A 461,373-nucleotide genomic window follows, 5' to 3' on the forward strand; every position below is an offset into this window, starting at 1 on the left:
CTCGATCAACCCCGCCTCCTCCAACTCCCGGTAGGCCCGGCCGACCGTGTTGACGGCCAAGCCAAGGTCTGCGGCCAGACGACGGATGGTCGGCAGCCGGGTACCCACGGCCAGCGTGTGGTCCTGGATCTGCCGGGCGAGCTGGGCACGGAGCTGCTCGAACGGCGGGACGGGCGAGGCCGAGTCGATGACGATCATTCGGTTCACCGGGCGCTCATGGCGTGCCGCCCCACCATGCCGCTCCGCGCGGTCCACGCATTGATCAGGGCAAGCGTGATGACGCCCAGGACGATGAAGACAGGCCAGGCAGCGTTCCACCAGCCGAGCGCGGTATCGAACACTCCCGACACGACCGGCAGGCACCACACCACAGTTGGCGCGGCGACGTTGCGGGCGTCCTCGACCCGCATGATGACGTCGGCGGTCAGCGAGACCTCGTCGTCTGCCACGACCGGGTGCGTCAGAATATGGCGCAGCTGTACAAACATGCCGACCGCGACCCCGCACAGCCCGATGAGCAGGACGACCGCCGCGTACCTCGCGGCGGAGACCGGCACGGTCAGGGCACTGATCGCCAGCGCCATCGCGCCCGCGAATGTGGTAACCGCGAACGCGGCACGCGGCCAGCCGAGCACGGTACGCCAGCCGAGCCGGACCGGGTGGGCCGCCCGTCGCGGCAACGTCGCGCCGGCCCGCCGGTCGACCCGCCGCACCCACCAGTCCAGCAGCGACTGGGCCAGCACCAACCCGACCACCATCGCCGTCAACACCAGCAGCGACCCGCGCCGATACGACCCCAACCCGTCAACCGTGTCGCCGGTGTAGGTAAGAGCGACCGCGATGATGAACGCGGCCAGCAGGACGGAAGCGGCCAGCCGGGTACGTCGCCGGGCCGCCAGACGCGTCGCCAGCAACGGTGTCGGCCCGACGTCGGCCAGGCCGTGCCCGGCCAACCACACGCCGGCCCGCTTTAGGTCCGCCGGACGCACCGGCGGGTCAACATCCGGCAACGTTTCATTCGGCATGACGCCCCCGATGTCTCAAAGCTTGTCTCAACATAGTGCGTCAAGCTTTGCGACAAGTCAATCCGGACACGAAGCGGCGACACCGATCCTCGTGATTGCACCGGGCAGCCGGTCGTCACGATGGTCCGATGGCGGGGTTTCCGGCGTACGCCACTCAGCCCCGCTTCTGGCGAGTTCGCCGGCAGCCGGCACGATCGCGGCCCGCTGGTCCGGCGACAGCACTCCGCCGTACCAAAAAGGATGTAGCCGGCTCCCACGGGGGAAGGAGTCGGCTACATCGAATAGGAACCATAGGTCATTACAGCCCGGAGAGCAAAGGCGGCGCGGGCGGGACACCGGGTGGTTCGGCCCGGGGCGTCGGCAAGATCCTCCTCCCCCGGCATCGTCAGAAAGGCCGCGAATTAGGCTGTCCGCCGGCAGGTCCATCCACAGAGGAGTGTGTCGGAGTGTACAAAGCCCGGCCCGCCGCCAGAGCGCGCCTGGCGGCCCGGTGTGACCGGGTGGTCGATGCCGACTGGTTCAACACCGGGTCCTTCGCCCTGATCATCGTCAACGCGATCGTACTCGGCGTCGAGACCTACGACCGCGCGCTCGACCGGGCCGGCGCTGCCCTGCTGGCCGTCGAGTACGTCTGCCTCGCCCTCTTCGTCGTCGAACTGCTCCTGCGGTTCGGTGCGCACCTCACTGCCCCGCACCGGTTCTTCCGCGACGGCTGGAACCTGTTCGACCTACTGATCGTCTGCGCACCGCTGCTGCCCGGCGTACGGGAGAACGTGACCCTGCTGCGCCTGGTCCGGCTCGCCCGGGTGGTGCGGGCGGTACGGCTCTTTCCCGGGCTGCGGGTGGTGATCGGCGGCGTGCTGCGCAGCCTCCCCGGACTGGTCAGCTTCCTGCTGATCGCGACCCTGACCATCTACCTGTACGCCATGGTGGGCTGGATGGCGTTCGGCGACGCCTACCCCGACCGGTACGGCACGGTCGGGCGCGCCATGTTCACGCTCTTCCTCCTGCTCTCCCTGGACGGCATCACCGACGCCTTCGAGGCCGGTCGGGCCGTCTCGGAGTGGAGCGTCCTCTACTACGCCTCGTACATCATCATGGCCTCGTACCTGCTCACCAACCTGCTGGTCGGCATCGTGCTGAAGGCGTTGGAGGACGCCCACCAGGCGGAGCGGCCGGGTGGCCCCGGCACGGCGCCCGAGCCGGCGCGGCCGGCGGTCGTGGCGGTGCCGACCGGGCATCGGGCGCCGCCGCCCGGGGCGCCGCCGGACATCGGTGCCCGGCTGCGGGAGTTGCGGACCGCGCTGGACGCCCTGGAAGCCGAGCTGGCCGGCCAGGCGCCGGCCGGCGGGGCGGACCGCCGCCCGGCCGGCCGGCGACCGAAGTCCGGGCGCAGGGCGGCCGGGGCGGGAAAGTGACACCCACGGCGCATGCCGGCGCCGGGCGGCCGCCGGCCCCGGAGCCGGTCGACCGCTCAGGCCCGGTAGGAGCCGTCGAGGAGCCCGTTGACGTACTTCTCGATGTTGGTGTAGCCGGTCCGGTCGAAGTCACCGGAGGCGTCGGCGCCGGAGTTCGGGTCCAGGCCGTACCTGGCCTCCCAGGCGTTCGGCATGCCGTCGCGGTCGGTGTCGGCCGGGGCGGTACCGCCGGGAATCGTGCCGTAGCCGCTGTTGTCCAGGCCGGTCGCGGTCTGCGAGGCCCAGAGGTTACCGGCCGTGCCGAGCGAGGCGACGTCGGCGAGCACCAGGTTGTCGACCTGGTCGCGAGGCTGGGCACCGGCCCGGGCCAGCACCTCGGCGTACGCGTCCCCGGCGGGCAACGTCGGGATGCCGGCGGTGGTGCCGGACCACGGCTGGGACATCTCGGTACCCCCGGCGCCGACGTTGAGGGTCGCACCGTTGAGCTGGCCGTCCCGGTTGCTGTCGATGACGTTGCCGCTGTTGTAGACCTCCTGGTTGCGCATCTGGTAGTACGCGTTTGACGAGTTCGTGGTGCGCGGCCCGGTGATGAAGTAGTTGCCGACCACGTCGTGCCGGAAGTGCCCGCTGGAGTTCCCGGCGGTGTACGCCGCCTGGTAGTTGTAGACGACGTTGTTGATGTACTGCGTGTTCCCCTTGGCCAGCGGGCAGCGGTTGTGCGCGTTCGCGAACAGGTTGCGATACCAGGTGAACGGCCCGGTCTCGGTGTGCGCCGCGAACTGCTGCCCGATCGGGTTCGCGTTGATCGAGTACTGCATGGTGACGTTCCTGGCCCGGACGGCGCCGATGTTGTTCCACTGGGCGAACTCCACCGACACGTGGTCGAAGATCATGTTGCTCGCGTCGAGCCAGTTCAGGCCGTTGTTCTCGTCGTTCGGGTCGAGGTCGCCCTGCCGGAACCGGAAGTCCCGGACGATCACGTTCGTCGCGCTGTTGAACGAGACCTCGCCGCCCATCACCCCGATGCCGCCACCGGGCGCGGTCTGGCCGGCGATGGTGATGTTGCTCTTGACCAGCACGGTGGAGCTGAGCCGGATGTAGCCGCCGACGTCGAAGACGACGATCCGGTTGCCGGTGCCGACGGCGTCCCGGAACGAGCCGGGGCCGGAGTCGTTGAGGTTTGTCACGTGGTGGACCGAGCCGCCCCGGCCACCGCTGGCCACCGCGCCGACCCCGACCGCGCCGGGGAAGGCGACGACCGGCCCGACGGCCGGCGGCCCGGTGGGATTGGCAGCCGGCGGGTCCGGCGTCGCCGGCGCGCCGAAGGCCGGGTTCCAGACCGTGCCCAGCGAGGTGGCCGCGAGCAGCCCGGTCGTGAGCAGTACGGTACGACGTTTCATCGCAACTCCAGATGTGGCGGAATGGCGGATGCGCCGTCCCCACCCCGCGCTCCGGGTCGCGCAGGGCGGGGACGGTGCGCGGGGTGGATCAGGTGCCGATGTTCGCCTGCGGCCCGGCGTAGCTGCGCAGCAGCCCGGGCACGTCGCCGGCCGGGTCGAGGGTGTACGAGTAGAAGCTGCTCGGGTTGAACGCCGAGCCCTTGGCGGTGACCTTGCCGGAGTCCCACGGGCTGTTCACCAGGATGTTGCCCCGGTTGACCAGCTCACCGGCCTCGACGTAGTACGGGTTGCGGCTGTTCTCGAAGTAGCTGTTCTCGATTACCCCCTTGGTCAGGCCCCGGATGTAGTTGCCGTACGACGAGGTGTTCTGGACGTAGTTGTTGTAGAGGTGGCAGTACGCGATGTTGTCCGCGCTCGGGTTGCGGGTCCGGGTGTTCTGGAACCAGTTGTGGTGGATGGTGATCCGGGCGGTGACGTTGTCGGTCCAGCCGATGCCGAAGGTCTTGTTGTTGTCGACCAGGTGGTTCCAGGAGACCGTCAGGTTGGTGGTGTCCTTGCGGCTGTCGATCAGGCCGTCGTTCATCCGGGACAGCCGGTTGTGGTCGATCCAGATCCGGTTCGCGGTGTCCATCTGGATGGCGTCGTAGTCGTACGCGTCGTCGCCCGGGTCGTCGTCCGGCATCAGGGTGTCGCGGATGGTCAGGTTCCGGATGATCACGTTGCTGACCCCGGCGCCGAGGAAGAAGCCTCCGCCGACGATGTGTCCGCTGGTGCCCACCCCGATGATGGTCTTGTTCGAGGCGACCCGCAGCTCGGTGCCCTTCGGGCTGATGTTGATGGTGCCGGCCACCCGGATCACGTACGGGGCGCTCGCCGTGACGTACTGGTTGAGCTGCGCCTGCGTGGTGACGGTGACGGTCTGCCCGCCGGCCCCGCCCGTGGTGCCCTGCGCGAAGCCGTCGGCCGTGCTCGGCCAGTTCCGCCCGCCGCCGGTCGGCGTCGGGTTGGGGTTGCCGCCGATCTGCTCAAAGGCCCACTGCATCCGGGCCACGTCCGCGCACGTCTCCTGGACGATCGGATTACCACCCGCCGTCGAACCGTCCCGGTCACTGACGCACAACCCACTCGCCGCACTCGTGACCCGGTACTTCCCCGACGCCGCCGACGACGCCGCGAACGACCACAACTGGTTCACCTTCGTACCGTCGCCACAACCCCACTGCTGCAACTGCACACCCGACGCCGCGGAACCCGACGGCACATCCGCACACCGGGTACTGCCGACATTCACCAGGTTGAACCGGCCCGCCGACGACACCACCCGCCACTGCTGACGCGCCGACCCCGAACACGACGCCTGCTGCAACAGCGCACCGTTGTCGGCCGAACCGTTCGCGACCTCCAGACACTTGCCCGACGCCCCCACTGCCAACGTGTAAACACCGCCGTCGGCGGGCGCCACCGCCGCCTCGGCCGGCAGCACCGACACCGCCACGGCGGCGGCGGGCGCGGCGAGCGCGGCCGCGGCGAGCGCGATCAGTTTCCGTTTCATCGGAGTCCCTTCTCCAGGTGGTGGTGTCTCGTCACATCGGGTTCCAGCCGTCCGAGCCGGCGAGGTAGCGCTGCGGCGTGTAGTCGGCGGCCTGCGAGTCGGAGAGCTGGGGCCGGTTGCTGTGCTGGCCCGCCCCGGGACCGGTGTTGCGGTACTCCAGGAACCGCGCGTTCCGCCAGGCATTCCCGGACATGTCCGTCCACGGCAGAGCGGTCCGGATGGTGGCGCCGAGCGTGCACTCGCGGTACAGCACCTGGGCGTCCGGGCGCCACGGCCGGCCGAGCTGGGTGACGTTGTCGGCCGTTCCGGTGATGGTGGAGCGGTAGAACATGATCCCGTACGTCTTGCCGGCGGCGGTGCTGGCCGCGGTGATCGGCCCGCCGGTGGCGCGCTTCTCGTGGATCGTGCAGTTGTCGAAGACGGCGGTTCCGCCACCGAAGACGAAGTCGACCGTGCCCTCCACATAGCAGCGCTCCAGGTACGCGCGAGCGGAGTCGTTGACCAGGAAGGTGTCCTGGTCACCGAGCAGGCGTACGTCGGTGAGCACCGCCCGGTCGGCGTCGAGGTTCAGCGCCACCGCCTGGTGACCGCTGGCCGCGGAGTTCTCGTCGAAGTCGTTGGCGATGGTCAGGTTGGTCGCGACGAAGTCGTGGCCGTACACGAACGCGGTGGCACTGCCAGAGGTGCCGTGCGTACCGGCCGAGTGGTTGTTGACGATGACGACGCTCGACGGCCCGGACCCGATGCCCTGGAGGGTGAGGTACGGCTTGTTCGCCGGTACCGTGACGACCTCCCGGTAGTGGCCGGCCTTGATGGTGATGACCTGGCGGGTCGGGTTGCCGGCCGGGACGGCGTCGATGGCCGCCTGCACCGTCCGGTAGATACCGGTGCCGTCGGCCGCCACCGTGGGCCGGGTTCCGCTTGGCGTCGGGTCGGCCGCCCGGGACGGCGGCACCCGCACCGTCACGGCGGCGGACACCGCCAGAGCCGCCGCGACCGCCGCCACCACCACATGCCGGAGCACCGCCGAAGATGGTCGGGACATGGACTGTCCTTTCTGTACGCGGGTTGGGGGCCGGGTGGGGTGCGACGGCTCACCCGGTCGGGAGCGTCGCCGACAGTGCCGTGTTTGATCTGGTCCGAGGCGGCCCCGGTCGACGGCGGGACGGTCGATGCCGAGGGCCGTACGACGCTTCGGCGGCGCCCTGCCTGGTGCCGGGGCTCGACGACGGTCGCCGGGCACGTGGGGTCGCGATCGTGGGGAATCCGACCTGTGGTGATCTTGTCGGCCGTCGTCGTGGGGCTGGGTAGCCGCCGCCGGCCCGGACGAGCGACGAGCTGGTAGAGGGTGGTTGCCCTGCCACCGATCTACCTCGATGCACCTGCGAGGTTATGACACCGCAACAGATTAAGTCAATCGACGAAACTAACCCGCCGACCCATCCCCGAGGCGCCGCCGGCCTGGGAGCCGACGGCCTGACGCCGGCCGCTCGCGCCGGCCCCGGAGGCCGGCGGGTTGCCGCCGTCTGCCATCCTCGGGGCGGTGACGACCGGCCAGCCGACCAGACGCCGCCCGCACCGCCGCCCCCGCAGCCGCACCACCCGGATCCTGCTGACGCTCGCCGCCGTCGCATCGGCCGTGGCCGTGCTCGCGGTAGCCGTGGTCGCCGTGTTGCTGCTGCGGCCGCCGGGTCCGCGTCCGCTCTTCCAGATGCCGGTCGCCTGTGGCGAGACCTGGCAACTCGGCACCTATCCCGGGCACGACGACTACGACGTCGACCTCTTCCCGACCGAGGGCGAGGCGTGGGGGCGGCCGGTGCTGGCGTCGTACGCCGGGCGGGTCACGGTGGCCGGGATCAACGGTTCGCTCGGCGGCCGTACCCCGGAGAACCCGGACGGTCCGCGCGGGCGGGGCGGCGGTTACTGGGTGAAGATCGACCACGGCGGCAAGTGGGAGACGCAGTACCTGCACCTGCTCGAACCGCCGCTGGTCCGGGTCGGTCAGCGGGTGGAACAGGGCGAGCAGATCGGGCGGGTCGGCAGCACCGGCAACTCCGGCGCCCCGCACCTGCACTACGAGCAGCGCCAGGGCTGGCAGAAGGTCGAGACGTACTTCGACGGCGAACCCTCCGGGATCACCCACGACGACACCGAATACACGGTCACCCGGACCAGCAACAACTGCGCCGCCGGGCAGCCGTAGCCCGTCCGCCGGGCGCCGCCGGCCCGGAGAGTCATGATAGACGACTTTCTATATTGATGCTCCGGGCATATGCTCGCGGTGCCCTGCCGGCAGCAGCGCGACGCCGGGCCGGCGGACGACCGTCGGATGCTGGCCACGGAGGAACGCGATGCCACGGCGATCCGGAACCCCGCGCTGGGCACTCTGCGCCGTCGTACTGGCGCTGGTGCTGCCGGTGCGGCCCGCCACCGCCGCCCCGGCCGCGCCCGGACTCCCGGGCGGTCGCGACGCCCGACCGCCGACCGCGCCGGCCGGGCTCACCGCGTCCGGGGTGACCGGCACCGGGGTCACCCTGAGCTGGCGCCCGTCCACCGACAACGTGGCGGTGGTGGCCTACGACCTCTACGCCGGGCGGACCCTGGTCCGGTCGGTCCCCGGCACGACCGCGACCGTCGCCGACCTGGTGCCGGGGACAACCTACGCGTTCGTGGTGACCGCCCGGGACGCGGCCGGCAACGTCTCGCCGGCCAGCAACCGGGCGACGGCGACCATCGGCCGGCCCCGGGCGGCCGACTTCGCGGTCTTCGGCTTCAGCCAGTCCGACGTGCACGAGGAGGATCCGCAGGTCTACGAACTGGTCCCCGACGTCACCATCCGGGCCATCGGGAAGTGGTCCACCAGCGGCGACGAGGCGGCCGACTACAACTTCGACCAGATCCGGCGCTACCACGCCAAGGGCATCACCTTCATGGGCAGCGGGACGGCCAGCGTCATCTTCCCGCACGACTTCGCCAGCACCGAGATCTTCGACGACATGTCGACCCGGGACGCCGACAACAATCCGGTGCCGCACGACGAGTTCGGTTTCCCCGATCCGGCCCGCCGGGGCAACATGTTCAACCCGAGGTACCGGAAGTACCTGCTCGACTGGGCCAAGATCCAGATCGACGGCGGGGTGGACGGGATCAACCTCGACGAGGTGAACGCCGGGTTCAGCGGTGGACAGAAGTACGGCTTCAACGGCAACGAGGGCTTCGACGACCACGCCATCGCCGACTTCAACCGGTACCTGCTGGCGAAGTACCCGGCCTTCACCCCCGCCGACTGGAAGTCCCGGTTCGGCATGACCGACGACAACCTCGTCCGCGCCGACGTACCCGCCGACGACCTGACCGGCAACTTCAACTACCGCGACTACCTGCGGGCCAACGGCTGGAACCTCGACCCGCTCACCGCCGCCAACCCGATGGCCGCCGAGTGGGGGCGGGTGACCGCCAACCGGATGTACGCCGACGACCTGTCGTTCACCGTCAGCTACCTGCGGCGGTACTGGAAGGAGATGGTGGACGAGCTGCGGGCGTACGCCCGGGACACCGCGCACCGCCAACTCCTGGTCAGCTCGAACGGGCTGCTGCCGTACGTCGACTTCAACAGTGTCGGGATGTACCCGTGGAACCCCGACGAGCAGACCCCCGACTTCCGGGGCGCCGACTACGTGCCGGTGGTCGACGGGCACCTCGACGGCGCCACGTCGTTGCAGGCCAACTACCGCTATCTCAAGGAGCGCAACCGCGAGATCGCCGGTGACGTGCCGGTGGCGGTCTTCATCGACTGGCCCAACGACATGATGACCGACTACCAGAACCTGCCGCTTTCGGAGAAGCGGGACTACTGGCAGATCTTCGGCGCCGAGGCGTACGCCAACGGGCTCTTTCCGGCCTTCCACCTCAAGGACACGGTCGGTGGCCCAACGGCCGAGCAGTCCGGGATGCTGGGCTTCTTCCAGACGTACACCAGGTTCTACCACCAGCACCGGGCGCTCTACCGCGACAACGAGCACGGTCCGCAGGGCGTACGGGTCGGGGTGGGTAACGTCGCGGCGAGCCTGCTGGTGCAGCGGGGCAGCGGGACGCGGACACTGCACCTGGTCAACCACAACTACGACCGAGGGATCATCCCGCAGACCAGCGTCGACGTGCGGGTGGAGCTGCCGTCCTGCCCCCGGCGGATCGAGCTGGTCTCGCCCGACTTCGCGGGGTCGCGGGTGCCGGCCTGGTCCTGCCGGCAGGGCCGCCTGTCGGTCACGGTCGACCGGCTCGACTACTACGACGTGCTGGTACTACGCTGACGCCGCCCGACGGCGGTGCGGACCGGACCCGGCTGCCGGCCGGTCAGCTACGGTGCGCCTCGCCGAGGGTACGGGCGATGTGCGCGTGCCGGTCGTGCTGCAGGGTGGTGGCGATCCGCACGTGCGCCCTGCCGTCGCCGCACGCGACGAACGGGGCACCGGAGGCGACGCCGATGCCGTCGGCGGCCAGCGACCGGATCGCGGTGGCGGCGTTGCGGACCTGCACCCAGACGGAGAGCCCGGCCACGCCGGTGGGTGCCAGCCCGTGCTCGTGCAGGGCCCGGACCATCCGCTGCCGGCGCTGCCGGTAGCAGCCCCCGGCCAGCCGGATCGCCGCCTGGGTCTGCGGGTCGGCGAGCATCTGCGCCAGGGCGCGCTGGGTCAGCACCGACGGCCAACTGCCGGTCGCCTTCTGCCGGGCACGTACCCGGGACACGACCCGCCGGATCCCGGCCAGCGCGCCGACCCGCAGGTGCGGCCCGTGCGACTTGTTCCAGCTCCGCACCAGGAGGGTCTGCTCCGGCAGGTACTCGCCGAGCGAGACGTCCGGGGTCGGGGCGAGTTCGTGCGCGGTGTCCTGCTCGACGATCACGATGTCCCGGCCGGCGAGCATCGGCGCCAGCGCCTGGGCGCGGCGCCGGGACAGTGCGTGGCCGTGCGGGCTGGCCATCCGGGACTGGAACAGCAGCATCCTGGGCTGGGCGGTCAGGGCCAGTTCGATCGCCTCCGGCAGCGGTCCCTCCTCGTCGCAGACCACCGGGGTCGCCTGGGCCCGGTGGTCCTCGACGATGTCCAGCAGCGACGCGGCGGCGACCTCCTCGACGACCACCCGGTCGTGCGGACGCAGCAGCACGTCGGCGACCCGGTGCACGGCGTCGTGCGCACCGCTGGTGACGGTGAAGTCCTCGGCCTCGAACGGCCAGCTCGGGTGCAGGACGGCGGCCAGGTGCGGGTCCACGGTGTCGTCCGGATAGCTGCGCCAGCGGGTGCCGAGCACCGCCTCCGCCATCGGACCGGCCAGGTCCGGCAGCAGCGCCGGGTCGGGAAAGGCGGTGGAGAGGTCCAGCCCGACCCGGGCCGGGGCCGGGAGGCTGGCGTAGCGGCGACCGGCCAGCCGGCCCGGGCCGCCCACGAAGCTGCCGTGCCGCCGGTCGGAGTGGATCAGCCCGCGTTGCCGCAGTTGGGCCCAGGCCGAGGCGATCGTCGTCGGACCGACGTGCAGTGCGGCGGCCAGGGCACGCACGGTGGGCAGGTGCAGCCCCTGGCCGAGTGCGCCGGAATAGATCAGGTGGCCGAGCCGGTCGGCGATCCCCCGGGCCGACCGGTCGGTGAGCAGCAATGCGAGGGCGCTGGCGTGCAGCCGGTCCGACTGGCGCCCGGGCACCGCGTCGGCGTCCCTGAGCTGGTCGGTGATCCGTGGCTGCGGCACCCCAGCGATCATGGCTCTTGATACATCGCCGTCCATGCCAGGGGCAACCGGGTTGAGGCATTCTTGAGCTTTCGCCGAGCGGCCCGAAGACCGAACAAACGCGAACAGCGACCCCACTGTGGATCTTCACGCCCGCCGCTAGCGTTCAGGCACGGTCGATCTACGACGACTGATGTCGAGTCGAAAGGCCCCCGCGATGCTCAAGACCCGCCCCCCGTTGTTATACGCCGCCTGTGTCGGCCTGGTGGCCCTGGTCGGATCCACCGCCGTCGCACCCACCGCCACCGCCGGCCCCGGCCTCGCCGAAACCGCCGTCACCGCCCGGGCCGCAGCCATCCCCACCCCGGAACAGCACTTCGGCTTCACAATGGGCGCCGAAGGAAAACTGGCCGGCTATCCCGACGTACTCCGCTACCTGAAGCTGGTCGCGGAACGCTCCGACCGGGTCGACTACGAGACCATCGGCCGCACCACGATGGGCAACGAATACGCGACCGTGCTGATCAGCGCGCCGAAGAACCTGCGCCGGCTGGACCGCCTGGTCGAAATCAACCAGAAGCTCTCGGACCCGCGCAGCACCAGCCCGGAGCAGGCCCGCCGGCTCGCCGAGGAGGGAGTGCCGTTCTACCACCTGGAGGCGACGATCCACTCCAGCGAGGTGGGCAACGGACAGGCGATCAACGACATCGTGCACCGGCTCGCCACCGAGGACTCGGACTTCACCAGGAACGTCCTGAACAACTCGGTCATCGTGCTGGTGCCGTCGCAGAACCCGGACGGCCAGCACCTGATCATCGACCACTTCGACAAGACCGCCGGCACGAACTACCGGCGGACCTACCCGGACCTTTACCACAAGTACACCGGGCACGACGACAACCGCGACTGGACGATGTTCACCCAGATCGAGGCGCAGTACCGGCTGGCGCTGGAGAAGAAGTACCGGCCGGCGATCGTGCACATCATGCACCAGAAGGGCAACACCGGCAGCCGGATCTTCGTACCGCCGTACGGCGGGATCACCAGCGAGAACGTGCCGGCGAACATGAGCTCCTCGGTCTCGGCGATCGGCCAGCACGCCGCCCGGGCGCTCGCCGCCGCCGGCAAGACCGGGGTCGGCAGCCTCGACTACCACATCTTCTGGACCCTGGAGCAGCCGGTCGGGTTCTTCCCGTTCACCGGCTCCGGCGTCTACCTGACCGAGATCGCCTCGGTGACCGACTACGCGTACCCGCAGGTGTCGCCGGACGGTCGCCCGCTCGGCCCGCAGCAGGCCCGGATGAGCCTGATCGAGCCGTACCGCTCCGACACCTGGACGCTGGCGGACATCGTCGACTACGCGAAGATCGCCACCTACGCCGGGATGGAGTACACCGCGGACAACGGCCGGGACCTGCTCTACGACAACCTGTACGCGGTGCCGCACGAGTACATGACCAAGGGCGTACCCGCCGGCAGCTACGCGTTCGTGGTGAACGCCGACCAGCGTGACCCGTACGCCACCTTCGAGATGCTCCAGCGGCTGGAGTGGACGCAGGTGGAGATCGACCGGGCCAGCTCGGAGTTCGTCGCCGACGGGAAGCGCTACGGCGCCGGCTCCTACGTGATCAAGATGCGGCAGCCGCGCGGCAACTGGGCGCACCAGGTGCTCGGCACCGACAGGTACCCCGAGGTGCGCGACTGCGCCGAGTGCCCGGTGCTGCTGCCGTACGCGGAGGCGACCACCAGCCTGCCGCTGCAACTCGGGGTCGACGTCGCGGAGATCCGCGCGCCGTTCCAGGCCAGCCTGGAGCGGGTCACCTCGGTCACGCTGCCCCAGGTGACGATGCCGCCCGCTCCGGGTGACAAGGGCGCCTACCTGGTCCGCCCCGAGTCGTACGGGACGATCCAGATCGTCTCGGCGTTGCAGGACGCCAACATCCCGACGTTCCGCGCGGCGAAGGGCTTCAGCGCGCAGGGCGGCAGCTATCCGGCCGGTACCTACGTCGTGCCGGCCACCCCGCAGGCCCGCAACGTGCTGGCGACCGCGTCGGCCAGGGTCGGCCTCCAGGTCACCGCGGTCGCCCGGGCGCCGCGCGTCGCCGGGGTGCAGCTCAAGCCGCAGACCCGGGTCGGCCTGTTCCGGGGCATCGGCAACATGCCGGGCGGCTGGGACATGTGGCAGTTCGACCAGTACGGCATCAACTACGACGTGGTCGCCGCGCAGGACTTCCAACGGAAGTCGCTGAACGAGCTGTACGACACGATCGTCCTGTCGCACGGCATCTCCAAGGACGACATCGTCGAGGGCCTGGACCCGAAGGAGTACGCCGAGGAGTACTCCTGGGCCTACGGGGTCGGCGACCAGGGGTGGCGAAAGCTGGCGCAGTTCGTCCGCAACGGCGGCACGCTGCTGGCGATCGGCAGCTCGGTGGCGACGGTGCAGGAGTTGCTGAACCTGCCGATCAAGCCGGCCCTGCCCGACGACGAGGACCAGTTCGTCACCGGCGGCAGCCTGCTGCACCAGGAGTTCGACCCGGCCAACCCGGTGGCCTGGGGCATGCCGGACTCCTGGCCGGTCTGGCTCTACGACACCCAGGCGTGGGAGCTGACCGGCGCGGGCGGGACGGTGGTGTCGCACTACCCGGCCGAGGGTGAGGTGCTGGCCAGCGGATACCTGCGCGGCGCCGAACACATCCGGGGTGCGGTCAACACCGCGTCCTTCACCGTCGGCAAGGGGCAGGCGGTGACGTACGGCAGCGAGATCACCTTCCGTACCCTGCCCCGGGCGCAGTTCAACCTGCTGTACAACGCGATCTACCACGGCCCGGCGGCCGAGGTGGACGCGACCGGGCTCCAGCAGCTCCGCACCCGGTTCGGGCCGGACGGCGCGCTCGCCGCACGGTAACGCGGCCGGTACGACACCGGGTCCGGGTGGTTCCCGTCGAGGTGGCCGCCCGGACCCGCGCCGGTTCCCCCGGTGCCGCGCGCCTGCGCCCGCCCCCGATCCGCCGGGTCAGGCCACCGGGTCAGGCGGCTCTGGTCAGGCCGCCGCGGTCAGGCCGCCGCGTCGAGCCGGGCCCGCTGCTCGGCGGTGAGCACCAGCGCCACCCCGGCCAGCGCCTCCCGCAACTGCGCGACCGTACTCACCCCGACGACCGGGGTGGCGGCGGGACTGCCACCGGCCAGCCAGGCGAGCACCACGTGGTTGCGGGTGGTACCGGTCTCCGCGGCGATCTCGTCCAGTACCGCGAGCCGCCGCTCGGTGCCCGGGTGCGCGTACTCCTCCGGCAGCGGCTTGTCCGTTCGGGTGTACTGGCCGCTGAGCAGCGGCGTGTACGCCCACAGCGACATCTCGGGGTGGCACTCCAGATAGTCGACCACCTCGTCGCTGACCGCACCGAACCGGTGCACCACAGTGGGCCGGGTCCCGGGGCGGGGCCGAAGGTAGCTGAGCTGCTGCTGCACCGCCGTGAAGCCGGTCATCCCGTGCGTCCGGGCGAACTGCCGGGCCCGCTCCACCTGCCAGATCGCGTAGTTCGAGCAGCCGAGCGCGCCGACCGTACCGGCGGAGACCAGTTCGTCGAAGGCGGCGACCGTCTCCGCCAGCGGTGTGCGGCGGTCCTCCATGTGTGCCCAGTACAGGTCGACGTGGTCCACGCCGAGCCGGCGGAGGCTGCCCTCGATCCCGTTCTTGATCGCCGATGCGGACAGGCCCTCGGCGGTCTCCGGAAACCGGCCGGCCACGGTCGGTTCGCAGCCCACCTTGGTGCTGATCCTGATCCGGTCACGGACACCGGGACGTCGCGCCAGCCAGCGCCCGAGCAGTTCCTCGCTCTGCCCGCCGAACCCGCTGGGATCGGCCCAGAAGGCGTAGCAGTTCGCCGTGTCGATCCAGGTGCCGCCGGCCTCGACGAAGTGGTCCAGCAGTTCGAAGGAGCGTCGCTCGTCCTGGACGGTGCCGAAGAGCATGGCACCGAGCGCGATGGGGTAGGTCATGGCTGGAACGGTAGGCGCGATCGGACGGGCGGTACGCTCCAATCTCGTGGCGGATTCCCAGACCAATTCGGCGTGGGCGACGCTGCTGGACATCGAGCCCCGGGACCGTGCCCGGCGTCCACTGCACGACCGGCTGACCCGCGCGCTGCGGGCCGCGATCCGGGACGGTCGGCTCGGGACCGGCGCCGCCGTGCCGCCCAGCCGGGCACTCGCCGAGGAACTCGACTGCTCGCGGTGGGTGGTGACCGAGGCCTACGCGCAACTGGTCGCCGAGGGATACCTCGCGGCCCGGGTCGGCTCCGCCACCCGGGTCTCGTGGTCGCCGGAGACCTCGCCGGCACGCCGCAGCGCGCTGCCCCGGCCGGCGCCGCCACCGGTCCGCTACGACCTGGCGCCCGGGCTTCCCGACCTGCGGGCCTTCCCCCGCCGACGCTGGACCGAGGCGGTACACGCGGTCACCGGCTCGGCCGCGCGGTACGACCTCGGCCCACCCGACCCGGCCGGCCACCCGGCGTTGCGCCGCACGCTCGCGGAGTACCTCCGGCGGTCCCGCGGGGCCGACGCGCACCCCGGGTCGGTACTGGTCTGCGCCGGGATCACCGACGGGCTGTTCCGGATCTGCCGGGCGCTGCGGGCGGAGGGGATCGCCGAGGTGGCGGTGGAGGAGCCCGGGTGGGGCCGGCTCCGGGACGCGGTGGCAAGCGCCGGCCTGCGGATCCGCCCGGTCCCGGTGGACCGGGACGGGTTACGCGTGGCCGAGCTGGCCCGGGCGGTCGGGGTCCGGGCCGTGGTGGTCGGCGCGGCACACCAGTTCCCGACCGGGGCGATGCTCAGCCCCGACCGCAGGGCCGAGCTGGTGCGCTGGGCGCGGGCGGTCGACGGGTACGTCGTCGAGGACGACTACGACGCCGAGTTCCGGTACGACCGCCGGCCGATCGCGGTGATGCAGGGTCTGGATCCGCGCCGGGTCTTCCTGGTCGGCTCGGTCAGCAAGACCTTGTCGCCCGCCCTGGGCCTGGGCTGGACGGCCGCGCCGCCGGCCCTGCTGCCGGCGCTGCGGGCGGCGAACGCCGTCGCGGCACCCCCGCCGGTACTGGACCAGCTCGCCCTGGCCACCTTCATCGACCGGGGCTGGTACGACACGCACCTGCGCGCCGCCCGGCGCCGGTTCCGGACTCGGCGCGACGTGCTCGTGCGCGAACTCGCCGCCCGGGTGCCGGACGGCCGGGTGGCCGGCACCGCCGCCGGCCTGCACATCCTGTTGCACCTGCCGGCCGGCACCGACACCGGGGCGGTGCTCGCCGGCGCGGCGGCGGCCGGGCTGCGGCTGGCGGACCTCGACGCCTACCGGGCGCAGCGGTCCGGTCCGCCGGCACTGGTCCTCGGATACGGCAACATCACCGACGTCGAGATCCCGCCGGCGGTCGCGCTGCTCCGGGCGGCGCTGGACGCGCCGCAGCCGGCCCGCCGACCCTCTCCGCCGCCGGCTTGAGCCGCCGGCACAGCGGTCGGGTCGCCGAGCGCGGGTCCGGTAAGGCCACCTGAAGCGAATGGTAAGGGCGCCCCGGCAGGGTTCTGGTCGACAGCGACGACACCACAGGAGGCACCCCGATGCGCAAGATCATCAGTTCGACCTACATCACCCTCGACGGCGTCATCGACAACCCGGTATGGACGGCGCCGTACTTCGACGAGGAGGCCGGTGCGGTCGCGGCCAGCCAGACCGCGGCCGCCGACGCGCTGCTGATGGGGCGGCACACCTACGACGGATTCGCCGCCACCTGGCCGAAGATGGACGAGAGCGACCCGAGGACCGGTGCGGCGTACTTCAACAGCGTCAAGAAGTACGTCGCCTCGACCACCCTGACCGACCCGGAGTGGAACAACACCGAGGTGCTCCAGGGCGACCTGGTCGAGGCCGTCACCCGGCTCAAGGCCCAGGACGGCGGGGACATCCTGATGTACGGCTACGGCACCGTCACGCACACCCTGCTCAAGGCCGGCCTGCTCGACGAGGTCCGGTTCTGGATCCACCCGGTCTTCCAGGGCGGCCCGACGTTCAGCTCGGCGCTGTCCGACGTGACGACGACGCTGGAACTGGCCGACACCCGGGTCATGAAGAGCGGTGTGGTCATCGCCACCTACCGGCCGGCGACCGCCTGAGCCACGGTGGGCCCGGTCCCCGCCCGGGTCCACCTCCGCCCGGCCACAGCCGCGCCGCACCCGGGTGGCTGACGAACCGGTCACCGCCCGGGTCAGGCCACCAGCCGCAGATGGCCCCGCCGGCGGTTCACCTCGATCTCCCAACACTGGCCGAAGCCCTGCACCCGGCTGAGCTGGATCCGTCCGAACCGCTCGGGGACGTCCGGGTCCAGGACGAACCGCCCGTCCCGAGCCTCCAGGCCGAACATGGTCCGCAGGAACAGCAGCGGTGCGGCGCTGGCCCAGGCCTGCGGGTTGCAGGCGGTCGGGTACGGCACCGGAACCCGGCCGAACGAGCGGTCGTAGCCGGAGAACGCCTCCGGCAGCCGGTTGTCGGAGTACCGGGCCGCCTCCATCATCGCCTCGATGATCCGGTTCGCCTCCGCCCGGAAGCCGTACCGGGCCAGCCCGTGGGCGATCAGCGAGTTGTCGTGCGGCCAGACGGTGCCGAGGTGGTAGCCGATCGGGTTGTAGCCGCGGTCGCCGGTCGAGAGCGTACGCACGCCCCAGCCGGAGAAGAGTTGGTCGGACATGAGCTGCTGGGCCAGGATCGCGGCCCGCTCCGCCGGCACGATGCCGCTCCACAGCAGGTGACCCAGGTTGGAGGTCATCGCGTCGATGGGCTGTTTGTCCCCGTCCAGGCCGAGGGCGTAGTAGCCGCCCCGGTCGTCGAGCCAGAAGTCCCGGTTGAACCGGTCGGCCAGCTCGGCGGCCTCGGCACGCAGCCGCCGGGCCAGCTCCGGGTCCGCGTACGGGCCGTCGGCGAGTTCGGCCATCCGCAGCTTCGCGTCGTAGGTGTAGCCCTGGATCTCGCAGGTCGCGATCGGCAGCACCGGAATCGTCCCGTCGGCGGACTGCACCCCGTTCCAGGAGTCCCGCCAGCACTGGTTGCCCAGCCCCTGGCTGGACCGGGTGGCGTACTCGACGTAGCCGTCGCCGTCGGAGTCGCCGTACTCGTCGATCCAGCGCAGCGCCGCGTACGCGTTGTCCCGTACGTCGTGCAGGAGCTGGTCGTCCCCGGTCCAGCGCCAGTACTCGGAGAGCAGCACCAGCCAGAGCTGGGTGGTGTCGGAGGCACCGAAGTACGGGTTGTGCGGCTTGACGCCGAGCCGGGTCAGCTCACCGCTGCGGTACTCGTGCAACATCTTGCCCGGCTCCCGGTCGGTGAAGTCGTCGAGGTCCGTGGCCTGGTGCGCGGCGAGGGTCAGCAGGGTGCCCCGGGCGAGTTCCGGCCCGCCGATCATCGCCTGGTACGCCGTGATCAGCGAGTCCCGCCCGAACACGGTGAGGAACCAGGGCAGCCCGGCGGCGGTGATGACCACCCGCTGCCCGGAGACCTCCTTCTCGACCCGCATCGACACCAGGTCGGCCACGGACTGGTGGTAGACGTCGCAGACCAGGTCGGAGTCGGCGTGCACGTCGGGTCGGCTGGCCCGCCACCGGTTGGTCGAGTCGCTGGCGTCGCCGACCTCGAACACCTCGCCGAACTCGCGGCGGGTCGGCACCACGTCGATGTTGACGTACCGCAGCGGCACGTGCAGCTCGACCTGCCAGCTCTCCCCCGGGTGCAGGTCCAGGTCCCAGACCAGGTCGTCGCCCTCGACCCGGCTCGCGGGCGGGATCGCCAGGACCTGGGTGCGGGTCGTGAACCCCTCGTTGTCGTACTCGAAGCAGAGCTGGGAGCCGTCGGCCTCGTGCTCCCGGACGATCTGTCCGGACCGGTCCCGGAGCTGCTCCTTGATCTCGAACAGGTCGGCGAAGTCGACGTCGACCGCGAGCCGCAGCTCGATCGGCACCCGCTCGTCGGCGAAGCACTGCACCGCGATCCGCTCGAACATGCCCTCACCGACGAACCGCTGCCGGCGGATCCCGATCCGGTTGGCGGGCAACTCGGGCAGCTCCGCGTTGGCCAGGAAGAAGGCCGCCGAGAACGGGTCGACCGAGCTGGACCCGAGCAGCAGCGGTCGGACGCCGCCCAGTAGGAGCTGCCAGCGGCTCAGGAAGCGGGTGTCCTCGTGGACCAGCCCGCCGATCGAGCCGGCCGGCACGTCTCCGAGCGCGTCGGAGAGCATGAACGACAACCCGTCGAGTACGCCGACCGCGTCCGGGCCCAGCTCGGGCGGCAGGTCACGATCCGTCCCGCTCGGAGACGTGCCGCCAGGCACCGGCTCGGGGCTCGGGTCGGCGGGAGTCGGCCGCCGTCGACCGGTCGTCGTCACGCGCACCTCCGAGAGGGGAGCGGATTGCGTGCATATAGCCCGTAATGCTACCTGGTGGCAGCCCGGTGGCCTGGCTAAACGCCAGGATGCGGCCGGCGCAGCCCCGCTCCCGACCGGGCGGCCACCGCACCGGTCCGGTCGCCGACGGCCTCCAGTTCGCCTCCAGTCTCCGTTCAATCGATCTTGTGAAGCTGGCGGCGCCGGAGCAGCGTTCCGGAACGGATGGTGCGCACAGATGCCTGACCCGCGAGAGCCTGAGACCGGCCAGCCGCACGACCTGCACCGCGACTGGCCCACGGACGACCCGGACGCCCGCTACGACTGGGCCGCCGTCGAGCCGGGCGGCGAGTACCTGGTCTCCGGCCACCGGGGCAGCGCACGTTACCTGGGCTTCTCGCTCACCGCCGGGCGGGCCGGCGCGCACCCGCCGATCCGGGTGGTCGCCAACCTGACCCACCGCGACCTGCCGATCGGGCCGGACGGCACGTTCCGGCTCCACCTCGGCGGCAGACCGCGTACCGAGGACGCCTGGTTGCCGCTGGAGCCTGGCACCTCGGCGTTGCGCATCCGCCAGTTCTTCTCCGACTGGGAGACCGAGCAGCCGGCCCGGTTCCGGGTGGAGCGGCTGGACCTGCCCGGCCCGCCGGAGCCGGTCGGGATCGAGCCGGTACGGCCCGACCTCGGCGTGACCGGATCCTTCGACCGCTCCGCCGCCCTCCTGCCGGGGTACGTGGCGAACCGCAGCGCACCAAACATGTTCGCCGAGCCGGCCAGGACGGTGCCCAGGGCGGACGGTCTGCTGGACGACGTCGCCGCCCCCGGCCGGCTGGTTCTGGACGCCGACCAGGCCGCCGTGATCGAGCTGCCCGGGGCGGAGTGCGAGTACTGGGGGATCCGGTTGGACGGCCACTGGTACGGGTCCCTCGACCACGCCCACCGGCAGACCAGCCTCAACGGCCACCAGGCGATCGCCGACCCCGACGGCGTCGTCCGGGTCGTCGTCTCGGCCACCGATCCCGGCGTGCTCAACTGGCTGGACTCGGCGGGGCATCGGGAACTGGCGATCGCGGCGCGCTGGCAGCTCGTCCGCCCACCGGCGCCGGCCCCGACCGTGCGGATCGTCCCGGCCGCCCGGATCGGCCGGTACCTGCCGCCGGACACCCCGCGGATCACCCCCGCCGAGCGGCGGACCCGGCTGCACCACCGGGCGGTCGCGGTACGCCGGCGGTTCGGCAGGTAGCGGCGGCAGACTGGCCGGAACCGGACGGGGCCGCCGCCAGCGGGGTGCTGGCGACGGCCCCGGAAACGCTGTCGAACCTCTCCGGTACCGGGCTACGGCGCCGCCGTGGGCGGCACCACCTGCACGACCGCCCACTGGTTGCGGTGGCCGGGCTGGAGCAGGTCGAACCGGACACCGAAGTTCAACCCGACCTCGCCCGGGTTACCGGTGCCGGTCAGGACTCCGCCCCCCAGGTCGATGCCGTACTGGCTGCGCGCCGGCTTGCCGTTCTTGTCCACGGTCCGCACCGAGTACGGCGCGTTGCCCTTCGAGGGCAGCACGACCGACGCGTCGGCGTCGCGGAAGAACAGCGGGCTTTCGGCGTCGAGGTCCGGCCGGTACTCGATGCCCGGGTACCAGCCCTTGCTGTCGGTGAACGACCTGACCCCGGGCTGCGCCTTGAACTTGGTGCAGTACGCGCTGAACGGCTCGCTCGGCGCCTCGTAACACTCGGTGAACGGGTACGTCTTGCCGAACCCGAACGCCGCATTCGACGACTGCGGCCGCGAGGGCAGGTTGTCCAGCCCCGACGGGTCCTTCGCCGCCGCCGTGCCCTGCCGGCGGTACGGGTCGAAGTGCGAGTCCACGATCAGCAGACCGCCCTTGGAACCGACGCTCGGCGGGTCGTAGAGGTTGTTCAGGACCAGGTTGAGGTCGCCGTAGCTGGTGTCCCGGTACCAGACGAGCATGCCCGGGGCGTTGTACGGCACCCGGTCCACCTTCCAGGCACCGTCCCGGCTGTAGTTCGTCTGGTACGCGTACTTCAGGCCCTCGTCGAAGCCGTCGTGGTTACGCCACTCGGCGAGGTAGTAGTGCGCGAAGGAGAACTCGCCGGGCGAGATGGCCCAGCCGGCCCCGGTGGTGGTGGTGAAGCTGCCGACGGTCGCGGTCCAGCCGTTGGCACCGCTCTCCACGTCGTCCGACCAGACGGCGGCGCCGTCCGCGGTGACCGAGAAGTCGTCGGTGAACCAGCCGGTGTCCTCGAACCCGGCGTCGGTGGCGTACCGCAGCCGCAGTTGCACGGTCTGGCCCGCGAAGCCGGTCAGGCTGACGTAGTCGTGCCGCCACTGCCCGCCGGTGCTGCCGGTCAGCCCGTATTTCTTGTCGCCGTAGTCGTGCATCCGGCCGTTCGGATCGGCGTAGCCGTCGTCGGTGGAGACGAGGTTGCCGGCGGAGTCGAAGACCTTCTGCTCGGCCCAGGTGCTGCCACCGTCGGTGGAGACCTCGACGAAACCGTAGTCCCAGTCCGCCTCGATGGAGTAGTTGTTCCAGAGCCAGAACCGCACGTCGCCACCGGCCGGCACCTGGAGGGTGCGGGTCAGCCGTACGTCGGCCCAGGACTGGTCGTTGCTGGTCCACCACTGGCCCGCCCCGCTGTGCGGGGTGGAGAGGGTGATCTGCTTGGCCGGCAGGTTCACCCGGACCCCGTCCTCGGTGCCGACCGGGGTACGCGAGGTCTGCCCGAGCTTGACCCGGGCCGGGTCGTCGCCGGGGTTCAGGATCACCGGGTCGGCCCAGCCGAGCACGAACTTGTCCCAGAGCCCCATGTGGGTGGGGATGCCCTGGAAGATCGGGCCGGTGTGCGAGCCGGACGACATCAGATCCCAGAAGTCGACGTCCGAGTCGCCGCCGGAGCCGATGTCGTACAGGTCCGGCAGGCCGAGGTCGTGGCCGTACTCGTGGGCGAAGACGCCGACGCCGGAGTCCTCGGGCTGGACGATGTAGTTGCTGATCATCTTGTCGGTACCCGGGATGGTGTGCCCGGGCACGATGGCGGACGAGTGCGCCCAGATCGCGTACGGGCCCTCGGCGCCACCGCCGCCGGACTTGTCCTCACCCGCGTGCACCAGCACCAGGTGGTCGACGACCCCGTCCGGCTCGTTGAAGTTGCCGTCGCCGTCGGCGTCCGCGGTGTCCTCGATGTCGTAGTCGGCCCACGGGAAGTCCGGGTTCTGCGCGGCCAGCACGTTGACCGCGTCGACGCCGAGCGCGCCGGGCCCGGCCGGGTTGTCCGGGTGCCCGTTCATGTCCTGGCTGGCCCCGGCCACCCATTCGCCGTCGACCTGCGTGCAGGTGTCGGCGCCGTACCACGCCTCGGAGTGCGGCACGGTCACCCAGGGGGTCGCCTGGCCGTCCACCGTGTACGCGCCCTTGGACATCTCCAGGTACATGTTGCGCATCGTGTAGCCGCGCAGGTCGATGCCGCGCCGGCCGTCCGGGCCGCGCAGGTCGGTGCGGACCCGCTCGGTGATGCCCTCGCGGCTGTAGAGCATCTTGTTGTAGAACTCGGTGGAGAAGTCCGGCACCCACATCGAGTTGTTGTCCGGGTGCGACGCCTTCGCCGGGTTCGGGATGTTGTTGTGCAGCGGCCCGTTCTGGACGTTGCCGGGCACGCACTCCCGCTCGTTCTCCGGCGTGGTCGCGTCGTCGAACGTCGCGCGTGGCACCATCACGCCGGTGAAGTCGTCGTCGGCGTCGGGGTTGAACTCGACCAGGATGGTCAGCAGCTTCGCGACCTGCGTCTCGTCGGCCTGCTTGTAGCGGATGTGCCGGGGGTTCTTGCCGGTCCGGATCGCCTCCGCCTCGGTCTTGGCCAGGCCCCGGGCCGCCACCGGGTTGCCCTCGACGAACTTGCGGCCGAACGCGGTGACCGGATCGGGCCGCTCCTGCTTGACCTTGCGCTTGCCGCCCTGGACCGCCACCTCGGGGCCGTCGCTGGGCCGCTCGACCTTCGGGTCGACGTAGTTGATGTAGTAGTCCCGCTCGGTCGGCGTGAACCGGGCCGCCCGGTCAGCGGTCGCCGGCCCGGCACCGCTGATCGCCACCCCGGCCGCCGCGACCAGCAGCACGGGTACCGATGCCGCGAGCAGGCGCCGTCGCCCGGCTGCCCATCTCATCCCCCCGCTGACTGTCAGTCGTTGCACGTCCCTCCCCTTCCGCGCTTCCCTGAGCGAAGCAATCACCCCGCGCATCCGCTCGGACACGCGAGCAACGACAGGGACGCTATGCGACAGCACGGCCACGGACAACCACCGTTGTCTTTTCGGCATCACACAACCGTCCAACCGGGCAGTCCGCGCTTGTCCGTCCATCACGTACGTTCCCGGCGAGCAGCCGTGACGCCCCGCACCGGCACCGAGCGGGGTGCCCGACACCTCCGCCCCGGCGCGCAGCGGCCCGGACCGCGCCGAGTCCGGCCGCTACCCGGACCGCTTCGCCGGCTGCCTCGACCGGGCCGGCCCGGACCGTCCTGATCGGCGCAGCAGCCAACCGGCCGGCTGCTGGCGGACCTGGTCGATGGAGGTCAGCGCGGCACCGATCACGGCCGCGTCCGGGCCGAGCAGGGCGGGTCGGACGGTCACCGGTGCCCAGTCCGTGGTCAGCACCCGCTGGTCGATCTCGGCCCGGGCGTTGGCGGTGAGCCAGGACGCCAGCAGCGAGAAGCTGCCGCCGACTGGTGCGGGCGTACCCGGGCGGGCCGCGCCGCACCGGCTACGGCGACGGGCCGGCCGCGACGGCCCAGAGGCGGTTCGGTGGCGTCGGGGTGCCGGATCTACAGTGGCGCCCTCCCGGCCAGGCCCGCAAAGACCGGGGCGTCACTGAACCTTTTTCAACCTGGACCGCGCGGCGCTCACGCACCGCGTCCGACCTTGCGGTCGGCCGGACCGCAAGGGGAGGTTGAAAAAGGTTCACTGTGCCGGTGGCCGCATCGTGGCGCCGAGGTCGGTGGCGCCGACGAGGAACTCCGTCGGCGGAAGTCGGCCGTCGGGCCGGCGCTGTCCCTGGGCGCTGGCCGGATCGGTGGACCGGAACCCCAGCCCCGCCGGGCCGCCACGGTCCCAACTGTTGCCGCTGGACCGGCCGTCGTCGCCGAGCGAGGCGGGCGAGGCGTTGCCGGCGGCCGCGTTGCGCTCCAGCACGGCCGCCGCCGCGGGAACCTCGAAGCCGGTACCGCCGTTGCGGAAGGACGTGTTCCGCTCCAGCCGTACCGCTCCGGGGTTGCCTCCGTCGGCGAAGCCGTGCCCGGCGTTGTCCCAGGCCGCGTTCTGCCGCAGCACGTGCGGGGCGGCCGGTGCCGGGTTGCCGCCGCCGAGCCGGAAGCCGTCGGCGTTGCTCTGCCACTCGGCCGCACCCCACCGGTTGACGCCGTTGCCGTACGACCAGTTGTGTTCGAGCCGCACCGAGCCGGCGAAGTGGCCGACGTCGAAGCCGGTGGCGGCGTTGTCGAACGCCCGGCAGCCGCGGACCAGGTTGCCCTCCCCCGACCCGAACTTCACGGCCAGCCCGACACCCGAGCGGCCCCGGTCGGCCGGGTCGTAGTTGCCGAAGAAGTCGCTGTCGAGCACCTGGTTGCCGACCGTGCCCGGCTCGCGCAGGGTCAGCCCGGAGCGCACGTTGTCGTGCATGGAGAGCCGCCGGAACACGTTGTGCCGGCAGGCCACACAGACGTACGCGTGGCTGCGGGAGTTCATCACCTCCAGGCCGAGGACGGTCCAGTAGCTGCCCCGGTGCGTGACCATCCACTTGTCCGCCGGTACTGCGCTGGCGTCGATGACCGGGCGCTCGTCGCGGTAGTTGCCGAGGGTGATCCGGCGGTCCGGGGTACCGCTGGCGTCGATCACCACGGGCTCGGTCGGCCGGTACGTCCCGCCGCGCAGTGCGATCGTCTGGCCGGGCCGGACCACCGCGACCGCCTTGTTCAGGGTGGCGTACGGCCGCTCCAGGCTGCCGTCGGCGCCGTCCGAGCCGTCCGGCGCGACGTACAGGTCGGCCCGGGTCAGGCCGGTGACCACGCCCGGACCGGCCGGTCGCGAGGGCTGCCGTACCGCCGGGTTCCCGGTCGGGGTGGCGACAGCAGTGGTTTCCCCGCTGGTCACCACGCTCGGATACGCCGCCGCACCACCGGCCCCGACCTCCGGCAGCCGCGTCTCGTAGACCGCGTACGAGAACCCGCCGCCGGCCAGCACGGCCGCGGCGGTCGCCGCCGCCGCGGTCTTGACCTGGAGGAACCGGTGCACGGTGCCGACGACCGACTGCCACGCCGACTGCACGGCCGTGCCGACGGCCGGGGCGAGCATCGCGGGCGCGATGGCGTCGAGTGCGATCCGGACCCCTTCGGCGACGGCGACCGGCAGCGGCAGGGCGGAGACGCCGAGGAGCAACCGCTCCGGCGGCACCAGTCCGTGCCGGTGCGGTGTGCAGCGCGGACACTCCCGGACGTGCCGGGTGAGCCGCTTGCGGCTGCGGGAGTCGGACGGGCCGGTTCCGGCACTGCCCAGGCCCGGCAGGTCGGGGCAGCGCGGCTCGGCCCACAGTGCCCGGACGAGACTCCGCGCCGAGTCCAGCCGCGCCCGCATCCGTTGCAGGCGTACGGCGGCGTGCTGCGGGGTGATGGCCAGCGCCTCCGCCAGCTCACTCCGGGTCAGCTCGCCGGCCGCCTCCTGCCACCAGAGGGCGAGCAGGTGCCGGTCGTCGTCGGCCAGCCAGCGGGTGGCCTCGACCAGTTCCCGGCGCTGGCCGGTGAGCACCAGCTCCGTGACGGTACGTTCGGCGAAGTCACCGCTCGGGTCGGCGAGTTCCGGCGGCGCCTCCTGGAGGCGGAGCCGGCTCGACCGGTGCTCCCGCAGATAGCGCTGGATCTGCCGGTGGGCGATCGTCACCGCCCAGGAGCGGAACCGGTCCGGCTCGCGCAGCCCCGGCAGGCCGCGCATCACCCGCACCATGCTCTCCTGCACCAGGTCGTCCACGTCGGCGTGCCCGTTCAGCGCGCGGCCGATGACGTTGTAGACCAGCGGGAGGTGGGTGGCGACGAGTTCGCCGAGCGCCTGCTTGTCGCCGGCCTGCGCGGCGCGGACCAGCGTGCCGGTGTCGCGGGGTGACTCGACCTTGCTCCGGGCCATCCGCACATCGCTCACTGTCGATCGACGCCATGCTGCGCCAGAGCGTGACACAGCGGCCGGCGGACGTCAACGAGACGGCGTTCGCCCAGTTCTTCCACTGGACGCAAATTCTCGGCAGGTTTCTGTTATCTGGACGGCCGTCGATGGCTCTACTACAGTGCCGCTGCAACAGCGGCGACCGGGCAGCCGTCCCGACCGGGCAGCCGTCCCGACCGGGCAGCCGTCCCGACCGGTCGGTCCCAGCACCGGCGACGGAGGGCGCGACCACCCGAGGCTCAGGTCCGGCGCCCCGGCTCCCGGCCGCACTACCAGCACTGGAGGTTGATCGATCGACAGGATTCCGGCCTCGGCAGGAAAGCGCGTTCCTCGTACCCCCAACCACCACCCACGCTCCCGGAGGTCCTCCGATATGACACAGTCCATGGCGGCGGCCGGCGTCACCCGCCCCGCCAGACGCTGGCGGGCGGCAGTCCTGGCCGGCGCGACCACGCTCGCCGCGGTGGCGACGATCGGCGTCGTCGACGTCGGCACCGCCTCGGCCGCGACCGTCGACACCAACGCCACCTACGTGATCATCTCCCGGCACAGCGGCAAGGCCCTGGACGTCTACAACTGGGCCACCAACGACGGTGCGCCGATCGTCCAGTTCGCCCGCAACGACCTGGCCGTCCAGCAGTGGCGGTTCGTCGACGCCGGCAGCGGCTACTACCGGATCCGCTCGGTGCACAGCGGCAAGGTGCTGGAACTGCCCAACGCCGACGACGGCACCGGCCTGGTCCAGATGACCGACAACAACAACACCCGGCAGCACTTCCGGCTGGCCGACTCCGACGGCGGGCACGTCCGGTTCATCAACCGGCACAGCGGCAAGGCCCTGGACGTCTGGGAGTGGTCGACCGCCGACGGCGCCCCGATCGCCCAGTTCGCCGACCTGAACGGGGCGAACCAGCAGTGGCGGCTGGCCACCGTCGGCGGCGGTACGCCACCGACGAACCCGCCGCCGACCGGCGCCTGGCCCACCCCGACCGGGCAGGTCGGCGTCAACGGCACCATCTCGGTCTCCGGCACCCTCGACGGCGGGATGCGCCGGTACTGCTGCATCGGCGACGGCGGCCAGGAAGAGGACCAGGACCCGATGTTCAGCCTGGCCTCCGGCGCCACCCTGCAGAACGTCATCATCGGCGCCCCCGCCGGGGACGGCGTGCACTGCTCCGGGCCGTGCACCCTGCGCAACGTCTGGTGGGAGGACGTCGGCGAGGACGCCGCCACCTTCCGGGGCAGCGGATCGCCGAGCTTCCTGGTCGACGGCGGCGGTGCGCGCAGCGCCAGCGACAAGGTCTTCCAGCACAACGGGCCGGGCACGCTGACCATCCAGAACTTCCAGGCCAGCAACTTCGGCACCTTCTACCGCTCCTGCGGCAACTGCTCGACCCAGCACCAGCGCAACGTCGTGATCCGCAACGTCACGCTGACGCGGCCCGGCAACACCGTCGCCGGGATCAACGTGAACTACGGCGACACCGCCCGGTTCACCGGGATCACCATCGTCAACGACTCCGGCCGGTCCATGGTGATCTGCCGCAAGTACAACGGCAACGACGACGGTGACGAGCCCACCCAGGTCGGCACCGGCGCCGACGGTACCAACTGCATCTACTCCTCGTCCGACCTCACCTACCGGTAACACCCGGGCCGCACCAGGCGGGCCCGCGCGGCACGGCGGGCCCGCCACCCGGTCAACCACAGGGAGTTTCTCGATGTCTCGACGACTGCACCGAACGGCACTGACAGCGGCGCTGGCTGCCACCGTCGCCGCTGCCGCGGGCACCAGTCTCGGCCCCACCGTCCCCGCGCAGGCCGCGACGTCGACGCTGATCGTGGCGACGAACGGCAACGACGCCAACCCGGGCACCTTGAGCGCGCCACTGGCGACGCTGGGCCGGGCGGTCGACCTGGCCACCCCGGGCACCACGATCGCGCTGCGGGGCGGCACCTACCAGTTCAGCACCAACGTACGGATCATGAAGGACGGCACCTCGGCCAGCCCGTACACGATCAGCAACTACCACGGCGAACGGGTGGTGCTGGACGGGGAGAACCTGCCGCACACCCCGGCACCGGTCGGCGGCAGCATCCCCAACCTGGAGCGCGGGGTGCTGCACATGGAGGCCGACTACTGGCGGATCCGCGGGCTGGAGATCACGCACGGGCCGTACGCGATCTTCTGCCGGGACTGCAACAACAACGTCTTCGACCGGCTCGTCACCCGGGACAACTACGAGTCCGGACTCCAGATCCAGGGCGCGGCCAGCAACAACCAGGTGCTCAACCTCGACGCGTACGGCAACCGCGATCCGCGCAAGAACGGCGAGAGCGCCGACGGGCTCGCCATCAAGGAGGGCTCGGGCAGCGGCAACGTCGTACGCGGCGCCCGGCTGTGGAACAACTCCGACGACGGCTTCGACGCCTGGCTGTTCACCTCGCCGATCCTGGTGGAGAACTCGGCCGCCTGGGGCAACGGCGTCAACCGGTGGAACCTGCCCGACTACGTCGGCGACGGCAACGGCTTCAAGATGGGCGGCGGTGACCCCGATCCGCCGGCCAACCACACCATCCGGAACAGCATCGCCTTCGACAACGCCGTCGGCGGCTTCATCGACAACGGCAACCCCGGCACCATCACCGTCGACCGGAACAGCGCCTGGCGCAACGGCGACGGCGGTTTCAAGTTCGCCAACTCCACCTCCCGGCTGACCGGGAACCTCGCCGTCGCCAACGGCGCCGGAGTCTCGCTCGGCTCCTCCACCGCCACCGGCAACTCCTGGAACATCAAGAGTTCGTGGAGCGCGGCCGACCTGGTCAGCACCAACCCGGCCACGCTGACCGGACCGCGCGACGCCAACGGCAACATCCGCGGCTCGGACTTCCTGCGCCCGCGCGCCTATCCCCAGCTCGGCGCCCGGCTGTAGGCACCCGGCTGCCAGCCCGGGCACCCGGCTCCAGGCAGCCCGGACAGGGCCACCGGCCCGGCGAAGTCCCTCGCCGGGCCGGTGGGGTCGCCGGCACCGCTGCGGCGACGTGATCGAGTACGCCGCACCGGCCCGGGTCGGGAACGAGACGATGTCGCCGCGCGGCAGCGATGATGTGACGATGGCGTTGACGACGGAGTTCACGCGGTTGTTCGGGGTACGGCATCCGATCGCGCTGGCGCCGATGGGCGGGTCGGCCGGCGGCGCACTGGCGGCGGCCGTCTCTCGCGGCGGCGGCCTCGGGATGCTCGGCGCGGCTCACGGCGATCGGGAGTGGCTCGACCGCGAGGCGCCGATCGTCGCCGCAGGCACGGATCAGCCGTGGGGGGTCGGCTTCCTGACCTGGGCGATCGACGTCGGTGCGGTGGAACGCGCCCTGGAATACCAGCCCAGGGCGGTCATGCTCTCCTTCGGCGATCCAAGCCCCTTCGTGGAACCCGTCCGGCGGGCCGGAGCTGTCCTGATCATCCAGGTCACCGATCTGGAGGAGGCCCGGCAGGCCGTGGACCTGGGCGCCGACGTCATCGTGGCGCAGGGCACCGAGGCCGGCGGCCATGGAGCCCGGCGGGGACGCTCCACACTGCCGTTCGTACCCGTCGTGGTGGATCTCGCGGCGCCGGTGCCGGTGCTGGCGGCCGGCGGGATCGCCGACGGCCGCGGCCTCGCCGCGGCCCTGGCCCTGGGCGCCGCCGGAGCCCTGATCGGTACCCGTTTCCAGGCCAGTGCCGAGGCGCTGGTCCCACCCGAGATCACCAAGGCGATCATCGAAGGACGGGGCGAGGAGACCGAGCGCAGCAGCGTACTGGACATCCTCCGCGGCTCCCGATGGCCGTCGAAGTACCCGGCCCGCACCCTCGGCCACCCCCACCTGGACCGGTGGCGCGGCCGTGAGGCCGAACTCGCCGGCGACTCCCAGGCCGGGCAGGACTACCGGAACGACGTCGCCCTCGGCGCCATACCGCCGCTACCGGTCTGGGCCGGCGAGGCCGTCGACCTCATCACCGACCTGCCGTCCGCAGCCGACCTGGTCAGCACCCTGGCCACCCAGGCCGAGGAGGCCCTGGCCAGCGCCGGACGGCGCTGACAGACGGCCCGGCCCGGTTCGTCAGTGCGACTCCCGGGCCACCCGGTCGCCGCTGCCGCCGACCAGGAACGCCAGGTCGGCGCCGGTGTCCGCCCCGAGCACCGTGTCGACGTAGAGCCGCTCCCAGCCCCGGGCCGGCTGGGCGAACGAGGTCGCCATCGCCTCGGCGAGCGGCCGGGCCGCCAGTTCGGCGGCCGGGATGTCCACGTCGAGCCGGCGCGTCTCGACATCGAGCACGATCGGGTCACCGGTGCGTACCCGACCCAGCGGCCCACCGGCGGCGGCCTCCGGCGCGACGTGCAGCACCACCGTCCCGTACGCGGTGCCGCTCATCCGGCCGTCGCAGATCCGCACCATGTCCCGTACCCCCTGGCGCAGCAGCTTCTCCGGCAGCGGCAGGTTGGCCACCTCCGGCATCCCCGGATAGCCCTTCGGCCCGCAGCCGCGCAGCACCAGCACCGAGTCGGCGTCGACGTCGAGATCCGGGTCGTCGAGCCGGGCGTGCAGGTCCTCGACCGAGTCGAAGACCACCGCCCGGCCCCGGTGCCGCAGCAGGTGCGCAGAGGCGGCGGCGGGCTTGATGATGGCGCCGGCCGGGGCGAGGCTGCCGCGCAGCACCGCGATCCCCGCCTCCGGCATCAGCGGTGCGCTCCGGGTCCGGATCACCTCCGGATCACTGATCTCGTGCCCGGCGAGGTAGTCGCCGATCGGCCGGCCGGTCACCGTCGGCGCCGCCGGGTCGAGCAGGTCGGCGACCTGGTTCAGCACCGCCGGCAGGCCACCGGCCCGGTGGAAGTCCTCCATCAGGAAGCGTCCCGCCGGTTGCAGGTCGACCAGCAGCGGCACCCCGCTGCCGAGCCGGTCGACGTCGTCCAGGGTGATCGGCACCCCGACCCGGCCGGCGATGGCCAGCAGGTGCACGACCGCGTTCGTCGAGCCGCCCAGCGCGGCCAGTGCGACGATCGCGTTCCGGAAGGACGCCTCGGTCAACACCTGACTCGGCCGGCGCTGCCGCGCGACCATCTCCACGATCAGCTTGCCGGTGCCGTGCGACCGGGCCAGCAGCCGGCTGTCCGGGGCCGGCAGCCCGGCCGTACCGGGCAGGGTCATCCCGAGTACTTCGGCGAGCAGGCCCATCGTGGAGGCCGTACCCATCGTGTTGCAGTGCCCACGGCTGCGGATCATCGACGACTCGGAATCGAGGAAGCCCTCCGGGGAGAGCGTGCCGGCCCGCACCTCCTCCGACAGCCGCCACACGTCGGTGCCGCAGCCGAGCGGCACGCCCCGGAACGTACCGGTCAGCATCGGGCCGCCGGGCACCACCACCGCCGGCAGGTCCACCGAGGCGGCACCCATCAGCAGCGCCGGGATGGTCTTGTCGCAGCCGCCGAGCAGCACCACCCCGTCGACCGGGTTGGCCCGGATCATCTCCTCGATCGCCATCGCGGCCATGTTGCGCCACAGCATCGCGGTGGGCCTGACCTGTGTCTCCCCTAGCGAGACCACCGGCAGGTTCAGCGGCACCCCGCCGGCCTCCCAGATCCCGTTCGCGACGCTCGCCGCGACCTCGTCCAGGTGCCGGTTGCAGGGGGTGAGGTCCGAGGCGGTGTTGGCGATCGCGATCTGCGGGCGTCCCTCGAACGCCGAGTCCGGCAGGCCGCGCCGCATCCACGCCCGGTGCAGGTAGGCGTTGCGGTCCGAGCCGGCGTACCACTGGTCGCTCCGAAGTGCAGGCATACTCTCCATTATCAAGAACAACTTCGGGTACCGGCTACGCCGGCTTTCTCGAATCGCGCCGCCACCGCGCCGTCGCGCCCCGTCCGGTGCGGTGATCTGACCGTGCGTGCCTTCGTGGTGACCGGCCCGGGTGTGGCCGAGGTACGCGAGGTCGCGCCGCCGGTCGCCGGGCCGGGCGAGGTGGTGGTCGACGTCCGGCGGGCCGGCGTCGGCGGCACCGACGCCGAGTTCTTCTCCGGGCGGCCGAGCCTGCTCGACACCCGCGACCTGGTGCTCAAGGACGTCACCGCGGTCGGCGTGCCCAGCGCCTCCGGAGGGCTCGCCGGCACCATCGCGCGGTACGCCTCCGGAGCGGTCGACCCGCGCCCGCTGGTGGCGGCGACGGTCGGGTTGGACGAGGTGGCGGGGGTGCAGCCGGACTCGAAACGGCGTGGCACCGTGGCGCGGACGCTGCCTCGAAGCGGCGTCGAGCAAGATGGGTCCCATGACTGCTGACACACCCGTCGTCCCCAACCCGCTCCAGCCCGTCGACGAGAGCTGGCAGCGCGCGCTCGCCATCGTCGCCCACCCCGACGACCTGGAGTTCGGCGCCGCCGCGGCCGTCGCACGCTGGACGCGGCAGGGCAAGGAGGTCAGCTACGCGCTGCTCACCAGCGGCGAGGCCGGCATCGACGGGATGGACCCGGCCGAGGCCGGGCCGATCCGTGAGGAGGAGCAGCGCGCCTCCGCGGCGATCGTCGGGGTGTCCCAGGTCGACTTCCTCGGGCTGCCCGACGGCGTACTGGAGTACGGCGTCGCGCTGCGTCGTGACCTGAGCCGGGTGATCCGGAGGTACCGGCCGGAGGTCGTGATCACCAACAACTTCCGGGACAGTTGGGACGAGGCCGGCAACGCGCTGAACATGTCCGACCACATCGTCACCGGCCGGGCCGTACTCGACGCCGTGCGCGACGCGGCCAACCGCTGGGTGTTCCGCGAGCAACTCGACGAGGGGCTGGAGAAGTGGGGCGGGGTCCGGGAGGTATGGGCGGCCGGCTCACCGCTGTCGAAGCACGCGGCCGACATCACCGACACCTTCGACCTGGGCGTCCGGTCACTTGAGGCGCATGCCGCCTATCTGCGCGGTCTCGGCGCCGGAGACTTCGACCCCGAAGAGTTCCTGGAGGGCATCTCCCGGCAGACCGGCAATCGCCTGGGCGTCAGGTACGCGGCCGGCTTCGAGGTCTTCCGCCTCGGCCTCCACTAGACTCGGCTGCTGCTGGCGCAGCGGGCTCTTCGGGACGGCGACGTCCGAATCGGATCGCTGGCGTCGGAACTGGGCTACGGGTCGGAGAGTGCGTTCCGCACCGCGTTCAAGCGGGAGGTGGGCGAGTCTCCGCTGCGCTACCGACACCGGGTGCGCGGGGAATTGTCGGCGCGGACGATGTCGGTACAGGTATGACCTTCACCGCAGGCGGCAGCAGCGACGCCACTGATATCCGGGCCACGGAGTCCGGCGATTCGCCCGTTCTCGCCATCGGTGACCGACCGCACTAGGCTTGCCCGCATGTCACGCCCGACGTCCGATCCGCGCTCGGCAGGGAAGCTGGTGTGGGCCTCCGACGAGGTGATCGCTCGCATCGGACAACAGGTTCAGCCGCAGGTCAGTCTGCCGAGAACGATCAGGCTGGCAGCGACAACCGCCGTTGTCTTCAGCTGGTTTCCAGCCTTCGTCGTGTTCGCGGTCACGACCGCCACCGCATCATCGGTGACCAACGGCGCCAGCGTCGGCAGGACCGCCTTCTGGTCGCTACAGTTCGCCATCCTGATGGCGATCGCGGCGATAGTCGCGACCCTGCGGCGGCGCGCCGCCAAGCCCGAGGCGACCGGCACCGGCAGTTCGGCTCACGGGACTGCGCTGCGGGTGGCGATCCACGCACTGCTCACCGTCGCATGCGCGTGGTTGGTGCTGGCGTTGCAGGGGCTTTCAATCAGCCAGATCGCCACGCTGGCAGCCATGCTCGTTGTCGTGCTGCACCTGTTGCCCATGATCGTTGCCAGGCTACTGCAACGACTTCGCCGACGCCGTCAGGCCAGCTCGTCCACCCCGGTGCCGTGACCGCATCATCGGCGCCGGTTGCGGCACCCGGCTCCACGCGATCGAGTACGCCTGGCTCGACGCGATCCGCCGAACCCGGCTGTACGCGTACCGGCTGCCGGCGGAGTCGTTCCGGCCGTTCGGGGAGCCGGAACCGCACGCCTGCGTCGCGGTCGACCCCGTCGCGCCGCTCGGTCCCGCCGAACCCGTCGGTGACCTGCTCGCCTGCCACGCCGAGGAAGGGCGTCAGAGCACCCGGCGCAGCCACTCCTCCACCCCGGCGATGTGCACCGTCGCCCACGCCCGGGCCAGCTCCGGCTGCCCCGACGCGACCGCGTCCAGGATCGCCGCATGCTGCTCCCGGGTCTTGCTGACCGCACCCTCCTGGGTGAGCCCGCGCCACACCCGGGCCCGGGTCGTCGGCCCGGAGAGGCTGTCCAGCAACGACGTCAACACGTTGTTGCCGGCACACGCCGCGATCTGCCGGTGAAACTCCAGGTCGTTCGCGACCAGTTCGTCGATGCTCGGATCCTCCCCGAGCCCGTCCAGCACACCTCGCAGCTTGCCCAACTGCTCCTCGGTCATCCGCTGCGCGGCCAGCGCCGTCGCGGCCGGCTCCAGGATCCGGCGTACCTCCAGGAATTCGAGCACGGTGTCGTCGCGGTGGAAGTCGACGACGAAGCTCAACGCGTCCAGCAGCAGCGCCGGGTCGAGACTGGTGACGTAGGTGCCGTCGCCCTGGCGTACGTCGAGGACCCGGATCAGCGAGAGCGCCTTGACCGCCTCCCGCAGCGAATTGCGGGACAGGCCGAGCCGCTCGGCCAGGTCGGGTTCCCGGGGCAGCCGGTCACCGGGGCGCAGTTCGCCGGCGACGATCATCTGTTTGATTTTGTCGATCGCCTCGTCTGTGACCGCCACGCGTTCCTCCAACTCCTACCCGTACCGCGAAGACTAGGCGCCGGCTAGGTGCCGAGCCGGTAGGTCCGCACCGCCGTTTCGCCGAAGACCGCCGACCGCTCGGCCGTCGACAGCGGCGGGAGTACCTCGGTCAGCGCCGCCAGCACCGCGCCGTAACCGGCGGCGAGTCGGCAGACCGGCCAGTCCGAGCCGAACATCAGCCGTTCCGGTCCGAACAGCCGGACCGCCTCGGCCACGAACGGCCGCAGATCCGCCGGGAGCCACCGCCCCCAGTCCGCCTCGGTCACCAGCCCCGAGAGCTTCGCCGTCGCGTTCGGCACGGTCGCCAGTTCGGCGACCGGACCGGACCAGGCGGCCAACCCAGCCGCGCCGTCCCGGATCGCCGGCTTGCCCAGGTGGTCCAGCACGAACCGCAGCTCCGGCACCTCCCGGGCGGCCCGGGCCACCGCCGGCAACTGGTCCGCCCGGCACACCACGTCGAAGGCCAGTCCGGCTTCCGCGATGGTACGCAGCCCGCGCCGCACCTCCGGCCGGTCCAGGTAGCCCGGATCGGTCTCGGCCTGCACCTGTGGCCGGATCCCGACCAGCAGCTCGCCCCCGGGCAGCCGGCGGTAGCCGGTGATGGTCTCGGCCAGCTCCGGATCGGCCGGGTCGGCCCAGGCGACCACTCCGGCGATCGCCGGAGAGTCGGCGGCGTAGCCGAGCAGGATCTCCGCCTCGCCGGTGTCGCACCGGCCGCCCTCGACCAGTACCGTCCGGTCGATCCCGGCCGCCGCCAGCTCGGCGTCCAGGTCACCGGGGAGGAAGGAGCGGCGGATCGGGGCCAGCTCCGGCGCGTCCAGCCAGCGGTAGCCGTCCTCGATCCGCCACAGGTGGTGGTGCGCGTCGACGATCACGGCGTACCGACCCGTTGGGTGGGGACGGGCGCGTCCGGGCGGAGCAGTCCCACGGCGACCAGCTCCGCCCAGAACTCGCCGGACGGCGGCTCGGCCGCGTAGAGCGCGGCGTTCCGGCGTACCTGCTCGGGGTTGTGCGCGCCGAACACCACGGAGGCGACCGCCGGATGGGCGGCGGCGAAGGCGAGCGCCGCCGCAGGCAGCGTCGTGCGGTGCTCGGCGCAGAGCGCGGCAATCGCCCGGGCCCGCTCCAGGATCTCGGTCGGGGCGTCGGCGTAGTCGTACGGCAGCCCGGCGTGCGGCCGTTCGACCGCGAGCAGCCCGCTGTTGAAGACGCCGGCGGCCAGCACCGAGACGCCGCGCCGCTCGCACTCCGGCAGCAGGCTGTCCAGCGCCGGCTGTTCCAGCAGGGTGTACCGGCCGGCCACCATCACCGCGTCGACCTCGGTCTCGGCGACGAACCGGTGCAGCACCTGCCACTGCATCGAGCCGACCCCGATGGCGCCGACGACGCCCTGGGCCCGCAGTTCGTGCAGGGCCGGGTAGCCCTGCTCCAGCGCCTGTGTCTGGTGGTCCTCCGGGTCGTGGATCAGCACCAGGTCGATCCGGTCCAGGCCGAGCCGGACCAGGCTCGCCTCCAGCGACCGCCGCACCCCGTCGGCGCTGAAGTCCCAGAGCCGCCGGTGGTCGGCCGGTACGTCGAAACCCTCGTCGTCCCGCCGCCCCGCCCCGGACCGGTCCGGTACGAGCAGCCGCCCCACCTTGCTGCTCACGGTGTATTCCTCGCGCGGCAGCGTACGCAGCGCGTCGCCGAGCCGCCGCTCGGAGAGCCCGAGGCCGTAGTGCGGGGCGGTGTCGAAGTAGCGGATCCCGGAGTCCCAGGCCGCCGCCACCGTCGCCAGCGCCTCGGCCTCGCCGACCGCCGTGTAGAGGTTGCCGATCGGGGCGCAGCCGAGGCCCAGCGAGCTCACCACCACCTCGGAACGCCCCACCCTGATCCCCGTCATGCCGTCTCCTCGTCGCGTACGGGCAACTCGTCGCGTAGCGGCAACTCCCAGACCAGCGCCAGGCCCGAGTCGGTGCCGGAGTAGTCGTCCTGCACCTCCAGCAGCTCCGCCATCCGGGCCTGCCACGGCACGTTCGCCGGATGGTCGCGCAGTTCGTGCCGCATCCGCTGGTAGTCGGAGACCTCCACCAGGTGGAACAGGTCGCGTCCGTCCCGCCAGATCCGCCAGCTCCGCACCCCGGCGGCGCGCAGCGCGCCGTCCAGCTCGGCGGGGATGACCTGGTGGACCCGGTCGTACTCAGCCTCCCGCCCCGGCTTGAGCCGGGTGTGCAGGGCGATCCGCTGCATGGCTGCGAAGCTCCTTCCGATGCCTGTCCGGTCGGGACCGGTCCGGTGTGCCGTCGGCGGGCGCGCCGGACCGGTCGGCCCGTTAGTCCTGCGCCTTGCCGGAGGTGAGCCGGGCCAGGATCAGCGCAATCAGGATGATGGCACCGTAGATGGCCTGAATCCACTGGGCGGATACCCCGGCGAGGGTCAGGATGTTGTTGATCAGTCCGAGGACGATGACGCCACAGAGCGCGCCGAAGAGCGTCCCCTTGCCGCCGTCGAGGCTGATTCCACCGATCACCGCGGCGGCGAAGACGGTGAAGATCATGCCGTCGCCCTGTGCCGCCGCGACCGAGCCGAGCCGGCCGGTCATCAGCAGCCCGGCCAGCGCCGCCAGCAGCCCGCCGATCATCAGGATGATCCAGACCACCCGGTCGGTACGGATCCCGGCGGCCCGGGCCGCGTCGGTGTTGCCGCCGATCGCGTAGACGGCCCGGCCGTGCCGGAAGAACCCGAGCGCGGCGATCCCGACGACGAAGAGCGTCCCGCTGATCCAGATCGACGCCGGCACGCCCAACCAGACCGCGTTGCCCAGATAGAGCACCGACGGCGGGATATCGAAGAGGTTCTGCCCGCCGGTGATCCCGATCTGGAGACCGCGCAGCACGATCAGCATGCCCAGGGTCACGATGAAGGCGGAGAGTTTGAAGCGCAGGATCAGCAGCCCGTTGAACGCCCCGATCGCCATGCCGGCGAGCAGGCAGATCGGGATGGCCAGGCTGGCCGGCAGTTCGGTGCCGAGCCCGTTGCTGGCGGCCGGGATGACCAGCGCCAGGGCCAGCGCCGGGGCGAGCCCGATCGTCGACTCCAGCGACAGGTCGAACTTGCCGGCGATCAGGATGATCGCCTCGGCGAGTACCAGCAGGGCCAGCTCGGTCTGCTGTTGCAGCACGTTGGTGATGTTGGCGGCGGAGAGGAACACCGGGTCGATGACCGCGCCCACCACCACGAGCAGCAGGATCGCGGGGACCAGCGCGAGGTCCCGCAGCCGGGCCAACGGCATCCGGCCGCCCAGCCCGGGCCGGCCTCCCCCAACCGGGGCCGGCGGCTTGGCGATTGTCTGGGTGCCGGTCACGGCTCCTCCACTCCCTCTACTGCGGTCACCAATTCGGCATCCGCCCAGCCCCGGGAGACCTCCCGGACCACCCGCCCGTGGAACATCACCAGCACCCGGTCGCAGGAGCGCAGGTCGTCCAGCTCGTCGGAGACGATCAGGACTCCGGTCCCCCGGGCCGCCGCCTCGGCGACCGCTCGCAGCAGGGAATCCTTGGAGCGGACGTCCACCCCGGCGGTCGGGCTCACCATCACCAGCGCCTTCGGGTCGTTCGCCAGCGCGCGGGCGAGTACCACCTTCTGGGCGTTGCCGCCGGAGAGGCCGTTCACCGGCTGGTGCGGACCGTCGGTCTTGATGTCGTACGTTTCGATCATGCGCTGCGCGACGGCACGTTGCCGGGCCGGCGCGATGATCCCGGCCGGCCCGAGCCGGCCGGTGATCGGCAGGGTGGCGTTCTCCGCCACCGACAGCAGCGGCACCAGCCCCTCCCGGTGCCGGTCCTGCGGCAGGTAGCCGAGGCCGGCGGCGAGCGCGGCGGGCACGCTGCCCGGCTTCGGGGTGTTGCCGGCCAGGCTGACCGTGCCGGTGTCGGCCCGGCGCAGCCCGGCGATCGTCTCGGCCAGCGCCACCTTGCCGCTGCTGCCCGAACCGATCAGCCCGACCAGCTCACCGGCCCGCACCGTCAGGTCGACGTTCTGGTAGAAGCCGGCCAGGCCGAGCCCGGCGACGTCGAGCACGACCGGCGCGCTCTCCGGCACGGCCGGCCGGTCGATCCCGGCCAGGGTCTCCCCCGCGTCGCCGGTCATCGCGGCGACCAGCGCCTCCCGGGAGAGCGTGTCGACCGGCTGGGTCAGGATGTGCCGGGCGTCGCGCAGCACCGTGACGGTCTGGCAGACCTCGTACACCTCCTGGAGGTGGTGCGAGATGAACAGGAAGGTCACCCCGGCGGCCTGCAACTCGCGCATCCGGTCGAAGAGCCGTTCGATCGCGGCGGCGTCGAGCTGCGCGGTCGGCTCGTCCAGGATGATGAACCTGGCACCGAACGACAGCGCGCGGGCGATCTCGACGAGCTGGCGCTGCTCGACGCCGAGACTGCCGGCCGGCGCGGCCGGATCGACCGCGACGCCGTACCCTTCGAGCAGGTCGGCGGCGCGGCGCCGCAATCCGCGCCAGTCGATCGGCCCACGCCCGGCCTGGCGGTTCAGGAAGAGGTTCTCCGCGACCGTCAGGGTGGGGATGATGGTCGACTTCTGGTAGACGCAGGCGACCCGGTGCCGCCAGGCGTCGCGGTCGGCCAGTGCCGGCGCGGGCACCCCGTCGAAGTGCACCAGGCCGCTGTCCGGCCGCTGCAACCCGGTCAGGATCGAGACCAGGGTGGACTTGCCTGCGCCGTTGCGCCCGACCAGGGCGTGTGTCTCGCCCGGCGCGATGCTGATGCCGGCGGAGTGCAGGGCGATCGTCGCGCCGTACCGTTTCGAGATGTCGCGGGCCTCCGCGGCCGGGGCGACGGCCCCGGCCACGGTGCCTGCGGTCTGCGTCTGACCGGTCATCACTTGCCGATCTGGTTTCCCCAGAGCGCCGGATCGTCGACGTTCTCCTTGGTGACCAGCGGTGCGGCGATCTGGTCCTCAAGGCCGTTGCCGACGTCGATGATGGTGCTGTTGTGGTCGGTCGGGCCGGGCTGGAAGGTCTTGCCCTCGGCCGCCGCCTTGGCGTAATAGAGCGCCCACTTGGCGTAGAGGTCGGCCGGCTGCGAGACGGTGGCGTCGATCTCGCCCTTGCGAATCGCCTCGAACTCCTGCGGGATGCCGTCGTTGGAGACGACGAAGATGTGCTTGGGGTCGGTCGGTGGCACCAGCAGGTTCTTGGCCTTCAGCACCTGCAGGGTCGGCGCCAGGAAGACGCCGCCGGCCTGCATGTAGATGCCCTTGATGTCAGGGTGCTGGGCGAGCCGGGTCTGGAGTGCGGCGGCGGCCTTCGGCCCCTCCCACTCGGTCGGCTCCTCGAAGATGGTGATCCCGGGGAACTTGGTCTTCATGCACTCGGCGAACGCCTCGGAGCGGTCCCGGCCGTTGATCGAGGAGAGCGAACCCTGGAACTCGATCACCTTGCCCTGGCCGCCGAGCTTCTCGCCGAGGAACTCGCACGCCTTCTGGCCGTACGCCCGGTTGTCGGCCCGGACCACCATGAAGACCTTGCCCTTGTCCGGGCGGGTGTCGACGGAGACCACCGGGATCTTCTTCGACTCCAGAGTGGTCAGGGTGGAGGCGATCGCGCCGGTGTCCTGCGGCGCCATCACGATCGCCTTGGCGCCCTGGCTCACCATCGCCTGCACGTTCGCCACCAGCTTGGCGACGTCGTTCTGCGAGTTGGTCGGCGCCATCAGGTTGATGTCGTACTCGTCGGCGAACTGCGGGACGTACTTGGCGTACGAGTTCCAGAAGTCGGAGTCGGCGCGGGGCAGGTCGATGCCGATCTGCGGGCTGCTGCCGGTCTGGCCACCCGTCCCGCTCGACGACGACTCGCCGCAGGCGACGGTGCCGACGGCGAGAGTCGCGGCCATCGCGATCCCCGCCAGGGACTTGGCGGTATGTCTCACTGTGGTCCTCCATCCGGTGCGGATACGGTGGGCAATTCTTGGAGGCAATCCGGAAACACGCGGGTAATACATCGGATGTCTATCAGCCCACCCTTGCCCCCGCAAGACCCAGAACCGGCAATCTCCCGGCCTGTTACCGGGCAGGCGGAATCGTTACATCGGATGACCGTGCGACGGGCAGCCTGGAACGCGGGACCGGCGACCTGCCGGAGTCGACGGTCCGGATCGGAGGGCGTGGGGTGCGGGCCGGTCAGCTCGGCGGGGCGGGGCGCAGTCGCAGCCCGTGCATGCCGCCGTCCACCCCGAGCACCGTGCCGGTGGTCGCCCCGGACAGTGGACTGGCCAGGTAGGCGATCGCCGCCGCCACCTCGTCCGCGCCGACCAGCCGGCCGGTGGGCTGGCGGGCCTGGAGCGCGGCGCGTTCCGCCGCCGGGTCGTCGGCGGATTCCAGCAGCCGGCGTACCCAGGGGGTGTCCACGGTGCCGGGGTTGACGCAGTTGACCCGGATCCCCTCCCGGACGTGGTCGGCCGCCATCGCCAGGGTCAACGACTGCACCGCGCCCTTGCTGGCGCTGTAGAGCGCCCGGTTCGGCAGCCCGGCCCAGGCCGCGATCGAGCAGGTGTTGACGATCGCGGCGTGCGCCGACCGGCGCAGGTACGGCAGCGCGGCCCGGGTCACCCGGACCATGCCGACCACGTTCACGTCGAGTACCCGGTGCCACTCGTCGTCCGGGTTGGACTCCACGGTGCCCTGCGCGCCGATCCCGGCGTTGTTGACGAGTACGTCGATGCCGCCGAGCGCGCCGGCCGCGGCGGCCACCCCGACCCGCACCGAGGCGTCGTCGGAGACGTCGGCGGCGATCCCGAGCAGCGGCTCGGGGACGCCGCCCGGATTCAGGTCCAGGCAGCCGACCCGGGCGCCCCGGGCGGCCAGCAGGGTGGCGGTGGCCAGGCCGATCCCCGAGGCGCCGCCGGTCACCACCGCCGCCAGGCCGGCGAACTCGCCCCGGCCGGCGCCTCCCCCGACGCCGGGCAGGTTCTCGGCGGTCACGGCACCGCCACCTCGGCCGGCGGGGCGGCCCAGACCGGGCCATCCGGATAGGCGTACTCGGTCAGTGTCTCCGGGCGCATGGTGGCGCTGAAGCCGGGTGCGGTCGGTGCCAGGTACCGGCCCTTGCGGATCACCACCGGGTCGACGAAGTGCTCGTGCAGGTGGTCGACGTACTCGATGACCCGGTCCTGCATCGAGCCGGAAACGGCGACGTAGTCGAACATCGACAGGTGCTGCACCAGCTCGCAGAGCCCCACCCCGCCCGCGTGCGGGCAGACCGGCACCCCGAACTTCGCCGCCAGCAGCAGGATCGCGATGTTCTCGTTGACCCCGGCCACCCGGCTCGCGTCGATCTGCAGGTAGGAAATCGCGCCGAGCTGGAGCAGTTGCTTGAAGACCACCCGGTTGGCGACGTGCTCTCCGGTGGCGATCCGGACCGGCGCCAGCTCCCGGGCGATGGTGGCGTGCCCGACGACGTCGTCCGGGCTGGTCGGTTCCTCGATCCAGTACGGGTCGAAGGGCGCCAGCTCGCGTACCCAGGAAATCGCCTGCGGCACGTCCCAGCGCTGGTTGGCGTCGACCGCGATCCGGATGTCCGGCCCGCAGGTCTGCCGGGCGATACCCATCCGCCGGATGTCGTCGTGAAGGTCGGCACCGACCTTCAGCTTGATCTGGGTGAAGCCGTCCGCCAGCGCCTCCTTGCAGAGCCGGCGCAGCTTGTCGTCGTCGTAGCCGAGCCAGCCGGGCGAGGTGGTGTAGGCGGGGAAGCCGTCGCGGAGCAGGTGTTCCTCCCGCTCGGCCCGGCCGGGGCGGGCGTCCCGGAGGATCCGCAACGCCTCGTCCCGGGTCAGCGCGTCGCTGAGGTAGCGGAAGTCGACCAGGTCGACCAGTTCCTCGGGGCTCATCCTGGCCAGCAGCCGCCACAGCGGTAGCCCGGCCCGCTTGGCCCGCAGGTCCCAGAGCGCGTTGACCACGGCGGCGATCGCCATGTGCATGACGCCCTTTTCCGGGCCGAGCCAGCGAAGTTGCGAGTCGTGCACCAGCTCCCGCCAGAAGCCGCCGAGGTCGGCCAGGACCGCTTCGACCGAGCGTCCGATCAGGTACGGCCGCAGCGAGGCGATCGCCGCCGCCTGTACGTCGTTGCCCCGCCCGATGGTGAAGGCGAAGCCGTGCCCCTCGTGCCCGTCCCCGGCGTCGGTACGCAGCACCACGTACGCGGCCGAGTAGTCGGGGTCCGGGTTCATCGCGTCCGAGCCGTCGAGTTCGCGGGAGGTCGGGAAGCGGATGTCGGCGATTTCCAGTCCGGTGAAGATCATGCCTGCCCCACCGTCTGGCGCTGCCGCCCCAGCCCGTCGATCTCCAGTTCGACGACGTCACCGGCGACCAGGTACGGCTTCGGCTCGGGCTGGCCGAGCGCCACCCCGGCCGGGGTGCCGGTGTTGATGACGTCGCCCGGATAGAGCACCAGGAACTGGCTCAGGTAGCGCACGATCTCGGCCACCGGGAAGACCATGTTCCTGGTGTTGCCGTCCTGCTTGAGCGCGCCGTTGACCCAGAGCCGCAGCCCGAGATCCTGTGGGTCCGGCACCTCGTCGGCGGTGACCAGCCAGGGGCCGAGCGGGTTGAAGGTCTCGCAGTTCTTGCCCTTGTCCCACTGGCCGCCGCGTTCGAGCTGGAACTCCCGCTCCGAGACGTCGTGCGAGACGGCGTAGCCGGCGACGCAGCCGAGCGCCTCCTCCGGGCTGGACAGGTAGCGGGCGGTACGCCCGATCACCACCGCCAGCTCGACCTCCCAGTCGGTCTTGGTGCTGCCGCGTGGCACCAGCACCTCGTCGTCCGGGCCGACCACGGTGTCCGGGGCCTTCATGAAGACCACCGGCTCGGTCGGCAGCGGGGCACCGGTCTCGGCAGCGTGGTCCCGATAGTTCAGGCCGATGCAGATGATCTTTCCCGGCCGCAGCGGTGGCCCGACCCGCAGTCCCTCGGGAAGGGCCGGCAGCCGCTCGACGTCGAGCCCGGCCAGCCGCTCGATGCCGCCGCTGGCCAGGAACGATCCGTCCAGATCGTCGACCACTCCACGGAGGTCGCGCAACCGCCCGGCCTCGTCCAGCAGCGCCGGGGACTCCTGCCCCGATGCGCCCACCCGCAACAGCCTCACCCGTCGCCCCCAGACTTCCTCGTAACCGGTCAGCAATACATCCGATGTCTATCAGGTGGGCTCGGCAGGACACAAGACCGAGAGGGTGATCGCGGCAGACCACCGACCTCGTCAGGGTGCCGGAAGTGCTGATGAACCCCGGAGCCAACCAGACTGTGCGCGGGTGACCAGGGAAGGCTACCCAGGATCCTCTCTTGTTTCTCCGAGGTGTCCTTTGTAGCCTCATCGCCAAACATCGGATGCGTGCCGGACGCGTGGTCGTGGCCGCGACGTCCGCCCCGCCAGAGTCCTCCCCCGGCCCATCTGGACGATCCGGAGACAGGAATGGATGACCCTAACTGGCAGCCCCTGCCGCGCCGATGGACGGCCGCCGCGCTGGTGGCCGCACTGACCGCGTTCGGGCCCGCATTCTCCACCACCACCCCCGCCTCCGCCGCCGCCCCCGACAGCAGGTCGGGCAGCGGGGCCTCCGCCGACGACGCGCTCACCCTCTGGTACGACGAACCGGCCGCCGACTGGGAGACCCAGGCGCTGCCGATCGGCAACGGCGCGCTCGGCGGCATGATCTTCGGCCGGGTCGCCGCCGAGACCGTGCAGTTCAACGAGAAGACGCTCTGGACCGGTGGCCCCGGCTCGGCCGGCGGCTACAACTTCGGCAACTGGACCTCGCCCCGCCCCGGGGCGATCGAGGAGGTGCAGCGCCTGATCAACGAGCGGGGCCGGCTCAGCCCGCAGGAGGTGGCGAACCGGCTCGGCCAGCCGAAGAGCGGCTTCGGGTCGTACAACACCTTCGGGGACCTGTCGCTGCGGCTCACCGAGGACCCGGGCACGGTCAGCGACTACCGCCGCGAGCTGAACATCGGCCGGGCGGTCGCCACGGTCTCCTACACCGACGACGGGGTGCGCTACACCCGGGAGTACTTCGCCAGCCAGCCGGACGGCGTACTGGTGGTGCGGCTCAGCGCCGACCAGCCCGGAAAGATCGGCTTCACCACCGGGGTGACCGCGCCGAACAACCGGTCGAAGAACGTCACCGCCAGCGGTGGCCGGATCACCTTCGCCGGCACCCTCGACGACAACAAGCTGAAGTACGAGTCGCAGATCCAGGTCAGCGCCGACGGCGGCACGGTCACCGACGGCACCGACGGCACGGTCACGGTGGCCGGGGCCGACTCCGCCACGCTGGTGCTGGGCGCCGGCACCGACTACGCCGGCACGTACCCGACGTACCGGGGAGCCGACCCGCACGCCCGGGTCACCGCGACCGTCGACGCGGCGGCCGGGAAGTCCTACGCCGCGCTGCTCGCCGCGCACACCGCCGATTACCGCTCGCTCTTCGACCGGGTACGCCTGGACATCGGCCAGGAGATGCCGGCCATCCCCACCGACGAGCTGCTGCGGCAGTACCGGGGCGGGGCGTCGGCGGCGGACCGCGCGCTGGAGGCGCTCTTCTTCAGCTACGGCCGCTACCTGCTGATCGCCTCGTCCCGGCCCGGCTCGCTGCCGGCGAACCTCCAGGGCGTCTGGAACAACGTCACCAACCCGCCCTGGGACGCCGACTACCACGTCAACATCAACCTCCAGATGAACTACTGGCCGGCCGAGACCACCAACCTGTCGGAGACCACCGCACCGCTCTTCGACTACGTCGACGCGATGGTGCCGCCGGGCAAGGTGACCGCGCAGCAGGTCTACGGCAACCGGGGCTGGGTGGTGAACAACGAGACCAACACCTACGGCTTCACCGGCCTGCACAGCTACCCGCAGTCGTTCTGGTTCCCGGAGGCCGGTGCCTGGCTGGCCCAGCACTACTACGAGCACTACCGGTTCACCGGGGACACCCAGTTCCTGCGGCAGCGGGCGTACCCGCTGCTGAAGGAGCTGGCGCTCTTCTGGCTGGACGAGCTGGTCGTCGACCCGCGTGACGGCAAGCTGGTGGTCTCGCCGAGCTACTCGCCGGAGAACGGCGACTTCACCGCCGGTGCCTCGATGTCCCAGCAGATCGTCTGGGAACTCTTCACCAACACCATCGAGGCGGCCGGGATCGTCGGCGGTGACAACGCGTTCCGCCGCGAGCTGCGCGACGCGCTGGCCTTGCTCGACCCGGGCCTGCGGGTCGGCTCCTGGGGGCAGCTCCAGGAGTGGAAGGAAGACCTGGACAACCCGAACGACCAGCACCGGCACGTCTCGCACCTGTTCGCCCTGCATCCGGGCGCCCAGATCACCGCGCTGGACGACCCGGAGCTGGCCGCCGCCGCCAAGGTCTCGCTCACCGCACGCGGCGACGGCGGTACGGGCTGGAGCAAGGCGTGGAAAATCAACTTCTGGTCCCGGCTGCTGGACGGGGACCACGCGCACAAGATGCTGACCGAGCAGTTGCGGCAGAGCACTCTGGAGAACCTCTGGGACACCCACCCGCCGTTCCAGATCGACGGCAACTTCGGCGCGACGGCGGGGATCGCCGAGATGCTGTTGCAGAGCCAGACCGGTGACGTACACGTGTTGCCGGCACTGCCCAGCGCGTGGCAGAACGGATCGGTCAGCGGACTGCGGGCCCGGGGCGGGCTGACCGTCGACACGACGTGGTCGGCCGGAGCCGCCACCGAGATCGCGGTGACCGCCGACAAGGCCGGCGAGGTGACCCTGCGCAGCCCGCTCTTCGCCGGGCCGCACAAGCTGGTCGACGCCGGCACCGGCCAGAAGGTCGACGCGACGGCGAAGGGTGACAAGCTGACCTTCACCGCCCGCGCCGGCCACCGCTACGTCGCCACCGCCCAGGTCGGCTTCACGATCGAGGCTCCGGCAACGCTGGAGACCGACCAGGCGGGGACGGTTTCGGTGACCGTCTCGGCGATCGGTGCCGAGAAGGTGCCGCCGTCGGCGTTGAAGCTGGTGCTGCCGGCGGGCTGGCAGGTCCGGCCCGGTCAGGTCCAGGTGCCCCGGCTCTGGCCCGGCGACGCGCAGACCTACCGGTTCACCGTCACGCCGAGCCGGGAAGCGGCACCGGGACCGAACCGGATCGAGGCGCGGCTGACCCACGACACGTGGCGGGCGACGGCGAGCACGTCGATCGCGCTGCCGGTGCCGCCGCCGTGCGCCCGGCCGGCCCCGGGCGTCCCGCTGGTGGCCTGGGACCCGGTCTCCGGCGACACGGTGCCCGACCACTCGCCGAACGGGCGGACCGCGACGGTGCAGACCGGCGGGGTGTACGTCGCGGCCGGGCCGACCGGCAGCGCACTGGTGCTGGACGGCAACCGGTTCCTGCGTACCGCGCCGACCACGCTCGGATATCTGGAGAAGGCGACATTCGCGGCCGAGGTCAAGGTGACCACCAGCGGCAGCTACCGGCGGCTCTTCGACTTCCAGCCCGGCGGCGACCCCGGCACCGACGGGATCCTGATCGACCTGACCCCGAGCAACCAGCTCCGGTTCATCGGCTCCGGCACCGGAGTCACCAGCAACGCCACCGTGCCCACCGGCCGGTACGTCGACCTGGTGGTCACGATGGACGACGACGGCACCATCGTCGTCTACCTCGACGGCCAGCAGGCCGGTACCGCCAAGGTGCCCGACGGCGGCATCGTCGGCTGTGCCACCCGGGAACTGCGGTTCGGTGCCGACCAGGACGGCGGCCAGCGGCTGACCGGCGAGGTCGACCGGATGGCGATCCTGCCCGAGGCACTACCGGCCGACCAGGTACGCACCTGGCAGGCCCGCGCCTTCGGCTGACCCGCACGACGTTCCACCCACCCCCTCCGCCGCCCGGCGGGCCGACCGCCCCGGTCGCCCGCCGGGCGGCGCCACGTTTCCGATCGATCGGGCGGCGGTGATTGGTGATAGCGGTCAGAATCTGGCCGCTATGGGCCGTAGCGTCAAGGTAGCCAACGCGGCGAGGCGACTTCCGATCGAAGGGTGATGACCATGGCGACGACGACCTCCGAGAAGACCGTGACCGGCGAGCGGGCCGATCTGCTGGAGTCGCTGGGCAACGCGCGGTTCTTCCTGCGCCTGACCGCGCGCGGGCTCAGCGACGAGCAGGCGGCCACCCGCAGCACGGCCAGTGAGCTCTGCGTGGGCGGGCTGATCAAGCACGTCACGGCGATGGAGCGCCAGTGGGCCCGGTTCATCGTCGAGGGGACCTCGGCGATGCCGGCCGGCGACGATCCCGCCGCGTACGAGGCGCACGCGGCCGGGTTCCGCATGGAACCCGGGGAGACCCTGGCCGGGTTGTTGGAGGAGTACGAGGACGTCGCACGGCGCACGGACGAGCTGGTGCGTACGCTGCCCGACCTCGACGCCGGTCACGAACTGCCGCCCGCGCCGTGGTTCCAGCCGGGTACACGGTGGAGCGCACGGCGGGTACTCCAGCACATCGTCGCCGAGACGGCGCAGCACGCCGGGCACGCCGACATCATCCGGGAGACCATCGACGGGTCCAAGTCGATGGGCTAAGCGCAGCGAGGTGGCCGGGGGCGGATACCGATCGTGCTGGACAACGCCGCCAACGTCGCGCAGGTGCGTCCGTTGCTGCCCGGCACCGGTTCCTGCCTGGTGGTGGTGACCAGCCGGGACAGCCTGGCGGGGCTGGTCGCCGTGGACGGCGCGCACCGCCTCGATCTGGACCTGCTCGCGCCTGCCGAGGCGGTCAGTCTGCTGTGCCGGTTGATCGGCGCCCGGGTCGAGGCCGAGCCGGAGGCCGCCGCGACGTTGTTGTGTTATCTGCACCATTTATCCCTCGTTGGACACAGTGTTCCTGCCTGTGATCAAGGAGTTTGGTGTGGACCTACGCAGTCTGCTCGTAGAGGGCCGGTGCAGCCTTCCCAACGTCGGCTCGCTCGCGCTGAGCGACCGAGTGCACCCGCCGGTTGTTGTCGTTGACGCTGCTGGCGTCGAGATTGAGCCGATGTCCCACCAAGCCGCCTCCACCGGGCTAAGCCGTCGCACAGACTCATAGCCAGCGCGGAACTGCGCGCGCACCGCGACCGACACCGGGCCCCAGTCGTGGTAGCGGGTGCCGAGCAGGACCGCCGACGGCCCGCCCTTGACGGAGGGACGGGTGGGCCGCCGGCCCTGTCTATGCTCAGGCCCATGGCACTGGAATGGGAACAGATCATCGTCGACTCCGCCAACCCCGTCGCTCTCGGGCGCTGGTGGGCCGAGGCTCTCGGCTGGGTAGTGGTCGACGAATCCGAGGAGATCATCGAGATCCGGCCTGAGCCGGACCAGATGCCGGGGCTGCTCTTCGTGCCTGTCCCCGAGGGCAAGGCGTCGAAAAACCGGCTCCACCCCGACTTCCGCCCCGACGACCAGGAGGCCGAGGTCGCCCGGCTACTCTCCCTCGGTGCCCGGCGCGCCGACACCGTGCAGGACGAGCAGCACTGGGTGACCCTCCTCGACCCGGAGGGCAACGAGTTCTGCGTCCTGAGTGAGCGAAAGGGCTGAGCGGAAGCACTGGCGGAAGCGCTGAGCGTAGGCCGGGCAGGTGTCCGGGGCCCCGACGCCCGCAGCAACACGGACAGAATTGACACGGAAGCCGGATGGCGGTGGCGCTGCGAGCGCTGGCGAGCCTGCTGGACGCCCCCGACCGCGGGACTGGGCGATGAGCAGAACCGGAAGCCCTGGGTGACCGGACCGCCGCATCCCCGGCCGCGCCGACTAGGCGACGCCGCTGAGTAGCTGCCTCGCCATAACGATGCGCTGGACCTGGTCGGTGCCCTCCTAGATCTGACACCTGTTTCGCCGCTCGTTAACGGCACCCCCACACCGTGCCTACGGTGTCACCGAGCCGACGGCTCATCGCTTATCACCGCCTGGCACCCGCGCTCCACTCCTGGGCAAGAATCCACTCGATCGAGTGCGGTGCAGATAAGGCCGAGCAGTGCGCCCGGCTGCCGCTGGCGTTATGGGTGGCGGCCGAGCTGGTGGTGGCCCGGCCGGACAGTACGCTCGCCGAGTTGGTGACGGAGCTGGCCGACCGCCAGGCCCGGCTGGAGCTGCTCGATGCCGGCAGCGACCCGTACGGGCCGTACGGGAGGTCTTCTCCTGGTCGATCCAGCAGGTACCCCTGGATGCCGCGCGTACGTTCCGGCTGCTGGGCCTGCATCCCGGCCCCGACCTGGACCCGTACGCGGTCGCGGCGCTGACCGGCGCCGGCCTCGACCAGGCGCGCCGGACCCTGACGTTGCTCGCCCGCGCCCACCTGGTGCACCGGGGCGGTCGTGGCCGGTACGGCATGCACGACCTACTGCGCGCGTACGCCGCCCATCTGGCGGCCGGCGAGGAAGCCGCCCAGCAGCGCCAGGCCGCCCCGCAACGGCTCCTCGGCTACTACCAGGCGGCCACGGTGTCCGCGACGAACACCCTCTACCCGGCTAACGCGAGCCACATGCCCGAGGTCGTCGCATCGATCACTCCCATTCCGGGGTTCGCAGATCCAGACAGCGCCTACGCCTGGTTGGAGGACGAACGGTTCTGCCTGGTCGCGGCGGCGGCGCACACCGCGTCGCAGGGCAGCTCCAGCTACCCGGTCCGGCTGGCCCGGATCCTGGAGCGCTACCTGGATGCCGGCTACCCCACCGACGCGCTGGTCATCAACGGCCACGCCCACCGCGCCGCCGAGCAGGCGGGCGACCTCGTCGGGCAAGCCCACACGCTGCGTCTGCTCGGCAACGCCTACAACCGGATGTGCCGGCACGACGAAGCCGTCGATCATCTGCAACGGGCGCTGACCCGTTTCAGGCAGGCAGGCGACCGCGTTGGTGAGGCCCTCGCGCTGTCCGGCCTCGGCGTCGTCGTCCACCGCCTCGGCCACCACGAGCAGGCAATCGACACCTTTACCCGCAGTATCGACCTGTTCCGGCAGGTCGGCGACCGACTCGGTGAGGCCAAGGCGCTGACCAACCTCGGCAATGTCGAGAACCGGCTGGGCCGGGGCGAGAGCGCCGCGCACCACCACCGACAGGCCCTGGTCATCTTCCGCGAGGTCGGGGCCAGCTTCTACGAGGCGACCACGCTGAACAACCTCGCCAACGCCGAGCTACGACTGGGCCGGCCGCCGACCACCTGCGGCAGTCCCTGACGCTTCTTGAACAGCTCGGCAGCCCGAGGGCCAAGGCCCACATCCGGAACACGCTCGGCAACGTCCACCTCCGTCAGGGAGAGTGGGAACAGGCCGTCGCATGCTTCCGGCAAGCACTCACCATCTGCCGCCGGATCGGCGCTGGTACGGCAAAGTATGGGCGTTCAACGGCCTCGGCGATGCCGCCTAGCTCGCCGGACGCCCGGCGGAGGCCCTGGGCCACTACACCGAGGCGCTCGCCATCGCCGCCGACACCGGCAACCGGTACCAGCAGGCCCGCGTCCACACCGGTCTCGGCGACGCCCACCGGGTGCTGGACAACCCCGATCTGGCCCGGATCCACTACGAACAGGCCCACGCCACCTACACCGAGCTCGGCGTGCCCGAGGCCGAGGTCGTCCGCGCCCGTCTCGCCGCACTCACCAGCGATTGCGAGCGATCTGTCATCGGCGCATCCGACCCCGACGCACCTCCGAGTCGATTCTCAGCCACGCGTCGCCGTGGAGCCTGAGCGCGCCCTACTCGTCACGTCTTCGTAGCGGTCGACACGGCGGGCTGACCGGGCATCCACCGATCGGCTGATCGGCGTACCCATCGCGTCCCGCGCCGGCGGTGGCTGCGTGGTCGATTCGGCGCCGGACCACGGACGGCACGCTTTTCGGTATGGCAATCATCGAGGTAGACGGCCTCGTCAAGCGCTACGGCGAGCACACCGCGGTGGACGGGGTCAGCTTCGCCGTCCAGCCGGGCGAGATCTTCGGCATCCTGGGCCCCAACGGGGCGGGCAAGACCACCACCGTCGAGTGCGTCGAGGGGTTACGGACCCCGGACGGTGGCGCCATCCGGGTCTGCGGCATCGACCCGCGACGCGACACCGGTGAGCTGCGGCAGTTGCTCGGTGCGCAGCTCCAGCAGAGCGAGCTGCCCGACAAGCTCAAGGTCGGCGAGGCGATGGAGTTGTTCAGCTCCTTCTATCGCGCCCCGGCCGACTGGCGGGATCTGGTCGACACCCTGCGGCTCAGCGACAAACTCGGCACGCAGTTCCGGCGGTTGTCCGGCGGGCAGAAGCAGCGGCTGTCGATCGCGCTCGCGCTGATCGGCAACCCGAGGGTGGCGGTACTCGACGAGCTCACCACCGGCCTGGACCCGCAGGCGCGACGCGACACCTGGGACCTGATCGAGGACATCCGCGACCGGGGCGTGACGATCCTGCTGGTCACGCACTTCATGGAGGAGGCGGAACGGCTCTGCGACCGGCTCGCCGTGATCGACTCGGGTCGGCTCGTCGCGCTCGATTCCCCGGCCGGGCTCGTTTCGAGGGTCGACGATCGGCAGCGCATCCGGTTCCGCCCGTCGGCGCCGCTGGACCACGCCGTGCTGACCGCCTTGCCCGAGGTCACGTCGGTGGAGCGGGCCGGCAGCCAGCTCGTGGTCACCGGTACCGGAAACCTGCTGCTCGCGGTGACCAGCGTGCTCGCCCGCAACCAGGTCGTCGCCGCCGACCTGCGGGTCGAGCAGACCTCGCTGGAAGACGCCTTCGTCGCGCTCACCGGCCGACCCTTCGAAGCCTGAGGAGACCGCCTTGTCCGCCCTGTCCCGGCTTACCGCCACCGAAACCAAACTGTTCCTCCGCGAGCCCATGATCGTGTTCTTCGCGCTCGCGTTCCCTCCGATCCTGCTCGGCATCTTCGGGGCGGTACCGCCGTTCCGGGAACCCGACCAGTCCCTCGGCGGCCTGCGGGTGATCGACCTGTACGTGCCGATCATCGTCGCGATGAGCCTCGCCATGTTCGCGCTCAACGGCCTGTCCCAGCTCTTCGCCACCTACCGGGAAAAGGGTGTGCTGCGGCGCATGCGGACCACCCCGGTCAAGCCCGCGATGATGCTCGGCGCGCAGCTACTGATGTCCACCATCATGTCCGTGGGCACCATGGCGGTCGTGCTGGCCGTCGGCCGGCTGGCGTTCGACGTACGCCTGCCCCGGCAGATTCCGGCCTACCTGCTCGGCTACGTGCTGGCGGCGCTGGCGATGTTCGCGATCGGTCTGCTCGTCGCCTCGCTCGCGCCGAGCGGCAGGAGTGCCGGCGCGATCGGGACCGTACTCTTCTTTCCGATCGTGTTCTTCGCCGGCCTCTGGATACCACGCGACAGCATGAACGACGTGCTGCGGACGATCAGCGACTTCAGCCCGCTCGGCTCCGCCGTGCAATCGTTGCAGGACGCGACGGCCGGGCACTGGCCGCAGCCGCTGCACCTGGCTGTCATGCTGGGCTGGACGATCGTGGCCGGTGGGCTGGCCGCGCGGTACTTCCGCTGGGAGTAGGTCGCTGAGCGTCGAGGAGTAGGTCGTGAGCATCGAGGCCGAGCTGCGTGCGGAGTTCGACCGCTGGGAGCGCAGGGAGATCGCGCTCTTCAATGTCCTCCCATACCTCCTCCTGGCGGGCAGCATCCTCCTCACGCTGCTGCGGCCGGCCTGGGACGGACCGATGCACGTCTCGGCGGTGCTCGGGCTCGCGCTCGCGACCGTGCTCTGGATGCTCTGTTTCCACACCCTCCACCCGGAGTGGCACCAGAACGCCCCGCTGATGGGCCTCTACTACACGGGCCTGATGGTGCTGGCCGCCGGCCTGGTGGCGATCGCGCCCTTCTTCACCCTCTTCGCCTTCGTCGGCTACCCGCAGGCGTTCCTGTACCTCAAAGGCCGCTGGCGCTATGCCGGCGTCGCGGCCACGGCACTGATCTCGGCGGTGGGGTACCTGGGTGGAGCGGCCGACCTCACCGCCGGGGCGTGGCCGGAATGGATCGCCGTCAGCCTGGTCAGCATCGTGCTGGCCGGCGCCTTCTTCTACTTCGCCGAGCTGGCCGACCAGCGCAACCACAAGCAGAAGCGGGCGCTCGTCGAGCTGCACGAGGCCAATGTCAAGCTGGAGGCGGCGCTGGAGGAGAACGCCGGCCTGCACGCCCAGTTGCTGGTCCAGGCCCGCGAGGCCGGGGTGCTCGACGAGCGGCAGCGGATGGCCCGGGAGATCCACGACACCCTCGCCCAGGGGCTCGCCGGCATCCTCACCCAGCTCCAGGCCGCCGAGCAGACCCTGGACGATCCGTCGGCGGCACGCCGGTACGTGACGAACGCGATGAACCTGGCCCGGGAAAGCCTCACCGAGGCACGCCGTACGGTGCACGCGGTGGAGCCGGCGATGCTCGCCGAGGCCCGGCTGCCGGACGCGATCAACGACGTGGCCAGGCGCTGGGCGGAGGTGCACCACATCGACACGGTGCTGACCACCACCGGCGACGCCCGGCCGATGCACGCAGACGTCGAGGTGACACTGTTACGGACCGCGCAGGAGGCACTCGCCAACGTGGCGAAACACGCCCGGGCCAGCCGGGTCGGCCTGACTTTGTCGTACATGGAGGACCTGGTGACCCTTGACGTACGGGACGACGGAATCGGCTTCGAGCCCGGCGCCAACCGGGCCAGCGCCGCCCCGAACGGAGGGTTCGGGCTCGCCGGCATGCGGCAGCGGGCGCAGCGTCTCGCCGGCCGGTTGGACATCGAGTCCGAGCCGGGTGGCGGCACGGCGGTCTCGGTGGTCGTCCCGGCCATCCCCGCCGGAGGTGCGGATTGATATCGCTGCTGATCGTCGACGACCACCCGGTGGTGCGGGACGGGTTGCGGGGCATGTTCAGCGCCGACCCGCGCTTCGAGGTGCTCGGCGAGGCCGGTGACGGTGCCGAGGCCATCGCCGCCGGGGAGAAGCTCCGACCCGACGTGATCCTGATGGATCTGCGGATGCCGGGGACCGACGGGGTCACCGCGATCAGGGAACTGGCCAGCCGCGGTGTGACGGCCCGGGTCCTGGTGCTCACCACGTACGACACCGACAGCGACGTGCTGCCCGCGATCGAGGCCGGCGCCACCGGGTACCTGTTGAAAGACGCGCCGCGGGAGGAGCTGTTCCGCGCGGTCGAGGCGGCCGCGCGCGGACAGGCGGTCCTCTCCCCCGCCGTCGCGACCCGGCTGATGGGCCAGATCCGCCAGCCGGCCACGGAGCCGCTGTCGCAGCGTGAACTGGAGGTCCTGGAGCTGATCGCCCAGGGTTCGACCAATCGCGAGGCCGCCCGACAACTCTTCATCAGCGAGGCGACGGTCAAAACCCACCTGCTGCACGTGTACGCGAAACTCGGCGTCAACGATCGGGCGGCGGCCGTGGCCACCGCCTTCTCCCGTGGCTACCTCACACCACGCGGCTGACGGCGATCATGATCGGAAATTGCATCGCCGCGCGTCGATGCTGCAAGTACGCTGCCACCACCGTCCGGCCACCGCCGGGCGGAAGGCACAGGCAACCGGTGAGGGAGAACTATGCGCTGGCGTAGCGGGGCATCGGGTCTACTCGTACTGTCAATGATGGTGAGTGTGGCGGTAGCCGTCGGGATGAGCCCGGGTGCGGCCTCGGCCGACAGGGCGAAGGCGTCCGCCGTCTCATACTGGCTCCTCAACGGCCACAGCCAAAAGTGCGCGACGGTGCAGGGAGCATCCACTACGGCCGGGGCTCCGGTCATCCAGTACGAGTGCGAGTTCACCGGTCCCGCCCCCTACAACGGGGAGTGGTTCATCGAAGCCGTAGGCACCGGCAACACCGTCCATATCCGCAACCGCCACAGCAACCAGTGCCTCGTCGTCGAGGGAGCGAGCCGGGCAAGCGGGGCGGCAATCGTCCAGTGGCCGTGTGCGCTCGTCCGGGAGCCAGCCCCGTACAACGAGGAGTGGACGATCGAACATCTGGCCACGGGCTGGGCCCACGTCCGCAACTACCACAGCGACATGTGCCTCGTAGTCAAGGGGGCGGGTACGGCCAACAACGTCCCGCTCATCCAGTACCCGTGCGGGACCTTCCAAGAACCCGCGCCGTACAACGAGGAATGGCTGATCTGACCCGGGCGCGACCACGATAGCCCGGACCCGGTGCGGGGAGGGTCCTGCCTCCCGCACCGGGTTGCCGTCATCCTTATCCGGATGCGTGCCGACTCGCGCCGAGCACCCACCGAATGCGATCATCGTCTTCATGGTGATGATCAAAGAGATCGATGGCGCGTAGGTCGCCGGCGGCGGTGCGGGCAGGGCTTTCCCGCCGGGGTGAAAGCCGCACGACCACGGCGATCGATGGGCTGAGCGCCGGAACCGTCAGGCAGATCGCGACCGTCGAGCGTGCCCGTCTGTGGCCCGGTGCAGTCGCTGCTGCTCTGGCGGCGTGGAGAAGCACCGTTCATGGGTCGTCCGCACGACTGCTCCAGGACGCCGCTAACGCGGGCTGTCCCTGTTGTGACCCACTCGAGCACCGCGACGTGCTGGAGCAAGCCTTGACGGCGCTCGGCCCGCGGGCGCGTCGAGAGGTGCAGCGCATACTCGGTCCGTTGGACGAGGTGTTTCAACGTCGCACACATCATGACCCGATGGCAGCGGCCGGGATGCCGTGGTGGCGTAGGCGTACATGATGTAGCCACCGCCCATCCCTTCCGACGGACATGACCTGCATCAGACGGGATGGTTACGGCAAAGCGCCTTGTCAGCCATTCGGTCTCGCGACTTTGAAAAGCCGAACCAACTCATCATCCAGTTGTTCCACGATGGCATATCCTTCCTGGCTCGGCAGTGGGAGCTGGAACAAGAACGACGTCCCGATTACGGTTCTCACGGCCTCGTCGCCGGACCGTAGGCACTCATTGAGAAAATTGAGCACTCCCCGCCAGTCGAGTTGGTCACCCCCCGCGCCATCGCCGGGGTTGGCGACGTACGCAGCAACCACCTTGCGCGTCACCTCCACCCCGAAAAAGACGTGCGCAAGGAACTCTTCCGGATCATGATAGTAGAAGTCGAGGTTCTCCCCGAGGCTAGGGAAGTTCTCGACGAGATCGAGGGCGAAGCGTTCCTCAGCCCTTGTCATTTGCCACCACCACCTCCGTCACCTGCCGTTCCCAGGTCCGCCGTCGCAATTGGATCCGACGCGCCCACCAGCCTGGCGGGGGTTCACGTCCACTTCTCGGCCGTCGTCATGATCAGTTCCAAGCTCTGGACACTGGGCGGAGCGTAGTCCGGGACCGGCAGCAGCCGTACGAGGGATGCGCCTATTTCTCGTCGACGGTGCGGAAGCGTGCGGTGCACGGCGAGCCTGGTCGCAGACTCGCCGTGCACCGGGCCGGTATCGCTGACGGAGGTTACGGGCGCCGCCGGGTCCGCCGGGGCGGTGACCGATCTGGTACGCCTGCCGCCACTTCCCGGCCACTGGCAGCCGAGTTCCGTGCGGAGTGGCAGCCGGCTGGTGCCCGCGCAGGCCGGTGCTCAGCCGGTCTTGGCCAGCGGGGCCTTGCCGGTCGTACCCTCCGGCATCAGCTCCTCGGCGGCCTTGAGCTGCTCGGCGGTGACGTTCGGGCGGCCGAAGATCCGGACCGCCTCGTAGTAGATCGTCGCCAGGCCGTAGCAGGGCGGCCGCAGCGCGTCGGAGTAGACTGAAGGGAGATTGGACGCCGACTGGAGGCGGTTCCGGCGGGCGGCGCTCTGGTCGCTCGGTCGCGGCGTGTTCACTGTGCGGCCGGCGGCCGTGCCAGGTCAACCCTTCACGGCTCCGGTCAGCCCTCCGACGATCCGGCGCTGGAACAGGCTGAAGAACAGCAACGCCGGGAGCATCGACAGGGAAGTGAACGCCAGGACCTTGGCCGTGTCGACCGAGTACTGCGACGCGAAGGCCTGCACACCGAGGGGCAGCGTAAAGGTTTCCTCCCGGTTGAGGATGAAGAGCGGCAGCAGGTAGCTGTTCCAGCTCGCGATGAAGGTCAGGATGGCCACGGTGATGACGCCGGGCCTGGAGAGCGGAAGCACCATGCGCCAGAAGAAGCCCAGTCGGCTACAGCCGTCGATCGACGCCGCCTCCTGGATCTCGTCCGGGATGGCCCGCACGAACGGGACCAGGATGATGATCGTCATCGGGATGGCGAACCCGATCTGCGGCAGGATCACCCCGGGCAGCGTGTTCATCAGCCCGAGGGTCCTGACCAGGATGTAGAGCGGGGTGATCGCCACGGTGAGCGGGAACATCAGGCCGGCGGCGAAGAGCGAGTACATCGCCCCTCGGCCGCGGAACCGATAACGGGCCAGGATGAAGCTCGTCATGAGGCCGAGGGTGACCACGCCTGCGGTGGTACATCCGGCGACGATGGTGGAGTTGAGCACCTGTTGCCAGAACACCCCGCCGGTCAGCACGTCGAGGTAGTTGCCGGCCTGCCAGGGGCTCGGCCACCCCGCCGGGTCGGTGGTGATCTGCGCGTTCGTGCGGAAGCCGCCGAGGACGATGTAGACGACCGGGGCCAGCATCGCTCCGATGAGCAGCAACGCGACGAAATACACGGCCGGGCTTCCCCAGGCCGTCCTCCGGCTGGCCCGGGTCGGCCTGCGCGCGGCTACGGCGGTCGCGGCCATCAGTTCCTCCCTCCGGTGATCGCGCCCTCGGTGTCGCGGCGCAGGACGAACCGTTGGTAGACCAGCGCGGCGACGAGCGAGACGAAGAACAGGACCACGGCCACGGCGTTGCCGTACCCGTACTCCCCCGCGTTGCGACCGTTGGCCACCATGTACGTGGCCATCGTCGACGTCCCGGCCGTAGAGGCGACGTACTGGCCCCAGATGATGTAGACGAGGTCGAACAGTTGCAGGGCACCGATCATCGACAGGAAGGCCCAGATCCGGATCGTCGGCCCGAGCAGCGGCAGCGTGATGCGGCGCTGGATCTGCCAGTAGGACGCACCGTCGATCGCCGCGGCCTCGATCAGCTCGTCCGGGATGCCCTGCAACCCGGCGAGGAAGAGGATCACGGCGAAGCCGATGTACTTCCAGGTGAGGATGCCCATGAGCGTCCAGATCGCCTTCTCCGGGTCGGAGAGCCAGTCGCTCTGTAGCCAGCCCAGTCCGAGATCCTGGAGGAGGGCGTTGACCGCGCCGCTGCCCTGGAGCATCAGGCTCCAGCCGGTGCCGACGACCACCTCGGAGATCACGTAGGGGACGAAGACGAGTACCCGGATGAGGGTCTGCCCGCGCATCTTCCGGTTCAGCAGCAGGGCGAGCAGGACGGCGGCCGGCCCCTGGAGCACCAGCGACAGCACGACGATCGCGGCATTGTGCTGTAGCGCGTCGATGAACGTACCGTCCTGGAAGACGAGCACGTAGTTGCGAAGGCCGACGAACTCCGTCGGCGGGCCGTACCCCTGCCAGCTGAAGAAACCGTAGTAGGCGGCCATGGCGACGGGGAAGATGACGAAGGAGAGGAAGACGAGCAGTGTCGGCCCTGTCATCAGCGCGATTTCCAGCCGGGCGGGCCACCCGATGCCCTTCCGGGCACGGCGCCCGGCCGGGGGCGGCACGACAGGCGCGCCACCCCCGACCGCCGCCCGACCCGCCGACCGGTCCTGCGCGAGCGGTACGCTCTCGCGCTCTGTATCGAACATCATGTACGGATCTCTACGCCCTCTTGGCGGCGGTCTTGACCGCCTTGACGATGTCCTCGGGGCTGCCCTTACCGGCCAGCAGGTTCACCACGGCGGTGTTGAGGGCGTTGCCGACGTTCTGCCCGTAGACCGTGTCCAGCCACTGCGAGACGAACGGGGCCTTGCTGTATGCCGCGATCACGGACTTCAGATGCGGCTCGGTCACCTTGCCCTGGGCCTCGCTGTTCACCGGCGGCGCCTGGAATGCCTTGTAGTAGGCCTCCTGCACGGGTGTCTGCAACAGGAAGTTGAGGAAGGCGGTGCACTCCGCCTTGGGGGCCTTCGCGGAGCAGGAGTAGCCGTCAACGCCGCCGAGGATGGCGCCGGGCTCACCCGCGCCGCCCTCGATGCTGGGGAAGGGGAACCAGTCCAGGTCAGGCAGTGGCTTCTGGTCCGGCGTCAACGAACCGATGACACCCGGGTTCCAGGCACCCATGAGTTCCATCGCCGCCTTGTGGTTCGCGATCAGACCGGCCGAGCTTCCCGCGCCCTGCTGGGCCGAGGTCGTCAGGAACCCGTTGTTGAACGGCTGGGTCGCGGCGAAGTTCTGGACGTCCTGACCGGCCTTCAGCCAGCAGGGGTCGTCGAAGGTCATGCTCTTGGCGGTCTCGGTGACCGTGCTGGTGCTGCACTCGCGCAACGCGAAGAAGTAGTAGTAGAAGGCGGCCGGCCAGGCGTCCTTGGCCCCGAGGGCGATCGGCTGGGTGCCCGCGGCCTTCAGCTTGTCGATGGCGGTCTGCAACTCGGCGAGCGTGGTCGGCGTCTGGGTGATGCCGGCCTGGGCGAACAGGTCCTTGCTGTAGAAGAAGCCGCCGGGCAGCACCGCCACCGGCATCGCGTAGACCTTGTTGTCGATCGTCTGCGCCTTGAACGAGCCTTCCGAGACCACCTTCTTGGTCGCGTCGGTGATCCCGTCAGTGATGTCCAGCAACTGGCCGGCCTTGACCATCGCGGCCATCTTGCCGCCGCCGCGCTGCATGAACACGTCAGGGGCGTCGCCGGAGTTCAGCGCGGTCTGGAGCTTGCCGTCCAGGTCCTCGTTCTGGATCGACTGGATCTCGATCGTCACGTTCGGATTGGCGGCCTCGAAGTCGGCGACGGTCTTCTCCCAGAAAGCCTTGCCCGGACCCGTCGTGGCGTTGTGCCAGAAGCTCATCGTGACCTTGCCGCCGCTGCGACCGTCGCCCTCCGAGTCCCCCGCACCACAGGCGGCTGTTCCCAGGACGCCCGTCGCCAGGACTACCGACATAGTCAGTAGCTTTCCTGCCCTCATCAACCTGTCCTCTCTGCCGAGTGCGCCCAGATGAGGCTCCCCCTGGACGAACGGGATCGCAGGCCCCGGGTTTGTCCGCCGTGGACGCGCGCCTTCCCTTCTGTCGACAGGCGCCGGTCCGGCGGCCGGGATCGCAGCCACTAACGGCCATCACCACATCCGTCGGACGTCACATCAAGTGTCTATCGACGGGCAAAGACTCGCAGACGGGACCGAGAAAGACAAGACACGTTTCTGAAACTTCCAAGGCCCGGGAGCGAGCCGCGCGTAGCGGCACCGCAGGGTGCGGGATGCCGGCGCAGACACCCTCCATTGAGGTGCGGACGAGTCCCCGGCAGCAATCCGTCACCCGCCCACGCCAGCGAGCGTCTCGTCTGCCAGTCCCCGAGAAGCCGCGCGAGTGACCGGTTTGTCGAGATGTCGCGGCGAGCCTACGACATCTTGTATCGGAGAAGTTCCGGAAATGGCGGCGCCCCCGCTGGACCTGCGCGCCCCGGTGGATCCAGGGTGGTTCAGGTGTCGATCTCACCCATCCAGGCGTACTCCAGAAGCGCCTTGGGCAGGTACTCGGACTCGACCTCGACAGAGATGCCCTGGTCGCGGGCGAGGCAGGCCATGGCCAGCGGCCCCAGAGCGACCAGGCCGTCGCTGTTGACGGCCCTGCCCTCGTTCGCGGTCCAGTATTCCCTGTGCCTGCGCAGCGCATCGCGCAACGCGGTGTTGAACTGCTCGCGGTCCTGGCGCAGGTAGCGGTAGAAGACGACGAGCGATGGACGGAGGATCTTCGATACCCGTTCCGCATCCGCGTACCGGGACAACGCCTCGGGAGCGGTGCCGTCGACCGCGGCGACGAGCTTGCCGCCCACGTCCTGGCGGCCGAGCCAGAAGCTCTGCAGGGTGTCGACCCAGGAGTACATATAGTCGCCGAAGGGCGCCCCGGAGTCACGCAAGACCGAGACCGGCACCTGGGCCAACTGCTTCAGACGCTCGTTCTCGCGGCAGACCATCGCCAGATAGAAGGCGGTGACCCAGGTGCCCGCGTTCAGATGGGACTCGGGTCCGATCGCGGGCAGGATGCGCTCCTGCTCCCTGATCCTGACGGCCACGCTCGTACCCTTCGGCGCGGTGGCCGCCGCGAAGAGCGCGGACCCGATCTGCATGGCCGTGACCCACGCCTCCCAGGTCTCGAACTTCGCCGCCTCCGGATCCATCGCGCAGTGTTGCTGCGCCAGGCTGAGCCAACTGTTCAGCGCCTGGTTACGCACGACGAGCGAGTCCGGGAACTCCGCAAGGATCCAGGTCGCGGTGCTGTTCAGGGCGTGGAGGGTGTCCGCCACGCCCTCCGTGGAGTAGTCGTGGCGGGGAACGGTCACGGGCATTGACAGTCTTCCCTACTCAACATGTCAGACCCGCGTGGACGATCGGGCTAGTGACGCTTGGCCAGGTCTACGAAGCCACGCCACTGTTGAGGGCTGAAGGTCAGGACCGGCCCGCGCCGGTCCTTGCTGTCCCGTACGAGGACCCGGTCGGGGAGGTTGTCGGCCACCTCGATACACTGTCCACTCTCGCTGCGCGACGACTTGTGCCAGTTTGGGGCGGTGTTCACGTCCATTTTTCAGTCGTCCTCATGATCAACTCCAGGCTTTGGTTACCGGGTAGAGCGTAGTCCCGGATCGCCTCCCAGGCTCCTTCAAGGTCCGTCGTGGCATCCGGGCTCTCGATGACGCGACCCTCCAGGTGCCCTTCCAGGAAGCCGACCGATCGGCCATCCACGGTCGCGACCACCAGCGGGCCGTTCAGCCCGACGTAGGCGCCAGCGTCGAATGGAACGACCTGCACCCGCACGTTGGGCAGCTCGCATGCGGTCACCAAGGCTTTCAACTGATCGCGCATGACCTCCGCGTCTCCGACTCTCCGGTGCAGCACCCCCTCGTCGACCACGGCGATCAACTGACAGGGGTCGGGCCGGCGGTACAGGATCTCTTGGCGGCCGAGCCGCGCCGCAACTATTGCGTCGATGGCCTCCGGCTGGGTACGGAAGCCTGCCAGGATGGCCCGAGCGTATGCCTCGGTTTGCAGGAGGCCGGGAACCAGCAGCGGTTGGTAGACCCTGAGCAGGCTCGCCCGACTCTCGTGCTCGTTGAACGGGCGATACCAGACTGGGAAGAGTTCATCCTGCACGAACATCCGGTAGAACTGCATGAACGTGGTCCCGAACGCGCGGTCGACCGCTGTCAGATAGTCCGGGAGGGCTGGCCGCTCGCCCCGCTCCACCGCCCCGACGTGCTTTGCGGAGAAGTGGATCCGCTCGCCCCATGCGTCTTGGGTCAGGCCGAGAAGTTCCCGGGTCCGGCGAAGGTCCTTTACCAGATATTCGCTCGCAGACATAGGCTTTCACGTCCCCCAAATCACTCCGGCGCTCATGGTCATTTTCGGTGGCTTACCTGCGGGTTTCCCGTGCCCGACCAGCATCTTCCGCCGTAATGGGGCCACGGTCCAGGGTGGAATTCAGGCACTCGCCCGCCCCCGTGACCTTCCAATCCGGGTGGGTGCCCACGGGGGCGGTGCCAATGTTCGGAGCCTGGCGCCGCCCCGTCCAATTCCCCGGACGGAAGGCATCGATCATGAAATTCTGGCGCAGATTCAAGCCCTATCACCGCCGGGACTGGCGCCGACTCTGGCGGTACTGCCGGTGTGGCTTTCGCTGGCGCTGCCCGGACTCGGTCGAGCTGGTGCCGATGCCCTACCAGCCACCGCCACCACCGCCGCCGACCCGCGCGGAATACCGAGCGACGGTCCGCGCGCCGGCCCGGACGAACACACCCCGCACCAGGACGACCAACCGTCGCCACGGCTGGGACGGACCCGCCCACGCCAGCGGCCGCGCAGGCAGTTTGGCCCCGGCACAGCAGCACTCCCGGCACAGCACCGCTCGGGCGTGACCCGTGATCGGTCCGCAGGAGCGCTGGTACCGGGCCGTACGAAGGAATGCGCGGCGCTATCCGGCCGGCCGGCACAGCCCGGCGCAGTCGTACCAGTGTCAGACCTGCCAGGACCCCTGGCCGTGCGCGGCGGCCCGGCTGGCCCTGCTGGTCGGTTTCCGGGGTGACCGGGTGGGGCTGATGATGTACCTCGCCTCCCACCTCGCCCGCGCGCTGCAAGCCCTTCCCGACACGCACCCCGCGCTGATCGCCGGTCAACTGCTCTACTGGGTGCCCCGGCGCCGCTGACCCGCCTCATCACCCCTGGCCCGCCCCGGACCACTCTCCCCTGGTCCGGGGCGGGCCACTTGCGACACCAGACGGCACGGCCGGGCAATACAAGGACGTACCCGCGGGCCCGTCGTACGTCGATCGGCGCGAGCCTGGCGGTGGGCCTGACCGCCCTGCTCGCTCTCCTCACCCCGAGTCCCGCCAACGCCGCCGTCGTCTTCGCCGACGGCTTCGAGGAGCCGGTCATCTTCGCCGACTTCGTGACCTACTCCGCCGGGCAGCAGCTCGGCCCGTGGACCGTCACCACCGGCACCGTCGACCTGACCCAGGACTGGCAGGACGCGGAGGGCGACCAGTCACTCGACCTCAACGGCAGCAGCCCGGGCGCGGTCGCCCGAAGCGTGCCGACCACCCTGCTCACCACCTACCGGATCCGGTACGCCCTGGCCGGTAACCCCGACGGCGGACCCCTGCTCACCACCGGCACGGTCACCGCCAACGGCCAGACCGTCGACAGCTTCACCTTCGACACCACCGGCCGGACGCCGTCCGAGATGGGATTCGTGTACCGGACGGCGTACTTCACCAACCTGCTCTCCGGCTCGACCACCATCCGGTTCGCCAGCAGTACGCCGAGCGTCTACGGCCCGGTCATCGACGCCGTACGCGTCGAGAGCTGCCTCCTCGTCATCTGCCCCGCGAGCGCGACCAGGACGGCCACCCGGCTCTCCTGACGGCGGGCGGGTGGAGATCGGCGGACAGTCGGTGTAGCCGGCGGCACGCCGGTGCAGACGGTCCGGGGATCCGGTTCGTTCTCGGCCGGGTCCGCGCGCCGCCGGTTCACCAGGTCGGGGTTGGCGATCGCCAGGTACTTGCCTGACAGGAAAGAACCGAGTACTTTCCTTGGAGGAAAGTACAACTGTTGGGGAGAGGTGGAAGGTTGATGACTCCGGACGACGCGCAGGCGGCGCTCGACGACATCCGGAAGCGGCATGAGCAGTCCCGCGCCGCAGAGGCGCGGCACAGCTCGTCCCCCTTCTACCTGGGTGTCCTGGCGTTGGTCGTGCTCCTCTCCTACGCCTCGTACGACCTGCCCAATCCGTGGGGCGGCGCGATGCTGTTCCCGGTGGTCATGCTGCTGGCGTTGCTGGCGTTCGTCTATGTGCGCCGGGCGCCGGTCCTCCGCAAGCCCAGTTCCGGCGAGCTGCTCGGAGGGGTCGCTTCCGGGATCCTCCTCGTAGCGGTACTCCAGGGCTTGGCGGCGGCCGCTCGGGCGGGCGGATTGCCGGCCCCGCACCTGGTCGCGGCCGCTATCGGATCAGTGGTCTGCCTGCCGGTGGCCATTCGTGCCTGCCGGGGCGCCGGGGCGCTGATACGGCAGCAGGCGGGCCGGTAGAACTGATGGACCCCGACTTCGACGAGTTCCTGCACGTCCCCGCGCGGTTGACGATCGTCGCGCTGCTGGCACCCGCGAGCTGGACGGAGTTCGGCTTCATCCGGGACTCGGTCGGCACGAGCGACTCGGCCCTGTCCAAGCAGCTCTCCGCACTCGCCGCCGCAGGCTACCTGGAGGTACGCAAACAGCCAGGGGCGGGCGCGCGACGCACCTTGGCGCGGCTCACCCCGCACGGCCGGAAGGCGTTTCTGGCCCACGCGGCAGCGCTGGAGCGGATCGCCATGGCCGCGCGGGCACCGCAGCCGGCCGACTCGGAGATCGCCTAGCTAGTCCGGTACGCGCATCGACAGCCGACCCGGCCGGTAGCGCCGAGGTGCGGGTCGGCTGGCGGATTAGCTGGGCTGGTTGGCGAGAGCGAGGAAGCGGTCGACCGCCACGCGGGCATCGGCGCGGATGCGACGGATGGATGGGGGCGGCTCACCCAGCAGTGTCCGGATCTGCACGTCGCGGACCACCAGGCCGTAGAGGAGTTGAAAGGCGTCCGCGGGGTCTTCGACGCGCACGAGGCCCGCGTCGGCCAGCCGGGCGAGGAAGGCTTCGACCAGCGGACCGGTGGTGTGTCGGCCGTGTCGCAGCAGCAGCGCGGCGAGTTCGGCGGACGACATGGCGGCCCGGTTCAACGCCACCGAAGCGTCGCTGGTGAGCAGTCGCAGCAGGTTCTCGGCGATGGCGATCAGCGTCGCGCGGGGCTCGGCCGGACGGTCCAGCGCGGCCGACACGGCCGTGTTGACCTGCTCAGCTTGCCGCTCGATCAATGCCGAGAGCAGCCCGTCGCGGTTGTTGAACCAGGCGTACAGGCTCTCTTTCGAGCAGCCGGCGCGCGCGGCGACGGCCTGCATCGTGGTGCCTTCGATGCCATGGGTGACGAGTTCGGCCAGGGCCGCGTCGAGTGCGCCCTGGCGACGCACCGCCTGCTCCCCCGAGCGGGGCCGGCCGCGACGTGTCTGCCCGGTCAAGATGCCTCCTGAGGTCGACCTGGCGCTAAACCGAACTTGCCGGTACGGTTTAATCCGTACTCGCTGGTTCGATTCTAGCTCGGAGGTCTGGCGTGTCGCTGTCCGTGTCCGCACCCGTCATGGCGCCTGCGCCCCGCCGTACCACTCAGCTCGCCCGCGCCTGGTCGCTGGGCGGCGCTGTGGTCGCGATGGGGCTCATCGCCGGGTTCTTCTACGCCTACGCCTGCTCGGTCATGATCGGCCTGGCCCGGGTCGATGACCACACCTTCATCAGTACGATGCAGTGGATCAACGCGACGGTGCGCAACGGCTGGTTCGCGGCCAGCTTCTTCGGGGCGCTGCCACTGACCGCCATCGCCGCGATCCTGCACCTGCGCCGGGACGGCAGGCCCGTACTGCCCTGGATCGTCGCCGCCTTTCTGCTCTACGTGGTCGCCTTCGCCATCACGATGGGCATCAGCGTGCCGCTCAACGAGGAACTCGCGGCGGCCGGCGACCCGAGCGCCATCGGCGATCCGGCCGCCGTGCGCGCCGCGTACGAAGGGAGCTGGGTCAACTGGAACATCGCCCGCGCCGTCGCCGCGACTGCGGCACTCGGCTGCCTCGTCCGAGCGCTCATCGTGCACGCCCGACTGTTCCCGGCCCGTCCCACCCAGCGGTAGCCGCCGAACGGCGACGTACTCGCGCTTCTGACCACCTGTCCCGCACGCGCTCGCACCGACGGCGGTCGGGCGCTCAGAACTCCATTCCGTGCCGCCGGTCGCCGAGAATACGTTCGCAGTTCTCCTGCTCGGCGCGGGCCGAGAACGGCTCGTCGTCAGGGAACGGTGACGCCGTCCGCTCCTCGTCGCGCTGCCCCGCCCGCACGGCGTCGTTCTCGTCGATCATCGGTCGCCCTCCCGCCGTTTCGGCCCGGACTTCGGTTACCGGCACCGACGATCCGCCCGGTAGCGGCGCAGCGGCAAGTGAACTTGCCGACTCGGCAAACCGGGTCGGCGGGCCGCCCGACACCACCCGGGTCGGCGCGCCGGTCTACCTCGCGGAGTACCCGGTGGCACCGTAGCCGGGCACCGGCGGCCGGCCGGGGTGTCCGGCCGGCCGCCGATCACGGGCGAGGAACAGCTCGACCGGCGTCAGGAGCAGGTCAACCGGGCGGCGGCCCAGTCGCCGTGGTCTTCACCGTTGCCGTTGCCGCCGTCGGTGATCCGCAACTCCAGCCGCTGGCCGCCGGTGACGTCGGCGGAGATCCGTTCGGGCCCGGCCGCACCGGTCAGCACCCCGGTCGCGGCCCGCCGCTCGCCGTCGACCCAGACCTCGAAGCCGACCGAGCCCCCGTCCACCTCGTCGTCGACCCCGACATCGGCCCGGAACGCGCTGCATCCGCCGGCCAGGTCGACCACGATCCGCGACGCTGCGTGCGCCCCGATCCCCTTGTCGTACGTCGTCGCGCCGATGCGCAGCGGCCCCCCGTCACCGGCCGGCTGCTCGCCGTTGCTCATGTCCCGCTCCACCGGCCCCCACCCGTTCTCGGCCACCAGGAACGGCAGGTCGCTCACCCAGCGGTCGCCCGGCGGCAGCGGGGCGCGTACCGTCGTGCGGGCCTCGACGGTGCTCGGGAAGCCGTTGCCGACCGCGTCCACCGTGGCGGTCAGCTGGTAGCTGCCGTAGTCGGTCCCCGGCGGCGCGGTGACCGTGAAGACCGCCTCCTCGGGTGTCCCGAACGCCACCTCGGCCAGCGGGACGGTCGCCGGGCTGACCGTCCAGCCGGCCGGCGCGGCCAGCCTCACCACCGCATCCCGCAGGCCGTCGGCGCACCGGGCGGTGACCGTGACCGCCACCCGCTGCGGTTCGCCTGGGCGGATCTCCGCGCCGGCCGCCAGCGCGACCTCCGGCGGGCAGGGCGCGGCCGCCCGGGAGTCGGGTACCCCGCCGGCCCGGATCTCCCGCTCATTCAGCGGGCGCAGCGTCAGGGTGTACTCGTGTGACCGGTTCGCCGGCACCCGGTACTCGTCCAGCACCGAGTTCGGCGTCTCGCCCATCCCGGTCTCACCGGCGGCGGCGTGCAGCGTCACCCATCCCCGGTTGCGGACCAGCGGAAGTTGGAAGTCGTACTCGGCGCGGGCCAGCTCGTCGTAAGGGGTGACGCTGACGTCGAGGTCGGCGCCGCTGGAGCTGCCGACCAGCAGTCCCCGCCGGCCGTCGGTCAGCGACGCCCACCGAGCCCCGGTGTGGTTCCCGTACGCCTGCGGCCGGGAGTAGCGCACGTACTCCTCGTCGACCGTGCTGCGCCAGACGCCGGTGAAGGCACCCCGCTGCCGGTCGTTGTAGGTCTCCTGCGGCCCCCGGCCGTACCAGGCGAACCGCTGCATCGAGTCCGGTACCCGGACCTGCACGCCGACCCGGGGCAGGTAGGGCAGTTGCCCGACCCCCGCCCCGCGCGGCGTGACCCGGTGTCGCAGCGTGATGGTGCCGCGCCCGTCGATCCGGTAGCGCATGGTCTGGTCGATCTCGAAGGCCGCCGAGCCCCGGGCGACGCTGCGCACCTCGACCACCGCCGCACCGCCCTCCAGCGCGGACGACACGCCGGTCACCTCGGTCCGCAGCCGGTCGAGGCCGAGCGCGTGCCAGACCTCCCGGTCGGCGGTGCCCCAGCCGTACGTCTCGTTGCTGGTCGGCGGCCGGTAGACGTCGAGTTCCGGACCGGTGCGCAGCAGTTCCCGGCCGCCGGAGGTCATCGAGCGCAGGATGCCGGTGCCGGTGTCGAAGCGGTACCGCCAGCCGGGACCGGAGACCAGCACGGTCTCGCCGTCCCGAGTCAACCGGGGGGCGGCGCCGGCCGGTGCCGGCGGGAGTACGCCGGGCACCACCCGGCCGCCGGCGGCGAACTCGTCCCAGCCGTACCGGACACCGTCGGCGCCGATCGCCTCCAGCCGCAGCCGGCGCTGCCGGTCCTGCGGGTTCGGCGGCGCGGCACCGAGGGCGAGGTCGACGGTCTGGCCCGGGCCGAGCCGCAGCGAGCGGGTGCCGGAGCGGAGCGTCCGGTCCACCTCGACGAGCGACCAGCGCAGCCGCAGGTCGAGCGCGGCCGCCGGCTGCTCGTTCTGCACCCGGACCCGGCCCGTCGCCGCGTCGTCGGTACCGAACCGGACCGGCGCGTGTGCCCAGGCCACCTCCACGGTCTCCGGCTGGAGGTAGCGGTCGGTGCCGACCATCCCGTCCGTGCCGGAGAGGCTGAGGCCGAGGCTGTCGAACTCGCCGCGCGGCTGCGCCCGGTCGAAGTCCAGGGCCAGTGCGGCCCGGTGCACCGGATCGGCGGCCAGCTCGTCGGCGGTCAGCGCCGCGCCGTAGACCCGGACGTCGTCGACCAGCCCCCGGGCCAACCGGGTACCCAGGTCGTCCTGCTGGGTGGCGGCGTTGCGGCCGACGTTCACCTCGGACAGACCGGGATCCAGAGGGCCGGAGCGGGCGAGGCTGCCGACCTCGGTGCCGTCGACGTAGAGCCGCAACGCCGCCCCGTCGTAGCCGCCGCTGACCCGGTGCCAGTCGCCGTACCAGTCTGCCGGCACCGGCGCGGCCACCGAAGCCCAGCCGGCATCGGTGGTGACCCCGAACTCCAGGGTCGTGCGGTCCCGCATCTGCAGGGCGTACGCCCGGCCCTTGGTGACCACCGGGAAGCTGCCGGCCCACTCGCCGGGCCGTACCCAGGCGTCCAGGGTCACCGCACCGGTGAGGTCGAGCCGGGGATCGCGGAACACGTTGACGAAATCGTCCAGGCTGGACAGTGCGACGGCCTTGCCGCGCCGGCCGTCGGCCAGGGACGGCTTACCGACGAAGAACGCCTGGATCCGGTTGGCCGACGAGTCCGGGGTGAGGACCAGCGGTTGCCGCAGGTTGGCCTCGGCCCAGTCCCAGACGAAGCCGCCCTGTAGCAACGGGTAGCGCCGGACGAGCGCCCAGAACCGGTCGAAGTTGCCGACGCTGTTGCCCATCGCGTGGGCGTACTCGCCGAAGACCACCGGCCGGGTGGTGGTGCGGGCGATCGATTCGACGTACCCGGGAGTCGGATAGCGCGGCCCCCACACGTCGGCGTACGGCGCGTCGCCGTTCGGGTTGTTGGACTGGTGGTAGAGCAGCCGGGTGGGCTCGTTGGCGTCCGCCCACTCGGCCATCGCGAAGTGCGCGGTGCCCAGGCCCGCCTCGTTGCCGGTGTCCCAGATGATCACACTCGGGTGGTTCTTGTCGCGGTGCACCATCGCCTGGAACCGGTCCGCGAACGCCGCCTGCCACTCCGGCCGGGAGGCGAGGCAGTTGTTCGGGCAGTTCTCGTGGGAGTGGGTCTCGATGTCCACCTCGTCGGCGATCCACAGCCCGTGCCGGTTGGCCAGGTCGTAGAGGTAGGGGTCCGAGGGGTAGTGCGAGGTGCGCACGGCGTTGATGTGCAGGCTCTTCATCAGCGCGACGTCACGGCGCTGCGCCGCCCGGCTGACGTGCCGGCCGGTCTCCGGGTCGGTCTCCGCCCGGTTGGTGCCCTTGATCAGGATGCGTTCGCCGTTGACCATCAGTTGCGCGTCGCGCACCTCGACCTCGCGGAAGCCGACCGCCTGCGCGGTGGTGTGCACCACCCGGCCGTCCGGGTCGAGCAACTCCAGCACCAGCGCGTACAGGTGTGGCGCGTCCGCGCTCCACTTGGCCGGGTCCCGCACCGTGGTGCTGAGCGTGCCCTGCCCGGTCATCGTGCTGACCGTCCGGCCGGTGGCGTCGCGCAGGGTGCCCCGCACGGTGTACCCGTCGACGGGTCCGGCCAGCTCGACCCGGGCGGTGAGGGTGGCGTCCCGGTACCGGTCGTCCAGGTCAGTGGTGACGTACGCGTCGCGCAGGTGGGTCCGCGGGGTGGCGTACAGCCAGACGTCGCGGAAGATGCCGCTGTAGCGCCACTGGTCGACGTCCTCCAGGTATGCCCCCGAACCCCACCGGTGCACCTGCACCGCGACCCGGTTGGCACCCGGGCGCAGCGCGTCGGTCACGTCGAACTCGGCCGGGGTGTAGCCGCCCTGGTCGTATCCGACGTAGCGGCCGTTGACCCAGACGAAGTAGCCGCTGGTGACGCCCTCGAAGCGCAGGAACGTCCGCCGGTCGGACCAGGACGGGGAGACCTCGAACGCGCGCACGTAGGCGCCGGTGGGGTTGACGTCCCGGGGCACCCGGGGCGGGTCGTCGGGCCAGATCTCCTCCGGGATGTTGCGGAACATCGGGTGGTCGACGAAGTCGGACTGCCAGGTGTGCGGCACCGTGGCGATCGGCCAGCCGGAGACGTCGTAGCCCTCGGCGTGGAAGCCGGCCGGCACCTCGTCGGGGCGGTCGGCGATCGCCAGTCGCCAGTCGCCGTTCAGCGGCAGTATCCAGGGCGACCGGGCACTGTGCTCGGTGACGTCGGCGGCGGCGGTCCGGGCGTCCGGGTACGGGTGCAGCATCGCGTGCGGCGCCTGCTGCCCCTCACCGGTCATTCCGGGATCCTCCAGGTAGCGGTAGACGTCCTCGACGGTGACCGGACCGCCGGCAGCGGTGGCGCTGCCCCGGCGCTCGGCGGCGTGCGCGGCGGCCGGCGGCAGCACACCGGGCACCAACAGGGCGAAGAGGGTGAACCCGGCGAGGATCCCTCGTGCTGGCATCAACACCCTCCCACCCGGATCTCCACAGATCCGCACAGAGATCGAAAATTATCAACTCTTCCTAACATCAAGAAGCGACGATATTCAAGAGAATCGGGGTCCCGACCGGACCGGACCGCAGGGCCGGAACGCGGCCGGGGCCGGGAACGGTACCGGCGGACGGCACCAGCACGCCCCGGCTGCTGGTGCCGGAGGCGGAGTCCCCGGCCACTCTCGGCTGAGCGCGATCGGCGCCCCACCGGCCCGGCCGGGTCCGTCGGCCAGCGCCTCGGCTACGGGCCTCCCCGCGCTTCGAGGTGGAGAGGCCCGTAGCCAGCCGAGGTTGTCCAGTCAGGATCGGAGTTCCGTCAGGGCCGCCGCGAGGATCCCGGACAGCGATCTCCGCGCGATATCGTCGCGAAGCGTTTGATAGTGCGGGTAGTAGTCCAGCATCCGACCGGGGTTGGCCGGATCGGGGTACCCGGCGAACGCCCCCCAGCGCCACAGCGCGTACTCATGCCGGGCCGCCATGGGTCCACCAGCGTGTTCCACACATTCGAAGTAACCGGGGATGAACAGCTCGGGGTAGATCTGCCACACCTCCTCCTCGTTCGGAATCGGAAGGTAGAACCGGTCGAAGTATGCGTTGCAGAACACCTGGAACGTGGTCTGGATCTTGGTGAAGGCGGCGATCAGGTACTGCTCCAGCTGTGCGGTCTGAAGGTTGGCCTGCGCCCGCGCCGCCAACGCGACCGGCCCCAGCGAGGTGAGCAGGACGCCGAGGTCGCGCATCGCCCCGAAGTTGAAGTTCTGCCCGACGACGTCGTAACGGACGTTGATCGCCGTGACGCAGGCGGTGGCGTCCTGGGCGAATCGCTGCTTGAGGCTCATCGAGAAGTCCTGGCTCTCGACGAACTCCAGCATGGCGTGCTCGGTGCAGCCCCGGACCTCGGCGACGGTCAGCGCGTCCATGTGGTTCTTGATCGCCTGCTCGGAGCGGCGGACCTCGCTGATCATCATGGTGACCGCCTGCTCCAGGGTCAGCCCACCGCTCCTCGAGTCGCTGTAGAGCGAGTACGCGGCGTAGGCGTACTGCGCCACCTGGATGATCGTGGCGGGGTCGATCGCCTGCGCCGGTCGCGGGGCGGCCGGCACCGCCACCCCGGTGGCCACCACCGCGGCGACCATGCCTCGTACCGCCAACTTCCTCAGCCTGGCCCTCATCGTCAGATCCCTCCGTTGTCGATGTGGCGCTGGTTCCGGGAGCAACGTGCCATGCGCCACTGGACAACGACTGGACGCGACGCCGAGGAGCCCGGGACCGGGCCGCAGCGACCACGCCAGCCCGTCGGCAGCGCATGACGGGGCAGGGTCGCCACCTCGGCCGGCCGGACCAATGCGGCGAGGTGCACCTGGACGGTTGCCGACACCGTTACCGACGACAACCGGACATGCCACTGCGGAAGTGACGTACCCGCGGAATAGACTCGGAGAAATCCTTGCGGGGGGAGGCAAGGGATGCGTTTCGGGATTCTCGGACCACTTGAGATCCACTCGGCTCGTGGTCCCGTGCGGATCGGTTCCAACCGGCAGCGGGCGCTGCTCGCCGCCCTGCTGGTCCAGCCGGCCCGACCTGTCGCGGTCGACGAACTGGTGGCGGCCATCTGGGGTCCGGCCGCGCCGGAGAATCCCCGCGCCGCCGTGCACACCTGCGTGACCCGGCTGCGCCGCAGTCTCGACGAGGCCGGTGCCGAACCGGTCCGGATCGAGCGCCAGGTCGGCGGCTACCGGCTGGCGATCGACCCGCAGGACGTCGACGTCGGCCGGTTCGAGGTGGCGCTGCGGCGGGCCGAGGCGGCCAGGAAGGCGGCGGACCCGGCGACCGAGGCGACCGCCCTCCGGGCGGCCCTCGACCTCTGGCGGGGCGAGCCCCTGGTCGACGTCGGCTCGGACTACCTGGACCGCGAGGTCGTACCCCGGCTGGTCGAACTCCGGCTGGCCGCGCTGGAACGCCGCATCGACCTCGACCTGCGGGCACCGGGCGACCACTCGGCCCTGGTCGGCGAGTTGCACGGCCTGACCGGCCGGCATCCGTTGCGGGAGCGCTTCTGGGTGCAGCTCATGATCGGCCTGACCCGGTGCGGCCGGCGCGGCGAGGCGTTCGCCGTCTACCGCGACCTGCGGCGGCGCCTGCGGGAGGAGTTGGGTGTCGACCCCGGCGAGGAGGTGCAGCGGGTCCACCTCGCCCTGCTCCGGGGTGACCCGCCGCCGACCGGCGGCAGCGACGACCCGACCCGGGCCGTCCCCGAGACGGCACCGTGGACGGCCTCCTGCCAACTGCCGCTGGACGTCGGCGACTTCGTCGGCCGGGGCAGGGAACTCAAGCAACTCCTCGACGAGCTACGGCAACCAGCGGGCGGCGGGCCGGCCGTGGTGGTCGTCAGCGGGCCGCCGGGGGTGGGCAAGTCCGCCCTCGGCATCCGGGTCGCCCACCAGGTCCGGGCCGACTTCCCGGACGGCCAGTGGTATGTCCGGCTGCGCGGCGCCGGACCGGGCCGGCGGGATCCGGCACACGTACTTGCCGAGCTGCTGCGTACCGCCGGGGTGAATCCGGTCGGTCTGCCGGACGGCACGGACGAACGCGCCGCCCTGCTGCGGTCCCGGCTCGCGGACCGTCGGGTGCTGCTGCTCCTCGACGACGCCGCCGACGCCGCGCAGGTGGCGCCGCTGTTGCCCGGTCGGCCGGGCTGCGCCGTCCTGATCACCAGCCGATCGGACCTCGGCGGGGTGACGGCGCTGTACGGCGCCCGCCGGCTGGTGCTCGGCCTGCTCGTCCCCGACGAGGCGCACGAGCTGCTCCGCCGGATCGTCGGGCCGGACCAGCTCGGTGCCGAAGAGGCGGCGGAACTGGCCGATCTCTGCGGCAGGCTGCCGCTGGCGCTGCGGATCGTCGCCGCGAACCTGGCCGGTCGGCCCTCGCTCGACCCGTCCCGGTACGCCAGCCAACTCGCCGCCGGGGACCGGCTGGCGAAGCTCACCGCCGACGGGGACGAGAATCTGACGGTCCGCTCGGCGTTCGACCTGTCCTACGCCGGCTCCGACGAGGCGCAGCGACGGGCGTTCCGGCTGCTCGGGCTGGTGCCCGGGCCGGACGTGTCGGTGCCGGGCGCGGCGGCGCTGTTCGGTCTCGACGAGGAGCGCGCCGGCCGGCTGCTGGACCAGCTCGCCGCGGCGAACCTGGTGGAGCGACACACCATGGAACGGTTCCGCCTGCACGACCTGCTCCGGCTCTACGCCGCCGACCGGGCCGCCGCCGACGAGTCGGCGGACGAGCGGGCGGCCGCGCTGCGCCGCCTCTTCGACTGGTACCTCTACGGCGCCAACGACGCGACGATCCGGTGCTACCCGATGATGTACCCGGCACGCCTGCCGGACCCACCGTCCGGGCTGCGCACACCCGAGCACGAATCCGCCCGGGCCGCCCTGGACTGGCTCGACGCGGAGCGGGCCGGCATCTGCGCCGCCGTGCAGTACGCCGCGCGGCAGGGCCCGACCCGGTACGCCTGGCTGCTCACCTATGCGATCCGGCCGGACATGCTGCTGCGCTACCACATGGCCGAGCTGGACGCGATGAGCGAGGCCGCGCTGGACGCCGCCCGGCGTACGGCCGACCAGCGGGCCGAGGCGATGATGCTGCTGACCCGAGGGACGCTCGGAGTGGCCACCAACCGATTCCAGGAGGCGCTCGGCCACCTCGCCGAGGCACAGCCGCTGGCCGAGGCGCACCAGCAGGCCGAGCTGGCCGCGAGCATCGCCAACATCTGGGGGCTGGTCCATCTCAACCTCGGCGAGCTGACGCAGGCCGCCGCGCAGTTCGACCGCTCGCTGCGCTGGGTCGACGTGATCGGCGAGTCGGCCCGGGCCCGGACCATCTCCACTCTGATCAACCTGGGCGTCGCCCGCCTCGAACTCGGCGAGCTGGACCGGGCCCGGACCTACTTCGCGCGTGCCCTGGAGCTGGCCGAGACGCACGGCTCGCCGTTCAGCGCGGCGACCGCCCTGGTCAACCTCGCCGCGGTCGAACTGGAACTGGGCAACCTGGACCGTGCCCTGGTCCTCTTCGAGGACTCGCTCGACAGATACCAGGAGTGCGGGGCGCGCCCCGAGGAGGCGATCGCGCGGCAGGGGCTGGCGACGGTGCACCGGGACGCCGGACGCTACGACCGAGCCGAGAAGCAGGCCCGGCTCGCGGTCGAGCTGACCGAGCAGATCGGGCACCGGCGGTACGCCGCCGACTCGCTCGCCACGCTCGCCTCGATCTACCTGCTGACCGACCGACCGGACCTGGCGGTGGCGCACTACGCGCGCAGCCACGACCTCGCGGTCGAGTTGGGCTATCCCCGGGTCGAGATCGAGTCGCTGGCCGGTCTCGCCCTGCTGGAGGCCCTCGGCACCGACGGGGCCGCTCCGCCGCCGGGTCCGACGGTCCGGGAGCCGTTGCCGTCCCCACCGGACGTGCCGATCACGGTGGTCGGTCCACCGGCAACCGGAGGCCCCGGCACGCCGGCCGGTCCCTCCGGCACCGTGGTTTCCGAGGCTCGGCCGGACGCGGTGGACCGGGCGAGGGCGGCCGGGCTGCGGCTGATGGAGGCGAAGGCCCTGGTGCTGCGCGCCCGGGTGCGGCTACGAGAGGGTCGCCTCGACGACTCGTCGGACGACGCGGAGCTGGCGCTGACGCTGCACCGCGAGTCGGGATGCCGACTCGGCCAGGCCCAGGCGCTGGTCCTGCTCGGCGAGGTCGCCGCGCTCCGGGAACGCCCGGAGGCGACGGGACGGTGGCGGGAGGCGGCGGAACTGTTCACCGCGATCGGTTCGCCGTTCGCGGCGGAGACCCGGGCACGGCTCGGTAAGCCGCTACCAAACCCCGCCTGATCCGGACGCGGCCTTGGGCACGCCGCGCCGGTCGACGACCCCCGCGCATGGGGCGGCGCGGTCGTGACCGTCGGTAAGCGGCAGGTCCGGCGAACCGGCGAGCAGGTCGGCTCGACGGTGAGGGCGAGGTCCCGGCTGGGCTTGGCCGGCACCGGGCCCCGGTGTCGCCGGCCGGGGCCGTTCCGCCGACCGGTCGAGGCCGGTCCGCCGGTCATGGGCGCACATAGCCGAGGGCGGCACGCACCAGTTCGACCAGGGGGCGCTCCGGATGGTCGGTCCAGTACTGGGTCGCCGCGCGCAGTGCGTGCAGAAACGTCCCGGCGAGTACCCGGGCGCGGAGCGGCGTTTCTGGTGCCTCGGGCAGGCGACGGGCGATCTCGGCGGTGAACTCCTGCTCGACGGTGCCGTACGCGGTGATCTGGTGGGCGGCGAGGCTGGGATGGTTGCGGATCAACCGCCGCTGGGCCAACCACAGCGGGTCGAGGCCGTCGCTCTCCCGGGCCAGTTGCTCGGCGGCCCGGGTGAGCGCGGTCCAGGGCTGCTCGTCGAGCGGCTGGGCGTGCACCAGCTCCAGCAGACGCCGGATTCGCACCAGATCGGCGTGGAAGAGGGCTTCTTCCTTGTTCGCGAAGTAATTCGAGAACGTTCGGCGGGACACGTCGGCGGCGTCCGCGATCGCCTCCACGGTCACCCGGTCCGGCCCCTGCTCGGCGGCGAGCCGGAGCGCCGCCCGATGCAGTGCCTCACGCGTCGCGGCCTTCTTGCGCTCCCGCCGCCCCACCGTCTCATCCATCGGGAACAGCCTACGTGGCGGTGATTCATTTCTCAAAGCGAAAACTTGCACACTGGGCATCAACGCGGAACCCTTGTGTGTGACAACCAACCGACCGAGGAGGCGAGGTGGACACCACCGCTCGGCACACCGCGCTCGGTGACCGGCTCCGCGACCTGATGTCGGCGATGCGGCTGATCCGGCACCGGCGCGCGATCGAACGGCCGGCGGTGCCGTCCGGCCTGGTCGGCATGCTGTTGCAGATCGACGAGCTGGCCGATCAGGCGGCCGGCTGCCACGCCAAGGAACTCGCCGACCGGTCCGGACTCGACCCGTCGACGGTCAGCCGGGCGGTCGCCGCGCTGGTGGCGCAGGGCCTGGTGACCCGGCGCGCCGACCCGGCCGACCGGCGGGCGAGCTTCCTCGTGCTCACCGACGAGGGGCGTACGGCACTGGCCGACGCCCGCGACTGGTACGGCGACCTGCTCCGCGCCGCGCTCGCCGGCTGGAGCCCGGCGGAGATCGACGCGCTGACCAGCGCGCTCGACCGGTTCGTCACCGACATCCAGGGCAGCCTCGACCAGGCCCCGGGACAGATCAACCCTCAAGAAAAGCTGGAGGCCGCGCGATGAGCGCACCGACCACCCTCGCACCCGCGCCGCAAGCGGAGCCGATGACCCATCGGCGCACCCTGGAGGCGCTCAGCGGCCTGCTGTTGGTGCTCTTCGTCGCGATGCTCAGCAGCACCGTCGTCTCGACCGCGCTGCCCCAGATCATCGGAGCGCTGAACGGATCGCAGACCCAGTACACCTGGGTGGTCACCGCCACCCTGCTCACCGCGACCGCGACCACCCCGATCTGGGGCAAGCTGGCCGACCTGTTCAGCAAGAAGGCCCTGGTCCAGACCGCCATCGTGATCTTCGTACTCGGCTCCGTGGTGGCCGGGCTGAGCCAGAACGCCGGGCAGCTCATCGCCGCCCGCGCTTTCCAGGGGATCGGGGTCGGCGGGTTGCAGGCCCTGGTCCAGGTGGTGATCGCCGCGATGATCCCGCCCCGGGAGCGCGGCCGCTACAACGGCTACCTCGGCGGCGTGATGGCGCTCGCCACCGTCGGCGGACCGCTGCTCGGCGGGCTCATCGTCGACACGTCCTGGCTCGGCTGGCGCTGGTGCTTCTTCGTCGGGGTACCGATCGCGATCATCGCCCTGCTCGTCCTCCAGGCCACCCTGCACCTGGTCACGGTCCGCCGGGAGAACGTGAAGATCGACTATCTCGGCGCCGCCCTGATCGCCGCCGGGGTCAGCGTGCTGCTCATCTGGATCTCGTTCGTCGACGGCTCGTTCGACTGGCTCTCCTGGCAGACCGGTGCCATGGTCGGCGCCGCGCTGGTGCTGCTCGGGCTCGCCGTCGTAGTCGAGGCCCGCGCCGCCGAGCCGGTCGTGCCGCTCGACATCGTCCGGCAGGGCACCACGGCACTGTCGATCGTCGCCAGCCTGGCGGTCGGGATGGCGATGTTCGGCGGCGCCGTCTTCCTCGGCCAGTACTTCCAGATCGGCCGTGGCTACAGCCCGACCGAGGCCGGCCTGCTCACCATCCCGATGATGGTCGGGGTGCTCGCGTCATCGATCGTCGCGGGGCAGCTGATCACCCGCAGTGGGCGGATCAAGCCGTACATCGTGGTCGGGGCGATCGTCCTGGTCGCCGGTTTCCTGATGCTCGGCACCATCGACCACCAGACCTCCCTGGTCTTTATCAGCGGGGCGATGCTGCTCGTCGGGATCGGGGTGGGGATGACCATGCAGAACCTGGTCCTCGCCGTGCAGAACGCCGTACCGCTGAAGGACATCGGCGCGGCGAGTTCCTCGGTCGCGTTCTTCCGCTCGCTCGGCGGCACCATCGGGGTCTCGGTACTGGGTGCGGTGCTCGCCCGTCGGGTCACCGAGCAGATCACCCAGGACCTGACCGCGGCCGGCATCCCGGCCTCCGGAGCGGGCAGCGCCGGCGGCAGTCTCAATCTGTCCAGCCTGCCGGACGCCGTCGCGCACATCGTCCGCAACGCCTACGGCGACGCCACCGGGCACATCTTCCTGATCTCCGCGGCGATCGCGGTGGTCGGGGTGATCGCCGCCGCCCTGCTCAAGCCGGTCACCCTGCGGACCAGCCTCGACCTGCCGGACCCGGCCACCAACGCGGCCACCGTGGCAGGTGCCATCGACGGCGCCCCGCCGGCCACCGACCCGGCCCGGGACGGGGCGGCGAGCCCGCGCTGACCCGCACACCGGTGCCCGCCGGCCGTGACCCGGCCGGCGGGGCACCGCACCGATCCGGACGGCCAGCCCCACCCGGGCTGGTCGTCCGGCGTCGACCCCAGGCTCCAGCCCGGAAGCCCGCCGGGCGCCCCGCGCGGGCCGCGCAGCGCATCGTCAGCTCGACGGCTGCACCAGCGTATTCCAGAACATCAGCTCGTAGTCGCGCAACAGCCGGCCGTACCGCCGGGTGTGCGGGAGTGGACGTCCCGCGTCCAGCCCGGCCTGCGCCGCGTCGACCGCCTGCCGCTCCAGATCCGGGGAGGGCGAGGCGAAGAAGTCCAGGAAGGCGCAGGCGGCGTCGTCCCACCCGTACCGGTCACGCAGTGCCCGGGCCAGCCCGGCACAGTAACCGCCCCAGTCGGCGAAGTTGACCGCCAGCGCGAGCGCGACCTCGGCCGGATCCGCGTTCACCGCGAGCCAGGCCACACATCCGGCGTACGCCTGGCAGCCCGCCCGGGGCTGGTAGCCGGCCAACTCCGCCTCGCCCATCCCGGCGCCGGCCGCCAACGCCGGCAGCAGGGGCAGCACCAGCCCCTCGCCCTGGGCGAGCGTGCTGAAGAAGTCGACGGCGGCCGGCTCGGCCGCCCGGGCGGCCAGCAGCAGGAAGGCGCGCCGGTCGGCGGGGACGATGTACCACTCCTCGGCGGCGAGCGCGGCCACCGCCGACAGTGGTGCCCGGCCCCGCACCACCGCCGAGACGAAGCGGTTCTCCGCCGGTGCCGCCGCGAACTCCGTACGCATGGACTCCAGCAGTTCCGCCGCCGTGCTCGCCATTCCGGTGCTCCCCGATCTCCTCGTCGCCATCGCCACCGACCGCCTCGGTACGGGCCCGCTGGTCACGCCTCCGTCCGCGCCACCAACTCGCCCGGCGCACCGTCCGGCACCTGCCCAGCATCGCCCAGCACCCGGCAAGGTCACCAGCGCCGGCCCGCCCGCACGCACACGTCGCCGCCCATGGCGCCGCCACGGTCACGCTGACGGTGAACGGCGGTGCCGCCCAGGTCGTCGACTATCCGAACACCGGCTGGGAGAACTGGCGGCAGGTGGCGGTCAGCGTCACCCTCGCCACCGGGGTCAACACCCTGCGGCTGGGTCACCGCAGCCGGTGGGCCGAACTCGACCACATCGAGATCGCCTGGGGACCGCGGCCGACCGTCGTCACCGTCCTGGCACGATGCCGGCGTCGTAGGCCCGGACGATGGCGCCGGCCCGGTCCCGGACGCCGAGTTTGAGGAAGATCGCCGAGACGTGCCCCTTCACGGTCCGCTCGCTCAGGTGCAGCGAAGCCGCGATCTCGACGTTGTTCGCGCCCGACGCCACCAGGCGGAGCACCTCCAGCTCGCGGCCGGTCAGCGCCGCCACCGAGGAGGCCGGCCGGCCGGCGCGGCGGCCCCGGACCAGCGCCAGCACCCGAGCGGCAACCTGTGGGTCGAACCACGAGCCGCCCCGGGCGGTGACCCGGATCGCGCCGACCAGTTCCGCCGCCGGCGCGTCCTTCAGCACGAAACCCGCCGCGCCGGCCTCGATGACACCCCAGAGCACCTCGTCGTCACCGAACGTGGTCAGCGCCAGCACCGGCGGTGCGCCCTCCACGCCGGCCAACCGCCGGGTCGCCTCGATCCCGTCCAGCACCGGCATCCGGATGTCCATCAGCACGACGTCCGGGGCCAGCCGACCCGCGAGGTCGACACCGGCCCGGCCGTCGGCCGCCTCGCCGACGATCGCGAGGTCATCGTGGGCCGACAGGATCAGCCGCAGCCCCGCCCGGACGAGTTCCTGGTCGTCGACGAGTACGATCCGGATCACCCGGGCACCTCCGCGCCGGTACGCCGCACCGGCAGTGACGCCTCGACCAGCCAGCCGTCGCCGTCCGGTCCGGCCGACACGGTGCCGCCGAGCGCCTCGACGCGCTGGCGCATGCCGGCCAGCCCGGTGCCGCCGCCCCGACCGCTCGGGGTGGGGATCCGGGCCGGAGCACCGTTGCGTACCGACACCGCGAGGCGGTCCGGGTGCCGGACGATCCGGACCACCGCCTCGGCCCCCGGTGCGTGGTGCCGGACGTTGCTGACCGCCTCCTGCACGATCCGGAACGCGGCGAGCCCGGTGTAGGTGTCGACCGACCCGAGGTCGCCGACCAGCTCGGTACGGACCGGCAGACCGGCCTCGGCCACGCCCCGGACGAGGTCGACGATGTCCGCCGCACCGGGCAGCGGCGGTTGCGCCCCACCACCCTCGGCGGGATCGCGCAGCAGGCCGACAATCGCCCGTACGGACTGGAGACTGTCCCGGCCGACCTGCTCGGCCCGGTCCAGCGCCTCGGCCGCCGCCGCCGGGTCGCGGTCCAGCACCTGGCGGGCGCCGACCAGGTTGAGCAGCACGACGGTGAGCCCGTGCCCGACCGCGTCGTGCACGTCGTGCGCGATCCGGCGGCGCTCGGCCGCGGCGGCGGCGACGTCGAGTCGGGCCTGCGCCTCGGTCAGTGCGGCGACAAGCTGCCGCTCCCGCCGGAGGATGCGGCCGATCGACCAGGTGAACAGCGTCCCGGTGCCGAAGAAGACGACGGCGGGATAGTCCTCCCGCCACTCACCGTCGACCGCGACCAGCACCACCGGCACGGCGGCCGTGCCGACCGCGGCCACCGTCTCGGCCGGCCACGACCGGCCCATCGCCGCCAGCCAGGCCACCGCGAGCATGGCCAGGAAGATGGCGCCCGGCGCGTCGTACCAGAAGGTCACCAGCGCCGGTACGCCGACGCCGAGCGCCGCCATCGGCCAGGGCCCGACCCGAACCTGGCCGGCCAGCAGTGCCCAGGGCAGCAGGGCGACGACGAGCGTGCCGACCAGGCCGACGGTGATGTCGGTGGTCAGGAAGACGAGCAGCGCCGCCGCCAGGGCCGCGAGCGGAAAGGCCAGGCCGGTGGTGAACGAACCGCCCCAGGCCCGCAGCCCCGTCTGCTCCACGCCCGCAGACTACCGCCGTGCCGGGTCGGTTGACCCCGTCCCCGGGTACGCCCCGACCCGGTCTCCGGTACGGGTCCGGACCCGGCCCGGGCCCGTACGGAAGCGTTCGCCGGTCCGATGTGGCCGGACGGGCCTGGAACAGACCATGGCGGGCAGCCCCTTCCCGCCACCCCAGGAGATCGCCGTGTTCCGCAGAATTGGTCACTTCGTCGTCCACCGCCGCCGGCTGGTGCTGGCCCTGACCGTCCTCTTCGTCGTCGCCGCCGGTGCGGCCGGATCGGGCGTCTTCGGCCAACTCGGCGGGGGCGGCTTCGCGGACCCGGACGCAGAGTCGACCCGGGCCGAAGCCTTCCTGGCCGAGGTCGGCGCGCCCCGACCCGAGTTGGTCCTGCTGGTCGAGGCCGCCGACGGCGCCGGGGTGGACGACCCGGCGGTGACGGCGGCCGGCACGGCGCTGACCCGGGAACTCGCCGACGGTCCCGGTGTGCTCGGGATCAGCTCGTACTGGTCGACGGGCGGGCAGCCGGCGCTCCGCTCGACCGACGGCAGCGCGGCGCTCGTCGTGGTCGACCTGGCCGGCGACGAGGAGCAGGTCGAGGCGGCCGCGGCCGGCATCGCGGCGGAGTACGCCGGAGGTCGCGGTCCGCTCACCGTCCGGGTGGGCGGCGGGTACGCGATCGACGAGGCCATCGGCGAGCAGCTCGACAGCGACCTGGTCCGGGCCGAACTGATCGCGGTCCCGGTGACACTGCTCCTGCTGCTGTTCGTCTTCGGCGGGATCGTGGCGGCGACCCTGCCGCTGGCCGTCTCGGTGGTCGCGGTGCTCGGCGCGCTCCTCGCGCTGTCCGGCGTCGCGCGCTTCACCGACGTCTCGGTCTATTCGATCAATCTGATGACCGGGCTCGGGTTCGGGCTGGCGATCGACTACTCGCTGTTCATCCTGAGCCGGTTCCGCGAGGAGTTGGCCGCCGGCAGGCCGACGGACGAGGCGGTGGTGCGGACCGTGCGGACCGCCGGCCGCACGGTGGCGTTCTCGGCGCTCACCGTGGCCGTCTCGCTCTCGGCGCTGCTGGTCTTTCCGCTGGCCTTCCTGCGCTCGTTCGCCTACTCCGGGATCGCGGTGGTGCTCTGCGCCGCGGCCGGGGCCCTGCTGACCCTGCCGGCCCTGCTGGCGACCCTCGGCCCGAGGGTGAACGCCGGGTCGCTGCGGTCGCGCCGGCGTACGGCCCGGCTCACCGCTGGGCCGGGCGGCAAGGCCGGGCGGCCGGCCGGGCCGGGCTTCTGGTACCGGCTCGCCGGTGCGGTGATGCGCCGGCCGGTACCGGTCGCGACCGGAGTCGTCGTCTTCCTGCTGGCGCTCGGCATCCCGTTCCTCGGCGTCGACCCGGGACTGCCGTCGCACCAGGCACTGCCGCCGTCCAACGAGGCCCGGCAGGTCGTCGAGGCGATCGAGAGCGGGTTCGCCGGCAACCGGACCGAGGAGTTCGGGATCGCCCTGCCCGGCGTCGACGCCGACGGCGCGGACGCCGAGGCGGTGACGGCCTTCGCCGGTCAGGTCGGCGCGGTCGACGGGATTGCCGCCGTGACGCCGCACGCGGCGCCGGGCGGTGCCTGGCTCAGCGTGGTGCCCTCCGTCGTACTGCGCTCCGCCGAGGGCGAGCGGCTCGTCGAGAAGATCCGGGCGCTGGATCCGCCCTTCGACTTCCGCGTCGGCGGCGACGCGGCGGAACTCGTGGACGCCAAGGCCGCCATCGGGGACCGGCTGCCGCTGGCGCTGGCGCTCATCGCGACGACCACCGCGATACTGCTCTTCGCCGTGTTCGGCAGCATCCTCGTCCCGGTCAAGGCGATCCTGCTGAACCTGCTGTCCCTGACTGCGACCTTCGGCGCGATGGTCTGGATCTTCCAGGAGGGGCATCTCTCCGGGATCCTCGGCTTCACCGCGACCGGCCAGCTCGACGTGTCGATGCCCATCCTGATGTTCTGCGTCGCCTTCGGCCTGTCGATGGACTACGAGGTCTTCCTGCTCTCCCGGATCAGGGAGGAGTACCTGCGCACCGGCGACAACAGGCAGGCGATCGCCACCGGGCTGGCCCGGACCGGTCGGCTGATCACGGCGGCGGCGGTACTGCTGGCCGTCTCGTTCGCCGCGTTCGGGATCAGCGGCATGAGCTTCCTGAAGCTGATGGGACTCGGCCTGGCCCTGGCGATCCTGGTGGACGCCACCGTCATCCGTGGGCTGCTGGTGCCGGCCGTCATGGCACTCGCCGGTAGGGCCAACTGGTGGGCGCCCGCCCCGCTCAGGCGGCTCCACCAGCGCTGGCACCTTCAGGAGAACTGACCGGCGGCAGCCCAGGCCCGGGCGCCGAGCCGCCGGCTGCGGCCCGGCCGACGGCGGACCCGTCCCGGTCGTCGCCCAGAGTTCCCCAACCGTCAGAGGGCTCGTCTCCCGGGCCGGCAGGCCCGTCTCCCGCGTCGGCGTGTCCGGGCCGGCCGTCGGCGGGTGGGCGGGCGGCCGGCACCAGCAGGAGCGCGGGCAGCAGGATCAGCGGCACGACCAGCAGGGCCCGGAGGCTGCCGACCCGGTCGCCGAGCAACCCGACCAGGGGCGGCCCGGCGAGGAAGGCGGTGTAGCCGATCGCCGCCACCACGCTGACCCGGGCGGCGGCCCGGTCCTCCTGGTCGGCCGCCGCGCTCATCCCGATCGGAAAGCCGAGCGAGGTGCCGAGCCCCCACAGGACCACCCCGGCCATCGCCAGCGGCCACGGGCTGGCCAGTACCGCCACCGTGGCGCCGATCGCGGCCAGCGTGGTGGTGCAGAGGAGTACCGGTACCCGGCCCCAGCGGTCCAGTGCGATCGTGCCGGCGGTACGGCCGACCGTCATCGCGGCGACGAAGACCCCGAAGGCCAGCGCGCCGACGGCGTCGGATACCCGGTGGCCGTCCACGAAGGCCAGCGCCAGCCAGTCGTTGGCGGTCCCCTCGGTGAAGGCCATCACCAGCACCAACAGGCCGATCAGCAGGGTACGGGGCTCCCGCCAGGCGGCCAGTGCACCGCCGCCCCGGGCCCGGCCGCTCTTCCCGTCGGCCGGCCGAGGGTCGCGATCCGGCAGGAACGACCGGACCGCGGGTAGCGTACCGGCGACCATCGCCACGGCGGCCAGCCCGAGATGCAGCCCGATCGGCACGCCGAGCCGGGCGCTGCCGGCTCCGGCGACCGCCCCGGCCACGGTGCCGAGGCTCCAGGCGGCGTGGAACCGGGGCATCACGGTACGGCCGAGCCGCCGTTCGACGGCCGCCGCCTCGACGTTCATGGCGACCTCGCAGGTGCCGGAGCCGTACCCGACGGCGAAGAGTCCGACCGCGACGGCCGGTACGGCGTGCCAGCTCCCGGCCGCGACTCCGGCCAGCGCCAGTCCGAGCGCGGCCAGCCCGGTCGCGGCGGCCACCACGCGGGCGGCGCCGAACCGCTGCGCCAAGGCCCCGGCGGTCGGCAGTGCCAGCAGGGCACCCGCGGAGAGCGCCAGCAGCAGCAGGCCCAACCGCCCCGGGGTGAGCCCGAGCGCGTCCCGGGCCGCCGGCACCCGGGCGAACCAGGAGGCGACGGCGAGCCCGTTGAGCCCGAAGACCACGGCGACGCCGGTCCGGGCGGCCAGGACCTGCCGGGGTACGACCGGTGGCCGGTGCGTATCGGTGGATGCGTTCACCTGCTGCTCCTCCGCTTCCTCGACGGCCAGCCTCTTCGCCGGTCCCGGCCGATCGGGTGAGCCGCCGGGTGGCCCTGCCACCCGTGCGGTCCGTCGGTCGGCGGCTGGAGGTCGAGCCGTCCGCCGCACTGCGCGGATCGAACCCGCCGCGCTGTCGCGATTGGATGTCTAGGTGATCGCACCCCTGGGAGCGCTCTCGACGCAACCCGACGACAACGAGACCTCGGGACTCGGCATTGCCCGGCGGCAGTGCTGCGAGCGCGCGTCCGCCGGTCGACCCGCCGCCGGGCACCGGCTCGCCGATCTTGCGTCGCGGGTGCATGATTTTCCCATGGCTCAGCCCGGTCGTCGCGTCTCCGCAGCACCATGCCCCGGTCAGGTCCGCTCCGGGGAGCTGGCGTGACCGGCGGGCCACTGCGGCGGGCCACCCTGGAGGACGTGGCCCGGGTGGCCGGGGTCTCCCGGTCGACGGCCTCCCGGGTCATCGCCGGATACGGCGCCGCTTCCGCGACCGCCCGGGACCGGGTCGTCGCGGCCGCCGCGCAGCTCGGCTACGCGCCCGACCCGGCGGCCCGGGCCCTGGCCACCGGTGCCGGGGTACGCCTGGTCGTGGCCGTCGCCGGCGCGGTGCCGACGGTGCTGCACGACCCGTACGTCGACCGGGTGGTGCGGGCCGCGGCCGAGGTCTGCGCGCCCCGGGAGGTCGGGGTCTCCCTGGAGTGGCTGCCGCTGCACGCACCCGCCCGGCTACGGCGGTTGGCGGAGGACCGCAGCGTCCGCGGGGTACTCGTGGTCAACACCACCGAACTGATCCTGGAGGCGGTGCCGACCGCGCTACAGGGCCGGACGGTGTCGATCGGCATCGGCTCCCGGACCGTACCGTCCTTCGACGTCGACAACGCCGGTGCGGCCCGTACCATCTTCGGACACCTGATCGCCTCGGGCCGGCGCCGGATCGCGATGATCACCGGCCCGGACTGGATGCCCTGCAGCCGTCGACCGGTCGCCGCCTACCGGGAGGTGACGTGGGCGGCGGGGCTGCCGATCCGGTTGGTGCCGGGCGACTTCACCGCCACCGGCGGCGAGGCCGCGATGCTGACGATCCTGGAGCGCTGGCCGGACACCGACGCGGTCTTCGCGAACAGCGACGCCATGGCGCTCGGTGCGCTGGCGGCGCTGCGGCGGCGCGGGATCGACGTGCCGGGGGACATCGCCGTGGCCGGCTTCGACGACGTGCCGTTCGCCGCGCTGAGCGCGCCGGCCCTGACCACCGCGAGCCATCCGGTCGAACAGATCGCCACGGCGGCCGCGACTGCGGTACTCGAGCGGGCCTGGGTGCCGCCGGCCACCGCGTACCCCTCCGAGCTGATCCTCCGGGAGAGCGCCTGACGCTCGTCCTTTGGGAAAGCTGCTGCCGCTGATCGTCGAGGAGTGTGCCTGAGGCTCATCCTCCGCCGGTGGGAGGAGCGGGTCACAGGGGGTTGCGCACTGTGCCTTAGGGCAGGCTAACCTAACCGCACGACGTCGCCCTCCCCTGCACCCGATCGCACCCGAGACGACTGGAGAACCATGTCTGCGCACCTCGTGACCCGGCGCGGCTTCCTGTGCGGTGTCGGCGCCACCGGCGTACTGCTCGGACTGGCCGCCTGCGGTGACGCCGGCTCCCCGGGCGGCGGCGCCTCCGGCGGCACCTCGCCGTTCCGCTACACCGACGGGCGGGGCCGGACCGTCGAGCTGGCCAGCCGGCCGACCAGGGTGGTCGCGCAGAGCAGTGCCGCCGCCGCGCTCTGGGACGCCGGCTTCCGGGTGACCGGGGCGTACGGAGAGCTGAGCACCACCGACGGGAAGCTCAACTACCAGGCCGGGAACATCGAACTGGACAAGCTCGACGTCATCGGCAGGACCTGGGGCGAGTTCAACCTGGAGCGGTACGCCGCGCTGCGCCCGGAACTCCTGGTCGACCTCTCCTTCGACGACAAGACCCTCTGGTACGTCCCGCAGGCCAGTGTCGACGAGGTCGACGCCCTGGCCCCGTCGATCGGCATGAAGATGCCCGGCCTCGACCTGCCGCAGATCATCGACGGCTTCATGCGGCTCGCCGCGCAGCTCGGCGCCGACCCGGAGGCCGGGCCGGTGCGGGCGGCCCGGGCGGACTTCGAGGCGGCGGTCGCCGAGGTGAAGGCGGCGATCGCGGCAAAGCCCGGACTGCGGGTACTCGCCGTCTCCCGCGACGCGGAGAAGTTCTACATCGCCGACCCGAAGGCCCACCCGGATCTCAAGCACCTGGCGGCACTGGGGATGACGTTCGTGCTGCCGTCGGCGCAACTCGGACCCGGCGAGTACTTCCAGGAGATCAGCTGGGAGCAGATCGGCAGCTTCCCCGCTGACGTCGTCGTTTACGACGGTCGGGAGGTGACCAGCGTGGCGGGCAAGGCCGAGAAGATCCCCACCTGGACCAACCTGCCGGCAGTGAGGGCCGGTCAGGTCTACCCGTGGAAGCCGGCCGCCCCGTACAGCTACCTGGCCAGCGCGCCCATCTATCGGGACGTGGCGGGCTGGCTCGGCAAGGCGAAGCCACTGGGCTGAGCCGCACCGGAAGCGACAAGCGGCATCGGGATCGGGATCGGGATCGGGATCGGGATCCAGTTTCAAGTTGCATACATTGCAATGTCCGCATACTTTGTCCCCATCGGCGTCGACGGCGGGAGGCTGGGCAGATGGGCGCGGGCCACGACCACGGCGGCCAGGCGATGCGGGCCGGCGAGCGCCATCGCAGACCGCTCTGGGCAGCAGTAGCCGTACTCGGCACCGTCCTGCTGCTGGAGGCCGGGGCGGCGTGGTGGACCGGCTCGCTGGCGCTGCTCTCCGACGCCGGACACATGTTCACCGACGTGCTCGGCATCGGCCTGGCCCTGGCCGCGATCACCGCCGCCAGCCGGGCCGCCCGACACGCCCAGCGCACCTTCGGGCTCTACCGGCTCGAAGTGCTCGCCGCGCTGGCCAACGCGGTGCTGCTCTCCGGTGTGGCGATCTTCGTGATCGTCGAGGCGGTACGCCGGTTCGACGACCCGCCGGAGGTGCTGGCCGGGCCGATGCTGGTGGTCGCGATCGTCGGCCTCGCCGCCAACGTCGTGGCGTTCCTGCTGCTGCGCGCCGGCGCCAAGGAGAGTCTCAACGTCCGGGGCGCCTATCTGGAGGTGCTCGGCGACCTGCTCGGCTCGGTCGGGGTGATCGTCGCCGCCATTGTCATCGCCACCACCGGCTGGCGCCACGCCGACCTGGTCGTCGCGGTCGCCGTCGGCCTGTTCATCCTGCCCCGCACCTGGCAACTGGCCCGGGTCGCGGTACGGGTCCTGGTGCAGGCCGCGCCGCCGCACATCGACGTCGCCGCCGTGGCGACCAGCCTGACCGGCGTACCCGGGGTCGCCGGAGTGCACGACCTGCACGTCTGGACCCTGACCTCCGGGATGGACGTCGCCTCCGCACACCTCGCGCTGGCCCCCGGCGCCGACGTCGCCCCGGTACTCGCCGCCGCGCGGGCCCGGCTGCACGACGGCTTCGGCATCGACCACTGCACCCTGCAGATCGAGCCGCCCACCACACACAAGGTGTGCCAGGACGCCGACTGGTGACGACGGCCGGTCAAGCCCCGGGTGACCGACCTACCACCGGGCCGCCGTGGCACGCGGCGGCGCCGCCGGCGCTCAGCCGGGCTGCCGGGGTGGTGCGGTGCTCTCCCGTACGACCAGCTCGGTGACGAGGTCGATCCGGGTGGTCGACAGTTCCACCCCCCGGGCCAGGTCGAGCAGCATCTGCGTGGCGGTGCCGGCCATGTCCCGCAGCGGCTGGTTGACGGTGGTGAGGGCCGGGCCGACCCAGGAGGCCACCGGCAGGTCGTCGTAGCCGATCACCGAGAGGTCCGCCGGCACGTCCAGGCCGAGCTGCCGGGCGGCCCGGAGCACCCCCAGCGCCTGCATGTCGGAGCCGGCGAAGACCGCCGTTGGCCGGTCGGGCCGGGTCAGCAGCTCCAGCCCGTGCTGGTAGCCGGCGTGCGCGGCGAACATGCCGTACCGGACCAGCTCGGGGTCGACCGGGATCCCGGCCTCGTCGTGCGCGGAGCGGAAACCGGCGGCCCGGGCCCGGCTGCACAGCACGTCCTCCGGGCCGGAGATGCAGGCGACCCGGCGGTGGCCCAACTCCAGCAGGTGCCGGGTGGCGAGCAGTCCACCGTTCCAGTTGTTGGAGCCGACCGTCGGCACCGAGGCCGAGGTCGCGCTGTCGGTGTCGACCACCACCAGCGGAATCGACCGGCGCTGGAGCTGCTGCCGCTGCGGCTCGGTCAGGTGGCAGAGCACCAGCAGTACGCCGAGCGGCCGCCGCAGCAGCACCCCCTCCAACCACTGCTGTGAGGGCCGGTGCTCGCCACCCAACTGGGAGAGCACCACGTCGACCTTGGCAGCGTCGGTCACCGCGTGTACCCCGTGAATGATCTCCGTCGCCCAGCCCGAGTCGAGCTGGTGGAAGACCAGGTCGATCTGCTCCACCTCGGTCGGTTGGCGCTTCGCGCGACGCCGGTACCGGTGCCGTTCGAGGCTGGCCTCGACCCGGGCCCGGGTATCGGGCGCCACGTCCGAACGGCCGTTGAGGACCTTGGAGACGGTCGTCAGGGAGACCCCGACCTCGTCGGCGATGGTCGCGATCGTCGCGGCACCAGTACTGACGATCCGCCGGGACCTCGTCATCGACAGCCTCCCGCAACTATCCGAAACTTTCGGTGCGAAACCCTAACACCGGGCGGACCCGCCACGGTTCGATCTTGCGGTGGCATCCGGCTGACCGTCCGGATCGCTCTACGCACGATATGCGATGAGGTCACGGATCCAGCAGTTCAGCCACCCTTGACACATCTTCGCCACGACGCATAGGTTCCCCCGCACAGGTAACGCGGATATTGCCGAAAGTTTCGAAGACTCGCCGGCCTGACCAGCCCGCTGTCCGGATCGGACGGTGCCACGGTCGGCCCGAAGGGGTGGCATGAAGAGCCAGTTGCCCGTGGCCGCGGGCGCCACGACGGACATCGCCGCGCCATGGCGCGATCCGCGACTCTCCGCCGCCGAGCGGGCCGAGGCACTCATCCCGCTCATGTCGCTGGAGGAGAAGGTCGCCCAACTGGTCGGGGTCTGGGTCGGCGCCGACGCCTCCGGCGAGGGGGTCGCCCCACACCAGTTCGAGATGATGGACGACGCGCCGCAGTGGGACGTCGTCATCCGGCACGGGCTCGGCCAGCTCACCCGCCCGTTCGGCACCGCGCCGGTCGACCCGGTCGCCGGCGCGCGTTCGCTGGCGGCCTCCCAGGCCCAGATCGTCGCGGCGAGCCGGTTCGGCATTCCGGCCCAGGTCCACGAGGAGTGCCTCACCGGCTTCGCCGCCTGGCGGGCCACCGTCTATCCCGCGCCGCTGAGCTGGGGAGCCTCCTTCGACCCGGAACTGGTCGAGGAGGCGGCGGGCCGGATTGCCCGCTCCATGCGCGCGGCCGGGGTGCACCAGGGCCTGGCCCCGGTGCTGGACGTGACCCGCGACTACCGGTGGGGCCGGACCGAGGAGACCATCGGCGAGGACCCGTACCTGGTCGGCACGATCGGCGCGGCGTACGTGCGGGGCCTGGAGGCCGGCGGCGTCGTCGCCACCCTGAAGCACTTCGCCGGCTACTCGGCATCCCGGGGTGGCCGCAACCTCGCCCCGGTGCCGATGGGGCGCCGGGAGTTGGCCGACGTCATCCTGCCGCCGTTCGAGATGGCCCTGCGCCTCGGTGGCGCCCGATCGGTGATGAACTCCTACGCCGAGATCGACGGCGTACCGGTCGCCGCCGACGAGAGCCTGCTGACCGGCCTGCTCCGCGACGAGTGGGGCTTCACCGGCACGGTGGTCGGCGACTACTTCGCGGTCCGGTTCCTCCAGACCCTGCACCGGGTCGCCGCCGAGCCCGGCGACGCCGCCCGGCTCGCGCTGCGGGCCGGGATCGACGTCGAGCTGCCCACTGTGGACGCCTTCGGCGCCCCGCTGGTCGAGGCGGTCCGCGCGGGCGCGGTCGACGAGGCGCTGGTCGACCGGGCCCTGCACCGGGTACTCGCGCAGAAGGCCGAACTCGGCCTGCTCGACGAGGACTGGCGGCCGATGCCCGACGACGTCGAGCGGCTGCGCCTGGACGACGAGGTCAGCCGGGACGTCTCGCTCCGACTGGCCCGGGAGTCCGTCGTCCTGCTCCGCAACAGCGACGGCGTGCTGCCGCTGGCCCCGGAGCAACGGGTGGCGCTGGTCGGCCCGCTCGCCGACGACCCGATCGGCATGCTCGGCTGCTACACCTTCCCCGCCCACGTCGGGGTGCGGCATCCCGAGCACGGGCTCGGAGTGGAGATCCCCTCGCTGCGCGACGCCCTGCGCCGGTTCCACCCCGGGCTGCGATACGCGCCGGGCTGCGACATCACCGGCGACGACACCTCCGGCTTCGCCGAGGCGGTGGCCGCCGCGCGGGAGTCCGACGTCTGCGTACTCGCGGTCGGTGACCGGGCCGGCCTGTTCGGTCGGGGGACCTCCGGCGAGGGATGTGACGCCGTCGACCTGCGACTGCCGGGCGTACAGGCCGAGCTGGTGGCGGCGGTACTCGGCACCGGTACCCCGGTGGTGCTGGTGCTGCTGGCCGGCCGCCCGTACGCGCTCGGCGACGAGTTCGATCCGGCCGCCGCCGTCGTAGCGGGCTTCTTCCCCGGTCAGCGGGGCGGGCAGGCGCTCGCCGAGGTGCTCACCGGCGCGGTGAACCCGTCCGGGCGGCTGCCGGTGAGCGTGCCCCGGGACGCCGGTGGGCTGCCCGCCAGCTATCTCGCCCCGCCGCTGGGCCACCGCTCCGAGGTGTCGTCGGTCGACCCGACCCCGGCGTTCCCGTTCGGGCACGGACGCAGCTACACAACGTTCGAGTGGGGTACCCCGGAGGTCGTCGGACCGGACGGGCGGCCGGAGGCCGACCCGGACCTGGTCACCGACTGGCCGGTCGACGGCGAGGTGACCGTCCGGGTCGCGGTCCGCAACACCGGCTCCCGGGCCGGCACCGAGGTGGTGCAGCTCTACCTGCACGATCCCGTCGCGCAGACCACCCGACCGGTGGTCCGGCTGGTCGGCTACACCCGGGTCCCGCTGGAGGCCGGCCAGGCGGCGTACGCGACGTTCACGGTCCCGGCCGACGTCACCTCGTTCACCGGACTGCACGGCCGGCGGATCGTCGAGCCGGGCGACGTGGAGCTGCGGTTCGGCCGCTCCAGCGGTGACCCGGCGGCGCCGATCCGGCTCCGCCTCACCGGCGCCGAACGCGAGGTCGGCCGCCGGCGGCAGCTGCTGTCGCCGGCCCGGGTCGAGCCGGTCCCCACGCTCCCGCCCACCGCCGCGGAGGTACGAGGATGAGTGCACCCACGACCGCGGGCCCACCGCCCGTGACCGTCGAGCCCGACCGGCCGGACCCCGGCGGCACCGGCCGCCGGTCCCGAAAACACCGCCGGACGTGGCGGCAGGCGATCCGCCGGGACTGGCAGCTCTATTCGCTGGCGATCCTGCCGCTGCTGTTCTTCCTGATCTTCCGGTACCTGCCGATGCTCGGCAACGTCATCGCGTTCCGGCGCTTCCAGCCCGGCGGCAACGTCTTCGGCGAGTACTGGGTCGGCCTGCGGTACGTGAAGATGTTCCTCTCCGACCCGACGTTCTGGGAAGTCTTCACCAACACCCTGATCCTGGGCACGCTGACCCTGGTGGTCTGCTTCCCGCTGCCGGTCATCCTGGCGCTGCTGCTCAACGAGGTCCGGACCCGCAAGCTCAAGCGGTTCGTCCAGTCGGTCTCCTACCTGCCGCACTTCCTGTCGATCGTGATCGTGGCCGCGATGGTGATGCAGCTACTCTCCACCGACGGCACGGTGAACCAGCTCGTGCAGGCCACCGGTGGGGACGCCATCCCGTTCCTGCAACGGCCGGAGTGGTTCCGCACCATCTACGTCTCCTCGGAGGTGTGGCAGACGGTCGGCTGGGGCACGATCCTCTACCTCGCCGCGCTGACCACGATCGACGACAACCTCTACGAGGCGGCCCGGATCGACGGTGCCAACCGGTGGCGGCAGACCTGGCACGTCACCCTGCCCGGTATCCGGCCCACGATGGTCACGCTGCTGATCCTCAACATCGGAACGTTCATGGCGGTCGGCTTCGAGAAGATCCTGCTGCTCTACAACCCGTTGACGTACCCGACGGCGGACGTGATCTCCACGTACCTGTTCCGGATGGCGTTCCAGTCCAGCAACTTCAGCTACGCCGCCGCGATCGGACTCTTCGAGGCCCTGATCGGGCTGACCCTGATCCTTTCCGCGAACGCGATCTCCCGTCGCACAGTGGGGACGAGCCTGTGGTGACCGTGGATTCCAGCACCGTCGCGCCCGAAGCCGCCGACCCGGAGCGGGCCGCCGAGCGGCTCGGCCGGCCCCGGCGACGGCGGGGCATCCAGACCACCCGGGGCTACCGGGTGTTCCAGGTGATCAACGCCATCGTGCTGACCGGCGTCGTGGTGGTGACGCTGTATCCGTTCCTCAACATCGTGGCCCGGTCGCTCAGCGACGAGGCGTACATCATCGCCGGCCGGGTCAGCGTGGTGCCGCGCGGCTTCAACATCGACACGTACAAGCTGGTGATGTCGGACTCGCTGTTCTGGACCAACTACCGGAACACGGTGGTCTACACCGTCGTCGCCACGGCCATCGCGATGGTCCTGACCACCTGCTTCGCCTACGTGCTGTCCAAGCACCACCTCAAGGGCCGCACCGTGCTGATCGGCATCGCGGTCTTCACCATGTTCTTCAACGGCGGGCTGATCCCCAACTACGTCCTGATCAGCAGCCTGGGCATGACGAACACCATCTGGGCGATCGTGCTGCCGAACGCGATCAGCGTCTTCAACCTGCTGGTCATGAAGGCGTTCTTCGAGAGCCTGCCGGTGGAGCTGGAGGAGGCCGCCGCCGTCGACGGCCTGAACACGTACGGGATCCTGCTCCGGATCGTGCTACCGCTGTCGAAGGCGGTGATCGCCACGATGATCCTCTTCTACGCCGTCTCCTTCTGGAACTCCTGGTTCTCCGCCTTCCTCTACATGGATCGGCAGGATCTGCTGCCGGTCACCGTCTATCTGCGCAATCTGATCGCCGGAGCCGTCGGCGCGGAGAACGTCGGCGCCATCAACGAGGCGAACGAGGTACAGGCCGAGGCGACGCTCAAGGCCGTGACCATCGTGCTCACCACCCTGCCCATCCTGCTGGTCTACCCCTTCGTCCAGCGGTACTTCGTGTCGGGCGTGATGCTCGGCGCGGTGAAGGGATAGCCCGGCAGGCGGGGGTGAGCCGTCGAACCCACGAACCACCAGCGAAAGGAAGCCTGATGTTCCAACGAGCCCGGCGCCGAGCAGCGGTGGTCGCTGCCGGCGCGCTCACCCTCTCGCTCGTCGCCTGCGGCAGTGGCGACGATGGGGAGTCCGAGGACCTCTCGGAGAACCGCGCCGGCGCAATGGCCGAACTCGGCGTCAACCAGCAGTTCAAGGCGACCGAACCGGTTTCCTTCTCCCTCCTCTACAACAACCACCCGAACTATCCATTAAAGAACGACTGGCTGTTCTGGACGGAGCTGAACAAGCGGACCAACGTCACGATCGAGCCGGTCGCCGTACCGCTGAGCGACTACGAGCAGAAGCGCAGCCTGCTCATCGGCGCCGGCGACGCGCCGATGATCATCCCGAAGACGTACCCGAGCCAGGAGGACACCTTCGTCTCCTCCGGCGCCATCCTGCCGGTCAGCGACTACCTCGACCTGATGCCGAACTTCAAGGACAAGATCGAGAAGTGGAACCTCACTCCTGAGATCAACCAGCGGCGCCAGGCGGACGGCAAGTTCTATCTGCTGCCCGGGCTGCACGAGAAGCCCTGGCACGACTACTCGCTCGCGGTGCGGACCGACATCCTCGCCGAACTGAACCTGGAGATCCCGAAGACCTGGGACGAGCTCTACACCGTACTCAAGGCGATGAAGGCGGCGTACCCGAACACCTTCCCGTTCTCCGACCGGTTCAGCCAGCCCAACCCGGCCGGCAACCTGCTGAACATCCTCGCGGCCTCGTACGGCCTGGAGGGCGCCGGCTGGAACTTCCAGCACGTGAGCTGGGACCCGAACGCCAAGAAGCTCTTCTACACCGCCGCCAGCGACAAGTACAAGGAGATGTTGACCTACCTCAACAAGCTGGTGAAGGAGGGGCTGCTCGACCCGGAGAGCTTCACCCAGACCGACGACAACGCCCGGCAGAAGCTGGCCAACGGCAAGTCGTTCGTGATCAGCAGCAACGCGCAGACGCTGGTCAACGACTACCGCCCGGACCTGGCCAAGACCCTGCCGAAGGCGACGCTGACCAAGATCCCGCTGCCGATCGGCCCGGCCGGCGAGATCAACCCGGCCAGCCGGCTGGAAAACGGGGTCATGATCTCGAAGAAGGCCCGGGAGAGCAAGAACTTCGTCGCCATGATGCAGTTCATCGACTGGCTGTTCTACTCCGACGACGGGCAGACGTTCGCCCGCTGGGGCGTCGAGGGCACCACCTTCGTCAAGGACGCCGCCGGCAAGCCCACCCTGCACCCCGACGTCAACGTCATCGGGCTGCGCCCGAATGCCCCTAAGCACCTGCAGAAGGACTTCGGGTTCTACAACGGCGTCTTCGCCTACGGCGGCAAGCCGGAGCTGGTGCAGTCCTTCTTCTCCCCCGAGGAGCAGGAGTTCCAGAAGGTGATGAACGCCCGTACGCCACGGGTGGTGATGCCGCCGTTCCCGTTCACCGACGAGGAGCGCGAGCAGGTGTCGCTGTGGCAGACGCCGCTGAAGGACTTCGTCTACCAGGCGACCCTGCAGTTCATCCTCGGTCAGCGGGACCTCGCCCAGTGGGACGCCTACCTGACCGAGCTGAAGGGCAAGAACATGGACGCCTACATGGACAAGGTGCAGGAGGCGTACGAGCGGTACCAGAAGGAACACGGCTGACCATCCCGGTCCGGTCCTGCCTGCGGCGGGCACGACCGGACCGGACGTCGGCGCAGCGGCCCGCCCGCACCACCGGTGCGGGCGGGCCCGCCCGACCCGGAACAGAGGACCACGATGCACATCCCCGTACCGGAGCGGCCGACCGGGCGGCTGACCGACGCCTGGCGGGCCTGCGTCGGCACCGGCCGCTTCGACCTGGCGCTGCGGCGTGACTACCAGGACTCCCTCGCGCTGGTGCAGCGGGAGATCGGCTTCCGGCACATCCGCGGGCACGGGCTGCTCAGCGACGGTGTCGGCGTCTACCGGCCCTACCAGCACCAGGGCTCGCGCCGGATCCGGCACAACTTCAGCTACGTCGACCAGGTGGTCGACGCCTATCTCGAACTCGGCATCCGGCCCTTCGTCGAGCTGGGCTTCATGCCCGCCGCGCTCGCCTCCGGCGACCAGACCGTCTTCTGGTGGCAGGGCAACGTCACCCCGCCCCGCTCGGAGTCGGAATGGACCGACCTGGTCAAGGCGACCGTCGGGCACCTGGTCGACCGGTACGGCCTCGCCGAGGTACGCCGCTGGCCGATCGAGGTGTGGAACGAGCCGAACCTGGAGCAGTTCTGGCAGGGCGCCGACGAGAAGGCGTACCACCGGCTCTACGAGGTGACCGCGCACGCCGTCAAGGAGGTGGACGCCGACCTCCAGGTGGGCGGGCCGGCCATCTCTCCCGGCGCCGACGAGTGGCTGCCACGCTTCGCCGACTTCGTCGCCGCCCGCGACGTGCCGGTCGACTTCGTCAGCAAGCACGCGTACACCTCCGGGCCGGCCCAGCACGTGCCGTTCGGGGTACACCAGACGCTGGCTCCGGCGTCCCGGCTGCTGGAGCAGTTCGGCACGCCGAGGGAACTGCTCCGGGACACCGCGCTGGCCGGGCTGCCGGTGCACATCACCGAGTTCAACTCGTCGTACCGGCCGGACAACCCGATCCACGACACGGCGTTCCACGCCGCGTACCTGGCCCCGGTGCTGGCGGGCGGCGGTGAGCTGGTCGACTCCTTCTCGTACTGGACCTTCAGCGACATGTTCGAGGAGGTCGGCATTCCGACCTCGCTTTTCCACGGCGGCTTCGGCCTGCTCACCCACCGCCAGATCAAGAAACCCACCTACCACCTGTACGCCTTCCTGGCCCGGCTCGGTGACCAGGTGCTGGCGCGCGGCACGGACCACCTGGTGACCCGGGACTCCGCCGGCCGGATCGCGGTGCTCGGCTGGGCCCCGGTGGACGTCACCGGGGCGGCACCGGTCGACCGGCATCGGGTGGCACTCTCCGTCCCGGTCGGACCGCCGGGCGCCACCTCCGCCTTCCTGCTCCGCTCGACGGTCAACGAGGAGCTGGGCAACGCCTGGACGGCCTGGTCGGAGATGGGTCGGCCGCGCTCGCCGCGCCCCGGCCAGCTCGACACGCTGCGGGAGGCGGCCGAGCCGGCCCGCACCCACCGGAGCCTGCCGATCGTGGCCGGCCGGGTCGACCTCGACCTGACCCTGGCCCGGCACGAGGTGACCCTGGTAGAGATCACGGCGGTGGTCGACGAGACCCCGCCGTGGTGGGACGAGGACCGGCTCCTCGGCCTGGCACCGGCGGGCCGAACGTCCCGGGAGGAGCCGGAATGAACGACACGAGGCAGGCCGGCAGCCGGTTCGGCACCGGACCGCTGTCCCGGGCCATGGCGCTGGTCTACAGCCTGCTGGTGGTGGAGCTGCTGCTGGTGCTGACCACGCTGCCCGGACTGGTCCCGCTCTTCCTGTTGGACCGGCACGCCAGCAACCTTCCCCTGGTCGCGCTCTGCGCGCTGCCGCTCGGGCCGGCCCTCTCCGCCGCGCTGTACGCGCTGCGCCACCACCGCCCCGACCTGACCGAGCTGAGCCCGGCGACCCTGTTCTGGCGCGGTTACCGGGCCAACGCCCGGGGCGTGCTGGCGATCTGGCTGCCCTGGCTGGCCTGGCTGACCATCGTCGCGCTGAACCTCAGCTACTTCGGCGCCGCCGGCGTACCCGGCTGGTGGCGGGTGCCGCTGCTGCTGGTGGCGCTCGGCGTCACCCTGTGGGGGGTCAACGCCCTGGTGATCACCTCGCTGTTCCGCTTCCGGATCCGGGACGTCGCCCGGCTGGCGATGCACTTCCTCGGGCACACCCCCGGGGTGACCCTCGGCAACGCCTGCCTGCTGGTGGTGGCGGCCGGCGTCATCTGGGTCTCCTCCGAGGCGGTGCTCGGGCTGCTCGGTTCGGTGCTGACGCTGGCCCTGCTCCGCAACTGCCGCCCACTGATCAGCAAAGTCGAAGAGGAGTTCACCGCGTGAGCGAGCGCAGCGAGCGAACCGTCAAACCCAGTGCCGATGAGCCTCAGGACGGCACGGAGCGCAGCGGAGTGCCGGCATGAGCCTGCCCGACATCTCAAAGGTCGCCTTCGGCGGGGACTACAACCCCGAGCAGTGGCCCGAGGACGTCTGGAAGGAGGACTACCGGCTCTTCGACGCCGCCCGGATCGACACCGTCACGCTCGGCGTCTTCGACTGGGCACTGACCCAACCCGGGCCGGACGTCTACGACTTCAGCCTGCTTGACCGGATCGTCGAGCGGGCCACCGCGCAGGGCCGGCAGATCTGCCTGGCCACCGGCACCGGCGCGCACCCGGCCTGGCTGGCCCGGGCCCACCCGGAGGTGACCCGGACGGACTTCGAGGGCCGCAAGCACCGGTACGGCCAGCGGCACAACTCCTGCCCCAGCTCCCCCGTCTTCCGTCGACTCTCCACCGAACTGGCCCGGCGGATCGCCCGGCGGTACGCCGGCAACCCGGCGGTCGTCGCCTGGCACGTCGGCAACGAGTACGGCGGCGCCTGCTACTGCGACCTCTGCGCCGCCGGCTTCCGGGACTGGCTGCGCGACCGGTACGGCAGCCTCGACGCGCTCAACGCGGCCTGGTACACCACCTTCTGGTCGCACACCTTCACCGACTGGGCCGAGATCGAGCCGCCGTCGGCGCTGACCGAGCACTGGCGCGGGCCGAACCACACCGCCTTCCAGGGCATCACCCTCGACTACCTGCGCTTCATGTCGGACGCGATGCTGGCCAACTTCCGTGACGAGAAGGCGGCGATCCGGGAGTCGAGCCCGGACGTCCCGGTCACCACGAACTTCATGGGGATGTACCGGCCGATCGACTACCACCGCTGGGCCCCGCACCTCGACTTCGCCTCCTGGGACAACTACCCGCCGGACGACAACTCCCCGGCCTGGATGGCGCTGACCCACGACCTGATGCGCGGGCTCAAGGACGGCCAGCCGTTCTGGCTGATGGAGCAGACTCCGAGCTACACCGCGTCGCGGGACGTCAACCCGCTGAAGCGGCCCGGGGTGATGCGGCTGTGGAGCTGGCAGGCGGTGGCACACGGCGCCGACGCCGTGCTCTTCTTCCAGATGCGCGCCTGCCGGGGCGCCTGCGAGAAATACCACGGCGCGGTGATCGGGCACGCCGGGCGGCAGGACACCCGGGTATTCCGGGAGGTGGCCGAACTCGGCGCCGAGCTGGACCGGCTCGGCCCGGCGACGCTGGGCGCCCGGACCCCGGCCCGGGTCGCCCTGCTCTTCGACTGGGACAGCTGGTGGGCGCTGGAGATCTCCGACGGCCCGTCCCGGCTGCTGCGCTACCAGCAGATCGTGCACGCGTACTACCGGGCGCTCTGGGAGGCCGGGGTCGACGTCGACGTCGTACCGGTGACCGCGGACCTCGCCGGCTACCAGGTGGTGGTCGCGCCGGCGCTGCACATGCTCAAGGGTGACCTGGCGCAGCGGCTGGCGGCGGTGGCCGAGCGCGGCGGTTCGGTGCTGAGCACCTTCCTGTCCGGCCGGGTCGACGAGGACGACAACGCCTTCCTGATGGACGTGCCGGGTCCGCTCGGGTCGCTGATGGGCATCCGGATCGACGAGTGGGACGCCCGTCCGCCCGAGGTGGTCAATCCGGTACGCCTGCACGGCGCCGGCCCCGAGGTCGAGGTCACGGTCGAGTCGCGGCTCCTCTTCGAGCTGGTGATACCGCAGGGTGCCGAGGTGCTCGGCAGGTACCAGGCGGACTTCTATGCCGGTACTCCGGCGGTCACCCGGAACAGCTACGGCGCCGGCCACGGCTGGTACGTCGCCGCCGGCCTCGACCAGCCGGGCGTGCACTGGGTGGTCCGCCGGGTACTGGAGCGGCACGACCTGGTCGGGCCGTACGCCGACGTGCCCGGCCTGGAGTCGACGGTGCGGGTCGGCCCGGACGGTACGCGGCTGCGGTTCCTGCTCAACCACGGTGCCGAACCGGTCGAGACGGTGGCGCACACCGCCGGTACCGACCTGCTCGGCGGGGGCCGGATCGATCCGGGCCAGCCGATCCGGCTCGACCCGTTGGGCGTGCTGGTGCTGCGCGAGGACGCGGTCCCGGCCCGACCGACGGCGAGTCCTGACAGCAACCGGGAAGGGATGCCATGACCACCGCCGACGGGTCGGGCAGCAGTCGGGCCGGCGCCGACCCGACGTCTGCGCATCCGGCCTGGTTGCCGGCGGAGGCGTTCCGGGCGATCGGTTCGGGCCGGACGCTGGTCTGCGGCGACGGCATACTCGTGGCGACGGTGCGCGACGAGGTCGCCCGGGCCTGCGCCCGCTACGGCGGCACGGTCAGCCGCCTGCCCGGCGAGGCGGTCGGGCCGGAGTGGACCGGCGACGGCGACGGGCCGTACGACCTGGTGTTCGCGCTCGGCCCGACCGAGCCGCTGCCGGCCGGTGCGGCGCTCGCGGCCGAGGTCGGGCGCGAGTTGGGGCCGGATCGCGGCGGGCTCGGCCCGGAGGGCTTCGCGCTGGCCCGCCGGGGCGGCGTGACGGTGGTACTGGCCGACCAGCCGGCCGGGCTGCTCTACGGCCTGTTCCACGTCGTCCGGCTCGGACCGGCGGCGTTCGGCGCCGACCGGCCGGTCGAGCGGCACCGGCCGGCGATGCGGCTACGGCTGGTCAGCCACTGGGACAACGTCGACGTGCATCCGGTGATGGGGCAGGTCGAGCGCGGCTACGCGGGCGGGTCGATCTTCTGGCGCGACGGTGCGCCGCGCCGCGACCCCGACCGGGTACGCGACTACGCGCGGCTGCTGGCCGCCTGCGGCATGAACGCGATGACGGTCAACAACGTCAACGTGCACGGCACGGCGACCCGGCTGCTGACCGACCGGCTCGACGACGTCGCCGCGATCGCGGACCTGGTCCGCCCGTACGGGATCCGGGTGCACCTGTCGGTCAACTTCGCCGCGCCAGTCACCCTCGGCGAGCTGCCCACCGCCGACCCGCTCGATGGCGACGTGCGGGCCTGGTGGGCCAAGGCCGCCGGGCGGCTCTACGAGACCATCCCGGACTTCGGCGGCTTCATGGTGAAGGCCGACTCCGAGGGGCAGCCGGGCCCGTACCGGTACGGGCGCACCCATGCCGACGGCGCGAACATGCTCGCCGACGCCCTGGCGCCGTACGGCGGGGTGGTGCACTGGCGTGCCTTCGTCTACAACCACCGGCAGGACTGGCGCGACCGATCCACCGACCGGGCCCGAGCGGCGTACGACCACTTCACGCCCCTGGACGGCCAGTTCCGGGACAACGTGATCGTGCAGGTGAAGCACGGTCCGATGGACTTCCAGACCCGCGAGCCGGTCTCCCCGGTGCTCGCGGCCATGCCCGGCACCCGGCTGGCGGTGGAGGTGCAGGCGACCCAGGAGTACACCGGACAGCAGCGGCACGTCTGTTATCTGGGTCCGTGGTGGAGCGAGGTGCTCCGGTTCGCGCCCTGGGGCCCGGGCCGGCCGACGGTCGCGTCGGTGGCCGCCGGCACCGCGGGCGACGACGGCGGCGCGGCGCCGTCGGGTGGCGGCGGTCTGGTGGTCGTCTCCAACGTCGGCGACGACCACTACTGGACCGGGCACCCGCTGGCCCAGGCCAACCTGTACGCCGTCGGCCGGCTGGCCTGGGCACCCGACCTCGACCCGCTGGCCGTACTCGACGAGTGGATCGAGCTCACCTTCACGCCGTCGGCGACCGCCGAGCCCGACCTGCTGCGCGGGACGCTGCACGCGCTGCTGGACGACTCGTGGCGCACCTACGAGCGGTACACCGCACCGCTCGGGGTCGGCTTCATGGTCGCGCCGGGGCACCACTACGGCCCCGACGTGGACGGCTACGAGTACTCACGGTGGGGCACCTACCACTTCGCCGACCGGGACGGCGTCGGAGTGGACCGCACCCGGGCCACCGGAACCGGGTTCACCGGCCAGTACCCGCAGCCCTGGGCGGACCGGTACGAGTCGCTGGAAACCTGCCCGGACGAGCTGCTGCTCTTCTTCCACCACGTGCCCTACCAGCACGTACTGCACTCCGGGTCGACGGTGATCCAGCACATCTACGACACCCATTTCGCCGGGGTCGAGCAGGTGGCGGAGATGGTGCGCCGGTGGGCGCGGATCGGCCCGGCAGGTCTGCTGGACCCGGCGTTGCACGCCCGGGTGACCGACCGGCTCGCCGAGCAGTTGCGCTGTGCCGAGGAGTGGCGCGACAAGGTCAACACCTACTTCCTCCGCAAGTCCGGAGTACCGGACGCGCACGGCCGCCGGATCTACTGAACCCGCCGGCCGGCGGCCGCCGGCGACCTCGGCTGACCCCGACCGGGCGGGCCGGCGCGTCCGCCGGGCCACCTGCCACCTGCGGTCCGGGCCCCGACACGCCTTGTACGATGTCGTCCCGGAGGAAAGTTGAGGTAGGTGGCCAGCCAAGCCGAGCCCGGAGCCGAGCCCCGGATCCCGTTGAGCCGCGAGCGGGTACTGCGGGCCGCGGTCAGCGTCGCCGACTCCGGCGGCATCGAGTCGCTGACGATGCGTCGTCTCGCGGAGCACCTCGGGGCCGAGGCGATGTCGCTCTACTACCACGTCGCCAACAAGGAGGACGTGCTCGACGGCGTCGTGGACCTGATCGCGACGGAAATCAACGAGGTCGTCGACCGGATCGACGTACCGGCCAGCGGGGCCGACTGGAAGAAGGCGGTCCGCCAGCGGATCCTCTCCGCCCGCGAAGTCCTGCTCCGGCACCGGTGGGCTCCCGGGGTCTTCGAGACCCGCACCAACACCAGCCCGGCGGTGCTGCGCTACTACGACGCCCTACTCGGCCTGATGCGCGCGGGTGGCTTCTCCTACGACCTGGCGCACCACGCCCTGCACGCGCTGGGCAGCCGGGCGTTGGGTTTCACCCAGGAGTTGTTCGACCCGAACAGCGGCGCCGGTGCCGCCGATCCGGCGGCCGGGCTGGCGGAGATGGCCGGGCAGTTCCCGCACCTGGTGGGGATGCTGGCCGAGATCGCCCACGACGATCCCGACTCGACGCTGGGCTGGTGTGACGACCAGAGCGAGTTCGAGTTCGGGCTCGACCTGATCCTGGACGGCCTGGACCGGATCCGCGAGCGGGGCTGACCGTCCCGCCGTCCGCTCGGACGGTCCCGACACCCTCCCATCCACCGTTGGTCCCTGTTTGGGCGCGAACCCTCGACAACCTTACGCCGTACGAGTACCTTACGTTGTACGACTTACGACGTAAGGGCGGCTACCGCGTCCACTCGGGACACCCGCCCGTCCGCCCCGACCACGCCCGGACAAGGAGACGACGATGAAGGCGGCAATCCTGCGTTCGTACGGCCCACCCGATGCCCTGGACCTCACCGACGTGCAGCGGCCCGCTCCCGGCGACGACGAGGTGCTGGTCCGGGTCCGGGCCACCTCCGTCAACCCGTACGACTGGCACCACATCCGGGGCGAGCCGTTGGTGGCCCGCCTGCTGCCCGACGGCCCCGCGCTGCGGGCACCGGGCATCAGCATCCTCGGCTGCGACATGGCCGGTCAGGTCGAGGCGGTCGGCCGGAACGTGACCGAGTTCCGCCCCGGCGACGACGTCTACGCCCTGCTCTCCGGGGGCGGCTTCGGCGAGTACGTCTGCGTCCGGGAGGACCTGCTGGCAGCCAAACCGGCGAACCTGTCGTACGAGCAGGCGGCGGCGGTGCCGATGGCCGGCGTCACCGCCCTGGTGGGGCTGCGCGACGTGGGCCGGATCCAACCCGGTCAGCGGGTACTCGTCAACGGCGCCTCCGGCGGGGTGGGCACCTTCGCCGTACAGCTCGCCCGGGCGTTCGGCGCCACCGTCACCGGCGTGTGCAGCAGCCGGAACGTCGACCTCGTCCGGTCGCTCGGCGCGGACGAGGTCGTCGACTACACCACCGAGGACTTCACCCGACGCGGACGCCGCTACGACCTGCTGCTGGACAACGCGGGCAGCCGTTCCGTGCCGGCGTACCGGCGGGTGCTGACCCGCAACGGCACCCTCGTCCTCGTCGGTGGCCCGGCCGGTCGCTGGCTACAGCCCGCCGGCCGGGTCTTCGCGGCACTCGCCGTGGGCCCACTGGTGTCCCAGCGGATCGCCATCGCCGACGCCGTCCGCTGCCCGGACAAGAAGCAGTGCCTGCGACTGCTGGCCGAACTCATCGAGGACGGCAAGGTCACCCCGGTCGTCGACCGCCGCTATCCGTTCGCGGAGATCCGGGCGGCCGTGCGCTATCAGGAGGAGGGACACAGCCCGGGAAAGGTGGTGGTGACGCTCTGAGCGCCCGCCCGGCGACCCGGCGCCGGGGCGACCGGACGCTCCCCGGATCGCTCCGGCCGCCGGGAGTCGGCGCCGGGCGGCCGGGGAGTCGGAGCCGGTCAGCCGCCGCTGACCGGACGGAACGGGTCGACCGAGTGCCGGGCCTTCGCCGTCCGGTTGGTGGTCGTCGCGATCGTGTCGAACATGACCCGGCCGAGCGCCGCGTGCGCCTGCACCGCCGGGTGCGTCGCCCCGTAGTTGTCCAGGTCGGCGAGGGAGTCGGCGAACATCGCGTACGTCAGCGTCGGCGCGCCCGCCGCGTCGAACATGATCCCGGCCTCGTGCCGGGCCGCGCCCAGGTCGTCGAAGTCCGCGCCGTACTTGGTGGCGACCCGGCTGCGCTCGGCCGACGACATGTTGCGGCGGACCCCGTCGTGGTATCCGTTGATCCACCGCAGGATGCCGAGCAGGAAGTCGGCCGACCTCGGCGTCACGATGGTCTTGTTGGCCAGTCGCCACAGCAGGTCGTGGGTCTCCCGGGGCGTGGTGACGCCGAGGAAGAACCGGTTCGGGTTGGCGACCGGCTCGACCCGGGTGTGCGTGAAGCCCAAGCTGGCGAGGATCTCGTTGATCTCCAACGCCGGCACCACCCGGCCGCACATCCGGACCGCCGTGTTGTCCGAGACCAGCAGCATCGCGGTGAGGAAGTTGGCGACCGTGATGTCGTCGCCCCAGACGGTGTGCAGGAAGTAGATGCCGGTGCCGCCGAGGATGATGTCGGCGGTGAGGTCGAGCTTCTGGTCGAGCCGGAGCTGACCACGGTCGATCTTGTCCATCACCGCCACCGCGACCGCGAGCTTCTGCACGCTGTAGCCGTGGGTCACCCGGTCGGCGTCGTCCGCCACGACGGTCTCCAGCGTGCCTGCGGCGTTGACCATCGCGATGTGCGAGTGCCACACCCCGCCGGCCCGGGCCTTCTGCGTGGCGTACGCCTGCTGGATCACCGCCTGCGGAGTGCCGGGCACCCGCGGCGGGCCGACCGGCCCGCAGACCGGCGCCCGACCGACCGCCACCGTGGTGGCCGGCGCGGCGGCTGCCGGCCGACCGGTCGCGGCCAGCGCGGCCGCCGCCGCTCCCATCCCGATCGCCGCGCGGCGGCTGACATGCTCGGGCACAGTTCCTCCCCCGTGAACATCGACAACTGTCGTGGGGGAGCGTACCGAGCGTGATTTCAGGCAACAACCCGGACGAGGTCGGACACGCCGGGCGGGTCCCCGGTCCGTCCCGTACCGCGCTTGGTTCGTCCACTATCGACCTGGGTACTCCGCGCGCCGCTCTCCGCCGCCGGGCGATCTTCTTTCGACCGGCCGTTGCACCGGGGACGATTCGATCTCTGGTCCGGCCTGCTTCCGGGCCATCACCGTCCGCTCACCACGCCGGGGAAGAACGGCCCGGAGCGGCCCGCCGGGCGTAGGCTGGGCAACGTGGATCAAGAAGACCGGATCGCCCTCTTCCTCGACTACGAGAACCTCGCGCTCGGCGCGCGGGACCATCTCGGCGGCCTGGCCTTCGACTTCCGCCCGATCGCCGACGCGCTGGCCGAACGCGGCCGGGTGGTGGTCCGCCGGGCGTACGCCGACTGGTCGTACTTTGACGAGGACCGCCGGATGCTCACCCGGTCACACGTGGAGTTGATCGAGATCCCGCAGCGGATGGGTGCGAGCCGCAAGAACGCCGCCGACATCAAGATGGCGGTCGACGCCGTGGAGTTCGCCTTCGAGCGCGACTACCTGTCCACCTTCGTGATCTGCACCGGCGACAGCGACTTCACCCCGCTGGTGCACAAGCTCCGCGAACTCAACAAGCGGGTGATCGGCGTCGGAGTGGAGAAGTCCACCTCGGCGCTGCTGCCGCCCGCCTGCGACGAGTTCCTCTACTACGACCGGCTGGAGGGTGTGGACATCCCCTCGGCCCGCCCCCGCCGGGGCCGACCGGCCCGGCCCACCGGCCCGGAGGCGCCACAGGCCGGTCCGGACCAGCAGGCGGAGCCGGGACCCGAGCCGGCGCAGGGCATCGAGGAGCCGGTACGCGACGTCGACACCCTCGCCGAGCTGGTCGCGCAGACCGTGGCGGGCTTGCAGGGCAGTTCCAGCGGGGAGGTCACCGCCTCCACGCTCAAGCGCACCCTGCTACGCAAGGACCCGACCTTCAGCGAGTCCGACTACGGGTTCCGGGCCTTCGGCGAGCTGATCCGGCACCTGGCCGAGCACAACGTCGTCGAGCTGACCGAGGGCCCGGCCAAGGGTGACCCGGGGGTGTCACTGCCCGAACACGGCGACCGGGAGGTGGCGTTCGGGCTGCTCCGTACCGTGCTCCTCGACCTGGCCGGCGCGGACGGCTCGGTGGCGCTCTCCGGGCTGAAGAACCAGCTCCGCCGGGCGCGCCCCGACTTCAGCGAGAAGAAGCTCGGCTACCGCAGCTTCCTCCAGTTCTGCAAGGCGGCCGCCACCAGCGGCGCGGTCGAGCTGCGGTGGAGCCCCGAGACCGACGACTACCTGCTCACCGCGCGTCCCGCGTGATCCCGGGGCACCCGCAGAGCCGGCCCACCGCCGCCGGAGGCCGGGCGGACGGCTGGCGATAGGGTCTTGGCCCATGCGGTCGAAGCAGGAGCTGGACGCCGCCATCCGGCGGGAGCGCCGGGCGGCCCTGGTGGTCAACGCCCGCTCCCGCCGGGGCCGCCGGCTCTACCAGGAGGCGCGGACCCGGCTGACCGGGGCGGGCTTCACCCTGCTCGGCACCTACCCGGCGGACCGGCCGGGTGAACTGGAGGCGAGCCTGACCGCCGCCGCCGCGCTCGGCCCGGACCTGCTGGCCGTCGGCGGCGGCGACGGCACCATCGGGGCCGCCGCGCGGCTGCTCGCACACCGGGACATGGCGCTCGGGCTGCTGCCGCTCGGCACCACGAACAACTTCGCCCGGACCGTCGGGATCCCGCTCGACCTCGACGCGGCCGTCGCGACGCTGGCCGGCGGCAAGGTGATCGACGTCGACCTCGGGCTCGCCGACGGCATGCCGTTCGCCAACCACGTCGGCGTCGGGCTCTCCGCCGACGTGATGGCCCGGGCACCGGCCCGGCTCAAGCGGGTCACCGGCCGGCTGGCGTACCCGGTGACCGCCCTGGCGCTGCTCACCGGACACCGCCCGATGCGGATCACCGTGCGGGCCGACGGGCAGGCCCGGGAGTTCCTGACCCACCAGCTCTACGTGGCCAACGGCGGCTTCCAGGCCGGCCGGCCGATCACGGCGGACGCGAACGCCGACGACCGGCTGCTGGTCGCGTACCCGGTGGGCGGCCCGACCCGGCGCGACCTGCTGCGCGCGACGGCGCGCAACGCGGCGACGGGTCATCGCCGCACTCTCGACGACGAACCCTTCCTCACCGCCGGTGAGATCCTGCTCGCCACCGACCGGCCGGCCCCGGTCGAGGTCGACGGCGAGGTACGCGGCCGTACCCCGATCCGGATCGGGCTCGACGCCAACGCCCTGCGGGTGATGGCCCCCGCCGACGCCCTCGACCGCTGACCCACGGCTCGCCGCCGGGCCGACTGCGACGCGTCAGCAGGCGGAGGTTTAGCGCTTCTATCGTGGCTTCGAGAATCTGCCCCGGTTCCTGGGCGACGTCATCGCCGTCGAACGGGTCGGCCCGGCGGCCTTCCGCTGGACGGTGGTGGGCCCGGGAGGCATCCGGCTCAGGTCCACCGTGAGGCTGACCGAGGAGCGCACCAACGAGCTGATCCGGTACGAGACGGCAACCGCTGTACCCGGGATGAGCACCTGCTGGACCATCCGTTTCGCCGCCGGGCCCGGGCCCGGGCAGACGGAGGTGCATGAGGTGCTGAAGACGCCCCTCGGCAGGCTCGGTCACGCCGCGCTGACCCTGGTCGGCAAGCCGCCCGCCGAAGAGGCGGCGGCGAACCTTCGCCGCCTCAAGCAGGTGTTGGAGACCGGGTCGGTGACCGACACCGACCACGCGGTGGCGGGCAAGTTCGATCGGCGAGCCACCGGGCGATGAGCCCGACCGACGGCGGGCGGTGTGCTGCTCCCGGCACTGGTGTGGCAGCGGGCCGGCAGACCTCAGCTGCGGCGCAGGAACGCCACCAGCTTGTCGACCGACTCGAACGGCTTCGTCACGCTGACCAACTCCCAGCCCCACTGGCTGAGTATCTCGACCGCGATCAGGATGCCGGTGGTGCGCGGCATCGGAAGGTCGCTGCCCGCCACGACGGCCAGGTGCCGGTACGGGTAGCCGCGCAGGTCGCACCGGCCGTGGATCAGGGCCGCCGCGTCGACCTCGCGGGTCTGCGCGATCTGCTGCGCGGCCTGGAACGGGTGCATGCGGCACACCGTACTCGCACCGACGCGGTGGCGTCGACCGACCATCGCGCAGAGCATGGCGAGCCTGACGCTCCAGCCGACGGCCGGAGCAAGGCCAGCTTCGCGAGATCGCGAACGCCTAGCCGGATCGCGCGTCCACAAAGGGGTACGGTCTTGCCGCCTCCCGGAACCGACTCCCGCTACCCGCCCATCTCCGTACCCGCGTTCGACAACGCGGTCAAGGCGCCCTCCGTACTGTCGAGCAACGCCAGGTTCACGGTCTACTACCAGGTCCGTGAGGTGGCGCAGGCGGCCTGGGACGCGGCGCTGACCGAGCACCGGGAGACCATGCGAGGGCTGGCCGCCGACGTACTGGACGATCTCAGTTAGGAAGATCGGGATCGGTGGGGTGGGCCGGCGATCCGCGTCCGGTACCGCCGCCTCGGACATCCGGGGACTTCCCGTCGCGCCGTGCGGAGATTGTTGCCAAGCGCGCATCGACGGGCGACAATAACTTTCGCCAGTCCCTCGATCTCCGAGCTCGCCCCCTGCTCTCACCGGAGACGCCATGCGACGATCAGCCCTCGCCGTCCCGTTGTCCGCACTGATCGCCTTCGTCGGCATCGGCACCGCGACGCCCGCCCCGGCGGTCGCGGTCACCGCCAACCCCGACGTCGGAACGCTCGCCACCACGCCGCTGGCCCCCGGCCTCTCCCTGAGCACCACCTCGACGGCCGGCCCCAATCAGATCAACATCCTCACCGCGAACCTGTCCGAGCCCACCCTGAAGCCGAAGTACCTCAATCCGGGGACCGTCGGCGCCACAGCCACCCTGAGCAGCCAGGCGAACCGGGTGGGTGCGGTCGCCGCCGTGAACGGCGACTTCTTCGACATCGGCGCCACCGGGGCGCCCCGGGGCATAGGGCTGGACGACGGCACGCTGCTCAACGGCCCCGCCTCCGGCTGGAACAACGTGGCCGCGCTCTACGCCAACGGCACAGGCACCCGGGGCGGCCTGGCCCAGATCTTCCTCGACGCGAAGATCACGCTGCCCGGCGGTACCCAACTCACCGCCACCAATCTCAACTCACCGAACATCGCCGCCGACGGCATCGGCGTCTACAACGCCCTCTGGGGCGACGAGCCGCGTAGCCAGGTACTCGACGGCGCCACCCGCAGCCGCGAGGTAGAGGTGACCGGTGGCCGGGTCAGCAGGGTCAGCACCACCGCCGGCGGCAAGGTGCCGGCCGGGTCCGTCGTCGTGCTCGGCGTCAACGCCGGTGCCGACGCCCTGGCCGGGATCGCCGTCGGCGACCCGGTCACCGTCAACTACGCGCCGCGCGGCGGGGCCGGAGCCCAGGTCGCGATCGGCGGCAATCTCGTACTGGTCAGGGACGGAGTGGCCACCACGGTCTCCCATCCGCGGAATCCACGGACGGCGGTCGGCTTCTCGGCGGACGGCCTGACCATGTGGATGGTCGTCGTGGACGGCCGGTCCAGCGCGAGCGTCGGCATGACCTATGTGGAACTCGCGAACTACATGAAGTCGCTCGGCGCCGACGACGCGATCAACCTCGACGGCGGGGGTTCGAGCACCCTGGTCGCCCGGATGCCCGGAGCGACGTCGGTATCGGTCCGCAACACCCCGTCGGACGGCGCGCAACGAGCGGTCCCGAACGGAATCGGCTTCGTCTCGACCGCACAGGCGTGGAGCAGTACGGTCGACAACACCACGGCCGGGCGGTTCACCGCGAGCGCGAACTGGGGAACGTCCAGCTACTCCAGCCAGAGGTTCGGAGCCGACTACCGGTTCGCCGACCCGGTGCTCTCCAGCGACGTCGCCTGGTACCGGATGAACGTCCCGGAGAGCGGCAGCTACGCCGTCTCGGTCTGGTATCCGGCCGACCCTGGCTACAACGACTCGACGCCGTTCATCGTGGCCACCACCAGCGGCAACCAGACAGTACGGGTGAACCAGCGCGTCAACGGCGGCCGATGGGTGTCACTCGGGGTGTTCACGCTGGCCGCAGGGGATGCGAACACGGTGGGAGTGAGTCGATGGACATCCGGCACCGGTTACGTCGTCGCCGACGCGGTGCGGGTCACCCGGGTCTGAGCGTCCGGCGCGCCACGGCCCGAGCGCACCGGTTCCCCGCCTAGCGTGCCGGCGGCCGTGGGGTCTGGTCCCTGACCAGGTCGCCGCAGGCGTCCCGGTCGTAGGGCAGGCCGGCGTCGCGGAAGACCAGACCGACGGTGCCGTTGCGCGGGTCCCACAGGTCCTCGTTGGCGACGAGCGCGCCGAGGTAGCGGCGTTGGGCCGGGGACAGCGGGCCGGGGTCGCGCCCGGCGAAGAGGGCGTGCAGCAGCGGCCCCCAGTCGTGGCGGACGGTGTAACGGCTGGCGATCGGGGCGATGGCCAGCGCGGCCGGCAGCAGCCGGTCGGGATCGTCGACCCGGGCGATCGCCGCGGCGACGAGCGCGAACCGGATCCGGGTATCTAGCTGCGGCGGGCGGTGGATGAACCAGTCGTCGGTGGCGGCCGGGTCTGCCAGGGCGGCGAGGATTTCGGCGGTGGCGGTCGGATCGTGAGCCAGGGTCGGCGCCAGCGCGGCGCAGGCCCGCACACCCGGATGCGGGTCGTCGAGGTAGGCGCGCGGCCCGAGCCCGAGCTCGCCCATGGCCAGGACCAGCGCGGCACGCTCGTCCGGCCCGGCCTCGGCGGCAAGGGCGTCGAGGCGCTCGGCGAGCCCCGCCGCCTCGGTCGTGCCGGCCGGTACCGCGCTGCACACGCTGACCGCGTGCGCCGCGGCCGCGCGTACCGCCGGTTCGGGGTCGGACAGCGCCGACGTGGCCGCGGCGAGCAGGGTGGGGACGATATCGCGGCAGCCGAGCACGGCGCGGGCGTAGAGGGCGTTGGCCAGCACCTCGTCGGCATAGAGTTCGTCCTCGTCGCCGGAGTCGAGCGCCGCCGCCAGGGCGGCGTCCACGTCGACGCCGACCGGCGCGGCGAACTCGTCGAGGTCGGGGTGCGACCGGCCGGCCTCGGCGACGGCGGCGAGGAAGCCGAGCAGGTTGGCCCGGAGTTCCGCATCGGCGGCGCCGGAGAGCCGGGGATCGCCGAGCAGCGCGGCGACCGCGACGGCGGCGGGTGGGGTCGCCGTCCACGGTGTGCCCTGGTGGATCACGGCCGACCACAGGTGCTCCAGTGCGGCCCGCCGGGCGGCCGGGTCGCCACCGGCGAGGGCGGCGAGGTGCTCGGGGGTATCGCTGGCCCGGCCGTACGCGTGTAGCAGGGTCGCGAACCGCGCGGTGTCGATCTCGGTCACCCCGGAAAGCTACTACCGGCCCCCGACAGAGCCGCCGTCCAGGCCGGCACTGCGGCTGGTGCCGGCGTCCGGCCTTCACCTCGCCGACACCTCGGTTTCGGGCTGCCCGGTGGCTCGACGGGTCGGTTCGACTCGGCCACTCCCCCGACCCGACGGCTGGGTGACGGTCGTCGAACAACGTATTCGGCAATGCACCGGAGCAGCGATTGTGTGCCGATCCTGGACCACAAACACGTACGAACCGTCGGCGCATTTCGCCCGGACGGTTGGCAGTGGTCGATTTCGGGACCGAGCGGGCCGGAAGCGTCCATCTCGGTATTCCGCCGGGCGGCCGCCACAAGTCGGGGTCAGCAGGCAAACGCACAGGCCAGACGGGGTGAACACGATCTCGGGGTTGCCGTACCCATCGATGGTTGTTATCTTCCACACGGGTCACGGGGGAACGGCGACCTGGCGCAGCGCCGCGGTCTGTCACCGTCCTCGCACGACGTGTCGAGGAGGAGCCTGCGTTGGTCGGACAATCGACGTCGACAATTGCACCGCAACCCCCGAAACGGGGTCTCCGGCAGTTACCGAAAAAGCGTTCCGGATGTGCTGCACCTATCGCATTCGGAACCCGCTCGGTCGCCGCACTGAACCTTTTTCAGCCTCCCCTTGCGGTCCGCCGGACCGCACGGTCGGACGCGGTGCGTGAGCGCCGCGCGGTTCAGGTGGACAAAGGTTCGTTCCGATGATCGTCCCGACGAACGAGCGACTCGCCCCGGCAGCGGGGGCGGGCCCCGCACCGACCGGGGCCGAGACCGTGGTCAAGCAGTACGTGGACGATCTGACGCTGGCCCTCGCCCAGCTCGAGACCGGCGCGGTGACCGATCTGCTGGAGACACTGGTCCTCGCGTTGCACTCGGGTAGCCGGGTCTTCGTGGCCGGCAACGGCGGCAGCAGCACGGCCGCCATCCACATCGCCAGCGACCTGATGGCGGCGGCGGGCCCACTCGGCGGTGCGCCGCAGGTCGTGGCGCTGACCGAGAACATCGCCCGGGTCACCGCGATCGCGAACGACCACTCCTACGACGAGATCTTCTCCCGGCAACTGGTCGGCTGGGGCAGGCCGCGCGACGTGCTGCTGCTGTTGAGCGTCAGCGGTCACTCGACCAACCTGGTCCGGGCGGCCACGGCCGGCCGTCACCTCGGGATGACCGTGTTGGCGGCGCTCGGCAACGCCGGTGACCTCGCCCGGCTCGCGGACCGGCTCGTCGTCTTCGGCCAGGCGGACTACGGGCTGACCGAGGACCTGCACGTCGCGCTCGGCCACATGGCGGTACGGGTGCTGCGTGGCGGCGACCCCTGCCGGTACACCGGCTCCACCGGCGACGGCGGTCCGGCCGGTGCCACGGCGGAGCGTGCGGAGGTTGGCGAGCCCGGTGAATCACTACAGTTCTAGGGTCTTCCTCACCGTTCGCTACCTCGTCGGCCTCTTCGGGCTGACCCTGACCCGGACGTCGACCGAGCTGACCAGCTACCGGATCCACGCCGGCCACGGGCGGTACGACGACTCCCGCCCACTCCCCGCCGAGCTGGCCGCGGTGCTCGACGACCGCAATCCCGACCTCGTGCAGCTACGCGCCCGCTACCGCAGGCTGGCGTCGCCGTTCCGGCCCGGCCGGTTCTGGCGGCGCAGCCGCCGCCTGCGCGACCTGAACCTCAGATACTTCCGCGGCGACAACGCCTACGTCTGGCAGCTCCGCCAGCTCGGCGACAACGCCCGGCTGAAGTTCTTCCTCTTCGCGCGGTACGTCAGCTCGCTCGACACGCACAAGCTGCTCGACCGGACCAGCGAGGACGGCGCCTTCGGCTGCTGGACGTTCGACTTCGACACGCTGCCGACGTCGAGCCGGGACCTGCTCGACTCGATCAACGAAATCTACTTTCTCGACCGGCACTGGGGGCTGCTCTCCAGGGCGGACTACACCGTCGTCGACATCGGTGCCGGGTACGGCCGCCTCGCGCACCGCATGGTGGAGGCCGTTCCCGGGCTGAAGCGCTATCTCTGTGTCGACGCGATCCCGGAGTCGACGTTCCTCAGCGAGCACTACCTGAGATATCGCGAGGTCGACCACAAGGCGACGGTGCTGCGGCTCGACGAGATGGCGGAGCGGCTGGCGGCGGAGCGGCCGGACCTGGCGGTCAACATCCACAGCTTCTCGGAGATGCCGATCTCGGTGATCGAGGCCTGGATCGACCTGCTCGCCCGGTGCGGCGTACCCACGCTCATGATCGTGCCGAACGAGGGCGACCGGCTGCTGAGCCTGGAGGACGACTACCTCCGGCGGGACTTCGCCCCGGTGCTCGAACGGTACGGCTACGTCCTCGCCGCACGCGAGCCCACCATCGCCGACCCGGACGTGCGCGACCTGGTCGGGGCCGGTGACTGGTTCCTGCTCTACCGCCGCACCGGCACGGACCCGACCCCCGACGCGCCATGACGGGCAGCGGAACACCCGACACGACGCTCCGCGACCGGTTGTCGCTGGAGTTCGCCGGGCTGGACGAGGGCAGCGGCGAGCTGACCTGGGGGCAGCGGTTCGTCTGGAACATCCTGGAGTCGCTGGCCCCGACCAACCACTACCTCAACATCCGGTTCCGGGTGCACCTGCCGGGCGACGTCACCCGGGAGCACGTGTTGACCGCCCTGCGCACCCTCGTCCGTCGCCACGAGGTGCTGCGGACCCGGTTCACCGTCGGCCCGGACGGCGAGCCCCGGCAGCACCGCGATCCGGCGGGCAACCTGTCGGTGGAGGTCTGCGAGACCGTCCCCGGCGGGGTACACCGGCTCGCCGAAGAGGCCGAGGAGCGGCTCTGGCGGGAACCGTTCCGGCACGGGTACGAGTGGCCGCTGCGGGTGTGCCTCGTCGCCGCCGGTGGCCGTCCCCGGCAGGTCGTGTTCGTCTTCTCCCACCTCGCCGTCGACTCCTGGGGGTGCTTCGTGCTCCGCCGGGAGTTCCTCGACCTGCTCCGGAACGACCGCGCCGCGCCGGCGCTCGCCGGTTGGCAGCCCCTCGCCCGGGTCGCGTACGAGGCGTCGGAGCCGGGCCGCAAGGCCAACGACCGCTCGCTGGCCTACTGGCGCCGGGTGCTGGAGGCCATGCCGCAGACCGCCTTCCCCACCCCGCGAGGGCCGGGCGAGACCCCGCTCTTCCCGGGCGTCGGCCTGCACTCGGTGGCGCTGGCGGCGGCCGCGCAGACCGTCGCGGCGCGGCACCGGGTCGGCCCGGCCGCCGTGCTGCTGGGCGTGCTCGCGACGATCATCGGCATCCGGGCCGGCACCGGGACGGTGCCGCTGTTCCTCGCCGGCGGCAACCGGTTCACCCCGGTGGACGCCGCCTCGGTGGGGACCTTCTACCAGGGCGCGCCGGCGCTGATCAAGCTGGACGGCGGGTCGCTGGCCGGCACCATCCGCACCGCGCACCGGGCGTCGACGCTGGCGTACCTGCGCGGGCAGAGCGACCCCCGGGACGTCGCGCGGCTGCTGGAGACCGTGCGGACCCGGCGTGGCGTCGACATCGACCTGTCGAGCACCGTCAACGTGGTGCCCGAACCCGGTGTCCCGGGGGCGCCGCCCACCAGCTACGACGTCGCCGAGCTGCGCGAGCTGACCGGATCCACTCGGGTGTCGGACCTGGAGGGCCGGGACAGCGAGCGGCTGACGTTGTACCTGCACGTCAAGTCGCTGCGCTCGCGCGCCGTGCTCGAACTCTTCTGCGACAGCCGCTGCCTGACCGCCGCCGACGCCCGGAAGCTCCTCGCCGGGCTGGAACTCGTCCTGATCGAGCTGCTCGACGTCGGCGACCTCGGTGCCGACCGGGTGGCCGAGCTGGTCGGGATCGCGCCGCCGGCCGGGGCGGCCAGCCGCGCCGTCGACGACAACTGCCACCCGCGGCCGGGGGCCTGACGTGCTCTCCGTGATCGTGCCGACCTACAACCAGGTCACCTGCCTGGAGCTGACCCTCGGGTCCCTGGTCGCCCAGACCGCCGACCGGGACCGGTTCGAGGTGATCGTGGTCGATGACGCCTCGGTGCAGGACGTCCGGGCGGTGGTCGGCCGCTACGAGACCGACCTGCACCTGCGGTACGTCCGGCACGGCACCAACCGGGGCCGGTCGGCGGCCCGGAACTCGGGGGTCGCCCGGTCCCGGGCCGACCTGCTGCTGCTGATGGACGCGGACTCCTACGCCGCCCCGGACCTCGTCGAACGGCACCTGCGCCGGCCCCGCGACCCGGATGCCGAGGTCGTCTACGGCCGGCGCATCGAGCCGAGCTGGGGGACGTTCGCCAGGTTGCGGCACGCGATTCCCGACGAGGCCGAGCTGCTGCCGATGGAGGGCGACCATCGCGACCTGCCGGGGCGGGGCGGCGGCTTCGACGTCTACCGGCGTACCGGCTGGATGTTCGGGTTCACGCACAACCTCTCGCTCCCCCGGGAGCTGTACCTCCAGGTCGGGGGCTTCGACGAGGCGTTCGTCCAGTGGGGATACGAGGACACCGACTTCACCTACCGGATCTACCGGCACTTCGGCCGGGACAGCAGCCGGTTCCGCTACGACCCGGACGCTCTCTGCTACCACACGCCGCACTTCCGGGACTGGGCGACGGAGTGGGAGAACACCAAGCCGGTGCTGCCGTACCTGGTCCGCAAATACCGGCACTACGACATCGAGTTCTTCACCCACCCATCGGACAACCACCGCCGGGTCGCCCGGACCCTGCCGTTCTACGAGGACTGCCGGGAGTTCGTCCGCGACCACCCGGGCCGGGTCACCGGCGACGCCGTACGCAAGGCCGTCGACCTGCCGGACGCCGCGAGCAGCCTCTGGATCGGGTTCGACGTCGACCCGGCGGCGTCGGCAGGCCGGATCACCAGCATCGACCACGCGGTGCCGTACGGGCCGGACAATCCGCACCTGTTCGGCGTCCGGACGCCGTACCCGGACGGCTCCTTCGACTACGCGGTGCATCTCGACCTGTGGCGCATGCTCACCCCGATCGACCTCTCCGCGCTGATCCTGGACAGCCTCCGCATCGCGGACATGGCGCTGCTGGTCCAGTCGAAGGGACTGCGCCGCGACCCCACCGACGGGATCGGCATGATCGACGACCTGGACTACTTCCTCGCCATGCTCACCCCGCGCTACGACGCGACGATCTCGTACCAGGACGACGAGCTGGCCGTCGTCAGCGTGACCCGGCCCGGGTCGGTGCCATCGCGTTCCGGACCGAGGGCGGCCCCGGCGGCACCACCCGGAGTCGGGCCCGCGCGAAGTGGTGGTCGGCGGTGACCGGCAGCCGGTTGTCAGCCGTCGCCTTCGATCTCGACGGCACCCTGGTGGACCTGGAACGGTTCCACCACGGCGCCCTGCTGCGGGCGGCCCGGGAGGTCGGGGTCGCGCTCACCTGGGACCAGGCCCTGCTCCGGCTCCCCCACTTCATCGGCGGCCCCGACCCGCGGGTGGCGGCCGAGGTCGCGGCGCTGTCCGACACCGGGGTCTCGCCGGTCGAGGTGCTCGCGGCGAAGCGCCGGTACTTCTCGGCGCTGGTCGGTGCGGTCGAGGAGGTCGTGCCGCGTGCCGGGGTCGCCGAGGTCCTGGACCGGCTGGCCGGCCGGGGCGTCCTGCTGGCCGTGGGCACCGTCACCGAGCGCGGGACCGCGCTCGGCATCCTGCGCCGGGCGGGACTGCTCGAACTGATCGGCCCGGACCGGGTGGTGGCGGCGCAGGACGTACCGGAGCTGAAGCCGGCGCCGCACGTCTACCGGGAGACCGCGAGACGGCTCGGCGTGCCGCCGGCGTACCAACTGGTCTTCGAGGACTCGGTCACCGGCGTCGCCGCGGCCCGGTCCGCCGGCAGTCCGGTGGTGGCGATGCCCACCGTGCCCGACCCGGGTTACCTGGCGTCGATCGGCGCGGCCGGAGCGACGGCGGTCTTCCCGGACTGGCGCCATCCAGGGCTGCCGGCACTGCTCGATCGGCTGCTGGCGCCCGGCGCCGCCGCGATCGCCGGCCCGGGAGGCAGCGGCCGATGACCTACCGCGTCGCGAACGTCGAGGCCGCCGCGATCGGCTGCCGCCCCGACGTCCCTGACCCAACCCACGAGGGGCGTGTCTGTCATGGCTGAGCACGATCGCGGCCCGCTGACCCCGGCACAGCGGCGGCTCTGGTTTCTCGACCGGCTCGACCCGGGCGACGCCGCGTACACCATCTCCACCACCGTCCTGCTCCGGGGCGACCTCGACGTCGACCGGCTGATCCGCGCCCTCGACACCGTGATCGCCCGGCACGAGAGCCTGCGGACCCGGTTCGTCGAATCCGGCGGCGTACCGGTGCAGGAGGTACTCGCCGCACGGACGACCCCGGTGTGCCGGGTCGACGTGTCGGGCGAGGAGGAGGCCCGGCGGGCCGTCGAGGAACTGATCGCCCGCCCGTTCGACCTCGCCGAGGGGCACCTGATCCGGGTCGGCCTGCTCCGCCTCGACCCGCGTACCCACGTGCTCTGCACCGCCGTGCACCACATCGTCGGCGACGGCTGGTCGATGAACCTGCTCTACCGGCAGGTCGCCGAGGCGTACCGGGGAATCGAGCCCACCCCGCCCAGCCTGCGCTACCTCGACCACGCCCGCGCCCAGCAGACCGTCGACGACGCCGCGCTGGCGTACTGGCGGGCGGCGCTGGCCCGGCCTCCGGTACTCGAACTGCCGCCGGACCGGCCCCGCCCGGCGGTACGCGGCACGGCGGGGGTCGCGGCGGTCCGCGAGTGCGACGGCGAGCTGTGGGTCTCGGTGCAGCGCGCGGCGCGGGAGCTGCGCTGCACCCCGTTCATGCTGCTGATGACGGTCTACCAACTCACCCTGGCCCAGGCCAGCGGGGAGCACGACATCTGCGTCGGCACGCCGGTGGCCGGCCGCGACGACGTGGCGGTGGAGTCGGTCTTCGGCTACTTCACCCGGATGCTGGTGCTGCGCGCCGACCTCTCCGGCGACGTCACCGTCCGCGACCTGGTGCTGCGGACCCGGGCGAACTGCCTGGCCGCCTTCGCCCACCAGGAGATCCCGTTCGAGCAGCTCCTCGCCGACCTGGACCTGCACCGCGACCCGAGCCGCAACCCGCTCTTCCAGGCCACCTTCACCCTGCACTCCACGATGGACGTCTCGGCGACCGGCTTCGAGGGCTTCGATGGCATCGCGGTCGAGGCGTTCGGGGAGGGATCGCGCCGCACCATCACCGACGTGGCCATGGACGTCTTCGTCAGCTCGACCGCGATCAACGTCCGGCCCGACGACGTCCGGATGGACATCCTGCTCACCTGTAGCGCCGACCTGTTCGACCCGGCCACCGCCGAGGGGCTGGCCGACCGGTTCACCACCGTGCTGCACGCCGTCCTGGCCGACCTGGACACCCCGGTGCGGGCGCTGCCGCTGGTCGACGACGCGGCCCGGGCCGAGCTGTTGCGGATCGGCACCGGGCCGGCCGTCGCCGGCCCGCCGCCGCTGCTCACCCGCATCGCCCGGGCGGTCGAGACCGCGCCCGAGGCGGTCGCCCTGGCCAGCGGCGCCGACCAGGTCAGCTACCGGGAGCTGTGGGCGCGCGCCGGTGAGCTGGCCGATGCGCTGCGCGCCGCCGGAGTCGAGCCCGGGCAGCTCGTCGGGGTGAGCCTGCCGCGCGGCCCCGACCTGGTCGTCGCCCTGCTGGCGACCTGGCGGGCCGGCGCCGGCTACGTCCCGGTCGATCCGGGACTGCCGGCCCGGCGCCGCGCCGCGCTGGTCGCGCAGGCCGCCGTCGCCGCCGTGCTCACCGTCGAAGGAGTCGGGCCGGGCTCGACCGCGCCGGCCGCCGCGCCCGACCCGGGCTACGTGCTGTTCACCTCCGGCTCTACGGGTACCCCGAAACCGGTGCTCGTCGGCCGCGCCGCCCTCGACGCCCGCGCCGGGTGGATGGTCGACGCCTACCGGCTGACCGGCACCGACCGGGTGGTGCAGTTCGCCGAACTCAGCTTCGACACCCACGCCGAGGAGATCTGGCCGACCCTGGCGGCCGGCGCCACCCTGGTGCTGCTGCCCGACGGGCCGCAGTCGCTGCCGGAATTGCTCGCCGCCGACCCGGCGATCACCGTACTCGACCTGCCGACCGCGTACTGGCAGGAACTGCTGGGTCTCGTGCCGGCCTGGCCGGCGGCGCTGCGGCTGCTGATCCTCGGCGGCGAGCAGGTCGACGCGGCCGCGGTCGCCCGCTGGCGGGACCGGCACGGCGACCGGATCCGGCTGATCAACACGTACGGGCCGACCGAGGCGACGATCATCGCCACCGCCGTGGAGCTCGGGGCCGCCGACACCGGTCGCCGGCCGCCGATCGGGCGCCCGATCGGCGGGGTCCGGGCGTACCTGCTCGACGAGGCCGGGCGGCTGGTGCCTCGCGGGGCGGTCGGCGAGCTGTGCCTGGCCGGTACCGGGCTCGCCGACGGCTACCTCGGCCGGCCGGACCTGACCGCCGAGCGGTTCCGCCCCGACCCGTACGGCGGCGGTCGGCTCTACCGGACCGGTGACCGGGCCCGGTGGCGCCGGGACGAGCCGGTACTGGAGTTCCTCGGCCGCCTCGACCGGCAGCTCAAGGTACGCGGCATGCGGATCGAGCCGGGCGAGGTCGAGGCGGTGCTGACCGGGCACCCCGAGGTGGGCCAGGCCGTGGTCACCGCCCTCGGCGACACCCTGGTCGGGTACGTGACCGGCACCGCCGCCGTGGACGAGGTCCGCGCCCACGCCGCCGACCGGCTGCCCGCGCCGCTGGTGCCGAGCGTGGTCGTGCCGCTGGCCGCGCTCCCGTTGACCCCGCACGGCAAGGTCGACACGGCCGCGCTGCCGGTGCCCTCGGTCGGCGACGAGGTCCGGGGTGGGTTCGAGGCGCCACGTACCGACGCGGAGGAACTGGTCGCCGGGATCTTCGCCGAGCTGCTGCCGGTCGACCGGGTGGGCGCGACCGACGACTTCTTCGCGCTCGGCGGACACTCGCTGCTCGCCATGCGGGTGATCGCCCGGCTGCGGGCGGCGGTCAGCCTCGACCTGCCGGTCCGGCTGCTGTTCCAGCACCCCACCGTCGCCGGCTTCGCCCGCGCGGTCGAGGCCGCGCTGATCGCCGAGATCGACCGGCTCACTGAGGACGAGGCGGCGGCGCAGCTCGCCGCCACCCGGACGGGAGGACCTTGATCGACCACACCAGGCGGCATCCGGCGCCGCACCCCGGCTCCGAAGACCGAGCCGGCACGGCCGCGGAGGCACGGCTATGACCGCCGTTCCCGACCAGCTCTCCGCCACCAAGCGGTCGCTGCTCGCCGCCCGGCTCAAGCCGGCGGCCGCGCCGACCGAGGTCGTCCCGGCCCGGCCGGCGGGGGCGGCGGTACCGCTCTCGCTCGCCCAGGAGCGGCTGTGGTTCATGGAGCAGTACGCGCCGGGCACCGCCGCGTACACGGTCCCGGTGGTACTGCGGCTGCACGGGAGGCTGGACCCGACCGCGCTGCGCGCCGCCCTGGACACGGTTGCGGCGCGGCACGAGAGCCTGCGGATGCGCTTCGACGCCACAGTGGACGGCCAGCCGGTGCTGCACATCGACGACACGGTCTCGATCGGGCTAGACGTCGCCGAGCCGGCCGGTGCCGACCTGGCGGCCCGGGAGGCGTGGGTGCGCGACGCCGTCCGGGCCCGGCTGGCCGAGCCGTTCGACCTGGCCCGGGGTCCGCTGCTGCGCGCCGCCCTGTACGCCGTCGGCCCGGACCACCACGTGCTCGCGCTCACCCTGCACCACATCGTCTGCGACGGCTGGTCGGCCGACCTGCTCGTCGGCGAACTGCTCACCCTGCTCGCCGCTGCCGGCAACCCCGGGCGGACCGCTCCGGCCGATCCCCTGCCGCCGCTGCGGCGGCAGTACGGCGACTACGCGCTGTGGCAACGGGAACGGCAGCGGCAGCGGCTCGCCGACGGTACCGAGGACCGCGACGTCGCCTACTGGCGGGCCCGGCTGGCCGGGGTACCCCCGCTGGAGCTGCCCACCGACCGGCCGCGACCCGCCGAGCCGACCTTCCGGGGCGCGCCGGTCGGCGTGCGCCTGGACGGTGGGTCGACCGCCGCGCTGCGGCGGCTGGCGCTCGACCACGGCGCCACCCTCTACATGGTGGTGCTCGCCGCCTACGCGGCGGTGCTGGCCCGCTACGCCCGGCAGCACGACTTCGCCATCGGGTCGCCACAGGCGGGGCGCAGCCACGCCGAACTGGAGCCGATGATCGGCATGTTCGTCAACATGCTGATCACCCGGGTCGACGCCGACGGCGACCCGACCTTTCCCGAGCTGGTCACCCGGATCCGGGACACCGTGCTGGACGGGTACGCTCACCAGGAGCTGCCGTTCGAGCGGCTGGTCACCGAGCTGGACGTGCCGCGGGACGTGGGCCGTTCCCCGATTTTCCAGGTCGCGCTCTCGATGCGGACCCCGGCGGCGCCCGGCACCGCCGCTGCGCCGTCGCCTCCGCTGCCGGCCGCGTCACCGCCCCCTGCTCCGGCCCCGGACAGCGCGGAGGTGGGGCTGACCGTGGCGCCCTTCGTCGTCGAAGCGGTGGCGACCCGGTTCGACCTGGAGCTGGACCTGGTGGCCGGGGAGACGGTCTCCGGGGCGTTCGTCTACAACCGCGACCTGTTCGGCGCCGAGACCGTCGAACGGATCGCCGACAGCTTCGTCGAGTTCGTGCACGCGGTCGCCCGGGACCCGGACCGGCCGCTCAGCCGGCTGCTCACCCTCAGCGGGCCGGCCCGCGAGCAGGTGTTGGTGGCCTGGAACGACACCGCCGCCGACTTCCCGGGGGACGTGACCCTGCACGAGTTGATCATGGCGAGGGCCGCCGCCACCCCGGACGCACCGGCGGTCACCTTCGAGGGGACCACTTTCAGCTACCGGGAACTGGCCGCCCGGGCGAACCGGGTCGCGCACCGGCTGCGCGAGCACGGGGCCGGGCCCGGACGGCTCGTCGCGGTCTGCGCACACCGGAGTCCGGACCTCGTCGTCGCGCTGCTCGGCGTCCTGGTCTCGGGTGCGGCGTACCTGCCACTGGATCCGGATCACCCGGCCGAGCGGCTCGGATTCATGCTCGCCGACGCCGACCCGGTGGCCGTACTGACCGCCGGAACGGCCCGCTCCGGGTTGCCGCCGACCGACCGTCCGGTGCTGGCCCTCGACGACCCGGCCACCTGGGCGACCGCCGCCACCACCGCCCCCGAACCGCTGGCCGGGCCCGACGACCCCGCCTACGTGATCTACACCTCCGGCTCGACCGGGCAGCCCAAGGGGGTGATCAACGGCCATCGCGGCGTCGTCAACCGGCTGCACTGGATGCAGCGCCGCTACGGCCTGACCGGCACGGAGACCGTGCTGCAGAAGACCCCGGCCGGCTTCGACGTCTCGGTCTGGGAGTTCTTCTGGCCGCTGCTGGCCGGGGCCCGGCTGGTGCTGGCCCGGCCGGACGGGCACCGGGACGCCGGCTACCTGCGCGACCTGATCGTGGCCGAGGGCGTCAGCACCGTGCACTTCGTGCCGTCGATGCTGGCGGTGTTCCTCGCCGAGGAGGGGATCGCGCGGTGCCGCCCGCTGCGGCGGATCATCTGTAGCGGCGAGGAACTCCCGGTCGACCTGGCGCTGCGTACCCTCGCCGCACTGCCCGGCGTCGAACTGCACAACCTGTACGGGCCGACCGAGGCCGCCATCGACGTGACCGCGTACCACTGCACCGCCGAGAAGCTGACCGGCGCCGCCCGGGTGCCGATCGGCGCGCCGATCGACAACATCCGGGTGTACGTGCTGGACGAGCGGGGCGAGCCGCTGCCGGTGGGGGTACCGGGCGAGCTGCACCTGGCCGGGGTGGGACTGGCGCACGGCTACCTCAACCGCCCCGAGCTGACCGCCGAGAAGTTCGGCACCGGCCCGGACGGGGAGCGCCGCTACCGCACCGGCGACCTGGCCCGCTGGCGGCCGGACGGCACCCTCGACTTCCTCGGCCGGATCGACGGGCAGGTGAAGCTGCGCGGCCTGCGGATCGAGCTGGGCGAGATCGAGGTGGCGCTGCGCGCACAACCCGGGGTACGGGACGCGGCCGTCGTCCTCCGCGAGGAGAGCCCGGGAGACCGGCGGCTGGCCGCGTACCTGGTCGGCACCGCCCCGGTGGATGTCGCCGCGCTCCGGCTCGCCCTCAAGCGGCGGCTGCCCGACTACATGGTGCCGGCGGCCTTCGTCGAACTGCCCGAGCTGCCGCTGAGCCCGAACGGCAAGCTGGACCGGCGCCGGCTGCCGGCCCCGCCCCGGACCCGCGACGTCGGCGCCGCGTACGTGCCACCGGGCACGGAGACCGAAGTCCTGGTCGCCGGTGTCTGGGCCGAGGTGCTCGACGTGCCGCAGGTCGGCCTCGACGACGACTTCTTCGATCTCGGCGGGCACTCGCTGCTGGCCGTCCAGGTCGTCGCGCGGCTGCGCCGGGCCGCCGGGGCCGGCGTCTCCGTGCTGGACCTGTTCACGCACCGCACCGTACGCGAGCTGGCCCGGCTCGTCGCGGCGCCGCACGGGCAGCGCGGCCCCCGGGACCTGGTACACGAGTTGACCCGTCCCGGGCCGGCGACGGTTCCGGGTCGCGGCGCGGCGCCAGACCCGCCGAGCCGGAGTCGTCGAAGCGAGCGGGTGCGCACCCTGGTCTGCGTGCCGTACGGCGGCGGAAGCGCCGTGGTGTACCAGCCGCTCGCCGACGCGCTGCCGGCCGGGCACCGGCTCTTCTCCGTCGCCATCCCCGGCCACGACATCGGGCTGGACGAGGCCGCGCTGCCCTTCGACGAGCTGGCCGAGCGCTGTACCGTCGAGATCCTGGCGAAGGTCGACGGGCCACTGGCGCTCTACGGCCACTGCGGTGTCGGCTCCGCGCTCACCGTCGAGATCGCCCGCCGGCTGGAGCAGCGCGGGCGGGAACTCGACGCCGTCTACATCGGAGCGATCTTCCCGTTCGCCCGGCCGCGAAGCCGGGTCTGGACGGCACTGTCCCGGCTGACCCGGATGGAGGCGATCCGCTCCGACAAGGCGTACGCCAACTGGCTGACCTCGATGGGCGTCGACATGAGCGACATCGAGCCGGGCCAGGCCCGCCAGATCATCCGGAACATGCGCCGGGACTCCGACAGCGCCGAGGCGTACTTCACGAAACTGATGCACACCGGCACCGGACGGCTGCGCGCACCCGTCGTCACCGTGGCCGGCGAGCGGGACCCGGCGACCGAGTTCTACGCCGAGCGGTTCACCGAGTGGCACTTCCTCACCGACCGTACCGCCGTCGTCGTACTCGACGAGGCCGGACACTTCTTCCTCCGGTGGCGGGCCGAGGAGCTGGCCGAGATCGTCACCACCGTCGACCGCGCGGTGGTGTCGGAGCGGACCGAGCCGCTGACCCGGCCCGCGCGCGGCACGGAGCCGACCTGGTGGCTGCACGGCACCTCCCGGTCGGCCAGCCGGGTCGTCACCTCCGGGCCGCAGCCCAGCATGGGCCGCTTCCTGGTCGTCGCGCTCGCCCAGCTCGTCTCCATCCTCGGGTCGACCCTCACCGACGTGGCGCTGCCGCTCTGGGTGCTCAAGGAGACCGGGTCGCTGCTGAACTTCGCGCTGCTCGCCGTCGCCGGGCTCGTCCCCGGCCTGCTGGTGCTGCCGGTGGCCGGAGCGATCGTCGACCGGTACAGCAGACGCGCGGTGATCCTCTGCGGCGACGTCGGCGCGGGCGGCACCCAACTCCTGCTCGGCATCCTGCTCTGGACCGGGTCGCTCCAGGTGTGGCACATCTATCCGCTGATCGCGCTGCTGTCGGTGTCGCTCACCTTCCAGCGCCTCGCCTACAACTCGGCCATCCCGCAGTTGGTGCCGAAGCAGTACCTCGGGCACGCCAACGGCGTCGTACAGATGGTCACCGGCGTCGCCACCATCATGATGCCGCTGCTGTCGGTGGCGCTGCTCGCCGTGATCGACCTCGGCGGCATCCTCGTCGTCGACGTGCTCAGCTACGCCGCCGCGATCGTCATCGTGCTGCTGGTGCGGTTTCCCCGGACGCTGGGCTGGCGGCGGCGGGAGAGCCTGACCGCCGAGATCCGCGAGGGCCTGCGCTTCTCCTGGGGACACCGGGGCTTCCGGTCGCTGCTGCTGTTCTTCATGAGCCTCAACGTGTTCCTGTCGCCGCTGTTCATCATGCTGACCCCGCTGGTGCTGGCGTTCGCCGGCATCGACCAGGTCGCCCAGGTCTCGGTCGCGGGCGGTGTCGGGGCGTTCCTCGGCGGCCTGGCGATGAGCATCTGGGGCGGGCCACGGCACCGGCGGCTGTTCACCGTGCTCTGCTGCACGCTGGTGCTGGCCGGCTTCTGCCTCGTCATCGGCCTGCGGCCGACGCTGTGGGTGATCGCGATCGGCTCGTTCGGCATCTCGATGTGGCTCGTCCTGCTCAACGGCGTCTACACCACGATCGTGCAGGTCAAGGTGCCGCAGCGATTCCACGGCCGGGTGTTCGCGATCAACACCGTCATCGCCTGGTCCACCCTGCCCCTCGGCTGGACCCTGGTCGGCCCGGTCGGCTCCCGCCTCCTCGAACCGCTGATGGCCCCGGCCGGGCCGCTCGCCGGCACGGTCGGCCGGGTCATCGGGGTCGGGCAGGGCCGTGGCATCGGCCTGCTCTACCTACTGCTCGCGGTCGCCATCGCGGCCGTGGCACTGGTGGCGATGCGGCTGCCCCGGATCGCCCGCTTCGACGACGAGGTCCCGGACGCCCAGCCGGACGACCAGGTCGGGGTGGAGGCGCTGCGCCGCCGCGCCGCGCCGGCCCAGTCCGCCGCCCCGCAGGCCGGCCCCGAGCGGCCGGCCACGGACCGGGTGGCGGCCCGATGAGCGCCCCTGCGCCCGGAGCCGCCGCCGCTGCCGGGGACGACGCCGCTGCCGGGGACGACGCCGCTGCCGGGGACGACGCCGCTACCGCTGGCGGTGGCCATGCGGTCGCCGGCCGCCGGCTGGGCAGGGCCGGCCGGGTCGCGCTGACCGTGCCGCAGATGCTCGCCGCCCGCGCCGGCACCGAACCGTCGCACGTCGCCGTCAGCCAGGGTGCGGGCGCCCTCGACCTCGGCACCTGGCAGGCCCGGACCCACGCGATCGCCGCCGGGCTGGAGGCGGCGGGCGTACGCCCCGGTGACCGGGTCGGGCTGCTGTACGGCGCCCAGGACTGGATCGGGTACGCCTGCTCGTACACCGGAGTGCTCGCCGCCGGTGCGGTCGCGGTGCCGCTCTCCACCCGCAGCGCCCCGGCGGAACTGGCGTACATGCTGCGGCACAGCGGCGCGACGGCCGTACTGCACGGACCGGCCGCGAAGCTGCCCGACGTGCCGGTCCGATTCCGCTGGGGTCCCGAGGACGTCGCGGACCTGCCCGAGGCAACGCCGACGGCCGGACCCCGGCCCGGTGACCCGGCGCAGATCCTCTACACCTCCGGCACGACCGGCCGGCCCAAGGGCGTCACCGCGACACACGCCAACCTGACCCACGGCTGCCGGCTCAACCCGCCGATGCGGGCACTGGCGCACTCCCGGCAGTTCCTGCACGCCTTCCCGATCGGCACGAACGCCGGGCAGACCATGCTGTTCAACGCGCTCGACGCGCACGCCGGGATGCTGGTCACGGCCCGGTTCGGCCCCGACCACTTCGCCCGGCTGATCGAGCGGAACGGTGTGGGCAGCGTCTTCGTGGTGCCAGCGATGGCGATCGAACTGCTCCGCTCGGGCGCGCTGGACCGGCACGACCTGACCAGCGTGGTGCTGCTCGGCTCGACCGCCGCCGTCCTGCCGCCCGCCGTGGCGACCGGGCTCGCGGCCGCGCTGCCGGGCGCCACGATCGTCAACTACTACACCTCGACGGAGGCGGCACCGACGCAGACCAGCGTGGTCTTCGAGCCGGACCGGCCGGCCGCGCTGGGCAGGGTCGTCGCCGGTGGCGCGCTGCGGGTCTGCGACGACGCCGGACGGCCGTGCCCGGCCGGGGTGACCGGCGAGGTGTGGCTGCGCTGCGCGGGTACCGCCCGGTCCTATCACGACGATCCGGCGGCCACCCGGCAGGTGTTCCGGGACGGCTGGACCCGGATGGGCGACATCGGGTACCTCGACGCCGACGGCTACCTGTACCTGGTCGACCGGGAGAGCGATGTGATCAAAAGCGGGGCGGACAAGGTCTCCACGGTGGCTGTCGAGGCGGCCCTGCACGAGCACCCCGAGATCGTCGAGGCCGCCGTGTTCGGCCTGCCCGATCCGGTACTCGGCACGGCACCCGTCGCCGCGCTGGTGGCCACCCGCACGCTGCGGCTCGCCGAGGTACGCGGCTTCCTCGCCGGCCGGCTCGCCGGCCACGAGCAGCCCAGCCGGATCGTCCACGTCGACGCACTGCCCCGCAACGCGGGCGGCAAGGTCGTCAAACACCGCCTGCGGGCGCTCTTCGAGCAGCCCGACCGGACCGACGGCACCGGGAACGCCCGGGGTGCGGACGGTCCCGGCACACCGGTTGGCGCCAGACCCGACTCGGGCGCATCCGTGCACCCGCCTACCGGACGCAGCATGAGAGGACACGGCGAACCATGACGCAGGCAGTGCACCTCCTTCCACCCGAGCCGCCCGGCGCCCGCGCCCCGACCGTCACCGCCGGAGCCGACGGGCCGCACCGGGAGGTGGTCGCGGGATCGCCGGCCGGCGTCCCGTTGACCCTCGCCCAGCAGGGCGTCTGGTTCACCGAGCGGGCCGGCGGCGCCTCGACGGCGTACCTGCTGGCGGTGGCGCTGACCGTGCCGGAGCCGGTGGAGCCGGCGGTGCTGGACCAGGCGTGGACCGTGGTGACCGCCCGGCACCCGCTGCTCGCCACGAGCGTGCGCGAGGCCGACGGGGAACCGCTGCTGGCGCCCACCGACCCGATGCCGGTCACGCACCGGGCGGTCGGTGCGGCGGCACTCGGGCCCGCCGTCGCCGCCGAACTCACCGCCGGCTTCGACCTCACCGCCGGCACGCTCGCCCGCTGCGTGGCGCTGCGGGTCGACGACGGCCGCACGGTCGTGCTGGTCGTCGCGCACCACCTGGTGCTCGACGGCGGCGGCAAGGACCTCCTCGCCGCCGACCTGGCCGGGGCGGTCGCCGGCCGGGCCCTCGGCGCCGGATCACTGGACCCTTTGCAACCTGGACCGCGCGGCGCTGACGCACCGCCTCCGACCCTGCGGTCCGGCGGACCGCAACGGGAGGTGGAAAACGGTTCACTCGCCCGGCTGAGCGCCGCCGTGCGGGCCCAGACCGACCGGATCGCCGAGGCGCTCCCGGCAGCCCGCGACTTCTGGTCCGCGCGCCCGGCACCGGCCGGCGAGGTGGTCCTGCCCGGACTGACCGGTACGCCGACCGCCGCCGAGCCCGCCACGCACCTCGACCTCGACTGGGGTGCGGAGCTGGACGCCGCGCTGACCGCCGGGGCGGCGGCGCTCGGGGCGACCCGGTTCGAGGTGCTGCTCGCGGCCGTGCACGCGGTACTCGCCCGCTACGGCAACGGCATCGCCTCGGTCGCCATCGACCTCTCCACCCGGTCCCCGGAGACCGCCCACGAACTCGGGATGTGGGTCAACGAGCTGCCCGTCACCGTCGGCGTCGACCTGGAGACCTCCTTCGCCGAGCTGGTACGCGCGGTGCGGGCCGAGGCCCGAGCCGTCTACCGCCACCGCGAGGTACCGCTCGGGCGTGCCCTGCCCGGCCTGCCGCCCCGGCCCGCCATGGCGCCGGTCTCGGTCAGCTACCGACGGCCGGCGGAAGGCTCGTCCAATGTGGATCTGCTGCTCGCCCCGGCGACGGTACGCAGCGCCCTGCACCTGCATCTGGTCGACGCCCCGGCCGGGCTGGCCGGGCGGATGCACGTACCGGCCCGGCTGCTGCCGGTCGCCGACGCCGAGCGGATCGCCGGACACCTGCGTACCCTGCTCGCCGCGGCGCTGCACGAGCCCGACCGGCCGGTCGGCGACCTGGACCTGCTCGTCCCGGCGGAGCTGGCGCTGCTCGACCGGCTGAACGCCACCGCGCGGCCCTGCCCCGTCGGCACCGTGCTGGACCTCGTCCGGGCGGCCGCCCAGGCCGACCCGGACGCGGTCGCGGTCTGCGGCGACGACGGCACGCTGACCTACCGGGAGCTGGTCGCCGCCGCGCACCGGATCGGCCACCGGCTGCGCCGGCATGGCGTCGCCTCCGGCGACCTGGTGGGGCTCTGCGCCCGCCGGGGTGTCGAACTCGTCGCCGGTGTGCTGGGCATCCTCGCCGCCGGGGCGGCCTACCTGCCGCTGGATCCGAGCTATCCGGTGAACCGGCTGGAGTTCCTCGCCACCGATGCGGGAGCGAAGCTGGTCCTCGGCCACGTCGAGGCCACCGCCGCGCTCGGCGGGCTGCCAATCGACCTGCTGCCGCTCGACGGGCTGGCCGAGTTCGCCGGCGAGCCCGGAACAGCACCCACCGCCACCGACCCGGACGGGCTCGCCTACGTCATCTACACCTCCGGTTCGACCGGACGCCCCAAGGGCGTCGAGATCGGCCACCGGGCACTGCTCAACCTCGTCACCGCGATGACCGAACTGCTCGGCGCCGACCCCGCCGACCGCTGGCTCCAGCAGACCACCGTCTCCTTCGACATCAGCGCGCTCGAACTCTTCGCGCCGCTGTGCACCGGTGGCCGGGTCGTGGTCGCCGCCGACGCGACCGTCCGGGAGGGCACCGCGCTGGGCCGGCTCATCCGGGACACCGGGATCACCCACGTGCAGGCCACCCCGTCGAGCTGGCACCTGCTGCTCGACGCCGGCTGGGCCGGCGCCCCGGTCACCGCCCTCAGCGGCGGGGAAGCCCTGCCGCTCCCGGTCGCCCGGCGGCTGCGCCCGCTCGTCGACCGCCTGGTCAACGTCTACGGCCCGACGGAGACCACCATCTGGTCCACCGCCGCCGAGATACCGGCCGACCCGTCCCGGGTCACCATCGGCGGCCCGCTCGCCAACACCACGCTGCACGTCCTGGATGCCCGGCTGCGTCCGGTGCCGGTCGGGGTGCCCGGCGAGCTGTGCATCGGCGGTGCCGGGCTGGCCCGGGCCTATCGGGGGCGCCCGGAACTCACCGCCGAGCGGTTCGTGCCGGACGGGACCGGCCAGCGGTGTTACCGCACCGGTGACCGGGTGCGGCTCGGTCCGGACGGGACGGTGGAGTTCCTCGGCCGGGCCGACAACCAGATCAAGCTACGCGGGTACCGGATCGAACTGGGCGAGATCGAGCAGGCGTTGCTCGGCGCGCCCGCTGTCGCCCAGGCCGCGGTGGCGGTCCGGGACGGGGAGCTGGTGGCCTATCTGGTCGGCGCGGGCGATCTCGCGCCGATCCGGGCGCACCTCGCCGGTACGCTGCCCCGCTACATGATCCCCAGGGACTTCGTCCGGTTGGACCGGTTGCCCCGTACGCCGGCAGGCAAGCTCGACCGCGCCGCCCTGCCGGCCCCGGCGCGCACCGAGCTCCCGTCGCCGGCCGCCGGAAGCGAGACTGCCGGCGTGCCGGACACCGGGGCGCTGACCCGGACCGTGGCCGGCATCTGGCGGGAGGTGCTGCGGATCGACGAGGTCGGCCCGGGCGACAGTCTCTTCGACCTGGGCGGCCACTCGTTGACGATCATGCAGATCACCGCCCGGATCCGGCAGGCTCTCGGTGTCGAGGTGCCGTTCGACGTCTTCTTCGACACCCCGACCATCGACGGGGTGGTCGGCTGCATCGAGGAGTTGCGACAGGAGGAGTCCGCGTGACCGTCCCCGACCTCCACCACGACCTCGCCACCCTGGTCGTCGAGGCCAGCGACGGCCAGATCAGCGCGGCGGACGCGCTGGCCGAACCCGAGTCGCTCGGGCTGCTCGGCCTCACCTCGATCGGGTACGTGCGGCTGATCCAGGCCGTCGAGCACCGGTACGGCGTGGTGGTGGAGCCGGACGACGACATCTCCGCGCTGGACACCGTACCCGCGCTGGCGGACTATCTCCGCGAACGGGGAATCTGACGGCGGGCCCGGGCCGGGCCACCGTGGACCCGGCCCGGGCGGTCACCGCCGGAGGCGCAGGTCCAGCCAGACCAGCCGGTGGTCGGAGCTGGGGAACGGGAACGTCCCGGTCAGCCGCGACAGTGGATCGCCCGCCGTCGGCCAGAACACGCCCCCGCCGCGCACGTCCAGCCCCCGCGACGGCAGCACGTAGTCGGCGCGCAGGTTGCCCGGCCCCGGCACGTCGGCGAAGTCGGCCGTGTCGTGCACCGGGTCGCTGCGGTGCGCGGTGTTGGCACCGCCCTGCACGGCGCCGGCCTCGGCCGCGCCCGCGCTCGACGGCACGAACCGGTCGTCGATCGCCCGGTGGTCCAGCAGTTGCTGCGCCGCGCCGGGAATGCTGTCCCCGTCGTAGGGGTCGGAGTTCAGGTCCCCGGCGATCACGAACTCCGCGCCGGGCCGCAGCCCGCCGCGCCGGCCCCGGTCGTCGTAGATGTAGCGGCCGCCGCCCGGCCGCACGTAGTCGGCCCAGAACCGGATCTCGTCGAAGTTGCGCCGCCCGTTGCGGTCCTCCGCACCGTCGAAGACCGGCGGCGTGGGGTGGCTGACCAGGAAGTGCACCGTACGGCGTCCGAGCTGGACCGGCAGGTCCCAGTGACTCTTCGAGGAGAGTCGAACCGCCGCCAACTCCTGCGGCGAGTACCAGTCGGCCGGTGCGGCGGTGGCCGGGTCGTCGGGCAGCAGCGCGCCGGGCATGTCCTTCCAGCGGAACGTCTGGAAGGTACGGGCCTGCCGGACGTCGATCGGGTAGCGGGAGTAGACCACCATGCCGTACTGCCCGGGGAAGGCGCCGAACCCGAGTGCGTCGTCGCCGTACCCGGCCGCGCCCGGCTCGTCGGCCACCACGCCGTCGTTGTTCAGGTCGAACCCGGAGGCGATGCCGGTGTTGCTCGGCGCGATGAACCGGTACGGATATCCGACCGGGCGGGCGCCGTTCTGGCCGACCGACAGGTAGTTCTGCTGGAACAACCGGGCGGCCACCGGGTCGACGTCGAACTCGTTGATCAGCAACACGTCCGGCCGGGTACGCTGCACGATCTCGGCGATCGTCCGAGCCTGGGCGTTGCCGGGGGTGGAGAGGTCGGACCGCAGCGCCCCCTCGGCGCCCCGGTTGAGGGATGCGTTGAAGGTGGCGAACCGCACCGCGCCGCCGTGCGCCACGGCCGGCGACGCGACGGCGGGCAGGCCGGCGACGGTGACCGCCACGGCGAGCAGGCCGGCGCGGACCGCCAGCCGGCCGGATCGGCTGGAACTCAGGGACATGCTTCCTCCACAGGGTTGTTGATGTCCGTCCGCGTGTCTATCGCCGGGCACCGACCGTCCGGTGGCGAGGACGTGAATATCAGACGTCCCACCCGGGTCCGCGTTGTCGAACGCGGCATCCGGGTCGTCGAATGTGGCACTCGGGCCGGCCGGCTCCTGCGCGAGGATCGATGTCGAGGTCGGGTACCCCCGCACCGTCCAGCCGTACCGGAAGCGAATCCGTCGGAAAGGGGCACGATCAGCATGCTCACCCACGTGGTCGTCATCGGGGCCGGAGTTTACGGCGCGGCGGTCGCCGCCGGGCTGACCCGGCGGGGCGCCCGGGTCACTGTCGTCGACGCCGGAGCACCGGCCGGCGGCACCTCCGGCGCGACGTTCTCCTGGACCAACTCCTGCGGCAAGCAGCCCCGGGCCTACCACGATCTCAGTGTCGCGAGTATGGCGGCGCACCGCCGGCTGGCCGCCGAGGCACCGCAGGGCGACTGGTACCACGAGGGCGGCAACCTGGAGTGGGCCGAGGGCGAGGCCGCACGCGCGGAGCTGCGCGCGAAGGTCGCGGGCGTGCTCGACTACGGGTACGAGGCACGGTGGCTCGACCGCGCCGACGTGCTTCGCCTCGAACCGGAGATGGCCCCGGCCGAGCTGCCACCGGACGGCGTCGCCTACTTCCCGCGCGAGGGCTGGATCGACCCGGCCGGGCTGATCGGATACCTGCTGGCGACCGCGGTCTCCGGCGGTGCCGAGGTCGTCCGCGACGACGCGGTCACCGGCCTGGAGGTCACCGCCGCCGAGGTACGCGCGGTCCGGCTCGCCTCGGGGCGGCGGCTCCCCGTGGCCGCCGTGGTGAACTGCGCGGGACCGCAGGCCGCCCAGGTCGCCGCACTCGCCGGGCTGGTGCTGCCGATGCGCAACACCCGGGGCGTACTCGTCTACACCTCGCCGGTCACCGTCGCGGTGTCCCGGGTCGTGCACGCCCCGCGTGTGCACCTGCGCCCGGACGGGGACGGACGGCTGCTGCTGCACAGCCCCGAGATCGACGGTGCGGCCCACCCGGCGGCCGGCGGCGGCTACCGGGTGGACCAGTCGGCGGTCGACCGGGTGGTCGAGGCGGCGGTCGCGCTCTACCCGGGGATCCGGGCCGCGACCGTGCGCGGCGTACGCGTCGGCGAGCGGCCCATCCCCGGCGACGGCCTACCGGTGCTGGGCCGGGCCGCCGAGCTGCCCAACTTCCACTTCGCCGTCTCGCACAGCGGCGCGACCCTGAGCGTGCACGCCGGTGACCTGGTCGCGGCCGAGGTACTCGGCGAGGACCGCAGCGCCGAACTGGCACCGTTCCGGTTCGACCGGTACCGGAGCTGAGCCGCCGGTTCCGCGCACCGGTCCCGGTCGGCGCGCCGTTCAGCGCTGGATGGCCTTGATCTCCAGAAACTCCTCCAGGCCCGCCCGGCCGAACTCGCGGCCGTTCCCGGACTGCTTGTAGCCGCCGAACGGGGCGAGCGGGTTCCAGTGGCCGCCGTTGACGTCGACCTGGCCGGCGCGCAGCCGCCGGGCCACCGCGAGGGCGTGCTCGGGCTCGCCGAAGACCCCGCTGGTGAGGCCGTACATGGTGCCGTTGGCGATCGCGACGGCCTCGTCCTCGTCGGCGTACGGGATGATCGTCAGGACCGGGCCGAAGATCTCCTCCTGGGCGATCACCGACTGCGGGTCGACGTCGGCGAAGATCGTCGGTCGGAGGTAGGCGCCCTTCTCCAGCCCCTCCGGCCGGCCGGGACCGCCGAAGACCAGCGTCGCGCCGTCGGCGATGCCCCGCTCGATGTAGCCGTGCACCTTCTCCCGGTGCGCCTCGGAGGCCATCGGGCCGATCCGGGTCGCCTCGTCGGTCGGCTCGCCCACCACGTACTCCCGGGCGGCGGCGACCGCCAGCGCGACGACCTCGTCCTGCCGCGCCGCCGGCACCAGCATCCGGGGCCAGGCGCCGCAGACCTGGCCGCCGTTGGCGAACGCCATCGTCACCCCGGTCCGTACCGCCGTGGGCAGGTCGGCGTCGTCGAGGATCACGTTCGCGCCCTTGCCGCCGAGTTCCAGCGCGACCCGCTTGACGGTTCCGGCGGCGACGGCGGAGATTCGCCGGCCGGCCCGGGTGGAGCCGGTGAACGAGATCATGTCGATGTCCGGGTGGGCGGAGATCGCCTCCCCGACGACCGGTCCGGTGCCGTAGACGACGTTGAAGACCCCGGCCGGCAGGCCCGCCTCGGCGGTCACCTCGGCGAGGATCCGCGCGGTCAGCGGCGCGATCTCGGAGGGCTTGAACACCATCGTGTTCCCGGCGACCAGGGCCGGTGCCAGCTTCGACACGATCTGCTGCAGCGGGAAGTTCCACGGGGTGATCGCGCCGACCACGCCGATCGGCTCGCGTACCACCAGCGAGTTCCCGACCTCCTCGGTCCAGGCGACGTCGGCGGCCAGGGTGGCGAAGGACTCCGCGACGGCGACCGGGAAGCCCACCTGGGCAGTCCGGGACATGCCGATCGGTGAGCCCATCTCGGCGGTGATCGCGGTGGCGATCTCCTCGGCACGGGTCCGCAGGCCCGCGCCGATCCGCCGTACGACGGCGGCCCGCTCGGCGGGCGCGGTGGCGGCCCAGCCGGGGAAGGCGGCCCGGGCGGCGGCGACCGCCCGGTCCAGGTCGGCGGCGGTACCGGCGGGTACCTCGGCGACGATTTCGCCGTTCGCCGGGTTCACCACGCTGATGGTTGCCGGCGATCCGGCCGGGTGCCACTCGCCGTTGATCCAGTGGCCGGTCGCGGTCTGTGTTGGTCCAGTCATGGATCCGAGTCTTGGCCGGTCGGGCGGGCGTAACCAGGTACAGCCGATCCGTGGACACCCGTCACCTGGTTGGCCGCTCGCCCCGGTGCGACGATCGGCACCACCCGGAATTCCCGGCGGTCCCGAGATTGTTGCCGAAGTCGTGTCGGTCGCGGACCGGCGGGTGTTCGCGAGCGGTCCTCGGTGCCGGTGCTCGCGAACAGGCTCGACGGGTGTCCGCGAACGGGTCGACAACCGACCGGACCGGCCGGAAGAGGAGGAGACGCCATGGACCGGGACCGGCTCGCCGAGTTCCTCCGGAGTCGGCGCGAGGCGCTGCAACCGGAGGACGTCGGGCTGCCCCGGGGGCAGCGGCGGCGTACCGGCGGGCTGCGCCGCGAGGAGGTCGCCGCGCTCAGCGACATGTCGACCGACTACTACAGCCGGATCGAGCAGCAGCGCGGCCCGCGCCCCTCCGAGCAGATGCTCGCCGCGATCGCCCGCGGCCTGCGGCTCTCCCTGGAGGAACGGGACCACCTGTTCCGGCTGGGCGGATATCCGACGCCGCGCCGGGTACGGCGCGCCGACCACATCAACCCGGGCATGATGCGCATCTTCGACGGGCTCGGGGACGCCGCCGCCCAGGTCGTCAGCGACCTCGGCGAGACGTTGCGGCAGACCCGGCTCGCCACCGCCCTGCTCGGCGACGAGACCCGGCACACCGGGCTGGCCCGCAGCCTGCACTACCGCTGGTTCACCGACCCGGACACCCGGCGCGTCCACCCCGAGGAGGACCATCCCGGGCACAGCCGGCTGCTCACCGCCGACCTGCACCGGGCGTACACCCGGGCCGGGCGGGACTCCCGGGCCGGTGAGATCGTCGACGTGCTCCTCGCCCGGAGCCCGGAGTTCGCCGAACTGTGGCAGGAACACCCGGTCACCGGCCCGTACTGCGCCCCGAAGCGGATCCGGCACCCTCGGCTCGGGCTGCTCGAACTGCACTGCCAGGTCCTGCTCGACCCGGACCAGTCCCAGTCGCTGCTGGTCTTCACCGCCACCCCCGGCACCGAGAGCGCCGAGAAGTTGCGACTCCTCTCGGTCGTCGCCGGCCAGGAGTTCTGAGCACCCAGCGGGTCGGTGCACCCCGGGCGGCGGCCGGCGGCGGACGCGTGGAACCTGCGCCGGTCAGCTCTTCAGGAAGGCGAGCAGGTCCTTGTTGACCTGGTCCTGGAGGGTGGCGGTCAACCCGTGCGGCGCGCCCGGGTAGTAGATCTCCTGGGCGTTCGCGATCAACTGGGCGGTCTTCCGGGCCGAGTCCTTCACCGGGACGATCTGGTCGTCCTCGCCGTGCATCACCAGCGTCGGGACGTCGAACTTGGCGAGGTCGTCCCGGAAGTCGGTCTCGGAGAACGCCTTGATGCTCTCGTACGCGTTCTTCATCCCGGCCTGCATGCTCCAGAGCCAGAACTGGTCGAGGGTGCCCTTGGAGACCGTCGCCCCGGGCCGGTTCGCGCCGTAGAACATCTGGGCCAGATCCTGGTAGAACTGCGACCGGTCGGCGAAGAGCTTGGCGCGCAGCCCGTCGAAGACGTCGATCGGCAGCCCCTCGGGATTGTCCGGGGTCTGCACCATGAGCGGCGGTACGGCGGAGATGAGCACCGCCTTGCTCACCCGGCCGGTGCCGTACCGGCCGATGTAGCGGGCCACCTCACCGCCGCCGGTCGAGTGACCGACCAGCGTGACGTCGGTCAGGTCCAGCGAATCCAGCACCGCGGCGAGGTCGTCGGCGTACCCGTCCATGTCGTTGCGGGCCGAGGCCTGACCGGACCTCCCGTGCCCCCGGCGGTCGTGCGCGACGACCCGGAAGCCCTGCTGCGCCAGGAACAGCAACTGGCCGTCCCAGGCGTCCGCGCTCAGCGGCCAGCCGTGTGAGAAGGCCACGACCGGACCGGAACCCCAGTCCTTGTAGTAGATCTCCGTGCCGTCCATTGCGGTGACGAAGCCCATCACTACCCCCCGTGCGTCATGATCGCTGCCTGCCCTGGCCTGCCCGACCGGCCGGTCGGAATCACCGCCGGAAGGCCGGCGGTGATGCGCCGACGTACCCGATTTAGACACAGGCCGGGTGGGCCGCAGGGCGATTTGACGGAATCCAGCCGTACCGCGACCGTGACCACGAGCTGCCGGGCGGGCATCAACGCCCCGGGCGGTCCGGCACTTCGCAGCGCAGGCCGGCAGGGCGGGCGGTCAGACCCGGCCGGCGAACTGTTGCAGCTTGTCCGGGTTCACCACGATGAAGAGGCGCTCGATCCCCCGTTCGGTGGCCTCCAGGGCGAGCAGGGCCTCCGGGGTCCCGTCGGCGGCCGCCACCAGCAGACTCTCCGCGCCGTTGGCCCGGACGAGCCGGATCACCGAGTCGCGCCAGTACTTCCGCAGCACGTTGTCCAGCAGGGTCGTCACCCGGGCCGCGCCGTGCAGATCCCTCCGCGAGGCGTGCACCCGTCCTCCGCCGTCGGAACTGGCGACCACGTCGTCGGCGAGCAGCCGCTCCAACCCGGCCAGGTCCCCGCCCCGAGCCGCCGCCACGAAAGCTTCGACCAGCCGCCGGTGCTCGACCCGGCCGACCGGTGCCGACCGGGCCGAGGCCAGGTGCCGGCGGGCCCTGCTCAGCAGTTGCCGGGCATTCGCCTCGGTGGTCCCCAGTACCTCGGCGACCTGCCGGTGGGCGTAGTCGAAGGCCTCCCGCAGCACGTACGCCGCCCGCTCCGCCGGGGCGAGCTTCTCCAGCAGCAGCAGGACCCCCAACTCCAGCCCCTCCGCCCGCTCCGCACCGAGTGCCGGATCGGCGCCGGTGTCCACCGGCTCCGGCAGCCACTGCCCCACGTACGTCTCCCGGCGCGCCCGGGCCGCCGTCACCGCGTTGATCGCCAACCGGGTCGTCGTGGTGCTGAGGAACGCCGCCGGGTTCCGGACGTTCCGCCGGTCCGTCCGCTGCCAGCGGAGCCAGGCATCCTGCACGACGTCCTCGGCGTCGCCGACACTGCCGAGCATCCGGTAGGCGATCCCGAACAGTCGTCCCCGGATCGCCTCGAAGTCGACCACATCGTCGGTCTGGCCGGTTTGTCCGTCGGTCGCAGGCTGCACGACGCCATCGTCCACAGGTTCGGGGGCAGATGGCAAAGTCCGGCCCGAGCCCGACCGACGATCCGGGTCCGGCGGCGGGCCCGACCTCCGGCCGGCGCCACGGGCCGGCCGCAGGTCGAGCAGACAACGATGAGGCGCCTCGGCGACTACCGCCCGCCCCCGTCCACCGGGCGCACGTCCGACAGCCGGATGCGACCGGTACGGGCCTCACCGAGGGGGACCAGCGCGTCGTCGGGCACCACGGCGCCGAAGTACCCGGCGGCGGGGTCGGTCACGACCTTCCGGGGGTCCTGCTCCGCGCGCAGCACCGACCGGATCACCTCGTCGAGGCGGGACCGCTCGGGGCCGGCCACCTCGACGATGCCGCCGACCGGGGCACCGAGCGCGACGTCCGCCACGGTGGCCGCCACGTCGTCGGCGGCCATCGGCTGGAAGAGCACCGGTCCGAGGCGTACGGTGTCGCCGTCGGTCCCGGTGGCGGCGATGGCGTCGAGGAACTCGAAGAACTGCGTGGCGCGCACGATCGAGTACGGGATCGGCGACGCCGCGATCAGCCGCTCCTGCACCACCTTCGCCCCCATGTATCCGATGTTCGGCATCCGGTCCGCGCCCACGACCGAGAGCGCCACGTGGTGGCCCACCCCGGCGGCCGCCTCGGCCGGGAACAGGTTGCGGGCGGAGTTCTCGAAGAACTCCCGCGCGGCGTCCGGGTCGAAGGACGGCGAGTTCGACACGTCCACCACGACCTCGGCGCCGTCGAGCGCCTCGGCCAGCCCTTCGCCGGTGACCGCGTTCACCCCGGTCTTCGGAGACGCCGCCACCACCTGGTGGCCCTGCGCGGCGAGCAGCTCCACGACCTTGCTGCCGATGAGTCCGCTGCCGCCGATAACGACAATCTTCATCTTGGTCCTCTGGTTGTCTTCCGTGGCGCCGGACGGCGCCCTATCGCCCACAACGACCAGGCAGGGCGGTGATCTGTGACAGCGGCCGGCTGGCCGCCACGGGTTTCTGTCTCCCCCAGCGGAGAGCCTCGACACATCCGTGGACCCATGTGCCACATCCCGCTGCCCCGGTAGCGACCCCGATCGGCCTGTTCGTGCCGCATATCCGGTCCTCGGCAGCGCCGGTCGCCGGGGCGCCAGCCCGTGCGGCAGGGGCCGTGGCGTGGGGAGCGTCACTACCACGTTCCGGTGGCCGTGCCGACGTCCAGCACCCGGCGCGGGTGATGCCCCCATCGCTGGCGAAGGTGACCATGGGAGCGTGCCCGATCGCCGCCGGACATCTCAATCTTGGGTCGGACCGCGCCGTTACCGGTCGAACGAGTCGGCCCGGGTGGCCGCCGCGATCCTGAACGCGGCGGCCTACCTCCACCGGACGACTCCCCGAGGCGTTCGCCGGACACGGGCGAGCCCGGACCAGGTACCCCGGCCAGTACCCACCGCGCGGCCCGCATGCTCTGGTCCGCCCGGGCACCGCTACTGCTCCTGCGTGCAATGCTCGGCCTCGAACCATCGGGGGAGAACCTCGTGGTGAACCCGGCACTGCGCAACACATGGGACACATCGCGCTGCTCGTCATCCTCGCGCGGTGGGGCCGGATCGATGCCTACGGTCGCGGATCGGTCGGCATCGACGCCGTGCGATAGCGTGACGCCGCCGCCCCCGTCACCGTCCCGGGCCGGCGGCCCGCCGAGGTGACAGCCGGAGGGTGCCTTCCGCGACGTCGCTGAAGCACGACAGGGCATCGGGGCAACCCTCCGCGTCCACCCGTGCGGTGGCCCGGCCCCCCGCGAAAATGCCGTTCTCCCCCGTGACGTCGGCCGCCCAGCGCCTCGGCGTCCCGTCGCAGACCGGCACCTCCGATGCGAAGCCACCAGAGATGATCAAGCGCCCGACCCGCTGGCGCAGCACGCCGCGGATCATGGTCCACCCGGTGACCCGGCACGTCACGGTGCCGGAGACTTGCGCGACGCCGGTACGCGGGTCGACCCGCCCCTGCGGGTCGAGCGTGACGTCGATCGCCGACGGACCGTCCAGTGTGAACACGAAGTCACCCGGGGGCGACCACTGGAAGGCACTGACCATGAGGTAGTACGTGGTACCGGCCTCGGCGGGCCAGACGGTGGTGCCGGAGCTGCACACGACCGGTGTCAGGGCGCCCCGGGTGCCGGTGAAGATGGACAGGTAGGCGCCGTACGGCTCCGCCGTGCCGGTCGCCACGTAACTGCCGGTACGGGTCGGGGTGAACCGGTACCAGACGGTGGAGATGGCGCCGTCGCACGCCGTCGGGTCGTCCGTCGCCGTCGTCGCGTCCGCGCCGGACACCACGTCGGTGAACGGTAGCCCGCTCACCGTGGTCGCGTCGTCGAAGTCGTCGTTGGCCGGCGGCGCGGCCGCGGCTGCGACGCCGGGCCAGGTCAGCACCGCCACGGCTACCACGGCGGCGCATATCCTCGTTCGTCTCACGGATGGCCCTCTTCCTAGGATGGTGCCGCCGACGAACACACCCAGACGCGGAGCGCACCGAAGTCATTGCCGTCCGTCACCCGGCAGGCCCCAGAGTGCACCACCCGGTCAACCCACGGCAGCCACCGCCGCACACCGACCTCGTTCAGCGGGTCCAGACGGTTCCGCTGGCCTGCCCGGGCACAAGCCCGGCCAACCCGAGCACCAACCAACTCCTGGTGACCCAGGTCGAGGGCGGCGGTCGGCTCGTCGAGCAGGATCACCGCGACGCGCTGGGCGAGGACCCGGCGGCCGGTCGTCGAACTCGATCGTCCGGCGGCAGGTCACCCGCAGACGGCCAGGGCGCTGGAGACGTCGATCGCGAGGGCATCCGGTCGCCCTCGACGGCGCCACGCTCGCCCTGCGGGGCGCTCGGCGCTTCGGAGAGAGGCCCCCGCCCGGCGCGGCTGGCACCGGAGACGGCTCACAGCAGGCCCGCGTTGCCGGCCACGGCGGCGGCCTCGGTCCGGTTCGACACGCGCAGCTTGCGCAGCAACGATGCCGTCAGCCGCTTCACCGTGCGCTCGGAGAAGTTCAGCTCTTCAGCGATTTCCACCGTGCGACATCCCTTCGCAATAAGCTGCAGGAGACGGCGTTCCTCGTCGTCGAGGGCGGCCGTCGCCGGCAGGCCGTTGTACGCCGGGCGGAGCAGGGCTGTGAGCAGGCCGGCAGGTAGCACTGCCCACCCGTCCAGGATCGCCAGTAGCGGCGGCAGCAGTTCCTCGGGCTCGCTGCTCTTCGGCAGGTAGCCCTCCGCGCCGGCGCGCAGGGCCTGCACCATGAGGTCGATCTCGTCGAGCCCGGAGATCGCGACGATCCGTACCCGTGGTGTGGTTCGGCGGATGGCGGCGATGGCCCGGATCCCGCCCGGTCGCGGCATGTGCAGGTCGACCAGGGCCAGGTCGGGTACGCAGCGGCGGACCGTCGCGGCGGCGGCGGAGGCGTCACCGGTCGATCCGACGACCCGCGCCCGTCCCTGGGTACTGGCCGGAAGCAGGAGTTCGAGGCCACGGACGAAAAGAGGATGGTCATCGACCAGTACGAGCCGGAGGGTCGCGGATTCGGACACGCGGCGGCGTTTCCCGCTCTGCGCCCGATCATGCCCGTCCAGCCGGAGACCGCTCATCGCGCCGGTATCCGGGCTCGGCGGCCCCGGCGACCTCGGGGCGGCGTCCCCGGCCGGCCGTTGTTCCGCAACCTCGGCAGGGCGATCATGGGTCGCCTGTCGTTGCTGACCGAAGGCCGGACCAGCGGCCAGGAACGGGAACAGGAATGGGAATCGGCCAGCCCGGGAGGCGGAACGCCGGAGGTTTCCCGGCCACCCGCACCGGGCGGTCACGCGCTGCTGCTGCGGATGTTCTGTCACGAACTGCGGTCACCGATCGAGTCGCTGCGCTCGCTGACCCGGGCCCTCGCCGAGGAGTCGGGAGCACTTAGCCCCGATGAACGACGTGGCATGGCCACGCTGGCGCGGGAACAGGCGGCACACCTGGCCGACCTGTGGCGGCAGGCGGTGTCGACGACGCAGAGCCTGGCGGAGCCGGTCGACCGGCTGGTCCCGCTGAGCCAGGTCCTGCCGATCGCGGTCCCGGCCAGGGCGCCGCACCGGTTGACGGTCCGGCTCTCCCGTGGCGCCGGTGGCCGGCTGGTACCCGCCCACCGGGTCCGTCAGATCCTGCTGAACCTGGTGGACAACGCGCTGCGGCACGGCCCCGCCGAGGGCCGCGTCCGGGTGTCCGCCTCGGTGCGGGCGGGATTCCTGGTGCTGGTCGTCGCCGACGAGGGCCGGTCCTGCCGTCCCCTGCGGGCCGCGCTGCGCCGGGCCGCGCCGCCGCCCGGGATCTCCGGACTGGGGCTGTGGATCGTGCGACACCTGGTCGCCGCCGAGGGCGGCACGATCGCGGTGTGCCGCGCCGCGCAGGGAATCGCGGTACGGGTGAGTCTGCCCGCGCGGGGCTGCCGCTCCGGTGCCGGAGGTGCCGGCGCCCGCTGACCCTTCGGGGCCGCCGGTTGACCCCACCGGGCCACCGCGACGGGTACCCGGGCACGGTCTGCCACTTCTATCAGGAGGACACACCGTGTTCAGCCACGTCAAGGACCTGCAGTTCGAGGCCAAGCCCGATGCGCCCGACGCCGCCTTCGCCCGGCGCCTGCAGGAGGTGCTCGGCGGCAAGTGGGGGGAGATGACGGTCGCCAACCAGTACCTCTTCCAGGGCTGGAGTTGCCGGCTGCCCGGCAAGTACAAGGATCTGCTGCTCGACGTCGGCACCGAGGAGATGGGGCACGTCGAGATGATCTGCACGATGATCGCCCGCCTGCTGGACAGCGCTCCGCTGTCCTTGCAGGAGGCAGCCGCCGAGGACAACCCGATGCTGACCGCGATCTACTCGGGGTCGAATCCAGCGCACTTCATCCATTCCGGCGGTGGTCCGTTGCCGGTGGACAGCAACGGCGTGCCGTGGAACGGAGCCTTCATCACCGCCAGCGGTAACCTGCTCGCCGACTTCCATCTCAACGTCACCGCCGAGGCGCAGGGCCGGCTTCAGGTCGCCCGGTTGTTCCACATGACCGACGATCCGGGCGTCAAGCAGATGCTGCGGTTCCTGCTGGCCCGCGACACGATGCACCAGAACATGTGGCTCGCCGCGATCGAGCAGCTCAAGGACGACGGCCTTGAGGAGATGCCGGTCCCGGAGGCGTTCCCCGATGCCGAGCAGGAGAACCAGTTCGCCTACCAGTACCTCAACTTCTCCGCCGGGGAGGAGGCGGCCGCGGGACGGTGGGCCGCCGGCCCGAGCCCCGACGGTAAGGGGCAGTTCAGCTACCAGGCGAGCCCGGCCGCGCACGCGGAGGCGCCGGTACTTCCTCCGGGCGACCCGCGCCTGCACAGCACGCCACCGTCCGGCACCTGACGGGCAGGCGCGCCACCGCCCTGTCCCGTTCCGCCGCGCCGGTCCGTCACCACGACGGCGGATCGGCGCGGCCCCAGCCGGAAGACACAATCATGATCGAATTACTCGCCCGCCCGTTGGCGGATGCGTTCATGCAGGTCGGGGTCTACGTCGCGGTGATGGTCGCGCTGTTCGGCTGGCTGCGCTGGCGGTACGGCGACCGGGTCACCGACCACCTGACCCGGCGCCCCCGGCTCGGCCCCCTGGTTGGCGCGCTGCTCGGAGTCAGCCCGGGCTGCGGCGGCGCCATCATCCTGATGCCCCTGTACGCGCGCGGCAAGGTCTCCTTCGGGACGGTCGTGGCCGCCCTGGCGGCAACCATGGGCGACTCGTCCTGGGTGGTCATCGCCGCGGATCCGGGGATCGCGCTCAAGATCCATGCACTGCTCTTCGCCGTGGGCCTGGCCACCGGGTACACCGTGGACCTGCTCGGCGTCGACCCGGCCAACGCCCTCCGGACCCGCGCCAGTTGGTTGACCCGGCGGGTGACCGCCGCGCGGGCATCCGAAGCGAGCCTGCCGGCGAGCACCGTGCGGCCGTACCCCGCGGCTCGGGCCGGCACCGACGACCGAGCGGGAACGGCCGGTACCCGTCCGGTGTCGGCGACCCTGGCCGTGGCCCTGGCGCCGGGCGCGGTGCCGGGGCGCCCCGTCCGGATGTCCCTGGTGTTCTGGGGGCTCACCATGCCGGCCTTCCTGGTGTCGGTACCGGTAGTGTTCCACGCCGTCGACCCGCAACGCCTCACCGGCGCGCTCGGCGGAATCGACCCTTATCTCGCGCTCGGCTGCTGCGGAACGCTGGTCGCGCTGCTCATCTTCGCCGCCGGGCGAGGCCGCTTCGCCGACGACACGGTCGCCACCGCCACCCCGTCGAGCAGGCGGGACGCCATGCGACACAGCGCCCACGAGGCCTCGTTCATCACCGTCTGGGTCGCGGCGGCCTACCTCGGCTGGCAGGTTCTCAGCACCACCACCGGTTTCGACGGCTCCCAGCTGGCGTTCGCCGGAATGGTCGGGGTACTCGTCGGCGCGTTGATCGGGCTCATCCCCGGCTGCGCCGTCCAGATCGTCTTCACCGGCATCTTCATCAGCGGCGGCCTGCCCGTGACGACACTGGTGGCCAACGCGATCAGCCAGGACGGGGATGCCCTGATCCCACTGGCGGCACTGCGCCGCCGCGCCGCGGTGACCGCGACCGTGATCACCACCATCCCGGCCATCCTGGTCGGGCTGGCGCTGCTCGCACTGCTCGGCTGAACACGACAGAAATGCACCCGTCGGCGCTCGTACCATCCGATCCCGCCGAACGACAGCTCCGGCACCGGCGGGGAATCCGCGCCCGGCGCCGCTGCGGCAGCTCCGGGGCCCGCGCACCGAGCCGGGACACATGGAAGCCTCCGCGCCGGGAAACAGCAGCGCAGCCGAGGTCGACCGGAGGAGGGTGACGAACGTGACGGCAGGTGTGAAGCAGGACGTCCTGGACCTGCTGATCGAGCAGCACAAGCAGATCAAGACGCTGTTCGGTCAGCTCGGCCGTGCCGAGGGAACTCAGAAGCGGGAGCTGTTCGAGGATCTGGTCCGGCTGCTCGCCGTGCACGAGAGCGCGGAGGAGATCGTCGTGCACCCGACCGCCCAACGCAAGATCGACCGAGGTGACACCGTCACCGGGCAACTCCGGCACGAGGAGGACGAGGCCAAGCACGAACTGGCCGCCCTCTACGACCTCGGCGTCGACCATCCCGACTTCGACCGGCGGCTGTCGAGATTCGCCGACGCGGTCGTCGCGCACGCGACCCGGGAGGAGACGGAGGAGTTCCCGTCACTGCGTCGCAACCTCTCCGCGGCCCAGCTCGGTCGGATGGCCGGCGCACTGCGCGCGGCCGAGGCGATGGCTCCGACCCGCCCTCACCCGCGTAGCGGCGAGTCCGCATCGGCGAATCTGATGGCCGGTCCGCCCATGGCCGTCTTCGACCGGATCCGCGACGCCGTACGCGACTGGCGCGAATCGCAGCGCGATCAGGACTGACCTCTTTCCACCTCACCTACCGTCCGCGACCGTACGCCCGCCGGGGCTCCGTCCTGAGCGGGGCGGCACGGTCACGCGGTCAAGGCGAGGTACTTCTCCTCAAGGAACTCCAGGATGCCCTCGGAGCCACCTTCCCGGCCGAGGCCGCTCTGCTTCACCCCTCCGAACGGGGTGTCGGAAGACCCGCGAAGGCGGGGACCAGACCGCGTACCGCTCCCGGACGGCCGGCGCGACAGCCACGACGTGCGGACCTGCGGCGCTTCCGCTGATCACGATGCCGTCCGGGATCGATACCCTGGTGCCGTGCCCCCCGATCTCGTCCTGCTGTCCCGGGTGTCCTTCCGTGGCCGGGACATCGCGGGTGCACGGCTGCAGGGTCTCATCGCCCTGCTCGCCGCGGACCTGCGCACCGGCTGCGGCACCGGACGGCTCGTCGACGGGCTCTGGCCGGACGAGCAGCCGGAGAACCCGCCCAAGGCGCTGCAGATCCTCGTCTCCCGGGCGCGGTCCCAGCTCGGCGCTGATGTCGTCGTCCGGACCCCGACCGGCTACCGGCTGACGCTCAGCGAGGACCAGGTCGACAGCTCGGCGGTGCTGATCCGAGCCGCGGCGACCGCCCGGTGCTCTGGTGCCGGCGACCACGCCGCCGCGCTCTCGCACGCCGAGGCCGGCCTGGCCCTGTGGGGCGGCGCCGGACCCGGCCCGGCCGACAACGCCGACAGCCCGGTCAGCGCGCTGCGGGCGGAGCGGCGAGCCACCTACCGCACGCTGGTGCGGGCCCGCGCGCTCGCCCTCGCCCGTCTCGACCGGGCGGCCGAGGCGGTGGACCGGCTGGCCGAACTGGCCGGCGATCGACCGCGCGACGAGGAGGTGCTGATCGAGCTGCTGCGGTGCGAGGCGGCGACGGCCGGCCCGGCCACGGCGCTGACCCGCTACGACGCCTACCGGCGGGCGCTGCGCGACGAACTCGGCACCGATCCGGGCGCCGCGCTGCAGGCCGAACACCGGCGGCTGCTCCAGGGCGTGGTACCCACGGTGCGGCGCGGCATCGTGCACGAGCCCAACCCGCTGCTCGGCCGGGACGACGACGTCGCCGCGGTGGAGGCGCTGCTGCGTACCTCCCGGGTGACCTCGATCGTCGGGCCGGGCGGCCTCGGCAAGACCCGGCTCGCCAACGTCATCGCCCGCCGCGCCGAGGTGCTGACGGTCACGGTCGTGCCGCTCGCCGGCATCGTCGCCGACGACGACGTGGCCCGCGAGGTGGCGACGGCCCTCCGGGTGGGCGAGCACCGGTCGCCGGGCGCGCCCGGGCGCACCGCAGGCGACGGCGCCGTCGCCATCGCGGCCGCGCTCGCCACCGGCCCGGCCCTGCTGGTGCTCGACAACTGCGAGCACGTCGTCGCCGGTGCTGCCGAGCTGGTCCGCACCCTGGTGTCGACGACCGCCGAGCTGCGGATCCTCACCACCAGCCGAATGCCGCTGGGACTGTCGTCGGAGTCGGTCTACCCGCTACCGGAGCTGAGCCTGTCGACGAGCGTCGAGCTGTTCGGGCAGCGGGCGCGGGCGGCGCGACCGGGCGTGGACCTGCCTACGGCGGCCGTGGCGGAGCTGTGCCGTCACCTCGACGGGCTACCGCTCGCGGTCGAGCTGGCCGCTGCGCGGGTGCGGATCATGTCGGTGGCGGAGCTCGCGCAGCGGCTCGACGACCGCTTCGGCCTGCTGCGGGGCGGTGCCCGGGACGCGCCGCAGCGCCACCACACGCTGCACGCTGTCGTCGACTGGAGCTGGAACCTGCTGGATCCGGCCGGCCAGGCGGCGATGCGCGCACTGTCGGTGTTCACCGACGGATTCACCACCGACGCCGCGCGCCTGCTGCTTGAGGCGCTGCCCGCGACCACGCACGAGCGGGACGTGCTCAGCCTGCTCGAGCACCTGGTCGATCACTCGCTGATCAAGGTGCTCGACACCCCGTCGGGCACCCGACTGCGGATGCTCGAGACGGTCCGGGAGTTCAGCGCCGTACGCCTGGCGGCCGCGGGCGAGACCGACGACGTGACGACCGCGTTCCTCGGGTGGGCGCGGGCGTTCGGCATGGCCCACCACGCCAACCTGCTCGGCTCCGACCCCTACGACACGGCCACCACGGTCCAGGCGGAGCAGGAGAACCTGCTCCAGGCGCTCCGGCGGGCCCTCGGCCGGGACGACCGGCCCACCGTCGCGGCGATCACCGCGGTCCTCGGCGGCATGTGGACCCTCAGGTCCAACCACCTGCGGCTTTCGACCCTGGTCCGGCAGACCTCCTGGCCACTGTCGCACTACCGGCCGGAGCCGCCCTTCGTCGAGGTGACCCGGACCGCCCTGACCATGGCCGTGGCGCACACGTTCGGCTCCGAGGGGCCTCGGCCGGTGCGGGCGGTCGTCGCGCTGCGCCGGCTCGGCCTGGCGCAGCCGGACACCGTGACCCGGGCGATCGGCTGGGTGATCGGCGCGCTGGACGATCCGGTGGAGCTGCACCGGATGTGTGACAGCACCGAGCCGCTGCTGGCCGCCGGCGCGAACGCGCTCACCAGCTACTACTGGGAGACCGCCGGCGACGTCGACGCGGCGCTGAAGAGGGCTCGGCAGGCGCTCGACCTCTTCACCGATCGGGACCTACCGTGGCTGCGCTCGGTCGGCCACTGCCGGGTCGCCGAGCTCTGCCTGCGGCTGGAGCAGGGCGCGGAGGCCCGGGACCACCTGGTCGCGGCGCTGCCGATTCTCGAGCAACTCGGCGCCCAGGCCGATGCGGCCGGTGTCCGGACCTGGCTCGTGCTGGCCAACCTGCAGGTCGGCGACACCGTCGAGGCCGAGCGGTGGCTGGAAGGACTCACGCGGATCGCGCTCGACGCGGAGGAAGCCAAGACGGTCGGCTACGACCTCGGCGTCCGGGGCGAGGTGCTGTTCGCCCGCGGCGAGGTGGAGGCCGGACTGCGGCTGTGGCGCCGCGCCGTCGACCAGATCCGCGACGCCGGCACCATGGCCTCCACCGGGATCCCGTTCGACCTGGACCCGTGGGTGGTGGAGGCGCGATCGGTGGCCGTCGTCGCGCACGCCCGGCACGGCCGGCTCGATCTCGTCGCCGGCATCGCCGACGCGCTGCCCGGACGCCTGACGCATCTGTTGAGCCATCCGCTGGTCAGTCCACCGCCGTACATGATCGAGCAGGCGATCCACGGCACCCTGCTGCTGGCCATCGCCATGGCGGACCTCGCCCGCGGCCAACGGACCGGTGACCCGGCCCTGGTCCGGCTGGCGGCCCGGATGATCGCGCTGGCCGAGCGGTTCGGGTTCCTGCGCAACTTCCAGCCCACGATGTCCGCCGCGTCGGCCCGGGCGGACGCCGGGCGGGCCGACCAGGCGGCGTACGACGAGGCGGTGTCCTCCTACGCCGGCCTGGACCGGGCCGGGGTCCGCGCGGCGGCGTTGGACCTGCTACGCGAGCGGCCGACCGATGAGCAGACCGCCACGGACCATCCCCCGCCCGATCGGTGAGGCCCGACCGGGCGAGGCCGAGCCCGCCGCCCGGGAGAGGCCGAGCCCGCCGCCGGCGCCGGCCCGGCGGTGCGGAAGCGGCAACCCCGGGCCCGGCTACCAAAGCCGGGCCCGGGAGGTGGGGACCGATCAGCGAGTACGGTCCCGGTTGTAGAGCCGCTTCGCCCACACGTACCCGACCAGCGCGATCACGGCGCACCAGCCGAGCGCGACCAGGCCGCTGTCCCCGATCGGCGTGCCGAGGAACAGGCCCCGCAGCGTCTCCATGATCGGGGTGAACGGCTGGTACTCGGCGAACCACCGCAGCCCGACCGGCAGCGAGTCGGTGGGCACGAACCCACTGCCGAAGAGGGGCAGCACCATCAGGGGCATGGGCAGGTTGCTCGCCGCCTCCACGGTCTTCGTCGCCAGGCCCATCGCGACGGCCAACCACACGAGGGCGAACGTCGTCGCGGCGAGGATCCCGGCCGCCGCCAGCCACTCGATCGCGCTCGCGTTCGGCCGGAAGCCGACGAGCACGGCCACGCCCAGCACGACGGCGAGTTGCAACAGGGTCTGCAGGACGCTGCCCAGCACGTGCCCGGTCAGGACCGACACCCGCGCGATCGCCATGGTGCGGAACCGGGCGATGATGCCCTCCGTCATGTCCATCGCCACCGAGATCGCGGTGCCCTGTACGGCGCCCGCGATGGTGATGAGCAGGATGCCGGGCACGACGTAGTTGACGTAGGCGCCGCGACCGCCCGACCCGCCGCCGAGGCCGTCCCCGAGCGTGCCGCCGAGCACGTAGACGAAGAGCAGCAGGAAGATGATCGGCACGGCGAGCAGCGTCAGTGTGACGGACAGGTTGCGCGACATGTGCCGCAGTTGCCGGCGCAGCATCGTGGTCGAGTCGCGGACGGCCAGCCTCATCGTGGTCATCGTGCGGTCACCTTCTCGGGGCCGGATGCGGAAACGGTCGCCGGGGCGGCAGCCGGAACGTCCGCCGAGGCGGGCTGGCCGGTCACGGCGAAGAACACGTCGTCGAGGTCGGGGGTGTGCACGGTCAGCCCGTCCACCTCGACCGCCGCGTCGTCAAGGCGGTCGAGCAGTGCCTTGAGCGAGCGGACACCGCCGTCGCCGGGCACCCGCAGGACCAGTGGGTCGTCCGTGCTGTGCGGCGCGACGTCCAGGATCGCGGCGGCTGCGGTCCGGGCGGTGTCGTCGGCGAACCGCAGCTCGACGTGGCCGCCCGGCACCCGCCGCTTGAGCTCGGCCGGGGTGCCCTCGGCGACGAGCCGGCCGCGGTCGAGCAGGGCGATCCGGTCGGCGAGCTGGTCCGCCTCCTCCAGGTACTGCGTGGTGAGGAAGATCGTCACGCCCCGGCTGACCAGGTCCCGGACGATCTGCCACATGTCGCGCCGGCTGCGCGGGTCCAGCCCGGTGGTGGGCTCGTCGAGGAAGATCACCCGAGGGTTGCCGATCAGGCCCATCGCGAGGTCGAGCCGGCGCCGCATGCCGCCCGAGTACGCCGCGCCGGGCTTCCTCGCCGCCTCCCCGAGGTCGAACCGCTCGAGCAGCTCCGCCGTCCGTCGCCGCCCCTCGGCCCGGCCCAGATGGTGCAGGTCGGCCATGAGCAGCAGGTTCTCCTCGCCGCTGAGGAAGTTGTCCAGCGCGGAAAACTGGCCGGTGACAGCGATCGCCGCCCGCACCCGGTCCGGATCACGGACCACGTCGTGACCGCAGACGCGGACCTCACCCGCGTCGGCACGGATGAGGGTCGACAGGATCTGGACCATCGTGGTCTTGCCGGCCCCGTTGGGTCCGAGCAACGAGAAGATGCTGCCCTCGCGGACGTGCAGGTCGATGCCGTCGAGCACCACCTGGCTGCCGTACGACCTGCGTAGGCCGGTCACCGCGATCGCCGGCTCGGTCGGGATGTTCGTCATGCACCCGACGGTGCCGCCGCACCGGATCGCCGCGGTTTCACCATGGTTTCACCGCCCCCGGGCCGGCCGGAACCGGACCGAACCGTCAGATCGACAGCCGGGCCGGGCACCGAACCCGCCGTACCCAGACCCGCGCTCCGACCAGTCGCTCGGTACCGGTCGTGCGCGGCGTCGACTGCGGTCCTTGTCAGCAGCGACCGGATTCCCGGAACACAGCGACTTCCGCTACGTCGCCACGGAGGAAGACGTCGCCGTCGGCTCGCTCAACCGGTCGCGGTTCTGGCGAACCGGCGCGCGAGGTCCGCGAAGGCGTTCCTGAGTTCCGCCGGTTCGACGACCTCGATGTCGGCGTCGAATCTGCCGAGCGTGCCGGCGAGGCTGGACCATGACCAGGATCCGAGGTAGCCGGCAACGGTCGGGGCGGAGTTCCTCGACGATGCCGTCCCGGGTGTAACGGGCCACGGTGGCGGCGGGCAGGTCGAGGAGCACCACACCCCGGCAGGGCCAGCCGCCGGACCCGTCGTCGGAGCCCTGGAACTTTCCGCTGACGTATCTGGCGACATCTCCGCCGGGCAGTACCCGCGGGGTGAAGCGGGGGACCGGTTCGGCGTGATCTGGGTGCTGGACGTCGCCGTCGATCACCGCGGCGCCTGACAACGCCAACCGGCTGCACGGCACGGTCCCGACGTGCCGTGCATCCCGCCGCCCATCGCCGTCCGGACGCCTTCGCGCAGAGTTCGGCCGACGCACGGCCGCCCTGATGCCCCTACCCGGCCGGAGCGAAGGCACGGACGGGTACCGCCGGCTCGACTCGGACATGCGTCTCAGGTGAACCTTGCGGCGGTCCCGCCCTTCTCCGCGACCTTGCCACCCGGGGTAGCCGAACTCGGGGGCTCAGAGCGCGCCCCGGTCGACGAGGCTGAAGCTCGCGGTGGGGGTGGCGTCGCCGACCTCCTCGACGAAGACCGCCTTGCGTTCCGCGCTCCACTGGACGAAGCCGTAGGCCTCGTTGTAGATGTGATAGGTCCGTCTGTTCTTGTCATCCGTGGCGCCGGTGGGCGTGAGGGAGAAGAGCGTCGCCTGCGTCGGAATGCACTCGGCGGCGACCAGCGACGACGGCTTGTCTGGCGTGATCTTGACGCCCAGGCAGGTCTCCGAGTTGTCGCCGCGATCCGCACCGCGCAGCGACCTGATCAGATAGTCCACGCCCATCGGCACCAGGACGAACTGCGACTTCATGCCGGTGCCGTCGGAAGCCTCCACCTCGTACCAGTGGTAGTCCAGTGCCAGGTCACGGTCGATCTCGGCGAGATGGATCAGTGTGCGCCGGTTCCCCTGCAGGATCGGAGCGTCCGGGTCCGGGGCCGCCGGGGCAGGCCGCGCACTCGTCGGACTCGGGTCGGCCGGCGCGGACGCTCCCCCGGAGCCATCCCGGTCACCGCCGTCCGGACGGAACGCGTTCAGAGCGGCGAGGCCCGTACCAAGCAGCACGATGAGGGTCGCGGCGGCGGCCCCGGCTCCCAGGAGCCGTCTACGGCGGGTGGCCTCGGGCCGGGCTGCGGTCTGCGCCTTCCCGGGACTACTGCCGGCCATCCGGAACCTGTCACGGGCGGTCAGTGCCGCTGCGGCAACCGCAGTGGTGATCTCTGGCTGCGGGGTGTCGCCGGCGAGCAGCACGTCGAGCAGTTCCCGCGCTGTCGGGCGTTCCTCGGGATTCTTGACGAGTGCCCGATCCACGAGATCGCGGAGCGGCCCGGACAGCCCGGAAAGGTCGGGCGGCTGGGTGAGAATGCGCATGGCGGTGGCTGGTGCGGAGTCGGCGGCGAACGGGGTACGCGCGGTCGCGGCGTACGCCACCACCACACCCCAGGCGAAGATGTCCGCGGCGGAGGTCACCTGCCGACCGTTCTCCGGGTCGAAGCGCTCCGGCGCCATGTAGGCGACCGTGCCGACTATCTGGTCAGTACGAGTGTGCTGGCTGGTCGCCTCGAAGGGGCGGGCGATGCCGAAGTCGATAACCTTGAGGCCGCCCATGGCGAACAGTACGTTGCCCGGCTTGAGGTCGCGGTGGATCACCCCGGCACCGTGGATGGCGGTCAGCGCGGTGGCGATGCCGACGGCCACGCCGTGCAGCGCGGAAGCGGACAGTGGTCCCTGCTCCCTGACGACGTTGGCGAGGCTCGGGCCGTCGACGTACTCGACGACGAGGTAGGGCGGGTCGTGGTCCGGGTCGGCATCGAGTACCTCAGCGGTCGAGAACGGCGGCACCTGGCGCGCCCGGCTGACTTCGCTGCGGAAGCGGCCCCGGAACTCGGCGTCGTTCGAGAACTCGGGCCGGACCATCTTGATAGCTACCTTGCGCCCGTCTTGATCTCGTCCGAGGTAGACGGTGCCCATGCCACCCTCGCCCAGGCGGCCCAGCAGCTCATACCTACCGAGCCGGGTCCGTTCCCCCGGCAGCAGCGGCATGCTCATCTCGAGTTCTCCCCTCGCCGCGCGGCGCCCCACCTGCGGTAGAGAGAGACCCTAGCCGGACGGGGCTCCCGGGGACGAACACCCCGCGTTTCCGGCGCCTCCGCAGTGGACCTGCCGGATGGGACGTGTCCTGCGCGGAGGAGGGAGGGAGCCTCGTCTATCGCGAGGTTCGAGACGCCGTTGCGCGATCGGGGGCGGAGTGCGGGAGCACACGGGGCAGGTCGGTCCGGCGGCCCCGGGGCTCGGGCCGAGCGGGACTCCGGTGGGTTGGCGGGGCCCACCAGGCACGGACGAGTCGTGACTCACGTGCCGCCCGGGCCGGCCTAGCCCACCATGACCGTTTGTTACGGGTTCGGGCGGATCCTATTGATCTCCCCGATGAACCAGCACCGACCATGGCACCACTCCTGAGCCAGCATGGCTTGTTGGTGTGCCACAGTTGTGCCATGATGGCACCATGGACTTGACCTCATATGTGGGCAACCTCGGACGTGAGTTCGCCACCCTTGCCGAGGCCGGCGGTGAGGAGACGCGTGCCCTGGTCGAGCGCCTGACCGGGTCACTCGAGTCGGCGATCCGGATGACGCTGCTGGACGCGCTGTCGGCCGCCGCCGACGAGATCACCCGAGACCTGGCTCCGGGGTCGGTGGAACTGCGGCTACGCGGACGCGACCCGAGCTTCGTCGTGACCCCGCCGCCCGCCGAGCCGCTCGAACTCACGGCCGAGCACGCTACGGCGACGCTCGACAACCCCCCGGACAACGATCTGCTGATCGCCGAGGACGGCCCCGCCGCACGGATCAACGTACGTCTACCCGAGCAGCTCAAGGCCGCCATCGAGGAGGCCGCGGCCAAGGAGGGCCGCTCAGTCAACGCCTGGCTCGTCCGGGCGGCCGCCACCACCTTGCAGCGCCCGGATCAGCACCAGCGACCCGAGCCATCCGGCAGCCTCAAACGGACCAAGCAGCGCTTCACCGGCTGGGTGCGCTAACCACCCCACGCTTACCTCATCCCACGTCCCCGACCTGCGGGGACGACTCACCTACCCATGATGCGGGGACAACCATGCCAAAATTCGAGACCCCCGAGCCGATCTCCGTCACGCTCGAAGCCGGCGTCGGCGACGTGCGGATCACCGCGAGCGACCGGACCGACACCCTCGTCGAGGTCCGCCCGAGCGACGAAGCCGACGACTCCGACGTGAAAGCCGCCCAGCAGGTCCGGGTCGACTACACCAACGGCACGCTCCGGATCACCGGCCCGAAGGCACGCGCCCTCGACTTCTCCCGCAAGACCAGGTCGGTCGACGTGACCATCCAACTGCCCAGCGACTCCCAGCTCTCCGCCCAACTGCAGGTGGGCGACATCCGCTGCGCCGGCCGGCTCGGGCAGTGCAGGCTCAAGACCTCCGCCGGGAACGTCGGGCTCGAACGAACCGGCCCGCTGCGCGCGGACACGTCGGCCGGTCACGTGACCGCCGACGGCATCAACGGCAACGCCGAGATCTCCACCGGCTCCGGCAAGATCCAGATCGGCGAGATCGACGGCACCGCGGTAGTCAAGAACTCCAACGGCGACACCACGATCGACGCGGTCACCGGCGACGTACGGGTCCGCGCCGCCAACGGCCACATCCACATCGAACGGGCCGGCGCCGGCGTCGACGCGAAGACCTCCAACGGCAACATCCACCTCGGCGAGGTGGCCCGCGGCTCGGTCACGCTCGGGACCGCCATGGGCGACCTGGACATCGGCGTCGCCGACGGCACCGCCGCCTGGCTCGAGGTCAACACCGGATTCGGACACGTACGCAACCAGTTGGAGAACGCCACCCGACCCGAGGAGGCCGACGAGACCGTCGAGGTACGCGGCCGCACCTCCTACGGCGACATCACCATCCACCGCTCCTGATCCATCCGCCCCAGAAAGGGACATCATGACCGTCAAGCGATCCGCCCGGACCGGCACGGTGCCAGTCCACGGACAAGGTCACATCCGATCTGTTCCGTGCGGACACGACCGACTGACCTGGGTCGAGTTCAAAGGTCTCGGGGCAGACCTGTCCAACCTGACTGCCGCATAGGGAGACGCGAAGCATGGAAGCACAGAACCTGGCTATCCAGGTCAACGGATTGCGCAAGTCCTATCAGAAGCTTCAGGTGCTCAAGGGCGTGAACTTCGAGGTGGCCAGCGGGAGCATTTTCGCGTTACTCGGCTCCAACGGTGCCGGCAAGACCACGACCGTGCGGATCCTCGCCACCCTGCTCAAACCGGATGACGGCACGGCAAGCGTTAACGGATTCGACGTCCTGTCCCAGCCGGCGCGGGTGCGGGAGTCGATCAGCCTGACCGGACAGTTCGCAGCGGTCGACGAGATCCTCACCGGCCGGGAGAACCTGGTCATGATCGCCAAGTTGCGGCAGGTGGAGAACCCCCGCCGGGTCGCGGACGACCTGCTCGGACGATTCGGCCTTGCCGATGCGGCCGGACGCCGGGTGTCGGCCTACTCGGGCGGCATGCGCCGCCGCCTCGACATCGCCATGAGCCTCATCGGCGACCCACCGATCATCTTCCTCGACGAGCCGACCACCGGACTGGACCCGGAGGCCCGCATCGAAGTGTGGCAGGTGATCCAGAATCTCGCCGACAGCGGCACGACGGTCCTTCTCACGACCCAGTACCTGGAGGAGGCTGAGAAACTCGCCGACCGGATCGCGATCCTGCACGAGGGCACGATCATCGTGTCCGGCACGTTGGCAGAGCTGAGGAAGCTACTCCCGTCCGCGAAAGTCGAATACGTGGAACGGCAACCCACCCTGGAGGAGATCTTCCTGGCGATCGTCGGAAGCGACAGGACCCACGAGAACGAGAAGCAGGTGCAGCGATGACCGCGCATTCCTTCAGCAACACCAGCGTGATGCTCGGGCGCTCCGTGCGCCACGTCACGCGCAGCCTGGACACCATCATCACGGTCACGATCATGCCGATCGCGTTCATGCTGCTGTTCGTATACGTGTTCGGCGGCGCCATCCAGGCGGGCACCGACAACTATGTCAACTTTCTGATGCCCGGCATCCTGCTCATGGCGATCGCCAGCGGCATCTCCTACACCGCCTACCGACTGTTCAACGACCTGCGGGGCGGCATCTTCGAGCGGTTCCACTCCATGCCGATCGCACGTTCGTCCGTGCTGTGGGGACACGTGCTGACCTCGCTGGTGTCCAACGCCATCTCCGTGGTGGTCATCGTCCTGGTAGGGCTTCTCATGGGCTTCCGCTCGTCGGCGGGAGTACTGGCATGGCTCGCCGTAGCCGGGATCCTCGTGCTGTTCACGCTCGCGTTGACGTGGGTCGCGGTGATCGCCGGACTCTCGGCATCCTCCACTGATGGCGCGACCGCCTTCTCGTATCCGATCATCTTCCTGCCTTTCGTGAGCTCGGCGTTCGTTCCCACCGACACGATGCCCGGGCCAGTGCGCGCCTTCGCGGAGAACCAACCGGTCACCTCCATCGTCAACACGATCAGGGCGCTACTCGAGCGGCAGCCGGCCGGCGGTGACATCTGGATCGCCCTCTCCTGGTGCGTCGGAATTCTTGTCGTCGCCTATGCGTTCGCCATGCTCGCCTACCGACGCAGAATCGCCTGAAACGCCGGGGAGCCGGCCGTCCATCACCTCTCGGGCGGCCGGTCGCCCCGTCGTAGCGCACCGGGGGGGATGCCGGACCGGCCAGACCGGCCGGTCTACGCGCTGACCCCGGCGCGGCAGCAGCGGGTCGTCGCCGCACCGCTGTGCAGAAGGTGGAACTGGCCGCGGCGTCCTCCAGCTCCGCCGTCGTACCGCACCGTGGCGCCGACCGGGCCCGGGCCTGAGGCTGCGACGAGCCTAGGCTGCGCGTTGTGGAAGGAATGGCGTGGATCCTGCTGTGCCCGTGTGTCTTCTTCGTGCTGCTGTTCTTCGCCGCAACCGCGGTCCTGTGGTTCCAGACCAAGCCGGGCGGCCGGTAGCTGAATCGGCAGCCGGAAACCGGCGCAGACACGGGACCCCGGCGGCTTCGGCCGGGTAGGGCCGCCGGCCCTACGACCCGGAGAGCGGTTCGGGTGGCGCCGGAACTGCCCGACGGCAAGCTGATCCATGCCCAGCTACGACTCGGTAGCGTCGATCTGATGATCGCTGATCGGCTCGACGGCTGACCGCTGCGGCCTGGTCTGCTCCAGGTATGGGTTCGGGACGTGGCGACGGTGCTGCACCGTGCCAACGCTCACGGCGCCACCACCGTCCCCGAACCGACCCCCTTCTACGGTGAATCGACCCTCGGCAGGATGCTCGACCCCTGGCAGAACATCTGGTGGCTCTGGGCACCGGGCCAGCCCGATCCGACGCCCCACTGGGACGGCGGCCCGGACGTCATATTCACCACGCTGGACAACGCCCTCAAGTCGTTGACGACCTGAGCCGGGCCCACCGCCTCGATCTGCTGTCCCGTCCCGTGAGTTGTTGACAGCCGCACCACACGGCGTCATGCTCCTGTGCATGGAAGGTAAACCGATCGGTGACAGGCGTGCCGAACGGCATCAGGAAACCAAGGCCGAGATCATCCAGGCCGCGTGGGACCTGACCCAGTCGCAGGGCCTTGCCGGGCTGTCCCTGCGGGACCTCGCCGCCAGGGTGCGGATGCGCCCACAGTCCCTGTACTCGTACTTCCCTTCCAAGCACGCGATCTACGACGCCATGTTCGCCAACGGATACCGCCAGTTCCTGGAGGCGATGGCACAGGTGGCACCTTCCGTCGACCCGCGTGCCGGCCTGAAGACGACCGCCCGCGCCTACCTCGCCTTCTGCGTCGCCGACAACGCCCGCTATCAGCTCCTCTTCCAGCGCCCGATCCCCGGGTTCGAACCGTCGGCGGAGTCATACGCGCTGGCTCCGGAGGCGCTCGCCGGTGGCCGTCTGCCGTCGCAATGGACGGAGAACCTCGCCCGACTCGGCGTCAGCGACCCGGCGGACATCGACATCTCCACCGCACTCGTCACCGGCCTGGTCGACCAGCAAATCGCGAACGACCCGGGCGGCGACCGCTGGGCCCGCCATCTGGACGACGTGGTCGACATGTTCGTCGATCACGCAACCCGTCGACCCGCTCCAGCTGCACCCCGCAAGAAGCGAGGAGCGGGCCTCACTCCGCGCGGCCAGGCCGCCCCCGCACAGACCGAACGCCCAACCGCCACGAGAGGAGACGACCGATGAACACCGTTCAGGCAGTCCGTACGAACCAGCGGAGGGAGCCGTCATGGCCAGGTTTGTGACTATCGGATACGGCGAGCAGGACGGCTACGACCGCACCGACGCGGCGGTACGCGATGAGGCCCACGCGCACGACGCGCGCTTGCGTGCGGCGGGAGCCGACATGGGCATTGCCGGCTCGCCCGTACAGGTGCGCAACCACGACGACGCCGGTATGACCGTGGCGAGCGGCCCCTACATGTCCTCCGCTCTTCCGGTGGCCGGATTCGCGATCATCGAAGCCGCAACGATGGAGGAAGCCGTCCAACTCGTGTCGAAAACGCCATGCGCGGTCGCGCAGGGTGTCGTCGAGGTGTGGCCATTGCAGGAGTCGCCGTAGGCCGCCGGCCAACGCAGACATCTCGGCCCGACCGGCCGTCGGCGACGCGCTATCGGCTGCCGAACAACGCCAGATCACGGAGCGGGCTGGATCAGATCGCGGGCACGCCGCCCACCACCGAGCGGCCGGACGGCAAGCCGGGATTCTGGGGCACCAGCCGGGCCCGGCGGGAAGGGGGATGGTCGCCTCCTCGAAGCGGTGCCGGCGGCGGCCGGTGCGCCGGTCTATCCGATAGACGACAGGAGATGCCTCTTCACCCGGACCGGAGACCCTGACAGGCTGCGGTCGGCAGGTAACTATCTGGATGGGACTGTCGGCCGATGGCAAAGCGCTGGTTGATCACGGGTTGTTCGAGCGGACTCGGGCGCGCCCTCGCCGCCCGGCTCGCCGCCGAGGGAGAACGGGTGCTCGCCACCGCACGGCGCCCGGAGACCCTGGCCGAGCTGATCGCCCAGTACCCCGACAATCTGCTGTCCACCACGTTGGACGTACGCGACCGGGCGCAGTGTCAGGCGGCGGTCGAGTTGGCGCTGGACAGCTTCGGCGGGATCGACATCCTGGTCAACAACGCCGCCTACGGACAGTTCGGCACTCTGGAGGAGGTGTCGGACGACCAGCTCGCCGCGCAGTTCGACACCAACCTCTTCGGGCCGTGGCGGCTCACCCGGGCGGTCCTGCCGCTCTGGCGGGCGCAGCGGTCCGGGCACGCCGTCTTCGTCAGCTCGATCGCCGGCATGGTGCCGTTCCCGGGCCTCACTGCCTACAACGCGAGCAAGGCGGCGCTGGAGGGCATGGCCGAGTCGCTCGCCGCCGAGGCCGGCCACCTCGGCGTGAAGGTGACCATCCTGCAGCCGGGGGGCTTCGCCACCGGGTACGCCACCGCGCTGAGACTGCCGGTGCAGCGGATCGAGGACTACGCGCCGATCAGCGACGGCACCCTTGGCGCGCTACGCGGCATGAACGACAACCAGGACATCAACCCGCCCGAGGTCTTCGCCGACGTCGTGTGGCGCCTCAGCGGGATGCAGTCGCCACCGCTGCGGCTGCCGGTCGGTCGCGACTCGGAGGCGTTCCTGGAGTCCGCCTACGACACCCGACGCCGCGAGTACGACGACGTCGTCAAGGCCGGCCACCACACCGTCGCCTGACGCTGTTCGACTCCGCTTCGCCGGTACGCCGCCCGGTCGCCCCGCCACGACCTCCGCTGGCCAGCTCATCGACGATCGGTCGTGGCGTACCCGGTGAGCCGCAGCAGGTCATCACCGCAGCGGCAGGGAACCGCAGCCGCCCCTCGTGCGACGACTCAGGCTCGACGTAACCGCCGTCGCGGCCACCATGCCAGGCCGCGGCCTATGGTTTGCGCACGATCCCGCACCACTGGTCGACCTCGACCGGCAGGCTGCCGTCGTCCTGCGGCTCGGGGCGCCACCGTGAGCAGGAGACCCAGCCCGGCTCTACGACCTCAAGGCCGGCGAAGAACTCGGCGATTCGCTCGGGGGTCCTCAGTTTCAGTTTCGGCTGGGCATCGAGGTTCCACACGCGGACCGCTTCGGCGGTGGCCTCACCGTTGACCGCCGTGGTGGTGTTGGCCACGGCCACGTAGCTTCCGGACGGTACCGCGGCCAGCAGCCGGTCGATAATCTGCTGTAGCTCGTCATCGTCGTTGATGAAGTGCATGATGCCGAGCAGCATGATCGCCACCGGCTCGGCGAAGTCCAGCGTGTCGGCCGCCCGCCGCAAGATGGTCTCTGGATCGTGCAGGTCGGCGTCGATGTAGTCGGTGGCGCCCTCTGCGGAACTGGTCAGCAAGGCGCGCGCGTGTACCAGCACCAGTGGATCGTTGTCGACGTAGACGATCCGCGCTTCGGGGGCCACCCGCTGCGCGACCTGATGGGTGTTGTCCTGGGTGGGCAGCCCGGTACCGATGTCCAGGAACTGGCGGATCCCCGCCTCGGCGACCAGGTAGTGGACAGCCCGTCCCAAGAACAGCCGGTCAGCACGCGCCAGCTCGATCACGACGGGAAAGATGTCCTTGACCCTTTCTCCGACCTCCCGATCGACCGCAAAATTGTCCTTACCGCCGAGCCAGTAGTTCCAGACCCGTGCCGTGTGCGGCACGTTGGTGTCGAGCCTCGAGTTCACCGGATCCTGATCGCTCGAGCGCAAATCGGACATCTATGCTCCATCGGGCCTAGCCGGGCACGGTTACGGACAAATGAATGATCAGCATAGTAGAACCACGCCTCTTCGCCCGGCCCAGCCCGGTGCGGTCCGGCGGTCAACCGCCGGTCTGCGCCTGCGTCTTGAGGCCGGTCAACACCGATTCGCCAACCTCAGCGCCGACACCCAAGAGCACCCGTCGTCGTCTCGTCGGCCGCGAGGTGTGCCGGGAGCGTCGCGGGTCGCACCGGTACCTCAAGCACAGTGGCGCTGGCGGCATCGGCGTCGACCAGGTGCTCCTCCAGGGTGGGTCCGGAGACGGTCAGGCCACGCCGATACAACCAGTCGAACAGGTCGAGGCCGGCACGGACCACGCCGGTTGCCGGTGGGACGATGGCTCGCACCACCGTGCGGGCGGGCAGATCGAGCCGTTCCCCGCTGTGCTCGGCGGTGACGGCCGCCAGGAAATTCCCGGTGGGTTGCCCGCTGAGCCAGGTCAGCAGGACCGCCGCGGGTGGCGGGCACCGGACGGCCAACTCGGACGGGTGGCCGATTCGCAGGTAGCGCACGTTCAGGCGGCGCCCACCGACCGTAGCCTGCTGGGGCAGGACCGACATCGGCCTGGCGAGCCGGTCCTCAGCCGCGGCGACGGCTGCGGCCTTCACTGCGATGTCGCGACGTAGGGCGGCCACGGTTTCGGCCAGGGCCTGCCGGAGGTGCGCGTCGGGGGCGTCCAGGATGTCGGCAATCTGGCGGAGTGACAGGCCGAGGTGCTGTAGTCCTCGGATGCGCTCCAGCCGGCCCAGTTCGGTCACGCCGTACCACCGGTAGCCGGTGGCCCGGTCCACTGTGGCGGGTACCAGCAACCCGATCTTGTCGTAGTGCCGCAGGGTGCGTTCGGATACTCCCACCATCCCCGCCAGCTCTCCGATGCGCCACACGGCTTCCTCCTCCTGCCTTGACCTTCTCCCTGCGTCAGGGTTCTAGCGTGCCGGCCATGAGTCCCACTGACCGTAGTGGCGCAGCCCGACTGACGGGCCTGCTGCTGTTAAGTTCGTTGACGGCCATGCTTGCCGGTGTGGCGGTCGTCGTGCCATCGGGGCTAACCCTGAATCCGGCCGACCCCGCCGCCGTGTTGGCGGCGGTGCATGCACGGGTCGAGTTGCACCTGCTCGAGTTGGGGCTCGACGTAACCGGCTGGCTCGCCCTGCTCGCGGCCGCGCTCATCATGGTCAGCCGCCGCACGGCGCCCAGGCCACACCTGGTGACGCTGGCCGGCGGGCTGCTGGCCTGCGCCGGCGTGGCGGGCCTGCTCCACGACGCCGGAAACCTGGCGTTGACCCAATTGGCCGCCGATCCCACGGACCCGACCGCCACCGCAGCGGCCTGGGCGGTCCTACTCACCGCCAAGTGGACCGTCAACCTGGCCGGGCTGCTCTGGGCCGCCGCGACCCTGGCGACCGCGCTCGGCACCCCGCTGCCCACCGGACTTCGCCGCGCCGGCGTGGTCGCCGCGTTGTCGGGCCTCGCCGCCGTTCTGCTGCCCTGGACAGCCGGGACCGACGGCCTCTCGGCAACGCTGGAACAGCTCGGCTACGCCCTCCACCTGCCGGTCATGGTCTGGTACGGCGTACTGGGCTGGCGATTGGTCCATGACGGCCCCGCTGCCCCAGCCTGACCACCGTGGCGCGCCAGAGCCACGCCCGGCGGCGCCGCCCGCGCCCGCTCTCGACTTCCCGTCAAGGAGGCCCGGCCAACGTTCTCGTGACTCAGAGCGCGTCGAAGCTGACTTCCTGCATCGTCCCGTCCGGTCCCATGCGGAACAGCCGGGGCGGGCCCATCATTTGCCGCACTCGCCGGTGGTCGGCCTCGCGCTCGGCCTGTTCCCTCCCGGTCGGGTCGGTCACCCGAAAGCCGTGCAGGGAAACGGCTTCCGCATCAATGTCGTCCGGGTCAGGTCGGCCTTCGACCACGAAGCCGAACAGCGCACGCAGCGCCTCCTCACCCAGTTGCAGCGGATGGAACGGCAACGGATACGGACCCCGGTCCGGCCATCCGGGCATCGGCTCGACCGGATGCTCACCGGCCCAGAACGGCAGTTCGAAGTCGTACGGCTCGCCGACGTTCTCCTCGATGCCGCCGTCCGGCGACAGGCTCAGCGAGCGGACCAGTTTCCCGTCCTCCCAGACGGCGAAGCACAGCCAGTCCACCACGGAATGCATCCCGTGCATGATGATCCGCCGGCCGGCACCGGCCGCGCGCAGGTGCTCGGGGAGTTCGGACGGGCGGTCGAGCACCAGCCTGCGATCGCACAGCAGCTCGGCTCCGGCCAGCACGGTGGCGTAGGTGATGTCATCTGGCGGGTAGAGCCCGTCGAACAGCGTGCCGTCGCCGACGCGGGTCACCTCGTACCCTGGGTGGGCCCGCCGCACGACTTCCTCAGCCTCGGCCGGATCGCAGGACGTCGCGCCGAGCAACGCCGGGAGCAGGTCCCCATCGGTGAAGGCAAGCATCGCTGTCTTCGCACCCATGTCCGCTCCCCCAACTGTCCACCGCGCGATGGCTGTTGGCACGGTACCGGCAGTTAACCATCAAAGCGACCACCGTCTGCAGGAGGCCTCACGGCGCCCGCGGTCCTCGACGGCCGTCGGCGACCGGCCTTCGCGCACGCATGGCAGCAAGACAGGACGTACCGAGGCGGATCCACGCCCGGCGGTCAGCGATGCAGGTCGCTCGGGCTCGAACCGACGACGGTTCATTTCCAGCCGCGTCCATACCTTCGGTCGCGACTTGATGACGAGCACGGCGGGGTGCGAAGCTGTTGGCACTAAAGGCTCCAGTCCACGTCTGGATGTGGTCGATCATGGCCGGTAATATCGACGCGAAGCGATCGGCGGCTCTGGTTGAGCTCGTGAAGCCCGAGCGGTTGCCCCGAATCCTGGACGTCGGCGCCAACCCGCTTGGGTGGGACCGGCCCCCCTACCAGACTCTTGTTGAACAGGGCTTGTGCGAGTTGTGGGGCGTCGAGCCGCAGGAGGACGCGTACCAGAAGCTGCTGAAGACCAAGCGCGACAACGAGCACTACCTCCCCAACGCCATCGGCCAGGGTGGCGCGGCGACCCTGCACATCTTTAAAAATAACGCGTTCAGCAGCATATACCCGATCCATAGGCCGTCAATTGACTTCATCGACCGGTGGCGCGACGAAACCACGCTGGTGAGGACGATCGACATGGAGACCCACCGGATCGATGACCTGCCCGAGATGGAAAATGTCGACCTGCTCAAGATCGACTGCCAGGGCTACGAGGTTGAGGCGATGCGAGGCGGGCAGAAGCGACTCGCGGACGCTGTGGTGATCATCCCCGAGGTCCGGTTCATGCAGTTGTACGACAACGAGCCAAACATCGGCGGCCTGGACAGCTACCTGCGCTCACGGGGGTTCTTCTTCCACAAGCTCCTTTTCGTCAAGTCCACCGGCATCAACCACTCCCGTTTCGGCAAGCTGCCGAAGGATATGACGTGGAACCAGGCTGTCGACGGCGATGCTGTCTACATCAAAAACCCGGTGTCCCCGGAGATGGCCACGGAGCAGGTGAAATATCTCGCCATCTTCGCCGACGCGGTCTTTTTCTCCTTCGAACTCGTCATCCGGTGCCTCGACATTCTCGCCGCTCGCGGCGTGGTCACCGACGCCGACATCCAGGACTATTTCGACCTACTGGTCGGCTGAGCCGCTTCTCGCACACCTGCCCATCTCGACCTGGACTGCGCCGCCGCGCGGGGTCCGGCCGTGCGCCGCCCCACGTCGACCGCTCCGACGACGGCCCAGCGGGAGAGCAGGAAGGTCAGCGACCGATCCGGATAGGAAGCTCGGTCAGGCCGCGGATGAGGGTGCCCGAGCGCCAGGAGAGCTCGCCGGGCGCGCGGGCCAGTTCCAGGTGCGGGAACCGGGCCAGCAGCGCGTTGAAGGCGATCTCGCCCTCCAGGCGGGCCAGCGGGGCGCCGAGGCAGTAGTGGAGGCCGTGGCCGAATGCGAGGTTTCCCGCTTCCCGCCGGATGTCGAGCCGGTCGGCGTCCGGGTACTGCTCGACATCGCGGTTTGCCGAGGCCAGCGCGACGAAGACGACCTCACCCGCGGGAATCGTCGTGCCGCTGAACACGACGGGTTCGGTGGTGTAGCGGAGGGTGGCCATGTTGATCGGGCCGTCGTAGCGCAGGAACTCCTCCACCGCCTGCGGGGTGAGTGAGGGGTCGGCGCGCAGCGCGGCCAGCTGCTCGGGGTGGCGCAGCAGCGCGAGGACGCCGTTGCCGATCAGGTTGACCGTGGTCTCGTGGCCGGCGATCAGGAGCAGGAACACCATCGCGACCGCCTCCCGATCGGAGAGCCGGTCGGCGTCCTCGCCGGCGGCGACGAACGTCGAGAGCATGTCCGGACCGGGATGGCGCCGCTTCTCGTCGATAAGGTCCTGTAGGTATGCGGCCATCGCCTCGTACCGGCGCGGTGCTGCGGGGGCGCTGGACAGGCTCGCGTTCGACCACTCGCGGAATTCGTCACGTCGGTCGAGCGGTACACCCAGCAGTTCGGTGATCACGGTTATCGGCAGCGGAAAGGCGAAACTGTCCAGCAGATCGACCGTACCGCCGGTACTGGCTGCCTCGGCCGCCACCGCGTCCAGCAGCTCACCCGCGATCTGCGCGATGCGCGGCCGGTACTGCGCGATGCCGCGCGGGGTGAACGCCCTGCCGACCAGGCGCCGCAGCCTGGTGTGGTCGGGCGGGTCGGCGTTGAGCATGTGCTCGGCGTACGAGTTGGCCACCGCGGGGTACCGACTCGGGTCCGTGTGATGCTCCAGCCGGCGGATGATCGACGCGCTGTCCTTGGCCAGCCGCGGGTCGGCGAGCGCGGCCCGCACATCCTGATGGCGGGTGACCAACCAGGCCCGGATCCCGGACGGCACGGTGACGCGCACGACCGGTCGCTGCGCACGCAGCACTCGGTAGAGCTCGTGCGGGTTGCTCAGCCGAGCGTTGTCCAGGATCAAGTGATCTTCCACAATGCCGTCGGTGCTGGTGGCCTCGGTCACGAGTCCTCCTCACACTGGCCGACGAGCGCCGCCAACCCTGCGGTGCAACGCCAGTCAGCATACGCACGTCGATGACCGACAGTAGGGCATCCACAGTGGACGGTAGGACTGCCGTCCGGCCGCGCCGATGTCTCGACCCGGCGAGAGCTGGCACTGCGGGGTGCGGCCGCGCGCTGGTAATCCGGCAAGAATTGGAAGATCTTCTAGTCCCCCGCGCCGCACACTCGTACCCGACGCCAATACCCAAGTGCCGTCAGACATCTCGCGTCGTCAAGCGCGGGGTGCGAATGTACGAGGACGGGGGATGCAGCCGTGACCGCACGCTCAGCTCCAGGCCCGCGGACAGTCACAGAGCTGCTCCGGCAACGCGCCGAGCAGGAACCCGACCGGCTCGCGTTCCGGTTCCTCGAATATGCGGGCTCCGCCCAGCCCGTGGTGTCCGAGTTGACCTACGGCCGGCTCGAAGCTCGCGCCAGAGATGTCGCTGCCATGCTCAGCCAGGTGGCCAAGCCCGGCGACCGGGTGCTCATGCTGTGCCCGCCGGGCCTGGACTACATCACCTATTTCTTCGCCAGCCTCCACGCCGGACTCGTGGCGGTACCCGCATACCCACCGGCCGCCTCGGGCCGCTACGACCGCATCGAGGCGATTGCGCGCGACTGCGACGCCGCCGTCGTGCTGTCGGACGAGGCGGAGTCGAACCAGGTGCCGGCCGACCTGACCGAGCAGCCCGGATCATCGCTGTGGCACGCACGCTGGGTGTCCGTCCGCCAGGAGGTCGCCGAGGGCTCCGGGCTGGACTGGCATCCGCCCGGCGCGGCCGGCGACGCACTGGCGTTCCTCCAGTACACCTCGGGCTCGACCGGTTCGCCCAAGGGTGTGATGGTCTCCCACGGCAACCTGCTCGCCCACGCCCGGTCGGCGCAGAGTTGTTACTCCTTCGACCCGGAGGTGCGGGGCGTCAACTGGCTCCCGCTCTACCACGACATGGGTTTGATCTCGGGCTTGATCTACCCGTTGTACTCGATGTTCCCGTCGACCCACCTGGCGTCCGCGGCCTTCATCCGCGCACCGCTGCGCTGGTTGGAGGCCATCACGCGGTACGGCGGGGTGGTCAGTTTCGCCCCGAACTTCGCGTATCAGATGTGCGTCGACCGGATCGACGAACAGGCCAGGCAGCACCTCGACCTCTCCACCTGGACCCGGGCGATCAACGGCGCCGAGCCGGTACGGCTGAGCACGCTCGAAGCCTTCACGCGTGCCTTCACCGGCTGCGGATTCCGCAGGTCGAGCTTTGTTCCCGCCTACGGCCTGGCGGAGAACACCCTGACGGTGTCGGCCAGCACGATCGGTGCCGATCCGGTCGTGCGCTACGTCTCAAGGTCCGGGCTGGCAGCGGGCCGGCTGTTGCCGCCGACCGATCTGGCGCAGGCACAGCCATTGGTCAGCTCGGGGCGCCCGATGCCCGGCGTCGTGGTGGAGATCGTCGATCCATCGACCGGCGATCGTACCGGCGCCGACCGGGTTGGTGAGATATGGCTCGGCGGCCAGAGCGTGGCCGGCGGATACCTCGACAACCCCGAGGCCACCGAGCGGACGTTCCACAACACCATCGGCCCCGGTAAGGAGCGGTACCTGCGCACCGGCGACCTCGGGGCGATGATCGACGGCGAGCTGTACATCGCGGGCCGCGTGGACGACATGATGATCTTCCGGGGACGCAACGTCCACCCGCAGGACGTCGAGGCCACGAGCATGGACAGCGATCCCGCGCTCGGCTCGACGCGCTGCGCCGCGTTCGCCGTCCCGGTGGCGGGCGAGCCCTCGCTCGTGATCGTCCAGGAACTGCCGCGACGCCGGACCGGGGCCGCCGATCGCGCCCGGATGGCCGCGACCATCCGCCGTCGGATCGTCGAAGAACATCAGTTGGCCGCCGACACGATCGTGCTCGTCCGGCCAGGCGCCCTTCCGACGACGTCGAGTGGCAAGATCCAGCGCAAGGCTGCTCGGGCCAGATACCTCGAAGGCGGCTATCCGCCGCCGGTACCCATCGGCGCCGACGAACTCGGCGATGACATCGCACCACCAACGGCGGAGCAGCCTCCAGCTCCGCCGCCGGAGCACGCCGCCGTCTCCTACTCCTCCGCCAACACCGCCTCGCCGACCCGCACTCCGGTGGAGATCGAGAACCAGCTACGACTGCTGATCGCGGAGTCGGCACGCTGCGCCGTACGGGACGTCTCGCCGAACCAGTCATTCAGCTACTTCGGCCTGGACTCGGTGCGGGCGGTCAGCGTCGCGGAACGGCTGTCGAGGTGGCTCGGCCGCGACGTATCCACCGCCCTCGCCTGGGAGCATCCGACCATCGCCGCCGCCGCCCGCGCACTGGCGCTCCCGGCGGACGCACGGGACCGGAACGGGTCGACACCGGCGGCGTCCGAGCCGATTGCGGTGGTGGGGATCGGGTGCCGGTTCCCCGGCGCGGACGGCCCCGAACAGTTCTGGCAACTACTCACCGAGGCACGCACCGCCATCACCCCCATCCCCGCCGACCGCTGGAACAACGACCGCTACTACCACCCCGACCCCGACACCCCCGGACACACCTACGCCCGCCACGGCGGCTTCCTCCACGACGTACGCGGCTTCGACCCCACCGTCTTCGGCATCACCCCCCGGGAAGCCGCCGCCATCGACCCCCAACACCGCATCATCCTGGAAACCGCCTGGCACGCCCTCGAACACGCCCACATCCCACCCGACAACCTGCACGGCACCAACACCGCCGTCTACATCGGAATGCGGGCCGGCGAGTACGAGCGGCTTGCCACACCGGACCCTGAGTCGATCGACGAATACACGGCGATCGGGGCGTCGGCGAACTTCGCGGCGAACCGGCTCTCGTACGCTCTCGGCCTGCAGGGCCCCAGCCTGGTGGTCGACACCGCCTGCTCCGCCAGCCTGGTCGCCGTCCACCTGGCCTGCCAAGCCCTCCGCACCGGCGAAACCGACACCGCCCTGGCCGGCGGCGTCAACCTCATCCTCTCCCCCGACGCCATGATCGCCCTCGGCAAAGGCCGCATGCTCTCCCCCACCGGCCAATGCCACACCTTCGACCACAACGCCGACGGCTACGTCCGCGGCGAAGGCTGCGGAATCGTCGTCCTGCGCTCCCTGAGCACGGCCTTGGCCCACCGGGATCGCATCCTGGCCGTCATCCGCGGCAGCGCGGTGAATCAGGACGGAAGAAGCAACGGCCTGACGGCGCCGAGCGGCGAGGCGCAGGAACGCGTCGTGCTACGCGCCCTGGCGGACGCGGGGGTCGAGCCGCAGCACATCGACTACGTCGAAACCCACGGCACCGGCACCGCCCTCGGCGACCCCATCGAAATCCGCGCCCTCACCCACACCCTCACCCCCAACCGACCCCACCACCACCCACTCCACCTCGGCTCCGTCAAAACCAACATCGGCCACCTCGAAGCCGCCGCCGGCATCGCCGGCCTCATCAAAACCATCCTCACCCTCCACCACCGCACCATCCCACCCCACCCCACCACCATCACCCCCAACCCCCACATCCCCTGGAACCCACACCTCCACATCCCCACCACCCCAACCCCCCTCACCACACCCACCCCCACCGCCGCCACCAGCAGCTTCGGCTTCGGCGGCACCAACGCCCACATCATCCTCCAACACCACCCCACCCCCACCACCACAACCGACACAACCACCGACACCAACCAACCCCACACCATCACCCTCTCCGCCACCACACCCACCACCCTGCACAACACCGCCACCCAACTCCTCCACCACCTCCAACACCACCCCACCCCCCTCCCCCACCTCGCCTACACCACCACCCACACCCGCACCCACCACCCCCACCGCGCCACCATCACCACCACCAACCACACCCACCTCACCCAAGCCCTCACCGCACTCACCACCAACACACCCCACCCCCACCTCACCCAACACCACACCCCACCCACCACCACCCCACACACCACCTTCCTCGTGCCGGGCCACGGCACCGCAGTCCGCGGCGCTCTGGCCGGGCTCTACCAGAACGACCCGCAGATCACCGCCGCGCTGGACTCGCTCGCCGAGGTACTCGGTCCGGTCGGCGAGGCGCCGATCAGCGTCCTGCTCGACTCCGGTTCGCCAGGGCGCGAGGACCCGCGCCACACCCAGCCCGCGCTCTATGCGCTCGCGCTGGTCCTGGCCGCATGGTGGCGGGCGCACGGGATCGTGCCGCAGACCGTCCTCGGACACAGCGCGGGCGCCTACGCGGCAGCCGCGCTCGCCGGAATCCTCTCGCCGCAGGACGGCGCCCGCCTCAGTGCGCTGCGCGGCGGACTCATCGCGGACCTGCCGGGAGACGGCGCGATGCTCGCGGTGTTCTGCGAACCGGACCGCCTGGCCGGGTGGGCGCCCGTCGTCTCGGGCGCGGTGGACATCGCCCTCTACAACGGCCCACGCGAGACGGTCATCGCGGGGCCGTCCAGCGCCGTCGACGAGTTCGCGGCGCTGGCCGCGGGCGAGGGCCTGCGCACGGTTCGGCTGCGCGTCCCGGTCGCCTTCCACACGGCGCAGGTGGAGCCGATGCTGGGCGCGCTGGGCGACGCATTCGCCCAGACCACCCTGCGACCGGCCACCGTACCGTTCGTTTCGGACACCACGGGGCGGCTCGCCGGGCCGGAAGCGGCCACCGCGCAGTACTGGGTCCGGCACAGTCGGGAGCCCGTCCACTTCAACGAGGCTCTGCACACCGCCCTGAACCAGGGGACGACGATCCTGATCGAACTCGGGCCGGGCGGCCTGCTTGCCTCGGCGGCCTCGGTCGCGGCCGCGTCCGGCGCCGAGTGGACCTGCGTCCCGACGCTCCCCCGCGCAGCCGAACCGGCCAGGCATCTGGCCGAGGCGCTCGCGCGGACCTGGGTCGCGGGCGGGCCGGTTGACTGGTCGCCGCGGACCACCCGGCCGGCTGTGCTGCCGGACCTGCCGCGGTACCCCTTCGAACGCCACGAGTTTTGGATCTCGACGCCGCATCCACACCGCGAGAGATCCCGCACGGTCGAGGTGGCCACGGCAGGCGGCGCGGCTACCGACACCACCGAGGTGGCCGTCGGTGGAGGCGGCGACGCAGGTGTGCTTGACGTACTTCCGCTCCTCCGCCGCCTTCGTCCTGACGGAGTCCCCGGCGGCAGCACGGGAGACCGCGCGGCGGACGCGCCCCCGCCCGATACCCGGCCCGTTCCCGTCGCGGTGTCGGACGTGCATCCGGCCCGGGCGGGTGAGCTGATCCACTGGCTACAGGCCGAACTGTCGGCCGTGCTCGGTCTACGCCGCCCCGAGGAACTCGGCCCCGATACCGGCCTCTTCGACCTCGGGCTCACGTCGGCGATGGTCGCGCAGGTACGCGCGCGGCTGGAGGACGGATTCGGCCTGAAGCTGCCGGTGACCCTGGTTTTCGACCATCCCACGATCCGGAGGCTGGCCGGATACCTGGCCGGGATCGAGCCGTCCCGGGTCAGTGCTCCGGCACCCGTACCCGCGCGACGCCCGGCCACCACACCCGCACCACGCGAACGGCGAGCCGCCGGCGCCGAACCCCTCGCGATCGTCGGCATGGCGTGCCGGCTGCCCGGCGGTGCCGTCGATCCCGACTCGTTCTGGCGGCTCCTGCGCGACGGGCGCGACGCGACCCGCGAGGTACCCGGCGACCGCTGGGAGCCGCAGGCGCCGTACGGGTCGGCCGGCTCGCCCGGATGGCGCGGCGGGTTCCTGGAGGGCCCGGTCGACGGGTTCGATGCCGCCGCCTTCGGAATCTCACCCCGCGAGGCGCGCAGCATGGACCCGCAGCAGCGCCTGCTCCTCGAAGTCGCCTGGGAGGCGCTCGAAGACGCCGGCGTGACCGCGCGGACGCTCGACAGCTCGGCGACCGCCGTGTACGTCGGCATCAACACGTTGGACTACCTGCACCTGCTCGCGGCGCACCCGGCCGCCGCAGACGACCCGTACCTGGCCACCGGCAACACCTTCAGCGTCGCGGCCGGACGCCTGTCCCATTTGTTGGGCACGCACGGCCCGAGCCTGGCCGTGGACACGGCGTGCTCCTCCTCGCTCGTCGCCGTACACCTGGCCGCCCGCAGCCTGCGCTCGGGCGAGGCGGACCTGGCGATCGTCGCCGGAGTGAATCTCATGCTCTCCCCGCTGACCACAGCGAGCCTGGCCAGGATGGGCGCGCTGGCACCGGACGGGCGGTGCAAGACCTTCAGCGCCCGGGCCGACGGGTACGGCCGCGGCGAGGGCTGCGGCGTCGTCGTGCTCAAGCGGCTCGCCGACGCGCAGTCCGCCGGAGACCGCATCTGGGCGCTGGTCCGGGGCTCCGCGGTCAACCAGGACGGCCGCAGCGCCGGGCTGACGGTACCGAACGGGCGGGCGCAGGTGGCGGTGCTGCGCGAAGCGCTGCGCGACGCGGGGGTACGGCGCGAGGAGGTGAGCTACGTCGAGGCCCACGGCACCGGGACGCCGCTCGGTGACCCGCTGGAGCTCAGCGCCCTGGTGGATGCGTTGCGGCCGGAACGGGATCGCGGTGCGCCGCTCCAGGTCGGTTCGGTCAAGACCAACATCGGGCACCTGGAGGCGGCAGCCGGTATCAGTGGTCTGATCAAGGTGGCGCTCGCCCTGCACCATCGCCAGATTCCAGGCCAGCTCCACTTCGACCAGCCGAACCCGCACATACCCTGGGATGAGATCCCCGTCCGGATCCCCCGGCGGACGGTCGAATGGGCGGCCCGGCACGGCTCGCGGATCGCCGGAGTCAGCTCCTTCGGCTTCAGCGGCACCAACGCGCACGTCCTGCTGGAGCAGGCGCCGGAGCAGGTGCCGGATGCTGTGCCGCCCCCGTCGCGCCCCGAGCCACCGGGTACCCAGTTGCTCCTGCTCTCCGCGCACTCGCCCGAAGCGCTCGACGCCACTGCCGAGGCATACCGGCGGATGCTCGACCAGACGCGCCACGGCGGGCCGACCCTCGCCGATGTGGCCCGCACCGCCGCGCTGCACCGGACGCACCTGCCCCACCGCCTGTCCGTGGTCGCCGATTCCGCGCAGCAGGCCGCGGAACTGCTGGCCGGGTCGGCGGCCGGGCAGCGCGGTGCCGACGCGGGCGGGCGGGAGGATCCGCGCCGTGTCCGCCGCGGCCTCGCGCGCCAGGACGGCCGCACCAGGCTGATCGCCGTCTACACCGGCCAGGGGTCCCAGTGGCCCGGCATGGGACACGCCCTGGCCCGCCACCCCGCCGCCGACGAGGTTGTCGACCGCTGTGACGCGGTGGTGCAGCGGCTTGCCGGCTGGTCGCTGCGCGACGAGCTGTCCGCCGGGCGCGAGCGGTCCCGGCTGGACGACACAGCCGTCGCCCAGCCTGCGGTCTTCGCCGTCCAGGCGGCGCTCACCCAACTGTGGCGCGCCTGGGGGGTGCGGCCCGACGCGGTCATCGGCCACAGCGTCGGCGAGGTCGCCGCCGCCTACGCGGCCGGATACCTCGCGCTGGAAGAAGCGTGCGAGATCGCGGTGCGGCGCGGGGCGGCGATGGCCGCGACCCGGGGCCGCGGGATGATGGCCGTCGTCGGGCTCGACCGCCAGGCGACCGCCGCGCTGATCGCGCGGTGCGGCGCTGCCGTGTCGGTCGCCGTGGTGAACAGCCCGCGCAACACCGTCGTCGCGGGTGACCGTGCGGCCGTACGCGAACTGGGGCGCGAAGCCCGCTCCCGCGGCGTCTTCTGGTCCGTCGTGCAGGAGCAGTACGCATTCCACACGCTGGCGATGGCGGACTGCGCACGGGCGCTGCGAGCCGATCTGGCGGATCTCACTCCCGCGCCGCCGACGCTGACCGTGTACTCGACGGTGACCGGCGGCCCCGCGGAGCCCGGCTTCGCCGGTGCCGGGTACTGGGCGCGCAACGTCACCGAACCGGTGCTCTTCGCGGAAGCGCTGCGCCGTGCCGCCGGCCCGGGGCACAACGCCGTACTGGAAATCGGCCCGCATCCGGCCCTGGCAACCCCAATCCTGCAGTGCCTTGACGGCCACGGAACGGCAGTCCTCGCGGTCGAGTCGATGCGCGCGCAGCGGGACGGCCTCGCGTCGATGCTCGCCGCCGCGGGCACGCTGCACGTCAACGGTTACCAGCTCGACCACGCGGCCGTGCAGCCCGCCGGCGGCCGGCGGGTCCGGCTGCCGAGCTATCCCTGGCAGCGGGAGCGGTTCTGGATTCCCGACCGGCCGGCCCGGGTCCTGCCGGCACGCGGCGAGGACCGGGCGGTCCCGGCACCGGATGAGCGCGGGAGCGGCATCCGGGACGACGTCGACGCGTCCATGTACGAAGTCGTGTGGCAGCCGGACCAGGCAGACCAGGGTGCGGCTAACGGCAGCGCCGGTTCCGGAGGCGGTGGCCACTGGGTGCTGACCGGGTGCGCCGGGGACGGCGTGGCGGACCGGCTGTCCGCACTCCTTGAGGCGGCGGGCCACACCTGCCTCCGGATCCCGCCGCGGATGCTCAACCCGGACGACGGGTTCCGCGCTCTGACGGAGGCGATCCGCGGCGCCGGCGCCACATTGCGCGGCGTCGTCCACCTCGCGGCACTTGACGCCGATCCGGCCTTGCGCACACCCGGACCGGAGTGGGACGAGGCGCTCGCCGCCTCGTGCGGCCCGCTGTTGACCGCGCCGCAATCCCTGTCGGCGCCTGGCGTCGCGGCCGGAGCACGCCTGTGGGCGGTCACCCGCGGTGCCGTCCCGGCCGGCGACGCGGCGTGCGTACCGGTGCTGGCGCCCGCCTGGGGCCTCGGCCGCGCCGTGTCGATGGAGCAGCCGGGCATCTGGGGCGGCCAGATCGACCTGGATCCGCAGCACCCGGACCCCGACGCCGAAGCCGCGACGATCGCCCGCGAGATCCTCCACCCGGACGCGGAGGACCAGGTGGCATACCGCACCGGACAGCGCATGGTTCCCCGGCTGGTACGGGCCGGAGCCAACCGCGGTCCGGGCGACGCCCCGCCCGCGCCACTCGCGCTCGATCCGACGGCCGCCTACCTCGTCACCGGTGGCCGCGGAGCGCTGGGCCTGCTTCTCGCGCAATGGTTGTACCGGCGCGGGGCGCGGCACCTGATCCTGCTGGGACGTACTCCGCTGGCTCCGGGCGGCCCGGATAGCGGGCATGCGGGCACCGGCGAACCCGAAGGCGGCGTGCTCGCCGCGATCGAGCGGCTGCGCCGCGACGGCGCCACCGTGTACACCCCGGACGGCGACGTCGCCGACCCCGAGGCGATGCGTGCGGTCTTCGACCCGCGCAGCGGGCCGTGGCCGGCCGTACGCGGTGTGATCCACGCCGCGGGCCTGTTCGAACTCCGGCCGCTGGCGGACATCGGCTGGGCCGGGTTCCGGGCGGTGCTACGGCCGAAGGTCGAGGGTGCGCTCGTCCTCGCCGCCGCCGCCGAGGGCACCGCGCTCGACTTCTTCGTGTCCTGCGGCTCCGCGTGGTCCGTGTTCGGGGCCGCGCTCGCCGGGCATCTCGTCGCCGCGTGCCACTTCCAGGACGTATTCGCGCACGACCGCGCGCGGCGTGGTCTTCCGGCGCTGACGGTGGACTGGGGCTGGTGGGCCGACGGCTCGCTCGCCGAGGAGCACGGGGAATCCTTCCGGGCGACCGGAACCGCGCCGGTGAGCCGGGAACTCGGCTTCGCCGCGCTGGACCGGCTCACGGCCCCGGCTACCGGCCCGGCCCGGGTCCAGGCCGCGGTAGCGCCGTTGGACTGGGACAGGCTGCTCGCGACGCTCGAGGCGAAGCGCCGGCGGCCGATGTTCGAGGCGATGCGGCCGGCGCGCGAGGCGAGCACCGCGCGCGATGAGGAGCTGGCCAGTCGGCTGCGCAAGGCCGGAAACCCGGCGGCCCGGATCCGGGTGCTGGAGGACGCCGTACAGGTCGAGCTCGCGGTGGTCCTCGGCCGCCCGGCCGGTTCCCGGATGGATCGCGAACTCGGCTTCTTCGACGCCGGGATGGACTCGATCACCAGCGTCGAACTACGCGACCGGCTCGCCCGGCGGCTGGGCGCCGAGGTGCCCGCCACCGCGGCCTTCGAAAACCCGACCGTCGCGGCGCTGGCCAGGTTCCTCCTGTCCGAGCTCGTCGGCGAGCCGGCCGAGCTGGCGAAGCCGGCCAAGCTGGCGAAGCCGGCCGGGCAGGCACCGGCCGGGCAGGCACCGGGCGGGCAGGCACCAGGCGGCGCGGTCGGGCGGGATGTGGGCCTGGCCGGGCTCGAAGCGGAGCTGGCCCACCTGGCCGAGGACGACCTGCTGGAGCTCCTCAAGCAGGAGTTGGAAACGGGAGGCACCGCATGACGACCGATGACGGGACCGCGGCGCCCGCCGAGCGGGACAGCCGCTCGCAGCGCGAGGAACTGCTCCGACGCGCCCTGCTCGAGGTGAAGGCGGCACGGGCCGAGGCCGCCGCGCTGCGGGCAGCCCGCCGCGAGCCGATTGCGGTGGTGGGGATCGGGTGCCGGTTCCCTGGCGCGGAAGGCCCCGAACAGTTCTGGCAACTACTCACCGAGGCACGCACCGCCATCACCCCCATCCCCGCCGACCGCTGGAACAACGACCGCTACTACCACCCCGACCCCGACACCCCCGGACACACCTACGCCCGCCACGGCGGCTTCCTCCACGACGTACGCGGCTTCGACCCCACCGTCTTCGGCATCACCCCCCGGGAAGCCGCCGCCATCGACCCCCAACACCGCATCATCCTGGAAACCGCCTGGCACGCCCTCGAACACGCCCACATCCCACCCGACAGCCTGCACGGCACCAACACCGCCGTCTACATCGGAATGCGCGGAAGCGACTACGAACGGATGGGTGCCCGCGACATCAGCGCGATCGACGGGTACCTGGCCGTTGGCAGTGCGTGGAACTTCGCGGCGAACCGGCTCTCGTACGCTCTCGGCCTGCAGGGCCCCAGCCTGGTGGTCGACACCGCCTGCTCCGCCAGCCTGGTCGCCGTCCACCTGGCCTGCCAAGCCCTCCGCACCGGCGAAACCGACACCGCCCTGGCCGGCGGCGTCAACCTCATCCTCTCCCCCGACGCCATGATCGCCCTCAGCAAAGGCCGCATGCTCTCCCCCACCGGCCAATGCCACACCTTCGACCACAACGCCGACGGCTACGTCCGCGGCGAAGGCTGCGGAGTCGTCGTCCTCAAGCGACTGTCCGACGCGCAGGAGGCCGGAGACCACATCTGGGCGGTGATCCGCGGCTCAGCGGTCAACCAGGACGGCGCAAGCGCGGGAATCACGGTGCCCCGGGGACCCGCACAGGAGGAGGTGATCCACAAGGCGCTCGCCGACGCGGGGGTCGAGCCGCAGCACATCGACTACGTCGAAACCCACGGCACCGGCACCGCCCTCGGCGACCCCATCGAAATCCGCGCCCTCACCCACACCCTCACCCCCAACCGACCCCACCACCACCCACTCCACCTCGGCTCCGTCAAAACCAACATCGGCCACCTCGAAGCCGCCGCCGGCATCGCCGGCCTCATCAAAACCATCCTCACCCTCCACCACCGCACCATCCCACCCCACCCCACCACCATCACCCCCAACCCCCACATCCCCTGGAACCCACACCTCCACATCCCCACCACCCCAACCCCCCTCACCACACCCACCCCCACCGCCGCCACCAGCAGCTTCGGCTTCGGCGGCACCAACGCCCACATCATCCTCCAACACCACCCCACCCCCACCACCACAACCGACACCCACCAAAACCAAAACCAAGACCAAGACCAAGACCAAGACCAACCCCACACCATCACCCTCTCCGCCACCACACCCACCACCCTGCACAACACCGCCACCCAACTCCTCCACCACCTCCAACACCACCCCACCCCCCTCCCCCACCTCGCCTACACCACCACCCACACCCGCACCCACCACCCCCACCGCGCCACCATCACCACCACCAACCACACCCACCTCACCCAAGCCCTCACCGCACTCACCACCAACACACCCCACCCCCACCTCACCCAACACCACACCCCACCCACCACCACCCCACACACCACCTTCCTGGTGCCCGCCGCAACGCAGGACCCCGACTCCCTGGTTGCCTGGTGGGGCGAGCGCGGTGTGGTCGCGGACACCGTGCTCACCGAGCACGACCCCGAGGAGTTCCGCACCGCCGTCAAAGCGGCCGCGGCCGCCGGCGCCGAGATCTTCATCGAGCTGGGTCCGCGCGGGCTTGAGCACCTCGTCCGGCAGTGTCCCGGCGGGGAAACAGCCCTCTACCTCCCGACCTACGCCCCCGACGACCCCGACCCGGACCATCGGCATCTCATGCAGCAGTCCCTGGGGGTGCTCTGGACGCGGGGCGTCGCGATCGACTGGTCCGCGATCTGCCAGCGTCCGGAGAAGATCCCAAATCTTCCCCGCTACCCGTTCGAACACCGCGACTACTGGGTTCCTTCGCTGCGGCACGAAATGGCACTCGTACCGGCGGACGAGGGCGTCGCACTGCGGCCGCGCTTCACCGAAACGGCGGCCGGACAGCTCATCGCGGAGACGGAGCTGTCGCTGGCGGCGCTGCCGCTGCTCGACGAGCACCGCGTGCACGGCCGGATAGTGGTCCCCGCCATCGCCTTCCTGGAGCTGATGCACCGCTGCGCACACCGCGCCCTCGATGGACCGTTCGCCCTGCGGAACCTGGCGCTGACCCGGCCACTGATCCTCGCGGACGACGCCGCGCGCACGGTGCAGGCCATCCTGGATCCGGACAGCGACGGTCAGGCCCGCATCCGCGTCTTCGCACGCGATCCGCACAGCGGCTGGCAGCAACTGCTCCAAGCCGACGTCGTCACGGCCGATTCCGGGAACGCCGACGAACTGGAACCGGAGGAGTTCGAGCGGGCTCGCGGCCGGTGCCTCGACGAACTCGACCACGAAGAGTTCTACCGGCGGGCCTGGCATCCCTCCTTCGCCCTGGGCGCGAGCTTCCGGCTGGTGCAGTCGGCGCTGCGCGGCCGGGCGGCCGCGGTCGGGTTCGTCGCGACGCCAGACCCGGAGTGCGCCGCGCTGACCGCCGGGGTGCGGTCCGACCTGCTCCTGATGGACATCTGCGCGCAATTGGTCGCGGTCGCTGCGAGCACCAGCGCGGTACCCGAGCGGCCGGTGTACGTCGGCACCGGCTTCGCGAGCATGACAGTCCGACGAAGCTTTACCGACGGCGAGATACGCTGCACCGCGGTCCTGCGCGACGACCCCGCTCGCGGCCGGGATGACGGCGTGCTCGGCGACGTGTCGATGACTGACGAGGACGGGGTGCTCTTCGCGCTCATCAGCGGCGTCTCCTTCCGTCCGCTGACCGCGGAGACCGTCGAGCGGCTGACCGCTGCGCCGGCGCCCGCCGGTTCGCCGGCCCAGGCCCCGAAGCGTTCGAAGGTCGCCCGGCCCGACCCATCTCGGCTGCGCCAGGCGAGCCCGCAACAGGCGCGACAACGCCTGGAGCAGTACCTCGCCGCGCTGCTCGGCTCGATCGAGGGCTGCGAGGCGGAGGAGATCGATCCCGCCGAGCCGGTCATCACCCGAGCCGACTCGCTGATGCTCGCCGAGTTCGTGACCGCGGTCGACCACGACCTCAACGTCCGGCTGCCGATGCACCTCCTCTTCGACTCCGCCTCGCCGGCCTCGCTCGCCACGACGATCGCCGACGAGATCCGCGCCGCCGCCCCTGATGCCGCCGCGCCGGCGAGCGTGCCGGACCCGTCGGCGCCGACCCTCGACCCCGTGGTCGCCAGGCAGCCCCGCCCGCTGTCGATTCTGAAAACGGGCAAGCTCACCCGGATGAGCGTGGCCGAGATGGCCGAGCGCGCCGCGCTGCCGCCGTCGATCGCCGCCGCCGAGCCGGCGTCGCATCCCGACAGCGCACCGGGTGGCACCCTGCTGACCGGTGCGACCGGCTTCGTCGGCGCCTTCCTCCTGGCCGAACTGCTCGAACAGCGCGCCGGCGACATCTACTGCCTGGCCCGGGCCAGCAGCCCGCAGCGGGCACTGGAGCGGATCCTGACCAACCTCGACACCTACGGCATCGACGTCGCCCGGCATCGGTCCCGGATCGTCGCGCTGCCCGGCGACCTGACCGAGCCGGGCCTCGGCTTGGACGACGAGGCGCTCGCCGACCTGCACATGCGGTGCGGGGACATCGTGCACTGCGGCGCCCAGGTCAAGTGGACCTATCCGTACCAGGCGCTGGAACGGGCGAACGTGTACGGCACCCGCGAGGTGCTGCGGCTGGCCACCATGGGTGGCCCGGTTCGCCCCGTGCACTTCATCTCCACCGTCGGCGTGTTTTCCTCTGTCGAATACGAGCCGGACGCCGTCTACGAGTCGCAACCGCCAATCGAAAGTGGGCCGCTGGCGGTCGGGTACGCACAGTCGAAATGGGTCGCCGAACAGATGATCCGCACCGCGCACCAGCGGGGCGTGCCCACCACGATCCACCGGATCAACACCGGCGGGGACAGCCGCACCGGTGCGTTCAACCGGGTCGACCACCTCAGCATGATGCTCAAGGGCTGTATCGAGGCCGGAGTGGGGCCGCAGGAGGTCAACATCCATCTCCAGCCGGCGCCGATCGACTACGTCGCGGCGGCCGTGGTGGAGATCGCCCGCCGCCCGGAACTGAGCGGCGGAACCTTCCACCTGGTCAACGACACCGAGCTGACCTGGCCGCAACTGTTCGCCATGGTCCGCGAGTTCGGGTACCCGATCGACCTGACCACCTTCGACGACTGGCGCGACCGGATCACGGGCTCGCGTTCCGGGACGATGGCGCTGCTCGGCCTGGTGCCGTTCCTGGTGGACACCATCGACGACGCGCGGGTGCCGCGCTTCGACTCGGCATGGACCCGCCACGCCCTGACCGGTACCGGACTGGCCTGCCCGCCGCTGACCACCGGGCTCGTGCACACCTACCTGCGAAGGTTCATCTCCGCCCGGTTCGTCGCCCCGCCGAAGGGAGCAGTCCGTGCAGTCCGTAGCGAATGAGCCGATCATCTATGACCCGGCCGATCCCGAGCACCGTGTCCTGCCCTGGCCGATGTACCGGCGCCTGCTCGAGGAGGCCCCGGTGCACCGCATGACCGCCGCGACCGCCGACAGCGAGGACTTCTACATTCTGAGCCGGTACGACGACGTGGCGATGGCACTGCGGGACCGCCGGCAGTTCTCCTCGCACGTGCGCCGCGGTGACTTCCTCGATCTGCCGATCATGGTGAACCGGGACGCCCCGGACCACACCAGGTTGCGCCGGGTAACCAACCGTGCCCTCGGTCCACGTGCGCTGAGCTCCCTGAACGGGTGGATCCAGGACACCGTCGAGGAACTCGTCGAGGACCTGCTCGCCCAGCGCTCCGTCGAGTTCGTCGACCAGTTCAGCACCGCGCTGCCGCTGCGGGTCGTCGGCGGCATGCTCGGCTTTCCGATGGAGCGCAAGGCCGAGATGCAGCGCTGGTCCCAGGCGGTCATCGAGGTCTTCTCCGTGATGGGCGGGCTCGACCCCGAGCTGGTGCCGGGCTTCTTCGAGGACTTCATGGGCCTGGTGGGCTACATCGACGAGCTGGCCGCCGAGCGCGCCGGCTGCCCGCACCGCGGTGACATCCTCAGCGACCTGGTCTGTCGCAAGGAGTCCGGAGACGTAAACCACGACGAAATGGTCGGCCTCGGATGGTCCTATGTCGCCGCCGGCATGGAAACCACCATGAACCTGCTCGGCGGCGGGATGAAAATGCTGCTGGAGGACCGGCATCTGGGCCGGGTCTTGACCGCGGACCCCGACCGCACAGATGATTTCATCGACGAATACCTGCGCCTGTACACCCCGACTCCCTGGCTGCTGCGCCGCGCAGAGGTAGACGTCGCATTGCACGACACGGTGATCCCCCGCGGCGCACTTGTGCACACGCTGCTAGCCGCGGCCAATCGCGACCCGCGCAAGTTTCCGGACCCGGACGCGTTCGACCTGGACCGCCCGAACAAGGAGGACCACATGGCCTTCGGCGCCGGCCCGCACTTTTGCCCGGGCGCCGTGCTCGGAAAGCTGTTCGCGGGCAAGGCGTTCCGCGCCATCTACCCGCATCTGGACCGGATGTCGATCGACCCGGAGCGTCCGCCGCGGCTGCGTTCCCGGCCCGGCACTTATGGAATTGAGTACATGGGACTGCTCATCGAGCCGGAAACGCGTGCGGACGCGTCCTGAAAGCGAGAAAAAATGATCGAAACTAGTGGACTTGGCAAGACATTCCACGGTCGTCGCGGGCAGGTCGAGGCGGTACGCGGTGTGGACCTTGTGGTGGAGGCCGGGGAGATCTTCGGCTTCCTCGGGCCGAACGGTGCGGGTAAGACGACCACGGTCCGGATGCTCGCCACGCTGCTTCGGCCCTCCTTCGGTCGGGCAACGGTGTTCGGCGCGGACCTCGTCGAGCAGCCAGCCGAAGTGCGCCGGCACATCGGCTACGTCGGCCAGCGAGGCGGCACCGACCCGACCATGACAGCCTGGCAGGAGCTGATCATCCAAGGCCGGTTCCAGGGCATGACCAAGTCCGCGGCGCAGGCACGGGCACGGTGGGCGGTCGACGCCTTCGAACTGGGCGAGTGCGCGGACCGGCGGACGGGCACGTACTCGGGCGGGCAGCGGCGGCGTCTCGACCTGGCACTCGGCATGGTGCACTCCCCCAGACTGGTCTTCCTGGACGAGCCGACCGCCGGCCTCGACCCGCAGAGCCGGGCGAACCTGTGGGTTCAGGTGCGCAGGCTCCGCGAGGAGGGCATGACCGTCTTCCTGACCACCCACTATCTCGACGAGGCGGACGCGCTGTGCGACCGGCTGGTCATCATCGACCACGGCCAGGTGGCCGCGGAGGGCACGCCAGAGGACCTCAAGCGGGAGATCGCCGGGGACATCGTCGCGGTCGGCGTGGCCGGCGACCCGAAGATCGCCCGCAAGCTGCTGGCGGAGCAGCCGTTCGTCCGGGAGGTGGACGACACCGACCAGCAGGCCATCCGGTTGTACGTGGACCAGGGAGACACCGCGCTGCCGCAGGTGATGCGCCTGCTCGACGCCAACGGGCTGGAACTCCGATCGATCACGCTGGAGCGGCCGTCGCTCGACGACGTGTTCCTGCGCAAGACCGGCAGGTCGCTACGCGATGCGAAGTGACGCCGCCCCCGGACGACCAAGGAGTGCACCGTGAAGATCCTCAGCGAGACCTGGCTGGTGTTCCAGCGCGCCGTGACCCGCACCATCCACAACAAGATGGGGGTGGCGGTGATGTTCGTCCAGCCCCTGTTCTTCCTGATCCTGTTCGCCCCGCTGCTCAAGAGCAGCCTGCGCGGCGCAAACCCGGACGAGGTGCTCAACCTCTACTTCCCGGGCCTCCTGGTGCAGATGGCCATATTCACCTGTCTCTACGCCTGCTTCTCGCTGGTCACCGAGACGCACTTCGGCGTGCTCGAACGGTTCCAGGTCACCCCGGTCAGCAGGTTCGCCCTGCTGCTCGGGCGGAGTCTGCGCGACGCGGCGGTGCTGCTGTTCCAGTGCACGATGATCACCCTGCCGGCGATCGTGTTCGGGCTGCGCCTGTACCCCGTCCAACTGCTACAGATGGCGGGACTCCTGCTGCTGCTCGCGCTCTCCATCGCGCCGCTCTCGTACGCGCTCGCGCTGGTCTTCAAGACCAACGAGGTACTCGGTCCGGGGATCAACCTGATCACCATGCCGCTGCTGCTGCTGTCGGGCATCTTCGTGCCGATGACGTACGCGCCGGACTGGCTGCGCTGGCTCTCCCTGGCCAACCCGCTGACGACGGTGGTGGAAGGCGCCCGGGAACTGTTCGCCGGACATGCCTGGAACAGCGGAGTCGCCTGGGCGTTCGGCCTGGCGATTGCCGGCGCCGTCCTGTCGCTCGCCTACGCCGGACGGCTGTTCGCGCGCGTCGCCGAGTGACCTCGCCCGGGTGGCCGGCGGGGCGGAGTTCCGCCACTGTCGGGAAAGGCTGACCCACGTGACAACGATTCTGGTGACCACGCACGCCATCACCGGGCACCTGCGCTACGCGACACCCCTGGTCCGGGAGCTGGTCGCCGGGGGTCACGACGTGCTCTGGTACACCGGGCGGGCGTTCGAGTCCCTGGTCGTCGGTACCGGCGCGAAGTTCGCACCGATGAGCACGCGCGCCGGGGCCGACGCCGGCGCGGCGGACGCGCTGCAGAGCGCGCCGGGCCGGGCCGGTGGCGTCGGCGGGTACGGCGCCACCGTGCTGGAGGTGTTCGTCCGCCCCGTTCCGGCCTTCGTCGCGGACATCGACGAGCTGATCGACTCCTTCGCGCCCGAGGTGGTGGTCTCCGACCACAGTTTCCTGGCCGGGATGTTCGCGGCTGAGCGCCGCGGCATCCCCCAGGTGGTCTTCTCGACCGGCGCGCTGCACGTGTCGAGCGCGGACACGGCGCCGTACGGCACCGGCCTGCCGCCCGCGCGCGGGCCGCTCGGCCGGATACGCAACCGCCTGCTCTACCAACTCGTCCGCCGGGTCGTGATGCGCGAGCCGCAGCGGGCCGTGACCCGGATCCGGGCGGCGCTCGGCCTGCCGCCGCTCGATGGCTTCTTCTTCTCCTGGCCGCAGCAGATCGTGGACCGCTACATCCAATCGAGCATCCCGCAGCTCGAGTACCCACGACGCGACCTGCCCGACTCGGTGGTGTTCTGCGGACCGACGCGGTTGGACGGGTTGGACGCCTGGGCGCGGCCGGCGTGGTGGGGCCGGATCGCGCAGGCCCGGGCTGCCGACCGGCCGGTGGTGTTCGTCACGCAGGGTACCGCGGCCACCGACCCGGAGAACCTCCTGTTGCCGGCGATCGACGGGCTGGCAGACGAAGACATCCTGGTGATCGCCACGTCGGGCGGCCGCGATCCGCGCGAGGTGCTGTCCGCGGATCGCCACCCGGCGAACGTGGTACTGGAGCCGTACATCCCGTTCACCGAGGTACTGCCGCAGGTCGACCTCATGGTCACCAATGGCGGTTTCGGGGGCGTGCAGACCGCGCTGGCGCACGGGGTGCCGCTGGTCGCGGTGGGCAACTCGGAGGACCACATGGAGAACAACGCCCGGGTGGCGTGGTCCGGTGCCGGCGTCTGGTTGAAGAAGGAGCGGCAGACGGCTGAGCGGATCCGCGACGCCGTGCGCACGGTGCTGACCCGGCCGGCGTACCGTGCCCGAGCCCGGGAAATGATGACCGCCTACGAGCGCTTTCCGGACGGCGCGCAAGCGGCGGCGCGGTTGGTGCTGGACACCGCGGCGTCGCGCGGGCGCGGCGCGGCCTGACCGCGCCTGCCGATGCGACGCGGCCACGCGGCACGCGGCGTGGCCGCCAATATCCGGTCGATCCGGCGGATCTTGGCGTCAGCGGCACTGCGCATGGGGCATTCCACCGCACGTTACGGAACACGCTGACCCGACGAGCGCTACTCGTCGGCGACGAACTCCCGCAGCACCCTGGGCGGCCAGGAACCGGAGTCGAATATGCCCAGGGAGTACGCCCTGCCGACCAGCGCGGTCCGGTTCGGCACGCGGAACCTGCGCAGCAGTCGTCCAATGTGGTAGCTCACGCCCTGCTGACTCAAAAAGAGGCTCGCCGCGAGCTGCACGCTCGAAGCACCCGAGGCGACACCCTCCAAGATGACGGCGTCCCGATCGTTCAGCGGCGGAACTCTGCGGCGGGGCGACCGGGTCACCGCAGCCGGGAGGGTCAGCTCGACCGCGTCCCTCCCGGGCGCGTCCCACTCGCCTCTCGACGCGAGTCTCCGGAGCTGGACCGGGTCACCCATGCCGGCGATTCGTGCTAAGGACGGATACCCGCGTGCCGATCCGGTGCGCCTCGGCCAGAATCGCCGAGCCGAAAGCACTCCAGAGCCCATCCAGCCTCGACGTGATCACGACGGTGTCCACCGCGTTGTCCGGTAATGCGGTATGGATGCCCAGGTTGTGGCGCACGTCGTGGCGCGCGCCCGCACCGTTCGCGAGGAGCCGGTCCACGACCTGTCGGTCGAAATCGGCGAGAACGCACCGCTGCCTGACGGCGGGCACGACGGCGCCGGCGCCGAACACCGCAACGCGCTCATCGGGCGCGATCGGCGCGAACGCGCGCTCCAACTCCGCGGCGACGGTGAGTCCGGCGCATTGGTGGGTCCAGTCCGCCACCTGGCGGTTGAGCGTCTCCAGCGTGGCGAGCGCAGGCCCACCGGGTGACTGCATGACCAGCCAGCCGAGTTCGAGCGGCGGCTCGGCGAACTGGTATTTGTCGAAGAAGCTCCGGGCGTTGCGGTGGAAGCCCGCGAGGTTCACCGCCCCGTCCCGCTCGTGCGGTGACTCGATCGCCCACGCGTCCAGGCTCAGATGAATCGCGGTACCGTTGCGTATCAGCCGGTAGCCCAGATCGACGTCGTCCAGGCCCCAACCGCGGAAGTCCTCGTCGAAGCCGCCGACCGCCCAGAAGTCCGCGGCGGGCACGGAGCAGTTCGAGCTCCAGAACAACTCCTCCGGGAAGATGCGGTTCCGCAGGTCGAAGCCGACCTTCTCGAACTCGCCGTGCCTCGGGTCGCGAAACCCCGGCTCGTCCCGGTAGCGGTCTACCACCTGCTGCGGTGTCAGCGTCCGGACCGCCTCGGCCAGTCCGGGTGGGCACCGGTAGTCCGGATCGTCGGTCTCCCGTGGCGGGTATCCGTACACGTACCCGGCGACCGCCCGGCCCGGCACGGCGGGTGGGGTGTGCGCCCGCAGATATGCCGCGAGCAGATCCGGGCCGGCCAGCGTGGCGCAGTCCAGGAAGACCAGCAGCGGCGCGGCGGCCAGCCGCGCGCCGGCGTTGCGCACCCGCGTGACGCCGTTGTCGCGCATCGGCGCGGCCTGGGCACCGAGATCCTCCTGGAAGTGGTATTTGAACCGCAGTCTGCCCGCGAAAGATTCGACGACCGACCGCGTCTCGTCGCTTGACCCGTCGTCGGTGACGATCACCTCGTACTGGTCGACGGGGAGCGTTTGCGCACACAGGCTCTCAAGCGTGAGGCGCAGATCCTCGGCGCGGTTGTAGGTGGGGACGATGACTGAAATCCGCGGCGCCACGTCGGCGCCGCCACCGGCCGACTCGCCGTCTATCTCCGACACTCGACTCTCCTCGGAGTACGCATCGCCGAAGCGGCTTCCCACAAATACCCAGACAAGCGTTTGGCAGTGAACCTTTTTCAACCTCCCCTTGCGGTGCGGTGGACCGCAAGGTCAGACGCGGTGCGCGAGCGCCGCGCGGTTCAGGTTGAAAAAGATCCAGTGATGACGGTCAGCAACCTAGCCGGTATCCCGACGAACGGTCAAGTCGGCGGAACCAATCCGCTGGCACGGATGAGGGTCAATGTGTGGGCGGGTTATCCCTGGTCAACTGCACACCTGGTGGCCATCGTGCAGCCGTTAGCGGCCAGGACTACTCGTTGGTATTGCGTAGTTTTACGTAACGCACTCGCTAGGACGATCTGGTAGAACTGCAGCAGCGTTCCAGGTCGGGTCCACCATGCGCGCAACCGGACACTGGCCCGAACGCCACGTACCACAGGTGGCGCGATCCCTACCTCAGGCGGCGACCCATGAATGATCAGCTCTGGCAGGACGTACTTGCGCTACAGGTTCTGGCACCGCTGTCATCGAGCTATCTGCCATGGAATATGGCGGCAATGCGACCCAGCGGCGTCGTCGCCGTGCTCAACGAGATCATCATCAACCGGCGGCGATGCATCGTAGAGCTGGGGGCCGGCATCTCATCCATCTACATCGGACGCCTTCTGCGACAGCGCGGAGGGCATATCTGGACAGTGGAACACGACGAACAATGGGCAGACGCCCTCGACCGGGAGTTCGCGAACGAGTCGCTGGAGGACGTGGTGACGGTCGTACGGGCCCCACTGGTGCCGACGACGTCGACATGGCCCGACGAGGAGAACGGGTGGTACGAACCGGAGGCCATTCGACGGACGATCGCCGACCGGAAGATCGACCTGCTCGTCATCGACGGCCCGCCGGCGAACGACGTCGCACGGCAGCACTCACGGTATCCTGCGATTCCGTTCTTCTCCCCGCTGCTCGCCGACGACTACACCATCGTGCTCGATGACGTCAACCGGCCCGGCGAGCAGGAAATCATAAAACGGTGGGAACGGGATCTGGGCATCAGCTTCGAACACCACGTGCTCGCCGGAGGAATCGGCATCGGCCGGTCACGGCCATCGTTTGCGGTGTGAATCACGGGAGGCACCATGAAGGTCGTCACCATAGCTTCCGATCTCGATCAGCCCTTCCTGCAACGACTACTGATCCCGTCCTGCGGCATACTTGGACTCGACCTGATCATCCTGCACTCCGCCAAGGAAGGTTTTCGGCACAGCGACAAGCGGTCGATCTTCACGGACTATCTCGCGCGGCACGCCGAAGCCGACGAGCTTATCGTGTTCACCGACGCGTACGATACGTTGTTCATTCGGGGAGAGCAGCATATCAACGATCTCTACACGAGCTTTTCGCAGCCGGTGGTGTTCGGCGCGGAAGCCGGTAGTTGGCCGCTGGGTGCCCTCGGGTTCGCCCTCCTGGACACTCCCCCGGTCTATCCTTACCCCTTCCTCAACAGCGGTGGGTTCGTCGGTCCGGCCGGCGTTCTGCTCGATCTCTACAAGAGATACCCGAAGCCTCCGAGCGAGCGGTTCGAACTCCTGGAGAAGCTGCGACTGTTCGACTACGACACCGACCAGCGGTACGCCTTCAGCGACCAGTACTACTGGACGCTGGTGCAACTCGTCGAAGGCGGGACGGTAGCACTCGACCACAAGGCCCTGCTCTTTGAGAACCTCGGGCCGCGCGTGCCGGACGTATGGGATCTAAAGATCTTGCTCGGCCACTACGAGTTCTATGCACAGGACCGGAAGGCGGCCAGCTACCGCGAAGAGCGCGAACGTCTCGAAGAGCTGCTGCAAACTCCCAGCCAGGCCGCCCACATCCATTTCTCCAATCCCATGAGCAAGGCCGCGGTGCTGGATCTGCTCGACGAGGGAAGGTTACCCGACTGGCTTCGCGAGGTCACCGGATCCAACCAGCCTGGCGTACCGGGACCGACGATCCTTTCTCACGAACTCAGGTGAACGACGACGCGGAGGCACTCGTGCGCACCGACCAGGGGGCTCGGCTCGTGGAGAGGCCGGTCTTCATCCTGTCGGCCGTCCGATCCGGATCAACCTTGCTGCGCTGCATTCTCGACACACATTCACAGATCTACGCACCACATGAGCTTCATCTGCCTTCCACGAGGGTCGAAGTCCCCACCTGGTACGCCGAACTAGCGCTACGGACCGCGGGACTCGTCGGCGAGGAACTCGACTTCCTCCTGTGGGACAGGATCCTTCATCGCTTGCTCGAAGCGAGTGAGAAGTCTTTGATCGTCGAAAAGACGCCCTTGAACTCCCTGTCCTGGCGTCGGCTCGGCAAGTGCTGGCCGCAGGCCCGCAACATCTTCCTGCTACGCAATCCGGCACACATCATGAAATCGGCTCTGCAGGCGGGGCCCGATCCAGAGTCCGAGGTCATTCCTATCGTTCTCAGGATGATCGACGGAGTTGAAGAAGCTCGGCGGGAGTTGCCGGGCATCACGGTTCGGTACGAGGACCTGATAGCTGAGCCGGTCGAGACGACAAAGGCTATTTGCGTCTATCTTGAGGTTGACTGGGAACCGAGCATGCTGGAGTACGGCCGGGTAGATCACGGCCCGTTCCAGCCGGGAATCGGCGACTTCGGCACCGCTATTCGCTCGGGTCGGCTCCAGCCCAGGCCGGAGCGGACGACCGCCGAGCCCGTTCCCGACTACCTCGGAGATCGATGCGCACGCTGGGGTTACGGAAGGTCCTCGTCAAGCGCGACGGAGATGCAGGATGCCTGCTGAGCCCTCCACGTCACGACTCACGCTCGACCTAACTCGGCTTCCGCCACCGTCCAGCTTCTGGCCGACTCGCGGGACACCGGACGTGCTGCCGTTCCAGGACGCCACCTTCGATCGCGCCATCGTCGGGTTGGAGGTGCTCAACGTCTCGCGACTCCAACGGTTGTTCGACGAACTGTGTCGCGTAGTGGTCGTTGACGGCGAGATCGAGTTCGTGGCGCGCGACGACGAGCGCGTCGACGGTCTGAAGATCCGCTTTCCGGACATGATCGCAGCGATTCTCCGAGGATTCGACGTTCACTCCATCACGTCGAACGACGGTCGCGTCGTCATCGAGGCACGGAACCGGGCCGCTCGACGACTCGTCGAGGTAAACGTCGAGACCATCGATTCGACCGCCGACGCCGCCGCCGCGCTCATGTGCATGATGCGCGACCGTGATATCGAACAGACAGTCGGCAATGGTCCGCCGACCGCCGGCCGGCCGTGGCGGATCGACGTGGCAAACAGCAATGGAACAGCGGCGAAGACGGTCCGGTTCGAGTCGGCCAGTCTTCCGACCGGGCCGTCGCGGCGGCCCGACCTCCGCGTCGCGGCAGTCCTGGGCGAGCGCTCGCGCTTGGCGCTGCAGTACGAGTTTGCCTTGCAGCCGGTATGGCGGGACTCGTGGCCTGCCGCCTTCCGGCCGGGCCCGCCGCAACTCCTCCTGGTCGAGTCGAGTGCCCCGGCCCGCGGCGCGGGTGGTCCGTTCACCACCGACGGCGGGCTCAGCCGATGGGCGCTGGACCTGCTCGACCACTGTCGGCAGCACGCCGTTCCCACCGTTTTCTGGAACAACGACGACCCGTTGAACTACGAGTCCTTCCTGTGCGGCGCCCGTCACTTCGACTGGGTGTTCACCGTGGACGCGAGCTGTGTAGGCCGGTACCGGGCGGACCTTGGGCATGACCGGGTCGGGGTGCTGCCGTTCGCGATCCAACCGCGCATTCACAATCCGGTGGGGGCCTTCTCGCACAGCGTCGGCGACATCGCGTACGCGGCGCCATGTCACGACACCGGCTGTCAGGCGCACGCGGAGCAGGTCGATAATCTCCTGGGCGCCACCGCTGATCTCGGGTTGCACATCCTCTCGCTCGGCGGGTCCGGGTCGCGTTCCGGGCTCCCCACCAACCTCGACAACCAGGTCGTCAGCCATCTGGGGTACGACCAACTGCTGAGCGCGTACCGGCGCTACCGAATCTTCCTCAGCGCGAACCCGGCACCGGACTCCCCGACGAGGCTCCCGCCCGAACTCCTGGAATCGCTGGCCTGCGGTACTCCGGTGATCAGTGGGCCCTCATCCGCGATCGCCCCGATGCTGGGCTCCGGTGTGGTGGAGGTCAGCTCCGACACGTCATCGTCGCGGATGCTGGTCAAGGCCCTCCTGGCGAGCACCGAGCTGCGGGACCGCACGGCGGTGGAAGGTGTCCGGCGTGTCATGCGGGACCATACCTATGCGGACCGCGTCGACGACCTCCTGAAGACCGTCGGCCTCGACACCGGCCCCAACTCGCGGTCTTCGGTCTCGATTGTGGCGCCGACCCATCGACTCGACGGGTACGAGAGCATCATCCGGAACGCAGGTCGACAGACATATAAGGATTTCGAGCTGATCCTGGGCTTGCATGGCATCGACCAACCGGAGTCTCGCATCCGAGATGCCGCGCGCGACCAGGGGCTCCACAACCTCACGATCGTGCGACTGTCGAGTGAGCGATCACTGGGGTCCGTGTGCAATGAGCTGATCGAGGTCGCGTCCGGCTCGCACGTGGCCAGGATGGACGACGACGACTTCTACGGCCCCCACTATCTGGAAGATCAAATGCGCGCCTTCGAGTACACCGAGGCGGACATCGTCGGGAAGTGGACCAGATTCATCTACCTGGAGAAGCTACCCGCGCTCGGGGTGATCTTCCCGGGCAACGAGCATGTGTATGGCGCGCCGCTGTGCGGCGGGACACTCCTGATGCGCCGGGATCTGTGCGGCGTGGTCAAGTTCGCCGACCGGACGAGAGGCGAGGACATCGCGTTCCTCATCGACTGCGCGCGACAAGGGTTCGCCACGTACGCGACCGATCGCTTCAACTACGTCTACGTGCGCCACACCGACAAGTCACGGCACACCTACCAGCCAGATGACCTGGACCTGCTCTCCCGGACCAGGATCGTGTCGTTCGGCTCGTCGCTGGAGCACGCGTTCGTCTAGAATGGACAGTCGAATGAGGGTTGTCTTCACCGGGGCTCCGCTGCTCGGTCATCTCCTGCCGCAGTTGCCGACGGCCCGCGCCTTCCATGACCAGGGGCACGCCGTGTCTCTGATGGTGCCAGAGTCCGTCGCGAAGGTCTTCGCCGCCGAGGAGTTCGAGATTCTCCCCGCTGGCGCGGATGCGAGCGCCCTCCAGGCCGAGGTCCTGCGTCGTACGGGTGAGGATGTGTTGGCGGGGGCGTCGGTCGGGGCGCAGCTTGAGGCGTTCGGCAACGCCCGGATCGACCTCTCCCTGTCGGAGAGTCTGGCCGCGGCCCGGGCCTGGCGGCCGGATCTGATTGTCGTCGACCCCGGGGACGTCCTCGGGCCGTTGGTCGCCGCCCTGTTGGACGTGCCCTTCGCCACGCTGACGTACGGGCCAGAGGGTTCGGAGGAGTTCCGGCTGGCCTTGAACGAGAACGTGGCCGGGCAGTACCAGAGCCGCGCATCGGCGCCCCGGCAGGCCCGTTGGGTGCTGGACGTCTGTCCCCCGGGTCTGCAGATCGACGAGTGGCGGGTGCCCGACGGGTGGCTGCCATTGCGTCCGGAGGCTCACCGCGCTCCACGAGCGCAGCACATCCCCCCACTCCGAACGCTGTTCGGGCGGCCACGGATCCTGGTCACCTTCGGCACCCTCTTCACCGACGCCCCGCGGCTCAACCCCATCCTGCGGGTACTCGCCGCCACCGGCGCCGCGGTCCGGGTGCCCGTCGGGCTCACCGCCTCGGCCGACGACTTCGACGTCGACCACACCGCGGTCGCCTTCGAGCCGTTCGTGCCAATGCGCGACCTGCTGGCCGACATCGACCTGGTGGTCTGCCACGGCGGCGCCGGAACCGTGCTCGGCGTGCTGACCGCCGGGCTGCCCATGGTGGTCGTACCGCAGGGCGCGGACCAGTTCCTGCACGCCGAACGGGCGGCCAACGCGGGCGCCGCCATCCAACTCCTGCCAGACGACTTCACCCCGGAAGCTCTCGCCCAGGCCGTCGACACGCTGCTCAACACACCCACCTACCGGAACAACGCCCGCAGGATCGCCGGTCAGATCGCCGCCATGCCCTCCCCCGAAGAAGTAGTCAGCACGCTGGCGGCAGCCTTCGTGACCAGCCAGCGATGACAGTTCACCGTTGAACCTCTGCAACCTCCTCTTGCGTTCCGGCGGACCGCGGACGAGATCGGCCCCGCCGGCAGCTACCGGCGCCCGTCCCACCTGAAGCGTTTCCCGCGTGCACCACCAGGCTGGCCGGCCTCCAGGCGCGCGTGGTCGCCGGCCAAGTCGCCGTCGCGTACCTCGTCGACCGGCGCGCGGCCGGCCATGGTGCGTTCGATCCGGATGGCCGCGGAGAAGGCACGCGAGTGGATCCGCCGTGGAGCCGCCGGAGGAGCCCGTTGGGTAGGGGCAGTTGGTCGTAGCCGTGATCAGCCGATAAGTCGTACTCCGGCTGGCCATCCATTCGGCATCCAGTGGCAGTCCAGAGGCGGCGGGCACCCTGAGCTCCGTGCGTGATGAGGTGACGCCAATGGTTGGACGTGCCGCGGAACTCGAACTGCTCGACCGGGCGCTGTCGATGGTCGCGGCCGGCCGGTTCACCGGGATAGAGATATCCGGTGGGCTGGGCGCCGGCAAGACGCGGCTGCTCTCCGAGCTTCGGCAGCGGGCCGCGGCGGCGGGGCTGTCGACCTGCTCGGGCCGGGCCGTCGAGGTGGAGCAGGGTCGCCCCTACGGATTGTTCGCTGAGGCGTTGGGCCCGCTCGGGTGGCGCGCGCCGGAGGACGCCAGCCGGCTGGATGTCTACTATGGAGTACGCCGACTGCTCGGCGGCGTGCTGTTGCTGGACGACCTGCACTGGGCCGATTCCGCGTCGCTCCAATTGGCCGAGCACCTCATCCGCCGGCCGCCACCGCGGCCGCTGCTGATCGCGGTCACCTTCCGGCACACCCGGCCGCCGGTGCGGGTGGTGGACGCGCTGGTCGGCCACGGGCCGGCGGCGATCCGGATCGGCCTGGCCCGGCTGGGTCCCAGCGACCTGGAGAGCCTCCTGCCGGATCTGCCGCACCGTCGGCGGGAGCTGATCCTGCGGGCCAGCGGGGGCAGTCCGGGCCTCGTGCGGGCGCTGTGCCGGCTGAGCGACGATGCGCTGGCCGCGCTGCTGTCGGACGGGGGCCACGACGGGGACCCGGACATCGACGGCACGGCGCGGGACGTCCTCGCCGGCCTGGCCGCGGAGATCGTCGCGCAGGATCCGGACACCCGTGCCGTGGCGCAGGCCGCCGCCGTCGCGGGCGACCAGGCCACCGTTGACCTCCTCGCGCACGTGACGGGGCTGACGGTCACGGCAGTGACCTCCGCCGTCGACCGGCTGTGCTGGCTAGGTCATCTCGAGGTGCACGGCACCCGGTTCGGGTTCCCGAATCCCGTACTGCGTGCGGCCGTCCGGGCACTGGTGGGGCCCGCCACGCGGGTGGGACTCCACGCCCGGGTGGCCGGTTACCTGCGCACGCACGGCGGGCCGCTGCGGGCGCTGGCGGATCACACCGAGCGGTCCGCCGGGCCCGGCGACGAGTCCGCCGCCCGTACCCTCATCGACGCGGGCCTGTCGTGTGTGTTCTCCGCCCCGGCGCGGTCCGGCCGGTGGCTTGCCGCCGCGCTGCGGGTCCTGCCCGTGGCGGACCCACGGCGGCCGACCGTCACACTGCTGTACGCCCGCGCCCTGGCCCTGACCGGCGAACTGAACCGCTCCCAGGAGGTGCTCACCGACCTGCCCGACGACCCGGCCGAGCTACCCGACGAGGGTGGGACACGGGTGGGGGACGTTCGGGCGCTGGTCGCGCAGCTTCGGGGTGATGCGGACGAAGCCGCGGCGATCCTGCGCGAGCTGCTGCGGCGCGGTCGGCCCGGTGCGGCGGCCGAGGTCGGGCGGCGGGTACGGCTGGCGGCGGCGGAGGCGCTGCGCAGGAACCCGGGTGCCACCCGGACACACGCCGAACGGGCGCTGGCGGGCGCGGGGACAGACCGGTCCGTGTACGCCGGGATGGCGCATGGCTTGAGCGCGGTGGCCGCCCTGTCCGAGGGACGTATCGCGGCCGCGCGCATTCACCTAGCCAGCGCGAGGGAGGTGGTGGATGCCGCCGACGACGGGTCCCTGTGGCCGCACCTCGACCTGGTCGGCACGGTGTCCTGGGCGGCGGCGGACCTGGGCGACCTAGCGGCGGCGGGCCGGCACCTGGCCCGGGCCAGGGAGCTGGCGGAGGACACCGGCCAACGCGGCGTGCTGCCATACCTGCTGGTGCTGGAGGCCGCCCTGCATACCCGGGCCGGCCGGTTGGTCGCGGCGCTGCGGCTCGCGCAGGAGGCCGGTGCCGCCGCCCGGCGGGCCGGCAGCGCCGAGCTGGCGGCGATGGCGGACGCCGTGCTGCTGCGGCCGCTGCTCTGGACGGCCGGTCCCGGCGCGACCGCCGCCGTCGCCCGCCGGCTGGCGGACGCCGGCCGGCCCCGCACCGCAACATGGCGGCGAGTCGCGGGGCTGAACCTGGCCGTGGCGGCGCTGGCCGCCGGGCGCCCGCAGGAGTGCCTCGACCGGCTGGCCGATGGCCCGCCCCCGTCCCAGGCACCGTCCGACGCATCGACGGCGGCACCGACCAACGCCCCAGCCGACGCACCAGCACGCGCCATCGCACCACCGCCAGCCCACGCATCCCCGTCGGTCGAGGCGCCGGCCGTTGTGCATGCGGAGGTGCTGCGGGCGATCGCGCTGGCCGGCATGGACGACCTCGGCGCGGCCAGGATGGCGGCAGAGCGGGCGCAGCTGGCCGCGGCCGGCGCCGGCCTGCCGTACGAGCTGGGGCTGGCCGGCTACGCGCGGGCGTCCATCGCGGTGCGGGCGGGCAGGTCGGGCGAGGCGGCCCGACTGGCCCGCGGCGCGGCCGCCGAGCTGGCCGCCGCCGGCGCCCCGTTCGACGCGGCACTCGCGGAGCACCTCGCCGGTCGCGCGCACGGCCGGGCGGGTCACGTCGAGTGGGGGCGGGCGGCGTTCGGTCGCGCCCTCGCCGGCTACCGGGAGTGCGGCGCCGGCTGGCTGGCAGCCGCGGCCGCCGCCGAGCGGGACCGGCCGGCGCGCGCGTTGACCGCCCGAGAGCGGGAGATCGCCGACCTGGTCGCGATGGGCCTGACCAACCAGGAGATCGCGGTACGGCTGTTCCTGAGCCGGCGGACCGTCGAGTCGCACCTGTCGCGGATGTTCGCGAAGCTGGACGTCCGCTCCCGGACCGGGCTGATCAACCGACTGCGCGCGGCGTGACCCGCCACGCCGGCACCAGCAGCGCGCGGGCCAACGCGGCCCGCCCGCCGGCGTGCACGGCGACGAGGTACGTCACCGCCACAACCGGACCGACCCCATCACCAGGCCACTCAGTGAACCCTTTCCACCTGAACCGCGCGGCGCCCACCCACCGCGTCCGCCAACTCAATGCCAGCCACCCGCTGCCCTCACCCCCCACCTTCGGCAGCCAACCGACCAGGAACCCACCGATCCGGCAGGGCCTCAGGTTGTGGTGGTCCGGGGTCGGCCGGGGGCCATTGGCGCGAGTCCGAGGTCGCCAAGCGCGCCCGCGCCGCGCTTGGCATGGGCGCCGCCGGCGAGCACCAGGGTGCGGGCGGACTGGTAGCGGCAGCCGACGGCGTCGAATGCATCCGCCGCAGCGAGCAGCGCCTCCTGGTCGCCGTCGAGCAGGGCTGCGGCTCGTTCCACCATGGCGTCGGCGACGGGGTTGCCGGCCACGATGCTCCGGGCCTCGGCCAGGCGATCGCGAGCGTCGGGGCTCCCGGCGAGTACGGCGGCCTCGGCGCGCAGCGCGACATACCAGTGGAGCCAGATCCAGGTGACCCACTTCCACACCTCGGCGGGCTCGGGCACCATCCGCTCCAGCGCATCTGGCGCCTGCCCGTGGTGCAGCAGAAGCATCGCGTCGAAGACCGCCCCGTAGCCGTAGACATGCTCCGGTGAGGTGCCGAGCTGATTCAGGACAGCGCTCCACACGCGGCGGGCCTCCTGGTCGTCGCGTAGACCGTGGATCATCGCAACGCCGGCTGCGGCCGGACCGAGGACCGACCTGGCGGGGCTGCCGGCCCGCTGCCACGCTTCGAGGAACCGGGCGCTGCCGGCGAGTACCTCGTCGACGTTGCCCGCCAACGCGTCGGCCACCAGCAGCCAGCTCGTGGCCCGATGGCCGACCTCTGCCAGCAACGGATGATCCGCGAGTTGCCGCGCCCACCGGCGGGCGCCCGGCAGGTCCCCCGCACCGAGGCTGGCCTCGGTGGCCATCCCGAGTGCGTCGATCAGCTCGTGGGTGCTGGCCGGGGTAGCCGGGATGGACGAGAGCAGCGCGATCCGGCGCCGGGCCGTGGCCGCGACGGCGAACGTGTCACCGGCCCAGCTCTGGGCGCCGGTGAGCGCATCGAGCGCGGCGGACTCGGCGAGCGGGTCGCCCGTACGGTGAGCGAGTTCGACCGCCCGTTCGGCGCGCGCGATCGTCTCCGGTACGGCGTTGTCGGGTGGGCCCTGGGCGGCGCCGAACGCGTCGGTGAGCACCCCTGCCTCGGCCAGCGCCACCGCGGCCTGGGCGGCCGGGTCATCGCCAGCCAACTCCCGCGCCTCGGTGATGAGCGCGATCGCCTCCTCCTGTGGCGGGATCCGTTCGAATTTCGTCGAGAACCGGTACGCGTTGGTGGCGGCGGTCGCCAGGTCAGCGGCTGCGCCGGCGGTGTCCCCGGACCGGTGGGCGGCCTCCGCGGCCGCGCGGTGGAAGTCGTACATGTCATCACCGCGCATCCGGCATCCGGCCACAGCCGCGGCCTGCCGGAGCATCGACGCGGTGGCGGCTGGGTCGTCTGCGAGCGCGGCCGCCTGCTCATAGCGCAGCTGGGACTCGCCGATCAGGTGACGGGTGAAGGTCAGCTCCGCCAGGCACCGGGCGAGGCGATAGGCGCCCGCGCGCTGCTCTGGCCGGTCGGCCGCCCACGCCAGGGCCGCCCGGAGGTCGTCGGCCACCGCGTCGAACCGAACCCGCCAGTCTGCTCCTGCCTCCGCCAGGCCGGTAGCCTTGGCCAAGCACCAGCGAAGGTGCCGGGATCGGACGTCCACCAGCTCGCCGGCCTCGGTGATCCGCTCCGTCCCGTACTGGCGGATGGTCTCCAGCGCCCGGTACTGCGTGCCGCCCGGCGAGGCCGTCACCACCAGCAGGCTCTGTTCGGCGAGCCGGGCCAGTCCGTCGGCGACAACGCCTTCCTCGGACCCGGCGACCTCCGCCGCCGCGGACGCGGTGAACGGCGCCACAAACACCGACACCCGGCGCAGCAACGCCCGGTCGGCCGGCTCCAGCAGGGCGTGGCTCCAGTCCAGCGCCGCCCGCACGGAACGGTGCCGGTCATCGGCACGGGAGCCGCCGATGAGCATCCGGAGCGGATGGGACAGGGCGGCGGTGATGCCATCCAGCCCGAGGGTGGGATACCGCGCGGCGGCCAGCTCGATCGCCAGCGCCATGCCATCCAGCCGCTCGCAGATCGAGGCGATCTGGTCGCGCAGTGCAGGATCCAGCGGCCTGCCCACCGCCGCCGCCCGCTCCATGAACAACGCGACCGCGTCCGACCCACCGTCGACAGTCAGCGACAGCGGCGGCACCGGGTACACCCGCTCGAACGGCACCATCAGCCGTGCCCGGCTGGTCGCCAGCACCGTCACTCCAGGGCACGCCGCCAACAGCCGCTCGAGGAACAGCGCCACCCCGTCCACCACGTGCTCGCAGTTGTCCAGCACCAGCAACGCGTGATGGTCGGCCAGCGCAGCGACCACGGACTCGGTCATGTCGCGGCCGGGCTGCTCGCCGAGGCCGAGCGCCCCGGCGACCGCAGTCGCGATCATGCCCGGGTCGGTGGTCGGGACCAGGTCGACGAACCACACCCCGTCGGAGTACCCGCCCGCGGCTTCCGCGGCCACCGCCAGCGCGAGCCGGGTCTTGCCCACTCCGCCGGGGCCGACTGCGGTCACCTGCCGGTGTGCCTTGATCATCTCGGTCAGCTCGGTCCGCTCGCTCACCCGGCCGATGAACGAGGTCAGCGGGGCCGGCAGGACCGGTGCCGGGTAAGCCCGGCCGGTGCCGGCCAGCTCAGGCGCACGCTGGGCGAGCGCACGCCGATCCGGGACCTCCAGCTTGCGCAGCAGCGAGGAGACGTGGGTCTCCACGGTACGCACCGAGATGAACAGCCGTGCCCCGATCTCGGCGTTGCTGAGATGCGCTCCAACCAGCGCAAGCACCTCGGCTTCCCGAGGGGAGATGTCAACCATTACCCCATTCTCTCGTAGGCCCCTCCGTGTTCCGGTTCCGTGGTCGCTCCGTGATCACCACGGATCCGGGCCGGACATGCCGGCGGACATGCTGGGAACACGCACCGACGGGCCGACGGCGGTCCGCCACTTGAAGGAGTAACCATGGCCGGCTCTTCCACCCAGGGAATCAAGACCGTGCTGCATCCAGTGTCGGATCTGGCGAGGGCCAAGGCGGTGTATGCGGCCCTGCTCGGCGTACCGCCGGCAAATGACTCGTCCTACTATGTCGGCTTCGATGCCGGGGGTCAGCACATCGGGCTGGTGCCGGGCGGTGGACCGCAGGGCATGACCTCGCCGGTGGCCTACTGGCACGTTCCGGACATCGAGGCGAAACTGGCCGAGCTGAGCGCCGCCGGTGCCACCGTGACCGAGCCCGCACACGACGTCGGCGGCGGCCGCCTGGTGGCCACCGTCACCGACCCCGACGGCAACGTCCTGGGGCTGATCCAGGACCGATGAACCTTTTCAACTCCCCTTGCGGTCCCGTAGAGCGCGAGGTCGAACGCGGGGCACGAGCGTCGCGCTTTTCGGGTTGAAAAAGGTTCAATGAAATGAGCAGCGGCGTCCACGCCGGCCGTCATCGAGAGCGATCCGGCGAGATCTCTGCCGGCAATCAACGTACCCCTGTCACATCCGCGGCCCGATAGCCGCAATCCGACCTCACGGAAGAGACCTGCCATGTCCTGCATTGAATTTGTCACGCTCGAAGTGACCGATCCCACAGCCGCCAATGACTTCTACACCGCGGCCTTCGATCTGGGCGCCCGAGTGCGCGTACGCGCCGCACAGGCGCCCACGACCGGCTTTCGCGGGTTCGCCATGTCACTCGTGGTGTCCCAGCCGAGCACCGTCGACAGCTTCTTCGACACCGCCCTCGACGGTGGAGCGACAACACTGAAGCCGGCCGCGAAGGGGTTCTGGGGCTACGGCGGGGTGCTACGTGATCCGTACGGCACGATTTGGAAGATCGCGACATCATCGAAGAAGGACACCGGACCGGCCAGCCGGCACATCGACGAGATCGTGCTCCTACTGGGAGTGGCCGACGTTGCCGCGACCAAACGGTTCTACGTCGAGCGCGGCCTGCCCGTGGCCAAGAGCTTCGGCCGCAAGTACGTCGAGTTCGCCACCTCGAACATCAAGCTGGCGCTCTACGGTCGCCGTGCCGCTGCGAAGGACGCAGGCGTTTCTCCCGACGGCACCGGATCACACCGGCTCGTCATTGGCAGCAGCGCCGGAACCTTCACCGACCCGGACGGTTTCGAGTGGGAGGCCGCCTCAGCCCCAATCGGGCAGTACGGCGAGGCCGACGCGGCCGAACGGCCGGTGGCCTTGAGCTGAACAGAGGGCGGTAAGCCCATCCGAAGAATACGGACGTCAAGCAAAAGGGAGAAATTCCATGAACAGCACTGAAAACAGCAACTACGAGGGTTTCACCGCCGAGGAGCGTGCCGCGATGAAGGAGCACGCTCAGGAGCAGAAGAAGGCAGCGCGCCGTGGCTCGCGTGCGGACAAGGCGGCGGAGGCAGAGCGGGACGTGCTCGCGAAAATCGCCGAGATGCAGGATTCGGACCGGATTATGGCCGAGCGCGTCCATGCCATCGTCACAGCCAGCGCCCCGGCCCTCGCGCCGAAGCTCTGGTACGGGATGCCCGCCTACGCACTTGACGGCAAGATCGTCTGCCACTTCCAGCCTGCGGCGAAGTTCAAGACGCGCTACGCGACGTTCGGGTTCAGCGACCAGGCAAAGCTGGACGAGGGCGCAATGTGGCCGGCCGCTTTCGCCCTGACCGAGGTGACCGCCGAGGTGGAGGCGCGGATCGGTGCGCTCGTGAAGCGGGCCGTCAGCTGAGGCGTGCCCCGGTGCGGGCAACCGCGCCGGGGCGAGTTCCCCCGCTCTGGCGGAGCGGCGGCTACCTGCTACCGGTTCGCACGCGGCGGTGGCGATAGTTGGCTCGGCCAGATCGTGTTGGTGGGTGTGCCAGGCGGTCTCGTACTCGTCGGGGCCGAGGTCGTCGAATTCCTAATGAGTTCTGGGAGTAAGCCATCCGGCAAACTCCTGGTGGGTGGGTAGCCGCCGGCAGGTGAGCACTCGATGTTCCTGGACGTGGAGTCCTGACGAAAGATCGTGCCCCTGCCGGTTGGTGAGGAGAGTTGATCGCTGATGGGATGTCGTGCCCGCCCGGTTGCGGCATGAGCACTGCTTCATTAGGTCGCTGATGGTTCTCCTGCTGGCTACTGACCGTGTTGGGTGTCGGAGACGGGAGATGCGTTGCTGTTCGTAGGAGATGACTGGGCCGAGGACCATCACGACGTCGAGTTGATGGACGCCGCCGGGCGCACCCTGGCCAAGGCCCGGCTGCCCGAAGGCGTGGCGGGCATCGCCCGGCTGCACGCGATGATCGGTGCGCAGCTCGGCGAGGACGCCGCCGACGCCGGCGGGCAGGTCACGATCGGGATCGAAACCGATCGGGGTCCGTGGGTCCAGGCGTTGATCGCTGCCGGGTACACGGTGTACGCGGCCAACCCGTTGCAGGCGGCCCGCTACCGCGAACGCCTGGCGGTGTCCGGGGCCAAGAGCGACGCGGCCGACGCGCACATGCTCGCCGACATGGTGCGCACCGACTCCCACCAACTGCGCCCGGTCGCGGGTGACACCGCCGAGGCCGAGGCCGTCAAGGTCGTCACCCGGATGCACAAGACGCTGATCTGGGAACGGACCCGGGCCGGGCAGCGACTGCGGCACGCGCTGCGGGAGTACTTCCCCGCCGCGCTGGCCGCATTCGCCGACCTCGACGCCACCGACACCCTGGAACTCCTCGCCAAGGCCCCCGACCCGGCCAGCGCCGCGAGACTGAGCATCAGCCAGATCAGCGCGGCCCTCAAACGCGCCCGCCGCCGGGACATCCCGGCGAAGGCCGCGGCGATCCAGGAAGTGCTGCGCGCCGAGCACCTCGGCCAGCCCGCTGCGGTCACCGCCGCCTACGCCGCGTCGGTGCGGGCGCTGGTCGCGCTGCTGGTCACCCTCAACGAGCAGGTCAAGGCCCTGCAAGGGCAGGTCGAGGCCCATTTTGGCCGGCACCCGGACGCTGAGATCATCCTGTCCCAGCCCGGACTCGGTGCCGTCCTCGGCGCCCGGGTGCTCGCGGAGTTCGGCGACGACCACGATCGTTACACCTCGGCCAAGGCCCGCAAGAACCACGCCGGAACCAGCCCCATCACCCGCGCGTCGGGGAAGAAGAGGACAGTCGCCGCCCGGTTCGTGCACAACGACCGGCTCATCGACGCGCTCATGACCCAGGCGTTCGCGTCGCTGCGGGTCTCGGCCGGCGCTCGCGCCTACTACGACCGGCAACGCGCCCGCGGCGCCACCTACAACGCCGCGCTGCGCCAACTCGCCAACCGGCTCGTCGGCATCCTGCACGGATGCCTCAAAACCGGCACGCCGTACGACGAGACGACCGCCTGGTCTCACCACCTCAACGAGGCCGTTGCTTGACATTCAAGCTCCTGGGATGTCTTTCGGAACCCACCGCCGCAGGGCATACGGCGACTGTCCGGCACGCATCCGGACGGCGGAACAGCTTCCCGGCGCGGGATGCGACGTCAAGAATCAGCCGTGAACGTCGCCGCCGCCGGAGACTGCGGCGTCCATACCCACGGGAGGAAGGGTGACGATCGCCGTCGCCGGAACGCCCGCCACTACGGGCCAGGGCGGAGACCACCGTACGCCCGACGCCCGGCTCGCCCTTCTTCTCGACCACGGCAGCATCGTCGGGTTGCAGGAGCCGGACGACAGCCGGGTGCGTGCGGTACGGGGTCGAGTCCGCGGGCTGTCGGTCATCGCGTACTGCACCGACGGCAGCCGGATGGGTGGCGCGCTGGGTGCGGCCGGCGCGCAGCACATCATCGACGCGATCGACACCGCCGTACGGGAGGAGTGTCCCGTCGTCGGCATCTGGCACTCCGGCGGCGCCGCGCTCGCGGAGGGCGTGCAGTCCATGGACGGCGTGGGGCGAATGTTCGCGGCCATGACCCGCGCCTCCGGCGTCGTTCCACAGATCTCCGTGGTGCTCGGCCCCGCGGCCGGGGCCGCCGCCTACGGCCCGGCGCTCACCGACATCGTCATCATGTCGAGGTCGGGGCGGATGTTCGTCACCGGCCCCGACGTGGTACGTCAGGTGACCGGCGAGCAGACAGACATGGACTCGCTCGGCGGCCCCGACACGCACGGCCCGAAGTCCGGGGTGGCGCACATCGTGGTCGACTCCGACGCCGAGGCCGTCGCCGAGGCCGCGCACCTCACCGAGCTGTTCGGTCGCCCCGGCCGGTTTCAACCGCAGACGGTACGCGACGGCGACAACCTGCGTGCCCTGCTGCCCGAGACATCCCGCCGCGCGTACGACGTGCGACCGCTGGTGCGGGCAATCCTCGATGACGCGCAGGGGCGGCCCGCGTTCACCGAACTACAGCCGAAATGGGCGGCGAACGTCGTGATCGGGCTCGGCCGGCTGGCCGACCGCACGGTCGGCGTCATCGCCAACAATCCGTTGCGCAAGGGCGGCTGCCTGGACTCGCTGAGCGCGGAGAAGGCAGCGCGTTTCGTCCGGATGTGCGACTCGCTCGGGGTACCACTCGTAGTGATCGTCGACGTGCCCGGCTACCTGCCCGGCGTCGGCCAGGAACTGGGCGGGGTGATCCGGCGCGGAGCCAAGCTGCTGCACGTCTTCGCGAGCGCGGTGGTGCCACGGGTCACGCTGGTAACCCGCAAGTCGTACGGCGGTGCCTACATCGCGATGAACTCCCGCGCCCTGGGCGCCGACGCCGTCTTCGCCTGGCCGGAGTCCGAGGTGGCGGTGATGGGTGCGGAGGCGGCGGTCGACATCATCCATCGCAGGTCCCTCGCTGCGGCGGCCGAGGACGAGCGGGTGGATCTGCACACGCGTCTGGTCGCCGAACACCGGCTCGGTGCGGGCGGACTCGACCGGGCGTTGGCCCTGGGCGTCATCGACGAGGTCATCCACCCCGCGCAGACCCGCCGCCGGCTAGCCGAGGCGCTCGGCGCCGCGCCACCGGCCCGTGGCACGAAAGGCAACGTCCCACTGTGAATACGACTACCGGGCTGCCCGGCACGTCCCGAACACCGACAGCCATGCCGTGGGACGACAATCACCAGGATACTGAACCTTTTTCAACCTCCTCTTGCGGTCCGACGGACCGCAAGGCAGGACGCGGTGCGTCAGCGCCGCGCGGTCCAGGTTGAAAAGGTTCACTGATCATCCGATACGGTCGTACGGCAACCAGTCATGCGGAAAACCCGTCCGCCGGCCAGCGGTCACCGTTGGGCGAGTGAGCGGGCTGGGTGGACCTGGGTCACCCGGCGACGGCAGGAACTCAGCCGCCGCCGGCCAGCCCGCGAACCCGATGGGACCCGGACCCACCTCGGCCCGCCCCTCTTCGGTGCTGCTGTGTTCAGGGGTACGGCACCGCCGCCAACTGGTTGTTCACCTGGCTATTCGCCGCCGCGCACACCTGGGCGAACTCCTTGCTGCGCTCCTGCTCACGCGCGAACAACCGCACCAGATCGTGCAGATGGTACCGGTTGCCAGCGGGACCGGACGTCACGCTCAGCAGGTTGGCGTCGATCAACTCGTCCAGCAGGCGGTTGGTCTCGGCTATCGGGAGGTCCAACACGAGGGCCGCCGACGCCGACGCGAAGGTCATCCTCTCCATCAGGCTGAGCAGGCACAGCGCGTGCCGGGCCACCGGGGTAAGAGATTGGTAGCTGAGTCTGACGCTCGCGCGTATCGAAACGTCGTCGACCGTCAGTTCATCGAGTCGGTAACGCTCGTCGGACAGAGCTGCGGCCAAGTCGGAGAGGCGTCGGTGCGGCCCCGCGGCGAGGCGGGCGCCGGCGACCCAGACCGCCATGGGCAGACCGCCGCAGAACTTCACGATCTGCCGAGCGGCGTCGGGCTCAGCGTCCAACCGGCCGGCCCCGATCATCCCTTCGAGCAACTCCAGCGCCGCGGCGATGGACAGTTCGCCCACCGAGACCCGTACCCCGTCCAACCCGGCGAGGCTGGTACGGCTGGTCACCAGCGCCGCGCACCCCGCCCCGGTCGGCAGGAGGTCCCGGATCTCGGCGGCACAAGCGGCGTTGTCGAACACGACGAGGAGCCGCCGGTGTGCCACCAGCGCACGATAGATCTGCAACCGCTCGCCGAAGTCCTCGGGTGCCGCTGACCGCGACACGCCGAGCGCCGCCAGGAAGATCGTCAACGCGACCGAGCGGTCCATGCCCGCGCCCTGCGTACCGCCCAAGTCGACGTAGAGCTGTCCGTCCGGAAATTCCGCACTGGCCAGACGGGCGACCCGCACCGCAAGGCTCGTTTTGCCGACGCCACCCCGCCCGACGATCAGGACGGTACGGGAGCCCGGTTCCGGCGCACGAAGATGCCGCAGGACGTTGGTCGTTTCGGTGTCCCGTCCGACGAAGAGCGACGGGTCGCGTGGCAGCAGGCACGGCCCCTTGGCGGGTCGGGCCTCGGGCTCGCTTGGGTACTCCCGCTCGGTTCCCACCAGCCGGCGCCAACTCCGCAACCAGGCGGCGGCCGTCTTTTCGATCTCACGCAATGGACAATTCCGCACCACTAAACAGGCCCGGACGAACGACTCGACGAATTCTTTGCGCGGCAGCCGCGGCAGCCGTCTCCCGCTCAGTATGTCGGACACGGTGCTCGGGGCCAGCGCGTCGAGCACCCGCCCCTCAACTGGTTGCGGCGTACCGGCAGCCTGGAGCCTCCGAAGTGACGGTTGTCCGGCCCACTGGCGCAACAACCGCAGACATCTGACGTATTCGGCGGCCGTCGATGCGCCGATTGGGTCAGGAATTCCCTCACAGAGCGGAGCGGTTACGAGTTCCTCTCCTTGGTCATCCTGTCGATCGAACAAAATCGCGTGCTGCCTTGTCAGCAAATCCACCTCCCCGCTAATAGCACTGCACTCCGTGTAGCAATGGCAGGCCGGACAAAATGTGCCTGGTGTCCACAGACCCGTCCCGTCCTACCGCCGACACAGACGCCCACCGACACTCGCTCATAGTTGGTTCGTTGGGAAGTGGTCGCAGCGTTCGATCTCGTTCGAGTCTGTGCGGAACAGCCTGCTGGTGCCCGAGCACCTATCGTCCACTCACGCCGCCGCGGTACGGGCAGGCCACATCGACGAATCCGTGCGATCGGGCCCGGCCACGTTGGTGGGGTGCCGGCGGGCCGCAGCGCATCCAAAATGGACTGTCAGCGCCGAGGATGCTCGTACCCCCGCCCCCGGCTGGCCGCCCGCGAGCGAACGTGGCGCGCCGCGCGTCAGCCTCGTCGCGGTCGAGATGTCCACGATCTTTCACGGGTCACGGCGCAGCAGCCTGGCCGGCGTGGCCGCAAGGGTAACCGCGAGTGGGAGCCGCGTAACCGACGCGTTCGGCCACTCGAATACGCGGCGAACACGTCAATGCCCTGCTCGATGAGTTGGCCTGCCTGCCGGGCACGGGTCACGGAAATGACGAACTCGGCGCGTCGGATTGGGCGCCCGATCACGACAGAAGCCCCCACCTCGCCCTTTCCAACGAGTGTGGCATCCAACTCACCGGCGTTACGGAACCGTACGTGCACCAGTGCTCACGCTCCGTCTTCCCGCACTCGACCACCCATCGACTCGTCAACGTGGCCCCACACGATAGGTGTATCTACGGTGTATTAGGAGTACGACAGCACTCAGGTAGAGTGTGACCGCGGTCAAGGTCGTTGCTGGAGGAACGGTGTGACCAGGGCAGTCGGGCATCCACCCCAGCCGGACGAGACGGATACCATCGAACGTTTCATCGCCGCTCTCCGACAATTGCGCCTGTGGTCGGGGCTCACCTATCGTCAGCTCGCTGAAAGGGCACGAAAAGGCGGCGATTCGCTACCCGCCAGTACCGTAGCCACCGCATTACACCGCACCACCCTGCCAAAACGGGATACCGTCGAGATGTTCGTACGGGCCTGTGGCCTGGACCAGGCGTCGGTAGCCGCCTGGGTCGCGGCGCGCGACGCGCTCGCGGTGGACGCCGAAGTGACCGCCGTGGAGCCGGGTAGCCTCGCGCCGCCGGCGCCCAGGCCCGACCAACACGAGCAAGCAGAAGTCCGAGCAGCCGGCTGGACCTCGGCCGGCTACCGGGTACCACCGTGGGGCAGCAAGACTCTGGCGCCATGCACCCTGCCGCCCGACGTGCCGGACTTCAGCGGGCGTGCTGCAGAATCGCGCCTGCTGCTGCAGAACCTGAAGGACGGCAGAGGTGCGACACCTATCACGGTGATCGCGGGCATGGGCGGAGTGGGCAAGACAAGCCTCGCCGTTCACGTCGCGCATCTGGCCGCTGCCTCCTTCCCGGATGGTCAGCTCTACATAGACCTGCTCGGTGCCCAGGCGTCCCCGCTCGAGCCGCAGGAGGTACTGGCCCGGTTTCTGCGCCGCCTGGGGGTGCCGAGCCGGGCGATCCCCACCGAGGTCGCGGAGGCGTCCGAGCTGTTCCGTGCCCGCCTGGCGCATCACAGGGTGCTGCTCGTACTGGACAACGCGGTCTCGGAGGAACAGGTTCGCCCCTTGTTGCCCGGTACGGCGACGTGCGCGGTGCTGATCACGAGCCGGAACCGGCTGACCGGACTCGAGGGACCGCTACGGATCGACCTCGAGGTGCTTCCGGCTGCCGAGGCGCTGCAACTGCTCAGCCGGGTCGCCGGCGAGCCACGGGTGCGCGCCGAACTCGTATCGGCCACCCGCATCGTCGAACTCTGCGGCGGGCTGCCCCTCGCGGTACAGATCGCCGGCGCGCGACTGGCCGCCAGGCCGCGGTGGCAGGTCGCCGACCTGGCACAGCGGCTCAGAGATCAGCACCGACGACTCGACCACCTGGTCGCCGGCGACCTGGGCGTCCGCGCCTCGCTCGCGTTGAGCTACCGAGGTTTGGATGAGGAGACGCGCCGGCTGTTCCGGCTGCTGGGCCTGGTCGGCGTGCCCGACTTCCCCACCTGGCTCGCAGCCGCCGCGCTGGACATATCGCTTGAGCACGCCGAGGAGCTGCTGGAGGCCCTGGTCGACGCACAACTGATCAAGTCCTGCGGCAGCGATCCGGCGGGGCAGCAACGCTACCGCTACCACGACCTGGTCCGGCTGTTCGCGATCGAAGAGAGCCGCGCGGCCGGTGACGACCCGGAGGCCGCCCTCGGCCGGGCACTCGGTGCGTGGCTTTGGGTGACGGAAAGGATGGCCAACGTCATACCCGGTCCGTGCTATGCGGCGATCAGCGGACCAGCGCCGCGCGTGGTGCTTGCTGGTCTCGAGGAACGCCTCACCCAGGTCGACCCCATCCTCTGGTTCGACGCCGAGTGCGCGGCCCTGCAGGCCGTCGTACGCCAGGCATGTGCCCTCGATCTCGACGACCTCGCGTTCGACCTCGCCGGCTGCATGGAGAAGTACTTCGACGTACGTGGGATGTACGGCGACTGGGTCACCGTCAACACCGAGGTCATGACGACATGCCGCCGCGCCGGTAACCGTCTCGGCGAGGCCGTCATGCTGCGAGGGCTGATCGACGTAACCACCTGGATCAGCGAGGGCCGCACGGACGAGGCCATGGCACGGCTGCACACCGAAGCGTACCGGCTGCTCGAGATGTTCACGGCGCTCGGACACGAGGCGGGGGCTTCCGACGCCGCCGTGATGTGCTCCTGGGCGTCGACCGCCGGCGGTGACCACGCCGCGGCGGTCGAGACGGCGACGACCGCGCTACGACTGGCCGAACACGCCAACCATCCCGGCGGTCAGATTCGGGCCCATCTGGCGCTGGCGGTTGCCCACTACGAGCAGGCGAACTATGAGGTCGCGGCCACGCACCTCCCGCTCGCGCTGAGCCAGGCGCGGAAGCTGGGCAATCCGCGCTGCGAGGCGACTGTCCTCCAGTTCGCGGGTATCGCACACCGCGAACTCGGGATGCTCGATTCGAGCGAAAAGCTGCTCACCGACTCGTGGGCGATCTCCCGCCGTTACCAGGACACCTACACGGAGGTCCTGACCATGCTCGCGTTGGCCCGGCTACAGCTACGGCGCGGAGATTCCGAGGCACGGGCGACCGCGAAGACGTCACTGCGGCTCAGCCGTGAGTTCAGCATGGATCACCATCTGGCCGAGGCACTGGAGATCCTGGGCAAGATCGAAATGGCCGAGGGTCGCGCGTCACAGGCCATCCCGTATCTGGAGGAGTCCGTCGCGATATGGCGTACCCGTGGCTGGCGCTCCCTGCAGGCGGCTGCGCTGACGAGTCTGGGCCAGGCGTACACGGGGATCGACCGGTCCGAGGCGCGGCGCGCCTTCGACGAGGCCCGGACGATCTACCTGCGGCTGGGCAAGCAGACAGTGGCCGACGAGCTTCGGGTGCTGGTCGACGAGCTGGTGTGAACCGCCACTGTCCATCTCGATGGGTTGGCGGCTCGGGCGGCGGGTCTGCGACCGGTTGCCGCGTCGTTAGGCACGTATGCGGCCTCATCGCCCAAAGGTGATGGACTTCAGCAGGTTTACCCTCACCGCCTTGTAGTGATCTGAAGCTACTCGACACCGCACATGACCAGTGAACCTCTTTCAACCTGAACTGCGCGGCGCTCACACACCGCGTCGGACCTCGCCCTCCGACGGACCGCAAGGGGAGGTTGAAAAAGGTTCAGTCAAGGCCGTCCCGCTGTCCACGGAACGATCAACCCGCCGCTCAGCACAACGATTTCGAGGACAAAGAACAAGCTCAGGCTGGCGTGGCGTCGAGATACCCTGCCGCCTGTGTGAGAAAGAGGTCGGCATAGCGGCCCTGGGTACGCATGAGTTGGGTGTGCGTACCGTGCTCGATTACCCGGCCAGAATCGAGCACGTAGATGCGGTCGGCGCTGCGGACGCTGGAGAAGCGGTGAGAGATGAGTAGGACGGTGCGGCCAGCGAAGAGATGACGGATGCGGGCAAATAGGTCGGCTTCGGCCTGGGGATCCAGGGCGGCGGTGGGCTCGTCGAGGATGATGAAGGGGGCATCGCGGTAGAAGGCGCGGGCGATGGCGAGTTTCTGCCACTGCCCCCCGGAGAGGTCGGTGCCATCGGTGAATTCGCGACCGAGGACGGTGTGGTAGCCGTCAGGGAGGCTCTCCAAAAGGGTGGCGACGCCGGCGGATTCGGCGGCGTGTCTGATGCGGCTGTGGTGGGGTTGGTCGTCGACGCGACCGAAAACGATGTTGTCGTGGGCGGTGAGCTTGTAGCGGACGAAGTCCTGGAACACCACGGCGCAGCCGTGGCGCAGTTGGTGCAGGTCGGTGGCGGGGCTGCCGTCGCGGACCAGTGTTCCGCCAGTGGGCGCGTACAGGCCGGCAAGAAGCTTCGCAAGGGTAGTCTTCCCGGAGCCGTTGGCTCCGACGAGGGCGATGATTTCGCCTTGGTGGAGTGAGATATCGATACCGTAGAGCGTGGGGCGGTCGGCCCCGGGGTACGTGAAGGTCAGGTCGCGCGCACGCAGCGTCCTGAATGGGCGTACGGGTTCGGTGAGTCCGGGCGCTGGCTCGACGGCTGCGGCCGCGAAGTTGTGTAGGTCCTTGAGGAAATAGAGGGACTGGCCCACGTCGTTGAGCATCTGACTGGCCATTCCCATGCGGCTCGACAGCAACCAGAGTCCAGCCATGCCTGTGGAGGCGGCGGCCGGGGACACCATGCCGGCGTTTATCAACGCCCAGACGGAGACGATGACACCGACGATCAGGGCGCCGGACAGGAGTTTGGCGCCGATTTCGCGTCCCGCATGAGTGCGGAAGAGGCGGGCCATGCCGTTCAACTCTTGGACGTATTCGCTGTCCCAGCGGGTGTGAAGGGTGGCGCCGAGGTCCAGGGCCCGGATCTCCTTGGCCTCGTCCCGGCCGATGAGCAGTTGCTCCAAGTACTGGCGGCGGCGGTGGTTCTCGGCCAGGGAGTGGTGCATTGTGTACACGGCGTTGCGTCGGTCCTTGGCGGCCTTGAACAGCGGCCACGCGCTGAGGGTCGCTAGCGGAAGCAGCCACCAGGCGATGGTGATGAACACGGCCGCAATGGCCAGCACGGTCAGCGCCGCCTGCAGTATCGCGACCAGCATCATGACCAGCATGGCTGGCTTGTGCCGCGAGGCGTGTACCGCGCGCTGTAACCGGTCGTGGAACTCCGGGTCTTCGAATTCCCACAGCTCGGTGTGGGCGGCGGTACGCAACACCAGTGAGATGACGTGCCGGTCCACCCGATCGGTGAGGAGCTGTTGCCGCATCCCACTGAGCGTCTGCAAGATGCCACCCGCCGCGCCAAGGGCGACCAGCACCATTATCCCGGATACCAGCCTCCATTGGTCGACTCCGGCACGGCCCCCGCCGGCGAGGGCCATCACGTCGTTCACCATGCCCCGCAACAGCAGCAACGCGCCGGCCAGGCCGACCGCAGTGATCAGTTGAAGCCCCACCACGGTGAGGACACCGCGCCGGTCCGCCGCCCAGGACATGCGTACGGCCTGTACCGCCGCCGCGCACATGTCGCGGACGGTGAGCCTGGGCGTCACCTGGTCCACCGCTCGATCCAGTTGCGGTGCTCGGTGCTGAGGAAGGCGGTGTGTTCGGCGTAGTAGAACGTGTGGCCTGCGCCGGGGAGGAGGAGTAGGCGGGCAGTGCCGCCGTTGGCGACGATGGCTTTGTAGAGCTCGACGGATTGTTCGGGGGCGGTGGCGGGGTTGGTGTCGTTGGTGCCGTGGGCTAACAACACCGGCCGATCGAGCTTGTCGGCGAACTCCAGGGCACTGAAAGCCCGGTAGATGTCCGGGGCCTGCCACAAGTGGCGTTTTTCGTGTTGCCAGCCGGTCGGGGTGAGGGTGCGGTTGTAGCAGCCGCTGTGCACGATCGCTGCACGCAGCTCGGGGACATGGGCGAGGGCATAGAGAGCGAGGGTGGCACTGAAGCTGTGCCCGCCCACCAGCATCGGGCCGTCCACGATGGCCATCGCCGCGCGCACCGTCTCGACTATCTGCGGGTGCAGGGATTCCACTGTGGCGTCGGCCGGCCAGTGTAGCGGCAGGTCCAGGTGCGCGACCGCGTGTCCGGTATCCAGCAGCGGGGGCTCCGTTACCCGGTCTCCAGGGCGGGCGTTGCGCAGCCACAAGACTGTTGCTGGCTTTCCCGGGTGCTGCGTGAGCCTGGCCTGGTGGTACCCGGTCTCGATACTGATCCCCGTTGGGTGGGTTGGTTCGGGGGCCGGTGTCGCCTCCCACGGCGCCGGCTCGTGCGGAGCCTCCGGGACCGGACGAGGCGAGCCTGAACCGTCCACCGATACGGTCAGGCTGGACCAGGACAGGCCGTCCTCGGAGGCGGGGTCATCCTCGGCGTACTCCAGATAGAGCTCGCCGCCTAGGGCGGCCAGACGCCGGACCACCAGCGGGTGGGTCAGTCCGATCGCCTGGCCGGTAGCCGGATCCAGCGCCGCGGGCTGGGCAGCGATGAGAGCGGCGAGTTCGGGTAGGGAAGGCAGGAACTTGACGTACATCGGACCCGTCGCCTCCAGCGCCACCGGATTCCCGTGTGCCGGCGGGGTTTTTGCCGGCGGGGGCGACGGGAGGAGCAGGACGAGGCGGTCGTCCACCCAGACTTGAGGGGGCCATGCGTGGGAGGTCGCGGCCCGCACCTGGTCGAACACCGTGACGGTCTGGGTGGCGTAGTCGGCCACCCACGGATGGGCACGCCGGTCCCGCACCACCAGTCCTGCGACGAGGGGCCGTTCGGGGTGCCAGGCCAGTTGTGCGGGCAGCACGTCGGTGAGCGGCAGGATCCAACCCGGCGACGTGTGGTCTGCGTGGATCTCGATGACCGTCGGCCATGCCCGGTCTACCGCGAGCCCGGCCAGGTCCGGGTCCACCCGCAGTTCACGCCAGTACGTGGCGGCGGGATTCGCCTGCGAGATCGAGGATTGGGCCGGGGCGGTCAGCCGCGCCCACGCGCCGTTCGGTGAGCTGTCCCTCCAACTGTTAAGCATGTGCAGTGACCACGATCGAGTTGATCAAGGCCTTGACCGGGCCGATTCCGGAGACCGGTTCGCCGACGGGTTTGCCGGCGGCATCGAGGCCCTGCGCGCAGGGCACACCCATCTCCGCCATCGCTCCGGGTGCTGCACCATCGGGTCTGAGCACGGTTTCGGCGACCGCGTCGCGGCGGGCCGGCTCCATACCCGCCACAAGCTTCTTCAGTGCCCGGCAGGATGGGCAGGACTCGGAGGTGTAGAGCTGTACGCTGTACACCGCATCGGTGCGTTCCACGATCTGCTTTTCCTTTGCTGCTTCGATCGCGCGGGCACGGTGGTCCACCGCGAAGACGACACCCGTGATCAAGGCGGTTGCTGCTACCGCGAACCCGACGCGCAACGCCGTCTGGTCGCCGGGGCCCATGAGTAGAGCGATGACTGCCAGCAGCGCGCCGGCGGCGTTCATGAGGACGTGGGTGCGACCTACCGAGGCCAGCCGCGCCAGCCCGAAGCAGGCGCACTTCTGGCCGCGCAGCGCTTGGGCTACGCCGGTCAGCGCCAGGTACGCCACCAGGCCACCCACCGCGGCAAGGCGGCCAGGCACCACGATAAGCAGCACCGCGCCGACTAGCTCGGCGGCGGCGATCAGCCGCGGGCCATGCGGCGCCGCCAGGGGCCCACTGCGGATCGGCCAGGACAACTTCTCGGTCGGCGCCGCCAGCTTCGCCACACCGGAGGCGACGAGGGGCCCAGCCAGGACCGCCACCAGCAGATCAGCCAGCATCGCTCAGCATCACCCAACCGGCCGCGATCAGAGCCTGGGCCAACTGCCCTTCCGGTACGCCGCCAGCCAGCAGTTCATTGATTGCCTCTGTCTGCGGCTCATCGCACTCGGCGATCGCCAGATTCACGCCGTTCACTAGGACCGCTCCGCCGTACGGCAATCGGGTCAGGGTTACCTGGGGCGCCAGTTTCACCGTGCTCATGCTTGACCTCGCATCCAGTGGTCGGTCCACACCAACCGCAGCAGGGCCAGGGCGTTCTCGCTCATCTGCCGAGGGTCGCGCAGTGCCGCGGCGACCTGCTCGGCCTCGATCAGACCTGCCTTCGCCAGGGGGGAATCAGCGACATACGCGGCCAGCTTGTCCCGCTGCGCATACAGGTGCTCCGCAGCGGCCAGGCGCAGCCAGTAACCGGACGCCGCCCGCCGTACGCCGGTGACGCCGTGCGCCTCGATCGCCTGCCACAGCGGCAGGTTGTTCCGAAACACGCCCTGCTCGATCCGGCCAATGTCGTCGGCCGAAAGGGCGGCCACCGCAGCGAGGACCTGCGGGTCGAGGGCTGGCAGCACCGCGCCGGCTCCCCCGCGCTCGGCCAGAGCGGCGTCGGCCTTGCCCAACACCGGCGGGAGGGACTTGATGTGTTCTTCCCACAGCGGAAGGCGCAACTGTCGCGCGATGTCGCATTCCTCCCGGCCTGCTTCGGTCAGACCAGGCATGAAGTTCGTTCCCGCCAGCACCGGCGGCGGCTGGGCACCGGGCTGCTGCTCTGGTGTGCCCTCCACGCTGGCCATGGGCGTATACACGGTCTGTTCCTGCAGGAGCTTGCGCGCCTCGGCCAATGTGCGCAGGGTGCCGGCCACGTGGAACGGCTCGCATTCGAGGAGCTTCTCGTCGCTGATTTCGGCTTCGGGCAACCGGATCGAGACCAGGTCCTCCAGCAGTGTCCCGGTTGCCAGCGGCAGCTCCACCGCCGCGGACAACTTCGCTACGAGGCGGCGGCGCACCTCCACCTCCGGCGTCGGGGGTCGTGGTACCTCGGTGGCAATCAGGTGATGGTCCAGCAACTCTGAGACATCCATCGGTACCCGTCGCAGCTCCAGGCCGGGTATCTCGGGCACCGGCAAGTGCGCGAAGGCCGCGCCCAGATCCGCGTGCACCAGTAGCGGCCGCTTGCCCGCCTGGTACGCCGCCACCGCCAGGAACGCCGAGGAAAGTCCACCGCTGTAGGCGATCCCGAACGCACCATCCGGTAGCGCCGCACCGACCACGTCGATCAGTTTCCTCTCGGGGGCAGGCAATCGTGGTGCCTGCCGCTCTACCCGCACCCCAGCGGCGTCCACCCGCACCACCGTGCCGAGCGTCAGTCGTTGAACCCCAGGCACACCCAGCGCGTCATCCGGCGCCGGTACGTTGCCGTGCACCAGGGCGAGCAGATCCCACGCCTCCGGAGCGGGAACCGCCGCGCCACCGGCAAAAGCCGCCAGATCCTCGCCCCACTCCAACCCCGAAGGATCGATCCGGTAATACATCGGCAGCGTCGACGGCAGCTCTAGCGCCAATTCAAACGAATCCTTCGAATTGGCGATTCGCAGCCCGGGAACCATCGTCCCCGGACCACTCGACCGGACGCCACGCTTGGTTATTTCAACTCGATTCATGCCCGATATACCTCTAGATACGTCTCCTTGACAGGAAGGGATGTACTCACCACTTCGCCGTCACACTCCACCCATGCGTAGAATCCTGCCGGTGGCATCGCAGGCACCGCTTCCCGGCCTAGGTGGAACGAAGCCGGGAAACCCAACCCGCGCAGCCCTGCCGTCACATACAGCGCGTCCTCCACAGGTCCCAAGAACCCAACACTGGTACGCTGCTCGACCCGCAACGAGGCCACCACGTCGCCGACCCGCCGCGCCGGGCGATCCGGTGTCACCTGGGGCCACGATTCGATTCTGTACGCCCCCACGCCATCCCGTACCGACTCCAGAAACTCACGCGCTTCCATCGCCGCCATCCTTACCATTACGGAAACCCCTTCCCTTGCACTCATATCCAATTCTGGAGTCGCAGCGTGGGCAGTCAAATCCTTCCAGGCGAGCAGCATCAGTGGGCAATCCATCTCGATCGCACCAGGTCGGGCCGCTCAACGAGCGGCCCGACCCAGCTTCGAAATTGAGCGATCGGCACCGCAACCCCATCGGGGTTAGCGTCAACAACCAAGACAGAAATGTCTCAGCCGACGCGGCAGTGACCGTCCGCATCCGCCCAGCGGCAGTACAGGCCAGGGCAGCACGTATACGTGAATAGACACATACGGCCATACGGCTGACATTCTTGAGCCACAGTGGACTGGGCCGCGAACATGTGCTGCTGGAGGCTATTACTAGCCAGCCTGTCAACGACAGAAGTCGTGATCATAGTTTCACCTCCCCCCGTTGTGTAAATCAAGTCGCCGAAGCGAATCTTCAGCGATTACAACATGATGATCGAGCCCGGGTCGAGGACCAACAGGGCCGTCGATTCGACTAGCATCGAATCGACGAGGTCAACTGGCCTACGCGTTTTCATCGGCCTGGGGCATGGATCGGCGGGTGAGGGCGTTGCCGAGGGGGGCTACGCCGGTACAGCACGCGCCTGCCGTCACACCCGCGTTGCGTTGCCCCACCCGCAACGAGGCCACAGCGCCGTCGACCCGCCGCGCCCGGGCGACCCGGTATCACCTGCAGTACCGACCCCAGCGACTCACACGCTTCCATCGCCGCCGTTCTCCCCATTACCGGAACTCCTTCGCTTGGGCTCATATCCAGTTCTGGAGTCGCAGTTATGGGCAATCACGTCCTTCCAGGCGGGCAGCATCAGTGTGCAATCCATCTCGACCGCACCAGGTCGGGCCGCTCAACGAGCGGCCCGACCCAGCTCTGGAATTGAGCGATCGGCACCGCAACCCCACCGGGGCTAGCGTCAACAACCAAGACAGAAATGCCTCAGCCGACGCGGCAGTGACCGTCCGGCACCCAATCGTTGTACAGGCGGCAGTACAGGCCATCGCAGCACGCGAACGTGAAGAGACACGTAGCGCCTTCCCTTCCACATTCCTGAGCCACAGTGGACTGGGCCGCAAACATGTGCTGCTGGAGGCTATTACCAGCCAGCCTGTCAACGACAGAAGTCGTGATCATAATTTCACCTCCCCCCGTTATGTAAATCAAGTCGCCGAAGCGAACCTTCAGCGATTACAACATGATGATCGAGCCCGGGTCGAGGACCAACAGGGCCGTCGATTCGACTAGCATCGAATCGACGAGGCTAACTGGCCTGCACGTTTTCATCGGCCTGGGGCATGGATCGGCGGGTGAGGGCGTTGCCGAGGGGGCTACGCCGGTACAGCACGCGCTTGCCGTCACGCCCGCGATCGAGAAGCCCCGCCTTGTGCAGGATGCCCAGGTGATGGGAGACGGTGCCGGCCGACAGGTGGTGGCGCCGGGCGAGATCGGCGGTGGTGTGAACGATGTCAAGGTCGGCCAGCAGCGCGGCACGGGTCGCGCCGAGAAGCTCCGTGAGGTCCCGCGATACCTGCCTAAGCGGCTGCCGTCCCGACGCGGCGGTGGCTCTTCCGGCGGCGGGGAAGTAGATGGCCACGGTGTCGTCGGGACGGCTGGTCATGAGAATCCGGTCGCTCATGAAGGCCGAGCCGACACACCACAGCCCCGAGCCGGCGGTCAGCCGGGCGCGTGGCGGGATGTCGACGAGGAGAGTGTCGCCGCTCCAGGCGAGGTGCCGACTCATGTCAGCGATGGCCGCCTGCACCCCGCCGGCGGCGAGCAGTCGCGCCCGGTGATCGAACTCCAGTTCCAGGTCGGCCCGCAGCCCGTCCCAATACGGGGCCAAGGCCGCCTTCCAGTAGGTTCTCAGCTCATCCGCCAAAGTGGCCAGGTAGGCGTCCTCACCGCGCGCGTCCAGCAGGCGAGTGGCCAGCGGCAGAGCGGGGTCGACCAGCCCCATTCGCTTCGCACCCGTGATGGCGCCGGTCAACTCCTCCCGGATCGACCCTGTCGGTGTGGTCACCAGTGCATGTAGCTCCTCGTCGAGTGAGGACGAGCCGCCAGCCGCCACCGGCAGGAGGAAGTCCGGCAGGTACCCGCCCAGCCCGACGATTTCGCGCAACAGGCGCGGTCTGCCCGGCGTCAGCCGGCCACGCACATCGCTCCACCATCGCCGGATCCACGGCGTCTGGTCGCCTCCGGTGGCCGCCCACAACGACAGGGTGGCCTCGCTCAGCATCGACCAGCCGAAGCGGACATGCCTGAGCCCTTCGGCGGGAATCTCAAGCGCCTGCACCACGCCGGCCCTCCCCGCCGCGCAGCCGGTGGGAGCCGCGGGGCACCGGTCCATCCAGGCCCCGGCAGGTGAGGGCGCGACCAGCCCGGCCCGGATCACGTCCGCCACCGCAGGGGGCGGGCGGCGACGAACCGTTCGGATCTGTGCCTGGCATCCCGTCGAACATCCGTTTCGGCATGGCTGCGGGTATTTCCGTTCTCCATCGGACAGGCGGAAGAAACATGTGCAACCTCCATGGCACACCCGTCGGCCGGACATCCATGCGACCGGGAAAGGCGTCATAAACGGTCCTCGTCGGTCCCGGCGGACACAAGATCGAACGCCGTCCGGGACACTTCCGAACGACTCCGAACGCCCCTGCGTTCAACCTTCGAGGCCCTCTTGGTCAGGATGGTGTGAGACACCTCGCGTGAACGCGGGATGCTGACCTGGGACGGGATCGGAGACCCTCGTGTACGTCGCCGAGTAAAAGGGCGCCCCGAACGGCGAGAAGGGGGCAATCCTGCGTCGGGAGGGCGCCTATTCGTCGCATGTCATCGAGTGGGCGAGGGCGTGGCGTGGGCTTGCTGGGCGGCGGTGCGACAGACACCAGCCGCCCGGCCCGGCGGTCGAAGAGAAGGGCCGACGAGGCCGGACTGGCGAGGCTGCGCCGTCAGAACGAGACGCCGCAGGCCGATCTGAAGAAGACCTGAATGGCCGTTGGACAGCATGGGAAAAGCACACGCGCTCTTGGAATCGCCCACACGGTCCTTGGTCTCGGCGAACGGCCCGTCGGTGACTGGCCGGCGCCCCTCACCGTCGCACTGGACGAACGTCCCCTCGGGGCCGAGTGCCTGACCGTCGACGAACTCGCCGTTCCCCTCGATCCGGGCCGCGAAGTCGCGCATGTACTGAACCTTTTTCAACCTCCCCTTGCGGTCCGACGGACCGCACGGTCGGACGCGGTGCGTAAGCGCCGCGCGGTCCAGGTCGAAAAGGTTCACTGCACGTGCGCCGAGATCTCCTCCGGCGCCCACTGGTCTGGGGTGACCTGAACGGAGACCGGCGCCTCGACCGGGTCACCCTGGGCATGTCCAGCAACTTCGACCGGTGCGCGGTCCATGTCCAGTGGAGCGGCACCGGCACGGCCGAGGAACACCTGTACGTTCCACCGCGTGCGACCTTGCCGGTCACCCACTGCCTGGGCATGGGGACCGCCGTCGACCTGGGTGGCGACGGAAAAGTGTCGAGCTGGTTCTCGGATCGTTCTACGGCGAGCCGAACGGCGCCGACGGTTCGATGCTGGTCCTCCGCAACTTCGTCCCCGGGTGCTGACCACCGCCGACATCCAGCTCAACGAAATCGGCACGGCGGACTTCAACGGCGACGGGCTGACCGACGTCTTGTGGTGGAGCAACCAGGGCGAGGGCTTCGGCACCTTCCTCAACACCGCCGCTGGGCAGTTCGTGCCCGGGCCGGTCAAGCAGGATGAGGGTGAGATCAACGACTATCAGTTGGCGGACTTCGACGGCAACGGGGCGACGGACGCCGTGATCGCCTTCCACACCGCACCGGCTACGCCAGGCAACGGCGTGGTCATGGCCTTCGACGACGGGACGAAGGAGTGGCTGCGGCACAGCCGGGTTTCGGAGACCGCGAGCGGGACGCCCGCTTCGGTGCGTCGTCGCCGTCAGTTGCTGTGGGACGGCTCCCTGCACCTTCAGCGCAACAGGTACGCGGTCAGCCGGTCGGCGAGTTGCTTCGGGTGACTGAGCGCCACCGAGTGACAGCCGTCGATCTCGTCCGGAACGACGCCAAGCCGGTCGGCGGCCACCCGGCGCTGGAAGTCCGCCAGGAAGAACCGGTCCTCGCGGGCGATGAGCACCTCCGTCGGCACGTCCGGCCAGGCGTCCAGAGGCCACGGCTCGTTCCACTCCGCGCTGACCTGCTCCCGGCCATGCGCCGCAGCCTCCGCGACAACCTCGGCCGGCACACCGTTGTAGAACTGCTGCTCCTCGCTGAGCCCCTCCACGCCGCGGTAACCGGTGTTGCCCCACCAATCCCCGGGCCTCTCGCCGGGCTCCGGGACCATCGGAGTGAGCAGGACAATCAGCCGCACAGGCAGCTTGTCGGCAATCAGTGGCGCGGTGAACGCACCGTACGAGTGTCCGACGACCACAAGGTCGCTCCGGTCACCGATCGCGTTGACGACCGTTTCGCGGAACTCTGCAAACCCCGCCGACCTGTCCCCGATCGGCAGCTCCGGCACCACCACGTCGTGGCCGCGGCTGGCCAGCTCAGGGACCAGAAGATGCCAGTCCCAGGCGCTGCCCCCGCCGCCATGGATCAGAACAAAAGTCGCCATGCCCCGAAGCCTCACACACGGGCACGACAGCTAGCCACGCGGCCCGGTTCGCCACACCCGGTCAGCCGCCGAAGACCTCACGTGGCACGATGCGCGCCGCGCCTCCAGCGCTGTCCCCGCATCGACCGCACCTGCCGCCGACGGGCGTGCCGCTTCCGGGTGCCGGTGCCGTCGTCGAGATGCCGGATCAGGTAGGTGATGATCACCATGGCCTCGAAGAAGCCGTGCAGCGACGACATCGGCACCCGCCCGCGCCCGCGACCTGGCGGTCCAGGATGCGGATCAGCAGGGACAGCGCCTGGTCCCAGGCTCGGTCGTCGCCGACGACTGCGAGGCCGTGGATCGCATGGTGCCGTACCGGTCGTCCGCCCGGTCGCCGTCGGACCGGGGTGAGGGCGAGCAGGGGTCCGATGGTGTCGATGACCGGATGCCCGACACAGCGGCCGAGCTGGCGCATGGTCAGGTTCGTGCGCCAGATCCGGGTTCGGCGTCCTCAACACCGACGAAGTTGAGGTTCGTTCCGCCAGTGCTCGAAGGCGCAGGTGGCGCAGCAGTTCGTCGCGCCGCCCCGACTAACGGGAGGCTCCACTCATGATCCATGAGGCAGGCCTAGGCCTTTCGCGCGACCGCCCCGTACATGGCGATGTCCTTGTCTGCGATCCCTGGCGCCTCGGACCCGTCCGGGCGCCACTTGTGAACCTGGACCAGCCCCGGCTCGACCAACTCCAAGCCGTCGAAGAAACCCAGCGCCGTGGCACGGTCGCGGAAGATGAGGGTCTCACCGAGCCTGTTGTACTCCCGCTGGACCTCAGCCAGCGGGACCGGGTCGAATTCATCGGTCGCGATGGACATCGCCAGGTAGCTGCCCGCCGGCAGCACGTCCAAGACCTGCCGTACGACCCGCCGTGCTTCCGCGTCGTCCTCGATGAAGTGCACGATCGCGATCAGCAGTAACCCGACCGGCTGACTCAGGTCGAGGGTCCGCAGGAACTCCGGCGCCGTGATGATCGTCTCGGGGTCGCGCATGTCCGCCGCCACGTAGGCCGTGCGTCCCAGTGCCGTCCCGACCATCAGAGCCTGCGCGTGCACGAGCACGATCGGATCGCTGTCGGTGTAGACCACACGTGCGGTCGGGTCAACCGACTGCACAACCTCATGGAGATTCGGTGATGTCGGCAGCCCGGTGCCGATGTCGAGGAACTGCCGGATCCCGCACTCGGTGACCAGGAAACGCGCCACCCGGTGCATGAAGGACCGGTTGGCCTGCATGTGAACCCTCAACGCGGGCCATATCCGCAACGAGTTCTCGCCGGCCTCGCGGTCAACGGCGAAGTTGTCCTTGCCGCCCAGGATGTAGTCGTAGATCCGTGCGCCGTGCGCCCGGTCGGCTCGCAAATCGACTCCGCGAGCATCCTCGCTACGACGTTCCACCACTGCCTCCGCAAGACGATGTCGTCACTCGTGCAGGCGACCCTACATCGGTCACGCACCGTACCCAGCCCCTCTGTGGACCGGTCCGGGCACGGTGGACGGGCAGCAAGCCGGGTCGCTGCTCGCGGTCCAGTGCCGTCTCAATCACCCACCCTCGGCCTGGGCCACCTCCAGATCGAAGCCCTGATCACCACCGCACGACAGTCCGCCAACCCGAACGACTTCGCCCTGGTCACCATGCTCGGCCTCCTTGGGCTACGGATCGACGCCGGCGTCAGCCTCCGCACGTCCAGATCGCCGCCGCCACGTCGATCCCCGCACGTCCATGCGCTACGACCGCGCCCGCAAGAACCTCGACCGCCGCCCCAACTACATCCTCGCCGCCTCCATGGCCTCTGGGACGTGACCATGCCGACGAGCGACCCGGCCGATGTCAGTACGCCGGGGATGCCCTGCTGGTCGCGTGAGGAAGACCTACACACGATCCAACAGCTGTAGCTCTCCGCTGCGGATCATCCAGTCGTCCCAGTAACCGAGCCGCCCGCAAGCGACACAGCGGCTCGTGATGGCGATCGCTCGGATTCCGTCACCACCGACATAGAGGGAGTAGCCGACCTACACAGCCGCACCTCATGCACGTCGTAACCCTCGGCGCCCTGCCCCATCGCGTACTCGGTGAGGTCCTCGAGGCTTCGCCGATCGGCCAGCCATCGGCTTCGCTGATCACCACAGCCGTCATCTCACCATGCCGGAGCCCTCCACCGCGACGCGCGCTCATGGCCGCGGGCCGCGCTGCGCTTACGCACCGCGTCCGGCCTTGCCGTCGGACCGCAAGGGGAGGTTGAAAAAGGTTCAATCATGCGGATTCGCGCAGTACCAATCTCGTGGGAAGGATAAGGGACGCGGTTTCCCGGCCCGCGATCAATTCGATGAGTACTCGGGTCATTTCCTTTCCCAAGGACTGAATCGATTGGTGAACCGTGGTCAATGGTGGATCGGTTCGTTCGGCTATTCCTAGATTGTCGAAGCCCACGACCGCCACGTCCGCCGGTACGGACCGACCGGCCTCGCTCAGCACGCGCAGGGCGCCGGCCGCCATGTTGTCGCTGGCAGCGAACACGGCGTCAAGATCCGGATGGTTGTCGAGCAGCGTTGTCATCGCCGCGGCGCCGCTGGCCTCGGTGAAGTCACCTTCCGCCATGCCGTACGGGGTCAGACCCGCCATGATCATCGCCTCGCGGTAACCGCGGTAGCGGGCTGCGCCGGCCTCAGTGTCCATCTCGCCTGTGACGGTGACAATACGGGTTCGACCGAGGCTGATGAGATGCTCAGTAGCGAGCCGTGCCCCACCGAGGTTGTCGGAGTCGACGTACCACTGCGGCTTGAAATGCAACGGCCGGCCGCCGTACACGGCCGGCAGGCCGGCTCGGCGCACAATGTGGGTCAGCGGGTCGTCTCCGCGTAGGGCCATCAACATGATGCCGTCGACGCCCCGCGTGTTCAGCAGGTTCGTGAGCCGGGAACGGCCCCGACCGGAACTGGCCAGACACAACAACAGGTGCAAGTCGGTGTCCTCGAGCGCCGAGGAGACACCGACGATGACCTGACCGAAGAACGGATCGGCGAACAGCTCAGGATCGTCGTGGGGGATGGCGAGGGCGACGATTCCGGTCTGTTGGGTGGCCAGGGCACGAGCAGTGCGGTTGGGCAGGTACCCCAGTTCCTTGATGGCCCTCTCGACGGCGTCGCGCGTGGCGCGACTGACGTGCGGCGCCTTGTTGAGGACCCGAGACGCGGCAGAGCGTGACACACCGGCGCGCGCGGCCACCTCATCGAGCGTGGGCTGACGCCGAGTCGTGTCTGTTTCCATCTCGATGCCGCGTCCTTCCTGCCTAACGTCGGGGACAGGCCGGCGACGAAGGCACCCGGCGTGGCTCGCTCGGCGCCAACCCGGCTACCGGCGGTGCTGACGTCGCTGGTAGATGGTATCGGCCTCCGACGACCATGGTCGATACGGTCATGCCGGGTACCACGCACCAACATGCGATGCGCTGCCAGGGCCATGGGCATCTTCGAGTAGCCGGACCTTGGTAGATCCTTCCCGCAGCTCCTCGTCACGCGGTGGAAGCGCACACGAACCTTGATCCGCGCTCGCGCGCCGTCGCGCCGCCCGAGTCGGAGAGTGAACCAGCGTCACGGCCTGGAAGCGGTTCCAGTCTTCTCCCCGCGAGGACCGTGCGCCAGAACCGTGGACTCGGGGAGCAACCTTGACTTTCGCTCGTCGGATGCTCACCATTAGATCGATGTAACTGGATGGAATCATGCTGGAAGCGCTTCCAGCAAGGCTCCAGCCTTGGGCCCGTGGGAGTTCACCAGCGCCTCAACGCGGGACGTCACAGAGCACCGACCGCAGCGCGGTGATCAGACAGGTGGAGGTCGATCCGTCAGCTTCGGAATCACCCGGACGTCCACTCAGAGCGCTTCCCCTCGCCGGCTGCGTGATGGCGACGCGGTAGGGAGCGGATGAGGCGAACGTGTTCTGACCCACCACGGCACCGTCGCTGGCGGTCCCGAGGTTGACGGAACCGCGGGTCCAGGCACCCAGCACCAGTTCATGTCGATGCACTTCTCAACGCTTTAGGAGACTCGCAATGAAACGACCCGCCCGTCCGCTGCTCGCGCTTGCGGCCGCGCTGACAGTGGCGGTCCCGGCGATCCTGTTCGGCTCGTCGGCCGCCCACGCCGATCCGATCAGCCAGACCAGCGGCTTCTACGTCAATCCCCAATCCAGCCCCGCGTCATGGGTCGCCGCCAACCCTGGCGACGGACGCGCCAACGCGATCAGAACCGAGATCGCCCAAAAACCGATGGCCTCCTGGTTCGGCAACTGGAGTGGCGACATCACCGCTGCAGTCGGCAACTACGTCGCAGCTGCGGACGCCGTCGACAAACTTCCCCTGCTCGTGGCCTACAACCTCCCCGGCAGAGACGCCTGCGGCGGACACTCCGGTGGTGGTGCCGGAAGCGTCGCCGCCTACGACGCATGGATCGCAGCCTTCGCCAGCGCTATCGGCAACCGGCCCGCTGTAGTGGTCCTCGAACCAGACTCACTGGGCGACTTCAACTGCATGACCCAGGCGCAGATCAACGACCGCGTCGGCATGCTCGCCCGCGCCGCCAACCAGTTCCGATCCAAAGCGCCCAACACATGGGCCTACCTCGACGCCGGCAATCCCGGCTGGGTCGACGCTCGGACGATGGCGCAACGCCTCAACATGGCCGGCGTCGCCAACGCCCACGGTTTCGCGCTCAACGTATCCAACTACTTCACCACCGGCGAGAACACCAACTACGGCAACGCGGTTGTCTCCACGCTGCGTAACGACTTCGGATACACCAAGCCCTACGTGATCGACACCAGCCGCAACGGCAACGGCTCCAACGGTCAGTGGTGCAACCCGGCCGGCCGCAGGATCGGCACGCCGACCCAGATCGGAGGCGGTGCCGAGATGCTGCTGTGGCTCAAGACACCGGGAGAGTCCGACGGCAATTGCGGGGTCGGAGCCGGATCCAGCGCCGGGCAATTCCTGCCCGAGGTGGCCTATAAAATGATCTTCGGATATTGAGCTGGCTCCGCACGACGATCACCAAGTGAGCCGGTTCGCCCGGTGCAGACAAGCGAAGTGCCCCTCCCGCAAGAGGAACTGACGGCACCGGCTCACCGAAACTCTTGCGGGAGGGGCACTTCACAGGTGGGGCACTGACAGCTGGGTGGAACACCTGCTGAAGACTCGACTCCCGCACAAGCATCATCACCAATGAACCTTTTTCAACCTGAACCGCGCGGCGCGTGCGCCCCGACCTGGGGTTGAAAAGGTTCAATCGTCGTTCAGGTACTACATCCGACCGAAAACGGCCAAGATCAGCTATCCGGAACTGCCGAGCGCAGTGCGTGTGATCATGGCGAGGTCCAAGCTTGGCCTCGCGCGCCGATGGCCCGGGTACTGCACCGGCAGTCGGGTGGTCAGCCGGCGTAGCGGGGCTCGCTGAGCCGGCTGCGGAATTCCGCGTGAGCGGTCTGGAAGACGTGGTTGAGCCGCTCGAGTTCGGACTCGGTCGGTTGTCGACGCAGCCCGACATCGATCTTGAAGTCGCCTTCTACGATCGCCACGTCGAGGCGGTCGAGCAGGTCGGCGGGAAGCCTGGTGATGACGAACTCGCGGAAAGCGTCGGCGATCGTGCCCGCCATGTCGCCGCACCCGCAGGTACGGCCATCCAGGACCGCACCGAGGTGGCTCCGGCCGATGATCGCGTCCGGGTGTACGGGATCCATGACGGTCAGGCCCTCCTCCAGGACCGTGCGGGCCTCCGACAGCCGTGCCTCGTGCTGGAGAAACAGACCGAGGGCGATGCAGGCCCTCCCGACCGTGTCGTGGTCGGCGCCGCGGCGCGCCTGGTTCACTGCCTCGGTCAGCCGTTGCTCCGCCGGGCCCACCTGGCCGGCCTCCTTCAGCGCGAGACCCCAGTTGCGCAGCACCTGACTCCGCAGCTCCGGACGACCGATGCGCTCCGCCCTCGCGTGCGCCGACGCGTACGTGCGCAGCGCCGCCTCGGCATCGCCGGCTTCGTCCTGGGCCATCGCCAAGCCGAGCGCTGCCATCAGCGCCTCTTCCTGCCGGCCCTGGCGGTCGTATGAAGCGAGCACGCGCTCGATCGCATCAATCCGCCCCGCCTGGTCACCGAGATCACGGCCGAGGTTCGCCAGCGCGGACAAGGCGTTGAGCGTCGCCTGGTGGTCGACGCCGAGCCGCTCCTCCAAAGCGGCGACCAGGGAGGTGAGCAGGGACTTGGACGCTGGATCGTCATGGTCCAGCATCTGGGTGACGGCCCGCCCGAGCTGCTCGACGACCTCGTCCGGCAGGTGGTGCAGGCCCGCGAAGAGCGGCTCGCCGCTGCCACCGGCATGCACAATCGCTGCTCGCAGCGCCAACGCGGAGGCCACCCGCTCGTGCCCGTTGCGCCACAGGTTGGCCACCGCCTCCTCGACGACCTGCCGGGCACCTGCCACATCGCCACGCTGCCGCAGCAGGTCCGCCAGCGGTTCGAGGCCGAACGCGTACCCGGCATGCTCGCGACCGTAGAAGGCGAGCCGCTCCTGAACGCCCTGGCGCAACTCCGTCTCCGCCTCGTCGAGTCGTCCGGCCATGCGGAGCGCCAAGCCCAGATTGAGTCGGTAGGTCAACTGGTCCTTGCGGGACTCGTGATCGCGCGGCGTCGCGGAGACGGCGCGGCGGTAGCACTCGATCGCGCGGTCGCGTTGATCGGTGTTGAGCAGCACATTGCCGAGGTCGCACTGGGCCGAGGCCCATTCCGGGCTGCCGTGACCGTGTTTGTCCGTGGCGGCCTGCAACTCGCGCGTCACGAGGTTCTCCGCGTCGCCCATACGACCCTCCCGCAACAGCGCGAAAGCCACCTCGACCGGAGTGAGGGATGTCGTCACGACCTGCAAGCTTAGGCCCGTCCTACCGACGTTCGCACCCTGGGAACACCTTGAGCGACGCCCCGCCCAGCCCGATCGACCAACCATGATCGGCCATCCGCATCTGGCACCCCTCGGTGTCGTCAAGCGGCCGCGGCAAGGGTTGTTCTAGGCTGGAGTGCGGCGGATCCGGGAAGTGACTTTCCGAAGTGTCGATCATGCGATTCGGGTCGGCCGCGCCGGATCGCAGAGTCGCCCCCACGAGTCCTCCGGGACCCGTCCCGAGCTGCTTCGCGTCGGCCACCATCTGCCGGTAGACGATGTCGGACAGCCGCCGCTTCAGCGCCCGTAGCCAGTTCATCGGGGTCTTGCCCGCAGCCAGTCCACCCCGGTAGTAGCGACGCCTTCGGTGTCACGGCGCAGCCTGGCCGATAGGGATGATCTGCGGTGCCCGGTTGATCCGCCGGGTACCGGCTTCGATCCTGTACGGAGTTCACACCAGCCTGGTATCGATCTGCCGGTTCGGCCGCGTCCCGGTGCTGGCCAGCGGCTTCAAGATTGTGGGACGCGGTCACGACGAGGCCGTGATTTTCTGGGCCGTTCGTGCCGGCAAGGTGTTGGCTGAGCTGCAACGTCGCGGCTGGACGGTGGTTGACGCCCGGCGAAGCGGGGGCGCCCTTGCCGTGCCGGGCGGTGGCCACCAGCCGCTGCCGCAGCCGTTGGAGGCGCTCGGCGAAACGCGCTACCCGGATCGCGCCGGAGATGTACCCGCGGGCGCCGGTGAGAGGTCGTTGCACCGAGGACCCCGCTTGCCGGGTACGCGCCATCAGAAGCGTCGAGGCCAGTCCGGCACCAGCCTTCGCCCCGCACTACCAGCGACGGACTGATGATCGGGATCGATTCCGTCAATCGATCAAGCATCATCGGAGCAGGGACGACTGTGACTTTGTCGTCGTGCAGTACGTGTTGACCACTGCTGTGAACCTGGGGTCAGCAGACAGTCCATCGAGGTGTACGTGAACAGCTCGCGCGTCAGCCTCGACAGACTCGGCGTGCTCCCTAGACCACGGCGCGGGCAGCCGCCCTCGATCGAGGCAACTGGGCATGCTGGGCCGAACAGGCGTACGATGGGGTCATCCCGGAAGCGACGACATCCCAGCCTTGAGGTGCCCGCCATACCGGCCCACCCCCCAGAGGGGGATGTCGTGTCCAACCATCTCCGCACCACCCGAGGCGCGCCGATCGATTCGGCCACCACGGCATCGCCGAAGCCCTCGGCCGCACGGTCGACGACCCGGGTACCACACACCCGCACCGGCGCCGCCTGGTTCGGGATCTGCGCCGCCGCGCTCATCTGCGTGGTGCTCATCGTCTTCATGCTGCAGAACACCCGCAGCGTCGAGGTCACCTTCCTGTGGATGCAGGGCACTCTGCCGTTGGCCCTGGCCCTGCTGATCGCCGGTGTCGGCGTCGCGATCCTGACCGTGGTGGTCGGCGCCGCCCGCATCACCCAACTGCGCATACTGTCCCGCCGCCAGCGTCACTGATCTGCGCCCTGGAGCTGGCCGTACGACGAGCCTGGGCGCGAAGACCGGCTGCGGTTGCGCAACCGCGCCTTCCGCGACCCCGCCGCCAAGCTCGACGCCCCGGCCTGCCATTCTCCCGACTGCAGCCCTTCGCCGGATCCCTTGCGGCGACGGGCAGAAGGAACCTGCCATGACACACGCCACTGCTACCAGCCGCGCGACGACGATCTCGCCAACGCCGCCATCGACTCCACGACTGCGGATGGAACCCACCGGCTCCCGCCGTACCCTCCTGGACGGCGGTTGGTGGCCCCGCTCGACCGACCCGGTCGCGGAACTGCCGGGTCTCGTCCTGGCCATCGACAAACTACGCGGACCCGTCACCAGGCTCGTCCTCGCCGCCGACGGCTGGGACACCCACCCCCGCCGGCTGGGGTTGGCCGACCGGGTCCTCCGGCTGGGCTACTTCAGCAGCCAGCCCATCAGCCTGATCACCGCGCTGTGCGCCAACGGCGACCGCGTCGACCTGCTGATCGTCCCGCCGGAGACCGCGAGCGACACCGCCGACGCGGCGATGGTCCTCGCCGCCGTCACCAGCAACAAGGTGCACCCCCAACACATCCTGCTCGCCGTCACCACGTCCACTCCCGCTGCGGTCGATGACGCTCCCGCAGCCGTCTGGGAGGACGAAGGCGGTCAGCCAGGTCTCACGCCGCCCCGGGCCTTGTCGGACGCGCGGTAAGGCGGCATCGTCCCACCGGCGGTGCGGGCAGACCACGGTGGGGCGGGGTTTTCGGTACCTCGCGTACCCGGCGGCACCACACGGCGGCGTACGGCGAGGTTCCTGAGGAGGACGTTGTCCTTGCACTCTCGGGCGGCGAGTGCTAGACCGTAGCTAGCACTCGCCCTTCGTGAGTGCCAGCCGAATGGGATGAGCCCTTTGTGGGCGCGCGCGATGTGTTCGTCGCAGGTCGGTCCGAGCAGTGCTGAACGTCGGCACGACGAGTAGAGGACGACACAGATGGCCAAGTTGATCGTATTCGGTGAGGACGCCCGTCGCGGCCTCGAACGCGGCATGAACATGCTCGCCGACACGGTAAAGGTGACGCTCGGCCCCAAGGGCCGCAATGTCGTGCTGGGTAGCGGATGGGGTGCGCCGACCATCACCAACGACGGCGTGAGCATCGCCAAGGAGATCGAACTCGACGACCCGTACGAGAAGCTCGGTGCCGAGTTGGTCAAGGAGGTCGCGAAGAAGACCGACGACGTGGCCGGGGACGGCACGACGACGGCCACCGTCCTGGCCCAGGCGCTGGTGCGGGAAGGACTGCGCAACGTGGCCGCCGGGGCGAACCCGGTCGCACTCAAGCGCGGCATCGAGCAGGCCGTGGTCGCGGTGACCGAGGCGCTGCGCCACCAGGCCCAGGAGGTCGAGACCAGGGAGCAGATCGCGGCCACGGCGTCCATCTCCGCCGCCGACCCCGTTGTCGGTGAACTCATCGCCGAAGCGATGGACAAGGTCGGCAAGGAAGGCGTGATCACCGTCGAGGAGGGCAACACCTTCGGCCTGGAGCTGGAGTTCACCGAGGGCATCCGCTTCGACAAGGGCTGCATCTCGCCCTACTTCGTCACCGACACGGAACGGATGGAAGCCGTTCTCGACGACCCGTACCTGCTCATCGTCGAGAACAAGATCTCGAACCTGACCGACCTCCTCCCGATCCTGGAACAGGTCATGCATGCGGGCAAGCCGCTGGCCATCATCGCCGAGGACGTCGAGGCGGAGGCCCTCGCCACCCTTGTCGTCAACACGGTCCGCGGCACCCTCACCTCGGTGGCAGTCAAGGCGCCCGGCTTCGGTGACCGCCGCACGGCCATGCTGGCCGACCTTGCCGCCCTCACCGGCGCTCAGGTCGTCAGCGACACCGTCGGTCACACGTTGGGAAACGTGACCCTCGACATGCTCGGCCGGGCCCGCAGGGTGGTCGCCACCCTGGACGAGACCACCGTCATCGACGGCGCGGGTGACCTGGGCCAGATCGCCGGGCGCGTCGCGCAGCTCCGCTCCGAGATCCAGCACAGCGACTCCGACTACGACCGGGAGAAGCTACAGGAGCGGCTGGCCGCATTGGCCGGCGGCATCGCGGTGATCAAGGTCGGTGCGGCCACCGAGGTGGAACTCAGGGAGCGTAAGCACCGCATCGAGGACGCCGTCCGCAACGCCAGGGCCGCCATCGAAGAGGGCCTGCTCCCCGGCGGTGGTGTGGCGTTGGCCAACGCCGCGGGCACCGCGTTCGACAAGCTCGACCTGGCCGGTGACGAGGCCACCGGCGCGAACATCGTACGGGTCGCGCTCACCGCGCCGCTCAGGCAGATCGCCGACAACGCCGGCCATGAGGGAGCAGTGGTGGCAGAGAGGGTCAAGTCACTTCCGCCCGGCCAGGGCCTCGACGCCGCCACGGGCGAGTATGTCGACATGATCAAAGCGGGCATCGTCGAACCTGCCAAGGTGACCCGTTCCGCATTGCAGAACGCTGCGTCGATTGCCGCGCTGTTCCTGAGCACCGAGGTACTCATCGTCGACAAGCCGTAGCCGGCCGGGCGCCGGGTCGGCGGTCAGCCGCGACCTCGGGTCTGGCACCGACCGGGCCGGCCAGCACGGCCCCGGCCGCACTGACCGACCCGGGCAGGGGATGAAGCAGATCGACCCGGCCGTCTCCGGACGACCGGGTCGATCTGGGCTCAGGCGGTGACGGTGAGCTGGTTCTTGACGCTGGTGACGCCGGCACCCGACCACGCCACGTTCTCGGCCTGACGGCGTTCGGCGCACGAGCGTACGGCCCCCCGCAGCGTTACCTCGGTGCCGTTGACCTCCGCCTCGACCTGCTCGGCGTCGAGCTGGGCGTTGCGCCGGATCGCCGAGCCGATCGCCGCTTTCAGGTCGGCGGACGCCGATGCGGTCGCCATCAGCCTGATCGTGTTGCTGACCGCCGTGACGCCCTTGAGATACATGACCGCGCGTGCGGCGGCCTCCCGCTCGTAGTGGCGGGTGACGGTGCCGGAGAGGGTTACCACACGATTGCGGACCTCGACCGTAACAGCGTCGGAGGGTACGTCGACCGCCCAGCCGAGCATCTGGTTCGCCGCCTCGGCGATGTCGCTGTCCCTGGCGCCGAACGCGCCCGGGTCGCGGACCACGATGTCGACGGTGACGGCCTGAACACCCGCCACCCGCATGGCCGCCCGTTTCGCCGTATGCCGCTCGGGCAGCGTGCCCACGTCGCCGGAGAGTGTGACCACGCCGGCGTTCGCCAGCACCACGAGATGCGCGGCGTCGATGCTGGAATCGAAAGTCAGTTCGTTGGTGACGTTGGTCCGCAGGTCCTTGTCACTTACCTGGACGGTCTGTGTCATGGGCCAACCCTGACCCTCCGGCCGCCAATATGCCAGCGCATTTGGTGCATATTCAAATATATCTTGAGCTTGATTCTCAACTGCCGGCTTTTAACATGTTATGCAGACCTTTTCTGGTGTCATCGGTTGTCACCTGAGTGCCTGACGGCGACGCTGTCCGAAGCGCCGTGCGCCGGCGGGTGGCCGGCATCCTGGTGTAGATAAGGGCGGGCACCGTCACCAGCAGTACCCCGAACGCCGTGGCCATCAGCAGCGCGATGCCCATGGGGAGCCGCCCGTGCGCCCCCAGGAAATGTACGTCGGTCGCCGGCCGGAGAAAGGACCGCCGAGTGGTTGCGTCCGGAGCGTCCCGGAATACGCGCCCGGGCGAGGTGTCATCCCGCCGGAGGTGGTGGATTCGCGGGCCGGCCGGGGCGGGAGTACGGGGGCGTGTCGGGCACTCCGCCGTCCTCGGGTGAACGCGAACCGCCGATCCGGGCGCGTCGGGGCGTAGCCTTCGGGCTTACCCGGGCTGACGCGTTCGCTCCGCTCCGGCCGCTCCGGCACCTTCCGGCGCTTCGAGACCGGCGTGGAGGCTGATCGGGAACGGCCGACGGACGTCGAGGGCCGCCACGATCAGGCTCCAGGCCAGCGGGCGGGTGCCGTCGGCGATCGTTCGGGTGCGATCGGAGACCAGAACCTACGGCGACCCGGCTGAATTCGTACGCGAGGAGAAGCGGATGGCGATCGACAACGACAGGACCGTCGATGTGTTGCGTGGTCGTGGTCACCAGGTCAGGGCTGACTGGATCGACCGCGAACTGCCGAACCGGGTCGACGACGTCTGTCCCGCGGGCCCACTGCCGACCGGCCTGGACCCCGCCGTCCTGGCCGATCGCGCATCGCGGTGAGGGTGGCCATGCTGGGACCGGTGGCGTGGCGCACGCCCCCACACCATTACGGGCCGTGGGAGCAGGTGACCGGCCTGCTCGCCGATGGTCTGGTTGCCCGGGGTGTGGATGTGACGCTGTTCGCCACGTTGGACTCGGTCACCTCGGCCCGGTTGGACGGAGTGTGTCCGCGGGGGTACGCGGACGATCCGACCGTGGACGGGCGGGTGGCGGAGGCGATGCACGTCGCGCACGCGCTGGCGCGGTCCGCCGAGTTCGACCTGGTGCACAACCACCTCGACTGGCTGCCACTGGCCTTTGCCGCGCACTGCCACGCCCCGCTGGTCACCACCATCCACGGTTTCTCGGATTCGGGGATCCTGCCCGCGTACGCGAGGGCCGGGTCGGCCTACGTATCCATCTCCGACGCCGACCGGGTCGCCGCGCTCGACTATGTCGCCACCGTGTACCACGGAATCGATCTCGACGGGTTGCCGTTCGCGCCCGACGGGGGACCAGGACTGATCGTGTTCGGCCGGATCCACCCCGACAAGGGCACCCACGTCGCGATCGAGATCGCGCGGCGGGCCGGCCGGCCGCTGGCCATCTGCGGGATAGTCCAGGACGAGCGGTACTTCGCCGAAGAGGTGGCCCCGCACATCGACGGCGAGCGCGTCGTCTTCCACGGCCCGGTCGGCCCGCTTCGCCGCGGTGAACTCCTCGGCGCCAGTGCGGCGCTGCTGCACCCGATCGCCTTCGACGAGCCGTTCGGCCTGTCGGTGGTGGAGTCGATGGCGTGCGGCACACCGGTGGTGGCGTACCGGCGCGGAGCGATGCCGGAGGTCGTCGACGAGGGTGTGACGGGTTTCCTGGTGCACGCCGTCGAGCAGGCCGTCGCGGCCGTCGCACGGATCGCGACCATCGACCGGTTCGGCTGCCGGACCCGTGCCCGGCAGCGGTTCGACGCCGACCGCATGGTCGCCGACTACCTGCGCGTGTACCGCGACGTCGTCCGCTGACCGGATTGGTGCCGTCCGCTGACGGGTCGATGCTGATAGTGTCGACCCGCCGATGGCTTTTCGAGGGTCCGGCGTAGGTCCGCGATCGGCCAGACCCCGCGTGAGGCGGTGGCTCCCCGCGGACCCGTCCCGCCCGTCACACACGCTGGCCGGGTGGGCGCCACGATCGCGTGAGGTCCGTAGCCGCTCGCGCGGTTGCGGCCGACAACCGAAAGGCGCGGCAGATGGCCCGCAGCTACGGTTTTCTCAGCACCCATCCACCGACCCAGTGCGGATTGGCCACCTTCAACGCGGCCTTGGCCGCCCATCTCGCCGCGGACGGACCGCCGGACGGCGTTGTCCGCATCATCGCCGCCGGCGAGGAGCCCGCCGCTCCGGCAACGCGGACCACCGCGCACGCGGGACCGTTCGGCCCGGAGGTCGTGCATGACTGGTCGACGCGGACCGTCACCGGTTGGCGGGACGCCGCCGCGGCCCTCGACCGCTACGACATCGCCGTCGTCCAACACGAGTACGGCATCTACCCCGGACCCGACGGCGAGGATGTCCTGCCGCTGCTGCGCCGGCTCACGGTACCGAGCATCGTGGTCCTGCACACCGTGCTCGCGCATCCGACCGCCGGGCAGAAGGCGGTGCTGGAGCAACTCGTGGACGCGGCAACCGCGGTCGTCACCATGACCGACACCGCCCGCGACCGGTTGCTTGTCGGCTACACCGTCGAGGCCGGCAAGGTCACGGTGATCCCGCACGGCGCGGCCGAGCACACCGCACCGGCCGTCGAACCGCGCCAGCGCCCCCACCTGCTCACCTGGGGACTACTCGGCCCCGGTAAGGGAATCGAGTGGGCGTTGCGGGCCCTCGCCCGGCTCCGCGACCTCCGCCCGATGCCCAGCTACACGGTCGCGGGCCGGACCCACCCGAAGGTGCTCGAGCACGACGGCGAGGCGTACCGGGCGGACCTGCACCGCCTGGGCGCGATCCTGGGTGTCTCGCACGCCGTCGACTACCAGCCGGTCTACCACGAAGAGAGCGCGCTGAGCCGGTTGATCCGCTCCGCCGACGCCGTCGTGCTGCCCTACGACTCTCGCGAACAGGTCACCTCCGGCGTACTCGTCGCGGCGGTCGCCGCCGGAGTCCCCGTCGTCGCGACGCCCTTCCCGCACGCCGTCGAGCTGCTCACCGACGGCCCCGGTCTGCTTGTGCCCCACCGGGATCCGGCGGCACTGGCCGCCGCCATCCGGCGGATCCTGACCGAACCCGGTCTGGCCACCAGCCTCGCCGATCGCACCCGCACCAGGACGTCGACACTCCGATGGCCCGCGGTGGCGGCCCGCTACCACACCCTCGCCGAGCGGCTCCTCGCCGACAGAGTCCGCACCGGGGGCGCACCTGCCGTGACCGCCGCGCCGGCATGACCACACCCGCGTCCCGCGTGCCTGTGCCCGCGCCCAGTTTCGCGCACCTGGCCCGGCTGACCGACGACACCGGCCTGTTCGAACATGCCCGGAACGCCACCGTGCGCCGCGAGCACGGCTACTGCACCGACGACGTCGCCCGTGGACTGGTCGTCACCAGCCGCGAACCCGACCCGCCCGACGCCGTGCGGCAACTCGCCGAGTGCTACCTGACCTTCCTCACCCACGCCCAGGACGACAGCGGCGCCTTCCACAACCGGCTCGGTCACGATCGACGCTGGACCGACGAGCCCGGTCTCGGCGACTGGTGGGGGCGGGCGGTGTGGGGGCTGGGCACCGCCGCCGCGCGCAGCCGCGCCCCGTGGATCCGCGACGAGGCCCTCGTCGCCTTCACGCTCAGTGCCGGTCGGCGATCGCCCGCGCCGCACGCGATGGCCTTCGCCGGCCTCGGTGCCGCCGAGGTACTGCACGGACAGCCGGACAACCGGATCGCGGCCGACCTGCTGGTCGATGCCGCCCTCGCCGTCGGCGTCCCGACCGGTGACCCGGACTGGCCATGGCCGCAGCAGCGGCTGACCTACGCCAGCGCCGCTCTCGCGGAGGTCGTCATCGCCGCCGCTGACCTGCGCGGCGACACCAGGCTGCTCGCCGCTGGACTGCGGATGCTGGCCTGGCTCCGCGACATCCAGTTCGCCAATGGTGTGCTGTCGGTCATCCCGGTCGCCGGCTGGCAGCGCCATGCTCCACGAGCCCGGCACGACCAGCAGCCGATCGAGGTCGCCGCCCTCGCCGACGCGTGCGTCACCGCCGCCGCCGTCACGGGCGACTCCGTCTGGGGAACCGGGGTGGGCCAGGCCGTCGCCTGGTTCCTCGGCGCCAACGACGGCGGCACGGCCATGTGGGACCCGGCGACCGGCGGTGGCTACGACGGCCTCACCCCGGATGGCCCCAACCTCAACCAGGGCGCGGAATCGACCCTCGCGCTCATCTCCACCCTGCAGCACGGCCGGCGGTGGTCATGACCGTGCAGGCTGTGCAGCCACCAGTCCCGCCACGGACCCGGTCGGCAGCTTCCGGCTCGGACTGCCGGCGCAAGCCGACATGACCGGGCCGGACCTGGCCACCCGGCTGGACCTCACCCTCAACCCCGACCCGGCCCGGGTCGTCGTCAAACTCTTCGTCCCCGGCGAGGACGCGGCCCTGGTACGCACTCGCGCCTCCGCGATCATCGAACGCATCGCCCGGCTCGACGACGACGAAGCCACCCGGCTGCTCCAGCAGACCCTGCAGCGCTTCGGCGGCCGGCACCACGATCTGGAAACCACCTTCCGGCACCACCACGACCTTGTCCACCACCGAGTTCCCCGGACCAGCGAGCTGTCGCCCACGGCCCGCCTGCTCGTCGGCGCATACTTCAGCCACGAGTACGCCGTGGAGGCCGCCGCCCTGTGCAACCCGTCCATGGTGCCGCATCCGGATCAGACCGGCCTGGACCCCGACCAGTTACGTGTCGCGGTCAGCCTGCGGCAGATCGGCGAGGGACACCTGTCGTCGATCGGCTTCGCTACCGCCGTACTCGGACCCGGGCACCGCCTCACTGTCACCGACCGGTCAGGCCCGCTGGTCACCGGCCGTCGCATCAGCGCCCGTCACCGCAGGGACCTGCTCGCCGCCGGACTCGCCGAGGAAGGCTGGGACAACGAAGTCTCCGCCACCGTGCTGGGACGCCTGCCCGAACGTTTCGACGACCACACCTTCGAACAGGTGCTGACCAGCCTTCCCACCGACCTGCTCACCCGTACCACCAGCCAGCGCACCCTCGAGCAACTGCGCCGTACCGCCTCGGCCAGCTACGCCGTGACCTTTCCCGCCGACGTCCCGCTCCAACGACGGATCCTCTGGCCGGCCGCCCCCGCCGAGAACAACGGCATGGAGGACGCCCGCTTCGTCAGAATTACCGGCGACGACGGCGAACCGGCCTACCATGCCACCTACACCGCCTACGACGGCCGACGCGTCGCCGCGCGCATGCTCAGCAGCGACGATCTTCGCCACTTCCAGGTGACGCCGATGCGCGGGCCGGCGTCCCACAACAAGGGCATCGCACTGTTCCCCCGCCCGATCGGCGGCCGTCACCTCGCGCTGTGCCGCTCCGACGGCGAAACCATCGGCCTGACCCGCCTTGACAGAGCCAACCTGTGGCAGCCTCCGGTGCCGTTGCACGCTCCGCATCGCGGCTGGGAACTGATCCAGGTCGGCAACTGTGGATCGCCCATCGAAACCGAAGCCGGTTGGCTGGTACTCACCCACGGAGTCGGCCCGATGCGCCGGTACGCCATCGGCGCTCTCCTGCTCGACCTGCACCGGCCCGACCGGGTCCTCGCCGAACTACCCGGCGTACTCCTCGCTCCCGACGACACCGAACGCGACGGATACGTGCCCAACGTCGTCTACTCGTGTGGCGGCCTGCTGCACGCCGGCACCCTGTGGCTACCGTACGGGGCCAACGATGCCCGGGTCCGGTTCGCCGTCGTCTCCCTCACCGCCCTGATGGCGGCGATGGACGACGTACCCGCACGGTAGAGCGACGCGGGACAGCGGTTCCGGCATCACCTCGGCGACCGGGCCGCTCGAACCCGATACTCGGGTCCGGCGCCCCGGCATCGATGACACCTGCCTTCCGGTACCCGCGAAGCCACCAGCGTGGATCCTCGCGTCGAGGCTGACCCAGGACACGAAACCTCCTCCCTACCGTCGGTGAGTCTCCGGCGGTGACACCCCGCCTACGCTGGGATCGAAGGAGGCGTCCTGGCAGCTTATGATGTCGCTTGAGGGTATGCGGGCGGTGGAGAATCGACGCCGATGCGGGTCGACGATGCTCCGATCGTCGACCGGATCCGGCATCCCGTGACGACCGACCCGGCGGTGGGATTGGCGCGCCGCGTCGAGGGGCCGCAACGAGCGACCCTGTTGGAACTGTTCCTCGATCTGGTGTTCGTCGCCGCGCTCGCCCTGACCTCGCAGAAGCTGGCCACCGACATGACCTGGGCCGGCGTCTTCCAGACCCTGCTACTGCTGCTGGCGATCTGGTGGGTCTGGTCGATCACCGCCCTGACCACCGACCTCTACCTGCCGCAGCGGCCACCGATCTTCCTGATGACCATCTCGGTCATGTTCGGCACCATGCTGATGGTCGCCGCGCTGCCCGCGGCGTTCAGCCGTGACGGATTGGTCTTCGCGGGCGGGTACGTGGCCATCCACCTTGGCCGCAGCCTCTTCCTGACTCCCGCGCTGCGGAGTCGGCAGGCACGTCGGCACGCCGCGCGGTTCCTGTTCTGGTTCTCCGTCTCGGCCGTGCCATGGCTGTTCGGAGCCATCGTGACGGGCACCGCGCGTGGCGCGCTGTGGACGGCAGCACTCGCCCTGGACTACGGGGCGGCCTGGCTCCGCTACCCCACCCCCTGGCTCGGGCGGGTCCCCAGGTCGCAGTACAGAATCGCGGCCGAACACCTGGCCGAGCGCTACCAGCAGTTCTTCACCCTCGCGCTCGGCGATCTCATCCTGGTCACCACCCTCACGTACGCCGGCTCCGGGTTCGCGGTCGACCGAACCGCCGCTTTCGTGGTCGCGTTCGCCACCACGGTGCTGCTGTGGCAGATCTACGTCCAACGCGCCGGAGCCCTGCTCCAGGCCGCCATCGAGTCCTCCCGTGACCCGGGGCGGCTCATGCGGTCGGCCCCCTACACCCACCTGTTCATGGTGGCCGGCGTGGTCGCCTCCGCCGCCGGAGCCGAATCCGTCATCCGTCATCCCACCGGAGACACCACTTTCGGGCTCGTCGGCGTCGTTCTCGGCGGTCCCGCGTTGTTCCTGGCCGGCCGAGCCCGATTCGAGTACGAGGTATTCAGCCGGATATCCCCATCCCGACTGATCGCGCTACTCGTGCTCGCCGTCGCCGCACCCGCGATGATGCATGTACCACCGCTGGGAGTCGCCATTGTCGGTACCCTCGTCCTGGCCGGGATCGCCGCCACAGACCTCTTTCGCGCCCACGGTCGCCCACCCGAAGCGCCATCCCCCGCCCTCTAGGAAGCATGAAGCGGCCGGCTCCAGTTCCGCCTGGTAGTCGATCTCGTGGATCATCCTGTCGGGTGCCAAAACTAGATTCCGGCTGCTGAGCTGCGGTTTCGAGGATTCGTTCAGGCGGCCCGGTGGTACTAGTGGGTGCCGTTGACGGCGTCGAGCGCGGTTGGCGGCCGTCCGGCATGGGGTCGGCGGCGGTGATCGTGTACTCGCCGGCGCGGGTGCCGACCCGACCCGTTGACGTTGATCTTCTCGGTCATCGGGGAGGCCGCGCCGTACATCGACCGGGCGAACCCGGCGATGTCGGCCGGCGTACCGAGTCCCGGCCGGCGAACTGGTTGCTGGGTACGCCGAGCACGCTCGGGCCACGATCGGCGTACGCCTGGTGCAGCGACTACCGCCCGGCGTACTACGGGATCGGCCCGCTCAGCCATGACCTGATCGGTTGCTCGGCCGCCCGACGCCCCCACTTCGCCCGGACAGCTCCGGGCCGGGCCCGATCACGCGCTGGCTACCGGTCGGGTGGCGCACCGGCACCGTTACCGCATCCTCGCCGGCACCGACGGCCGCGCACCGACCGTATCCTTGCTCGGTGGGTGCCAACGACTTCCGGCTCGGAGTGGACTTCGGCACGTCCAACACGATGGCGGTACTGCGTTGGCCGGACGGTCGGGTCAGACCGCTGCTCTTCGACGGCTCACCGCTGCTGACCTCCGCTGTCTTCGTCGGTCCCGACGGGCAGATCGCGGTTGGCCGTGCCGCCGTACACGCCGCCCGGACGCAGCCGGAGCGCTTCGAGCCCTACCCGAAACGCTGCATCGACGACGGCGCGGTGCTGCTCGGCCCCGCGGGATCGTCGACGGTGCCGGTCGTGGAGTTGATCGCCGCGGTGCTGCGGCGGGTGGCCGAGGAGGCGACGCGGACAGCCGGCCATTCGGTCCGGCACGCCGTGTTGACCTGCCCGGCCGCCTGGGCCCAGACTCGCCGAAACAGCCTGCTGGCTGCGGCGCACTCCGTCTTTCCGGATGTTTCCCTGGTGCCGGAGCCGGTCGCCGCCGCCAGTCACTTCGTCGCGGTGCGCGGTGGCGCCGTACCGGTCGGCTCGTCCTTGCTGATCTACGACCTGGGCGCGGGCACCTTCGACACCTCGCTGGTGCGTCGTACGGCTGACGGCTTCGAGGTGCTCGCCGCCGACGGGCTCACCGACGCCGGCGGACTGGACGTCGACGCCGCGATGGTCGCCTTCCTCGGCACCATCTACGCCGGCCGGAACGCGGCGGCCTGGGAGCGGTTGAACCATCCGGTCGACGGGGCGGACCGTCGGCTGAGCCGGGCGCTCTGGGACGACGTGCGGACCGGCAAGGAGCTGCTGTCCAACTCCGCGAACGTGGCCGTGCACGTGCCGCTGTTCAGCGATGACGTACCGTTCGGCCGCGAGCAGGTGGAAGACCTCGCCCAACCGATCATCGCCCGTACGGTCGCCGTCGTCCGGGCCATGTTGCGCGCCGCCGGGGTTGACGCCGCCCGGCTCTCCGGGGTGTACCTGGTCGGTGGCGGCAGCCGGCTCCCGCTGGTCGGCACGATGCTGCACCGCGCCCTGCGGATCGCTCCGACCACCGTGGAGCAGCCGGAACTGGTCGTGGCCGAGGGCAGCCTGCACGCGGACCGGTTGGCTACGAAGCAGCCTCCGGTTGCGGTGGCGCCGGCTCGCCCCGCGATGCCACCGGCCCCGGCCGGCCGGCCCCCGGCGAGGCAACCGGCACCGAACGGTCCGGTCGTGGCGCCCACCCGAAACCGCTCCCGGAGAGGAGCCACAGTGGGTGTCGCCGCGATCATGGTGGTGACGCTACTGAGCGGGCAGCTCGTCGCGGACAAGCTTGGCGGCTCGTCCGGGGAGAACGGTGGCGGCGACGACCCGGGACGGTACGCCCCCGCCTCCGCGGCAACGCCCATCGACGACTGCCTTGTCGGGACTTGGCGGGTGACCAACCAGGTCGCCATCGAGTCGGTCGATCTCGACGACGACGGCGGCAAAGAGGATGTCGAGTTCACCGGATCGGGTGCCATCCACCGGTATTGGTCAGACGGCAGAACCATGCTCGAGTACGGCGACGGGACCAGCCTCACCGCCCGCCGAGGCGGTCACGAGTACGAGATCGTCCTCACCGGCCGGGTCACCTCGATGATAACGACCAGCGGCGGCAAGATCATTAGTGCTCAGTCCGATGCGGACGGTACGAGGATCACCAAGGCCGACGGGTCGGAGATCGACCGGACGGCCATGCCGGAGGATTCGGGCTCCAACTCATCGAACTACCAGTGCTCGGACGGCTTGCTGAACAGGAGCGGGTCGGGTTGGCAGAGCACATCGGAGCAGATCAGCCGGGACCCTGACGCCGCAGCCTGACCAAGTCCTGCGCCCGCGCTTCCAGTCCAGGTACCCCTCGATGAGGCGCCCATCATCCGGTCCGATCCTGCCGCAACCCGCGGAGCCCGGATGGACCGGCACGCGGCGACCCGCCGGCTCAAGCACCTCGCCGCTCCGGCTGCCCCAGGGCCGCCGGCGGGTTACTGAAAGGACACCGGCAGAGCCCTGAGGCAACAACTCATCTCACTGAACCTTTTCAACCTGGACCGCGCGGCGCTTACGCACCGCGTCCGACCTTGCGGTCCATCGGACCGCAAGGGGGAGGTTGAAAAGGTCCACTCGTTAACCGGCTTCTCAACTCCGCGCAGTAGGGTCTCGGAATCTGTTGCTAATCCAGCGAGGATACTGATTTGTTGCGGCTGAATCTTGTCGGGCCGCTGGCGTCAATCGATGAGCAGTACCTCGGTGAGATCCCGCAGCATCTCCTCGTCGTTGTCGACACCTCCGAACCGGCCACCCCGCCCGGGGCGGGCGAGCTCAGCGCGGATATGCGGCAATGCCGGTGCAGCGGCCGAGCCCATCCGTTTCAGGCAGGCCGCGACGTGGTTGCCCGTCGCTGGGTTCTGCCGCCATGCCTGTAGCAGGGTGTTCAGCACGACTGGGGTTTCCGGCTCGCCCTCGATGTCCCAGATCGCTGCGGCGGCGTACACACGGTTCCACTCGTAGCGGTCCGCCAACAGTTCGCGCAGGCGGGGAAGCGCAGCCGCAGCAGGCGGACCGATCTGGCCGAGCACCTCGGCCGCCTCCCGAAGCGCGAAGGTGTCGAGCAGCGCAAGAGAGAGCGGCAGGACCTCGTCGCGGTCGCCGCCGACCGCCCAGAGCGTGCTGACAGCCTCGGACCTGGTCCACGTATCGTCGACAGCGACCAACGACCTGATCGCGGCGAGCGCGGGTGCCGCCGCCGGACCGGACGCCCGCAGCGCCGTCAGAGCGGCTTTCACCACGTCCCAGTTCTGCCGCTCGGCGGCGGCGACGAGCGTCTCGGTGATTGTCGGCAGTGCGCTGGAGTCGCCGAGCTTGGCTAGAGCGGACAGGATGCCACGTGGGTTGGACGGCCACTCCTTGGACAGGTCTGCGCTGCTCAGCCGGTCATGCAGGCGGGGTACCAACTGATCCGCGGCCTGCGGCAGCGCTCCCGCCACTTGGACGGCGAGCCAGGCGTCGACGTCGCTGTCCAGCGCCATCAGCAGGCTGGGAAGTGCCCGTACGTCCCCGAGCCGAGCCAAAGCCACGGCCGTCTTCTGGTGCAGCCGGCGCAGATGCCGTCGCGGAGTGGCCCACCCGTCCGGCCCATAGCCGGTGAGTAGGGCGGCCAGGGTTTCCCGGGCTGGCTCTGCGATCGCGTAGTGCTTCTCCAGCAGCGTTGCCGCTTCGGCAGCGACTTCCAGGTTGCTTCCGCCGAGTTGGGCGGCGACCAGCCGGATCAGGGCACTGTGGTCACCACGCCAGGCTCCGACGAGATCGCTTGCCATCCGGATCGCGTCCAGCCGGGCGCCGGGATAAGGACTGCGGAGTTGCTCGACCAGCAGGTCGGTGCGCTGCGGAACCCGTGCATTCAGCAGTGCGTGCAGCGTTCGCAACAGGTCTGTGGTCAGTGCGTGCCGCCGGTCGATGCGCTCCAGATCCTCGAACGCGGCGGCGACGAACGGCGGCACATCCTCGGCCGGCGGCGCGACGGGCGGCGGCTCTGGCCACGGCTGCTCCGGCGGTGCGGCGTCGGCGATCTCGCGCAACAGCCCGATTACGGCCGGTACGAGATCGTCGCTGATCGCATCCGGAGCGCACCGGGCCTGGTGGATCAACGCGGCGAGCCGGAACTCTGGTTCACCGGCCGGATCCGCAGCCAGGCCGGCGAGCCACGCTCTCGCGGCCGGGACGATCACCGGAAGCCGTTGGGCCAACGTGACCGTCGTCTGCGTCACCAAAAGGCGTTCGAGCAAGCAGAATTCCATCGCTGACCGGTCTTGAAGCAGGTCGAAGGCCCGGCTGGCATCGTCGAGGAGCAGGCCAAGGCCGGGAATGGCGGCCTGGCGCACCCGGCAGGTGGCATCCCCGGCAAGGTCAACGAACGCCTCTGCGTGTGCCCGCAGGAACGCCGCAGCGCCTGCGAAGTCCGCGTCGACATAGTCGATCTCGCATCGCTCGACCGCCTCCTCGGCGATGCTGAGCAGCAGCGCGACGATCCTGTCACGGTCTGGTGTGGCCGGATCAACGGCAAGCTCGAGCAGGAACGGCAGGCTCGCCGTGGTGCTCGGGTAGACGTCACCTTGGTGGTGAACCTTGCCGTAGAAGTCACTGAGTGCCTGGCCCCGTTCCTTGGCATCCGGAGAGCGCAGTGCTTCCAGTAGCGCCGGCACCTCTTCGGCTGAACCGTAGGCATGATGCATCGAGGCCCAGTCGACATCGCGAAGTCCGCTGAACATGCGCGGCACTATGCCCGGACCCACCGACATTTACGGCGAGTCGGCCAACGCCGGAGCTGCCCAGCGACGACCTCTCACAGCCGCGATCCCGGCCGCGCTGACGCCAAGACCACGTGCACGGATCTGCCGCCTTCCGCTCGGACCCGCCAGCGCCGCCGTAACCGAGCGTTGCCGGGTCGATCGACGTGCAACAGCGTGGGAAGCCAGCGAATCACCCCACGGTAATCGCGGGCCGGCAAGGGTCACTTCCTTTACGAGATCCTCGACAGCTACCTGCTGGCGATGGGCTATACCGGCCCCGCGAGCGGAAGAACCGATCCCGAGGAAGCGCAGGATGATACTGAGACGGCAGACTAGAGCGCGTCTGACGGATCATGGTGACTTGCGGTCGCGTTTCGCTCGGAGCCAGACGAGGATCGAGGCGATGGTGACCGTTGCCTCGTAACGACTTTTCAACTTGTCGTAGCGGGTCGCGACCGCCCGGAACTGCTTGAGTCGGTTGAAGGCGCGCTCGACCTGGTTCCGGTCCTTGTACCGTTCCGTGTTGAAGTTCGGAGGCCGGCCGCCCCGGGAACCCTTACGGGCGCGGCTGGCTCGCACATCCTCCCGCTCCGGGATCGTGTGCGGGATACCCCTGGCGCGTAGCGACCGCCGGTTGGCCTTGGAACCGTACGCTTTGTCGGCGGTGATGTGATCCAACTTCTTGCGGTGTCGCCCCACGCCGCCGGGTCTGGGCACCGCGACCGCGTCGACCAGCGCCACCAGTTCCCTGGTGTCGGCCGCCTGGCCGGGCGTGACCCGCTTGACCAGGGCCCGGCCCCGGCCTTCGGCCAGCAGGTGCACCTTGGTGGTCAGCCCGCCTCGTGACCTGCCGAGACCTTGGACCGTGCGGGAATCCTGCGCGGTGAGCCCCCTTTGCGAGCGCCAGCGGCGTGTTGGTGGGCGCGAACGATGGTGGAATCGATCTGCCCGCGCCAGTCCAGGTCACCAGCGGCGTCGGCCTCGGCCTGCAGGTGTTGCAGGATCCGGTCCCAGGTGCCGTCGGCTTCCCACTGCGCGAACCGGTGGTAGTAGGGGCCGTACCGGTCCGGGACCTGGTGCCACTTCGCGCCGTTGTCGATCCGCCACAGGATCCCGTTGATCACCTGACGGTGATCCCGCCACCTACCACCCCGTTGGGGCGCCAGGGAAGGCAGCAACGGCTCCAGCCGAGCCCACTCGTCATCAGTCAGATCACCAGCCACGCCCAGCACAACGACCGAGAAGATCCGTCAGATGCGCTCTAGCGGACGGCTGAGTCGAGCTGCCCGACACGTCCAGTGAACCTTTTTCCACCTCCCCTTGCGGTCCGGCGGACCGCAAGGTCGGACGCGGTGCGTGAGCGCCGCGCGGTCCAGGTTGAGGTTCAGTCTGTTGGATGCACGCTCGTGCCGATGTGAGGCGCCTACGTGGTTGCGGGCAGTGGCTTCCTGCTACCCGGAAGGTCTGTCGTCCGTCAGGCGCCCTATAGGCGATAGATAGCATTTCAGGCGAGGAGCTTCTCCGTGAGGTCCATCAAGCGTTCGGCTTTCTTCGGGTCGAGCGTGGTGAAGCTGGGCGAAAGTCGCTTGTTCCGGTCAACGGCGGTCAGCGGCGCGGCTGGCGGCGCGTCGAGAAAGTGGTGAATCGGGGCCACCGCGTCCGCGACGGGGCGGGCCGCCACCGACACCGCCGCCAGCAGCCCGCGGACGATCATCGGGAACTGGCTACGGTCACCGCTTTTGGTAAAGCCGGGATGGTAGAGCACGTATCGGGCGCGGCTGCCGGACTGCTGGGCGAAGGCCACGCCGAGCAGGTCGTTGGCTCGACCGGCCTGTAGTTGTGCGGTGATGACCGAGTAGCCCGACACCAGCTGCGGGTCGGCCCAGCGCACCCCGCCTCTGGTGACACCAACCCCTGCGATGTTCACGATCACCGGCGAGGTAGCCCGGTCCAGAGCGGGACGCAGGCCGAAGCTGAGCAGATAGCGACTCAGGTAGTAGAGCGCGAACGTGCGCTCCAAACCCTCGGCGGTCACGATCCGACGCGGCGCCACAGCATTGGCGAACAGCGTCAGCGCGTCCACGACGTGGTACTCGGTGAGGATGTGCTCGACGACCTGCCGCGTCTGGGCCACGCTGGAGAGGTCGACGGGAAGGAAGGCGACGGAGCCACCCGCCAGCGCCTCGCCGCGTTCGCGGTTGCGACCGAGCACCAGGACCCGGTCACCGCGTTCGGCCCGCCCGAGGGCGAACGCGCGTCCCATTCCGTTGGTGCCGCCACTGACCACTACGACTCCCATGTCGCCTCCAGTACCGTTCTCCACTGACCGTGCTCATCCTGGGCAGATGATCGGCGGAGGCGAAAGAAGGCACTTTCATGGCCACAAGGAACACCGGTGTGCGTGCCGCGCTGGACAGCCACCGGTTGCCGAACCCCATTCCGATCGGCGAGTACGAGTGCTGTCCGGTCACAGACGTGCTGCGGGCAGTCAGCGACAAATGGGCGCTGTTGCTGATCACCCTGCTCGGTCACCAGCCGTACCGGTTCAACGAGCTACATCGGGCGGTGGAGGGCATCAGCCAGCGGATGCTCACCCGAACGCTGCGCACGTTGGAGAGCGACGGCCTGGTCGAGCGGAAACGGTTTTCCACATCGCCGCCGAGTGTCGAGTACCGGCTGACGCCACTCGGCGTCAGCCTGCTACAGCCGCTCTCCGCCCTGGCCAACTGGGCGGTCGACCACCACGCCGAGATCACTGCGGCACGTCGGCGACCCACCTGAGAACCGCCCGACACGCGCATGTGCCCCGGACCGTGCGCGCTGGGGCCCCGGCACCGGTCACGCTGTGTCGAGGTCGGCATCGGTGCGGTCCCTTGCGGACATGCCGAACTGCTGATGTCCGCGCCGTCGCCGCCGGTCGCTCGTTCGGCACGACGTGTTGTCTGTCCTGACGGCGCTCACTGGCCGGCTTGGCTATCGGTGCTGTGGCACAGCTCCGGCACCGATTGGCCATCGTTCGACCTTGACGGCCCTGCCCGTCCCGGCATCTCCATCACGGCAGCACCCGGTCTGCACAGTTGGCCGTTACCGTTCCGGGGTGCCCTTGACCTTCCCGTCACACCCCGCCGCCGCATTGCCGCTGAAGCTATGGCGGCCGCGCTGGTTCGATGGTGTCGCGCTGGTTGTCGGATCGATGGCGCCGGACCTGGCATACCTGTTCGACGGCTCCGGCCTGCCGGTGTGGCCGTTCTCCCACCAACTGCCGGGCCTCGTTGGATGGTGCCTGCCAGTCACGCTTGCCGGAACCTGGCTGATCCGTCGCGCGGCGCCGGTAGTCGCGAGCCACCTTCCGGCCGGAGGTCCGCTCGCCCTTCCCGACTACGGCTCGCTCGGGCAGGGTCGACATCGGTGGCCGATCACCGTGTATTCGGCGCTGCTCGGCGCCGCCAGCCACCTCGTCCTGGACCGGGTCGAGGTCGGCCTTCCCGCGACCGAGAACGTCATGCACGTACTGGGCGGCGCCGGATTGCTGGCCATCGCCGTGCGGATCGGCCGGCGGCGGCTGCTACGCCAATGCCACGGCGAGCCGCCGCCGGGGCAGGCGCGGCCTGTCCTGTTCTGGGCCGTCGCTGGCGGCGTCACACTGCCGTTGGCTGCGGCGACCCCCTTCCTGCCAGCGGCGTCGCTGGCGCACACCACCGGGGTACGCCTACTGTGCGCGGTCGCCGCCGGCCTACTCGTCGCGTCGCTGGCCGTCGCGGCGAGCCGTGGTCCCCTGCTCACCCGATTGCCGCAGCGATGGAGCAATGCTCAAGACCTGTGGATCGGCCGGGAAGGGGCGTACCTTCCCGGTGATCGATTTGTTGTGGTCTCGAGCAAGGCCGACGTTGGCGCGTCGGTCGGGAAGGCACGCCCGTGCTGACTGTAGTCGCCGAGGACGGACAGCGACGCGATGGCGTTTCGCTGTTGGACGAGGTCGTTCGTGAGGGGGCTCGGCGGATGCTGGCTGCCGCGCTGGAGGCCGAGGTCGACGCCTATCTGGCGGAACTGGCAGATGAACGCGACGCGCGGGGCCGGCGCCTGGTGGTGCGTAACGGCCACGCCCAGCCGCGGCAGGTGATCACGTCGGCGGGGGCGATCGAGGTGATCGCGCCGCGGGTCAACGACAAGCGCACCGACCTGGTCACCGGGCAGCGTCGGCGGTTCCGGTCGGCGATTCTGCCGCCGTGGTGCCGCAAATCGCCGAAGATCGCGGAGGTTCTGCCGCTGCTGTATCTGCACGGCCTATCTACCGGGGACTTCGTGCCCGCGTTGGAGCAGTTCCTCGGCTCGTCCGCCGGGCTGTCCGCGGCGGCGATCACGAGGTTGACCGCGCAGTGGACCGACGACTACCACGCCTGGCGCAAACGGGACCTGTCGCAGGTCGACTACGTGTACGTGTGGGCCGACGGCATCCACGTCAACGTGCGCCTCGAGGAGGACAAACTCTGTCTGCTGGTGATCGTCGGCGTGCGTGCCGACGGCAGCAAGGAGTTGGTCGCCTTGGCCGACGGCTACCGCGAATCGACCGGCTCCTGGGCCGATGTGCTGCGTGACTGCGCCCGCCGGGGCATGCGCGCCCCGGTCCTCGCGGTCGGCGACGGCGCGCTGGGGTTCTGGGCCGCGCTGCGGGAGGTGTTCCCCGACACCCGTGAACAGCGGGACTGGGTGCACAAGACCGCCAACGTGCTGGCCGCGCTGCCGAAGTCCGCGCATCCGGGCGCGAAGGCCGCGCTGGCCGAGATCTGGGGCGCCGAGGACAAGACCCGCGCCGAACTCGCGGCGAGGCGGTTCGCTGACCTGTACGGCGCGAAGTTCGCCAAGGCCGTCGCGAAGGTCACCGACGACCTCGACGTCCTGTTGACGTTCTACGACTTCCCGGCCGAGCACTGGGTGCACCTACGCACCTCCAACCCGATCGAATCGACCTTCGCCACCGTCCGGCACCGCACCCGCGTGACCAAGGGTCCAGGCAGCCGCGCCGCCGGTCTCGCGATGGCGTTCAAGCTCATCGAGGCCGCTCAGGACCGGTGGCGGGCGGTCAACGCACCCCACCTCGTGGCTCTGGTCCGCGCCGGCGCCACGTTCGTCGGCGGTCACCTCGTCGAGCGCCCCGCCGACCAGGTCGCAGCATGACCGAGGGCGGCAGCCGGCCGCAGTGCCCACCGACAAGCTGACCGCGCTACGCGTCGGCCGGCGCTTGGTGACCGAGGTACCCGCCCGCGGCCCAGGCCGGCGAGCGTTCATCGAGATCCGACCGATCACGACCGTCGCCGATTCCGACGCCCGGCGGCAGGGTTGGACCCGATCCGACCGTGACCGCGCCTTCAAGCTGGAGCACTGGGATTACGACGCCGCCCACATCGCCGGCTTCGACCACGACATCGGCGCGGTACTCGTGCAAACCACGACCGTCACCGGCGAGGCCCAACTCGCCGCGGCCCTCGAAACATGGAACCTGCGACCCGAGCAGTTCCTCCACCCCTGGCAAACCGACGACCCGACGTAACAGGCAAACTCACCAATCCACAGGTCTTGACGATTCCTCCAGCGATGACCGATGACCCGGAAAAAGGTGGCGAGATCGTGACGTCGTTGGCTTCCCACGTGGCGCCGGGTAGGCGCCGAGCCCTTGCGCGCCGGATCAGGTACGACTCCGGGTAGGAGACACATGATGAACCAGGTAGACCAACTCGACCTGAAAGATCAAGCAGCCTGTGATGCCGCGACCGGCGCGTTGCCGGTCAGCGGGTGAGCGCCGCAGGAGGGAAACCGTTCTCTCCCGCCCGCATCACGTGTCCGCCCCATCGAGCAGGTAGACATAGCCAATGCCCTGCACCGCCGCCTGGCGCCGAACGCCGAGGCACCAGCCGATGCTCCGAAGATGACCCTCGACAGCAGTCGAAGGAACGCGCATTCTCCGGACATCGGCCGCCTTGGCCTGGCCTTCTCGACGAACACGAATCGAGGTACGCGCGCCTGCGGCCCACGATCGTAGTCACCGTGCACCGCGTGCAGGCATAGAACGGTTCGGCTTGATCGGATATCCGCATCTGCCGCGACCCGCTCGTTACGCAAGGTTACGAGCCCTTCCCGACTCACAGTGCGGATCAACCGAAGATCTCGACTGATCCCGGTCCGGTCAGGCTGGGCCAGTGACCAGCGGGTCGTGGACCCGGCCGAGGAACAGCGGTACGCCAGTGAGCTGGTCGTGGATGACATACAGGAATGGCCGATCGACGAAGAACTGCGGCCCCTGCGGGATCGACGGCGGCCGGATGATGACGGCCGACGCGGCTGCGGCCTCGGTACCCTTCTCGTCCACCGCGATGAACGTCTCGTGCACCACGTCGTCGATGCACAGGGCTGGTTCGGTGCTCATGGCGGTGAAGTCGGCCTGCGACGTGAACGCCGTGGGCATGCCGAGGCTGCCCAGCGCGGCACCCAGCTCGGCCGGCAGGCGGAACGTCCACCGCGGCAGGCGCAGTTGGACGTCGGTGAGCCGGAACCCGGCCAACAACGTGCCCAGCCACGTCACATCGAGATTCGCCTCGACCGCAGCGAGGTCGTCCCGGGTCGGCATGACGATCGCCATGGCCAGCCCGCTGCCCGCGTAAGGCACGTCGACCGCACGCCACCCGTCCCCCTCCAGGTAGCCCATCCTATCGAACGGCCCGCGCATGATCGGGACATCGACGACGCTGCCGTCATCCCGGGTGAACGGCTCCACCGCCGTGGCCGTCGCGGTGAACGGGTACTTCCAGGCCGCCATGAGGTAGGTCGTGTTGGTGAGGATCAGGCTGGTGTCGGGGCTCACGGCGCCGGACCCCAACAACTCCGGGATCTTCGCGTTGGTCCGGTCGGACACCCAGGTATTGATCTCCTGGCGGGCCACCTCCGGCGCGCCGCGGAAGTCGACCGGGTGCGGCGCGGCACCGTAGTAGCCGGCCAGGGTGTCCCGGAACCCGGGTCGCAAGCCCAGATCGAGCCGTGTCCACAGGGCGTTGGCCGTGGTCAGCCGGGCCTGCTTGGTTCCGTCGCCGTCCTGGTACCGGCCGGCGAGCATCTGATCGACGGTGTTGAGCCCGCTGTCGAGCGCGCCGGGTCGCGGATACGGCGCGTGGAGTACGGCATCCATCTCGTCCGCCGTGGTCGAGCCGGCGCCCGCCCTGGTCATCGCGAGCGCGAGCCCGATTGAGTACGGCGCGCACACCACGTTGCCGCCTGCACGAGTCGACGCCAGGGTGCGGTAGAGGTCGGCCGTGAAGCCGCGTACCGCAGTCGCGGCGGCCTCCGTCGTAGCCGGGTCGGGGGGGACGCGTACCGGATCCGTCGATGTGGACGACCCGCCGAGCCAACGGGGATGGCCTGGGGCAGCGGTAAGGGCAGCGGCCGCAAGCGGTACCGCTCGCAGGACCGATCGACGCGAAACCATACCGCGACGGTAGAGCAGTCCTACCGGGACGCGCCAGGTACAGGTCCTATATTCATAGAAGTTGGAGAATGTTCGCCAGTTGCGCGCGAAAGAGGCTCGCGATGAGCTGGACATCCGCTCATGCCCTGAACCGCCGTCACCGTGGCCGACGATGGCAATGGTCGGACGCCGGCTATATCGTCAGCCGGGACGCCGTTGGCCACTTCGCTGCCATCGCCACGGCCGCGCGTTTCGGGAGTACCTGGCCGGGCTGCTGGCACCGCGTGACCGGAACAAGACGTTGACCTGCCTGGTCGGGGTCGAGCGGTGGCCGGCGCGCACCACGCCGCGGCGCAAAGGTTGCGGTATTTCCTGCTGGTGTCCGCAGAGGACAATGCTCTGATCAACGAGCGGCGACTGAAGCTGCTGCTCGGTGATCCGGCGACCGCGCCGCACGAGCGTGGCGTGCTGGTTATCGACGATTCCGGAGACCGCAAGGACGGCGCGTCGACCCGGACTTCGGGATCAAGTTGCAGATCGCCGCCGACCTGGCCGCCAAGGCCCGCACCGCCGGGGTGGTGTGCCGGGCGGTCGTTGCGGATTGCTTCTACGGCAATCACGACGACCTACGCGCGCGACTACGCCAGGACGGGTGGGGCTTCCTCGTGATCGGTTATCCGTCAGCCAGGAGACCACTCGACATGGTACGGCCCGGAGTGCCGGCGATCGGCGTCCGGGTGCTGGCCGCTTGACGCGGGTGACCGCGCCGGCGGGTGGCTGCGCACCGACCTGGGTAAGGCAGCACGCAGCCAGCACTCAGCGGAGTGTGCGGAGATCGATGGCCTCGGCCATCGCGCGGTAGCCCGCGTCCGATGGGTGCAGATGGTCGCCCGAGTCGTACGGCGGGTTGATCCGTTGCGGGTCGGCCGGGTCGCGCACCACCGCGTCGAAGTCGACGACGGCGTCGAAGTCGTCACTCGTGCGGATGAACTCGTTCACGGCCTGCCGCACGTTCTCCCGTTCCTCGGTGTAGGAGCGCCATCCCTTGATCGGTGTGATGGTTCCGACCACGACCCGCAGGCCCTGTGCGTGTGCCTGGGCGGCGATCTGCCGCAGGGCGAGTTTCAGGGTCTCCGGGTCGAGGTGTTCGAGGTTGAGGATGTCGTTGACGCCCTCGAGAACGATGACCGTGCGCGCCCCGGACGTGGTCAGCATGTCCCGGGGCAGGCGGGCGAACGCGTTCGGACCGCCAATCCCGGTTCCGGTGCTGCTGTCGAGGATCCGGTTGGCACTGATGCCGCTGTTGACCACGCCGAGCGCGGTCGGTCCCGGCTCGGCGGCGAGCCGATCGGCGAGGACGTCGGGCCACCGCAGGTTCGCATTGATGGTTGACTTGTCCCCATCGGTGATCGAGTCGCCGAAGGTCACCACCGTGCCGCGAGCCGAGCTGGACCGGACATCCACCGCTGTCGCGTAATACCACGCCGTGGTCGGCTGGGTAAACGCGTTGCCCTGCTCGTCCGCCGCGTGGTCGCCGTCGGCGGTGATGAACGACGTCTGGTACGAGCGCGGGTGTTCGGTCACCGGGCCGGAGGGCGCCGGGGTGTAGACAGTCACCAGCAGGTCCCCATCCGCCGGCACGGCCAGGGAAGTCGGGTCGCTGAGCACCTCGCCGCCGGCCGGAATGGTCACCGACGGCACACCGCCGAAGGTCAGCTCGCGCATCGTGCCGGCGACCGCGTCCGGCGCGTCAGGCCTGGCCGCCACCGCCAGCGTCGACCGTCCCATCAGGACCGGCACCGTACCGAGCGCGTTGGACAGTCGCACGCGAGCCGCGTCGCCACCCACGCTGGTGTGTACCACGTTGCGGATCGTGTGGTTCGGCATGCCCTGGTCGGTACCGGGCGTCGTCCGCGCCATGGCCGTCTGCCAGGTGCCGACCCAGTGGCCGGGCCGGCGGGTGTCAAGCTTGTCCAGGTCAACGACCGCCGCCATCGCCTGGTAACCGGCGTCCTTCGGGTGTAGGTGGTCGCCCGAGTCATACTCCGCCCGTAACCGGTCCGGCACCGCGGGGTCCCGCAGGGCGACGTCGAAGTCGGCCACCGCGTCGAACGCGCCGCCGTCGCGGATGAATTCATTGACCGCCTGCCGCACGCCCTCCAGTTCCTCGGTGTAGTTGCTCGACCCGCCGAACGGCGTGAGCGTGCCACCGGTAACCCGCAGCCCCTTTGCCTTGACCTGAGCCGCTATCTGGCCCAGCGCCGCGATGATTTTCGACGGCTCGTGGTGCTGCGGCTGGCCGCCGATGTCGTTGATTCCCAACATGACGATCACTGAGCGCACACCGGTCGCAGTGAGCACGTCCCGGTCCAACCTGGATATCGCGTTGGGGTTCCAGGTGCTGTTGAGCAACCGGTTCGAGCTGATGCCGGCGTTGAGCACGCCGAGCCGCGTCGGTCCAGGCTCGGCGATCAGCCGGTCGGCCAGGTAGTCCGGCCAGCGGTGATTCGCGTTCCGTGTCGAGTTGTTGCCGTCGGTGATCGAGTCGCCGAGCGCGACCACCGCACCCTCGGCATGTCCCAGGACGTCCACGCCACTCACGTACGGCCAGAAGGTGATCGTCTCGGTGAACGCCGCGCCGGACTCCTCGGCCGCGTAGTCACCGTTCTGCGACAGGTACGAGGTCTGGTTGGCCACCTGGTGATAGGTCACCGGCCCGGACGACACCGGGGTGTAGACGCTGACCAGGAGGTCGGCATCTGCTGGCACGGCAAGGGAGATCGGGTCGCTGAGCACCTCGCCGCCGGCCGGGATGGTGACCGACGGCGCGCCGCCGAAGGTGAGCGCTCGCATCGTGCCCGCGACCGCGTCCGGCGCGTCGGGCGCGTCGGCGACCGCGATCGTCACCACGTCCATCCGCACCGCCACCGTGCCGAGGACGTTGGTCAGCGAGACCCGCACACTCGAACCACCAACGCTGGTGTGCACGACGTTGCGGATGGTCCGGTCCACGTATCCGGTAGGGAGATTGGGTACGGTGCCGGAGGCCGAGGCCGACCAGGTGCCGACCCAGTCACCCGGCGGTGCCGTCGACTCGGCGTACTGGCCGGCCGCGGAGACCGGGCTTGTCAGACCGAGCACCAGCGCGAGCACGGTGCCGGCGCTTTGCGTCAGTCTCCAGACGTAAGACATAGGACCTCCTCACGGTCGCGAACGAGTTTGCTCCCCGCCCCCGTCACGGTCAACAGTCGCCCGGCTTTCTGTCCGCTCGCGACTCGGCTCGTTCTTCACCTGCACGACGTGCCCGGGGAGGGGTCGATGCGGGTGAATCATCTTGGCGGGCCATCCAGGCAATGGGCCGGCTGCGACCCCGTCGACGTCACCCTGCAGGGGTGACGACAAATCGCAGCATGTCGCCTTGGGTCAAGCGCCACGGAGGGGACGTGTCGACCAAGCTGGCCGACACGTTGCCCGGAGAGGCTTGCGGTGCCGGACGCTGGACGTAGGATGTCCAAGCCAGGTTTCGCCAATGGCCGCGCCGATACGTCGGAAGGGTTCGGTCGGTCGTCCGAGGCGGAACGCAGGAAGTTCACCACCGTGTCCTACGTAAACGAAAGCGTGTCCTACGTAACCGAGAGGTGGCGGTGTGGGCGAGCTGACGGACGGCCCGCGAGCGCACCGGCGCGACAACCCGCAGATCCGGCGCTACCTGCCGTTCGACAGGATCCGCCTCAGCGGTGAGCAGTGGAGGTATCGCATCTCATGACGAGACAAAGACTCGGCCAGCGACACCGTCGGCTGTTGTCCACCGTGGTGGTCGCGGCGATGGCCGCCGCCCTGCTCGCTGGCGGCACCGCGCACGCCGCCGAGCCGTACTACGAGGAACGGGCGGTCTACACGGCGCACACAGACGGGTATCACTGCTTCCGGATCCCGGCGATCGTGAAGGCTACCAACGGGGACCTGCTGGCGTTCGCCGAAGGTCGAATCAACAACTGTGACGACAGAGGCAACATCGACCTGGTGCTGAAGCGGTCCCACGACGGTGGTCGTACCTGGGGGCCGCTGCAGGTCGTTTCGCGCGGCAACGGCGACACGCACGGCAACCCGATGCCGATCGTGGACGAGCGGACCGGTCGGGTCCTGCTGTTCACGACCCACAACCCGGCCGCCGGAAGTGGTGGCCGCGACCCGTTCCTGCAGGTCAGCGACGACCAGGGAGCGACCTGGAGTGCTCCGCGGGAGATGACCGAGTTGGTACTGCCAGAGTGGACCGCCTGGTACGCCACCGGCCCGGTGCACGCCATCCAGCTCAAACGCGGCCCGCACGCCGGGCGGCTGGTGATGAGCGCCAATCATGAGTCCCCCGGACCCGACGGACGGGCCATCGCCGGCATCCACCTCGGGTACAGCGACGACGGTGGCGACACCTGGCACCTCGGCGCCAGCGCCGGTGGCGCCGCCGCCGACATCTTCGTCAACGAGTCGACCCTGGTGGAGCTGACCGATGGGCGGATCTACGTCAACGTGCGGGAAGCCGGCACGGCTGAGGGCACGCGGGCGTACGCGATCTCCAGCGACGGCGGCGACAGCTACGACGCACCGTTCCAGATGGTGCCCGAGCTGACGATGCCGGTCGTGCAGGGAGCGTTGCTGCGCCTGACCGCCACCGACGAAGGTGACGCGCGGAACCGCATCCTGTTCTCCGGACCCGCCAACCCCGGTAAGCGAGAGGCCCTGACGATCCGGTCCTCGTATGACGAAGCCCAGACCTGGGAGACCTGGCAGGAAGGCAAGGTCATCAGCTGGGGTCCGGGCGGGTACTCCGACCTGGTCAAGATCGAGACCGATCCGGTCACGGGCCCCGTGGCCGGAGTCCTGTACGAGAGCGGCGTGGCCGCCCTGTACGAGGTGGTCCAGTTCGTCCGGTTCAACGAGGCGTACCTCGACACCCCGAACGGCCCGCCGCCGAGCCTGCCGCCGCCACCGGTGCCGGGACCGACGACTCCGGACGCGGCACCGCGCTACGACAACACCGCCTACGTGCGCGGCGACGCCACCCTGGGTGCCGGGCGGTACGGCGCAGGGCTCGCGCTCGACGGCGTGGACGACCACGTGGAGGTGCCGTACAACCCGGACGTCGACCTCGGCGACAACCAGTTCACAATCATGACGTGGTTCCGGTACAGCGAAACCACCGGCAGCATCGTGATCTGGTGGTTCTACCAGGTGGGTACGGGAGCCGCGCAGATCTGGCTGCGGGCCGAACCGGCAAGTAACCGCATCCGGGGTGTCGTCGGCACCGGCCAGGGCGACGCGAACATCACCATCGCGGGCGCATACAACGACGGGCTCTGGCACCACGTCGCCATGCGACGAACGGCGACCCGGGTCACGGTCCTCATCGACGGCGCCACCGTCGCCGACCTGGCCGCTCCCCGCGGCTCGGTGACCACCGGCAGGGAATTCGGCATCCGCAGCGTCTACCTCGGCCGACGCGTCGACGGCCTCAACAACCCGTTCCGCGGTGCCCTCGACGAGTTTCGCATCTACGGCCGCGCCCTCACCACGGAGGAGCTGCGGAGGATCCGGAAGCACAACGTACCCATCGCCGGGCAGCTCCGGCTCCGCCTCCCGTTCGCCACCATCGATCCCCAGCAGTAGCCGCAGCGTCGGGTCCCCCGCCCCCTGCGCCGAAGATATTGACAGGCCATCAGGCGCGGGGGTAGACCACTCGGTCTTTAAGGTCGCGAAGAACGTCTCGGCCAGAGCGTTGTCGAAGCAGTCGGCGACGGAGCCCAACGAGGCCAGGACGCCACAGGAGCGCAGAGCACGGCCGAACTCGGCCGAGGTGTACTGCCCGAGTACACCTCGGCCGACGTCGCCCGGGCCTGCGCCCGATGGAAGGTGCGCCAATAGGGCCGGGTCGGGTCGTGCTTCGACAACGCCGTCGCCGAGGCCACCTTCTCCACCATCAAGGTTGAGTACGTCCACCGCCGCCACTTCCGCACCCGCACCGTGCCCTGTGCTTGTTCGCACACGCGACTCAGCTTTCGAATTGACCAAGAAAAGGAACCTGGAATGGAGGGTGGCAGCACCGGGGGCCACGTTAGTGCGCTCGCGCACTCCCTTGCGCCGCGCGTTGTCCCGTTGCGGGATCGTCAATCGGTCCGGGTGCGGAGGCTCCGCGCCAGGGTGGGGATCATCACCGTCGCAGGGACGAGGTGTAGCCCGAGGAGGGCGGTGGTGGTGGCGGTGTTTGCCCCGGCGAGGAGGGGCGGGACCAACGAGATCGCGGTCAGCGACACTGCCGTCCACCCGAATCGCTTGGCGGGGTGAGCGCTCCAACGAAGAAGAGCGGCGGCAATGACGATGCCCACGACCGAGAAGAAGCCGGTCACCACGGCGAACCCGGACAACGGGATCGTCTCGCCACCATCGGGGACCTCGAAGTCGACGCCAACGGCCTGGGCAAGCGCAGCGGCGAGGGTGGTGGCCACCATCGCTGCGAGTGTGGCAATGAGGCCGGTGCCGGCGAGCCGGCGGAGTCGGTGGGTGTGGCTGGTCTGCCCCGATGCCGGGCCTGCGACGACCCCGGTGTCATTCATGCTGTCCATGTCGTTCCTCCATCATCGAAGTAGCTGGCGTACGGGGTGTGTTGACTGGCATGTGACGGTCCTGGCCTGGGGGTGACGATGCGCACCCTCGCCGTGCGGCGGCCGGGGTTCCGCAGGGCGCGGACGCCGGTGCCGCGGAGCCAGAACCCGGCGTCGCGTCCGAGGACCGGCCCGGGCTCGCCGTCGCGCAGCTCCAGCTGCACCCGCCCGCGGGTGACGACGCCGAACGCGTCGCGCCACTCCGCCCCGACCACCGCGACACGCGCGCCACCGCGCAGCGCGAGCGTCCACACCGGGACTACTCCGTGCCGTCCGCCGGCAAGCGCTCCGGCAGCCCGAGCCGCGGGAACTGATCGTCGTGGAACGTGACGATCTCGGTGATCGCCCCGCCGGTGACGCGCAGGACGTCGATCGTCAGCGGCAGGTACGCGCCCTCCCGCTTTCGCCACTGGTAGAAGGCGACGGCGGGCTGCCGGTTCACGGAGGTTTGGACGGCGCGCAGCCCCTTCAGGCCCTCGAAGCCGTCCTCGATCCAGCCGTTCACCACCGTGTCGCGGCCGACGTGCAGTCCCGGCGTGGGCGGCATCGAGCAGCGGACGTCGTCCCGCAGCAGTGCGGCGAGCCCGTCGACGTCCGTGGCCACGCTGGCGTCGGTATAGCGGCGCACCAGCTCGCGCGTCCCGGCGTCCTCCTCGCCGCCGGTCCAGTCCTGCCGCTCGGCGGGCAGGTGCTCCCGCATGCCGGCGCGGGCCCGCTGCAGCGCGCTGTTCACCGAGTTGACGGAATCCCCGAGGAGCTCCGCGACGTCCTTCGCCGGCCAGCCGAGCACGTCCCGCAGGATCAGCACGGCCCGCGGGCGCGGCGCGAGGTGCTGGACTGCGACCAGGTACGCCAGCTCGATCGTCTCCCGCGCGACGGCGACGGCCTCCGGCTCGTCCGCGTCGCCCGCGGGCAGCTCGTCGAGCAGCCGGTCCGGGTAGGGCTGTAGCCACAGCACCTCGCCGCCGGTCGCAGGCTCCGGGCGGCACTTGGCGAGCAGGTCCAGGCAGGCGTTGGTGGCGATCCGGTACAGCCAGGCCCGGAACGTCGACCGCCCCTCGAAGGTCTCCCGCCGCCGCCAGGCACGGAGGAACGTCTCCTGCACGGTGTCCTCGGCGTCCTCGAACGACCCGAGCATCCGGTAGCAGTGCACGTGCAGCTCCCGCCGGTGCCGCTCCGCCAGCCCCGAGAACGCCGGCTCGTCGACCTCGCCCAGCCCGCTCACGCCCAGCTCCTCCAGCCGCATGTCCGCACTCATCACGTCATCCTTCCGTCTCGTCGGGTCCCGTCGTAGGTGTGACGGGTGCGGGCGCGAAAACTCATCACTGAACCTTTTTCAACCTGGACCGCGCGGCGCTCACGCACCGCGTCCGACCTTGCGGTCCGCCGGACCGCAAGGGGAGGTTGAAAAAGGTTCACTAGTGCAACGGCATTGAGCGTGCCGAGGGGTGCTCGTGCTCGCCCACGTCTCGTGGCCCGACGGTCGCCATCCCAGCCTGCGCCGGCTCGTCTGCGACCTGATCGCGGAGTACGGCCGGCACACCGGGCAGGCCGACCTGCTCCGTGAGGCCGTGGACGGGTTGGTTCGTGAGGATCCGCCGGCTGGGTGGCAGGCACGACAGTTCGGCGGTCTCGTTGAAGGATTCGGTGACGAACGTGAGTAGGGCGAGATCATGCGACGACCCGGTCTGTAGTCGTGGTTGACGTCCGGATGTCGTGGTCGTGCCGCCCGCACAGCACGGCGGGCTCCCCCCATGGGGGAGCCCGCCGTGGAGCTCAGCGAGCGATGCGCAGGTCGGCTATCTTGTTGCCGTCCATGCCGGCTTCCTTGACGACCGTGAAGCCGCCGGCGCTGTTCAGCACGGCGTACGTACGCGTCTGGTCATCGACGATCGCGTAGTGCACCAGCAGGTCGACGTAGTCGTCGCCGTTCACGTCTGCCGGGGTCGGCAGGATGATTTTCGCCGCACCCAGGCCGCCCTCGATCCGCCACGCCTCGCTGCGCGCGACCGTGCCGTTGAGCTTCGAGAACAGGTGCAGGCTGGCGCCGTTGTCGGAGAACTCCTCCTTCTCCTTGCGGAACAGGGCGAGCTCGGCCAGGCCGTCATTGTTGAAATCGGCGGCGACCGGCTCGGTCGTGGTGCTTATCGCGAAGTTCCTGTCGGCCCACTTCGCCACCGCGGTGCCGGGCGCCCCGGCGGCGGACGTCGGCGCCATCCAGATCCGCATGCCCAGGGTGGCGTCCTGGGTGATCGTGATCAAGTCGGCCTTCCTGTCGCCGGTCACGTCACCGGCCACGAGCCGGCCGGCGACGAGCGCGTCCGGAGCGGCGATCTCCTTGGCCACCCAGGTGCCGTTGGCCCCCGGGGTCAGCGTGAGCAGCACCGACTTGGCGGCCGCGTTCTTGCCGTAGATCGCCAGGTCGGTCCGGCCGTCGCCGTCGATGTCGCCGGCCGCGGCGGACCTCAGGTCGTACCCCTTGCCGGCGGAGTTTGCCGGGGAGTCCCAGACCAGCCTCGGCGTCGGCGCGGCGGCGTCGATGTTGCTGAAGAACTGGACCCGCCAGGCTGCACCCCCACCGTAGAGGACGGCCACGTCGCGCTTGCCGTCGCCGTTGAAGTCACCGTTGTACGGCCGCGACCTGCTCAGCGTCCAGCTCGTGCCCGACTGGTAGACCGTCCGGTCGGCGCTCCACCAGCGGCCGATCTCGCCGCGGTTGATGACGGCCGTGGAGGTAGCGCCGGTCGCCTTCATCACGGTCATCTCCGAGGCGTCCACGGGCAGCGACTCACGCTTCTCAAGGTACGACCAGAGCGTGCTGATCGAGTTGCTCGCCAGCGCTGCGGTGCCGGCCCGGGCGATGTTCTTGTAGCCGTCGCGAATGGCCGCGTCGCGGACCTCGGTCACCCTGGCCTTGTAGCCGTCGATGATCTCCCTGTTCCGACGCAGGCGGTCGAGTTCGACCTGCTCGTAGATGCCGGTGGCGATCATCACCTTCCACGAGTCCTCGGAGCCGTTGAGGACCTCGTCGGCCAGCTTGGCGTAGGTCAGCGACCAGAACGGCACGCCCTTGAGGCGGCGGGCGATGTCGCGGAGGAAGACGTCGTCCGTACTGGCCATCCACACCTCGTCGTCGACCTTGACGTCGATGCCGACGGCGTTGGCCGCCTTCTTGCGGTCGAAGCGGCGGTTGGCCTCGGCCTTCTGCGCCTCGTCCTTGTCGGCGGCCTCGGCGATCAGGCGGCGCTGATCGGCCGCGTACACGTTGGTCAGGCCGGACGCCAGGAAGGAGTCGACCGCCGCGGGCGTCGTGGTGAACGCCTGCTCCGCCGCGGCGATGGTGCCGGTGAATTCGGCCTTGTTGTCCCTGAGGAACGTCCACAGCGCGATGATGAAGTCGCGGTCACTGGAGCTGGTCAGGCGGGGCGTCACGGGCAGCTCGACGAGCTCGGCGGCCTGCGTGCGGCGGCGCTCGGCGACCTCGGCGTTCTGCCGGTCCCGGATCTCGTTGTGCAGGTCGCGGTCGGCGGCCTCGTGGATGCCGCGCCGGATGTAGAGGCTGCAGGCCACGCACGCCTGCAGGTCCGGGTCCCAGTCGCCGAGCGCGAGCAGCGCCGCGCCCTTGACCTCGGTGCCGGGCCTGGCGAGCAGCCACAGTTCGAAGACGAAGTCCCGGTCGGGGAAGCCGAGTGGGTTGCTCGGCTGCGACAGGTCCAGCCCGACGATCGGCGCCGCCCTCAGCTTCTCGTCGTCACTGGCGGCCGGGACGGTGCCGTCGTCGGCGATCGCCAGGGTGCGCGGGGTACCGCGGCCGGTCGTGCCCTTCGCCGATCCGGCGCTGGTCGACTGGCTGGCGGTGGGCGCGGGCAGCGGCAATGTGCCGCTCGGCTCCTTCGGCTCAGCGGCGATCGCCAGGGCCGGGACCGCCAGGATGGCGGCCAGCGAAGCGGCGATCGCGGTGACCCAACTCGTACGTGAACTGATTGTCGACGATGTGCCCATCAGATCCCCCGAAGAAGTGGAACGAGTAGATGACGTTCGGTCGACCGGTCGCGTCACCACGGGCCGGGACACGCCCGCAGCACGTTGACCATGTCGTTCCTGGGCATCCAGGCGACGCCCTCGGCCAAGCCCTTACCGGCCGCCTTGGAGCCTTCGATGAGCTCCCAGTTGTTCCGGTCCGCCGTGTCGGTGGCGCCGTAGTTGTTCCACATGAAGGCCCAGGTGCCGGCCTTCTGGTTGTTGATGTAGCTGCTGACCTCGTTGCCCCAGAACCGGCCGCTGGACGTCTTCAGCTGCCAGATCGGGTAGAGGCTGCAGTCGGTGCCGACGGTGAGCTTCTCGCCGCCGAACTCGGCGTTCTCGAACAGGCAGAGATGCTCGTACGAGCAGAGGGTGTCGGGCAGGCCGACAGCCGTGCCGTTCGCCTCTTTCGACGACGGCAGCGAGAGGGTGACCCCCTTCTCCGTGATGATCGAGTCCGGACCGGCGAGCCGCGATCCGGGGTTGTAGGCCAGCAGCCGCTGCAGGCGGTCGTCGGGTGCGGCCTGGGCGGCGGGCCCGACCCCGAATCCGATGGCAATGAGGGCCGCGGCCAGCAGAGCGCTGAGGGTAAGACGATGGAAACGCACGGTTTCTCCTAAAGGCATTGAGCGGTGGGTACGCGCGCGGGCTTGACGACCTCGGCCCGGTCGTTCCACCCGACCGACGGGAACTGCTGTGCCGGCTGATCCGCGGCGTTGGCGCGAGAGGAGTGCAGCAACTCCCACTTCGCCATGCCCTCCTCCGCTGGCGGCGCGCCGCCCTTGTGCCAGATGTAGGCCCAGTTGCTCACCGGCAGACGATTGATGACGCTGCTGACCTGAGTGCTCCACAGGCGCCCGTCGGACAGCTTGTAGTTACGGAGCTCGTACACCATGCAGAGGCTGAACCGCAGCCGCTCGCCGCCGAAGTCGTGGTGCTCGAACAGGCACACGTCCTCGTACGAGCACTTGTCCTCGGCGACGCCGGCCATCGGGAAGGACAGGACCGCCCCATCCGGCAGCCGCACCGCGTTCGGCGCCAGCTTCCGCGCCCCCGGGTTGTTCTGCACCAACCGGTCGAGCCGCACCGCCGCGGCCCGGGCCTCGGACGGTGGGTCGACGGCAGTGGCGGCGCCGATCCGGAACACGGCCACCGATCCGGCCACGGTCAGGGCCGCAGCCAGGACCGTACGCAGCGCCGATGATCGGAAACGCTTCACGAAACCTCCTTCGGGGCATGCGGCAGCCCGACCATCGTCGATGAACGGGCGCCACGGGAGCCCTAACTATGGACGCCGGGATATTGGCGTATGTGCCCGTCAGCGCCTTCTGTCGACTACCGGACAACAGAGATCGATATGACTGTCGGTCGGCGTCGCCGGGAGCCACCGACGACCGTTTCCCAGGCCGACCGGTCCGGGTTCCACGGCAATGTCCACGGTGCCCCACATACGCTCGGCCAGTGCCTTCTCCGCGCCACGCCGAATGCCCAGACAAGTCGCCGGCCCAGACCCACGCCGTCGGTCGTTGCGAAGTGCCGGAGGACGTCCACCTTCGATCCCGAGGCGCCCCGCCCAACCACCACGAGGAAAGAATCAGCTCACGATCCTCGGAAGTCGTCACTCGGTGTCGCATTTCCCCCGGCGGATGGACGGTGACGTCACCGCCACCGTCCATCCGGGTACGCGCTCCCCGTCAGATCGATCCGGAGGTATCCTCTGGACGCTCGGGCCAGGGGCCGCCGGCGAAGAATGACGGAGCCTCGATCGGTCGGCGGCCCTCCCGCCACGACGGCCGGCCCGACGCCACGAACTGGGTTCCGGCCTCGTTGATCAGCCAGACGTACGCCCAGTTGATTTTTTCCTGACCGTGTGCGGCTCGCAGCCGCGCGAGGTCCGACTCGTCCGGCCGGCGCAGATACAGGCCCTGGATGATGGGCGCCAGCACCATGAAGGAGACGTTGCCGAACCACACCTCAGAGCGATCCAACTCGATGCCGTCGACGGCATAGTCACAGCGGATCAGGAGCTGACGGTGATTGGCGTTGAACTCCCAGACCCGGTAGTACAAGTCGGGCCTCAGATAGGGCGAGCCGGGGGCCGTCACACCAAGCCTGCCCTGAGCTCCGCCCAGTTCGGCTCGGGGAACTCGGTCTTCGTCAGCAACCTACCCCTCCAGTAGAAGTCGATGCGGGACCACCGCTTGCCATAATTGTGCAGTCGCGCCGCGTTGCCCAGCTTCGCCATCTCCCAGGCCGTTCCGTTACCTGGCTTGCGGGCCTCTACGTAGTTGTTGACGATCGGCAGACCCTGCCGGTAAAGGCCCCGGAAAGCCTCTGCCGGACCGGTCCAGCGCGTATCGTACAATTCCACGCTGATCTTGGTTTCTTCCGTGGTGATCGCCGAGCCGACCCTCACCATCCACTCGGGCCTGCCGCCAAGGCCCTCTTCGCCGTACTCGTCTCCGTTGTAGGTGTGGGCCCGTTCGTCGCCCCCGTCCCGCAGAGCCTCGGCCAGGTTATCGGAGAACGGGGCGACGCCGAGCACGACGTGGTCGGTGTACTCGGGACAATCATCGTCATCGTCATCGGCGGCCCGGGCGCGGTGGCTCGCGGACGTGGCCGCGATCAACCCGTGGGGTCTGCTGTCGCTGCTGGTCACCACGCACGGCAGATCCTGCTTGCACTTCTTGTTGGGTCCGGCGGCGGCAGCCCTCGGACCCGTGGCGGACGCCGGGGAGGCGCCGGCCACCTGGCCGACGAGATCCCCGGTGATCTCCTTGATCAGACCGCGTTGACAGTCGCTGATCTTCTTGTTGACATTCCGGATGATCTTGCGGGCCTTCTTGACCGCGTCCCAGAACGCCTTGACCGATTTGGTCGCCTTGTAGAGCAGCTTCAGGGCCTTGAACGCCCGGACCGGACCGAGCTGCTCGGCGACCAGGATCAGACAGGACAGGATCTGGCCGCTGAAGCAGGCCCTGATGTCGTCGATATTGAAGAAGTCACCGATCAGCTCCGGGCCGTACTGCACCAGGAACTGCGACACCTCGCCCCGCGACACCGCGATGAACGGCTCGATCGACGCGAACTGCTCCGTCGTCAGATAGTCCCGGGCATCGGTGAGCATCGCCGCCGTGAACTCGAAGGCCCCGTCCAGGTCCGCGTTCTCCGCAGCCCGGATCTCGGCCTCGAGCCGCGCCGCCTCGGCCTGCGACTCGTCGGCGTACTGCTGAACGTTTTCCGCGTATCTCGCGGTCTCCTTGGCGTACTCCTCCGCGTTCGTCGCCGCCCGGTCCGCGGCGTCCGCGTGTTGCTGTGCCTCGCGGGCGAACCGCTGCGCGTCGTCGGCGTCCTTCTGCGCCTGGTCGGCCATGGTGCGGGCGTCCGCAGCGAGACGCTCGGCCTGGTCGGCGTTGAGACCGGCGATCCGAGCGTCCTCGTACGCCCGGTTGGACGCCGAGCGGGCGTCCCGGGCGTCCTGGCGGGCCTGCGCATCGGCGTTGCGGGCACTGGCCGCCGAGTCGCGGGCCAGCCGCGCCGATTCCTTGGCCCGCAGCGACGCCCGCTTGGCGCGGGCGTTGTCCAAGGCTGCCGCAGCAGCGGATCCGGCAGCATCGGCTGCCGCCCGGTACGCCTCCTTCATGTCGGCCTGCGCGGCCTCAGCCGCCTGCTGCGCACGCACCGCGGCCGCGTCGGCTTCGACGGCGCGGGTTTCGGCCGCTCTGGCCTGTTCTTCGCTGATCTCGATCGCCAGGTTCGACACCTGCGTGGCGAAGACGGCGTTGATGTCGGTCGCCGTGAACGGCGCCAGCAACTCGACCGCGTTCGACGCCGGAATCAACGCCGCGGTCGCCGACGACCGGGCCGCGTTGGCCGAGCGCAACGCGTTCTCCGACTGCACCGTCGCCGACGCCGCCTCGTTGGTCGCCGCGACCGTCTCGTCCCGCGTGCGATCCGCCGCCCACAGGCTCTTGACGGCCTCCGACGCGGCGCCCTGCGCGGCACGATCGGCGGCCTGGGCTGCACGGGCCGCGTTGACTTCCTGCGCGGTCGCCGCAGCCGCTTCCCGCTCGGCGGCACGGGCGGCCTGACGGGTCTTCGCCGCTTCGGCTTCGGCGGCACTTGCCGCCCGGTCGGAGGCGGCAGCCGCGGCAGCCGCCCTACTCGCCGCCGCCCACGCCCGGTCGGCCGCGCGCTCGGTCTCGGTCGCCGCGGCGTCGGCCTTCGATGCCGCCGTCGTGGCCGCGTCCGCGTTGGCCTTGGCCGTGTCAGCGTGCCGCTGGGCAGCGTCGGCCGCCTGGCGCGCCTCCAGGGCGGCGGCGTCGGCGTCGCGCTTGTCCTGACCGGTCAGCCCGGCGGCCGCCGCCAGTTCCGCGGCTTCTGCCTGCATCCTGGTCAGGTCGCGTTCCTCAGCCGCGTCGCGGGCCAGCTCGCGAAGCCGGCGCGCGTTCTCCTCACGAACCGCCGCGTTGTCCCGGGCGGTCCGCGCCTTGCCCTCCGCGGTTTCCGCACGCAGGCGCTCACTGGCGGCGTTGTGCCTGTCCACTTCGGCCAGACCGCGCAGCCGGTGTGCCTCGTCGGCCTGGAGCTTCGTGATGATGTGATGCCGCTCGGCGTTGGCCCGCTCGGCCTCGGCGATTTCCCGCTGGTCGGCGGCGATGTCGGCCTGCCGGATCGCCTCGTTGCGGTGCGCCCGCGCTCTGGCGGCGTGGTCCCACGCCTCCGCTGTCCGGGAGGCAGCCGCCCGGCGGTGCGCGTCTGCCCGCTCGGCGGCCTTCTCGGCGGCGTCGGCCTGCTTCTCCGCCACCTCCGCCAGCTTCGCGGCCGCGTCCTTGTGCTGGATCGCCTGCAGCTTCCATCGGCGCGCCTGCTCGGCGCGCTTGGCGGCCTCGTCGGCATTTCCGAGGGCCTTGTGGGTGGCGATCGTGGCGTCGATCGCGTGCACCGCGGTCTGCGTCGCCTGGTGCGCCGCCTCGGCCGACAACGACAGGCCCTGAGCCATGTCGGCCCACTCCGTGCCGTAGGGCAGCTGCGCCTCGTTGACCAGAACGTTCGCCGCTTCCTGGGCGACGGCGGCGGCGTTCCTGGCCTCCGTGGCGAAGTTGCGGGCATCCGTCAGGTTCACCGCGGCCGCCGTCTTCACGGCCTCCAGGTCGCGTAGCGGGCCCCTGGCGTCCAGAATCTGTGCCGCGCGGCGGCCGTTGATCGCGCCGCTGGTCATCGCGTTCGCGGACTGCTGCAACGCCTTCACACCCGCGCCGTGGGCCTGGATCAGCCGCACCCGGGCCTCATTGGCCTTGCGCGAACGCACCGCGAGGTCGCCGGCCTCTTCGATCGCCTTCAGTTCGGCCTCGCGGCTGGCGATCAGCTCCTCACGCAGCTCCGCGTCCCGGATCCCGGCCTCGACCAAGCCCCACTCGAAGAACTCGGTGATCGCCGCGTCGCCACCGGCCAAGGCGTCGACCGCGGCGGCGTGCACGTTCGGGCTCTCCACCTCATCGGTGGAATCAATGATCAGCTGAACTCGGTTGCGCAGTTCCGCGGCACGGTCGGCCTGCTGCTTGGTCAACTCAGCGTCGCGCTGACGGGCGATTTCTGCGCCGTACGCCTTGAACGCCTCACGGTCACGCGGCTTCGCCGTCGGCGCGAGAACGCGTTCGACCTCTGCGTTGAACGTCGGGCCGCCAGTGCCGCGTAGCGCGCGGATTTCGGTAACCAACGCCTGATCGGCCTGCTGGCGGCGCTGCTCGGCCCTCTTGACGGCCTGGGTGTAGCCGCCGTTCGGGGCAAGGAACGCCACGATTGCCGCGTCACCCGCCGCCAGCGCAGCAGCCGCAGCTTCGCGCACCTCCGGATCGGCGTGCGCCTCGGCGTACCAGCACATCAACTGATACGTGACATCGTCGGTGCTGCCCGAGCGCACCGTTTTCGGCGCGAACGTCGGGTATTTGAACAAGTCGTTCAGCGACTGCCCGGCAGTTTTGGCCGCAGCCGGCGCCGGCGCCGGTGGTGGTGGTGATGGTGGAGTGGGTGGTGCGGCGAATGCGCCGGCCGGCGTCAGGCCGGCCAGCACGGCTACCGCCGTCGTGGTGACCACGAGGCGGCGCAGATGTGTCTTCGACAAAGCGGCTCCAGTCCGTCGTACAACGGACCCCCGTCCGGTCCGCAAGCCGCTTGAACATAAGGCACCATCTATGGGCAACCAAGATCTCGGCGAGTCAGAACAATGACACACGTCGTTTTCTGATCTTGGCCGGTGCCACAGTAAACGGTCCGAATTTACGAGAACGGGGAGAGAGCAAGCATGATTCGCACCTGGCTGGCCGGCACTCTGGTCGCCGCCACCGCCGTCACGGGCGTCACCGCGGGGACGCCCGTGCTCGCCGCCGAACCGAGCAGCATTCCCTGCGAGTTCACCGTCGGATCGCCCACCACACTGCTGCCCCCGCGGGCGCTCGCCACGCACCTGGCCGTCGCCTCGCCGTACGGCGCGGTGCGGGCCGCGGCCATGACCGCGCTCAACTCGCCGCGCGGCGAGGTCGCGGTGTGGGAGTTCATCCCCGCCGGGTGGTGCCAGGCGACGATCCGCGCCGAGCAGGACGCGGCGATGAACGACCACATCATCGCGCGGGTGCTGGCCACCCACGCGTACGAGACGTCTCCGTGGGTGTGGTCCGCGGCGAACGCCGCCAAGACCGCTCCCGCTGCGGAAAAGGAGTACTTCGTCCGCTTCGGGCTGGAGGAGGCGCGGGCCGCCGACCAGCGCGCGAGAGACGAGGACGGCGCGCACGCCGCGGCACTCCGCCAGTACGACCGCGACTACGTGGCCCAGTTGCGCGACACGGCGCAGGGCGAGCAGGTGCGCATCGCGGCGGCGTGGGCGCTGCGGCCGGAGGCCACCGACAGCGACATCGTCGAGTTCTACACGTACGCCTGGTCGAGCTTCGGCAAGCTGGACCTTGAGCGGTTCCAGCTGACCACGGCCGACCAGGAAATGCGCTGGTTCGCCGCGGTGGACCGGCTCCAGCGGTCCGCGCTGGAGGCGCAGGCGGCCGCCGAAGCGGCCAGCGGTGAGGCGCAGAAAGCGCTGCAGCAGCAGGCGGCCGACGCCTGGGGTCAGGTGGCCGCCGGGGCCGCGCCCTCGGCGTCCGGGTGGCTGGCGGCCAAACAGACCGCCGACGCTCAGGCGCAACAGTGGGCGGCGGTCTACCAACTCGCGCTGCGACAGACCGGGCCGAACTGGAAGGCGATGACCAAGCCAGCGCGCGGCAACCGCGACGCGTGGGAGCGGGACAGCCGCAACGCCCGCGATCGAGCGGCGTACTGGCAGCAGGTGGTCGCCGACGCGCTCGCCGCGGAGGAGGACATCCGGCCCGACGTCAGCTAGACCAACGGAAAGGGCCGGGTCGCCGCGAGGTGACCCGGCCCTTTCCGCTCCCCGCGCGCTAGTGCGAAATCCGTGTGTTGGCCATCCGCCAACTGCCCTTCGCCGAGGTCCATGGCTGAACCGCCGGGTCGAAGCCGCCGGACTTGGCCCGGATCGACCAGAGCGACGCCTTCGCGTCCTCGTCTCGCCGCATCACCACCAGGTCGACCCGGGCGTCACCGTTGACGTCGGTGGCGACCGGGAACAGCGCGTCGAACGTCCACGCCGTCGGCGACGCCCGCTTCTCCGCGAAGCTGACCGTCCCCGAGGCGATGTTGTCGTGCAGCCACACCCCCGAGGTCGTGGCCGTCTTCTTGCGAATCATGACCACCTCCGCCCGGTTGTCCCGGTCGAAGTCGCCCATCACCGGCGTGCCGGCCTCAGCCAGCTTCACCCCGGTGTTCGACCAGCGTTCCACCGGCGCGGCGAACCCGCTGTCGCCGCCCAGGGCGAGCCACATCTGCGCACCCTTGGTGGCGTGCTGGACGAACGTCACCAGGTCACCCTTGCGGTCGCCGTCGACGTCCCCGGCCACCACCCGGCCGGTCACCAGCGCGGCGGGCGCGGTGGCGACCTCCTGCCGGAACGTGCCGCCCGCCTCGCCGTACAGCGTCATCAGGATCGGCCTCTTGGCCGCGTCGGTGCCATAGACGGCAATGTCGGTACGGCCGTCGGCATTGACGTCGGTGGCGACCGGCGTCTGCAGGGTGTAGCCCGTGGTCGAGGTGGCCGGCTTGGCCTCCCACACCGTGCGGGGCGCGCCGGTGAACGCATCGACGTTGCCGAACACTTCGAGCCGGTAGCTGAAGTTCGCCAGCTTGTAGAGGACCGCGCTGTCCTGCCCGGCTCTGCCATCGAACTCACCGTTGACCGGCTGCGCGCTCAGGGCACGCCACCCGGCCGGCGCACTCCACACCCGGCGGGCGGTGCCGGTCTGGCGGCCGACGTGCCCGAAGACCCACAGCGTCGAGGCCGCGGTGCCGTTGTCGTAGAACGCCGTCAGGTCACTGGCGTCCGGCGGCAACCGGTCGTACGTCTGCTCGAAGGTGATCAGCGCGCTGAGCTTGCCGGTCGCGAGCGCCGCGTTGGCGGCCACGGCACGGTTCTTGTACGCCAGCCGCTCGGCCTCGTCCCGGATGCCGATGACGACCGCGCGCATCTCCTCGTACCGCTCGACCCGGCGGCGCTCCTCGTCCTGGGCGGCCACGTCGTGGATGCCCCTGTCGATGAACTCCCGCCACTGGGCCGGGCCCTCGTCGTACAGCACGATGGCGATCGCGTGCGAGGTCAACGTGTAGAACGGGTCGCTCTCGATTCTCGTGTAGAGGCGGTCCAGGAAGACGCTGTCGCTGACCAGATACCACGACTCGTCCTCGTTGCCCGGCTGCCCGAACGAGGTCCCGACCGCGATGCCCGCGTACTTGCGCTTGGCGCGGCGCTCGGCCTCCGCCCTTTTCTCCTGGTCGCCTTCGTAGATGTCGGCCAGATGGTCGGCCTGGTCGGGGTAGAAGTAGCTTGCCCCGAACGAGGTCAGGAACTCGACCCGCGCGTCCGGCGTGGCGGTCACCGCGGCGGCCGCCGCGGCGATCGAGCGGGTCGCCCACGGCTTGGTGGCCCGCAGGTGCTCCCAGACGTTGAAGGCGAAGTTGCGGTCACCGGAGCCGACCGCGGACGCGTCCGGGAACGTGTAGTCCACCATGTCGGCGACCGCCTGACGCCGGTAGCGGGCCTCGAAGGCCGCGGTCCGATCCTTGGTCTCCTGCCGGATGTCCCGGTCGTTGGCGGCGTGCACGTTCGTCCGGATGAACGTGGTGCACGCATCGCACCGCTGCGTCTCCGGTGTGTACGTGCCGATCGCCAGCTCCGCGCCGGCGCGTACCTCGGTGTCGAAGACCGCGCGGCGCCACAGCTCGATGGTGAACTGATAGTCGACCTTGGCGTACTCCTCCCAGGACGAGGCTGGCATGCCGACGACCAGGCCGGCCTTTTCCTTCTCCAGGATCGAGGCCTCCGGCGGCGGAGGCAGCTCCGCGGGGTCACTCGGGACCTCGGTGTCCGGCGGATCGTCCACCGTGGTTCCGGCCCTGCTCGCAAGCCCTCCCGGCGGCGGCGCGCCGAGAGCCGCGCCCGGCGTAGCTAAGAAGATCATCGCCGCCGTGGACGCGGCGATAATGTGACGTACCCCCATGCTCACCCTTCCCGTCGCAATGCCCGATCCATTCACGATTGTGAAATCCAGGCTGCTCGGATTCTGCCCGACGGAGGCTGCGGAGGATGGCCGACAAGCACAATGTGTCGGGTTGGCGACACCGATGATCGTCAACGCGACGGTACGTCTAACCATTGTGGAGAGACAGCTCGACAACGAGCCATCAACGCGTAGCCGCCCCGAAGTCGTCCACCGCAAAGCTGATTAGTAACTTCCGCGCGAGGGCGGTGAGCCAATCGTGGAAATAGACTCGGGACTCCTGCGGCCATCGCTCGCCCGGCTCCGGCGTGGTCGGGTCCTGCTCGGAGATTTCGAGTGTCAGGGTCCGGGCCTGCAACCCCGGGTGGCGCTGGCGTGCACGACAATATCGCCGTCCACGCTCTGCCGCAGCTGTGCCATTTCGGTCGGCGCTGCCGGGTGTCGGGCACTCACCCATGCTCGAAGATCCTCCGCGGACCGCCGATCTTCTCCACACCTTCACCAGTTCTGTGCTAGGACCTGTGTTGAAGTCGGTCACAGCCATTCGTTAATCGCGGCGATCTGTACGGTAGCCGGCCGGGATGCGACGGCAAGCGCGTGGCCGCTAGCTGCCGACCCGCTTCCCTGGCGGATCGGGTCCAGTCAGGGTGGGTGCGTCCCCCGCCCCGGGTGGGCCCTCCGGCAGTTCGCCGCCGGGGTCGGATGTCGCGGAGCTGCCATGAACAACACTGGCCTGGTCCGGGTGACCGTCGCGGCGCCGGCCCGGCGGATCGACCTGGCCCTGCCCGAGCGGTCGCCGCTCGCCGAACTGCTGCCCGCCCTGTTGACGCACGCCGGCGAGAGCCTCGCCGACGCCGGGGTGGGTGCCGGCGGGTGGGCGCTGCGCCGGGTTGACGGGACCACGCTGGAGCCGGCCCGTACGCTGGCCGGGCATCGGGTACGGGACGGCGAGGTGCTGTACCTGACGCACGCCCGTACCGACTGGCCCGAGTTGGAGTACGACGACCTGGTCGACGCGATCGCCACCGGCTCGGCCCGGCTCGGCGGCGCCTGGGGTCCTGCGCACACCCGGGCCGCCGGTCTCGGCGTGGGCGCGCTGGCCGCCCTGCTCTGCCTGGTCGCGGTGTTACGGGCGGGACCGCCGTGGTCCGGTCCGGCAGGGTGGGCACTCGGCACGGCCGGCCTGCTGCTCGCCGTCGGTGTCGTGCTGGCCCGGGCGGCCGGCGACGCCGGGGGCGGCGTGGTCAGCGCGCTGGTCGCGTTGCCGCTGGCCGTCGCGGGCGGCGGCCTCGCCCTGGCCGGTGACCGCGCGCTGACCGCGCTCGGCGCGCCGCATCTGCTGACCGCCGGAGCCGCGCTCCTCCTCGCCTCGATCGTCGGCCTGCTCGGTGTGGTGGACCGGGCCGCGCTGTTCGTCGCCGGTGCCACGGCCGGACTGTCCGGCGTCATCGGCGGCTGGCTCACCACCCTGGAGGCGCTGGAGGCGCACGAGACCGCCGCGCTCGTGGCGGGCCTCGGTCTGGCGTTCTCACCGGTACTCGCCCCGCTGTCGATCCGGCTCAGCCGGGTACCGATGCCGGTCCTGCCCCGCGTCGCCGCCGACCTGGTACGCGACGACCCGCAGCCACCCCGGACCGCGGTGTACGCCGCCGTACTGCGAGCGGACAGCCTGCTCACCGGCATGGTGGCCGGCCTGGCGCTGGCCGCCGCCGTCTGCCAGGTGTTACTGGTACGCGCCGGCGGCACCGCCGCGACGATCCTGGTGACCGTCCTGACGATCGGCTTCCTGCTCCGCGCCCGGCTGTATCCGATCGGGCGGCAACGACTGCCGCTGCTGCTCCCCGGGCTCACCGGGGCGGTGTCCCTGGCCACCGGGCCGCTGATGGCCGACCGGTCGGACCTGCTCGCCGTGACCGGACCGGTCCTGCTGCTGGCCGGCGGGCTCGTCGCGCTGCTCGCCGTGGTGTACAGCGTCCGCCGGCCCGGCCCGTACCTGGGACGGTACGCGGAGCTGTTGGAGGTGCTGGTGGTGTTGGCGGTCCTGCCGGTGGTCTGCTCCGTGCTCGGCCTGTACGGCTACGTACGCGGGTTGGGCGGCTGACATGGCGTCCAAGCGCGACCAGTTGCACGCGTACCAGTTTCTGGTGCAGCGGGTGATCTCGGGCCTGGTGACCAGGGAGAGCGACCCGGAGCAGCCTCCGTTCCGCCGGCCGGTCTACGCCGCGTACGGTGGCATCGCCCTCGCGGTCATCGCGCTGGCCGTCGTCGGCATCTACGGGATCATCGTGCCCGGCGGCGCCAAGAGCTGGCGCGGCGGCGACGCGGTGGTGGTCGAGAAGGAGACCGGGACCCGCTACGTCTACCTGGACGGCCGGCTGCATCCGGTTGCCAACTACACCTCGGCCCTGCTTGCACTCGAGCGGCACGCGCGGACCCGGGTCGTGTCGCGCAACTCGCTGCTCGGGGCGCCCCGGGGGCCGCGCATCGGTATCCCGGACGCGCCTGACGCCCTGCCCGCGCCGAAGCGGTTGCTCGCCGGGGAATGGACGTTCTGCTCCCAGCCTGGCCGGGACCGGACCGGGGCGGCCGTCTCCGAGTCGGTGCTGATGGTCGGGCACCGGCCGGCGGCGGGCGACCCGCTGGCGGAGCGCGCGCTGCTGGTCGCGGTGGCCGGAACCGGCGAGCGTCACCTGGTGTGGCACGGATACCGACATGCGATCGACAAGGCGGACACCGTCGCCGTGGAGGTGGCGCTGCGCGCCGGACCGGCGATCCCGATCAGCCCGGCGGTGCTCGACGTGCTGCCGGCCGGCCGGTCGATCGCGCCGATCGCGGTGCGGGATGTCGGCAAGCAATCCCGGGCGGTGCCCGGCCGGAAGGACATCCGGGCCGGCCAGCTGCTGGTGGCGACGAGTTCCGGGGGCGTACAGCACTATCTCGCCGAGGTCGGTCAGTTGCGGCCGATCAGCGAGTTGCAGTACGACATCCAGCTCGCCTCCCGCCGGACCGCCGCCGCGTACCCCCGTAAGAAGCCGGCCGGCGTCCCGCTCAGCCTGCTGGAGGCGGCCGGGGCCAAGCAGGCGCCCGCCGTACCCGTGGCGGCCGGTGATCCGCCCGTGCTGCCGCCGGAGTTCGCGGCCGGCGCCACGACGACCACCATGTGCCTGGTGTTCGCCCCGGGTGGGCCGGTGCCGACCGTGCTGCTGGACCCGGCGATGCCGGGCGTCGACCCGATGCGGCAGACCGCAGGCAGCACCGACCGAGGTACTCGACTCGCCGACCGGGTGCTGGTGCCGGGCGGCAGGGCCGCGGTCGTGGAGTCGATGCCCGCCCCGGATGCTCCGGCGGGCACCCTGCTGATGGTCACGGACCTCGGCATCGCCCACCCGCTGGCCGAGCCGAAGGTCCTCGAGGTGTTGGGCTACCCCGGGGTACGCCCGGTACGCATGCCGGCCGGAGTGGTCAGCCGCCTGCCGATGGGCACCACCCTGAGTCACGACGGCGCGATGCGTCACAGCCAGACCTGACCTGGTCCCGGCCGGCGGTTCCGGTCGGGGTCAGCCGGAAGCGGCCCCGGGAGAGGTTTCTCCCGGGGCCGCGACGCGTCGGGTAACCGAGGTCAGTGGCGGTGGATCCGCGCCGCCGGGCGGGACTCCTCGGTGCGCCGCTCGCCGACCTGCCACAGGTCCTCGTCGATCAGCTCCACGGTGGCCGGCGCGTCCGTCTCCCGGATCAGTCGGGCCCTGGGCGGGACCGCGTGCGGGTCGCCCTTGCCCGCCTTGCCGCTCAGCAACGCGGGCATGCCGGGGGTGGGGTTCTGGGATCCACGGCCCCGGCCGGTGCCCGAGGGGCGGGCCGCGCCCGATCCCCCGCCGCCGCCCAAGCCCGCCCCGGCTCCGGCCATCGGCGGCATCATGGGCGGCATCATCGGCGGGGTGCCGCCGGCCGAGGCCGAAGTCCCGGCCAGGGTGGCGGGCGGCAGCGCTGGCGGCGGGCCGCTCGGCGCGACCTGCGCCGGCCCGCCGACCGGGGCGGCCGCCTGCGGGATCGAGGCAGCGCCCGCACCGGCACCACCACCGAGGCTGGCCGCGCCGGCACCGCCGCCCAGCCCGCCGAGGTTCACCCCCGGGACGCGGGCGCCGCCGAGATTCGCGGAGGGCACCCGTCCGTTTCCGCCGGTACCGCCGATCGGCGGGATCATCGGCGGGATCCCGGGACCGATGCCGGGGCCACCGCCGATCGGCGGGGTGGGTCCACCGGGACCTATTCCGCCCGGGGACGGGGCGCCGGTGGACGGCAGGGTGGGTGTGGATGGCTGGCCGGAGAGAGACGGCGCTGTGCCTCCGCCGGGCGTCGTCGCCTCGCCCCCCTGGGCGGGGATCTCCGACGTGCCGTTGGGGACGCTGCCCGGCGGCACGGCTCCGGGCCCGGGGCCGACAGCGTTGCCGCCGGGGCCGACAGTGTTGCCGCCGGGGCCGAGGGCCGGGGACGGGGTGTCGGCGGGCAGCGTGCCCAACGGGTCCGGGAGCCAGATGTCCCCGTTCGCGGCAGCCGTCACCGCTCTGGTGGCGTCGCCGAAGAGCCTGCCGAGATTGGCCATCCTGTCATTGGCGGCCCGGAGGTATGCCTCGATCTGGCTCGCGAGCATGCCACCGCCCATCGCCCAGCCGGCATCGGCCCCGAACCCGCCGGAAAGACTGTCGACCGCCTCGAGCTGTGCGATCAGCGGCTTGGCCAACTCGTACTGCTGTTGGACGAAGTAATAGGTGGGGATGATGTCGTCACCGGCGAGCCGGATCGCCTCCCACGGCGCCGCCGTAGCGATAATTTCGCTCCTCCCCTCGATCACCACCGCATCGCTCATGGCGGAGTTGAGCATCTTGTCGCCGTTGCCGTCGGGCCACGCGCCGTTCAGCGCGGTGGTCTCCTCGCTTATCGACTTCGCCGCCGCGGCCACCTCCTCCGAGGCTCGCTGCCACACGCCGGCCTGGGACAGCACGACCACCGCGTGGTCCTTCTCGGCCGTCATGATCTTCACCAGCCGCTCGAACTCCGCGCGGTAGTCCATGTCAATTCCCTCCCGGCGTCGGCGTGGTCGGGTTGAACACGCCCTCGATGGAGATCCGGTTCTCTTCGTTCGCGGCGAGATACTCGTGGCCGCCCTGCCGGGCCGCGTACTCGAACCCGTCGAAGCGGGTGTTGACAGCGGTCATGAAATTCTTCAGTCCCTCGAGGGCTCTATTGTTCGCCTCGACGAACGTCTTGCATTCCTCCAGCCCTCCGCAACCGGAAAGCTGCTCTGTCGGCGGGTTGGTCCTGACGAGCGTGTAGCTAAGCATCGCGTCGGGTTGCCCACTGAGCAGCCCGCCTCCTGGATGTGTCATCTGTCCTCCCGGTCCACTGGGGTCGGTGCGGTGGGTTCAGTTCAGCATTCGCCTCGGCGGGCAGGGTGCCCGACGACCGCAAGCGGTCAGGCCGGATCCCCCGGTGGCAGCCAGGCGAGTTGGACGATCTGCGGTACGCCCCGGCGGGTGACCAGCCGCCCACGGCCCGGCGGCAGCGGCTCGGCCTTGAGCCCGCCGAGCAGCGGTCCCTCGTCCTTCGACCCGGACAGCAGCAGGCCGGCCGAGCCGACGTCCCGGAGCCGGGCGATGAACGGGTCGTGCATCGCCCGGCCGGCCCCGCCGGTACGCCGGGTGACCACCAGGTGCAGACCGATGTCCCGGCTCTGCGGCAGGTACGGCAGCAGCGGCAGCAACGGGTTGTTCGCCGGCGTGGTCACCAGGTCGTAGTCGTCGACGAGGACGAAAAGTTCCGGCCCCGCCCACCAGGCCCGCTTGCGCAACTGCTCCGGGGTGACGTCGGGTCCGGGCAGCCGGTCGGCCATCCCCCGGGCCGCCTCCGCGATCAGGTGCGCGGTGGTGGCCAGATCGGTGCCGTAGCCGAGCAGGTGCTCGTTGCCCACCTCGCCCAGCAGCCCCCGCCGGTGGTCGATCAGGAGCACCCGGGCCCGCGCTGGCTCGTACGTGTGCGCGATCCGGCGGGCGAGCAGGCGCAGGAACCCGGTCTTGCCGGACTCGATGTCGCCGAAGAGCAACACGTGTGGTTCGGAGTCGAAGTTCAGCCGCGCCGGCCCGAGATCCTGCTCGGCGATGCCGATCGCGATCTGGAGGTTCTGCGGGTCGTCCGCCGGCGGCAGGTCGAGGTAGGGCACCCGGTTGGGCAGCATCCGCACCGCCGGCGCCGGGTCACCGGTCCAGGCGCCGCGCACGGCGTCGACCATTCGGGCCACTGCGGCGGCCAGGTCGTCGGACGTCCGCTGGCCGTCGACGCGCGGCAGCGCCATCAGCATCTCGTGCTTGCTGACGCTGATCCCGCGGCCGGGTGCGTCCGCCGGCACCCGCATGGCGACCTTCCGGTCGATCACGGAATCGATGGGGTCACCGAGCCGCAGCTCCACCCGGGTGCCGAAGAGGTCCCGCACCGTGGTCCGCAGATCGAACCAGCGCGAGCAGGCGACGAGCAGGTGAACCCCGTAGGCCAGGCCGCGGGCGGCGATCCCGGCAACCACCTCCTCGAGGTCCTCGAACTCCTTCCGGAACGTCAGCCAGCCGTCCACCACCAGGAAGACGTCGCCGTACGGGTCGTCGGTGACAGCACCGCCCGCGAGCAGCGCCCGGTAGCTGGCCATGCCGTCGACCTCCCGGTCGGCGAACCGGCGTTCCCGCTCAGTGAGCAGCGTCGCCACCTCGGCGACCGTACGCCGCACCGCCGCCGGGTTCTGCCGGCCGGCGACTCCGCCGACGTGCGGCAGCCCCCGGAGCGAGCCGAGGGCGCCCCCGCCGAAGTCCAGGCAGTAGAACTGCACCTCGCGCGCCGTGTGGGTGAGCGCGAGGCTGGCGATGATGGTACGCAGCGCGGTGCTCTTCCCGCTCCGTGGCGCACCAACCACCACGGCGTGTCCGGCCGCACCCGCCAGCTCCAACACCAGCGGATCGCGCCGCTGCTCCAGTGGCCGGTCGACGACCCCCACCACCGCCCGCAGCGATCCGCACCGGTCGGGCGGGACCGCCCGCAGCCCTCGCCCCGGCTCGATGGTCAACCCGCCGAGCAGCCCGTCCAGGGTCGGGGACTCCGCCAGCGGCGGCAGCCACACCTGGTGCGCCGGCGTGCCCCGGCCGACGATCCGCTCCACCAGGATGTCCAGCAGGCTCTCCCCGACCGCCTCGTCCGGATCCTCCTCGGGCTCGGTGGGCTCCTCCTCGGCCTCGATCCGGGGAGCGAGGTAGCTGGTCGTGTACTCGATCAGCCCGAGCTGTTCCGGCTCGCCCGCACCGGTGGCGGTCCCGACCATCGGGCTGTGCACGCCGGAGACGTACGCCGAGCGGAACCGCGCCATCGGCTCGGTACCGAACTTCAGGAATCCGTGGCCCGGCGCCCGGGGCAGCGAGAACGCGTCGGGTACGCCCAGCACCACCCGACTGTCCATGTCGGAGAAGGTACGCAGGCCGATCCGGTAGGAGAGATGGGCGTCCAGGCCGCGCAGCCGACCCTCCTCCAACCGCTGGCTGGCCAGCAGCAGGTGTACGCCGAGCGAGCGGCCCACCCGACCGATCTGCACGAAGATGTCGATGAAGTCCGGCCGGGCCGACAACAGCTCGCTGAACTCGTCACAGACCACGAACAGCGTCGGCACCTCGGAGAGCGGCGCGCCAGCGGCCCGGGCCTTCTCGTAGTCGCGCAGCGAGGAGAAGTTGCCCGCCGCCCGGAGCAGTTCCTGCCGCCGGATCAGCTCACCGTTGATCGCGTCGGCCATCCGGTCGACCAGTGGCAGCTCGTCGGCGAGGTTGGTGATCACCGCGCTGGTGTGCGGCAGCCGGTCCATCCGGGCGAAGGTGGCGCCGCCCTTGAAGTCGATCAGCGCGAAGTTGAGCATGTTCGGCGGATGGGTCACCGCCAACGCCAGCACCAGGGTACGCAGCAACTCGCTCTTGCCCGAGCCGGTGGCGCCGATCAACAGCCCGTGCGGGCCCATGCCCTCCTGCGCCGACTCCTTGAGGTCGAGCTCGATGGGGGTGCCGTCCGGCCGGATGCCGAACCGCACCCGCAGCCGGTCCCGGCTGGGCCGCTGCACCCAGGTCTCCGAGGGGTCGAACGCGTACGGGTCACCGAGGTCGAGCAGGTCCTCGAGGCCGAGTTCGGCGTTCAGCGGCTGCTCGCCCCGGCTGCCCCCGGTGAGCCGCAGCGGCGCGAGCTGGCGGGCCAGCGCCTCGGCCCCGTCCATCGCGAGGGTGTCGGCCCGGCCCAGCTCGGTCTCCCCCTCGGTGGTGAGGCTGGACAGCGAGCCGTCGTCGGCGAGGTCCAGCACCACGGTGGACCGTTCCAGGGCCCTTGGCGGTGCGGTGGTCAGGTCGATCACCGAGACGCCCTCGACGCCGCCGCCGGTCATCAGGTGGTCGGAGCCGGCGATCGCGCCGCCGTCGAGTACCACCACGAGGTGCGGGCCGGCGACGCGGACGCCCCCGTTGTCGGGGTCGAAGCGCGGACGGTCGCCCAGCAGGTCCTCCAGCATCGCTTCGAGGGCGGTGATCGTCGGGGCGACCAGCCGGACCGGGCCGAGCGCGTCCGTACGCTCCGGGTGCAGCGCGTGCGGCAGCCACTTGAGCCACTCCCACTCCGGCCGGCACTCCGGCCCGGCGCAGACCGCGATCCGCAGGTCGTCCGGCGCGTGCAGGGTGGCAAGCTGACCCAGCATCGCCCGGACCAGGCCGGTGACCCGCTCGTGGTCGCCGCGCACGTGGATCCGGCTGAACCCGTTGACCGCCATCGCCAGCGGCAGGTCCGGGATCGCCGAATAGGTGGTGATGAACCGGCGCAGGGCAAGCGCGGAGAGCGGCTCCAACTGCTCCATCGGCCTGGTGTCCGGCGGGATCAGCCGAGTAGCCAGGCTCTGCCGGCCGACGCCGATCCGGGTCACGCCGAAGTCCAGGTCGTCCCGGCGCCGTTCCCAGAGCCGGTAGCTCGGCACCAGCGACCACAGCGTCTCGGGGTCCGGGTGCAGGTACCAGAGTGCGGCCCGCTGCCGGTCGGCGGCGCGACCGACGCGGATCCGGTGCTGGGCCAGACCCCGCAGGTAGACCCGGCGGGCGTTGCCCATCTCGCGCTTGCTCGGCCCACCGCTGTTGAGGAAGGCCACCGCGACCATGGCGAGCATCGCCACGCCGAACAGCCCGAAGACCACGTAGCGCAGAGTCGCGTACGATCCGGAGCCGCTGCCGCCGAACATGCCGCCGCCCGTGAACAGGAGCACCATCGCGCCCATCATCGCGATCATGGGCAGCACCATCAGCAGTTGTGCCCACTGCCGGGCCGGCGGCGCCGGGATCTCCGGTGGCGCCTCCAGTAACAGCTCTCCGGCTGGCATCTCCGGAGCGGGCCGGCGAGACGGCCTGCGCACCACCACCGTCGCCATGACCGCGACCTCCCTACGTATTCCGCCTGCCAGGATCGTCGCCGCTGCCGAGTACGCGCGGGCCGGGATGGCCGGAAGGTGCCGGCGGGACCGCCGGTCGACCGGGGCCCCCTAGCGTCGACACCGGGGGCCGCACCCGCGGCCCGGGCCGACCCGGCTCACCAGCACCCGGCATCAGCAAGAAGGAGCAGCCGATGAGCATGCTTGCCGGTAGAACACCAGGGTTAGATTCCGCGTCGCAGTCCACCAGCGTCGTCGCCGATTCCATGGCGTCGTACATCGACAGGTTGGAGGCGATCGTGGCGGAGGTGATCGCGACATGGCGGGGAGGCGCAGACCAGGCCTTCAAGGACAAGCACACGGAGTGGCGCGCGGCCGGCGACGACTGCGTCCGCAAACTCCGCGAGCAGTCGGTCGCCCTGCAGAAGGGCAGCGGCGAGTACAACAACACCAACCTCGAAGCGATAGGGCTGATGAGGGCGACGCAGCCCGGCGGCGGGGCCGCGCCGTTCGGCGGTAACCTCGGCGGCCCGGTCGCCGGCTGATCGTCCGGACCTAGCAGAAAGGACTCGGCACATGACCGACTGGATCAGAGCCGAATTCGGGGCTCTTGACCACCTCCGGCAAGGCATCGCCACGACCGGCGCCGGTTTCGACGGCGAACACGACACCTGGTCGTCCGTCATCGGCCAGCTCGTGGAGGACTGGCCGGACATGGCCGGCGCCAAATTCAACGAGGTCACCACTGCGGCGCTGAACTTCGACCGGTTGAACAACGAATTTCTCGTCATGCTGGGGGTCGCCGTCGACCGGGCGAACCAGCTCTACCAGGGCACTCTGGCGGAAGTCAGCAGGCTGATCCCGGACACCTGATCGGCGCGGACACCAGCTCGGCGCAGCGGGCCCGGCTATCCCGGGGCCGCTGCGCCGAGGCCGACCCCGCGACATGCGTTTCCGCACCCAGCTCCCCGGCAAGGGTCCACCCAAGGGTGTCCACCGCCCCGCGAACAGTCCGGGCAAGGGTGCCGCCCCCGGGCCAAGGGTGCGGCGGAGCAGGTCAGCTCCGGATCGTCCGCTCCTCGACGGGGGGCGGCGGAAACAGGAAGATCTCCTCCGGTGGCTCGTCGCGGGGCGGGGCGGCCGGCAGCAGCTCCGCCCGCCCCGGCAGCCAACGGCGGCGCCGGCCCCGCGGCAGCGCCCAGGCCAGGACCGCGGCCAGCGCGAGAGCCAGCGCACCCGCGCCCGCACCGAGCTTCGCGCTGGCGCTCGTCCGGTCCCACCAGGCGGCGACGCGGACCGCGTCCGGATCCGGCGCGGGGAGCACCACCTCGGGCATCGCGAGCGGGTCGCGCTCGGAGAGCCCCTCCGTCACCGCCCGGTACGGGTCGACGACGCCAGCACCGAACTCCCGGCTGGCCCGGCCGCCCCGGGCCGGTGCGGCGGTCGCCATGAGCCGCTGGGCCGTCTGTTCCGCGGTCAGTTTGGGCCAGGCCGAACGCACCAGAGCGGCGGCGCCGGCGACGAACGGTGCGGCGAAGCTGGTGCCGTCGTGATAGGTGTGTCCACGCGCCCTGGTCGCGCCGACCACCCGCGTGCCCGGCGCCACCAGGTCCACGTAGTCGCCGACCTGGGAACCTGATGAGCGGGCACCGGCGATGTCGATCGCGCCGACTCCGAGTACCCCGGGATAGGCCGCCGGAAACGACGCCGTCGGCCCGATGTCCTGCCGGTTGCCCACCGCCGCGACCAGCAGGGCGTCCTTGGACTGCGCGTAGCGGACGGCGTTGCGTACCGCGCGGAAGTCGCCGTAGCCGGAGAGCGACAGATTGATCACCTTGGCGCCGTGGTCGGCGGCGTACCGGATGCCCCGGGCGACCGCGGCGGGATCGATCGGGCTCGGCTCGCCCTGGTCGTTGAGTTCGCGGTCGGTGATCCGGACCGGCAGGATCCGCGCGCCGGGCGCGACCCCGCGAAAGCCGACCCCGCCCGCCGGCCCGGCGGCGATGATGGAGCCGACCGCGGTGCCGTGCGAGACGCAGTCGAAGTTGCCCCGCAGGTCGCCGACGAGGAAGAAGTCCCGACCGGGCAGCACCCGCCCGCGCAACTGCGGATGGTCCGCGTCCACTCCGGAGTCGACCACCGCAACGACGACGCCGGCACCCGTGCTGTGCCGCCAGGCCCCCGGCAGGTCGAGCAACTGCTGCGCCCACGGCAGGTCGGTGATGGCCGGCCGCCCGGGCTCCGGGTCCCGGCAGGCGCCGGCCGGCGGCGCGGCCGACGCGGGCCCGGCCGAGACCGAGGGCACGGCCACCGCCACCGCGATGGCCAGGAGAACGGCGGTGGGTCTCTTCACGATGATGCATGCTCCGACCGCGCTCCGGGTCCTGGCCATTCGTGACCGGAACAGGTCAGTGTCATCCGGAGCGGCCGGGGCCGCGACATGCTGCTTATCGGGTGTGGACCACGTGGGGAGGCCAGGTTGGACATCTCAGTTGGCGAGCTGTCCGCGCGGCTCGCCGAGTACGCACGGCTGACCGAGGATCTGCTGGCGATGCGCGAGGGGATCGACAAGATCCGCATCACCGCCTACTCGGCGGACGGGCTGGTCACCGTCACGGTCGGCGGCCGGGGTGAGCTGATCGACCTCGAACTGGATCCACGAATCTACCGCGAGCCGGACTCAACGGCCCTGGCCGGAAGCATCGCCGGGACCATCCGGGACGCGGCCGAGGCGGCGGCCCAGGACGCGGCCCGGATCGCCGGGCGGGTGACCGGTGCCGGGACCGACGACGGGGTGGACCCCTTGTTCGACCCGGCTCTGCGGCTGCTCGACGGCGAGGCGGAGAGGAGTCGGCGGCTATGGCGGGAGTGACCGGCGACGGCATCGGCATGGACATCGGGTCGACCCGGGCGGTGATGCAGGTGCTCAGCCAAGTGGCCGCCACGCTCCGGGCCGGCTGGACCAGCGCTGAGGCTGGGATCGAATCCCAGGCCGGCCAACTCGGCAAGGACCGGCTGGGCCGGAGCTTCCGCGAGTCGTTCGACCCGGTGGCGGAGCAGCTCGCGGTCGACATCGACCTGCTGATCGGCAAGGTCGAGCGACGGGGGGAGACGGGCCATCTCGCCGTGGACCGCTACGAGATCACCAAGGCGGAAACCGAGCAGGTCATCAGGGACGTGCCCCGAGCGGACCAGTCGTAGCGGTCGGCGGGCCACGCCATGGACATCCCCGAGCCGCCCGACCCGAGCGGGTTGTGGGCAGAGGTCAAGGCGCTGGCCAACCCGTGGCCGCAGGACGGCGAGACCCAGGCGTACGCGCTCGCGGACACCCTGGAGGCTGCCGCCGGAGTGATCGAGCGAGCCGCCGCCGACATTCAGGCGATCGCCGGTCAGCTGCCCACGGTCTGGGTGGACGTGGACGGATTCAAGTTCGCGGAAACTGTGCGTGTCCTCGCCGCCGAGTTTCTCCCGTTCCTACAGGTCCTGCGGGAACTGGCCAAGGGCGCCCGCGAGTACGGCCGGACGATCATCGAGACGAAGATCAGCATCTGGGTCGAGATCGGCGCCAGCGCGGCGCTGTTCGTCGCCCTGCTCCCCATCGGCGGTGGCGCCGCGGTGGTGTCGCGGGTTGCCGGACGCCTGGCGACGTTGATCGCGGAAAGGGCCGGGCAGATGGCGGCCGGCGGGCCCCTGCAAGTGGCAAAGCATCTCCTCACGCAGGCCGTTCTCGGGGCCGGTTCCGAGATGGGCAACAGCACCACGACACAGCTCGTCAGTATGGCCACGGGGCACCGCGACCAGTTCAGTGGCAAGGACCTCTTGATCTCGGGCATTGCCGGCGCCGGCGGGGAGGTGGCCGGGGACGCCCTCCGGAGGGTGGCCACCGGTACGATCATCGATGCCGTACAGCGGGGGCTCGGCCGAGCCGGGGTCCCCGCGCCGCTTGCCAGCCACCCGGCGATCGCCGCCGAGGCGATCGTCAACAACGGCCTCACCTCACCGACGGCCAGCTACGCCGCCGACAAGGCCGTGAACGGCGATTGGGCGGCCCTCGGGGACATCAACGGCTACGTCACCGCCGTACGGGACGGTGGGTTGAGCGCCGGACTCATGGGTGCGGGTGCCGCCAACACCCTGCATGCCGGGATGCAGCTGAACCAGCTCGGCTCGACGCCCACGACCGGGCCCGCCGTTGGGACCGGGTCGCCGGTGCCCGTCGACGGGAACCCACCGATCAATCAGCCCGCGGCGCCGCTGCCGGACCCGGCCACGGCTCCCTCGTCGCCCGGCCAGGCTGTGACACCGGCCGGCCAGGCTGTGACAACGCCCGACGCGGCGGTGGGGCCGCCCGAGCAGGTCGTGACGCCGCCGGTGAGCGATGCGGGCTCGGTTGGACCGGGCACCAACCAGCAGCAGCAGAGCGCGCCGCCCGCGACCAGCGCCGCTCCTCCGGCGACTGCCCCGGGCGCTGGCATGCCGAACTCGATGCCGAACGACGCCGGGACAACCGATTCCGGCTCCTCGGGCCCCACGCAGTCCGAGACCGCTGCCGGTCCGGCGGTGCGCCCGTCCCAACCCTCCGACCTGGAGGCCGTGCGCCAGCCCGAGACGGTCGCGCCCAGCGGCACCTCGGGGGCCACCGACGCACCGGCGGACGGCACAGCGGAGGCCGGCCCGTCAGCCGGCAGCCCACCGGGGGGCGGCTCCCCGGAAGGCCGCGCAGCGGAGGCCGGCCCATCGGAAGGCGGCCCGTCCGCGGCCGGGCCATCGGCGGACGGATCGTCTGCGGACGGCCCACCACCCGTCGGAACGCCAGCGGCCAACCCGTCCGCGCCAATCACCACACCGGCCGCCAACACCGCCGTGCACCCCATCGCGTACTCCGCCATGCATCCGAGCGGTCCTGCCGTGGCGGCCGCGAGCGGGCCACCGACAGGACTCGCCTCGGTCGGTCCGACCGTCCCGGCCGGGACCGGCGGGGCCACGGCGGCACCGCCCGGAGCCGCCGCGCCACCGAGCGCAGCGCAGGCCGGCGTACCGACCGGCCCGGCGGCCAACCCCGACAGCCCGGGCTCCGAGTCCGGCACCGGCCGGGGCCGGAGCAGCACCGCCGACAGCTCGGCCGACCCGACACCCGAAGGCGGCGACCGGCAGGCCGATCCCGTCGCGGAGGCCACCAGCCCCGAGCCGACGCAGCCTGCCCTGCCCGGTACGCCCGTCACCGCCGGTTCGGCGACGGCCGGGGCGCTCGCGGCGGCGGCACCGGCCGTCGACCCCGTGCCGCCTGTCGACTCCTCGGCGCCGCAGACGATCCCCACGCATACCCAGCTCGCCGGTCCACCCGCCCCGGTCGGTCGCGCCGCCGGCCAGGACCCGACCACCCCGGCAGTCGCCGGCGCCAGCCCGTCCGTCCCGGCACACCCAACCGGCCCGACCGGCCCCGGCCCGACGCGTCCAAGCGAGCCAACCGACCCCGACCCGACCAGTCCCGGCCCGACCGGCCCCGGCCCGACGCGTCCAAGCGAGCCAACCGACCCCGACCCGACCAGTCCCGGCCCGACCGACCCTGGGGCGACCCGCACGGACGGGCCGGGTACCAGTCCGAACGGTCCGGGCCCGGACCAGGATGGCCAGTTCGGCGACGCGGGGCATGCCCGGCCCGACCAATTCGTGTTCCTGGACGAGGAGTACGAGCGGCTGGACGGCCTGCTCGACGCCGAACTGGAGCGGCACGGGCTGCGGCGGGATCCGGACAGCAACCTCGTGCGGGTCGCCATGCTCGACGGGCAGGACCCGCGCGGGGTGCTGGCCGGTGCCCTTGCCGCCCAGGTGTTCGGTGGTGGGGACGTACGCACCGAACTTGCCCGGCGCCTGCCCGGGGCGCGGTTCGCCCTGCTGCACGAAGGACTCGAGAACCTCCCGCCCGACCGGGCGCGGCAGGTGTTCGCCACCGACGTCGGGACCGTGCTGGACACCCTGAGTCGTTCGGCACCCGACGGGGCGGCGTACCTGGTGGTCACCGACTCCAATGGACAACAGCGCGGGTACGCGTTGCTGGACCGGTCGCAGGACGGCCGGCGTGTCGTGCTCGGCTACGACCCGCAGACGGGCCGGGAGACGACGGTCGCGGGCAACGCACCCGACACGGTGCCCGTCGAGGATTTCCTCGGGGTCGGGTCGCCGGTCCGCACTGAGGTGCTGATCCTCGATGACCGGCCGATCTCGTGGGACGACCCGCAGATCCCCGCGCCGGCGCGGGCACTGTGGGCCGAACAACAGGCGGTCGAGGCGGAACGGTACGCCCTGATCGGTCACGACGGCGACCAGCCGTCGGCCGTCACGCGGAGCCAACAACACGTTGGACCGGACGTTCCGGGTGATGGACCGGCGGGAGGTCCACGCCTTCCGAGCGGTGGTACGACGAATCCTGACCCGGGAGGCCGCAGAGAAGACCTGGCCGGCGGGGGGCGGGATCCAGTCCTGACCCGGGGTCCGGGAGGGCGAGATCCGCACGGGTCAGATTCGCCCCAGGGGATCGACGGCCGGCCCGAAGCCGCTGAGCCGGCCAGCACCAGGGCGCCGGAGTCGGCGCGGGCCGAACTGTCCGACGAGCTCTCGCGAGCCTTCCCTGACCTCGCCGCCGCGGCGCACCCCGGACCGCACGCGGACAATTCCCATACCGCCACGGAGTTGCCGGGGGCACCCGCAGCCGTCGGTGAGTCGGCGCCACATCGGGTGTTCTGGCATCTGAAGCGGGCGTTGCGGGACCATGGTTCGCTGGAGGTCAACAACAAGGAACGCACCGCAACCCTGCGGATGCCGGGCAGACCGGCAATGCGGTTCATCGTGGGCACTCCGCCCGGGGGCACCCGAGCGCACCGGACCGACGTCGTGGTCGATGGCAAGCCCGTTGTCGAGGTCGTGGTCTCTGACCGCCCGCCCGCTGGCGGAGCAGCGGGCAGGCGGTGGGTCAACCGCATCGTCAGCCATGAGCTGGCCGAGGACGCCGCCCTGCGGAACGAAAGCTTCGTGACCCGGGCCAAGGCGAAACTGCGGTCGCTGGCCGGGGGGCCGGCACATCCCGACGCGCTGCGGCCCGGGGCCGATCCGTCGCTTGCAAAGCTCAGTCCACACGACGAGGGCCACCGGGCCGAGGTCAAGGTCCTGGTGGCGGAACTGAAGGCGGCCTCGGCGAAGGCGGCCTCGGGGCAGGCAGCGTCGGCGAGAGCCGTGCAAGACATCGAGGTCGAGTTGGGTCTGTTGCTCGACCACCTCGGCATCGGGCGTCCGGATCCGAATGCCCCGGACGCGCGGCACGCCAAACATCGGCTGACCCTGTTGAACCTCGGCGTCGACGAGTTCGCGGCGGTCCGGCCACTGCTGAGCCACGATGCCGAGTGGCGCTCGCCCGGGCGGCGGGTGGACCAGCTGGCGCGAACCCGCGAGGTCGGGACCATCGAACTCCGCGACGGGTCCCCCGTGCCTGTGCGGTTCTCTCGGCGGGAAGACGGCGGCGGGACCGGGTTCACGGTCAACCCGCCGAAACCGCGATCCGGTCAGGACGGGCTGCCCGTACGCGGCCCCGACGGGCGCGTGCTCATGGAGCCTGCCGAGGTCGTGTTCGACCGGTGGGCCAACATCCCGAAGGTGGCGCAGGACGCCATCGAACGACTGCGGGCCCAGCTCGAGCCACCCACCTTCGTCCCGCAGATGTCGCGGGTGAACACGCCGGCCGAGGTGGCCACGCTGGCCGAGGCGTTCGGCTCCGCGAAAGACGACATCAAGGCCGGCTTGACTGCGGTCGATGCGTCACTGGTCGGCCGGGTCAATACGGGCGACCAGTATGCCGTCCGGGTGCGGACCCAAGGCGGTGACATCGACGTAGAGCTGCAGCTCGGCGCGCTGCCTGCGGGTGAGACTGCCCGCTTGGCGGCGGTTGTCGACTCCGGCCCCGGTACGACGCGCCAAGCCCGGCTCGTCATCGCGGAGAACCTCGACGCGGAGCTGAAGGCAGCCGTCGCCGAGGCGGTGGTGTGGACGGTCGAGACGCTGCGTCGCCTCGACGACCTGCTGCACACCGCCCGCAGCGGGGACCAGGCGCCGGACAGGGAGCTGCTCGCGGCCGTCGAACGGGCCCAACGGATAGGCAAGCCCGACCAGGTCGTGGCGAAGCTCGCCGAGGCGGGCCTGCTCAGCGACCAGCCCGGATCCCGGCAGCGGGTCAAGGGACTGCGCAGCTGGCTCGACAAGGCGAAGCGGACCATCATCCCGGTGCGGATGTTCGACACCGGCGCGCTGCGGAAGAGCGATGCCGCACTGCAATCTCTGCAGCGGGCGCTCCACATGGCAGTGAAGGAGAAGTTCACGCCCGGCCATGTCCGTGGTGCCGCAATCCGTGACCTGAAGGTTTCGAATCCGGCGGTGAGGATACGCATCGACGACTCCTACCACCAGATTCCAGTCGAGGTCACAGCGCCTGGCCAGCGTGACTTCGCCGTACGGCTCGTGCCCGACCGGAACGTCCCGGGCGGGTACCGGATGCAGGTGCGAGCGGACGCGAGCGAGGCGGCGATCCTCACCGAGGTCGCCGGCGCGCTGGCGGAATACGACGTTCTCGCGCGTCAGGTCACCCCGGGCGAGGCGCTCGACGAGAAGTCGGAAAGGTTGGCCGGCGTCGCGGCGCGCAGTGCCCGGCTCGAGGTGCTCACATGGTTCTACGGCCGTGCCACTCCGGCCGAACGGCTATTGATCGAACAGTACGTCGAGGCGACGATGCCGGGCCGGCCGCATCTCGTTCACAAGCTGCGCGATTCCGGCCCGCTGAACCGCCGCGACGAGCTGCGCGACGCGGCCAGGCATCGGGGGAAAAGACTCAAGAAGGCGCTGACCGCGGGCCCGGAGGGGCGCAAGCCGTACTGGCCCCACATGTTCCGCCGGCTCGTCTCGCAGGTCGGCGGCGGCGTCAACACCGTGCTGGTCGGCGTGGACTTCGAGCGCGCCCCGGTCGGCATGTGGACGAGCGTGTCCTCCGGTCTGATCGGCAATATCGCCCAGAGTTACGCCGACGGTAACCTCGGCAAGCCGTTCCCCGAGGTCCAGCTCGTCGCCGACCCCGAGGCCAAGCTGGTCGACGAGGGAAAGGTGAGCCAGCCACCCGCCCGCAGTACGGGCGACCCGTTCAAGGACAACCTCCAGAAGCGGGTCTTGAATGCTGCTTCGTCAAGCGTGACCACGTTTTTTGTCATCCAGCTCGTCGGCGGGGACCTGAGCAGGGCCGGCACCGGCGGTGGACTCATGCTTGCCGCGTCGCTCAGTCAGGCGGTTGCCGACAAGGCCGCCGATCCGCACGAGAAGAGCGCGACCGGCAAGTACGGCAACCTGGAAAAGCTGGAGCCGGACACGGTCCGCAACACCTGGGCGGAGAACGTCTACTTCCTGCTTCGGAGGCTCCACGACGAGGAGCGGACGCCCGACGCGCAACTGCAAAGGCAACTGGAAGAAGCTCGCACACTCATCCAGTCGGCGATCGACGAATCCAGGGACGAGGTCAAGGACAAGGTCGACGCCCTGCACCGGCGCCGCAAGGTGGTCGTCCAGCCAGCCAAGAACCTGTGGAACCGCACCGTGGGGCGGGTTTCCGACGCATGGAGATTCAAGCCGGCGCCGGGCCAGACCTACGAGCTGCGCCATCTACTGATGAAGGCGCAGGCGGCCGCTCCGGTCAACCCGCTGCGCGTCGGCTTCCAACAGGCGGCGATGCAGGCGCCATCGCTGTACCTCGGTTATCAGACCACCCCGGAGCTGATGCTCGCGAACCTGCTCGGACAGGGCGGGCGCGGCCTCGCCTACGGGGCGGTCTGGACGCACCTGTCGGCGTGGGAGGCCGACGACAAGACGGCAGTGGCCGCCGCGAGAGCCTGGAACCAGCTCATCGAGTCCAGGGCGATGATCGACGAGCTGCTCGGCCGCGCGCCGCGCGAGGAACGCCCCGATCCGCCATCCGGACGCCTGGCGATTCTCATGCAGATCCAGCGGGATCGAGCGGCCGAAATCCCGCAGGAGCAGTCGGTCCGATTGCAGTCGCTGAAGCACGTCGCGGGCTTCGTCGGCTCGGCGATCGCCGCCGGTCCGCTACTTCTGGCGGACATTCCCGTCGGCAGTGAGACGGTCTGGCTGATCGGGTCGGCCGCCTACGCCGCCGCGTACGCCCTCGGTGAGGGCGTCATGCGCGTGGTCACCCCGATCATGCAGCGGATCGATGCCGACCGGCAGCTCGGCGAAGCGGCCAAACGCCTCCCGTTCACTCCGCTGGAGATCGCGCAGGACGTGACCAAGATGGCCGAGCAGGCCGCCATCGCGGCCAAGAAGATCACGCCGATACCGGTACCGAATGACGAGCGGGCGCCGTTGGCCAGCAGGGTCGCCGAGGGCACGATCCGGGCGGGGCTCGGCGCTGGACGCCTTCTCACCGAAGATCCCAGCGGCGCCACGGCGTTGCGGCCGGGGGACAATCCCCCCGGTGGCGTGGGCCTGAGTCGCAGGGACTCGGTGGCCGTCAACCGCCTGGTGGAAATCGCCAGGGACCTGGATCGGGTCGTGGCGCTGGAGCGGAATCAGCAGCGGGTGCCCGTCGGCCAGCCCCCCAAGATGCTGCGCGGAGATCTGCGGCTACAGCTGGAGTCTCTGGGCCTGCTGGCCGACCAGGCTGGTTCGGACGCCCGGTGGGAGGCCGTGGTCAAGGACGTTCGGCACCGGTTCAATCTGGACCTGAACAGCAAGACGGAGCTAGCCGAGCTGCGCAGAAAATTCGGTGAGGATTGGTCGGACAACGCGAAGCGGGACGCGTTGCACGACTGGGTGAACAAGGAACATCAGAAAAAGCCCGTGAGATACAACCTGATCCAAGCGCTCGACGTGATGGCCCGTAAGGGGTGGTCCACAGTAAACGTCGCGGCGCCGGGCGGCCTGCGCGATCTGCGTCTCACCCCGTCCGGTGGGGTCCGGGTCATCACTCAGGAGGGCTCGTTCGAGCTAGAGGTCCGGCCCCGCTCCAACGGGTCCGACGCCGGCGTGGCCATGCTCGAACCTCAGCCGAAGGGGGCGCACCGGCTCTACGTCGACCCCGCCGTCATCAGTGACCCGGCCCGGCTGGCAGAGGTGCTGCACGGCGCCGTCAATGCCTGGCTCGCCGATCGTGGTCCGGGGCGCCTGACCGTGCCGGACTTCGGCGGTGCCACCGTCCTGGTCTTCCGCGACCCGAGCGAGGGCAGTACCGCACCGTCCATGGCCGGCGCCGGCGGCAATTGGCGTACGATCGACGAAATGCCCGGCGGGGCGATAGCGCAGCAGAACAATGCCTCCTGTGTCTCCGCTGTCGGCGCGATGCTGTCCGGAAAGTCGCAGGATGACCTCATCGATACGCTCGGCGCGCCAGCGCCGATCGCCCGCCTGCCAAATGCGCTCGGCCCAGACTGGCGCGGCGGGTACGTCGGCCCCGACGTGTTGCACCTACTCAACCAACGCGCACCCTGGGGCGCGGAACTCAAGGACCCGCTCAACTCCATCGGACACGCGGTCGTGGTCGACGGGGTACGCGCCGACGGGCGGATCATGATCCGCGACCCGTGGGGCGGCGGTTCGTCATACGCTATGGACCTTGACGAATTCCTCAAGTACTGGAACGGAAACGCGGTGTTCAAAGAATGACGGACAACCTACCCCCGGCCCGCTGGCGGCTGACCGGCATGGCGGTAAAGGACGACTCGACCTACACCGTCAGCGTGGTCGACGACGACGGAGAGACCCGCGAGTACGAGTTCACCGCCGAGAATGTCGACATCGCCGGCAGTCCCGTCCTGCTGGTCTCCGGTTTGGAGTTCGGCGACGACACCATCTGGGATCGCGAGGGTGCGGTCGCCGTTTCCGAGGCGGTACGCGCCTTCCACATAGCCCGCCAACGCACCCTCCGCCTCGGTCGTCCGTCGTAGTTTCTTCGCGGACCCGCGGAGAACCGCCCGGCCCTGGGCACAGTCCAAGGCGGTCCAAGACTTGGTTTCCGGTCCCGGCCGCCAACGCCGCCAAAGAAACCCGCCGCACCGCACCTGCACCGTCGACCGGAAACGGCTCCGGATTCTGGGGAGAAGCTGGCTACGTGTCGAATATCGAGAAGATCAACGCCGAGCCGCATGCGTTGAACCTTTTTCAACCTGGACCGCGCGGCGCTCACGCACCGCGTCCGACCTTGCGGTCCGCCGGACCGCAAGGGGAGGTTGAAAAAGGTCCATTGATGACCGGCGCCGATCGAGCACGAGGGCTGACCGGCCCGGGCCGTCACTCCACGTCGACCCGCGAGGCGGCGACGGCATCCGCAGCAATGCCGCACGGAGGCACACCTCAGGAGGCGATCGCCGGGCTGGCGCCGGCGCACCGCGCGATGCACGAGGCCCGCGATGCGGTCGCCGGGGCCATCGGTCAAGCCGGTGAGGAACGGCAACTCGTCGCGACGACGCCGACCGCCGGACTGGTCGCGATCGGCCACTACCTGGGCCTCTTTCCCGCCGAGGAGGGCCAGTGGCATCACGAGGTCCGGCGCGGACCCGACATCGAGCGGCTCACCGAGCCCGAGGCCAGGGCCTGGGCGGCACCCGGCGACCCGAGCCACCGACCATCCATCCTGGACACCCTGGTCGGCCGCGGCCTGCTGGTGCCGGTCTCCTGGGACGACGCCATCGGGTTCGCCCGCGCCCACCGCCTGCTGCCGCTGCTCTCGGGGCTCGGACCCGACCCGGAGAAGCCAGACAACTGCCGCATCGGTGCATTCGGGCGACCGATCGTCACCGTGGACCGGCTCGGCTACGAACTGTGGGTCGAAGCGGGCGGCCAGCCGTCGCTGTGGGACGCCTGCCGCAGGTTCGCCGTCACGGCCACCGAACCGACCCTGATCGACCCGTACGCGGTCCTCCTCGCCTTGCGGGACCGGCTCGACACGCTCACCTCCGCCGGGGCGGCCTGCCTCGACCTTGCCGTGCCCGCCGCTCCGGGATCGGAGTGACATGCCCACCAGCACAGCGCCGCTGATGTTCCCCGTCGGCCACTACCTCGGGCCGACCGTCGGAGCCTCCGACCCCCTCGCCGGCCCGCACCGGGTACGCGTCGCCGGACAGATCCACCCGCTGCCGGGCGGCGACCCGTACACCCTCTGGCTGCTCGCCCACACCGTCGTCGGCGCACCACAGCCCTGGACCCCGGCCCAGATCGCCGAGCCTGCCCACATCGCCGACCCAGCCCAGATCGCCGACCCGGCGCCGTGGCTGACCCCGGCCCGCCTCGACCGGGCCGTCGCCCAACTCGCCGAGCGCCGGCTGCTGCTCGTCGTCGATCCCGACGACCCGGCCGAGGCCGCTGCCATGGCGCGGTCGTATCGATGGAACAGCATGCTCCACGGCCACGGCATGCGACTCGGATGGCACGGCCGTTACGGCATCGGTGGACCCGACGGGCCGTGGATTCTCGTCGACAACCTGGCCCACGACGTCTGGCGGTGGGCACCGGTCACCCCCACCCTGTGGGACGCCTGCGAAGCCCTCGCCCCGGCGTACGAGGATCCGCGCGACGACGACGATCCCACCGTGACCGGGGCCGACGAGTTGCTGCCCCACCTGCTCCGCCGGCTGCATCTGCTGGTCTGCTCCGACGCGGGCTTCCTCGACGAGGCGTACTGAGAGGCGGGTGCCATAGCATGGGCGGCATGGCGTTGCGGCTGGCCCGGACGAGCGCGGAGGCGCACCTCTACATGGAGCTGCACCCGTGTGAATCCTGTGGGGAGAGCGGCTTCGAACCAGCCAGCTCGGTCGTCGAGGCCGAGGGTGACCTGGCCAGCCGGTACACCGGCAGTTGCCCGTCGTGCGGCACGGCCCGCGAGTTCACGTTCCGGATCCCCGACGAGATCCTGCTGCCCGGCGACGAGGACCTACGGTTCGGCGACGATCGGCCGTCCGAGCTGTTGGACGCGGGCGAGTGGCTGTGGCTGGCGGACGCGCTCGCCCGCGGCGCGCCGGCCCAGCCCAGCGGGGTGGGCGCCGAGGATCGCCAGAGCGCCCGGATCGATCTGCTCACCGCGGCCTCGGCCCTTTCCGAGGTGCTGAAGTTCGTCCCGGCGGGTGCTGACGCGGTGCCGGCGGAGGCGTTGTGGAGCGGCCGGGGTCGCGAGATCTACGCGGCCGGGCCAGGCCGATTCCGTCGGCTCCGCCTCGAAGCCGTCCGCGACACCTACCGTGACATCGCGGCCCGGTTCGGATAGCCCGATAGGGCATGGTGCCCTCCGCACGTCACCGGAGGTAGCCAACGCGGAGCGTGAACGACAGGCTCAGGACCTGCGGGGCAGATCGGCATCCGGACGCGCACGACGCTGCCGGGCTGCCCACGGCGGGACGTCCGACTCTGGATAGCTCGCACGGCGGATCGGGCGTCATGGAAACCTCATGTGTCCCGTCCGATCGTGTACGGCGGTGGCGCGAACGCGTCGACCCGGCCGCGACGGACAGAGTGAGGACCCCGTGCGCTCTCCCCTGGTGATAGCCACGCTGGCCACGACCGCCGGCAGTAGCTCAGGCGGCAACTCGTCAGCCGGCAGTAGCTCAGGCGGCGCATCGCAGCGCGACGCGACACGCCCGGTACGGACAGCGGGTGAACCGGCGGGGCGGGAGGTCAGCCATGGCCGCCGCTGACCGGGGCGCCACTGAGCGGGGCGCCGGCCCCGGGGCAACGGTCCCGGCGCCCGCCCGGACGGCCGGGCCGCCGGGCGCCGGCCAGGCCACGCCCGCCGACCCGGCACGGGTCGTCCCCGGGACCGCGCGGCTCACCGTGGCAGCCGCCCAACAGGCCACCGGCCAGGCCGCGGCCAGCCGACAGGCAGCCAGCCAGACCACGCCCGCCCAACAGGCCACCGGCCAGGCCACGGCCAGCCGACAGGCAGCCAGCCAGACCACGGCCGCTCAACAGGCCACCGGCCAGACCACGGCCGCCCAACAGGCCACCGGTCGGACCACCCGGTCGGTCCCGGACGCCCAGCCTCTGGTCCCAGCCCGGGCGACCCCGGCGCCCGCGCCGAACCCCACGACGGTCGCCGCCGGACCGCCGCCGGAGACGGCACCGGACGGCAGCCGGAGCCGGGAGTTTCTCGCCCATCTCAACCTGATCCAGGTCGTCTGCTGGCAGGTCGCCGTGCTGGCCGTGGCGCTCGCCGTCCGCCAGCCGGTGCCGGTGCTGGTCTGCGTGGCGGTCGGTGCGGCGGTACTGGTCGCGCTGACCACCGTACGGATCGGCGGTCGCTGGCTCTACGAGCACGGCGCGCTGGCCGTCGGCTACCTGTCCCGTACCCGGCGCCGCGACCTGCCCGAAGACGCCGGGAAGACCCCGGCGCTGCTGGACCTGCTGATCCCGAACTGCGCGGTACAGGCCGTCGAGACCGGTCACGGGTTGGCCATGACCGCCAGCCACCGCGGTGGCCTGACCGCCGTGCTGCAACCGCACGACGGCGGCACGGATCTGGTCGACCGGTTGCCCACGCCTGCGGCACTGGTCCCGCTCGTCGACGGGCAGCAGCGTGCGTTGGGCGTCCAGACGGTGTACCACGCCGGAGTCCGCCGGGACGTCCCGGCGAAGGTGTGGCTGGCCGTACACGCCACCCGCGGCGTCGACGTTCCCGGCGACGACGAGCTGGCACTGGTCCTGCGCAACGCCATGCGCCGGATGCGGCGCATGCTCGGCCGTGCGGGCGTACCGACCGAGCCGCTGGCCGAGGAGGCGGCGTTCGCGATGCTCGCCGGGCTGGCCCATGTCACCGGGGGACGCAACCAGGTACGCGAGGACTGGCGGTTCTGGCGCACCGGGCCCGTCTGTCAGGCCGCCTTCGAGCTGCGGGGCTGGCACCGCCTCGCCGACTCGCAGGCGCGGCGGTTGGTCGGCGAGCTGCTCACGGCGCTCACCGGCGTCGCCGTCACGGTGACGCTCGCCGCCCGGTCCGGTGACGACGGGCCACGGGTGGGCGCCGTGCTGCGCATCGCCGCGACCAGCGAGACCGCCATCGAGACGGCACTTGCCACCACGGTGGTACGCGCCACGGCCTGCGGTGTACGTCCCGCTCGACTCGACGGCACGCAGTCCCGTGGCGTGGCCGCCTCGCTTCCGATCGGAGTGTTTCTGACGTGACCGCACCTGCCGTAAACGACGGCCCCCACTCAACCCGGCCCGGGTCCGGCCCCCGGACGCTGCTGGTCGCGCCCGGGCGGCACGGCGCGTACCAGACAATCGGGGCGGCGCTGCGCGACGTACCGGACGGGGGTGTCGTCTCGGTCGCCGACGGCAGCTATCCGGAGACGTTCGAGCTGCTCGACCGCTCGCTGACGGTGCGGGCGGTCGACGGTGCGACAGTGGTCCTGGACGGCTCTGGCGGCGACTGGCCGGTGCTGGCCGTACGGGGCGGGTCGTTGACCCTGGAAGGGGTCGAGGTGCGCGCGAGCGTCGGCGCCATCCAGGTGGAGAACGCGCACCTGACGGTCGACCGCTGCACGATCAGCGCCCGGGTGGGCCCGGCGATCAGCGTGCGGGGCTGCCCCCGGTTCGCGGTGCGCCGATGCACCATCTCCGGCTCGGCCCAGGGCATCGTGGTGGAGAGCTCGTCCGGCCGGGTCGACGACAGCTCGGTTGAGGACGTGGCCAGCGACGGTGTGGTGGTCGGGCTCGGTGCTGACCCGGAGATCCGCAACTGCACCATCTCCGACTGCGGGCAGCGCGGCATCTACGTCTACCAGTACGCCCGCCCGGTCATCGAGGGCTGCGACATCTCCGGTACGACGGGCCCGGGCATCGCGGTGGCGCACCAGAGCCGACCCGTCGTACGCCGTACCCGGGTGCGGAACGTGCAGGGCGTCGGGATCGCGTTCGGCCCCGGCTGCGCCGGCTCTGTCGAGGAGTGCCAGCTGGACAACACCGCCGAGCCGAGCGTCGAGATCGCCGAGGGCGCCACGCCGACGGTGACCGAACCCGTACGACGCCCCGCCGCCACCGGCGACGTCGGGCTCGACGACCTCCTCGCCGAGCTCGACGGCATGGTCGGCCTGGCCGCGGTGAAGGCGGAGGTCCGGGGGCTGGTGGACGAGATCCAGGTCAACGAGTGGCGCCGCAAGGCGGGGCTGCCGGTGGGCGGCGTCAGCCACCACCTCATCTTCGCCGGGGCACCCGGCACCGGGAAGACCACGGTGGCCCGCACCTACGGAAAACTGCTCAAGGCGCTCGGCGTCCTCGCCCGCGGCCAGTTCCGCGAGGTCTCCCGGCGCGATCTGGTCGGCCAGTACATCGGGCACACCGCGGAGAAGACCACGCAGGTGTTCGAGGCGGCCAAGGGCGGGGTGCTCTTCATCGACGAGGCGTACACCCTGTCCAGGCAGGCCGGCTCCGGGGGCGACTTCGGCCAGGAGGTGATCGACACCCTGGTCAAGCTGATGGAGGACCACCGGGACGACGTCGCGGTGATCGTCGCCGGCTACACCGGGGAGATGACCGATTTCCTCGCCGTCAACCCCGGCCTGGCCTCGCGGTTCTCCAAGACCATCGAGTTCGAGAACTACACTCCGGAGGACCTCCTCCAGATCATCGGCAGGATGGTCGCCCAGGGCGACTACCTGATGGACGACGACGCACGCCCGGTGCTGCTGGACTACTTCGACCGGGTATCGCGCGACCCCAACTTCGGGAACGCCCGGGACGCCCGCCGGCTCTTCGAAGGGGTACGCAAGGCGCAGTCACAGCGGCTGCGCGCGCTCGGGCGGGTGCCGGACGTGACCGAGTTGCGTACGGTGACCGCCGCGGACGTACGGGCGGCGAGTGCCTGACCTGGCCTGGCCCGGAGCCGCTCTCGGCTCGTTCCCGTCCCACGGCAGCAAGATGCCGCCCGACGCCGGGCCGGAACCCCCGTTGCCTAGCATGAATGAGACGACCCACAGTGGCACCGGCACGGCAGCCAGCGAAGCTCGGGCCGGAGAGGACGACCACCGCATGACGACCGATCCCCACGACGGCGAGCTGGTCCCGCTGGGTGATGGTCCGGTGGCCACGGTGTGGGCGGGCGTACACGCCACGGCCGGTGAGGCGTTCGCGCTGAAGGTCTTCCCCGGCCGGATCGACCGGCGCACCCGGGCGGAGCTGAGCCGCGAACTGGCCCGGCTCTCCGCCCTACGCGCGCACGCCCCGGTCCTCGTCGCCGACCGCGTCGAGGAGCGCCCGGACGGCCGCTGTGCCCTGCGGATGGAGCTGTGTGCACAGTCGTTGCCGGAACTGCTCGACTCGTTCGGCCCGCTCTCCGTGGCCGATACCCTGGTGCTGGGGACCGTCCTCGCGACGGCGCTGGCAGCCGCCCACGGCGCGGGGCTCGTCCACGGCGGGGTCGTCCCCGGGAACGTGCTGTTCCGGCCCTCCGGCGAGCCGGTGCTGTCCGACTTCGGCCTCACGTTGCGCCACGCGTTTCCCCGCGATCCCCTGCGGACCGCGGACCTCCTGCCGCCGGAAACCGTCCGGGACGGCACGGCCGACGAGCGATCCGACCTCTACGGCCTCGGCGTGGTGCTCTACCTGGCCCTGTCCGGCCGCTCCCCGCATCAGGGTCCGCCCGGTGAGCGGCCGGAAGAACGCCTGTTGCGCGTGCTCGGCAACGCGGTGCCACCGCTCGATCGCCCCGGGATGCCGCCGGAACTGGTGCAGGTGGTCGCGGCGCTCCTGGCGACGGACCCGGCGGACCGCCCGGTCTCCGCGTCGGCGGTGGCCGCGCGCCTGGACGCGCTGCGGGTGCGGGTCGCACCTGCGGACCAGCCACCGCCTGCCGACCATCAGCCAGAGCCCACAGGCCAGCAGTCGCCCGCCGACCAACAGCCAGAATCCACGGACCATCCGTCGCCGGGCCCGGATCACCGACCGGAGCCCGCGAAGCAGCGCGGGTTCGACGACTTCGCCACGTCGAGCCCGCCCGAGCCGACACCGCCAGAGCCCACGGGCCGACCGTCGCCGGACCCGGAACACCGACCGGAGCCTGCGGAGCAGTTGGGGTTTGACGATTTCGCCACGCCAGGCCCGGTGGAGCCGGCACCGCCAGCGCCGACAGTGGAGAAATCACCGGCCCCTGGAGCGGAACCGCCCGAACCCACGGCGGCATCGGTCCGGCCGACGGAACCACCGGCGACCGTGGCAGCACCACCGGCAACCGTGCCAGCACCACCGGCAACCATGCCAGCACCACCGGCAACCGTGGCGGGACCGCCCAGCCCCGGAGTCGAACCACCCGACCGGACGGCGGGACCGCCGGAGACCGCAGCCAAGACGCCGGGTCCCGGAGCAGAGGTCTCCAGCCCTGCGGCCCCACGCCCGCACGGGGAGCCGATTCTCGTCTTCGGTTCGGAGAAACGGCTCCGGCGCGCCACCCGTACCCGATCCCTGCTGATCGGGGTCGGCGGGTTGGCGCTGCTCGCGGCGGTCGCCGTACCGCTCCTGCTGAACCGGCCCGGCGAGCTCACCGTCCCACCGGCCCCGGCGGGGGTCGGGGTGGTCGGCGCGGCGAGCAGCCCGGCCCGGGTGGTACGGCTCGAACTGGCCGATCCCGCCGATCACGGCAACTTCGTGGAGCTGTCCTGGCAGAGCAACGAGCCGCTGAACTTCGCCGTGATCGTCGCGGCCGAGGGCGAGCCGAACCGGACGATACTGGCGCAGCGGAAGACCACCTACCGGGTACCCGTGGATCCGGTACGCCGGTACTGCTTCGCGATCCAGGGCACCGACGGCAACCAGGTGTACGAGAGCGAGCCGAAGCCGATCCGTGGTGCCAGCTGCGTGAAGTGAGGCGGGTCAGCGGGGTGGCAGCAGCGCACGCGGGTCGAGCAGCGCCCGGAGTCGGGCCCGCCAACCGCGCCGGGCCAGTCCACGACGTACCGCCCGCACCGCCGCCCACGCCTGGCGACCGTCCCGCTCCCCCGGCGCGGCCGGCGCCCACAGCGCCCGGTCCACGATGGCGGCCAGCTCGCGGATGGCGGTCACGGTGGATCGATCGGCGACGGCGGTCGCGCTGGTCGCCAGGTCGCGTACCGTCATCCCGGCCGACATCAGGACACCGTGTGCGCGAAGTCGGTCCCGGACCTCCTCCCAGGCGCCCACCACCGCACCGGTACCCGGGCGGCGCCGGCGGCGCCAGGCCCGTCCGGCCTTCGCCGCGGGTACCCCGACGATCCACACCGCCAGCAGCACCACCGGGGCGGCGAGCAGCAGGCGCCACGCCGCGGTGCCCGGCAGGCCGGCACTGTCAGGTCGCTCCACGGCGGCCTGCTGGAGCGCGACCGATGGGTCACGGAGCTCCTCCGGTGCGGGGAGCTGCGCCCGTACCTGTGCCGCGGCGGCGGACAGCCCGGCACCGGTCGCGGCGCCCCCGGCCGACGACCCGCCCGCCGGATCCAGCGGTACCCAGCCGATCCCCCGCACGGCGACCTCGGGCCAGGCGAGTACGTCGCCGTTGCGGACCGTGTACCGCCCGTCCAGGTCGGGACTGGTCGGTGCGCGGAAGCCGACGACCAGGCGCGCCGGGATGCCCCGGATCCGCGCCAGCGCCACGTACGCGGCAGCGAACTGTTCGGTCGTGCCCCGCCTGGCCTGCAACAGGAAGTCGGCCAGCTGTGGCCAGGAGTGCCCGGTGGGCAGGTCCTGCCCGGTGGCCAGCCGGTAGTTCTCCCGCAAGAAGCGTTCCAGCACCAGGGCAGCCTGGAAGGACGGGCGCAACCCGCCGGTCGCCCGCTCGGCGAGTTCGGCCACCCCGGACGGCACCGGGCCAACGCCGCCGAGCCCGCCCGGGGCGACCGGGTCGATCGCGGCACCCGCGAGCGCCTCGGCGTCGACCGCCGGCTGCCACCAGCTCAACGTGTACCGTGCCGCACCGTCGGATCCGGGCAGCAGCAGCGTTCCGTGGTCCTCCTCGACCAGCGGATCGACATCGCGTACCCCGGCGGGCCAGGTCTGGCTCGGCAACCACGGGCCGGCACCGGCGGCGTACGCGTCGATCTCGATCTCGGCGGACCGGGCGTGCACCGGTACGGTCACCGCGGGGCCCGGCCGCAGCTCGATACCGAGCCGCCGGTACCGCCCGCCGGGGTGCCAGTTCACCCCGTCGAAGCCTTCGAGCACCACCAACGGCCACCGGTCCACGCCCTCGCCGCCGCTCACCCGGAACACGGCGGTACCGGGGTGGGCGAGCCGGTACGCGATCTCGTCCAACGGGCTGGCCACCCGGGTCTCGGCGAGCGGGGCCGTCCGGTCAGCGCCCAGCGAGTATCGCGGCGGCACGGTCGGCGGCAACAGCCCGGCCAGCATCACCGCCACCCCGGCCAGGGCCACCGCCGGGACGATGCGCGGCAGCAGGGCCGCAGCCGTGCCCCAGGCAGCAACGATTCGGCCTCCGCGCCGGTGGCCGGCGCTCCGGATCGGGCGAGGGCCGGACCTCGGTGGCCCCGCACGGTCGGACTCCGTCCCGCCGCCGGTGGCAAGCAGGACTCCTGCGACCGCGGCGTAGCCGAGCGCGGCGGCGACCGCCGGGCCGGGTGGCAGCGGGGCGTAGAACTGGCTGAGGAGGGCGACGGCGAAACTCGGTGCGAGGGCCAGCAACGGGCTGCCCGGCCGGTCCAGCAGCTCGACCCCGAGCACACCGGCGAGCACCACCAGCAGCGGGACGAACAGCAGCAGCTCGGGATCTGGCCGGGCCGGCCAGGTCGACTGGAGGGCGAGCTGCCAGGAGCCGGTGACGCCGGCGGCCAGGGCGCGCAGCGTCCGCCCGGTGGGCAGCCCGGCCACCGTCGTCGACCGGAGCACCGTCTCGACGACGGCCAGCAGGCCGACGACCGCCAGCAGCAGCGGGCGCCAGGGCAGCAGGGCCTTGCGCCGGGCACAGGCCAGCGTGGTCAGCAGCACCGCCAGCGCCGGTACACCGATCGGGAACAGCAGCGCGGGCACGCCGAAGACCGGTGCGAAGAGCATCCCCACGACGACGGCCGCGAGTACCACGCACGTGGCGGGTACGGCCCGGGGTGCCGGGCTCATCCGAGCGTCTCGTTCCACCGGCGTACCGCCTCTTCGGCGCTGTCCGCGTGCAGGACCCGGATCCAGGTCGCCGCGTCGGGCCGGCGGCGCGCCGGCTCCGGCTCGGCAGGACTTTCGCCGGACGGCGGCCCGGAACCGTCCCCGGTCCGGCCCAGGACGATGACCACGATCATCGGAAACCGGTGCCGCAACGCGGTCACCGCGGCGGGCGGCGTCTCCCCGGCGGTGACCGCCACCAGGCAGCCGCCGGCCGGGCCGCTCGTGGCCAGCGACGGCGGCACCAGGTCGGCCGCGCGTACGTCGTCCCGGCGCAGGGCGCACAGCTCGTCGAGCAGCCGGCGTGCCGCGGGTGCCCCGCCGGCAACGGCGAGGTCGAGACCGGCCGAGGTGACCAGGCGGGTATGGTGTCCCGCCCGGGCGGTGGCGCCGAGCAGGGACGCCGCCAGGTCCACCGCTTCCTCGAACCCGGCGGCAGTGAGCGGGGCGGGGCGGGTGTCGAGCAACAGGGTGAACCTCGGCTGTTCCGGATCGGCCAGGTCGCGAACCATCAACCGCCCCGTCCGGGCGGTCGCCTTCCAGTGCAGGTGCCGTACCTCGTCGCCGGGGACGTACTCCCGGACGTCCAGGAGCTGCGCCGAGCCCCGCAGCGCGCCGTCGGTGGGGCCCTCGTGGTGGTGCCGGGGGTAGCCGGCCATCGGCGCCCGCGCCGGGAACTGCCGGGGGTGCACCCACAGGGTCGCCGACTCCCCGACGTGCGGCTCGCCGCGGGCCAGCCCGAACGGATCCACCCCGTGCAGCGTCAGCGGGCCCACGGTCAGCCTGCCGCGCACGGCGGTCGGCACCTCGTAGTGGTGGACCACCTCGGCACCGGCCGCCAGGGCCCGTACCCGGACGGTCCGGGTCGCTCCCCCGGCCGCGTCGGTGGCCACGAATCCACTCCGCCGACCACCGCCCGGATTGCGGACCCGCAGGCTGGCCAGCGCGGGTCTGCCCCGCTCGACCCGTTCGGGGTAGACCGAGCGGCGCACCTCGACCGGCCGGCGGCGCGCGGTGAGCAGGACGGCGGCCAGCACGGCGCCGAGCAGGACCGCACCCAGCGCCCGCAGCATCGGGTAACCGCCCCAGAGCCCGAAGGCGAGCAGCGGCACCGCGACGGCGAGCACGACGATGCCGCGGCGGGTCAGGCGCACGGTCAACCCGCCGCGCTGGCGGCGGGCGTGGGGACCGAGGCGAGCAGGTCGGCGACGATCTCGGCGGCGGCCCGCTGGTTCATCTCGGCCTCCGGGGTGAGCACGAGCCGGTGGGCCAGTACCGGCCCGGCCACGTCCTTGACGTCGTCGGGCGTGACGAAGTCGCGTCCCTCGATCGCCGCGAGCGCCCGCGCGGTACGCACCAGCGCGATGCTGCCCCGTACGCTGGCGCCGTACCGCACCGCGGGGTGGTCGCGGGTCGCCGCGGTGAGCCGGGCGGCGTACTCGTACACCGCCCGGTCAAGGTGCGACGTCCGTACCTCGACGATGGCCTCCCGCAGCGCCGCGACGTCGACGACCGCGGATAGGTCGTCCGGGGTCACCCCCGCGCAGTCACCCATCATCACCAGCACCTCGGAGTCGAGGTCGGGGTAGCCCACCGACAGCCGCATCAGAAATCGGTCCAGCTGCGCCTCGGGCAGTCGGTAGGTGCCCTCCAGCTCGATCGGGTTCTGGGTCGCGACGACCAGGAACGGCCGGGGTACCTCGTGTCCGGTCCCGTCCACCGTGACCCGCCGCTCGGACATGACCTCCAGCAGCGCCGACTGGGTCTTCGGGGTACCGCGGTTGATCTCGTCGGCGACCACGATGTTGGCGAACACCGCGCCGGGGTGGAAGGTGAACCGCTCGTCCTTCTGCTGGTAGACGGTGACCCCGGTGATGTCGCTCGGCAGCAGGTCCGGGGTGAACTGGATCCGGCTCCACCGTCCGCCGATGCTGCGGGCGAGGGCCCGGGCGAGGCTGGTCTTGCCGAGCCCCGGCACGTCCTCGATCAGCAGGTGACCCTCGGCGAGCAGGCCGGCGACGGCCAGCCGTACGAGCTCGGGCTTGCCGCGGATCACCCGCTGCACGTTCTCGGAGATCCGCGCGGCGATCTCCGCCGGGCTGGAAGCGCTCACCCTGCCCTCCACAGGTAGCGATTGGACTCGACACCGTCGACGGTGACCCAGACGTACGACCCGACCGAGTCGTACGGGAAGTCCTCGAAGGTGAGGTTTCCCCTGCTGTCGGTACGCCGGGTGGCGCCCGAGTTGAAGTCCGGCCACCTGCTGGAATCCGGCTTGATGTGGTAGTCGGTGTTCGGGCTGAACCCGCGCAGCACGATGTGGAAGTACGCGCAGTCCGGCTCGTGGCACCTGTCCTCGTACGTGGTGTCGCTGCCCCGGGAGACGGTGACCGACCGGGGTGGTGGTGGCACCTTGGCCCGTACGGTGGCCGGCGATCCGCGCCCTGCGGAGTTCCGCGCGACCACGGTGATCCGGTAGGTGGTGTCCCGGGTGAGACCGGTGATCGTCGTCGAGCGGGCGTCGCCGGGCCGGGTGGCCGAGCGGCTGGTCCCGCCCGCGGCCGGCACCCACGTGACCTGGTACGCGCTGACCGCGGCTCCGTTCGCGGCGGCGCCGCTCCAGGTGACCCGGAGATTGGCGCCCTGGCTGGTCGCGCGCAGATTCCCCGGCATCCCGGGCGGGCTGGCCGGTATCGAGCGGGGTGCGGGGGCCGTCCGCCGTGGGGGAGCCGGATCGTCCCCCGTGGGCCTGTCCGGGGAGCGCGGGCCGGGGCTGGGCAAGCGCGGGCCGGGGTCGGGCGAGCGCGGGCCGGGGTCGGGCCTGGTGGACGGGGGAACCGGGGTACCCGACGGTCCCCGCCCCTCGTTGCCGACCACCGGCACCAGCCCGCCCGTGCCGCCGGGGTCGACCACCAGCACGTGCCGGCCCTCGGCGCCGTCGACGTAGACCCGCTCGTCCTCACCACGGATCAGCGTGGGTTCACCGGCCTCCGGTGGCAGCGGAGTGCTCCACTGCTGCTCGCCGCCGCTGTTGTAGGTGAGCACGGCGTTGCGTTTCAGGTCCAGCAGCACCACGGACGACCCGGCGACGGACGGGGCCGAGTACGTGCCGTCGGGCAGAGCGACCGTTACCGGCGGCGCACCCATCCGGCCCGCGTCCAGCCCGGCGGCGTCGACCAGCTGCATCCGCCGCCCGGTGGGATCGAGGATGGCGACCCGGCCACCGGCGTCGACCGGCGCGACGCGTGCGGTGGGCAGGACGTCCAGCCCGATCGGCGTCGGGCGGCCGAGGCCGTGCTCGGCGACCCGGCTCAGCGTGTCCGCCGCGGTGTCGACGAAGACCGGCTGCTTGCCGACCACGGTGAGCGCGCCGGTGTGTCCGGCCGGCGCGGCGGCCGGGCAGGAGATCCGGTCGGTGCCGGCCGCCAGCCGGCAGAGCACCCCGGAGTCGACGCGGTGCAGCCAGAGCGTGCCGTCCGGGGTCACGACGGGCTCACCGAGTACACCGCCGGCCGGAATCGTCGCCGGGGAGTCGCCGAGCCGCACCACGCGCCCGGCCTCCCGGTAGACCAGGTACGGCCCGCCGGCCACCTCGATGGCGACCGGACGCTCGCCGGTGGGCGGGGTGAGGGTCCGTTCGACCGCCAGGCTCGACTTGCCGAACTCGATGACCCGGGAACGGCCGACCACGTAACCGCTCGTGTCGCCCTGCACCACCTGGCTGCCTGGTTCGATGCCGGGCACCGGCGCCCGGGCGTCGACCCGGCGTGCGGACCCGTTGACGTGGACGACCTGGCCCAGCGACGGACTCGCGACCCAGTGGCCGCCCTGGGCGAACCGCAGCTCGGGGGTTGGCGCGACCGCCCCGGTGGCCGCCGCCGTCACGGCGGCGAGACTGGCGCCCACCAGCAGCACCAGCGGCAACCGCCGGCGCCACAGCGGACCGCGGTCACGCCACGAGCCGGCGTCGTACCAGGCGCGGAGGCGGTGCCCCAGGCGCATGCCGCGCCAGGAGCGTACGAGGTGGCGAAGCGAAATGCCCAGCTTGGTCACCCAACGAGCATAAGAGGCCGGATACACGACCGGTCCATCATCGATACAACATTCAGGAATCGTTGGTGCCCAGGACGAGTTCGAAGATCGCTCCACCCTCCTCCGCGTTGTAGACGCGCAGCACCCCGCCGTGCGCCCGCGCCACCCAGCGCACGATGGAGAGACCGAGTCCGCTCGACCCGCCGCCACTGTTGAACCGGTCGAAGGTCTCCTGCGCGATCGCGGCGTCGATGCCCGGGCCGTGGTCGGCGACCATGAGCCGCCCGCCGGCGACGGTGATGTGGACGATCGCCCGGTCGCCCGGCCGCCGGCCGTGGCGCAGCGCGTTGTCCAGCAGATTGCCGACCGCCCGCTGCACCAGAGCGGGGTCGACGTCCACTTTTGTCGGTGCGGCGGTCACCGTCACCTGTGCCCCGTCGGTCGGCGTCTCCTCCACCACCGTCGTGACCAGTTGGTCCAGCCAGACCGGCTGGATGGCGAGCTGCTCGACACCGGCGGCCAGCCGTGCCCGTACCAGCAGCCCGTCGATGATGCTGCCCATCCGCCCGGCGAGCTGGACGGTACGCGGCAGCAGGTCGGCGCGCTGGGTGGGGTTCTCCAGTGCCGTCTCGGCGAGCGCGCGCAGCGCCGCCACCGGCGTACGCAGGTCGTGCGCGGTGTCGGCGAGCAGCACCTCCTGCTGTTCGAGGGCGGCCGCGGCGGGCCGGAGCGCCCATCCGGAGAGCAGGTGGCCGGCCACCCCGACGGCGGCCACCAGCAGCACACAGCCGGTGACCACGAACAGGAGCATCCGGTGGTGCCGGTCCTGCTCCGGCCCCGCGTCGACGGCCGCGACCACGGCGCCGATGTACTGCCCCCGGGAGTTGCGGAACGGCTCGGCGCCGACCCGGACCAGCTCCCCACCCGTCCCCCGGACGTAGCCGTTGAGCAGGCGGCCGGTACGCACCGCCTCCGCCGCCAGGCTGGCGAGCAGCGCCGGATCCAGCGGTACGCAGCTCTGCTGACTGAAGTGGCCGCTGAACCGCTCGGCGCCGCCGGGCAGGATCGCGAACTGCGGACACCGGGTGTTGAGTTCGTCCTCGCTGACGAACGCCGTGATGAGGGTGCCGTCGTACTGGATCAGCCGGGTCACCGTGGAGGTCACCCGGCGCAGCTCGCCGTCGAGCCGCTGCTCCCCCAGGTCCGCGTCCAGCCGGATCGCGAGCCCGGCGAGCACGATCGAACCGGCGGCGGTCACCACGGTGAAGAGCAGCGCGAGCCAGCGGCGCCGTCGGTGCAACCGGGCCGTCGTCGGGGTGGTCACCGGTGTCACCGCGGCCCGGCGAGTCGGTACCCGTGCCCCCGTACGGTGTGGATCAGTTCCGGTTCGCGCAGCTTCACCCGCAGCCGCCGCACCACCGAGTCGACCACGTTGGACATCGGGTCGGTGCTGGTGTCCCAGCAGTGCTCGATCAGCTCGGCCCGACCCACGGCCTGCTCCGGCCGGGCGATCAGGTATTCCAGCACGGCGAACTCCTTCACCGTCAGGGTGAGCAGCACGCCGGCGCGGCGGACCTCCCGGCGGGCGCAGTCCACCACGAGGTCGGCGTGCCGGAGCACCGAGGGACGCCCCGAGCCGGCCCGCCGGACCAACGCGCGCACCCGGGCCGCCATCTCCGCCACGGCGAACGGCTTCACCAGGTAGTCGTCGCCGCCCTGGGCGAACCCCGCCACCCGGTCGGCGACACTGTCCCGCGCGGTCAGGAACAGCACCGGTACCGCCCAGCCCTGCTGCCGGCGGCGGTGCACGTACCCGATGGCGTCGCCGTCGGGCAGCATCCGGTCGAACACGACGCAGTCGTACCTTCCGGCGGAAAGCGCCGCGTCGGCGGCGGCGATGTCGGCCGCCTGGTCGACCCGCAGTCCCGTTCCGAGCAGTTCGGTGGTGACCGCCAGCCGCAGGTTCTCGTCGTCCTCGACCACCATCACCCGCACCGGGGGCCTCCCGTGGATCGTGTCATCGGAACCTCATGTACCGGGACGGATGGTAATGCCCAGTGGAAGCTGCCGTTGGCGGCGCGGGTCGATCGGGAGGTATGGGGTTGGTGCTCTTCCACGTGCTGGGCCCGCTCGAGGTGCACTGCGCCACCGGCACCCGCCCGATCGGCGCGGGCAAGCGCGCGGCTCTGCTGGCGATCCTGCTGACGAAGCCTAACGCCTGGCTGACGATCGACGAGCTGATCGCGACCATCTGGCCGGAACAGGCCGTGCCGGCCTCGGCGGAGGCCAACCTGAAGACCTATGTCTGGACGTTGCGCCGGCGCCTGCCGGACCACAACGGTGGTCCGCGGATCGAGAGCCGTCCCGGCGCGTACCGGATCCGGATCGGTCGCGGTGAGCTGGACGTCGACCGGGTCGGCGAACTCGCCGAGCAGGCCCGGCTCGCCTCGGCGGGTGGTGACCCCGGCACCGCGGCCGCCCGGCTCGACCAGGCGCTGCGGATGTGGCGCGGGCGGCCGTTCGCGGAGCTCGACGGGACGGCGGCCACAGAGGTGCTGACCAATCTCGACGACCTGCGCCTGGGGCTGGCGGAACAGCTCGCCGAGGCCCAGCTCGCGGCGGGTCACGGGCAGGACGCTCTGATCACGCTGCGGGCGATCACCGTGGACGCCCCGCTGCGCGAGGCGGCCTGGGCACAGCTGATCCGGGTACTTCACGTGACGGGCCGGCGGGCCGAGGCCCTGGCCGCGTACCGCCAGGCCCGGGAGCTGCTCTCCGCCGAGCTGGGAGTCGAACCGGGAGCCGCACTCGCCGAGGCGTACCGGCTGGCGCTGGGCGATTCGCACCGGACGGCGCTCGGCGGCGCCCCTGGCGGGTCGGTGCGCCGGGAACTGCCCCGGGACGTACCGCTCGCCGGTCGCCGAGCCGAGCTGGCCGCCGTACGCCGGGCCGCGCACGACGCCGCGCCCGTGGTGCTGGTGGAGGGCATGGCCGGGGTGGGTAAGACCGCGCTCGTGGTACACGCGGCCCACCAGCTGGCGGCGGACCATCCGGACGGACAGTTCTTCGTACGCCTGGGCGACGCCGGTCACCCCGGTACGTCCACAGCGGCGGCCGCGCTGGACCGGCTGCTGCGCGGCGTCGGCGTACCCGACTCGGAGATCCCGCGCGACCTGGACGAACGGTCCGCGCTGTGGCGGTCGGAGCTGGCCCGGCGGCGCGTACTGCTGGTGTTGGACGACGTCCCCGGCCCGGATGCGCTGGCACCGCTGCTGCCCGCCGCTCCCGGCTGCCTGGCCCTGGTCACCACGCGGAACCGCGGCTGGCATCCGGGCGGCGCGACCCGGATCAGCCTGGCACCGCTGGGAGCGGAGGACTCCGCCGCGCTGTTCCGGTCCGCGCTCGGTGGGCGAGGTGCGGACGCGGACCGGCGGACCCTGCTCGCCGTCGGGCAGCGCTGCGGTGGGCTTCCGGCCGCGCTGCGCGACGCCGCCGCCCGGTTGCAGTGCCGACCACACTGGACGCCGCGGCGGCTGGTCGAGGAGCTGGACGACGATCCGTGCCGGGTGCTCTCCGACGCGGTACGACGCTCGATAGTCGACGCCGGTCGCCGGCTGGCCGGTCGGGAGCTGGCGGCGTGGTACGCCCTCGGCGACCTGCCGGGCGAGTTCGGACCCCCCGCCGCCGCACGGGCGCTGGGGGTCCCGGTGGGCGCGGCGCGAATGGCCCTGGAGACGCTGGTCGACCAGGGACTACTGGACGTCGCCAGCGCGGAGCGCTACCGCAGCCACGTCCTGGTCCGGCATCTGGCCCGGTGTACGGCGCCGGCCGGCCACCCGTTTCGGGAACACCACCGTGACCGCCGGGTGGCCTGAGGCGGGCGGCACACCGATGACCGCCGAGCCGGGCAACCACACGAGTGGCCGAGGAGGAGCCCCATGACCGTCAACCCGCTGACCACTCTCCGGGACCGGTGCTCACCGGCCCGGCCCGCTCGCCCGTCCGTGCCGCACCGGTACGGGCAGCCGCTGGTGTTGTCGACCCATGCCGCGATCACGGCGGCGCTGGCCGCAGCGAACCACGACGTCCTCATCGCCAGCACGCAGTGCACGGCCGGGACCGAGCCGCTCGGCATGCTCCGGCGGATCGACCACGAGAACCTGCGGCGCGGGGTACGTTATCGCGTGCTGTTCCCGGACCGTGCCCGTACCGTCCCGGCGCTGGCCCTCCAGCTGGGCAGCCTCGCCATGGCCGGTGCCGAGGTACGTACCGCGCCCGACGTCCCGACGGACGCGACGGTGGTCGACGAGGCGGTGGCCATGCTCCCCTTCGAGTTGCCGGACAGCCGGTCGGGTGACGTCGCGGTGTTCCACCTGCCCAGTGTGGTGAGCACGGTCGTCGAACTCTTCGAGCAGGTCTGGCCCTCGGCCGTGTCGCTCATGGCGTCGGACGTACCGGACCGGGCCGGGCTGACCGAGCGGGAGCGGGAACTGCTCAGGCTGCTCTCGGTGGGCTGCACCGACGAGTCCGCGGCGGCCCGGCTCGGCGTCTCGGTGCGTACCGTTCGCCGGACGATGTCCGGGATCATGAACCGGCTCGGCGCCCGCAGTCGGTTCCAGGCCGGGATCAAGGCGGCCGATCGCGGCTGGCTGGTACGGCGACCCTGATGGGTGCGCCGGCCGGATACCGTGTGCAGTTGTGCGGGTACTGATCACCGAGGACGACGACATTCTCCGGTTGGCCCTGGACGCGTCGCTGCGTGGTGCCGGGTTCGCCGTGGACACCGTGATCGACCTGCCCGAGGCCGACGAGGCGCTGAGCGTCAACGGCTACGACTGCGCGGTGTTCGACCGGATGCTGCCGGCCGGCGACTCGCTACGCTACGTGGCGGGCCGCCGGCGTGCCGGGTGGGACGTGCCGGTGCTGTTCCTCACCGCCCGGGACGCGGTGAGCGACCGGATCGACGGACTGGCCTGGGGCGACGACTACCTGGTCAAGCCGTTCGCGGCCGCCGAGCTGGTCGCCCGGGTGGGCAGCCTGTGCCGGCGGGGCGACACCGGCCGAGCCCCGGTGCTGCGGCACGGCGACATCGAGCTGGACGTCGGAAGGCACGAGGCCCGGCGCGCGGGCCGGATACTCGCCCTCACCGTCAAGGAGTTCAAGGTGCTCGAACGGCTGCTGGCCGCGGGCGGCGAACCGGTCCGCCGCGCCGAGTTGATCGCGGTCGCCTGGGACGAGCTGGTCCCCCCCACGTCGAACGTGCTCGACGTGCTGATCGCGCAGCTGCGGCGCAAGCTCGGTACGCCACCGGTGCTGCACACCGTACGCGGAGTCGGTCACCTGCTGCGCTGACTCCCGCCGCTGGCGGGACCACCCCGCCCCACCCCACCTTGCCGCCGATGCCGTCGATCCGGCCCGCCGAGCACGCCGCCGGACCGGCCGGACGGCCGCCCGTCAGTCCCGGGTCAGCAGGTAGGCCCGATCCGGGTCGATCCGCACGTTGACGTTGGTGCCCTCGGCGAGGGCCTCCCGGGGATCGGCACCGGGGTCGGTCACCGCCAACGTGCCGCTGGTGGTCTCGATCTCGTAGTCCACCGCCGGTCCGTGGAACGTCGAGCGGAGCACGACGCCGATGCCGGTCCCGCCGTCGGTGACCGGCGTCAGCTTCATGGTCTCCGGCCGGGCCATCAGGTAGGCGTTGTCGTCGTTCGCCGACACCGTCGGGTGGGCCGCCGCGGTCAACCGCTGCCCGAGGGCGTGCACCACGGCCCGGCCGTCGCTGACACCCTCCGGCACCACCTCGATGAAGTTGGCCCGCCCGATGAAGTCCGCGACGAAGACGCTCGCCGGGCGCAGGTAGATCTCCCCCGGCGTGGCCACCTGCTCGACCCGTCCCCGGTTCATCACCACGATCCGGTCCGACATGCTCATCGCCTCGTCCTGGTCGTGCGTGACGTAGATGCTGGTGATCTCGAACATCCGCTGGATCCGGCGGATCTCCGCGCGCATCGAGCCCCGCAACTTGGCGTCCAGGTTGGACAGCGGTTCGTCGAAGAGCAGCACCTTCGGCTGCACGACCAGGGCCCGGGCCAGGGCGACCCGCTGCTGCTGGCCGCCGGAGAGTTCGTGCGGGCTCCGGTCCTGCAGACCGACCAGGTTCATACTGGTCAGCGCCATCCGCATGCTGGTGGCGACCTCCTGGCGGCTACGCCGACGCAGCCTGAGCCCGTACGCGATGTTCTCGCCGACCGTGAGGTGCGGAAAGAGCGCGTAGCTCTGGAACACCATCGCCATCGGACGCCGCTGCGGTGGCATCGAGTCGATCACCTTGTCGTCGAGCCGGATCTGCCCGCTGGTGGCGTCCTCGAATCCGGCGACCATCCGCAGCGTGGTGGTCTTGCCGCACCCCGACGGCCCGAGCAGCGTGATGAACTCGCCCGGGGCGACGTCGAGGTCGACCGCGTCGACGGCGGTGACCGTGCCGGTACGGCTGGAGAACGTCTTGGTCAACGCCTCTAGACGCAGGCGTCCGGTGCCGGCACCGGCGGACGCGGCCACGGCCAGGTCGGGCACCACAGCGGTCATCGTTTCGGCCTTTCGGTGTCGGTGGCGACGCGGTTCAGGTTGGCGCCCGCGCCGACGATGAGACGGATGAGCGCGAAGGCCGCCAGCACGATGGCGGTCAGCACGGTGCAGTAGGCGAACGCCACCCCGTACCGGCCGGTGCTGGCGGCGCTCAGCACCTGGGAGGTGATGATCTTCGTCTCCGGCGTGACCAGCAGGACGATCGTCGAGATCGAGGTCATGCTGCGGGCGAAGCTGTAGCTCAGGCCGGTCAGCAGCGCCGGCCGGATCAGTGGCAGGGTGACCCGCCGGAAGGTGTAGAGCGGACCCGCTCCGAGGTCGGTCGAGGCCTGCTCGATCTGCGGGTGGATCTGGGTCAGGGCCGCGACCGCGGTGCGCTGGCCGGCGGGGAGGCTCCGGATGACGTACGCGACGACGATCGCCGCCGCCCCGCCGGCGATGGCGCTGCCGCCGACCAGGCTGGGGAAGACCTCGACCGGGCCGAGCCACCGCTCCGGCCGGTACGCGAGCACGAAGCCGATCCCCAGCACCGTGCCCGGTACGGCGACCCCGAGCGTCCCGGCCAGGTCCAGCAGCCCGGCGGCCCGGCGCAGGTGCCGGACCACGAGCCAGGAGATGACCAGCCCGAAGACCGCCGCGACCGGGGTGGCGAGGGCCGCGAACATGACGGTGTCGAGCACGGCTTCCCGCCCCACCCCGGCGACCACCTCCCGGAGGTACTCCAGGGTCAACGTGTTGTCCACGCCGAAGACCCGGGTCACCGAACCGAGCAGCACCGTGCCGTAGACGCTGAGGATGAGCGCCGCCGCCAGCAGCGCGAGCCCGAAGATCGGCCACCGTACCCAGTTGTCGATCAGGTGCACGCTGCCCGAGGGCCGCCCGGTGATGGTGGTCCGGACCTTGCGGTTCAGCCAGTACCGCTGCGCGACGTACAACCCCAGCGAGGGCACGAGCAGGATGACGCAGTAGACGGCGGCGCTGGTGGTGTCGTACTCGCCGGTGACCGCCAGGTAGGCCCGGCTGGCCAGCACCGTGTAGTCACCGCCGAGGACGAGCGGGTTGGCCAGGTCGGCGATCGCCTCCACGAAGAGCAGTAGGAATGGCGCCACCAGCCCCGGTGCCAGCAACGGCAGGATGACCGTGCGCAGGGTCCGCCACCGGCTGGCCCCGAGGTTCATCGCGGCCTCCTCCAGTGCCGGGTCCAGCCCACGGAGCATGCCGAGCAGGCCGAGGTACGCCACCGGGAAGAGCGACAGGGAGAGCACGAAGACCAGTCCGTCGAGCCCGTAGATGTCGTACTCCAGGCCGAGGAGGCCGTTGCTGATCACGCCCCGCCGGCCGTAGAGCACGACGGTGGCGGTGGCGACCGCGAACGGCGGGCTGACGATCGGCACCAGCGCCACCACGTGCAGGATCCGCTTGCCCGGTACGGCGAGGCGGGTCTGGACGAAGGCGAAGAGGAACCCGAGCGCCGTCCCGCAGAGCCCGACCAGCACGCCCAGGACCAGCGTGTTGCGCAGGATCGTCAGGTCGACCGGGGAGCTGAAGAAGCGCGCGTAACGCGGTAACGCCGCCGGTCCGAACGCCGCCGCGAGGACGGCGACGAGCGGGACGACGCTGCCGACCGCCACCAGACCGACGCAGGCGACGAGCAACAGTCGGATGCCGAGGTCGAGCCGCCGCCGGCGCCGGCGGCGCGGTGGCGCCGCCGGGCCGGGGGCCAGCTCCGGTTCGTGGATCAGGGCGGTCATGACTTCGGCGCCTGGGCCACTTCAGCGTCGAACCGCCGGTTCAGCGCGGTCTTCGCCGCACCCGCCGCGACCGCGTCGTATTCGACCAGCCTGATCGTGCTGAGGTCCACGACCTTGTCCGAGACCTTCGCGCCCGGATTGGTCGGGAACTGGTACGACTTCACCGTCGGCCCGATCTCCTGTGCCTCGACCGTCAACGCCCAGTCGACGAACTTCCGGCCGCTCTCCGGGTTCTTGGCGCCGCTGACCAGCGCCACCCCGCCGGTTTCGTAGCCGGTTCCCTCGGCCGGGAAGGAGACCACCAGGTCGGGGAAGCCCGCTTCCCTGGCCGCCACGCAGTCGTGGGAGAAGATCACCCCGACCGCCACCTCGCCACGGGCCGTCATCTGGGCGGGTGCCGCACCGGACTTGGTGTACTGCAACACGTTCGGGTGCAGCCGGCGCATGTACTCCAGCGCCTTGTCCTGGTCGCCGCCGGCGAGCAGCACCTGGGTCCAGAGCGCCGTGTACGCGGTGCCCGAGGTGGACGGATGGGCGATACCGACGTCCTTGGCGAGCAACGGATCGAGCAGGTCAGCCCAGGAGTCCGGCACCTCGATCCCGGCCTCTCGCAGCAGCTTCGGGTTGGCGCAGAACCCGAGCGCCCCGACGTAGACGCCGGTCCAGAGCCCGGACGCGTCCTTGTACTTGGCCGGGATCGCGCCGGCGTTCGGCGAGGCGTACGCCTCCAGCATCCCCTCCGCGGCGCCGGCGGCGTAGCCGTCGGCCGGGCCGCCGTACCAGACGTCGAACTCCGCGTTGCCCTTACCGGCCTTGATCCGGGCCAACGCCTCGCCGCTGGAGAGCCGTACGAAGTCGGCCCTGACCCCGGTCGTCTCGCTGAACTGCGCCGTGGTCGCCGCGCACCACTCCTCCGTCCCGCCGCACACGACGTGCACGACGCCGCCGTCCGCCGTACCACCGGAGCCGTTGCCCGGCTCCCGGGCGCAGCCGGCGGCCAGGACGAGGACCGCCGCGCACCCCAGCCAGCTCACGCCGCGCCGAAATCGACTCGCCATCGAATCCCGACCTCCCAGGTTGTCGCAATATTGCGGCCAGGTTAGAGGCGGGTGACGGACGCTCCGGTAACACATCCGTGAGCCCTGGTGACACCGCCGTTACCTGGATCCGCCCTCCGGAGGGTCGCGGAGGGAGTCCGGCATCAGATAGCCGACACCGCGCAGGGTACGGATGTATCCCGCTCCGTCCGGGGTCGCCGCCAACCGGGAGCGCAGCCGGTAGACGGTGGACTTGACCACGTCCCGGCCGCCGATCAGGTCGGTCGTCCCCCACACCGCGCGGAGCAGGTCCTGCCAGGACTGCGGGGTGCCGCGTCGGGCCGCGAGGTGGGCGAGCAGCTTGAACTCGGTGTACGGCAGGTTGAGCTGACGTCCGGCGAGCACGACGGTCCGGTTGGTCAGGTCGATCACCAGCTTGCCGACCCGGATCGCGGAGCCGGTGTCGCGGCGCCGGCGTACCAGTGCCTGGGCCCGCAGCGCCACCTCGCGGGGGTGGAACGGCTTCGTCACGTAGTCGTCGGCCCCGTGCTCCAGCCCGGCGATCACGTCGTCCTGTTGGGACAGGGCGGTGAGCAGCATGATCGGGACCTCGGACCGGGCGCGGATCCGCTGGCAGAGGCTCAACCCGTCCATGGTCGGCATGAGCACGTCCAGCACGACCAGGTCGACCGGCCGGGTCCGCAGCAGGTGCAGCGCGGTCGCGCCGTCGTGCGCGACGAGCACGGAGAACCCCTGGGTCTGCAGGGCGAACTCGATGATCACCGTCATCTGCGGTTCGTCGTCGACGACCAGGGCCGTCGGACCGGACCGGTCGGCCCGGGCTTCGACCGGACCGGTCACGACCCGGTACCGGCCGGCGCGGTCCGGGGCAGGGTGAAGAGGAATGTGGTTCCCCGCCGCGACGCGGTGTGCACCATGATCTCGCCTCCGTGTAGCTCCACTATCGTCTTGGTGATGACCAGGCCGAGCCCGGTCCCGTCGGCCAGCGGTCGGCCGGTGGCGAACCGGTGGAACAGCCGGTGCCGCTCCTCCCGGCTCATGCCGGCCCCGTCGTCGGTCACGTAGACGGCGATCCCGGTGTCGATCGGCGTCACCCTGACGTCGATGCTGCCACCGGTCGTGGTGAACCGGCTGGCGTTGGAGAGCAGGTTGGTCAACGCCTGGGCCAGCAGCATCGGATCGGCCTCGATCCTCGGCGTCACCTGCGGGGCGTCCAGACTGATCCGCTGCTGGCGCTGCGCGCAGAGTGGACGCATCGCCGTGACGACGTCCCGGGCGACCACCGACAGGTCCACCCGTTCCAGTTTCGGGGTGAAGAGCCCCGACTCGATCTTCGCCTGGATCAGCAGGCTCTCACAGAGCCCGATCACCTGGGTGGACTGGTGGTCGAGCACCTGGAGTAGCCGGCGCTGCGCTGGCGTCAGCGGGCCCGGCATCCCCTCCCGGAGCAGGTCCACCGCCCCTTTGATCATGCTGAGCGGGGTCCGCAGTTCGTGGCTGAGCGAGGTCACCTGGTCGGCCCGCCCCTGCACCGACTGCTCCAGTTCGACGAGCTCGGCCCGGAGCCTGCCGCGGGTGCGGCGGCCGTACAGCGCCATCAGACCCGCGCCGGTGAACCCACCGGCCAGCACCGCGAGCGCCACGAGCCACATCGATCCCATCCCTCGGCCGACGTCCCGGTTTCAGCCTCCCCGTCAGCTCCTCGCCGTGCACGCGTCACGAACGGCCGGGGTGGCAGGGAGCGGGATTACCGGTGACATCGATGTGCCCCCTTTCCGATGGTGCAGGCGAATGCACAGGATCAAGTATGCGCCCAGTGAACCTTTTTCAACCTGAACCGCGCGGCGCTCGCGCACCGCGTCTGACCTTGCGGTCCACCGCACCGCAAGGGGAGGTTGAAAAAGGTTCAGTGATGATCGCGGATGGCACGCGTGGCATCGGCAGTGCCCTCGCCACCCGGCTCCCGGACAGAACCGACGTGTTGGTACTCGCGGCCGGCCGCTTCGACCAGCGCCGCGGCGTGGCACCGAGGGCGTCGAACAGACCTTCGCCATCTACGTCCTGAGCCGTCGTCGCCCTCACCGACGAGAACCTCCAAGCCGTCGGTACCGCCATCCGCGGGTGGCAACAACCCACTCCCGGCAGGTCCGGACCACGGCACACCGCGACCTGGCCGACATCGTCGACCTCATGCTCGCCACCAGCGCCCGCGATCCAGTCGCACCCCCGGTGGCTTTCGTCATAGGGATTCATACTCGGTGCGCGATCAGGGCGTGCACGTTCACTGTCCGGCCGGCCTCGCGGACCTTGACCGTCAGGGCGTCGGCCCACACGAACGCGTAGTGGCCGCTGTCCAGAGGCCGATTAGGAAACGCCTCGACCTGGGCGCCCAGATGCGCCGCCATTGGGCGTCTCGGTGGCGGCCGTGAACCCAGACGCAGGATTGACGTGCCACCTAACTGCAACTAGCCTGATAGCAGTTAGGTCGGTGCGGCGGCGGTGCGCGAGGGGGCACGGTGGGTCTCAGCAGCAGGAGCGCGGTCGCGATTCACGCGCTCACGATGTTGGCACGCTGGGATGACCGCTCACTGACCTCGGCGGAGATCGCGGACAGTCTGGCGAGCAATCCGGTTCTCGTGCGGCGCATCCTCGGCAGCTTGCGAGACGCCGGCCTGGTGTGGTCCGCCGAGGGGCGTGGCGGGGGGTGGGTTCTTGCCCGCACCGCACGCGAGATCACGCTCTACGACGCGTACGCCGCCGTCGAGGAGGGGCCGATCCTATCGCGGCACACCCATCCACCCAGTGACGCGTGCGAGGTCGGGCGCCACATGCAGAACGTGCTTGAGACGGAGTTCCGGAACGCGGAAGAGGCCATGCAAGAACGGCTCGGCCGGACGACCATCGCCCACCTGGTACGGCAGATACTGGCCGCCGAGCGTCGATTTGCGGCACCCAATCGCTAGCTGAGCCATGGCGGAGGCGTACCCTCCGCCATTTTCTCGCCCAAACTGTAACTACGACAGTGGCAGTAGATGCCGCGCGGAGGATGCGCCGGATGACACCTACATCGGTCACAACCGAACAGACCGGTTCCGGGCTGGCCCTGTTGGCAGTGCTCATGCCGGCGGTGCTCGTCACGGTCGTCGCCAGCGACATGGTCAATCTCATGCTCCCGTCCATCGGAGCGGAGTTCGGCGCTTCCGAGGCGGAGTTGGCGTGGGTCGTCACCGGCTTCCTGCTGGTGTTCGCAGTCGGTATCCCCTTCTACGGCCGCATCTCCGACCGTGTGAGCCTGCGACGTCTCTTCACCTTCGGCCTGCTGACCTACAGCGCCGGGAGCCTGGTCTGCGCGCTCGCCCCGGATCTCCTCGTGCTCGTGCTCGGGCGGATCGTGATGGGGACAGGCGCGGCCGCGCTGCCCGTGCTCTCGATCATTGCCGTCACCAGGTTGATGCCGGTGGACAAGCGAGGGATGGGGATCGGCGTCGTCTCCGCGGCTGCGGGTGTCGGTACCGCCGCCGGACCGGCCCTCGGCGGCGGGATCGGCCAGGTCCTCGGCTGGCCCGCGCTGTTCTGGCTGATGCTTGTGGTCGCGTTGGTACTGCTTCCCGCAGCGTTTCGCGTGCTGCCGGGCGAACCCGCGGCGGGTACGGGTCGGTTCGACCTTCCCGGCGGCATCCTCCTTGGCCTGGGCGCCGGGCTGGCCCTGTTCGGCGTTACCCAGGCACAGGTCGCCGGCTTCGCCGCACCCTCGTCCTCGCTCAGCCTCGTGGTGGCGGTCGTGGCAATTGCGCTCTTCGGGTGGCGCACCGTCCGCGTAGCGCAGCCGTTCGTACCGCCCGCGCTGTTCACCAACCGGGTCTACCAGGCAGCGGTCGTCGTCGCGTTCCTGGCCATGATCGTCAACCTCGGCGGCCTGGTACTCGTTCCGCTGCTGGTGGTTGACGTCAACGGTCTCGATCCGGGAGCCGGGGCCCTGGTCATGATTCCGGCCGGGGTCGCCGTCGCCGTCCTCTCCCCGTTGATCGGTCGCCTCGCCGACCGCATCGGCACCCGAACCCTGGTGCTGACGGGCCTCGCGCTCATGGGACTGTTCGCCCTGGTCCTCTCGACCTCGGCTGGAGGCACGTCGGTGATCCCCGCAGGCGCCGGAATCCTCGGGCTCAGCGTCGGCTTCATCTTCGTGATCACCCCGATCATCAGCACTGCGGCGAGCGCGTTGCCGGCGGACCAGGTCGGCGTCGGCCTCGGGATCCTCCAAGGAGCCCAGTTCCTGGGCGCCGGAACCGGCCCGGCGCTGTTCGGTGCGCTGGTGACCGCACGGCAGCTCAGCGGCAGCGCCGCCATCAACCCCCTGTACACCAGTCACCATGGCGCCGCCTTTTCCGACGCCTTCGTGGCCATGGCCGTGGTCGTCGTCCTCGCATTGATCGTCGCGTTCCGGATGCGTCCCGCGGCAGCCGCCGCGGACACGCCGCCCCGCGACGCGGACAAGGCCGACTGAGCCCAGTTCTCACCGCGCGACGGTCTGCCTCGAGGCGGCGTGGGACCAGGATCGCCTCTGCCGTGCCGGCCTGAGACGCACCGTGGCACGCTTGCCCAGCTTCGCCGTCATCGTCCGGGGTACGTACGGCGGCCCAGACCGATCAGCGGTCGGACGAACTCCGGACTCGCGTCGGGCGCGCGGGCCTGGGCCACCAGAACAGCGACCTCCCGCTGACGTCTAGATACGTCGATCGACATCGACATGCCTGCAGGTGATCGAGACCGCCGCTGTGCGCATCGTGTGCACGCCGGTTGACAGGCTTGGCTGCGTCGGTGGACCCGCCGACCACGTACCGAGGAGGAGGGTCAGATGAGGATGGTGTCGACAAGCGAGCGCGGCCGTGGCGGCTGGACCGCCGTGCTCCTGGCGGCGGCGATGGTGGCGACGTCCGTTCTGGTCGCCACGCCGGCGGCCCAGGCGGCGACGGTCGAGGCCCGCGGCGAGGCGAAGCCGACCGTCACAGTGCGACCGGGTGGCCCGGGCACCTACGCCGTGGGGGATACCGTCGCCACGATCGAACGCGTGCCGTCGAGCCCGCGACCAGCAGGCGACGACGACCCACAGATCTACCCAGGCTGGGACGTCTGCGCGTTCGAGATGTATGGCTACCGGGGCTGGGTCATCTGCCGGATGGACTGGTCCGCTATCACCTGGGTCAGCGGCACCGACACGTACGAGGAAGTCTTCGTGATCGGGACCGACTGGTCGGTCTGGCACATCTGGCGCGGTAGCGGCGGGTGGAAGAGCCTTGGCGGCAGGGCCCTCGCCGAAATCGGAAACGGCGCCTTCGCGGACGTCAATCCGGTACGCGCCATGACGTTCGGCCTGGACGCGGACCTGTGGTGCCGGTACCGCGGCACCGGCAACTGGGCCGGTGGTTGGAGCCGCTGCTGAGCTGTCGTACCCCATTCCAGCTCCGCCGTCCCCACGACGGAGCTGGAATGGTTCCTCCGGCACCGCGGCTGGCGTCGCCGCCGGCCCCGCCGAGCGATTCGGGTGGACGGCAGTGTCGCTGACCGCGATGTCGGTGGTCCCGCCCCTCCTCGCCGGGGCAAACACCGCCACCACCACCGCCCTCCTCGGGCTACACCTCGTCCCTGCGACGGTGATGATCCCCACCCTGGCGCGGAGCCTCCGCATCCGGACCGATTGACGATCGTTCATCGGGATGGAGCATGCCGCGACGGTCGGTTGAGGCTCCGCTGCCCCCGCCGCTCGGATTATCACGGTCATGCAACCAGTTCCCCGCAGGTTCCCCGAGTCAACGTCGACCTGCACGTGCCCGCCCTGCGCGGGCGCCCTCGCGACAGACGTCCGCGCAACGTCGGTGACGTCCGGATCCAGGCGCATTACCTGCTCGCTCTCGGACTTTCGTACGTCATGAGGGCATCAAGGCAGCCTGACATCCATCGGTCCGCCACTGAAGTTCCACGAACTTTGGGGCGACCTCTACTGACGACCTGGGGTGCCCGAGCCGGGCGCGCAGATAGGCCGCGTACAAAGCGGACGAGAAGCCGGTCGTGCCGCTGTGCGGGTCGGTGCCACTCTGCCGCACGCTGTCACCAGGCGCCGAGGGCTTCGACGTGCGGCAACTGGAGAACAGCCTGCTACCGCTCAACCTCACCACGGTGATCGTCGACTTCGAGGCGGCGGCCAGGTCCGCGGATGACCTCGACCAGGCTAGCGAAACTGTCTTTCCCGTGGCCGGCTGCGATGCCCTGATCGGTCAGTGACTTGATCAGTACGGGAAGGGAGGTATCGATGCAGGAGGCCCGTGCGGCTTCGATGAGGTGGTCCATGAGCGGGGCGTCCAGTTCGAGCCATTCCTCGTCGCCCGGGTAGTGCCGATCATCGACCTGCTGTGCATAGTCGGTGATCACCTCTGTGACGGTGGCGGCCAGCCAGCGGGTCAGAAGCGGCGCCACGGTGGTGGCCGGGACCTGGGCGGCGGCAAGAAGCGCGGCGGTCTGCAAGAAGCCGATCAGGGTGGCCCAGGCGAAATTGAGCATCGCCACGTCGTAGAGGGCGGCGGTGCCAGGGGACGCGCCCAGGTAGGTGGCGGCACCCAGGTGCCTGAGCGCGGCTTCGTGACGCTCGAACACCTCGTGCGAGCCGCTGTAGACCAACACCGTCTCCGGTCTGCCGACATGCTCCGGATGGGCCATCAACGCACCGTCGAGGTAGCGAACGCCCCGGGCGTCCATCCAAGCGGCTACCTGCTCGGCCTGGGCACTTGTTCCCGATGTCAGGTTGACCACGTCAGCGGAGGTGACGTGCGGGTCGGCTCGACGAAGGATGCGCTGGACGCTGTCGTAGTCATCGACACAGACGACGATGAGGGATGCGGCGGTGATGGCCGCCTGCAACGAGTCTGCCCGGGACACGTACTCGGCGGACGGCGCCTCGGAGAGCGTGCCGACCTCGTCCCACACCGTGACGGCACCACCGGCCGCCGCCAAGGCGCGGGCCAGTGCCGCGGCTCGCAGGTTCAGCCCTATCACCGTCACCCGGGCGCCCGTACGCTGGTTCATGAGTTCCTCCAGTGAACCTTTTTCAACCTGGACCGCGCGGCGCTCACGCACCGCGTCCGACCTTGCGGTCCGCCGGACCGCAAGGGGAGGTTGAAAAGGTTCAGTAGTCATGGGACCCGCGTTGGTCGCGTGATCGCCGTGCGGTCAAGCTAGACCTTGACATCCATGTGAGAGTCAAGCGGAGAGTGTCTTGCGCATCGGGGAACTGGCTCGACGAACGGGCGTCAACCAACGGCTGTTGCGCTACTACGAGGAGCAGGGCCTGCTGCGGCCAGTTCGGCGACCGAGCGGATACCGCGAGTACGGCGACGCCGATGTGGAACGGGTGCGACGGATCCGCACCCTGCTCGCCGCCGGGCTCAACACCACCACCATCGCCGACGTGCTGCCCTGTACGGTCGATACTGGCGGCGGCCTGGCCGCGGCATGTCCTGACCTGTTGAGCGACTTGCAGCGTGAACGCGACCGGATCAGCAGGTCCATCACCGAGTTGCACACCGCCCGGACGATGCTCGACGCCATCATCAAGGCCACCTCACGCTGAGGCCACACACCGCCCGATCCGCGAGCGTGGCGTTCACCACGTTCGTGTCAGACCCACCTGCGGTGGTCATGGTGGGTCCGGACGGCTGGCGCCTGCGCGTTGTTCAGGGGTACTGTGCGGAACCGAGGGGGTCTTGGGCTAGAGCGGGTGGGCAGCTGCACGCGACCGTAGCCCGCTCCCGGCCGGGCCCGCAGCTCTGGCGGCCAATCCAAGACATCACCGAACTCTTCGGCGGGCGGGCGGGTGGGGTGGTGCTGCCGGCGACGACGCTGTACGCCGTGCCAGAGCCGCTGGCCGCCGAGGGAACTCGTGGAGCCGGGGCCGGAGTCTGCGGCGACCGACAGTTTCGACAGCCCCCACGGTTGGATCATGTCGTCGAGCATGTCCAGCGCAAGGCGGCACTTCGCTCGGTGAACTCCATCACCTGGGGACGCACCTGCTCAATCTCCTCGGGAGTCACATCACGAAGGCAACCACAGAGCAAAGTGGACAGCGACACACGCCGCGACGTAGCGCTAGACGGTACGCCGAGTCGTTGACAGCGGGGCGGGCGGCTCAGGCCACTCCGGTGCGGAGATGGCCGGGCTCCTTTTCTCCGGGCCGAAAGTCCGGGTTCGGCGGGCCTGCGGCACGAGGGGTCCGCGCCGCAAGTCGACGATCCTTCAACGCGACGTGCAGATGCAGCCGGACGAGTCCTTCGGCGAGGTCCACGTCCAGAATCTTTGCTATCCGGGCCAGTCGGTAGTAGAGCGTGGTCCGGTGAATCTGGAGACTCTCGGCCGTGCGTTGCGCGTCGCACCCCAGGTCGAGATACAACTCCAGCGTGCGGGTCAACATCTCGGCGGAGCCGCCGCACTCATCCAGCCGCTGGAGTACCGGATCCGGCTCAAGCGGAGCCATCTGGAGCAAGAGTCGATAGGGCCCCACCTTCGACCAGGGCAGGATCCGGGGCAGTGCCGGGTCGAGAGCGGCCAGGTCGGCGGCCGCCCGGGCCTGCCCGTACATGCCACGGACGGAGTCGACATCGAAGGGGCCAGGATTGCTGATTCCGACCGTGAAGGTACAACTGGCCGGTCGAGCGCACCTGTTCAGGGTGCGGACGAGTAGGTCGATCGCGCCGGTGGACAGGGGCTGGTCCGGTCGGTGGCACAGCACGACGGCGACGTGAGTCGTGGCGACAAAGGAGCCGACATGGACCGGACTCGACGTGAGCGCTGACGGAATGGACGCGTCGAGGCGGCGGAACACGGCGGGCGGGAGAGTTGACAGCGCTCCACGATCTGCGCTGGCCGGCACCGCCACGCAGACGGTCAGCCGGGCACCGAGTAACGATGGCATCGCGCTCGCCAACCGGTCGCGGGCACTCGCCGCCATTGCACTGCCGTCAAGGAGTAGCCGGACCAGGGTGTTGACGTCGTACGTGCCCAGCCCGGCAAGATCGTGCTGCGCCTCGAGAATGTGGGTCAGTTCCCTGACGGCCTCGACGGCCCTGTCGAGCGCGGCTGGCGTCAGCACGCGTTCACCCTCCAGCACCCACAGATAGCCCAGACAGTGATCTCCGGACCGCATCGGGATGCAGACCCGCCCGACCATTCCCAGCTCCACGTTGGCCGGTACGCGTACCGGCCCGCTCGCCTCGACGATGCCGTGACGCAGCTGCCAGTCCTGAATCTCCGGCGTGACCTTGCGGGAGAGGATCGACGCGACGCGGGCCGGATCGGCATGACCGTCTTGCACGCTGTACGCGATCAGACGCCCGTCCGGCGCATCGACGGAGACGCTGTGCCCGATTCGGCTGGCGAGCTCGTCGAGACCCTGCTCAAACGTGCGGGTCACATCCAATGGCCCCATGCGCTGCTCCTGATAGCTCTGGGAGTGAGCCACCCGGCAAAAGTCCGGGCGAGTCGGTAGCCACCGGCGAGGAGTAGTCGACACCCCCGGACGTCGAGTCCTGACGAAAGACCCTGTCCCTGCCGGTTGGTGGGGAGAGTACGCGGAGATCTCGCCTGGCGCTCGCGCGTACGACGGCCGGTAAGGCACCGGCGGCGTACCCACAAGGCCCACCCGTTCAGCTCGCCAACCGGCTCGTCGGCATCCGGCACGTGTGGCTCAGACCCGGCGCGTCGTACGTCGAGACGACCGCCTCGTCGCATCACCTCGACGAGGCTGCTCTCTCGACATTCCGACTCGCGGCATGTCATTCGGAGTTTGCCCTGCAACGGCGACAGCTCTGCGACAACTGTAGTAGATCATGTCGGCGGGTCTCGGCTCCGATCCGATGTGCGGGACACTGAGCTGCGCATATGGTCGTACGGCACGGCCTGGCGACTCGGCCGACGACACCTGGAGCTGTCGGGAGATGCGGAGCCGAAGTGATGATTCGAAGCCAACTGTCTCGTTCGTGGGTTCCTTCGCGCAGTCAGGACCGAATCCGCGAAGTGGTGCATGCACTGGTCGGCCGATCCGCGTTTGCGACGCTAGAGGAGATCGACCGGTTGGTGGCAGAGAACCACCGGATCCACGACGTCGAGTCGGTGAATCTGAACCCGGCGACGAACGTCATGAACCCACGGGCCGAGGCGATGCTGTCGGCACGGCTGGGCACTCGCGCCTCGCTGGGCTACCCCGGCGCGAAGTACGAGATGGGACTGGAGGCTATCGAGCAGATCGAGATTATCGCGACCGAACTCGCCGCCCAGGTCTTCGACTCGGATTACGCTGAGGTGCGGGTCGGTTCCGGAGCGATGGCCAACCTCTATGCCTTCATGGCCGTTTGTCGACCTGGCGACACCATCATCGCTCCTCCGGAAAGCATCGGCGGACACGTCACTCACCACGTCGATGGTGCGGCCGGCCGCTATGGACTCACCATCGTTCCCGCACCAATCAGGGCCGACACGTACACCGTGGACGTCGCGGAGTTGGACAGACTGGCTCGGCGGATCCGGCCAAAGTTGATCACTATCGGCGGTAGCCTCAACCTGTTTCCGCACCCGGTCGGTGAGGTACGGCAAATCGCGGACTCCGTCGGGGCGCGAGTACTTTACGATGCCGCCCACCTATCCGGCATGATAGCCGGGCGTGTGTGGCCCCAACCGTTGGTCGAGGGTGCCCACCTGATCACAATGAGCACCTACAAAAGCCTCGGTGGTCCACCTGGCGGCCTCGTCGTGACCAACGACACGGATCTGGCTCGACGACTCGACGCCATCGCCTATCCCGGCCTGACCGCGAACTTCGACGTCGGCAAGACCGCGGCGCTGGCCGTCGCGCTGCTTGATTGGAAGGTCTCCGGAACGGCATACGCCCGAACGATGGCCGCGAACGCCGCCCGACTGGCCGCGGAGCTGGAGTCACTGGGCGTACCGGTCTTCGCCGCGGACCGTGGCGGCACCCAATCACACCAATTCGCCGTCATCGCCAACCGGTACGGCGGTGGACAGCGCGCCGCTCGTCGGTTGCGCCGGGCAAACCTGCTGACGAGCGGTGTCGGTCTGCCGGTCGAACCTGTCGACGGCGACATGAACGGGCTCCGCATCGGTACCCCGGAGATCACCCGAATCGGCATGACCGAGAGGGATATGCCCGCCCTGGCGTCCTTTATCGCCTGCGGGCTGGACCCCGACGTCGAGCCGTCCGCCGTCGGCCAGGAGGTCACCGCCTGGCGGAAGCAGTTCACCCGCGTCCATTTCACGGCCGACATGCCCGAGGCGGTCACGCCTCCCGCATGACCTCTCCCACCGGTCACCACACTACGAGGAGCGGCAACGATGCATGCTGAGAAAGTCGAACCTTTGTCGCGGTTCCGTGACCGTTATCTGGATGTTCCGCGACTGAGGTGCGAGGTCGGATCGCCCCTCGCTCACCAACCCCAACTAGGACACAACCGCTGGCACCCGGAGATTCCGGCTGCTGTTTACATCGACCCGAGGGGAGAGGTGATTCTTGAGGCGCCAGGCTACGACGACTATCAGATCCATGACAACGGGAGCCTTGAGGAACTACGACGGGTCGACCTTTCCCGGATGCACCCTCTCGCCGGCCCGGTGCATGTCCACGGTGCCGAGCCCGGAGACCTGCTAGTCGCCGAGGTGCTCGGAGTCGAGCCACTCAGTGGTATCGCCTTCTCCAACATTCTGCCAGGGACGCCCGGGCTACTCGGTGAAATCTTCCCTGATGGTTACCGCTCAACCTGGCATGCCAGGGGCGGCATAGCCGAATCTCCTGACCTGCCTGGGATCAGGATCCCCGCCCAGCCCCACCCCGGGACGATGGGAGTGGCGCCCTCGTTCGAGCTCGTGCGACTTTGGAGAGAACGTGAGGAGCCGCTGTTCGCGGACGGCCGGGCGTTCGCGCCGGAACCGCGCAACGCCTTGCTGCGAGGCCTCGGCGGGACGGCTCAACGCGCTGCCGCTCGTACCCAGCCGCCCCGGGAGAACGGCGGCAACATGGACATCAACAAATTGGGTCCAGGAGCGAAAGTGTACTTCCCGGTTTTCGTGGAAGGCGGCCTGCTCTCGCTGGGTGACCACCACCTGTCGGCCGGCGACGGCGAGTGCAGCTTCAACGCGATGGAGATGGACGGGCGAACATGGCTGCGCCTCGACGTGATCAAGGGCGGCATGGAGCGATATGCGATAACGACGCCGCTGGTCAGACCCGGACCGATCGAAGCCCGCTTCGGCGCCGACCGTTACCTCGGCTTCAACGGCTTTTGCTTCTCTGGCAAGGAACAGGGCTACCAGGACGCCAGCTTCGCCGCACGCGAGGCCATGCTCCGGGCCGTCGACTTCCTGATGACACTCGGATACTCCGGGGAGCAGGCGTACACGATTCTCAGCGTCGCGCCGGTCGAGATTCGCATCAGTTGCATCGTCACGATCCCGAACCCGACCGTGACCCTCTACCTGCCAATCGACATCTTCGACAAGGACATCCTGCCGCGATGAGCCGGCCAAACTCGCCAGCTCGTCGCGAATCGTCTGGCGCGTACAGGCTGTTGATCAGCATGATGCAGGAGAAGACCACGATGATGCCGACGACGACGAGGTTCAGCGTTTCGAGGGTCTTGTCCTCGACCGACATGGTGAGCCCGGAGTGAAGGTGGCGCAGATACCGGCGGCGCCGACGAGCAGGGCCGCGTACCCCGCGACCTTCCCGGCCGGGCCGGCGGACCGACCTAGTCTCGTGCCGGTGCGGGTCCCACGGCGTACGGCGAGGAACGCGGCGCCGGCCGAGGCGAGCAGAGTGATGCCGGTACCGGAGCCCAAGGCGATCGGCCCGAAGACATGGTCCACGCCGTCGGCGACCTGCCCGCTGTCCTGGAACCTGTCGAGCAACGCCCGAGGCGGTGAGCGCCGCGCCAGCAAGGACGACGATGCTGGCCTCGCCGACCATCATCCTTCTGAGCTGTCCCGGCGTGGCGCCGGCACGGCGCAGTAGGTGCATTTCCTCGGCCCGTTGACGGACGTTCACGGTCAGGGTGGAGGCGACGGCGAAGGACACCAGCAGGGTGGCGACGGATCGCCCGGGGCGCTTGCCGATGGAGCGTACGGCCAGGAAGAACACCACTTACACCTCCATCAGCACGTCGTCGGCGTCGTCGGCACCGTCGCCTAGGTGGGAGAGGCGCTCGGCGACCGCGTCGACGGTGGGTGCCAGGAGCTGCCCCACGATCCGGCCGTCGGCGAGGCGGCGGGTCAGCAGCACCGCCAGTACGAACAGCGGGATGCCCACGATCAGCGGGATGCCGGTAGGCAGGCTCAGTACGAACGCCCAACCGAGCAGCCTGAAGCGGTATCGCAGGCTTATGCCGCCATTCTCACCGCCGGGCGCGCGGGCGCGCAGTGGGGTTGACCCGACCTCCGTTCCGGGTGCTAGGTCCAGTGACTCCGGACTCGATCCCGACGAGGGTGACTGGCATGACCACGTTCGACGACCGGATTGCTCGATGGAGCATCCGACATCCATGGTGGGCGACGGACGAGTCCGCCTGGGCCGAGGGGTTCCAGGAGACGGCCGGCCTCGAACGGCCGGTGGTCGAGAGCGTGCTCGGGACCCCCGGCGGGCCCGAGGGAACCGCCGCGATCCAGGACGCGGCGGCGCGGCTCGCGCCGCTGGCGGAGGTGGCGGAGGTCGGTGAGCCGGTGCTCTCGCCGGCGGTGTCCTGGAACCAGTGACGGTGATGGCGTTTACCCAGAGGAGGAGTTAGTGCTGCACAGCATCTCTCGTCGGAATGTCTTCAGGGCCGGGTTGGCCGCGGGCGCTGGCGCAGTGATAGGACTGGCTCAATCGGCGCCCGCGGGTGCGGCGAGGCGAAGCGTGATCGCGTTCGTCGGGGTCACGGTGATCGACACCACCGGTGGGTCGCCAATGCCAGACCAGACCGTGGTCGTCGAAGGGGATCGGATCACCGGGCTGGGTGGACGGCGCGATATCCACGTCCCGCATGGTGCGACCGTCGTCGACGGCACGGGAAGGTTCCTGATCCCGGGTCTGTGTGATATGCACGTCCACAGTGACGTGCATGAGGCGATCATCCCACCGCTGTACATCGCGAACGGGATCACAACGGTGCGCGAGATGTCGGAAGCCGACCATCTCCACCGGTGGCGGGATCGGGTCGAGGCCGGCAGCCTGCTGGGCCCACGCTCGATCATCGCGAGCCCTTTGATCGACGGCGCTCCGGGTCTTTGGGCAGGCCTGAACGCGGTCTCGTACATCGAGGTGACCAACGAACCGGAGGCGCGAGCGGCGGTCCGCCGGGTCGTGCGGGACGGCGCGGACTTCGTCAAGGTCTACTCACGACTGTCCCCCGAGGCGTACTTCGCCGTCGTTGACGAGGCCCGACGGCAACAAGTCCCGTTCGCCGGACACTGCCCCGACAACGTGCCGATCACCGAGGCCAGTCAGGCCGGGCAGCGCAGCCTCGAGCACATGTGGGGGACCTGGTACTCGACCTCCAGCCGGGAAGCGGAGATACGCCGGGCGATCGCCGAGATCAGGATCGAGCCTGGTGACTACAATAGCTGGTTCAACCAGGTGCATCCGCTGAACTGGCTGGCCGCGCACAGCTACCATCCCGGCAAGGCGGCAGCGGTCTTCGCCGGATTCGTTGCCAACCAGTCCAGGCAGGTCCCGACCCTCATCGCGATGCGGGCAATCGCCATGCCCGACGAGGTGTCGCGAACCGACGAGCGGCTGAAATATCTGCCGGCCGCCACGGCCGAGGAATGGTCGTGGGCGCTGGAGGAGTTGTTCGCGGCCGGCCGCGGTCCGACCGAAGTTGCCCAGCACCGGGAGCTTTTCGACCGCCAGCTCCGGCTGGTCGACGAGATGCGCCGGGCCGGGGTGCCGATGCTGGCGGGCACCGACAGCGCCACGCCGGGGTGCTTCCCCGGGTTCGCCTTGCACGATGAGCTGGCGCTGCTCGTGCAGGCGGGTCTCACCCCCATGCAGGCGCTCCAAGCGGCGACCCTCGAGCCAGCCCGGTTCCTCGGCCGGCAGGACCACGAGGGGACGATCCGCCGCGGCAACCTAGCCAACCTGGTACTGCTGGACGCCAACCCGCTCGACGACATCCGCAACACCCAGCGGATCCAGGCGGTGGTGGTGCGGGGCCGATTCATCTCCGCCAAGGAGCGAGAGCGCATGCTCGTCGAGGTCGAGGCCGCGGCGAAGGAAGTCCCCGCCGATGCCCGCGCCACGGTGGGCTGTCCCTGCATGGGCCGATCACGCTGATCACTGAGCTGTTTCAACCTGAGTAGCGCTGCTCCTCGACCAGTTGTAGGACGAGGATCGCGCTCGGCAGGGCCGAGGCGCGGCGGGGGCTGCAGTGGAGCTTGGCCAGGAGTTTCCGGGTTTGAGGGTGGCGATGGCGCGTTCGCCGATGGCGCGAATCCTGGCGTGGGAGCGGTTGACCTCGCGCATCGGTGCGGGAAGGTTCGGCCGTGGACACGGTGTCCTCACGCTGCCGTGGGCACCGCGGTAGCCCTTGTCGGCGAAGGTCATCACCCCGGCGTCGGTGAGCGCGTCGATGATGCCGTGGGAGCGGGCGGCGGTCAGGTCGTGGGTCGAGCCGGGTAGTGCGGGTGAGACCCACGCCAACCGGCCGGCCGGCGGCCATGACCTGGGCGTTGACGCCGTGGCATCGGTGCTTACCGGCGTAGTGACGTTGGTCCTGTGCGCCGGACAGACAGCCGATCGGTACGGATCAGCGTGCCCGTCGAGGATCGCGTAGGCGAGGCACCCGGTGCGGTCCATGGCGTCGGTGCGGGTGGGCGCCTGGGCGGCGACCCGGTCGACGGCCGCACGGGTGTAGCGCCAGCCGGTGGTCGCGCTGGTGGCGAAGCCGGCGGCCAGACGAGCCGGGGTGTCGCCGTTGCGCAGGTGTGCCAGGACCAGCAGCGTCTGCCGACCGGGGTCGAGGCGACGGTAACGGTCCATCCTCGGCGATCAACACGCCGTCGACTCCGCTGGCGCCCCTGCTGCCTGCTCAGGTTGAAGACAGCTCAGTGTCTGCGGGTAGTGACGGACGCCTTGGTTACCGGGTTGCGGTGCCCGCCAGGCGTCGGATGGCCGCGTGCTCGCATCCGTGGTGAGCGGCGACGACGCTGGGGCCAGTCCTCCACCCGGGCGGCTTGACCCCAACACCTCAAACGTTCGTGGTCACGGTGCCAGGAGGGTGTCAGGCCAGGAACTCCTCGATGGTCTTGAGAAGCTCGGCCGGCTTCTCCATCGCCGCGGCGTGGCCGGAGTCCAACTCTACGTAGTCGCTGCCGGGGATCGCGTCGCGGAACTCGCGGGCGTACCGTACGGGAACCAGTTGGTCCTGCCGCATGCCGACGACGAGCGTGGGGCACTTGATGTTCCGCACGTAGTCGCTGATGTCCAGCCGGTTGATGAGTTCGAGCACGGCGATCAGTCCCTCGGACGGCATCAGCCCGGAACGCAGCCGGAGGCGCTCGCTCGCGCTCATCGAGTCGATGAAGGTGTCCGAGAGCACGTGCAGGAGCGTGAACTCGGCGAAGGCGTTCGCGTCCAGTTCGGCCAGGCGTAGCCAGGTGCGCATGAGCAGGCGCTGCCACGGCTGGCGGTAGTGCGCGAACCCGCCGAGGACGATCATGCGGCGCACGAGCTCCGGCCGCTTGCCGGCCAGGGCGGCGGCGACAACGGCGCCCGTGGAGATCCCGAAGAGATCCACCGGGCCACGTGCGGCGTCCTCCACCACCCCGGCCACCTGATCGACCAGCATGTCGACGTCGATCTCGCCCTTGGGGAGCGGTGTTAGGCTGCTGCCCGAGTAACCCGGCACGATCGCGCTGCGGTGCTGTGTGAAGTGCTCGAGCAGGCTGGCGAAGCTGGTCTCTGGGTGCCCGGTGCCGCCGTGGATGAGGACGAGCGCGGGCTCCGGCCCCTCACCCGCGACGTGGTAGCCGACGGGGATGCCGGAGACGTGGACACTTCGCTGCGTCGCCGTGGTCAACATGCGTTTCCATCCCGTTCTCTCAAGGGGTTTCACTTCGCGGAGGAGGTGGCCACCTTGCCGGTCTCGCTGGCGGCCTCCCCGTCGCCCTCCCGGCCCGCCCGGGACAGCCACCAGGTGAGCAACGCCGCCAGCGCGGCGAAGCCGGCGGCGACCGGCAGGAGGACGGCGGAGTTGGTGGCGGTGAGCAGGCCAGCTCCGATGACGCTGGCCAGGAACTGGCCGAGGTATCCGGTGGACGTGTTCAGCGAGGTCACCAGCGACGCGCCCCCGGGCGGCGCGTACGCGATGATGCGATGCTGCTGCGGCCCGATGACCGAGTAGGACACGATGCCGCTGAGCGCCTCCGCGATCACCACGAGGAGGAAGACGTCCCGGATCGGCAGCATGATCAGGAACACCGCGGCGACGCCCAGGGTGGCGCCGATGACGACCCGGCGCGGGCCGTACCGGTCGGCCAGCGAGCCGGCCGTCAGGTTGCCGGCCGTGGCGGCGATGCCGAACACCAGCAGCAGGAGCGCGAGCCGGGATTCGTGGTCGTCGAGCGCCGGCGCGAAGACCACGCTCATGTACGTGAAGGGCAGGAAGATGCCGATGAACGCCAGCAGGGTGACGATCAGGATCCGCAGCACCCGCCAGTCGGTCAGCGGCGTGATGCGCTGCCGCAGCGTCGCCCTCTGGTCGAGCTTGATCGGCGGGAGTAGGAAGGTGAGGACGACCGCGACGACGGCGGCGACCGCGGCGACGAGCCAGATCGCCGTCTGCCAGCCCCACGCCCCGCCGACGAGGGTGCCCAGCGGGGCGCCCAGCACCAGTGACAGCGTCGCCCCGGCGGTCACCATCGAGATGGCCCGGCCCCGCCGCTGGTCGCCGGCGAGATGCGCGGCCGTGGCCACGGCGCTCGCCACGAACAGCGCCGCGCCGCACCCGGCCAGCACGCGGGACGCGAGGACCAGCTCGTAGACGTGCGCCGACGCGGTCACGGCGTTGCCGACGGCCAGCAGCGCGACGCCGGTCACGAGGGCCTGGCGCCGGGGCCACAGGCCCGTGAGCGTGGCGAGGACCGGGCCCAGCAGCGCGTAGGAGAAGGCGAAGACGCTCACCAGCTGACCGGCCGCGGCGGTACTGACGTCCAGCGTTTCGTGGATCTCCGGAAGGAGGCCCACGATGATGAATCCGTCAGTTCCGACGACGAATGTCCCGAGCGCCAGAACCGCGGTCCGCGCCCGCCAGGGCTGCTCACTTGAAGACGTTTCGGTCTCGGTCATCGCATTGTCACATCCAACGAAGTCAATGGTGCTTCTCGTGTGAAGATCGCACCTTCACCCACGGCTTCGATAAATTTACAATGAACCATTTTAGGGGCGGTCGATCGAGTTTCCCCGCACGGAATTCGACGACGTCGGGGCACGATTACTTTAGCACGGTGACCATTTCGGACGGCCAAGGCCGGTCCGCCGTGGCGGCGCTGATCAGCCAGCTCCGCGGTACGCCACGCGCCTGACGGGGAGCCACCGCGTACGGCCAGCGGCCCTCGCCGGCGCCCGGCTCGCCTGGCTGCCGGAGATCCTGGACGACCCAACCGTGTGCAGCCAGGAACCTCTCCGGTTCGTCGGTGCCGAACTGCCACGGCGTGCCGTCCTCACGCAGGCGCCGCAGGAACGACTGCGTCATCGGATGGCGCAGCAGGGCCGCGCTGGTCATGTCGACGACCAGCCGGCTTCCCGACGGGCAGGCGCCGGCCACTGTCTCGAGCAGCCGTCCGGCCTGCTCCTCGGTGAGGAAGAAGAGCAGGCCCTCGGCGATCCACAGGGTGCGCTCGGCCGGGCCGAACCCGCCCGACTTCAGCACCTCCAGCCAGTCCCCGGCCAGGTCGGCCTTGATCGGCACCGTCGGCACCCGCGGCTCGGCCGCGAGTTTGGCCAGGCGCGCCTGCTTCTCGTCGAGCAGCGGGCCGTGGTCGACCTCGTAGACGGTCGTGCCAGCGGGCCAGTCGAGGCGGTGGGTGCGTACGTCCATGCCGTTGGCGAGCAGCACGACCTGCCGGATGCCGGTCTCGGCGAGGATGCGCGCGAGGGCGTCGTCGATGTACCGGGTGCGCACGGCGACGAAGTCGGACACGCCGGCGCCCTGGTACCGTTCGAGCAGTTCGAACCCGCGCGGTTCGGCCAGGTGCCGGGCGTACTCGTCGCGGAACAGGCCGTCGGAGCGTTCGTTCTCCAGCGCACGGACGGCCGCGGTCCATTGGGCGGTGTAGGAGATGTCGTCCACGCGATCGCCTTTCTCTTCTTGCGTCGATCAGCCGGCCAGGAAACGTTTCTGGATGGCGGCGAGCGTGCGGACGTCGCCGATGTCCAGGGTGTCCATGTCGATCTCGACGCCGCTCAACTCCTGGATGAGGAACACGAACTCGACGAAGGAGAGCGAGTCGACCAGGCGGTTGTCGATCAGGTCCTCGTCGGCTGCGACGTCGGTGCGGTTCTCGTGCTTGGCGAGGATCCATCCCTTGATCTGGTCGATCGGCGCCGTTGTCTGCTGGCTCATCTCAGGAATTCCTCAACTTCTGATCATGGTCGCCGCGACGGCCACGGCGTACGCGCCGTCGTGCGTGACGCTGACTGATATCTCCGACTCCATCCCGGCGGCCTCGGCCAGCTCCGCGGACGTCCCGTCGAGCTGTACGACCGGCCACCGACCCGCTTCGCCGTCGACCCGCAGGGAGTGCCATGGCACCGGCCGGTCCCGCTGGTGGAAGAGCTTGAACACCGCCTCCTTGACGGCCAGGAAGCCGGCCACCGCGCTGGGGTCGAGACGACCCTGCCGGGTGCAGGCGGCGATCTCCTCCGGTCGGAGCATGCGCGACAGCACCCGCCGGCGCTCCGGCCGGACCAGGTCCTCGGCCCGGGAGATCAGCACGATGTCCACCCCGACCCGCGGCACGCTAGGCGAGCTGCCGCTCATGGAGCGCCTGCTCGACCTTCTCGTGGGCGCGCCCGGCCGATCCGTACCGGCCGACCAGCACGCTCACCCACCGCTCCAGCCCGAAGGCGACGCAACCGGTGAACGCGGTGCCGCCGCCGGGCTCGATACCGATCCGGCACCGCTCGCCGAAGAAGTTGCGATGCGTGTTGACCGAGGCGATGGCAAGGCCGTCGACCTGAAACTCGTACTTCACCGGCTGCAGCCGCTGCAGCAGGGCGCGCGCACCGCCCCGCTGGAAGAACGGGTCGGACGCGGCCTCCACGGCGACGTCGAGCGACAGCGCGCCGAGGAACTCCTCGATCCTGGTCCGGTACCGGGCGATCACGTCCTGCGTGTGCTGGTACGACCCGATCGCCACGATCTCGCGCATCTGGAAGGTGAGCAGCCGGCGCAGTCCGTCGAAGTGGCTCTCCCCCCGGAAGCAGCGGTTGACCAGCGTCACCAGGGTGTCCGCCGGCACCGTCCGATCCCGGAGGTAGAGGTACGCGCCGAAGCAGGTCGCCGTGGGCAGGCCGAGGTGGGGACCGGCGATCTGCTCTGGCGGGAACGAGCCGCCCGCCGGGCCGGAGCTCGGCGTCTTCAGGCCACCGGCGACGAGCGCGAGATGGGGGAAGTTGACGTAGACGTCGAAGTTCGCCAGCTCGTCCACGGGATAGATCGGCGGGGCGGAGATCTCGGCGCCGCCCTCGTCGGTGGCCCACCGGCGGAACGTGTCGTCCAGCAGGCGGAGCAACGCGGTCTCCGCGGGCCCCAGGATGGCCAGGCCGCCGGCGAGGCGGCTCCCGCTCAGGTCGGTCATCGCGCACTCTCGGGCGCTGCCGCCGGGGCCTGGATGAGGCCGTACCTGGTCAGGAACGAGTGCGTCTTGCGGAACACCTGCGCCTCGAACTCCGGCCTGCGCGGGCCGGTGAGCAGCCTCCGCCGCACCTCGAACGGGTTCGGGATGCCGGCGTCCTTGTAGACCTGAGGGCTGAACAGCGACTCGAAGCTGTAGGTCATGTACCGCCTCAGGTAGTCGCTGACCTGGCTGAGCTCTTCCGGCGTGGCCTGCTCGCGGAAGCCCTCGAAGAGGATGCGGACCAGTTCCCGCCCGAACGCGATGTGCCGGGACTCGTCCTGGTGGTGAATCCGGTTGATCTTCCGGATCGTGTCGTCGAGCCGCTCGTCCAACGCCATCCTGGAGTTGAAGTGGTCCACCAGTTCCTCGAAGATCAGGATGCGGGCGAAGACCAGGAGGCTCGCCGCCTTGCTCGGCGGAATCGTCTCGGCACCGCCGCGCGGCTGCTTGTAGATCTTCCCGCCGTAGCGCAGGCAGAACTGGGCGAAGAACCACATGTGCTCGTTCTCCTCACCGATGAAGTGGTGGAAGAACTCCGACGGCGTGGCGAACTCGTCGGTGTGTATGCGCCGGGTGACCTCGATGAGCAGCTCGCGGATGCCGTGCACGTTGAGGCTGTAGAAGTTGACGCTCTCGTACTTGGACAGCCGGTAGAGCTGCTCCTGGCTCAGCTCCGCCGCGATCTCGGTGCCGTGCGTGGTGGTCAGCTCGGGGCTCATCCACCACATCTCCTGCGGCAGTGAGTCCGGCCAGTCGAACACCTGGTACGGGTTGTAATAGTCCTCGACGGACATGGAGCTCAACCGGTTCAGGACGTCCCGGAGCCGCTCGCTGGTGTCGATGAGTGCTGTCGTCATAGTGGACAGAACCTCCTGAATCTCGCTTGTGCCCGAGGTCGGACGAGCCGGCGCGCCGCCTCGACGGCCAGCCGGCCCAGCCGGTCTGCGCGGTCGTCGGTTCTCGTGTACTGGTCCAGCCGGCGGTTCAGCTGTGTCGTCGTGTAGGCAAATGCCAGGTTGTCGCCCGGGACGGCGAGGACCAGGGCGCAGTCCTGCCCGTAGTGGCCGAAGGAGTCGACCGCCAAGCCCGCCTGGGGCAGGTTGTGGTCGGGCAGCATGAAGCCGAGCGAGTAGGCTCGCTCCCGGACGAAGACCCGGTCGGTTCCACGCCTCTGCAGCCGGGAGGCGCGCAGCAGGGTCTCCTCGCTCCAGAGGCGGGTGCCGTCGACGGGGCCGATCGTCGCGGCGAAGATCCTGGCCAGCGCCCGCGCGGAGGAGACAGCGTTGCATCCCGGGACTTCCGCGCCGAGGTACCGCAGGGAGTTCTCCACGCTGATCAGATTCGGGTTCCGCTGGGACCGGCTCAGCAGGGAGGACTTGTCACCCAGCAGGTGCAGGATGTCCGCGGCCGTGCCGGTGCCCGCCGGACGCGTCTGGCGGAACGGCGCGAAGCGCGTCAGGTCGTCGATGCCGATCCGGACCTCGGCGCCGAGCGGCTCGCGGAACTCGTCCCGGAAGAGCTCGTCCACCCGCTTCCCGGTCGCCCTCCGCAGGAACTCGCCGACGCCCCAGCCGAAGGTCAGGTCGTGGTAGCCGTGGTCGGTTCCCGGTTCCCAGTACGGGCGTTGCGCGGCGAGCGCCTCGACCGCCGGATCCCATTCGAGGACGTCGTCGACCGAGAGCTGCCGGTCGACGCCGATCAGCCCTGCCTGGTGGCTGAGGAAGGTGGCCAGGGTGAGCGACGCCTTGCCGGCGGCGGCGAACTCCGGCCAGGTCTCGGCGATCGGACGGTCGATGTCGATCTCGCCCCGCTCGTGCAGGGCGTGCGTGACGACCGACAGCAGGGCCTTGCTGACCGACCGCACGTTCTGCAGCTGATCGGGCAGCCGTCCTGTGGAACGCAGCCGGACCCGTTCCTCGCCGTCCACGTAGACGCACAGTTCGGCGTTCGAGTCCTGCCCCTCCCGGTGGATCCGGTCGAACTCCGCCACCAGCGGGAGAAACTCCTCTGGGTACACGCCGACGACGTGCTCCGAGTACGCGGTGTCCTTCTCCATGTCAGGCTCGCACCTCCCGCATCCGTCTTTTGATCTCGTCGGCGAGCTCATCGACGGTCGGCTTGTCGAAGCAGATCGACGCCGGCAGCGGCACCGACAGCCGTCGTTGCAGCTTGTTCCGGATGGCGAGGGCGTTGAGCGAGTCCATGCCGGTCTCCGCCAGGTCGAGCCCGCCGAGCTCGTCGCCGTCGAAGCCCAGTTCGCGGGCGACGACCTCCTGGCAGCAGGCCAGGACGTCCTCCGGAGTCATCGGCGCCGCCGAGGGCGAGTCGGCGGCCCCGGGTGCGGACTCGGCGCCGCCGATCAGCCCGCCCACGAGGGGGTTCGAGGCGAGGTGGTGATCCGGATCGAGGTCCTTCCAGCGGATCGCCAGCAGTCCGACCTGGCCCGAGGGCCAGCCCTCGATCGCGGAGCGCAGGACCGGACGGCCCGCGGCGCTGGAGATCGTGCCGAGGCCCTGCTCCTCGAGCTGGCGGAGGAAGTCCTCGTTGCCGGCCAGGTAGCCGACGTCCGACCAGGAACCGAGGTTCACCGACAGGCCGGCCAGCCCGACGGCCCGGCGGTGGCCGGCCAGCGCGTCCAGGAATGCACAGGCTGCGGCGTGGCCCGCCTGCCCGGGATTGCCGAACAGCCCGGTGAAGGAGGAGGTCATCATGAAGAGGTCGAGGTGGGGCGCGTACTCGGCGGCGCTGCGGTGCAGGTTCCACGCACCCTGCGCCTTTGGCGCCAGTACCCGCGCGATCCGGCTCCATTCCGTCCGGTCGATGATGCCGTCGTCGATGATGCCCGCCGCATGGACGACGCCGCGTACGACGGCATCCCCGGCGCAGTAGCCGGCGAACAGCCGATCGACCTGCCGCGGCGACGAGACGTCCACGGCCTCCGTCCGGATGTCCGCCCCGAACTCCCGGCTCAGCCGCCGAAGTTGCGCGGCGCGCTCCGGACCGGGAGCCGACCGGCCGCACAGGACCAGCCGCCGGGCGCCCAGCTCCAGCAGCGCGTGTGCGCACTCCAGGCCGACACCGGCCAACCCGCCGATGACCAGGTACCAGCCGGCCGGATCGATGCGGGTCCGCCCGGCTCCCGCCGGAACCCGGCCGGGACGCAGGCGGGGCAGCAGCACGCGCTCGCCGCGTAGGGCCAGCTCGGCGTCGCCGACCGGGGCCGAGCCGATGGCCGCGGCCAGCCGGGGCACCGCCGACGCGGCCCACCGCTGCTTGGTGGCGGCCGCGTCCACGTCGATGAGGACGTGCCGGACGGTCGAGAACTCCGTGCGCGCGGTCCGGGCGATGCCGACGATCGCGCCCTGTGCGGGGATCACGTCGTCCGATGTCAGGACGCGGTGCGCCCCCGATGTCACCGTGCAGACGACGACGTCGGGCAGGTTCGCCGCGGACACCGCCTGGAAGATCTGCAGGCTGGCCACTCCCCCGGCGGCGACGACGTCGTCGGAGACCGACGCCGTGGCGAGCGGGAGCCCACCGAGGTCGGCCTGGCGCTTGCGCAGCACGGGTACGGCGTTGACGACCGTGTCCGGCCGGTAGTCGGTCAGCACCCGCGCGGCGTCCGCCACCGCGTCGTCCGTGAGCACGTGGACCAGCACCTCGGCGCCGAGCCGCTCCAGTTCCCGGGTCAGGTCGGCTGCCGACCTCATCGAAGGGGCGACGAGCAGGATCCGCCGGTTCGCCGCCTGGGCCACCGTGGCCGGCGCCGCGTCGACCCAGGTGACCACGTAGTGGGCGGGGCCGCGCGGGTCCGCCTGGTTCGCCACGTCGACGTCGGTAGCTCCCATGGAGTCGCTGTCGATGCTGCCGGCGAGTGCGTCGCCGCTCGACGGGGCCGGCTCGATCCAGTGCCGTCGGCGCTGGAAGGGGTAGGTGGGCAGGGTGACCGTACGGCCGCCGGGCGAGACGGCCGCCCAGTCCACCGCCACGCCGGCCGTGTACGCCCCGGCGAGCGCCAACCGGGTGGAGGCGATGTCGTTGCGCTCCCAGCGCAACGTCTCCAGGCAGGTCGGCTCCTTCTCCGGATCATCGCCGAGGGCCAGCTGGGCCAGGCCGGCGAGCGTGTTGGCGAGGCCGATCTCCAGGAACACGCCGGGCTTTCCGGAGGCGGCCGCGCGGATCGCGTCGAGGAACCGGACCGGCTGCCGCAGCTGTCGTAACCAGTAACCGGGCGTCGCGATCTCCTCGGCGATCGGGGCTCCGGTGAGCGTGGAGACGATCGTGTGCGCCGGTGGGCGCAGTTCGACGGACTCCAGGACGGCGGAGTAGTCGTCGAGGATGGCGTCGACATGCGAGGAGTGCCCGGCCCGACCGATCCGCAGCGGCTTGCAGGTGATGGCGCGCTGCTCGGCTGCCGCGACGACGGCGCGTACGGCAGCTCCGTCACCGGAGATCACGGTGCGGTTCGGCGCGTTGATCGCCGCGACACCGACCTGCTCGTTGCCCGCCAGCAGCTCACGCACCTGCTGTTCGCCGGCGAAGACGGCGGCCATGGCACCGGACTCGGGCAAGGTGCTGAGCAGCCGGGCGCGCTCGAACACCAGGTAGAGCCCGGTCTCGAAGTCGAAGACGCCCGCGCCGTACGCCGCCGCGTACTCGCCGAGGCTGTGGCCGACGTAGGCGTCCGGCACGATTCCCCAACTGCGCCACAGGGTCAGCAGCGCCGCCTGCAGCGTGTAGACGACCGGTTGGGCAAGCCGGAAGTCGGCGATGGGCATGCCCCGGCGGGCCCCGTCCTGATAGAGGAACTCCGAGAGGCGGTGGCCGATGTGCTGGCGGTAGGGCGGATCGGCGCGGTCGACGAACTCCCGGAACACGGGCTCGGACAGGTAGAGGTCTCGGCACGCTTCCAGGTACTCGGCCCCGTGGCCGGAGAAGAGCGCGGTCAGGTGGGGCGGCGCGCCCCGGACCAACCCGTGCGAGAGGCCGATCTCGCCGTCGAACCCGTCGGACGCCTCCGCCTCGCCGTTGGCCACGGCGTCCAGCAGCATGGCGAGCGTCTTGCGGTCGGACGCGACGACCGCCGCCCGATGGGCGAAGTGCCGGCGCCCGGTGCCGAGGGTGAAGGCCACGTCGGCGGCCTCCGGTGCCGCCTCGTCCAGCAACGCCGTGCCGATCCGGGACGCCAGTTCGCGGAGCGCGGGCTCGGTGTGGCCGGAGATCGGAAGCACCTGCAGGCCGGGCTCCGCCTCGGCATCGGGGTCGTTCCGGCCGGCGGGGGCGGGCGGTGCCTCCTCCAGGATCGCGTGGGCGTTCGTGCCGCCGAGCCCGAAGGCGCTGACCCCGGCCCGGCGCGGGCCGCCCCCGAGCGGCCAGTCCGCAGTCTCGGACTGCACGAAGAACGGCGATCCGGCGAAGTCGATCGCGGGGTTGGGCTCCCGGAAGTGCAGGGAGGCCGGCAGCTTCCGGTGCCACAGGGCGAGCGCGGCTTTGATCAGCCCGGCAATGCCGGAGGCCCAGCTCAGGTGGCCGATGTTCGTCTTGACCGAGCCAATGGCACAGGTGCGGGGCGCGACTCCCGCGAACGCGTCCGTCAACGCCGCGATCTCGATGGGGTCGCCGGCCGGCGTCGCGGTGCCGTGTGCCTCGACGTACGAGATCGAGTCGGCCTCGACGTCCGCGGCGGCGAGCGCCTGGCGGATCACCGCGGCCTGGCCTGCCACGCTCGGGGCGCTGAAGCCCGGCTTGCCTGCGCCGTCGTTGTTGACCGCGGTACCCCGGACGACCGCGTACACGCGGTCGCCGTCGGCCAGCGCCTGGTCCAGCGGCTTGAGAAGGACCGCGCCGACGCCGCTACCGAAGACCGTTCCCGTGGCCCCCGCGTCAAAGGCGCGGCAACGCCCGTCCTGCGACAGCACGAGCCCGGGCTCCGGCCGGTATCCGTCGATCTGCGGCACCGGCACGTGCGCCGCACCGGCCAGCGCCAGGTCACACTCGCCGGCCAGCAGCGCCTGGCACGCCAGGTGCAGCGCGTACAGGCCGGTGGCGCACGCCGCCTGGACGCCCACGCTGGGGCCGTCGAGATCGAGCTTGTACGACACCCGGCTGGTCAGGAAGTCGCGTTCGGCGGCCATGGTCAGCTGCAGGTCCTGGGCCGTGTCCAGGAAGTTCGGCAGGGGTTTGCTCGCCTGGCCGCCGAGGTTGTGCATCAGGTAAAGGCTGGTTCCGCAGCCGCCGTACACCCCGACGTCCGGGGTATGCCGTCGGCCGGCCGCGCCGCCGTCCTCGAGCGCCTCCCAGCAGACCTCGAGGAAGAGCCGGTGCTGCGGGTCGAGCAGAGCGGCCTCGCGCGGGCTGTAGCCGAAGAATCCGGCGTCGAACCGGTCGATGCCGTCCAGGGTCGCCGAGGCGCGTATCCACCCGGCCGGGCCGCCGTCCGGGCCCTCCGCGACGGTGATCGACTCCCGGTCGCCGACCAGGTTCGACCAGAACTGCGTCGGCGTGTCCGCGTCCGGGAACCGGCAGGCCATTCCGATGATCGCCACGCTCTGCGAGTCGTCCCGGTACTCGTCCGGCGCCTTGCGCGGCAGGTCTCCCGATCCGTCGTGCTGGTTACTCACTCGCCGAGTCCTTAATGTCGGTAACGCCGTCTCGTACTGGCTACTTCGCTCGCCGGGCCAGCCGCCGGCGGTCGGCCGCGCTCAGCGGAGCGCCCGTTCCGCCCTGGTTGGGGGCCGGCGGCCGGGGCGGAACGGGCGCTCGCAGCCGTGCCGCCATCGCGGATATCGTCGGGTGCCGGTACAGGTCGATCAGCTGTAGATTCGCCTCCGGGAACGCGGTGAGCAGGCGGGTGAGGACCGAGCCGAGCAGGACCGAGTTTCCGCCGACGTCGAAGAACCCCTCGTCGCGGGCGAATGCCCTGTCCACGCCGAGCACCGAGCTCCAGGTCTCGGCGACAATCTGCTCGTAGCTCTGGTCCGCCCGCGGGGCGGGAGCCGTCGCGGGGTCCGGGACCGGCGCGAGTTCCAGAAGGCGGCGCTCCAGCGCCTTCCGATCGAGTTTGCCGCTCACGGCGAGCGGCAGCTCCGGCAGGACCCGCACGGTGTGCGGTACCGCGTACCACGGCAGGACCTGGCCGATCCGGGTGACGATCGCGGCCTCTGTGACGTCGGCCGCCGTGGACTTCGCCGCCGCGATCAACCCGGTCACCCGGGCGGTGTGGTCCCGGACGGGGAATACCCCGGCCTCCTCGACCCCGGGTACCGCGCGGATCACCGCCTCGATCTCGCCCAGCTCGACCCGGAAGCCCCGGACCTTCACCTGGCCGTCGACCCGGCCGTGATAACGGATGGTCGAGTCGGCGTCGATGCTGACCAGGTCGCCGCTGCGGTACCAGCGCCGCCGCTCCGCTCCGTCGCCCAGCACGGGGAATTTGCGGGCGGTGAGTTCCTCGTCGTTGATGTACCCCCGGGCGAGTCCGGGCCCGGCGATCAGCAGCTCGCCGGGTACGCCGGGCGGGCAGTCCTCGCCGTCCTCGTCGACGACGCGAACGTCCAGGCCACGCAGGGGCCGTCCGATCGGCACGTATTCGACGTCCCGGTCGGAGCACACGTGCACTGTCGTCGCCACGGTGGCCTCGGTGGGCCCGTACGCGTTGTAGAGATGCGGCACCGGCCGGAGCTGACCGATCAGCTCGGGCTGCACGATCTCGCCGCCCAGGATCAGCACCCGCAGCCTGCGGATCGCGGCGGCGAGGGCGTGGTCCCGCAGCATCACCTGGACCAGGGACGGCGTCACGAAGAAGTGGGTGACCCGTCCGCCGGTCAGCACGCCGGTGAGAAATTCGGCGCCGTCGCCGGATTTCCCGGCCAGGGAATCCAAGGCGGCGAGCACGACGGGAATCCCCCGGGTGAGCGGCCAGAACAATTCGACGACGGACAGGTCGAAGCAGACGCTGGCCGCGGCCAGCCAGCATTCGTCCGGCCGTTCTCGCGGCGGCGGCAGCACCGCGTCCAAAGCTTCGAACAGGTTTTCCACACCGCCGTGTTCGATCGCGACGCCCTTCGGGTCACCCGTCGAACCGGAGGTGTAGATGATGTACGCGAGATCGGACGCATCCGGCTCGATCACCGCCGGGCCTGCCGGGTCCGCCGGGCGTTCGGAGGCGCTGACGAGTCGATACGGCATCGACGCAAGACGCTCCGCGGTGACCTCGTCGACGAGCACGCCGTCCACCGCGGCCGAGTCGAGGATCGAGTGGATCCGGCTGTCGGGGAAGTTCGGGTCGATCGGGACGTAGGGCGAACCGGTGGCCATGATGGCGAGCATCGACGCCAGCCGGGTAACCGTCGGCGACATGCACAGACCGATCGGCTGACCGGGCCGGCACCCCCGAGCGCGCAGCAGCCGGGCCACCGCCTCCGTCCGGCGCCACAGCTCCGCGTACGAGACGGATTCCGTGGCGTCCGAGGCCGCCACCGAGTCGGGTGAGCCCGTCGCCCACCGACGGAATTGTTCGACTATCGACCGGCGTTTGACGTCCGCAGATATCGCCGACAACACAGTGCAGATCCCCCGTTGCCGAGAACGGCCGAATTGCTACGTGAGACAAGGCGCAGGATTAGCGGCACAAACCCTTTTGAAAGCACCCCCCACACTAAAGGACATCCATTCCTTGGTCAACGCCCACCGCTTCACCTGAAAGGATTACGGCGCATCGTTCTCCAGTATTACCCTCGGCCGACCGGTACGGCCCGTCGTTGTTCCGTTCTGTCCGGTCGAGTGTGCTGGGTCGCTGAGTCGTTGGCGGTAGGCGGCGGCCGACGAGGTTCTTGTCGGCTGTGCTGGTCCAGATGAACGGTGTCGGGTTGCTGTTGCACGCCTCGGTCCAGGCGGCCACGTCGGCTTTGCGGGGGCGGAGCCGCCGGGGTGGGTCGATCGGCGGAGTCTGCGGCGGTCAGCTCGGCGAACCAGCGCCCGACGAGGTTGAGCCACGACGAGCAGGTGGGGTGGAGTGAGGGGTGCCGTGCGCAGCCGCCGCTGGATGGCGGGCGCCCTGTGGGTGGCGTGGGCGTTCGGCACCGGATGCGGGTCCACCTCGGGCGGGGCGTCCTGGTCGGTTGTCGTCAGACCTGTTCCCCGGCCGATGGCAGCATCGTTCGAAGGGCGTACACAGGTGGCCGCGGCGGTAGCCTCCGGCGCTGCGACGCACCCGGACCGGACCACAGAGGACGGTGGATACCCGCCGTTTCCGCGCCGTTGGTTGACAGGGTCCGGTCGCTCTGCATTTTCTTGTAGTCTCGTTGACGAACATCGAAGGCGCTCGCATGGCGGTGGTTGTTGGTTACCAGGTATGAATGGCCAACCGGCATTCGACGGTCGTTGGGTGCCGCGGGGCATACGGTGATCATGGGGCTGCGGGAGTCCCGGCCATTGGTGCAGGTGATGTTCCTCAGCCGTTTTCTGGCCGGGGCCGCGCTCACCGGTTCCGCGGGTGCTCACCTCGTCTCGGTCGCCACCGGGGCCGTGGCGTGGTTCGCCGCCGCCGTCGCTGTCTACGTGGTCAACGGGATCATGGATGTCGCCGAGGACCGGGGCAACGGCTCGCGGCGCCCTATCGCGTCCGGGCGCCTGCCGCGCGCCAGCGCGGCGATCTTCACGGGCTGCGCCGCCGCCCTGGCGCTGGCGATCGGCACGACAGCGGGAATCGCCGTCGACGCGCTGCTCTTCCTCGGTCTGGGCTACCTCTACTCCGGTCCCCCGCGCCCGGCCAAGCGGTCGGGGGTGGCCACCTGCCTCGTCATCGCGGCCCTCGGCCTGGCGACCTTCTGGGCGGGAATGCGAGCAGCGCAGGGAAACAGCGCCGCCGCCGTCGTGTTCGGCCTCGTCATGTCCGGCTGGATGGGGCTGGTGGGCGCCCTGGCCAAGGACATCACGGACGTGCCGGGCGACGCCCTGGCCGGGCGTCACACCTTCGCGGTCCGCTACGGGATCGTCCCCGTCGCCCGGTACACCGCCGCCCTCGCCGTCGCGGTCGCGGTCGCGGGTGTCACGATGGCCGCCCTGACGGCGCCCGTCCTGCTCCCGTCCATGCTGGTTCTCACGGTGGGAGCGTGCAGAGTCGCCGGCGACTGCCGCTCTGTCGCGGGTGAGACGCCCCGCAACCCGTACCGCAGCTTCATGGCCTCCCAGTACGCGACCATCACCACGCTGGGAATCACGCTGCTCGCACATAATGCGATCTGACGACCCACGCCGATTACCACGAGACCGTTACAATCGACGAGCGTCTTCACAAAGGACGTGGCGAATAGTCGAGGACGCGATCTGTTCGAGGCAGAGGGATGTCTGTGGCCGACATTGTCAGCGAGCGTATCGACGAGATCCTCGACCGCTACGAGCAAGCGCTGCACGACGCCGACAGCCCGCTCACCACCACGACCGACCGCTGGCACCAGGCTCGCCGCCAAGCCGAGGCGATCTTGGGTGAGTGCGTACGCGCACTCGGCCTCACGACCGCCGAACCGCCCGATCCGCACGCCCCGACCCGCGAACTCGGCATCGATCGGGCGCACCAGCAGGTCCTCGTCGCCGACTCCATTCGCGCCGGCACCCTGCTGTGGCGTGCGGCGGTCCCCGTCCTGCGGGAGGTCCTGACGACGGAGGGCCCCGAAGGCCGCGAGCGCCTGCCGGACGCGCTGGAGGCGCTGCACGAGGCGATCAGCATCCGGCTCTACATCGGCAGCGTGGCACACGAACACGTCCGGCTCGCCGGCCGCGCACCCGCTCCGGCGAGAGAGCACCGGGGTGGGTCCCGACCCGTCGCCCGCCCGGAGAACATCACGGGACGCGAATGGGAGGTGCTGAAGTGCGCGAGCCGGGCGCTCTCCAATCGCGAGATCGCGAAGGAGCTCGCGATCAGCGAGCCCACCGTGAAGACACACCTGCGGAAGATCTTCCGTAAGCTCGCCGCCACGTCGCGGGTCGATGCGATCAACAAGGTCGGCCTGGCACCGCAGCTGCCGCTCGAGGGGTACCTCAGCCGAGGAGATCGAGAAGATCATCCGTGACGGCGGCGGCGCGCGATGAGACCCGATCACCCAGCGGGCCACCGCCGGCCTGGCACCGACCGCAGTTACTACCTGAGTTGGCTCACGGCGCCGCGCTCGTGAGGCCCGCGTCGCGTTCACCTGCGGTGATGCCTGCAGGTGGGGCTGTTTTCACGCACTAACCGAATGAGTCAACTGGGTCTGACCGGCCAGCCGTCTGGCGGCCTCAGAGCCGCAGCAGCCCCGCGGCGAGCGACTCACGCAATCCGGCGGGCGGCTCCTGGTAGCCCTCGTCCCACAGCGCACCGGGAAAGCCGCCGGCCGCGAACGCAGTGTTGAGATCGTCGACGAACCAGATCGCGGGCCCCACCTTCCCGTCGATTCCGGGGCCGGGCAGGTCGATGCCGTAGGGCGCGTCGCCGCTGATGTTCGCCTTGTGGAGCTCGTCGGGCGCGTAGTCGAGCTGGAACGGGATGCCGGCGTCCCGGCGCGCGGTGTCCCTGAGGTACGCGGCGTGCTCGGCCTCGTAGTAGGAGCGCGAGCCGCCCCGCTCGGCCCACTCGAGCTGCACCACCAACGGGTCCGCGAGCACGCTGGCCGGCCAACCCGGCAATTCCCCGACGAGCCACACATCGCCCACCTGCCGGATCCACGCGCTGATCGTCATCGGGAACGGCGCGAACGTCACCTCCAGCCAGTCGGCCAGCGCGGGCGCGCCCGGCGACGGGGGAACGTGGGCGCGACACGGCGTCCCCTCGTCGTCGTTCTCCTCCGCACGGAAGCCCCGCGCCTGCAGCCGCTCAACGAGCGTCTCGACGTTCCTGCGGGCACGGTCGGCGAACTCGCGCGCCACCGCCTCGGCGTCCTCGCGGTACGGGGCGTCGAAGACCCGTAGGCCAAGACCGCGCAGGTCGCGCCATACGTCGTCGGGATCACCGGACACGTACCGCGCGTGGAAGCTCGCCATGGCCACCATCCTTGCAGCGAGCCACCAGCGTCGGCGGCGAGGTCTCGGTTGCCGACTCAGCTGGCGATCCGCAACGTCATCAAGCAGCCGCGGCCGCTGCGCTCGGCGACCATCGCGATCAATGACACGACACAGACCTTCGCCCCGCCATCCCCGCCGAGAAGCAGGCCATCCTCGAGGATCCACGCCGCAAAGTCACGCACTAACCCGACTTGACTCACGGTTGGCTGATTCGGGGGTCTGTGGGGGTGTGACCTGGGGTGTTGTGTCGGGAGGCACGCACTAAACGGGTCGGGTTCTATGGTGTCGGTCGTGGCGTACGTGCGGATGGTGAAGACGGCGTCCGGGGCGCGGGCGGTGCAGATCGTGCATTCCCAGCGGCGGGGTTCGCGGGACATCGAGCACGTCGGATCTGCGTACACGGATGCGGACCTGGAGCTGCTCAAGGCGGTGGCGCGGCAGCGGCTGGCCGTGGGGCAGGGCGAGTTGGATCTGCGTCTGCCGGACGGTCCGGCAACGGAGGCGGTCCGTTGCCGATCACGTCCACGCGTGCGGGGCACCTGCTGGACGCGTTGGGCCGCGGATACGACACGCTGGGGTTCGCTGCGGCTGCCGAGCGGGACGAGGTGTTCAAGGCGTTGGTCCTGGCCAGGATCATCGAGCCGACCAGCAAGCTCGACTCGGTGCGGGTGCTGGACGAGGCCGGCGCGTGGGCGCCGTCGTACGCGACGATCAAGCGGCGGCTGGGGGTGTATGCCACGGGAGGCAAGGCTTCCGCGGCCGGTGGGAAGACCGAGGGTGTGCCGGTCGAGGGCGACGCTGAGCCGACGTTCGATCCGGCCGGTGGCCCATGGCGGGCCCGGCTGGTCCGCGCCTGCGCCGCGCACGTCAGCTTGGGGCTGGCGACGTTGCTGCTCTACGACGTCACAACGCTGTACTTCGAGACCGACGAGGGTGACGGGTTCCGCGAGCCCGGGTTCTCCAAGGAACGCCGGCTGGAGCCGCAGATCACCGTCGGGCTGCTCCCCGACGGGTCGGGGTTCCCGTTGATGGTGCACGCGTTCGAGGGCAACCGGGCCGAGACCACCACCATGCTGCCGGTCCTACGGGCCTTCCTGAACGCGCACCACCTGTCGAATGTCACGGTCGTGGCCGACGCGGGGATGATGTCGGAGGCGAACAAACGCGCGATCGAAGCCGCCGGGTTGTCGTTCATCCTCGGCGCCCGCGTCCCCGACGTGCCCTACGTCGTCACAGAGTGGCGCAACGCCCACCCCGATGCCGAGATCCCAGACGGGCACGTGTTCGTCCAGCCCTGGCCCGCCGGCCCCGGCGACAACCGCCGCGACCACACGATCTACTACCAGTACCGGGCTGACCGGGCCCGCCGCACCCTGCGCGGAATCGACCAGCAGATCACCAAGGCCGAAAACGCGGTCGCAGGCCGGACAGCGGTCAAGCGGAACCGGTACGTGCGCCTGACCGGCGCGGTCAAGAGCGTGAACCGGGCCTTGGAGGTCAAGAACCGGGCCCTGGCCGGGATCAAGGACTACGTCACCAACCTGCCCAACCCCGACCCCGAGCAGGTCATCGGCGCCTACAGCCGACTGTTGCAGGTCGAGAAGTCCTTCCGAATGTCCAAGACCGACCTGGCCGCCCGGCCGATCTACCACCACACCAGCGAATCGATCGAAGCGCACCTGACCATCGTGTTCGCCGCCCTGGCCGTGTCCCGCTGGATCGAGAACACCACCGGCTGGAGCATCAAACGGTTCGTCACCACCGCCCGCCGCTACCGGACGATCACGATCCAGGCCGGCGACCACAGCATCACCGCCGCCGACCCCCTACCCGACGAACTCCGCGCCGCGCTCGACGTCATCCACGGCACGCACTAAATGAGCCAAGTCGGGTTACTACTCCGCTGGACCTACCCGAACCGGCCCGGTCGGCCACCCGCCAGCGATGCAATCGGGGACCTACCGCTGCGGCTGGCGATGCCGGCCACGTGGGTGCCCTGCGGGCCCTCACCGAACCATTTTCAACCTGGACCGCGCGGCGCTCACGCACCGCGTCCGACCTTGCGGTCCGTCGGACCACAAGGGGAGGTTGAAGAAGGTTCACTGTGCGAGTACGTGCACGGGGCGGCCGAGCCGGCACCCGTCTGGCTGGTCGAGCCGTTGGGGCAGTGGCCGCTCAACGAGTAGCGGGCCTCCTCGATGACCCGACCGGAGAGGAACGGATGGCTGACCTCCACCCCCGTGTCGAGCACCGCGATCACCTGACCGGCGCCGTCGAAGCCGTGCGCGGTGGCCTGCGTGCTGACCGTCCTGCGCTCCATCTGCGCACTCCTCAATGGACGCAAGCTCGTCTTCGTCAAACCCTTGGCCCGTCCGAGCGCACCCCACGACCGCAAGATCACACCCGCCGTGGACCTGCAACGACTACGCGACAACCTCAACTCCGACAACCCCACCGCCGCCGCTTTCGCCGCGCTGCTGGCCTTCCACGCCGTACGAATCAAAAGCTTCGCGCCATGCCCCGGATCGACGTACGCGACGGCCGCCTGCACGTTGGAGAACAGGTCATCGTCCTGGCCGAACCAGCCCGTCAACGCCTGGCCGCCTACCTGGACCACCGCGCCAAGACGTGGCCGACCACCATCAACCCGCACCTGTTCATCCACCGGCGCAGCTGGATGCACGACCGACCCGTCCCACCCTGGTGGATCCGCAAACAACTCGGCATGTCCGGCCAGCTCATCCGCCAAGACCGCATTCTCGACGAAGCCCACGCCACCAGCGGCGACCTACGAATGCTCTGCGAACTGTCCGACCTGTCCGCCGCCGAAGCCATGCGCTGCATCGAGACCGTGAACAGCCCCGACCGTGGCGGCACCTACCGGATCTGACCTCGGCACCCGCTTCCCGGCGGTATCGGTGACAGGTCCAGATACCGGGTGACATGAAGATCCACAGGTCGACGAGGTCAACGTGGGCTGCCTTGCGGGTCCGCCACCATCAGGGCGCCCTTGTTGCCGGGTCACGTCCTGTCATCGTAGGACGGACGAGTGCGCACGGATCCGGAAGGTGCGGATACCTGATCAGGCCGTACATGGTCTACGCCTTCGCGCTATGCATGGCGCCTCCGACCGTTGACGGTCGGGCAAGCACACATCGACTCCTGTCCGCCGAACCGGTCAAGCCCAGGAAGGGCTGCCGAGGTTTCCACCGGCCGCGTGGCTGGGCGGTTCAGATGAGATGGTGGGTGAGACGTCGCCGGAGGACGAGTACGGTGATGCCACCGAGTGCCAGTAGCGATGCGGTCTCGATGAGCTGGAACCACTTGTAGTGGCTCACGGGGTGGTAGACGAGGAGTTGTTTGAGGTCCTTGTCGATCACACATTGCGGCGTGGGATAGGTGTTGTGGGGGTCGGCGCAGATCTCGCCGGCGGTGACGGAGGAGATCCGCCGGCCGTCGGTGGTCTGGTAGGAGAGGTCAACAAGGATGCCCCGGGAGTGGTTCTTCTCGAATACCCCGCCCGTGTCGGGAGCCATTTCCTGCGCCCCGACCGTCGCGGTGACCGGCGGCAGGAGGTGCGGGCGGAGTAGCACCAGTCCGAGAATGGCCAGCGGCAGCACCGCCATGGTGACGGCGACGGCCGTCATCGTACGACGGAGCAGCAGGCCGATGGCGGCTCCCAGGATGAGCGCGAACGCCCAGACGGCGGCGGAGACCGCTCCCGCCTGCCCCCACGCGTGGTCGTTGCCGAAGGGTCGGGCAGCCACGACGGGCTCGAACTGCCGCATCGTCCAGGGCACGACGGTGCCGACGAGGGCGCCGAAGATCGCGGCGCACCCGGCGAGGACGCCGATTTTAATGGTCAGCCAACGTCGCCGGGGCACCGATTGGGTGAAGGACAGGCGGTACGTGCCCTGTTCCAGTTCTCGGGCGAAGAGCGGAGCGCCCCAGAAGATGCCGGCCAGCACCGGCAGGAGGTTACCGAACAGCAGTACCTCCTTGACTCCTCCGTACATGCCAAGCGCCTCTGTGGTGTCGCAGGAGGGCGGTCTCGGTGCGGTCGAGTAGACCGAGGGACAACCGTCGAGCATGCCTCGCACGTTCATGCCGGTAAGCACCAGGTAGCCGCAGTAGACCGCGACCACCGCGGCGATACCGATGATCTGCCAGCGATGCTGACGCCAGGTGAGCCAGAACATTCGTCGGTTCCATTTCGTAGGTCGGGTTTGGCGCGGTGCGAGGCCGGGCCGGGTCTGGGCGTGGATCAGGTGCGAGCGGTGATCGGTCCGGACAGTGCAGTCGCGTCCGGCTGCCGTAGGTACCCGAGGACCAGCTCTTCCAGGCTGGCTTCCCGTGCTGTCCACCGCGGACCGGCCGGCTCGTTGCTGAGACGGGCGAGGACGATAGCCTGCCGTTCGGTGACCGTCCGACTGATCACGGGTAGTCGCGCCGGCAGGGTGTCGAGCGCGGCGCGCGGACCGGTAAGGAGTTTGTGCGTGGCGGTCAGCTCGTCGATGCTCCCGCTGATCTGGATCCTGCCTCGGTTGATGGCCACCAGCCAGTCGCAGGTGTCAACGAGGTCGGTGATGATGTGTGAGGAGAGCAGTACGGTGAGTCCGCCATCGGCCAGTCTTTCCATGAGCAGGGCCATGACCTCGTGCCGGGCAACCGGGTCCAGACTGGCCAACGGTTCGTCGAGCAGCAGCAGCCGGGGCCGCTTGGCGAGGGCCAACACGAGGGCGAGTTGCGCGCGCTGTCCACCCGAGAGCCGCCCGGCGGCGACCCGGTCGGGGATGCCGAGAGCGTGGAGCCGGTCGCTCGCCCACCGGTCGTCCCACGCCGGGTTGAGACGAGAGCCGAAGGCGAGGAGGTCCCGGGCGGTGAACGTCGGGTAGAGCCCGGTGTCCTGGGCCATGAACGCGATCTGGGCCAGCATGGACGGCTCGTCGGCCATCGGGGAGCCGAAGACGCGGACCGCCCCCTCGGACGGGTGCAACAACCCGGAAACGAGGTTGAGCAGGGTGCTCTTGCCGGCCCCGTTCGGCCCGACCAGGGCGACGACGGCACCTTCCGGTAGCGCCAGTGAGCAGTCGCGTAGCGCCCAGGTACGGCCGTATCGCCGGCCCAGTCGGGTCGTTTCGATCGCGAAGGTCACGCCACACTCTCCCCGGCCGGGTTCCGGAGGCTCTCGGCGAACATCGCCTCGATGTCCTCCCGTACGAGACCAGCCGCATGCGCGGAGCGGACCCAGCCAGCCAGCTGGCGGCGCAGCCGGGCCCGATCGAGCGGGGACGCTGTGCCGAGCGCTCGCGCGATGAAGGTGCCGAGGCCGGGCCGGGCGGTCACCAGTCCTTCCCGTTCCAGTTCCCGGTACGCCTTGAGCACCGTGTTGGGGTTGATCGCCAGACTCGCCACCACCTCCTTCGCGGTCGGCAGCCGGTCTCCCGGCTCCAGCATCCCGAGCCGCAACGCGTGTTTCACCTGCTGGACGAGTTGCAGGTAGGTCGATACCCCGGAGCGGGGATCCAGCTGAAACCTGATCACCTATACCTCTTTAACTAGTCAAGTAGTGGAATGGTGGAGGTCGGAGTGTTCGATGTCAAGTACCAGCCGCGCCTCGATCGGTCAGATCTGCCCCGGGAACCGCGGTGGCCAGGAGGCGCGATCGACACGGCGGCTTACCCCACGTGATGCCCAGCGCCCGAGCAGTTGTCAATGCAGGTTGACGACCAATTGTTTGTCAACTACGGTTGACAGATGACTGTCCTAGCCCTTTCTCCTTCCGCGCCAACACCGCGCCCGCCGAGCCGCGCACCGAAGGCGCTACTGGTCTGCGGCCTCGTGGCGGGTCCCGCCTTCATGGCCGCGTTGCTGGTCCAGGGCGCCGTGCGGGCCGACTACGACCCCTGGCGGCACCCGGGCAGCTCGCTCGCGCTCGGGCCGTGGGGCTGGGTTCAGGTGGTGAACTTCGTGGTCGCAGGAGCGCTTACCATCGCGTTCGCGGCCGGCCTGCGGCGTAGCCTCCCGGTCGGACCCGGTTCGCGAATGGGTCCTTTGCTCGTAGCGATCTGGGGCGTCGGGCTGCTCGGCGCCGGCGTGTTCGTCGGCGACCCGGTCAGTGGATACCCACGCGGCACGCCGGCCCTGCCGGCAGAGCCGAGTTGGCATGGCCTCCTGCATGACTGGGCCTTCTCATTGCCCGGTTTCCTCGCTCTGACCATGGCGATGCTGGTGATGGCGTACGCATTCGCCCGGCGCGGAGCGGGCGTCTGGGCGCTGTACTCCGGATTGAGCGCAGCCGTCTTTCTCGCCTTCTTCTTCCTTGCCGGCGCGGGCTTCGGTCAGGATCCCGAACTTGTTGCCACGGCCGGATTGTGGCAACGGCTCGGCGTAGGCGCCGGCTGGCTGTGGCTGGCGGCGCTGGCACTGCGTCAGCGGCGGCAGGAGCGGTTCAGCAACTCGGGTCAGGGGACGCCGTAGCGTCTCCGGGTAGGAGAAGGGCTCGCTGCTTGCGTAGCCGGGCGGCGGCGATTGCGGGGCCAGGGGGTCGATGTGGACGCCGACGTCGAGGCGGCCTGGCCAGGCCAGCAGCGGGTCGAGCCAGGCGGGGCCGACTTCGGCGGGGTAGCCGGTCACGATCCGCGATGCCGCGTAGCCGCCGCCGAGGCGCAGGTAGCGCGTCGCCGCAGCTTGGACACTCCAGCGAGGAGGTCACCGACACCTACTACATCGCCAAGCCCGTCCAAGCTCCGGACGTCTCCGAGATCCCTGAACGCCTCGGACCGACCTTGATAGCCGGTCCGCAGATGTAGGGCACAACGACACACACGGATAAAACCTGGTTGCCGGCACCCGTGAATGGGGAATTCGGGGGGAGGTTCAAAAACTCTGTAGACAAAAAGCCCTGACCAGCAGAAACGCTGGTCAGGGCTTTGTCTGTCGAGACGTCCCGATTCGAACCGACGACCCCTTGACCCCCAGTAGTCCGGTGGCCCAGCGGCATACTCACGCACGTTTGTCCAGGTCGCCTATAGCATAAACCGGCCGAGTAAAATACCCATACCTACCGGAGGTTCTATGGCCCACCGTAACGCCCGGCTGACCGTGTACGCCCGCCGCCTGCTCGTCACGCGTGTCGTCGATCAGGGCCGGCCGGTCGCGTTCGTAGCGGCGTACGGGCTGGCCGGTGGGCCGGTTGCTTGCGGCGCAGGTCGGGGAGCAGGTTGGTGAGTTCACCGAGGCCAGCATCGACGGCCGGCTCGGCCGCCGCGGCGGCCGAGCCGGCCGGGTTCCGGTTGCTGTTCCAGCACGCCGCTCGGGAGCCGGAGTTCCGTGCCCTGTCCGACCGGTTCCGGACCGAGATTCACGACATCGCGCGCGTGCAGATCAAGGCCGTCGCCGATTCGGCGTGGGCGCGGTGGGCGTCTCACCTCGCACCGACCGTCGCGATCGAGGCGGTGATCGCCTGGCTGGACGCCGGCCAACCCGGCCCGGCACAGGCGGCCGACCGGATCCGCGCCGCGATCGGCGGATTCATCGCCGCCGCCGCATAGTCCACCATGGACCACATCGCCCTTGTTCCTGACCGTCCCGGATCGGAAGGCCCAGCGTGAAGAGCAAGGAAGACCCGACCGCTAAAGCCCTGCGGGTGTGGGACAAATCAGCGCCCGGCTACGACAAACAGATCGTCTTGTTCGAGAGGATTTGGTTCGGCGGTGGCCGCGAATGGCTCACCGCTCGCGCACACGGGCGGGTCCTGGAGGTGGCCATCGGCACTGGCCGCAACCTGCCGCTGTACCCGGCCGACGTGACCATCACCGGGATCGAGCTGAGCCCGGCGATGCTGGCCATCGCCCGGCAGCGCGCCGCCGACCTCGGGCTGGACGTCGATCTGCGCTCCGGCGATGCGCAGGCGCTGCCGTTCGACGACGAAGCGTTCGACACCGTGGTCTGCGCGCTGTCGCTGTGCACGATCCCCGACCCGGCCGCCGCGATCAGGGAGATGCGGCGGGTACTGGTGCCTGGCGGGCGGCTGCTGCTGCTCGACCACATCGGCAGTAGCTGGCCGCCGATCCGGGCCGTGCAGTGGCTCCTGGAACGCGTGACCATACGCGCCGCCGGTGAGCACTTCACCCGCCGCCAGCTCCCGCTCGTGCGGGCAGCGGGATTCGACATCGTCGAGGTGCAGCGCCTCAAGGCCGGCTCGATCGAACGCATCTTCGCCCGCAAGCAAGCCACCCTCTGATACCCGGCACGCCGTGGAGGGCCCTGGAATGATCGGAATCAAGCGGTGTCGGCCGCGAGGCGGAAGTGTACGCATACGGCGACGACGCGGTGCTCAAGCTGTACCGTCCCGGCTTCGGCGGACATCGCGCCGAAGCGGCGGCCCTGGCCAACCTCGACGGTCACGGCGTCGCCCCGAAGCTGATCGACACCGTGGACCGCGATGACCGCACCGGCTTGGTACTGGAGCGGCTGGCCGGCTCGGACATGCTCGCCCGCCTGGGGGCACAACCCTGGCGGTGCTCGGCCTGGCCCGTGCCCTGGCTGGCACGCACCTCGCCGTCCACCAGGTCCAGGCGCCAGTAGACCTTCCACCGTTCCGCCAGGTCCTGGCCGCGCGCATCCACGACGCCGTCATGCCACCGCACCTACGCGACTACGCGCTACGGGTGCTCGGCGGGCTCCCCGACGACGATTGCCGCTGTCACGGCGACTACCACCCCGGCTACGTCCTGGTCGCCGCCGACCGGGTCGCGGTCATCGACTGGCCGAACGCGGCTCGCGGTACGCCGGAAGCCGACCACGCCCGGACCATGCTGCTGCTGCGCTGGGCCGACCCGCTTCCCGACACGACCCGGGCGTCCCGCGCGCTGATCACCGCCGGCCGTTCGATGTTCGGCCCACGCCTCTGCACGGGCATACCGCGCCGGCTCGTCGCAGCTGTTACGGCAGTGGCGTGCATTTGAGGGCTTGGCTCAGTTCCCCGCAGTCCTGCACGCCGCCGCCCAGGTCGACGGCGGCCGCGCTCCCGGCCGGAACGGAGGCACCGGCCGGGAGCCGCACTAGCGGCCGTTCGCCGCGTGATCGGGATCCGCCCTCGCCAGGCGGGGAACCGCACCCGTCGCTTACGGGCTACCGGGCCGCGTCGGCGAGCAGCTTGAGCGCCAACTGCTGGAGTTCCGGTCCGGCCTTCTCTGGACTTCCGGTGTCGTAGGGCGGCTGCGGGTCGTACTCGACGGCGAGTTGCAGTGCCTGGGCGACCTGCTCGTCGGCCAGGCGGGCGGCGAGTCGCAGGGCCATGTCGATCCCGGCGGAGACCCCGGCGGCCGTGATGATCTTACCGGCCTCAACCACCCGCTCCGGTACGACGACCACCCCGAACTGCGACTCCAGATAGCTACGGGACGCCCAGTACGTGGTGGCGCGCACGCCCCGCAGCAGGCCCGCGGCGGCGAGCAGCAGCGAGCCCGTGCACACGGACGTCGTCCAGCTCGTGCTCCGGTGGATCCGGCGGATCCACGCAAGCGTCTCGGCGTCGTCCATCGCGCCGAGTACGCCACGGTCGCCGGCCCCGGGCACCACCAGCACGTCCGCCGCCGGCACCTGTCGCAGCGACCGGTCTGCGGTCAGCGCCATCACCCTGGTATCGGTGCGCACTGGGCCGGGCCGTTTGGCGACGGTCACCACCGACGCGTTCGGCACCCGGCACAGCACCTCGTACGGGCCGACGGCGTCCAGCGCGGTGAACCCGTCGTAGAGCAGGATCGCGATCCGCAGCCTCCGTCCGGGACGGGTGTCACCGGGTGGCTCCCCGGCCCGAGTGGATGTGGCCAGGGCGGCGGATCCCAGTCCCCCGCCGAGGCCACCGGCCACGGCGGCCCGCAGCAGCGTCCGTCGCCCCTCGTCCCACCGCGTCATCGCCAGACTCCTTCCAGTCCGCCCCACCGGGCTCGGTCCTGCTGCCGGTCGGCAGCTGTCAACGGCGCCAGACGGTGCCGCGCCGCTCGTACTCCATCACCTGCTCGACCTGCACGGCGAGGTCGGCGCCGAGGAACCGTTCGACGAGCCAGAGCGCCAGGTCGAGGCCGGAGGTGATGCCACCGGCGGTGACCAGGTCCCCGTCGTCGACGACCCGCGCCTCGGTGACCACACCGCCCTGGGCGCGCAGGTCCTCGACCGCCCGGTGATGGGTGATGCACGGCCGGCCGGCGGTCAGTCCGGCCGCGGAGAGCAGCATGGTGCCGGTGCAGATGCCGGCGATGGTCAACCCACGTCGCCGGGCGGCGGCGATCGCAGCCGGGACGACACCCCGCTGGATCTCGTACAACACGCCCGGCGTGTCGGCCCGCCGGTAACCGCCGCCGGGGACGACCAACAGGTCCGCCTCACGTGGCGCCCACCGCCCCACCGGCCCGACCTGGCTGCCATGGAAGGCGGCGACCGGGTTGTCGCCGTCCACCGTCACCATGCTGGTGGTGATCGCCCCGCCCAACCCCTTCGCCATGCCGAACACCTCGATCGGGGCGACGAAGTCCAGCTCCTCGACACCGCCGAACGTGACGATCTGCACCCGTAGCGGCCGGGCGGGAGTGAAGACCGGCGCCGCCGAGGCGCTTCCCGGCATCAGTACCGCACCACCCGCAACCGCACCACCCGCAACCGCACCGACGGCGACCGTGGCCCGAAGAACATCCCGGCGATCCATCAACTGCTCCTCATCGTGGTATCGGCTCTGACACGTTGGTTCGCAGAGGTAGTCGCCCACCGATGCGAGATAGTTCCGGTCGCGCCAGCTCCCAGCGGGCGCCAGTGAGGTCGGCAGACCGACCGGGTACACGCGGGCGAGTCCCAGTCCGGCGGATCAGGGGCCGCTGAACCCGATCGTCTCGTCCCGCGCCAACCGACTGGAACCGCTCGTGGGCGGCTCCCAGAACAGGTCGTCGTTGTCGTCGGCTATCGAGGCGCGGGCCCGTTGGGCCTGCCGGTTCGCCCGGCGGGCGAAGATCTGGGTCAGCATGCGCGCCGAACGCTGAAGCAGGAAAGGCAGGATCAGGAGCCCGATCAGGCCGACCGTGATCCCGAGCAGCACCTGGCTCAGCGTCACGAGGCCGCCGGACGGTTCTGCGGCGACGTCGTTCGTATCGACGCCCGCGGGCAGCGGCGTGGTGACGGCGGTGACCGGGCTGACCATCCCTCCCGCGACCGTGGTGAGTACCTGCCGGGTCACGTAGGCGGCATGCAACTCGGGGTGGGCCGAGCGCACCAGGGCAACCGTACCGGCCACGAACGCGGCAGCGTACTCCGCTCCGCTACCGGACCCGCCGATGCTCGCCACGCCGACACCCGGGGCCAGCAGGTCCACCGCGTCATCCGGGTAGTGCTCGGCCGGCTGCCGGTCCTTTCGGATCGCGCCGACGCGGAGCAGGCCATCTGCCGGATCGGCCGCAGCCGACGCGGGCAGCACGACCACCACATCCTGCGAGATCGCGTCGCTGATGGCGGCCCGCACCGCGGGTTCTGCGGCATCGGCACCGGCGCCGACCATGACAACCTGAGCGCCGGACGCGGTAGCGACGTCGATGCCGGTCGCTGCGAGGCGCGCCGAGAGCTTCGCGGTGCCCGCGTTGACGGGTACGACCCGAGCCCCAGGCGCCACACCGAATGTCTTGCCCCCCGTACCGTCGTCACCGGCGACGATGCCGGCCAGGGCAGTCCCGGAGCCCTCGCAGCCGGTGTCGCCACGGCCGGTGCCGGTGGCGACGTCGGTGCCCGTGGAGACCCGGCCGGCCAGTTCGGGAGCAGCACCGTCCACACCGGAGCCCACCACTGCCACCTTGACACCCGAGCCATCCGCCACAGACCAGGCGCGGCTCGGCGTCAGCAGGGTCTGCCCCCATGAAGCCGCCGCCGGGACGTCCGTCTCCCACACGCAGCCCGAGGACACTTCGCCACTCGCCGGCAGCGGGCCATGGTGCAGCTCGGCGCCGACCGCGTCCCACGGCAGGACGAGATGCCAGCCTGCGCGCAGGTCGCTCGGATCCGAGAGCCGACCGCCGCCGGGCTGTACCCGCCCCGAGTTCAGGTCGAGGATCTCGCCAGCCCGGCCCGCGTCGCCGAGCAGCTCAAGGCCGTTCAGCTCCGTTCAGCGCCATTGGGACCACAGCGTTGCTCCCAATCTGCTCCCCCACGACCACGGAAGAGCCGGACCAGGGGCGATTCTGTCGGCCCTCGCACGACTACTCCCCCGCGTTCTACGCCAGCATCGGATCGTCACCCCAGCGACGCTGCTGGCCTGGCACCGACGCCTCCTGCGACGGCACTGGACGCACCTGAAACGCGCCGGTCGACCGCCGATCAGTGACGCGGTCCGTGCCCTGGTCATACGACTCGCCCGCGAGAACCCCGGTGGGGACACCGCCGCCGGCCTTCTGGGCCGCGCGCCGCAGAGCCTGCGGGACGTTCTGGCGGCCGTGCCAGTCGCTGCGCGGCCCGGTCACACTGCGATGCCCGGTAACCGGCAGTACCACGGCCACGTGCGACGCACGATCGCTCAGCCAGGCCGCCGCCTCGGCTATCTCCTCCGGCGCGGCGGCCCGTCCGGGTGATCGCGTCGACCCGAATCCCGTACCCGGCGTAGGTCACGGCGCCGACTCGGTGACGCTGCTGGCGTGGTTGGCACAGGCGATCCAGCCGCGCCACGGGTGGACACCGGCGTTCGCCTTGCCCGTGCGGGGTGCGGCCTTGGCCTCGGCCTGACCGTCTCACTCGACGATGTGGTCGCCGACCATGTAGGCGGCGTGAAGCGCCGCGTAGCCGACCGCTGTGACGGCCGCGGTCTCGACGGTGGGCATGACGCGCAGACGGCACCATCCTGCACGCCGTGTGCGGCTTGTGCCTGGATCCGCAGATCAGCCCGGCACTGAGCCTCGCGGAACCGCACTGAGCGGGCTGCTGGCCGCATCCGCCGTCGCCTTCTCGGTCGGCGTGACTTACGTGATGTGATCGGGAGAGCAGACCAGGGCCTGCCTAGCGCGAAGCGGCCCTGGGATCGCTCTGAACTCAGGGAAGCTGCAGTTCTCTGAGCTCCCGGCGGGAGGTGATGGTGAGTTTGCGGTAGATGTTGCGCAGGTGTGCGTCGATCGTGCGTGGGCTCAGGAACAGCTGCGCCCCGACCTCCTTGGTAGTGGCCCCGGTAGCGATCAGCCGCGCGATATGCAGTTCGTGGGCGGTGAGCACCTGGTCGACTGACTGGTCGGTCCGTTTGCGCGGGCGCTCGCCCGTAGCGCGCAGTTCGCGGGCGGCGCGCGCCGCGAACGCCTCGGCGCCCATGCCTGTCAGCAGTTGGTGGGAGGTGCGTAGTTGCTCGCGGGCGGCCAGGCGCCGGCCCTCGCGGCGCAGCCACTCGCCATATACCAGGTGGGCGCGGGCAAGGTGGGTGGCCATCCGGCAGTCGCCGAGCCGCTGGATCGCTTCGCGGTAGAGGTCCTCGGCGGCCGGTCCGGTGCTCATCAGCGCCCGCGAGCGCGCCTCCAGTCCTAGCGCCCATTGGGTGCCGCTGGCACGCGTTCGCGAGCTGAGTCGGTCCAGCGCGGCGGCGGCGCGCGCTGGTTCACCGGCGCGGACGGCGGCCTCGATGAGCTCGGGCAGGGCCAGGCTGCTGTGTACCAGCTCGTCGTACTCGCACGGCTGGCTCGCCCCGGCGAGCGCGGCGCTGTAGTCGCGGAGCGCGGGAGACTTCGCCCATCCCCCGCACGCTTCCCTCCGAGGTGCTCCAGGAGGCCGAGCGCCCCGCCGAGGCCGGCGACCGATCAATGGCCTCGTGGATCCGCTGCCGTGTCGAGCACGAGTTCAACGGACGGCGTGACCGGATCGACAGGGACGGGTGCCCGATATCACCGGCCATCGCCGCTCGTCGGCCAATAGATCAGCCGCCGGTCATACTCCACGAACCATTCGTACAGGTGGTCGTCGTTGTGGTAGGCCCGTACGAAGCGGCTGTCCTTGAGTTCGGTGCAGACCAGGACCGCACCGTACCCACGCCACACCGGCGGTGGCAGGGCGCCGCTGGGCCCGACGACGATCAGCCGCAACCCGCGCAGCGTCCGAAGTACCTCGTCCATCGTGGCGTTGCAGAGCGACGAGGGTGTGATTTGGACGACCTCGCACTCGTCGGCCAAGCGGCGGAGGTCGTTGCCCACCATCTGGATGCGCGGCTCACCGAACCTGGCGTTGAACCGGGCGAGAGTCTCTCGGACGCGCTCGACGCGTGGGGCTTCGTGCAGATCGGCTACCAGGACGCGGCGTACACCGTCGATTTCGGCCAGGTGCTCCATCAGCCCGCCGAAGCCGATGATGCCGACTGTACCGGCGTCTCCGACAGCTCTGGTCAGTGCCTCCGTCACCGCTGACCCCGGCTGATGAGCGTGTACCTCGTCGAACGGCGCGACTATGTGATCGAATCCCGCTTCCTCCAGCGCGCCATGCCGGAACCAGGATCGAGACAAGGCGCTGAGGAGAGCAATCTTGACGGCTTGCCTGGTCAGGTCCGAACCAGCCGCAGGGGTGCACACCAGGTCACAGTCCAATAGGGACGCGCCGGGCGACGTCCCGAGGTAGTCGGCCAGGTGGACGCCACGCAGACTCGTAACTGCGGCGGGTGATGCGACGCCGGGACGGAACCGCTCGTAGTCCATGGCGGCGCCGATGCTGCCGTCGTCGAGTACCACGGCCGCGAAGGACCTTCCCGTCAGAACCTCGTCCACCGAGCGCTTGCCATGATCTGCGGCTTTGCGTAGCTCGTGATGGATCGCAGCCTCAATTAGCGACACGGTGTTGCTCCCTGACATGCTGACAGTAGGTCATCGGCGAACCGGCTCGCCTCCGCTGCACGGAGGCCGGCCACGGTCACCCGAATCGCCGGCACCGCGGCCGCGAATCGCGATCCGGGGGCGACGCGCCAACCGTGCGCAGCCAGCCGCGCCACGGTCTCCGCCTCATCGGGTACCTCGATCCACACGTTCAGCCCCGTGCGCCCGTGCCCGCACAGGCCGCGCTCCGCCAACTGCTCAAGCATGTGCCGGCGGCGCGTGTGGTATTCCAGGCGCACCCTGGCCAGGTCGGCCGGAAGTCCGGGGTCGGCCAGGTGGGCCGCCACAGCGAGCTGCGTCATGCGGCTGATCCACCCGCCGCCCAGCAGCCTGCGCTGATCCAGGCGCCCGATCGACTCGCTGTCACCAGACACCATCGCGAACCGCAGGTCAGGGGCAAGCCACTTGGACACGGAGGCGACGTGTAGCCATCGCGGGTGTCCAGCGGGAATGGCGGAGACGTAGTCGGCACCCGCGATCCCCCCGGCGTGGTCTTCCTCGATCACCAGCAGCTGCGGAACCTGCTGGATCATGGCACGCAGTGTCTCGGCGCGCCGCGCCGTGAGCGCCGCCCCCGTGGGGTTCTGCGCCCGCGGACGATACAGGACGCCTGCGGCGTCCGCGAGCGCCTCGGCGAACGCCTCTGGTTGGAATCCTTCCTCGTCCACAGGTACCCGCACGGGCACCAGACCGAGCGCGGCGATGAGCGGAAGGTCCCCGTTGTACGTGGGGCTTTCCACGATGATGCGGTCTCCGGAGCGCAGCAGAGTCGCCAGTGCACGGTCAACCGCCTCGAGCCCGCCGGGCAGTAGCGTCAGGTGATCGCGGGCGACCCCCTGGCCGGCGAGGTATGCCTGTGCCTGAATGAGCAGAGCGTCGACGATCCGGGGGGTGCCGTAGAGCAGCAGGTCGGATGGAACGGTGGTGGGCCAGCGATCGTGGCGCCAGAGGAGCAGGTCCGGATCTGGGTTGCCCGACGAGAGGTCGTTCGGCCACGACGCCGGGTGAGACGTCCCCGGTAAGTCCGCGGATACGCTATGCATTCTCGGGCAGCAGCTTGAGTAGCGCGGGAACGAACTCGTCCTGCCGGTCCGGCAGCAGGTCCAGCGCCTGCGTCAGCGGGATGAAGAAGCAGTCGAACACCATCCCGTCATCGGTGCCGGTACTGCCCGCGACCTGGTGAGACCAGCGGTCCCGACTTTCCGTCGTCGTCGCGTAGTAGAAGACGGTGACCCGTGGCTCACCGGTGTGCGGGTGTGGCCGTTGCTGTACGCCGAGACTTGTCCGCACGGTGACCGCGACGGTGCCGGTCTCTTCAGCCACCTCGCGAATGACCGCGTCCTCGAGCGGTTCATCAGCATCCACGCCTCCGGCAGGGACCTGCGTGCCTGCCTCAGGCTGATCCCGGTGGTCGAACACGAGCAATTCCGGTCCCGTGGGCGTGTCACGCACGACATAGGCGGCAACGCGTACTCGGACCTCAGACATCGGTAGGCGCCTCTCGGTTGGTCGACAAATGTGGGAACTCTGGCAGCAGCAGGTCAACGAGGCCCTGTACGGCGCTCTCCGACAGCTGATCGTTGTTGCGGAACCGCAGGATGCGCGTCGGCACAAGGTTGGCCGCAATAGCGCGGTCGTAGGCGTCGTACAGCTGGACGAGTGTGTCCGGGCGTTCGTAGGGACGGAGCTCCTTGTTGCGTGTGCCGATCCGCGTCCATGCCAGCGCGGGTGGGGTGTCGACGAAGACGATCACGTCGGGGGCCGGCATTCGCAGTGCTTCCATGGCGGCGCTGATGCGTTCCATCGGTACACCGTGCAGGACGTGGTGATAGACGATATCGCTCAGCACGTACCGGTCGGTGAGTACCGGACCGACGGCGAGAGCGGGCTTGATGTTGAACTCGAAGTGGAGATGCTTGTCCCGAAGGTATGCCTCCACGACAGCTTCGGCGTTCCAGCTGCTGCGAGCCATGCGGTTGCCCACGATGACACGCGCGGAGGCGGCGTCAAGCCAGCTGTGCTGGCCGAGCTCCGTCACCGTCGGTGCGACTCGCCGTAACGCCTTCGCCAGTTCGATCCGTAGCGTCGACTTTCCGCTGCCGTCGGTTCCCTCCAATGCGATGAACGGAAACCTCCGGTCCCGCCGGCTCGTCGGGATCACGACCAGCGCTCCTGCGGTCGATGCCCGGCTGGGTGTCGGGTCAGGTAGTCGAGCCGGGAGGTGAACAGATGCACCGCCCGCTCGGTTCCCGGCCACCAGCAGCACAGCAGTTCGGCGAACAACGATGCCTCCTTCAGCCCCAGGGCGACGGTTCGAGCGGCGCTCGTCTGCGGCGAACGGACTGTCTCCACCAGTGCGACCAGCGCAGGTATACGCGCGGCGAGATTGTCTCCGCGGTCGTCCGCCCGCTCGAGTAGTTGAGCCACGCAGCCGGCGACGAAGACGTCCTCGACTCGGACCGGGGCGAGAATGCGACGGAGACACTCGTACACGGACGGCTCGACTGCCGCCCAGATCCGTGCGGGGGCGGCGATCACCTCGTACAGCAGGCACTCCAGCACGGAGGCGCCCGGCGCGAACATTCGATCCCGCGCCAGCAGCAGCCTGGCGCCCAGGCTTCCCTGCCCGGGCAGCGCCGCGACGGGTACCAATCCACCCGTCCCCAGTTCCACCAGGGCGCTCAGGTCGCCGTCCACGAGGATTTCTACTGCCGCCCGCATACATTGCAGGTCCTCCGTGCTGGACGGACTGACCACGATCCGGTGGTGGCGGACGCCGAGGGACAGTTCGTGGGACCGCAGGCTGGTGGCGAATGCCGGCCAGCCACCGTCCCGCACGCCAGCGGCGGCGGCCATACATGCGGTAGCCACATTCGCGGGGGTGTATGCGGCGAGCTGTCCGGCGCCGGTCGGGGTCAGCACGGAGTCGTCGACCAGCCTCGCCAAGACGCGAAGGTGCTCCGCGTACACCAGAGGCTCGAAGATCATCGTATGTTGGCTGATCAATCGGCCGAGAAACATGTGCCGCATCAGGTCGTCAGGATGAGGCGGAGCGGACACCGGCGAACGCGGTGCGAGTGTCTGGGCGGTCACGACAGCGCCTCCAAGGCGGCGGCGGCGCTCTGCGGCCGGCCGTCGCGCCTCCACTGCACGCACCGCTCGACCAGATCGACCAATCGTGGATCGTGCGCGGTCGCCACGCTGCGCAACGGCGGGGCGCCGTACCGGGGCATAGTGCCGGTGAGCAGCTCGTACATCACCATTCCGAAACAGTAGAGATCACTGGCAAAGTCCGCCTCGTGGTACCCCGCGTCGTACTCCGGGGGCCACGAGATCAAGGCTGACTTCGGCGATCGTGGCTCGGCGGCCGTGAGGGCACGGACGCAACCCAGATCGGCGATGACTGGCCCGTCGTCGGCCATCAGCACGTTTTCGGCGTTGATGTCCCGGTGGACATACCCGGCGTCATGCAGGACGGCCAACCCGGTCAGCAGCCGGCGTGCAAAGGCGACGGCGGCGTTCGTCGACGGTGCCCCGTGCGCGGCGAGCCATTGACGCACCGAGCCGAGCGGTAGGTAGTCCATCACGTAATGCGGCACCGGGGCCGCGAGGTTCATCTCCACCAGGTTGGGGAAGTACGGCGAGCCGCTCAGCCGCGACAGCAGGTTCGCCTCCTGAACGAAGTGGTCCCGCGCATATCGGTGTGCCTGTTCCGGCAGTTGCCGGTACCAGTAGTAGCCATGAAGTTCCGGACGCAGCTCGACCGGGGCGGCGTCGATGACGCTGTGGTAGCCGAAGAACCCCTTGGCGACGAACTCCGCGCCCGGGACGTCGGCCCGCTCGACCAGCAGGAGGGTACTCCATCCGGTGAACGAGACCACCGACCTGGACTTGTAGGCCGTGGTCGTCTCGAGCACGTCGCGGAACACGTGGGTCGGCGAGACTCCTGCCAGGGACTCGAGGTGCATCGCCGGCGTATCGGCCGTCATCGGGACCCGCCCTGCGGTGCGGGCTTGTACACGTAGCCGAGGGTCAGATCGGAGGTGCCCGGGACGACCTCCACGTCGCAGCCGGTGCCGGCGAAGAACTCGTCACAAGCCTTCTTCACACCGGGCAGCCCATCCCAGGCCCGCTCGTTGCGGCTCAAGTCGCAGTAGTCGTCGATGACGAGCAGCCCGCCGGGCTCCAGGCGCGGCCACACCTGCTCCAGGCTCAGTTGGATGGAGCGGTAGTGATCGCCGTCGAGGTAACCGAAACACACCTGCTGGGGTAGTTGGGAGAGTGTCTCGTCGAACCAGCCTGCGACGACGCGCGGCATCGGCAGACTCCTGGCGCGGAAGTTCTGCTCGACCTGCTCCGCCGACGCCAGGCACTCGCCCTCTGGCAGATGGGTGTCCAGTTCCCCTGGTGCGGGCATCCCGGCGAAGCTGTCGAACAGCACCAGTTCACGTTCGGGGTCCAGCGCCAGCATGGTTGTCGCGAGCCAGACGCTGGTATAACCGGCGTTGCAACCGATCTCCACAACGTCGCCCGCGACCCCGGCCCGCAAGACCGAGGACAGGCCCCAGTGCAGTGAGACCAGGCGCTCTACATCGGACATATTGGAATTGAGCGCAGCCAGTTCGTATGCGAGACGCGCGTCCATTGCACTCTCCGTCAGTTGGTAAAGAAGCCGATGACTTTTTTGATCCGTCCCTGGGTGACCGGCTCCGTACTGTGGCTGAGCTGGCTGCCGAACATGACCAGGTTGCCCGTTGCTACGCGGGTGCGCCATTGAGTCCGCGGCAGCGCCTTGTACCACGGCGTGGTGTAGTCCCCTCCTTCGCGGACTCTTCGCAGCTCATCCGTAGGCTCGGTCCACAAGTCCGGACTGCCGCAGGTTTCGACAACGAACTCGCCGCCGGAGAAGCCGTCGTTGAGCGCTATGCTCACTCCGGCGACCTTTACGTGATCCGGTTGGTTCTCGTCGAACGGCATATCGATGTGCGGCGTGATGTACTGACCCACGCCGTACTCGAGATAGATCCAGGAGGTCAGCCGGCGGCCCGTGGGAAACAGGCTGCACAGGTGGGGAAGAGCGCGCCTCGCCGCCTCATCCAGTACCGTCGTCGCCGCCTCGGGCAGCGGAAACAGCTCCAGGCGGCCCGCCGGCTCATAGAGGTCCATCACGTCCCGGGTGCTCATTCCGTCGACGGCGTGAACCGACACGGTGCGCTCCCCTTCAAAAGTGGAACGGCCCTCAGCCTCGATCTGCTCATCCACCGCATCGCAAATCGCCTGGCACTCGGTCGGGGTCAGGAATTGCTCGATACTGTGCACCAGGAGCGATTCCGAGGTCGTCAACATGGTCGTGCGCCTTTCCTCTTCTTCACGAACACCAGTTGGATCGAGCCGGCCGCGGACGGCGGCCGCATATCGGTGCCGGCATGAACGTGCGCGGCCGCGGCCAGGTCGAGGCCGGCCGATGCGGCCGCGCGTGCGACTTCGTCCTGGTCGTACAGCCACAGCCAGGAGTAGAACTCTCGCCTCGTGCCGTCGTCACGCGTGATCCGGAAGCGCTGCACGTAGAGGCGCCCTTCGGCGGCGAACCGGGCCTGGAACTCGACGTCGTGTTCGTCGTGCAGGAAGATTCCTGTGCCGGCAGGATAGTGACTCGACTCGCTGTCGACCGGGTGCATCCCGGAGCCCGCCCGGGTGCGCACGTCGGCGAAGACCCGCCCACCGGGCGCAAGCCCGGCGGCGATGTGACCGAGCGTCGCCACGAGCGCCGGCGGTTCGAATTGGTTGATCAGCTCGTAGCTGAGCAGGCAGAGGTCATGCGCCGGCACGGTGGAGTCTGTTCCGAACGTGCCGCAATGGAAGCGGCACCTCCGATCGGTGCAGCGACGAGTCGCCGCGGCGATCGCTGCCGGGTTGATGTCGACGCCCAGGTAACCGCGGCAGCCCGTGCCGTTCGCGATCTCGCGGGCGTAGGTTCCCGGGCCGCAACAGGGGTGGAAGATCCGCTCGTCGCCGGTGAGTCCGAGCCAGTCCAGCTCGCGGCGCACCGCCGCCGTACTGCGGCCGGCGACCTCGCTGTCGTCGCGGCACTGCAGTTCGGCGAGGCGGGGTCCGATGACCGGATCATGGTAGGGAACGCCGTTGGCGGAGATGTGGGCCCAGTCTGCGGGCATGCTGAGTGCGGTGAACATCAGGCCGGCTCGAACCCGTGCGGTGAGTCCGGAACGACCGCGCCGCATGGCAGCATGCGGACCGCAGGCGGTGGTGAGCCGGCGAGCAGGCACTCCAGGTCGATTCGTTTCAACAGCGCCGGTCCCTGCAACTGGTTGCGTAGCGCCTCCACAGCTTGGGGACGGCCGGGAGTCCGGCGCTGCTGTGCCTGCAGGATCCGTGGCATGCTGCGGTCGGCGAACCAGAGGCCGGCTATCTCGGCGATGACACCTGCCACATCGTCGGCATCCACGAGCCCGGCGAGCAGCAGATGTCCGAGCGCCGCGCGAACCTCCACGAGAGGAACAGTCACCGGCCGGTACGGCGGCTCGGCTCCGTGTAGGAGCATGACCTCGTCGTCGTAGAGCCCGTAGCGTCCGATGAGCTCCACCACCGCGCCGTAGCCGCGCATGCCGTGGGACCGCAGTTCGACCGCGCGCAACGCTCCCATCGAGCCCAGCCCGATCACTTCGCGTCCGTCCCGTAACGCGGCGCAAATCTCCCGGTGGTCCACCGCGTACTCGTGATAGAAGCCACCGTCGACAAGGATCACCCGGCCTGCGGGGTGATCGTGCAGTACCGGTGCCAACATGCCTCGGATCAACGGCGGAAACACCGAGTACCGCTCGGAGACGGCGCCGAGACGGTTCGACTGGTAGCCGGTCGGCCCGACGAAGATCAGGTCACGGTCAGCCATGCGACCACGCCGCAAGTCTCGGACCCACTCGGGGCGAGAGCCGGGGTACGTATGATTCGCAGCCGACAATGACGGTGCGTACCACCCACGGCCCGCCCATGCTCCCGTCACGGAGGACGAACCGGATCGTCGGACCGACGCCGCGTTCGGCCAGCCAGTGTGCGAGACCAGCGGAGTCGTCGGGTATCGGCTGGCTGAATTGATGCCTGACGTCGGACAGTGAACCTTTGTCGACCTCCCCTTGCGGTCCGTCGGAGCGCGAGGTCGGACGCGGTATGTGAGCGCCGTGTGGTTCAGGTTGAAAAAGGTTCAGTGAACATCCGTCACCCGGCCGGGGCTGCTCCGTCGCGACCTCGACGAGGCTCGGTAGATCTTCGCGGCCGCCGTGCATGAAGGCGGCACGGCTCTGTAGCGCCTCGAGTAGGGCACGCTCCAGAGCCGCTTCGAGTGAACGCGCGCAGGCGTGCCCGCCGTTGACGAACCGCCGGTCCGTCTCGGCCCGATCCCAGAGCACGACGTGCGCGACCGGCAGTCCCAACTCCTGCCTGACGACCAGCAGCCGCACCGCGACGTCGGCCTGGCGAACGCGCGCCACCAGGTCCTTGAGGCGGTCGGGCAGCGAGCACTCGTCGATGGCCCATTCCTGACCGGCGTGCGATGGAAACGAGAGGGCATCGCGTTCCAGCACCTCCAGCATGGCGTGCATGGTGGCCTGCTCCAGCGTCAGGCCACATCCGAGTCCGAAGGAGCTCGCCGCGAAGTACGGCCGGACGGCCGCGTCGGGCGGCGGCGGAAGGAGGACCAGCTCGCTGGGGAGACAGCGGGGCGCGGCAGTGCACAGGTCTGTTCCCTGGGCCGCAGTCACCTCCTCGTCCAGTGGAATTCGTACGTCCATGCGGGGACACAGCCGCAGGAGCGCGGCGGGACCGCCGAGCTGGGCGGCGATTGCCCGGTAGGTAGTCCGGACGAGCGGTACCTGGGATCGGGTGTGCTCGGCAGCCGCCAACTCCACCGCCTCCAGCCGGGCCCCGATCTCGGCCGCGGCCTCGGTCGTTCCCTTACCGCCCGTGACGACTAGTGATCCGGCCAGCGCGCCGGGCCGCACGGCCATGGCAACGGGCACGCCGATGCGGTCGAGACGCGTGATGCTGCTGCTACGGGTCACCCCCACACTGGCGGACCAGGCACGGGCCGCCGCCAACACGGCCTCTTCGGTGGGGCTGGACGGCATGATCAATGGGCTCTTCCGAGGTTGTCGACGGGGGAACGGCCGGTGGCCACCGGTAGCCCGGAAGCCACCGGCCGTGGCTGACCAGTGAACCTTTGCAAAAGGTTCAGTTGTCGGGCTGGTCAGCTTCGATCGCCTTTTCGACGCGATCCCAGTCGCTCGCGAAGACGGCCGCCGTGTGGGCGGTCGCGCGGGTGTCGCGAGGATCGAAGTTGGCGGACTGAATCGCGTCCACGAACTCTTCGAACTCCTGGTCTGACTTCATGCTGCTCCTTTCTGCGGCTGGTTGGGGACATGGACCGGTTGGCGCCTGCCGCTGGGAACGGGCGCCATCAGGCGACGAAGTTCCACAGCAGTGACGCCACCCGCTCATCGCGGACCTCGGCCAGGGCGTCCCGCACGGAGCCGCGCGCGAGGTCCCACTGTTCCGCGCCGATCTCTGCCCGGATTCGGGCGTACGCGGACGGCCGATCGCCGGCTGCCGCGTGGAACTCGAAGTACTTCTGAAGGACGCCGAAGGCGAAGCCGGCGTGCAGCAACCCGTACGCGGGCCGGTAGGCCTGCTTCCACGGCGAGTACCAGCGCGCTTCGGGGTCCAAGTCCACCCCGCATGCCGCGAAGATCTCATTCAGCAGTGTGTGGGCCGATTCGTGAAGGATCAACTCGCCCAGGCGGACGGGATCCTGCACGACGTCGATGAAGATCGTGCCGGGCAGAGCCTTCAACGCATAACTCTGTGTGGTGTCGCGTCGACCGCGCACCTGCATGGTGACAACGACACCTGTCACGGAGGTAATGAAGTGGTCCAGTCCGGCGCGTTGGATCGCTTCCCCGGCACCTGACCACGGCGCCGATGGCACCGTTCGTGAAGCAGGGTCCAGGTGGAGGAACAGCGGCGACTCGTACCGGTCGTCGTCGGACCGCTCACACTCGTCGGCAGCGACGATGCGTACGTCATGCCCTGGCAGCAGCGAGGTGCCGCTCGCGGTGGATGCCGTCTCCCAACGTCGGGTCAGGTCACGTGCGTCGTCAAGGCGCCGCGCGCGCACGGCGGCCGTGATGGCATAGGTGAAATGGTGCAGTAGGGCGTACTGCCGCGCATCGAGCGTCGGTGGAACGACGAAGCGCTCGTCGAGGCGTGCCGCGGCGGCCCGCACCTGTGCCGCGCGACGTTCGCGTAGGTCCTTCAGGTCATGGGCGAGGCTCGGCCACACGTTTGTGAGGGCGACGTCAGTGCTCACGGGCTGCCCGCTCTCCGGCGATATCCGCCGCGATGTGATCAATGATCTCGATGCGATGGGTGCAGTAGTCCTCGTAGAAGGCGCTGTTCCGATAACGCAGGCGGGTGGCGAGGCAGCCTCCGCCGCAGGTCTGCCGGTAGTCGCAGTCGGTGCATTTGTCGAGCAGTTCGTCAAGGCCGGTACGCAGCGAAGGGTTGGTGACGAGGGATGTCGCCGCGGCCAGCGACGGTAGGTCGTGGACGGTACCGAGCAACCCGTCGGGTACGCCCAACTCGTCGCAGCTGCCAAGCCGACCGTCGGGGTAGAGGGTCAGGACGAAGGCGCACTTCTGCTCTGTGAAGTGGCAAAATCGGGTGTCGCGGCCGGCGAGCACCCGGATCACGCTGGTGAACGGCTCGAGCAGGAACCGTCGGAACAGGCCGGTACCGCGCCAGTGGTCGTACGCCCTGACAAGAAACGCGGAGAACTCAAGTGGCGTGATCGCCCAGCCGGCATGCTCCTCGCCCTTGGGTAACAGGGGCAGCATGGTCTCGCGATTGCCGACCGGAATTCGTTTTGGCATGACGTTGAAGTCGAAGCAGGGTGAGAACTTCACCGCCTTCACCGCCTCGAACCGTGCGACGAAGTCGAGCGTCTCCTCCGGGCGGAGCGACACGTCCTTGGTCACGGTCGAGATCAAGCCAACTGCGAGGCCGCGCTCAGCGGCCAGTTCCAGCGCCTGGTGTACGTGCTCGGATGTGCTCCGGTCACGGTAGTCGACACGGCTGCGGTTGGCCTCCGGATCCCCGTCAAGAGATATTCCGATGTCGATCTCTGGCCATTCTTCGGCAAACAGGTCGAACCATTCCGGCGTCAACATGGTGGCATTCGTCTGTACGCTCAAGGACACGTTTCCCGGGTAGCCCCGCAGCAACCTCAGCAGGCCGGAGGTCGCCTCCATGCCGTACAGCAGCGGCTCGCCGCCGTGCATCTCCAGGCTCAGTGGTCGGCCGTCCGCCAGGTCCAGCAGGCGTGCGACGGTCTCGAGGGAGAGCTTGTCGTAGCCGGCGTAGGGCTTGCGCTTCTCGTAGCAGTAGTAGCAGTTGATGTTGCAGGCGTCCCCGACGAGTTTCAAGATCACCGACAACGGTTCGTTCGGCCCGGGTGTACGTAGTGTCGACTGCTGTGACGTCATCGCTGCTACCACCATGGCGTAACTAGGAGGTCGCCCTTATCTGTGGTCGACAGTTCTGACTTTCGTGACATCAGCTATCCCGCCCGTGCGTCCTGAGTAGGTTCATGAGGCGCCTAAGTACCTCAGGATAGAGGTGGACGACCTTTCTTCCTCGCCGCCCTAATCCTTGACCCTGAATTACTCGCCGGAGGCTTTGGGTCCTGGACGATACCCACTACGACGATGCTCCACAAGCCCTGATCAACGCCTGTTCTGAGCAAGCACGCCGCCATCCTCTATGCGTTACGCGACAGACACAGGGTGTATCGAATGTGCTTTTTATATACTCCAAATATACGCAGCCGGTCGTAGCATCTTCGACACGGATGCGTCGTTGCCGACGGGCAATGGCGGGGAGGTTCCGAATCCGGCTGTGCACCGCCCTGGCTCCAGGCTCTACGTCGGCGCGCGGGCGGCGGGGCGCCAGAGCAATCATTCTCATGGTGACGAACCGGCACGAGGGGCAGATGAAGAGGCGACCGGATGGCGGCGACACCGCGCAGCTTGGTAAGGCAGGCAGCGAGGCGGCTCATGCAGTTCGGCATGTCGATACGGTTGATGTAGGTTCGTTGCGGGCCGGCTTCTCGCCGAGATTGGACGGGGTCAGCGCAAGGCACGCGCGGCTGCTCGTCGAGCTGGCCGACGAGGTACCACCGATCGTTGTCCAGCGGTCCTCGCTGCGCGTGGTGGACGGCATGCATCGGCTGCGCGCCGCGCGTGCGCGAGGGGACAGGCAGATACCTGTCGTCTATTTCGATGGCTCCGATGTCGACGCGTTCGTCGCGGCGGTGCAGTTGAACGTCGAGCACGGCTTGCCGCTGACCACGCGGGACCGGCTGGCCGCGGCTGAACGGATCCTCGCCTCGCATCCGCAGTGGTCAGACCGCCGGATAGCGTCGGTGTGCGGGGTCGCGGCAAAGACCGTCGCCGCGCTTCGGCGGCGTTCAACCGACGAGAGTCATCACCTGAACATCCGGATCGGCCGGGACGGGCGCCGGCATCCGGTCTCGGTCGAGGAAGGCAGGCGGTTGGCCGAGGAAATCGTGCGCCGTGAGCCTGGTGTCAGTCTGCGTGAGATGGCGCGCCGGTCCGGCATCTCGGTCGGAACGGCGTTCGACGTTCGTCGCAAGACGCTCGGCGCGGCTCGTGCCCCAGCGACCGAGGCGGCTGCGGCGGGACCGTCACCTGAGATGCGGGGCTCGTCATCCACCGACAGGCTGCCGGCGACGGCACAGGACCTCAAAGCCGTCATCCGGCCACAGTTGGCACGGCTCATCGAGGATCCGTCCCTGCGGTATACAGATCATGGCAAGGCATTACTCCGGCTGCTTTCGGCGACGCTTGCGTTCATCTCGCAGTCTGCGAACGCCGCGGAGACCGTTCCCGCGCACTGCCATGAGCCGCTTCGCGCTGTCGCCCAAGCTTGTGCCGGCGGATGGCACCAGTTCAGCGAGATGCTGTCCGAATAGGTCGCCTCGGCGGGCCACCGCCCGAAAGACGCGACGGCCAGCGACCCGAGCCCGGCGGAGTAGCCGGTCGGCTCCCCGCACGCGGCCGATCCGGCCCTGCCGCGGTCCGAAGACCGGAGCCTGCGGCCCCTGGCTGGGAGTTGAACGGCGTCGTCGGTTGAACCTCAGTGGCCCCGTCGTCGCCCCGCCATGCTTCAATACCTGTTTGACATGCGGATCCATACCCTGCTGGACACTGCCGCGCGACGGCATCCCCATCGCATCGCGGTCGTTGACGGTGTCCGTCGGTGGACCTACGAACAACTCCGGCGGCGTAGCGTCAACCTCGCCGGCTTGTTTCGCGCACAGGGCCTGCGACCGGGAGACCGGATCGCAGTGCGGTCCGGCAGTGCCGGGTTCGCCACAATCCTGTTCGCGGCGGCCTATGCGGACCTGACACTGGCGCCGCTGTCGGCCGGAATGCGCCCGTTCCAGCTCCGGATGGTACTTGCCGACATCGCTCCGGCCCTCGTGATAGGCATCGACCCCGCAAGTGTCGACGTCCCTGCCCCCACCTGGTCACCGGCGCGGTTCGGGGAAATCCTGAGTAGGCTCGACGGGGCCGTCGCGGACTCGCGCCCGACCGACGCCGGCCGCACCGACCGCGACCCTGGGCCGCCCGCTCTCCTGATGTACACCTCGGGCAGCAGCGCGCGACCGAAGGGCGTGGTGTGCCCGCACGACCGGGTCCTCTTCGCGACCAGGGCGATCGGGCAGGTCCTGGGTTACCGGCCGGACGACGTCGTGCTCTCCTGCGTGCCGCCCTCGTTCGACTACGGGCTCTACCAGATCCTGCTCACTACGGCCGCCGGCGCGCGGCTGGAGACGCTTGGGCCAGGAGAGGGAATGGCCCTTCTCGAGCGGATAAACAGCTCCCGGGCCACCATCGTGCCCGTGGTGCCGGAGATCGCCACCGCACTGCTCCGGCTGGCGGCCAGGACATCACCGGCGGTGGCCCAGTCGGTCCGGATGTTCACCAGCACCGGCGCCCGGATGCCGCCGCGGCTCGCCGACGGGTTGCGTAGTACGTTCCCCGGCGCCGCGGTAGTGCACATGTATGGCCTGACGGAGTGCAAGCGAGCCACCATCTTGGAGCCGGATGGCGACCTGGTGCGCCCGGGGTCGGTCGGGCGCGCGATTCCCGGCACCGTCGTGCACGTCGTCGACCGCCGGGGTCGACCGGTGCCCGCCGGCCAAGTCGGTGAGGTCGTCGTCGAGGGTGGAAACGTCATGGCCGGATACTGGCGCGACCGGCAGCTCGGCGCCGCCACCTTCCGGGTGACCGCGAACGGTCGGCGGCTGCATACGGGCGACCGTGGCCACTTGGACGGGGACGGCTACCTGTACCTGCACGGTCGGCGCGACGACGTCTTCAAGCACCGCGGCGTGCGGTCGAGCGTCGCCGAACTCGAAGCGGCGGCCCTGGACATCGCCGGCGTCGAGGGCGCCGCCGTTGTTCCGCCGGACGAGGACGGCCCGCTCACCGTCGTGGTGGCCACTGCCTTGCCGGAGGACGACGTGCTGACGGAACTGGCCCGCCGCCTCGAACCGGCGAAGGTGCCGGACCGCTGTGTCGCGGTCGATGCCCTGCCGCTCACCCCACACGGCAAGGTGGACCGAAAACGGATCCGCGCGATTGTGCAACCGCACCGATCGTCGACCTCCGTTCAAATGCGGAGATCTTGACGGTACCGAGGGAGTTGGTACTGTGCCGATCTTGAGCATGACCGGTGCCGACGTGGACGGCCATGCTGAACGTTGCCCTCCGGTAGGTGACCAGTGAACCATTTTCAACCTCTCCTTGCGGTCCGCCGGATCGCAATGCCGGATGCGGTTCGTAAGCGCCGCGCGGTCCAGGTTGAAAGAGGTTCACTGCTGGAATGAGGACCCGTATGCCATCGCGGCAAGCCCGCCTTGAGCCAGTCAGCCTCGACACCGACGCGGTCCATCCGTTGCTCCCGGGCCAGCTCGCGCACCACCGCGCGCTCCTGGAACGGCCGGACGGCAGTACGTCACTCTTCATGTCCTACCGGGTCAGTGGGCCACTGGACGTTTCGGCACTCCTCGCCGCGGTGCGTTCGACGGTCGCCCGGCACGCAGCGCTGCGGATAGGCGTCACCACGCTTGGCGGCGTACCCGTCCAGTGGATCCGGCCGATGCCGGACAATCGCCAACTCGTCGCACTGACGCAGGTGACAGCCAAGGACGCCGCGCAGTTCGCGCGGTACGTGCGCGCAGTCCTGGCGGCGGACCTCAAGCACACCTTCGACCTGGCGGTCGAGTACCCGTTCATTTTCCGCCTGCTGCGGTTCTCGCCGACGCTGCACGCGGTGATCGGGGTGTTCTCCGGCTTCGCCGTCGACGCCACTGCCCGGATGATCGTCGTACGCGGACTGTGGGACACCTACTTCGGCCGGGCGACCGACACCGACCCGGAGGACGCCGGCTATCTCGCTGCGGTGACCGGCCAGGCGACCGCCGCCACCGACCGGTCGCACGCGGTGTCCACGTACTGGCGGCGGCGCGGCCCATGGCTGCCGCCCCGGTGCCAGTTCCTGCCCAGCCTCGGTGAACCGGCCGCACCGGTCGCCCAGACCGAGCTGCTACTCGTCGTCGGTGACGAGTGGAAGGATGTGCGCGGCCGCTGGCAGGAGTCCGGCTTCACCACGGTCCAATGGCTGCTCGCGGTGTTCGCCACCACCGTGTTCCTGGCGACGCCGCAGGATCGGATCGCCGTCTCGATGAGCCTGAACGGCAGGCGTCACGTGGAGCGGGAAGTCGTCGGCATGTTCGACGTCACCGTGCCGGTCGTACTGGACAGGCCGGCCAGGCCGGTCGACCTGCTGGTGCAGGCCCGGCGGGAGTTGTTGTCGGCCACCTCGCGCCGCAACGTCGCGCCGCAGGCACTGGACGACATGTGGGCGACAGTGGCGCAGCGCCTGGGCCATCCGGTCCACCGCACCCTGGTCATGACGTATTTGGCGGACAACGCCGACCACGACTCTCCGGACGGCAGCGCGATCACCGTCGAGCGTGGCGCGTACACCCCCGAGTTCCACCGGACCGCCGACGGCCTGCGGATCGCCGCCAACGAGCGGCCCAACGGGCTGCGCATCCGGCTGACCGTCGATGGCGCGACCATGTCGGAAGCCAGCTTCGCCGGGTTCGTCGCCGCCTTCCGGGCACAACTGCGTGGGGAAGATTCCTGCCGGATCACGCCGACAACGGGCAGTGGCCCGCAGCTCACGCCACTGCGGGCACCCGACGGTACGGTCCTGCTGGTCGTCGACCTGGCCGAGGTGACCTCGACCCTCGACACCCATCCCGCGGTTGTCTCGTCCAGGGCCTTCGTAGAGATCGCGGAGGATGGTGGGTCGTTGCTCGCCGCCGAGGTCACGGTCGCCGGTGCCGAGGTCACGCCGGACGATCTCACCAACCATATCCGTTCCACGGTCGCGAGTCGGCCGTTCTTGGCGGTTCCCGGGCGGATTGCGGTGGTGCCCAGCACAGCCTGCGGCGAACGGTCCGAGGCGCTATCCAGGGATGGAGTTGGTTGACCGGTGGAAAGCACCCGCGTGGACACAGTGATCGACGAAAAGGCCCTTGACGCGGTGGTCAAGCGAGTGCTCACCGGGCCGCCGCCCGGCGCCGCGGCACGCTATGCCGGCGCCATGCGGCTGGTCGATCTGGAGATCGACAGCCTCGTCATGGCGGAACTCATCGTCGAGTTCGAGCAGGAGTTGGGCGTACTGCTGGACGTCGTCGCCGTCGACCGCATGGAGACGCTCGACGACCTCTGCCGGGCCCTGCGGCCGGCGGCGAGTTGAGCCGTGTCCGTGGTCACCCGTGAAGATCTGCTGCGGCGGCGGGTCGCCCGACTGCGAGCCGCCGTCGCGGCGACCGGCCTGCGGCACCTCGCGGTCGAGGTGACCGCCGGAACGGACCTTGTCGTCGCGCTGTGCGCGCTCCGTCCGCTCGACGCGTCCGTCGTAGTGGTGGGCCCGACCATCGCCGCGTCGGCGCTGGGGGTCCTGCGGCCGCAGGCCGTACTGGACGTTGCGGGCGGCCGGATCCGGCACACCGGTGCGGCCGACCCTGGAAGCGGCGAACGGCCCGGAGGGCTGTGGATCTTCTCGTCCGGGACCACCGGTACCCCCACGCCGACCCACTGGAGGTGGCATGACCTGGCCCGCGGCGTCGACTGGGACACCGTGGACGGCGACGAACGGTGGGGAGTCGGATACGCCCCCTTCACCTACGCCGGCGTGGAAGCCGTGAGTCAGGCGCTCGGACGGGCCGCCCGCATCGACTTCCTCGCGCCCACCGACCTCGCCGCCGGGACAGGTGCGCGCTACGAGGTCGTCGCCGGCACACCGTCGTTCTGGCGGATGGCGGCGCTGCACCGCGGGACCGACGCCGCCCGGCCGCGGGTAGACACCGTCTCGATGGGCGGCGAGCCGGTGGACGCGAGCCTGCTTCGGCTGGTTGGGGCGGCGTTCGCGCCGCGGCGCGTCCTGCAGATCTACGCCAGCACCGAACTCGGCCGGATCGCCACCGTCACCGACGGGCTTCCGGGCCTGCCTCTTTCCGTCCTCGACGGGTACGGGACGGCCGGGAAGGCACTGGCGATACGGGACGGCGAACTCCTGGTGTCGCCCGGTCCGGGCGCACCGTACCTGCCGACGGGGGACGCCGCGGCCATCCACGATGGACGAGTGCACGTTCTCGGACGGCGCGGCGAGGTCATCAACGTGGGTGGCACGAAAGTCGTACCCGGCCATGTGGCTCGGCTACTGCAGGAGCACCCCGAGGTCGTCGCGGCCCGGGTCTATCCGGTCCGTAGCAGCGTGCTCGGTGCCGTTGTCGGCGCCGACATCGTCACACTGCCGGAATGCGACCACGACGCGGTCGTCCAGCGGGTCAAGGCCCATGCCCGCCGCGTACTGGCCCCGGCGGAACAGCCGCGCCGAGTCACCGTGGTCGACCAGATCCCGATGACCCTGTCCGGAAAGGCGGTCCGTGGTGGGTGAGGCGCTCGGGACGGTGTTCGTCACCGGCGGTTCGCGGGGCATCGGGCTGGCCGTCGCCCGTCAGCTGCTCACCGCCGGGTATCGGGTGGTCGCCGTGTCGCGGACCGCCTCCAGCGAGCTCGCGGCGCTGCGGGAGGCCGTCGGCGACCCGTTGACATTCCTTGCCGCCGACCTCACCTCCGGCGATGACCGGATCGCGGTGGCCGACCGGCTCCGGAAGTGCGCCGACCTCTACGGCCTCGTCAACAACGCCGGGGTCGCGAGTGGGGCCCTGCACGTAGCCACTGCCTGGTCCGACGTGAGCCGGATGTGGCAGCTCAATGTCGAGGTCCCGATGTCCCTGTGCCAGGCGGCGGTCAAGGCGATGTATCGCGGCGGTGGACGCATCGTCAACATCTCGTCGATCGCGGCCCACCGGACTTTTCGCGGACTCGGCGCCTACACCGCGACGAAGTGCGCTCTCGAAGGGTTTTCCAGAGTGCTCGCCGCCGAGGTCGGCGGCCGGGGTATCACGGTGAACTGTGTCGCACCGGGCTTCATCGACACCGCCATGACCGCGGCGATCGATGACGACCTCCGCGCCGCGATCAACCGGCGCAACATGCTGGACCGGGGTGCCACACCCGCCGATGTGGCGCGGTCGGTGGAGTTCCTGCTCTCGCCTGCCGCGGAGGCCATCACCGCGCAGGTGATCCGGGTTGACTCGGGCAGCGCCGGATGAGCACGCTGGACGAGCGTGGACCCGCGGAACAGCGCACCCCGCCACCGGCGGCAACCAGTCCACCGACGGAGTTCACGGACCGACGCCAGCGCTTCCGGCGCGAGGCGGTGCGCAACTACGGCCTCACCCGGGATGCCGGGGAAGCGGTGGACGTCGGCTGGCGGGCGCTACCGAGCCTGGGCCTGCTGCGCGAGCTGCGGTGGCGCGACATGTGGGCCGCGCTGACGGTCCGGCGCAACCGGGTTCCACTCGTGCTCCAAGCGCAGATGAGCGACTGCGGAGCTGCCGCCCTGGCGATGGTCCTCGCCTACTTCGGTCGGCCGGAGCCGCTCGACGCACTGCGGATCGAGACCAACACGGGCCGGGACGGGGTTCCGGCCCGCTCGATGCTGGCCGCGGCCCGGCGTCGCGGTCTGTCCGCCCGCGGTGTCCGGGTCTCCCTCGACGGGCTGCGCCACCTCGCTCCGGCCACCATCCTGTTCTGGAACTTCGTCCACTTCGTCGTGTTGGAACGGGTGACCGGCAACCACCTGTACATCGTCGATCCGGCCTTCGGGCGCCGCAAGGTCAGCCTGGCCGAGGCGGGCAAGGCGTTCACCGGGGTGGCGCTGGAGTTCCACCCGCCGGTCGGCGCCGGGACACCGCGGCGAAGGTCCGGCCGCCAGCGCCTCGGTGCGAGCCGCATGCCCTATGTGGGCAAGTTCTTCCCTCGCACCAGCGCGTGGGTACCACTCGCGGTGACCTCGGTCGCCCTGACCCTGTGTAGCCTGGTCGTGCCGATCGCCTCCTCCTACGTCGTGGACCGGGCGAACCAGCCCGGCGAGCCGGTCAGCACGTGGCTGTTCGTCGCGGCGCCGATCGTGCTGTTCGCGATGTACTTCTGGATGCAGACCGCCCGCAGGATGGCCATGCTGTCCATCCAGACCCTCGCCGACAAGTCGGTGACCCTGGGGACGGTTCACCACCTTGTCTCCCTGCCGTTCGACTACTTTGCCCGGCGTCACACCGGGGACCTCGCCATTCGGGTCCGGACCAGCAACGCGGTACGGCAGGTCCTGACGGGATCCGCGTTGTCGGCCGTGCTCGACGGGGTGCTGGTGCTGGTGTACGGCTGGCTCGTCGTCATCGCCGACCCGCGCCTCGGCGCGCTGGTGCTTGCCCTCGCCGTCACCCAGGTCGGCCTGCTCGCCGCTAGCTGGCGAAAGCAGGAGTACCTCACCGCCGCTCTGCTGGAGGCGCAGGCGAGGGCACACACCGAGCTGTTCCAGTTGCTGGACGGCGTGCCGACGCTGAAGGCGTCCGGGCTCGAGGGCGCCGCGGCGGAGAACTGGAGCCACACCTTCGCCGACGAGGTGAACGCCAGGACTCGCAGCCGGCGGTTCCTCGCCGTGTGCGAGGCCGCCAGCACCGCGATTCAGTTTCTGGCCCCCCTCACCGTGCTCGGAGCTGGCCTGGTCCTGCTCGGTCGCGGCGAGATCTCACTGTCCCGCGTGGTCGGCTTCTCCGCCCTGGCCATGGGCATGTTCGTACCGCTGGCGAGCCTGACCCAGACCGGGCTGCAGATCGCCGGTCTGGGACCGACCTTGACCCGGCTCGCCGACATCCTTGACGCGCAACCCGAGGCCGGGCCAGATGCGGTGGCACCGTCCCGGGTCACCGGCGCGGTCCGGCTCGACGCCGTGCGGTTCGCCTATCCCGGCGCCGCGGCACCGGCAGTGGCCGACATCGACTTCGAGATGGCGCCTGGACAGTTCACCCTCATCGTCGGCGAGTCCGGCTCCGGCAAGTCGACGCTGGCCATGCTGCTGGCCGGGCTCTACCTGCCCAGCTCCGGCACGGTGTTCATCGACGGCGTGCCCACCGATCAGCTCGACCGGCCAGCGGTGCGGCGGTCGATGGCGTTCGTGCGCCAGGACGCCCGGCTCTCCGCCGGAACCATCCGGGAGAACATCGCGTTGGGCCGGCCGGAGTGCTCTCTCGACGACGTCATCGCGGCGGCGCGGCTGGCCGAGATCCACGACGACATCGACGCCATGCCGATGCGGTACGAGACGCTGCTCGGCGCGGCCGGGGCGGGCCTGTCGGGTGGACAGATCCAACGCATCTCGCTGGCCAGGGCGCTGATTCGCGACTCCGAGCTGCTGATCCTCGACGAGGCGACCAGCGCCCTCGATCGGCGCACCGAGGACCGAATCGTGACCAACCTGCGCGGCACGGGTCAAGCCCTGGTGGTCGTCGCGCACCGGCTCTCCCACCCCGAGGACGCCGACCAGATCCTGGTGATGAGCAACGGCCGGCTTGTCCAGCGGGGACGGCACGAGGAACTGATCACACAGGACGGCCCGTACCGCCGCCTCGCGGGACTCGCGCCGTGACGTCGTCACTGAGCCTTGAGCGCCGGGAGCTCGACGCCGTCGTAGCGCTGATCCTGCAGGTGCCGGACGCCCATCGGCGGTTCGAGGTCGACGCCGCCGCTGCCGCCGCCGAGTACCAGATCGACGGGCCGACGGTCGCCGCCCTCGTCGCCGCCGGCCTGCCCTCGGCGTCCGGCGCGGAGGGCGCCCGGTTCGACGCCACCGACCTGCGCAACGTCGCGGTACACCTGGATGCGCGGTCCCGCGAGCGAAAGGTGCTCTCCTGGTGGATCCGCGAGCTGGAGCGCCCTACCGCCCACGCCCGCTACCGGATGGACTACCTGGCGCAGTGCCCGGATCCCGGGCATGACGGGCTGTGCCGGTACCGCCTGGCGGTACCGGAGGACGGCTGGCATGAGACGGCCTCGGCGCCGGCCCGCGGCGGTGTCCTGCACTCGGTGACGTTCGACCGGCCGCGCACCTGGCCCGACCTGCCGGCCGCGCTGCTCGACCTGCTGGAGGAGACCCGGCACATCCGGTTCCTCTGGCTCCCGGAGACGTTGCGCGCCGACACCGCGTTCGTTCGTACCGCCGGCATCGGCGACTGCGTCGGCGTGGCCCGCATGCTGGTCGAGGAGGCCGGTAACCGGGGACTGGCCGCCCGGTTCTCCTTCGGCAGGTCGCTGACCCCGCCGATCTCCGCGTCGCACTCGTGGGCGGAGTTCCACGTCGACGGGGTCTGGGTTCCCGTCGACCCGGTGCTGGTGGATGCCCTGCGGCAGTGGGGTATCGCCGGGCCGCGGTGGCACCGGACCCGCTCGCTCGGCGGCGTTCTCGGCCGCATCGGAGCCCACCGACGTGATCTTGTGGCCCACGCCGGTCAGCCGGTCGCCGCGAGATTTCCTACCTACCGCGACACAGGAGAATGACATGGTGGACTGGCCACCAGCCTTTGAATCGCTTATCCGGCAGCGCAGCCGGCTGCTCGCCGCCGCCGCGCCCCTGGACCCCGACCACGGCCTGGCCGAGCTGGGGGTCGACTCGCTGGAAGTGGTCGAGCTGATCGTCAATCTCGAGGCCGAGTTCGACATCGAGCTCCCACCCGAGCTGCTGCAGCCGGAGGTGTTCGCGACTCCGGGCACCATCTGGCATGCGGTCAGGGGCCTGCTGTGACCGGCACTGCCGAGGAGGGACAGGCATCGGTGCGGCAGACATGGGCACGGCTCACCACGGTCGCCGCCAAGCTGAGCAGCCAGTCGCGGGACCAGCGTTACCACGTCTTCGACATCTTCGACTGGCCGGACGACCTGCCGGCCGACCAGTTCTGGATGAGCCCGGAGCTGACCACGTGCTACGGGACCCCGGTGTGGGACCGCCTGTCGGAGGCCGACCGGCTGCGTCTGACCCAGGCCGAGGCAGTGAACTTCTTCAGCCTCAATGTCCATCTCATCCGTGACCTGATCGGCGAGGTAGCCGGGCGGATCTACGACACGCGGTACCCGGGCCTCTCGGAGTTCTTCCACGACTTCATCCATGAAGAGAACGAACACATGTGGTTTTTCGCCCAGTTCTGCAACCGGTACGGGGGGAAGGTCTACCGCACCAAACGTGTCGTCGGGCACGCCGCCGAGGGCAACGACGCGGTACGCGACGTCATGATCTTCGGTCGCATCCTCATCGCGGAGGAGCTGTGTGACTACTACAACGCGAAAATGGCGACCGACGACCGACTGCCGGCGATCGCGCAGCGGATCAACGCCGTCCATCACCAGGACGAGTCGAGACACATCGCGTTCGGCCGGCAGATGATGCGCGCGCTGTACGAGGAAGCCACGCACCGCGCGACCCCCGAGGAGGTCGCGGGCGCCGCGGCGTATCTGTCGCGATATGTCAGCTCGTGCCTGCGGGCGTTCTACAACCCTGCGGTGTACGCGGACGCGGCGCTCACCGGAGCCAGGCAGATCCGCTCCGAAGTGATCGACGACCCGTACCGTCAGGAGTTCCACCGGACCGTGATGCGCAAGACCACCCGGTTTTTCAGCCGGATGGGACTCTTCACCGAGAGCATGGTCGCCTGGTGACCGGCCAGCCACCGCGGCGGATGCTGCACGAGTGGTTCACCGCCGGCCTGGCAATGGCGCCGGACCGCGTCGCACTGCGGATCGGCCGCCAGGAATGGACCTACGCTGAGCTGGACGACGTGGCTCGGCGCTGGGCCGGCGGACTGACCGCGTGCGGGGCGCGGACCGTCGGTATCCTCGCGATGCGCAGCATCGAGTCGTACGCGGGGCTCCTCGCCACGCTCTACGCCGGCGCGACGGCGGTGCCGCTCAGCCCGGGCTTCCCCGCCGCACGTACCTGCCGGATGGCGGCGATGGCCGGGATCGACACGCTGATCGCCGACCGGTCGGCGGCGGCGACGCTCCCGCACCTTGCGGCGGCCCTGCCCGGCCTTCGGGTGGCGGCGCCGGCCGCGACGCCTCTGGGCACCCTGCCCGGGGCCGGGTACGACGGGGCGGCCTACGTGCTGTTCACCTCGGGCTCCACCGGCCGACCCAAGGGTGCTCCGGTCACGCACGCCAACATGGACAGCTTCCTGCGGTACAACCTGGACCGATACGACCTCGGCCCGGAAGACGTCTGCTCACAGACCTTCGACCAGACCTTCGACCTGGCGATGTTCGACCTCTTCGTGGCCTGGGGCGCGGGTGCCGCCGTGGTGTCCACGCCGCCGCAAGTGTTCACCGCGCTGCCGGAATTCCTGGCCTCCGAGCGGGTGACCTTCTGGTTCTCCGTGCCCAGCGCCATCGAGGTGGTACGGCGCCGGGGCGGGCTGACGCCCGGCGCGATGCCGACGCTGCGGTGGAGCCTGTTCTGCGGTGAGGCGCTGCGTCTGACAGACGCCCAGGACTGGCAGCGGGCCGCGCCGGGATCCATAGTGGAAAACCTGTACGGCCCGACCGAGCTGACGATCGCCTGTTCCGCGCATCGGCTGTCCGACCAGTCCGCCGAGCTCGCCGTGCACGGCGTCGTTCCCATCGGGACGCCGTACCCGCATCTCCGGTACCGGATCACCGAGGACGGCGCCGATGGTACCGAAGGCGAGCTGTGCGTCACCGGGCCGCAGATGTTTCCCGGATACCTGGACCCCGCCGACGACCAGGGGCGCTTCTACGACGGTGACGGCGTGCGGTGGTACCGCACCGGCGACCGGGTCCGGCAGCTCGCCAGCGCCGAACTCGGCTATCTCGGCCGGATGGACCGGCAGGTGAAGGTCCGCGGCTACCGGGTCGAGCTGGACGAGGTCGAGTGGCACGTCGGGCAGCTGCCCGGGGTGGAACGCGCGGTCGCGGTGGCGTTCGAGGCAGCCGGGCGGACCGAGCTGGCGGTGTTCTATGTCGGTACCCCGGGCCTCGACATCCGTCGCCCGATCGCCTCGATCCTGCCGGGATACATGGTGCCGCGGCTGTGTCACGACGTTGACGCGCTCCCGCACACCGCGAACGGCAAGATAGACCGCGCGGCGCTGGCCGCGCGCGCCCGGGACCTTCTGGCCGGCGAACAGGTCGCCCATGCCTGAGAGCCCGCCGCTGTGCCCGCTCGCCGACTCCGAGCTCGGGGCGATGCTGTCCATCCGCCGCTTCGAGCACGCCGTACTCGACCTGCTCGGCCGCGGACTGATCAGGGGCACCACGCACACGTGCCTGGGCCAGGAGTACATCCCGGTCGCGGTCGAGTCCCTGCTCCGCCGCGACGACGAGGTGTTCAGCAACCACCGGGGACACGGGCATTACCTGGCGAGGTACGACGATCCGGCCGGCCTGCTCGCCGAGCTCGCGGGCCGTGAAGGTGCGGTGTGTGCCGGGATGGGCGGTTCGCAGCACATCCGCCGCGCCGGGTTCATGTCCACCGGAATCCAAGGGCAACTGGTGCCGGTCGCGGTGGGCGCCGCCTTTGACATGCGGCGCACCGGCGCGGCGTCGATCTCGGTGGTCTACGTCGGAGACGGCACCTGGGGCGAGGGAGTGGTGTACGAGGCGCTTAACCTCGCCGCCCTCTGGCGAGTACCGATGGTCGTCGTCGTCGAGCACAACGGGATCGCCCAGTCCACCCCGACGCCGGCACAGATGGCCGGTACCATCGCCGACCGGTGTGCCGGCTTCGGCATCCGGCACGTCAAGGTGACCGGTATCGACGTCGGTAGTATCCGGACCACTCTCGCGCCGCTCGTCGCCGAGGTACGCCAGGGCGGTTCGCCGCTGGTGGTCGAGTTCGAGACGGTACGGCTCGGGCCGCACAGCAAGGGGGACGACACCCGCACCTCGGCGGAGCTCGACGCCATCGCCGGGCGCGACTGGTACCCGCACTATCGCGCGGCGTTTCCCGAGCAGGTCGACCGGCTCGATGACGCGGCGACCGCGGGAATCCGGGCCGTGGTCGAGGACGTACTCGCCAGGCCGCTGATCGGTGCCGGCCGTGGATGACCGGGCAGTGGAGCGGGTCGGAGAGAACCTCAACCGCGGCCTGGCCACCCTGCTCGCCGAGAGACCGGATCTCTTCCTGATCGGTGAGGACATCGTCGACCCGTACGGCGGTGCTTTCGGCGTTACCCGCCGGCTCTCCACCACCCATCCCGGACGGGTACTCAGCACGCCGATCAGCGAGCAGGCGATCCTGGGCTTCGCGGTGGGCCTGGCCCTGCGCGGCCGGGAAGCGGTGGTCGAGGTCATGTTCTCCGACTTCGCCACCTTGTGCTTCGACCAGATCGTCAACCTCGCCAGCAAGGTGGTCAGCATGTACGGCCAGTCGGTGCGGATGCCACTGGTGATCCGGTGCCCGACGGGGGGCCACCGCGGCTACGGCCCCACCCACAGCCAGAGCCTCCAGAAGCACTTCGTGGGGATCCCCAACCTCGCGGTTTACGAGATGAGCCCGGTACACGACGGGCACGCCACGCTGGCCCGAATCCTCGACTCCGCGGCCCCGGCGATGTACTTCGAGGACAAGGTGCTCTACGGACGGCGGCGGTTCGGCGCGGCCACCGGAGACGAGCTGTTCCACTGCGAACGGATCGGTGGCGACTGCGACTTCGCCGTGCTGGGTATCCACGGGGTGGACGCGGTGGACGTCGTCGTCATCGCACCGGGTGGCCTCACCGGCAGGGTCCTCGGCGCGATGCGCGGTGCCTACCTCAGTGCCGAGACGGCGGTGCGGGCCGTGGTGCCGTCCCGGCTCTACCCTTTCGACCCCACGCCACTGGCCCCACTCGTCGCCCAGGCTCGGCGGGTGGTGGTCGTCGAGGACGCGACGGCCGGCGGGGTGTGGGGGGCCGAGGTCGCTCACACCATCCACCAGCAGATGTGGGGGCTGCTGTCCCAGCCCGTCCATCTGCTCCACGCGCCATCCCGTGCCATCCCGGCCGCCCCTCATCTTGAGCGTGCGGTGCTGGTCCAGGAAGACGACATCCGCGCCATGGTGACGGCGGTCGCCGGTGGGTGACATCCGCCTCCCCCGGCTCAATGCGACCGACGAGGAGTACACGCTTCTCGAGTGGCTGGTCGGTGACGGCGCGTCGGTCGGTGCGGGCACCGCGGTGGCTCTGGTGGAGACCTCGAAGGCGGCACATGAGGTCGTCGCGGAGGAGGCCGGCACCCTGTGGCAACGGATCCACGCGCCGTCAACCTGCCGTCCCGGGGAGGTGGTGGCAACCGTCGCCAGGGACGACCGTCCAGTGCAGGCGCAGCGGAACGCCGACCCGGATCCGATCACCATCACCCGGCCGGCCCGGCAGCTGATGGTCGAATACGGTGTCGCGGAGGCGACGGTACGGTCGATCGGCAAGGTGGTCATCTCGCGGTCGGACATCGAGCAGCTCGTCGCCGGGCAAGCGGAGCCGGCCGCAGTTGAGCGGGTGCCCGTGTCGGCTGCCCAGCGACGGATCGCCCGTACGGTGTCCGCCTCGCATCGCGAGATCCCCGCCGCCTACTCGGTCGTGAAGGTGGTCGCCGACCGGCTGAAACAGCGCCTGCGTGACGAGGCGGCGACCGTCGGCTTCCTCGGCGTCCCGGAACTGGTCGTCAAGGCGATCGCGGCGCGCCGGAAGCAGTTCCGGCTCTTCTTCGCGCACGCGGTGGACGACGAGACGGTGACCGTGCGGCCGGGGGCGCAGGTCGGGGTCACGATCGACGTGGGAAAGGGTCTCTACCTGCCGGTCGTCGCCGACGCCGACACCCGGCCGCTGCGGGACATCGCGGCCGATCTGTTACGGTTCCGGCTTGCCGCGATGCGTGGCCAATTCACTGAGGCAGATCTGACCGGGTCGAACATCGCGCTCGCGATACACGCGGACGCCGATATCGTGTACGCGCAGCCGCTCATCTTCCCGGGACACATGTGTGCGTTGTCTCTCGCCTCGATGCAGCGTGAGTTGGTACGTCATGACGACGGTTCGATCACGAGCAGTGAGTATTTCCATCTCGGTCTGGCGTACGACCACCGGTTCGTCAACGGTCGGTCGGCGGTGGCGTTCCTGCATGCGGTCAAGGCTGACCTGGAGTCGGGCTGATGGCCGCTGACAGTTGTCGGTTGAACGCGGTCGACGCGGCATTCTTCGGGGCATATCGGAGGTATCCTGTGGCATCCACCCTCCATTTCGGTATACCGGATCCATAGTGGAGCCGACAAGACGAACGCGCCGACTCGACTGCGGGTCCGAACCCCGCTGCGGTGGAGACAAACCCAAGCCACACGATGATGCCGGAAGGGGGTGAACCCACATGACCGAGGTAGAGTTCGACGGCGTCGACATCCGCGAGATGGCTGACGAGGAACTGGACGACATCGTCGGCGGTCCGAAGGCCTGCCAATAGCCGGTAGCCGGCAGGAGGCGCTTGAGCGGAGTCGCTCAGGCGCCTCCTGTCGTCATACGAGTGACTTCGAGGCAGGCAGGTCGCGATCGGTGGCCGGGTCGAAGAACCGGGTGAGAAAGTCTTGCTGCCACACACGCGGCTGTGGCAGATCCCACTGGCCGTACTCGGTAAGCAGGCGCTCCGGCTCCGGGCACTGTTGCCGGAGCGCGGCGAGGACGTCCGGAGGGATGACGCCCGGGAAGAGCATCTGCAGGTGAGCGAGCCCGTAGAACACGGGCCCGGCGACCGCGTATTCGTCAACGCGCTTGCGGAACAGGTCCCAGGAGAAGTCCTGTCCGGCCGAGCGCACGAGTTCGGCGATGTCCACGTACTTGATCAGACGCCGGTGCTTGCTGCCACGGTTCATGAACCTGAGCGTCGTCGAGGTCTTGTAGATGTGGGCCGACAGGTCGATGACCGCGTCCTCGGGGGATGGCACCAGGAACGAGGCGTCACCGTACCGGTGCCGACGAGCGTTCGCCAGGACGGCGCTGACCGGAACGTCGTACCCCTTACCGGGCAGCGCCAGCGACACGTTGACGTCGACGCTGATGATCGGGCGGTCGATTTGGCCGGTCAGCTTGTTCAACTTGGGCAGGTCGCTGCCGTACAGGCGCCAGAACGCCCGGTCCCGCTTGCTCAGCGGGACGATGCCGGTTTCTGTTGGGTTTCCCTCCGCATAGCCCAACCGCTCAAGCACCTCCACCAGGGCGGGCGCCTGCGCTCTGGTGACGAGGACATCCAGGTCGCCCATAGGCCGCATGCCCGGCTCCTGGTAGACCGCGAAGGCCAGATGGCCGCCCTTGCGCATGAGCACGGTGATGCCCTGTGCCGCCGCGGCGTCGCTGATCGCCTGGATCTCGTCCAGCATGAGTTCGTTGCTCCGCCGGGTGTCCCGGTAAGCGGAGTAGAGAAGCGACACGACGGCGGCGTCCAAGCCAGCCATCGCCTCCCTGGTCAAGAGGCGCCATCCATGCCATCCCACGAGGGCGGCGACGCGGTGTTGAGCGGCCTGACCGGCGATCCGTCCCCAGTCCAGAACCGGCTCGTCCTGACCGAGGATTTCGCGCAGACGGGCTATCTGCGGGTCTGTTACATGCTGTCTGCTGAGCAGCAGCAACAACTCCGACTCGGCTGATATCGCGGCCATTCGGCTTCCTTTGCGAAGGCGTTAAGGCGTTGGAGAGCGGAGGCTCAATCGCCCGTCCACTGTGGCCGCCCGATCACTCGGTGCACAGCGCCTGCTCCGGACGGACGGGCGAGCGAAGTGTAGCGGATCTCAGTGGTCCCCGCCTTGGGCGATGCACTGTGCTCAACCTCGTCCCGTTCAGCCATGTGTCGTGGTTTTCGGACATCACCGCGCCGCCATCGGTTTGTCAACAGCCGGTCCACGGTGGCGTTGCCACGTACGGTGAAGGCTGGCCCGGAAACGGGTTGCTGTCGACAGTTGTCAGTTGAACGCGATCGTCGGCGAGCGGCTGCTCCGCTTCCCCGCCTGAATGAACCTTTTTCAACCTTCCCTTGCGGTCCGGCGGACCGCAAGGTCGGACGCGGTGCGTGAGCGCCGCGCGGTCCAGGTTGAAAAAGGTTCAATGGTTCAGCACCGACCGGGCGATGTGCTGGCACAGGCACGCGCCGCGGTACTGGCGGCCGGTTGGTCCGGACGAATCCGTTCGTCCGAAAGAGACCGTGGGCCGTCAGTCGCCGAGGGGGCGGATCTCGACGTTGGTGAAGGCGACTCGGAACGGTGACTCCTCCTCGGTGGTGGCGGGGAAGGTGCCCAGTACGACGCGGCCCTGGGTGAAGGTGGCGTCGTCCACGGTGCCGACGCGTTGGCCGTCCCGGTCGACGGTGATGGTGGTGCTACGGGCGGAAACCCCGATGCGGGTTGTGGTGTCGGGTGGGATCGGGTCGTCGAGGGCCATGGTCCGCAGGACCGTCACGCTCGCGCCGTCGCCGACGCCGTGGGTGGCGAGCTCGACCGAGTCGGCGCAGACGCGCACGAGGTAGCCGGCGGTGCCGGCGAAGCGGAACCACAGCGCCGCGCAGCTACCCGGTGTCTGGAGCCGTACGTCGACGGCGGCCGAGACGTCGGTGTAGGCGCTGGTCGGGCCCGGGCAGCGGTACGGACCGGTGCTGTCGCGGGTGACCACCAGCGCCTGGTCGAATGTGCACGTGGTGCGTTGTGCCCCGTCCTCGCGGACCTGCCACAGCCCGGGCGCGGTCAGCGGGTCGCGCACGACCGGCGGCCCGGGCAGGGCCGAGTTCGTGGCCGGCGGGGTGGGCGGCGAGCTCATAGCGGCCGCGGTGGCCTGCGAGGTCGCCGTGGGTGTCGGGGTCACACCATTCGACCAGTCGCCGTCGAATGGGAGCACGCCGCTGGCGATGCCCGCGACGGTCAGCGACGTGACGAGTACCGCCACCGCCAGCGCCACGTTCGCGACCCTCCCCCAGCGCCGGCCGGTGCGCGCGGGCGGGGCCGGCGGCTGAGGCGCCGGTGGCGCGGGCACGGCCCCCGGAGTGCCGCCGGCCAGGCGGGTGGTGTCGTGGCCGGCGGGGCGGGTGGCGAGGTGTTCCGTGGCCGCCTTGGCCTCGGCCGCAGCGGCGAACAGGGCGGGCTGCCCTGCCAGGGCGGCCTGGACCGCGGGCGGGCGTACCTGGCCGGGGGCGAGCAACATGTCGAGCAGCTCGCGCGACGTGGGGCGGGTGGCCGGGTCCTTGGCCAGGGCGCGTTCGACAAGGTCGCGCAGCGGGGGCACCAGCCCGGCGAGGTCGGGTGGTTGGGTGACGATGCGTGCGGCCACGACCGGTGGAGTGTCCACACCGAATGGTGGGTGGCCGGTGCCGGCGTACGCGAGCACCGCACCCCAGGCAAAGACGTCCGCCGCCGGGCTGATCACTCTGGCGGCGTCGGAGCCGAAGCGCTCGGGTGCCATATATCCCACGGTGCCGAGCATCTGGGCGGTGCGGGTGTGGTGGCTCGTCGCCTCGACCGCGCGCGCGATGCCGAAGTCGATCACCTTCGGGCTGCCGGGTGCGAGCAGGACGTTGCTGGGCTTGAGGTCCCGGTGGATGACGCCGGCGCCGTGGATCGCGGTCAGCGCGGTCGCCACGCCGATCGCGAGCGCGTGCAGGTTGGCCGGGCTGAGCGGGCCGCGCTCGGCCACGACGTCGGCGAGGCTGGGGCCGTCGACATACTCCACGACGAGGTAGGGCGGGTCGTGGTCGGGGTCGGCGTCGAGCACCTCGGCCGTGCAGAACGGCGGTACCTGCCGCGCCCGCTCGACCTCGCCGCGAAAGCGTCGCCGGAACTCCTCGTGCGCGGCGACGTCGGCCCGGATGACCTTGACGGCGACCGGCCGGCCGGCGTCGCGGGCCAGGTAGACGGTGCCCATGCCGCCCTGGCCGAGCCGCCCCACCAGCTCGTACCGGCCAAGCCGCCGTGGGTCGCCGGGGTGCAGCGCCGCCGACCGCCGCTCTTCCTCGCCGGTCATCCGCTCGTCACCCCGCTCGTCCGGGGCTCCGCTGGCCCTCCACACTGGATGACGATATCGAACCCGCGGGCAGCCGCGAGCTCGGCCGCGTCGCGCCGCACGGCCTCCGCGCCGGATCCCAGTGGTACGACGACCGCAGGCTCGCCGCCGCGGAGCAGCACGTCGGGCTCGACGGCCGCGAGTTGGGCGGCGAGGTCGGCCTCCGGGTCGCGGCTGAACCGGGCGAGCACCGGCGCGCCGAGCCCGCGGGCGCGTACCGACTCGGCGAGGCCGGCCAGCTCCCCCATCGCGGTGGTCATGCCAAGCAGTTCCTCCGACAGGCCGCTGCCCACGTCAAGCGGCCGCGCCGGGTACGGCACGAGCCGGCTCAGCACCACCTCTCCGGTGCCGTGTCCCGCGGCGGCGGCGCCCCGCTCGGCGAAGTCGGCGGCGAGGTCGACAAGGGCCGGCGCGGGCGCCAGGCCCCCGGGCAGCGAGACGAGCACGCGGTAGCCGGCCGGCGGTGGCTCGGGCCGCTGCACCGCCAGTGCGTCCCGCTCGACCATCCGTCGCGGGTAGACGAAGCTGAGCAGCGGGCCGGCCATGACGGTGGTGACCAGCGCCATCACCACCATCATCGAGAACACGCGTTCGTCGATGATCCCCAGCTCCAGCCCGACCGTCAGGATCACGATCTCGGTGAGCCCTCTTGTGTTCATGAGGATGGCGAGCGCGCCGGCCGGGCGGGCGGCCACCTTGTTCAGACGGGCAGCCGCGTACGCGCCGGCGAACTTGCCGCCGATCGCCACGACGAGGATCGCGGCGAGCTCCAGCAGCCCCGTCCCGCCGAACGTGGAGAGGTCGACCCGCAGACCGGAAAGGACGAAGAACGCGGGCAGCAGGAGCAGCACGCTGACCTGTTCGAGCCGTTCGAGGATCTCGACCCGGAGCCTGTCCGCGCCGCTCGGCTCCGCCGCACCGGCGCGCGCCCGGGGCATGACCGCGCCGAAGAGGAACGCACCGAAGATCGCGTGCAGCCCCAGCCACTCGGTGGCGAGGCTGGACAGCAGCAGGCCCACGAGCACCACGGCCAGGATGTCGGGCGTGAGCCGGCCGGCGCGCGCCCGCGCGGCGTCGACGCGGGCCAGCAGCGGCCGCACCACGAGCAGCATCAGCAGCGTGTACGGTACGCAGAGCAGCGGCAGCCACGGGTTGGCGCTGTCCGCGCCGGCGACGGCGACCACGACGGCGAGCAGCGACCACGCGGCGACGTCGTCCACGGCGGCGCTGGCGAGGGCGAGCCCGCCGACCGGCGTGCGTACCATGCCGCGGTCGGTGAGGATGCGGGCCAGCACCGGGAACGCCGTGACCGCCATCGCCGCGCCGATGAAGAGGGCGAACGGCAGCGGGTCGGAGACCTCGTGGCGGCCGGCGAGCCACATGGCGAGGAGCACGCCGAGCCCGAGCGGCGCCAAGATCGACCCGATGGAGACCGAGGTGGCGGTACGGCCTCGGCCGCGCAGCGAGGCGTGGTCCAGTTCGTACCCGACGATGAACATGAACAGCACCAGGCCGAGGTTGGCCAGGCCGGACATCGCGGGCCGGACGTCGGCGGGCAGCAGCCAGTCACTGACCGCCGTGCCGAAGAGCGTCGGTCCGATGAGGACACCGGCGACGAGCTCGCCGATCACGGGTGGCTGGCCGACGAGCCGGGCCAACCAGCCGAAGGCCCGGGCCAGCACGATGATCGCCGCGACCGCGAGCAGGAAGTTGATGAGGGCGTGTGCGCTCATGAGACAGCCTCCGCGAACCGCTCGACGCGGTCGGCCAGCGCCGCCGCGGTGGGCCGGTTGGCGGCTGGCGCGAGGCATTCGCGTACCAGGGCCGCCAGTGGCTCCGGCAGCTCCGCGCTCAGCTTGGGCGGCATGGAGACCACACGGCGCAGCACCAGCAGGCCGTCGCCCTCCGGCAGCGTGCCGTAGATGCCGGTGCCGGCCACCACGCGGTGCAGCAGCACGCCCAGCGACCAGACGTCGTGCGGTGGCTGCGGCCGCTCCCCCAGCAGCAGCGCGGGATCGACGTACTCCACCGAGTCGAGCGCCCCCATGCCGGTGATCGTGACGCCCTCGGCGAAGACGTGCGCCAGTCCGAGGTCGGACAGTCGCGCGCCGCCCTCGTGGAGGAGCACGTTGCCGGGCTTGACGTCCCGGTGCACGACGCCGGCGGCGTGTAGGGCGGCGACCGCCCGCGCGGCGTGTGCCACCGCCCGCAGCGCGGCGGGCCGGTCGAGGGGCGCGGCCGGCGCGGCGAGCGAGCCGCCCGGCAGGTACTCGGTCGAGTAGTAAAAGATGCCGTCCTGCTGCCCGGCGTCGTACGGCGCGACGAGGTACGGCGAGCGTACCGCCGCGAACGCGCGCAGCTCGCGGGTAGCTCTGCGGAACGCCACCCCGGTCGACTCGGCGGCCAGCACCTTCACCGCCACCTCGGCGGCCTCGACGGGCAGCCGGGCCGGCCGGCGGGCGAGAAAGTACTGGCCGTGGTTGCCCGAGCCGAGCGGCCGGATGAACTCGTAGTCGGCGATGCCGCGCATCTGCTCCCCTGGGGTGTTCACGGGTTTCGGTGGGACTCGTAGCGCAGCCAGCGCGTCCCGAACACGACCCGGGTGCCGGGCCGGATCTCCGCCGGTACACCCGGCTGGAGCCGCCGGGGGTGCGGGTCGCCGGGCGGTTCGACGACCGTGCCGTTGGCCGATCCCAGGTCGACAGCGCGGACGGTCCAGCCGGCGAGCGCCATCCGCAGGTGCTGCCGCGACACGCCGCTCGCCGGCCCGGCGATGCGCAGCGGCCGCGCCCCGTGCGCCACCGCGGAATCGCGGTGCGGCTCGCGCCCCACCACGTAGTCGGCGTCCAGCCGGAACGTGGCGCCGTCGTCGACAAGCAGCACGCCGAGCGGCGGCCGCGGGCCGAGGACGGTGATGTGCGTACGCTGCGCCATCGAGATGCCGCACATCTGGCAGTACGGCACGGCCGGGTCGTTGAAGTGGCCGTTGGCGCAGTGCACACCCTCGACAAGCAGCCGCGTCAGCTCGTTCCGCGGTGCCACCTCCGTCGGCGCGTCCGCCGCTCCGGGAAGGAGCAGGACCGCCTCGAAGGGCGCGTTGCGGTCGGGTTGCCTCATGTCAGCCGCCCTCCGCGAAAGCGCCAGCGCAGGAACGGCACCCGCATCGGACCGTTCGCGACGAGCCAGACTGCCAGCCACACCGCGGCGAAGTGTATGACGTACGCGGCGAGTGGCGCGGAATCCACTGTGGGCAGCAGGCCGGCGTCGAGCAGCAGCCACAGCAGCAGGCCTTCGGGCACCGCCGTCAGCAGGCCGAAGAGCGACGGCCAGTCCTTCTCCCAGCGGAACTGCATGAGCAGGTGGTACAGCAGCTCCCAGCCGACGCCGAGCACCGCCACGGCGGCGAGCACCGCGAATGTGGTCCGGTAGTCGGCACCCACGAGAGGCGTGACGACCGCGGTGACAGCCGAGCCCACTACCAGGAGGAGGACCAACCGGGTCTGGATCCGGCCGGACAGCACAGGCACCACGTCTCATCCCTCCTGGACCGGCCGGCCGAGCGCCCAGCGCATCCACTGGGTGGTGGAGCGGACCGGCCCGATGCGGCGACCGAAGCCGCGGCGGGCGAGGTCGTCGGCGATCTCCTGGGCACCGATCTGCAGCCCGAGGAACGTGTCCACGCCCGGGAAGTACCCGCCTAGCGTGGCCGCGCCGGTGGCGTACAGGGCGCCGTCGCCGCTAGCCGTCCCCTTGACCTCGAAGTGCCGCTCGACCTCCAACCGGCCCAGCGGGTTGCGGCCGGCGCCGCCGTGCGCGAGCAGGTCGGCGAGGACGCGGTGCTCGGCGATGTCGGCCTCCAGCCCGGTGCAGTCGATGATGTAGTCGGCGCCGATCTTCCGCGTGCCCGCGTCGCCGGTGACCAGGCTGACGAGCGTGCCGTCGGCGCCCGGCTCGACCCGTTCCACGAGGCCCTGGCTCGCCTCGTACCACCCGCCCTCGCGGCCGGCGCGCATCTGCTGCTGCCAGCGGCGGCGCTTAGGCGTGTTGGTGCCGCCCATCCGCTTGTACTCGGTCACCCGCTCGGCGCCGTCGAGCCGCCGCATCTTCGCCTTCAGCTGCCCGCCCCACACCGACTTCGGATAGTTGAATCCCTGGTACGCCCAGCCGTCGCCGCCCTTGCGCCGTGACCACAGGTGCGGCCCGTGACTGCCGGTGACGAACGTGCGGAAGATGTGCACGATCTTCGTCTGTAGCCCGTACCGCTCGCGGTCGTCCATCAACCGCTGCAGCACCCGGGACGCGACGATGCCGCCGCCACGCACCATCACGGTGCCCGGCCTGGTACGCAGCGCCTCGTACACGTGCTCATGCGACTCGTAGGCGTTGACCACGCGCGTGAAGTCACCGTACTTCTCCCGGAACTCTTGCAGGTCGGGCAGGAACCGCAGTCCGGGGTACCCGACCGCCAGGTGCACGAAGCGCGACCGGTAGGCGACCCGCTTGGTCGGGCCGGTGCCACCCGGTGGCGTAAGCACGGTGAAGTAGCCGCCGCCCGCCCGCCGCCGCACCATCCGCACGACGCCTTTCACGAGCATCGTCGGGTACCCGATACGCGCGGACTCGCGGGCCATGCTCTTGAACACGTCGCCCACGCGCGGCGTCCAGTAGTCCGCGAAGATCGGCTCACCGAGCACGTGCACCAGCGGCCGGAGGGTCCGCTCCCGCCACGCCTCGCTCAGCGCGTACGACGGAAAGCCCCAGATGTTGTCCGGCCGCGAGGACGAGTCGGACCGGATGCGCTCTGGCCCGGGAATCTGCGAAACGCGGGTCAGGTACTCGTATGTCTGCCACGGAGAGCCGATATTGGACAGCACGCAGATGTCTGCGGTCGGCACCCCCGCGATGCGCAGGTAGTCGACCAGTACGAACGAGCCGATGCCGCCGCCCACCGTGACCAGCGGCACGTCGTACACCGGGATGCCGGCCTCCGCGACGAGGCCATCTGGCCAGATTGCGTTGTCCAGCAGGGCCTGCGTGAGATCGCCTCGATCTCGTAGCTCTCGTTCCGGCATACCCCGTCTCCGTCCGCCGTGCCCACATCGATATCGCCTGACATCGCAGGCGCCGCCAGTCTCGCCCACGCGAAGTCAAGGCGATGTGAGGTCTCGTCGCCGCGAAAATCCGCTTTCAGACAGCGACGGGCGTGGGTTGGGATTGTGAACAGCGGACGGATGAGGCCGGTGGGAGCAGCGGTCCGGACCACAACAGACGTCGCGGGAGCTCGGAGTTTCTATGTTCGGGGTCGGCTCGCTGTACCGCTCGGAAAGTCGGTCAGAGCTACCCCACCTGGGAGTATTCGTTGATCAACCCGTTGCGGAAGCCGAGTTCAGTGCGTCACCCATCCATGATCATGCCGATGGGGGCCGTTCGGGTGGTCGATCGTCGCCGGCTTGGGGCTCTTCCAGCCTCCGGGCGATCTGTTCGATGGCGACGAGGTCTTCCGGGGCGAGCCGGTCGACAAAGTGGCGTCGTACCGACTCGACATGGGCCGGTGCGGCGTTGTCGAGTACGTCCAGACCTCGCGCGGTGAGTACGAGAAAGCAGCCTCTGCCGTCGGTCGGGTCGGGCGTGCGCCTCAGGAGACCACGCGCTTCCATCCGAGTGGCGTGCCGGGACAGCCGACTGCGTGACCAGCCCATCTTGTCGGCCTGTTCCCCCAGGGTGCTGGTGTGGCCGGGCCGCTCCGACAGCGTGCTCAGTACCTCGTAGTCGGACTCGGAGAGTCCGATCGCGGCCAGATCGCGCGCGGTGCCGGTCTGGACGGTGACCATCACACGCAGAAACGCGCGCCACGCCCGCTCCTCGTCGGGGCTCAACCAACGCACGGTACTGGCCGGCCGTTTCGTTGACATGTAATCAATCTAGCATCTAAGCTTCGTTTCCATGTCAACGAAACCGATCCGTGTCCTGGCGCTCATGTGCAGCACCCGCCCCGGCGCCCTCGGCCCCGTGGTCGGACAGTGGCTGATCGAGACGATCACCCCTCGTGCGGCGGAACTCGGCGTCGAGCTCGTACCGCTGGCCCTCGGCGACCTGGACTTGCCGTTCCTGGACGAAGAGGAACATCCGTCGTCGGGTGTCTACCAGCATGAGCACACACGTCGGTGGAGCGCGATCGTCGACGCGGCGGACGGGTTCATCGCGGTCACGCCGGAGTACAACTACGGGATGCCAGCGACCCTGAAGAACGCGCTGGATTACCTCAGCGGCGAATGGGCGTGGAAGCCGATCGGCTTCGTCAGCTACGGCAACACGTCGGCGGGCACCCGGTCGGTCCAGCACGCCAAGCAGGTGGTGACTACGCTGCGCCTGGTCCCGTTGGGCGCCACGGTCGCGCTCCGCATCGGTGACGCAACGGAGAATGGGCGACTGCGGCCCGACGCCACCCGCGACGCGGCGGCTGTCGGCCTGTTGGACGAACTGGTCCGGGTCGCCCAAGCCTTACGGCCGATGCGCGAACGCACACAATCCGGGACGCTGTCCGGCCCGCTGCCAGGGTCCTACGCGAGACGGCTGACCCCCGACGACGCGCCCGAGGTCACCGTACTGCAGCTGTGCTGCTGGGTTGACGAGGCCGTCGTCAACGACACCACGGCCATACCGGCCCTACATGAGTCGCCGGAGGAGGTACGCGAATGGCTGGCGACCTGGCACACCACGGGCATCTGGCTGGACGGCCGACTACTGGGCATGGTGCGGACCCGTCGCCTCGACACCGACTGGCACATCGGTCGGCTCGCCGTCGTGCCTGACCTGCGCAGCCAAGGGCTGGGCCGGTGGCTGCTGCGCACCGCCGAAGCCGCAGCCGAACCGGATTGCCGTCGCATCCTGCTGTTCACCGGCGCCAAGAGCATGCGGAACATCGACCTTTACCACAGCGAGGGGTACCAATCGACGCCACTCGCCGGCCCCGACGGAACCACCTGCCTCGCCAAGGACGTATCCCGGTAGCCAGCGCCGAACGCTGCCGGCCCAATCGAATCCGCACCGATCTGGTACGTGCTCATGCAGCGGGACGTACTCCCTGCTGCCCGGCCCTCGTCTGGCTCGTGCGGCCGTACCGCCAGCGGTGACCGGTCTTGCGATTGATCCCGACCAGCCGGCACGCGTCACTCGTACTCACACCCCGCGCCACAAGATCCAAATATGCCTGGCGCTCCGCGCGAGGCTTCTTCCGTCCCTGCGGCCGGCGGTCCCCACGGACCTCGAACACTGCAACCCCTGATCAGGTCAGGCGTTGCAACGACCCCTAGAACCCGAGCACAGGGCGACAAGAGGGGGCCGACCGGGTTCCGGAAAGAGGCCAACCCCTTCAGCAACATCGGTCCCGCTTTCTTGGGCCTCGAGCTGCCGCGGATTAGGCCATGGTCAAACACCCGCCGGACCGGGCCTCGTCCCGGCCACCCACGCACCGCACACGGCGACGCTGTGCCATCCGTTGGGAGCCCGGTGACGCGGCGATGTGACCTAGGCCACTTCCCAGCCTCTCGTCCGGTCACCGCCCAGCCGTCCGTGGCGGTCCCGAACCGGCCGGACCTGCGGACTCTCGCAGATCCGGGCCTTCTTTCGGGCCACACTCGACCCCCGGTACGCCCACCGCGCCGGCCGGCGGACCCCGCCGTGTCGGTCACTACTGTTAGCGTCCCCTACGTCGTCGATCGCGGGCGATATCTCCTGAAATCTAGCTGATTTTCCGCTACGGAGGGTATTCCTGATGGGCTGGCTACCGGTGGGAGACTCACACGAGATCTCCCTCGTGGACGGAAAGGTGACGGCTCGGTCCACCGGCCTGCGGGCTACCGGCCGCCCACTGAAGACCCTGCCGAAGGTGTTGCGCGACAACCCCGAGGTGGACCGGCTACGCCAGCTCGCCCAGTGGCTGGACCGGCACACCGCCGAATGCCTGGCCCGGATCGACGCCTGGGTGGTGTCCTCGCTGCCGGTGCCGACCGGGCTGCTGGCCCGGGTCTGGCCGGACCCGAGCTGGCAGGACGCGCTGCGCGACCTCGTGGTGCTCGGCGACGATCCGGCCGAGCCGGGCTTCCTGCGAGACGTCACCGACACCGGTGACCTGCGCATGGTCAACCTCGACGGGGAAACCGTCCGGCTCTCGCCGGCCAGCGCCACGCTGCCCCACCCGGTACGCCTGACCGACCTGACCGAGCTGCGCGAGTTCGCCGACGAACTCGACATCACCCAGCGGATCGAGCAACTGCACCGGGGCACCTGGAGCAAACCGACCGATCTGAAGGACCGCGACACCACGATCACCGACTTCCGTGGTACCGCGGTCCCCAACCGGCTGGCCGCCCGGGCCGCCACGCTCGGCTTCCGGGTCTCCGGCTCGCAGGTCACCTGCCGGGTCTGGGAGGCCGGCCGCACGGTCGAGGCCGCCATGTGGTTCGACGAGGACTACTGGGATTCCGAAGCGACCCTGGGCACCCTCTCCTGGTCGCTGGTGGACGGACCGACGCTGCGGTTGACCGAAGTCGGGCCGGTGGCGTGGTCGGAAGGAATGCGGATGGCGACGGCCCTGTCCGGCGCCGCGACGAAGACGGAGAAAGCGGCGTGACCGGAATGACGACCAGGTCGGACGAGCAGACGGCGGAGAGCCTGCTGGCCGCCGGCGCGGTACTGCCGACCGACACCGCCGGGGCCGGCGATCGGGCGGTACCGCTCACCGCCCGTACCTACCGGCACCCGGCCCTCGGCGACCGGCTGGTGGTCCGCGTCGTCGACGCCGTACTCGGGGAGGGCGAGGACCTCGCCGTCGGGTTCCTGGGCCTGGCAACGGCGGCCGAGCCTGCCGTCGTCGGGCTGGGTCCGCGCCGATCGCTGGCGTTTCCGGAGTGGGTGCTGGTACACCACCCGGCGGACGGCCGGCACGCGTTGGCGGTGGTGCCGGAGTTGCAGAAGCTGGCCAAACAGGCACGGTCGCGGCCGAAGGCCGCCCTGGACGGGCACCAGGCCATCGCCGACCGATTCGCCCGTACGCTGCCGCACTTCCTGCCGACCTTCTTCGAGCAGGCGGCGCGGCTGTTCCTCGCCGCCGGACAGGACGCCTACGCGACGCAGTTGTTGAACAAGGCGCGCAAGGCGGAGGCGCAGCACGGCCTACCCGTCGACCTGGACCGGCTGGACGAGGTCTACCTGGAGTTCGCGTCGGCCAAGGTGGTCTCCGCGACCGGCTTGGCCGGGTACGCGAAGGAACTCTCCGCCCAGTTGCCGGCCGACGAGGCGCTGGACCGGTTCTGCCGGCTGGCGCTGCGGTCCGCGGCCGCCGGCGTGGTCCCGTCCGCGCAGTCGGCCAACGCGGTGAAGCGGCTGGTCCGGGCCGCCGGTAAGGCCGGCGCCGATCGTGAGGCGGCCTACCTGACAGAGGTACTCCGGCTGCCGGTGGCCGCCCAGGCGCCGGCCGGCTGGTGGAAGGCACACCTGCCGGCGGTGAAGGCGCTGGCCGACCGCGACCCCGCGATCCGGGGCAGCCTGCTCGACCTGATGCCCACCGACCGGGACAACCTGACCAGCTGGCTGACCCTGTTGTCCGACACCGGTGCGCTCGCCGGACTCACCGACCCGGAGGTGCCGGACACGGCCCGGCCGCAGGACGGGTCCGTCGGCTGGCTGCGCCGCTTCGTGAGCCGAGCCGGCTCCGGCCACTACCGCCGCCGAGTGCCGGAGATGTACCCGCTCGTCGAGCGGATGGCCGACCGACTCCGCGCCGAACTGACCGACAACGGCGAGACCCTCGCCGCCGACGGCGACCTGGACCTGTGCGACCTGCTGCTCCTCCTCGACGTGCCGGTGGCTCCGCCGAAGGACGACTCCGTGGACCTGGCGCAGTGGGTCAAGACCGAGGGAGAGCGGGAACTGCTGGCCGTGGCCGGCGACGACCGCTTCGTCGGGGCTCTGCGCCGGAGCCTCGACCAGCTCGACGGCCAGCCACACGCCCTGCGCCGGGTGGCCGAGACGGCCGGCATCCGGCCGATGCTGACCGACTGGCTGCGGGCCCGGATCCGCCACCGGTTCAGCACCGGTCTGCCGTACCTGCCGGAGTCGGTGGACTGGCTGGGCAGGCTCCCGGTCGAGGCGGTGCGCCTGGTCTCCGACGACCTCCCCCAGCCCGGTGAACCCGGTGCGGGCGGCGACCCCGGGCAGGCCGTCCGGGTCGACCTCGCCGAGCACGTCGCCCGGAGCCTGCGTGGCGGAATCATCGACGAGTTGGGCTGGCCGGAGTGGGAGCTGGCCTGGCAGGAGGTGACCGGCGGCGACCACCGGGTCGAGTGGACCTGGCAGGAAGCCTGGCCGTACGTGATCCTGGCCGGGCCGACCACCGTACGCGTGCTCGGCGCGGAGGGCATCGTGCTCCGCCACGACCTGCGCATCCCGGCCGGCGACATGTGGGGCAAGCCCGACTACCACTACGTCGACGGCCAGCTCCTGGTCTACTGGCGCTCCAGGTCGCTCGGCTACGACCCGCGCGGCTACTGGCACTCCTCGCCCGACGAGCCACAGCCCATCCAGGACGGCCAGCGGCGCGGGCACGAGATCACCCTGCCGCTGCCCGGTGGCGGACGGACCACCGGCGACGGCGTGCTGCACGTCGGCGACACCGTGGTCCCGTCGCAGCGGCCGGTCATCACCGACGGCATTTCGCACTGGGTCCAAGACCACAGCGTGGACGACGGCGGCTACGGCTGGCGCGAGTACGACCCGGTCGGCAACACCCACGGCCGACGCAGCCTGCCCCGGTTCCTGGCCGATCTCCCGGTCGACGGTAGCCAACTCCGGAAGTCGGACAGCTGGCTGCGGCCGGCCCTGTCCGAGCGGGCCACCCCGGCTGCCGTCCCGGTGGACGGTCTACTCGGCTGGCGGGTCGTCACCCTGCCGGACGGCTCGGTACGCGGCGAGGACCTGGCCGGTCGTACCGTCACCGTGGCCCCGGGCCAGGAGCCGATCGCGGCGCTGGTGCTGCCCGGCGACGACCGACCGCGGGCCGTCCTCAAGGGTTTCGTCCTGGTCGACCCGGACGGGGTGGTGTCGGCCGCCGCCGGGCCGCCGTCCAGCCGGTCCTACGCCTCCGGCACGGTTCCGCTGCCGGGGCATTCGTTCCTCGGCAACATGCTGCCTCGGGACCCGGCCGGCTCCGCCGCCCTGCGCCGGATGGACCGGGACACCGCCGCCGCGCTGCTCAAGGTCGCGCTCGACGAACGCCGCGCTGCCCTCGCCGAAGCGGCTGCGCGAGCCGCGGCCCAGGCCGCGACCCGCGCCGGGTCGACCAGAGCCCCGCACGCCACCACCACCGGCCTTCGCACCGCCGTCCCGGCGTCCGGGGTCGGCGCACCGGTCGGCGGCTCCGGCACACCGATCGGCGGCTCCGGACCAGCCGCCACCGGCGCCACCGCCGATGAGGACGACAAGGACGCGCTGGTCGAGCTGGTCCGCTCGACGTTGCCGGCGGTCGGCCACGACGCGATGCTGGCCGGGGTGGTCGGAATGCTGCGGCTCGCCGCCCGGGTGTGCACCGACCTGGAAGCGGTGACCGAGAAGCTCAACACCTCGTTGTCCGCCCCGAAGGCGGTGCCGCCGGTGGCCACCGCGACCGGCCCCACCGACGAGCAGCTCGCGACGGTGCTGGACGGTCTCCGTGGTTCGGTCTACGGGGCGAGCGGCTCGACCCACGTCTTCACCCAGTTCCATGCGCTGGCCACCCAGCGGGCCGCCACCACCGGAAGCGAACCCGCCGTACGGCTGCACCTCGACGGACCGTCGCTGCCGAGCGCTCTGGACTGGTCGCCGCTGCTCGACGGTGTCGCGGCAGTCGCCTACCGGGCCGTCGCGGCGGTCACCCCGGACGAACACCGGGAGACGCTGCGTGCTCTGCTCACCGAGCTCGACCGGCTCGACCTGAGCGGGGCGGCCGAACCGTCCCGGTGGCGCCGGTTCACGCTGCACCTGCTGGACGAGGACCTGACCATGCCCGACGGGACGCGCCGGTACCCCGGGCCGGGCCTCCTGCCGGTGTCCGACGGGGCGTTCATCGCCGTCCTCACCTCTGGCGGCACGTCCACCGGCTACACCCTCGGTGCGCTGTACCACGATCCGGCCGGTGTCTTCGCCGTGCCCGAGCCGTACACGGTGCAGTCCTCGGCGTCGGTCGGTGACGGCCGGCCGGCCGGCTGGCTGGACGGTTTCCTGACCGAGTGGACCGCGCGCGGGCCGCTACCCTGGCGGCCGGAAGCGGCCGAGTCGTTCGCCGAGCTGACCGGCGTCACCCCGACCGCCGCGAAGCTGGTGCTGGCCGGCCTGCCGTACGCGGACTCGGCGAACACCGTGCCGGTCGAGCTGCGCAAGGCGCTCGGGGTCAAGCAGGTCGGCGAGGTCAAGCTGGCCTTCGGCATGCTGAACGAGGCCGGGCCGGAGCTGCGGCGTGCCGTGGTCTCGGCGCTGCTGCCGGACGACCCGGCCCGGTTGTGGACCGACGGCCCGGACGTGGCCGCCGCGGCGGCGGTCTGGAACACCGCCCTGGGGCGCCGGGTGGTGGTGCCCGAACAGCTACTCGCCGAGGCGGTCCGCGCGGTCCGGTCCGGCTGGGGACCCGCGAAGGCGTTGCCGGCGCTGCTCGACCCGGCCCGCTCGGCCGAGCTGAGCACCGACCTGGTCTTCCGGATCAAGGGCGACCGGGCCCGGCAGGTCGACGGCCGGGCAGTGGGCTTCACCGGTGAGGTGCTGCGCTCCACGGTCTCGCTGGCCGCCTGGGTCGCCCACCACACGCCGGCCGGCGACCCGTGCCGGGCCGCGCTGCCGGCCGCGCTGGCCGCGATCCGGGACCGGCTGGCCAACCGCGAACTGCTGCTCGACCTTGACCAGTACGTCAGGCTGTCCGGGTTCCGGCAGGTGGCGGGCACCCCGTCGGAGACCGGCCCCGGCTGGGAACGGTACGGCGCCATCGTCCTGGCCACCTACGACGACCAGCCGTCCCCGGCGTTGCGGCCGGACCTGCTCGACGCCGACGGGACGGACCCGTACCTGCCCGCGTTGCGCGGGGACGCGGCCAAGCCGTACCCGACGGAGGTGGCGCTGCGGCTGGTCCGCGACCCGCGGTTCGCGGCGCTGCTCGGCGACCCGGGTGAGCCGGTCGGCGGCGCGCGGGCGGAGGCCGGGACGTGGTGGCCGCAGGATCCGACCCGGTCGGTGCCCGACCTGGTGGCCGAGGTGGCCACGGAACACGGCCTCGGCGTCGACGCGGCGGCGGTGTACCTGATGCTGCTGGCCATGCCAGACCCCACCGACCGCAACACGGCGAAGTGGACCGGTTGGAAGCCGGCACGGTTGAAGGCGGCTCGCGCCGAGCTGGCCGGCACCGACCTGGTCGTCGCGGCCACCCGGTCCCGGGCCGGCCGGTCGCTGTTCCTGCCCGGTCGATGGCTGGAGCGTGGCAGCGGGCAGGCGCCGATCGAGGGCTGGAAGGTCGCCCTGTTCGACCTCGCACCCGACGGTACGGCCGGGCTCGGCGTGACCGTGCCGCTCGAACCGGCCGCCGAACTCTACCGGCGGGCCTGGCAACGCATCCGCGACGGTGAGCGTCCCCGCTTCGACAGCCTGCCCACCGGCCGCACCCGCCGCTGACGTCAACCCCGCAGGCGGTGCATCCGCGACGACCGACCCGGCCGTTGCGGCGCCGTCCCTGTCCCGCACGTCCCATCCGAACCACAGAGAGATCGAGGAATCCCGTGACCGTGACGGAACACGTCCGCCCCACCGCGGTGCCGGAGACCGCTGCCCAGGTCCTTTCCGCCGAACAGCGGTACGCCGACGAACTCGCCTTCCTGGCCGCGTACGACGGCGGAGCCCGGCCACCGGGCTGGGCGCTGACCCCGCGCGCCGTGGTCACCTTCGTCCAGGGCAGCGACGGCGAGGCGTTGAAGTTGCCCGCCGACCGGCGTACCGGTCCGGACGGCACCGAGCTGCCGGCCAGCATGACCATCCTGCCGAAGTTCGTCGGTGAACGGAGCCTGGTCGAGCGGTGTGTGATCACCCTCGCCGGTGAGCGAGGGCTGCTGCTGGTGGGCGAGCCCGGTACCGCCAAGTCGATGCTCTCCGAGCTGCTGGCCGCGGCGGTCTGCGGCACCAGTGCGCTGACCGTGCAGGGCACCGCCGGCACCACCGAGGACGCCTTCCGGTACGGCTGGAACTACGCCCTGCTGCTCGCCCAGGGCCCGACCCCGCAGGCGCTGGTCGACTCGCCGGTGCTGACCGCGATGCGCACCGGCCGGGTGGTCCGGATCGAGGAGGTGACCCGCTGCCTGCCCGAGGTCCAGGACGCGCTGGTGTCCATCCTGTCCGACCGGCGGATGAACGTACCGGAGCTGGTCGGCACCGGGGACGGCCTGATCCGCGCGATGCCCGGGTTCACCGTGATCGCCACCGCGAACCTGCGGGACCGGGGCGTGTCGGAGATGTCCTCGGCACTCAAGCGCCGGTTCAACTTCGAGACCATCCACCCGATCTCCGACGCGGAGACCGAGACCGACCTGGTCCGCCGGCAGGCCACCGCCGCTGTGCAGCGCGCCGGTGCGGCGTACACGGTGGACGACGCGGTGCTGGACGCGCTGGTCACCGTGTTCCGCGACCTGCGTTCCGGCCGGTCGGGCGAGAACTGGGACGTGGAGCGGCCCGGCACGGTGATGTCGACCGCCGAGGCCGTGCAGGTGGCGGTGTCGCTCGGACTGGCCGCCGCGTACCTGCCCGCCGGGGACGCGCTCGACCTGGTCCCGGGGCACCTGCTCGGCGTGGTCCGCAAGGACGACGAGAACGACCACGCCCGGCTGCTCGGCTACTGGGACGGCCCGGTGCGCCGCCGCGCCGAGGACGGCTCGGCGATGTGGCGCCGGCTCTGGGACCTGCGGGAGAGCCTGCGGTGACGACCCTCTCCAGTTCGTCCATCGGTGCGGCTGCCCCGGCCGCCGCGCCCCGGACCGTCGATCCGACGCCGGCCGACCCGCGAGCCGTGGTCGACACGCTCGCCGATTCGGTCCGGCCGTACCTGATCGGGGTGCGGCACCACAGCCCGGCCCTCGCGGCGATGGTCCCGGCCCTGCTGGACGCCGCCGGGGCGGAGGTGGTCTGCATCGAACTGCCGGCCGACTTCCAGCGCTGGCTGCCGTATCTGTCCGACCCCGCCGCCCGGGCCCCGCTGGCCCTGGTCGGCAGCCACGGCACGGACGGGCCGATGGGCTTCTACCCGTTCGCCGACTTCTCGCCGGAACTGGCCGCGATCCGCTGGGCCCGGCAGCGCGGCGTCGAGGTGGTCTGCTGCGACCTGCCGCTGACCGACCCCGGCTGGACCGCGGACGCCACCGCCCCGGCCATCGACACCGACACCGACACCGAACCGACCACCGGGTCCGAGTCGGCCGCGAGTTCCGAGCCGACCACCGGGTCGGAATCGACCGCCGGGTCCGAACCGGCCGGTGGCGATCCCGCCCCGGGCGCCGGTACGCCGGTCTCCGGTCCGCGCCGGTCCGGCTACGCCGCCGCGCTGGGCGCCAGCAGCACCGGCCGGGACGGCGACGACCTGTGGGACCGGGTGGTCGAGGTGCGTGCCCCGGGCTGCCCGCCCGAGGCGGTCCGCCGGGCGGCCCTCGGCGTCGGCTGGGCGATGCGTACCGACAGCGCCAGCGGCGACGGCGTACCGGCCCGGGACCTGGCGCGCGAGCGGCACATGCGTCGGGTGCTGGCCGAGGCCGGCTCGACCGGTCGGCGGGTCGCCGCCGTCGTCGGCGCCTTCCACGCCCCGGCGCTGCTCGCTGCCGCGTCGACCGACGTCGGCACCGATGGCCGCCCGACGCGGGCCGCCGGCACGGTCGGCGGCACCACGCCGGAGTCCACCGTGGATGACGGCGGGGATCGGACGCCCGGCCCGGTCGGCGGCGATCCGGTGGCCGCCGCCGCGCCCACCCGGACCGGCGCCGCCCCGTCCGCTCCGGTCCGGTCCGTGACGAGCCAGCCCCGGCCGGCCACCACCGACGGCGGCGACGGTACCGCGATCACCTCGTTGGTGCCGTACGCGTTCGACCTGCTCGACTCCCGTTCCGGCTACCCGGCCGGGATCCGCGACCCGCGCTGGCAGCAGTCCGTCTTCAGCGCCGGCGGCGACCCGGAACGGATCCGGGCCGCCGCCGCCCGGGCGGTCACCGACCTGTGCCGGGAACTCCGCTCGGCCGGCCACCCCGCCGGAACCGGCGAGGCCGCCGAGACGGTACGGCTGGCCGACGACCTGGCCCGGCTGCGGAACCTGCCCGCCCCCGGCCGTGGCGAGGTGCTCGAGGCGGTGACCACCGTGCTCGGCCAGGGTGAACTGCTCGGCCGCGGCCGAGCGCTGGCCACCGCGCTGGAGACCGTGCTGGTCGGTGCCGAGCGGGGCCGCATCGCCCCCGGTACGCCCCGGTCCGGGCTCGGCCCCGCGGTCGAGGCGGAACTCAGCGCGCTGCGGCTGCCCGACCCGGACAACCCGAAGTCCCGCGAGTTCCGACTGGATCCGCTGCGCACCGAGCTGGACGGGCGGCGGGAGATCCTGCTGCAACGCCTCCAGCTCTGCGGCGTCGGCTACGGCGAGCCGATCGCGGTCTCCGGCACCGGCGACGGTGCGGCCCTGACCACCCGCTGGCAGCTCGCCTGGACGCCGTCCGTGGCGGCCCGGCTGGACCTGGTCGGCGTACGCGGGGTGACCGCTGCGCTGGCCGCGGCCGGTACCCTGCGGGAACGGTTCCGCCGGGAGGCCGCCGACGGTGGCCCCACCGCCGCGCAACTGCTCACCGGGCTGCGCGACGCCGCCCGGTGCGACCTGCCCGAGATGGTCACCGACCGGCTCGAACTGGCCGCCACGGTGCTGCCGGACACGGGCACCCTGCCCGAGTTGCTGGCCGCACTGGACCTGCTGGAGGCGCTGCGCCGGGAACACCTGCCCGGCACCACCTCCGCCGGCCGGGCCCGGGCGGCCGAGCTGGCCGTCGTACTGCTGGACGCCGCGGTACGCGGGCTGCCCGGCGTGGCCGGCAGCGATGTTCCGGCCGATGCCGCCGCACTGGTCGACCTGGCGGTGCGGGCCGGCGAGGATCGGATCGGGCTGCGCCTGGACGAGGCGCTCGATCAGCTGGCCCGGACCGGTTCGTCGCTGATCCAGGGCGCCGCCCTGGCCGCCCGGGTGCTGCTCGACCTGACCGATCTGGAGACCTTGGGCACCCGGGTGGCCGGTTGGGTCGATACGGCGACCGGACCGGATACCCGACGACACCTGCGCGGGCTGCTCGGTGGGCTGCTCACCGCGGCGCACCCGCTGCTGCAGTCCGCCCCGGCCGCGCTGGACCCGTTGCTGGAGCGGATCGAGCGGCTCACCGACACCGAGTTCCTGGACCGGCTGCCGGCGCTGCGTGGCGGATTCGACGTGCTCACCCCGGCGGCCCGGGACCGACTGCTGCACACCGTCTCCGATCGGCTGGCCGACCGGCTCGACCTGACCCTGCCCGCCTCGCCCGAACTGCTCGCCCGCTGGGCCGCCGCCGACGGGGCTGGCCGGGCCGCTCTGGTCGCCCGCAACATCCCGATCCCGGGCACGCCCACCGACTCCGCCGACGCGCCGGCCGGCTCCGCAGATGCGCCGACCGGCAACGACGCCCCCGATGCGCCGACCGGCACCGACGCCCTCGATACGCCGACCGGCACCGACGCCCTCGATACGCCGACCGGCACCGACGCCCTCGATACGCCGACCGGCACCGACGCCCTCGATACGCCGACCGGCACCGAGGCCCCGGCCGGCACCGACGCCGAACCTGGCTCGGACGACACGTCGGCCGCCCAGCTCACCCCCACCCACCGCTGGCGACTGCTGCTCGGCCGTCAGTCCGACCGGTTGCCGACCGACGCCCGCCGCTACGCGCGCGCCCTCGACGAGCTGTACGGGGCGGGCCAGGGCGAGGGCGTCATCGACCTCGGCCAGGCGGCCGGCGGTGGCCAGGAAGCCTCCTTCCCGACCGCGCGCGAGTGGGCCGACGAACTCGAGGCACTGTTCGGCACCTCGGTACGTGAGGAGGTGATCGCCCGGGCAGCCGAGAACGGTCGTACCGACGTGCTCACCGAACTCGACCCGGCCGCGGTACGCCCCTCGATGGAGCTGCTGACCTCGGTGCTGTCGCTGGCCGGTGGCCTGCCCGAGGGGCACCTGGCCAAGCTACGGCCACTGGTCCGGCGGCTCGTCGACGAGCTGACCAAGCAGTTGGCCACCCAGCTGCGCCCGGCGTTGACCGGGCTGACCAACCCGCGCCCGTCCCGCCGTCCCGGCGGCCGGATCAACCTCGCCCGGACGCTGCGGGCGAACCTGGCGCACACCCAGCGGCTCGGCGACGGCCGGACGGTGGTGGTGCCGGAACGCCCGGTCTTCAACACCCGGGTCCGCAAGGAGGCCGACTGGCGGCTGGTGCTGGTGGTCGACGTGTCCGGCTCGATGGAGGCCTCCGTGGTGTGGTCGGCGTTGACCGCCGCCGTACTGGCCGGGGTGCCCACGCTCTCCACCCACTTCCTCGCCTTCTCCACCATCGTGGCCGACCTGACCGACCGGGTCGACGACCCGCTGTCACTGCTGCTGGAGGTACGCGTCGGCGGCGGTACGCACATCGCCGCCGGACTGGCCGCCGCCCGCGCACTGGTGACCGTACCGAGCCGCACCATCGTCGCGGTGGTCAGCGACTTCGAGGAGGGGTACCCGCTGGCCGGGCTGCTCGGCGAGGTGCGCACGTTGGCCAGTTCCGGCGTACACCTGCTCGGCTGTGCCGCGCTGAACGACAGCGGAGTGCCCTGCTATTCGGTACCGGTCGCCCAGCAGCTCGTCGCGGCCGGGATGCCGGTCGCCGCTCTCAGCCCGCTCGAACTCGCCCGCTGGGTGGGCGACCGCGTACGCGGAGGATCACGTTGACGCCACGCACGCCCACCACCACAGACGCCGACCGGCTGCCGCCGGTGCTGCCGAGGGTCGCCGCCGCAGCGGTGGCGGCCCTGCCACCCCGGCTGCACAAGCGGCTGGACGCCACCATCGAACGGCTGGCCGGGGTACCGGCCGACCGGATCGACGGCGGCGTGTCGGTCTACTGCGGCCCCGAGGCCCTGGTCACGCTGACGCCCGGACCGACCGGCGCGGTCACCGACCCGGAGCAGGCACGGTGTAGCTGCCTGTTGGCGCCCCGTTGCCTGCACCGGACCGCCATCCTGGTCGCTGCTCCGGTCGCCGACCCGGCCGCCCACCCCGACCCGGCGTCCCACCCCGCCGCATCGTCCATTCCGGGCGGCACCGGCGCGCCCACCGGGCGTAGGGGCCGGTCCGGGCGTACCGGGAAATCGGCTGGCCCGGACCGGGCGCCCGCCGGCCGGAGCACGGCGCCGACGAAGGCGCAACGGGCCGCCGCCACCGCGCTGTGGCGGGCCGCCGCCGCGGTGCTGGCGGCCGGCGCGCCGGCCGTCGGCGCGGTTCCCCAGGCCGAACTGCTGCGCGCCGCGCACAGTGCCCGGCTGGCCGGACTACCCAGAGCCGAGAGCGCCACGCTACGGGCGGTACGCGGCCTGCGCGCCCACCGGGAACGACAGGCCGGTCACCGGCTGGCCGAGCTGGTCGACGTGCTGCACGACCTGCTGTACGTGGCCGGCCGGCTCGCCGCCGGCGACCCCGATCCAGCGCTGGTCGGCATCCTCCGCCGGACCTACCAGCCGGACGGCACACTGGAGGTGTACGGCGTCTGCCGGGAGCCGGTGATCAGCACGACCGGGTACGCCGGAGTGGTCACCCACCTGATCGCGGCCGACGGGCGCCAACTCTCCTTCAACGACGTGAAACCGGGCGGCCCGGACCGGGCACGGGACTGCGCCCGGGCAGTCACCGAGATGGGCGCGGTCGCGGTCAACCACGCGGTGCTGGCCCGCGGCGGTCTGCGGATCACCGGCACCACCGTCTCCCCCGACGGCCGGCTCGGCGCCGGCAAGGGGGTCCGGGCCACCCCGCTCGGCGGGACCGACTGGTCCGTCGGACCGCTGGCGGAGCTGTTCGCCCGCCCGCTCGCCGAGGTGGTGACCGCCCAACTCGCCGCCGACGACCCGGAGGATCCGGCCCGGGCCGGAACGGCACTGGTCGGCTGTGACCTGATGGTGGTCGGTGCCGCCGGTGACCAGGTGCTGGCCCGCGAACTGGCCCCCGGCACCGAGGCCGGGCCGGACCGTACGCCGGTGCCGGACGGGCCGGTGATCCGGTTGGTGCCGGTCAACCCCCACCCGGTACTCGCCCACGTGGCCAACCTGCGACGGCTCGCCTCCTGGCCGGGTCTGCGGATCCGGGTGGTCGGCCGGCTGGACCCGGCCCGGCCCAGCACGTTGCACCCGCTCGCGGTCGGCCCGGTGCCCGGTGCTGTCGTCACGTTGCGGTTGCCGCCGGACTGGCACGGCCGGGCCGACCTCGGCTACGACCAGCTCCAGGGCGGCCACCTCCCGCCCCGCGACCCTACCGCGATGGCCCAGCCGGTGCTCGCCGCCGGCGTCGATGCGGTTGCGGAGTCCCCGCTGTGGCGGGTCCGCCGGCTGGTGGAACTGGCCGTCTCCGGCGGTCGGCGTGCCGTCGGCGAGGCGGCCCGCAGCGAGGGCGCCGAGCTGGCCGGTCCGCTGCGCCGGGCCGGCTTCACCACCGCCGCCACGGTGGCCGCCGCGCTCGCCCACGAGTCCGACCGGCGTGGCCGGGACGTGTTCGGCCGACTTGCCGATCCCGACCCGGACCGGTACGCCCGGGCCTGGCTCGCCGCGACCGCCCACCTCGCCGCCACCGAGCGGGCGCTGATCCGGTCCTCCTGGACCGACCCACCCGTCGGCTGAACTGTTCAGGTGCCGGGGCCGACCGAGCTCCGACACCCTCCGGATCGGTGCCATCCCGCGGCACCATGACGCCGGGCCCGTGGTGTGGAGCCACGGGCCCGTACGGTCGGTCAGGTTGCCCGGGCGGGGTACGCGGACATCTTCCAGGTGCCGCCGGGACGTGCGGTGGTGGACGAACCTGCGGTCAGGGCGTGACCGCCAGGATCTCCACCGGTACGGAGTCCATCCCGACCAGCCCGGTCGAGTCGAAGACCTCCAGCCACACCGACCAGGTGGTGGTGGTGCTTCCGCTGTCCAGCAGCACAAGCTCGGCGGTGAGGTTCGCGCAACTCTTCGGCAACACCACGTCGTTGTCGAGCGGCCCACCGGTCGGCACCGCGCTGCCCTGGCAGAGCACCTTCTTGACCCCGCCGTTGCCGTACGCGGTCCACCGGTAGCGGGTCCCGGCGATCGCCCCGTCCTCGGCGTCGGTGCCGGTGCCGGCGAACGTGATCGACTCTGGTTCGCCGGTGCTGGTCAGCTTCAGCGCCGACGCTGGCTGGACAATCGTGGCGGTCGGCCGGGCCTGCCCGGCGGGCACCGCCGCGACCATGAACACGCGCTGCGCACTGGGCCCGCCCGCCGTGAACATCACGGTGTACGTCCCCGGGGTCACGAGGTTGGCCGGCAGGCTGGTCTGGTGGCCGGTCTTCTGGAGTACCACCGTGTCACCCCGGCGGACGGTCCAGGACGTCTCCGCGTCCGGCACCGGGTTGAAGGTGTCGGGGTCGATGGAGGTGCCGACCAGACTGACCGACTGACCGGCAGCGAGCGTCAGCCCGGCCGGCGGCGAGACGATGGCCGCCTTGGTCGGGCTGTCCAGCACCGTGACGGTGACCGCCGCCGACCCGGTACGGCCCAGGCTGTCGGTGGCGCTGGCCGTGATGACGTGCGTGCCGGCGGAGAGCGAAGGCACGAACGTCATCGACCCCTCGCCCAGCTTGCCGTCGAGGTTGCTGGTCCAGGTGAGCGGGATCTCCTTGCCGAGGAAGTCGGTCGCCGTACCCCACAGGTCCACCGACTGGTGCACCCCGAACTGCTGCTTGGTCTTCGGCGTGGTGATGCTCACCGAGGGCTTCTCGACCTTGACCCCCAGCGCCTTGGCGACGGCGGACAGGGCATCGACCCGGCGCTGGCTGCCGGTCACCTTGGCACCGAGCCCGCCGACGTGGGCGGTGCTGTGGAGGATGTCGCGGACCTCGGCGGAGGTCAGGGTCGGGTCGGCGGCCCGCACCAGGGCGGCGACGCCGGCCACGAACGGCGCGGCCACGCTGGTGCCGCAGGTGCTCTTCGTCGCGTTGTTCGCCGGGTTTCCAGGATCGGCGAGGGTCCGGACGCACATCGGGCCGTAGATCTCCACCGAGGTGTCGAGATCGCTGGTGCCGAAGTTCGATCCCCCCGACACCGTCGCGTCCGTGTTCATGCCGCCCACACAGATCACCTGGGGGCTCTCGCACGGTACGTGCAGGGTGCCGGCGTCGATGTTCAGGCTGTCGTTGCCGGCGGAAGCGACGATCAGCGCCCCGGTGTCCCGGACGCGCTTCATCCGCCGGTCCGTGAAGTGGCTGGCCCACGCCTTGCCGATGTTCACCTGACGGCTGAAGCTGAGGTTGACCACGTCCGGGTGGGTCGCCTCGGCGGCCTTCTCCAACCGGCGCAGGACCGTCCAGTAGTCGATCCCGTTGCGGACGGCGACGAGTTCCTCGACCACCGGTCCGGCCGGTCCGGCGGTGCCGTAGTCGTTGTCGACCCGCCCCATCCCGGCGAGCGTCACGTCGGTGGCGTGCCATGGACAGGCAGCGCCGCCGGTGCAGTCGTTGACGTTGGGCTCGCCCCACTCCGCCCCGTGCAGCGACACCTTGGTCGGGAAGTCGGCATTGGACTTGAACCCGCCGTCGAGCACCAGGTACGTCACCTGCTTGGTCAGCTTGCCCTTGGACTGGAGTAGCTGCCAGGCCGGCGCGACCCCGATGTCCATCGCCCCGCCGGCACGCATGTACGACCAGTCGAAGACGTTCTTCGCGATGTCGGGAGCCTCGAACACCTCGCCGTCGGCGATGCCGGACGGCTCCACCAGCCAGTCGAGAACCAGCTCGGTCCCGGCCCGCCACTCGGCCGCGGCCAGCGCGAGAAGCCGCAGGGTCCGCTCGTCGCCGACCCGGTACGCCCCGGACTGACCCGGCTCGGCGGCGAGCAGGTCGGCGACCAGTCCCGCCGGGTCGGCGAGGCTGGCGTCGACCCGTACCAGATGGTCCTGACCCTGCTCGTCCGGCGCGAACGAGTCGAGCACCTGCCCGTCCCAGCGGGCCAGGAAGGCATCCAACGCCGCCTGGTCGGCCACCCGCACCATCACCTCGTCGAGTACCAGGCCGGCCGGCGCGCCGTCTGGTCCGGCCACTACCCCGATCTCCCGGTTGGTGCCAAGCCGACCGACCGGGTCGAGCGGCAGCCGCGGCGCGGACAGCCGCTGGTCGACCCGGAAGGCCAGCGGTTCCTCGCGGGCCGTGCTGGCCGGGCTGCCGGGTACCGTCGCCGCGGCGGCAGCGTCCGCTGTGGTGTTGGCGACGAGCCCACCGGCGAGCACCGCCACCACGGCGGCGGCCAGCAGCCGGCGCGGGCCGGCAACCGGATGGCGGGCGGAACGTGTCACAGTCATGGGCGTCTCCTCGATCCCGTCGGTGCGGTGACACCGGTAGGAGCCCGAGCGGGTCGGTATGCCAACAGAAAGACCCCAGGAAATTTTTTCTTCGGTCTACTGGACCGGTCGACGAGCGGTGGAGCACTGATGGATAGGGCGGAACCGGACGACCGGACACTGGTCGAGGCGATGCGTCGAGGCGACCGGGCCGGTCTGGAAGGGCTGTACCGGCGGTACGCCGACCGGCTCTACACGTACGCCCGGGCGATGCTGCGTGAGCAGGAGGCGGCGGCGGACGCGCTGCACGACGCGTTCCTCGTCGCCGGCCAGCGCATCGACCAGCTCCGCGATCCCGACCGGCTGCGCCCCTGGCTCTACGCGATCGTGCGCACCGAATGCCTCCGGCAACTGCGGGAACGGTCCCGCTCCTCGCCGCTGGACGAGGCCGACGAGCCGGTGGCCGACACCGCCGACCCGGGTACCGGCGTCAACGCCGACCAGGTGCGCGACCTCGTACACCTCGCGACCGCCGCCCTCAACCCCGGCGACCGCGAGGTGGTCCACCTGGCGATCCGGCACGACCTGTCCGCCGTCGACATCGGCGCGGCGCTCGGAGTGCCCACCAACCACGCACACGCGCGGCTGTCCCGGGCCCGGTCACAACTCGAACGGGCGCTCGGCGCGCTGCTCGTCGCCCGCAGCGGCGCCCGGGACTGCCCGGCGCTGGCCGACCTGCTGGACGGCTGGCAGGGCCGGCTCACCCCGACCCTGCGCAAGCGGGTCTCCCGGCACATCGACGGCTGCGCCAGTTGTGGTCTGCTCCGACGCGAACAGCTCAACCCGGCGGCACTGCTGTCCGCGTACACGGCGCCTGCGTTCCTCGCCGTCGCCGGCCCGGTGTGGTCGAGACTGGCCAAGACCGGCGCCCCGGCGGACACCGACGGTGGTTCGGCAGACGAGGTCGACGATCCAGCGGACGCGACCGATGTCCCAGCCGGCCCGCCGGACGGAGCCGGCCACGCGGCCGGCGACGACGCGACCGGCGGCCAGGCCGGACTCGAGCCGTCTCCCGCCGCGCCGCCAGCCGGACCCACCAACCCGGCGGACGACGGGACAGCGCTCGAACCGGGCCCAGGATCTGGGCAGCAGCCGAGCCAGGAATCCGGCGACGAACCGGGCAAGGAACCCCTAGATGCGCCGGGCGAGGCGTCCGGGGACGGGGCGAAAGCCGGGGCAGCGCAGGGGGCGAGCGCGAGGTCCGGCGATGGGCCCATCCCAGCATTGGCCGACGGACCGACTGCGCGGCCGGCGAGCGGCGCGGCGGCGCCGACAGCCGCGGCCCATCCCGTCCGTCCGACCTCCGACGTGGCGAGCCGTGGCCGGCGTCGACGGCGGTTGGCCGCGACCGCCGGTCTGCTGGTAGTCCTCGCCGTGGGAGTCTGGGCGTTCGGGCCTGACCGACCAACCGCCGGAGAGGCGGCGGCGACCTCCGGCGTACCGGTCGAGAGGTCCGGTCCCCCGGCCGGCGGGCCGTCGCTGCCGGCGGTCACCACCCCCGCCGCCGGTCCGGTAGCCCGACCGACGTCGATGCCCGGCCCGGTCGGCGCCGACGGCCCGTCCGTCACCCCGGGCACGCCAGGCACCGCGGCTGGGCGCACCGGCCCGGCCGCCGGTTCGGCCGAGTCACCCGCACCGCCCAGGTCGCCGGCCGCGCCGGAACCGGCCGCGTCCCGGCCGACGGCACCCCGGCCAACCGCGCCACGGCCGACCGCCGGGCCGCAGTTGGCCATCGCGTTCACGGTTACGGCGAGCGCGCACGTCCGGTGTGGTCAGGACACGTACAGCCTGGTCGTACAGGCCACCGCCGGTGCCGCGATCGGGGCCGCACAGGTGCGCTGGACGCCAGCCGGGGCCGCCACGTCCAGTCAGGCCATGACCGTGGACGGATCCGCCGCCCGGGGGACCGTGGGACGGTTGCGCGCGTCGACGCTGACCTGGACGGTACGGGCGACGGCCAGCGACGGCCGTACCGGAGAGAGCCCGACGTACCGGCTCACCAACCCGTGCGTACGGCCGGGCTAGCGAGTCGGTTCATTCCTGAGCCGGTGTAAAGGGCGGCGAACTCTTCTGCGAGCAGGGATTCCTCGAACGACTCGACGCCACCCACGACGGGCGGTCCTCGTCGGTAGGACAGACCGATGCAACTGATGACGAACTTGGTTGCGAATCCCTGTAAGGGGTTTTGGGGTGAGACTCAAACTTCATAGAAGAAGGCCGAAGCCCTGACCAACTTTTAGCTGGTCAGGGCTTCGACGTAGGCCGGCAGGCCCGCGCAACGCTGCCAGCCATTGCGATCGCGGCGTGAACGCCAAGACTTCGCGGGTCGCTGTCCCCGCCACCGAGTAGGCGGCCCCGCCCGGAGGGGTGGTGGGCTGCTACCAGCGTTGGGGTGGGTAGCCCGAGTCGGGACGCCCGTTTCACGTAACCAGCCTCCGGCGGAGGCGCGCCGTGCCTGTCATCCGAAATCCTTACGCCCGGGCGATCGGGAACCGGACGCCGGTAGGGATCAGCACAGCGGCTGGTGCGGGGCTTGTCGTCGGCGCGGCGCTGCTGGCGGCGGCACTGTTTCCGGTGTCGGAACCGCCCGGCAGGTTGCTGGTGGTGGCGGTCCCGCGCAGCTCGTCGGCTCTGCTGACGGATCTGCCGCCCCTGCTGCCCTCCTGGGGACCGCCGCGGTGACCAGCCAGGGCCTTGCGCAGCCCTCGCTCGTCTGTCGGACCGGGCGCGAACTGCGTGCTTCGCTTGGGACGGCCTCCTGTGTGAGGGGTCGCGAGTGCCACCACCGGGGTCTAGGAAGGCGCGGCGAGTCGGGTCTGCAGGCCGTCGAGGATCGTCTGAAGTCCGAACTCGAGATCCTGGGCGGGGTTCAGTGCCGGGTCGTCGCTGGTCCACGCCGTGGCGTGGGCGCGTAGTCGGGGGAACTGCATCGCGGTTTCGGTGGCCTGCGTGATCAGGTCCTGGATCTGGTCTTCTTGGCCGGTGCGGCGTAGCCGGTTCTGCCATGCGGTTTCGGCGGCCGTGCCGAGGGCGGTGCCGAGGACGAACGTGACGACGACGCCGGCGGCTTGCGCCGCGTCCGGACCGGTGAACCCGGCCGCCTCGTAGACCCCGAGTAGGTGGTCGTCGTGTCGCGCCTTGCCGGGGCCGTGCAGGAGATGGGTACTCATGGCCGGCACCAGCCACGGGTGTCGGATGATCATGGCGTACAGGCCCTGGGCCATGGTGGTGGCCGCGTCGCGCCATGGGACCGTGTCCAGGTCGGGTAGGTCGATCTCGTCCCAGACCGCGTCGCTGGCGAGTACGACGAGGTTTTCCTTGCTGGTGACGTGCCAGTAGACGGCTGTGGCGGCGGAGCCGAGCCGCTGGCCGAGCTGCCGCATGCTCAGGCCCTCGATCCCCTCGGTGTCCATCAGCTCGATCGCGGCCCGGACGATCTGTTCCCGGCTCAACGTGTCACGCGGCATCCACCCAGGATAAATGGGCTCTTGCACAGCCTTCGAGACCAGACTTGCACACTGTTCAAGTAGCTCGTAGGCTCGACTTGAACGGTGTGCAAGTCTGGTGGAGGGGATTGTGTCGTGGCGCCACCTGTCGTCATCGCCGCATCGGTACTGCAGTACCTGATCGCGGCGACCTTCGTGGTCATCACTGTCATCGCCTATCGCTACGGCACCGATGCCCAGCGGGCTGCTCAGGCCGAGGTGGCGAGGCAGGGTTTCCCCGTCGAGGTTCTGGCCCGGCATCGGGTCAAGTTTTCCGAGAGCGCGGTCGACGCTCTGTTCCCGCTCGGGATCGCCGTATGTCTCACGGTGTTGGGCACGCTCAACCTCGCCGGAAGTGACGTCGGCCGGATCCTGACCTGGATCCTCCAGCCGATCCTGCTCGTCGGAGGCGGCCTTACCACCGCCGCGCAGGTGTTTCCGGTCCGCTACGTCGCGCCCGCTTTCGCCAAGTCGGGTGACGCGGCGCGGGGCATCGACGTTCAGGCGTTCATCGGGGCGGCTCAGCGGGCCTTCCCGAGGCTGCTCCGCCCGCTTGTGATCACGCGGTTCGCGTTGGTGACCGCCGGCTCGGCGCTGGTGATCATCCTGCTGGCGGTTCCGTCGGCGAGCGCCTGGTTCCGGTAGGGGTCCCTACGGTTCGGCGGGCCAGTTGAGTAGGCGGGCGCCGAGGACGGCGGCTTGCAGGGTGAAGCGTTGGGTGGGGTCGTCGGGGTCGTACCCGGTGAGGTGGCGGACCCGGTCGAGCCGGTAGGCGACGGTGCGGGCGCTGATGTGTAGTTGCCGGGCGGTGGCGGTGGTGTTGCCGTGGCAGGCGAAGAAGGCGGTGAGGGTGTCAAGGATCGGGGTGGCGCCGCCCCGGGCTTCGGTCAGTGGCGCGAGGACGGTGTGGACGAGGTCGGTGATGGCGGCGCGGTCGCGGAGCAGGACGGGGAAGACGAGCAGATCGGCAGCGCGTAGGACGGGGGCGGTGAGGCCGAGCCGGTCGGCGAGTTGCAGGGTGTCGCGGGCTTCTTCGTAGGACTGTTGGACGCCGCCGGGTCCGGGGTGGGGGCGGCCGACACCGATCTGCCACCGGTTGTCGGTGCCGAGGGCGGTGAGGAGGTGGTGGGCGACTTCGCCGGTGGTGCCGCGGAGTGCGCCCGGGGTGATGCAGATCAACAGACCGTCGTGGGTGGTGGTCAGGATGTTCCGGCTGCCGAACCGGGCGGCGAGCCCGGCCTCGACATGCTCGACCACGGGGTCGGTGAACGGCGTGTCGGCGCGGGTGACCGTGACCTGGTGCCGGCCGGCGAGTTGGACACCGAAGCGGTGGGCGCGTTCGGCGAGTCGGCCGGGGTGGCCGTGGCCGTAGAGCAGGTCGTCGATGAGTTCGCGGCGGGCGGTGTGGTCGCGGCGGGCGGCGTGTAGCTGTGAGCGTTCGTGTCCCTCCGCGGCGGCGTCGAGCAGGCGCCGCGCCGCGCTCCATACCATAACGGCCGCGGCGCGGGCTGCGCTGGGGGTTGGGGCGTCGGCGAGGCCGGGCAGGGTGGGCAGTATCGCCTCGGTAGCGTGCAGGTAGGCGGCGGTGAGGGCGCGCAGGGTGATGTTGAGGTCGGCGGCCCGCTCGCCCTGGCGGCGGCACGCGTCGAGGTCGGTGCGTTGCGGACGCCGGCCGGTCGCCGCTGCGGCGGCGATGGCGTCGAGGTAGCCGTGGAGCAGGTCGGCCGGCACGTTGGAGGTGGTGTCAGCCAACGGGCTGGACGGCTCGTCGCTCACAGTGGGCTCCACGGCGAGAACTGTATGGTCACGGACGGTTTTCCTTTGCCCGGTGCCGCCGTGTAACCGGCGGCACCGGACGAGACGTCAGACGGCGAGATCGCGTCGTTCGAACGCCGCGGCGGCCACGCCGACGAGGACGGCGATGATGCCGGCCAGGACGAGGAGGTAGCCGGCGTGGAAGCCGGTGTGGAGCGGGTCGGCGCCGAGGTAGTAGTGGAACGGTGACAGCCAGCGCAGCGGACGGATGGCGTCGAACTGGTTGCCGAGGGTGTGCAGCAGGTACGCGGCCAGGGCGACGCTGCCGGTGGTGGCCAGTACGACGGGACGTCGTCCGACGAACGCGCTGACGGTCAGGGCGAGGGTGCCGAAGCAGAGCCCGACCAGCAGCAGGCCGAGGGAGGCGGCGCTGATCCTGCTCGCGCCGACGTTCATGTCCAACGCGGCGGCGAGGGCGAGGACGAGCAGCCAGGCGGTCGCGCCGACAGCGACCACGGCGGCGGTGAGGGCGGCGAAGCGTTGCAGGACGAACTGGCGGCGGCTGATCGGGTTGGCCAGCAGCAGGTCGAGCACACCGGCATCCTCCGGTCCGGCGATCGCGCGGGTCCCGAACACGGTCGCGGCCATGATCAGCAGTAGTGGTACGAACACGGTGTAGATGACGGCCTGCAGGTAGCCGGCGCCGCTGGAGAGGTCCTGGAACCCCAGCGCGGTCTGCATCCCCTGCGGAATGCGTTCGGCAGCGGACTCGGCGGCCTCCGGATCGCCTTTGAACTGAGACCAGGAGGAAACGTAGATGGTGACGAAGACACCGACGCCGATCATCCAGCCGGCGACCGCGCGCCGGTAGTCGCGCAGGGATTTGCGGATCAGGCTGGGGATCACGACGTCGTCACCTCGGACTGGTGGTAGTAGCTGAGGAAGGTCTCCTCCAGGTCGGGTTCGGCGCTGATCAGGTCGACGACGGTGTGTCGGCCGAGTGCCTTGATCAGCGGGTCGAGTTGCCCGTCGACGGTGCAGCGCAGGACCGGTCCTTCGACGCTCACGTCCGTGACGCCCGGCAGGCCGGTGAAGTCGGCCACCGCAGGCGGCTCGGCGAAGTGCACCTCGACCTGGCGGACGGCCCGTTTGCCCAGCGATTCGACTCGTTCGACGGCGACCAGCCGGCCGGCGCGGACGATACCGACCCGGTCGGCCGCGGTCTGCACCTCGGCGAGTACGTGTGAGGACATGAACACGGTCTGCCCGTTCGCGCGGGCCTCGCGGACCATCTCCAGGAACTCCTGCTGCATCAGCGGGTCCAGGCCGGTGGTCGGTTCGTCGAGGACCAGCAGCTCCGGCTCGTGCATGAACGCCTGCACCAGGCCGACCTTCTGTTTGTTGCCCTTCGACAGGCCACGGATCCTGCGGGACAGGTCCAGTTCCAACCGCTCCGCCAGCTCGCCGATGCGCCGGGCGGAGACGCCGCCACGGGCGTCGCCGAAGAATCGCAGCAGCTCGGCCACCCGTTCCCGTCCCTCGAACGACAGCTCACCGGGGAGGTAACCGATCCGGCGGCGGTTGTCGACGCCGTGCCGGGGAACGGCACCGAGCACCGTGGCGGTGCCCCGGGTGGGACGGATGAAGTCCAGCAGCAGCCTGATCGTGGTCGTCTTCCCGGCCCCGTTCGGACCGAGATAGCCGAACACCTCACCCGGCTGGACCCGCAGATCGAGATCTTCCAACCCGCGGCGACCGCCGTAAAACTTCGTCAAACCCTGGGTCTCGATCACCGATGTCATGACGCACCTCCTCCCCCGGCTGGCACGGTGCGGAACAGTGACCTGTCGGCCCTGGCGGGCGTGCGGCGGAACTCGACCATGCCAGCAAGCCTCACCCCCACCCCCGCGACTTTCCAGGCCGATGTCGTGACAGCTGAGAGGGCTGTTCGTTGCCGAACTTCGGCAAACGCCCACCGTCGGCATCCGACGTCGTTCCGCTCGTACTGGACGAACGAGTTCCCGAAGGCGGCAAGGTGGCGGTGGACGGCCTTGTCGAGGACTTCCCACGTCGATGGGTGGCACGTAGGCTCTGCTGTGGTGCGCCGGGAAGTCTGGTCGGCAGTCCTGTCGGCTGTCGATCCCGGGAGGCTTCCGTGGATGTTCCTGCCATTCGCACCACTGGCCTGACCAAACGCTACGGGCGAGTGTGCGCCCTGAACAGGCTGGAGCTGAGCGTGCCGGCCGGTGAGGTGTTCGGTTTCCTGGGCCCGAACGGTGCGGGAAAGTCCACCACGATCCGGTTGCTGCTCGGTCTGGCACGCCCGACCGAGGGCCGGGCCTGGATCTTCGGCACCGACACGGGCGATGCCGCGGTGGCACACCGGTCGATCGGGTACGTGCCCGCCGACGTGGCGCTGTGGCCGGCCCTGACCGGTGCGGAAACGCTGGAGCTGCTGGCCCGCACCGGCCCCGGGATAGACCGCGCCTACCGCGACGAACTGGTGGACCGGTTCGAGTTGGACCTGTCAAAACCGGGGCGGGCGTACTCGACCGGGAACCGGCAGAAGGTGGCCCTGGTCGCCGCGTTCGCGACCCGGGCACCGCTGCTGATCCTGGACGAGCCGACCAGCGGCCTCGACCCGCTGATGGAACGCGAGTTCCAGCACGCGGTCGGGCAGGCCCGCCAGCGGGGCCAGACGGTGTTCCTCAGTTCCCACCAGCTGGCCGAGGTGGAAGCGGTGTGCGACCGGGTGGGGATCCTGCGCGCGGGTCGCCTGGTCGAGGTCGCCGGAGTCCCGGACCTGCGCCGGTTGCACCGCAGCCAGGTAGCGGTGACCTTCACCGGCCCGACCCCGAACCTGGCCCAGGTCCCTGGTGTCGAGGGCGTCGAGGTGGTGGGACCGTCACGGTTGCGGTTCACCCTCGCCGGACCGCCGGCACCGGCGTTGCGGGCCCTGGCCGCAGCGGATGTGACGGCGCTGCAGGTCCACGAGCCGACCCTGGAAGAGATCTTCCTCCACTACTACACGCAGGCCTCCCGATGACGGCCGTCGACACCCCCGTCGGCCGGACAACGGCGCCCGTCGCGGCAGTTACGCGGGCCGTCACCTGGCTTGCTGTGCGACAGGTCCGCCTCGGCGCCGTGATCGTCGTGGCGGTGATGGCCGGCATGTCGGCGATGGTCGCCGCCACCTACTCCCGCACCGTCGGCGACACGTTGGATGCCGCGGCGCTCGCCGCTCTGGCCGAGAACCCGGCCATCCGTACGCTGTTCGGCGAGCCGGTCGCGCTGCACGATCCGGGCGGCTTCACCGTCTGGCGTACCGGCACCGTCCTCTCCGTGCTCGCCGGTATCTGGGGACTACTCGCCGTCACCCGGATCACCCGCGGTGAGGAAGACGCCGGCCGGTGGGACCTGCTGGCGGCCGGCCGGATCCCGGTCACCACGATCGTGGCCCGACACCTGGCCGTCGTGGTCGCCGCACTCGTCGTCGCGGGGTTGGCGACAGCCGGCGCTCTGACCGCGGTCGGCACCGCACCCCGAGGTGCTCTGCTGCACGGGGCGGGAGTCGCGCTGCTCGGGGTGTTCTTCGCCGCCACCGGTGCGCTGACGGCCCAACTCTTCCCCAGCCGGGGAACGGCTACCGGGACGGCGGTCGGGCTACTCGGCGTCGGGCTACTCATGCGGATGGTCGGCGACGGCGCAGGCGCCCTGGGATGGCTGCGTTGGCTCTCGCCGTTCGGGCTGGTCGCGTTCTCCCGCCCGTATGAGGCGAACCGTCTCCTGCCGCTGACAGTGCTGGCGGTCGCTGCCGCGACCCTGTTCGCGGCCACGGCGGCGGTGGCTGCCCGTCGGGACGTAGGCGCCGGCTGGCTCGCCACCTCGGCGGGGCGCCCGCCACGGCTGCGGCTGCTCGGCTCGGTGCCCGGGTTCGCGACCCGGCGCCTCCTGCGTCCCCTGGCCGGGTGGGCGGCCGGGGTCGCCGCCTACTTTCTACTCATCGGCCTACTCGCGGTCTCCATGACCTCGTTCCTCGCCGACAACCCACGATTCGCCGAACTCGCCGCCCAAGCCGGCTTCGGTGCCCTCGGCTCGGTCGAGGGCTACGTCGCCGCGCTGTTCGCGCTGCTCGCCATCCCGGTCGGAGTGTTCGCCGCCGCCCGGGTCTCTGCCATGGCCGCGGACGAAGCCGGTCGGCGGCTGGCCCTTCTCTACGCCCAGCCGATCACCCGTACCCGGCTGCTGGTTACCGAGACAGCTGTCACCGCCTGTGGCGCGGCGATCCTCACCGCCGTCGCCGGCCTTGCGACCTGGGCCGGGGCGAGCGCCGTCAACGCGCCACTGCGGTTCAGCGCCGCTCTGGCCGGCGCGGTGAACGTGATCCCCATCGCCCTGCTCTGCCTCGGCGCGGCCGTACTCGCCCTGGGCTGGCTACCCCCGGCCGTCGCACCTTTGGGCGCCCTACCCGCAGCCGGCGGATTTCTCCTCCACGTCATCGCCGACAGCACCGAGGCACCGACATGGGTACGGCGGCTCTCCCCGTTCGCCCACCTCGCCCCGGTCCCCGACCTGCCACCGAACTGGCCGGCAACCACCACCATGCTGATCATCGCCGGCACGCTCACCATCCTCGGCGTCATCGGCTACCGCCGTCGCGACCTGCGCGGCTGATCACTTTTGCAGGACGCTAAGTACTGCAACGGCATTGAGCGTGTCGAGTAGTGCTCGCGTTCGTTGAACTCGGCGTGACGAGCGTCGATGTTGAGCGGTGGTCCGCCGAGTTGGACCGGTTTGCATGGTCGGATCAGGGTGCGGTTCCGGCGGGTGCAGCCGCGTCGTCGGGCTCGGCAGTACCTGTGTGGGCTGGTCTCGGGCCCGGACCGCAAGAACGGTTGGACGCTTGCTGAGCAGGCGGGGGACGTGTCGCCGGACGGGATGCAGCGGTTGTTGCGGTGGGCGGACTGGGACGTCGACGCTGTTCGTGACGACGTGCGCGACTACGTGGTCGAGCACCTTGGCGACCCGCAGGGTGTGCTGATCGTCGATGACACCGGCTTCTTGAAGAAGGGCATCCGCTCGGCCGGGGTGGCCCGGCAGTACTCCGGCACCGCCGGACGGGTCGAGAACTGCCAGGTGGGCATGTTCCTCGCCTACCGATCGGCCAAGGGACACGCCCTGGTTGACCGGCAGTTGTACCTGCCGGCGTCGTGGACCGACGACCGGGACCGGTGCCGGGCGGCTGGTGTTCCGGACTCGGTGCCCTTCGCGACGAAGGTGGAGATGGCCCGGACCATGCTCGACCGAGCGTTCGATGCTGGGGTGCCGGTCGGCTGGGTGACGATGGACGAGGCGTACGGCCAGTCGAAGTCGCTGCGGGTGTGGCTGGAAGAGCGGGACGTACCGTATGTGGTCGCGACCCGCCGCAACGACGGCCTGGTCACCACCAGCATGGGACGAGCCCGCGCCGACGAGCTGATCGCCGTCCTACCCGGCCAGGCGTGGTACCGCCTGTCCGCCGGCGCGGGTGCGCACGGACCACGGGAGTACTGGTGGGCGCGAGTGCCGGTCCGGGTGCCCGCCTGGTGGAAACCGGGCCGCGGCCACTGGCTCCTCGCCCGGCGCAGCATCACCACCGGGGAGATCGCCTACTACGTCTGCTACGGCCCCCGCCGCGCCCGGCTGGTTGACCTCGCCCGAGTCGCCGGTGCCCGGTAGGTGGTCGAGGAGTGCTTCCAGCAGGCGAAGAACGAAGCCGCCGCCGATCAGACTGGCCAGGCTGACGACGGCCACGACGCCAACGGCCAGTTCGCCGCCACAGTGAACCTTTTTCAACCTCCCCTTGCGGTCCGTCGGACCGCAGCGTCGGACGCGGTGCGTGCGCGCCGCGCGGTTCAGGTTGAAAAAGGTTCAGTGGTCCACCGCGCCGACCACCGCGATGCCGGCACCAGGGCCAGCAGCACGTGCGTCCCGTCCGCGCCGTCCTCAGGCGGACTTCCGCCCGAACGGGTACCTCGGCGGCAAGTTGTAGCGACAGATGATCTCTACCGGAACACGCTTGCCCAGGTCAGCAACTGTCGCGGATGCTCTGCGCGCCACCCCGGGGGCACCTCACAGAACTGCAAAACGTAGCGCAGTCGATCGGCTTCTGATCGTGGGAGCTGGGTTCCCACTCAACTGATCGGTGCACGGATGCCCCGGCTAACTGGCCGGGCATCCGTGCACCCGCTCCTGCTGAGTACGGAGTTGGGGCGTCGCGCGCAGCGACCCCGGCGCAGTCACCGCCTCGAGCCGGGTGCGGCGGTGCTTCCCCGGATCACCAGGGAGGTGGACAACTCGATCCGGTCCTGTTCCGGTCGGCGACCGTCCGCCAGGCACAGGACGAGTTCCGCGGCGGCCATACCCATCTTCAGCAGCGGCTGCCGGACCGTGGTCAGCTGCGGACCCACCCACTGCCCGAGCGGTAGATCGTCGAAGCCGACCACGCTCAGATCCTCGGGAACGCGCAGGCCCGCACGGCGTGCTGCCTCGTACACCCCCAACGCCTGCAGGTCGTTCGCGGTGAAGATCGCGGAGGGTGCGTCGGAGAGGGCCAGCAGCGCCGTGGCCTCGGCGAGGCCGTCCTGCATGTAGAGCGGTGCGGTCCGGATGAGATCCGGGTCCGGGGCGACGCCCGCCGCGTCCAAAGCAGCGCGATACCCGTCCAGGCGGGCCCGGCAGCACAGCAGTTCGGCCGGCCCGTTGATCATGCCGATACGCCGGTGGCCCAGTTCGAGGAGATGCCGGGCGGCGACCAGGCCGCCGTTCCAGTTGGTGGCGCCGACCGAGGGGGTCTCGTGCGTCGGCTCGCCCGACGGATCGAGAACCACCAGGGGGATCGCCCGGCTGGCCAGCTGCCTGCTCTGCTGTCGGGTCAGGTTGGCGGAAACCGCGACGACGCCCGTGGGCCGGCGTGCCAGTACGTCACGGGTCCACGCCTCGTCGGGGACGAGTTGCCCGCGCATCTCGCTGACCGCCACGGCGAGTCCGCGCGGCCGAGCCACCTGTGAAATGCCGTGAATGATCTCCAGTGCCCACGGGCTGTCCAGCACCTGGAAGACCACCTCGATTACCGGCGTCGCCGGCTCGCTCTGCTCCTGGCGCTGGTAGCCATGCTCCTGGATGACGTGTTCGATCCGTTGTCGCGTCGCGGCGGCGACACCAGCCCTGCCGTTGAGCACCTTCGACACGGTGGGGGCCGAGACGCCGGCCAGGTGGGCGATCCGGGCCACGGTCAGCCCGCCCTGGCGGCTCGCTTCCGGGGTACAGGGATCCGAGGTCGTCACGACCGCAGCCTATGTGACCTTCCTCGGCGGCTCCGCCGTGAGCGCCGACGAGAGGGCATCGCCCGGCAATCCGAGGCAGTGAGTTTCTTTCTTTAGAACGACTCTTGACGCGCCATGCATTGATAAACGAAGATGCAATGAGGCTAACGAGAGCGGTCTATACAGGTTGAACGCGCTCTCCGATGTTCTGAAAACTTTCACTGAACGGATCAGGAAGCCATCAGCGAGGCCGGCGCTAGCGCCAGCTGGACACCACACGATCGTTCGATATCCGGCACGAACGACCATGCTCATCAGCGGTCGGGCTGGAGCGGCCCGCCCTGTTGTTCCGAGCGGCCACTCGGACCGGAGACGGTCACGGCACACCACTGCCCATGCGAAGCCCGCCTCGTCGCCCACCCATCGACGCCGCGGGGCCGGTAAACCGGCTCGCTTAACGCGAACCGGGCTCCGTCTGATTCGCCCAGACCTGGGAGACAGCATGATTCGCCGTTTCAAGGGCAGACGCCTCATGGCCGCCGCCCTCTGCGCCACCACCGGCCTGCTGCTGGGCGCGGTCGTAACCGTCATCATTGCCCCCGCCGCTGCCGCGGACACGTCAACGAAGTACCTGGGGATCTTCCGCGAGAGCAGCCCGACGGACATCGCCGCCGGTACGGTCAGCCGCTACAGCGTGACGCCGGCGAGCGTCCAGTGGTTCGACAGCTGGGCCACCGGCAACGCCTTCGACTCGGCCGCGGCCAGGGCGTTGTGGAATCAGGGCGTCGTCCCGCACTTCACCTGGGAACCGTGGAACACGGCGCTGAGCGTCGGCGACCCCGACCAGATCCACCTCCAGGACATCATCGACGGGCGGTGGGACAGCTACATCCGAGCCCGCGGCGCGGAGTTCGCGGCGGTCGGCGGCCCGCTCATGGTGCGCTGGGGACACGAGTTCAATGGCAACTGGTACCCGTGGGGCATCGTCAACAACAACAGCGACCCGGCCTTGTACGTCCGCGCCTACCGGCACGTTCACGACCTCGTCGTCGCAGCGGGCGCGACCAATGTGCAGTGGGTCTGGTGCTTCAACAACGGCTCCACACCCGACGCCTCGTTCAACGACCCTGCCCGGTCCTACCCGGGTGACCAGTACGTCGACTGGGTAGCCATCGACGGCTACAACTGGGGCCTGGGTCCGTCCTGGGATCCGTCCGGCAACCACTGGACCAGCTTCGACAGCATGTTCGCGAGCGCCTACGACAAGGCCCGCGCCATCGCTCCGAAACGTCCGGTGATGATCTCCGAGACGGCCTCCAGCGAGGACGGCGGGAACAAGGCCCAATGGATCAGCGACATGTCCACCAGCCTGCAATCAGGCCGGTACCCGGATCTGAAGAATGTCGTCTACTTCGATCAGGACAAGGAAGAGCGCTGGTCGGGCACATCGTCATCGTCCGCCCAGGCGGCCTTCCGGACCTGGGTCAACACGCCGTTCATGCGAGGAACCGGGACCGAATTGGCCCAGGTGGCGGCGCAGTACCAGGGCGGCACACCGCCGACATCCCAGCCGCCCACATCGCAGCCGCCGACGTCCCAGCCGCCGACCGGCGCCTGCTCCGCAACCTACCGAACCGTCAACTCCTGGTCCGGAGGCTTCCAGGGCGAGGTGACCGTCACCGCTGGCGCGGACAGGATCAACGGCTGGACGACGCGCTGGACGCCGAGCAGCGGGCAGACGATCAGCCAGGTCTGGAACGGCACACTCACCACCAACGGATCCTCGGCAACCGTGCGGAACGTCGAATGGAACGGTTCGCTCAACCCCCGCGGCTCGACGACGTTCGGCTTCATCGCCAACGGCTCGTCGTCAACGCCAGCAATCACCTGCACCAGTCCCTGACCCTCGACGACCTGTTGACCCGGTTGGACGAGGATCCCCCGGGTCGGCGGTCCGCGCTCCACGCTCCGGCCGTCGGCCCCCGCGCCGGGCCGACGGCCGGTTCGGCCAGCGGCAGTTGGGCTCGTTGGTCCGGTTGGGTGCCGCTCGGTCCGCAGTGGTGCTGCATCGACCCGCACGTCATCAACCGCCACCCACGCGACCTGTGCAATGCGTTGGCCGGCGACCCGCTGGAGCCCCCGAGCTTCTGCACAAGCTCGGCAGTGACCGACGACGCGTGCCTCAGCCAACCTGTCCCAACGACATCACCGCCCAGGGCGAGAGGTCAACATCGACCTCGAGTACACCGTTGTCGGGCACGGTCAGCGTAAACCTGAGAAGTAAGTCGGCGAGCGCGCTCAGGTACCTGCTCTCCGCGCGGGACAGGTTGAGCGGGGATCCCAGCCGGTACCACGCCTCGGCGACGTTGCCGTGCTCCCAGTCCAGGATTTCGACGAGGAAGGTGGTCCCCGGCTTGAGCCCACCGATCGAGTGGTGGATCCTCCGGTTCGGCCCCATAGCCGCCAGCGCACGAGTAGCCGGGTACGAGTTCGCCAGGCCGACAGACCTCATCGCCATCTCGTCGGGATAGTTGAAGAACAGAGCCGACACCGCCGAAGTCCGGGAGTCGCGGGTCACCACGCCGTCGGACGTCGCGAGCAGCAGCCGGTCGCCGAGCCGCTCGAGCATCGCGAACGCGTGGAACGTCGGTTTGCGAATTCCGGCCTCGTTCACAAGGCCGAACCCGCCGTGAAACGGCCCCATCCCGGCGCCGCCCTCCTCGAACACGTCTGTGAAGGTCCAGTAGGAGATCGAGTCGGCGAGAGTGGCGCACTTCAGGTACGTCCGCGTGATGAACGTCGCCGCGAAGAGCGTGTCGTGGATGAAGTCGCGGGCCGATGGCGATGTCGACCATTCGGTGATGTGGATCTCGGAATCCGGATACGCGCTGTTCGCCACGAGATCGCGAAGGAGCCGCAGGTCGTCGAACGTCGCGTCGATGTATCGAGCGATGTGGACCCCTCGCCCGTCGGCCCCGTACGCGAAATCGGTCGGGTAGAGGTGCGTCGAGATGAAGTCGACCGGCAGCTCTCGTTCCGCGCACCAGGCGATGAAATCCTCGATCCACACCGGGCGCCAGTCCAGGGCGTCCACGTCGGACGCGGTGACGGTCTCGTGCATCGCCGAGCGGTCCTCAATTTCGCCTTTGTAGCGGTCGTCGGGTACGAATACGCTCGTCGCCGGCCCGCCCACCTTCAGTTCAGGGTCGATCTTCCTGATCGCCAGGGCGGTCTGCTCGTAGAGTTCGAAGTACTCCGTCTTCGTCCCCGTCCAAAAGTGCGGCACCAGGTTCGGCTCGTTCCACACCTCGAATCGCCACTCCCGCACTTCGGCCAGGCCGTACCGGTCGATCCAATGCTCGATCGACCTCGTGACGAGCTCGACCCAGCGCGCCATGTCCGTGGGCGGGCTGCAGTGAGCGCCCCACCAGAACACGGTCTCCCGCACCGTCGCCAGCTCACGCGGCATGAACCCCAACTCGACGAAGGGACGGACGCCGCACTCCAGGATGAAGTCGAATACCTTGTCCACGTAGCTGAAGGTGTATTTCGGCGAGGCGAGGGGCACGTCCTGGCCGAAGCCGTGGCCATAGCTCCCCCGATACACGAACATGTCGTCGTGAAAGACGCCGTGGAAACGGACGTAGCGGAATCCGCACGCGCGGACGACCTCGGCGAACTGGTGCTGCCAGTCCGCGCGCAACGCTTCATTCGCTCGTCCGGCGCCGACACTCTCCGCCCAGACGTGCGGGAGCGCGCTCTCGTCGCACAGCTGACCGTCGATCAACAGTCGGGGCTCGAGCACAGGGTCGCTCGTCATGGCCTCACTTTCTTCGCAAGCGTCATTTAGGGAGATGGCCGGCGGCGCCACGGCGGCGGCATCCACGCCGGCACGCGCCGGACCGCCGAGGGGCTAACCCTTGACCGCGCCGAGCGACAGGCCCGACTGCCAGTACCGCTGCAGTCCGAGGAACGCGATGATCAGCGGAACGATCGTCAGCAGCGCGGCGGTGATCACCAGATTCTGGATGAGGGCTCCGTTCCCGGCCGTCGAGCCCAGCTTGTTCCATTCGTTGAGCCCGATCGTCAGGGGATACCAGTTTGGATCCTTTAGCATGATCAACGGGAGGAAGTAGTTGTTCCAGATCGACACGAATGAGAAGAGCAGTACCGTCACGCTCGCCGGCGCGAGCATCGGCGCCGCGATGCGCAGAAAGGTCGTGAACTCGCCGGCACCGTCGACCTTCGCGGCCTCAAGTAGGTCCGTCGGCACGGCCTCCGCTGTAAACACCCACATGAGGTACAGTCCGAACGGGTTGACGAAACACGGTATGAGAACGGCCCACGGCGTGTTGGTGATGCCGAGCTTCGCGAACAGCAGGAACTGTGGGATGGCCAGAGCGATGCCGGGCACGGCGATCGACCCCAGAATGACGAAGAGGAACGCGCGCTTGCCGGTGAAGTCGAACTTCGCCAGCGCATACCCACCGACGGCAGCCAGGAAGGTCGACACGGTCGCGCCCACGAAGACGTATAGGAGCGTGTTCAGGAGCCACCGCAGGAAGATGCCGTCCTGGTATCCAAAGACGTCTACGATATTGTCCCACAGGGCGAATTCCCGGCCGGGCGAAAGGCCGAATGTGGAGACGAAGTCGGCCTGTGATTTAGTGGCGTTGATGACCAGCCACACGAGCGGCAGCAGGCAGTACACGGTGAAGAGGCCGGTCATCACGGTGAGGGTGGCGCTCTTCTTCGGGCGTTCCGCGGTATACAGCCGGCGGCCTCCGCCGGAAGGACTGACCGAGGTGCCGGACGTCGCGATGACAGGTCTCCCGGATCCGGTCCGTGGGCTAGTGGTCGAAGACATTCCTCAGTCCTCTGATCTGGACGGCATAGGCGACCACGATCGTGATCACTGCCATGATGAGCGCGAGTGCTGAGGCGTAGCCCTGCTGAGATCCGGTGAACGCCAGGTTGTACGCGTACAGGTTCGGCGTGTAGTACGTGTTGACACCGCTGTTGGCCACCATCGACGGCAGGATCTGTGGCTCGTTGAACATCTGGAACGTACCGATGATCGAGAAGATGATCGCAATGACCAGGGACCCTCGAAGTGCCGGCAGCTTGATCCTGCGGACGACCTGGAGCTCGCTCGCCCCGTCCAGCGTGGCCGCCTCGTACAGTTCGTGCGGGATGGCCTTGAGTACCGCATAGAAGATGAGCATGTTGAAACCGGTGAACGCCCACGTCACCATCACCCCGATGGAGATGAGCGTGGTGTCTGGGGTGAACGGGTCGAGGTCCGTGCCGAGGGCGGCGTTGAGGCTGCCGAACAGGCCGTACTTGACGCCAAGCATGAACCCCCACATGAGAGTCGTCACGACCGCCGGCACCGCATAGGGCACGAAGATCGACACCCGCATGAACCTCCTGCCGTGCAGACGCCTGGAGTCCAGTGCCAGCGCCAGCACCACGGCGAAGAACAGCATGATCGGCACCTGGGCCAGCGTGAACCGGAGAACCCGGCTCACGCTGCTCCAAAACTGCGGATCTTGAAACAGCTTCTGGTAGTTGGTGAGCCCGGTGAAGGTCCGGCCCCCGATGAGTTGGTCCCGATAGAGGCTGAGGTAGGCGGCGTACATGATCGGCACGATGTACACGAGCGTGAACAACAGCCCGAAGGGGGCGATGAACGCGAGTCCAGCCCGGCTCTTTCTGCGCTTGCCGGGCCGTTCCCGGCGCTGCGTCTGCCGCGTCGCAACTGGGGTCGCCTCGCCTGGAGCGGTGACGTCGAACCGAGCTGGGGGGCCCATCTGCGTCGTGTTCCTAATGAGTTCTGGGAGTAAGCCATCCGGCAAACTCCTGGTGGGTGGGTAGCCGCCGGCAGGTGAGCACTCGATGTTCCTGGACGTGGAGTCCTGACGAAAGATCGTGCCCCTGCCGGTTGGTGAGGAGAGTTGATCGCTGATGGGATGTCGTGCCCGCCCGGTTGCGGCATGAGCACTGCTTCATTAGGTCGCTGATGGTTCTCCTGCTGGCTACTGACCGTGTTGGGTGTCGGAGACGGGAGATGCGTTGCTGTTCGTAGGAGATGACTGGGCCGAGGACCATCACGACGTCGAGTTGATGGACGCCGCCGGGCGCACCCTGGCCAAGGCCCGGCTGCCCGAAGGCGTGGCGGGCATCGCCCGGCTGCACGCGATGATCGGTGCGCAGCTCGGCGAGGACGCCGCCGACGCCGGCGGGCAGGTCACGATCGGGATCGAAACCGATCGGGGTCCGTGGGTCCAGGCGTTGATCGCTGCCGGGTACACGGTGTACGCGGCCAACCCGTTGCAGGCGGCCCGCTACCGCGAACGCCTGGCGGTGTCCGGGGCCAAGAGCGACGCGGCCGACGCGCACATGCTCGCCGACATGGTGCGCACCGACTCCCACCAACTGCGCCCGGTCGCGGGTGACACCGCCGAGGCCGAGGCCGTCAAGGTCGTCACCCGGATGCACAAGACGCTGATCTGGGAACGGACCCGGGCCGGGCAGCGACTGCGGCACGCGCTGCGGGAGTACTTCCCCGCCGCGCTGGCCGCATTCGCCGACCTCGACGCCACCGACACCCTGGAACTCCTCGCCAAGGCCCCCGACCCGGCCAGCGCCGCGAGACTGAGCATCAGCCAGATCAGCGCGGCCCTCAAACGCGCCCGCCGCCGGGACATCCCGGCGAAGGCCGCGGCGATCCAGGAAGTGCTGCGCGCCGAGCACCTCGGCCAGCCCGCTGCGGTCACCGCCGCCTACGCCGCGTCGGTGCGGGCGCTGGTCGCGCTGCTGGTCACCCTCAACGAGCAGGTCAAGGCCCTGCAAGGGCAGGTCGAGGCCCATTTTGGCCGGCACCCGGACGCTGAGATCATCCTGTCCCAGCCCGGACTCGGTGCCGTCCTCGGCGCCCGGGTGCTCGCGGAGTTCGGCGACGACCACGATCGTTACACCTCGGCCAAGGCCCGCAAGAACCACGCCGGAACCAGCCCCATCACCCGCGCGTCGGGGAAGAAGAGGACAGTCACCGCCCGGTTCGTGCACAACGACCGGCTCATCGACGCGCTCATGACCCAGGCGTTCGCGTCGCTGCGGGTCTCGGCCGGCGCTCGCGCCTACTACGACCGGCAACGCGCCCGCGGCGCCACCTACAACGCCGCGCTGCGCCAACTCGCCAACCGGCTCGTCGGCATCCTGCACGGATGCCTCAAAACCGGCACGCCGTACGACGAGACGACCGCCTGGTCTCACCACCTCAACGAGGCCGTTGCTTGACATTCAAGCTCCTGGGATGTCTTTCGGTACCTGGCACCGTCGGAGGCTCGCTTCCTCACGCCGGGCTGATGCGAGTCACTAGTCCACCGTGAATCCCTGCTCGTTGCCGTACTTGACCATGCGCCGCTCCCATTCTGCGAGGATTTCGGCGAGCGAGCCTTCGCCCTTGGTGTAGAACTTCGTCACGAGGTCGCCGTAGATCGAGCGGGCCCACTCGAAGAACGGCGGGTACTGCCAGCCGGTCGCGACGACCTCTGAGGCTTCAGCCAGCACGGCGCCGACCTTCTGGTTGCCGAAGTACGCATTGGCCTTTCCCTGGAAGTCACTGCTGTCCAGCACGGACCTGTTCGGCACGAAGGCACCCGCGTCGACGCGGGACGAGAGGCCGCCGCCGTGCGTGAAGTACTTGAGGAACTTGAATGCCGCATCTTTATGTTTCGCCGCGGCCGGGATACCGAAGGCACTTCCGCCGTTCTCGGCTCCGACCTTGTCACCCGGATTCCACTGTGGCATCAGGGCAGCTCTGAAGCTGCCGGCGGCCTTCGGCGCGCGCTCCGGTAGCGTCGAGGTCAGCCAGCCACCCATGATCTGCGAGGCGAGAGTGCCGTCGTTGAGCGTGCGGTTCCAGTCGTCGGACCACGCTGTGATCTTTGTGTTCAGCAGGCCCTCGTCCAGCATCTTTTGCCAGAACGCCACGGCCTTGGTCGCACCCTCGTCCGTGAAGTCGACGTGCACGTTGGTGCCGTCCACCCTGAACGGACGACCGCCGGCCTGCCAGATGAGCGAGAGCAGAAAGAACAGGTCCCCGGTGTCCTGAGCGATGTAGTAGTTGCCGCCGAGGGCGCGGATCTTCCTAGCCGCCTCGTAGTACTCGTCCCACGTGGCCGGAGGCTCGTTGATGCCGGCCTTCTTGAAGGTGGCCTCGTTGTAGAACATCGTCGACGGGCCGTAGTCGGACGGCAGCGCATAGATCTTGCCGTTGACCGTCACGTTGTTCCAAGCGGCCTCGACGAAGTCCTTCTCGAGATTCGCGGCGCCGTACGTTCCGAGATCGTGGAGCTTGCCCGGGAGGGCAAAATATGGCACCGCGAAGTACTCGAACATCGCGAGATCTGGCACGCCGGAACCGGCCTGGATCGCGTTGTCCAGTGAGGTGTATTCGTCGAAGGACGAGCCGGCGTTGACGACCCTGACCTTGATTCTCGGGTTCTCCGCCTCGAAGCCCGGTACGGACTTCGCTACGGTGCCGTCCCAGCTCCAGACCGTGAGGGTCACCTGTTCGTCGCCGCCACCATCGGCGCTCCCGTCCGAGCCGCCCGTGCAGGCCGCCAGCGCGAGCACGGACGAGAGTACCGCGGAGATGAGCCCTGCCTGCCTGGAGCGCTTCATGAGCCGCCTCCTCGCCACACGGTTCGAAACTTTTTCGAAACTTGTTCGATGTGACGGACGTTACTCGGGGCGACGGAAGGCGTCAAGGACGGGACTCACCGAAGGCGAGGCGCGAGAAACGGCGCTGTAACGATAGGAAAAGCCTGATGCGGTAGGCTCGAAAAAGTTTCGAACGCGTGACCGGAGTCTTGATGAGTCAGCAACCCCATTCCCGGCGAGCCACGTTGGCCGACGTCGCCCGGCTGGCCGGCGTCTCGCCCGCCACCGCCTCGAAGGTTCTCAACGGCCGCAGCGACGTGGCCGCGAACACGCGCGACATCGTTCTCAGTGCCATCGCCGAGATCGGCTACAAGCCGACGACGGCACGACGGAGCCTGTCGCGTGACCGGACCCTCGTCACCGTGCTCGACATCGTGGCGTCCCGCTATGCGGGGACCGTGCTCCAGGGGATCCTGGTGGCCGCGACCGCCGCGCAGGCTGAACTTCTTCTGCGCCTGCCGCCCGACGATTGGCCCGGCGCAAACCGCGCGGCGGCGAGTGCGTGGGTCGCGGAGCTACAGGAATCCGGCACCGTCGGCGTCATCGCGCTCGCCACCGCCGTGCCGGAGTCGGTGCTCGTCGCCGCCGAGGACGCCGGGCTGTCGATGGTGACGATCGACCCGATCGACACGACGGACTCCAATGTGGTCAGCATCGGCTCCACCAACTGGGCCGGGGGCCGCTCCGCGACCGAGCACGTGATCGGTCTGGGTCACCGCAGGATCGCCTGGATCGGCGGGCCATTGGGCTCCGCCCCGTCGGCCGAACGCTTCCACGGGTACCAGGCCGCGCTGAACTCGGCGGGCATCACCCCGGAACCTACGCTGGTCCGTCACTACGCGTTCTCCGTCGAGGCGGGATTCCAGCACGGTCGTGAGATCCTCACGCTCGACGAGCCGCCGACCGCGATCGTCGCGGGTAACGACGAGATCGCGGTCGGAATCCTCGCTGCGGCCAAGGAACTCCACATCACCGTACCGGGCGAGTTATCAGTCACCGGGTTCGACGACACGCCGCAGGCCCAGTGGACCGCTCCCCGACTGACGTCCGTCCGGCAGCCTCTCGCAGGCATGGGGCGGATGGCGGTCGAGACGGTCCTCGCCATGGCGGACGGCGTCCCACCCGCTTCCCGGCACCTCCAACTGGCGACGACCCTCAGCGTCCGCGACTCGACAGGCCCTCCCCCCTCCTGACCCATGCATGACTTCCCCGCTTGTCCGGCTCCCGGATGACCGGACTGCGGCGCTGCCGGGCAGCTCAAGCTCACCTCGCTGGCCGTGCCGGATCGGCGTGCGGCGTACGCTGCCCGGGCACACCTACCGGGAGCCCTTCGGGTATGGCACGCCGGCCGGCCTCCGGGCTGGCCGGCGTCTATGCCAGGCGATTGCAACACGGCGGCACCCTTGTCAGGGTAGACGGCAATACGCTTCGATGCCCGAGTGATGGCGTTCGAGGTCTTTCCAAAACCAGAGCACCAGGGTGGTGGCCAGTGACGTGAGCGCGCCGTAGTCGATCGCGGATTGCCGTTCGCGCAGGTAGTCGACCAGCAGGTTCCGAACCGGTCGGCAGGCCACCTGGTAGCGGTCGACGAGCTGCTCGACCGGCACCTGTCCGGCGAACACCGGACTGAACCGCCGCGTCGCTGAACTCGACGACCAGTGGTGACATTCGAACCTTGACGGAGCCCTTCACTGCGGGTGGCAGGGTGTTGATCTCGAATAGGGCCAGGTTGCCGTAAAAGCCGGCGACCATCCCGCGCGCCGTGAGCATGATGTAGCCGAGGTGCGCGACGTTCCTGACGATCTTCAACTGGTAGACAACAACGTACGCCTCGGCGATCGGCCCACCCCTTTTGCGGGTGAGGTACTCGATCACCGTATCGGCGATCATTTTGATCGTATCGGCCAACACCGCACCGATGGTCCAGACGAACCTCGAGAAGTCCTCGTATGCCTGGGCGAGCTTGTAGAACTGCCCCTTCATCTGCCTGAACGCTTGGGCCAGGCCGTCGAAGACGGTGTACGCCTGCTCGCTCGCGCCACCCTGCCAGGCGTGGTCCATCGAGGCGTTGCCTCACTCGACGTTCTTGCCGATCGCCTCCAGCGCGTTGCCGATCTGCCGCCACGCGTCGCCGGCCTTGCTGTACGCCTTCCAGTCGCCGGTGAGGAATCGCACGCACTCCTCCACCGGTTTTCTGCCGGTTAACTGCTCGACAACGGCCAGCACCATACCGGTTAGGCTGGTGCCGTCACCGATCTTGTCGATATTATTTTCCTCCCTTGGGTTCGGATGGTACAGAAGGTCCGTTGGTCCCACGTAGTCCGCGTAGCCGGAGTGGTTCGCCTCCCAGCCCTCCCGGGCCGTGACGGGGAGCCAGTTCGTCGCGGACTCGAGCCGCGCCCTACGGGTTCGAGCGGATCTATGACCAGCGGACGAAGACGTTGCCGCGGCAGGTGCCGAGCACCGAGATCCATAAGGCGGTAGCCAAGGATGGGACGGTGACCGAGTACAGCCATGCCGGGATCGTGCGGGACACTTTCAAGAAGGTCGCCGCCGGGTTTCCGCTGATCAGGATCGAGGACGAGTTGAACGTCAAGGGCATCCCGTCGCCGCAGGGGGGCGACGTGGCGGCGCGGGATCATCCGCAAGCAGGTGATGAACCCGACCTACATTGAACCTTTTCAACCTGGACCGCGCGGCGCTCACGCACCGCGTCCGACCTTGCGGTCCGCCGGACCGCAAGGGGAGGTTGAAAAAGGTTCATTGGCAAGCGGGTGTTCCGGGGCGAGGTCATCGGGGACGGGATCTGGGGGACGCTGAGGCAACCGATCAGGATTCGAGAAGCCTGGGTCCGCCAGCCGGGCCTAGCATGACGAGGCCGCATGTGATTGACAAAGGAGGTAGGCGTGTCACTGCAGGTCAGCGTCGTCATGCTCGGCGTCAAGGACGTGGACCGGGCCAAGAGGTTCTATGTCGACGGCCTCGGTTGCGAGATCGACCAGGACTTCCCCGGGTTCGTTAGGTGCAGACTCGGTGAGGGATCCTCGATGTTGGCACTCTACGAGTGGGAGGCAGCGGCGCAGGACGCCGGTGTCCCTGCGGAAGGCTCTGGATTCCGCGGCGTCTCGTTCCATTTCATCACCGACTCCAGGAACGCGGTGAATGAGGTCATGCAGTCTGCGGAGACTGCCGGCGGCACCGTGGTCAAGGCGGCGGCCGCCGCCGAGTGGGGCGGGTACTTCGGCTACTTCAGTGATCCAGACGGCTACCTGTGGAAGGTCACCACCACTGCCTGACCACAGACCAGCCTCGCCACCACTGGGCGAGAGGCCGGAGACCGGTCTCGCATTGCCCCGATACGTACCGGCGTACGGATCCGTATGCCGACAACACCCGCGAAGTAGGTCCGGACGCTGCAAGCTGAGGTCGAACGCTGAAAGGGTACGCGTGGATGCGACACGGCCGCGCAGCAAGACATCCGATGGTCGGTACTTGTCAAGTGCGGTGATCGCGACCCGGTTTGCGGCAGCCTCGGACGGCCGGTGGCAACGCCCCGGGGCGCTGTCACGTCCGTTCCAAGGTTGCGGATGGCCAAGGCGCTGGCCGGCGGACCGCAGGGACAATCCGGACGACGGCGTACCCGAGTGTCCGGACCTACTTTGGGGATCTGGGGCAGATACCTTCAGCTCGTGTAGCAGAGCGTGATCCGGAACCATGACCGCGCTGCGACCCCACCACTCCGATCGCGGCTAGATCCGTACGTCGGCTAAGGCATTGATCGTTATGGAAAGATGCGGCCATGAAGAGGCTGACTCACCCACTCGACGGCATGAACGCGCTGGTAGTCGGTGGCGGAGGCGGAGGGATCGGACGGGCGATCTCGCGTGCGTTCGCCTCGGCTGGCGCCGCTGTCGCAGTCGCTGACATCGATCCCGATCGGGGCACGTGATGCCGCCGAGGAGTTAGCCGGGTCGGGCGCCCGCGCTGTGCCACTCACCGGTGATGTACGGTCCCGATCAGTCCCGGACGCCTTGGTTGCCGCCACCGTTGCCGAGTTCGGTCGGCTCGACACGCTCGTGACTGTATTGGGCGGGCAGGTGGCCTTCGTGCCGGCGGTACGGCTGCACGAGATGAGCGACGCCGACTGGGATCTCGCGTACGAAATGAACCTCGGCTATGTAGCCCGCGCAACGCGCGCAGCGATCCGCGCCTTCCTGACCCAGGGAAAAGGCGGCTCCATCGTGAGTGTCGGTTCGGTCACCGGGGTCATGGCCGCGCCCATGCAGGCCGGCCACGGGGCGGCCAAGGCCGGCCTCGCCAGTCTCGCCAGGACCGTCGCTGCCGAGTACGCCGGCGACGGGATCCGTATGAACGTCGTGGCCTGCGGCGCCATCGCAACGGCGGTAGCAAACTCTGCGCAGCCTGCCGACGACGTTGCGGGTACCGGAAACCTCGTCCGTCCTGCTCACCGACCGTTTTGATCACGAGGGTGAGGTCGCGGGCGCGTTGACGAGCGCAGTCCCGGACGCGGCGGTGATCGACACTTCGTGCTGCGCGAGGATGGCTGGCTGTGCTGATGCGGCTGGCCTACCTCGGTGTGACCAACGCTCTCGCCCTGCGACGGCTGTTGCCCATAAGCGATCGGGACAAGGATGCCGAGATTCTGGTGCTGCGGCACCAGGTCATGGTCCTCGAACGGCAACTGGGCGGGGAGCGAGTCCGGTTCACACGGGCTGACCGGGCGTGGCTGGCAGCTCTGCGCGGGATGTCGGCTGCCCGGGACAGGCTGTCCGCATCAAGTCCTCGGTGACCGGCGACGCGGCCAGCGGCAGCCGCCCTACGGCGCCCGGCCACCACCGTCACCGCCGACGGGCTTGCTCGGGCGGTGCCGACCGGGGACCGGCGAGTTCGACTGCCGCCGGCACGGCGCGGATCTGGAGCGGGGCTTCAGTCCCACGGCAGGTTTCACGACACCGTGGCCTGGCCACTTGGCCGCGTTACCAATCACGACATACACAGCTGGCGACGGCCACCGGGCACGGTGGGGCGGATGTGGTTAGCCTGGCACTCGCTATCGATAGCGGGGAGCGGGAGATGCGGTTTCGGCTACTAGGCCCACTGAGGGTATCCACAACCGACGATAAGGCGGTGCAGATTCCCCGCCCGAAGCTTCGTCTCCTGCTCGCCGTTCTCCTGGCAAGGGCCAACACGTGGGTGTCGGTCGACGACCTGGTGGACGACATCTGGGGAGCCGAGCCGCCGAAGTGCGCCCACTCGAACGTCCGAACCTATGTGTGGTCGCTGCGCCGGCTGCTGGCACCGGCAGACCCCGCCGCCGCACCGATCAACACCGGCCTGCGGGGTTACATGATCCACGTAACCCCGGAATCCCTGGACATGTTCACGTTCGAGCGCATGGTCGCCGACGGCGCGGAAGCGTCCCGCCAGGGAGATTTCGTGCTGGCATCTCGCCGGCTGGCTGCGGCGCTGGGGCTGTGGCGGGGAGCGGCATTCCAGGATGTTCCGTTAACGGCCGGCACACTCGTCGCCGCAGCCCAACGACTTGAGGAGCAGCGGCTCACCGCGTTGGAGGAGCTGTTCGACATCCGCCTCGCGCTGGGTGAACACGCCGATGTCGTGGGTGAGCTACAGGGCCTGGTCGTCCATCATCCGTTGCGAGAGCGGCTGTGGGGGCAGCTAATGGTGTCGCTGTACCGGGGCGGCCGGCAGACGGACGCACTCGCCGCGTACCAGCGACTGCGCTCGCACCTTGTCGAAGAGATGGGGGTGGAGCCGAGCTTGCCGTTGCGGACGCTGCACAGCCAAATCCTCCGGTCGGACCCAGCGCTGGCCCCGCCCCCTCGGGTGGCTCCGGCGGTGTCCTGGGCGTACACGAGGCCGCCGCCGCGGCAACTGCCGCTGGTCGTCCCGACGTTCGTCGGCCGGGCCGGTGAGCTGTCCACTCTACTCGGGTTGGTCGGGGCGGATGACGGGAGCGACCCCGGTTCGGTGGTAATCATCCACGGCCCTCCGGGCGCGGGAAAGTCGGCACTCGCCCTGCACGCCGCAGACCGCTGGTCCAGTCGCTTTCCGGACGGGCAACTCTACATAAACCTGCTCGGCGCTACGTCCGGTGTCGAGCCGCTCTGCCCGAGTGTAGCCCTCGGGCGGTTCTTGCGGGCGTTGGGGGTTCCCGCAGCCGAAGCGCCACACGGCATCGAAGAGGCGGCCGCCCTCTACCGCACCCTGGTAGCCGCGCGTCAAATGGTAATCCTTTTGGACAACGCTGCGACTGCGGCTCAGGTGCGTCCGCTGCTACCCGGCACGTCCCGAACCGTCGTCCTGGTCACCAGCCGGGCCGGCCTGACCACCATCGAAGGCGCCACCCACCTATGCCTCGGCCCGCTCGACCCGGACTCCTCTCGGGCGATGCTCGAACGCCTGATCGGCGAATCACGCGCCGCCGCTGATCCATCGGCCACCGCCCGGCTCGCCGCACTCTGCGGCTATCTGCCGCTCGGGCTGCACGTGGCCGCCGCCCGGCTGAAGGCCCGGCCGAACTGGCCCGTCCAGCATCTCGTGGATCGCTTGACCGACGAGCGGTACCGACTCAGCGAGTTGGCCGTCGGTGACCTCGCGGTACGCAGCAGCCTCGGGGTGAGCCACTCGGCTCTGCACCGCAGCACGGATCCGGCGGACCGAGCGGCGGCGCGGGCACTGCGGCTGATCGGCCTTGTACCGGCGACAACAGTCGACACCAGCACGATGGCAGCGCTGCTGGGCACGTCGACGGCCGAGGCGGATCGGGCCGCCGAACGTCTGCTGGACGCCCACCTGATCGAGGCGGTCGAGCCCGACCGCTACCACCTGCACGACCTCGTCCGGCTGTTCGCCCGTGAGCTGGCCGGTGCCGTCCCAGCCGACGAAGCCGCCCCTGCGATGACTCGGGCACTGTGTCACTACGCCGCCACGGTCCGCGACGCAACCCGACTGGTCTATCCGAACCGCACTCACTATCCCGGCCCGGACCTGGACCTGGATCTGGACATCGCACCAAGGCCGTTCAAGTGCCCGGACGAGGCCCACCGCTGGCTGGAAGCGGAACGGACGAACCTGCTGGCGGTAACCCGGCAGTCGTGGCTCGGCCCAGACGACCACGTCCGGCTCGGCATCGAGCTGACCCTGGCGTTGCACTGGTTCCTCGCGGTCGAGAGCTACGTCCACGACATTATCGAGCTCAACGAACCCGCCACTGCGGCGGCGAGGCGGTTGGGTGACCGGCGTTCGGAGGCGTACACCCACGGCAGCATCAGTGCCGCACTCCGGGTTCTGGGACGCGTCGAGGAGGCCTGCGAGTGCGTCGGCGTGGAGTTGTCCATCTGCCGGGAGCTCGGTGACCGCTTCGGCGAGCAGCGGGCACTGGGCAACCTCGGAATGAGCCACCTGATCGGGAACCGCCCGGACGAGGCGATCTCATATCTGGAGCAACAGCTCACCGTGGCCCGGCAGATCGGTGCCGTGGTCGGCGAGGTGTTCGCGACCAGAGCGCTTGGCCGGGCGCACCATCAACTCGGCCAGCACGACGAGGCGATCCGGTACACCGAGAAAGCGCTCGCCTGGTACGACAGGACCAACGACGACTACAACCAGGCCGGGGCGTTGGAGCGGCTCGGCCTGATCTATCTCGACCTCGGCCGGCTGACCGAGGCGACGAATCTGTTCAACCGGGCAGTCGAACGCGCGCGACGGGCCCGGTACGCGCTGGGCGAGGCGGAATCCCTCATCGGCCTGGCCAAAGCCTGGCGCGCGCTCGGCTCACCGAAGAAGGCGCTCGGCTACGCCGAGGAGGCGGTCACGATCAGCGAAAGGCTCGGCGTGGCCCGAATCCGCTCGCGGGCGGAAACCGAGCGTGCAGCGGTCATCGCCGCTGCCGACGGACAGCCTGCATAGCCCCGTGCGCCAGCTGTCAGGACTCCGCGTTCCCGCCGCCAGCCGCGGAACGCGTAGAACCCCACGCGGAAACCGTATGGCGGGTACGTACTCAAGCGAGCCACGAGCGGAGCCGGCGGTGCCGGCGGACCATCGCCGTACGGCGGAGCGCTTCCGGACGGGCCGGACCGCTCGCGGTACCGGCGGCGACGCGGGAAGGAGCCGGCGTCCCGCCCCGATGCGGGCCCATCGTGCGGCCATCGAACGGCCACCGGGGCTTCCGTCGCCCGCTGACGCGGCGGCCAACCCGACTAAGGTGGTCTGGAAGGCGGCAAAGGGCCGGTTAGCCCTGGGACGGCCAACGTCCGTGCTGTGGCTGGCCCAGAGAGGATGGCCGAATGACGCGGGCGCGTCCGTCACGTTGGTTGATGATCCCCGAGCCGCGGCCGGCCGCGTCAGTTCGGATGTACTGCCTACCGCACGCCGGCGGCGGCGCATCGGCCTACCAGGGTTGGACCCGGACCATGCCACCCTTCATCGAGGTGTGTCCGGTGCAACTGCCAGGACGCGAGAATCGGTTCGGTGAACAACCCATAGATCGGCTGCCGGAACTCGTCGACCAGATCGTCGCCGTGATCTCCGATACGGATCAGCGCCCCTACGTGCTTTTCGGGCACAGCTTGGGTGCCGCCCTGTCGTTCGAGACGGCCGTCGCGATGCGCGACCGCTGTCTGCGTCCCCCCATACACCTCGTCGTCTCCGGCTTTCGTGGCCCGCGCCTCCGGGCCCGCCGACCCCGCTTCTCCGAGCTGCCCGATCACGCGCTCATCAAGGCGGTGGCACGAATGGGCGGACTGCCGCCGGGTGCGCCCCTCGATGACGAATACCTGACCGTCATGCTGCCCACCCTGCGCACGGACCTGCGCATCGCCGAGGACTATCACAGCGATGCGGTCGCCGATTGCCCCATAACGGCGCTGGGCGGCCTCGATGACCAGGAGGTACTGCCCGCCGAACTCGATGCCTGGCGGGACGCGACCACGGCCGGCTGCCGGGTCCATCACCTGCCGGGCGGACACTTCTTCCTCCGCGACTCGGCGCGGGTGACCACGATGATCTCGGACATGGTGGCACTCACCATCGAGTTGCGGCGGCTGTCGAGGTGAGGGCTGAAGCCCTAACCGGCGGCCGATCCAGCTACCTCGAACCTGGCGTTGGGCAGGTGTCGCACCGACATGCTCGTGGCCATGACCACCGCGCATACCAACACCACCGCAGCGGCGACGAGCAGCGTCGTCCGGACGCCGAGCACGCCGACGATGGGCCCGACACAGATCTGCGCGATCGGTATGGCGGCGAAGGAACCAAGGGCGTCGTAGGAGAAGACTCGGGCCAGACGCTCAGCGGGGACGTGCTGCTGGAGTGAGGTCTCCCAGGCGACTCCAAACTGTTGGATGCCGACTCCGGAAATCAACGCCGCCACCGCCAGCAGACTCAGTACCGGTTTGAGTGACAGCACGAGTGGCAGCAGAGCGCCCACGGCAACGCAACTGACGCCGAGCAGCAAGAACCGTCGTACCCGCAGGCGCAGTGCCACCGCCGAGCCGATCAGGGCACCCACCGTCTCGGCGGCGAGCACCAGACCCCAGCCGCGCCGACCGATGGTGGTGTCGGCGACCGCCGGGCCCAGGACGTACACCGTCGCCGCGAACGCGGCATTGATGAAGGTGAAGTTGACGACCACGAGCCACACCCAGGTACGCGACCTGAACTCCGTCCATCCGTCGCGCAACTGCCGGAGAAAGCCGGCACCGGCCCTCCCGGTGTTCAGCGGGGCCACCCGGATGCGGGCGAAGATCCCGCCCGACAACAAGAAGCACCCGGCGTCCGCGGCGAGACCCCAACCGGGTCCGATCGAGGCGACCAGCACGCCACCCAGCGAGGTCCCCAGGACCGTAGCGAGGCCCATCCCCATCTGCAGCAGGGCCGCGGCCTGCTGTTGCTGCGCGGGCGGGATCGTCTGTGGCGTCAGCGCTGCGGACGCCGGAAGCGCGAACGCCGCCGCCATGCCGTTTGCGGCCGACAGCGCCACGAGGAGCGGTATCGTGGCTGTGCCGGTGAGGACCAGCGCCGCCACCGTGCCCTGCGTCGCGGCGCTCAGCACACTCGACAGCACGAGAATCACGTGCCGCGGCAGGCGGTCCGCAAGCACCCCGCCGCAGAGCAGAAACAGCAGGTTCATGAGGGACCGCACCCCGACGACGACACCGAGCGACGTCAGCGAGCCGGTCATGTCGAGTACCGCGAACGCGAGTGCGATGGGGGCGATCGCGTTGCCCAGGATGCTGATGGTCCTACCGGCCAGCAGAATCCGGAACGCCGGAAACCGCAGCGGCGTGAGCGACCCACTCCGCGGTGCCGCGCTCACCCGCGGACACCCCACCGACGGTCCAACCGACCGGTCGCCTTCACTGTCGCGCTCCCTCGCCTTGGGCCCGGGCACCGGTTCGCCGCGCCACCTCGGCGGCAAGTGCGCGTGGCGTGGAGTTGTCGAACAACAGGCGTATCGGCAGTCGTACCCCGAACGCGGACTGCATCCGGGCCAGTAGCTGAATCGCCAGGAGCGAATGGCCGCCGAGCGCGAAGAAGTCGTCGTCGACACCGACGCGGGTCTGGCCCAGTACATCCGCGAAGATCTCGCGTACGGTGGCCTCCTCGGGACCGCTTGCTGTCCCCGACGCAGACAGTCCGACGTCCGGCCGGGGTAGGGCCGCCCGATCGACCTTGCCGTTGGTGCTCAGCGGCAGTTGGTCGAGCACCACGAGGGCGGAGGGAACCATGTACGCCGGAAGCTGCTCGCGCAGTCCACGGAGCAGTTCCTCGGCATCGACCCGACCGCCGGGCCGGGGCACGACGTAGCCGGCCAGCAGAGCGCCCAGGGGCGGGGCATCCCGCACGACCACGACGGCATGCGCAACGGCCGGATCCTCGGCAAGGACGGCTTCGATCTCGCCGAGCTCGACGCGGATACCCCGGATCTTCACCTGGTGGTCCACGCGTCCGACGAAGTCGAGCTGCCCATCAGTGGTCCACCGGACCAGGTCTCCGGTGCGGTACATCCGGGAACCGGCCGGGCCGAACGGGTCGGCGAGGAATGACTTCGCAGTGTGGCCGGGCCGGTTCAGGTAGCCCCGGGACAGACCCGCGCCGGCCAGATACAGCTCGCCCTGGACGCCCGGTGGGACCGGACGCAGCCGGGAGTCGAGGACGTACACCCGGGTGTTGGTGATGGGACGACCGATCGACGTCGGGTTGTCCTGGTCGACGGCGGGGCGAACGGTGGCGTACACGGTCGCTTCCGTCGGTCCGTAGCCGTTCGCCAGCGTGGGCCCGGGAAGTGCGCGGCGCAGGCCACGGGCCAGCGGCGCGGTGATCGCTTCCCCGCCCAGCAGAACGGCGTCGACGTCCAGGTCCGGGCTGCCGTGGGCAACGACGTTCAACAACGCCGACGGCACGGCGCACAACAGGCTGCCTCGCCACCGGCCGCTCAGCAGGGCCAGCAGGTCATCGACGATCTCGATGCTGCCGCCGGCGAGTAGCGGCGCGAGGATTTCGAAGACTGACACGTCGAACGTCAACGAGGTACCGGCGAGCACCCGGGCCAGCCGCTCCCGCCCCAGCTCCGCGTTTGCCCAGGCCGCCATGTTGACGACGCTGCTATGTGCCACGGCAACGCCCTTCGGACGCCCGGTCGAACCGGACGTGTAGCTGACGTAGGCGAGATTCGCAGGCGACAGCGGAGCGGTCCGGTCGGTGTCCGCCGGGTTGGTCCCCGGTTGGCGGGCAAGCCACTCGGCGGTTCCGGAATCGTCGAGCCGGAGCTGCGGCACCGTGCCGGGGAGCCGGTCGGCAACCCCGCCGGTCGTGACGAGCAGAACCGGCCGGGCATCGGCGATCATGTCGGCGATCCGAGCCGGCGGATGGTCCAACGCCACCGGCAGGTACGCCCCGCCGGCCTTCAGTACCGCGAGGAGCGCCACGACGAGGTCCGGCCCGCGGGGCAGGGCCAGCGCCACCAACCGCTCGGGGCCGACTCCACGACCGATCAGCAACCGGGCCAGCCGGTTGGCCCGCCCGTTCAACGCGGCGTAACTGAGCACCTGGTCGCCGTACCAGACCGCCGGTGCCCCGGGGTCGCGCGCCGCCTGCCGGTCGAACAGGTCGGGAATGGTGACCGGCGGTACCGCCCGCCGGCTGCCACTGCCCAGGGCCAGCAGTTCGCGCCGCTCCTCCGGCGTGACCAGCTCCACCTCGCTGACCGCCCTTCCGGCGTCCGCCGCGACACCGTGCAGGAACCGCCGGTACAGCTCGACGACCAGGTCGATGGTTGACCGGTCGAACAGTCCCGTCCGGTACTCCACGATCCCGGTGAACCCAGCGGGCGCGCCGTCGCGGGTGTGCTGTTCGGTCAGGCTCACGGTCAGGTCGAACCGGGCCGCGCCGATGCTCGTCGGCTCCGGCAGCGCGGTCACCCCGGCCAGTTCGAGCCCTCCCCGCGCGGCGTTCTGCAACACGAGCATCACCTGGAACAGCGGATGGTGGCTCAGCGAACGGGTCGGGCGCAACGCCTCGACCAGTACCTCGAACGGCAGGTCGGCATGCGTGTACGCGGCCACGTCGACGTCGCGTACCCGGCCGAGCAGCTCGCGGAAGGTGGGATCGCCACCGGTGTCGACCCGCAGCACCAGGGTGTTGGCGAAGTAGCCGACCAGATCCTCCAGCGCCTGGTCGACCCGTCCGGCCACCACTGTGCCGAGCGGGATGTCCGGGCCGGCGCCGAGCCTGGACAGCACCGCGGCCAGCGCCGCCTGCAACACCATGAACACGGTGGCCTGGTTGTCCCGGGCCAGGTCCACCAGGCGGCCGTGCAGCTGCGACGAGAGCGCGAACGACACGGTGTCGCCGCGCTGGTCGAGGGGCGTGGACCCGGTGCGGTCCAGCGGCAGTGCCAGCCGCTCCGGCAGCCCGTGCAGGGTGCCGGTCCAGTGCTGGAGCTGGTCCGCGGCGACCTCGGTCCAGGCGTCGGAGTCACCCAGCAGCGAACGCTGCCAGAGGGTGTAGTCGATGTACTGGACCGGCAGTGGTGCCCAGTCCGGCGCCGCGGTCGCACGGCGGGCCCGGTACGCGACGGCGAGATCGCGCAGCAGCGGGCCGAGCGACCAGCCGTCGGCCGCGATGTGGTGCAGGACGACCAGCAGCACGGACTCGTCCGGACCGCGCTGGAAGAGCGTGACCCGCAGCGGTGCGTCGGTCGCAAGGTCGAATCCGCGCAGTGTGATCGATCCGATCCGTCGGGCCAACTCCTCCTCGGTGTCGACCGGCACCACCGCGAGCGGCGGCACGTCGGCGGGGGCGCGGACAACCTGCCGCGGCTGCCCGGCCACTTCGGTGATGACCGTGCGCAAGCTCTCGTGTCGCGCTACCACGTCGAGAACGGCCGACCGCAGGGCGTTGACGTCCAGCGCACCCCTGAGCCGCCAGGCCAGGGGAATGTGGTACGTGGCGGCGTCCGGATGCAGCCGGTGCAGGAACCACAACCCTCGCTGGGCGTACGACAGTGGTACCGCCGGCGGACGTGGCTGGCGGCGTACCGGTGGCCGGCCCGCCGCCAACGTGTCCAGTGCGGCCGACAGCCCGGCGACCGTCGGTGCCTCGAACAGCAGCCGGATCGGAGGTTCGACGCCCAGCGCGGCGCGGATCCGGGTGACGAGTCGGGTGGCCAGCAGGGAGTGACCGCCGAGGGCGAAGAAGTCGGCGTCCGTACCGACGCTCGGCACGCCCAACGTCTCGGCGAACAGGCGGCACAGCACGGCTTCCCGCGGTGACGTCGGGGCGCGTGAACCGGACGGCATCGCGACGACTGGGGGTGGCAGCGCCGCGCGGTCCACCTTTCCGGTCGCGCTGACCGGCAACGCGTCGAGGACGACCACCGCGGCCGGCACCATGTACGCCGGCAACGACCGGGCCGCCCAGTGCCGCAGGTCGTCCGGGCGAGCCGTCGAGGTGACGTACCCGACCAGGCACGCGTCACCGTCCGGAGTGGTCGACGGCACGACCACCGCCTCGCGCACCGCAGGGTGTCGGCTGAGAGCCCGCTGGACCTCGCCGAGTTCGACCCGGTGTCCGCGTATCTTCACCTGGTCGTCGGCCCGGCCGACGAAGTGCAGTTCGCCGTCGCGGGACCGGCGGACCAGGTCGCCCGTCCGGTACAGCCGCCCGGGGCCGAAGGGGTTTGGCACGAAACGCGCCGCGGTCAGTCCGGGCGCGTTACGGTACCCCCGACCGACGCCGGCCCCGCCGATGAACAGTTCACCGATCACGCCGACCGGCGTCGGCCGGCCCCACCGGTCGAGCACGTACGCCTCGTTACCCTCCAGTGGCCGGCCGATCGACGGCGGCCCCGCCGTCGACGCGTCGGCCGGGCCGACCGCACCGTAGGTCGCGTTGACCGTGCATTCCGTGGGCCCGTAGAGGTTGACAAGCCGGTATCCGGCCCCCGGAGCCGGCCGACCGACCAGCCGATCGCCGCCGGCAAAGAGGATCCGCAGTCGGCCGAGTGACGGCTCCGGACGGTTCAGCAGGATCTCGGCCAGCGGCGCGCCGAGGTACGCGACGGTGATGTCGTTGTCGACCAGCCAGCTCGGCAACCCGTGGGCCTCCCGGCGGACCTCGTCACCGCCCGCCACCACCGTGGCGCCTGCTGCCAGGTTCGACCACAGTTCCCACCAGGACGGATCGAAGCCGACCGCGGTCAACCAGGAGGTACGGTCGGCCACCCCCACCTGGAATGTCTGGCAGTGCCAGCGAATCAGGTTGACCAGCGCGCCGTGCTCGATCTCGACGCCCTTCGGTGCTCCGGTGGAGCCGGAGGTGTAGATGAGGTACGCGAGGTCGCCGGCCCTGACGGTGTGCGGCGGATCGTCGGCGGGGTACCCCGCAGCTCCGTCATCTAGGTCGACCACGGTGACCGTCGGCGGCAAGAGGTCGACGAGGTGCGAC

General features: G+C 70.6%; 351 protein-coding genes and 13 pseudogenes (2 of these 364 only partly in view). 188 read left to right on the plus strand and 176 right to left on the minus strand.

The window, feature by feature from the left end; all coding sequences use genetic code 11:
• On the minus strand, positions 1-198 hold the 5' portion of the coding sequence (locus tag ACSMXO_RS26895) for a GntR family transcriptional regulator (protein ID WP_455419316.1). It extends 198 nt beyond the left edge of the window; 198 of the gene's 396 nt are visible here — the first part of the coding sequence; its start codon is at positions 196-198; its stop codon lies beyond the left edge, outside the window.
• Positions 199-203: 5 nt separating this feature from the next.
• A complete protein-coding gene (locus tag ACSMXO_RS26900; RefSeq protein WP_455414308.1) occupies positions 204-989 on the minus strand; it encodes a hypothetical protein in 786 nt (261 codons plus the stop codon).
• A 482-nt stretch (positions 990-1,471) separates the two neighbouring features.
• Between ACSMXO_RS26900 and ACSMXO_RS26905 the strand changes: the two genes are divergently transcribed.
• The gene (locus ACSMXO_RS26905) at positions 1,472-2,443 is read left to right on the plus strand and encodes an ion transporter (protein ID WP_455414309.1); all 972 of its coding nucleotides are present in this window, start codon (positions 1,472-1,474) and stop codon (positions 2,441-2,443) included.
• Between the two features lie 56 nt (positions 2,444-2,499).
• Here the strand turns inward: ACSMXO_RS26905 and ACSMXO_RS26910 are convergent, their stop codons facing one another.
• The 3 genes from ACSMXO_RS26910 to ACSMXO_RS26920 all read right to left on the minus strand — a co-directional run bounded on the left by ACSMXO_RS26910 (position 2,500) and on the right by ACSMXO_RS26920 (position 6,440).
• Entirely contained in the window at positions 2,500-3,843 is a 1,344-nt protein-coding gene (locus tag ACSMXO_RS26910) for a hypothetical protein (RefSeq protein ID WP_455414310.1), read from the minus strand.
• Positions 3,844-3,931: 88 nt separating this feature from the next.
• Positions 3,932-5,395 (minus strand): RICIN domain-containing protein, encoded by a 1,464-nt coding sequence (locus ACSMXO_RS26915; protein ID WP_455414311.1) that lies wholly within the window; start codon positions 5,393-5,395, stop codon positions 3,932-3,934.
• A 31-nt stretch (positions 5,396-5,426) separates the two neighbouring features.
• A complete protein-coding gene (locus ACSMXO_RS26920; protein WP_455414312.1) occupies positions 5,427-6,440 on the minus strand; it encodes a pectinesterase family protein in 1,014 nt (337 codons plus the stop codon).
• Positions 6,441-6,938: 498 nt separating this feature from the next.
• Between ACSMXO_RS26920 and ACSMXO_RS26925 the strand changes: the two genes are divergently transcribed.
• Together ACSMXO_RS26925 and ACSMXO_RS26930 are read left to right on the plus strand one after the other, a co-directional pair.
• Positions 6,939-7,598, plus strand: a complete 660-nt coding sequence (locus tag ACSMXO_RS26925) for a M23 family metallopeptidase (protein ID WP_346261827.1) — start codon at positions 6,939-6,941, stop codon at positions 7,596-7,598.
• 148 nt (positions 7,599-7,746) lie between these two features.
• Complete coding sequence (locus ACSMXO_RS26930; protein ID WP_455414313.1) at positions 7,747-9,705, plus strand: fibronectin type III domain-containing protein; 1,959 nt, start codon at positions 7,747-7,749, stop codon at positions 9,703-9,705.
• A 43-nt stretch (positions 9,706-9,748) separates the two neighbouring features.
• Here the strand turns inward: ACSMXO_RS26930 and ACSMXO_RS26935 are convergent, their stop codons facing one another.
• On the minus strand, positions 9,749-11,134 hold the full coding sequence (locus ACSMXO_RS26935) for a GntR family transcriptional regulator (RefSeq protein ID WP_346261829.1): 1,386 nt from the start codon (positions 11,132-11,134) through the stop codon (positions 9,749-9,751).
• A gap of 172 nt (positions 11,135-11,306) precedes the next feature.
• Here ACSMXO_RS26935 and ACSMXO_RS26940 point away from each other — a divergent pair, with 172 nt between their 5' ends.
• A complete protein-coding gene (locus ACSMXO_RS26940; protein WP_455414314.1) occupies positions 11,307-14,021 on the plus strand; it encodes a M14 family zinc carboxypeptidase in 2,715 nt (904 codons plus the stop codon).
• Positions 14,022-14,170: 149 nt separating this feature from the next.
• Here the strand turns inward: ACSMXO_RS26940 and ACSMXO_RS26945 are convergent, their stop codons facing one another.
• Positions 14,171-15,112: an aldo/keto reductase gene (locus ACSMXO_RS26945; RefSeq protein WP_455414315.1), complete on the minus strand. Its 942-nt coding sequence runs from the start codon at positions 15,110-15,112 to the stop codon at positions 14,171-14,173.
• Positions 15,113-15,158: 46 nt separating this feature from the next.
• Between ACSMXO_RS26945 and pdxR the strand changes: the two genes are divergently transcribed.
• Together pdxR and ACSMXO_RS26955 are read left to right on the plus strand one after the other, a co-directional pair.
• Positions 15,159-16,604, plus strand: a complete 1,446-nt coding sequence (pdxR, locus tag ACSMXO_RS26950; RefSeq protein ID WP_455414316.1) for a MocR-like pyridoxine biosynthesis transcription factor PdxR — start codon at positions 15,159-15,161, stop codon at positions 16,602-16,604.
• Positions 16,605-16,723: 119 nt separating this feature from the next.
• Positions 16,724-17,275 (plus strand): dihydrofolate reductase family protein, encoded by a 552-nt coding sequence (locus tag ACSMXO_RS26955; RefSeq protein WP_346261833.1) that lies wholly within the window; start codon positions 16,724-16,726, stop codon positions 17,273-17,275.
• A 92-nt stretch (positions 17,276-17,367) separates the two neighbouring features.
• On the opposite strand, the gene ACSMXO_RS26960 is transcribed toward ACSMXO_RS26955, so the two are convergent.
• Positions 17,368-19,539, minus strand: a complete 2,172-nt coding sequence (locus ACSMXO_RS26960; protein WP_455414317.1) for an amylo-alpha-1,6-glucosidase — start codon at positions 19,537-19,539, stop codon at positions 17,368-17,370.
• Between the two features lie 229 nt (positions 19,540-19,768).
• Here ACSMXO_RS26960 and ACSMXO_RS26965 point away from each other — a divergent pair, with 229 nt between their 5' ends.
• Positions 19,769-20,773, plus strand: a complete 1,005-nt coding sequence (locus ACSMXO_RS26965; protein WP_455414318.1) for a hypothetical protein — start codon at positions 19,769-19,771, stop codon at positions 20,771-20,773.
• Between the two features lie 92 nt (positions 20,774-20,865).
• On the opposite strand, the gene ACSMXO_RS26970 is transcribed toward ACSMXO_RS26965, so the two are convergent.
• The 3 genes from ACSMXO_RS26970 to ACSMXO_RS26980 all read right to left on the minus strand — a co-directional run bounded on the left by ACSMXO_RS26970 (position 20,866) and on the right by ACSMXO_RS26980 (position 26,712).
• Complete coding sequence (locus ACSMXO_RS26970; protein ID WP_455414319.1) at positions 20,866-23,709, minus strand: immune inhibitor A domain-containing protein; 2,844 nt, start codon at positions 23,707-23,709, stop codon at positions 20,866-20,868.
• 303 nt (positions 23,710-24,012) lie between these two features.
• A complete protein-coding gene (locus tag ACSMXO_RS26975) occupies positions 24,013-24,198 on the minus strand; it encodes a hypothetical protein (protein ID WP_455414320.1) in 186 nt (61 codons plus the stop codon).
• A gap of 303 nt (positions 24,199-24,501) precedes the next feature.
• Positions 24,502-26,712, minus strand: coding sequence for a sigma-70 family RNA polymerase sigma factor (locus ACSMXO_RS26980; RefSeq protein WP_455414321.1), 2,211 nt, complete (start codon positions 26,710-26,712; stop codon positions 24,502-24,504).
• 409 nt (positions 26,713-27,121) lie between these two features.
• Between ACSMXO_RS26980 and ACSMXO_RS26985 the strand changes: the two genes are divergently transcribed.
• From ACSMXO_RS26985 to ACSMXO_RS26995, 3 genes are all read left to right on the plus strand, one after another.
• Complete coding sequence (locus ACSMXO_RS26985; RefSeq protein WP_346261839.1) at positions 27,122-28,396, plus strand: pectate lyase; 1,275 nt, start codon at positions 27,122-27,124, stop codon at positions 28,394-28,396.
• A 73-nt stretch (positions 28,397-28,469) separates the two neighbouring features.
• The gene (locus tag ACSMXO_RS26990; protein ID WP_455414322.1) at positions 28,470-29,681 is read left to right on the plus strand and encodes a right-handed parallel beta-helix repeat-containing protein; all 1,212 of its coding nucleotides are present in this window, start codon (positions 28,470-28,472) and stop codon (positions 29,679-29,681) included.
• A 181-nt stretch (positions 29,682-29,862) separates the two neighbouring features.
• Positions 29,863-30,825, plus strand: coding sequence for an NAD(P)H-dependent flavin oxidoreductase (locus ACSMXO_RS26995; protein ID WP_455414323.1), 963 nt, complete (start codon positions 29,863-29,865; stop codon positions 30,823-30,825).
• Between the two features lie 21 nt (positions 30,826-30,846).
• Here the strand turns inward: ACSMXO_RS26995 and ACSMXO_RS27000 are convergent, their stop codons facing one another.
• Positions 30,847-32,562, minus strand: a complete 1,716-nt coding sequence (locus ACSMXO_RS27000) for a dihydroxy-acid dehydratase (RefSeq protein WP_346261842.1) — start codon at positions 32,560-32,562, stop codon at positions 30,847-30,849.
• 102 nt (positions 32,563-32,664) lie between these two features.
• Here ACSMXO_RS27000 and ACSMXO_RS27005 point away from each other — a divergent pair, with 102 nt between their 5' ends.
• The 5 genes and pseudogenes from ACSMXO_RS27005 to ACSMXO_RS27025 all read left to right on the plus strand — a co-directional run.
• Positions 32,665-33,057: a hypothetical protein gene (locus ACSMXO_RS27005; protein ID WP_455414324.1), complete on the plus strand. Its 393-nt coding sequence runs from the start codon at positions 32,665-32,667 to the stop codon at positions 33,055-33,057.
• Positions 33,047-33,808, plus strand: a complete 762-nt coding sequence (locus ACSMXO_RS27010) for a PIG-L deacetylase family protein (RefSeq protein WP_455414325.1) — start codon at positions 33,047-33,049, stop codon at positions 33,806-33,808. The genes ACSMXO_RS27005 and ACSMXO_RS27010 overlap by 11 nt, the downstream gene beginning before the upstream one ends.
• Before the next feature lie 12 nt (positions 33,809-33,820).
• A complete protein-coding gene (locus tag ACSMXO_RS27015; protein WP_455419317.1) occupies positions 33,821-34,003 on the plus strand; it encodes a helix-turn-helix domain-containing protein in 183 nt (60 codons plus the stop codon).
• Between the two features lie 105 nt (positions 34,004-34,108).
• Positions 34,109-34,660, plus strand: a complete 552-nt coding sequence (locus tag ACSMXO_RS27020) for a hypothetical protein (protein WP_455414326.1) — start codon at positions 34,109-34,111, stop codon at positions 34,658-34,660.
• Positions 34,596-34,823 (plus strand): annotated as a pseudogene (locus tag ACSMXO_RS27025) (DUF6886 family protein); the annotation flags it as partial. The gene ACSMXO_RS27020 and the pseudogene ACSMXO_RS27025, both read left to right, overlap by 65 nt.
• A 62-nt stretch (positions 34,824-34,885) precedes the next feature.
• Here ACSMXO_RS27025 and ACSMXO_RS27030 read toward each other — a convergent pair.
• The 10 genes from ACSMXO_RS27030 to ACSMXO_RS27075 form a co-directional block, all read right to left on the minus strand.
• The gene (locus ACSMXO_RS27030) at positions 34,886-35,557 is read right to left on the minus strand and encodes a FadR/GntR family transcriptional regulator (protein ID WP_346261846.1); all 672 of its coding nucleotides are present in this window, start codon (positions 35,555-35,557) and stop codon (positions 34,886-34,888) included.
• A 44-nt stretch (positions 35,558-35,601) separates the two neighbouring features.
• Positions 35,602-36,453 (minus strand): amidohydrolase family protein, encoded by an 852-nt coding sequence (locus tag ACSMXO_RS27035; RefSeq protein WP_455414327.1) that lies wholly within the window; start codon positions 36,451-36,453, stop codon positions 35,602-35,604.
• Positions 36,450-37,460 carry an aldo/keto reductase gene (locus ACSMXO_RS27040; RefSeq protein ID WP_455414328.1) on the minus strand — a complete coding sequence of 337 codons (1,011 nt, stop codon included), beginning with the start codon at positions 37,458-37,460 and terminating at the stop codon, positions 36,450-36,452. The genes ACSMXO_RS27035 and ACSMXO_RS27040 overlap by 4 nt, the downstream gene beginning before the upstream one ends.
• Entirely contained in the window at positions 37,457-37,807 is a 351-nt protein-coding gene (locus ACSMXO_RS27045) for an L-rhamnose mutarotase (RefSeq protein ID WP_346261849.1), read from the minus strand. Before ACSMXO_RS27045 ends, ACSMXO_RS27040 begins: the two co-directional genes overlap by 4 nt.
• An 82-nt stretch (positions 37,808-37,889) precedes the next feature.
• Positions 37,890-38,921 carry an ABC transporter permease gene (locus tag ACSMXO_RS27050; RefSeq protein ID WP_455414329.1) on the minus strand — a complete coding sequence of 344 codons (1,032 nt, stop codon included), beginning with the start codon at positions 38,919-38,921 and terminating at the stop codon, positions 37,890-37,892.
• Entirely contained in the window at positions 38,918-40,450 is a 1,533-nt protein-coding gene (locus tag ACSMXO_RS27055) for a sugar ABC transporter ATP-binding protein (protein WP_455414330.1), read from the minus strand. The genes ACSMXO_RS27050 and ACSMXO_RS27055 overlap by 4 nt, the downstream gene beginning before the upstream one ends.
• Positions 40,450-41,499 carry a sugar ABC transporter substrate-binding protein gene (locus ACSMXO_RS27060; protein WP_455414331.1) on the minus strand — a complete coding sequence of 350 codons (1,050 nt, stop codon included), beginning with the start codon at positions 41,497-41,499 and terminating at the stop codon, positions 40,450-40,452. Before ACSMXO_RS27060 ends, ACSMXO_RS27055 begins: the two co-directional genes overlap by 1 nt.
• A gap of 250 nt (positions 41,500-41,749) precedes the next feature.
• On the minus strand, positions 41,750-42,550 hold the full coding sequence (locus ACSMXO_RS27065) for an SDR family NAD(P)-dependent oxidoreductase (protein ID WP_455414332.1): 801 nt from the start codon (positions 42,548-42,550) through the stop codon (positions 41,750-41,752).
• Positions 42,547-43,866 (minus strand): L-fuconate dehydratase, encoded by a 1,320-nt coding sequence (locus tag ACSMXO_RS27070; RefSeq protein ID WP_455414333.1) that lies wholly within the window; start codon positions 43,864-43,866, stop codon positions 42,547-42,549. Before ACSMXO_RS27070 ends, ACSMXO_RS27065 begins: the two co-directional genes overlap by 4 nt.
• Positions 43,863-44,693 (minus strand): fumarylacetoacetate hydrolase family protein, encoded by an 831-nt coding sequence (locus ACSMXO_RS27075; RefSeq protein WP_455414334.1) that lies wholly within the window; start codon positions 44,691-44,693, stop codon positions 43,863-43,865. Before ACSMXO_RS27075 ends, ACSMXO_RS27070 begins: the two co-directional genes overlap by 4 nt.
• A gap of 339 nt (positions 44,694-45,032) precedes the next feature.
• On the opposite strand from ACSMXO_RS27075, the gene ACSMXO_RS27080 reads away from it, so the two are divergent.
• The 3 genes from ACSMXO_RS27080 (at position 45,033) to ACSMXO_RS27090 (ending at position 49,586) form a co-directional block, all read left to right on the plus strand.
• Complete coding sequence (locus ACSMXO_RS27080; protein WP_455414335.1) at positions 45,033-48,437, plus strand: glycosyl hydrolase family 95 catalytic domain-containing protein; 3,405 nt, start codon at positions 45,033-45,035, stop codon at positions 48,435-48,437.
• A gap of 192 nt (positions 48,438-48,629) precedes the next feature.
• Positions 48,630-49,160 (plus strand): DinB family protein, encoded by a 531-nt coding sequence (locus tag ACSMXO_RS27085; protein ID WP_455414336.1) that lies wholly within the window; start codon positions 48,630-48,632, stop codon positions 49,158-49,160.
• 33 nt (positions 49,161-49,193) lie between these two features.
• A complete protein-coding gene (locus ACSMXO_RS27090; protein WP_455414337.1) occupies positions 49,194-49,586 on the plus strand; it encodes a hypothetical protein in 393 nt (130 codons plus the stop codon).
• 24 nt (positions 49,587-49,610) lie between these two features.
• Here ACSMXO_RS27090 and ACSMXO_RS27095 read toward each other — a convergent pair.
• Positions 49,611-49,739, minus strand: a pseudogene (locus tag ACSMXO_RS27095) (phosphotransferase); the annotation flags it as partial.
• 45 nt (positions 49,740-49,784) lie between these two features.
• On the opposite strand from ACSMXO_RS27095, the gene ACSMXO_RS27100 reads away from it, so the two are divergent.
• The 9 genes and pseudogenes from ACSMXO_RS27100 to ACSMXO_RS27140 all read left to right on the plus strand — a co-directional run bounded on the left by ACSMXO_RS27100 (position 49,785) and on the right by ACSMXO_RS27140 (position 56,725).
• Positions 49,785-50,150, plus strand: a complete 366-nt coding sequence (locus tag ACSMXO_RS27100; RefSeq protein WP_346263626.1) for a VOC family protein — start codon at positions 49,785-49,787, stop codon at positions 50,148-50,150.
• A gap of 460 nt (positions 50,151-50,610) precedes the next feature.
• Complete coding sequence (locus ACSMXO_RS27105; RefSeq protein ID WP_455414338.1) at positions 50,611-51,786, plus strand: tetratricopeptide repeat protein; 1,176 nt, start codon at positions 50,611-50,613, stop codon at positions 51,784-51,786.
• A pseudogene (locus ACSMXO_RS27110) lies at positions 51,783-51,911 on the plus strand (tetratricopeptide repeat protein); the annotation flags it as partial. The gene ACSMXO_RS27105 and the pseudogene ACSMXO_RS27110, both read left to right, overlap by 4 nt.
• Positions 51,912-51,991: 80 nt before the next feature.
• Positions 51,992-52,297, plus strand: a pseudogene (locus tag ACSMXO_RS27115) (tetratricopeptide repeat protein); the annotation flags it as partial.
• Positions 52,298-52,449: 152 nt separating this feature from the next.
• On the plus strand, positions 52,450-53,358 hold the full coding sequence (locus ACSMXO_RS27120) for an ABC transporter ATP-binding protein (protein WP_455414339.1): 909 nt from the start codon (positions 52,450-52,452) through the stop codon (positions 53,356-53,358).
• A 10-nt stretch (positions 53,359-53,368) separates the two neighbouring features.
• Complete coding sequence (locus ACSMXO_RS27125) at positions 53,369-54,109, plus strand: ABC transporter permease (RefSeq protein WP_455414340.1); 741 nt, start codon at positions 53,369-53,371, stop codon at positions 54,107-54,109.
• Positions 54,110-54,134: 25 nt separating this feature from the next.
• Entirely contained in the window at positions 54,135-55,415 is a 1,281-nt protein-coding gene (locus ACSMXO_RS27130) for a histidine kinase (protein WP_455414341.1), read from the plus strand.
• A complete protein-coding gene (locus ACSMXO_RS27135; protein WP_455414342.1) occupies positions 55,412-56,041 on the plus strand; it encodes a response regulator in 630 nt (209 codons plus the stop codon). The genes ACSMXO_RS27130 and ACSMXO_RS27135 overlap by 4 nt, the downstream gene beginning before the upstream one ends.
• Before the next feature lie 183 nt (positions 56,042-56,224).
• Positions 56,225-56,725, plus strand: coding sequence for an RICIN domain-containing protein (locus tag ACSMXO_RS27140; protein ID WP_455419318.1), 501 nt, complete (start codon positions 56,225-56,227; stop codon positions 56,723-56,725).
• A gap of 631 nt (positions 56,726-57,356) precedes the next feature.
• Here ACSMXO_RS27140 and ACSMXO_RS27145 read toward each other — a convergent pair.
• The 8 genes from ACSMXO_RS27145 to ACSMXO_RS27180 all read right to left on the minus strand — a co-directional run bounded on the left by ACSMXO_RS27145 (position 57,357) and on the right by ACSMXO_RS27180 (position 63,985).
• On the minus strand, positions 57,357-57,734 hold the full coding sequence (locus ACSMXO_RS27145) for a DUF7674 family protein (protein ID WP_455414343.1): 378 nt from the start codon (positions 57,732-57,734) through the stop codon (positions 57,357-57,359).
• 395 nt (positions 57,735-58,129) lie between these two features.
• Positions 58,130-58,372, minus strand: a complete 243-nt coding sequence (locus ACSMXO_RS27150; protein ID WP_455414344.1) for a hypothetical protein — start codon at positions 58,370-58,372, stop codon at positions 58,130-58,132.
• 24 nt (positions 58,373-58,396) lie between these two features.
• Positions 58,397-59,263: a carbohydrate ABC transporter permease gene (locus ACSMXO_RS27155; protein WP_346263636.1), complete on the minus strand. Its 867-nt coding sequence runs from the start codon at positions 59,261-59,263 to the stop codon at positions 58,397-58,399.
• The gene (locus ACSMXO_RS27160; protein ID WP_455414345.1) at positions 59,263-60,288 is read right to left on the minus strand and encodes a carbohydrate ABC transporter permease; all 1,026 of its coding nucleotides are present in this window, start codon (positions 60,286-60,288) and stop codon (positions 59,263-59,265) included. Before ACSMXO_RS27160 ends, ACSMXO_RS27155 begins: the two co-directional genes overlap by 1 nt.
• Positions 60,289-60,298: 10 nt before the next feature.
• Positions 60,299-61,573, minus strand: a complete 1,275-nt coding sequence (locus ACSMXO_RS27165; RefSeq protein ID WP_346263638.1) for an ABC transporter substrate-binding protein — start codon at positions 61,571-61,573, stop codon at positions 60,299-60,301.
• A 536-nt stretch (positions 61,574-62,109) separates the two neighbouring features.
• Positions 62,110-62,970 carry an immunity 49 family protein gene (locus tag ACSMXO_RS27170; protein WP_455414346.1) on the minus strand — a complete coding sequence of 287 codons (861 nt, stop codon included), beginning with the start codon at positions 62,968-62,970 and terminating at the stop codon, positions 62,110-62,112.
• 53 nt (positions 62,971-63,023) lie between these two features.
• Positions 63,024-63,209 (minus strand): DUF397 domain-containing protein, encoded by a 186-nt coding sequence (locus ACSMXO_RS27175; protein WP_455414347.1) that lies wholly within the window; start codon positions 63,207-63,209, stop codon positions 63,024-63,026.
• Positions 63,200-63,985: a helix-turn-helix domain-containing protein gene (locus ACSMXO_RS27180; protein ID WP_455414348.1), complete on the minus strand. Its 786-nt coding sequence runs from the start codon at positions 63,983-63,985 to the stop codon at positions 63,200-63,202. Before ACSMXO_RS27180 ends, ACSMXO_RS27175 begins: the two co-directional genes overlap by 10 nt.
• Before the next feature lie 557 nt (positions 63,986-64,542).
• Here ACSMXO_RS27180 and ACSMXO_RS27185 point away from each other — a divergent pair.
• The 4 genes from ACSMXO_RS27185 (at position 64,543) to ACSMXO_RS27200 (ending at position 66,531) form a co-directional block, all read left to right on the plus strand.
• Entirely contained in the window at positions 64,543-64,827 is a 285-nt protein-coding gene (locus tag ACSMXO_RS27185) for a flavin reductase (RefSeq protein ID WP_455414349.1), read from the plus strand.
• 140 nt (positions 64,828-64,967) lie between these two features.
• Positions 64,968-65,543, plus strand: a complete 576-nt coding sequence (locus ACSMXO_RS27190) for a DUF642 domain-containing protein (RefSeq protein WP_455414350.1) — start codon at positions 64,968-64,970, stop codon at positions 65,541-65,543.
• 209 nt (positions 65,544-65,752) lie between these two features.
• Entirely contained in the window at positions 65,753-66,205 is a 453-nt protein-coding gene (locus ACSMXO_RS27195; RefSeq protein ID WP_455414351.1) for a hypothetical protein, read from the plus strand.
• Between the two features lie 5 nt (positions 66,206-66,210).
• Entirely contained in the window at positions 66,211-66,531 is a 321-nt protein-coding gene (locus ACSMXO_RS27200; protein WP_455414352.1) for a transcriptional regulator, read from the plus strand.
• 66 nt (positions 66,532-66,597) lie between these two features.
• Here the strand turns inward: ACSMXO_RS27200 and ACSMXO_RS27205 are convergent, their stop codons facing one another.
• Positions 66,598-67,221 (minus strand): TetR/AcrR family transcriptional regulator, encoded by a 624-nt coding sequence (locus tag ACSMXO_RS27205; RefSeq protein ID WP_455414353.1) that lies wholly within the window; start codon positions 67,219-67,221, stop codon positions 66,598-66,600.
• 119 nt (positions 67,222-67,340) lie between these two features.
• On the opposite strand from ACSMXO_RS27205, the gene ACSMXO_RS27210 reads away from it, so the two are divergent.
• Positions 67,341-67,883, plus strand: a complete 543-nt coding sequence (locus ACSMXO_RS27210) for an anthrone oxygenase family protein (RefSeq protein ID WP_455414354.1) — start codon at positions 67,341-67,343, stop codon at positions 67,881-67,883.
• Between the two features lie 73 nt (positions 67,884-67,956).
• On the opposite strand, the gene ACSMXO_RS27215 is transcribed toward ACSMXO_RS27210, so the two are convergent.
• The 3 genes from ACSMXO_RS27215 to ACSMXO_RS27225 form a co-directional block, all read right to left on the minus strand.
• Positions 67,957-68,109: a hypothetical protein gene (locus ACSMXO_RS27215; protein WP_455414355.1), complete on the minus strand. Its 153-nt coding sequence runs from the start codon at positions 68,107-68,109 to the stop codon at positions 67,957-67,959.
• Between the two features lie 245 nt (positions 68,110-68,354).
• Complete coding sequence (locus ACSMXO_RS27220; RefSeq protein WP_455414356.1) at positions 68,355-72,890, minus strand: glycoside hydrolase family 2 TIM barrel-domain containing protein; 4,536 nt, start codon at positions 72,888-72,890, stop codon at positions 68,355-68,357.
• Positions 72,891-73,220: 330 nt separating this feature from the next.
• Positions 73,221-74,093, minus strand: a complete 873-nt coding sequence (locus ACSMXO_RS27225) for a hypothetical protein (protein WP_455414357.1) — start codon at positions 74,091-74,093, stop codon at positions 73,221-73,223.
• Positions 74,094-74,438: 345 nt separating this feature from the next.
• Between ACSMXO_RS27225 and ACSMXO_RS27230 the strand changes: the two genes are divergently transcribed.
• Positions 74,439-77,801 (plus strand): BTAD domain-containing putative transcriptional regulator, encoded by a 3,363-nt coding sequence (locus ACSMXO_RS27230; RefSeq protein WP_455414358.1) that lies wholly within the window; start codon positions 74,439-74,441, stop codon positions 77,799-77,801.
• Positions 77,802-78,012: 211 nt separating this feature from the next.
• Here the strand turns inward: ACSMXO_RS27230 and ACSMXO_RS27235 are convergent, their stop codons facing one another.
• Entirely contained in the window at positions 78,013-78,594 is a 582-nt protein-coding gene (locus tag ACSMXO_RS27235; protein ID WP_346261385.1) for a TetR/AcrR family transcriptional regulator, read from the minus strand.
• A 107-nt stretch (positions 78,595-78,701) separates the two neighbouring features.
• Between ACSMXO_RS27235 and ACSMXO_RS27240 the strand changes: the two genes are divergently transcribed.
• Both ACSMXO_RS27240 and ACSMXO_RS27245 read left to right on the plus strand, forming a co-directional pair.
• Positions 78,702-79,205 (plus strand): MarR family winged helix-turn-helix transcriptional regulator, encoded by a 504-nt coding sequence (locus tag ACSMXO_RS27240; protein WP_455414359.1) that lies wholly within the window; start codon positions 78,702-78,704, stop codon positions 79,203-79,205.
• Entirely contained in the window at positions 79,202-80,842 is a 1,641-nt protein-coding gene (locus ACSMXO_RS27245; protein ID WP_455414360.1) for an MDR family MFS transporter, read from the plus strand. The genes ACSMXO_RS27240 and ACSMXO_RS27245 overlap by 4 nt, the downstream gene beginning before the upstream one ends.
• A 153-nt stretch (positions 80,843-80,995) precedes the next feature.
• Here ACSMXO_RS27245 and ACSMXO_RS27250 read toward each other — a convergent pair whose 3' ends face one another.
• The 3 genes from ACSMXO_RS27250 to ACSMXO_RS27260 form a co-directional block, all read right to left on the minus strand.
• Positions 80,996-81,655 (minus strand): hypothetical protein, encoded by a 660-nt coding sequence (locus ACSMXO_RS27250; RefSeq protein ID WP_455414361.1) that lies wholly within the window; start codon positions 81,653-81,655, stop codon positions 80,996-80,998.
• A 384-nt stretch (positions 81,656-82,039) separates the two neighbouring features.
• Positions 82,040-82,687, minus strand: a complete 648-nt coding sequence (locus tag ACSMXO_RS27255; protein WP_346261381.1) for a response regulator transcription factor — start codon at positions 82,685-82,687, stop codon at positions 82,040-82,042.
• Positions 82,684-83,841 carry a sensor histidine kinase gene (locus tag ACSMXO_RS27260; protein WP_455414362.1) on the minus strand — a complete coding sequence of 386 codons (1,158 nt, stop codon included), beginning with the start codon at positions 83,839-83,841 and terminating at the stop codon, positions 82,684-82,686. Before ACSMXO_RS27260 ends, ACSMXO_RS27255 begins: the two co-directional genes overlap by 4 nt.
• 145 nt (positions 83,842-83,986) lie before the next feature.
• Here ACSMXO_RS27260 and ACSMXO_RS27265 point away from each other — a divergent pair, with 145 nt between their 5' ends.
• Positions 83,987-86,182 (plus strand): MMPL family transporter, encoded by a 2,196-nt coding sequence (locus ACSMXO_RS27265; RefSeq protein ID WP_455414363.1) that lies wholly within the window; start codon positions 83,987-83,989, stop codon positions 86,180-86,182.
• A 109-nt stretch (positions 86,183-86,291) separates the two neighbouring features.
• Here ACSMXO_RS27265 and ACSMXO_RS27270 read toward each other — a convergent pair.
• Positions 86,292-87,548: pseudogene (locus ACSMXO_RS27270) on the minus strand (MFS transporter); the annotation flags it as partial.
• A gap of 399 nt (positions 87,549-87,947) precedes the next feature.
• Between ACSMXO_RS27270 and ACSMXO_RS27275 the strand changes: the two are divergent.
• The 3 genes from ACSMXO_RS27275 (at position 87,948) to ACSMXO_RS27285 (ending at position 91,180) form a co-directional block, all read left to right on the plus strand.
• A complete protein-coding gene (locus ACSMXO_RS27275; RefSeq protein ID WP_455414364.1) occupies positions 87,948-88,937 on the plus strand; it encodes a LacI family DNA-binding transcriptional regulator in 990 nt (329 codons plus the stop codon).
• A 180-nt stretch (positions 88,938-89,117) separates the two neighbouring features.
• Positions 89,118-90,134, plus strand: coding sequence for an ABC transporter substrate-binding protein (locus ACSMXO_RS27280; RefSeq protein ID WP_455414365.1), 1,017 nt, complete (start codon positions 89,118-89,120; stop codon positions 90,132-90,134).
• 131 nt (positions 90,135-90,265) lie between these two features.
• Positions 90,266-91,180 (plus strand): cation diffusion facilitator family transporter, encoded by a 915-nt coding sequence (locus ACSMXO_RS27285; RefSeq protein WP_455414366.1) that lies wholly within the window; start codon positions 90,266-90,268, stop codon positions 91,178-91,180.
• Positions 91,181-91,252: 72 nt separating this feature from the next.
• On the opposite strand, the gene ACSMXO_RS27290 is transcribed toward ACSMXO_RS27285, so the two are convergent.
• The gene (locus tag ACSMXO_RS27290; RefSeq protein ID WP_455414367.1) at positions 91,253-92,290 is read right to left on the minus strand and encodes a LacI family DNA-binding transcriptional regulator; all 1,038 of its coding nucleotides are present in this window, start codon (positions 92,288-92,290) and stop codon (positions 91,253-91,255) included.
• Positions 92,291-92,582: 292 nt separating this feature from the next.
• Here ACSMXO_RS27290 and ACSMXO_RS27295 point away from each other — a divergent pair, with 292 nt between their 5' ends.
• The 10 genes from ACSMXO_RS27295 (at position 92,583) to ACSMXO_RS27340 (ending at position 107,342) form a co-directional block, all read left to right on the plus strand.
• The gene (locus ACSMXO_RS27295) at positions 92,583-95,000 is read left to right on the plus strand and encodes a beta-xylosidase/alpha-l-arabinosidase (protein ID WP_455414368.1); all 2,418 of its coding nucleotides are present in this window, start codon (positions 92,583-92,585) and stop codon (positions 94,998-95,000) included.
• Positions 94,997-95,992, plus strand: coding sequence for an ABC transporter permease (locus ACSMXO_RS27300; RefSeq protein ID WP_346261372.1), 996 nt, complete (start codon positions 94,997-94,999; stop codon positions 95,990-95,992). The genes ACSMXO_RS27295 and ACSMXO_RS27300 overlap by 4 nt, the downstream gene beginning before the upstream one ends.
• Positions 95,989-96,951, plus strand: coding sequence for a carbohydrate ABC transporter permease (locus tag ACSMXO_RS27305; RefSeq protein WP_346261371.1), 963 nt, complete (start codon positions 95,989-95,991; stop codon positions 96,949-96,951). Before ACSMXO_RS27300 ends, ACSMXO_RS27305 begins: the two co-directional genes overlap by 4 nt.
• 56 nt (positions 96,952-97,007) lie before the next feature.
• Positions 97,008-98,648: an ABC transporter substrate-binding protein gene (locus ACSMXO_RS27310; RefSeq protein WP_455414369.1), complete on the plus strand. Its 1,641-nt coding sequence runs from the start codon at positions 97,008-97,010 to the stop codon at positions 98,646-98,648.
• Positions 98,649-98,762: 114 nt separating this feature from the next.
• Positions 98,763-100,307, plus strand: coding sequence for a GH39 family glycosyl hydrolase (locus ACSMXO_RS27315; RefSeq protein ID WP_455414370.1), 1,545 nt, complete (start codon positions 98,763-98,765; stop codon positions 100,305-100,307).
• Positions 100,304-100,993, plus strand: a complete 690-nt coding sequence (locus tag ACSMXO_RS27320) for a hypothetical protein (protein ID WP_455414371.1) — start codon at positions 100,304-100,306, stop codon at positions 100,991-100,993. Before ACSMXO_RS27315 ends, ACSMXO_RS27320 begins: the two co-directional genes overlap by 4 nt.
• Positions 100,994-101,069: 76 nt before the next feature.
• Complete coding sequence (locus ACSMXO_RS27325; protein ID WP_455414372.1) at positions 101,070-103,160, plus strand: beta-galactosidase; 2,091 nt, start codon at positions 101,070-101,072, stop codon at positions 103,158-103,160.
• The gene (locus tag ACSMXO_RS27330; protein WP_455414373.1) at positions 103,157-105,322 is read left to right on the plus strand and encodes an alpha-glucuronidase; all 2,166 of its coding nucleotides are present in this window, start codon (positions 103,157-103,159) and stop codon (positions 105,320-105,322) included. The genes ACSMXO_RS27325 and ACSMXO_RS27330 overlap by 4 nt, the downstream gene beginning before the upstream one ends.
• A 138-nt stretch (positions 105,323-105,460) precedes the next feature.
• Positions 105,461-106,162, plus strand: coding sequence for a TetR/AcrR family transcriptional regulator (locus tag ACSMXO_RS27335; RefSeq protein ID WP_455414374.1), 702 nt, complete (start codon positions 105,461-105,463; stop codon positions 106,160-106,162).
• 193 nt (positions 106,163-106,355) lie between these two features.
• Entirely contained in the window at positions 106,356-107,342 is a 987-nt protein-coding gene (locus ACSMXO_RS27340) for an NAD(P)-dependent alcohol dehydrogenase (RefSeq protein WP_455414375.1), read from the plus strand.
• 98 nt (positions 107,343-107,440) lie between these two features.
• Here the strand turns inward: ACSMXO_RS27340 and ACSMXO_RS27345 are convergent, their stop codons facing one another.
• Entirely contained in the window at positions 107,441-108,496 is a 1,056-nt protein-coding gene (locus tag ACSMXO_RS27345) for a serine hydrolase (RefSeq protein ID WP_455414376.1), read from the minus strand.
• A gap of 309 nt (positions 108,497-108,805) precedes the next feature.
• Between ACSMXO_RS27345 and ACSMXO_RS27350 the strand changes: the two genes are divergently transcribed.
• From ACSMXO_RS27350 to ACSMXO_RS27360, 3 genes are all read left to right on the plus strand, one after another.
• A complete protein-coding gene (locus ACSMXO_RS27350; protein WP_346261362.1) occupies positions 108,806-109,900 on the plus strand; it encodes an NYN domain-containing protein in 1,095 nt (364 codons plus the stop codon).
• Positions 109,901-109,973: 73 nt separating this feature from the next.
• A complete protein-coding gene (locus tag ACSMXO_RS27355) occupies positions 109,974-110,903 on the plus strand; it encodes a diacylglycerol/lipid kinase family protein (RefSeq protein ID WP_455414377.1) in 930 nt (309 codons plus the stop codon).
• A gap of 178 nt (positions 110,904-111,081) precedes the next feature.
• Positions 111,082-111,393 carry a hypothetical protein gene (locus ACSMXO_RS27360; protein WP_455414378.1) on the plus strand — a complete coding sequence of 104 codons (312 nt, stop codon included), beginning with the start codon at positions 111,082-111,084 and terminating at the stop codon, positions 111,391-111,393.
• 62 nt (positions 111,394-111,455) lie between these two features.
• Here ACSMXO_RS27360 and ACSMXO_RS27365 read toward each other — a convergent pair whose 3' ends face one another.
• The gene (locus tag ACSMXO_RS27365) at positions 111,456-111,716 is read right to left on the minus strand and encodes a transcriptional regulator (RefSeq protein ID WP_455414379.1); all 261 of its coding nucleotides are present in this window, start codon (positions 111,714-111,716) and stop codon (positions 111,456-111,458) included.
• Positions 111,717-111,869: 153 nt separating this feature from the next.
• On the opposite strand from ACSMXO_RS27365, the gene ACSMXO_RS27370 reads away from it, so the two are divergent.
• Together ACSMXO_RS27370 and ACSMXO_RS27375 are read left to right on the plus strand one after the other, a co-directional pair.
• On the plus strand, positions 111,870-112,085 hold the full coding sequence (locus ACSMXO_RS27370; protein WP_455414380.1) for a hypothetical protein: 216 nt from the start codon (positions 111,870-111,872) through the stop codon (positions 112,083-112,085).
• A 178-nt stretch (positions 112,086-112,263) separates the two neighbouring features.
• Complete coding sequence (locus ACSMXO_RS27375) at positions 112,264-113,811, plus strand: golvesin C-terminal-like domain-containing protein (protein WP_455414381.1); 1,548 nt, start codon at positions 112,264-112,266, stop codon at positions 113,809-113,811.
• A 40-nt stretch (positions 113,812-113,851) separates the two neighbouring features.
• Here ACSMXO_RS27375 and ACSMXO_RS27380 read toward each other — a convergent pair whose 3' ends face one another.
• On the minus strand, positions 113,852-115,021 hold the full coding sequence (locus ACSMXO_RS27380) for a hypothetical protein (protein WP_455414382.1): 1,170 nt from the start codon (positions 115,019-115,021) through the stop codon (positions 113,852-113,854).
• A gap of 730 nt (positions 115,022-115,751) precedes the next feature.
• Between ACSMXO_RS27380 and ACSMXO_RS27385 the strand changes: the two genes are divergently transcribed.
• The 10 genes from ACSMXO_RS27385 to ACSMXO_RS27430 all read left to right on the plus strand — a co-directional run bounded on the left by ACSMXO_RS27385 (position 115,752) and on the right by ACSMXO_RS27430 (position 135,189).
• Positions 115,752-116,462 (plus strand): D-sedoheptulose-7-phosphate isomerase, encoded by a 711-nt coding sequence (locus ACSMXO_RS27385; protein ID WP_455414383.1) that lies wholly within the window; start codon positions 115,752-115,754, stop codon positions 116,460-116,462.
• On the plus strand, positions 116,443-117,504 hold the full coding sequence (locus tag ACSMXO_RS27390; RefSeq protein ID WP_455414384.1) for a putative sugar O-methyltransferase: 1,062 nt from the start codon (positions 116,443-116,445) through the stop codon (positions 117,502-117,504). The genes ACSMXO_RS27385 and ACSMXO_RS27390 overlap by 20 nt, the downstream gene beginning before the upstream one ends.
• On the plus strand, positions 117,501-118,970 hold the full coding sequence (locus ACSMXO_RS27395) for a condensation domain-containing protein (protein WP_455414385.1): 1,470 nt from the start codon (positions 117,501-117,503) through the stop codon (positions 118,968-118,970). Before ACSMXO_RS27390 ends, ACSMXO_RS27395 begins: the two co-directional genes overlap by 4 nt.
• A gap of 10 nt (positions 118,971-118,980) precedes the next feature.
• On the plus strand, positions 118,981-120,354 hold the full coding sequence (locus tag ACSMXO_RS27400; RefSeq protein ID WP_455414386.1) for a glycosyltransferase family 2 protein: 1,374 nt from the start codon (positions 118,981-118,983) through the stop codon (positions 120,352-120,354).
• Positions 120,351-121,097, plus strand: coding sequence for an HAD family hydrolase (locus ACSMXO_RS27405; protein ID WP_455414387.1), 747 nt, complete (start codon positions 120,351-120,353; stop codon positions 121,095-121,097). Before ACSMXO_RS27400 ends, ACSMXO_RS27405 begins: the two co-directional genes overlap by 4 nt.
• A gap of 84 nt (positions 121,098-121,181) precedes the next feature.
• On the plus strand, positions 121,182-124,268 hold the full coding sequence (locus ACSMXO_RS27410) for an amino acid adenylation domain-containing protein (RefSeq protein ID WP_455414388.1): 3,087 nt from the start codon (positions 121,182-121,184) through the stop codon (positions 124,266-124,268).
• Between the two features lie 76 nt (positions 124,269-124,344).
• The gene (locus ACSMXO_RS27415) at positions 124,345-130,002 is read left to right on the plus strand and encodes an amino acid adenylation domain-containing protein (protein WP_455414389.1); all 5,658 of its coding nucleotides are present in this window, start codon (positions 124,345-124,347) and stop codon (positions 130,000-130,002) included.
• Entirely contained in the window at positions 129,999-131,732 is a 1,734-nt protein-coding gene (locus ACSMXO_RS27420; RefSeq protein WP_455414390.1) for a class I adenylate-forming enzyme family protein, read from the plus strand. The genes ACSMXO_RS27415 and ACSMXO_RS27420 overlap by 4 nt, the downstream gene beginning before the upstream one ends.
• The gene (locus ACSMXO_RS27425; RefSeq protein WP_455414391.1) at positions 131,729-134,941 is read left to right on the plus strand and encodes a non-ribosomal peptide synthetase; all 3,213 of its coding nucleotides are present in this window, start codon (positions 131,729-131,731) and stop codon (positions 134,939-134,941) included. Before ACSMXO_RS27420 ends, ACSMXO_RS27425 begins: the two co-directional genes overlap by 4 nt.
• Positions 134,938-135,189 carry an acyl carrier protein gene (locus ACSMXO_RS27430; RefSeq protein WP_346261344.1) on the plus strand — a complete coding sequence of 84 codons (252 nt, stop codon included), beginning with the start codon at positions 134,938-134,940 and terminating at the stop codon, positions 135,187-135,189. Before ACSMXO_RS27425 ends, ACSMXO_RS27430 begins: the two co-directional genes overlap by 4 nt.
• Before the next feature lie 42 nt (positions 135,190-135,231).
• On the opposite strand, the gene ACSMXO_RS27435 is transcribed toward ACSMXO_RS27430, so the two are convergent.
• The gene (locus ACSMXO_RS27435; RefSeq protein ID WP_346261343.1) at positions 135,232-136,491 is read right to left on the minus strand and encodes an endonuclease/exonuclease/phosphatase family protein; all 1,260 of its coding nucleotides are present in this window, start codon (positions 136,489-136,491) and stop codon (positions 135,232-135,234) included.
• A gap of 243 nt (positions 136,492-136,734) precedes the next feature.
• Here ACSMXO_RS27435 and ACSMXO_RS27440 point away from each other — a divergent pair, with 243 nt between their 5' ends.
• Positions 136,735-137,850, plus strand: coding sequence for an NAD(P)/FAD-dependent oxidoreductase (locus ACSMXO_RS27440; protein ID WP_455414392.1), 1,116 nt, complete (start codon positions 136,735-136,737; stop codon positions 137,848-137,850).
• A 39-nt stretch (positions 137,851-137,889) separates the two neighbouring features.
• On the opposite strand, the gene ACSMXO_RS27445 is transcribed toward ACSMXO_RS27440, so the two are convergent.
• Positions 137,890-139,317 (minus strand): aldehyde dehydrogenase family protein, encoded by a 1,428-nt coding sequence (locus ACSMXO_RS27445; protein ID WP_455414393.1) that lies wholly within the window; start codon positions 139,315-139,317, stop codon positions 137,890-137,892.
• A gap of 267 nt (positions 139,318-139,584) precedes the next feature.
• On the opposite strand from ACSMXO_RS27445, the gene ACSMXO_RS27450 reads away from it, so the two are divergent.
• On the plus strand, positions 139,585-140,418 hold the full coding sequence (locus tag ACSMXO_RS27450) for a helix-turn-helix transcriptional regulator (RefSeq protein WP_346261340.1): 834 nt from the start codon (positions 139,585-139,587) through the stop codon (positions 140,416-140,418).
• 63 nt (positions 140,419-140,481) lie between these two features.
• On the opposite strand, the gene ACSMXO_RS27455 is transcribed toward ACSMXO_RS27450, so the two are convergent.
• The 5 genes from ACSMXO_RS27455 to ACSMXO_RS27475 form a co-directional block, all read right to left on the minus strand.
• Complete coding sequence (locus ACSMXO_RS27455; RefSeq protein ID WP_346261339.1) at positions 140,482-141,303, minus strand: alpha/beta fold hydrolase; 822 nt, start codon at positions 141,301-141,303, stop codon at positions 140,482-140,484.
• A gap of 240 nt (positions 141,304-141,543) precedes the next feature.
• On the minus strand, positions 141,544-142,440 hold the full coding sequence (locus ACSMXO_RS27460) for an RNA polymerase sigma-70 factor (protein WP_455414394.1): 897 nt from the start codon (positions 142,438-142,440) through the stop codon (positions 141,544-141,546).
• Positions 142,441-142,586: 146 nt separating this feature from the next.
• Positions 142,587-143,342, minus strand: a complete 756-nt coding sequence (locus ACSMXO_RS27465) for an SDR family oxidoreductase (protein ID WP_455414395.1) — start codon at positions 143,340-143,342, stop codon at positions 142,587-142,589.
• A gap of 762 nt (positions 143,343-144,104) precedes the next feature.
• Positions 144,105-144,878: a hypothetical protein gene (locus ACSMXO_RS27470; RefSeq protein ID WP_455414396.1), complete on the minus strand. Its 774-nt coding sequence runs from the start codon at positions 144,876-144,878 to the stop codon at positions 144,105-144,107.
• A gap of 490 nt (positions 144,879-145,368) precedes the next feature.
• Positions 145,369-146,013, minus strand: a complete 645-nt coding sequence (locus ACSMXO_RS27475) for a response regulator transcription factor (RefSeq protein WP_346261335.1) — start codon at positions 146,011-146,013, stop codon at positions 145,369-145,371.
• A gap of 144 nt (positions 146,014-146,157) precedes the next feature.
• Here ACSMXO_RS27475 and ACSMXO_RS27480 point away from each other — a divergent pair, with 144 nt between their 5' ends.
• From ACSMXO_RS27480 to ACSMXO_RS27495, 4 genes are all read left to right on the plus strand, one after another.
• A complete protein-coding gene (locus ACSMXO_RS27480) occupies positions 146,158-146,937 on the plus strand; it encodes a sensor histidine kinase (protein ID WP_455414397.1) in 780 nt (259 codons plus the stop codon).
• A gap of 85 nt (positions 146,938-147,022) precedes the next feature.
• A complete protein-coding gene (locus ACSMXO_RS27485; RefSeq protein WP_346261333.1) occupies positions 147,023-147,856 on the plus strand; it encodes a manganese catalase family protein in 834 nt (277 codons plus the stop codon).
• Between the two features lie 92 nt (positions 147,857-147,948).
• Entirely contained in the window at positions 147,949-149,151 is a 1,203-nt protein-coding gene (locus tag ACSMXO_RS27490; RefSeq protein ID WP_455414398.1) for a putative manganese transporter, read from the plus strand.
• Positions 149,152-149,344: 193 nt separating this feature from the next.
• The gene (locus ACSMXO_RS27495) at positions 149,345-149,920 is read left to right on the plus strand and encodes a hemerythrin domain-containing protein (RefSeq protein ID WP_455414399.1); all 576 of its coding nucleotides are present in this window, start codon (positions 149,345-149,347) and stop codon (positions 149,918-149,920) included.
• A 71-nt stretch (positions 149,921-149,991) separates the two neighbouring features.
• On the opposite strand, the gene ACSMXO_RS27500 is transcribed toward ACSMXO_RS27495, so the two are convergent.
• Positions 149,992-150,156, minus strand: coding sequence for an aldehyde dehydrogenase family protein (locus ACSMXO_RS27500; RefSeq protein WP_455419319.1), 165 nt, complete (start codon positions 150,154-150,156; stop codon positions 149,992-149,994).
• Between the two features lie 67 nt (positions 150,157-150,223).
• Between ACSMXO_RS27500 and ACSMXO_RS27505 the strand changes: the two genes are divergently transcribed.
• Positions 150,224-153,451 carry an ATP-binding protein gene (locus ACSMXO_RS27505; RefSeq protein ID WP_455414400.1) on the plus strand — a complete coding sequence of 1,076 codons (3,228 nt, stop codon included), beginning with the start codon at positions 150,224-150,226 and terminating at the stop codon, positions 153,449-153,451.
• A gap of 129 nt (positions 153,452-153,580) precedes the next feature.
• On the opposite strand, the gene ACSMXO_RS27510 is transcribed toward ACSMXO_RS27505, so the two are convergent.
• From ACSMXO_RS27510 to ACSMXO_RS27525, 4 genes are all read right to left on the minus strand, one after another.
• Positions 153,581-154,372 (minus strand): ABC transporter permease, encoded by a 792-nt coding sequence (locus tag ACSMXO_RS27510; protein WP_346261329.1) that lies wholly within the window; start codon positions 154,370-154,372, stop codon positions 153,581-153,583.
• Positions 154,369-155,379: an ATP-binding cassette domain-containing protein gene (locus ACSMXO_RS27515; protein ID WP_455414401.1), complete on the minus strand. Its 1,011-nt coding sequence runs from the start codon at positions 155,377-155,379 to the stop codon at positions 154,369-154,371. The genes ACSMXO_RS27510 and ACSMXO_RS27515 overlap by 4 nt, the downstream gene beginning before the upstream one ends.
• 263 nt (positions 155,380-155,642) lie before the next feature.
• Complete coding sequence (locus ACSMXO_RS27520) at positions 155,643-155,942, minus strand: WCX domain-containing protein (protein ID WP_455414402.1); 300 nt, start codon at positions 155,940-155,942, stop codon at positions 155,643-155,645.
• A gap of 331 nt (positions 155,943-156,273) precedes the next feature.
• Positions 156,274-157,854: a serine/threonine-protein kinase gene (locus ACSMXO_RS27525; protein WP_455414403.1), complete on the minus strand. Its 1,581-nt coding sequence runs from the start codon at positions 157,852-157,854 to the stop codon at positions 156,274-156,276.
• A 457-nt stretch (positions 157,855-158,311) separates the two neighbouring features.
• On the opposite strand from ACSMXO_RS27525, the gene ACSMXO_RS27530 reads away from it, so the two are divergent.
• From ACSMXO_RS27530 to ACSMXO_RS27565, 8 genes are all read left to right on the plus strand, one after another.
• Entirely contained in the window at positions 158,312-158,845 is a 534-nt protein-coding gene (locus tag ACSMXO_RS27530) for a YlcI/YnfO family protein (protein WP_455414404.1), read from the plus strand.
• A 74-nt stretch (positions 158,846-158,919) separates the two neighbouring features.
• Positions 158,920-159,765, plus strand: a complete 846-nt coding sequence (locus ACSMXO_RS27535) for a DUF4097 family beta strand repeat-containing protein (protein ID WP_455414405.1) — start codon at positions 158,920-158,922, stop codon at positions 159,763-159,765.
• Positions 159,766-159,950: 185 nt separating this feature from the next.
• Positions 159,951-160,742, plus strand: a complete 792-nt coding sequence (locus ACSMXO_RS27540) for an ABC transporter ATP-binding protein (protein ID WP_455414406.1) — start codon at positions 159,951-159,953, stop codon at positions 160,740-160,742.
• Entirely contained in the window at positions 160,739-161,500 is a 762-nt protein-coding gene (locus ACSMXO_RS27545; protein ID WP_346261322.1) for an ABC transporter permease, read from the plus strand. The genes ACSMXO_RS27540 and ACSMXO_RS27545 overlap by 4 nt, the downstream gene beginning before the upstream one ends.
• Positions 161,501-162,084: 584 nt before the next feature.
• Complete coding sequence (locus ACSMXO_RS27550) at positions 162,085-162,306, plus strand: hypothetical protein (RefSeq protein WP_455414407.1); 222 nt, start codon at positions 162,085-162,087, stop codon at positions 162,304-162,306.
• A 67-nt stretch (positions 162,307-162,373) separates the two neighbouring features.
• Positions 162,374-163,099 (plus strand): TetR/AcrR family transcriptional regulator, encoded by a 726-nt coding sequence (locus tag ACSMXO_RS27555; protein ID WP_455414408.1) that lies wholly within the window; start codon positions 162,374-162,376, stop codon positions 163,097-163,099.
• A 43-nt stretch (positions 163,100-163,142) separates the two neighbouring features.
• Positions 163,143-163,475: a YciI family protein gene (locus tag ACSMXO_RS27560; protein ID WP_346261319.1), complete on the plus strand. Its 333-nt coding sequence runs from the start codon at positions 163,143-163,145 to the stop codon at positions 163,473-163,475.
• A gap of 320 nt (positions 163,476-163,795) precedes the next feature.
• The gene (locus tag ACSMXO_RS27565) at positions 163,796-164,623 is read left to right on the plus strand and encodes an SDR family oxidoreductase (protein ID WP_455414409.1); all 828 of its coding nucleotides are present in this window, start codon (positions 163,796-163,798) and stop codon (positions 164,621-164,623) included.
• A gap of 202 nt (positions 164,624-164,825) precedes the next feature.
• On the opposite strand, the gene ACSMXO_RS27570 is transcribed toward ACSMXO_RS27565, so the two are convergent.
• Together ACSMXO_RS27570 and ACSMXO_RS27575 are read right to left on the minus strand one after the other, a co-directional pair.
• Positions 164,826-165,650 carry an SAM-dependent methyltransferase gene (locus tag ACSMXO_RS27570; RefSeq protein ID WP_346261316.1) on the minus strand — a complete coding sequence of 275 codons (825 nt, stop codon included), beginning with the start codon at positions 165,648-165,650 and terminating at the stop codon, positions 164,826-164,828.
• A gap of 158 nt (positions 165,651-165,808) precedes the next feature.
• The gene (locus tag ACSMXO_RS27575) at positions 165,809-166,576 is read right to left on the minus strand and encodes a MerR family transcriptional regulator (protein WP_455414410.1); all 768 of its coding nucleotides are present in this window, start codon (positions 166,574-166,576) and stop codon (positions 165,809-165,811) included.
• Positions 166,577-166,713: 137 nt separating this feature from the next.
• Between ACSMXO_RS27575 and ACSMXO_RS27580 the strand changes: the two genes are divergently transcribed.
• Entirely contained in the window at positions 166,714-167,313 is a 600-nt protein-coding gene (locus ACSMXO_RS27580; protein ID WP_455414411.1) for a hypothetical protein, read from the plus strand.
• A 91-nt stretch (positions 167,314-167,404) separates the two neighbouring features.
• Here ACSMXO_RS27580 and ACSMXO_RS27585 read toward each other — a convergent pair whose 3' ends face one another.
• A complete protein-coding gene (locus tag ACSMXO_RS27585; RefSeq protein WP_455414412.1) occupies positions 167,405-168,148 on the minus strand; it encodes a DUF6928 family protein in 744 nt (247 codons plus the stop codon).
• A 338-nt stretch (positions 168,149-168,486) separates the two neighbouring features.
• On the opposite strand from ACSMXO_RS27585, the gene ACSMXO_RS27590 reads away from it, so the two are divergent.
• Positions 168,487-169,368 carry an FkbM family methyltransferase gene (locus tag ACSMXO_RS27590; protein ID WP_455414413.1) on the plus strand — a complete coding sequence of 294 codons (882 nt, stop codon included), beginning with the start codon at positions 168,487-168,489 and terminating at the stop codon, positions 169,366-169,368.
• Between the two features lie 115 nt (positions 169,369-169,483).
• On the opposite strand, the gene ACSMXO_RS27595 is transcribed toward ACSMXO_RS27590, so the two are convergent.
• Positions 169,484-170,722 (minus strand): cytochrome P450 family protein, encoded by a 1,239-nt coding sequence (locus tag ACSMXO_RS27595; protein WP_455414414.1) that lies wholly within the window; start codon positions 170,720-170,722, stop codon positions 169,484-169,486.
• A 312-nt stretch (positions 170,723-171,034) separates the two neighbouring features.
• Here ACSMXO_RS27595 and ACSMXO_RS27600 point away from each other — a divergent pair, with 312 nt between their 5' ends.
• From ACSMXO_RS27600 to ACSMXO_RS27625, 6 genes are read left to right on the plus strand one after another with little or no spacing between them, the layout of a single operon-like run.
• Positions 171,035-181,129 carry a beta-ketoacyl synthase N-terminal-like domain-containing protein gene (locus tag ACSMXO_RS27600; RefSeq protein ID WP_455414415.1) on the plus strand — a complete coding sequence of 3,365 codons (10,095 nt, stop codon included), beginning with the start codon at positions 171,035-171,037 and terminating at the stop codon, positions 181,127-181,129.
• On the plus strand, positions 181,126-185,841 hold the full coding sequence (locus ACSMXO_RS27605; protein WP_455414416.1) for a thioester reductase domain-containing protein: 4,716 nt from the start codon (positions 181,126-181,128) through the stop codon (positions 185,839-185,841). Before ACSMXO_RS27600 ends, ACSMXO_RS27605 begins: the two co-directional genes overlap by 4 nt.
• On the plus strand, positions 185,822-187,051 hold the full coding sequence (locus ACSMXO_RS27610) for a cytochrome P450 (RefSeq protein ID WP_455414417.1): 1,230 nt from the start codon (positions 185,822-185,824) through the stop codon (positions 187,049-187,051). The genes ACSMXO_RS27605 and ACSMXO_RS27610 overlap by 20 nt, the downstream gene beginning before the upstream one ends.
• Positions 187,052-187,063: 12 nt before the next feature.
• A complete protein-coding gene (locus ACSMXO_RS27615) occupies positions 187,064-188,011 on the plus strand; it encodes an ATP-binding cassette domain-containing protein (RefSeq protein ID WP_455414418.1) in 948 nt (315 codons plus the stop codon).
• 30 nt (positions 188,012-188,041) lie between these two features.
• Complete coding sequence (locus tag ACSMXO_RS27620; RefSeq protein ID WP_455414419.1) at positions 188,042-188,797, plus strand: ABC transporter permease; 756 nt, start codon at positions 188,042-188,044, stop codon at positions 188,795-188,797.
• 58 nt (positions 188,798-188,855) lie between these two features.
• Entirely contained in the window at positions 188,856-190,172 is a 1,317-nt protein-coding gene (locus tag ACSMXO_RS27625) for a glycosyltransferase (RefSeq protein ID WP_455414420.1), read from the plus strand.
• 140 nt (positions 190,173-190,312) lie between these two features.
• Here the strand turns inward: ACSMXO_RS27625 and ACSMXO_RS27630 are convergent, their stop codons facing one another.
• Together ACSMXO_RS27630 and ACSMXO_RS27635 are read right to left on the minus strand one after the other, a co-directional pair.
• Positions 190,313-190,675 (minus strand): LuxR C-terminal-related transcriptional regulator, encoded by a 363-nt coding sequence (locus ACSMXO_RS27630; protein ID WP_346263362.1) that lies wholly within the window; start codon positions 190,673-190,675, stop codon positions 190,313-190,315.
• Positions 190,668-192,011 (minus strand): glycosyltransferase, encoded by a 1,344-nt coding sequence (locus ACSMXO_RS27635; protein WP_455414421.1) that lies wholly within the window; start codon positions 192,009-192,011, stop codon positions 190,668-190,670. The genes ACSMXO_RS27630 and ACSMXO_RS27635 overlap by 8 nt, the downstream gene beginning before the upstream one ends.
• A gap of 470 nt (positions 192,012-192,481) precedes the next feature.
• Between ACSMXO_RS27635 and ACSMXO_RS27640 the strand changes: the two genes are divergently transcribed.
• The 6 genes from ACSMXO_RS27640 to ACSMXO_RS27665 all read left to right on the plus strand — a co-directional run bounded on the left by ACSMXO_RS27640 (position 192,482) and on the right by ACSMXO_RS27665 (position 201,396).
• Positions 192,482-193,132, plus strand: a complete 651-nt coding sequence (locus tag ACSMXO_RS27640; RefSeq protein ID WP_455414422.1) for a class I SAM-dependent methyltransferase — start codon at positions 192,482-192,484, stop codon at positions 193,130-193,132.
• Between the two features lie 15 nt (positions 193,133-193,147).
• Entirely contained in the window at positions 193,148-194,023 is an 876-nt protein-coding gene (locus tag ACSMXO_RS27645) for a glycosyltransferase domain-containing protein (RefSeq protein WP_455414423.1), read from the plus strand.
• Positions 194,020-194,817, plus strand: coding sequence for a sulfotransferase family protein (locus tag ACSMXO_RS27650; RefSeq protein ID WP_455414424.1), 798 nt, complete (start codon positions 194,020-194,022; stop codon positions 194,815-194,817). Before ACSMXO_RS27645 ends, ACSMXO_RS27650 begins: the two co-directional genes overlap by 4 nt.
• Before the next feature lie 82 nt (positions 194,818-194,899).
• A complete protein-coding gene (locus ACSMXO_RS27655) occupies positions 194,900-197,059 on the plus strand; it encodes a glycosyltransferase family protein (protein WP_455414425.1) in 2,160 nt (719 codons plus the stop codon).
• A 13-nt stretch (positions 197,060-197,072) separates the two neighbouring features.
• Positions 197,073-198,215, plus strand: a complete 1,143-nt coding sequence (locus ACSMXO_RS27660) for a glycosyltransferase (RefSeq protein WP_455414426.1) — start codon at positions 197,073-197,075, stop codon at positions 198,213-198,215.
• Positions 198,216-198,618: 403 nt separating this feature from the next.
• Entirely contained in the window at positions 198,619-201,396 is a 2,778-nt protein-coding gene (locus ACSMXO_RS27665) for a LuxR C-terminal-related transcriptional regulator (RefSeq protein WP_455414427.1), read from the plus strand.
• A gap of 243 nt (positions 201,397-201,639) precedes the next feature.
• Here ACSMXO_RS27665 and ACSMXO_RS27670 read toward each other — a convergent pair whose 3' ends face one another.
• Positions 201,640-204,438: an ATP-binding protein gene (locus tag ACSMXO_RS27670; RefSeq protein WP_455414428.1), complete on the minus strand. Its 2,799-nt coding sequence runs from the start codon at positions 204,436-204,438 to the stop codon at positions 201,640-201,642.
• Positions 204,439-204,582: 144 nt separating this feature from the next.
• Between ACSMXO_RS27670 and ACSMXO_RS27675 the strand changes: the two genes are divergently transcribed.
• From ACSMXO_RS27675 to ACSMXO_RS27695, 5 genes are all read left to right on the plus strand, one after another.
• Positions 204,583-204,939: a VOC family protein gene (locus tag ACSMXO_RS27675; RefSeq protein WP_455414429.1), complete on the plus strand. Its 357-nt coding sequence runs from the start codon at positions 204,583-204,585 to the stop codon at positions 204,937-204,939.
• A gap of 219 nt (positions 204,940-205,158) precedes the next feature.
• Positions 205,159-205,821, plus strand: coding sequence for a glyoxalase (locus tag ACSMXO_RS27680; protein ID WP_455414430.1), 663 nt, complete (start codon positions 205,159-205,161; stop codon positions 205,819-205,821).
• A gap of 58 nt (positions 205,822-205,879) precedes the next feature.
• Positions 205,880-206,332: an iron chaperone gene (locus ACSMXO_RS27685; protein ID WP_455414431.1), complete on the plus strand. Its 453-nt coding sequence runs from the start codon at positions 205,880-205,882 to the stop codon at positions 206,330-206,332.
• A 420-nt stretch (positions 206,333-206,752) separates the two neighbouring features.
• On the plus strand, positions 206,753-207,979 hold the full coding sequence (locus ACSMXO_RS27690) for an IS110 family RNA-guided transposase (RefSeq protein ID WP_455414432.1): 1,227 nt from the start codon (positions 206,753-206,755) through the stop codon (positions 207,977-207,979).
• Between the two features lie 172 nt (positions 207,980-208,151).
• A complete protein-coding gene (locus ACSMXO_RS27695) occupies positions 208,152-209,588 on the plus strand; it encodes an acyl-CoA carboxylase subunit beta (RefSeq protein WP_455414433.1) in 1,437 nt (478 codons plus the stop codon).
• A gap of 364 nt (positions 209,589-209,952) precedes the next feature.
• Here the strand turns inward: ACSMXO_RS27695 and ACSMXO_RS27700 are convergent, their stop codons facing one another.
• Entirely contained in the window at positions 209,953-211,242 is a 1,290-nt protein-coding gene (locus ACSMXO_RS27700; protein ID WP_455414434.1) for an NB-ARC domain-containing protein, read from the minus strand.
• A 1,053-nt stretch (positions 211,243-212,295) separates the two neighbouring features.
• Here ACSMXO_RS27700 and ACSMXO_RS27705 point away from each other — a divergent pair.
• The gene (locus ACSMXO_RS27705; protein ID WP_455414435.1) at positions 212,296-214,971 is read left to right on the plus strand and encodes an ATP-binding protein; all 2,676 of its coding nucleotides are present in this window, start codon (positions 212,296-212,298) and stop codon (positions 214,969-214,971) included.
• 337 nt (positions 214,972-215,308) lie between these two features.
• Here the strand turns inward: ACSMXO_RS27705 and ACSMXO_RS27710 are convergent, their stop codons facing one another.
• From ACSMXO_RS27710 to ACSMXO_RS27750, 9 genes and pseudogenes are all read right to left on the minus strand, one after another.
• Positions 215,309-217,126, minus strand: a complete 1,818-nt coding sequence (locus tag ACSMXO_RS27710) for an ABC transporter ATP-binding protein (protein WP_455414436.1) — start codon at positions 217,124-217,126, stop codon at positions 215,309-215,311.
• Positions 217,114-218,577, minus strand: coding sequence for an alpha/beta hydrolase family protein (locus ACSMXO_RS27715; protein ID WP_455414437.1), 1,464 nt, complete (start codon positions 218,575-218,577; stop codon positions 217,114-217,116). The genes ACSMXO_RS27710 and ACSMXO_RS27715 overlap by 13 nt, the downstream gene beginning before the upstream one ends.
• Positions 218,570-219,346, minus strand: coding sequence for a hypothetical protein (locus tag ACSMXO_RS27720; RefSeq protein WP_455414438.1), 777 nt, complete (start codon positions 219,344-219,346; stop codon positions 218,570-218,572). Before ACSMXO_RS27720 ends, ACSMXO_RS27715 begins: the two co-directional genes overlap by 8 nt.
• Complete coding sequence (gene adfB, locus ACSMXO_RS27725) at positions 219,336-219,548, minus strand: actinodefensin-associated protein B (RefSeq protein ID WP_346258369.1); 213 nt, start codon at positions 219,546-219,548, stop codon at positions 219,336-219,338. Before adfB ends, ACSMXO_RS27720 begins: the two co-directional genes overlap by 11 nt.
• Positions 219,545-220,948: a hypothetical protein gene (locus tag ACSMXO_RS27730; RefSeq protein WP_455414439.1), complete on the minus strand. Its 1,404-nt coding sequence runs from the start codon at positions 220,946-220,948 to the stop codon at positions 219,545-219,547. Before ACSMXO_RS27730 ends, adfB begins: the two co-directional genes overlap by 4 nt.
• Before the next feature lie 50 nt (positions 220,949-220,998).
• Positions 220,999-221,448 (minus strand): hypothetical protein, encoded by a 450-nt coding sequence (locus tag ACSMXO_RS27735; protein ID WP_455414440.1) that lies wholly within the window; start codon positions 221,446-221,448, stop codon positions 220,999-221,001.
• 1,202 nt (positions 221,449-222,650) lie between these two features.
• On the minus strand, positions 222,651-223,685 hold the full coding sequence (locus ACSMXO_RS27740; RefSeq protein ID WP_455414441.1) for an ArsR/SmtB family transcription factor: 1,035 nt from the start codon (positions 223,683-223,685) through the stop codon (positions 222,651-222,653).
• A gap of 737 nt (positions 223,686-224,422) precedes the next feature.
• Positions 224,423-224,665: pseudogene (locus ACSMXO_RS27745) on the minus strand (hypothetical protein); the annotation flags it as partial.
• Positions 224,662-224,820, minus strand: coding sequence for a hypothetical protein (locus tag ACSMXO_RS27750; RefSeq protein ID WP_346258372.1), 159 nt, complete (start codon positions 224,818-224,820; stop codon positions 224,662-224,664). The gene ACSMXO_RS27750 and the pseudogene ACSMXO_RS27745, both read right to left, overlap by 4 nt.
• A 169-nt stretch (positions 224,821-224,989) precedes the next feature.
• Between ACSMXO_RS27750 and ACSMXO_RS27755 the strand changes: the two genes are divergently transcribed.
• On the plus strand, positions 224,990-225,430 hold the full coding sequence (locus ACSMXO_RS27755; RefSeq protein WP_455414442.1) for an FG-GAP repeat domain-containing protein: 441 nt from the start codon (positions 224,990-224,992) through the stop codon (positions 225,428-225,430).
• On the opposite strand, the gene ACSMXO_RS27760 is transcribed toward ACSMXO_RS27755, so the two are convergent.
• The 5 genes and pseudogenes from ACSMXO_RS27760 to ACSMXO_RS27780 form a co-directional block, all read right to left on the minus strand.
• Positions 225,382-226,026 (minus strand): alpha/beta fold hydrolase, encoded by a 645-nt coding sequence (locus ACSMXO_RS27760; protein ID WP_455414443.1) that lies wholly within the window; start codon positions 226,024-226,026, stop codon positions 225,382-225,384. The two genes, ACSMXO_RS27755 and ACSMXO_RS27760, sit on opposite strands and share 49 nt — an antisense overlap.
• Before the next feature lie 77 nt (positions 226,027-226,103).
• Complete coding sequence (locus ACSMXO_RS27765) at positions 226,104-226,265, minus strand: hypothetical protein (RefSeq protein WP_455414444.1); 162 nt, start codon at positions 226,263-226,265, stop codon at positions 226,104-226,106.
• A 134-nt stretch (positions 226,266-226,399) separates the two neighbouring features.
• A pseudogene (locus ACSMXO_RS27770) lies at positions 226,400-226,501 on the minus strand (IS5/IS1182 family transposase); the annotation flags it as partial.
• A 134-nt stretch (positions 226,502-226,635) separates the two neighbouring features.
• On the minus strand, positions 226,636-227,457 hold the full coding sequence (locus tag ACSMXO_RS27775) for an SAM-dependent methyltransferase (RefSeq protein ID WP_455414445.1): 822 nt from the start codon (positions 227,455-227,457) through the stop codon (positions 226,636-226,638).
• A gap of 856 nt (positions 227,458-228,313) precedes the next feature.
• Entirely contained in the window at positions 228,314-229,327 is a 1,014-nt protein-coding gene (locus ACSMXO_RS27780; RefSeq protein WP_455414446.1) for a LacI family DNA-binding transcriptional regulator, read from the minus strand.
• A 781-nt stretch (positions 229,328-230,108) separates the two neighbouring features.
• On the opposite strand from ACSMXO_RS27780, the gene ACSMXO_RS27785 reads away from it, so the two are divergent.
• A complete protein-coding gene (locus tag ACSMXO_RS27785; protein WP_455414447.1) occupies positions 230,109-231,083 on the plus strand; it encodes a glycoside hydrolase family 6 protein in 975 nt (324 codons plus the stop codon).
• Between the two features lie 398 nt (positions 231,084-231,481).
• Here the strand turns inward: ACSMXO_RS27785 and ACSMXO_RS27790 are convergent, their stop codons facing one another.
• Complete coding sequence (locus ACSMXO_RS27790; RefSeq protein WP_455414448.1) at positions 231,482-232,957, minus strand: tetratricopeptide repeat protein; 1,476 nt, start codon at positions 232,955-232,957, stop codon at positions 231,482-231,484.
• A 22-nt stretch (positions 232,958-232,979) separates the two neighbouring features.
• Entirely contained in the window at positions 232,980-233,297 is a 318-nt protein-coding gene (locus ACSMXO_RS27795) for a hypothetical protein (RefSeq protein WP_455414449.1), read from the minus strand.
• Between the two features lie 844 nt (positions 233,298-234,141).
• On the opposite strand from ACSMXO_RS27795, the gene ACSMXO_RS27800 reads away from it, so the two are divergent.
• The 3 genes from ACSMXO_RS27800 (at position 234,142) to groL (ending at position 237,055) form a co-directional block, all read left to right on the plus strand.
• Positions 234,142-234,483 carry a lipopolysaccharide assembly protein LapA domain-containing protein gene (locus ACSMXO_RS27800; protein WP_455414450.1) on the plus strand — a complete coding sequence of 114 codons (342 nt, stop codon included), beginning with the start codon at positions 234,142-234,144 and terminating at the stop codon, positions 234,481-234,483.
• 241 nt (positions 234,484-234,724) lie between these two features.
• Complete coding sequence (locus ACSMXO_RS27805; RefSeq protein WP_455414451.1) at positions 234,725-235,204, plus strand: DUF5994 family protein; 480 nt, start codon at positions 234,725-234,727, stop codon at positions 235,202-235,204.
• A gap of 279 nt (positions 235,205-235,483) precedes the next feature.
• Positions 235,484-237,055, plus strand: coding sequence for a chaperonin GroEL (gene groL, locus ACSMXO_RS27810; protein ID WP_455414452.1), 1,572 nt, complete (start codon positions 235,484-235,486; stop codon positions 237,053-237,055).
• Positions 237,056-237,204: 149 nt separating this feature from the next.
• On the opposite strand, the gene ACSMXO_RS27815 is transcribed toward groL, so the two are convergent.
• Positions 237,205-237,876 (minus strand): BON domain-containing protein, encoded by a 672-nt coding sequence (locus ACSMXO_RS27815; RefSeq protein WP_455414453.1) that lies wholly within the window; start codon positions 237,874-237,876, stop codon positions 237,205-237,207.
• A 76-nt stretch (positions 237,877-237,952) separates the two neighbouring features.
• Positions 237,953-238,141, minus strand: a complete 189-nt coding sequence (locus ACSMXO_RS27820) for a hypothetical protein (RefSeq protein WP_455414454.1) — start codon at positions 238,139-238,141, stop codon at positions 237,953-237,955.
• A gap of 454 nt (positions 238,142-238,595) precedes the next feature.
• Here ACSMXO_RS27820 and ACSMXO_RS27825 point away from each other — a divergent pair, with 454 nt between their 5' ends.
• The 7 genes from ACSMXO_RS27825 (at position 238,596) to ACSMXO_RS27855 (ending at position 247,669) form a co-directional block, all read left to right on the plus strand.
• A complete protein-coding gene (locus ACSMXO_RS27825) occupies positions 238,596-238,766 on the plus strand; it encodes a hypothetical protein (RefSeq protein ID WP_455414455.1) in 171 nt (56 codons plus the stop codon).
• The gene (locus ACSMXO_RS27830) at positions 238,763-239,764 is read left to right on the plus strand and encodes a glycosyltransferase family 4 protein (RefSeq protein ID WP_455414456.1); all 1,002 of its coding nucleotides are present in this window, start codon (positions 238,763-238,765) and stop codon (positions 239,762-239,764) included. The genes ACSMXO_RS27825 and ACSMXO_RS27830 overlap by 4 nt, the downstream gene beginning before the upstream one ends.
• A 224-nt stretch (positions 239,765-239,988) precedes the next feature.
• Positions 239,989-241,179 carry a glycosyltransferase gene (locus tag ACSMXO_RS27835; RefSeq protein ID WP_455414457.1) on the plus strand — a complete coding sequence of 397 codons (1,191 nt, stop codon included), beginning with the start codon at positions 239,989-239,991 and terminating at the stop codon, positions 241,177-241,179.
• On the plus strand, positions 241,176-242,201 hold the full coding sequence (locus ACSMXO_RS27840) for a glycosyltransferase (protein ID WP_346258388.1): 1,026 nt from the start codon (positions 241,176-241,178) through the stop codon (positions 242,199-242,201). Before ACSMXO_RS27835 ends, ACSMXO_RS27840 begins: the two co-directional genes overlap by 4 nt.
• Before the next feature lie 79 nt (positions 242,202-242,280).
• Positions 242,281-243,762 (plus strand): glycoside hydrolase family 130 protein, encoded by a 1,482-nt coding sequence (locus ACSMXO_RS27845; RefSeq protein ID WP_455414458.1) that lies wholly within the window; start codon positions 242,281-242,283, stop codon positions 243,760-243,762.
• Between the two features lie 279 nt (positions 243,763-244,041).
• A complete protein-coding gene (locus ACSMXO_RS27850; RefSeq protein ID WP_455414459.1) occupies positions 244,042-245,268 on the plus strand; it encodes a low temperature requirement protein A in 1,227 nt (408 codons plus the stop codon).
• Positions 245,269-245,854: 586 nt separating this feature from the next.
• Entirely contained in the window at positions 245,855-247,669 is a 1,815-nt protein-coding gene (locus ACSMXO_RS27855) for an Hsp70 family protein (protein WP_455414460.1), read from the plus strand.
• Between the two features lie 404 nt (positions 247,670-248,073).
• Here the strand turns inward: ACSMXO_RS27855 and ACSMXO_RS27860 are convergent, their stop codons facing one another.
• The 3 genes from ACSMXO_RS27860 to ACSMXO_RS27870 form a co-directional block, all read right to left on the minus strand.
• Positions 248,074-250,113, minus strand: a complete 2,040-nt coding sequence (locus tag ACSMXO_RS27860; protein ID WP_455414461.1) for a hypothetical protein — start codon at positions 250,111-250,113, stop codon at positions 248,074-248,076.
• A gap of 372 nt (positions 250,114-250,485) precedes the next feature.
• Positions 250,486-251,357 (minus strand): IS5 family transposase gene (locus tag ACSMXO_RS27865; protein WP_455414462.1). Its coding sequence is split into 2 segments (ribosomal slippage): positions 250,486-251,007 and positions 251,010-251,357, totalling 870 coding nucleotides; the frame shifts between segments, so codons are not numbered across the junction.
• Between the two features lie 281 nt (positions 251,358-251,638).
• Positions 251,639-252,433, minus strand: coding sequence for an SDR family NAD(P)-dependent oxidoreductase (locus tag ACSMXO_RS27870; protein WP_455414463.1), 795 nt, complete (start codon positions 252,431-252,433; stop codon positions 251,639-251,641).
• 77 nt (positions 252,434-252,510) lie between these two features.
• Here ACSMXO_RS27870 and ACSMXO_RS27875 point away from each other — a divergent pair, with 77 nt between their 5' ends.
• The 4 genes from ACSMXO_RS27875 to ACSMXO_RS27890 all read left to right on the plus strand — a co-directional run bounded on the left by ACSMXO_RS27875 (position 252,511) and on the right by ACSMXO_RS27890 (position 255,682).
• The gene (locus tag ACSMXO_RS27875; protein WP_455414464.1) at positions 252,511-252,915 is read left to right on the plus strand and encodes a winged helix-turn-helix transcriptional regulator; all 405 of its coding nucleotides are present in this window, start codon (positions 252,511-252,513) and stop codon (positions 252,913-252,915) included.
• Positions 252,916-253,231: 316 nt separating this feature from the next.
• On the plus strand, positions 253,232-254,056 hold the full coding sequence (locus ACSMXO_RS27880) for a DUF4184 family protein (protein ID WP_455414465.1): 825 nt from the start codon (positions 253,232-253,234) through the stop codon (positions 254,054-254,056).
• Positions 254,050-255,309 carry an IS256 family transposase gene (locus tag ACSMXO_RS27885; RefSeq protein ID WP_455414466.1) on the plus strand — a complete coding sequence of 420 codons (1,260 nt, stop codon included), beginning with the start codon at positions 254,050-254,052 and terminating at the stop codon, positions 255,307-255,309. The genes ACSMXO_RS27880 and ACSMXO_RS27885 overlap by 7 nt, the downstream gene beginning before the upstream one ends.
• A 22-nt stretch (positions 255,310-255,331) precedes the next feature.
• Positions 255,332-255,682: a hypothetical protein gene (locus tag ACSMXO_RS27890; protein ID WP_455414467.1), complete on the plus strand. Its 351-nt coding sequence runs from the start codon at positions 255,332-255,334 to the stop codon at positions 255,680-255,682.
• Positions 255,683-256,315: 633 nt separating this feature from the next.
• Here ACSMXO_RS27890 and ACSMXO_RS27895 read toward each other — a convergent pair.
• Entirely contained in the window at positions 256,316-257,722 is a 1,407-nt protein-coding gene (locus tag ACSMXO_RS27895; protein ID WP_455414468.1) for a serpin family protein, read from the minus strand.
• Positions 257,723-258,117: 395 nt separating this feature from the next.
• On the opposite strand from ACSMXO_RS27895, the gene ACSMXO_RS27900 reads away from it, so the two are divergent.
• The gene (locus ACSMXO_RS27900; protein ID WP_455414469.1) at positions 258,118-258,339 is read left to right on the plus strand and encodes a hypothetical protein; all 222 of its coding nucleotides are present in this window, start codon (positions 258,118-258,120) and stop codon (positions 258,337-258,339) included.
• A gap of 64 nt (positions 258,340-258,403) precedes the next feature.
• Here the strand turns inward: ACSMXO_RS27900 and ACSMXO_RS27905 are convergent, their stop codons facing one another.
• A complete protein-coding gene (locus ACSMXO_RS27905) occupies positions 258,404-260,779 on the minus strand; it encodes an SGNH/GDSL hydrolase family protein (RefSeq protein WP_455414470.1) in 2,376 nt (791 codons plus the stop codon).
• 618 nt (positions 260,780-261,397) lie between these two features.
• Between ACSMXO_RS27905 and ACSMXO_RS27910 the strand changes: the two genes are divergently transcribed.
• Positions 261,398-263,251: an exo-alpha-sialidase gene (locus tag ACSMXO_RS27910; protein ID WP_455419320.1), complete on the plus strand. Its 1,854-nt coding sequence runs from the start codon at positions 261,398-261,400 to the stop codon at positions 263,249-263,251.
• A 497-nt stretch (positions 263,252-263,748) separates the two neighbouring features.
• Here the strand turns inward: ACSMXO_RS27910 and ACSMXO_RS27915 are convergent, their stop codons facing one another.
• Genes ACSMXO_RS27915 through ACSMXO_RS27925 form a run of 3 tightly spaced genes read right to left on the minus strand, consistent with a single transcriptional unit; the run spans position 263,749 to position 265,504 of the window.
• Entirely contained in the window at positions 263,749-264,204 is a 456-nt protein-coding gene (locus ACSMXO_RS27915) for a DUF6069 family protein (RefSeq protein ID WP_455414471.1), read from the minus strand.
• On the minus strand, positions 264,192-264,497 hold the full coding sequence (locus tag ACSMXO_RS27920; RefSeq protein ID WP_455414472.1) for a hypothetical protein: 306 nt from the start codon (positions 264,495-264,497) through the stop codon (positions 264,192-264,194). The genes ACSMXO_RS27915 and ACSMXO_RS27920 overlap by 13 nt, the downstream gene beginning before the upstream one ends.
• Before the next feature lie 5 nt (positions 264,498-264,502).
• A complete protein-coding gene (locus tag ACSMXO_RS27925; protein ID WP_455414473.1) occupies positions 264,503-265,504 on the minus strand; it encodes an RNA polymerase subunit sigma-70 in 1,002 nt (333 codons plus the stop codon).
• 187 nt (positions 265,505-265,691) lie between these two features.
• Between ACSMXO_RS27925 and ACSMXO_RS27930 the strand changes: the two genes are divergently transcribed.
• On the plus strand, positions 265,692-265,907 hold the full coding sequence (locus ACSMXO_RS27930) for a mycothiol transferase (RefSeq protein ID WP_346258403.1): 216 nt from the start codon (positions 265,692-265,694) through the stop codon (positions 265,905-265,907).
• Between the two features lie 112 nt (positions 265,908-266,019).
• On the opposite strand, the gene ACSMXO_RS27935 is transcribed toward ACSMXO_RS27930, so the two are convergent.
• The 5 genes from ACSMXO_RS27935 to ACSMXO_RS27955 all read right to left on the minus strand — a co-directional run bounded on the left by ACSMXO_RS27935 (position 266,020) and on the right by ACSMXO_RS27955 (position 274,390).
• A complete protein-coding gene (locus ACSMXO_RS27935; RefSeq protein WP_455414474.1) occupies positions 266,020-268,317 on the minus strand; it encodes an FG-GAP repeat domain-containing protein in 2,298 nt (765 codons plus the stop codon).
• Positions 268,299-268,874 carry a peptidase inhibitor family I36 protein gene (locus ACSMXO_RS27940; protein ID WP_346258405.1) on the minus strand — a complete coding sequence of 192 codons (576 nt, stop codon included), beginning with the start codon at positions 268,872-268,874 and terminating at the stop codon, positions 268,299-268,301. The genes ACSMXO_RS27935 and ACSMXO_RS27940 overlap by 19 nt, the downstream gene beginning before the upstream one ends.
• 8 nt (positions 268,875-268,882) lie before the next feature.
• Positions 268,883-269,485, minus strand: a complete 603-nt coding sequence (locus tag ACSMXO_RS27945) for a peptidase inhibitor family I36 protein (protein WP_455414475.1) — start codon at positions 269,483-269,485, stop codon at positions 268,883-268,885.
• A 475-nt stretch (positions 269,486-269,960) separates the two neighbouring features.
• Positions 269,961-270,371 carry a hypothetical protein gene (locus tag ACSMXO_RS27950; RefSeq protein WP_455414476.1) on the minus strand — a complete coding sequence of 137 codons (411 nt, stop codon included), beginning with the start codon at positions 270,369-270,371 and terminating at the stop codon, positions 269,961-269,963.
• A complete protein-coding gene (locus ACSMXO_RS27955; protein WP_455414477.1) occupies positions 270,368-274,390 on the minus strand; it encodes a polymorphic toxin type 27 domain-containing protein in 4,023 nt (1,340 codons plus the stop codon). Before ACSMXO_RS27955 ends, ACSMXO_RS27950 begins: the two co-directional genes overlap by 4 nt.
• 180 nt (positions 274,391-274,570) lie before the next feature.
• Here ACSMXO_RS27955 and ACSMXO_RS27960 point away from each other — a divergent pair, with 180 nt between their 5' ends.
• A complete protein-coding gene (locus ACSMXO_RS27960; RefSeq protein WP_455414478.1) occupies positions 274,571-275,653 on the plus strand; it encodes a hypothetical protein in 1,083 nt (360 codons plus the stop codon).
• 58 nt (positions 275,654-275,711) lie between these two features.
• Here the strand turns inward: ACSMXO_RS27960 and ACSMXO_RS27965 are convergent, their stop codons facing one another.
• Positions 275,712-277,880 (minus strand): FG-GAP repeat domain-containing protein, encoded by a 2,169-nt coding sequence (locus ACSMXO_RS27965; protein WP_455414479.1) that lies wholly within the window; start codon positions 277,878-277,880, stop codon positions 275,712-275,714.
• A 718-nt stretch (positions 277,881-278,598) separates the two neighbouring features.
• On the opposite strand from ACSMXO_RS27965, the gene eccD reads away from it, so the two are divergent.
• Positions 278,599-279,981 (plus strand): type VII secretion integral membrane protein EccD, encoded by a 1,383-nt coding sequence (eccD, locus tag ACSMXO_RS27970; RefSeq protein ID WP_455414480.1) that lies wholly within the window; start codon positions 278,599-278,601, stop codon positions 279,979-279,981.
• A 1-nt stretch (position 279,982) separates the two neighbouring features.
• Positions 279,983-281,407: a type VII secretion protein EccB gene (gene eccB / locus ACSMXO_RS27975; protein ID WP_455414481.1), complete on the plus strand. Its 1,425-nt coding sequence runs from the start codon at positions 279,983-279,985 to the stop codon at positions 281,405-281,407.
• Between the two features lie 92 nt (positions 281,408-281,499).
• Here eccB and ACSMXO_RS27980 read toward each other — a convergent pair whose 3' ends face one another.
• The 3 genes from ACSMXO_RS27980 to eccCa all read right to left on the minus strand — a co-directional run bounded on the left by ACSMXO_RS27980 (position 281,500) and on the right by eccCa (position 287,352).
• Positions 281,500-282,948 (minus strand): hypothetical protein, encoded by a 1,449-nt coding sequence (locus ACSMXO_RS27980; protein WP_455414482.1) that lies wholly within the window; start codon positions 282,946-282,948, stop codon positions 281,500-281,502.
• Between the two features lies 1 nt (position 282,949).
• A complete protein-coding gene (locus ACSMXO_RS27985) occupies positions 282,950-283,264 on the minus strand; it encodes a hypothetical protein (protein ID WP_346258414.1) in 315 nt (104 codons plus the stop codon).
• An 86-nt stretch (positions 283,265-283,350) separates the two neighbouring features.
• Positions 283,351-287,352, minus strand: coding sequence for a type VII secretion protein EccCa (gene eccCa / locus ACSMXO_RS27990; protein ID WP_455414483.1), 4,002 nt, complete (start codon positions 287,350-287,352; stop codon positions 283,351-283,353).
• Positions 287,353-287,546: 194 nt separating this feature from the next.
• Between eccCa and ACSMXO_RS27995 the strand changes: the two genes are divergently transcribed.
• Both ACSMXO_RS27995 and ACSMXO_RS28000 read left to right on the plus strand, forming a co-directional pair.
• Positions 287,547-287,897: a WXG100 family type VII secretion target gene (locus ACSMXO_RS27995; RefSeq protein WP_455414484.1), complete on the plus strand. Its 351-nt coding sequence runs from the start codon at positions 287,547-287,549 to the stop codon at positions 287,895-287,897.
• Between the two features lie 31 nt (positions 287,898-287,928).
• Positions 287,929-288,225, plus strand: coding sequence for a hypothetical protein (locus tag ACSMXO_RS28000; RefSeq protein ID WP_346258417.1), 297 nt, complete (start codon positions 287,929-287,931; stop codon positions 288,223-288,225).
• A gap of 184 nt (positions 288,226-288,409) precedes the next feature.
• Here ACSMXO_RS28000 and mycP read toward each other — a convergent pair whose 3' ends face one another.
• Positions 288,410-289,705: a type VII secretion-associated serine protease mycosin gene (gene mycP / locus ACSMXO_RS28005; RefSeq protein WP_455414485.1), complete on the minus strand. Its 1,296-nt coding sequence runs from the start codon at positions 289,703-289,705 to the stop codon at positions 288,410-288,412.
• Between the two features lie 126 nt (positions 289,706-289,831).
• Between mycP and ACSMXO_RS28010 the strand changes: the two genes are divergently transcribed.
• From ACSMXO_RS28010 to ACSMXO_RS28060, 11 genes and pseudogenes are all read left to right on the plus strand, one after another.
• Positions 289,832-290,224 (plus strand): YbaB/EbfC family nucleoid-associated protein, encoded by a 393-nt coding sequence (locus ACSMXO_RS28010; RefSeq protein ID WP_455414486.1) that lies wholly within the window; start codon positions 289,832-289,834, stop codon positions 290,222-290,224.
• Positions 290,212-290,553, plus strand: a complete 342-nt coding sequence (locus ACSMXO_RS28015) for a hypothetical protein (RefSeq protein ID WP_346258420.1) — start codon at positions 290,212-290,214, stop codon at positions 290,551-290,553. The genes ACSMXO_RS28010 and ACSMXO_RS28015 overlap by 13 nt, the downstream gene beginning before the upstream one ends.
• An 18-nt stretch (positions 290,554-290,571) precedes the next feature.
• Positions 290,572-290,955, plus strand: a pseudogene (locus ACSMXO_RS28020) (WXG100-like domain-containing protein); the annotation flags it as partial.
• Positions 290,956-293,022: 2,067 nt separating this feature from the next.
• Complete coding sequence (locus ACSMXO_RS28025; RefSeq protein WP_455419456.1) at positions 293,023-299,058, plus strand: hypothetical protein; 6,036 nt, start codon at positions 293,023-293,025, stop codon at positions 299,056-299,058.
• Positions 299,055-299,339: a hypothetical protein gene (locus ACSMXO_RS28030; protein WP_455414487.1), complete on the plus strand. Its 285-nt coding sequence runs from the start codon at positions 299,055-299,057 to the stop codon at positions 299,337-299,339. Before ACSMXO_RS28025 ends, ACSMXO_RS28030 begins: the two co-directional genes overlap by 4 nt.
• Positions 299,340-299,725: 386 nt before the next feature.
• Positions 299,726-300,403, plus strand: coding sequence for a DUF6244 family protein (locus ACSMXO_RS28035; protein ID WP_455414488.1), 678 nt, complete (start codon positions 299,726-299,728; stop codon positions 300,401-300,403).
• A 1-nt stretch (position 300,404) separates the two neighbouring features.
• A complete protein-coding gene (locus tag ACSMXO_RS28040; RefSeq protein ID WP_455414489.1) occupies positions 300,405-301,073 on the plus strand; it encodes a hypothetical protein in 669 nt (222 codons plus the stop codon).
• Between the two features lie 26 nt (positions 301,074-301,099).
• Complete coding sequence (locus ACSMXO_RS28045; RefSeq protein ID WP_455414490.1) at positions 301,100-301,651, plus strand: hypothetical protein; 552 nt, start codon at positions 301,100-301,102, stop codon at positions 301,649-301,651.
• Positions 301,652-302,064: 413 nt separating this feature from the next.
• Positions 302,065-303,561 carry a hypothetical protein gene (locus ACSMXO_RS28050; RefSeq protein WP_455414491.1) on the plus strand — a complete coding sequence of 499 codons (1,497 nt, stop codon included), beginning with the start codon at positions 302,065-302,067 and terminating at the stop codon, positions 303,559-303,561.
• Complete coding sequence (locus ACSMXO_RS28055) at positions 303,558-305,243, plus strand: right-handed parallel beta-helix repeat-containing protein (protein WP_455414492.1); 1,686 nt, start codon at positions 303,558-303,560, stop codon at positions 305,241-305,243. The genes ACSMXO_RS28050 and ACSMXO_RS28055 overlap by 4 nt, the downstream gene beginning before the upstream one ends.
• A 163-nt stretch (positions 305,244-305,406) precedes the next feature.
• Complete coding sequence (locus ACSMXO_RS28060) at positions 305,407-307,236, plus strand: serine/threonine protein kinase (protein ID WP_455414493.1); 1,830 nt, start codon at positions 305,407-305,409, stop codon at positions 307,234-307,236.
• Between the two features lie 6 nt (positions 307,237-307,242).
• Here ACSMXO_RS28060 and ACSMXO_RS28065 read toward each other — a convergent pair whose 3' ends face one another.
• From ACSMXO_RS28065 to ACSMXO_RS28090, 6 genes are read right to left on the minus strand one after another with little or no spacing between them, the layout of a single operon-like run.
• Complete coding sequence (locus ACSMXO_RS28065) at positions 307,243-309,474, minus strand: transglutaminase-like domain-containing protein (protein WP_455414494.1); 2,232 nt, start codon at positions 309,472-309,474, stop codon at positions 307,243-307,245.
• Positions 309,471-310,664 (minus strand): DUF58 domain-containing protein, encoded by a 1,194-nt coding sequence (locus tag ACSMXO_RS28070; protein ID WP_455419321.1) that lies wholly within the window; start codon positions 310,662-310,664, stop codon positions 309,471-309,473. The genes ACSMXO_RS28065 and ACSMXO_RS28070 overlap by 4 nt, the downstream gene beginning before the upstream one ends.
• A gap of 2 nt (positions 310,665-310,666) precedes the next feature.
• A complete protein-coding gene (locus tag ACSMXO_RS28075; protein WP_455414495.1) occupies positions 310,667-311,623 on the minus strand; it encodes an AAA family ATPase in 957 nt (318 codons plus the stop codon).
• Entirely contained in the window at positions 311,620-313,563 is a 1,944-nt protein-coding gene (locus tag ACSMXO_RS28080; protein WP_455414496.1) for a fibronectin type III domain-containing protein, read from the minus strand. The genes ACSMXO_RS28075 and ACSMXO_RS28080 overlap by 4 nt, the downstream gene beginning before the upstream one ends.
• Positions 313,564-313,615: 52 nt before the next feature.
• A complete protein-coding gene (locus ACSMXO_RS28085) occupies positions 313,616-314,866 on the minus strand; it encodes a sensor histidine kinase (RefSeq protein WP_346258433.1) in 1,251 nt (416 codons plus the stop codon).
• A gap of 5 nt (positions 314,867-314,871) precedes the next feature.
• The gene (locus tag ACSMXO_RS28090) at positions 314,872-315,528 is read right to left on the minus strand and encodes a response regulator transcription factor (RefSeq protein WP_455419322.1); all 657 of its coding nucleotides are present in this window, start codon (positions 315,526-315,528) and stop codon (positions 314,872-314,874) included.
• Positions 315,529-315,647: 119 nt separating this feature from the next.
• Here ACSMXO_RS28090 and ACSMXO_RS28095 point away from each other — a divergent pair, with 119 nt between their 5' ends.
• The 3 genes from ACSMXO_RS28095 to ACSMXO_RS28105 all read left to right on the plus strand — a co-directional run bounded on the left by ACSMXO_RS28095 (position 315,648) and on the right by ACSMXO_RS28105 (position 318,894).
• A complete protein-coding gene (locus ACSMXO_RS28095) occupies positions 315,648-317,417 on the plus strand; it encodes a BTAD domain-containing putative transcriptional regulator (RefSeq protein ID WP_455419323.1) in 1,770 nt (589 codons plus the stop codon).
• Between the two features lie 63 nt (positions 317,418-317,480).
• Entirely contained in the window at positions 317,481-318,209 is a 729-nt protein-coding gene (locus tag ACSMXO_RS28100) for a LuxR C-terminal-related transcriptional regulator (protein WP_455414497.1), read from the plus strand.
• 31 nt (positions 318,210-318,240) lie between these two features.
• On the plus strand, positions 318,241-318,894 hold the full coding sequence (locus tag ACSMXO_RS28105; protein WP_455414498.1) for a winged helix-turn-helix domain-containing protein: 654 nt from the start codon (positions 318,241-318,243) through the stop codon (positions 318,892-318,894).
• A 102-nt stretch (positions 318,895-318,996) separates the two neighbouring features.
• On the opposite strand, the gene ACSMXO_RS28110 is transcribed toward ACSMXO_RS28105, so the two are convergent.
• The 6 genes and pseudogenes from ACSMXO_RS28110 to ACSMXO_RS28135 all read right to left on the minus strand — a co-directional run.
• The gene (locus ACSMXO_RS28110; protein WP_455414499.1) at positions 318,997-320,127 is read right to left on the minus strand and encodes an ABC transporter ATP-binding protein; all 1,131 of its coding nucleotides are present in this window, start codon (positions 320,125-320,127) and stop codon (positions 318,997-318,999) included.
• On the minus strand, positions 320,124-321,878 hold the full coding sequence (locus ACSMXO_RS28115; protein WP_346258437.1) for an ABC transporter permease: 1,755 nt from the start codon (positions 321,876-321,878) through the stop codon (positions 320,124-320,126). Before ACSMXO_RS28115 ends, ACSMXO_RS28110 begins: the two co-directional genes overlap by 4 nt.
• The gene (locus ACSMXO_RS28120) at positions 321,875-322,936 is read right to left on the minus strand and encodes an ABC transporter substrate-binding protein (protein WP_455414500.1); all 1,062 of its coding nucleotides are present in this window, start codon (positions 322,934-322,936) and stop codon (positions 321,875-321,877) included. The genes ACSMXO_RS28115 and ACSMXO_RS28120 overlap by 4 nt, the downstream gene beginning before the upstream one ends.
• Positions 322,937-323,035: 99 nt before the next feature.
• Positions 323,036-323,776, minus strand: coding sequence for a response regulator transcription factor (locus ACSMXO_RS28125; protein WP_346258439.1), 741 nt, complete (start codon positions 323,774-323,776; stop codon positions 323,036-323,038).
• Positions 323,773-324,588, minus strand: a complete 816-nt coding sequence (locus ACSMXO_RS28130) for a sensor histidine kinase (RefSeq protein ID WP_346258440.1) — start codon at positions 324,586-324,588, stop codon at positions 323,773-323,775. Before ACSMXO_RS28130 ends, ACSMXO_RS28125 begins: the two co-directional genes overlap by 4 nt.
• A gap of 609 nt (positions 324,589-325,197) precedes the next feature.
• Positions 325,198-325,341: pseudogene (locus tag ACSMXO_RS28135) on the minus strand (transposase); the annotation flags it as partial.
• Positions 325,342-325,452: 111 nt separating this feature from the next.
• Between ACSMXO_RS28135 and ACSMXO_RS28140 the strand changes: the two are divergent.
• The 4 genes from ACSMXO_RS28140 (at position 325,453) to ACSMXO_RS28155 (ending at position 328,635) form a co-directional block, all read left to right on the plus strand.
• A complete protein-coding gene (locus ACSMXO_RS28140; RefSeq protein ID WP_346258441.1) occupies positions 325,453-325,899 on the plus strand; it encodes an Rrf2 family transcriptional regulator in 447 nt (148 codons plus the stop codon).
• Between the two features lie 92 nt (positions 325,900-325,991).
• Entirely contained in the window at positions 325,992-327,440 is a 1,449-nt protein-coding gene (locus ACSMXO_RS28145) for an MFS transporter (RefSeq protein ID WP_455414501.1), read from the plus strand.
• 351 nt (positions 327,441-327,791) lie between these two features.
• A complete protein-coding gene (locus tag ACSMXO_RS28150) occupies positions 327,792-328,376 on the plus strand; it encodes a hypothetical protein (protein WP_346258443.1) in 585 nt (194 codons plus the stop codon).
• A gap of 127 nt (positions 328,377-328,503) precedes the next feature.
• Positions 328,504-328,635 (plus strand): DUF6069 family protein, encoded by a 132-nt coding sequence (locus ACSMXO_RS28155; RefSeq protein WP_455419324.1) that lies wholly within the window; start codon positions 328,504-328,506, stop codon positions 328,633-328,635.
• Between the two features lie 454 nt (positions 328,636-329,089).
• Here the strand turns inward: ACSMXO_RS28155 and ACSMXO_RS28160 are convergent, their stop codons facing one another.
• A complete protein-coding gene (locus tag ACSMXO_RS28160; protein ID WP_455414502.1) occupies positions 329,090-330,064 on the minus strand; it encodes an NAD(P)-dependent oxidoreductase in 975 nt (324 codons plus the stop codon).
• A gap of 139 nt (positions 330,065-330,203) precedes the next feature.
• On the opposite strand from ACSMXO_RS28160, the gene ACSMXO_RS28165 reads away from it, so the two are divergent.
• Positions 330,204-330,557, plus strand: a complete 354-nt coding sequence (locus tag ACSMXO_RS28165) for a MerR family transcriptional regulator (protein WP_346258445.1) — start codon at positions 330,204-330,206, stop codon at positions 330,555-330,557.
• A 555-nt stretch (positions 330,558-331,112) separates the two neighbouring features.
• On the opposite strand, the gene ACSMXO_RS28170 is transcribed toward ACSMXO_RS28165, so the two are convergent.
• Positions 331,113-332,441 (minus strand): PucR family transcriptional regulator, encoded by a 1,329-nt coding sequence (locus tag ACSMXO_RS28170; protein WP_455414503.1) that lies wholly within the window; start codon positions 332,439-332,441, stop codon positions 331,113-331,115.
• Positions 332,442-332,995: 554 nt separating this feature from the next.
• Between ACSMXO_RS28170 and ACSMXO_RS28175 the strand changes: the two genes are divergently transcribed.
• Together ACSMXO_RS28175 and ACSMXO_RS28180 are read left to right on the plus strand one after the other, a co-directional pair.
• The gene (locus ACSMXO_RS28175) at positions 332,996-334,288 is read left to right on the plus strand and encodes an aminotransferase class I/II-fold pyridoxal phosphate-dependent enzyme (RefSeq protein WP_455414504.1); all 1,293 of its coding nucleotides are present in this window, start codon (positions 332,996-332,998) and stop codon (positions 334,286-334,288) included.
• Positions 334,289-334,327: 39 nt separating this feature from the next.
• Positions 334,328-335,506 carry an acetamidase/formamidase family protein gene (locus ACSMXO_RS28180; RefSeq protein ID WP_455414505.1) on the plus strand — a complete coding sequence of 393 codons (1,179 nt, stop codon included), beginning with the start codon at positions 334,328-334,330 and terminating at the stop codon, positions 335,504-335,506.
• Here ACSMXO_RS28180 and ACSMXO_RS28185 read toward each other — a convergent pair.
• Both ACSMXO_RS28185 and ACSMXO_RS28190 read right to left on the minus strand, forming a co-directional pair.
• A complete protein-coding gene (locus tag ACSMXO_RS28185) occupies positions 335,433-336,128 on the minus strand; it encodes an FtsX-like permease family protein (RefSeq protein ID WP_455414506.1) in 696 nt (231 codons plus the stop codon). The two genes, ACSMXO_RS28180 and ACSMXO_RS28185, sit on opposite strands and share 74 nt — an antisense overlap.
• On the minus strand, positions 336,129-336,293 hold the full coding sequence (locus ACSMXO_RS28190; protein ID WP_455414507.1) for a hypothetical protein: 165 nt from the start codon (positions 336,291-336,293) through the stop codon (positions 336,129-336,131). It lies immediately after the preceding gene.
• A gap of 185 nt (positions 336,294-336,478) precedes the next feature.
• Between ACSMXO_RS28190 and ACSMXO_RS28195 the strand changes: the two genes are divergently transcribed.
• The gene (locus ACSMXO_RS28195) at positions 336,479-336,736 is read left to right on the plus strand and encodes a hypothetical protein (RefSeq protein WP_455414508.1); all 258 of its coding nucleotides are present in this window, start codon (positions 336,479-336,481) and stop codon (positions 336,734-336,736) included.
• Between the two features lie 142 nt (positions 336,737-336,878).
• The gene (locus tag ACSMXO_RS28200; RefSeq protein ID WP_455414509.1) at positions 336,879-338,297 is read left to right on the plus strand and encodes an amidohydrolase family protein; all 1,419 of its coding nucleotides are present in this window, start codon (positions 336,879-336,881) and stop codon (positions 338,295-338,297) included.
• 13 nt (positions 338,298-338,310) lie between these two features.
• On the opposite strand, the pseudogene ACSMXO_RS28205 reads toward ACSMXO_RS28200, so the two are convergent.
• The 11 genes and pseudogenes from ACSMXO_RS28205 to ACSMXO_RS28255 form a co-directional block, all read right to left on the minus strand.
• Positions 338,311-339,005 (minus strand): annotated as a pseudogene (locus ACSMXO_RS28205) (transposase family protein); the annotation flags it as partial.
• A gap of 238 nt (positions 339,006-339,243) precedes the next feature.
• Positions 339,244-340,044, minus strand: coding sequence for an alpha/beta fold hydrolase (locus tag ACSMXO_RS28210; protein WP_455414510.1), 801 nt, complete (start codon positions 340,042-340,044; stop codon positions 339,244-339,246).
• A 29-nt stretch (positions 340,045-340,073) separates the two neighbouring features.
• Positions 340,074-341,309 carry an MFS transporter gene (locus tag ACSMXO_RS28215; protein WP_346258453.1) on the minus strand — a complete coding sequence of 412 codons (1,236 nt, stop codon included), beginning with the start codon at positions 341,307-341,309 and terminating at the stop codon, positions 340,074-340,076.
• Positions 341,310-341,454: 145 nt separating this feature from the next.
• Positions 341,455-342,312, minus strand: coding sequence for a class I SAM-dependent methyltransferase (locus tag ACSMXO_RS28220; RefSeq protein WP_455414511.1), 858 nt, complete (start codon positions 342,310-342,312; stop codon positions 341,455-341,457).
• Positions 342,313-342,339: 27 nt separating this feature from the next.
• Positions 342,340-342,585 (minus strand): hypothetical protein, encoded by a 246-nt coding sequence (locus ACSMXO_RS28225; RefSeq protein ID WP_346258455.1) that lies wholly within the window; start codon positions 342,583-342,585, stop codon positions 342,340-342,342.
• 12 nt (positions 342,586-342,597) lie between these two features.
• Positions 342,598-343,002 carry a holo-ACP synthase gene (locus ACSMXO_RS28230; RefSeq protein ID WP_346258456.1) on the minus strand — a complete coding sequence of 135 codons (405 nt, stop codon included), beginning with the start codon at positions 343,000-343,002 and terminating at the stop codon, positions 342,598-342,600.
• Positions 342,983-343,822 carry a hypothetical protein gene (locus ACSMXO_RS28235; RefSeq protein WP_455414512.1) on the minus strand — a complete coding sequence of 280 codons (840 nt, stop codon included), beginning with the start codon at positions 343,820-343,822 and terminating at the stop codon, positions 342,983-342,985. Before ACSMXO_RS28235 ends, ACSMXO_RS28230 begins: the two co-directional genes overlap by 20 nt.
• A complete protein-coding gene (locus tag ACSMXO_RS28240; protein ID WP_346258458.1) occupies positions 343,819-344,718 on the minus strand; it encodes a diiron oxygenase in 900 nt (299 codons plus the stop codon). The genes ACSMXO_RS28235 and ACSMXO_RS28240 overlap by 4 nt, the downstream gene beginning before the upstream one ends.
• A complete protein-coding gene (locus tag ACSMXO_RS28245; protein WP_346258459.1) occupies positions 344,715-345,917 on the minus strand; it encodes a serine hydrolase domain-containing protein in 1,203 nt (400 codons plus the stop codon). Before ACSMXO_RS28245 ends, ACSMXO_RS28240 begins: the two co-directional genes overlap by 4 nt.
• A gap of 1 nt (position 345,918) precedes the next feature.
• Complete coding sequence (locus ACSMXO_RS28250; protein ID WP_455414513.1) at positions 345,919-350,481, minus strand: type I polyketide synthase; 4,563 nt, start codon at positions 350,479-350,481, stop codon at positions 345,919-345,921.
• A 40-nt stretch (positions 350,482-350,521) separates the two neighbouring features.
• Entirely contained in the window at positions 350,522-352,423 is a 1,902-nt protein-coding gene (locus tag ACSMXO_RS28255; protein ID WP_455414514.1) for a non-ribosomal peptide synthetase, read from the minus strand.
• Between the two features lie 846 nt (positions 352,424-353,269).
• Between ACSMXO_RS28255 and ACSMXO_RS28260 the strand changes: the two genes are divergently transcribed.
• Entirely contained in the window at positions 353,270-354,106 is an 837-nt protein-coding gene (locus ACSMXO_RS28260) for a UbiA family prenyltransferase (RefSeq protein WP_455414515.1), read from the plus strand.
• Between the two features lie 104 nt (positions 354,107-354,210).
• Positions 354,211-354,930, plus strand: coding sequence for a helix-turn-helix transcriptional regulator (locus ACSMXO_RS28265; protein ID WP_455414516.1), 720 nt, complete (start codon positions 354,211-354,213; stop codon positions 354,928-354,930).
• Positions 354,931-355,135: 205 nt separating this feature from the next.
• Here ACSMXO_RS28265 and ACSMXO_RS28270 read toward each other — a convergent pair whose 3' ends face one another.
• Both ACSMXO_RS28270 and ACSMXO_RS28275 read right to left on the minus strand, forming a co-directional pair.
• On the minus strand, positions 355,136-355,876 hold the full coding sequence (locus tag ACSMXO_RS28270; RefSeq protein WP_346258464.1) for a hypothetical protein: 741 nt from the start codon (positions 355,874-355,876) through the stop codon (positions 355,136-355,138).
• Positions 355,877-355,932: 56 nt separating this feature from the next.
• Entirely contained in the window at positions 355,933-356,079 is a 147-nt protein-coding gene (locus tag ACSMXO_RS28275) for a hypothetical protein (RefSeq protein ID WP_455414517.1), read from the minus strand.
• A 57-nt stretch (positions 356,080-356,136) separates the two neighbouring features.
• On the opposite strand from ACSMXO_RS28275, the gene ACSMXO_RS28280 reads away from it, so the two are divergent.
• The gene (locus tag ACSMXO_RS28280; RefSeq protein ID WP_455414518.1) at positions 356,137-357,774 is read left to right on the plus strand and encodes an IS1634 family transposase; all 1,638 of its coding nucleotides are present in this window, start codon (positions 356,137-356,139) and stop codon (positions 357,772-357,774) included.
• A 164-nt stretch (positions 357,775-357,938) separates the two neighbouring features.
• Here the strand turns inward: ACSMXO_RS28280 and ACSMXO_RS28285 are convergent, their stop codons facing one another.
• On the minus strand, positions 357,939-358,217 hold the full coding sequence (locus ACSMXO_RS28285; protein WP_455414519.1) for a S8 family serine peptidase: 279 nt from the start codon (positions 358,215-358,217) through the stop codon (positions 357,939-357,941).
• A gap of 195 nt (positions 358,218-358,412) precedes the next feature.
• Between ACSMXO_RS28285 and ACSMXO_RS28290 the strand changes: the two genes are divergently transcribed.
• Entirely contained in the window at positions 358,413-358,787 is a 375-nt protein-coding gene (locus tag ACSMXO_RS28290; protein WP_455414520.1) for a hypothetical protein, read from the plus strand.
• A gap of 340 nt (positions 358,788-359,127) precedes the next feature.
• Here the strand turns inward: ACSMXO_RS28290 and ACSMXO_RS28295 are convergent, their stop codons facing one another.
• From ACSMXO_RS28295 to ACSMXO_RS28305, 3 genes are all read right to left on the minus strand, one after another.
• Positions 359,128-360,096: a hypothetical protein gene (locus ACSMXO_RS28295; protein ID WP_455414521.1), complete on the minus strand. Its 969-nt coding sequence runs from the start codon at positions 360,094-360,096 to the stop codon at positions 359,128-359,130.
• A 65-nt stretch (positions 360,097-360,161) separates the two neighbouring features.
• Positions 360,162-361,052, minus strand: coding sequence for an ABC transporter ATP-binding protein (locus ACSMXO_RS28300; RefSeq protein WP_455414522.1), 891 nt, complete (start codon positions 361,050-361,052; stop codon positions 360,162-360,164).
• Positions 361,049-361,441: a GntR family transcriptional regulator gene (locus ACSMXO_RS28305; protein ID WP_455414523.1), complete on the minus strand. Its 393-nt coding sequence runs from the start codon at positions 361,439-361,441 to the stop codon at positions 361,049-361,051. The genes ACSMXO_RS28300 and ACSMXO_RS28305 overlap by 4 nt, the downstream gene beginning before the upstream one ends.
• A gap of 213 nt (positions 361,442-361,654) precedes the next feature.
• Here ACSMXO_RS28305 and ACSMXO_RS28310 point away from each other — a divergent pair, with 213 nt between their 5' ends.
• Positions 361,655-362,377 carry a DUF998 domain-containing protein gene (locus tag ACSMXO_RS28310; RefSeq protein ID WP_455414524.1) on the plus strand — a complete coding sequence of 241 codons (723 nt, stop codon included), beginning with the start codon at positions 361,655-361,657 and terminating at the stop codon, positions 362,375-362,377.
• Positions 362,378-362,390: 13 nt separating this feature from the next.
• On the opposite strand, the pseudogene ACSMXO_RS28315 reads toward ACSMXO_RS28310, so the two are convergent.
• Positions 362,391-362,569 (minus strand): annotated as a pseudogene (locus tag ACSMXO_RS28315) (conjugal transfer protein TraC); the annotation flags it as partial.
• A gap of 554 nt (positions 362,570-363,123) precedes the next feature.
• Here ACSMXO_RS28315 and ACSMXO_RS28320 point away from each other — a divergent pair.
• From ACSMXO_RS28320 to ACSMXO_RS28335, 4 genes are all read left to right on the plus strand, one after another.
• Positions 363,124-363,450 (plus strand): hypothetical protein, encoded by a 327-nt coding sequence (locus tag ACSMXO_RS28320; RefSeq protein ID WP_455414525.1) that lies wholly within the window; start codon positions 363,124-363,126, stop codon positions 363,448-363,450.
• Between the two features lie 56 nt (positions 363,451-363,506).
• On the plus strand, positions 363,507-364,142 hold the full coding sequence (locus ACSMXO_RS28325) for a class I SAM-dependent methyltransferase (protein ID WP_455414526.1): 636 nt from the start codon (positions 363,507-363,509) through the stop codon (positions 364,140-364,142).
• A 65-nt stretch (positions 364,143-364,207) separates the two neighbouring features.
• Positions 364,208-364,486 carry a hypothetical protein gene (locus tag ACSMXO_RS28330; protein ID WP_455414527.1) on the plus strand — a complete coding sequence of 93 codons (279 nt, stop codon included), beginning with the start codon at positions 364,208-364,210 and terminating at the stop codon, positions 364,484-364,486.
• Positions 364,420-364,866: a phosphotransferase family protein gene (locus tag ACSMXO_RS28335; protein ID WP_455414528.1), complete on the plus strand. Its 447-nt coding sequence runs from the start codon at positions 364,420-364,422 to the stop codon at positions 364,864-364,866. Before ACSMXO_RS28330 ends, ACSMXO_RS28335 begins: the two co-directional genes overlap by 67 nt.
• Positions 364,867-365,032: 166 nt before the next feature.
• Here ACSMXO_RS28335 and ACSMXO_RS28340 read toward each other — a convergent pair whose 3' ends face one another.
• From ACSMXO_RS28340 to ACSMXO_RS28430, 19 genes are all read right to left on the minus strand, one after another.
• Entirely contained in the window at positions 365,033-365,818 is a 786-nt protein-coding gene (locus ACSMXO_RS28340) for a DJ-1/PfpI family protein (RefSeq protein WP_455414529.1), read from the minus strand.
• 58 nt (positions 365,819-365,876) lie between these two features.
• Positions 365,877-366,605 carry a DJ-1/PfpI family protein gene (locus ACSMXO_RS28345; RefSeq protein WP_455414530.1) on the minus strand — a complete coding sequence of 243 codons (729 nt, stop codon included), beginning with the start codon at positions 366,603-366,605 and terminating at the stop codon, positions 365,877-365,879.
• 156 nt (positions 366,606-366,761) lie between these two features.
• Positions 366,762-367,844: a S8 family serine peptidase gene (locus ACSMXO_RS28350; RefSeq protein ID WP_455414531.1), complete on the minus strand. Its 1,083-nt coding sequence runs from the start codon at positions 367,842-367,844 to the stop codon at positions 366,762-366,764.
• Between the two features lie 307 nt (positions 367,845-368,151).
• Positions 368,152-368,433: a hypothetical protein gene (locus ACSMXO_RS28355; protein ID WP_455414532.1), complete on the minus strand. Its 282-nt coding sequence runs from the start codon at positions 368,431-368,433 to the stop codon at positions 368,152-368,154.
• Positions 368,434-368,959: 526 nt separating this feature from the next.
• The gene (locus ACSMXO_RS28360; RefSeq protein ID WP_455414533.1) at positions 368,960-369,409 is read right to left on the minus strand and encodes a response regulator transcription factor; all 450 of its coding nucleotides are present in this window, start codon (positions 369,407-369,409) and stop codon (positions 368,960-368,962) included.
• Between the two features lie 383 nt (positions 369,410-369,792).
• Positions 369,793-370,728, minus strand: a complete 936-nt coding sequence (locus ACSMXO_RS28365) for a Rossmann-like domain-containing protein (RefSeq protein WP_455414534.1) — start codon at positions 370,726-370,728, stop codon at positions 369,793-369,795.
• The gene (locus tag ACSMXO_RS28370; RefSeq protein WP_455414535.1) at positions 370,719-371,810 is read right to left on the minus strand and encodes an aminotransferase class I/II-fold pyridoxal phosphate-dependent enzyme; all 1,092 of its coding nucleotides are present in this window, start codon (positions 371,808-371,810) and stop codon (positions 370,719-370,721) included. The genes ACSMXO_RS28365 and ACSMXO_RS28370 overlap by 10 nt, the downstream gene beginning before the upstream one ends.
• Positions 371,803-372,255 (minus strand): NUDIX domain-containing protein, encoded by a 453-nt coding sequence (locus ACSMXO_RS28375; protein WP_346258476.1) that lies wholly within the window; start codon positions 372,253-372,255, stop codon positions 371,803-371,805. Before ACSMXO_RS28375 ends, ACSMXO_RS28370 begins: the two co-directional genes overlap by 8 nt.
• Complete coding sequence (locus tag ACSMXO_RS28380; RefSeq protein WP_346258477.1) at positions 372,248-372,928, minus strand: dTMP kinase; 681 nt, start codon at positions 372,926-372,928, stop codon at positions 372,248-372,250. The genes ACSMXO_RS28375 and ACSMXO_RS28380 overlap by 8 nt, the downstream gene beginning before the upstream one ends.
• The gene (locus ACSMXO_RS28385) at positions 372,925-373,860 is read right to left on the minus strand and encodes a hypothetical protein (protein ID WP_455414536.1); all 936 of its coding nucleotides are present in this window, start codon (positions 373,858-373,860) and stop codon (positions 372,925-372,927) included. The genes ACSMXO_RS28380 and ACSMXO_RS28385 overlap by 4 nt, the downstream gene beginning before the upstream one ends.
• On the minus strand, positions 373,857-374,735 hold the full coding sequence (locus ACSMXO_RS28390; RefSeq protein ID WP_455414537.1) for a serine/threonine protein kinase: 879 nt from the start codon (positions 374,733-374,735) through the stop codon (positions 373,857-373,859). Before ACSMXO_RS28390 ends, ACSMXO_RS28385 begins: the two co-directional genes overlap by 4 nt.
• A gap of 17 nt (positions 374,736-374,752) precedes the next feature.
• The gene (locus ACSMXO_RS28395) at positions 374,753-375,412 is read right to left on the minus strand and encodes a TylF/MycF/NovP-related O-methyltransferase (protein WP_455414538.1); all 660 of its coding nucleotides are present in this window, start codon (positions 375,410-375,412) and stop codon (positions 374,753-374,755) included.
• Positions 375,413-375,423: 11 nt separating this feature from the next.
• Positions 375,424-376,113: a hypothetical protein gene (locus ACSMXO_RS28400; RefSeq protein WP_346258481.1), complete on the minus strand. Its 690-nt coding sequence runs from the start codon at positions 376,111-376,113 to the stop codon at positions 375,424-375,426.
• Positions 376,107-376,958 carry a class I SAM-dependent methyltransferase gene (locus ACSMXO_RS28405; protein ID WP_455414539.1) on the minus strand — a complete coding sequence of 284 codons (852 nt, stop codon included), beginning with the start codon at positions 376,956-376,958 and terminating at the stop codon, positions 376,107-376,109. Before ACSMXO_RS28405 ends, ACSMXO_RS28400 begins: the two co-directional genes overlap by 7 nt.
• Positions 376,958-377,674, minus strand: coding sequence for a TfuA-like protein (locus ACSMXO_RS28410; protein WP_455414540.1), 717 nt, complete (start codon positions 377,672-377,674; stop codon positions 376,958-376,960). The genes ACSMXO_RS28405 and ACSMXO_RS28410 overlap by 1 nt, the downstream gene beginning before the upstream one ends.
• Positions 377,667-378,905, minus strand: a complete 1,239-nt coding sequence (locus tag ACSMXO_RS28415; RefSeq protein ID WP_455414541.1) for a YcaO-like family protein — start codon at positions 378,903-378,905, stop codon at positions 377,667-377,669. Before ACSMXO_RS28415 ends, ACSMXO_RS28410 begins: the two co-directional genes overlap by 8 nt.
• A gap of 103 nt (positions 378,906-379,008) precedes the next feature.
• A complete protein-coding gene (locus tag ACSMXO_RS28420; protein WP_346258485.1) occupies positions 379,009-379,167 on the minus strand; it encodes a hypothetical protein in 159 nt (52 codons plus the stop codon).
• A 67-nt stretch (positions 379,168-379,234) separates the two neighbouring features.
• A complete protein-coding gene (locus ACSMXO_RS28425) occupies positions 379,235-380,143 on the minus strand; it encodes an aKG-HExxH-type peptide beta-hydroxylase (RefSeq protein ID WP_455414542.1) in 909 nt (302 codons plus the stop codon).
• Positions 380,133-381,263 carry a radical SAM protein gene (locus ACSMXO_RS28430; protein WP_455414543.1) on the minus strand — a complete coding sequence of 377 codons (1,131 nt, stop codon included), beginning with the start codon at positions 381,261-381,263 and terminating at the stop codon, positions 380,133-380,135. Before ACSMXO_RS28430 ends, ACSMXO_RS28425 begins: the two co-directional genes overlap by 11 nt.
• Positions 381,264-381,796: 533 nt before the next feature.
• Between ACSMXO_RS28430 and ACSMXO_RS28435 the strand changes: the two genes are divergently transcribed.
• The 14 genes from ACSMXO_RS28435 to ACSMXO_RS28500 all read left to right on the plus strand — a co-directional run bounded on the left by ACSMXO_RS28435 (position 381,797) and on the right by ACSMXO_RS28500 (position 397,534).
• Entirely contained in the window at positions 381,797-382,825 is a 1,029-nt protein-coding gene (locus ACSMXO_RS28435; RefSeq protein WP_455414544.1) for a ParB/RepB/Spo0J family partition protein, read from the plus strand.
• 210 nt (positions 382,826-383,035) lie between these two features.
• On the plus strand, positions 383,036-384,550 hold the full coding sequence (locus tag ACSMXO_RS28440; RefSeq protein WP_455414545.1) for a class I adenylate-forming enzyme family protein: 1,515 nt from the start codon (positions 383,036-383,038) through the stop codon (positions 384,548-384,550).
• A 206-nt stretch (positions 384,551-384,756) separates the two neighbouring features.
• Positions 384,757-386,421, plus strand: coding sequence for a condensation domain-containing protein (locus ACSMXO_RS28445; protein ID WP_455414546.1), 1,665 nt, complete (start codon positions 384,757-384,759; stop codon positions 386,419-386,421).
• Positions 386,422-386,424: 3 nt separating this feature from the next.
• Entirely contained in the window at positions 386,425-386,691 is a 267-nt protein-coding gene (locus tag ACSMXO_RS28450) for an acyl carrier protein (protein ID WP_455414547.1), read from the plus strand.
• Positions 386,692-386,694: 3 nt separating this feature from the next.
• Entirely contained in the window at positions 386,695-387,894 is a 1,200-nt protein-coding gene (locus ACSMXO_RS28455) for an AMP-binding enzyme (protein WP_455414548.1), read from the plus strand.
• The gene (locus tag ACSMXO_RS28460) at positions 387,887-388,615 is read left to right on the plus strand and encodes an SDR family NAD(P)-dependent oxidoreductase (protein WP_455414549.1); all 729 of its coding nucleotides are present in this window, start codon (positions 387,887-387,889) and stop codon (positions 388,613-388,615) included. Before ACSMXO_RS28455 ends, ACSMXO_RS28460 begins: the two co-directional genes overlap by 8 nt.
• Complete coding sequence (locus ACSMXO_RS28465; RefSeq protein WP_455414550.1) at positions 388,612-390,990, plus strand: peptidase domain-containing ABC transporter; 2,379 nt, start codon at positions 388,612-388,614, stop codon at positions 390,988-390,990. Before ACSMXO_RS28460 ends, ACSMXO_RS28465 begins: the two co-directional genes overlap by 4 nt.
• Entirely contained in the window at positions 390,987-391,898 is a 912-nt protein-coding gene (locus ACSMXO_RS28470; protein WP_455414551.1) for a transglutaminase domain-containing protein, read from the plus strand. The genes ACSMXO_RS28465 and ACSMXO_RS28470 overlap by 4 nt, the downstream gene beginning before the upstream one ends.
• 1 nt (position 391,899) lies before the next feature.
• A complete protein-coding gene (locus ACSMXO_RS28475) occupies positions 391,900-392,142 on the plus strand; it encodes an acyl carrier protein (RefSeq protein ID WP_455414552.1) in 243 nt (80 codons plus the stop codon).
• Between the two features lie 29 nt (positions 392,143-392,171).
• A complete protein-coding gene (locus tag ACSMXO_RS28480; protein ID WP_455414553.1) occupies positions 392,172-393,050 on the plus strand; it encodes a diiron oxygenase in 879 nt (292 codons plus the stop codon).
• Positions 393,047-394,549, plus strand: coding sequence for an AMP-binding protein (locus ACSMXO_RS28485; RefSeq protein ID WP_455414554.1), 1,503 nt, complete (start codon positions 393,047-393,049; stop codon positions 394,547-394,549). Before ACSMXO_RS28480 ends, ACSMXO_RS28485 begins: the two co-directional genes overlap by 4 nt.
• Entirely contained in the window at positions 394,542-395,453 is a 912-nt protein-coding gene (locus ACSMXO_RS28490) for a thiamine pyrophosphate-dependent dehydrogenase E1 component subunit alpha (RefSeq protein ID WP_455414555.1), read from the plus strand. Before ACSMXO_RS28485 ends, ACSMXO_RS28490 begins: the two co-directional genes overlap by 8 nt.
• On the plus strand, positions 395,446-396,468 hold the full coding sequence (locus ACSMXO_RS28495) for a transketolase C-terminal domain-containing protein (protein ID WP_455414556.1): 1,023 nt from the start codon (positions 395,446-395,448) through the stop codon (positions 396,466-396,468). Before ACSMXO_RS28490 ends, ACSMXO_RS28495 begins: the two co-directional genes overlap by 8 nt.
• Positions 396,461-397,534 carry a 2-oxo acid dehydrogenase subunit E2 gene (locus ACSMXO_RS28500; protein ID WP_455414557.1) on the plus strand — a complete coding sequence of 358 codons (1,074 nt, stop codon included), beginning with the start codon at positions 396,461-396,463 and terminating at the stop codon, positions 397,532-397,534. Before ACSMXO_RS28495 ends, ACSMXO_RS28500 begins: the two co-directional genes overlap by 8 nt.
• A 356-nt stretch (positions 397,535-397,890) precedes the next feature.
• On the opposite strand, the gene ACSMXO_RS28505 is transcribed toward ACSMXO_RS28500, so the two are convergent.
• From ACSMXO_RS28505 to ACSMXO_RS28540, 8 genes are all read right to left on the minus strand, one after another.
• Entirely contained in the window at positions 397,891-399,027 is a 1,137-nt protein-coding gene (locus ACSMXO_RS28505; protein ID WP_455414558.1) for a nucleotidyltransferase domain-containing protein, read from the minus strand.
• Positions 399,028-399,574: 547 nt separating this feature from the next.
• Entirely contained in the window at positions 399,575-401,416 is a 1,842-nt protein-coding gene (locus ACSMXO_RS28510; RefSeq protein WP_455414559.1) for a serine/threonine-protein kinase, read from the minus strand.
• Positions 401,368-403,143 carry a cation:proton antiporter gene (locus tag ACSMXO_RS28515; protein ID WP_455414560.1) on the minus strand — a complete coding sequence of 592 codons (1,776 nt, stop codon included), beginning with the start codon at positions 403,141-403,143 and terminating at the stop codon, positions 401,368-401,370. Before ACSMXO_RS28515 ends, ACSMXO_RS28510 begins: the two co-directional genes overlap by 49 nt.
• A complete protein-coding gene (locus ACSMXO_RS28520; RefSeq protein ID WP_455414561.1) occupies positions 403,140-403,961 on the minus strand; it encodes a protein kinase domain-containing protein in 822 nt (273 codons plus the stop codon). The genes ACSMXO_RS28515 and ACSMXO_RS28520 overlap by 4 nt, the downstream gene beginning before the upstream one ends.
• Positions 403,958-404,527: an FHA domain-containing protein gene (locus tag ACSMXO_RS28525; RefSeq protein WP_455414562.1), complete on the minus strand. Its 570-nt coding sequence runs from the start codon at positions 404,525-404,527 to the stop codon at positions 403,958-403,960. Before ACSMXO_RS28525 ends, ACSMXO_RS28520 begins: the two co-directional genes overlap by 4 nt.
• Entirely contained in the window at positions 404,524-404,940 is a 417-nt protein-coding gene (locus ACSMXO_RS28530; RefSeq protein ID WP_346258507.1) for a hypothetical protein, read from the minus strand. Before ACSMXO_RS28530 ends, ACSMXO_RS28525 begins: the two co-directional genes overlap by 4 nt.
• A gap of 3 nt (positions 404,941-404,943) precedes the next feature.
• Positions 404,944-406,482: a hypothetical protein gene (locus tag ACSMXO_RS28535; protein ID WP_455414563.1), complete on the minus strand. Its 1,539-nt coding sequence runs from the start codon at positions 406,480-406,482 to the stop codon at positions 404,944-404,946.
• Between the two features lie 336 nt (positions 406,483-406,818).
• A complete protein-coding gene (locus ACSMXO_RS28540) occupies positions 406,819-407,322 on the minus strand; it encodes a MarR family winged helix-turn-helix transcriptional regulator (protein ID WP_455414564.1) in 504 nt (167 codons plus the stop codon).
• Positions 407,323-407,353: 31 nt separating this feature from the next.
• Between ACSMXO_RS28540 and ACSMXO_RS28545 the strand changes: the two genes are divergently transcribed.
• The gene (locus ACSMXO_RS28545; RefSeq protein ID WP_455414565.1) at positions 407,354-408,421 is read left to right on the plus strand and encodes a GNAT family N-acetyltransferase; all 1,068 of its coding nucleotides are present in this window, start codon (positions 407,354-407,356) and stop codon (positions 408,419-408,421) included.
• A 52-nt stretch (positions 408,422-408,473) separates the two neighbouring features.
• Here ACSMXO_RS28545 and ACSMXO_RS28550 read toward each other — a convergent pair whose 3' ends face one another.
• On the minus strand, positions 408,474-408,683 hold the full coding sequence (locus ACSMXO_RS28550; protein ID WP_455414566.1) for a helix-turn-helix domain-containing protein: 210 nt from the start codon (positions 408,681-408,683) through the stop codon (positions 408,474-408,476).
• A 555-nt stretch (positions 408,684-409,238) separates the two neighbouring features.
• Here ACSMXO_RS28550 and ACSMXO_RS28555 point away from each other — a divergent pair.
• From ACSMXO_RS28555 to ACSMXO_RS28575, 5 genes are all read left to right on the plus strand, one after another.
• Positions 409,239-410,042, plus strand: a complete 804-nt coding sequence (locus tag ACSMXO_RS28555) for a DUF4132 domain-containing protein (protein WP_346258511.1) — start codon at positions 409,239-409,241, stop codon at positions 410,040-410,042.
• Entirely contained in the window at positions 410,039-415,099 is a 5,061-nt protein-coding gene (locus tag ACSMXO_RS28560; RefSeq protein WP_455414567.1) for a hypothetical protein, read from the plus strand. Before ACSMXO_RS28555 ends, ACSMXO_RS28560 begins: the two co-directional genes overlap by 4 nt.
• 104 nt (positions 415,100-415,203) lie before the next feature.
• On the plus strand, positions 415,204-416,394 hold the full coding sequence (locus ACSMXO_RS28565) for an ATP-binding protein (RefSeq protein ID WP_455414568.1): 1,191 nt from the start codon (positions 415,204-415,206) through the stop codon (positions 416,392-416,394).
• Complete coding sequence (locus ACSMXO_RS28570; protein ID WP_455414569.1) at positions 416,391-420,443, plus strand: DUF5682 family protein; 4,053 nt, start codon at positions 416,391-416,393, stop codon at positions 420,441-420,443. The genes ACSMXO_RS28565 and ACSMXO_RS28570 overlap by 4 nt, the downstream gene beginning before the upstream one ends.
• Positions 420,440-422,377, plus strand: coding sequence for a hypothetical protein (locus ACSMXO_RS28575; protein WP_455414570.1), 1,938 nt, complete (start codon positions 420,440-420,442; stop codon positions 422,375-422,377). Before ACSMXO_RS28570 ends, ACSMXO_RS28575 begins: the two co-directional genes overlap by 4 nt.
• Positions 422,378-422,561: 184 nt before the next feature.
• Here the strand turns inward: ACSMXO_RS28575 and ACSMXO_RS28580 are convergent, their stop codons facing one another.
• Positions 422,562-425,072 carry a S8 family serine peptidase gene (locus ACSMXO_RS28580; protein ID WP_455414571.1) on the minus strand — a complete coding sequence of 837 codons (2,511 nt, stop codon included), beginning with the start codon at positions 425,070-425,072 and terminating at the stop codon, positions 422,562-422,564.
• 129 nt (positions 425,073-425,201) lie between these two features.
• Here ACSMXO_RS28580 and ACSMXO_RS28585 point away from each other — a divergent pair, with 129 nt between their 5' ends.
• Positions 425,202-427,136: a sigma-70 family RNA polymerase sigma factor gene (locus tag ACSMXO_RS28585; RefSeq protein WP_455414572.1), complete on the plus strand. Its 1,935-nt coding sequence runs from the start codon at positions 425,202-425,204 to the stop codon at positions 427,134-427,136.
• A 767-nt stretch (positions 427,137-427,903) separates the two neighbouring features.
• On the opposite strand, the gene ACSMXO_RS28590 is transcribed toward ACSMXO_RS28585, so the two are convergent.
• Positions 427,904-428,578: a TetR/AcrR family transcriptional regulator gene (locus ACSMXO_RS28590; protein WP_455414573.1), complete on the minus strand. Its 675-nt coding sequence runs from the start codon at positions 428,576-428,578 to the stop codon at positions 427,904-427,906.
• A 114-nt stretch (positions 428,579-428,692) separates the two neighbouring features.
• Between ACSMXO_RS28590 and ACSMXO_RS28595 the strand changes: the two genes are divergently transcribed.
• On the plus strand, positions 428,693-429,241 hold the full coding sequence (locus ACSMXO_RS28595) for a hypothetical protein (RefSeq protein WP_455414574.1): 549 nt from the start codon (positions 428,693-428,695) through the stop codon (positions 429,239-429,241).
• Between the two features lie 6 nt (positions 429,242-429,247).
• Here ACSMXO_RS28595 and ACSMXO_RS28600 read toward each other — a convergent pair whose 3' ends face one another.
• The 3 genes from ACSMXO_RS28600 to ACSMXO_RS28610 form a co-directional block, all read right to left on the minus strand.
• Positions 429,248-430,384, minus strand: a complete 1,137-nt coding sequence (locus ACSMXO_RS28600) for a PucR family transcriptional regulator (RefSeq protein WP_455414575.1) — start codon at positions 430,382-430,384, stop codon at positions 429,248-429,250.
• A 75-nt stretch (positions 430,385-430,459) separates the two neighbouring features.
• Complete coding sequence (locus tag ACSMXO_RS28605; RefSeq protein WP_455414576.1) at positions 430,460-431,257, minus strand: ABC transporter permease subunit; 798 nt, start codon at positions 431,255-431,257, stop codon at positions 430,460-430,462.
• Positions 431,254-432,153, minus strand: a complete 900-nt coding sequence (locus tag ACSMXO_RS28610; protein WP_346263656.1) for an ABC transporter ATP-binding protein — start codon at positions 432,151-432,153, stop codon at positions 431,254-431,256. The genes ACSMXO_RS28605 and ACSMXO_RS28610 overlap by 4 nt, the downstream gene beginning before the upstream one ends.
• 404 nt (positions 432,154-432,557) lie before the next feature.
• Between ACSMXO_RS28610 and ACSMXO_RS28615 the strand changes: the two genes are divergently transcribed.
• From ACSMXO_RS28615 to ACSMXO_RS28625, 3 genes and pseudogenes are all read left to right on the plus strand, one after another.
• Positions 432,558-433,397: an ABC transporter ATP-binding protein gene (locus ACSMXO_RS28615; protein ID WP_455414577.1), complete on the plus strand. Its 840-nt coding sequence runs from the start codon at positions 432,558-432,560 to the stop codon at positions 433,395-433,397.
• Positions 433,398-433,471: 74 nt separating this feature from the next.
• A complete protein-coding gene (locus ACSMXO_RS28620; RefSeq protein WP_455414578.1) occupies positions 433,472-435,025 on the plus strand; it encodes an ABC transporter permease in 1,554 nt (517 codons plus the stop codon).
• Positions 435,026-435,112: 87 nt separating this feature from the next.
• Positions 435,113-436,066 (plus strand): annotated as a pseudogene (locus ACSMXO_RS28625) (IS701 family transposase); the annotation flags it as partial.
• A 563-nt stretch (positions 436,067-436,629) separates the two neighbouring features.
• Here ACSMXO_RS28625 and ACSMXO_RS28630 read toward each other — a convergent pair.
• Positions 436,630-437,676 carry a LacI family DNA-binding transcriptional regulator gene (locus tag ACSMXO_RS28630; RefSeq protein ID WP_346263653.1) on the minus strand — a complete coding sequence of 349 codons (1,047 nt, stop codon included), beginning with the start codon at positions 437,674-437,676 and terminating at the stop codon, positions 436,630-436,632.
• Between the two features lie 511 nt (positions 437,677-438,187).
• Between ACSMXO_RS28630 and ACSMXO_RS28635 the strand changes: the two genes are divergently transcribed.
• Positions 438,188-439,558, plus strand: a complete 1,371-nt coding sequence (locus ACSMXO_RS28635; protein ID WP_455414579.1) for a cellulose binding domain-containing protein — start codon at positions 438,188-438,190, stop codon at positions 439,556-439,558.
• Between the two features lie 279 nt (positions 439,559-439,837).
• Here ACSMXO_RS28635 and ACSMXO_RS28640 read toward each other — a convergent pair whose 3' ends face one another.
• The 3 genes from ACSMXO_RS28640 to ACSMXO_RS28650 form a co-directional block, all read right to left on the minus strand.
• Complete coding sequence (locus ACSMXO_RS28640; protein ID WP_455414580.1) at positions 439,838-441,475, minus strand: GH39 family glycosyl hydrolase; 1,638 nt, start codon at positions 441,473-441,475, stop codon at positions 439,838-439,840.
• Between the two features lie 93 nt (positions 441,476-441,568).
• Positions 441,569-442,384, minus strand: coding sequence for a carbohydrate ABC transporter permease (locus tag ACSMXO_RS28645; protein WP_455414581.1), 816 nt, complete (start codon positions 442,382-442,384; stop codon positions 441,569-441,571).
• Positions 442,385-442,505: 121 nt separating this feature from the next.
• Entirely contained in the window at positions 442,506-443,468 is a 963-nt protein-coding gene (locus ACSMXO_RS28650; protein ID WP_455414582.1) for a carbohydrate ABC transporter permease, read from the minus strand.
• Positions 443,469-443,730: 262 nt separating this feature from the next.
• Here ACSMXO_RS28650 and ACSMXO_RS28655 point away from each other — a divergent pair, with 262 nt between their 5' ends.
• On the plus strand, positions 443,731-444,957 hold the full coding sequence (locus ACSMXO_RS28655; protein ID WP_455414583.1) for an IS110 family RNA-guided transposase: 1,227 nt from the start codon (positions 443,731-443,733) through the stop codon (positions 444,955-444,957).
• A gap of 78 nt (positions 444,958-445,035) precedes the next feature.
• Here ACSMXO_RS28655 and ACSMXO_RS28660 read toward each other — a convergent pair whose 3' ends face one another.
• Positions 445,036-446,346, minus strand: coding sequence for an ABC transporter substrate-binding protein (locus ACSMXO_RS28660; RefSeq protein WP_455414584.1), 1,311 nt, complete (start codon positions 446,344-446,346; stop codon positions 445,036-445,038).
• Between the two features lie 224 nt (positions 446,347-446,570).
• On the opposite strand from ACSMXO_RS28660, the gene ACSMXO_RS28665 reads away from it, so the two are divergent.
• Positions 446,571-447,578: a LacI family DNA-binding transcriptional regulator gene (locus ACSMXO_RS28665; protein ID WP_455414585.1), complete on the plus strand. Its 1,008-nt coding sequence runs from the start codon at positions 446,571-446,573 to the stop codon at positions 447,576-447,578.
• Between the two features lie 178 nt (positions 447,579-447,756).
• Here the strand turns inward: ACSMXO_RS28665 and ACSMXO_RS28670 are convergent, their stop codons facing one another.
• Positions 447,757-448,446, minus strand: a complete 690-nt coding sequence (locus tag ACSMXO_RS28670) for a hypothetical protein (RefSeq protein WP_455414586.1) — start codon at positions 448,444-448,446, stop codon at positions 447,757-447,759.
• Between the two features lie 12 nt (positions 448,447-448,458).
• Complete coding sequence (locus tag ACSMXO_RS28675; protein ID WP_455414587.1) at positions 448,459-448,614, minus strand: hypothetical protein; 156 nt, start codon at positions 448,612-448,614, stop codon at positions 448,459-448,461.
• A 269-nt stretch (positions 448,615-448,883) separates the two neighbouring features.
• On the opposite strand from ACSMXO_RS28675, the gene ACSMXO_RS28680 reads away from it, so the two are divergent.
• From ACSMXO_RS28680 to ACSMXO_RS28700, 5 genes and pseudogenes are all read left to right on the plus strand, one after another.
• Positions 448,884-449,060 carry a hypothetical protein gene (locus ACSMXO_RS28680; RefSeq protein ID WP_455414588.1) on the plus strand — a complete coding sequence of 59 codons (177 nt, stop codon included), beginning with the start codon at positions 448,884-448,886 and terminating at the stop codon, positions 449,058-449,060.
• A 231-nt stretch (positions 449,061-449,291) separates the two neighbouring features.
• Positions 449,292-449,681: a VOC family protein gene (locus tag ACSMXO_RS28685; protein ID WP_455414589.1), complete on the plus strand. Its 390-nt coding sequence runs from the start codon at positions 449,292-449,294 to the stop codon at positions 449,679-449,681.
• 533 nt (positions 449,682-450,214) lie between these two features.
• Positions 450,215-450,821: pseudogene (locus ACSMXO_RS28690) on the plus strand (SDR family NAD(P)-dependent oxidoreductase); the annotation flags it as partial.
• 712 nt (positions 450,822-451,533) lie between these two features.
• On the plus strand, positions 451,534-454,335 hold the full coding sequence (locus ACSMXO_RS28695) for a BTAD domain-containing putative transcriptional regulator (protein ID WP_455414590.1): 2,802 nt from the start codon (positions 451,534-451,536) through the stop codon (positions 454,333-454,335).
• A 377-nt stretch (positions 454,336-454,712) separates the two neighbouring features.
• Positions 454,713-455,480 (plus strand): thioesterase II family protein, encoded by a 768-nt coding sequence (locus ACSMXO_RS28700; RefSeq protein ID WP_455414591.1) that lies wholly within the window; start codon positions 454,713-454,715, stop codon positions 455,478-455,480.
• 11 nt (positions 455,481-455,491) lie between these two features.
• Here ACSMXO_RS28700 and ACSMXO_RS28705 read toward each other — a convergent pair whose 3' ends face one another.
• Positions 455,492-456,742, minus strand: a complete 1,251-nt coding sequence (locus tag ACSMXO_RS28705) for an MFS transporter (protein WP_455414592.1) — start codon at positions 456,740-456,742, stop codon at positions 455,492-455,494.
• A 40-nt stretch (positions 456,743-456,782) separates the two neighbouring features.
• Positions 456,783-461,373, minus strand: the 3' portion of a protein-coding gene (locus ACSMXO_RS28710; protein WP_455414593.1) for an amino acid adenylation domain-containing protein. The gene runs 2,018 nt beyond the window's last position; only the last 4,591 of its 6,609 coding nucleotides appear in the window; its start codon lies off the right edge, out of view — the gene reads right to left on this strand; its stop codon occupies positions 456,783-456,785.

This window comes from Plantactinospora sp. DSM 117369, from assembly GCF_053764795.1.

Coding starts and splice junctions, on each gene's coding strand:
- ACSMXO_RS26910 (WP_455414310.1), bottom strand. CDS start 3,843: ATGAAACGTCGTACCGTACTGCTCACGACCGGGCTGCTCGCGGCCACC.
- ACSMXO_RS26915 (WP_455414311.1), bottom strand. CDS start 5,395: ATGAAACGGAAACTGATCGCGCTCGCCGCGGCCGCGCTCGCCGCGCCC.
- ACSMXO_RS26920 (WP_455414312.1), bottom strand. CDS start 6,440: ATGTCCCGACCATCTTCGGCGGTGCTCCGGCATGTGGTGGTGGCGGCG.
- ACSMXO_RS26930 (WP_455414313.1), top strand. CDS start 7,747: ATGCCACGGCGATCCGGAACCCCGCGCTGGGCACTCTGCGCCGTCGTA.
- ACSMXO_RS26940 (WP_455414314.1), top strand. CDS start 11,307: ATGTCGAGTCGAAAGGCCCCCGCGATGCTCAAGACCCGCCCCCCGTTG.
- ACSMXO_RS26945 (WP_455414315.1), bottom strand. CDS start 15,112: ATGACCTACCCCATCGCGCTCGGTGCCATGCTCTTCGGCACCGTCCAG.
- ACSMXO_RS26955 (WP_346261833.1), top strand. CDS start 16,724: ATGCGCAAGATCATCAGTTCGACCTACATCACCCTCGACGGCGTCATC.
- ACSMXO_RS26965 (WP_455414318.1), top strand. CDS start 19,769: ATGCCTGACCCGCGAGAGCCTGAGACCGGCCAGCCGCACGACCTGCAC.
- ACSMXO_RS26970 (WP_455414319.1), bottom strand. CDS start 23,709: ATGAGATGGGCAGCCGGGCGACGGCGCCTGCTCGCGGCATCGGTACCC.
- ACSMXO_RS26980 (WP_455414321.1), bottom strand. CDS start 26,712: ATGGCCCGGAGCAAGGTCGAGTCACCCCGCGACACCGGCACGCTGGTC.
- ACSMXO_RS26985 (WP_346261839.1), top strand. CDS start 27,122: ATGACACAGTCCATGGCGGCGGCCGGCGTCACCCGCCCCGCCAGACGC.
- ACSMXO_RS26990 (WP_455414322.1), top strand. CDS start 28,470: ATGTCTCGACGACTGCACCGAACGGCACTGACAGCGGCGCTGGCTGCC.
- ACSMXO_RS26995 (WP_455414323.1), top strand. CDS start 29,863: ATGGCGTTGACGACGGAGTTCACGCGGTTGTTCGGGGTACGGCATCCG.
- ACSMXO_RS27000 (WP_346261842.1), bottom strand. CDS start 32,562: ATGCCTGCACTTCGGAGCGACCAGTGGTACGCCGGCTCGGACCGCAAC.
- ACSMXO_RS27010 (WP_455414325.1), top strand. CDS start 33,047: ATGACTGCTGACACACCCGTCGTCCCCAACCCGCTCCAGCCCGTCGAC.
- ACSMXO_RS27020 (WP_455414326.1), top strand. CDS start 34,109: ATGTCACGCCCGACGTCCGATCCGCGCTCGGCAGGGAAGCTGGTGTGG.
- ACSMXO_RS27040 (WP_455414328.1), bottom strand. CDS start 37,460: ATGACGGGGATCAGGGTGGGGCGTTCCGAGGTGGTGGTGAGCTCGCTG.
- ACSMXO_RS27045 (WP_346261849.1), bottom strand. CDS start 37,807: ATGCAGCGGATCGCCCTGCACACCCGGCTCAAGCCGGGGCGGGAGGCT.
- ACSMXO_RS27055 (WP_455414330.1), bottom strand. CDS start 40,450: ATGACCGGTCAGACGCAGACCGCAGGCACCGTGGCCGGGGCCGTCGCC.
- ACSMXO_RS27070 (WP_455414333.1), bottom strand. CDS start 43,866: ATGATCTTCACCGGACTGGAAATCGCCGACATCCGCTTCCCGACCTCC.
- ACSMXO_RS27080 (WP_455414335.1), top strand. CDS start 45,033: ATGGATGACCCTAACTGGCAGCCCCTGCCGCGCCGATGGACGGCCGCC.
- ACSMXO_RS27085 (WP_455414336.1), top strand. CDS start 48,630: ATGGCGACGACGACCTCCGAGAAGACCGTGACCGGCGAGCGGGCCGAT.
- ACSMXO_RS27100 (WP_346263626.1), top strand. CDS start 49,785: ATGCTCAGGCCCATGGCACTGGAATGGGAACAGATCATCGTCGACTCC.
- ACSMXO_RS27105 (WP_455414338.1), top strand. CDS start 50,611: ATGGGTGGCGGCCGAGCTGGTGGTGGCCCGGCCGGACAGTACGCTCGC.
- ACSMXO_RS27120 (WP_455414339.1), top strand. CDS start 52,450: ATGGCAATCATCGAGGTAGACGGCCTCGTCAAGCGCTACGGCGAGCAC.
- ACSMXO_RS27140 (WP_455419318.1), top strand. CDS start 56,225: ATGAGCCCGGGTGCGGCCTCGGCCGACAGGGCGAAGGCGTCCGCCGTC.
- ACSMXO_RS27145 (WP_455414343.1), bottom strand. CDS start 57,734: ATGACAAGGGCTGAGGAACGCTTCGCCCTCGATCTCGTCGAGAACTTC.
- ACSMXO_RS27155 (WP_346263636.1), bottom strand. CDS start 59,263: ATGGCCGCGACCGCCGTAGCCGCGCGCAGGCCGACCCGGGCCAGCCGG.
- ACSMXO_RS27160 (WP_455414345.1), bottom strand. CDS start 60,288: ATGATGTTCGATACAGAGCGCGAGAGCGTACCGCTCGCGCAGGACCGG.
- ACSMXO_RS27165 (WP_346263638.1), bottom strand. CDS start 61,573: ATGTCGGTAGTCCTGGCGACGGGCGTCCTGGGAACAGCCGCCTGTGGT.
- ACSMXO_RS27175 (WP_455414347.1), bottom strand. CDS start 63,209: ATGGACGTGAACACCGCCCCAAACTGGCACAAGTCGTCGCGCAGCGAG.
- ACSMXO_RS27180 (WP_455414348.1), bottom strand. CDS start 63,985: ATGTCTGCGAGCGAATATCTGGTAAAGGACCTTCGCCGGACCCGGGAA.
- ACSMXO_RS27195 (WP_455414351.1), top strand. CDS start 65,753: ATGACTCCGGACGACGCGCAGGCGGCGCTCGACGACATCCGGAAGCGG.
- ACSMXO_RS27200 (WP_455414352.1), top strand. CDS start 66,211: ATGGACCCCGACTTCGACGAGTTCCTGCACGTCCCCGCGCGGTTGACG.
- ACSMXO_RS27210 (WP_455414354.1), top strand. CDS start 67,341: ATGGCGCCTGCGCCCCGCCGTACCACTCAGCTCGCCCGCGCCTGGTCG.
- ACSMXO_RS27215 (WP_455414355.1), bottom strand. CDS start 68,109: ATGATCGACGAGAACGACGCCGTGCGGGCGGGGCAGCGCGACGAGGAG.
- ACSMXO_RS27220 (WP_455414356.1), bottom strand. CDS start 72,890: ATGCCAGCACGAGGGATCCTCGCCGGGTTCACCCTCTTCGCCCTGTTG.
- ACSMXO_RS27225 (WP_455414357.1), bottom strand. CDS start 74,093: ATGAGGGCCAGGCTGAGGAAGTTGGCGGTACGAGGCATGGTCGCCGCG.
- ACSMXO_RS27235 (WP_346261385.1), bottom strand. CDS start 78,594: ATGGATGAGACGGTGGGGCGGCGGGAGCGCAAGAAGGCCGCGACGCGT.
- ACSMXO_RS27245 (WP_455414360.1), top strand. CDS start 79,202: ATGAGCGCACCGACCACCCTCGCACCCGCGCCGCAAGCGGAGCCGATG.
- ACSMXO_RS27250 (WP_455414361.1), bottom strand. CDS start 81,655: ATGGCGAGCACGGCGGCGGAACTGCTGGAGTCCATGCGTACGGAGTTC.
- ACSMXO_RS27265 (WP_455414363.1), top strand. CDS start 83,987: ATGGCGGGCAGCCCCTTCCCGCCACCCCAGGAGATCGCCGTGTTCCGC.
- ACSMXO_RS27280 (WP_455414365.1), top strand. CDS start 89,118: ATGTCTGCGCACCTCGTGACCCGGCGCGGCTTCCTGTGCGGTGTCGGC.
- ACSMXO_RS27285 (WP_455414366.1), top strand. CDS start 90,266: ATGGGCGCGGGCCACGACCACGGCGGCCAGGCGATGCGGGCCGGCGAG.
- ACSMXO_RS27290 (WP_455414367.1), bottom strand. CDS start 92,290: ATGACGAGGTCCCGGCGGATCGTCAGTACTGGTGCCGCGACGATCGCG.
- ACSMXO_RS27295 (WP_455414368.1), top strand. CDS start 92,583: ATGAAGAGCCAGTTGCCCGTGGCCGCGGGCGCCACGACGGACATCGCC.
- ACSMXO_RS27300 (WP_346261372.1), top strand. CDS start 94,997: ATGAGTGCACCCACGACCGCGGGCCCACCGCCCGTGACCGTCGAGCCC.
- ACSMXO_RS27310 (WP_455414369.1), top strand. CDS start 97,008: ATGTTCCAACGAGCCCGGCGCCGAGCAGCGGTGGTCGCTGCCGGCGCG.
- ACSMXO_RS27315 (WP_455414370.1), top strand. CDS start 98,763: ATGCACATCCCCGTACCGGAGCGGCCGACCGGGCGGCTGACCGACGCC.
- ACSMXO_RS27320 (WP_455414371.1), top strand. CDS start 100,304: ATGAACGACACGAGGCAGGCCGGCAGCCGGTTCGGCACCGGACCGCTG.
- ACSMXO_RS27325 (WP_455414372.1), top strand. CDS start 101,070: ATGAGCCTGCCCGACATCTCAAAGGTCGCCTTCGGCGGGGACTACAAC.
- ACSMXO_RS27330 (WP_455414373.1), top strand. CDS start 103,157: ATGACCACCGCCGACGGGTCGGGCAGCAGTCGGGCCGGCGCCGACCCG.
- ACSMXO_RS27340 (WP_455414375.1), top strand. CDS start 106,356: ATGAAGGCGGCAATCCTGCGTTCGTACGGCCCACCCGATGCCCTGGAC.
- ACSMXO_RS27355 (WP_455414377.1), top strand. CDS start 109,974: ATGCGGTCGAAGCAGGAGCTGGACGCCGCCATCCGGCGGGAGCGCCGG.
- ACSMXO_RS27365 (WP_455414379.1), bottom strand. CDS start 111,716: ATGCACCCGTTCCAGGCCGCGCAGCAGATCGCGCAGACCCGCGAGGTC.
- ACSMXO_RS27375 (WP_455414381.1), top strand. CDS start 112,264: ATGCGACGATCAGCCCTCGCCGTCCCGTTGTCCGCACTGATCGCCTTC.
- ACSMXO_RS27385 (WP_455414383.1), top strand. CDS start 115,752: ATGATCGTCCCGACGAACGAGCGACTCGCCCCGGCAGCGGGGGCGGGC.
- ACSMXO_RS27395 (WP_455414385.1), top strand. CDS start 117,501: ATGACGGGCAGCGGAACACCCGACACGACGCTCCGCGACCGGTTGTCG.
- ACSMXO_RS27410 (WP_455414388.1), top strand. CDS start 121,182: ATGGCTGAGCACGATCGCGGCCCGCTGACCCCGGCACAGCGGCGGCTC.
- ACSMXO_RS27415 (WP_455414389.1), top strand. CDS start 124,345: ATGACCGCCGTTCCCGACCAGCTCTCCGCCACCAAGCGGTCGCTGCTC.
- ACSMXO_RS27420 (WP_455414390.1), top strand. CDS start 129,999: ATGAGCGCCCCTGCGCCCGGAGCCGCCGCCGCTGCCGGGGACGACGCC.
- ACSMXO_RS27425 (WP_455414391.1), top strand. CDS start 131,729: ATGACGCAGGCAGTGCACCTCCTTCCACCCGAGCCGCCCGGCGCCCGC.
- ACSMXO_RS27435 (WP_346261343.1), bottom strand. CDS start 136,491: ATGTCCCTGAGTTCCAGCCGATCCGGCCGGCTGGCGGTCCGCGCCGGC.
- ACSMXO_RS27440 (WP_455414392.1), top strand. CDS start 136,735: ATGCTCACCCACGTGGTCGTCATCGGGGCCGGAGTTTACGGCGCGGCG.
- ACSMXO_RS27445 (WP_455414393.1), bottom strand. CDS start 139,317: ATGACTGGACCAACACAGACCGCGACCGGCCACTGGATCAACGGCGAG.
- ACSMXO_RS27450 (WP_346261340.1), top strand. CDS start 139,585: ATGGACCGGGACCGGCTCGCCGAGTTCCTCCGGAGTCGGCGCGAGGCG.
- ACSMXO_RS27455 (WP_346261339.1), bottom strand. CDS start 141,303: ATGGGCTTCGTCACCGCAATGGACGGCACGGAGATCTACTACAAGGAC.
- ACSMXO_RS27465 (WP_455414395.1), bottom strand. CDS start 143,342: ATGAAGATTGTCGTTATCGGCGGCAGCGGACTCATCGGCAGCAAGGTC.
- ACSMXO_RS27480 (WP_455414397.1), top strand. CDS start 146,158: ATGGGTCGCCTGTCGTTGCTGACCGAAGGCCGGACCAGCGGCCAGGAA.
- ACSMXO_RS27490 (WP_455414398.1), top strand. CDS start 147,949: ATGATCGAATTACTCGCCCGCCCGTTGGCGGATGCGTTCATGCAGGTC.
- ACSMXO_RS27510 (WP_346261329.1), bottom strand. CDS start 154,372: ATGACCACGATGAGGCTGGCCGTCCGCGACTCGACCACGATGCTGCGC.
- ACSMXO_RS27515 (WP_455414401.1), bottom strand. CDS start 155,379: ATGACGAACATCCCGACCGAGCCGGCGATCGCGGTGACCGGCCTACGC.
- ACSMXO_RS27520 (WP_455414402.1), bottom strand. CDS start 155,942: ATGTCGCCAGATACGTCAGCGGAAAGTTCCAGGGCTCCGACGACGGGT.
- ACSMXO_RS27525 (WP_455414403.1), bottom strand. CDS start 157,854: ATGAGCATGCCGCTGCTGCCGGGGGAACGGACCCGGCTCGGTAGGTAT.
- ACSMXO_RS27530 (WP_455414404.1), top strand. CDS start 158,312: ATGGACTTGACCTCATATGTGGGCAACCTCGGACGTGAGTTCGCCACC.
- ACSMXO_RS27535 (WP_455414405.1), top strand. CDS start 158,920: ATGCCAAAATTCGAGACCCCCGAGCCGATCTCCGTCACGCTCGAAGCC.
- ACSMXO_RS27540 (WP_455414406.1), top strand. CDS start 159,951: ATGGAAGCACAGAACCTGGCTATCCAGGTCAACGGATTGCGCAAGTCC.
- ACSMXO_RS27545 (WP_346261322.1), top strand. CDS start 160,739: ATGACCGCGCATTCCTTCAGCAACACCAGCGTGATGCTCGGGCGCTCC.
- ACSMXO_RS27555 (WP_455414408.1), top strand. CDS start 162,374: ATGCTCCTGTGCATGGAAGGTAAACCGATCGGTGACAGGCGTGCCGAA.
- ACSMXO_RS27560 (WP_346261319.1), top strand. CDS start 163,143: ATGGCCAGGTTTGTGACTATCGGATACGGCGAGCAGGACGGCTACGAC.
- ACSMXO_RS27565 (WP_455414409.1), top strand. CDS start 163,796: ATGGCAAAGCGCTGGTTGATCACGGGTTGTTCGAGCGGACTCGGGCGC.
- ACSMXO_RS27570 (WP_346261316.1), bottom strand. CDS start 165,650: ATGTCCGATTTGCGCTCGAGCGATCAGGATCCGGTGAACTCGAGGCTC.
- ACSMXO_RS27585 (WP_455414412.1), bottom strand. CDS start 168,148: ATGCTTGCCTTCACCGATGGGGACCTGCTCCCGGCGTTGCTCGGCGCG.
- ACSMXO_RS27590 (WP_455414413.1), top strand. CDS start 168,487: ATGTGGTCGATCATGGCCGGTAATATCGACGCGAAGCGATCGGCGGCT.
- ACSMXO_RS27605 (WP_455414416.1), top strand. CDS start 181,126: ATGACGACCGATGACGGGACCGCGGCGCCCGCCGAGCGGGACAGCCGC.
- ACSMXO_RS27615 (WP_455414418.1), top strand. CDS start 187,064: ATGATCGAAACTAGTGGACTTGGCAAGACATTCCACGGTCGTCGCGGG.
- ACSMXO_RS27630 (WP_346263362.1), bottom strand. CDS start 190,675: ATGGGTGACCCGGTCCAGCTCCGGAGACTCGCGTCGAGAGGCGAGTGG.
- ACSMXO_RS27640 (WP_455414422.1), top strand. CDS start 192,482: ATGAATGATCAGCTCTGGCAGGACGTACTTGCGCTACAGGTTCTGGCA.
- ACSMXO_RS27645 (WP_455414423.1), top strand. CDS start 193,148: ATGAAGGTCGTCACCATAGCTTCCGATCTCGATCAGCCCTTCCTGCAA.
- ACSMXO_RS27660 (WP_455414426.1), top strand. CDS start 197,073: ATGAGGGTTGTCTTCACCGGGGCTCCGCTGCTCGGTCATCTCCTGCCG.
- ACSMXO_RS27665 (WP_455414427.1), top strand. CDS start 198,619: ATGGTTGGACGTGCCGCGGAACTCGAACTGCTCGACCGGGCGCTGTCG.
- ACSMXO_RS27670 (WP_455414428.1), bottom strand. CDS start 204,438: ATGGTTGACATCTCCCCTCGGGAAGCCGAGGTGCTTGCGCTGGTTGGA.
- ACSMXO_RS27675 (WP_455414429.1), top strand. CDS start 204,583: ATGGCCGGCTCTTCCACCCAGGGAATCAAGACCGTGCTGCATCCAGTG.
- ACSMXO_RS27680 (WP_455414430.1), top strand. CDS start 205,159: ATGTCCTGCATTGAATTTGTCACGCTCGAAGTGACCGATCCCACAGCC.
- ACSMXO_RS27685 (WP_455414431.1), top strand. CDS start 205,880: ATGAACAGCACTGAAAACAGCAACTACGAGGGTTTCACCGCCGAGGAG.
- ACSMXO_RS27715 (WP_455414437.1), bottom strand. CDS start 218,577: ATGCTTAACAGTTGGAGGGACAGCTCACCGAACGGCGCGTGGGCGCGG.
- ACSMXO_RS27720 (WP_455414438.1), bottom strand. CDS start 219,346: ATGCTGGCTGATCTGCTGGTGGCGGTCCTGGCTGGGCCCCTCGTCGCC.
- adfB (WP_346258369.1), bottom strand. CDS start 219,548: ATGAGCACGGTGAAACTGGCGCCCCAGGTAACCCTGACCCGATTGCCG.
- ACSMXO_RS27730 (WP_455414439.1), bottom strand. CDS start 220,948: ATGGTTCCCGGGCTGCGAATCGCCAATTCGAAGGATTCGTTTGAATTG.
- ACSMXO_RS27735 (WP_455414440.1), bottom strand. CDS start 221,448: ATGCTGCTCGCCTGGAAGGATTTGACTGCCCACGCTGCGACTCCAGAA.
- ACSMXO_RS27760 (WP_455414443.1), bottom strand. CDS start 226,026: ATGGCGACTTTTGTTCTGATCCATGGCGGCGGGGGCAGCGCCTGGGAC.
- ACSMXO_RS27765 (WP_455414444.1), bottom strand. CDS start 226,265: ATGTCGTCGCTGCACGGCTTCTTCGAGGCCATGGTGATCATCACCTAC.
- ACSMXO_RS27780 (WP_455414446.1), bottom strand. CDS start 229,327: ATGGAAACAGACACGACTCGGCGTCAGCCCACGCTCGATGAGGTGGCC.
- ACSMXO_RS27785 (WP_455414447.1), top strand. CDS start 230,109: ATGAAACGACCCGCCCGTCCGCTGCTCGCGCTTGCGGCCGCGCTGACA.
- ACSMXO_RS27795 (WP_455414449.1), bottom strand. CDS start 233,297: ATGAACTGGCTACGGGCGCTGAAGCGGCGGCTGTCCGACATCGTCTAC.
- ACSMXO_RS27805 (WP_455414451.1), top strand. CDS start 234,725: ATGGAACCCACCGGCTCCCGCCGTACCCTCCTGGACGGCGGTTGGTGG.
- groL (WP_455414452.1), top strand. CDS start 235,484: ATGGCCAAGTTGATCGTATTCGGTGAGGACGCCCGTCGCGGCCTCGAA.
- ACSMXO_RS27815 (WP_455414453.1), bottom strand. CDS start 237,876: ATGACACAGACCGTCCAGGTAAGTGACAAGGACCTGCGGACCAACGTC.
- ACSMXO_RS27820 (WP_455414454.1), bottom strand. CDS start 238,141: ATGGGCATCGCGCTGCTGATGGCCACGGCGTTCGGGGTACTGCTGGTG.
- ACSMXO_RS27825 (WP_455414455.1), top strand. CDS start 238,596: ATGGCGATCGACAACGACAGGACCGTCGATGTGTTGCGTGGTCGTGGT.
- ACSMXO_RS27835 (WP_455414457.1), top strand. CDS start 239,989: ATGGCCCGCAGCTACGGTTTTCTCAGCACCCATCCACCGACCCAGTGC.
- ACSMXO_RS27840 (WP_346258388.1), top strand. CDS start 241,176: ATGACCACACCCGCGTCCCGCGTGCCTGTGCCCGCGCCCAGTTTCGCG.
- ACSMXO_RS27845 (WP_455414458.1), top strand. CDS start 242,281: ATGACCGGGCCGGACCTGGCCACCCGGCTGGACCTCACCCTCAACCCC.
- ACSMXO_RS27850 (WP_455414459.1), top strand. CDS start 244,042: ATGCGGGTCGACGATGCTCCGATCGTCGACCGGATCCGGCATCCCGTG.
- ACSMXO_RS27860 (WP_455414461.1), bottom strand. CDS start 250,113: ATGTTCAGCGGACTTCGCGATGTCGACTGGGCCTCGATGCATCATGCC.
- ACSMXO_RS27870 (WP_455414463.1), bottom strand. CDS start 252,433: ATGGGAGTCGTAGTGGTCAGTGGCGGCACCAACGGAATGGGACGCGCG.
- ACSMXO_RS27875 (WP_455414464.1), top strand. CDS start 252,511: ATGGCCACAAGGAACACCGGTGTGCGTGCCGCGCTGGACAGCCACCGG.
- ACSMXO_RS27895 (WP_455414468.1), bottom strand. CDS start 257,722: ATGTCCAGCTCATCGCGAGCCTCTTTCGCGCGCAACTGGCGAACATTC.
- ACSMXO_RS27905 (WP_455414470.1), bottom strand. CDS start 260,779: ATGTCTTACGTCTGGAGACTGACGCAAAGCGCCGGCACCGTGCTCGCG.
- ACSMXO_RS27915 (WP_455414471.1), bottom strand. CDS start 264,204: ATGGACAGCATGAATGACACCGGGGTCGTCGCAGGCCCGGCATCGGGG.
- ACSMXO_RS27960 (WP_455414478.1), top strand. CDS start 274,571: ATGATTCGCACCTGGCTGGCCGGCACTCTGGTCGCCGCCACCGCCGTC.
- ACSMXO_RS27965 (WP_455414479.1), bottom strand. CDS start 277,880: ATGGGGGTACGTCACATTATCGCCGCGTCCACGGCGGCGATGATCTTC.
- eccD (WP_455414480.1), top strand. CDS start 278,599: ATGAACAACACTGGCCTGGTCCGGGTGACCGTCGCGGCGCCGGCCCGG.
- eccB (WP_455414481.1), top strand. CDS start 279,983: ATGGCGTCCAAGCGCGACCAGTTGCACGCGTACCAGTTTCTGGTGCAG.
- ACSMXO_RS27980 (WP_455414482.1), bottom strand. CDS start 282,948: ATGGACTACCGCGCGGAGTTCGAGCGGCTGGTGAAGATCATGACGGCC.
- ACSMXO_RS27985 (WP_346258414.1), bottom strand. CDS start 283,264: ATGACACATCCAGGAGGCGGGCTGCTCAGTGGGCAACCCGACGCGATG.
- eccCa (WP_455414483.1), bottom strand. CDS start 287,352: ATGGCGACGGTGGTGGTGCGCAGGCCGTCTCGCCGGCCCGCTCCGGAG.
- ACSMXO_RS27995 (WP_455414484.1), top strand. CDS start 287,547: ATGAGCATGCTTGCCGGTAGAACACCAGGGTTAGATTCCGCGTCGCAG.
- ACSMXO_RS28000 (WP_346258417.1), top strand. CDS start 287,929: ATGACCGACTGGATCAGAGCCGAATTCGGGGCTCTTGACCACCTCCGG.
- ACSMXO_RS28015 (WP_346258420.1), top strand. CDS start 290,212: ATGGCGGGAGTGACCGGCGACGGCATCGGCATGGACATCGGGTCGACC.
- ACSMXO_RS28030 (WP_455414487.1), top strand. CDS start 299,055: ATGACGGACAACCTACCCCCGGCCCGCTGGCGGCTGACCGGCATGGCG.
- ACSMXO_RS28035 (WP_455414488.1), top strand. CDS start 299,726: ATGCCGCACGGAGGCACACCTCAGGAGGCGATCGCCGGGCTGGCGCCG.
- ACSMXO_RS28040 (WP_455414489.1), top strand. CDS start 300,405: ATGCCCACCAGCACAGCGCCGCTGATGTTCCCCGTCGGCCACTACCTC.
- ACSMXO_RS28045 (WP_455414490.1), top strand. CDS start 301,100: ATGGCGTTGCGGCTGGCCCGGACGAGCGCGGAGGCGCACCTCTACATG.
- ACSMXO_RS28050 (WP_455414491.1), top strand. CDS start 302,065: ATGGCCGCCGCTGACCGGGGCGCCACTGAGCGGGGCGCCGGCCCCGGG.
- ACSMXO_RS28060 (WP_455414493.1), top strand. CDS start 305,407: ATGACGACCGATCCCCACGACGGCGAGCTGGTCCCGCTGGGTGATGGT.
- ACSMXO_RS28065 (WP_455414494.1), bottom strand. CDS start 309,474: ATGAGCCCGGCACCCCGGGCCGTACCCGCCACGTGCGTGGTACTCGCG.
- ACSMXO_RS28090 (WP_455419322.1), bottom strand. CDS start 315,528: ATGGTGGTCGAGGACGACGAGAACCTGCGGCTGGCGGTCACCACCGAA.
- ACSMXO_RS28100 (WP_455414497.1), top strand. CDS start 317,481: ATGACCGTCAACCCGCTGACCACTCTCCGGGACCGGTGCTCACCGGCC.
- ACSMXO_RS28110 (WP_455414499.1), bottom strand. CDS start 320,127: ATGACCGCTGTGGTGCCCGACCTGGCCGTGGCCGCGTCCGCCGGTGCC.
- ACSMXO_RS28115 (WP_346258437.1), bottom strand. CDS start 321,878: ATGACCGCCCTGATCCACGAACCGGAGCTGGCCCCCGGCCCGGCGGCG.
- ACSMXO_RS28120 (WP_455414500.1), bottom strand. CDS start 322,936: ATGGCGAGTCGATTTCGGCGCGGCGTGAGCTGGCTGGGGTGCGCGGCG.
- ACSMXO_RS28130 (WP_346258440.1), bottom strand. CDS start 324,588: ATGTGGCTCGTGGCGCTCGCGGTGCTGGCCGGTGGGTTCACCGGCGCG.
- ACSMXO_RS28145 (WP_455414501.1), top strand. CDS start 325,992: ATGACACCTACATCGGTCACAACCGAACAGACCGGTTCCGGGCTGGCC.
- ACSMXO_RS28150 (WP_346258443.1), top strand. CDS start 327,792: ATGAGGATGGTGTCGACAAGCGAGCGCGGCCGTGGCGGCTGGACCGCC.
- ACSMXO_RS28155 (WP_455419324.1), top strand. CDS start 328,504: ATGTCGGTGGTCCCGCCCCTCCTCGCCGGGGCAAACACCGCCACCACC.
- ACSMXO_RS28180 (WP_455414505.1), top strand. CDS start 334,328: ATGCATGCTGAGAAAGTCGAACCTTTGTCGCGGTTCCGTGACCGTTAT.
- ACSMXO_RS28195 (WP_455414508.1), top strand. CDS start 336,479: ATGACCACGTTCGACGACCGGATTGCTCGATGGAGCATCCGACATCCA.
- ACSMXO_RS28210 (WP_455414510.1), bottom strand. CDS start 340,044: ATGTTGACCACGGCGACGCAGCGAAGTGTCCACGTCTCCGGCATCCCC.
- ACSMXO_RS28215 (WP_346258453.1), bottom strand. CDS start 341,309: ATGACCGAGACCGAAACGTCTTCAAGTGAGCAGCCCTGGCGGGCGCGG.
- ACSMXO_RS28225 (WP_346258455.1), bottom strand. CDS start 342,585: ATGAGCCAGCAGACAACGGCGCCGATCGACCAGATCAAGGGATGGATC.
- ACSMXO_RS28230 (WP_346258456.1), bottom strand. CDS start 343,002: ATGAGCGGCAGCTCGCCTAGCGTGCCGCGGGTCGGGGTGGACATCGTG.
- ACSMXO_RS28235 (WP_455414512.1), bottom strand. CDS start 343,822: ATGACCGACCTGAGCGGGAGCCGCCTCGCCGGCGGCCTGGCCATCCTG.
- ACSMXO_RS28240 (WP_346258458.1), bottom strand. CDS start 344,718: ATGACGACAGCACTCATCGACACCAGCGAGCGGCTCCGGGACGTCCTG.
- ACSMXO_RS28245 (WP_346258459.1), bottom strand. CDS start 345,917: ATGGAGAAGGACACCGCGTACTCGGAGCACGTCGTCGGCGTGTACCCA.
- ACSMXO_RS28260 (WP_455414515.1), top strand. CDS start 353,270: ATGGGGCTGCGGGAGTCCCGGCCATTGGTGCAGGTGATGTTCCTCAGC.
- ACSMXO_RS28270 (WP_346258464.1), bottom strand. CDS start 355,876: ATGGCGAGCTTCCACGCGCGGTACGTGTCCGGTGATCCCGACGACGTA.
- ACSMXO_RS28285 (WP_455414519.1), bottom strand. CDS start 358,217: ATGGAGCGCAGGACGGTCAGCACGCAGGCCACCGCGCACGGCTTCGAC.
- ACSMXO_RS28290 (WP_455414520.1), top strand. CDS start 358,413: ATGCCCCGGATCGACGTACGCGACGGCCGCCTGCACGTTGGAGAACAG.
- ACSMXO_RS28295 (WP_455414521.1), bottom strand. CDS start 360,096: ATGTTCTGGCTCACCTGGCGTCAGCATCGCTGGCAGATCATCGGTATC.
- ACSMXO_RS28310 (WP_455414524.1), top strand. CDS start 361,655: ATGACTGTCCTAGCCCTTTCTCCTTCCGCGCCAACACCGCGCCCGCCG.
- ACSMXO_RS28340 (WP_455414529.1), bottom strand. CDS start 365,818: ATGACGCGGTGGGACGAGGGGCGACGGACGCTGCTGCGGGCCGCCGTG.
- ACSMXO_RS28345 (WP_455414530.1), bottom strand. CDS start 366,605: ATGGATCGCCGGGATGTTCTTCGGGCCACGGTCGCCGTCGGTGCGGTT.
- ACSMXO_RS28360 (WP_455414533.1), bottom strand. CDS start 369,409: ATGAGCACCGGACCGGCCGCCGAGGACCTCTACCGCGAAGCGATCCAG.
- ACSMXO_RS28370 (WP_455414535.1), bottom strand. CDS start 371,810: ATGCATAGCGTATCCGCGGACTTACCGGGGACGTCTCACCCGGCGTCG.
- ACSMXO_RS28375 (WP_346258476.1), bottom strand. CDS start 372,255: ATGTCTGAGGTCCGAGTACGCGTTGCCGCCTATGTCGTGCGTGACACG.
- ACSMXO_RS28390 (WP_455414537.1), bottom strand. CDS start 374,735: ATGCACCTCGAGTCCCTGGCAGGAGTCTCGCCGACCCACGTGTTCCGC.
- ACSMXO_RS28395 (WP_455414538.1), bottom strand. CDS start 375,412: ATGGACGCGCGTCTCGCATACGAACTGGCTGCGCTCAATTCCAATATG.
- ACSMXO_RS28400 (WP_346258481.1), bottom strand. CDS start 376,113: ATGTTGACGACCTCGGAATCGCTCCTGGTGCACAGTATCGAGCAATTC.
- ACSMXO_RS28405 (WP_455414539.1), bottom strand. CDS start 376,958: ATGTTCACCGCACTCAGCATGCCCGCAGACTGGGCCCACATCTCCGCC.
- ACSMXO_RS28410 (WP_455414540.1), bottom strand. CDS start 377,674: ATGGCTGACCGTGACCTGATCTTCGTCGGGCCGACCGGCTACCAGTCG.
- ACSMXO_RS28415 (WP_455414541.1), bottom strand. CDS start 378,905: ATGCCGTCCAGCCCCACCGAAGAGGCCGTGTTGGCGGCGGCCCGTGCC.
- ACSMXO_RS28420 (WP_346258485.1), bottom strand. CDS start 379,167: ATGAAGTCAGACCAGGAGTTCGAAGAGTTCGTGGACGCGATTCAGTCC.
- ACSMXO_RS28435 (WP_455414544.1), top strand. CDS start 381,797: ATGGTGACGAACCGGCACGAGGGGCAGATGAAGAGGCGACCGGATGGC.
- ACSMXO_RS28440 (WP_455414545.1), top strand. CDS start 383,036: ATGCGGATCCATACCCTGCTGGACACTGCCGCGCGACGGCATCCCCAT.
- ACSMXO_RS28445 (WP_455414546.1), top strand. CDS start 384,757: ATGCCATCGCGGCAAGCCCGCCTTGAGCCAGTCAGCCTCGACACCGAC.
- ACSMXO_RS28465 (WP_455414550.1), top strand. CDS start 388,612: ATGAGCACGCTGGACGAGCGTGGACCCGCGGAACAGCGCACCCCGCCA.
- ACSMXO_RS28475 (WP_455414552.1), top strand. CDS start 391,900: ATGGTGGACTGGCCACCAGCCTTTGAATCGCTTATCCGGCAGCGCAGC.
- ACSMXO_RS28490 (WP_455414555.1), top strand. CDS start 394,542: ATGCCTGAGAGCCCGCCGCTGTGCCCGCTCGCCGACTCCGAGCTCGGG.
- ACSMXO_RS28505 (WP_455414558.1), bottom strand. CDS start 399,027: ATGGCCGCGATATCAGCCGAGTCGGAGTTGTTGCTGCTGCTCAGCAGA.
- ACSMXO_RS28515 (WP_455414560.1), bottom strand. CDS start 403,143: ATGAGCGCACACGCCCTCATCAACTTCCTGCTCGCGGTCGCGGCGATC.
- ACSMXO_RS28525 (WP_455414562.1), bottom strand. CDS start 404,527: ATGAGGCAACCCGACCGCAACGCGCCCTTCGAGGCGGTCCTGCTCCTT.
- ACSMXO_RS28535 (WP_455414563.1), bottom strand. CDS start 406,482: ATGCCGGAACGAGAGCTACGAGATCGAGGCGATCTCACGCAGGCCCTG.
- ACSMXO_RS28540 (WP_455414564.1), bottom strand. CDS start 407,322: ATGTCAACGAAACGGCCGGCCAGTACCGTGCGTTGGTTGAGCCCCGAC.
- ACSMXO_RS28545 (WP_455414565.1), top strand. CDS start 407,354: ATGTCAACGAAACCGATCCGTGTCCTGGCGCTCATGTGCAGCACCCGC.
- ACSMXO_RS28580 (WP_455414571.1), bottom strand. CDS start 425,072: ATGACTGTGACACGTTCCGCCCGCCATCCGGTTGCCGGCCCGCGCCGG.
- ACSMXO_RS28585 (WP_455414572.1), top strand. CDS start 425,202: ATGGATAGGGCGGAACCGGACGACCGGACACTGGTCGAGGCGATGCGT.
- ACSMXO_RS28590 (WP_455414573.1), bottom strand. CDS start 428,578: ATGCCGCGTGACACGTTGAGCCGGGAACAGATCGTCCGGGCCGCGATC.
- ACSMXO_RS28610 (WP_346263656.1), bottom strand. CDS start 432,153: ATGACATCGGTGATCGAGACCCAGGGTTTGACGAAGTTTTACGGCGGT.
- ACSMXO_RS28635 (WP_455414579.1), top strand. CDS start 438,188: ATGGCCGCCGCCCTCTGCGCCACCACCGGCCTGCTGCTGGGCGCGGTC.
- ACSMXO_RS28640 (WP_455414580.1), bottom strand. CDS start 441,475: ATGACGAGCGACCCTGTGCTCGAGCCCCGACTGTTGATCGACGGTCAG.
- ACSMXO_RS28645 (WP_455414581.1), bottom strand. CDS start 442,384: ATGACCGGCCTCTTCACCGTGTACTGCCTGCTGCCGCTCGTGTGGCTG.
- ACSMXO_RS28650 (WP_455414582.1), bottom strand. CDS start 443,468: ATGGGCCCCCCAGCTCGGTTCGACGTCACCGCTCCAGGCGAGGCGACC.
- ACSMXO_RS28660 (WP_455414584.1), bottom strand. CDS start 446,346: ATGAAGCGCTCCAGGCAGGCAGGGCTCATCTCCGCGGTACTCTCGTCC.
- ACSMXO_RS28670 (WP_455414586.1), bottom strand. CDS start 448,446: ATGGACCACGCCTGGCAGGGTGGCGCGAGCGAGCAGGCGTACACCGTC.
- ACSMXO_RS28675 (WP_455414587.1), bottom strand. CDS start 448,614: ATGGTGCTGGCCGTTGTCGAGCAGTTAACCGGCAGAAAACCGGTGGAG.
- ACSMXO_RS28700 (WP_455414591.1), top strand. CDS start 454,713: ATGACGCGGGCGCGTCCGTCACGTTGGTTGATGATCCCCGAGCCGCGG.